Annotated in this window: 384 protein-coding genes, 4 tRNA genes, 1 rRNA gene, 9 pseudogenes and 1 riboswitch (1 of these 399 cut by a window edge); of the genes and pseudogenes, 260 read left to right on the top strand and 138 right to left on the bottom strand. The window is 71.5% G+C overall.

What is annotated here, in order from left to right; translation table 11 throughout:
* The first annotated feature begins 153 nt into the window (after positions 1-153).
* From rrf to AB0G32_RS04980, 10 genes are all read left to right on the top strand, one after another.
* Positions 154-270 (top strand): 5S ribosomal RNA (rrf, locus tag AB0G32_RS05025).
* Positions 271-334: 64 nt separating this feature from the next.
* Positions 335-979, top strand: a complete 645-nt coding sequence (locus AB0G32_RS05020) for an HAD family hydrolase (protein ID WP_361158192.1) — start codon at positions 335-337, stop codon at positions 977-979.
* A gap of 73 nt (positions 980-1,052) precedes the next feature.
* Positions 1,053-1,742 carry a VC0807 family protein gene (locus tag AB0G32_RS05015; RefSeq protein WP_361158189.1) on the top strand — a complete coding sequence of 230 codons (690 nt, stop codon included), beginning with the start codon at positions 1,053-1,055 and terminating at the stop codon, positions 1,740-1,742.
* Between the two features lie 23 nt (positions 1,743-1,765).
* Positions 1,766-3,010, top strand: coding sequence for an MFS transporter (locus AB0G32_RS05010; RefSeq protein ID WP_361158186.1), 1,245 nt, complete (start codon positions 1,766-1,768; stop codon positions 3,008-3,010).
* On the top strand, positions 2,961-4,136 hold the full coding sequence (locus tag AB0G32_RS05005) for an acetoin utilization protein AcuC (RefSeq protein WP_361158183.1): 1,176 nt from the start codon (positions 2,961-2,963) through the stop codon (positions 4,134-4,136). Before AB0G32_RS05010 ends, AB0G32_RS05005 begins: the two co-directional genes overlap by 50 nt.
* A 605-nt stretch (positions 4,137-4,741) precedes the next feature.
* Entirely contained in the window at positions 4,742-5,557 is an 816-nt protein-coding gene (locus tag AB0G32_RS05000) for a phosphatase (RefSeq protein WP_361158181.1), read from the top strand.
* Positions 5,558-5,686: 129 nt separating this feature from the next.
* A complete protein-coding gene (locus AB0G32_RS04995) occupies positions 5,687-5,896 on the top strand; it encodes a helix-turn-helix domain-containing protein (RefSeq protein ID WP_189424546.1) in 210 nt (69 codons plus the stop codon).
* Positions 5,897-6,051: 155 nt separating this feature from the next.
* Positions 6,052-6,150: an AURKAIP1/COX24 domain-containing protein gene (locus AB0G32_RS04990; protein WP_003948845.1), complete on the top strand. Its 99-nt coding sequence runs from the start codon at positions 6,052-6,054 to the stop codon at positions 6,148-6,150.
* Between the two features lie 173 nt (positions 6,151-6,323).
* Positions 6,324-7,385 carry an NAD-dependent epimerase/dehydratase family protein gene (locus tag AB0G32_RS04985; protein WP_361158256.1) on the top strand — a complete coding sequence of 354 codons (1,062 nt, stop codon included), beginning with the start codon at positions 6,324-6,326 and terminating at the stop codon, positions 7,383-7,385.
* Positions 7,386-7,399: 14 nt separating this feature from the next.
* Entirely contained in the window at positions 7,400-8,452 is a 1,053-nt protein-coding gene (locus AB0G32_RS04980; RefSeq protein ID WP_361158178.1) for a lysophospholipid acyltransferase family protein, read from the top strand.
* 124 nt (positions 8,453-8,576) lie between these two features.
* On the opposite strand, the gene AB0G32_RS04975 is transcribed toward AB0G32_RS04980, so the two are convergent.
* From AB0G32_RS04975 to AB0G32_RS04965, 3 genes are all read right to left on the bottom strand, one after another.
* A complete protein-coding gene (locus AB0G32_RS04975; RefSeq protein ID WP_361158175.1) occupies positions 8,577-9,815 on the bottom strand; it encodes a DUF5667 domain-containing protein in 1,239 nt (412 codons plus the stop codon).
* 218 nt (positions 9,816-10,033) lie between these two features.
* Complete coding sequence (locus AB0G32_RS04970; RefSeq protein WP_361158172.1) at positions 10,034-10,831, bottom strand: ECF subfamily RNA polymerase sigma factor, BldN family; 798 nt, start codon at positions 10,829-10,831, stop codon at positions 10,034-10,036.
* A 287-nt stretch (positions 10,832-11,118) separates the two neighbouring features.
* The gene (locus AB0G32_RS04965; RefSeq protein ID WP_361158170.1) at positions 11,119-12,051 is read right to left on the bottom strand and encodes an HAD-IB family hydrolase; all 933 of its coding nucleotides are present in this window, start codon (positions 12,049-12,051) and stop codon (positions 11,119-11,121) included.
* A gap of 153 nt (positions 12,052-12,204) precedes the next feature.
* Between AB0G32_RS04965 and AB0G32_RS04960 the strand changes: the two genes are divergently transcribed.
* The 5 genes from AB0G32_RS04960 (at position 12,205) to AB0G32_RS04940 (ending at position 17,939) form a co-directional block, all read left to right on the top strand.
* Entirely contained in the window at positions 12,205-12,510 is a 306-nt protein-coding gene (locus tag AB0G32_RS04960; protein ID WP_361158167.1) for a glutaredoxin family protein, read from the top strand.
* Positions 12,511-12,812: 302 nt separating this feature from the next.
* Complete coding sequence (locus tag AB0G32_RS04955; protein WP_361158164.1) at positions 12,813-13,580, top strand: redox-sensing transcriptional repressor Rex; 768 nt, start codon at positions 12,813-12,815, stop codon at positions 13,578-13,580.
* Complete coding sequence (locus tag AB0G32_RS04950) at positions 13,577-15,271, top strand: glutamyl-tRNA reductase (protein ID WP_361158161.1); 1,695 nt, start codon at positions 13,577-13,579, stop codon at positions 15,269-15,271. Before AB0G32_RS04955 ends, AB0G32_RS04950 begins: the two co-directional genes overlap by 4 nt.
* Positions 15,268-16,227: a hydroxymethylbilane synthase gene (gene hemC, locus AB0G32_RS04945; protein ID WP_361158159.1), complete on the top strand. Its 960-nt coding sequence runs from the start codon at positions 15,268-15,270 to the stop codon at positions 16,225-16,227. The genes AB0G32_RS04950 and hemC overlap by 4 nt, the downstream gene beginning before the upstream one ends.
* A complete protein-coding gene (locus AB0G32_RS04940) occupies positions 16,224-17,939 on the top strand; it encodes a bifunctional uroporphyrinogen-III C-methyltransferase/uroporphyrinogen-III synthase (protein ID WP_361158156.1) in 1,716 nt (571 codons plus the stop codon). Before hemC ends, AB0G32_RS04940 begins: the two co-directional genes overlap by 4 nt.
* Positions 17,940-18,007: 68 nt before the next feature.
* Here the strand turns inward: AB0G32_RS04940 and AB0G32_RS04935 are convergent, their stop codons facing one another.
* A complete protein-coding gene (locus AB0G32_RS04935) occupies positions 18,008-18,391 on the bottom strand; it encodes a helix-turn-helix domain-containing protein (RefSeq protein ID WP_361158153.1) in 384 nt (127 codons plus the stop codon).
* An 81-nt stretch (positions 18,392-18,472) separates the two neighbouring features.
* Between AB0G32_RS04935 and AB0G32_RS04930 the strand changes: the two genes are divergently transcribed.
* Positions 18,473-19,951 carry a DHA2 family efflux MFS transporter permease subunit gene (locus tag AB0G32_RS04930; RefSeq protein WP_361158151.1) on the top strand — a complete coding sequence of 493 codons (1,479 nt, stop codon included), beginning with the start codon at positions 18,473-18,475 and terminating at the stop codon, positions 19,949-19,951.
* Here the strand turns inward: AB0G32_RS04930 and AB0G32_RS04925 are convergent.
* Positions 19,933-20,118 carry a DUF397 domain-containing protein gene (locus AB0G32_RS04925; RefSeq protein ID WP_361158148.1) on the bottom strand — a complete coding sequence of 62 codons (186 nt, stop codon included), beginning with the start codon at positions 20,116-20,118 and terminating at the stop codon, positions 19,933-19,935. The genes AB0G32_RS04930 and AB0G32_RS04925 overlap by 19 nt on opposite strands.
* Positions 20,115-20,951, bottom strand: coding sequence for a helix-turn-helix transcriptional regulator (locus AB0G32_RS04920; protein WP_361158145.1), 837 nt, complete (start codon positions 20,949-20,951; stop codon positions 20,115-20,117). The genes AB0G32_RS04925 and AB0G32_RS04920 overlap by 4 nt, the downstream gene beginning before the upstream one ends.
* A gap of 116 nt (positions 20,952-21,067) precedes the next feature.
* Between AB0G32_RS04920 and AB0G32_RS04915 the strand changes: the two genes are divergently transcribed.
* On the top strand, positions 21,068-21,466 hold the full coding sequence (locus tag AB0G32_RS04915; protein ID WP_361158142.1) for an ATP-binding protein: 399 nt from the start codon (positions 21,068-21,070) through the stop codon (positions 21,464-21,466).
* On the opposite strand, the gene AB0G32_RS04910 is transcribed toward AB0G32_RS04915, so the two are convergent.
* On the bottom strand, positions 21,463-22,248 hold the full coding sequence (locus AB0G32_RS04910) for an alpha/beta hydrolase (protein WP_361158140.1): 786 nt from the start codon (positions 22,246-22,248) through the stop codon (positions 21,463-21,465). The two genes, AB0G32_RS04915 and AB0G32_RS04910, sit on opposite strands and share 4 nt — an antisense overlap.
* A gap of 54 nt (positions 22,249-22,302) precedes the next feature.
* On the opposite strand from AB0G32_RS04910, the gene AB0G32_RS04905 reads away from it, so the two are divergent.
* Both AB0G32_RS04905 and hemB read left to right on the top strand, forming a co-directional pair.
* Positions 22,303-22,716, top strand: coding sequence for a MarR family winged helix-turn-helix transcriptional regulator (locus AB0G32_RS04905; RefSeq protein ID WP_361158137.1), 414 nt, complete (start codon positions 22,303-22,305; stop codon positions 22,714-22,716).
* Positions 22,717-22,780: 64 nt separating this feature from the next.
* Positions 22,781-23,776, top strand: a complete 996-nt coding sequence (gene hemB / locus AB0G32_RS04900) for a porphobilinogen synthase (protein ID WP_361158134.1) — start codon at positions 22,781-22,783, stop codon at positions 23,774-23,776.
* A 53-nt stretch (positions 23,777-23,829) separates the two neighbouring features.
* Here hemB and AB0G32_RS04895 read toward each other — a convergent pair whose 3' ends face one another.
* Positions 23,830-24,522 (bottom strand): DUF4232 domain-containing protein, encoded by a 693-nt coding sequence (locus AB0G32_RS04895; protein WP_361158131.1) that lies wholly within the window; start codon positions 24,520-24,522, stop codon positions 23,830-23,832.
* Between the two features lie 209 nt (positions 24,523-24,731).
* Here AB0G32_RS04895 and AB0G32_RS04890 point away from each other — a divergent pair, with 209 nt between their 5' ends.
* The 4 genes from AB0G32_RS04890 (at position 24,732) to AB0G32_RS04875 (ending at position 29,551) form a co-directional block, all read left to right on the top strand.
* Positions 24,732-26,069 carry a helix-turn-helix transcriptional regulator gene (locus tag AB0G32_RS04890; RefSeq protein WP_361158128.1) on the top strand — a complete coding sequence of 446 codons (1,338 nt, stop codon included), beginning with the start codon at positions 24,732-24,734 and terminating at the stop codon, positions 26,067-26,069.
* A 120-nt stretch (positions 26,070-26,189) separates the two neighbouring features.
* Positions 26,190-27,092, top strand: coding sequence for an SAM-dependent methyltransferase (locus tag AB0G32_RS04885; protein WP_361158125.1), 903 nt, complete (start codon positions 26,190-26,192; stop codon positions 27,090-27,092).
* A gap of 88 nt (positions 27,093-27,180) precedes the next feature.
* On the top strand, positions 27,181-28,425 hold the full coding sequence (locus tag AB0G32_RS04880; protein WP_361158123.1) for a PLP-dependent aminotransferase family protein: 1,245 nt from the start codon (positions 27,181-27,183) through the stop codon (positions 28,423-28,425).
* A 160-nt stretch (positions 28,426-28,585) separates the two neighbouring features.
* A complete protein-coding gene (locus tag AB0G32_RS04875; RefSeq protein ID WP_361158121.1) occupies positions 28,586-29,551 on the top strand; it encodes a hypothetical protein in 966 nt (321 codons plus the stop codon).
* On the opposite strand, the gene AB0G32_RS04870 is transcribed toward AB0G32_RS04875, so the two are convergent.
* The 4 genes from AB0G32_RS04870 to argS form a co-directional block, all read right to left on the bottom strand.
* Positions 29,542-30,627, bottom strand: a complete 1,086-nt coding sequence (locus AB0G32_RS04870) for a hypothetical protein (RefSeq protein ID WP_361158118.1) — start codon at positions 30,625-30,627, stop codon at positions 29,542-29,544. The two genes, AB0G32_RS04875 and AB0G32_RS04870, sit on opposite strands and share 10 nt — an antisense overlap.
* Positions 30,624-31,916, bottom strand: a complete 1,293-nt coding sequence (locus AB0G32_RS04865; protein WP_361158116.1) for a hypothetical protein — start codon at positions 31,914-31,916, stop codon at positions 30,624-30,626. Before AB0G32_RS04865 ends, AB0G32_RS04870 begins: the two co-directional genes overlap by 4 nt.
* Before the next feature lie 4 nt (positions 31,917-31,920).
* A complete protein-coding gene (gene fxsT, locus AB0G32_RS04860; RefSeq protein WP_361158113.1) occupies positions 31,921-37,392 on the bottom strand; it encodes an FxSxx-COOH system tetratricopeptide repeat protein in 5,472 nt (1,823 codons plus the stop codon).
* 117 nt (positions 37,393-37,509) lie between these two features.
* Complete coding sequence (gene argS, locus AB0G32_RS04855) at positions 37,510-39,273, bottom strand: arginine--tRNA ligase (RefSeq protein WP_361158110.1); 1,764 nt, start codon at positions 39,271-39,273, stop codon at positions 37,510-37,512.
* Between the two features lie 128 nt (positions 39,274-39,401).
* On the opposite strand from argS, the gene lysS reads away from it, so the two are divergent.
* Complete coding sequence (gene lysS / locus AB0G32_RS04850; RefSeq protein WP_361158107.1) at positions 39,402-41,144, top strand: lysine--tRNA ligase; 1,743 nt, start codon at positions 39,402-39,404, stop codon at positions 41,142-41,144.
* A gap of 163 nt (positions 41,145-41,307) precedes the next feature.
* Here lysS and AB0G32_RS04845 read toward each other — a convergent pair whose 3' ends face one another.
* The 3 genes from AB0G32_RS04845 to AB0G32_RS04835 form a co-directional block, all read right to left on the bottom strand.
* On the bottom strand, positions 41,308-42,594 hold the full coding sequence (locus AB0G32_RS04845; protein WP_361158104.1) for a DUF2637 domain-containing protein: 1,287 nt from the start codon (positions 42,592-42,594) through the stop codon (positions 41,308-41,310).
* A 138-nt stretch (positions 42,595-42,732) separates the two neighbouring features.
* On the bottom strand, positions 42,733-43,611 hold the full coding sequence (locus AB0G32_RS04840; RefSeq protein WP_361158102.1) for a DUF3558 family protein: 879 nt from the start codon (positions 43,609-43,611) through the stop codon (positions 42,733-42,735).
* Between the two features lie 113 nt (positions 43,612-43,724).
* Entirely contained in the window at positions 43,725-44,570 is an 846-nt protein-coding gene (locus AB0G32_RS04835) for a DUF3558 domain-containing protein (RefSeq protein WP_361158100.1), read from the bottom strand.
* 205 nt (positions 44,571-44,775) lie between these two features.
* Here AB0G32_RS04835 and AB0G32_RS04830 point away from each other — a divergent pair, with 205 nt between their 5' ends.
* Positions 44,776-45,969, top strand: a complete 1,194-nt coding sequence (locus AB0G32_RS04830) for an RtcB family protein (protein WP_361158097.1) — start codon at positions 44,776-44,778, stop codon at positions 45,967-45,969.
* 13 nt (positions 45,970-45,982) lie between these two features.
* Here the strand turns inward: AB0G32_RS04830 and AB0G32_RS04825 are convergent, their stop codons facing one another.
* Positions 45,983-46,753 carry an SDR family NAD(P)-dependent oxidoreductase gene (locus AB0G32_RS04825; RefSeq protein WP_361158094.1) on the bottom strand — a complete coding sequence of 257 codons (771 nt, stop codon included), beginning with the start codon at positions 46,751-46,753 and terminating at the stop codon, positions 45,983-45,985.
* Between the two features lie 67 nt (positions 46,754-46,820).
* Positions 46,821-47,156, bottom strand: coding sequence for a YnfA family protein (locus AB0G32_RS04820; protein ID WP_361158253.1), 336 nt, complete (start codon positions 47,154-47,156; stop codon positions 46,821-46,823).
* Positions 47,157-47,303: 147 nt separating this feature from the next.
* Here AB0G32_RS04820 and AB0G32_RS04815 point away from each other — a divergent pair, with 147 nt between their 5' ends.
* The 4 genes from AB0G32_RS04815 (at position 47,304) to AB0G32_RS04800 (ending at position 51,272) form a co-directional block, all read left to right on the top strand.
* Positions 47,304-48,392: an LLM class flavin-dependent oxidoreductase gene (locus tag AB0G32_RS04815; protein ID WP_361158091.1), complete on the top strand. Its 1,089-nt coding sequence runs from the start codon at positions 47,304-47,306 to the stop codon at positions 48,390-48,392.
* A complete protein-coding gene (locus AB0G32_RS04810) occupies positions 48,389-49,018 on the top strand; it encodes a CE1759 family FMN reductase (RefSeq protein WP_361158088.1) in 630 nt (209 codons plus the stop codon). The genes AB0G32_RS04815 and AB0G32_RS04810 overlap by 4 nt, the downstream gene beginning before the upstream one ends.
* Before the next feature lie 73 nt (positions 49,019-49,091).
* Positions 49,092-49,853, top strand: a complete 762-nt coding sequence (locus tag AB0G32_RS04805; protein ID WP_361158085.1) for a response regulator transcription factor — start codon at positions 49,092-49,094, stop codon at positions 49,851-49,853.
* Positions 49,854-49,856: 3 nt separating this feature from the next.
* A complete protein-coding gene (locus AB0G32_RS04800) occupies positions 49,857-51,272 on the top strand; it encodes a HAMP domain-containing sensor histidine kinase (protein WP_361158082.1) in 1,416 nt (471 codons plus the stop codon).
* Here the strand turns inward: AB0G32_RS04800 and AB0G32_RS04795 are convergent.
* Positions 51,256-52,452 (bottom strand): NAD(P)-dependent alcohol dehydrogenase, encoded by a 1,197-nt coding sequence (locus AB0G32_RS04795; protein WP_361158079.1) that lies wholly within the window; start codon positions 52,450-52,452, stop codon positions 51,256-51,258. The two genes, AB0G32_RS04800 and AB0G32_RS04795, sit on opposite strands and share 17 nt — an antisense overlap.
* Before the next feature lie 124 nt (positions 52,453-52,576).
* On the opposite strand from AB0G32_RS04795, the gene AB0G32_RS04790 reads away from it, so the two are divergent.
* The 3 genes from AB0G32_RS04790 to AB0G32_RS04780 all read left to right on the top strand — a co-directional run bounded on the left by AB0G32_RS04790 (position 52,577) and on the right by AB0G32_RS04780 (position 55,216).
* Positions 52,577-53,188, top strand: coding sequence for a TetR family transcriptional regulator (locus AB0G32_RS04790; RefSeq protein ID WP_361158076.1), 612 nt, complete (start codon positions 52,577-52,579; stop codon positions 53,186-53,188).
* Complete coding sequence (locus AB0G32_RS04785) at positions 53,185-54,036, top strand: class I SAM-dependent methyltransferase (protein WP_361158073.1); 852 nt, start codon at positions 53,185-53,187, stop codon at positions 54,034-54,036. The genes AB0G32_RS04790 and AB0G32_RS04785 overlap by 4 nt, the downstream gene beginning before the upstream one ends.
* Before the next feature lie 70 nt (positions 54,037-54,106).
* Positions 54,107-55,216 (top strand): MerR family transcriptional regulator, encoded by a 1,110-nt coding sequence (locus AB0G32_RS04780; protein ID WP_361158070.1) that lies wholly within the window; start codon positions 54,107-54,109, stop codon positions 55,214-55,216.
* Positions 55,217-55,244: 28 nt separating this feature from the next.
* On the opposite strand, the gene AB0G32_RS04775 is transcribed toward AB0G32_RS04780, so the two are convergent.
* Complete coding sequence (locus AB0G32_RS04775; RefSeq protein WP_361158067.1) at positions 55,245-55,706, bottom strand: MarR family transcriptional regulator; 462 nt, start codon at positions 55,704-55,706, stop codon at positions 55,245-55,247.
* Between the two features lie 180 nt (positions 55,707-55,886).
* Here AB0G32_RS04775 and AB0G32_RS04770 point away from each other — a divergent pair, with 180 nt between their 5' ends.
* Entirely contained in the window at positions 55,887-57,125 is a 1,239-nt protein-coding gene (locus AB0G32_RS04770) for a cytochrome P450 (RefSeq protein ID WP_361158064.1), read from the top strand.
* A 27-nt stretch (positions 57,126-57,152) separates the two neighbouring features.
* On the opposite strand, the gene AB0G32_RS04765 is transcribed toward AB0G32_RS04770, so the two are convergent.
* The 5 genes from AB0G32_RS04765 to AB0G32_RS04745 form a co-directional block, all read right to left on the bottom strand.
* Complete coding sequence (locus AB0G32_RS04765; RefSeq protein WP_361158061.1) at positions 57,153-58,106, bottom strand: phosphorothioated DNA-binding restriction endonuclease; 954 nt, start codon at positions 58,104-58,106, stop codon at positions 57,153-57,155.
* 149 nt (positions 58,107-58,255) lie between these two features.
* Positions 58,256-59,200, bottom strand: coding sequence for an NADP-dependent oxidoreductase (locus tag AB0G32_RS04760; protein WP_361158058.1), 945 nt, complete (start codon positions 59,198-59,200; stop codon positions 58,256-58,258).
* Complete coding sequence (locus AB0G32_RS04755) at positions 59,197-60,105, bottom strand: alpha/beta hydrolase fold domain-containing protein (protein ID WP_361158055.1); 909 nt, start codon at positions 60,103-60,105, stop codon at positions 59,197-59,199. The genes AB0G32_RS04760 and AB0G32_RS04755 overlap by 4 nt, the downstream gene beginning before the upstream one ends.
* Before the next feature lie 41 nt (positions 60,106-60,146).
* Positions 60,147-61,100 carry an SDR family NAD(P)-dependent oxidoreductase gene (locus AB0G32_RS04750; RefSeq protein ID WP_361158052.1) on the bottom strand — a complete coding sequence of 318 codons (954 nt, stop codon included), beginning with the start codon at positions 61,098-61,100 and terminating at the stop codon, positions 60,147-60,149.
* Positions 61,101-61,137: 37 nt separating this feature from the next.
* Positions 61,138-61,905: an SDR family oxidoreductase gene (locus AB0G32_RS04745; RefSeq protein WP_361158049.1), complete on the bottom strand. Its 768-nt coding sequence runs from the start codon at positions 61,903-61,905 to the stop codon at positions 61,138-61,140.
* Positions 61,906-62,014: 109 nt separating this feature from the next.
* On the opposite strand from AB0G32_RS04745, the gene AB0G32_RS04740 reads away from it, so the two are divergent.
* The 3 genes and pseudogenes from AB0G32_RS04740 to AB0G32_RS04730 all read left to right on the top strand — a co-directional run bounded on the left by AB0G32_RS04740 (position 62,015) and on the right by AB0G32_RS04730 (position 64,320).
* Positions 62,015-62,932, top strand: a complete 918-nt coding sequence (locus AB0G32_RS04740) for a LysR family transcriptional regulator (protein ID WP_361158047.1) — start codon at positions 62,015-62,017, stop codon at positions 62,930-62,932.
* A gap of 421 nt (positions 62,933-63,353) precedes the next feature.
* Positions 63,354-63,740: pseudogene (locus AB0G32_RS04735) on the top strand (site-specific integrase); the annotation flags it as partial.
* 199 nt (positions 63,741-63,939) lie between these two features.
* Positions 63,940-64,320, top strand: a complete 381-nt coding sequence (locus AB0G32_RS04730) for a DUF393 domain-containing protein (RefSeq protein WP_361158044.1) — start codon at positions 63,940-63,942, stop codon at positions 64,318-64,320.
* A 52-nt stretch (positions 64,321-64,372) separates the two neighbouring features.
* Here AB0G32_RS04730 and AB0G32_RS04725 read toward each other — a convergent pair whose 3' ends face one another.
* From AB0G32_RS04725 to AB0G32_RS04715, 3 genes are all read right to left on the bottom strand, one after another.
* Positions 64,373-65,467 (bottom strand): HTTM domain-containing protein, encoded by a 1,095-nt coding sequence (locus AB0G32_RS04725; RefSeq protein ID WP_361158041.1) that lies wholly within the window; start codon positions 65,465-65,467, stop codon positions 64,373-64,375.
* On the bottom strand, positions 65,457-66,074 hold the full coding sequence (locus AB0G32_RS04720; RefSeq protein WP_361158251.1) for a DUF5819 family protein: 618 nt from the start codon (positions 66,072-66,074) through the stop codon (positions 65,457-65,459). Before AB0G32_RS04720 ends, AB0G32_RS04725 begins: the two co-directional genes overlap by 11 nt.
* A 242-nt stretch (positions 66,075-66,316) precedes the next feature.
* Complete coding sequence (locus AB0G32_RS04715) at positions 66,317-67,501, bottom strand: ice-binding family protein (protein WP_361158038.1); 1,185 nt, start codon at positions 67,499-67,501, stop codon at positions 66,317-66,319.
* Here AB0G32_RS04715 and AB0G32_RS04710 point away from each other — a divergent pair.
* The 5 genes and pseudogenes from AB0G32_RS04710 to AB0G32_RS04690 all read left to right on the top strand — a co-directional run bounded on the left by AB0G32_RS04710 (position 67,473) and on the right by AB0G32_RS04690 (position 70,124).
* Positions 67,473-67,604 carry a hypothetical protein gene (locus AB0G32_RS04710; protein ID WP_258876816.1) on the top strand — a complete coding sequence of 44 codons (132 nt, stop codon included), beginning with the start codon at positions 67,473-67,475 and terminating at the stop codon, positions 67,602-67,604. The genes AB0G32_RS04715 and AB0G32_RS04710 overlap by 29 nt on opposite strands.
* A 344-nt stretch (positions 67,605-67,948) precedes the next feature.
* The gene (locus AB0G32_RS04705) at positions 67,949-68,377 is read left to right on the top strand and encodes an Asp23/Gls24 family envelope stress response protein (RefSeq protein ID WP_361158035.1); all 429 of its coding nucleotides are present in this window, start codon (positions 67,949-67,951) and stop codon (positions 68,375-68,377) included.
* A gap of 37 nt (positions 68,378-68,414) precedes the next feature.
* The gene (locus AB0G32_RS04700) at positions 68,415-68,642 is read left to right on the top strand and encodes a hypothetical protein (RefSeq protein WP_361158032.1); all 228 of its coding nucleotides are present in this window, start codon (positions 68,415-68,417) and stop codon (positions 68,640-68,642) included.
* Between the two features lie 136 nt (positions 68,643-68,778).
* Positions 68,779-69,183: pseudogene (locus tag AB0G32_RS04695) on the top strand (ribonuclease BN); the annotation flags it as partial.
* Positions 69,184-69,642: 459 nt separating this feature from the next.
* Positions 69,643-70,124: pseudogene (locus tag AB0G32_RS04690) on the top strand (DUF5994 family protein).
* 162 nt (positions 70,125-70,286) lie between these two features.
* On the opposite strand, the gene AB0G32_RS04685 reads toward AB0G32_RS04690, so the two are convergent.
* Positions 70,287-70,724 (bottom strand): hypothetical protein, encoded by a 438-nt coding sequence (locus tag AB0G32_RS04685; protein ID WP_361158029.1) that lies wholly within the window; start codon positions 70,722-70,724, stop codon positions 70,287-70,289.
* A 681-nt stretch (positions 70,725-71,405) separates the two neighbouring features.
* Between AB0G32_RS04685 and hemL the strand changes: the two genes are divergently transcribed.
* The 7 genes from hemL to ccsB all read left to right on the top strand — a co-directional run bounded on the left by hemL (position 71,406) and on the right by ccsB (position 79,140).
* Positions 71,406-72,722, top strand: a complete 1,317-nt coding sequence (gene hemL / locus AB0G32_RS04680) for a glutamate-1-semialdehyde 2,1-aminomutase (protein ID WP_361158026.1) — start codon at positions 71,406-71,408, stop codon at positions 72,720-72,722.
* Positions 72,719-73,408: a histidine phosphatase family protein gene (locus AB0G32_RS04675; RefSeq protein ID WP_361158023.1), complete on the top strand. Its 690-nt coding sequence runs from the start codon at positions 72,719-72,721 to the stop codon at positions 73,406-73,408. The genes hemL and AB0G32_RS04675 overlap by 4 nt, the downstream gene beginning before the upstream one ends.
* Before the next feature lie 200 nt (positions 73,409-73,608).
* Positions 73,609-74,883, top strand: coding sequence for a hypothetical protein (locus AB0G32_RS04670; RefSeq protein WP_361158020.1), 1,275 nt, complete (start codon positions 73,609-73,611; stop codon positions 74,881-74,883).
* A gap of 66 nt (positions 74,884-74,949) precedes the next feature.
* Positions 74,950-75,582 (top strand): TlpA disulfide reductase family protein, encoded by a 633-nt coding sequence (locus AB0G32_RS04665; protein WP_361158017.1) that lies wholly within the window; start codon positions 74,950-74,952, stop codon positions 75,580-75,582.
* 19 nt (positions 75,583-75,601) lie between these two features.
* Positions 75,602-76,354: a cytochrome c biogenesis protein CcdA gene (locus AB0G32_RS04660; RefSeq protein ID WP_361158249.1), complete on the top strand. Its 753-nt coding sequence runs from the start codon at positions 75,602-75,604 to the stop codon at positions 76,352-76,354.
* 3 nt (positions 76,355-76,357) lie between these two features.
* Complete coding sequence (locus AB0G32_RS04655) at positions 76,358-78,052, top strand: cytochrome c biogenesis protein ResB (RefSeq protein WP_361158014.1); 1,695 nt, start codon at positions 76,358-76,360, stop codon at positions 78,050-78,052.
* Positions 78,049-79,140, top strand: coding sequence for a c-type cytochrome biogenesis protein CcsB (gene ccsB, locus AB0G32_RS04650; RefSeq protein ID WP_361158012.1), 1,092 nt, complete (start codon positions 78,049-78,051; stop codon positions 79,138-79,140). Before AB0G32_RS04655 ends, ccsB begins: the two co-directional genes overlap by 4 nt.
* Here the strand turns inward: ccsB and AB0G32_RS04645 are convergent.
* Positions 79,125-79,583 (bottom strand): nucleoside deaminase, encoded by a 459-nt coding sequence (locus tag AB0G32_RS04645; protein ID WP_361158247.1) that lies wholly within the window; start codon positions 79,581-79,583, stop codon positions 79,125-79,127. The two genes, ccsB and AB0G32_RS04645, sit on opposite strands and share 16 nt — an antisense overlap.
* A 386-nt stretch (positions 79,584-79,969) precedes the next feature.
* Here AB0G32_RS04645 and AB0G32_RS04640 point away from each other — a divergent pair, with 386 nt between their 5' ends.
* From AB0G32_RS04640 to AB0G32_RS04620, 5 genes are all read left to right on the top strand, one after another.
* The gene (locus AB0G32_RS04640; RefSeq protein ID WP_361158009.1) at positions 79,970-80,917 is read left to right on the top strand and encodes a helix-turn-helix transcriptional regulator; all 948 of its coding nucleotides are present in this window, start codon (positions 79,970-79,972) and stop codon (positions 80,915-80,917) included.
* Positions 80,880-80,993: a DUF397 domain-containing protein gene (locus AB0G32_RS04635; RefSeq protein ID WP_361158007.1), complete on the top strand. Its 114-nt coding sequence runs from the start codon at positions 80,880-80,882 to the stop codon at positions 80,991-80,993. The genes AB0G32_RS04640 and AB0G32_RS04635 overlap by 38 nt, the downstream gene beginning before the upstream one ends.
* A 267-nt stretch (positions 80,994-81,260) precedes the next feature.
* On the top strand, positions 81,261-82,073 hold the full coding sequence (locus AB0G32_RS04630) for a helix-turn-helix domain-containing protein (RefSeq protein ID WP_361158005.1): 813 nt from the start codon (positions 81,261-81,263) through the stop codon (positions 82,071-82,073).
* Positions 82,074-82,091: 18 nt separating this feature from the next.
* Positions 82,092-82,964 (top strand): hypothetical protein, encoded by an 873-nt coding sequence (locus AB0G32_RS04625; RefSeq protein ID WP_361158002.1) that lies wholly within the window; start codon positions 82,092-82,094, stop codon positions 82,962-82,964.
* A gap of 75 nt (positions 82,965-83,039) precedes the next feature.
* Positions 83,040-84,734: a LamG-like jellyroll fold domain-containing protein gene (locus AB0G32_RS04620; protein WP_361157999.1), complete on the top strand. Its 1,695-nt coding sequence runs from the start codon at positions 83,040-83,042 to the stop codon at positions 84,732-84,734.
* A gap of 12 nt (positions 84,735-84,746) precedes the next feature.
* Here AB0G32_RS04620 and AB0G32_RS04615 read toward each other — a convergent pair whose 3' ends face one another.
* Positions 84,747-85,055, bottom strand: coding sequence for a PLD nuclease N-terminal domain-containing protein (locus tag AB0G32_RS04615; RefSeq protein WP_361157996.1), 309 nt, complete (start codon positions 85,053-85,055; stop codon positions 84,747-84,749).
* A 67-nt stretch (positions 85,056-85,122) separates the two neighbouring features.
* Between AB0G32_RS04615 and AB0G32_RS04610 the strand changes: the two genes are divergently transcribed.
* Both AB0G32_RS04610 and mqnP read left to right on the top strand, forming a co-directional pair.
* On the top strand, positions 85,123-86,574 hold the full coding sequence (locus AB0G32_RS04610; RefSeq protein WP_361157994.1) for a menaquinone biosynthesis decarboxylase: 1,452 nt from the start codon (positions 85,123-85,125) through the stop codon (positions 86,572-86,574).
* On the top strand, positions 86,571-87,476 hold the full coding sequence (gene mqnP / locus AB0G32_RS04605; RefSeq protein WP_361157991.1) for a menaquinone biosynthesis prenyltransferase MqnP: 906 nt from the start codon (positions 86,571-86,573) through the stop codon (positions 87,474-87,476). The genes AB0G32_RS04610 and mqnP overlap by 4 nt, the downstream gene beginning before the upstream one ends.
* Before the next feature lie 43 nt (positions 87,477-87,519).
* On the opposite strand, the gene AB0G32_RS04600 is transcribed toward mqnP, so the two are convergent.
* Positions 87,520-88,131 (bottom strand): rhomboid family intramembrane serine protease, encoded by a 612-nt coding sequence (locus AB0G32_RS04600; protein ID WP_361157989.1) that lies wholly within the window; start codon positions 88,129-88,131, stop codon positions 87,520-87,522.
* Positions 88,132-88,221: 90 nt separating this feature from the next.
* Here AB0G32_RS04600 and AB0G32_RS04595 point away from each other — a divergent pair, with 90 nt between their 5' ends.
* From AB0G32_RS04595 to AB0G32_RS04565, 7 genes are all read left to right on the top strand, one after another.
* Entirely contained in the window at positions 88,222-88,908 is a 687-nt protein-coding gene (locus AB0G32_RS04595; RefSeq protein WP_361157986.1) for a UbiX family flavin prenyltransferase, read from the top strand.
* A gap of 53 nt (positions 88,909-88,961) precedes the next feature.
* Positions 88,962-89,417, top strand: a complete 456-nt coding sequence (locus AB0G32_RS04590; RefSeq protein ID WP_189423099.1) for an Lrp/AsnC family transcriptional regulator — start codon at positions 88,962-88,964, stop codon at positions 89,415-89,417.
* 55 nt (positions 89,418-89,472) lie between these two features.
* Positions 89,473-90,636, top strand: a complete 1,164-nt coding sequence (gene mqnE, locus AB0G32_RS04585; protein ID WP_361157983.1) for an aminofutalosine synthase MqnE — start codon at positions 89,473-89,475, stop codon at positions 90,634-90,636.
* Between the two features lie 91 nt (positions 90,637-90,727).
* Positions 90,728-91,252 (top strand): GNAT family N-acetyltransferase, encoded by a 525-nt coding sequence (locus AB0G32_RS04580; RefSeq protein WP_361157980.1) that lies wholly within the window; start codon positions 90,728-90,730, stop codon positions 91,250-91,252.
* A gap of 87 nt (positions 91,253-91,339) precedes the next feature.
* Positions 91,340-91,639: a DUF4229 domain-containing protein gene (locus AB0G32_RS04575; RefSeq protein WP_361158244.1), complete on the top strand. Its 300-nt coding sequence runs from the start codon at positions 91,340-91,342 to the stop codon at positions 91,637-91,639.
* 309 nt (positions 91,640-91,948) lie between these two features.
* Complete coding sequence (locus AB0G32_RS04570; RefSeq protein WP_361157978.1) at positions 91,949-93,268, top strand: dicarboxylate/amino acid:cation symporter; 1,320 nt, start codon at positions 91,949-91,951, stop codon at positions 93,266-93,268.
* Positions 93,269-93,333: 65 nt separating this feature from the next.
* On the top strand, positions 93,334-94,044 hold the full coding sequence (locus AB0G32_RS04565) for a TetR/AcrR family transcriptional regulator (protein WP_361157975.1): 711 nt from the start codon (positions 93,334-93,336) through the stop codon (positions 94,042-94,044).
* Here the strand turns inward: AB0G32_RS04565 and AB0G32_RS04560 are convergent.
* Both AB0G32_RS04560 and AB0G32_RS04555 read right to left on the bottom strand, forming a co-directional pair.
* Entirely contained in the window at positions 94,032-94,934 is a 903-nt protein-coding gene (locus AB0G32_RS04560) for a MaoC/PaaZ C-terminal domain-containing protein (protein ID WP_361157972.1), read from the bottom strand. The genes AB0G32_RS04565 and AB0G32_RS04560 overlap by 13 nt on opposite strands.
* Positions 94,934-96,229: a 3-oxoacyl-ACP reductase gene (locus AB0G32_RS04555; RefSeq protein WP_361157969.1), complete on the bottom strand. Its 1,296-nt coding sequence runs from the start codon at positions 96,227-96,229 to the stop codon at positions 94,934-94,936. Before AB0G32_RS04555 ends, AB0G32_RS04560 begins: the two co-directional genes overlap by 1 nt.
* Before the next feature lie 94 nt (positions 96,230-96,323).
* On the opposite strand from AB0G32_RS04555, the gene AB0G32_RS04550 reads away from it, so the two are divergent.
* Positions 96,324-97,610 (top strand): acetyl-CoA C-acetyltransferase, encoded by a 1,287-nt coding sequence (locus AB0G32_RS04550; protein ID WP_361157967.1) that lies wholly within the window; start codon positions 96,324-96,326, stop codon positions 97,608-97,610.
* 238 nt (positions 97,611-97,848) lie between these two features.
* Positions 97,849-99,774, top strand: coding sequence for an AMP-binding protein (locus tag AB0G32_RS04545; protein ID WP_361157964.1), 1,926 nt, complete (start codon positions 97,849-97,851; stop codon positions 99,772-99,774).
* Positions 99,775-99,783: 9 nt separating this feature from the next.
* Here AB0G32_RS04545 and AB0G32_RS04540 read toward each other — a convergent pair whose 3' ends face one another.
* Together AB0G32_RS04540 and AB0G32_RS04535 are read right to left on the bottom strand one after the other, a co-directional pair.
* Positions 99,784-100,419: a class I SAM-dependent methyltransferase gene (locus AB0G32_RS04540; protein WP_361157961.1), complete on the bottom strand. Its 636-nt coding sequence runs from the start codon at positions 100,417-100,419 to the stop codon at positions 99,784-99,786.
* A 134-nt stretch (positions 100,420-100,553) separates the two neighbouring features.
* Positions 100,554-100,757, bottom strand: coding sequence for a cold-shock protein (locus AB0G32_RS04535; protein WP_004984723.1), 204 nt, complete (start codon positions 100,755-100,757; stop codon positions 100,554-100,556).
* A 310-nt stretch (positions 100,758-101,067) separates the two neighbouring features.
* Here AB0G32_RS04535 and AB0G32_RS04530 point away from each other — a divergent pair, with 310 nt between their 5' ends.
* From AB0G32_RS04530 to AB0G32_RS04510, 5 genes are all read left to right on the top strand, one after another.
* Complete coding sequence (locus AB0G32_RS04530) at positions 101,068-101,916, top strand: menaquinone biosynthesis protein (RefSeq protein ID WP_361157958.1); 849 nt, start codon at positions 101,068-101,070, stop codon at positions 101,914-101,916.
* Between the two features lie 51 nt (positions 101,917-101,967).
* Entirely contained in the window at positions 101,968-103,704 is a 1,737-nt protein-coding gene (locus tag AB0G32_RS04525) for a serine/threonine-protein kinase (RefSeq protein ID WP_361157956.1), read from the top strand.
* Positions 103,701-104,429, top strand: coding sequence for an A24 family peptidase (locus tag AB0G32_RS04520; protein WP_361157954.1), 729 nt, complete (start codon positions 103,701-103,703; stop codon positions 104,427-104,429). The genes AB0G32_RS04525 and AB0G32_RS04520 overlap by 4 nt, the downstream gene beginning before the upstream one ends.
* A gap of 71 nt (positions 104,430-104,500) precedes the next feature.
* Positions 104,501-105,700 carry a cyclic dehypoxanthinyl futalosine synthase gene (mqnC, locus tag AB0G32_RS04515; RefSeq protein WP_361157951.1) on the top strand — a complete coding sequence of 400 codons (1,200 nt, stop codon included), beginning with the start codon at positions 104,501-104,503 and terminating at the stop codon, positions 105,698-105,700.
* A gap of 7 nt (positions 105,701-105,707) precedes the next feature.
* Entirely contained in the window at positions 105,708-106,154 is a 447-nt protein-coding gene (locus AB0G32_RS04510; protein WP_361157949.1) for a hypothetical protein, read from the top strand.
* A gap of 15 nt (positions 106,155-106,169) precedes the next feature.
* Here AB0G32_RS04510 and AB0G32_RS04505 read toward each other — a convergent pair whose 3' ends face one another.
* Positions 106,170-107,210: a chitinase gene (locus AB0G32_RS04505; RefSeq protein WP_361157947.1), complete on the bottom strand. Its 1,041-nt coding sequence runs from the start codon at positions 107,208-107,210 to the stop codon at positions 106,170-106,172.
* 315 nt (positions 107,211-107,525) lie between these two features.
* Between AB0G32_RS04505 and AB0G32_RS04500 the strand changes: the two genes are divergently transcribed.
* The 4 genes from AB0G32_RS04500 to AB0G32_RS04485 are packed head-to-tail and all read left to right on the top strand — an operon-like array spanning position 107,526 to position 112,379.
* Positions 107,526-107,858 (top strand): hypothetical protein, encoded by a 333-nt coding sequence (locus AB0G32_RS04500; RefSeq protein WP_361157945.1) that lies wholly within the window; start codon positions 107,526-107,528, stop codon positions 107,856-107,858.
* 20 nt (positions 107,859-107,878) lie between these two features.
* Entirely contained in the window at positions 107,879-110,209 is a 2,331-nt protein-coding gene (locus tag AB0G32_RS04495; RefSeq protein ID WP_361157943.1) for a bifunctional polysaccharide deacetylase/glycosyltransferase family 2 protein, read from the top strand.
* Positions 110,206-111,627, top strand: a complete 1,422-nt coding sequence (locus AB0G32_RS04490) for an acyltransferase (RefSeq protein ID WP_361157941.1) — start codon at positions 110,206-110,208, stop codon at positions 111,625-111,627. Before AB0G32_RS04495 ends, AB0G32_RS04490 begins: the two co-directional genes overlap by 4 nt.
* Before the next feature lie 56 nt (positions 111,628-111,683).
* Positions 111,684-112,379, top strand: a complete 696-nt coding sequence (locus tag AB0G32_RS04485; RefSeq protein WP_361157938.1) for a demethylmenaquinone methyltransferase — start codon at positions 111,684-111,686, stop codon at positions 112,377-112,379.
* A gap of 181 nt (positions 112,380-112,560) precedes the next feature.
* Here the strand turns inward: AB0G32_RS04485 and AB0G32_RS04480 are convergent, their stop codons facing one another.
* Positions 112,561-112,932, bottom strand: a complete 372-nt coding sequence (locus tag AB0G32_RS04480) for a PASTA domain-containing protein (RefSeq protein ID WP_361157936.1) — start codon at positions 112,930-112,932, stop codon at positions 112,561-112,563.
* 106 nt (positions 112,933-113,038) lie between these two features.
* Positions 113,039-113,545 (bottom strand): GNAT family N-acetyltransferase, encoded by a 507-nt coding sequence (locus tag AB0G32_RS04475; RefSeq protein ID WP_361157933.1) that lies wholly within the window; start codon positions 113,543-113,545, stop codon positions 113,039-113,041.
* A 99-nt stretch (positions 113,546-113,644) separates the two neighbouring features.
* On the opposite strand from AB0G32_RS04475, the gene AB0G32_RS04470 reads away from it, so the two are divergent.
* Positions 113,645-114,928, top strand: coding sequence for a geranylgeranyl reductase family protein (locus tag AB0G32_RS04470; RefSeq protein WP_361157930.1), 1,284 nt, complete (start codon positions 113,645-113,647; stop codon positions 114,926-114,928).
* A 12-nt stretch (positions 114,929-114,940) separates the two neighbouring features.
* Here the strand turns inward: AB0G32_RS04470 and def are convergent, their stop codons facing one another.
* The gene (gene def, locus AB0G32_RS04465; protein WP_361157927.1) at positions 114,941-115,567 is read right to left on the bottom strand and encodes a peptide deformylase; all 627 of its coding nucleotides are present in this window, start codon (positions 115,565-115,567) and stop codon (positions 114,941-114,943) included.
* 143 nt (positions 115,568-115,710) lie between these two features.
* A complete protein-coding gene (locus tag AB0G32_RS04460; RefSeq protein WP_361157924.1) occupies positions 115,711-116,544 on the bottom strand; it encodes a C40 family peptidase in 834 nt (277 codons plus the stop codon).
* Between the two features lie 720 nt (positions 116,545-117,264).
* On the opposite strand from AB0G32_RS04460, the gene AB0G32_RS04455 reads away from it, so the two are divergent.
* The 14 genes from AB0G32_RS04455 to nuoN are packed head-to-tail and all read left to right on the top strand — an operon-like array spanning position 117,265 to position 133,344.
* Positions 117,265-117,624 carry an NADH-quinone oxidoreductase subunit A gene (locus tag AB0G32_RS04455; protein ID WP_003992243.1) on the top strand — a complete coding sequence of 120 codons (360 nt, stop codon included), beginning with the start codon at positions 117,265-117,267 and terminating at the stop codon, positions 117,622-117,624.
* A 13-nt stretch (positions 117,625-117,637) separates the two neighbouring features.
* Positions 117,638-118,192 carry an NADH-quinone oxidoreductase subunit B family protein gene (locus AB0G32_RS04450; RefSeq protein ID WP_361157921.1) on the top strand — a complete coding sequence of 185 codons (555 nt, stop codon included), beginning with the start codon at positions 117,638-117,640 and terminating at the stop codon, positions 118,190-118,192.
* Positions 118,189-118,941: an NADH-quinone oxidoreductase subunit C gene (locus tag AB0G32_RS04445; RefSeq protein ID WP_361157918.1), complete on the top strand. Its 753-nt coding sequence runs from the start codon at positions 118,189-118,191 to the stop codon at positions 118,939-118,941. The genes AB0G32_RS04450 and AB0G32_RS04445 overlap by 4 nt, the downstream gene beginning before the upstream one ends.
* Entirely contained in the window at positions 118,938-120,260 is a 1,323-nt protein-coding gene (locus AB0G32_RS04440) for an NADH-quinone oxidoreductase subunit D (RefSeq protein ID WP_361157916.1), read from the top strand. The genes AB0G32_RS04445 and AB0G32_RS04440 overlap by 4 nt, the downstream gene beginning before the upstream one ends.
* Positions 120,257-121,141, top strand: coding sequence for an NADH-quinone oxidoreductase subunit NuoE (gene nuoE, locus AB0G32_RS04435; RefSeq protein WP_361157913.1), 885 nt, complete (start codon positions 120,257-120,259; stop codon positions 121,139-121,141). The genes AB0G32_RS04440 and nuoE overlap by 4 nt, the downstream gene beginning before the upstream one ends.
* Positions 121,138-122,490: an NADH-quinone oxidoreductase subunit NuoF gene (nuoF, locus tag AB0G32_RS04430; RefSeq protein WP_361157910.1), complete on the top strand. Its 1,353-nt coding sequence runs from the start codon at positions 121,138-121,140 to the stop codon at positions 122,488-122,490. Before nuoE ends, nuoF begins: the two co-directional genes overlap by 4 nt.
* The gene (locus tag AB0G32_RS04425) at positions 122,487-124,991 is read left to right on the top strand and encodes an NADH-quinone oxidoreductase subunit G (protein ID WP_361157908.1); all 2,505 of its coding nucleotides are present in this window, start codon (positions 122,487-122,489) and stop codon (positions 124,989-124,991) included. The genes nuoF and AB0G32_RS04425 overlap by 4 nt, the downstream gene beginning before the upstream one ends.
* Positions 124,988-126,364 (top strand): NADH-quinone oxidoreductase subunit NuoH, encoded by a 1,377-nt coding sequence (gene nuoH / locus AB0G32_RS04420; protein WP_361157905.1) that lies wholly within the window; start codon positions 124,988-124,990, stop codon positions 126,362-126,364. Before AB0G32_RS04425 ends, nuoH begins: the two co-directional genes overlap by 4 nt.
* Positions 126,357-126,998, top strand: coding sequence for an NADH-quinone oxidoreductase subunit NuoI (nuoI, locus tag AB0G32_RS04415; protein ID WP_361157903.1), 642 nt, complete (start codon positions 126,357-126,359; stop codon positions 126,996-126,998). The genes nuoH and nuoI overlap by 8 nt, the downstream gene beginning before the upstream one ends.
* Positions 126,995-127,825, top strand: a complete 831-nt coding sequence (locus AB0G32_RS04410) for an NADH-quinone oxidoreductase subunit J (RefSeq protein ID WP_361157901.1) — start codon at positions 126,995-126,997, stop codon at positions 127,823-127,825. Before nuoI ends, AB0G32_RS04410 begins: the two co-directional genes overlap by 4 nt.
* The gene (gene nuoK, locus AB0G32_RS04405; protein WP_361157898.1) at positions 127,822-128,121 is read left to right on the top strand and encodes an NADH-quinone oxidoreductase subunit NuoK; all 300 of its coding nucleotides are present in this window, start codon (positions 127,822-127,824) and stop codon (positions 128,119-128,121) included. Before AB0G32_RS04410 ends, nuoK (AB0G32_RS04405) begins: the two co-directional genes overlap by 4 nt.
* Positions 128,122-128,135: 14 nt before the next feature.
* Entirely contained in the window at positions 128,136-130,121 is a 1,986-nt protein-coding gene (gene nuoL, locus AB0G32_RS04400; RefSeq protein ID WP_361157896.1) for an NADH-quinone oxidoreductase subunit L, read from the top strand.
* 5 nt (positions 130,122-130,126) lie between these two features.
* On the top strand, positions 130,127-131,698 hold the full coding sequence (locus AB0G32_RS04395; protein ID WP_361157893.1) for an NADH-quinone oxidoreductase subunit M: 1,572 nt from the start codon (positions 130,127-130,129) through the stop codon (positions 131,696-131,698).
* Complete coding sequence (gene nuoN, locus AB0G32_RS04390) at positions 131,695-133,344, top strand: NADH-quinone oxidoreductase subunit NuoN (RefSeq protein WP_361157890.1); 1,650 nt, start codon at positions 131,695-131,697, stop codon at positions 133,342-133,344. Before AB0G32_RS04395 ends, nuoN begins: the two co-directional genes overlap by 4 nt.
* A 58-nt stretch (positions 133,345-133,402) precedes the next feature.
* On the opposite strand, the gene AB0G32_RS04385 is transcribed toward nuoN, so the two are convergent.
* The 7 genes and pseudogenes from AB0G32_RS04385 to AB0G32_RS04355 all read right to left on the bottom strand — a co-directional run bounded on the left by AB0G32_RS04385 (position 133,403) and on the right by AB0G32_RS04355 (position 142,415).
* Positions 133,403-134,002 (bottom strand): Uma2 family endonuclease, encoded by a 600-nt coding sequence (locus tag AB0G32_RS04385; RefSeq protein ID WP_361157887.1) that lies wholly within the window; start codon positions 134,000-134,002, stop codon positions 133,403-133,405.
* A gap of 67 nt (positions 134,003-134,069) precedes the next feature.
* Positions 134,070-134,735, bottom strand: coding sequence for a recombinase family protein (locus tag AB0G32_RS04380; protein ID WP_361157885.1), 666 nt, complete (start codon positions 134,733-134,735; stop codon positions 134,070-134,072).
* 191 nt (positions 134,736-134,926) lie between these two features.
* The gene (locus AB0G32_RS04375; protein ID WP_361157882.1) at positions 134,927-136,156 is read right to left on the bottom strand and encodes an MFS transporter; all 1,230 of its coding nucleotides are present in this window, start codon (positions 136,154-136,156) and stop codon (positions 134,927-134,929) included.
* Between the two features lie 149 nt (positions 136,157-136,305).
* Positions 136,306-137,187, bottom strand: a complete 882-nt coding sequence (locus tag AB0G32_RS04370; RefSeq protein ID WP_361157880.1) for an alpha/beta hydrolase — start codon at positions 137,185-137,187, stop codon at positions 136,306-136,308.
* Positions 137,188-137,225: 38 nt separating this feature from the next.
* Positions 137,226-138,506 carry a hypothetical protein gene (locus AB0G32_RS04365; protein ID WP_361157878.1) on the bottom strand — a complete coding sequence of 427 codons (1,281 nt, stop codon included), beginning with the start codon at positions 138,504-138,506 and terminating at the stop codon, positions 137,226-137,228.
* 111 nt (positions 138,507-138,617) lie between these two features.
* A complete protein-coding gene (locus tag AB0G32_RS04360; protein ID WP_361157875.1) occupies positions 138,618-139,196 on the bottom strand; it encodes a helix-turn-helix domain-containing protein in 579 nt (192 codons plus the stop codon).
* A gap of 88 nt (positions 139,197-139,284) precedes the next feature.
* A pseudogene (locus AB0G32_RS04355) lies at positions 139,285-142,415 on the bottom strand (Tn3 family transposase).
* 373 nt (positions 142,416-142,788) lie between these two features.
* On the opposite strand from AB0G32_RS04355, the gene recQ reads away from it, so the two are divergent.
* On the top strand, positions 142,789-144,801 hold the full coding sequence (gene recQ, locus AB0G32_RS04350; RefSeq protein ID WP_361157872.1) for a DNA helicase RecQ: 2,013 nt from the start codon (positions 142,789-142,791) through the stop codon (positions 144,799-144,801).
* Positions 144,802-144,886: 85 nt separating this feature from the next.
* Here recQ and AB0G32_RS04345 read toward each other — a convergent pair whose 3' ends face one another.
* Together AB0G32_RS04345 and fahA are read right to left on the bottom strand one after the other, a co-directional pair.
* A complete protein-coding gene (locus AB0G32_RS04345; RefSeq protein ID WP_361157870.1) occupies positions 144,887-145,825 on the bottom strand; it encodes a M56 family metallopeptidase in 939 nt (312 codons plus the stop codon).
* Between the two features lie 263 nt (positions 145,826-146,088).
* Complete coding sequence (gene fahA / locus AB0G32_RS04340) at positions 146,089-147,300, bottom strand: fumarylacetoacetase (protein ID WP_361157867.1); 1,212 nt, start codon at positions 147,298-147,300, stop codon at positions 146,089-146,091.
* Between the two features lie 347 nt (positions 147,301-147,647).
* Between fahA and AB0G32_RS04335 the strand changes: the two genes are divergently transcribed.
* The 5 genes from AB0G32_RS04335 to AB0G32_RS04315 all read left to right on the top strand — a co-directional run bounded on the left by AB0G32_RS04335 (position 147,648) and on the right by AB0G32_RS04315 (position 155,471).
* A complete protein-coding gene (locus AB0G32_RS04335; protein WP_361157864.1) occupies positions 147,648-148,976 on the top strand; it encodes a DegT/DnrJ/EryC1/StrS family aminotransferase in 1,329 nt (442 codons plus the stop codon).
* A complete protein-coding gene (locus AB0G32_RS04330; protein ID WP_361157862.1) occupies positions 148,969-151,554 on the top strand; it encodes a lipopolysaccharide biosynthesis protein in 2,586 nt (861 codons plus the stop codon). The genes AB0G32_RS04335 and AB0G32_RS04330 overlap by 8 nt, the downstream gene beginning before the upstream one ends.
* A 445-nt stretch (positions 151,555-151,999) precedes the next feature.
* Positions 152,000-153,877 carry a glycosyltransferase gene (locus AB0G32_RS04325; protein ID WP_361157859.1) on the top strand — a complete coding sequence of 626 codons (1,878 nt, stop codon included), beginning with the start codon at positions 152,000-152,002 and terminating at the stop codon, positions 153,875-153,877.
* Positions 153,874-154,320, top strand: a complete 447-nt coding sequence (locus AB0G32_RS04320; RefSeq protein WP_361157856.1) for a hypothetical protein — start codon at positions 153,874-153,876, stop codon at positions 154,318-154,320. Before AB0G32_RS04325 ends, AB0G32_RS04320 begins: the two co-directional genes overlap by 4 nt.
* Positions 154,317-155,471 (top strand): glycosyl hydrolase, encoded by a 1,155-nt coding sequence (locus AB0G32_RS04315; protein WP_361157854.1) that lies wholly within the window; start codon positions 154,317-154,319, stop codon positions 155,469-155,471. The genes AB0G32_RS04320 and AB0G32_RS04315 overlap by 4 nt, the downstream gene beginning before the upstream one ends.
* Positions 155,472-155,477: 6 nt before the next feature.
* On the opposite strand, the gene AB0G32_RS04310 is transcribed toward AB0G32_RS04315, so the two are convergent.
* The 3 genes from AB0G32_RS04310 to AB0G32_RS04300 form a co-directional block, all read right to left on the bottom strand.
* Positions 155,478-156,233, bottom strand: a complete 756-nt coding sequence (locus tag AB0G32_RS04310; RefSeq protein WP_361157851.1) for a polysaccharide deacetylase family protein — start codon at positions 156,231-156,233, stop codon at positions 155,478-155,480.
* A gap of 104 nt (positions 156,234-156,337) precedes the next feature.
* On the bottom strand, positions 156,338-157,579 hold the full coding sequence (locus tag AB0G32_RS04305; RefSeq protein WP_361158241.1) for a glycosyltransferase: 1,242 nt from the start codon (positions 157,577-157,579) through the stop codon (positions 156,338-156,340).
* Positions 157,580-157,690: 111 nt separating this feature from the next.
* The gene (locus tag AB0G32_RS04300; RefSeq protein WP_361157849.1) at positions 157,691-158,755 is read right to left on the bottom strand and encodes a GNAT family N-acetyltransferase; all 1,065 of its coding nucleotides are present in this window, start codon (positions 158,753-158,755) and stop codon (positions 157,691-157,693) included.
* 230 nt (positions 158,756-158,985) lie between these two features.
* Here AB0G32_RS04300 and AB0G32_RS04295 point away from each other — a divergent pair, with 230 nt between their 5' ends.
* Positions 158,986-159,789 (top strand): HAD family hydrolase, encoded by an 804-nt coding sequence (locus AB0G32_RS04295; protein ID WP_361157847.1) that lies wholly within the window; start codon positions 158,986-158,988, stop codon positions 159,787-159,789.
* A gap of 44 nt (positions 159,790-159,833) precedes the next feature.
* On the opposite strand, the gene AB0G32_RS04290 is transcribed toward AB0G32_RS04295, so the two are convergent.
* On the bottom strand, positions 159,834-160,343 hold the full coding sequence (locus AB0G32_RS04290) for a transglycosylase SLT domain-containing protein (RefSeq protein ID WP_361157845.1): 510 nt from the start codon (positions 160,341-160,343) through the stop codon (positions 159,834-159,836).
* A 4-nt stretch (positions 160,344-160,347) separates the two neighbouring features.
* Positions 160,348-160,514, bottom strand: a riboswitch (cyclic di-AMP (ydaO/yuaA leader).
* A 588-nt stretch (positions 160,515-161,102) separates the two neighbouring features.
* On the opposite strand from AB0G32_RS04290, the gene AB0G32_RS04285 reads away from it, so the two are divergent.
* The 4 genes from AB0G32_RS04285 (at position 161,103) to AB0G32_RS04270 (ending at position 165,561) form a co-directional block, all read left to right on the top strand.
* Positions 161,103-162,113 carry a polyprenyl synthetase family protein gene (locus tag AB0G32_RS04285; RefSeq protein ID WP_361157843.1) on the top strand — a complete coding sequence of 337 codons (1,011 nt, stop codon included), beginning with the start codon at positions 161,103-161,105 and terminating at the stop codon, positions 162,111-162,113.
* 287 nt (positions 162,114-162,400) lie between these two features.
* Positions 162,401-163,636, top strand: coding sequence for a DUF2092 domain-containing protein (locus AB0G32_RS04280; RefSeq protein ID WP_361157841.1), 1,236 nt, complete (start codon positions 162,401-162,403; stop codon positions 163,634-163,636).
* 43 nt (positions 163,637-163,679) lie between these two features.
* Positions 163,680-164,615 (top strand): ABC transporter ATP-binding protein, encoded by a 936-nt coding sequence (locus AB0G32_RS04275; RefSeq protein WP_361157839.1) that lies wholly within the window; start codon positions 163,680-163,682, stop codon positions 164,613-164,615.
* A gap of 85 nt (positions 164,616-164,700) precedes the next feature.
* Entirely contained in the window at positions 164,701-165,561 is an 861-nt protein-coding gene (locus AB0G32_RS04270; protein WP_361157836.1) for an ABC transporter permease, read from the top strand.
* Positions 165,562-165,589: 28 nt separating this feature from the next.
* Here AB0G32_RS04270 and AB0G32_RS04265 read toward each other — a convergent pair whose 3' ends face one another.
* Both AB0G32_RS04265 and AB0G32_RS04260 read right to left on the bottom strand, forming a co-directional pair.
* A complete protein-coding gene (locus tag AB0G32_RS04265) occupies positions 165,590-166,627 on the bottom strand; it encodes an amidase family protein (RefSeq protein ID WP_361157834.1) in 1,038 nt (345 codons plus the stop codon).
* A gap of 119 nt (positions 166,628-166,746) precedes the next feature.
* Entirely contained in the window at positions 166,747-167,232 is a 486-nt protein-coding gene (locus AB0G32_RS04260) for a DUF6668 family protein (RefSeq protein ID WP_361157831.1), read from the bottom strand.
* Positions 167,233-167,449: 217 nt separating this feature from the next.
* Between AB0G32_RS04260 and AB0G32_RS04255 the strand changes: the two genes are divergently transcribed.
* The gene (locus AB0G32_RS04255) at positions 167,450-168,808 is read left to right on the top strand and encodes a tetratricopeptide repeat protein (protein WP_361157829.1); all 1,359 of its coding nucleotides are present in this window, start codon (positions 167,450-167,452) and stop codon (positions 168,806-168,808) included.
* On the opposite strand, the gene rarD is transcribed toward AB0G32_RS04255, so the two are convergent.
* Together rarD and AB0G32_RS04245 are read right to left on the bottom strand one after the other, a co-directional pair.
* Positions 168,777-169,745 (bottom strand): EamA family transporter RarD, encoded by a 969-nt coding sequence (gene rarD, locus AB0G32_RS04250; protein WP_361158240.1) that lies wholly within the window; start codon positions 169,743-169,745, stop codon positions 168,777-168,779. The two genes, AB0G32_RS04255 and rarD, sit on opposite strands and share 32 nt — an antisense overlap.
* Before the next feature lie 217 nt (positions 169,746-169,962).
* Positions 169,963-170,817 (bottom strand): SDR family oxidoreductase, encoded by an 855-nt coding sequence (locus tag AB0G32_RS04245; RefSeq protein WP_361157827.1) that lies wholly within the window; start codon positions 170,815-170,817, stop codon positions 169,963-169,965.
* Between the two features lie 110 nt (positions 170,818-170,927).
* Here AB0G32_RS04245 and AB0G32_RS04240 point away from each other — a divergent pair, with 110 nt between their 5' ends.
* Positions 170,928-171,317 carry a helix-turn-helix domain-containing protein gene (locus tag AB0G32_RS04240; RefSeq protein ID WP_361157825.1) on the top strand — a complete coding sequence of 130 codons (390 nt, stop codon included), beginning with the start codon at positions 170,928-170,930 and terminating at the stop codon, positions 171,315-171,317.
* Positions 171,318-171,351: 34 nt separating this feature from the next.
* On the opposite strand, the gene AB0G32_RS04235 is transcribed toward AB0G32_RS04240, so the two are convergent.
* The 5 genes from AB0G32_RS04235 to AB0G32_RS04215 form a co-directional block, all read right to left on the bottom strand.
* Positions 171,352-172,401, bottom strand: a complete 1,050-nt coding sequence (locus tag AB0G32_RS04235; RefSeq protein WP_361157823.1) for a 2-oxoacid:ferredoxin oxidoreductase subunit beta — start codon at positions 172,399-172,401, stop codon at positions 171,352-171,354.
* Entirely contained in the window at positions 172,394-174,322 is a 1,929-nt protein-coding gene (locus tag AB0G32_RS04230) for a 2-oxoacid:acceptor oxidoreductase subunit alpha (RefSeq protein ID WP_361157820.1), read from the bottom strand. The genes AB0G32_RS04235 and AB0G32_RS04230 overlap by 8 nt, the downstream gene beginning before the upstream one ends.
* 354 nt (positions 174,323-174,676) lie before the next feature.
* Positions 174,677-175,348, bottom strand: a complete 672-nt coding sequence (locus AB0G32_RS04225; protein WP_361157818.1) for a response regulator transcription factor — start codon at positions 175,346-175,348, stop codon at positions 174,677-174,679.
* Between the two features lie 260 nt (positions 175,349-175,608).
* A complete protein-coding gene (locus tag AB0G32_RS04220) occupies positions 175,609-177,036 on the bottom strand; it encodes a sensor domain-containing protein (protein ID WP_361157816.1) in 1,428 nt (475 codons plus the stop codon).
* 204 nt (positions 177,037-177,240) lie between these two features.
* A complete protein-coding gene (locus tag AB0G32_RS04215) occupies positions 177,241-178,425 on the bottom strand; it encodes a sensor domain-containing protein (RefSeq protein WP_361157813.1) in 1,185 nt (394 codons plus the stop codon).
* Positions 178,426-178,601: 176 nt separating this feature from the next.
* On the opposite strand from AB0G32_RS04215, the gene AB0G32_RS04210 reads away from it, so the two are divergent.
* The 13 genes and pseudogenes from AB0G32_RS04210 to AB0G32_RS04150 all read left to right on the top strand — a co-directional run bounded on the left by AB0G32_RS04210 (position 178,602) and on the right by AB0G32_RS04150 (position 190,727).
* Positions 178,602-178,997, top strand: a complete 396-nt coding sequence (locus AB0G32_RS04210) for an NADH-quinone oxidoreductase subunit A (RefSeq protein WP_361157810.1) — start codon at positions 178,602-178,604, stop codon at positions 178,995-178,997.
* Positions 178,988-179,692, top strand: a complete 705-nt coding sequence (locus tag AB0G32_RS04205; protein ID WP_361157808.1) for an NADH-quinone oxidoreductase subunit B family protein — start codon at positions 178,988-178,990, stop codon at positions 179,690-179,692. Before AB0G32_RS04210 ends, AB0G32_RS04205 begins: the two co-directional genes overlap by 10 nt.
* Positions 179,689-181,002 (top strand): NADH-quinone oxidoreductase subunit C, encoded by a 1,314-nt coding sequence (locus AB0G32_RS04200; protein WP_361157805.1) that lies wholly within the window; start codon positions 179,689-179,691, stop codon positions 181,000-181,002. Before AB0G32_RS04205 ends, AB0G32_RS04200 begins: the two co-directional genes overlap by 4 nt.
* On the top strand, positions 180,999-181,967 hold the full coding sequence (locus tag AB0G32_RS04195; RefSeq protein ID WP_361157802.1) for a complex I subunit 1 family protein: 969 nt from the start codon (positions 180,999-181,001) through the stop codon (positions 181,965-181,967). Before AB0G32_RS04200 ends, AB0G32_RS04195 begins: the two co-directional genes overlap by 4 nt.
* Positions 181,968-181,969: 2 nt before the next feature.
* On the top strand, positions 181,970-182,524 hold the full coding sequence (locus AB0G32_RS04190; protein WP_361157800.1) for an NADH-quinone oxidoreductase subunit I: 555 nt from the start codon (positions 181,970-181,972) through the stop codon (positions 182,522-182,524).
* A pseudogene (locus AB0G32_RS04185) lies at positions 182,521-182,979 on the top strand (NADH-quinone oxidoreductase subunit J); the annotation flags it as partial. The gene AB0G32_RS04190 and the pseudogene AB0G32_RS04185, both read left to right, overlap by 4 nt.
* A 290-nt stretch (positions 182,980-183,269) precedes the next feature.
* A complete protein-coding gene (nuoK, locus tag AB0G32_RS04180) occupies positions 183,270-183,671 on the top strand; it encodes an NADH-quinone oxidoreductase subunit NuoK (protein ID WP_361157797.1) in 402 nt (133 codons plus the stop codon).
* A complete protein-coding gene (locus AB0G32_RS04175) occupies positions 183,668-185,665 on the top strand; it encodes an NADH-quinone oxidoreductase subunit L (protein WP_361157794.1) in 1,998 nt (665 codons plus the stop codon). Before nuoK (AB0G32_RS04180) ends, AB0G32_RS04175 begins: the two co-directional genes overlap by 4 nt.
* Positions 185,666-185,671: 6 nt before the next feature.
* Entirely contained in the window at positions 185,672-187,246 is a 1,575-nt protein-coding gene (locus tag AB0G32_RS04170; protein WP_361157792.1) for an NADH-quinone oxidoreductase subunit M, read from the top strand.
* Complete coding sequence (locus AB0G32_RS04165; RefSeq protein ID WP_361157790.1) at positions 187,243-188,784, top strand: NADH-quinone oxidoreductase subunit N; 1,542 nt, start codon at positions 187,243-187,245, stop codon at positions 188,782-188,784. Before AB0G32_RS04170 ends, AB0G32_RS04165 begins: the two co-directional genes overlap by 4 nt.
* Before the next feature lie 238 nt (positions 188,785-189,022).
* Positions 189,023-189,886, top strand: coding sequence for a zinc metalloprotease HtpX (gene htpX, locus AB0G32_RS04160; protein ID WP_361157787.1), 864 nt, complete (start codon positions 189,023-189,025; stop codon positions 189,884-189,886).
* A complete protein-coding gene (locus AB0G32_RS04155; RefSeq protein ID WP_361157785.1) occupies positions 189,883-190,275 on the top strand; it encodes a YccF domain-containing protein in 393 nt (130 codons plus the stop codon). Before htpX ends, AB0G32_RS04155 begins: the two co-directional genes overlap by 4 nt.
* A gap of 185 nt (positions 190,276-190,460) precedes the next feature.
* Positions 190,461-190,727, top strand: a complete 267-nt coding sequence (locus tag AB0G32_RS04150) for a GlsB/YeaQ/YmgE family stress response membrane protein (protein ID WP_361157782.1) — start codon at positions 190,461-190,463, stop codon at positions 190,725-190,727.
* An 82-nt stretch (positions 190,728-190,809) separates the two neighbouring features.
* Here AB0G32_RS04150 and AB0G32_RS04145 read toward each other — a convergent pair whose 3' ends face one another.
* Entirely contained in the window at positions 190,810-191,298 is a 489-nt protein-coding gene (locus AB0G32_RS04145; protein ID WP_361157779.1) for a YajQ family cyclic di-GMP-binding protein, read from the bottom strand.
* Positions 191,299-191,462: 164 nt separating this feature from the next.
* On the opposite strand from AB0G32_RS04145, the gene AB0G32_RS04140 reads away from it, so the two are divergent.
* A tRNA-Tyr gene (locus AB0G32_RS04140) sits at positions 191,463-191,544 on the top strand.
* Between the two features lie 79 nt (positions 191,545-191,623).
* Complete coding sequence (locus AB0G32_RS04135) at positions 191,624-191,836, top strand: hypothetical protein (protein ID WP_361157777.1); 213 nt, start codon at positions 191,624-191,626, stop codon at positions 191,834-191,836.
* A gap of 35 nt (positions 191,837-191,871) precedes the next feature.
* Here AB0G32_RS04135 and AB0G32_RS04130 read toward each other — a convergent pair whose 3' ends face one another.
* Both AB0G32_RS04130 and AB0G32_RS04125 read right to left on the bottom strand, forming a co-directional pair.
* Positions 191,872-192,528 carry an NAD(P)H-binding protein gene (locus tag AB0G32_RS04130; protein WP_361157775.1) on the bottom strand — a complete coding sequence of 219 codons (657 nt, stop codon included), beginning with the start codon at positions 192,526-192,528 and terminating at the stop codon, positions 191,872-191,874.
* A 111-nt stretch (positions 192,529-192,639) separates the two neighbouring features.
* Complete coding sequence (locus AB0G32_RS04125; protein ID WP_361157772.1) at positions 192,640-193,899, bottom strand: amidohydrolase family protein; 1,260 nt, start codon at positions 193,897-193,899, stop codon at positions 192,640-192,642.
* Positions 193,900-194,088: 189 nt separating this feature from the next.
* On the opposite strand from AB0G32_RS04125, the gene AB0G32_RS04120 reads away from it, so the two are divergent.
* From AB0G32_RS04120 to AB0G32_RS04080, 9 genes are all read left to right on the top strand, one after another.
* Positions 194,089-194,161, top strand: a tRNA-Thr gene (locus AB0G32_RS04120).
* 46 nt (positions 194,162-194,207) lie between these two features.
* Positions 194,208-194,280, top strand: a tRNA-Met gene (locus AB0G32_RS04115).
* A gap of 90 nt (positions 194,281-194,370) precedes the next feature.
* Complete coding sequence (gene rpmG, locus AB0G32_RS04110; protein ID WP_003948671.1) at positions 194,371-194,535, top strand: 50S ribosomal protein L33; 165 nt, start codon at positions 194,371-194,373, stop codon at positions 194,533-194,535.
* A gap of 105 nt (positions 194,536-194,640) precedes the next feature.
* Entirely contained in the window at positions 194,641-195,093 is a 453-nt protein-coding gene (locus AB0G32_RS04105; protein ID WP_361157769.1) for a MaoC family dehydratase N-terminal domain-containing protein, read from the top strand.
* A gap of 7 nt (positions 195,094-195,100) precedes the next feature.
* Entirely contained in the window at positions 195,101-195,529 is a 429-nt protein-coding gene (locus AB0G32_RS04100; RefSeq protein WP_361157766.1) for a MaoC family dehydratase, read from the top strand.
* Positions 195,530-195,643: 114 nt separating this feature from the next.
* On the top strand, positions 195,644-196,195 hold the full coding sequence (locus AB0G32_RS04095) for a helix-turn-helix domain-containing protein (protein WP_361157763.1): 552 nt from the start codon (positions 195,644-195,646) through the stop codon (positions 196,193-196,195).
* 95 nt (positions 196,196-196,290) lie between these two features.
* Entirely contained in the window at positions 196,291-197,742 is a 1,452-nt protein-coding gene (locus AB0G32_RS04090) for a DHA2 family efflux MFS transporter permease subunit (RefSeq protein WP_361157760.1), read from the top strand.
* A 33-nt stretch (positions 197,743-197,775) separates the two neighbouring features.
* Entirely contained in the window at positions 197,776-198,174 is a 399-nt protein-coding gene (locus AB0G32_RS04085) for a DUF3291 domain-containing protein (protein ID WP_361157757.1), read from the top strand.
* Positions 198,175-198,260: 86 nt separating this feature from the next.
* On the top strand, positions 198,261-199,316 hold the full coding sequence (locus tag AB0G32_RS04080) for a UDP-N-acetylmuramate dehydrogenase (RefSeq protein ID WP_361157754.1): 1,056 nt from the start codon (positions 198,261-198,263) through the stop codon (positions 199,314-199,316).
* Positions 199,317-199,338: 22 nt separating this feature from the next.
* Here AB0G32_RS04080 and AB0G32_RS04075 read toward each other — a convergent pair whose 3' ends face one another.
* The 3 genes from AB0G32_RS04075 to AB0G32_RS04065 all read right to left on the bottom strand — a co-directional run bounded on the left by AB0G32_RS04075 (position 199,339) and on the right by AB0G32_RS04065 (position 202,405).
* Positions 199,339-199,971, bottom strand: coding sequence for an SDR family oxidoreductase (locus AB0G32_RS04075; protein WP_361157751.1), 633 nt, complete (start codon positions 199,969-199,971; stop codon positions 199,339-199,341).
* A 32-nt stretch (positions 199,972-200,003) separates the two neighbouring features.
* Positions 200,004-201,053 carry an adenosine deaminase gene (locus AB0G32_RS04070; RefSeq protein ID WP_361157748.1) on the bottom strand — a complete coding sequence of 350 codons (1,050 nt, stop codon included), beginning with the start codon at positions 201,051-201,053 and terminating at the stop codon, positions 200,004-200,006.
* 125 nt (positions 201,054-201,178) lie between these two features.
* On the bottom strand, positions 201,179-202,405 hold the full coding sequence (locus AB0G32_RS04065) for a pyridoxal phosphate-dependent aminotransferase (RefSeq protein WP_361157745.1): 1,227 nt from the start codon (positions 202,403-202,405) through the stop codon (positions 201,179-201,181).
* A 271-nt stretch (positions 202,406-202,676) separates the two neighbouring features.
* Here AB0G32_RS04065 and AB0G32_RS04060 point away from each other — a divergent pair.
* The 11 genes from AB0G32_RS04060 (at position 202,677) to AB0G32_RS04010 (ending at position 217,043) form a co-directional block, all read left to right on the top strand.
* Positions 202,677-202,749 (top strand) — tRNA-Trp (locus AB0G32_RS04060).
* A 108-nt stretch (positions 202,750-202,857) separates the two neighbouring features.
* Positions 202,858-203,145: a preprotein translocase subunit SecE gene (gene secE / locus AB0G32_RS04055; RefSeq protein ID WP_190206132.1), complete on the top strand. Its 288-nt coding sequence runs from the start codon at positions 202,858-202,860 to the stop codon at positions 203,143-203,145.
* An 80-nt stretch (positions 203,146-203,225) separates the two neighbouring features.
* Complete coding sequence (nusG, locus tag AB0G32_RS04050) at positions 203,226-204,092, top strand: transcription termination/antitermination protein NusG (RefSeq protein WP_361157743.1); 867 nt, start codon at positions 203,226-203,228, stop codon at positions 204,090-204,092.
* A gap of 183 nt (positions 204,093-204,275) precedes the next feature.
* Positions 204,276-204,710: a 50S ribosomal protein L11 gene (rplK, locus tag AB0G32_RS04045; protein WP_006130605.1), complete on the top strand. Its 435-nt coding sequence runs from the start codon at positions 204,276-204,278 to the stop codon at positions 204,708-204,710.
* Between the two features lie 85 nt (positions 204,711-204,795).
* Positions 204,796-205,521 (top strand): 50S ribosomal protein L1, encoded by a 726-nt coding sequence (gene rplA / locus AB0G32_RS04040; RefSeq protein WP_361157741.1) that lies wholly within the window; start codon positions 204,796-204,798, stop codon positions 205,519-205,521.
* A 140-nt stretch (positions 205,522-205,661) separates the two neighbouring features.
* The gene (locus AB0G32_RS04035; protein WP_361157739.1) at positions 205,662-206,576 is read left to right on the top strand and encodes a hypothetical protein; all 915 of its coding nucleotides are present in this window, start codon (positions 205,662-205,664) and stop codon (positions 206,574-206,576) included.
* A 61-nt stretch (positions 206,577-206,637) separates the two neighbouring features.
* Entirely contained in the window at positions 206,638-207,648 is a 1,011-nt protein-coding gene (locus tag AB0G32_RS04030) for a DUF6612 family protein (protein WP_361157737.1), read from the top strand.
* A 320-nt stretch (positions 207,649-207,968) separates the two neighbouring features.
* A complete protein-coding gene (rplJ, locus tag AB0G32_RS04025) occupies positions 207,969-208,499 on the top strand; it encodes a 50S ribosomal protein L10 (RefSeq protein ID WP_361157735.1) in 531 nt (176 codons plus the stop codon).
* Between the two features lie 119 nt (positions 208,500-208,618).
* Positions 208,619-209,008 carry a 50S ribosomal protein L7/L12 gene (gene rplL / locus AB0G32_RS04020; RefSeq protein ID WP_361157733.1) on the top strand — a complete coding sequence of 130 codons (390 nt, stop codon included), beginning with the start codon at positions 208,619-208,621 and terminating at the stop codon, positions 209,006-209,008.
* 559 nt (positions 209,009-209,567) lie between these two features.
* The gene (rpoB, locus tag AB0G32_RS04015) at positions 209,568-213,053 is read left to right on the top strand and encodes a DNA-directed RNA polymerase subunit beta (protein WP_361157730.1); all 3,486 of its coding nucleotides are present in this window, start codon (positions 209,568-209,570) and stop codon (positions 213,051-213,053) included.
* A 93-nt stretch (positions 213,054-213,146) separates the two neighbouring features.
* Positions 213,147-217,043, top strand: a complete 3,897-nt coding sequence (locus tag AB0G32_RS04010; RefSeq protein WP_361157728.1) for a DNA-directed RNA polymerase subunit beta' — start codon at positions 213,147-213,149, stop codon at positions 217,041-217,043.
* 68 nt (positions 217,044-217,111) lie between these two features.
* Here AB0G32_RS04010 and AB0G32_RS04005 read toward each other — a convergent pair whose 3' ends face one another.
* The 12 genes from AB0G32_RS04005 to AB0G32_RS03950 form a co-directional block, all read right to left on the bottom strand.
* On the bottom strand, positions 217,112-217,363 hold the full coding sequence (locus AB0G32_RS04005) for a hypothetical protein (RefSeq protein ID WP_361157726.1): 252 nt from the start codon (positions 217,361-217,363) through the stop codon (positions 217,112-217,114).
* A complete protein-coding gene (locus AB0G32_RS04000) occupies positions 217,360-217,623 on the bottom strand; it encodes a hypothetical protein (RefSeq protein ID WP_361157723.1) in 264 nt (87 codons plus the stop codon). Before AB0G32_RS04000 ends, AB0G32_RS04005 begins: the two co-directional genes overlap by 4 nt.
* Positions 217,620-218,492, bottom strand: coding sequence for a peptidoglycan-binding protein (locus tag AB0G32_RS03995; RefSeq protein WP_361157720.1), 873 nt, complete (start codon positions 218,490-218,492; stop codon positions 217,620-217,622). Before AB0G32_RS03995 ends, AB0G32_RS04000 begins: the two co-directional genes overlap by 4 nt.
* An 80-nt stretch (positions 218,493-218,572) precedes the next feature.
* A complete protein-coding gene (locus AB0G32_RS03990; RefSeq protein WP_361157717.1) occupies positions 218,573-219,436 on the bottom strand; it encodes a peptidoglycan-binding protein in 864 nt (287 codons plus the stop codon).
* A 43-nt stretch (positions 219,437-219,479) separates the two neighbouring features.
* The gene (locus tag AB0G32_RS03985; RefSeq protein ID WP_361157715.1) at positions 219,480-220,928 is read right to left on the bottom strand and encodes a phage tail protein; all 1,449 of its coding nucleotides are present in this window, start codon (positions 220,926-220,928) and stop codon (positions 219,480-219,482) included.
* A gap of 29 nt (positions 220,929-220,957) precedes the next feature.
* Positions 220,958-221,692, bottom strand: coding sequence for a hypothetical protein (locus AB0G32_RS03980; RefSeq protein WP_361157713.1), 735 nt, complete (start codon positions 221,690-221,692; stop codon positions 220,958-220,960).
* 3 nt (positions 221,693-221,695) lie between these two features.
* Positions 221,696-222,820, bottom strand: coding sequence for a hypothetical protein (locus tag AB0G32_RS03975; protein WP_361157710.1), 1,125 nt, complete (start codon positions 222,818-222,820; stop codon positions 221,696-221,698).
* A 10-nt stretch (positions 222,821-222,830) separates the two neighbouring features.
* A complete protein-coding gene (locus AB0G32_RS03970; RefSeq protein WP_361157707.1) occupies positions 222,831-224,036 on the bottom strand; it encodes a hypothetical protein in 1,206 nt (401 codons plus the stop codon).
* Between the two features lie 174 nt (positions 224,037-224,210).
* Positions 224,211-225,155, bottom strand: coding sequence for a phage tail protein (locus tag AB0G32_RS03965; protein ID WP_361157704.1), 945 nt, complete (start codon positions 225,153-225,155; stop codon positions 224,211-224,213).
* Positions 225,156-225,281: 126 nt separating this feature from the next.
* The gene (locus tag AB0G32_RS03960; RefSeq protein ID WP_361157701.1) at positions 225,282-226,574 is read right to left on the bottom strand and encodes a hypothetical protein; all 1,293 of its coding nucleotides are present in this window, start codon (positions 226,572-226,574) and stop codon (positions 225,282-225,284) included.
* Positions 226,571-227,761, bottom strand: coding sequence for a phage tail protein (locus AB0G32_RS03955; RefSeq protein ID WP_361157699.1), 1,191 nt, complete (start codon positions 227,759-227,761; stop codon positions 226,571-226,573). Before AB0G32_RS03955 ends, AB0G32_RS03960 begins: the two co-directional genes overlap by 4 nt.
* A gap of 35 nt (positions 227,762-227,796) precedes the next feature.
* Complete coding sequence (locus AB0G32_RS03950) at positions 227,797-228,363, bottom strand: hypothetical protein (protein ID WP_361157696.1); 567 nt, start codon at positions 228,361-228,363, stop codon at positions 227,797-227,799.
* Positions 228,364-228,404: 41 nt separating this feature from the next.
* Here AB0G32_RS03950 and AB0G32_RS03945 point away from each other — a divergent pair, with 41 nt between their 5' ends.
* The gene (locus AB0G32_RS03945; RefSeq protein WP_361157694.1) at positions 228,405-228,782 is read left to right on the top strand and encodes a DUF3592 domain-containing protein; all 378 of its coding nucleotides are present in this window, start codon (positions 228,405-228,407) and stop codon (positions 228,780-228,782) included.
* 365 nt (positions 228,783-229,147) lie between these two features.
* The gene (locus tag AB0G32_RS03940) at positions 229,148-229,564 is read left to right on the top strand and encodes a DUF3592 domain-containing protein (RefSeq protein ID WP_361157692.1); all 417 of its coding nucleotides are present in this window, start codon (positions 229,148-229,150) and stop codon (positions 229,562-229,564) included.
* 168 nt (positions 229,565-229,732) lie between these two features.
* Here the strand turns inward: AB0G32_RS03940 and AB0G32_RS03935 are convergent, their stop codons facing one another.
* From AB0G32_RS03935 to AB0G32_RS03915, 5 genes and pseudogenes are all read right to left on the bottom strand, one after another.
* Positions 229,733-229,960 (bottom strand): hypothetical protein, encoded by a 228-nt coding sequence (locus AB0G32_RS03935; protein WP_361157689.1) that lies wholly within the window; start codon positions 229,958-229,960, stop codon positions 229,733-229,735.
* 305 nt (positions 229,961-230,265) lie between these two features.
* Positions 230,266-230,529, bottom strand: a pseudogene (locus AB0G32_RS03930) (hypothetical protein); the annotation flags it as partial.
* Positions 230,530-230,594: 65 nt separating this feature from the next.
* Complete coding sequence (locus AB0G32_RS03925) at positions 230,595-230,885, bottom strand: hypothetical protein (RefSeq protein ID WP_190206109.1); 291 nt, start codon at positions 230,883-230,885, stop codon at positions 230,595-230,597.
* A gap of 87 nt (positions 230,886-230,972) precedes the next feature.
* The gene (locus tag AB0G32_RS03920) at positions 230,973-231,575 is read right to left on the bottom strand and encodes a phage tail protein (RefSeq protein ID WP_361157686.1); all 603 of its coding nucleotides are present in this window, start codon (positions 231,573-231,575) and stop codon (positions 230,973-230,975) included.
* 144 nt (positions 231,576-231,719) lie between these two features.
* Positions 231,720-232,136: a hypothetical protein gene (locus tag AB0G32_RS03915; protein WP_361158237.1), complete on the bottom strand. Its 417-nt coding sequence runs from the start codon at positions 232,134-232,136 to the stop codon at positions 231,720-231,722.
* A gap of 1,156 nt (positions 232,137-233,292) precedes the next feature.
* Between AB0G32_RS03915 and AB0G32_RS03910 the strand changes: the two genes are divergently transcribed.
* Positions 233,293-233,685: a hypothetical protein gene (locus tag AB0G32_RS03910; RefSeq protein ID WP_361157684.1), complete on the top strand. Its 393-nt coding sequence runs from the start codon at positions 233,293-233,295 to the stop codon at positions 233,683-233,685.
* A 333-nt stretch (positions 233,686-234,018) separates the two neighbouring features.
* Complete coding sequence (locus tag AB0G32_RS03905) at positions 234,019-234,456, top strand: DUF3592 domain-containing protein (protein ID WP_361158234.1); 438 nt, start codon at positions 234,019-234,021, stop codon at positions 234,454-234,456.
* A 450-nt stretch (positions 234,457-234,906) separates the two neighbouring features.
* Here AB0G32_RS03905 and AB0G32_RS03900 read toward each other — a convergent pair.
* A pseudogene (locus AB0G32_RS03900) lies at positions 234,907-235,088 on the bottom strand (hypothetical protein); the annotation flags it as partial.
* 208 nt (positions 235,089-235,296) lie between these two features.
* A pseudogene (locus tag AB0G32_RS03895) lies at positions 235,297-235,877 on the bottom strand (phage tail protein).
* A 496-nt stretch (positions 235,878-236,373) separates the two neighbouring features.
* Here AB0G32_RS03895 and AB0G32_RS03890 point away from each other — a divergent pair.
* Positions 236,374-236,607, top strand: coding sequence for a hypothetical protein (locus tag AB0G32_RS03890; protein WP_361157682.1), 234 nt, complete (start codon positions 236,374-236,376; stop codon positions 236,605-236,607).
* Positions 236,608-236,819: 212 nt separating this feature from the next.
* Here the strand turns inward: AB0G32_RS03890 and AB0G32_RS03885 are convergent, their stop codons facing one another.
* The 3 genes from AB0G32_RS03885 to AB0G32_RS03875 all read right to left on the bottom strand — a co-directional run bounded on the left by AB0G32_RS03885 (position 236,820) and on the right by AB0G32_RS03875 (position 238,240).
* Entirely contained in the window at positions 236,820-237,041 is a 222-nt protein-coding gene (locus AB0G32_RS03885; protein ID WP_361157679.1) for a MerR family transcriptional regulator, read from the bottom strand.
* On the bottom strand, positions 237,038-237,823 hold the full coding sequence (locus AB0G32_RS03880; protein WP_361157676.1) for a hypothetical protein: 786 nt from the start codon (positions 237,821-237,823) through the stop codon (positions 237,038-237,040). The genes AB0G32_RS03885 and AB0G32_RS03880 overlap by 4 nt, the downstream gene beginning before the upstream one ends.
* A gap of 144 nt (positions 237,824-237,967) precedes the next feature.
* Positions 237,968-238,240, bottom strand: coding sequence for a WhiB family transcriptional regulator (locus AB0G32_RS03875; RefSeq protein ID WP_361157673.1), 273 nt, complete (start codon positions 238,238-238,240; stop codon positions 237,968-237,970).
* Positions 238,241-238,507: 267 nt separating this feature from the next.
* Here AB0G32_RS03875 and AB0G32_RS03870 point away from each other — a divergent pair, with 267 nt between their 5' ends.
* From AB0G32_RS03870 to AB0G32_RS03845, 6 genes are all read left to right on the top strand, one after another.
* On the top strand, positions 238,508-238,960 hold the full coding sequence (locus AB0G32_RS03870) for a helix-turn-helix transcriptional regulator (protein ID WP_361157671.1): 453 nt from the start codon (positions 238,508-238,510) through the stop codon (positions 238,958-238,960).
* Between the two features lie 171 nt (positions 238,961-239,131).
* Positions 239,132-239,791 carry a hypothetical protein gene (locus AB0G32_RS03865; RefSeq protein WP_361157669.1) on the top strand — a complete coding sequence of 220 codons (660 nt, stop codon included), beginning with the start codon at positions 239,132-239,134 and terminating at the stop codon, positions 239,789-239,791.
* A gap of 717 nt (positions 239,792-240,508) precedes the next feature.
* Positions 240,509-241,765 (top strand): cellulase family glycosylhydrolase, encoded by a 1,257-nt coding sequence (locus AB0G32_RS03860; RefSeq protein ID WP_361157667.1) that lies wholly within the window; start codon positions 240,509-240,511, stop codon positions 241,763-241,765.
* Positions 241,766-241,876: 111 nt separating this feature from the next.
* Complete coding sequence (locus tag AB0G32_RS03855) at positions 241,877-243,649, top strand: oligosaccharide flippase family protein (protein WP_361157664.1); 1,773 nt, start codon at positions 241,877-241,879, stop codon at positions 243,647-243,649.
* Positions 243,646-244,806, top strand: coding sequence for a glycosyltransferase family 4 protein (locus tag AB0G32_RS03850; protein ID WP_361157662.1), 1,161 nt, complete (start codon positions 243,646-243,648; stop codon positions 244,804-244,806). Before AB0G32_RS03855 ends, AB0G32_RS03850 begins: the two co-directional genes overlap by 4 nt.
* Positions 244,803-247,193 (top strand): glycosyltransferase, encoded by a 2,391-nt coding sequence (locus AB0G32_RS03845; RefSeq protein ID WP_361157659.1) that lies wholly within the window; start codon positions 244,803-244,805, stop codon positions 247,191-247,193. Before AB0G32_RS03850 ends, AB0G32_RS03845 begins: the two co-directional genes overlap by 4 nt.
* A gap of 59 nt (positions 247,194-247,252) precedes the next feature.
* Here the strand turns inward: AB0G32_RS03845 and AB0G32_RS03840 are convergent, their stop codons facing one another.
* Genes AB0G32_RS03840 through AB0G32_RS03820 form a run of 5 tightly spaced genes read right to left on the bottom strand, consistent with a single transcriptional unit; the run spans position 247,253 to position 253,386 of the window.
* Complete coding sequence (locus AB0G32_RS03840) at positions 247,253-248,407, bottom strand: glycosyltransferase family 4 protein (RefSeq protein ID WP_361157656.1); 1,155 nt, start codon at positions 248,405-248,407, stop codon at positions 247,253-247,255.
* The gene (locus AB0G32_RS03835) at positions 248,404-250,851 is read right to left on the bottom strand and encodes a DUF2206 domain-containing protein (RefSeq protein WP_361157653.1); all 2,448 of its coding nucleotides are present in this window, start codon (positions 250,849-250,851) and stop codon (positions 248,404-248,406) included. The genes AB0G32_RS03840 and AB0G32_RS03835 overlap by 4 nt, the downstream gene beginning before the upstream one ends.
* On the bottom strand, positions 250,848-251,945 hold the full coding sequence (locus tag AB0G32_RS03830; RefSeq protein WP_361157651.1) for a glycosyltransferase family 4 protein: 1,098 nt from the start codon (positions 251,943-251,945) through the stop codon (positions 250,848-250,850). Before AB0G32_RS03830 ends, AB0G32_RS03835 begins: the two co-directional genes overlap by 4 nt.
* 50 nt (positions 251,946-251,995) lie before the next feature.
* Positions 251,996-252,526 (bottom strand): hypothetical protein, encoded by a 531-nt coding sequence (locus AB0G32_RS03825; RefSeq protein WP_361157649.1) that lies wholly within the window; start codon positions 252,524-252,526, stop codon positions 251,996-251,998.
* 26 nt (positions 252,527-252,552) lie between these two features.
* Positions 252,553-253,386, bottom strand: a complete 834-nt coding sequence (locus tag AB0G32_RS03820; protein WP_361157646.1) for a glycosyltransferase family 2 protein — start codon at positions 253,384-253,386, stop codon at positions 252,553-252,555.
* Between the two features lie 438 nt (positions 253,387-253,824).
* On the opposite strand from AB0G32_RS03820, the gene AB0G32_RS03815 reads away from it, so the two are divergent.
* The 5 genes from AB0G32_RS03815 (at position 253,825) to tuf (ending at position 258,977) form a co-directional block, all read left to right on the top strand.
* Positions 253,825-254,292 carry a DUF1707 and DUF4190 domain-containing protein gene (locus tag AB0G32_RS03815; protein WP_361158232.1) on the top strand — a complete coding sequence of 156 codons (468 nt, stop codon included), beginning with the start codon at positions 253,825-253,827 and terminating at the stop codon, positions 254,290-254,292.
* Positions 254,293-254,598: 306 nt separating this feature from the next.
* Positions 254,599-254,970: a 30S ribosomal protein S12 gene (gene rpsL, locus AB0G32_RS03810; RefSeq protein WP_003948652.1), complete on the top strand. Its 372-nt coding sequence runs from the start codon at positions 254,599-254,601 to the stop codon at positions 254,968-254,970.
* 2 nt (positions 254,971-254,972) lie between these two features.
* Complete coding sequence (gene rpsG, locus AB0G32_RS03805; protein WP_361157643.1) at positions 254,973-255,443, top strand: 30S ribosomal protein S7; 471 nt, start codon at positions 254,973-254,975, stop codon at positions 255,441-255,443.
* Between the two features lie 39 nt (positions 255,444-255,482).
* Positions 255,483-257,609, top strand: coding sequence for an elongation factor G (gene fusA / locus AB0G32_RS03800; RefSeq protein ID WP_361157641.1), 2,127 nt, complete (start codon positions 255,483-255,485; stop codon positions 257,607-257,609).
* 174 nt (positions 257,610-257,783) lie between these two features.
* Positions 257,784-258,977, top strand: coding sequence for an elongation factor Tu (gene tuf / locus AB0G32_RS03795; RefSeq protein ID WP_361157638.1), 1,194 nt, complete (start codon positions 257,784-257,786; stop codon positions 258,975-258,977).
* Positions 258,978-259,074: 97 nt separating this feature from the next.
* Here tuf and AB0G32_RS03790 read toward each other — a convergent pair whose 3' ends face one another.
* Positions 259,075-259,458, bottom strand: a complete 384-nt coding sequence (locus AB0G32_RS03790; protein WP_361157635.1) for a phage holin family protein — start codon at positions 259,456-259,458, stop codon at positions 259,075-259,077.
* 197 nt (positions 259,459-259,655) lie between these two features.
* Between AB0G32_RS03790 and AB0G32_RS03785 the strand changes: the two genes are divergently transcribed.
* Positions 259,656-260,768 (top strand): hypothetical protein, encoded by a 1,113-nt coding sequence (locus AB0G32_RS03785; protein WP_361157632.1) that lies wholly within the window; start codon positions 259,656-259,658, stop codon positions 260,766-260,768.
* Between the two features lie 48 nt (positions 260,769-260,816).
* Here the strand turns inward: AB0G32_RS03785 and AB0G32_RS03780 are convergent, their stop codons facing one another.
* From AB0G32_RS03780 to AB0G32_RS03770, 3 genes are all read right to left on the bottom strand, one after another.
* The gene (locus AB0G32_RS03780) at positions 260,817-261,791 is read right to left on the bottom strand and encodes a hypothetical protein (RefSeq protein ID WP_361157630.1); all 975 of its coding nucleotides are present in this window, start codon (positions 261,789-261,791) and stop codon (positions 260,817-260,819) included.
* Between the two features lie 16 nt (positions 261,792-261,807).
* The gene (locus AB0G32_RS03775) at positions 261,808-262,650 is read right to left on the bottom strand and encodes a helix-turn-helix domain-containing protein (RefSeq protein WP_361157627.1); all 843 of its coding nucleotides are present in this window, start codon (positions 262,648-262,650) and stop codon (positions 261,808-261,810) included.
* Between the two features lie 196 nt (positions 262,651-262,846).
* A complete protein-coding gene (locus tag AB0G32_RS03770; RefSeq protein ID WP_361157625.1) occupies positions 262,847-263,317 on the bottom strand; it encodes an ATP-binding protein in 471 nt (156 codons plus the stop codon).
* A 117-nt stretch (positions 263,318-263,434) separates the two neighbouring features.
* Between AB0G32_RS03770 and AB0G32_RS03765 the strand changes: the two genes are divergently transcribed.
* The gene (locus AB0G32_RS03765; RefSeq protein ID WP_361157622.1) at positions 263,435-264,283 is read left to right on the top strand and encodes a helix-turn-helix transcriptional regulator; all 849 of its coding nucleotides are present in this window, start codon (positions 263,435-263,437) and stop codon (positions 264,281-264,283) included.
* On the top strand, positions 264,280-264,483 hold the full coding sequence (locus AB0G32_RS03760; RefSeq protein ID WP_361157619.1) for a DUF397 domain-containing protein: 204 nt from the start codon (positions 264,280-264,282) through the stop codon (positions 264,481-264,483). Before AB0G32_RS03765 ends, AB0G32_RS03760 begins: the two co-directional genes overlap by 4 nt.
* Here AB0G32_RS03760 and AB0G32_RS03755 read toward each other — a convergent pair.
* The gene (locus AB0G32_RS03755; RefSeq protein WP_361157617.1) at positions 264,480-265,409 is read right to left on the bottom strand and encodes a LysR family transcriptional regulator; all 930 of its coding nucleotides are present in this window, start codon (positions 265,407-265,409) and stop codon (positions 264,480-264,482) included. The two genes, AB0G32_RS03760 and AB0G32_RS03755, sit on opposite strands and share 4 nt — an antisense overlap.
* A gap of 91 nt (positions 265,410-265,500) precedes the next feature.
* Between AB0G32_RS03755 and AB0G32_RS03750 the strand changes: the two genes are divergently transcribed.
* The 34 genes from AB0G32_RS03750 (at position 265,501) to truA (ending at position 286,712) form a co-directional block, all read left to right on the top strand.
* Positions 265,501-266,694: an MFS transporter gene (locus tag AB0G32_RS03750; protein ID WP_361157615.1), complete on the top strand. Its 1,194-nt coding sequence runs from the start codon at positions 265,501-265,503 to the stop codon at positions 266,692-266,694.
* Between the two features lie 236 nt (positions 266,695-266,930).
* Positions 266,931-268,085 (top strand): acyltransferase, encoded by a 1,155-nt coding sequence (locus AB0G32_RS03745; protein WP_361157613.1) that lies wholly within the window; start codon positions 266,931-266,933, stop codon positions 268,083-268,085.
* 75 nt (positions 268,086-268,160) lie between these two features.
* A complete protein-coding gene (locus tag AB0G32_RS03740) occupies positions 268,161-268,964 on the top strand; it encodes a hypothetical protein (protein ID WP_361157610.1) in 804 nt (267 codons plus the stop codon).
* A 397-nt stretch (positions 268,965-269,361) separates the two neighbouring features.
* Positions 269,362-269,670 carry a 30S ribosomal protein S10 gene (gene rpsJ / locus AB0G32_RS03735; RefSeq protein ID WP_003948644.1) on the top strand — a complete coding sequence of 103 codons (309 nt, stop codon included), beginning with the start codon at positions 269,362-269,364 and terminating at the stop codon, positions 269,668-269,670.
* A gap of 16 nt (positions 269,671-269,686) precedes the next feature.
* Entirely contained in the window at positions 269,687-270,331 is a 645-nt protein-coding gene (gene rplC, locus AB0G32_RS03730; protein ID WP_121748660.1) for a 50S ribosomal protein L3, read from the top strand.
* Positions 270,332-270,339: 8 nt separating this feature from the next.
* The gene (gene rplD / locus AB0G32_RS03725) at positions 270,340-270,999 is read left to right on the top strand and encodes a 50S ribosomal protein L4 (protein ID WP_361157607.1); all 660 of its coding nucleotides are present in this window, start codon (positions 270,340-270,342) and stop codon (positions 270,997-270,999) included.
* Positions 270,999-271,418, top strand: a complete 420-nt coding sequence (gene rplW / locus AB0G32_RS03720; protein ID WP_189417913.1) for a 50S ribosomal protein L23 — start codon at positions 270,999-271,001, stop codon at positions 271,416-271,418. Before rplD ends, rplW begins: the two co-directional genes overlap by 1 nt.
* 40 nt (positions 271,419-271,458) lie before the next feature.
* Positions 271,459-272,295 carry a 50S ribosomal protein L2 gene (gene rplB, locus AB0G32_RS03715; protein ID WP_361157604.1) on the top strand — a complete coding sequence of 279 codons (837 nt, stop codon included), beginning with the start codon at positions 271,459-271,461 and terminating at the stop codon, positions 272,293-272,295.
* 12 nt (positions 272,296-272,307) lie between these two features.
* Positions 272,308-272,589, top strand: a complete 282-nt coding sequence (gene rpsS / locus AB0G32_RS03710) for a 30S ribosomal protein S19 (protein WP_320777746.1) — start codon at positions 272,308-272,310, stop codon at positions 272,587-272,589.
* 42 nt (positions 272,590-272,631) lie between these two features.
* Positions 272,632-272,979, top strand: a complete 348-nt coding sequence (gene rplV / locus AB0G32_RS03705) for a 50S ribosomal protein L22 (RefSeq protein WP_003974262.1) — start codon at positions 272,632-272,634, stop codon at positions 272,977-272,979.
* Complete coding sequence (gene rpsC / locus AB0G32_RS03700; RefSeq protein ID WP_361157600.1) at positions 272,979-273,809, top strand: 30S ribosomal protein S3; 831 nt, start codon at positions 272,979-272,981, stop codon at positions 273,807-273,809. The genes rplV and rpsC overlap by 1 nt, the downstream gene beginning before the upstream one ends.
* Positions 273,810-273,815: 6 nt before the next feature.
* Positions 273,816-274,235 carry a 50S ribosomal protein L16 gene (gene rplP, locus AB0G32_RS03695; protein WP_361157597.1) on the top strand — a complete coding sequence of 140 codons (420 nt, stop codon included), beginning with the start codon at positions 273,816-273,818 and terminating at the stop codon, positions 274,233-274,235.
* Complete coding sequence (gene rpmC, locus AB0G32_RS03690; RefSeq protein WP_010036720.1) at positions 274,235-274,459, top strand: 50S ribosomal protein L29; 225 nt, start codon at positions 274,235-274,237, stop codon at positions 274,457-274,459. Before rplP ends, rpmC begins: the two co-directional genes overlap by 1 nt.
* Positions 274,459-274,749 carry a 30S ribosomal protein S17 gene (gene rpsQ / locus AB0G32_RS03685; protein ID WP_361157594.1) on the top strand — a complete coding sequence of 97 codons (291 nt, stop codon included), beginning with the start codon at positions 274,459-274,461 and terminating at the stop codon, positions 274,747-274,749. Before rpmC ends, rpsQ begins: the two co-directional genes overlap by 1 nt.
* Before the next feature lie 127 nt (positions 274,750-274,876).
* Positions 274,877-275,245 (top strand): 50S ribosomal protein L14, encoded by a 369-nt coding sequence (gene rplN, locus AB0G32_RS03680; protein WP_003974257.1) that lies wholly within the window; start codon positions 274,877-274,879, stop codon positions 275,243-275,245.
* Between the two features lie 2 nt (positions 275,246-275,247).
* Positions 275,248-275,571, top strand: a complete 324-nt coding sequence (gene rplX, locus AB0G32_RS03675) for a 50S ribosomal protein L24 (protein ID WP_003992365.1) — start codon at positions 275,248-275,250, stop codon at positions 275,569-275,571.
* The gene (gene rplE, locus AB0G32_RS03670; protein WP_053753925.1) at positions 275,571-276,128 is read left to right on the top strand and encodes a 50S ribosomal protein L5; all 558 of its coding nucleotides are present in this window, start codon (positions 275,571-275,573) and stop codon (positions 276,126-276,128) included. Before rplX ends, rplE begins: the two co-directional genes overlap by 1 nt.
* A 5-nt stretch (positions 276,129-276,133) precedes the next feature.
* Positions 276,134-276,319, top strand: coding sequence for a type Z 30S ribosomal protein S14 (locus AB0G32_RS03665; RefSeq protein ID WP_003948630.1), 186 nt, complete (start codon positions 276,134-276,136; stop codon positions 276,317-276,319).
* 212 nt (positions 276,320-276,531) lie between these two features.
* Positions 276,532-276,930 carry a 30S ribosomal protein S8 gene (gene rpsH / locus AB0G32_RS03660; RefSeq protein WP_003974254.1) on the top strand — a complete coding sequence of 133 codons (399 nt, stop codon included), beginning with the start codon at positions 276,532-276,534 and terminating at the stop codon, positions 276,928-276,930.
* A 24-nt stretch (positions 276,931-276,954) separates the two neighbouring features.
* Entirely contained in the window at positions 276,955-277,494 is a 540-nt protein-coding gene (gene rplF / locus AB0G32_RS03655; protein WP_361157590.1) for a 50S ribosomal protein L6, read from the top strand.
* A 3-nt stretch (positions 277,495-277,497) separates the two neighbouring features.
* Positions 277,498-277,881: a 50S ribosomal protein L18 gene (rplR, locus tag AB0G32_RS03650; protein WP_361157587.1), complete on the top strand. Its 384-nt coding sequence runs from the start codon at positions 277,498-277,500 to the stop codon at positions 277,879-277,881.
* Between the two features lie 43 nt (positions 277,882-277,924).
* Complete coding sequence (gene rpsE, locus AB0G32_RS03645; protein WP_007494753.1) at positions 277,925-278,530, top strand: 30S ribosomal protein S5; 606 nt, start codon at positions 277,925-277,927, stop codon at positions 278,528-278,530.
* Positions 278,530-278,712, top strand: coding sequence for a 50S ribosomal protein L30 (gene rpmD / locus AB0G32_RS03640; RefSeq protein WP_005481207.1), 183 nt, complete (start codon positions 278,530-278,532; stop codon positions 278,710-278,712). Before rpsE ends, rpmD begins: the two co-directional genes overlap by 1 nt.
* A gap of 2 nt (positions 278,713-278,714) precedes the next feature.
* Positions 278,715-279,170, top strand: a complete 456-nt coding sequence (rplO, locus tag AB0G32_RS03635; RefSeq protein ID WP_361157584.1) for a 50S ribosomal protein L15 — start codon at positions 278,715-278,717, stop codon at positions 279,168-279,170.
* Between the two features lie 241 nt (positions 279,171-279,411).
* Positions 279,412-280,725 carry a preprotein translocase subunit SecY gene (gene secY / locus AB0G32_RS03630; protein ID WP_361157581.1) on the top strand — a complete coding sequence of 438 codons (1,314 nt, stop codon included), beginning with the start codon at positions 279,412-279,414 and terminating at the stop codon, positions 280,723-280,725.
* Positions 280,725-281,378 carry an adenylate kinase gene (locus tag AB0G32_RS03625; protein ID WP_361157579.1) on the top strand — a complete coding sequence of 218 codons (654 nt, stop codon included), beginning with the start codon at positions 280,725-280,727 and terminating at the stop codon, positions 281,376-281,378. Before secY ends, AB0G32_RS03625 begins: the two co-directional genes overlap by 1 nt.
* A gap of 154 nt (positions 281,379-281,532) precedes the next feature.
* The gene (gene map, locus AB0G32_RS03620; RefSeq protein WP_361157576.1) at positions 281,533-282,369 is read left to right on the top strand and encodes a type I methionyl aminopeptidase; all 837 of its coding nucleotides are present in this window, start codon (positions 281,533-281,535) and stop codon (positions 282,367-282,369) included.
* Between the two features lie 153 nt (positions 282,370-282,522).
* A complete protein-coding gene (infA, locus tag AB0G32_RS03615) occupies positions 282,523-282,744 on the top strand; it encodes a translation initiation factor IF-1 (RefSeq protein ID WP_003948620.1) in 222 nt (73 codons plus the stop codon).
* A gap of 68 nt (positions 282,745-282,812) precedes the next feature.
* Complete coding sequence (gene rpmJ / locus AB0G32_RS03610; protein ID WP_003974245.1) at positions 282,813-282,926, top strand: 50S ribosomal protein L36; 114 nt, start codon at positions 282,813-282,815, stop codon at positions 282,924-282,926.
* Positions 282,927-283,113: 187 nt separating this feature from the next.
* Entirely contained in the window at positions 283,114-283,494 is a 381-nt protein-coding gene (rpsM, locus tag AB0G32_RS03605) for a 30S ribosomal protein S13 (protein ID WP_361157573.1), read from the top strand.
* A gap of 69 nt (positions 283,495-283,563) precedes the next feature.
* On the top strand, positions 283,564-283,968 hold the full coding sequence (gene rpsK / locus AB0G32_RS03600) for a 30S ribosomal protein S11 (RefSeq protein ID WP_003948617.1): 405 nt from the start codon (positions 283,564-283,566) through the stop codon (positions 283,966-283,968).
* A 120-nt stretch (positions 283,969-284,088) separates the two neighbouring features.
* The gene (locus tag AB0G32_RS03595; protein ID WP_003966937.1) at positions 284,089-285,111 is read left to right on the top strand and encodes a DNA-directed RNA polymerase subunit alpha; all 1,023 of its coding nucleotides are present in this window, start codon (positions 284,089-284,091) and stop codon (positions 285,109-285,111) included.
* A 111-nt stretch (positions 285,112-285,222) separates the two neighbouring features.
* On the top strand, positions 285,223-285,684 hold the full coding sequence (rplQ, locus tag AB0G32_RS03590) for a 50S ribosomal protein L17 (RefSeq protein ID WP_361157570.1): 462 nt from the start codon (positions 285,223-285,225) through the stop codon (positions 285,682-285,684).
* 170 nt (positions 285,685-285,854) lie between these two features.
* Entirely contained in the window at positions 285,855-286,712 is an 858-nt protein-coding gene (truA, locus tag AB0G32_RS03585) for a tRNA pseudouridine(38-40) synthase TruA (protein ID WP_361157567.1), read from the top strand.
* A 6-nt stretch (positions 286,713-286,718) separates the two neighbouring features.
* Here truA and AB0G32_RS03580 read toward each other — a convergent pair whose 3' ends face one another.
* Positions 286,719-287,609, bottom strand: a complete 891-nt coding sequence (locus AB0G32_RS03580; RefSeq protein WP_361158229.1) for a hypothetical protein — start codon at positions 287,607-287,609, stop codon at positions 286,719-286,721.
* A 113-nt stretch (positions 287,610-287,722) separates the two neighbouring features.
* Between AB0G32_RS03580 and AB0G32_RS03575 the strand changes: the two genes are divergently transcribed.
* The 5 genes from AB0G32_RS03575 to AB0G32_RS03555 all read left to right on the top strand — a co-directional run bounded on the left by AB0G32_RS03575 (position 287,723) and on the right by AB0G32_RS03555 (position 294,474).
* Positions 287,723-288,901 carry a CapA family protein gene (locus AB0G32_RS03575; RefSeq protein ID WP_361157565.1) on the top strand — a complete coding sequence of 393 codons (1,179 nt, stop codon included), beginning with the start codon at positions 287,723-287,725 and terminating at the stop codon, positions 288,899-288,901.
* A gap of 224 nt (positions 288,902-289,125) precedes the next feature.
* Positions 289,126-291,372, top strand: coding sequence for a HAMP domain-containing protein (locus AB0G32_RS03570; RefSeq protein ID WP_361158226.1), 2,247 nt, complete (start codon positions 289,126-289,128; stop codon positions 291,370-291,372).
* A 6-nt stretch (positions 291,373-291,378) separates the two neighbouring features.
* Positions 291,379-292,890, top strand: a complete 1,512-nt coding sequence (pgsB, locus tag AB0G32_RS03565; protein ID WP_361157562.1) for a poly-gamma-glutamate synthase PgsB — start codon at positions 291,379-291,381, stop codon at positions 292,888-292,890.
* Positions 292,887-293,369 carry a poly-gamma-glutamate biosynthesis protein PgsC/CapC gene (locus tag AB0G32_RS03560; RefSeq protein ID WP_361157559.1) on the top strand — a complete coding sequence of 161 codons (483 nt, stop codon included), beginning with the start codon at positions 292,887-292,889 and terminating at the stop codon, positions 293,367-293,369. Before pgsB ends, AB0G32_RS03560 begins: the two co-directional genes overlap by 4 nt.
* Positions 293,370-293,385: 16 nt before the next feature.
* The gene (locus tag AB0G32_RS03555) at positions 293,386-294,474 is read left to right on the top strand and encodes an NlpC/P60 family protein (protein ID WP_361157557.1); all 1,089 of its coding nucleotides are present in this window, start codon (positions 293,386-293,388) and stop codon (positions 294,472-294,474) included.
* Positions 294,475-294,496: 22 nt separating this feature from the next.
* Here AB0G32_RS03555 and AB0G32_RS03550 read toward each other — a convergent pair whose 3' ends face one another.
* Positions 294,497-295,384, bottom strand: a complete 888-nt coding sequence (locus tag AB0G32_RS03550; RefSeq protein WP_361157554.1) for a hypothetical protein — start codon at positions 295,382-295,384, stop codon at positions 294,497-294,499.
* 74 nt (positions 295,385-295,458) lie between these two features.
* On the opposite strand from AB0G32_RS03550, the gene AB0G32_RS03545 reads away from it, so the two are divergent.
* The 4 genes from AB0G32_RS03545 to glmM all read left to right on the top strand — a co-directional run bounded on the left by AB0G32_RS03545 (position 295,459) and on the right by glmM (position 299,412).
* Positions 295,459-296,670 (top strand): glycosyltransferase family 87 protein, encoded by a 1,212-nt coding sequence (locus tag AB0G32_RS03545; RefSeq protein ID WP_361157551.1) that lies wholly within the window; start codon positions 295,459-295,461, stop codon positions 296,668-296,670.
* A 216-nt stretch (positions 296,671-296,886) separates the two neighbouring features.
* The gene (rplM, locus tag AB0G32_RS03540) at positions 296,887-297,330 is read left to right on the top strand and encodes a 50S ribosomal protein L13 (RefSeq protein ID WP_055632362.1); all 444 of its coding nucleotides are present in this window, start codon (positions 296,887-296,889) and stop codon (positions 297,328-297,330) included.
* A gap of 43 nt (positions 297,331-297,373) precedes the next feature.
* Positions 297,374-297,886, top strand: coding sequence for a 30S ribosomal protein S9 (gene rpsI / locus AB0G32_RS03535; protein WP_361157548.1), 513 nt, complete (start codon positions 297,374-297,376; stop codon positions 297,884-297,886).
* A gap of 167 nt (positions 297,887-298,053) precedes the next feature.
* Entirely contained in the window at positions 298,054-299,412 is a 1,359-nt protein-coding gene (gene glmM, locus AB0G32_RS03530) for a phosphoglucosamine mutase (protein WP_361157546.1), read from the top strand.
* Between the two features lie 106 nt (positions 299,413-299,518).
* Here glmM and AB0G32_RS03525 read toward each other — a convergent pair whose 3' ends face one another.
* The gene (locus tag AB0G32_RS03525; RefSeq protein ID WP_361157544.1) at positions 299,519-300,460 is read right to left on the bottom strand and encodes a DUF389 domain-containing protein; all 942 of its coding nucleotides are present in this window, start codon (positions 300,458-300,460) and stop codon (positions 299,519-299,521) included.
* Positions 300,461-300,495: 35 nt separating this feature from the next.
* Positions 300,496-301,545 (bottom strand): type I pantothenate kinase, encoded by a 1,050-nt coding sequence (coaA, locus tag AB0G32_RS03520; RefSeq protein WP_361157541.1) that lies wholly within the window; start codon positions 301,543-301,545, stop codon positions 300,496-300,498.
* A gap of 167 nt (positions 301,546-301,712) precedes the next feature.
* On the opposite strand from coaA, the gene glmS reads away from it, so the two are divergent.
* A complete protein-coding gene (gene glmS, locus AB0G32_RS03515; protein ID WP_361157539.1) occupies positions 301,713-303,560 on the top strand; it encodes a glutamine--fructose-6-phosphate transaminase (isomerizing) in 1,848 nt (615 codons plus the stop codon).
* On the opposite strand, the gene AB0G32_RS03510 is transcribed toward glmS, so the two are convergent.
* Positions 303,521-303,739: a DUF397 domain-containing protein gene (locus AB0G32_RS03510; RefSeq protein WP_361157536.1), complete on the bottom strand. Its 219-nt coding sequence runs from the start codon at positions 303,737-303,739 to the stop codon at positions 303,521-303,523. The two genes, glmS and AB0G32_RS03510, sit on opposite strands and share 40 nt — an antisense overlap.
* A 7-nt stretch (positions 303,740-303,746) precedes the next feature.
* Complete coding sequence (locus AB0G32_RS03505; protein WP_361157534.1) at positions 303,747-304,598, bottom strand: DUF5753 domain-containing protein; 852 nt, start codon at positions 304,596-304,598, stop codon at positions 303,747-303,749.
* A gap of 216 nt (positions 304,599-304,814) precedes the next feature.
* Here AB0G32_RS03505 and AB0G32_RS03500 point away from each other — a divergent pair.
* The 3 genes and pseudogenes from AB0G32_RS03500 to AB0G32_RS03490 form a co-directional block, all read left to right on the top strand.
* Positions 304,815-305,213: pseudogene (locus AB0G32_RS03500) on the top strand (ATP-binding protein); the annotation flags it as partial.
* A 90-nt stretch (positions 305,214-305,303) separates the two neighbouring features.
* Positions 305,304-306,200: a hypothetical protein gene (locus AB0G32_RS03495; protein WP_361157531.1), complete on the top strand. Its 897-nt coding sequence runs from the start codon at positions 305,304-305,306 to the stop codon at positions 306,198-306,200.
* A gap of 9 nt (positions 306,201-306,209) precedes the next feature.
* On the top strand, positions 306,210-306,581 hold the full coding sequence (locus AB0G32_RS03490; protein WP_361157528.1) for a holo-ACP synthase: 372 nt from the start codon (positions 306,210-306,212) through the stop codon (positions 306,579-306,581).
* Positions 306,582-306,602: 21 nt separating this feature from the next.
* On the opposite strand, the gene AB0G32_RS03485 is transcribed toward AB0G32_RS03490, so the two are convergent.
* Both AB0G32_RS03485 and AB0G32_RS03480 read right to left on the bottom strand, forming a co-directional pair.
* Entirely contained in the window at positions 306,603-307,205 is a 603-nt protein-coding gene (locus AB0G32_RS03485) for an XRE family transcriptional regulator (RefSeq protein ID WP_361157526.1), read from the bottom strand.
* A 3-nt stretch (positions 307,206-307,208) separates the two neighbouring features.
* Positions 307,209-307,895 (bottom strand): TetR/AcrR family transcriptional regulator, encoded by a 687-nt coding sequence (locus AB0G32_RS03480; protein WP_361157523.1) that lies wholly within the window; start codon positions 307,893-307,895, stop codon positions 307,209-307,211.
* 113 nt (positions 307,896-308,008) lie between these two features.
* Here AB0G32_RS03480 and AB0G32_RS03475 point away from each other — a divergent pair, with 113 nt between their 5' ends.
* From AB0G32_RS03475 to AB0G32_RS03450, 6 genes are all read left to right on the top strand, one after another.
* Positions 308,009-309,124 carry an NAD(P)/FAD-dependent oxidoreductase gene (locus tag AB0G32_RS03475; RefSeq protein WP_361157520.1) on the top strand — a complete coding sequence of 372 codons (1,116 nt, stop codon included), beginning with the start codon at positions 308,009-308,011 and terminating at the stop codon, positions 309,122-309,124.
* A gap of 74 nt (positions 309,125-309,198) precedes the next feature.
* Positions 309,199-310,656, top strand: coding sequence for an NAD(P)H-hydrate dehydratase (locus AB0G32_RS03470; RefSeq protein WP_361157517.1), 1,458 nt, complete (start codon positions 309,199-309,201; stop codon positions 310,654-310,656).
* A 227-nt stretch (positions 310,657-310,883) separates the two neighbouring features.
* Positions 310,884-312,062, top strand: coding sequence for an alanine racemase (gene alr, locus AB0G32_RS03465; RefSeq protein ID WP_361157514.1), 1,179 nt, complete (start codon positions 310,884-310,886; stop codon positions 312,060-312,062).
* Between the two features lie 41 nt (positions 312,063-312,103).
* Entirely contained in the window at positions 312,104-313,330 is a 1,227-nt protein-coding gene (locus AB0G32_RS03460; RefSeq protein WP_361157512.1) for an alpha/beta hydrolase, read from the top strand.
* Between the two features lie 88 nt (positions 313,331-313,418).
* Positions 313,419-313,898: a tRNA (adenosine(37)-N6)-threonylcarbamoyltransferase complex ATPase subunit type 1 TsaE gene (gene tsaE / locus AB0G32_RS03455; RefSeq protein ID WP_361157509.1), complete on the top strand. Its 480-nt coding sequence runs from the start codon at positions 313,419-313,421 to the stop codon at positions 313,896-313,898.
* A gap of 149 nt (positions 313,899-314,047) precedes the next feature.
* Positions 314,048-314,206, top strand: coding sequence for a hypothetical protein (locus AB0G32_RS03450; RefSeq protein WP_361157507.1), 159 nt, complete (start codon positions 314,048-314,050; stop codon positions 314,204-314,206).
* Between the two features lie 20 nt (positions 314,207-314,226).
* On the opposite strand, the gene AB0G32_RS03445 is transcribed toward AB0G32_RS03450, so the two are convergent.
* The gene (locus tag AB0G32_RS03445; RefSeq protein WP_361157504.1) at positions 314,227-314,784 is read right to left on the bottom strand and encodes a hypothetical protein; all 558 of its coding nucleotides are present in this window, start codon (positions 314,782-314,784) and stop codon (positions 314,227-314,229) included.
* Between the two features lie 122 nt (positions 314,785-314,906).
* Here AB0G32_RS03445 and tsaB point away from each other — a divergent pair, with 122 nt between their 5' ends.
* The 4 genes from tsaB to AB0G32_RS03425 are packed head-to-tail and all read left to right on the top strand — an operon-like array spanning position 314,907 to position 317,500.
* Complete coding sequence (tsaB, locus tag AB0G32_RS03440) at positions 314,907-315,560, top strand: tRNA (adenosine(37)-N6)-threonylcarbamoyltransferase complex dimerization subunit type 1 TsaB (RefSeq protein WP_361157502.1); 654 nt, start codon at positions 314,907-314,909, stop codon at positions 315,558-315,560.
* Between the two features lie 47 nt (positions 315,561-315,607).
* Positions 315,608-316,150, top strand: coding sequence for a ribosomal protein S18-alanine N-acetyltransferase (gene rimI / locus AB0G32_RS03435; RefSeq protein ID WP_361158223.1), 543 nt, complete (start codon positions 315,608-315,610; stop codon positions 316,148-316,150).
* Positions 316,143-317,246, top strand: a complete 1,104-nt coding sequence (tsaD, locus tag AB0G32_RS03430; protein ID WP_361157499.1) for a tRNA (adenosine(37)-N6)-threonylcarbamoyltransferase complex transferase subunit TsaD — start codon at positions 316,143-316,145, stop codon at positions 317,244-317,246. The genes rimI and tsaD overlap by 8 nt, the downstream gene beginning before the upstream one ends.
* The gene (locus tag AB0G32_RS03425; RefSeq protein ID WP_361157497.1) at positions 317,243-317,500 is read left to right on the top strand and encodes a hypothetical protein; all 258 of its coding nucleotides are present in this window, start codon (positions 317,243-317,245) and stop codon (positions 317,498-317,500) included. The genes tsaD and AB0G32_RS03425 overlap by 4 nt, the downstream gene beginning before the upstream one ends.
* Before the next feature lie 62 nt (positions 317,501-317,562).
* On the opposite strand, the gene AB0G32_RS03420 is transcribed toward AB0G32_RS03425, so the two are convergent.
* The gene (locus tag AB0G32_RS03420) at positions 317,563-319,875 is read right to left on the bottom strand and encodes a glycoside hydrolase family 3 N-terminal domain-containing protein (RefSeq protein ID WP_361157494.1); all 2,313 of its coding nucleotides are present in this window, start codon (positions 319,873-319,875) and stop codon (positions 317,563-317,565) included.
* A gap of 159 nt (positions 319,876-320,034) precedes the next feature.
* Here AB0G32_RS03420 and AB0G32_RS03415 point away from each other — a divergent pair, with 159 nt between their 5' ends.
* From AB0G32_RS03415 to AB0G32_RS03400, 4 genes are all read left to right on the top strand, one after another.
* On the top strand, positions 320,035-321,093 hold the full coding sequence (locus AB0G32_RS03415) for a LacI family DNA-binding transcriptional regulator (protein ID WP_361157491.1): 1,059 nt from the start codon (positions 320,035-320,037) through the stop codon (positions 321,091-321,093).
* Positions 321,094-321,286: 193 nt separating this feature from the next.
* Positions 321,287-322,297 carry an LCP family protein gene (locus AB0G32_RS03410; protein WP_361157488.1) on the top strand — a complete coding sequence of 337 codons (1,011 nt, stop codon included), beginning with the start codon at positions 321,287-321,289 and terminating at the stop codon, positions 322,295-322,297.
* Between the two features lie 117 nt (positions 322,298-322,414).
* Positions 322,415-322,771 carry a YciI family protein gene (locus AB0G32_RS03405; protein WP_361157485.1) on the top strand — a complete coding sequence of 119 codons (357 nt, stop codon included), beginning with the start codon at positions 322,415-322,417 and terminating at the stop codon, positions 322,769-322,771.
* A gap of 94 nt (positions 322,772-322,865) precedes the next feature.
* A complete protein-coding gene (locus AB0G32_RS03400) occupies positions 322,866-324,107 on the top strand; it encodes a sigma-70 family RNA polymerase sigma factor (RefSeq protein ID WP_361158220.1) in 1,242 nt (413 codons plus the stop codon).
* A 9-nt stretch (positions 324,108-324,116) separates the two neighbouring features.
* On the opposite strand, the gene AB0G32_RS03395 is transcribed toward AB0G32_RS03400, so the two are convergent.
* Positions 324,117-325,346, bottom strand: a complete 1,230-nt coding sequence (locus AB0G32_RS03395; RefSeq protein ID WP_361157483.1) for a class I SAM-dependent methyltransferase — start codon at positions 325,344-325,346, stop codon at positions 324,117-324,119.
* 89 nt (positions 325,347-325,435) lie between these two features.
* Between AB0G32_RS03395 and AB0G32_RS03390 the strand changes: the two genes are divergently transcribed.
* From AB0G32_RS03390 to AB0G32_RS03370, 5 genes are all read left to right on the top strand, one after another.
* Positions 325,436-326,362 (top strand): polysaccharide deacetylase family protein, encoded by a 927-nt coding sequence (locus AB0G32_RS03390; protein ID WP_361157480.1) that lies wholly within the window; start codon positions 325,436-325,438, stop codon positions 326,360-326,362.
* Between the two features lie 161 nt (positions 326,363-326,523).
* On the top strand, positions 326,524-327,153 hold the full coding sequence (locus AB0G32_RS03385; protein ID WP_361158217.1) for a polysaccharide deacetylase family protein: 630 nt from the start codon (positions 326,524-326,526) through the stop codon (positions 327,151-327,153).
* A 360-nt stretch (positions 327,154-327,513) separates the two neighbouring features.
* Positions 327,514-327,822 carry a co-chaperone GroES gene (groES, locus tag AB0G32_RS03380; protein ID WP_014178834.1) on the top strand — a complete coding sequence of 103 codons (309 nt, stop codon included), beginning with the start codon at positions 327,514-327,516 and terminating at the stop codon, positions 327,820-327,822.
* A gap of 131 nt (positions 327,823-327,953) precedes the next feature.
* Positions 327,954-329,579, top strand: coding sequence for a chaperonin GroEL (gene groL / locus AB0G32_RS03375; protein WP_361157475.1), 1,626 nt, complete (start codon positions 327,954-327,956; stop codon positions 329,577-329,579).
* A 119-nt stretch (positions 329,580-329,698) separates the two neighbouring features.
* Positions 329,699-331,024: a hypothetical protein gene (locus AB0G32_RS03370; RefSeq protein ID WP_361157473.1), complete on the top strand. Its 1,326-nt coding sequence runs from the start codon at positions 329,699-329,701 to the stop codon at positions 331,022-331,024.
* A 12-nt stretch (positions 331,025-331,036) separates the two neighbouring features.
* On the opposite strand, the gene AB0G32_RS03365 is transcribed toward AB0G32_RS03370, so the two are convergent.
* On the bottom strand, positions 331,037-331,516 hold the full coding sequence (locus AB0G32_RS03365) for a MarR family transcriptional regulator (protein ID WP_361157470.1): 480 nt from the start codon (positions 331,514-331,516) through the stop codon (positions 331,037-331,039).
* 173 nt (positions 331,517-331,689) lie between these two features.
* Here AB0G32_RS03365 and AB0G32_RS03360 point away from each other — a divergent pair, with 173 nt between their 5' ends.
* From AB0G32_RS03360 to serS, 3 genes are all read left to right on the top strand, one after another.
* Complete coding sequence (locus AB0G32_RS03360) at positions 331,690-332,661, top strand: alpha/beta hydrolase (protein WP_361157467.1); 972 nt, start codon at positions 331,690-331,692, stop codon at positions 332,659-332,661.
* 303 nt (positions 332,662-332,964) lie between these two features.
* Positions 332,965-333,195: a hypothetical protein gene (locus AB0G32_RS03355; RefSeq protein ID WP_361157465.1), complete on the top strand. Its 231-nt coding sequence runs from the start codon at positions 332,965-332,967 to the stop codon at positions 333,193-333,195.
* Entirely contained in the window at positions 333,174-334,508 is a 1,335-nt protein-coding gene (gene serS / locus AB0G32_RS03350) for a serine--tRNA ligase (RefSeq protein WP_361157462.1), read from the top strand. Before AB0G32_RS03355 ends, serS begins: the two co-directional genes overlap by 22 nt.
* Here serS and AB0G32_RS03345 read toward each other — a convergent pair.
* A complete protein-coding gene (locus tag AB0G32_RS03345; protein ID WP_361157459.1) occupies positions 334,483-334,884 on the bottom strand; it encodes an ATP-binding protein in 402 nt (133 codons plus the stop codon). The genes serS and AB0G32_RS03345 overlap by 26 nt on opposite strands.
* Positions 334,830-335,915, bottom strand: a complete 1,086-nt coding sequence (locus tag AB0G32_RS03340) for a hypothetical protein (RefSeq protein ID WP_361157456.1) — start codon at positions 335,913-335,915, stop codon at positions 334,830-334,832. The genes AB0G32_RS03345 and AB0G32_RS03340 overlap by 55 nt, the downstream gene beginning before the upstream one ends.
* Before the next feature lie 203 nt (positions 335,916-336,118).
* On the opposite strand from AB0G32_RS03340, the gene AB0G32_RS03335 reads away from it, so the two are divergent.
* Together AB0G32_RS03335 and AB0G32_RS03330 are read left to right on the top strand one after the other, a co-directional pair.
* Positions 336,119-336,964, top strand: coding sequence for a helix-turn-helix transcriptional regulator (locus AB0G32_RS03335; protein WP_361157453.1), 846 nt, complete (start codon positions 336,119-336,121; stop codon positions 336,962-336,964).
* Complete coding sequence (locus AB0G32_RS03330) at positions 336,961-337,152, top strand: DUF397 domain-containing protein (protein WP_361157451.1); 192 nt, start codon at positions 336,961-336,963, stop codon at positions 337,150-337,152. The genes AB0G32_RS03335 and AB0G32_RS03330 overlap by 4 nt, the downstream gene beginning before the upstream one ends.
* A 63-nt stretch (positions 337,153-337,215) precedes the next feature.
* On the opposite strand, the gene AB0G32_RS03325 is transcribed toward AB0G32_RS03330, so the two are convergent.
* The 3 genes from AB0G32_RS03325 to AB0G32_RS03315 form a co-directional block, all read right to left on the bottom strand.
* A complete protein-coding gene (locus AB0G32_RS03325; RefSeq protein WP_361157448.1) occupies positions 337,216-339,318 on the bottom strand; it encodes an acyltransferase family protein in 2,103 nt (700 codons plus the stop codon).
* A gap of 64 nt (positions 339,319-339,382) precedes the next feature.
* On the bottom strand, positions 339,383-340,153 hold the full coding sequence (locus tag AB0G32_RS03320) for an SDR family oxidoreductase (protein WP_361157445.1): 771 nt from the start codon (positions 340,151-340,153) through the stop codon (positions 339,383-339,385).
* 212 nt (positions 340,154-340,365) lie between these two features.
* Positions 340,366-341,049 (bottom strand): MOSC domain-containing protein, encoded by a 684-nt coding sequence (locus tag AB0G32_RS03315; RefSeq protein WP_361157442.1) that lies wholly within the window; start codon positions 341,047-341,049, stop codon positions 340,366-340,368.
* An 80-nt stretch (positions 341,050-341,129) separates the two neighbouring features.
* On the opposite strand from AB0G32_RS03315, the gene AB0G32_RS03310 reads away from it, so the two are divergent.
* Positions 341,130-342,029 carry a LysR family transcriptional regulator gene (locus AB0G32_RS03310; RefSeq protein ID WP_361157439.1) on the top strand — a complete coding sequence of 300 codons (900 nt, stop codon included), beginning with the start codon at positions 341,130-341,132 and terminating at the stop codon, positions 342,027-342,029.
* Positions 342,030-342,068: 39 nt separating this feature from the next.
* Here the strand turns inward: AB0G32_RS03310 and AB0G32_RS03305 are convergent, their stop codons facing one another.
* Positions 342,069-342,404 (bottom strand): WhiB family transcriptional regulator, encoded by a 336-nt coding sequence (locus AB0G32_RS03305; RefSeq protein ID WP_361157436.1) that lies wholly within the window; start codon positions 342,402-342,404, stop codon positions 342,069-342,071.
* Positions 342,405-342,801: 397 nt separating this feature from the next.
* On the opposite strand from AB0G32_RS03305, the gene AB0G32_RS03300 reads away from it, so the two are divergent.
* The 4 genes from AB0G32_RS03300 (at position 342,802) to AB0G32_RS03285 (ending at position 347,208) form a co-directional block, all read left to right on the top strand.
* On the top strand, positions 342,802-343,413 hold the full coding sequence (locus AB0G32_RS03300; RefSeq protein ID WP_003948568.1) for a response regulator transcription factor: 612 nt from the start codon (positions 342,802-342,804) through the stop codon (positions 343,411-343,413).
* 305 nt (positions 343,414-343,718) lie between these two features.
* Positions 343,719-344,309: a sigma-70 family RNA polymerase sigma factor gene (locus tag AB0G32_RS03295; RefSeq protein ID WP_361157434.1), complete on the top strand. Its 591-nt coding sequence runs from the start codon at positions 343,719-343,721 to the stop codon at positions 344,307-344,309.
* A 150-nt stretch (positions 344,310-344,459) separates the two neighbouring features.
* The gene (gene guaB / locus AB0G32_RS03290; RefSeq protein WP_361157431.1) at positions 344,460-345,965 is read left to right on the top strand and encodes an IMP dehydrogenase; all 1,506 of its coding nucleotides are present in this window, start codon (positions 344,460-344,462) and stop codon (positions 345,963-345,965) included.
* A gap of 118 nt (positions 345,966-346,083) precedes the next feature.
* A complete protein-coding gene (locus tag AB0G32_RS03285; protein ID WP_361157428.1) occupies positions 346,084-347,208 on the top strand; it encodes a GuaB3 family IMP dehydrogenase-related protein in 1,125 nt (374 codons plus the stop codon).
* A gap of 693 nt (positions 347,209-347,901) precedes the next feature.
* On the opposite strand, the gene AB0G32_RS03280 is transcribed toward AB0G32_RS03285, so the two are convergent.
* Positions 347,902-349,110, bottom strand: a complete 1,209-nt coding sequence (locus AB0G32_RS03280) for a nucleotide sugar dehydrogenase (protein WP_361157426.1) — start codon at positions 349,108-349,110, stop codon at positions 347,902-347,904.
* Positions 349,111-349,435: 325 nt separating this feature from the next.
* Here AB0G32_RS03280 and AB0G32_RS03275 point away from each other — a divergent pair, with 325 nt between their 5' ends.
* The 7 genes from AB0G32_RS03275 (at position 349,436) to AB0G32_RS03245 (ending at position 363,863) form a co-directional block, all read left to right on the top strand.
* Complete coding sequence (locus tag AB0G32_RS03275) at positions 349,436-351,142, top strand: glycerol-3-phosphate dehydrogenase/oxidase (RefSeq protein WP_361157423.1); 1,707 nt, start codon at positions 349,436-349,438, stop codon at positions 351,140-351,142.
* 538 nt (positions 351,143-351,680) lie between these two features.
* The gene (locus tag AB0G32_RS03270) at positions 351,681-353,699 is read left to right on the top strand and encodes a serine/threonine-protein kinase (protein ID WP_361157420.1); all 2,019 of its coding nucleotides are present in this window, start codon (positions 351,681-351,683) and stop codon (positions 353,697-353,699) included.
* 175 nt (positions 353,700-353,874) lie between these two features.
* Positions 353,875-356,559, top strand: a complete 2,685-nt coding sequence (locus AB0G32_RS03265) for a protein kinase (RefSeq protein ID WP_361157417.1) — start codon at positions 353,875-353,877, stop codon at positions 356,557-356,559.
* A 274-nt stretch (positions 356,560-356,833) separates the two neighbouring features.
* The gene (locus tag AB0G32_RS03260; protein ID WP_361157414.1) at positions 356,834-358,732 is read left to right on the top strand and encodes a protein kinase; all 1,899 of its coding nucleotides are present in this window, start codon (positions 356,834-356,836) and stop codon (positions 358,730-358,732) included.
* Between the two features lie 97 nt (positions 358,733-358,829).
* Positions 358,830-360,197, top strand: coding sequence for a protein kinase (locus AB0G32_RS03255; protein WP_361157411.1), 1,368 nt, complete (start codon positions 358,830-358,832; stop codon positions 360,195-360,197).
* 112 nt (positions 360,198-360,309) lie between these two features.
* Complete coding sequence (locus AB0G32_RS03250; RefSeq protein ID WP_361157409.1) at positions 360,310-361,962, top strand: succinic semialdehyde dehydrogenase; 1,653 nt, start codon at positions 360,310-360,312, stop codon at positions 361,960-361,962.
* Positions 361,963-362,102: 140 nt separating this feature from the next.
* The gene (locus AB0G32_RS03245; RefSeq protein ID WP_361158214.1) at positions 362,103-363,863 is read left to right on the top strand and encodes a GMC family oxidoreductase; all 1,761 of its coding nucleotides are present in this window, start codon (positions 362,103-362,105) and stop codon (positions 363,861-363,863) included.
* 910 nt (positions 363,864-364,773) lie between these two features.
* On the opposite strand, the gene AB0G32_RS03240 is transcribed toward AB0G32_RS03245, so the two are convergent.
* Entirely contained in the window at positions 364,774-365,079 is a 306-nt protein-coding gene (locus AB0G32_RS03240) for a chorismate mutase (RefSeq protein ID WP_361157406.1), read from the bottom strand.
* 378 nt (positions 365,080-365,457) lie between these two features.
* Between AB0G32_RS03240 and guaA the strand changes: the two genes are divergently transcribed.
* Entirely contained in the window at positions 365,458-367,041 is a 1,584-nt protein-coding gene (gene guaA, locus AB0G32_RS03235; RefSeq protein WP_361157403.1) for a glutamine-hydrolyzing GMP synthase, read from the top strand.
* A gap of 15 nt (positions 367,042-367,056) precedes the next feature.
* On the opposite strand, the gene AB0G32_RS03230 is transcribed toward guaA, so the two are convergent.
* Positions 367,057-367,635, bottom strand: coding sequence for a pyridoxamine 5'-phosphate oxidase family protein (locus tag AB0G32_RS03230; RefSeq protein ID WP_361157400.1), 579 nt, complete (start codon positions 367,633-367,635; stop codon positions 367,057-367,059).
* 161 nt (positions 367,636-367,796) lie between these two features.
* Here AB0G32_RS03230 and AB0G32_RS03225 point away from each other — a divergent pair, with 161 nt between their 5' ends.
* Positions 367,797-368,600: a class II aldolase/adducin family protein gene (locus AB0G32_RS03225; RefSeq protein WP_361157397.1), complete on the top strand. Its 804-nt coding sequence runs from the start codon at positions 367,797-367,799 to the stop codon at positions 368,598-368,600.
* A 114-nt stretch (positions 368,601-368,714) separates the two neighbouring features.
* On the opposite strand, the gene AB0G32_RS03220 is transcribed toward AB0G32_RS03225, so the two are convergent.
* Positions 368,715-369,608 (bottom strand): DUF4429 domain-containing protein, encoded by an 894-nt coding sequence (locus tag AB0G32_RS03220; RefSeq protein ID WP_361157394.1) that lies wholly within the window; start codon positions 369,606-369,608, stop codon positions 368,715-368,717.
* Between the two features lie 158 nt (positions 369,609-369,766).
* Between AB0G32_RS03220 and AB0G32_RS03215 the strand changes: the two genes are divergently transcribed.
* Both AB0G32_RS03215 and AB0G32_RS03210 read left to right on the top strand, forming a co-directional pair.
* Positions 369,767-371,050: a hypothetical protein gene (locus AB0G32_RS03215; RefSeq protein WP_361157391.1), complete on the top strand. Its 1,284-nt coding sequence runs from the start codon at positions 369,767-369,769 to the stop codon at positions 371,048-371,050.
* A 283-nt stretch (positions 371,051-371,333) separates the two neighbouring features.
* The gene (locus tag AB0G32_RS03210; RefSeq protein WP_361157388.1) at positions 371,334-371,855 is read left to right on the top strand and encodes a DoxX family protein; all 522 of its coding nucleotides are present in this window, start codon (positions 371,334-371,336) and stop codon (positions 371,853-371,855) included.
* A gap of 27 nt (positions 371,856-371,882) precedes the next feature.
* Here the strand turns inward: AB0G32_RS03210 and AB0G32_RS03205 are convergent, their stop codons facing one another.
* Both AB0G32_RS03205 and AB0G32_RS03200 read right to left on the bottom strand, forming a co-directional pair.
* Entirely contained in the window at positions 371,883-372,131 is a 249-nt protein-coding gene (locus AB0G32_RS03205; RefSeq protein ID WP_361157385.1) for a hypothetical protein, read from the bottom strand.
* Positions 372,118-373,572: a PspC domain-containing protein gene (locus AB0G32_RS03200; protein WP_361157382.1), complete on the bottom strand. Its 1,455-nt coding sequence runs from the start codon at positions 373,570-373,572 to the stop codon at positions 372,118-372,120. Before AB0G32_RS03200 ends, AB0G32_RS03205 begins: the two co-directional genes overlap by 14 nt.
* 179 nt (positions 373,573-373,751) lie before the next feature.
* Here AB0G32_RS03200 and AB0G32_RS03195 point away from each other — a divergent pair, with 179 nt between their 5' ends.
* Together AB0G32_RS03195 and AB0G32_RS03190 are read left to right on the top strand one after the other, a co-directional pair.
* Positions 373,752-375,044 (top strand): PspC domain-containing protein, encoded by a 1,293-nt coding sequence (locus AB0G32_RS03195; RefSeq protein WP_361157379.1) that lies wholly within the window; start codon positions 373,752-373,754, stop codon positions 375,042-375,044.
* Positions 375,041-375,745, top strand: a complete 705-nt coding sequence (locus tag AB0G32_RS03190; RefSeq protein WP_361157377.1) for a response regulator transcription factor — start codon at positions 375,041-375,043, stop codon at positions 375,743-375,745. The genes AB0G32_RS03195 and AB0G32_RS03190 overlap by 4 nt, the downstream gene beginning before the upstream one ends.
* Before the next feature lie 265 nt (positions 375,746-376,010).
* On the opposite strand, the gene AB0G32_RS03185 is transcribed toward AB0G32_RS03190, so the two are convergent.
* Positions 376,011-377,039, bottom strand: a complete 1,029-nt coding sequence (locus AB0G32_RS03185; RefSeq protein ID WP_361157374.1) for an NlpC/P60 family protein — start codon at positions 377,037-377,039, stop codon at positions 376,011-376,013.
* A 379-nt stretch (positions 377,040-377,418) separates the two neighbouring features.
* Between AB0G32_RS03185 and AB0G32_RS03180 the strand changes: the two genes are divergently transcribed.
* Positions 377,419-377,772, top strand: coding sequence for a hypothetical protein (locus AB0G32_RS03180; protein WP_361157371.1), 354 nt, complete (start codon positions 377,419-377,421; stop codon positions 377,770-377,772).
* Here AB0G32_RS03180 and AB0G32_RS03175 read toward each other — a convergent pair.
* Together AB0G32_RS03175 and AB0G32_RS03170 are read right to left on the bottom strand one after the other, a co-directional pair.
* Complete coding sequence (locus AB0G32_RS03175; RefSeq protein WP_361157369.1) at positions 377,750-378,727, bottom strand: tellurite resistance/C4-dicarboxylate transporter family protein; 978 nt, start codon at positions 378,725-378,727, stop codon at positions 377,750-377,752. The genes AB0G32_RS03180 and AB0G32_RS03175 overlap by 23 nt on opposite strands.
* Before the next feature lie 27 nt (positions 378,728-378,754).
* Positions 378,755-379,921 (bottom strand): NlpC/P60 family protein, encoded by a 1,167-nt coding sequence (locus AB0G32_RS03170; protein WP_361157367.1) that lies wholly within the window; start codon positions 379,919-379,921, stop codon positions 378,755-378,757.
* A gap of 515 nt (positions 379,922-380,436) precedes the next feature.
* On the opposite strand from AB0G32_RS03170, the gene pcrA reads away from it, so the two are divergent.
* Positions 380,437-382,926: a DNA helicase PcrA gene (gene pcrA / locus AB0G32_RS03165; protein ID WP_361157364.1), complete on the top strand. Its 2,490-nt coding sequence runs from the start codon at positions 380,437-380,439 to the stop codon at positions 382,924-382,926.
* A gap of 39 nt (positions 382,927-382,965) precedes the next feature.
* Here the strand turns inward: pcrA and AB0G32_RS03160 are convergent, their stop codons facing one another.
* Complete coding sequence (locus AB0G32_RS03160) at positions 382,966-384,636, bottom strand: M23 family metallopeptidase (protein WP_361157362.1); 1,671 nt, start codon at positions 384,634-384,636, stop codon at positions 382,966-382,968.
* A 264-nt stretch (positions 384,637-384,900) separates the two neighbouring features.
* Positions 384,901-385,920, bottom strand: coding sequence for an alpha/beta fold hydrolase (locus AB0G32_RS03155; RefSeq protein WP_361157360.1), 1,020 nt, complete (start codon positions 385,918-385,920; stop codon positions 384,901-384,903).
* A 463-nt stretch (positions 385,921-386,383) separates the two neighbouring features.
* Between AB0G32_RS03155 and AB0G32_RS03150 the strand changes: the two genes are divergently transcribed.
* The gene (locus AB0G32_RS03150; protein WP_361157357.1) at positions 386,384-386,800 is read left to right on the top strand and encodes a cobalamin B12-binding domain-containing protein; all 417 of its coding nucleotides are present in this window, start codon (positions 386,384-386,386) and stop codon (positions 386,798-386,800) included.
* A 68-nt stretch (positions 386,801-386,868) separates the two neighbouring features.
* Here the strand turns inward: AB0G32_RS03150 and AB0G32_RS03145 are convergent, their stop codons facing one another.
* Positions 386,869-388,518, bottom strand: a complete 1,650-nt coding sequence (locus tag AB0G32_RS03145) for a DUF5691 domain-containing protein (protein WP_361157354.1) — start codon at positions 388,516-388,518, stop codon at positions 386,869-386,871.
* A gap of 103 nt (positions 388,519-388,621) precedes the next feature.
* Complete coding sequence (locus AB0G32_RS03140) at positions 388,622-389,971, bottom strand: SWIM zinc finger family protein (RefSeq protein ID WP_361157352.1); 1,350 nt, start codon at positions 389,969-389,971, stop codon at positions 388,622-388,624.
* A gap of 133 nt (positions 389,972-390,104) precedes the next feature.
* On the opposite strand from AB0G32_RS03140, the gene AB0G32_RS03135 reads away from it, so the two are divergent.
* From AB0G32_RS03135 to sucD, 5 genes are all read left to right on the top strand, one after another.
* The gene (locus AB0G32_RS03135) at positions 390,105-391,298 is read left to right on the top strand and encodes an AAA family ATPase (RefSeq protein ID WP_361157349.1); all 1,194 of its coding nucleotides are present in this window, start codon (positions 390,105-390,107) and stop codon (positions 391,296-391,298) included.
* A gap of 165 nt (positions 391,299-391,463) precedes the next feature.
* Positions 391,464-393,902 (top strand): DUF5682 family protein, encoded by a 2,439-nt coding sequence (locus AB0G32_RS03130; RefSeq protein WP_361157346.1) that lies wholly within the window; start codon positions 391,464-391,466, stop codon positions 393,900-393,902.
* Positions 393,899-395,080, top strand: coding sequence for a VWA domain-containing protein (locus AB0G32_RS03125; protein ID WP_361157344.1), 1,182 nt, complete (start codon positions 393,899-393,901; stop codon positions 395,078-395,080). The genes AB0G32_RS03130 and AB0G32_RS03125 overlap by 4 nt, the downstream gene beginning before the upstream one ends.
* A gap of 2,448 nt (positions 395,081-397,528) precedes the next feature.
* Positions 397,529-398,710, top strand: coding sequence for an ADP-forming succinate--CoA ligase subunit beta (gene sucC / locus AB0G32_RS03120; protein ID WP_361157341.1), 1,182 nt, complete (start codon positions 397,529-397,531; stop codon positions 398,708-398,710).
* A gap of 28 nt (positions 398,711-398,738) precedes the next feature.
* Positions 398,739-399,623, top strand: a complete 885-nt coding sequence (gene sucD, locus AB0G32_RS03115; protein ID WP_361157339.1) for a succinate--CoA ligase subunit alpha — start codon at positions 398,739-398,741, stop codon at positions 399,621-399,623.
* Between the two features lie 69 nt (positions 399,624-399,692).
* Here sucD and AB0G32_RS03110 read toward each other — a convergent pair whose 3' ends face one another.
* Entirely contained in the window at positions 399,693-400,976 is a 1,284-nt protein-coding gene (locus AB0G32_RS03110) for a helix-turn-helix domain-containing protein (RefSeq protein ID WP_361157336.1), read from the bottom strand.
* Positions 400,977-401,072: 96 nt separating this feature from the next.
* Here AB0G32_RS03110 and AB0G32_RS03105 point away from each other — a divergent pair, with 96 nt between their 5' ends.
* Positions 401,073-402,848 carry a DUF6350 family protein gene (locus AB0G32_RS03105; RefSeq protein ID WP_361157333.1) on the top strand — a complete coding sequence of 592 codons (1,776 nt, stop codon included), beginning with the start codon at positions 401,073-401,075 and terminating at the stop codon, positions 402,846-402,848.
* A gap of 111 nt (positions 402,849-402,959) precedes the next feature.
* Here AB0G32_RS03105 and AB0G32_RS03100 read toward each other — a convergent pair whose 3' ends face one another.
* Positions 402,960-403,772, bottom strand: a complete 813-nt coding sequence (locus AB0G32_RS03100; RefSeq protein WP_361157330.1) for a hypothetical protein — start codon at positions 403,770-403,772, stop codon at positions 402,960-402,962.
* Positions 403,773-404,112: 340 nt separating this feature from the next.
* Here AB0G32_RS03100 and purN point away from each other — a divergent pair, with 340 nt between their 5' ends.
* Both purN and purH read left to right on the top strand, forming a co-directional pair.
* Complete coding sequence (gene purN / locus AB0G32_RS03095) at positions 404,113-404,763, top strand: phosphoribosylglycinamide formyltransferase (protein ID WP_361158212.1); 651 nt, start codon at positions 404,113-404,115, stop codon at positions 404,761-404,763.
* Positions 404,764-404,774: 11 nt separating this feature from the next.
* Positions 404,775-406,337 carry a bifunctional phosphoribosylaminoimidazolecarboxamide formyltransferase/IMP cyclohydrolase gene (gene purH, locus AB0G32_RS03090; RefSeq protein ID WP_361158209.1) on the top strand — a complete coding sequence of 521 codons (1,563 nt, stop codon included), beginning with the start codon at positions 404,775-404,777 and terminating at the stop codon, positions 406,335-406,337.
* A 129-nt stretch (positions 406,338-406,466) separates the two neighbouring features.
* Here the strand turns inward: purH and AB0G32_RS03085 are convergent, their stop codons facing one another.
* The 4 genes from AB0G32_RS03085 to AB0G32_RS03070 form a co-directional block, all read right to left on the bottom strand.
* Positions 406,467-407,225: an SDR family oxidoreductase gene (locus AB0G32_RS03085; RefSeq protein WP_361157329.1), complete on the bottom strand. Its 759-nt coding sequence runs from the start codon at positions 407,223-407,225 to the stop codon at positions 406,467-406,469.
* Positions 407,226-407,345: 120 nt separating this feature from the next.
* Positions 407,346-409,022, bottom strand: coding sequence for a protein kinase (locus AB0G32_RS03080; RefSeq protein WP_361157326.1), 1,677 nt, complete (start codon positions 409,020-409,022; stop codon positions 407,346-407,348).
* Complete coding sequence (locus tag AB0G32_RS03075) at positions 409,019-409,816, bottom strand: FHA domain-containing protein (protein WP_361157324.1); 798 nt, start codon at positions 409,814-409,816, stop codon at positions 409,019-409,021. Before AB0G32_RS03075 ends, AB0G32_RS03080 begins: the two co-directional genes overlap by 4 nt.
* 193 nt (positions 409,817-410,009) lie before the next feature.
* The gene (locus AB0G32_RS03070; RefSeq protein WP_361157322.1) at positions 410,010-410,744 is read right to left on the bottom strand and encodes an RDD family protein; all 735 of its coding nucleotides are present in this window, start codon (positions 410,742-410,744) and stop codon (positions 410,010-410,012) included.
* A gap of 305 nt (positions 410,745-411,049) precedes the next feature.
* Between AB0G32_RS03070 and AB0G32_RS03065 the strand changes: the two genes are divergently transcribed.
* From AB0G32_RS03065 to AB0G32_RS03050, 4 genes are all read left to right on the top strand, one after another.
* The gene (locus AB0G32_RS03065) at positions 411,050-411,907 is read left to right on the top strand and encodes a bifunctional methylenetetrahydrofolate dehydrogenase/methenyltetrahydrofolate cyclohydrolase (RefSeq protein ID WP_361157319.1); all 858 of its coding nucleotides are present in this window, start codon (positions 411,050-411,052) and stop codon (positions 411,905-411,907) included.
* Between the two features lie 61 nt (positions 411,908-411,968).
* On the top strand, positions 411,969-412,499 hold the full coding sequence (locus AB0G32_RS03060; RefSeq protein ID WP_361158207.1) for a DUF3017 domain-containing protein: 531 nt from the start codon (positions 411,969-411,971) through the stop codon (positions 412,497-412,499).
* Between the two features lie 550 nt (positions 412,500-413,049).
* Complete coding sequence (locus tag AB0G32_RS03055) at positions 413,050-414,585, top strand: DUF2690 domain-containing protein (RefSeq protein WP_361157316.1); 1,536 nt, start codon at positions 413,050-413,052, stop codon at positions 414,583-414,585.
* Positions 414,586-414,995: 410 nt separating this feature from the next.
* Positions 414,996-415,985, top strand: a complete 990-nt coding sequence (locus tag AB0G32_RS03050) for a malate dehydrogenase (protein WP_361157313.1) — start codon at positions 414,996-414,998, stop codon at positions 415,983-415,985.
* A 163-nt stretch (positions 415,986-416,148) separates the two neighbouring features.
* On the opposite strand, the gene AB0G32_RS03045 is transcribed toward AB0G32_RS03050, so the two are convergent.
* The gene (locus AB0G32_RS03045; RefSeq protein WP_361157311.1) at positions 416,149-417,549 is read right to left on the bottom strand and encodes an MFS transporter; all 1,401 of its coding nucleotides are present in this window, start codon (positions 417,547-417,549) and stop codon (positions 416,149-416,151) included.
* Between the two features lie 102 nt (positions 417,550-417,651).
* Here AB0G32_RS03045 and AB0G32_RS03040 point away from each other — a divergent pair, with 102 nt between their 5' ends.
* Positions 417,652-418,164: the 5' portion of a LysR family transcriptional regulator gene (locus AB0G32_RS03040; protein WP_361157308.1), read on the top strand. Its footprint extends 408 nt past the window's final position; 513 of the gene's 921 nt are visible here — the first part of the coding sequence; its start codon is at positions 417,652-417,654; its stop codon lies off the right edge, out of view.

Here is a 418,164-nt window from a genome sequence, read left to right as displayed (position 1 = left end):
GTTGATAGGCCAGATATGGAAGCACCGTAAGGTGTGGAGTTGACTGGTACTAATAGGCCGAGGGCTTGTCCTCAGTTGCTCGCGTCCACTGTGTTGGTTCTGAAACCACGAACAGCCCCGCTGTTGTAGGCGGTTGGTTGTGTTTCATAGTGTTTCGGTGGTCATAGCGTAGGGGAAACGCCCGGTTACATTTCGAACCCGGAAGCTAAGCCTTACAGCGCCGATGGTACTGCAGGGGGGACCCTGTGGGAGAGTAGGACGCCGCCGAACAATTCTTATAAGGGAAACCCCCGCATCGTGAGATGCGGGGGTTTTCTGCGTTTAGGGTCGGTGTATGCGCTACGACCTGGTTATCTTCGACAATGACGGTGTGCTCGTCGACAGTGAGCCGATCTCCAACCGGCTGCTGGCCGGCTATCTGACGGAGCTCGGGCATCCGACGTCATACGAGGATTCGTTGCGGGATTACATGGGGGCCGCGATGCATCGGGTCCATGATCTGATCCGGGAGCGGACCGGGCGGGGGCTGCCCGTGGATTTCGATGATGTTTTTCATGGGCGGGTGTTCGCGGCCTTCGAGCGGGATCTGGAGCCGGTGCCCGGTGTTGTCGGGGTGCTGGCGGAACTCGCGGCAAAGGACGTGGCGTACTGCGTGGCGTCGTCCGGGAGTCATGAGCGGATTCGGGTGGGGCATCGGACGACCGGGCTGGACCGGTGGTTCGACGACGGGCGGATCTTCAGCTCGGAGGATGTGGGGCGGGGGAAGCCGGCGCCGGATCTGTTCCTGTACGCGGCCGAGCGGATGGGTGTGGCACCGCAGCGGTGTGTCGTGGTCGAGGACAGTCCGCTCGGGGTGGCGGCCGCCGTGGCGGCGGGGATGGATGTCGTGGGGTTCACCGCCATGACGCCGGCGGAGAAACTGGCCGGGGCCGGCAAGGTGTTCGCGGACATGCGGGAACTGCTCGGGCTGCTGGCCTGACGGACATTTGTCCTGGGGGGTTCTGGACGGTTGTCTCTACTGGCCGGCCGGGGTTCGCCCGGACGCTGGGGGCATGAGGACGCATGCGGATACCCGCCGGACCCTCGTCTCCCTGGTCCTGGACGTGGGGGCGCCCATCGGGTCGTACTACCTGCTGAAGGACGGGGTCGGGGTCAGTACGCTCGCGGCGCTCGGGTGGAGTGGTGTGCTGCCGGTGCTGCGGGCCGGGTGGGGGCTGGCGGGGCGCGGGGCGGTGAACGGGCTCGCGCTGCTGATCCTGCTGGCCAACGGAGTCGGGCTGGTCGTCGGGGTCGAGGCCGGGGAGCCGCGGCTGATGCTGGCCAGGGACAGCGTGATCACGAGTGTGGTGGGGTTCGTGCTGCTGGGGTCCGTGGTGGTGGGGCGGCCGATGATGTCGGGGATGGTGCGACCGTGGGTGGTCAAGGGGGACGCCGCGCGGGAACGGGCCTGGGGGCGGTTGCGGGGTGAGTCGGTGGATTTCCGGCGGGCCGAGCGATGGTTCACCGGGATGTGGGGGGTCGCGTTCGCCGGGGAGTCGGCGGTGCGGGTCGTGGGGGCGTACACGCTGCCGGTCGATGTGATGGTGTGGCTCGGGACCGTGGTGATGTGCGGGGTGATCGGGGTGACCTTCGTGGTCAGCGGGGCGGTGGCGGCCAGGCCGATGCTTGAGATGGTCGAGCGGGCGGTGCGGCGCGCGGAAGGTGACGACGATTCATCTTTGGCGGGATCTACCCAGGCGTAGGGCGGGGCTCTACGCTCGCCGCCATGACGGATGTGCTGCGGCGGGGCAGGGCCTCTCTGGCGTTCGGCTTCTTCGCCCAGGGGGTGGCGTTCGCGCTGCTGGTGACGCGCATTCCGGCCATTCAGGACCGGTACGGGGTGTCCGACGCGCTGTTGCCGGCCTTCCTCGCGGCGGTGCCGGTGCTGGCCGGGGTGGGGAGCGTGGGCACCGAGCGGCTGGTGCGGCGGGTGCGGCCGAGCCGGGTGCTGCGGTGGTCCCAGCCGGTGGTGCTGCTGGCGCTGCTCGGGGTCGGGCTGGGGGAGGGGATGGCCGAACTGGCCGTCGCGCTCGGTGCGTTCGGGCTGGCGGTGGGGGCGCTGGACGCCTCCATGAACATGCTCGGGGTCAGTCTGCAGCGGGCGTACGGGCGGAGCATCATGCTCGGGTTCCACGCGACGTACAGCCTGGGCGGGATTCTGGGGGCCTCGCTGGCGTGGGCGGGGGCGCACTGGGAGCTCGCGCTCTGGGTGTCGTATCTGCCGGTGGTGGCGGTGTTGCTGCCGGCGGCGCTGGTGGGGAGCCGGTGGTATGTGGATGCGGCCGGGGGGCCGGTTGGGGAGGGACAGGGGCAGGGGAAGGGGCAGGGGAAGGAGTCGGGGGGCGGCGGGGTTGTGGGGTTCGGGGTGTTGTTGCCGCTGTGTCTGGTGATGACGTTCGCGTACATCGGGGACTCGACGGTGTCCAACTGGAGTGCGAAGTACCTCCAGGACGTGCTGGGGAGTTCGGAGCAGCTGGCGACCGTTCCGTACAACGTGTACATGGTGACCACGCTGGTGGGGCGGGCGGTCGGGGATCTCGGGGTGCGGCGGTTCGGGGCCGTGGCCGTGGTGCGGGGTGGGGCGCTGGTCGCGGCGGTGGGGTTCGCGGTGGTGGCGGGGGCGCCGGGGGCCTGGGTGGGGATGGGCGGGTTCACGCTGCTGGGGGTGGGGCTGTGCGTGCTGGTGCCGCAGACGTTCGCGGCGGCGGGGCGGTTGTTCCCCGGGGCCTCGGATGCGGCGGTGGCGCGGCTGAATGTCTTCAACTATGTGGGCTTTTTGATTGGTTCGCCGTTGGTGGGGGCGCTCGGGGATGCCTGGAGTTACCGGGGCGCGATGCTGGTGCCGATGGTGTTGGTACTGGTGACGGTGGTGTACGCCCGGTCCTTCGAGGCGCCGGGAGCGGACCGATACGGTGGCGGGCATGAGCGGGCGCGCGCAGCTGATGTGGGACGAGGCGGTCACGGGCTATGACTTCGGGCCCGATCATCCGATGGATCCGGTGCGGCTGGCGCTGACGCGGAGCCTGGTCGGGGCCTTCGGGCTGGACCGGGAGGTGGATGTGGTGGCGGCCAAGGCGGCGGGGGAGTCGACGCTGCGGCTGGTGCACCGGGCGGACTACGTCGCGGCGGTGAAGGCGGCGTCCGCCGATCCGCGGGTGGCGGACGGTGCGTATGGGCTGGGGACGGTCGACGATCCGGCGTTCGCGGGGATGCACGAGGCGTCGGCGCTGATCGCCGGGCAGTCGGTGGGGGCGGCGGAGGCGGTGTGGCGGGGGGACGCGCTGCACGCGGTGAACTTCGCGGGCGGGCTGCACCACGCGATGCCGGGGGCGGCGTCCGGGTTCTGTGTGTACAACGACGCGGCGCTGGCGATCGCGCGGTTGCTGGAGCTGGGCGTCGAGCGGGTGGCGTACGTGGATGTCGACGTGCATCACGGGGACGGGGTGCAGGCGGCGTTCTGGGCGGATCCGCGGGTGCTGACGGTGTCGTTGCATGAGCATCCGCGGACGTTGTTCCCGGGGAGCGGGTGGCCGGAGGAGACGGGTGGGGACGGGGCCGCGGAGGGGTCGGCGGTGAATGTCGCCCTGCCGGCGGGGACCGGGGATGCCGGGTGGTTGCGGGCGTTCCACGCGGTGGTGCCGGAGGTGGTGGCCGCGTTTCGGCCGCAGGTGCTGGTGACGCAGCACGGGGCGGATACGCACTTCGAGGATCCGCTGGCGCATCTGGCGGTGTCGGTGGACGCGCAGCGGGCGGTGCAGGTGGCGTGTCATGAGCTGGCGCACGAGCACGCCGGGGGGCGGTGGGTGGCGCTGGGCGGGGGTGGTTACGCGGTGGTGGATGTGGTGCCGCGGTCGTGGACGCATCTGGTGGGGATCGCGGCGGGGCGGGAGGTCTTGCCGGAGGCGGTGATTCCGGAGGCTTGGCGGGGGGAGGTGTTCGCGCGGACTCGGCAGGGTGGGCCGGTGCGGATGACTGATGGGCGGTGGCCGGTGTCGTGGGTGGGGTGGGAGGCGGGGTACGACCCTGCGGATCGGGTGGATCAGGCGGTGTTGGCGGCTCGGCGGGCGGTGTTTCCGTTGCGGGGGTTGTTGGCGTGACGGTTGTCTACTGACGGTTCTTGGGGGGTGGGTGGGGAGGGGTGGGGTGGGGGCGGTTGGTCGGGTTGGGGTGAGGGTGCGCGGTGTTGGCGGGGTGCGCGGTGTTGGGTGGGGGCGTTGGCGCGGCCCGGCGGTGCGGGGTGCCGCCGCGCCCACCCGTGCCGCCCCTGGCGGCACGATTGCCCGCGGTTACGCGGTTACGCGGTGCGCGGGTGCGCGGCGGCGCGGGTGCGCTGCGGCGCGGAGGTGGGGTGACGCCGGTGCGCTGCGGCGCGGTGACGCGGTGACGCGGTGACGGGGTGACGCGGGCGCGCTGGTGTGCGGCGGCGCGGAGGTGGGGTGACGCCGGTGCGCTGCGGCCCGGTGACGCGGTGACGCGGTGACGGGGTGACGCGGGGGCGCTGGTGTGCGGCGGCGCGGCGACCGTGGGTGTGCGGAAACGCTGCGGCGGGGTTACGGGGTTACGGGGTGACGGGGTTGCGCGGTGACGGGGTTGCGCGGTGACGGGGGGCGCGGCGGCGTGGTGATTGTGGGTGTGTGGGCCGGGTGGGTGTAGTTGGGGGGAAGTGGGTGGGGGTGGGGGTGGGGGCCGGGAGCATCGGGGGGTGGTGTCTTTCGGGGAGCTTCGTGAGCATCTGCTGGTGGCTCGGCTGGCCGGGGTCGTGGCGACCTCGCGGGAGGTGAGTCTGCGGAGTTATCGGCTGTTCGCGGCCCGGGATCCGCGGGTGCTGCTGGGGATCGACCCGGTGGGGGCGTGGCAGCAGCGGGACGTTATCGAGCTGATGGCGGACAGATGCGGGGTTTCGGCCGACCCGCGCTGCGTCAGCGGGCATGATGTGATCGATCCGGATCGGACGCTGACCGCTCTGGATGATTTCGCCGATCGGCTGGCGGAAGTCGCCCGGCGCGGCGCCCCGGTCGTGCTCGGCACCGGACATCCGCATCGGCTGCTCGGCTTCTACGTCGCGCTCGCGGACGCCCTGTCGGCGGCGGGGTGTGCCGTTCTCACCCCGGCGCAGGGTCGCTGTGTCGACATAACGACCCGGTTCGGTCTACGCACGTACAACCTCGACTACGTACGAGGTGTCGGGTTGGTGCGAGAACGCGGGGGTGAAAGCCCCGGTTGTGAGCCCGGCGCGCACACCCATTCTCCCCTCCCGGTTCGGACCGCGCTGGCCGGTGCGGCGGAGGCCGGCGGGGTGCTGCCGGAGCTGGTGATCGGAGACCACGGATGGGTCTGCGGAGCAGGTCAGCTGGGGTTCGAGGCCATCGGGCTCGCTGATACGGACGACCCCGCGCTCTTCGTGGGTCAGGCAGAGGGGTGCGTGTCCGTCGTCGTTCCACTTGATGACGGCGTGCGGTCCGATTACTACCTGCCGCTTACCCGCTACGTACTCAAACGAGCGTGTCTGTCCCAGTAGGACGCCGATGCGTGCACCTCTTCCCCACTCGCATCACCCGCACCTACATTGGGGAGTGAGCACGCAGCGACGAAGAGTCACCGGAAGGGGAAGCCGGTGGCCGTCGAGTGCGGAAGGTTCAGGTGTGTCATGGCTGGAGACCAGAGGCCTCTGAGCGAGGTTCAGTTCCTTACCGTGGCGGAGGTCGCCTCGGTGATGCGAGTGTCGAAGATGACCGTGTACCGGTTGGTGCACAGCGGTCATCTGCCCGCGATCCGGGTGGGGCGGTCGTTCCGCGTCCCGGAGAATGCGGTTCACGAGTACCTCCGCGAGAGCTTCGTGGGGGTGGACACGGCCTGACGACGGCCCTGGGGGAGGTCCTCGGAGTCCCTCCGGGCCTCCCCCGCCCCTCGATTACGACCTCAGCGCTCGGACGGGTAGGCTAGCCCCTCGTAGGTCGTGTGGGCCCATGGCGCCCAAACAACCGAGTGATGAGAAGTGAGCGAGGGTTAGTCGTGGGCTCTGTTATCAAGAAGCGGCGCAAGCGGATGGCGAAGAAGAAGCACCGCAAGCTGCTCAAGCGCACGCGCGTGCAGCGTCGTAACAAGAAGTAGTCGCACCGAGCAGTACGCGACGCGACGCCGCGAGAGCGTCACCTGTGGCCTCCCACCATCCGGTGGGAGGCCACAGGTGTCTCGGTCCGGCAGTCATGCCGGCGCAACACCGACCCGCTAGGTTGGCCGACGAGCGGGGAACCCGGCAGGTGACCGAGAGGAAGGCGCTGATCGTGGGCAAGGTCGTGCTCGTGACCGGAGTGGCCCGTCAGCTGGGGGGCCGTTTCGTGCGGCGGATCCAGCGGGACCCGGCGGTCGACCGGGTCGTCGGCGTGGACGCGGTCCCGCCCGAGCACCAGCTGGGCGGCGCGGACTTCGTGCAGGCCGACATCCGGCAGCCCACCATCGCGCGGGTGCTGGCGGAGTCCGGCGCCGACACGGTCGTGCACATGGATGTCACCGGCACCCCGCTGGGCAGCGGCAGCCGGACGTCGGTCAAGGAGACCAACGTCATCGGGACCATGCAGCTGCTCGGCGCCTGCCAGAAGTCGCCGACCGTGCGGCGGCTGGTGGTGAAGTCCAGTACGAACGTGTACGGGTCCGCGCCGCGCGATCCGGCGGTCTGCACGGAGACGACGCCGGCCAAGGCGCTGCCCAGCGGTGGGTTCGCCAAGGACATCGTGGAGGTCGAGGGCTATGTGCGGGGCTTCGCGCGGCGGCGGCCGGACGTCGCGGTGTGCGTGCTGCGGTTCGCCAACATCCTCGGTCCGGTCACCGACACCCCGCTGGCCTCGTACTTCTCGCTGCCGGTGCTGCCGACGGTGTTCGGGTACGACCCGCGGCTGCAGTTCGCGCACGAGGACGACGTGATCGAGGTGCTGCGGATCGCCTCGCACGAACCGGAGCGGGGCACGCTCAACAGCGGCACGTTCAACATCGCCGGTGACGGTGTCCTGGTGCTCTCCCAGTGTTCCCGGCGGCTGGGCCGGCCGACCGTGCCGCTGCTGCTGCCCGTCGTCAGCTGGGCCGGCTCCCTGGTGCGTACGCTGGGGGTGACGGACTTCTCCCCCGAGCAGATCCGGCTGCTCACTCACGGCCGGGTCGTGGACACCACGCAGATGCGCGAGACGCTGGGTTTCCAGCCGAAGCACACCACCGCGGAGACGTTCGCGGACTTCGCGCGCAGCCGGGAGCCGGGACTGCTCCCGCCGGCGGTCGTCGCGAAGGCCGTGGACCGGATCGCCGCGCTGTCCGGTACGGGCAGCGGCCACCCCTCGACGCAGAGCGCCAGCTGAGGAGCGCATCAACGATGGCGGATGCCAAGGTCATTCCGTTCGACGACGACCGGTCCCGCGGGGGCGCCGCGCAGCGCTCGGCGCGGCGCCGGGGCGGCCCGGGGAGCCGGCGCAAGGGTACGGCGGAGGCCGCGCCGGTCCGCGAGGTCCAGGCGCTGCCGGTGCGGCCGGGTGCCGGGGACGGGGGCCGCGAGGAGCGGCCGTCCGAGGTCGAGGACGGCGGCGACGGCGGTCTGGAGCGGCGGATCGCGGGCGGGCTGGCCTTCCTGCGGCGGCGGCTGACCGGGGACTACGAGGTCGACGACTTCGGCTACGACGCCGAGCTGACCGACCAGGTGCTGATGTCGGTGCTGCGCCCGATGTACGAGAAGTACTTCCGGGTCGAGGTGAAGGGCATCGAGAACATCCCGGCCGAGGGCGGCGCGCTGATCGTCGCCAACCACTCCGGGACGCTGCCGCTGGACGGCCTGATGATGCAGGTCGCGGTGCACGACCACCATCCGGCGGGGCGGCATCTGCGGCTGCTCGCGGCGGACCTGGTGTTCGTGCTGCCGGTCGTCAACGAGCTGGCCCGCAAGCTCGGTCACACCCTGGCCGACGCGGAGGACGCGGCGCGGCTGCTCGGGCAGGGCGAGCTGGTCGGGGTGATGCCGGAGGGGTTCAAGGGGCTGGGCAAGCCGTTCGGGGACCGGTACAAGCTTCAGCGGTTCGGGCGGGGCGGGTTCGTCTCGACGGCGCTGCGGGCGGGGACGCCGATCATTCCGTGCTCGGTGGTCGGCGCGGAGGAGATCTACCCGATGCTCGGCAACGCCCGGACGCTGGCCCGGCTGCTGGGGTTCCCGTACTTCCCGCTGACGCCGACCTTCCCGTGGCTGGGGCCGCTGGGCGCGGTGCCGTTGCCGACGAAGTGGACGATCCAGTTCGGTGAGCCGATCCCGACGGACCACTATCCGGCCGAGGCGGCCGAGGACCCGATGCTGATGTTCAACCTGACCGATCAGGTGCGGGAGCAGATCCAGCACACGCTGTACAAACTGCTGGTGCAGCGGCGGTCGGTGTTCTTCTGAGCCGTTCCCCGTTCCCCGTTCTCCGTTCTCCGTTCCCCGTTCTTCGTTCTTCGTTCTCCGGTCCGGGCATGCGTACGGCGGTGGGGGTGCCCCCACCGCCGTACGCGTCGCTGCGGTGTGCTGGTCAGTCCGTGTCGTCGCCGTCGATGCCCAGGCCGGGCAGCAGGCCGGGCAGGAGGGGCGGCAGGGTGACGTCCGGCTCGGGGACGGGCGTCTTGCCGCCGGTCGACGGTGAGCTGGAGGCGGTCTCCTTGGGCGGGTCGAGCAGGCCGCCGGTGCTGCCGCCGAGCAGGCCGTCCTTCTCGCTGTCGGAGTCGGCGGACTCGCTGGGGCGCCGGCTGTCGGTGCGGTCCTCTTCCGTGGCGTCGCTCCGGCCGGTGCTGGGCGGGGCCGAGCTGCCGGTGCGGTCGGGCGGGGTGGTGCCGGCCGAGCCGGAGCCGCCGCCGCGCTCGCCCGGGTCGCCGCCCTGGGACGGCGGCTGGGGGAGCAGGGAGCGCAGCGGGGCCACGTCCTCGTCTATGGCGTCGAACACCGACGACACCTGCTCGCTGACGTCGCCGAGCTGGACGGGCAGCCGCTCGCGCAGGATCCCCCAGGCGTCCCGGTGGGAGCGGGAGAAGGCGGACAGCGCCCGCATCGGGTCGAGCGAGTCGGGGTCGCGGGCGTAGGCCGCGCTGAGCAGCCGGTGGCCTTCGGTCGCGTCCTGTCCCATGCCGGACAGGGTGCGGCGGATCTCGCCGAGGGTCTCGTGGTCGAGGGCGCCGCCGCGGTCCCGCTCCAGCAGCCGGCGGGCCTCGCTCAGCCGGGTGGAGGCCCGGTCGAGGTAGCCGCGGCCGCGCTCGGTGTCGCCTTCGGCCAGGCCCAGCTTGAAGTCCTCTATGCCGCGCTTGAGGCCGTAGAGCGAGTCGCCCGGCAGGGCGTCGGAACTGGCCGCGGCCACTCCGCCGAAGGCTCCCGCGGCCACGCCGACGCTGAGGCCGCCGGCGGTGAGGCCCTTGGCCAGCCGGGAGCGGGGCCGGAGTTTTCTGAGCGGTGTCGCCCGGTGGGCGCCGCGGGCGCGGCGCTGCTCGGGTACCGCCGGGTCCGCCTCGCCGCCCGCGGTGCCCTCCTGGAGCATGGCCTCGAACGCGGCCACCAGCTGGGCCCGCTGGACGACCTTGACCTCCGGGTCCAGCTCGGGCTTGGGCAGCGCGTCGAGACCGGTGGTCAGGGCCATCAGGCGGCCCTGCTCGGTCCGGTCCGCGGGGGCCGCGGCCGGTGCCGGTCCTTCGGGCTGCTCGGCCGCCGGGCTCCGCTCGGACTGCTCCTCCAGAGCCTGGGCGAAGGCGTTCGCCCGCCGGTGCGCCGATACGTTCGCGATCACTGGCGGCACCTCCTCTCGTCATGACGGTCGACTCCCCAGGGGGTCCTGAGGGTTGCACACCCTGGCCACGACCACCCGATCGTGCGATCGGACTCGGCCAGGGAGTGACCACAGGGAGCCTGCATCCCGCACAACGAGCGGCGCGGCACTTGGGTTACGCGCGGCGGGCAAGCGGGGCGGGGAGTCAACGGGCCGTCACCGAGGGTGACTTGAGAGGGTCAGCGGGCGTCGTCCGGGAGCAGCCGGGCGAGGGTGCGTACGGCGCGGTACTGGAGGGTCTTGATGGCGCCTTCGTTCTTGCCCATCACGCGGGCGGTCTCGGCGACGGAGAGGCCCTGGAGGAAGCGCAGCGTGACGCACTCCTGCTGCTGGGGGTTGAGCCGGCGTACGGCGTCCAGCAGGGCGGCGTTGGAGAGGGACTCCAGGACGGAGTCCTCGGGGGAGCGCTCGACCTCGTTGGCGTCGAGCATCTCGCCGGTGGTCACTTCCAGGCGGAAGCGGCTGGACTTGAAGTGGTCGGCGACCAGGTTGCGGGCGATCGTCACCAGCCAGGCGCCGAAGTCGCGGCCCTGCCAGGTGAAGGTGCCGATGCGGCGCAGGGCGCGCAGGAAGGTCTCGCTGGTCAGGTCCTCGGCGGTGGCCTTGCCTCCCACGCGGTAGTAGATGTACCGGTACACGGTGTCGCTGTACTGGTCGTAGAGACGCCCGAAGGCGTCGGCCTCGCCGGACTGGGCGCGCTCGACCAGGTCCATCATCCGGGCGCTGTCGCTGTCCGCGGCGGGCCGGCGGACGGTCGTCCCGGACGCCCGTCCGCGTCTGCCGACGGCCGCGCCGCCGTCGGCGAGCGCGTAGGCCGGGCCGGCGGGGGCGGCGGCTGAGACGAGGGCGGGGACGGCGTACGCGGTGGGGACGGCATACGCGGTGGGGACGAGGTCGCGCAGCAGGTCGTGGAGCGTTTTGACCGTTGCGCGCAGCGTAGCCAGGCCCGAGGCGTCAACCCCGACGTGTGGGTACACGGGACTCCCAGAGGCAGAGCTTCCATCACGTGCAGTGCGGGACCTTTCACCCGTCGTAGCGACAGGGGGGTACCGGATTGCGTCTGAGGAGAATAACGCTTCGTACAGGCCCTGCTACACCCAGTTGCTCAAATCATCGATTACGTCGCTTACGTAACCGAATGACGGCTGATCAAGTGCCGGATAGTGATCGGTTATTGATCGAAAGGGTCTGGGTTCGGCGTCGTTACGGAGCGTGTTGTGCCCGGGTGCGAAATGGGGGAGTGATCCGGGGCCGCCGGGGTACGTCAGAGGGATTGGCCGCGGCGCCGGTGCAGGGCGATGGCCGCCGCCGTGCCGCCGGCCACCGCGCCGACGCCGGCCGCGGCCGGGATGCCGACCTTGGCGGCCTTGCGGCCGGTGCGGTAGTCCCGTAGCCGCCAGTCCAGCTGCCGGGCGTGGCGGCGGAGTTTGGAGTCCGGGTTGATCGCGTAGGGGTGGCCGACCAGGGACAGCATCGGGATGTCGTTGTGCGAGTCGCTGTAGGCGGCGCAGCGGGTCAGGTCCAGGGCCTCGGCGGCGGCCAGGGCGTGTACCGCCTCGGCCTTGGCCGGGCCGTGCAGGGGTTCGCCGACCAGTTTGCCGGTGTAGACGCCGTCGACCGACTCGGCGACCGTGCCGAGCGCGCCGGTCAGGCCGAGGCGGCGGGCGATCACCTGGGCGATCTCCACCGGGGCGGCGGTCACCAGCCAGACCTTCTGGCCCGCGTCCAGGTGCGCCTGGGCCAGCGCGCGGGTGCCCGGCCAGATCCGCTCGGCCATGTACTCGTCGTAGATCTCCTCGCCGATCGACTTCAGCTCGGAGACGCGGTGGCCCTTGACGATGGAGAGCGCCGAGTCGCGGGCGTCCTGCATGTGCTCGGGGTCCTCGATGCCGGCCAGCCGGAACCACGCCTGCTGCCAGGCGAACCGGGCCAGGTCGCGGGTCTCGAAGAACTTGCGCTTGTACAGGCCGCGGCCGAAGTGGAAGAGGGCGGCGCCCTGCATCACCGTGTTGTCCAGGTCGAAGAAGGCGGCGGCCCGGTCGTCGCCGTGCACCGGGAAGTCCGGCTCACCGGCGGATTCGGGCGCGGGGAGGTGCTGGGTGGATTTGCGGGCTGCCTCCGCCGACGCCTCGCCTGCCAGCACGCTGCGCGCGGTGGCGGAGCGCCTCCGGGGAGTGAGCCATCCAAGAGCGGCCATGCTCGTGAGCATAGCCAGTTTGTTCGGACGTTCCGGAGTCGAGAGGTTGGGAGGCTGTGAACTCTGCGCGACCGTGCCGTTAAAGAAGCGGTGTGCCCGGCGCGTCGCGGGGGCCTGGCCGCGGGGCTTCCGTACGGCCCGGGGCGCGCGAGAATGGCGGGCATGAGCCCCGTCTTCCGCCGAAAGACGCCGCCGCGTCCTGAGCACCAGTCCCGTCCCGAGAACCATCTCGTCACCCTCATCCGCAAACCCGGCTGCCACCTGTGTGATGACGCACAGCTCGTCGTCGAGAAGGTGTGCGCCGACCTCGGCGTCCCGTGGGAGGCGAGGGACATCACCGAGGACCGCCGGCTCCACGACGAGTACTGGGAGCAGATTCCCGTCGTCCTCGTCGACGGACGCCAGCACACCTTCTGGCGTGTGAACGAGGAACGTCTGCGCAGGGCACTGACCGAGTAGTCCCAGTAGTCCGAGTAGTCCAAGAGCTGCCGGATGGTCGCTTAAAATCGATGGCGACCTGGTCTCGGGGGCGTGGATCGTGAGGAGCGTGGGCGGCTTTGCCCCCAATAGGAGAGGAACGTGTGCGCGGGCGCGCCGGTTCCCCGTTCGTGCGCCGGGGGCGCGTGACCCCGGTCACGTTGGCCGGGCAAATCGGACACCATCTTTGTGCACGCGTTCACAAAGACATAGCCTGCATTCGACGGGGCGGTCATGTAGGGACGTATGACCGCCTACAGCCCCGCTCTACCCGCAGGAGCACCGTGGCAACTGGCCGAACACACCGACCGGCGACCCGCAGCCGAGGGATTCCCGAGGCCACCGTCGCCCGGCTTCCGCTGTACCTCCGCGCGCTGACCGCACTGTCGGAGCGCTCGGTGCCCACGGTCTCCTCCGAGGAGCTGGCGGCCGCGGCGGGAGTCAACTCCGCGAAGCTGCGCAAGGACTTCTCCTACCTCGGTTCCTACGGGACCCGGGGCGTCGGCTACGACGTCGAGTACCTCGTCTACCAGATCTCCCGGGAGCTGGGCCTGACCCAGGACTGGCCGGTCGTCATCGTCGGCATCGGCAACCTCGGCGCCGCGCTCGCCAACTACGGCGGGTTCGCCTCCCGCGGGTTCCGGGTCGCCGCGCTGATAGACGCCGACCCCGCGATGGCCGGCAAGCCGGTGGCCGGCATCCCGGTGCAGCACACCGACGAGCTGGAGACGATCATCACCGACAACGGGGTGTCCATCGGCGTGATCGCCACCCCCGCCGGTGCCGCCCAGCAGGTCTGCGACCGGCTGGTGGCGGCCGGGGTCACCTCCATCCTGAACTTCGCGCCGACCGTGCTGAACGTCCCCGAGGGCGTCGACGTGCGCAAGGTCGACCTCTCCATCGAACTCCAGATCCTCGCCTTCCACGAGCAGCGCAAGGCCGGTGAGGAGGCGGCGGCGCAGGACGCCGTGCCCGCCGCCGCCCGCAAGCGCCCCGCCGCCGCCGACAAGGGTCCTGACGGGGACGACGTCCCCGCCGTGATGCCGGCATGAGCCTCCTGGTCGTCGGACTCAGCCACCGCAGCGCCCCGGTCAGCGTCCTGGAGCGGGCCTCGCTGAACGCGGACGCGCAGAACAAGCTGCTCCAGGACACGGTCGCCGCCGAACCGGCCGCCGAGGCCGCGGTGCTGGCCACCTGCAACCGGATCGAGCTCTACGCCGACGTGGACAAGTTCCACGCCGGGGTGGCCGAGCTCTCCACGCTGCTCGCCCAGCACAGCGGGGTCGGCCTGGAGGAGCTCACGCCCTTCCTCTACGTGCACTACGAGGACCGGGCCGTCCACCATCTGTTCTCGGTGGCCTGCGGTCTGGACTCGATGGTCGTCGGCGAGGGCCAGATCCTCGGGCAGATAAAGGACTCGCTGGCCCGGGCGCAGGAGCTGCACACCGCCGGACGGCTGCTGAACGACCTGTTCCAGCAGGCGCTCAGGGTCGGCAAGCGGGCCCACTCGGAGACCGGCATCGACCGCGCCGGGCAGTCCCTGGTCACCTTCGGCCTGGAGCAGCTGGCCGCCGGGGCGGACCCGGCCGGCTGGGCCCGGGGCAAGAAGGCCCTGGTCATCGGGGCCGGGTCGATGTCCTCGCTGGCCGCCGCGACGCTGGCGCGGGCCGGGGTCGCCGAGGTGGTGGTCGCCAACCGCACCTTCGAGCGGGCCGAGCGGCTCGCGCGGATCCTGAGTGAGGGCGACGACACGGACGTGCTGGCCCGCGCGGTACCGATGGACGCGGTGCCGGCCGAGCTGACACGTGCCGACGTCGCCGTCTCCTGTACCGGCGCGACCGGCCTGGTGCTCACCGGCGAGGCGGTCGCCGCGGCGGTCGAGGGACGTACCGGCGAACCCGTCGCGATCGCCCCGGCGCCGGACGCCGAGGCGCTGGTGCTGCCGCCGACCAGTGTCGGCACCGAGGACGGCTGCCCGCTGGACCTGTCCGCCGTACCGACCGGCCTGACCTCCGGCTTCTCCGTGATGGGGGAGGCCGCGGTGGCCGGGATGGACGCGGCGACGCTGGAGCAGCACGGGGCGTGGGCCGCGGGCGGCACGGCGGTGTCGGACGCCGACCGGTCGCGGGAGGCGGACGCCGAGCTGATCGCCGCGCTGGCCGCCGTCGCGGCCGGGGCCGGGCGGGTGCCCGAGATGCGCCGGCCCGAGCCGGTGGCCGAGGTGCCGCGCCCGGAGCCGGTCCTCTTCCTCCTCGACCTCGCCATGCCGCGGGACATCGACGCCGCCGCGCACCGCCTTGCCGGGGTCCGGCTGGTCGACATCGAGTCGCTCGCGGACGCCTCCGCCAACGCGCCGATGGCCGCCGACGTGGACATGGTGCGGCGGATCGTCGCCGACGAGGTGGCCGCCTTCGGGGCGGCGCAGCGGGCGGCGCACATCACCCCCACCGTGGTCGCGCTGCGCAGCATGGCCGCCGAGGTGGTGGCGAGTGAGGTGGCCCGGCTGGAGGGACGGCTGCCCGGCCTGGACGACAAGCACCGCGCCGAGATCACGCAGACCGTCAAGCGCGTGGTGGACAAGCTGCTGCACGCGCCGACCGTGCGGGTCAAGCAGCTCGCGGCCGAGCCCGGCGGCGCCGGGTACGCGGACGCGCTGCGCACCCTGTTCGACCTCGACCCCGAGACGGTGGCCGCCGTCTCCCGGGCCGGGAACAGTACTGGAAAGAACCGAGGACCGGCATGACCGAGAAGGCACTGAGACTGGGGACGCGGCGCAGCAAGCTCGCCATGGCCCAGTCCGGGCAGGTGGCGGACGCCGTGAGCCAGGTGACCGGACGGCCCGTTGAGCTGGTCGAGATCACCACGTACGGCGATGTGTCGCGGGAGCAGCTCGCGCAGATCGGCGGCACGGGGGTGTTCGTGGCCGCGCTGCGCGAGGCGGTGCTGCGGGGCGAGGTCGACTTCGCGGTTCATTCGCTGAAGGACCTGCCGACCGCGCAGCCCGTCGGCCTGGTGCTGGCCGCCGTACCGGAGCGCGAGGACCCGCGCGACGTGCTGGTCGCCCGGGACGCGCGGAAGTTCACCGACCTGCCGCGCGGGGCGCGCATCGGCACCGGCGCCCCCCGGCGCATGGCGCAGCTGAACGCGTACGCCCGCGCGCACGGCCTGGACATCGAGACGGTGCCGATCCGCGGCAACGTCGACACCCGGATCGGATACGTCCGCAAGGGTGACCTGGACGCCGTCGTACTGGCCGCCGCCGGACTGAACCGGATCGGCCGCAGCGACGAGGTGACCGACTTCCTGTCGGTCGACACGGTTCTGCCCGCCCCCGGCCAGGGGGCACTGGCGATCGAGTGCACCGCATCCGATGCGGAACTGATCGCCGCGCTCGGCGAACTCGACGACCCGTTCACGCGGGCCGCCGTAACCGCCGAGCGGTCACTGCTCGCCGCCCTGGAGGCCGGTTGCAGCGCACCTGTGGGGGCGCTGGCCGACCTGCTGGCCGACGGGCAGACTGTCAAGGAAATGCGCCTGCGCGGCGTCGTCGGCACGACCGACGGCTCGACGCTGGTGCAGTTGTCCACCACCGGTCCCGTGCCCGCAACGCACGAGGCGGCGCTGGCACTCGGTCGCGAACTCGCCACCGAGATGCTCGCCCAGGGCGCGGCCGGTCTGATGGGGGAGCGAGCACATTGAGCCCCACCACCCTTCCCGCCGCCGGTCCGGAACACGGGCACGTCACCTTCCTCGGTGCCGGACCCGGAGATCCGGGACTGCTGACTCTGCGCGCCGTCGAGGCGCTGGCGCACGCGGACGTCCTCGTCGCCGAGCACGAGGTGCTCGACGTCGTACGTACGCACGCCAGGCACGGCGTGGCCGAAGTGCACACCGACCCGGACCCGTCCGGTGGTCCGGTTCCTGGCACAGGCACGCCTCAGCTGGCGGTGGTTGACAGCGCGTCAACTACCGCTGGTGTCCCCGCCGTGCGGGATGCCGCACATCTTGTCATGGAGGCCGCGCGGGGCGGCAGGCGGGTGGTACGTGCGGTGACCGGGGACCCCGGGCTCGACACGTACGCCGCCGAGGAGATGCTGGCGTGCGCCGCGGCCGGAGTGCCCTTCGAGGTCGTCCCCGGCATCGCGTCGGCCGTCGGGGTGCCCGCGTACGCCGGTGTTCCGCTGCGCGACGCCGAGGGCGCGGACGTCCGGTTCGTGGACGCCCGTACCGCCTCGGACCGGTGCTGGACCGAGGTCGGTGTCTCGGACGGCACGGTGGTCGTCTCCACGACGCTGGACTCGGTGGCCGCCGCGGCCGGTGAGCTGGTGTCGGCGGGCCGCAAGCCGGACACGCCGATGACGGTGACGGTCGCCGGTACGACGACCCGGCAGCGCACGTGGTCGGCGACCCTCGGCACGATCGCCCAGACGCTGAAGCAGGCGAAGGTGCTGCCGTCGCCGGACGGTGGCCGGCCGGTGATAGCCGTGGTCGGCGAGCGTTCCGCCCCCGCCCAGCGCGATCAGCTCTCGTGGTTCGAGTCCAAGCCGCTGTTCGGCTGGAAGGTGCTCGTGCCGCGTACGAAGGAGCAGGCGGCGTCGCTCTCCGACCAGCTCCGCTCTTACGGGGCGGTTCCGCACGAGGTGCCGACCATCGCGGTCGAGCCGCCGCGTACGCCCCAGCAGATGGAGCGGGCGGTCAAGGGCCTGGTGACGGGCCGCTACGAGTGGATCGCCTTCACCTCGGTGAACGCGGTCAAGGCGGTCCGGGAGAAGTTCGAGGAGTACGGGCTCGACGCGCGGGCCTTCGCCGGGATCAAGGTCGCGGCGGTGGGCGAGCAGACCGCGAAGGCGCTGGTCGCCTTCGGCGTGAAGCCGGACCTGGTGCCGAGCGGAGAGCAGTCGGCGGCGGGGCTGCTGGAGGACTGGCCGCCCTACGATCCGGTTTTCGACCCGATCGACCGGGTCTTCCTGCCGCGTGCCGACATCGCCACGGAGACGCTGGTCGCCGGGCTGATCGAGCTGGGCTGGGAGGTGGACGACGTCACCGCCTACCGGACGGTGCGGGCGTCGCCGCCGCCGGCTTCGACGCGGGAGGCGATCAAGGGCGGCGGCTTCGACGCGGTGCTGTTCACTTCGTCGTCGACGGTGCGGAATCTGGTCGGCATCGCGGGCAAGCCGCACAACGTGACGGTGATCGCCTGTATCGGCCCGGCGACCGCCAAGACGGCCGAGGAGCACGGGCTGCGGGTCGACGTGATGGCCCCCGAGCCGTCGGTGCTGAAGCTGGCGGAGGCACTGGCCGACTTCGGGCTGCGGCGGCGGGCGGCGGCGCTGGAGGCGGGCGATCCGGTGACCCGGCCGAGCGAGCGGCGGCCGGGGTCGCGGCGGCGGCGGTCTACTACGACCAGCTGAGGTCCGGTGAGGTGAGGCGGGGTGCTCCTTCGGGAGTGCCCCGCTTTTTTGTCATCCGCCCTGCTTTGTCATCGCCCTGGTGCGGCATCGTAGACGGCTCGGGCGGCGGCGATGGCGGTGCGGTGGCGCTGCGCCCAGTCCACCAGGCCGGTGAGATGGGCGTGCAGTTCCTGTGCCATGGGTGTGAGGCTGTACTCGACCTTCGGTGGCACGGTGGGGTACACGGTCCGGATCAGGAGGCCGTCGCGTTCCAGCTTGCGCAGGTTCAGGGTGAGCATCCGGCGGCTGATGCCCTCGATGCCGCGCTCCAGTTCGGTGAACCGGACGGGGCCGAGTGCGGCGGCGACCAGGATGCCGATGCTCCACTTGCCCGCCACGTGGTCGAGGACCTCGGTGACGGGGCACCCCTCGTTGATGACCTGCTCGGACACCTGCGTGTGACGCTGTGACATAAAAGTGCCTCCTTCCCCTGCGCGACATGGTTACAGAAGATGGCCGCTGTAACAAAGGGTGCACTTAGGGAGGGGCTCCGGATGGAGAGGGATCAGCGCGCCTCGCGGACGAGCACGTCGGCCTGGCTGACTGTCGCCGTGCTCTGCGTCGGCCAGATGATGATCGTTCTTGACCAGAACATCGTGAATGTGGCCTTACCCGCCGTTCAGCGAGGTCTCGGGTTCTCCGCAGAGAACCTAGTGTGGGTGGTCAACGCATACGTCATCCCTTTCGGCGGCCTGCTGTTGCTGGCCGGACGGCTCGGTGACCTGGTCGGGCGGCGGGCGGTCTTCCTCGCGGGTATCGCGCTGTTCAGCGCGGCTTCCCTGTTGTGCGGGTTCGCGAGCAGCGAGGTGACGCTGGTCGGGGCCCGTTTCCTCCAGGGAATCGGCGGTGCGGTCGCGTCGGCCTGCGTCCTCGGCATGGTCGCGACCATGTTCTCCGGCCGGCGCGAGCAGGCTCAGGCCATCGGCGCGTACAGCTTTGCCTCCGCGGGTGGTGGTGCGATCGGGCCGCTGCTCGGCGGTGTCCTCACCGATCTGCTCAGCTGGAACTGGATCTTCTTCATCAACTTCCCCATCGGGGCCCTGCTCGTCGTGGTGGGCCTGCGCACGGTTCCCAGGGATCGTGGTGAGGGGAAGCGCGGGGGGACCGATTTCCTGGCGGCTCTGTTCGTCACCGCCGGTGTGATGCTGCTGGTCTACACGATCATGGATGCCGAGAACGCCGGCTGGTCTTCGGCCCGGACGCTGCTGCTGGGGCTGTTGTCCGTCTCGCTGCTCGGCGGGTTCGTTGTCCGGCAGGCCACGACAGCGCATCCGCTGGTGCCTCTGCGGCTCTTGCGCTCGCGGAGTCTGGCAGCGGCGAACGTCGTGCAGTTCATGATGATCGCGGGCATGTTCGGTCTGCTGTTCTTCGGCACGTTGTATCTGCAGCGCGTACTCGAGTACAGCTCCCTGGAGGCGGGGCTGGCCTGCGCGCCTGTCGCGGTGGTGATCGCGGCGGTCTCGCTGGGGCTTTCAGCCCGGCTCGTCATCAGGTTCGGTCAGCGTCCGATGCTGTTCGGCGGCCTTGTGCTGATTGTCGCCGCCTTCGTGATGCTGTCGTTCGCCCGAGTCGACGGTGCGTACCTGGTCGACTTCATGCCGGCGAGTCTCACCATGGGTCTGGGCTTCGGCCTGGCCGCGCCGGCCATCATGGGGCTCGGCATGGCCGCCGTCACGCCCATCGACTCAGGCGTCGCGTCCGGGCTGTTCAACACCACCCAGCAGATCGGCGGCGCCGTCGGCCTCACCGTGCTGAGTGCCTTGGTCACCGCGCGCACGAGCAGCCTCACGGCGGCCGGGAAGACCGACGTGGAGGCGCTGGCCGGCGGCTACCGGGTGGCCTTCCTCGGCGCGGCGGGGTTCGTACTGGTCGCGCTGATCGTCGGTGCCGTGATGCTGAGGCCCGCTGTCCGGGGTGCGGACGCGGGCCGGGCGCCGACGGCGGGGTCTGCCGGTCAGCCCTCGGAGGCGTAGGGGAGGAAGGCCGTCCAGGTGGTGGGGGTGATGGTCAGGTGGCCTCGGGCCGGGTCCTTCGAGTCGCGGATCAGGATGCGGGGCTGGTCGTGGTCGGGGGTGGCTATCTCGACGCAGTCGGGGCCGGAAGATGTGCTGTAGCTGCTCTTCATCCATTCCAGCTTCATGTCTCTCCAAGTACCTTTTCGATGAGGGCTGTCGACTCCCGAGGGCTGAGAGCCTGTGCCCGGATGACCCCGTAGTTCATGTCGAGGAGCTGCACCTCTTTCGGGTCGGTGATCACCCGACTGAACTGTTGCACCTCCAAGTGCCCCACCGTCGTGCCGTCTTTGAGGCGGAGCAACCTGAACGAACCATCGAGCCCTGAGTTCTCCTCGCAGCCTAGCGGGAGGACTTGGAGGTCGACATTGCAGAATTCGGCGACCTCCAACAGGCGTTCGAGCTGCCTGCGCATCACCGTCTTGCCTCCGATCAGTCGCCGGAGGGTCGATTCGCACTGCACGAAGTTGAAGACAGGGTGGCCCGTGGCGTCGGTGAGGATCTCCTGGCGGACCATGCGGGCTGCCAGGTGTTGCTCCAGCTTCTCGCGGGTGAAGGGCGGCCTGCGCGCGCCGAGTACTGCCCTCGCGTACTCCTCGGTCTGCAACAGTCCCTGAACGACGGAGTTGTTGTACGCGCACAGCTCGGCCGCCGCCTCCTCCACCTTCTTCAGATCCCGTACCTTCTTCGGGTACCGGACTTCCGCCAGGTCCTTCTTCAGGGCCGCGATCTTGCCGCCCGCGTTCAGGACCTCGTCCGCCTTCTCCAGGTACTCGGGGCGAGGAATGCGCCGCATCCGTTCGACGGAGGAGACCAGTTCCTCGCCGTATCCGATGGCCGCGCCGAACTCCGGCTGGGTCAGGCCGGCGGACTCGCGCCACAGTTTCAGCTGCCGGGCGACCGTTCTGATCACGCCCCCGGCCTCGGCGTCCTCCGGGTCCGCCGCGTCCCATTCGTTCATGCCCGCCACCCCTCCTGTCGTACGTCCCGGACGTCGTCGGTTGTCATCCGGACAGGCCCCGACCGCACGGGCCGACTCTCTTCACAGGCTACGCACGCGCCACCACGCTCTGTGATGTGAACCGACAAAACACCTGTACCCGGCACTTCTCCGTGCCGCTTTCCGCCACCCGGCGCGGTGCGCGTCTCGCCCGGCTGCTGGCCGCCGAACAACTGGCGGCGTGGGAGATGCCGTTGGACCCCGCCCGGCTGGTCGTGGCCGAACTGGCGGCGAACGCCGTCCTGCACGGGCGGGTGCCAGGGCGGAGTTTCCGGCTCGGTCTGTCCGTGGGGGAGACGGGGGTGCTGCGGGTCGAGGTCGTCGACGCCCGGGGGGACGCGCTGCCCGGGGCGAGTGCGGCGACGGATGGGGAGTCCGGGTACGGGCTGCTGCTGGTGGGGGAGTTGGCGGACCGGTGGGGGGTGGTGAACGGGCCCGCGCCCTGCAAGACCGTGTGGGCGGAGATCGATCTCTAGGGCCTTGCCAGGAACGGGTCGATCGCCGCCCAGGTGGCGGCCGGGGCTTCGAGGTGCGGGAGGTGACCGGCTGCCGGGATCTCGGCGAATCGCGCGCCCGGCACCGCGCGGGCGACGGCCCGCCCGTAGGCCGGCGTGACGATCCGGTCGCTCTCGCCCCACACGACGAGCGTCGGGACGTTCACCGCGCCGAGCCGACCGAGCAGCGTCGGGTCGCTCATGCCCGTACCGGCGACGGCGACCATCGTGCGTGCGTTCGCCTGCTGGATCGCGCGCTGCTTCTCGGTGAACCCGGCCGGGTCGACGTATCCCCGCTCCGGATCGTGCCAGGCGGCCTCGGCCAGCCCGCGGGCGTCGAGGGCGAAGAAGTCCGCCACGGGCTCGCCCGCCACGACCGCACCGACGCCGTCGATGTCGACCACGGCCCCGATCAGTCCCGCGTACCGCTCGTCAGCGGTGGCCTGCACGGCCATTTCGAGGGCTATCCACCCGCCGATCGAGGATCCGACCAGCACGACGTCACGCTCGCCGTGCTGGAGCAGGCGGGCGAGATAGGCGGCCGCGAGCCGCGCGACCGAGGTGAGGGAGTCGGGGCGCGGAGTGCCGTCCCAGCCGGGATGGGTCGGCCCGAACGCGTGCAGGGTGGCCGAGAGGTGTTCCACGACGGGCGCGACGGTGCGAGGTCCGCCGCCGCCGTGCAGTACGAGTGCCGTGCGTGACCCGGGGGTGCCGGCCTGAACTACGGGGAGGTCCTCGGGGAGGTCGGGAAGGGGGAAGGGCATGGTGCTCCTCTGTAAATCAACATGTTTATGTAAGCGTGTTGATAAGCTAACACCATGGCGACCGATCTAGAAGCCCTCGGACAGGCGATCAAGCGTGCGCAGTACCGGAACCACCGCACGATGGATGCCGCGCTGAGTGAGATCGGGGTGAGCCTCGTCCAGTGGGACGCCCTGCGTGCCATCGAGCGGATGCCGGGAGCCTCCGGGCATGAACTCGCCGGCGCGACGTTCCAGAGCGATCAGGCGTTCGGCACCCTCGCGAACCGGCTCGTGGACCGTGGGCTCATCGTTCGGTCCGCAGGCCGCGGCCGACGTATCGAGCACGCCCTCACCGAGGCGGGGCGTACCGCGCTCGCGGCGGGCCGGCAGGTGTCCGTCGGTGTGCTGCACGACCTCTTCGCACCTCTCGACGAGGCGCAGCGCGGAGAATTGCTCCGATCCCTCCGGGCTCTCGCGGAGGGCGCGTGAGCGGACCGCCGGGCCGACTGCTCGTCGGCAAAGGCATGGGTGGGGCGGGCGTAGCGTTGGTGGTATGTCGACGTATGGAAGCTTTCCCGGAAGCCGGCCCCGGCGGCTGAGGTCCACCCCCGTGATGCGTCGGATGGTGGCCGAGACGCGGCTGCATCCCGCTGATTTCATTCTTCCGGCGTTCGTGCGGGAGGGGGTCGGTGAGCCGGTGCCGATCGCGGCGATGCCGGGGGTCGTGCAGCACACCCGGGACTCGCTGAAGAAGGCCGCCGCCGAGGCGGTGGCGGCCGGGATCTCCGGGATCATGCTGTTCGGGGTGCCGGAGGAGGAGAAGAAGGACGGGCTCGGGACGGCCGGGACCGATCCGGACGGGATTCTCCAGGTCGCGCTGCGGGACGTGCGGGCCGAGGTCGGGGACGAGTTGCTGGTCATGTCCGATCTCTGTCTCGACGAGTTCACCGATCATGGGCACTGCGGGGTGCTGGACGATCAGGGGCGGGTCGACAATGACGCCACCCTTGAGCGGTACGCCGAGATGGCTCAGGTGCAGGCCGACGCCGGGGCGCACGTCGTCGGGCCCAGCGGGATGATGGACGGGCAGATCGGTGTCATCCGGGACGCTCTCGACCAGATCGGGCGGGAGGACGTGGCCGTCCTCGCGTACACCGCCAAGTACGCGTCCGCCTTCTACGGGCCGTTCCGGGAGGCTGTCGGGTCGTCGCTGGTGGGGGACCGGAAGACTTACCAGCAGGACGCGGCCAATGTGCGGGAGTCCATGCGGGAGTTGGCGCTGGACCTGGAGGAGGGCGCCGACATGGTGATGGTCAAGCCGGCCGGGCCCTACCTCGACATCCTCGCGAAGGTCGCGGAGGCCGTGGACGTGCCGGTCGCCGCGTACCAGATCTCCGGCGAGTACTCGATGATCGAGGCCGCCGCCGAGAAGGGCTGGATCGACCGGGACCGGGCCATCCTGGAGACGCTGACCGGGATCAAGCGGGCCGGGGCGCGGAACATCCTGACCTACTGGGCGGTGGAGGCCGCGCGCACCCTTGGCCGTTAGACGGCCGTGAGCAGTTCCTGAGCGGACCGTCGTGATGCCCTGGAGGCCGGCCCCTAGTACGTCAGGGCCGCGTCCTGCTCGGTCAGCCAGTAGGTGACCTTCAGGGAGTCGTCGATGTAGACGCCGTCGGCGGGCAGGGTGACCGTGGCGACGGAGCCGTCGTCGAAGGGGATCGTCAGGGACGTCGCCGTGCTGCCGTTGTCGGCGCTGCCGTCGCCGGCCGACAGCAGGACGCCCGCGTAACCGGCACCGCCCGGCTCCAGCATGGTCAGCGACTGCGGCTTGCTGTTCTCCACGACCGGCGGCACGGACTGGGCCTCGCCGAACCGGGCCGCCGGGTACATCGGCAGGGCGCAGGTCTCGGAGCCGGTGTTGGTGGCGGTCAGCAGCAGGTGGTTGATCGGGCGGGGCACCTCGGTCGCGGTGATCTGCACGTCCTCGGCCGAGCAGTCGCCGGGCGCCGAGGTGTCGTCGTCCGAGCTGTTCTGCGCGGTGCTGTCGTCCGCGTCGGTGGCCGCGTCGTCCGAGGTGGTGGTGTCCGACCCGCTGTCGCCGGTGCCGGTGCCGGTGCTCTTGTCGGTGCCGGAGCCCGACTCCGCGCCGGCCGCCGGCGAGGAGGTGTCGGAGACTGAGGAGGTGCGCAGGCCCGTGGCGGACCCGTCCTCGCAAGCGGTCAGGGAGAGCGCGGCCAGCGCGACGGTGGCGGCGGCGAACAGGGTGCGGACCCGGGTGGTGCGAGCAGACATGGTGAGCCCCTTCACAGGCTGGTGGGAGGTGCGCCGCTCGACCGGTGCCGGGAGCGGCTGCTTGACTGATCACAGCCTGCGCCAGCGGTCGTCCCGGCCGCCAGCCACGGCGGCACACGCGGGACGCTGGGACGGCTGGAACCACCCTGACCTGGAGAAACGTCTTTGGTCTGGGACGCGGTGCGGGGACAAGGGGAGTGGGAGAAACGGTGACGGCGGACGATTTCGCGGGACTGCTGCGCGAGTTGAAGGAACGGTCGGGGCTCAGTTACGGGGTGCTGGGCAAGCGGCTGCACATGAGCGCGTCGACGCTGCACCGGTACGTCAAGGGGGAGGTCGTACCGACCGAGTTCGCCTCCGTCGAACGGCTCGCGCGACTGTGCCGGGCGACGCCCGAGGAGTTGCTGGAGCTGCACCGCCGGTGGATTCGGGCGGATGCGCTGCGCGGGGTGAAGGGCGGTGAGGCGGAGACGGCGGTTGTTCCGGCCGCCCCGGTGATCCCTGGTGAGGGTGAGGGGGGAGGTGGAGGTGGAGGCGGAGGTGACGGGCGGGGTGCGGACTCGGGGACGCGGAGTGCGGCCGAGGACTCCGACGGTGTCACCGTGGTCGGCGAGGCGGTTCCGGCCGGCGCCCCGGCCGGGGGACGTTTCCGGTCCCGGCGGGCGGTGTACGCCGGGACCGGCATCGGGCTGGTCGCCGCCGCGGCGCTCGCGGTCACGCTGCTTCCGGACGGCGGCGACGGCGGGCGCGATGACGCCGACGCCGCCGGGGCGACCGTCTCCGCCACCGGGACGCCCTCCGCCGGGTCCTCCGGCCCGTCGGCCTCCGCCAAGCCGTCGGCGTCCCCGAGCGTGAGCGCCAGCAAGTCCGCGCGGGCCGGCGCGCGGGCCACCGCGAGCAAGAGCGCGGACGCGCCCGCCGCCGCCACCTCCGGTCCGGCGGCCGACGTCGCCGTTCCGCTCACCGTGCAGACCACCCCGTACTACTGGGACGTGCCCTGCGACCAGAACTTCCTGATCGACCGCAGCCCCGGCAACGTGAACGAGCCGCCCCCGCAGCAGGACGCGGCCGGCTGGGTCAAGACGCTGGGCGGGGTCGCCGCCGACCGGCAGCGGGTCGCCCTCATCGTGCAGGGCACGGGCTCGGAGACGGTCGTCCTGGAGGCGCTGCACGTCCGGGTGGTCGGCAGTGCCGCGCCGCTGACCTGGAACGAGTACACGATGGGCGTCGGCTGCGGGGGCGGGGTCGGCACCAAGTCCTTCGACGTCTCGCTGGACCTGGGCAACCCGCTGGCCACCGCCGTCAACGGGCAGCAGGACTTCCCGTACAAGGTGAGCGAGTCCGATCCCGAGGCGTTCTACGTCGTCGCGCACACCAACGGGCACGACGTCCGCTGGCAGCTGGAGCTGGACTGGTCCAGCGGGTCGCGGCACGGCACGGTGAAGATCGACAACAACGGGACGCCGTTCCGCACCAGTGCCTCGGGCACCGACTACTACGGCTGGCCGCTGGGCGGCAGCGGGTGGGAGCAGTACTCGGAAGGGTGAGATGAAGGGGGAGGCGAAGAGAGACGGGGAGGGAGACGTGAAGGGGCGGTGAAGGGTCAACAGGTGGGCGGCGTAAGGTGATTGCGCCGTCCCGTCCGTCCTCTTCTCCCGGAGACAGCCATGCCCGGTGACGCCCTCAGCCAGGACCCCGCCGACCTGCGCAGAAGGATCGACAGCAGCAGGGCCCACCCGGCCCGCGTCTACGACGTCTTCCTCGGCGGCAAGGACCACTACCCCGCCGACCGGAACGCCGCGGCGGCCGGGCTCGCGGCCAACCCGCGCGGCTACCTGGACGTGCGGCACAACCGGGACTTCCTGCGCCGCGCGGTCACCGCGCTGTCCCAGCAGGACGGCATCCGGCAGTACCTGGACATCGGCACCGGCCTGCCCACCGCCGAGAACGTGCACCAGATCGCCCAGCGGATCGCCCCCGACTCCCGGGTGGTCTACGTCGACAACGACCCCGTCGTCCTCGCGCACGCCCGCGCGCTGCTCACCAGCGGGCCGGACGGGCGTACGGACTACATCGACGCCGACCTGAAGAACCCGGCGCACATCCTCGAACAGGCCGCCAAGACCCTCGACTTCGACCAGCCGGTCGCGCTGTGCCTGGTGGCCATCCTGCACTTCGTCGAGGACGCGGAGGCGTACCCGATCGTGCGCGAGCTGATCGACGCGCTGCCGTCCGGCAGCCGGATCGTGCTCAGCCACCTCACCGAGGACCTGAACCCGGAGAACATCCGGGCCGTGCAGCGGACGTACACCGAGCGCGGGTTCACCTTCGTGCTGCGGTCCAAGGCGGAGGTCGAGCGGTTCTTCACGGAGAACGGGCTGGCCCTGGCCGACCCCGGGGTGGTGCCGGTGCACCACTGGCGGGCGGACCACGCCGCGCCCGTCCCCGAGCAGCCGGAACCCGCATACCTGGCGGGCCTGGAGGAGATCGAGAAGGTGCGCTACCGGGACATCAACGACGTCACGGACGCGGACATCAACGTGTACGCGGGGGTCGCGCGGAAGCTTTGAACAGCTTTGAGAAGTGCTGAGATGGTCCGCGTGTCCGCATCACGGAAATGCGGGTGTAGACGGCACGCGTCTCTCTAGGGTGTCGGCCATGACCGTCACCCAGCCCGCATCCGTGTCCCCTGCCGTCCCCGCTCCCGTTCCGCCGCTCGCCGCGCGGACCCGGTCGATCGGCGGGTCGCCGGTACGGGACATACTCGCCGTGACCGCCCGGCCCGAGGTCGTCAACTTCGCGGGCGGGCTGCCGGCGCCGGAGCTGTTCGACGCCGAGGGGATCGCCGCCGCGTACCAGGTGGTGCTGACGCAGACGCCCGGGCGGGCGCTCCAGTACGCCACGACCGAGGGCGAGCCGGTGCTGCGCGCCGCGCTCGCCGAGCGCACCTCGGCGCGCGGGCTGCCGACCGGGCCGGACGACCTCCTGGTCACCACCGGGTCCCAGCAGGCGCTGTCGCTGCTGGCCACCGCGCTGCTGGAGCCGGGGGACACGGTCCTGGTCGAGGACCCCTGCTACCTTGCCGCGCTCCAGGCGTTCGGCCTCGCGGGGGCGCGGGTGCTCGCGGTGCCCGGGGACGAACACGGGCCCGACCCCGAGGCGCTGGCGGAGCTGGTGGTGCGGGAGCGGCCCAAGCTGCTCTACACCGTGCCCACCTTCCAGAACCCGACCGGGCGCACCATGTCCGCCGGGCGGCGGGCCGCCGTGGCCGAGGTGGCCGCCCGGCACGGGCTGTGGATCGTCGAGGACGACCCGTACGGGGAGCTGCGGTTCGCCGGCGAGCGGCTGCCGTGGATCGCCGCGCACGAGGCGGCCCGGGACCGGACCGTGCTGCTCGGCTCGTTCTCCAAGGTGATGGCGCCGGGGCTGCGGCTGGGCTGGCTGCGGGCGCCGGCCGCGCTGCGCCGGGCCTGCGCGGTGGCCAAGCAGGCCGCCGACCTGCACACTCCGACCGTCAACCAGCTTGCCGCCGCCCGCTATCTGGCCGACCGGGACCTGGACGCCCATGTCCGCCGGGTGGCGCGGGCGTACGGGGAGCGCCGGGACGCCATGCTGGCGGGGCTGCCGGCCGCGCTGCCCGCCGGGTCGCGGTGGACCCGGCCGGAGGGCGGCATGTTCCTGTGGGCCCGGCTGCCGGCCGCGTACGACACGACGGCCCTGCTGCCGGGGGTGGTCCGGCACGACGTGGCGTACGTGCCGGGGGCGCCCTTCTACGCCGGTACGCCCGGTCAGGAGGCGCGCTCGACCATGCGGCTGTGCTTCGTGACGCAGTCGCCGGACATGATCGCGGAGGGGCTGCGGAGGCTGGGGGAGGCGCTGCGCGAGCCCGCGCCACGGGGCTGAGGGGGAACTGGCAGTGCTGCGTCCGCGCCTGGGGCCACAGCGGGCGGAATGTGTGATTCCAGAGGTTTGTGTGAAGTGATGCGGGACAGCCAACTGTGCGTCATGCACGCACAGTTCGGGCGCCCGGCCAGGGCGCCCGCCCCAGGGAGGGGACACACCCGTGCTTTCTCGCACCGGATTCAGACGCGCGGCGCTCGGCGCGCTGGCGGTCCTGACCATGACGATCGGCCTGACGACGGGGCCGGTCGCCACCGCGGCGGCGGCCGGCGGGGCGCCGGTCGCCGTGACCGCGTACCGGCACACCAGTGAGGCCGGTGACCACATCGGGCAGGGCGGCACGGTCGCCCACACGCCGGACACGGCGGAGATCACGCTCGTCGGCGACGCCGAGGAACTGCGCCTGCGGGTGTGGGTGGAGAGCGAGGAGGACTTCACCTGGTGGGAGGTGGCACTCGCCGCGCCCAAGGGCGAGAAGTTGCACCCGGGTGTCTACCGGGACGTCGAGCGGGCGCCGGTCCGCACCGGCCGCGCCCCGGGGCTCGACGTCTACGGCGACGGCCGCAGCTGCGACGACGTCTTCGGCCGGTTCTCGGTCAACCAGATCGAGACCGACGACTCCGGCGCCGTCACCGTCCTGGACGCCACCTACACCCAGCGCTGCGACAGCGCCACGGCGCCCGCGCTCAAGGGCGTCGTCAAGTACCACGCCCTGCCGCTGTCCTACACCTACTCCAGCGACCCCGACGACTTCGTCGGCCGTGGCGCGAGCGGCACGCACACCGGGGCGACCAGCATCTTCGGCCTGCGTCCCTGGGCCGGCGGCCGGGGCCTCCAGTACAACGTCGAGGGCGACCGCGAGGACTACTCCGCCCTCATGACCCCGCCCACCGGCGAGCAGTTCGAGGCGGGGCGGACCTATCCCATCGCCAACACCGACGCCGCGGGCGTGGCCGGGTTCGGGGTGTCCGGCAACGGCCGCGCGTGCGCCGACACCACCGGCACCCTGACCTTCCTCAAACTGGTCCGGGACGACGCGGGCACCGTCACGGCGTTCGCCGCGAAGTTCGAGCAGCACTGCGGGACCAGCGTGGCCGGGCTGCGCGGCACGATCCGCTACTACGCCTGAGCGACCGGCTCCCCGGGCCGCTCCGGCCGTCCGGGGAGCGGGTCCGTGCGCCGCGGCCGGGACAGCGCCGCCAGGGACAGCATCAGGTGGGCGGACTCCGGGCGTTGGAAGTCCGAGTGGGCGCCCGCGGGCAGCAGCCGGGTGCGGACGCCGCCGCGGTAGAGCCAGTCGGCGTCCACGTTGACGACCCGGTGGTCCAGCTCGGAGGGGTCGTACGCCTGGCCGGTCGGCAGCAGTTTCGTGGCGAACGGCGGGACGGGTGCCGTCGCCGCCCCCGAGTGGCCGATGCCCCGCGTCCGCTCGGCGCGCAGATGCCAGAAGCCCGTGGCCCGGTCCCAGCGGGAGTGGGTCAGCACCAGCGGGCCGCGCAGCGGGGCGCCGGCGCGGGCGCCGTGCGGGAACAGCGTCTCGAAGTGCCGGACCAGGGCGTCGCGCGGGGCCGCCATCTGGAAGACCAGGGTGCTGTCGACGGTGAACGGGCGGCGGGCGTCGTACGGAGTGCTCCAGCTGAGTACGGGAGGACGCTCGGCGGCCCGCTGCACCGCCTCGCACAGGAACCGGCCGCCGAAGGAGTGCCCCATCAGGTGCAGGTACTGGCCGTGGCGGTTGGCGAGCACCGGCGAGGCGGCGGGGTCGACGCGCTCGGAGTCGAGGTATCCGAGGAGATGACCGATGACGTACGGCGCGTGCCCGGCGCCCTCGGCGCTCATCGCGTGCGCGCGGTCCCGGATGCGGCGGTAGCCCCGCAGCGTGGGCAGGCTGGAGGACGGCCAGCGCACGACCACGCACCAGGGGCGGTAGCCGTCGGCCAGGCCCGGATAGCGGGCGGGGGCCGCCTCGCGCAGCTCCAGCGCGTACCGGAGCAGCCGCACCGCCGTTCTGGTCGCCGTGGCGGGCGGGGTCTGCCAGCCGTGCACGTAGACGTGGAGGTCGGTGGCCCGGCGGGGGACGCGCAGGCGCTCCGCCAGGTGCTCGGCGACCCGGCTGACGGGGACCGGGGCCGAGCCGCCCGGGTACGTCAGCCGGCCCTGCTCGTCGAGGTCGATCTCCGCCGGGGGGTCGAGGCGGGCGGTCATGAGGCGAGGCTCAGCCGGCTGTTGATACCGCAGTGCAGTGAGTACGCCAGGGCCAGCGGATTGTGGAACTCCGTAGCGAACCGGCGCACCAGCGTCCGGGTTATCTCCCCCGCGGTGTGCTGCCCGGTCAGGTAGAGGTCGAGGAAGGCGTACGCGTACTCGGTCGCGAAGTCCTGGGGCATGTCGATCTGCGGGGCGAGGACGCCCTCGGCGCCCATCCCGATCAGTTCCTGTCCGAGGTGCTTCAGTCTGCCGGGGGCCGCGGCCCGCGCGGTGCCGCAGGCGTTGAGCAGGACGAAGGGCTTGAAGCGGGCGCTGGGCTCATGGAGGAAGGGCCTGCGTTTGCGGGACACCACGGGGCCGTCGATGTGCTCGTCGTCCGAGAGCCGGATGGCCAGGCACGGGGTCGACGGGCCGTGGCTCACCATGCGGCCGTGGCACCAGAAGTACATGACGTCCTCGTTGAGCACCGGGCCGGCCAGTGCCTTGAGCAGGTCGCTGCCCCGGGTACGCACGATCAGCCGGGACCGCTTCTCCAGAAGCTCGTGGACCTCGCCCGCGCGGCCCACGCTGTCCAGGGAGTCGTCCTTGTTGAGGCTGGTGGTGGCCAGGTTGCGGTGGTCGACCGGGGCATGGTCCCAGGAATATCCGGTCGCGGTCTGCTCGACCTGGTGCCGGTGGCCCAGGAACGCCTCCCACGGTGTGGCGCACGCGGCGGGATCCACCGCCAGCATCGGCCAGGGCAGGTGCAGGTCGGACAGGAAACTGACCCGCAGCGGGTCCTTGCCGCCGAGGGCCCCCAGCAGGAACTCCCGGAATTTGCCAAGGTCGTAGCCGGCGCCGTGGAGCATGACGTCGAGCAGGTCGAAGCCCTCCTCGGCCAGCGCGGCCGTCACCGACTCGGCGACGCCGGCGAGCCCGCTCAGGTCGGCGGTGTCGGCGAAGGGGCGGGCGCCGACCCGCGCGCCGGTGCGCGGATCGCCCTCGCCGACGAAGTACACCAGCAGCTCGTGCCAGCGGGACCGGAGCCGGTCGGCCCGCTCCCGCAGCTCGTCCGCCGACACCTCCAGGTCGGTCACGTGCCAGCGGGGGACGCCCGGAGCGGACGGCGCGTCGGGCGCGCAGGCGAACATCGTGAGTGTGTTCCCGCTGCTGAGGTACAGCCCCACCAGCAGCTCCGCCGGTTCCTGCGGCCGCGGGCCGTGCGGCGGGGTCCCGCGCTGCGGTGGCACCCCGGTGAATCCGTGCGAGGGGTCCTTCAGCACTTCCACGGCGAGATCCTGCGGCATCCGGTCAGTCCTTCCTGGAACCGGGTACGTGGACCACGGTCCGCAGCTCCTGGAGCACCAGTCCCGACGTGTGGTCGTGAAGGGTGAAGTGGACGTCGTGGGCGCCCGGCGCGGCGGCGGTGAAGGTGAACCGCGGGGGAGTGCCGTCGCCGTCGTACTCCGCCGTGGCCGGCCGGACGACCGGTGCCCTGGGACAGGCGACGGCCACCATCAGCCGCGGCGGGGGCACGTACGAGCCCTCCTCGCGGTCCAGCCGCAGTTCCACGGTGACCGGCCGTCCCACCGCCACGTCGTCGGTCAGCAGGGTCAGCCTGGCCCGCCAGGCCGGCCGCGCGGTGCGCAGCCGCCAGCGCAGCCTCCTGGTGTCGGGGTGGTCCGGGCCGAAGGTCCGTTCCCAGCGGGTGAGCAGGTCCTCGGTGGCCGGGGCGGCCTGCGGGCGACCGGCCTCCAGCGCGGTGAGGGCCAGCGCGACCAGGCTCTCCAGGGTGTCCGGGTGGTCCGGTCCGAACAGCCGGGCGCGCGCCGCGTGCACGGCCGCCAGCAGGGCCACCGCGGTGGCGGGGTCACCGGCGTCGCAGACGGCGTGGGCGAGGACGGTCGCGAGGGTGGGCAGGCCTTCGCCCAAGCGGTTGGCGAACCGCTCCACGACCAGGCCCAGATGCAGGAGCTCCTCGTCCTCCGCTGCCGCCGGGCCGTCCGCCGGTACCGGCGCGTCCTCGCGGGCCGCCGCCCGGGTGTGGGCGGCGACGACCTCCTCGACCGTCTCGGGGTGGGACGGGGCGTCGAGCAGCCGGGCCTGGCGGCGCAGCAGGTCGAGGACGACCGCCAGGGCCCGCTCGGGCTGGTCCGCCTGGGCCAGCGCGTGCGCCAGCGCGGGGAGGGTGCGCACGGTGCGCCAGTGGTCCGCTCCGAAGAGCCGGGTGGCGTCGTCGACCAGCTCGCGCGCCCGGCCCACCGCGTCCTGGACCGGGCCGGTGTCCGCCATCAGCCAGGCCAGGCTGCCGCGGACCCCGAAGGTCCGCTTGTGTTCCTCGGGAAGGACCGACTGGCAGCTCTTCAGCAGTTCCTCGAAGACGGTGGCGGCGCGGTGTGTGTCGCCCGCGAGCCAATGGGCGTACGCCAGGCGGTTGCGGAAGCCGAGCGCCTGCGGGTGGAGCGGGCCCTGTATCCGGTCGCAGTCCTCGACCAGCTGGGCCAGGTCCCGGGCGGCCCGCTGTCGGTCCCCGGCCCGGCACCGGACCAAGGCGAGGTGACCGCGCGCGGCCAGGGTCGAGGAGTGTTCGGGGCCGTGCACCCGGTGACGGTGGTCGGCGAGCGCGGTGTGCAGGGAGACCGCGAGCGCGAGGTCCCCGGCCTCCTCGTGGGCGATGGCCAGTTGCTCACGCGCGTCGAGTGTCTTCGGATGGTCCGGGCCCAGCACCCGGGTGCGGTCCGTGACCAGACGCGTGGCGGCCGCGGCGAACCGCGCGGAGGTGGACTGTCCCCACCAGGACCAGACGACGGCATCACGCAGGCCCAGGGTGTCGGGGTGGTCGGGGCCCAGTTCCCGTTCGTGGTCGTGCAGCAGACCGGCCAGGTCCCGCCGGGTCCCGGCGCGGTCCCCGGACCAGGCCCGCCGCCGGGCCAGTACGGTGCGCTCCCGGAAGGCCTTCGGGCTGCCCGCGCCCTCGATCCGGGTGAGGTCGTCCACGAGGTCGCCGCTGAGGACGACCGCCCGACGGTATTCGTCCCGCGCGGCGAAGGCACCGGCCAGCAGGGACCGGGCGGCGAGCGTCGCTTCGTGGTCGGGCCCCTGGCACTCCGTCCGGTCGGCCACCAGGGCCTCGCACTCGGTGATCGACCGCCGGTGCCGGCCGGACTGCGTCCACGCGTGCGCCAGCCATGTACGCGCGTTCAGGGTCGAGACGTGGTCGCGGCCGCGGCGCCGGGTGAAGTCCGCGACCAGCGCCTCGCCGAGTTCGGCGGCGCGCAGGTACTCGCCCGCCGCACAGTGGCCGCGCACGATGTCCAACCGGGCGTCGAGCGCCCGCGGGTGGCCGGGGCCGCGCGTCTCCAGCCAGGCGCCGAGCACGGCCTCCAGCGCGTCGAGCGACCGCTGGTGCTGTCCCGCGGCCCTGCGCACCAGGGCCAGGTCCCGGCGCGAGCGCAGGGTGCGCGGATGATCCGCGCCCCACACCCGGGTCCACACCCGAACCGCCTCCTCGTACCGGGTGACGGCATCCTCGTGCCGCGCGGCGCCGGAACAGGCGTCCGCCAGGTTCTCCTGGATGAGCAGCGTCTCGGGGGCGTCCGCGCCGAGCAGCCGGTCGTGGTCGGCGAGCAGTTCGGTGAAGGCGGTGATCGCGGCCTCGTGGTCGTCGGCGCCGAGCAGCGCCAGTGCCAGGCCGTTGCGCGCCGCCAGGGTGTCGCGGGCGTCGGCGCCCAGGGCCCGGGCGCGGTCCTCGACCAGTTCCCGGTAGGCGGCGATCGCGGACCGGTAGTGGCCGGCCGAGCGGAAGACCCAGGCCCGCTGGGCGCGGGTGTGCAGGGTGTCCGGGTGGCGGGGGCCCTGGAGGCGGGCGCGGTCGGCGATGAGCGTGTCCAGCTCCGTCCCCGCCGGGCCGTACTCACCGGCCGCCCGGAGGGCGTTGGCCCGCCACTCCCGGATGTTCAGCGTCCTCGTGTGGTCCGGGCCGTGCACCCGTTGGTGGTCCTGGACGAGCGTGCTGTAGAGCCGCAGGGAACGCGTGTACGACTCCTCGTCCGCGAAGGTCTGGGCGAGACTGTGCCGGACCTGCAGGACCCGCGGATGGTCCGGTGCCAGCGACCGCCGCACATCGATGAGCAGTTCTTCCAGCTCCGCGACCGCGCGGGGGTGGTCGCCCGACCACTGCCGGGTCCTGGCCAGGCTCTCGCGAAGCGAGAACACGTGCGGGTGGTCGGCCCCCAGCACCCGGACCCGGTCCCGTAGCACCGCCGCGAACACGTCGATCGCGGCGGTGTAGTCGGCGGCGGCCCGATGGGCGAAGCCCTGGTTGACGCGGGCCGTGAGGGTCTCTGGGTGGTCGGGGCCCTGGGTGCGGGTGCGGTCGGCGACCAGCTCCTCGCGTTCGTGGACGGAACGCCGGTGGTCCCCGGCCAGTTGCCGGGTGAACGCGAGTGCACCCCTGGCCCGCAGGGTGTCCGGGTGGTACGGCCCTCTGACCCGGGCCAGATCGGCGACCACCGCCTCGTAGCCCGTGATCGCCCGGGCGTACTCACCGCGGTACCGGTCGATCTGCGCGATGTCGTCGCGGTAGTTCAGCGTGGCGGGGTGATCCGGGCCCTGGACGCGGGCGCTGTCCGACGCGAGCGACTCGAACTCGGGCAGGGCCGCGTCCGGTCCCTCGGCCCTGGACAACTCGTACGCCATGTCCTGGCGGCTGCGCAGGGTGTCCGGGTGGTCGGCGCCCTGGACTCGCCGGCGGTCGGCGACCACCTCCCGGTACAGGGCGAGGGCCCGGTGCGGATCGCCCGCGGCCGTGTGGGCGGCGGCCAGCCAGCCTCGGCTGGTCAGGGTGTCGGGATGGTCCGGCCCGCGCACCCGCCGCCGGTCCGCCACCGCCTGCGCGTACATCCGCAGCGCGGTGCGGTGGTCACCGGCCACCTGGTAGGCGTAGGCCAGGTTGGTCCGGCTGGCCAGCGTGTCGGGGTCGTCCTCGCCGAGCAGCCGCTTCCGGTCACCGACGACCGCCTCGAACTCCGCGACGGCGGCCTGGTAGCGGCCGGCCGTCTGCAACGCGTAGGCCAGTTTGTCGCGGGCGGTCAGCGTGTCCGGATGCTCGTCGCCCTGCTCGCGGCGCCGGTCGGCGACCACGGCGGTCAGCTCGTCGACCGCCCGCACGACCTCGCCCGCCTTGCGGTACGCGTACGCCAGCCGCTCCCGGGCGGTGAGGGTCTGTGCCGCGTACGGGCCGTTGCGCTGCCGGCGGTCGAGGTAGACGTCGTGGCACAGCCGGACCGCGCGTGCCGGGTCGCCGGCCTTCGCGTGCAGTTCCGCCAACTGGTCGCGGTCCTGGAGGGCGGCTTCGTCGTCGACGCCGGTCAGCCGCACGCTCGCGTCGACGGCCTGCGTCATCAGCGGGATCGCCAGGACGTGCTGCTCCCGGGCGCCGAGTTCGGCGGCGCCGCGGCGGTACATCTCGGCCACCTCGGCGCTGGGTTCGTCGGCCGGGCCGGTCTCCGCCAGCGCCTGGACGTGCAGCAGGAGGTGCCGGACCGGTCCGGGCGGGGCGAGCGACACTTCGGCGGCGAGCGCGCGTTCGGCGCGGTCCCGGGCCTCGGGCACCTCGGCCGGACCGGTGTGCCGCAGGGTCTGCTGGACCAGGCGGTGCAGGGTGAGCCCGTCGGGGCCAGAGGTGACCAGGTGGTAGTTGCGCAGGGCCGCCAGCGCCTGCTCGGTCTCGTGCGGGGCGTGCGGAAGGTGCCGCAGCACCTCGCGCGGCAGCGCCTCGGGCGCGTACCAGGCCAGGGTGTGCAGGAGCGGTACCGCGACCGGGTGGGTGCGGCGGATCGAGTCCAGGCTGGTCCGCCAGATCCGCGCGATGGTGCGGCTCGAACGGCCGCCACCGTCCTCCAGCACCGCGTCCGGTACCCGGGCCAGCTTCGCCCGGTACGCGGCGAATCCGATCCCGGTCTCGCGGATGTGGGCCCCGGCCTGGGTGAGCGCCAGCGGCAGGTGGCCCAGCTCCTCGGTGAGCCGCGCCGCCTGTTCCTGGTCCGCGGCGGCGAGGCCGTCGTCGCGGCCGGCCGTCGTGCACAGCAGCCGGACGGCCTCCTGTTGCGCGAGTACGTCGAGACTGATCAGGCGGGCCCCTTGGGACCAGCCGGTACGGCACCGGCTGGTGACCAGCTGGTGCCCGCACCCCAGCAGGCGGCCGAGGAAGGGGGTCAGGTCCTGGGGCCGCTCCACGTTGTCGTAGACCAGCAGCCAGTCGGTGTGGGCCTCCAGCCAGCTCAGCGCCCACTCCGTGCGCTCCTTGGCGCCGGCATCGCGGGCCCACGACGGATGCAGCCGCAGGGCCAGTTCACCCAGCCCGGAGGCGATCCGCTCCTCGCTCTCGGCGGTGATCCACCAGATCAGCCGGTACCGGTCCCGCCGGTCGCAGGCGTACCGCAGCGCCAGGGCGGTCTTGCCGATGCCGCCGAGGCCGCTGACCGCGGTGGCGGCGGTCTGGGTGACCACCGAGCCGCCGGACGACAGGGAGTCGTGCAGCCGGTCCAGGTCGCCGACGCGGCCGATGAAAGGCTGCGGTGGCAGCGGGGGCAGGTTGTCCAGGCGGGCGGGGGCACGGACCCCGCGGGCCGACTGCTTGGCGTCCGGGGCCAGCACCGTGGTGTGCTTCTCGGCATGCGGGTCGCCACCCCGGGGCAGACGGTCGGCGTCCTGTTCTGGCACGGCGGGGCCACTCTGCAGGACGGCGGCCCCCGCGGCCCGCGACTCCTCGGTGATGATCACGACTCCCCCGTGTGCCGGTCATCCTCGCCGTACGGCGGCTGCCCCGCCCATGACGGCAGGGCAGTCAACTGTACTCAGCGGCAACGGAGTTGTCAGCGAGTCGGGACCGTCGCGGGGTCAGAGCCGCTCGGGTGTCCGGATGCCCAGCAGGGCCATCCCCCGGTGCAGGGTGCGGGCCGTGAGGTCGCACAGGAACAGGCGGTTCTCCACCTGGGCCGGCGTCTCGGCCTTCAGGACCGGGCACTTGTCGTAGAAAGACGTGTAGAGCGAGGCGAGCTGGAACAGGTAGGCGGCCAGCTTGTGCGGGGCGTACTCCGCAGCCGCCTCCGCGACCGTCTCCGCGAACGCGTCCAGGTGCAGGCCCAGGGCGCGCTCGGCCTCGTGCAGCGGCAGCTCCGGGTGGGCCACCGGGCCGGTCCCGTCGGCCTTGCGCAGGATGGAGCGGATGCGGGCGTAGGCGTACTGGAGGTAGACGGACGTGTCGCCGTGCAGCGAGACCATCTGGTCCAGGTCGAACTTGTAGTCCCGGTTCGCCGACGTCGACAGGTCCGCGTACTTCACCGCGCCGACACCCACCTGGGTGCCGCGCTCGGTGATCTCCGCCTCGGACAGGTCCTGGGCCTTCTCCCGTACGACGGCCGAGGCGCGGTCGATGGCCTCGTCGAGGAGGTCGACCAGGCGGACCGTCTCGCCCGCCCGCGTCTTGAACGGCTTGCCGTCCTTGCCCAGCACCGTGCCGAAGGCCAGCTGGACGGCCTTGACGTCGTCGCTGAGCCAGCCGGCCCGGCGGGCGGTCTCGAAGACCATCTTGAAGTGCAGCGACTGGCGGGCGTCGACGACGTAGAGGAGGGTGTCCGCCTTCAGGTCGAAGACCCGGTTGCGGATCGCGGAGAGGTCGGTGGCCGCGTAGCCGTAGCCGCCGTCCGACTTCTGCACGATCAGCGGGACCTGGTTGCCGTCCGGGCCCAAGATGTCCTCGAAGAAGACGCACAGGGCGCCCTCGGAGCGGACGGCGACCCCCGACTCCTCCAGCAGGCGGCAGGTCTCGGCGAGCATGTCGTTGTAGCCGGACTCGCCGACGATGTCGGCGTCCCGGATCTCCATGTCCAGCTTCTCGAAGACCGAGAAGAAGTAGATCTTCGACTCGTCCACGAACTTCTGCCACACGGCGAGCGTGTGCTCGTCCCCGGCCTGGAGGTCGACCACCCGGCGCCGGGCCCGCGTCTTGAACTCCTCGTCGGAGTCGAAGAGCCGGCGCGCGGCCTTGTAGAGGCGGTCCAGGTTGGACATCGCCTCCTCGCCGCTGATCCGGGCGTCCTTGTGGTCCAGCTCGTGCGGGTGCTCGTCCAGGTACTGGATGAGCATGCCGAACTGGGTGCCCCAGTCGCCGATGTGGTGCCGGCGCACCACGGTCTCGCCGGTGAACTCCAGGAGCTGCCGGACCGCGTCGCCGATCACCGCGGAACGGAGGTGGCCGACGTGCATCTCCTTCGCCACGTTCGGCTGGGCGTAGTCGATGACCGTGGTGCCCGGCTCGGCGGCGAGCGGCACGCCCAGCCGGCCGGTGTCGTCCGCGTACCGCGCGGCGAGGGTTTCGGTGATCGCCCGGTCGCCGATGGTGATGTTGAGGAAGCCGGGGCCGGAGACCTCGACGTCCGCGATCAGATCACCGGTGGTGACGTGCGCGACCACCTCGGCGGCCAGCTCGCGCGGGTTCGCCTTGGCCTTCTTGGCCAGCGCCAGGATGCCGTTGGCCTGGTAGTCCGCCCGGTCGCTTCGTCGCAGCAGCGGGTCCGCGCCGGCCGCCTCCGGCCGGGTGGCCGACAGGGCGGACGCGAGGTGCTGGTGGACGGAGTCGCTGAGGGACGTGACCGGGGCCATAGGAAAGGGTGCCGTTCTCCTCGTGGGGATCGATAGACCCATCCAGTCTCTCACGGGGGGTAAAGCTGTTTTCTCCGGCGGGACGCGGTCTGTGAGAATGGGCTGTCACCCTGTTCAGAAAGAAGGACGTGCCGATCGTGGCTCAGAGCACAGAGACCGCCGACTGGGTCTCCCGTTTCGCGGACGAGGTCATCGCCGAATCGGAGCGACGTGCCCCGGGCAAACGCGTGGTGGTCGCTTCCGGACTGTCCCCCTCCGGCCCCATCCACCTGGGCAACCTGCGCGAGGTCATGACCCCGCACCTGGTCGCCGACGAGATCCGGCGCCGCGGCCACGAGGTGCGGCACCTGATCTCCTGGGACGACTACGACCGCTACCGCAAGGTGCCCAACGGCGTCCCCGGCGTCGACGAGACCTGGGCCGAGCACATCGGCAAGCCGCTCACCTCCGTCCCGGCCCCGACGGGCTCGGCGCACCCGAACTGGGCCGAGCACTTCAAGGCGGCGATGACCGAGGCGCTCGGCGAGCTGGGCGTGGAGTTCGACGGCATCAGCCAGACCGCGCAGTACACCTCCGGTGTCTACCGCGAGCAGATCCTGCACGCCATGCGGCACCGGGGCGACATCGACGCGATCCTCGCCCAGTACCGCACCAAGGCCAAGCCCGGCAAGAAGCCGCAGCAGAAGGCGGTCGACGCCGCCGAGCTGGAGGCCGAGGAGGGCTCCGGCGCGGCGGCCGAGGACGACGGCAGCGCCGGCTCCGCCGGGTACTTCCCGTACAAGCCGTACTGCGGCAACTGCGAGAAGGACCTGACCACGGTCACCGCCTACGACGACGACTCGACCGAGCTGACGTACGCCTGCACGGCGTGCGGCTTCTCGGAGACGGTCCGGCTGAGCGAGTTCAACCGCGGCAAGCTGGTCTGGAAGGTCGACTGGCCGATGCGCTGGGCGTACGAGGGCGTCGTCTTCGAGCCCAGCGGCGTCGACCACTCGTCCCCGGGGTCCTCGTTCCAGGTCGGCGGGCAGATCGTCGGGATCTTCGGCGGCGAGCAGCCGATCGGCCCGATGTACGCGTTCGTGGGCATCAGCGGCATGGCGAAGATGTCGTCGTCCAAGGGCGGGGTGCCCACTCCGGCCGACGCGTTGCAGATCATGGAGCCGCAGCTGCTGCGCTGGCTGTACGCCCGCCGCAGGCCCAACCAGTCCTTCAAGATCGCCTTCGACCAGGAGATCCAGCGGCTCTACGACGAGTGGGACCGGCTGGACGCCAAGGTCGCCGAGGGTACGGCGCTGCCCGCCGACATCGCCGCGCACTCCCGTGCGGTGCGCACGGCCGCCGGGGACCTGCCGCGCACCCCGCGTCCGCTGCCGTACCGCACGCTGGCCTCGGTCGCCGACATCACCGCCGGCCACGCCGACCAGGCGCTGCGCATCCTCAGCGAGCTGGACCCGGCCAACCCGCTCGGATCGCTGGACGAGGCCCGGCCCCGGTACGACAAGGCCGAGGCGTGGATCAACACCCACGTGCCGGCCGACCAGCGCACCATCGTGCGCGAACAGCCGGACACCGAGCTGCTGGCCTCCCTCGACGAGGCGTCCGCGCGGTCGGTACGGCTGCTGCTCGACGGGCTCGCCGACCACTGGTCCCTGGACGGGCTCAGCCACCTCGTCTACGGCGTGCCCAAGGTCCAGGCCGGCTTCTCCGCCGACGCCACGCCCAAGGACCTCCCGCCGGAGATCAAGACCGCCCAGCGGACCTTCTTCGCCCTGCTCTACCGCCTCCTGGTCAGCCGCGACACCGGGCCCCGGCTGCCGACGCTGCTGCTCGCGGTGGGGCAGGAGCGGGTGCGGGGGCTGCTGGGCGGGTAGCGCTTCGCGTGCGCCGAGGAGACAGGTGAGAGGGGGTGCCCGGGATGCCGGGTGCCCCTTCCTGGTTTCTCCTCCACTCGGTCACCGGCTCTGGTTCCCGTTCCGGGAGATTGACGGGCCGTCGGGTGTGTTGGCCGGGTCATGGCTCAGGGACCGGCCGGGGTTACGCGATGTGGTCCTCTTCCAGTTCCGCGTTGTAGCGGTTGGTGAAGCGGGCGACCATGCGTTTGGCCTCGTCCGGGGGGAGCGCGGTGCCGAACTCGGCCTCCACGTTCTCGCCGAACTCACGGGGCGTCGGATAGCCGCCGCCGGGCACCGACTTGCGGAAGACCTGGTAGTAGTCGTCCTCGTCCGGCTCGGCGGCCGGGGTGCCGCCGCCCTCGCCCAGCTCGCGGGTGCGGCCCGGCGACACCGGGATGGGGAAGCTGCCGGTCTCCTCCGGGGACGGCTCGAGCGGCGGCGGCTCCTCCTCGTACTGGTCCCGGTACTCCTCCGCCTGCTGCTGCTCCTCGTACCACTGGGCGTACTGCTCGGCCGGGTCGTACGCCGGGTCGTAGCCGCCCTGGTACTCCACCTGCCGCGGGGCCTTGAACCACGGGCTGCTCTCGTCCACCACCGGCGGCCGCTGCTGGTCCGGTCCGGGCGGTCCGAGCGGTCCGGGTGGTCCGGCGAGCTGGCGGCGCTGTTCGGCGGCCGGGGCCGGCTGCACCGCCTGGGACTGCGACTGGGACTGCGACTGCGACTGCGGGGACTGCTGCTGCGGGGGTGCCGGGGGCAGCAGGGCCGGTTCGATGCCCGCCGCGGCCAGGCCCGAGGGGGCCGTCTCCGCCAGCGGGACGCCGTACCGCGCGAGGCGCAGGGGCATCAGGGACTCGACCGGGGCCTTGCGGCGCCAGGCGCGGCCGAAGCGGGAGCGGAGCCGGGCCTGGTAGACCAGGCGTTCCTGCTCCAGCTTGATGACCTGCTCGTAGGAACGCAGCTCCCACAGCTTCATGCGGCGCCACAGCAGGAAGGTGGGCAGCGGGGAGAGCAGCCAGCGGGTGAGGCGGACGCCCTCCATGTGCTTGTCGGCGGTGATGTCCGCGATCCGGCCGATCGCGTGCCGGGCGGCCTCGACGGAGACCACGAACAGGATCGGGATCACCGCGTGCATGCCGACGCCCAGCGGGTCCGGCCAGGCCGCCGCGCCGTTGAACGCGATCGTCGCCGCCGTCAGCAGCCACGCCGTCTGGCGCAGCAGCGGGAACGGTATGCGGATCCAGGTCAGCAGCAGGTCGAGGGCGAGCAGGACGCAGATGCCCGCGTCGATGCCGATCGGGAAGACGTAGCTGAACTTCCCGAAGCCCTTCTGCATGGCCAGGTCGAGGACGGCGGCGTAGGAGCCGGCGAAACCGATGCCCGCGATGACGACCGCACCGGAGACGACGACTCCGATGAGAACGCGATGCATCCGTGTCAGCTGAAGTGGCCCGGCCACCCGTACTCCCCTCCCAGTGCCTGTTGTTGCGCGCTACAGAGTGGCACATGTGTGCGGGAGGGCGGGTGGCCGGTGGGAGAAGGGCGGTTTGTCGGGTCTCCGTCAGCTCCGTCAGCTCTTGTGCGACGTCGTCTTCGCCGTCTTGGACGACTTCGCGGTCGAGGTGCTCTTGTCGTCCGGGGCGTCGCTCGACTTCGAGGACGAGGAGGAGGACGAGGAGGACGGGCTCGCCGAGGTGTCGGCGCCGTTGGCGGCCGACACCGCGGCCACCGCCTCCTTGGCCGCCCGCTTCGCGTCCGTCACCAGGCCCTTGGCGTCCGGGGACGCGTCGCCGGCCAGGCCGGCCCCGTTGTAGTCGATGGTGACGACGACGTTCTCGACGCGGGCGACGGCGGTCTGCTGCTTGAAGGTGCCTTCCTTCTTCTTCAGCTGGTACTGCACGAGCTGCGCCTCGTCGCCCGCGCCCGCGAACGGGTCCACCTGCGCGCTCTTCGCGCCGTCCGTGGCCTGCGCGTCCTTGAGCTGCTTGACGAGGTAGTCGTGCGCCAGGTCGTCGCCCTCGCCGCGCGCGGTGTCGGACTCGAAGCGCAGCAGCGAGACGTTCAGCCAGCGGAACTGCGAGCCCTTGACACCGTTGCTCTCCAGGCTGTCCCAGGAGCAACTGCCGCGCGTCGCGGTGTCGGAGGACGAGCCCTCCTTGCCGGACTTGGCCTTCGGCACCAGTTCCTTCAGCGTCTTCTTCGCCAGCACGTCGCACGGCTCCGGCAGCTTCCCGTACGCCGCCGCCTGCACCGTCGGGGACGGGCTCGCGGTCGCCGACGCGGAGGCCGAGGCGCTGTCCCCGGTCTTGGATTCGCCCTCGTCGGAGCCGGAGTCGGAGGAGCAGCCCGCGGCGAACACGATCACGGGGAGGACGGCCGCGCCGACAAGGACACGGCTCGGACGCTTCGCCTGTCGGGCACGCTGGTCTCGCTGCACTCGTCGCTGCATGGTTCCTTCACTCAGGTCTGGGACGGTCCGGTGGGCCACCGTACGCGGTGCGGAAACCGCGCGTTCCCTCTTCGGAAGCTTCACAAACGCGCGCGGCCGGCGCCGAACAGGCGTCAGCCGCCGAGCGAATCGGCCAGCCGGGCGGCCAGTTTCCGGGCCTTGTCCTGCATTTCCTTGCTGTCCGGCTCGACCCCGACCACGGCCGGCTGCTCCGCGTACTCGATGGTCACGATGACGTTGGACGTGCGGAACGCCACAGTCACCGTGCGCCGCTGCGCGGTCGAACCCGAGCTGCTCAGCTCGTCGTCGAGGAACGCCTCGTCGCCCAGTCCGTCCAGCAGCCGGGGCTGGAGATCGGTGGGGGTGGCGTCGGAGGATGCGTCGGCGGAGCCGTCCGAGGAGGCGTCGGCGGAGTCGGAGGCCGAGGAGGTGGCGGTGGTGGAGGGGGACGCGGAGGACGACGCGGAGGGGGAGGTGCTCTCCGGGGCCGACCGGGTCTCGGTCGCGGTCGGTTCGGGCAGGTCCGCGGCCTCCTCCTTGGTCGCGAACAGCTCCTCGGCCTGGCTGTCGTCGCTGACCGCGTTGTCGTAGGAGACCACGCGCTCGAAGTCGACGAGCAGATGGTCCGTGGCGGTCGCCGAGTCGACCTTCCAGCCGCAGCCGACCTTGCGGTCGTTGTCGTAGGTGATCGTCGCCTCGCCCTCGTACGCCTTCGCGCGCTGGTCCTCGTCGGTGAGCTGCCGGATGCCGGGCAGCAGGGAGTCGAGGGACTCCTCGCCGACCGCCGAGCAGGGTTCCGGGAGGGTGCGGTACTTGCCGGGCTGGGCCGCGGCCGAGGTGGCGCCGGAGCCGCCGGGGTTGGAGTCGTCGGTCGTACCGCCGTCCGAGCCGCCGGTGCAGCCGGCCAGCAGCGCCGCGAGGAGGGCGGCGGCGCCGGATACGTACGCCTTCCGCTGCACGGTCAGGCTCCTCTCGACGGTGGGCCGGGTGATGCGGCCTTCAGTGTCCCCGCTGGTTAATCGCTTGCCGCGCGGGGGTGGGTGCTGGGGACAATGTCTATCGCACGCGCTGCCGCGGACGCCGGTCCGAGATCCCTTTCGTTGCTACTGGCTACGGTTTTTGCGCTTTCTGACTTTTGTCGTTTTTCAGGGGGATGGGGAAGTTATGTCGTACGTGGAAGTGCCGGGCGCGAAGGTGCCGATCCGGATGTGGGCCGACCCGGCGACGGTCGAGAGCGGTGCGATGCAGCAGCTCCGGAACGTCGCGACGCTGCCCTGGATCGAGGGCCTGGCCGTGATGCCGGACGTGCACTACGGCAAGGGCGCGACCGTCGGGTCGGTGATCGCCATGCGGGGCGCGGTGTGCCCGGCGGCGGTGGGGGTGGACATCGGCTGCGGGATGTCGGCGGTGCGGACCTCCCTGACCGCGAACGATCTGCCGGGGGACCTGTCCCGGCTGCGGTCGCGGATCGAGCAGGTGATCCCGGTCGGGCGGGGGATGCATGACGATCCGGTGGATCCGGGGCGGCTGCACGGGTTCGGCACGGGCGGCTGGGACGACTTCTGGGGGCGGTTCGACGGAGTGGCGGACGCGGTCAAATTCCGTCAGGAGCGGGCCGGGAAGCAGATGGGAACGCTTGGCGGCGGCAACCATTTTGTCGAGGTGTGCACGGATTCGACCGGTGCGGTCTGGCTGATGCTGCACTCCGGGTCCCGGAACATCGGCAAGGAACTGGCCGAGCACCACATCGGCATCGCCCAGCGGCTGCCGCACAACCAGGGCCTGGTCGACCGCGACCTGGCGGTGTTCGTGGCGGACACGCCGCAGATGGCGGCGTACCGCAACGATCTGTTCTGGGCGCAGGAGTACGCGAAGTACAACCGCTCGATCATGATGGCGCTGCTGAAGGACGTGATCCGGGCGGAGTTCCGGAAGGCGAAGCCGGTCTTCGAGCAGGAGATCTCGTGCCACCACAACTACGTGGCCGAGGAGCGGTACGAGGGGATGGACCTGCTGGTGACCCGCAAGGGTGCGATCCGCGCGGGCAGCGGGGACTACGGGATCATCCCGGGGTCGATGGGTACCGGGTCGTACATCGTGCAGGGGCTCGGGAACGACAAGTCCTTCAACTCGGCCTCGCACGGCGCCGGCCGGCGGATGAGCCGCAACGCGGCCAAGCGCCGGTTCTCGACCAAGGACCTGGAGGAGCAGACGCGGGGCGTGGAGTGCCGCAAGGACTCCGGTGTGGTGGACGAGATCCCGGGCGCGTACAAGCCGATCGAGCAGGTCATCGACCAGCAGCGGGACCTCGTGGCGGTGGTGGCCCGGCTGAAGCAGGTCGTGTGCGTGAAGGGCTGACGCCGGGGGCGCCTCAGCCCTCCCGGTGCACCTTGCTGTTCGACGCCTGGGCGCGGGGGCGGACGATCAGGAGGTCGATGTTGACGTGGGCGGGACGGGTGACCGCCCAGGTGATGGTGTCGGCCACGTCGTCGGCGGTCAGCGGCTCGGCCACGCCCTGGTAGACCTTGGCGGCCTTCTCCGCGTCACCGTTGAAGCGGGTCAGGGCGAACTCCTCGGTCTTGACCATGCCGGGGGCGATCTCGACGACCCGCACCGGGCGGCCGACGATCTCCAGGCGGAGTGTCTCGGCCAGCACGTGCGCGCCGTGCTTGGCGGCGACGTAGCCGGCGCCGCCCTCGTAGGTGGCGTGCCCGGCGGTGGAGGAGACGACCACGATCGTGCCGTCGCCGCTCGCCTCCAGCTTGGGCAGCAGGGCCTGGGTGAGGTTGAGGGTGCCGATGACGTTCGTCTCGTACATGCGGCGCCAGTCGTCCGGGTCGCCGGTGGCGACCGGGTCGGCGCCGAGGGCCCCGCCGGCGTTGTTGACCAGGACGCCGATCGTCTTGAACGCCGACGCGAACTCGTCGACGGCGGCGCGGTCGGTGACGTCGAGCGGGTAGGCGGTCGCCTGGTGGCCGGCGGCCCGGATCTCCTCGGCCAGCGCCTCGACGCGGTCCTTGCGGCGGGCGGTGAGGACGACGCGGTGGCCCGCGGCGGCGAGCCGGCGGGCGGTGGCGGCGCCGATGCCGCTGCTGGCTCCCGTGACGATCGCGATGGGGGGCTTGGGAGAGGCGGAGGTCATGCGGGGCTCCTCGGGCGCGGCGGGTTCTGATCAGGATAGAGGGGGCGCTGTTCCGAAGAGGTACCGGTCAGTCGCCCCTCGGGGCGTACATGATCAACGCCATGCCGGCCAGGCAGACCACCGCCCCCGCGATGTCCCAGCGGTCCGGGCGGTAGCCGTCCGCCGCCATGCCCCACAGGATCGAGCCGGCCACGAAGACGCCGCCGTACGCGGCGAGGACGCGGCCGAAGTGGGCGTCGGGCTGGAAGGTGGCGACGAATCCGTACGCGCCCAGGGCGAGCACGCCGCCCGCCGCCCACAGCCAGCCGCGCTGCTCCCGTACGCCCTGCCAGACCAGCCAGGCGCCGCCGATCTCGAACAGCGCGGCGAGGACGAACAGGGCGGCGGAGCGGACGATCAGCAGCATGCGCGCAGCTTCGCATCGGCGCACGGGCATGTCGGCATGCGGCCCCTCTGGAATGTCGGCATGCGGCGCCTCTGGAATAACGGCACGCGGCCCCTCGTTGCAAGGCTATAGTTGAACGGTCAACAACTTGGAGGTTGAGCGGCCATGCAGTTCGGCATCTTCACCGTCGGCGATGTCACCCCCGACCCGACCACCGGCCGGACGCCTACCGAGCGTGAGCGCATCAAGGCCATGGTCGCCATCGCGCTGAAGGCCGAGGAAGTCGGCCTGGACGTCTTCGCGACCGGTGAGCACCACAACCCGCCGTTCGTGCCGTCCTCGCCGACGACCATGCTCGGCTACATCGCGGCCCGCACCGAGCGGCTGATCCTCTCCACGTCCACCACGCTGATCACCACCAACGACCCGGTGAAGATCGCCGAGGACTTCGCGATGCTCCAGCACCTGGCCGACGGCCGGACGGACCTCATGATGGGGCGCGGGAACACCGGCCCGGTGTATCCGTGGTTCGGCAAGGACATCCGCGAGGGGATCAACCTGGCCGTCGAGAACTACGCCCTGCTGCACCGCCTGTGGCGCGAGGACGTGGTGACCTGGAAGGGCAAGTTCCGCACGCCGCTCCAGCAGTTCACGTCCACGCCGCGCCCGCTGGACGGGGTGCCGCCGTTCGTCTGGCACGGCTCCATCCGCTCCCCGGAGATCGCCGAGCAGGCCGCGTACTACGGCGACGGCTTCTTCCACAACAACATCTTCTGGCCGGCCGACCACACCAAGCAGATGATCGAGCTGTACCGCGACCGCTACGCCCACTACGGGCACGGCACCCCCGAGCAGGCGATCGTCGGCCTCGGCGGGCAGGTCTTCATGCGGCGGAACAGCCAGGACGCGGTGCGCGAGTTCCGGCCGTACTTCGACGTCGCCCCGGTCTACGGGCACGGGCCGTCGCTGGAGGAGTTCACCGCGCAGACCCCGCTGACCGTCGGCTCCCCGCAGCAGGTGATCGAGAAGACGCTCGCCTTCCGCGAGTACGCCGGTGACTACCAGCGTCAGCTGTTCCTGATGGACCACGCCGGGCTGCCGCTGAAGACCGTCCTGGAGCAGCTCGACCTGCTCGGCGAGGAGGTCGTGCCGGTGCTGCGCAAGGAGTTCGCCAAGGACCGGGCGGCCGAGGTGCCGGACGCGCCGACCCACGCCTCGCTGCTCGCCGCCAAGGAAAGGGTGACCTCGTCATGAAGCTCGTCGTCGTCTCCGCGGGACTGAGCGTCCCGTCCGCCACCCGGCTGCTGGGCGACCGGCTGGCCGCCGCCGCCACTGCCACCGCCGCCGCCGGGGACGCCTCGGCCGACGTCGTCCGGGTGGTCGAGCTGCGGGACCTCGCGGTGCCGATCGCGCACACCTTCACCAGCGGGTTCCCCGAGCCGGAGCTGGCCGAGGTGTTCGCGGCGGTGGCCGGGGCGGACGGGCTGATCGTGGTCACGCCGGTGTTCTCCGCCTCGTACAGCGGGCTGTTCAAGTCGTTCTTCGACGCGCTGAGCGGCGGTGAGCCCGACGCGCTGAGCGGCAAGCCGGTGCTGATCGCCGCGACCGGCGGCACCGGCCGGCACTCCCTGGTCCTCGACCACGCGCTGCGGCCGCTCTTCGCCCACCTGAAGGCGGTCGTCGTCCCGACCGGGGTGTACGCCGCCGCCGAGGACTGGGGCGCCGAGGGGCTGGACGCGCGGATCGAGCGGGCGGGGGGTGAGCTGGCGGCGCTGGTGAGCGGGCTGGCGGCCGCCGCCCGGCCGCGGTCCGGGCGGGACTCGTTCGAGGAGGTCCTGCCGTTCGAGCAGCGGCTCGCCGCACTGCGGGCGGCCGAGTGAGGAAGCGGTAAGAAGCGAGGTCACCGGGGCTCATGCCCCGGTGCGCCGCGCGCCGGCTTGGCAGACTGGGCGGGTGCCCTCCCAGACAGCTCAGACCTCCCAGCCGGCCCCGACGCCCCAGACGGTCCTGCTCGCCGAGGACGACCGTGCCATCCGCAACGCCCTGGAACGCGCCCTCACCCTGGAGGGCTACCGGGTCGTCGCGGTCGCCGACGGGGCGGCGGCGCTCGCCGAGGCGCACCGGGAACGGCCCGACGTGCTGGTGCTGGACGTGATGATGCCCGGCGTCGACGGCCTCCAGGTCTGCCGGGCACTGCGCGCCCAGGGCGATCCCACCCCGATCCTGATGCTGACGGCGCTGGTGGAGACCGCCGACCGGATCGCGGGACTGGACGCGGGCGCCGACGACTACGTGGTCAAGCCGTTCGACGTCGAAGAGGTCTTCGCCCGGCTGCGCGCCCTGCTGCGGCGGACGGGAGGCGGCGGTACGGGCGCCCCGGCCGGCGCGGGCGACGGGCCGAAGCCGGTGTCCGACGCCGCCCTGGCGGCCGTAGGGCTGCGGATGGACCCGGGGGCCCGGCGGGCCTGGCGCGGGGAGCGGGAGCTGGAGCTGACCCGGACCGAGTTCGAGCTGCTGGAACTGCTGGTCCGCAACGCCGGTGTGGTCCTCGACCACGCCACCATCTACGACCGCATCTGGGGCTACGACTTCGGCCCCGGCTCCAAGAACCTCGCCGTCTACGTCGGTTATCTGCGCCGCAAGCTCGACGAGCCGGACGCGCCGCAGCTGATCCAGACGGTGCGCGGCGTGGGTTACGTGCTGCGGGAGGGCTGAGCCGTGGCCCAGGACGACCGACCGCGGCCGGCGTCCGTGCGGCGGCCCCGGCTCACCTCGCTGCGGGCCACGTTCGCGGTGTCGTTCGCGACCCTCACGGCGGTGGTCGCGGTGCTGGTCGGGGTGGTGTCGTACAGCGCCGCCGCCCGGCTGGTCCGGGTCGACCAGGAGACCGTCTTCGACCAGATCGTGCAGGACCTGCGGGACGAGGTCCGGCAGCAGCGGATGACACCGGCGGACTTCTCGTCCTCCGCGCCGGGGCACGACATCGTGCGCCCGGCCCGGACGGATGTGCAGGTGCTCGGGGCGGACGGCGCGGTCTCCGACGCGTCCCGGCCCCGGCTGCCGGTGACCGGCGCGGACCGGGCGACGGCCGGGGCGTCGACGGCCGGGCGGATGGTGCAGCACGAGGACATCGAGGTCGGCGACGACGTGTACCGGATCGCGACGGTGGCGCTCGGCGGCGGGCGGGGCGCGGTGCAGGTGGCGCAGGAGTTCAGCGACACCGAGGACCTGCTGCGGGCGCTTCAGCGGCAGTCGCTGATCCTGATGGCGGTGGTGGTGGCCGCGGCCGGGCTGTTCGGCTGGTGGCTGGCCCGGCGCATCACCTGGCGCCTGGTGGCGCTGACCTCGGCCGCCGAGGACGTCGCCCGCACCCGCCGGCTCGGCATCCAGGTGCCGGTCAACGGGCTGGACGAGGTGGGCCGGCTGGGCCGGGCCTTCGACCGGATGCTGGGCCGGCTCGCCCAGTCGGAGGAGGACCAGCGGCGGCTGGTGCAGGACGCGGGCCATGAACTCCGTACGCCGCTGACCTCCCTGCGGACCAACATCTCGCTGCTGCGCCGGATCGACGAGCTGCCGCCCGCCGCCCGCGAGGAACTGGTCGCGGACCTCGGGCAGGAGGCCCGGGAGCTGACCGACCTGGTCAACGAGCTGGTCGACCTGGCGGCCGGCCAGCTGGACACCGAGCCGCCGCAGCGGGTCGACGTCGCCGAGATCGCCCACGACGCGGCGGCCCTGGCCCGGCGCCGCCTCGGGCGCGAGATCACGGTGCGGAGCTGCGGCGACACCCGTACCGAGGGGCGGCCGGCCATGCTGACCCGGGCGCTGTCCAACCTGGTCGAGAACGCCGCCAAGTTCGATCCGGACGGCGTCGCCCCGATCGAGGTCGTCGTCGCGGGCCCGGCCCGGCCCGGCACCGTCCGGGTCGAGGTTCTGGACCGCGGGCCGGGCATCGCCGACGACGACCTGACCCGGGTCTTCGACCGCTTCTACCGGGCCCCCGCCGCCCGCTCCCGCCCCGGCTCCGGGCTCGGTCTGTCCATCGTGCGGGAGGTGGCCCTGGCGCACGGCGGGGCGCCGTTCGCCTACCGGCGGGAGGGGGGCGGGGCGGGGATTGGGTTCACTGTGGGGGGCTGATGCTGCGGGTCGGGTGTTCTGGGTTGGCCGGGTTTTCCGGGTTGGCCGGGGCGGCCGGGTTTTCCGGGTTGGCCGGGTCTTCCGGGCTGAGGTCGGTCGGGTCCGGGTCGAGGTCGGACAGATCCGGGTCGAGGTCGGACAGGTCCAGGACGAAGCGGTAGCGGACGTCGCCCCGGCGGAGGCGGCCCAGGGCCTCGGGCAGCCGGGCCGAGGGGAGCAGTTCGATGTCGGCGGTGATGCCGTGCGCCGCGCAGAACTCCAGCAGCTCGGCGGTCGCGGCCAGTCCGCCGCTGCCCGCCGAGCCGAGCTTCTTGCGGCCCACCAGCAGCGCGGTGGCCGCGACGGTGACCGGACCGAGGTGCCCGAGCAGGCTGAGCGTCCCGTCCAGGGCGACCAGGCCCAGGTAGGGCTCCAGGGCGTGCGGCGCGGAGACGGTGTCCAGCACGACGTCGAACCGGTCGCGGGACGCGTCCAGCGCGGCCGGGTCCCCGGCGTCGAGCAGGCCGGCCGCGCCGAGCCGGCGGGCGTCGGCCGCCTTGTCCGGTGAGCGGCTGATCACCCAGGTCTCGGCGCCGAGCGCCACGGCCAGCTTGACCGCGAGGTGCCCGAGGCCGCCCAGCCCCGCCACCGCGACCCGGCTGCCGGGACCCACGCCGAGTGCCCGCAGCGGTTCCCACACGGTGATGCCGGCGCAGAGCAGCGGGGCCGCGGCGGCCGGGTCCAGACCGGCGGGCAGGGCGTGGGCGAACGTCTCGCGGACCACGTACGCCCGGGAGTACGCGCCGAGCGTGACCGAGCCGTCGTGCCGGTCGGTGCCGCCGTAGGTCAGCGTCGGGAAGGAGTGGCAGAAGTTCTCCTGGCCGGCCCGGCACATGGCGCAGGTGCCGCAGGAGTCGACGATGTTGCCGACCGCGACCCGGTCGCCGACGGCGAAGCGGGTGACCTCGGGGCCGGTCGCGGTGACGGTGCCGGTGAACTCGTGGCCCGGCACGAGGGGTTTGGCGTCCGCGCCGTCGTGGGCGTCGATGGCGTGCAGGTCGGAGTGGCAGACACCGCAGTAGTCCACCCGGACCGCGAGGTCGTCGGGGCGCGGGTCGCGCCGTTCGAGACGGGTCCGGCGCAGCCGGGCCCCGGGGGTGCGGCCGGGGCCGTCCACTTGCCAGCCGGTGGTGGTTGTCACAGGGGCTCCTCCCGAACAGACCGAACAGCAAACAGACTGTTCGGTCTGTTTGTGTGATGCGGTGATCGTAGGCCCGGCCCGGGCAAAAAGTAAACCGACTGGTCTGTCTGCTAATGTCCGGCGTATGGCTGTCCGACCCACGAACGCGCGCGGTGCCGCGACGTACCAGCGCATCGTCGACGTGGCGACCCGGGAGTTCGCCGAGTACGGCATCGCCGGTGCGCGCGTCGAGCGCATCGTGGCCGCCGCGCAGACCAACAAGGCGCAGCTCTACGCCTACTTCGGCAACAAGGAAGGGCTCTTCGACGCGATCTTCCTCGGTTCGCTGGAGCGGATCGTGAACGTCGTGCCGATCGACGCGACCGACCTCGCCGACTGGGCGGTCCGGCTCTACGACGAGTATCTGCGCAGGCCCGATCTCATCCGGCTGGCCACCTGGGTGCGGCTGGAGCGGCGGCCGGCGGGCCATCTGGTCGAGGAACGCCGCCGTCTCGACGACGGCAAGCTGCGGGCCATCGCCGAGGCGCAGGCCGCGGGGCTGGTGCGGGACGGGGACCCGTTCGACCTGCTGGCCCTGGTCATCGCCATGTCGATGGCCTGGTCACCGGTGAGCAACGTGTTCGCCGCGACCGCCGACGAGCCCCCCGGGGAGCACGAGCGGCGTCGCGCCCTGCTCCGGGAGAGCGTGCGGCGCGCGGTGACGGGCGGCGGGGACGTGCCGGGGGCGACGGGGTGACCGACTGGGAGTGGGACGAGACGCTGTTCGCGGGTGCCGCCGCCTACTACCGGCGCGGGCGGCTCCCGTACGCCCCCGGTCTGGTGGCCGCGCTCGCCGGGACGCTGAGGCTCGACGGGCGCGGGCGGCTGCTCGACGTGGGGTGCGGTCCGGGCACCCTCGCGCTGCCGCTGGCGCCGCTGTTCGGCGAGGTCGTCGGGGTGGACCCGGACCCCGGGATGATCGAGGAGGCCGGGCGCGCGGCCGCCGGGCTCGGAGTGGGCGGGAAGACACGGTGGGTGCGGGCGCGGGCCGAGGAACTGCCCGCGGGGCTCGGCACGTTCACCGTCGCCGTCTTCGCCCAGTCCTTCCACTGGATGGACCGCGACCGGGTGGCGGCGACCGTACGGGACATGCTCCGGCCCGGGGGCGTGCTGCTGCACGTCTCCGACCTGAAGACGGAACCGGAACCCTTCGGCGAGGAGGGCCTCGCGCACCCCGCCGTACCGCACACGGAGATCCGGGACCTGGTCGCCCGGTATCTCGGGCCGGTCCGGCGGGCCGGGCGGGGCACGCTGCCGCGGGGCACGCCGGGCGGCGAGGCGGAGGTGTTCGCGCGGGCCGGGTTCACCGGGCCCGACCGTCATGTCGTACCCGCCGGGAACGTACTGGAGCGCACGTCGGACGACGCCGTCGCCGAGGTCTTCTCGATGTCGTTCTCCACGCCGCACCTGTTCGGCCCGCGCCGCGCGGACTTCGAGGCGGACCTGCGCCGGCTGCTGGCGGAGCACTCCGCGCCGGGGCTGTTCGCCGTCCGCGCACCGAGTACCGAGATCTTCGTCTGGCACCCGCCGGTTCCGGCCCGTTGACCTTCCCCTTGGGGCAGGCCGCACGATCGTCGCGGCCGGGCACCGCGCCCGGTGGAGGAAGGGGGCAGAGGTGACCGGTCTGCTGACCATCGGGGCCTTCGCGAAGGCGTCCCGGCTGTCGCCCAAGGCGCTGCGGCTCTACGACGAACTCGGTCTGCTGGTCCCGGCCCGCGTCGACCCCGGCACCGGCTACCGGCACTACGCGCCGGAGCAGTTGGAGCAGGCCCGGCTGGTCGCCTGGCTCCGCCGGCTCGGCATGCCGCTGGCCCGGGTCCGGGCGGTCGGCGCGCTGCCGGCGGCCGAGGCGGCGCGGGAGATCCGCGCGTACTGGGACCAGGTCGAGGCCGACACCGCCGGGCGCCGGGACCTCGCGGCCTTCCTCGTCGACCACCTGTCCGGAAAGGACACCGCCATGCCGCACGACACCGGGACCCTCGGGCTCCGTTACGCCGCGCTCTCCGACACCGGTCTGGTCCGCGAGACCAACCAGGACACCGTCTACGCCGGGTCCCGCCTGCTGGCCGTCGCCGACGGATGCGGCAGCGGGGGCGGGTCCGCGAGCGCCGCCGCGGTGGACGCGCTCAAGCGACTCGACGCCGCCGGTGACCGCAAGGGTACGGTCGCGCCGGGCGATCTCCTCAACGCCCTCCAGGACGCCGTCGAACAGGCCGACCGGGCCGTGCGCGGCGTCGCCGGGGAGAGCCCCGTACCGGCGGAGACCGGCACCACGCTCACCGCGCTGCTGTGGACCGGCTCGCGGCTGGCCCTCGTGCACATCGGGGATTCCCGGGCCTACCTGCTGCGCGGCGGGGACCTGTTCCGCATCACCCACGACCACACCCTGGTGCAGGCGCTGCTCGACGAGGGCCGCATCGGCCCGGAGGAGGTGGCCTCGCACCCCCAGCGCGCCCTGCTGGCGCGGGCCCTGCCGCTGAACGGGACGGCCGCGCCCGACCTGCGGCTGCACGACGTCCGGGCGGGGGACCGGTATCTGCTCTGCTCCGACGGTCTGTCCACCGTGCTGTCCACGGCGGAGATCCGCCGGGTCGTCACGGAGACGGCCGACCCGGAGCGGGCGGTACGCGAACTCGTCGACCGGGCCAACCGGTGCGGCGGTCCCGACAACGTGAGCTGCGTGCTCGCCGACGTCGTGCATGAGGACCTTCCTGACACTCCATAGGCACCCGTAAACACCCGGGGCATCCGCGTCACCGGGGCCAGGGCCGCCCGGTGCGCTGTTCGATGTCGGTGTTGAACCGCTCCAGGTCCACGATGAACTGCGTCAGCCGGTCCGCAGGCCAGTCGCCGAGGACATCGGCAAGCCCGGTCACGATGGCGTCCCGGTCGGCGCGCAGCCGGGCGCGGCCCTCGTCGGTGATCCGGAACTTGCGGGCGACGCTGCCGTTGGGGTCCAGGGTGCGTTCCACCAGGCCGTCGCGGAGCAGTGCCGTGGTCTGCCGGGTGAAGGTGGACGGCGCCAGCCCGAACGCCTCGACGAGGTCCGGCACCGACATCGGCCCCTGCGCTTCCAGGCGGCTGAGCAGGACGTAGGCGCTGCGGTCGAGCGCGTCGCCGTCGCTGCGGACGCGGCGCGGGGAGGTCAGCTCCAGGTGCCGGGTGAGGATCAGCAGCTCACGCTCGATGTGGCCGCCTGCCTGCCGTGCGTCCACGCCGTCCTCCTCGGTACCGGAGAACCGCACAGTACAGGATTAAAGCACCCCGTATCGGAAGTGCATCATGCACTTTTGATGTACGGTGCATACGGCGCCCCGTGACGCATCTCCGCTCCGAACGCGGCGCGCCAGTTCCGCCTCGCGCACTCCCCCCACCCCTCCACGAGGAGACGCCCGATGGCCGACCAGGTCGTACGCCTGCCCCTGTCCACCGACACCCCGCTCGATCCCCCCGCCGAGTGGGCCCGGCTGCGGGACCGCTGCCCCGTGGCCCACGCCGAGCTGCCCAGCGGCGACGCGGCGGTCTATCTGACCCGCTACGACGACGTCAAAGCCCTGCTGTCCGACCCCCGGTTCGTCCGCCCCACCGAGCGGGACAACGCCGCCCGGATCGCCCCGGACGGCGTCGGCGGGGCCGCCGCCACTGGGAGCAGCGCCCTCACGCTGCCCGACCGGGGCGAGCCGCACCGGCGCTGGCGCCGCCGGGTCGGCAAGTACTTCACCGCCAAGCGGATGACCGCGCTGCGCCCCGGCATGACCCGCCTCGCCGAGGACCTGATCGACGCGATGCTCGCCCAGGGCGCCCCCGCCGACCTGCGGGCGAGCCTCGGCTTTCCGCTGCCGGTCTACGTCATCTGCGATCTGCTCGGCGTCCCGGCCGACGACCGGGACCGCTTCTCCCACTGGTCCGACACGTTCCTCAGCGTCACCCGCTACACCGCCGACGAGATCCGCACCGCGCACGAGGAGTTCGTCGCCTACATGTCCGGGCACGTCGCCGCCAAGCGCGCCGAACCGTCCGACGACCTCCTCGGCACCCTCATCACGGAAGGCGAGAACGAGAGCGAGGGCGATGACGAGGGCGACGGCGGGGGCGGGCTGAGCGACGCCGAACTGGTGGCCACCGGCATGGGCCTGCTGGTCGCCGGCCACGAGACCACCGCCAACATGATCGGCAAGATGGTCGCCATGCTGCTCGCCGACCGCCGCCGCTGGGAGCGGCTGCTGGCGGACCCCGCGCTGGTGCGCAGCGCCGTCGAGGAGTCGCTGCGCTTCGACGCCAACCTCGGCTTCGGCCTGCGACGTTATGTCGGCGAGGACATCGAGATCGACGGCCGGACCGTGCCCGGGGGCAGCACCGTGGTGTGCAGCATGCCGGCCGCCAACCGGGACGAGCAGGCGTTCGCCGGCGCCGCCGACATGGACCTCGCCCGCACCCCCAACCCGCACCTGACCTTCGGCGCCGGCCCGCACTCCTGCCTCGGCCAGGCCCTGGCCCGTACCGAACTCCAGGTCGTGCTGGAAACCCTCCTCACCCGCGTACCCACCCTGCGCCTCGCGGTCCCCGCCCCCGAACTGCGCAAGACGGAGGGCCTGCTGGTCGGCGGCCTGCGCGAAGTCCCGGTCGGCTGGTGACCCGCGGGACCCCTCGCGGCGCGGCGATCAGCCGGCCACGGCCGGGCGTGGCTCGCCGTGGAAGACCTGCCGGGTGTGCCAGTCGCGGTGCGCGGCGGCGACGGGGCGTGCCCCGGGCTGGGGGCCGATGAGCGGGCGGCCCGCGAGAGCTGTGACGTGCGTACGGGCGGCGGGGCTGTGGCCGACGAAGCGCTGCGAGACCAGGATGCGGTGATCGTCGCCCACACCGAGCACCCCCTTGTCGAACAGCTTGTGGTGCAGCGAGCACAGGCACAGCCCGTTCTCGACGTCGTCGGGCCCGTCGAAGGCCCACCAGCGCACGTGCGCGGCCTCCAGGCCGACCGGTACCGCGCCGATCCTGCCGTCGTAACCGCAGAAGGCACACCGGTACTCGTAGGCGGTCAGCACCCGCTCCCGCAGCCGCGGATCCCGCTGCCTGCGCGCCGGCCGCGCGGGCAGCGGCTCCAGCACTTCCAGGTCGAGGCCGACGGCTTCGCACAACTCGGTGTGCAGGGAGGGCGGGAAGTGCGTGTCCAGCAGCAGCCGCGCGACCGCGCCGAGCAGGGGCGGTTCGCTCCGCAGCGCCGCACGCAGCTCCGGCGCGAGCCGGCCGGTGGCCCCCGAGGCCCGCAGTTCCCGCACCCCGCTCCCCGGGCTGCCGGTCCCGTCGTCGGTCCGCACCTCCCACACGCCGTCGCTGACCAGGTGGTGAAAGGGGTAGGCGGGCGTCGTCCGGTTCGGCGGCCCGTACTCGGTCAGCAGCCGCTGGAGGTCGCCCTCCACCACGCTGTACCGCAGTCCGCCGTCATGTCCGTCGTCACGTCCGCCGTCGTGGACGCCGCCGTGTCCGCCGCCAGGTCCGCCCTCCACGTCCCGCTGGAACCGGCCGAGGGCGTACAGGAGCAGCAGCGGCTTGTGGGGCGCGCGGGTCCCGTTCCTGGTCCACTGCCGCAACGCGGCGATCCGCTCCAGCCAGTCCATGGCGGTTGATCGTAGACGGACGGCTTTGGACGCCTGCCTCCCGGATCGCGTCGAGCACCTTCGTCGAAGACCGGCCGGGGCAGCGGCAGTTGTCCCGGCACCGCTGCTGACGGCACGGCACGGCACGGCACGGCTCGGCCCCGGTTCGCCTACTCGTGGCAGGCGGGGTGCGGCAGGAGGACGACCTTGCCGAGGGGATGGCCGTGTTCCAGGTGGGCGAAGGCCGCCCGGACCTCGGACAGCGGATAGGTCCGGCTGACCGGTACCTCGATCCGGCCGGTCGCCGCCAGCTCGGCCAGCTCGGTCAGCACCGCCTGACCGGTGCCCTCGGCACTACCCCGCGACCGGGTGCCGAGGGCGGCGGCGGCGCGGTGGTCGAGGGTGTTGACCCGGCGGGGCAGCACCCCCAGGGTGAGCGCGATCCGGGCGTAGTCGCCGCCGTGGAAGTCGAGGAAGGCGTGGGCGGTCCCGGATCCGTCGCCCTCGATCGTCCGGCGGAGCCGTTCGGTGATCCCGCTGCCGTAGCCGACCAGGGAGGCGCCCTGGGACTCCAGCCAGTCCCGGTGCCGCGCGGAGGCGATCGCGACCACGTGCGCCCTGCGCAGGCGCAGGAGCTGGACGGCGAGACTGCCGACCCCGCCGGTGGCCCCGCTGACCACGACGGTCTCGCCGGCCCGCGGGTCGACGCCGGCGATCGCGGCCCAGGCGGTACTGCCCGCGACGTAGAGGGCGCCGGCGGTGGCCCAGGGGAGCGTGTCGGGTTTGCGGACGAGCTGGTCCTCCGGGACGACGACGTACTCGGCGTGGCTGGAGCGCTCCCAGGACCAGCCGAGGACCGGGGCCCCCGGCGCCCAGCCGGTCACCGCGGACCCGGTCGCGGTGACGGTGCCGGCCAGATCGCTGCCCTGCCCGGAGGGGAAGACCGCGGGGAACCGCTCGTGCAGGGCGCCGGTGCGGATCTTGGCCTCGCCCGGGTTGATCCCGGCGGCCCGTACCCGGACCAGGACGTCCCGCGGACCGAGCCGACGCGCCTCGACGTCCTCCACGCCGAGCACGTCGATGTCTCCGTACCGGTGGAAACGTACGGCTTTCACGCGCTTCCCTCCGGCCGGAGACGGCTGCCGATGAAGGCGGCGGCCTGGTCGAGGGCGCGCGCGGCCTCGTCGACGACCGGGGCGAATCCCTGGAAGACGTGCGGCGCCCCGGGGAAGGTCCGCAGGGTGACCGGGACGTCGGCGTGGGCGGCCCGCGCGGCCAGCCGCAGGGCGTCGTCGAGCAGGATCTCCCGGCCACCGGCCTGGATCAGCAGCGGCGGCAGTCCGCGCAGATCGGCGTGGAGCGGGCTGGCCAGCGGGGTACGCGGGTCAGCGCCGGCGAGATAGTCGGCGGCCCGGGTCTCAAGGGCCTGCCGGGTGAGCGCCGGATCCGCGTCGGCCCGGGTCGCCATGCTGCCGCCGGACTGGGTGAGGTCCGTCCACGGCGACAGGACGGTGGCGGACGAGGGCTGCGGCAGTCCCGCGTCCCGGGCCGCCAGCAGCAGGGCGAGGGCGAGGCCGCCGCCGGCCGACTCGCCGACGACCGCGACCGACCCGGCCGGGGTGCCCTGGTCGAGCAGTGCCCGGTAGGCGGCGAGGACGTCGTCCACGGCGGCCGGGAAGGGATGTTCGGGGGCGAGCCGGTAGTCGACGCAGAGGGCGGTGGCCGCGGTGCGCCGGGCGATCTCGGCGGCCAGGCCGACGCCGGCGGCGGCGGAGCCGAGCGCGTAGGCGCCGCCGTGGAAGTACAGCACGGTGCCGGCGGCCGGCGCGGTGGCACCGGCCCGCACCTCGACGGCGGGCACCGCGCCCAGCTCGACGGTCCGGGTGCGGACGTCGTCGGGCAGCGGCGCGGAGCCGAGTATCTCGTCGAAGACGCGGCGCATCTTCGGTACGTCGCCGCCCAGGTCCAGCGGGGAGTTCAGCAACAGGTCGGAGATGTGGTCCAGCTGACTGTCAGTCATGTCGTCGTTTCCTTACGGGCTCTTACAGGTATTTTTTATGTCTATATAGATATTTGCGGGGAGGAAGGGGAGGTGATGCGGGGCCGGTCCCGGACTTCGTGCGGCGTGTGGGCGACGTGCAGGACCTCCTCGAAGCCCATCCGCCGCACGAAGTCCGAGCGGGCGTCGAACACCGCGGAGTTGGCCTGCTCGACCATGGAGCGGGTCAGGTCCACCACGCTGCGGAAGGGGCGCTCGCCGAAGGGCAGCGACAGGATCCTGGCGATCTCCTCGGCGACCACTGCGGGGTCGGCCTGGGTGCCCGGGGCGAAGAGACTCTCGGTGGCCTGCTCGTTGCGGGCGACCAGCGGGTCCAGGGTCCGGTAGCCGGCGCCGACGCCGGTGGCGTCCGCGGGCCGTCCCGCGCTGGGGAAGTGGTCGGTGCCCTGGGTGAAGGCCCCCGGCATGACGATCACCGTCTCGATGCCGAGCGGGGCCACCTCGTAGGAGGTCACCAGGGCCAGCGAGTCCATCGCCGCCTTCGACACGACGTACGGGCCGAGGAACGGAGGTGTGGTCACCGGGATGGTGCTGCCCACGTAGAGGAGGGTGCCGCGGCCCTGCCCGCGCAGGTGCGGCAGCGCGGCGCGGTTGAGCCGCTGGACGCCGAGGGTGTTGACGTCGATCAGCTTGGCGATCTCCTCGGCGGTGAATGCCTCGACATAGCCGGTGACCAGGTGCCCGGCATTGTGGATGACGACGTCCAGTGCTCCGGCGTCGTCGAGTACTTCGGCGACCGCGCGGTCGGCGGACTCCTGGGAGGCGACGTCGAGTTCGACCACGTGCAGGTCGAGCCGCTCGGCCGCGGCCAGGCGGCGCAGTTCGGCGGCGCGGGCGGCATTGCGGGCGCCGGGGGCGCGCATCGAGGCGTAGACGCGGTGCCCGGTCCGGGCGAGGGCCCGCGCGGTCAGGTTGCCGATGCCGGTGGCGGCACCGGTGATGAGTACGGTTGACATGGTGGTCCTTCGGTTCGATGGGGAGGGCGGGCGAGGGTCAGGCGATGCCGCCGTTGCTGTACAGCACCTGGCCGTTGATCCACCGGCCGGCGGGGCCGGCCAGGAAGGCGACGGCCTCGGCGATGTCCTCGGGAGTGCCGAGCCGCTCCAGGGGCGCGGCGCCGGCGATCCGGGTGATCAGCTCCTCGCTCTTGCCGTCGAGGAAGAGCGGTGTCGCGGTCGGTCCGGGGGCCACCGCGTTGACGGTGACGTCCCGGCCGCGCAGCTCGCGGGCCAGGATCAGGGTCATGGCCTCGACCGCGCCCTTGGTCGCCGCGTAGCCGCCGTAGCCGGGCTGCTGGAGCCGGGTCACCGAGGTGGAGAAGTTGATCAGTGCGCCGCCGGGGCGCAGCCGGCGGGCGGCGAGCCGGGAGACCACGAAGGTCCCGCGGACGTTGACCCGGTGCATCCGGTCGAAGTCGTCCAGCTCCATCTCGGCGAGGGGGGCGAGCAGCATGATCCCCGCGGTGTTGACGACCGCGTCGACGCCGCCGAAGCGTTGTTCCACGGTGTCGAAGAGCCCGGTCATCTCGGCCGGCTCGGCGATGTCGCCGGGCAGGGCCAGCGCCGTGCCGCCCGCCGCGGTGACCGACTCGACGACCGCCTCGGCCCGCGCCGCGCTGCCCGCGTAGTGGACGACGACGGTCATGCCGTCCGCGGCCAGCCGGCGTGCGACCGCGCCGCCGATGCCGCCCGAGCCGCCGGTCACCACGGCCACCCTGGGCCGACCGGATCCGTTCTGCGGCACCGATTCCGCGCCGTTCATGGCTGCTCCTGCGTTTGGAGGGTTCCCGGGCGGTCGCCCGGTGACGGGATCAACCCTCCGCCGCCTGCTTTTATTTGTCTAATGAATCATTGAAATGTAGATTATGCGTATGGTGCATATCGAACGGGTCGACCTCAACCTGCTGGCGCCCCTGGCGGCACTGCTGGAGGAGCGGCACGTCTCGCGCGCCGCCGAAGTCGCCGGCATGAGCCAGCCGGCGATGAGCCGGGCCCTGGGACGGCTGCGGGACACCCTCGGCGACGAACTCCTGGTGCGCACGCCGCGCGGGTACCGGCTCACCCCGCGCGCCGAGCGCGTCCAGCGCCAGCTGCGGGCGGTCCTGCCGCGACTGGAGAGCCTGTTCGCCCCCGAAGGGTTCGACCCGGCCGAGGCCGCCGAGGTCTTCCGGGTGGCGGGGACCGACTTCACCCAGGTGTTCGCGCCCGCGGTCTTCCGGCGGGTCTTCCGCGAGTCGCCGCGCTCCACGCTGCACTTCCGCACCTGGCACGACACCATCTACGAGGACCTCGACCGGGGCGTCGTCGACCTCGTGTTCTTCGCCAGGTCGGCACCGGCCACCGCGCTGCGCACCGAACACCTCCTCGACGACCGGTTCGTGTGCGTGCTCTGCGCGGACCATCCGCTGGCCGAGCAGCCGGAAATCGCCCTGCGGGAGTACCTGGACGCCACCCATGTCATCGTCGGCACCATCGGCGAGCGGCAGACCGCGATCGAACAGCGCCTGGAAGACCTGGGTGAGCGCCGCCGGGCCGGACTGACCGTGCCCTACCACTCCCTGGCCCTGCGCTCGGTCCCGGGCACCCGGCTGATCCTCACCCTGCCCGCGCGGCTCCTCGCGGAACAGCACCCGGATCCCGGCATCCGGATCCTGCCCGCTCCCCAGGAGATCCGCGCACTGGACTACCAGATGGCCTGGCACCCCCGGCTCGACGGCGACCCGGGACAGCGCTGGCTCCGGGACGCCATCCGCGCCGTCACCGCGGAACTGCCGGAGCCTGAGCTGTAGTCACCCTGAACGGGACAGCCCGACGGCCGGGCGCGCACCTGGAAGCCCCTGCGGCTGGACGCCGTCGACTGCCCGATGTGCCTGATGTGCCTGACGCGCCTGATGCGGGGCAAGTCCTCGTGCTGGTCGGGCGAACCGGTCAGGGCCACACCAGGCAATAAGCCTGATGCCCCGCCTCATGCAGCCGGTGGCTGGAGTCCTGTCACTCGTGCAGCGATTGGGAGCGGCGGGACGCTGACTTGGGAATGCTCGACCAGGCTCATGTGCCCTGGATGTGCCCTCCACGTATGCGAGTTTCGCGCTCGACTGCCTACCAGTCCGGAAGGCGCGTTCGTATGAGCCCGGACGGGATTTCCTCCTCCGCCAGTTCCTCCGCCAGTTCCTCCTCCGGTACCGTCCTTCGCCGTGGTGGATCCGGACGGTCACGCTGCCCTGGGCGAAGCCCGACGGCGAGCCCAAGACCTTCCGGCTGCTCTTCGTCGACGACAAGGGCCGGGCGTACAACCGCAGTGTCTTCAACCTGGGCGCCTGGAAGCGAGCCCTGGTCGCCGCCGGCGTGATCCCTCCCCGCGAGCGCGGTGTGAGGTACCTCCAGGCGGCCCCGGAGCACGGCATGCACGCCCTCCGGCACGCGTACGCCTCCGTGCTCCTGGACGCGGGGGAGAGCATCAAGGCGCCCTCGGAATACCTCGGCCACTTGGACCCGGGCTTCACGCTCCGGACGTACACGCGTCTTCTTCCGTCCAGCGAGAGTCGAACCCGGAAGACGATCGACGACGCCTTCAGAGAAGCCGAGGCCGAGGCGTAAAGGGGCGGCGACCTGGCCTCCGCTCAGGCACATCGGTGCCCCGGTCGATCAACTGGCCGTGGCCGTCTCACACCCCACCCGCTGCATCGCGAGCCTGAGGCCCGAGACCCCGGCCGCGTCGGCTCGTGACGATGAACCGTCGGAAGCGCCAGGGGGGGCCTGCCCTGGCCGACTGCCCTGGTGAGGCAGGATTGCTGCCATGCGGACCCGACCTGTACTGGTTTACGACGGTGACTGCCGATTCTGTACGACGTCAGTCACCTTCCTCGTACGCCTGCTACGACCTGACTGCTCCATCACGCCGTGGCAGTTCGCTGACCTGGCCGCTCTGGGCGCCACTCAGAGTCAGGCCGAGTACGAGGCCCTGTGGATCACGCCCGTCGGGGCCGTGCACGGCGGTGCGCAGGCGGTGGCCAGGCTGTTGCTGCGCGCAGGCAAGGGGTGGGCCGTTCTCGGCGCGCTGCTCACCCTGCCGCCGTTCCGCTGGGTCGCGCACGGCGTCTACCGGATCGTCGCGAACAACCGCGACCGTCTGCCGGGCGGAACCGCGACCTGCGCCCTGCCCGCAGGCCGTCGCTGACGGTGGCCCCGGCGGACCGTCGGTGTCATCCCTTCCGCCCTGCCGCCGACCTTCACCGCAGGTGCAAGCCGGGGCTCCCGGACTTGACCTGCGGAGGCACGGTGCCACCCCCGGTCACCCGGGTCTCTCCGCGGGGCCGCGGCAGCCGTACGCCGAGGCGCCGTGCCGTACGGCGCCCCAGGCGGGGCAGTGAGGTGTAGAAGCGGTCGGGCAGGAACACGGCGTCCGCGATGATCATGGCACCCGAGAAGACCGGCAGCCCCAGCAGGACCGCGATGCCGGCGTGCATGCCCAGCAGGATCGCGAGGGCGGGGTACTTGAGCCTGCCGAACAGCACGAACGGGAAAGCGACCTGGGTGAGCACGGTCAGGTAGCTGATGGCCGCGATCGCGAGAGGGTACTGGTCCAAGAAGAGGGAGAGCGCGGGCCAGGGCTGGAAGAGTTCGAGGTGCAGTACGTAGTGGAGTGCCGTGCCGTCGGCCCAGTACGATCCCTGGACCTTGTACAGGCCGGCTGATCCGTACAGGAAGCAGACCTGGGCGGCGATGACGAAGACTGCGCAGTTGTGCACCACGGTGGTCAAGGTGGCGCGGGCATCGCGGAGTTGCCGAGCGGTCGGGCCGGGACTCTTCGCACGGGTCGCCGCACCGGCCGCGCGAGACGCCTTGCGCCGCTCGCGGCGTGCGTCCAGGGAACAGCGTCGGCCGCACGCGGTGAGAACGAGGTAGAGGGACATCAGGAGGACCAGGTTGTCGCCTCCGTCCGTCATGAAGATCGAGCGGGCGTGGAACGACGTCACCACGACGGCGAACACGATGGACGTGGCCCGGGTGCGCCAGCCGAGCATGAACAGCGCGGACGTCACGAGAGCCATCCCGTAGCACAGCTCGAAGTAGGTGAGGTTGTCCGACAGGAGCAGGAAGCTGTACCACCCGGTCTGGTCGAAGAGCTGCGCGGCCAACGCGGGTGTCCACGGGGAGTCCGGACCCCAGATCTCGTGGCGGTGCGGGAACTCGCGCAGCAGGAAGACCAGGTAGAGCAGTCCGTAGCCGATGCGCAGCACCGACGTGGCGTACAGGGATACCGGTCGGCCGGTGACGAGCGTGATCGCCGCAGCGGGGAGCTTGCGCAGCCGTTCACTTCCCATGAGAGGTCACCTTCCACCAGGGCAGGAGTCGGTTCTCGACAGGTTTCGGTGGGCTGTCCGCTGCGTTGGAGCCGGGCGACGCGACGGGGAGAGTGATGACCCGGAGCTGAATGAAGTCGATGTCGCGGATGCTGTCGCCGCGGTGTTCGGCGACGCGGTCCGAGGCGATGTTGTTCATGTATTTCTGGAGCATCACGGCCCGCTCAGAGCGAGCGGTGTCGTCCTTCCCGTGCGATTCGGCGTAAGCGGCCCAGGCGCGGCGCAGCAGATTCTGCGCCGTGTGGCTGGGAAACGCCTGGTGTTCGATGGCCTCACTGTCCACGGCCGACAGGTCGAACCAAGGACTGACTTGCATTGATCCATCGGGGCCGGCGTGCGCGGTTCTCGCCAGGACCTGTCGGTTGACGGAATCGGGATTGGGCGCGAAAAGCCGCCAGTTCTGTTCGAAGAGGGGGTAGACCCATGCGTCGATCTGCTGGCTGTACCGCCGAGAGACGGGGTTGGGCGGTGCGACGTGGAAGAAGACGAGGGCGACGTGGACCAGAGTCACGGCCAGGCAGAGGAACACGGTCGTATGCAGGACCGTTTTCAGTAGCCGTACGCCCACCGGCCGTGATCCGGAAGCGCCCGGTTCGCCGTGGCGTTCCCGCGGCGGACCGGAGTCGGACTGCCCGAGGTCCTGCACGTCCGCTGGTTCGATTCGGCTGGACACCGCCCACCTTGCCTTCATGTCTTCTGCCCGCGGTCGGTATGCATCTGGAGACGCACCGGAGGCGCGCTGCGGAATCGATGTGATTCCGCAGCGCGCCGTCATCCGGTGAAGGGACTCATCGCAGCTCGATGGGCTGTCTAGCCCTTGGAGTCCTCGTGTTCCTCGGTCTTCGGAGCGTCGCCGTAGCCGTAGCTGCCGGGGAACTCGGCAGGTCCCATGCCGTAGCCGTGGTCCGGCTTGCCGGGCATTCCTCCGTGCTCCTTGCCGGGCTTGCCGCCCTCGTCATGCCCCTCTCCGTGGCCGCCACCGGGCTTGCCGCCGTGGTCGTCTCCGTGGCCGCCACCGGGCTTGCCGCCGTGGTCGTCCCCGTGGCCACCACCGGGCTTGCCGCCGTGGCCGCCGGTGGCGTTGCCGGCGGTGTTGCCCGAGGTGTTCCCCGCGGTGACGTTGTTCCCACCGGTGTTCCCGGCGGTGTTGCCCGCCGTGTTGCCGGCGGTGTTGCCGGAGGTGGACCCCACGGTGCCCCCGCCGGTGACGAGCGGCCCGCCCAGGAGGCCGCCACCGATCAGGCCCACGGTGGTGCCGGTGGTCGTACCGGTCGTGGTGCCGACCGTGGTCCCGGTCGTGGTCCCGGTCGTCGTGCCGGTGGTGGTACCGGACGTGGTGCCGGAGGTCGCGGCCGAGCAGTTGCCCGGGAAGATCCTGTTGTTGTCGAGCGTCACGGCGCCGTTGCGAGCGAGAGCCCGACCTTCGATGTTCGTCCCCGTGGTCACGCTGATCGAGGTGAGAGCCATGAGGGTGCCCACGAACGTCGAGTTGGTGCCGAGCGTGGCCGAACTTCCGATCTGCCAGTACACGTTGCACGCCGAGGCGCCGTTCGTGAGCAGCACCCGGCTGGAGGAGGCCGTCGTCAGCGCCTCGGGGATCTGGAAGACCCAGACGGCGTTCGGGTTCCCGCCGGCGTCCAGGATCAGGTCACCGGTGAGGCCCACACCGGACGAAGCGGTGTAGACGCCGGGGAGCAGGGTCTGACCGGCACCGATTCCCGCCGCGAGGGCGAAGTCGGTGGCCTGGCTCGCGGCGTTGTTGTATGCCGTGACGAGGTCGCTCTTGGCGTCGTTGGCTACCTGGTCCGCCGCGTGCACGGCACCGAGTACCTGGCCCGGGGGGAACCCGGAGATGGCCGTCCCCGGACTCACTCCGAGATCCTGGCTGAGGCGTGACGGCCCGGTGTTGGTGACCTCGGAACCTGCCAGAACCGAGAAACTGGCAGCCGTGCCGAGGGGTACGGGCGTGGCGATCGCCTCGGCAGGCGTCGGCACGACGGCGACCATCACGGCGGCAACCGTCGCAGCGAGTCCTGTGGTCAGCCATCCGGTCAAAGAGCGGCATCTGGCCGCCTGCGGGATCTTCAGCTTCATTTGAGAGGCCATTTCCTGTGGAGGGGCCGTGAGCTACCGGGCCTTTTTCCTGCCGGGAAGCTTGAGAATTGGTGGCATATTACGAGGGAATGTGTCCGAGTGGGATTGATTGCAGGCGGGTCGCGCCCGGTTGAAAATTCAGAACCCCAATGCGCGCGACTATTCTTCAATTAATATTTACGTCGGCGGGGTTGGCTGACAGGGAGGGCGGGATTGGATATTTCGCGGCGCGCTGCGATCCATGTCGAGTGGTGGACGGAGGTCCGATCGCCAGTTGGAGCAAAAGGTATGAAAGGCGTACATTTGAACGAGAGTGCCGTGTGTGCCTCGTGAGGGAGGACTGTCGCGATGACTGAGAACACCGGCGTCAAGCGTGGTGGAGCGCCCGGGTCTCGCGGCCGGACGACCATCGCGGATGTAGTGGTGGCGAAGATCGCCGGAATGGCGGCGAGGGACGTGCGCGGCGTCCATGCCCTGGGCAGCGGATCCGCCCGCGCGGGATCCATGCGGGAACGGATGCCTGGCGCCGGGAGCGGCCGGTCCGCCACCCGCGGAGTCAGTGTCGAGGTCGGAGAGTTGCAGGCGGCCGTTGATCTGGAGATCGTCGTCGACTACGGCGTCCCGATCACGGACGTGGCCGGTGAAGTGCGCGAGAACGTGGTCTCGGCGGTGGAGCGGATGGCGGGTCGGGAAGTCGTCGAAGTCAACATCACGGTGAGCGACGTGAAACTGCCCGATGAGGAGGAAGAGGAGGAAGAGGGGCAGCGCGTCCAGTAGTCGGGGTGGAAGGGCCGGTGCAGGCGAAGGAGACGTGATGAGCAGAGCCGTAGTGGGCCTGATCACGGGAATGGCCCTGGGGTTCGCCGCCTATTTCGGGAACGCCTGGGCGTTCCTACTGGTCCTGGGACTGGGAGCCGTCGGTCTCGCGGTCGGGCGGTTGATGGAGGGCGACCTTGCGCCGGGCGACTTCGTCCGCCGCCGGGACCGGCGCGAACGGACACGCGGGGACCGGCAACGGGTCCGGGGAGACTGGCGGCAGTGACCGGTGGCGCCGGAAGGCGCACGGGTGCTCTCCGTGAGGAGCGCGGTGCGAAGGCCACCGTGATGCTGCCTGAGGGCGCGTCGTCGAGAAGCGCGAAGGCCGGCTGATGGCTCGTGGTGGACCCGGTACGGACCGCTGGGGCGGGTCGTTGGCTGCCCTTGCCGTGTTCGGCCTCTCCTTCGGCGCGGCGGTGCAGACCGGCTACGAGAAGGTCTGGGACCTGCCACCGGCGCGCTGGTGGGCCAGGCGGCGGCATCTGGTCTGGATCGGCGTTCTCACCGGATACCTCTTCCTCTCCGCCACCACCACGTTCCGTCCGAAGCCGTTGGCAGGAGGGGTTGTCGCATCGCTCAGCGCTGTTCTGTTCCTCTGGTGGTCCCAGCATCTGCTGCTCGGCGGCCGGATCCGCTGGCGGGCCCTGCTGCCGGGCGCGGTGGCCACCGTGATCGGTCTGCTCGGCCTGAGGGTCTTCTCCAGCGTCGTCTTCTCACCGTTGATCGCGTCAAACGCCGTCACCTACGGACTCGTAGGCACCGTCCTGTCGTCCTTCGCGGCAATCCCCAAGTTTTCCGCCTCCGCCACGAGCCGGCTCGCGGTCGATGTCCCCAGGGGGTCGCTCCCGGCCGCCATCAGCCACGCGGCCGAAGCAGCCGGCGTCGACGGCGTGCCTCGAAAGCGGTCTGGAACTCCGAAGGTGGGCACGTGGCCGATCCTGCCCCGCTTCCGCCGATCCCCCGAGCCACCGCCGGCGTACCGAACCAGGCGTAGGGGATGTGACCACCAGGGAAATCCTCGTCACCGCGATCGTGCTCTTGGCGGCGATCGCCCTGGGCGTGCTTGTCATCCACCTGCTCAACGCCGAGCACGATGAACGCATCGCCGCCTTCCACTACGGCCACCCCGGCCCGGCTGTTCCGAGACCGGGATCACCCGCTCCGCGGAAGGCGCGCTGTCGAGACGGAGCGAGCGGGATCGGTACGTCGGGAAACAGGTGATTCTCATGACCGGCTCCGACCCCCCTTCGGCTGCCCGGCACCTGCCGGGTGGCGTTCACGGGACGTACGGCCCGGATACGCGCTGCTCCGGCTGCGGACCACGGAGTCGCGAGAAGGTGTGCTCGACGGTGCGTGGTGGCCACGGTCGCGCGACGTCCGTGGCGAGCTGCCCGCGCTGGTGGACGCCCTCACTGGCCATGTCGGCCCGATCACGCGAGTCGGACTGGACGCCGCTGCCTGGGACGGGCTCACGACGCGGATCGTCGTGGACGCCCGGGTGGTGCACATCGACTCGTTCGCGGTGGGTGATGACACCGTTCTCCTCACCCGAGGCGACCGGGACGTCTTCTCGCTGCTGGTGGTTCCGCCGGAGACGGCTCCCGAGGCCGCTCGCGCCGTGCTGGCTCAGGCCGTCCGGAGCGACAACACCACCCGGGCGGAACAGATACTCATCGCCACCCGAAGCGCGCCGACGTCGCCGGAGTGAGGCCGGCCGATGATCCAGCAGGACCCGCACCACCCTGGGCACCTCGGTGCCCCGGCAAAGCCGATGTGCCCTCAACGTGCCCTGGCAGCCTGACGGCCCGCCCCTCCCGGCACGAACAAGGGCGAGGCCCGAAGCCGCGCCCGACTCCCACGAAACCCCGGCTCAGGGCCACACCAGGCAATAAGCCTGATGCCCCGCCTCATGCAGCCGGTGCGAGAAGTCCTGCCACTCGTGCAGCAGTTGGTACACGTTGAACGCGTCCCGCGGCCCCCCGCGGTCCGGCACCGTGGACCAGATGAAGGCCGCCGCGCCGACCGCCTCCTCGCCGATGCCGCGCAGCGGGTCGACGACGGTCATCGGGAGCTTCACGACGGCGTAGTCGGGGTGCAGGACGACGAGTTCGAGCGGGGGGACGCGGTGCAGCGGGACGCCCTCGATGCCGGTGAGGACCATGGCGGCCATCGTCTCCGGCTTGATCTTGGTGAACATGCCGTTCCTGCCGAGCTCGTCGCCGCCGAGTTCCTCGGGGCGCATGGAGATCGGCACGCGGGCCGCGGTCGCGCCGTCGGGCGCGCCGAAGTACTTGTACGTCACCCCCACCCGACCACCATTCCTGCTCCCGGCCCGCAGCCGGTCGACCTCGCGGTCGAGCCGGTCGGGCTCATTCGGTCCAGCGTGTGCCTGACGTGCCTCGGTCGTTTCCTCCGCCTCGCGTCGGTGCCTGCCCCGGCGGGCGCGCCGAGGACCCAGGTCGTCGGTCCCCTCGCCCAGTCCGCCACCGCGATGCATATCTCCACCCGACTGCTTTTCTAGGACGCGTGGCCCCCGCCGCGCAACCCGATCATCGTGTCAGTGACCTCCCCCACGGCCGCCCGCCGAAACGTGCGGTGAAACATCTGTCCGCGGGACCCCTGCGAGGACCCGCGAGGACCCTGCGAGGACCCCGCGGGGACCCGGCGAGGGCGCCTGCGGGAGCCCGCGAGGGCACCCGTGGGGACCCACGAGGACACCCGCGAAGACACCCGCGACGGCCCGCGGCCAGACGGCCGAGCTCCGGTCCCAGTCTTGCAGACGACACGCCTTCGGCAACGGTTGTCCGATCATCGGTGTTCCCGCCGGGGCCGCCGCCACCGCCCCACCAGCGGACTTCGGCCGCACCCGCCGCCCGGGTCCCGGCGCCCGGCTCCCGCCGCCCACCCCCGGCAGCCCCTGCCCGCTGGCCTACCCTGAAGAGGTCATCCACCCAACCGGAGTCCGAGAAGGTCGGAGAAGTCGCAGGTCATGAGCGAACTGGCATATCCATACGAAGCACCTGCCTCGCAGGCGCTGTTCGACCGTGCCGCGGCCGTCACGCCCGGCGGGGTGAACTCCCCGGTGCGGGCCTTCGGCGCGGTGGGCGGCACGCCGCGGTTCATGGTGTCCGGCACCGGGCCGTACCTGACCGACGCCGACGGCCGGGAGTACGTGGACCTCGTCTGCTCCTGGGGGCCGATGATCCTCGGGCACGCGCACCCCGAGGTGATCGCCGCCGTGCAGGAGGCGGTCACGCGCGGGACGTCGTTCGGCACGCCCGCCGAGGGCGAGGTCGCGCTGGCCGAGGCGATGGTGGAGCGGGTCGCCCCGCTGGAGCAGGTGCGGCTGGTGTCCAGCGGGACCGAGGCGACGATGTCGGCCATCCGGCTCGCGCGCGGGTTTACCCAGCGCACCAAGGTGATCAAGTTCGCCGGGTGTTACCACGGTCACGTCGACTCGCTGCTGGCCGCCGCCGGCAGCGGGGTCGCGACCTTCGCGCTGCCCGACACCCCGGGCGTCACCGGCGCCCAGGCGAGCGACACCATCGTGCTGCCGTACAACGACCTCGACGCCGTGCACGCCGCCTTCGCCGCCCACCCCGGTGAGATCGCCTGCGTGATCACCGAGGCGTCGCCGGGGAACATGGGCGTCGTACCGCCGCTGCCCGGGTTCAACCAGGGCCTCAAGGACGCCTGCGCCGCGAACGGCGCGCTGTTCGTCTCCGACGAGGTGATGACGGGCTTCCGCACCAGCCGGGCCGGTTGGTACGGGGTCGAGGGCGTCGTCCCCGACCTCATGACCTTCGGGAAGGTGATGGGCGGTGGCTTCCCCGCCGCCGCCTTCGGGGGGCGCGCGGACGTCATGGCGCACCTCGCCCCGGCCGGGCCGGTCTACCAGGCCGGCACCCTCTCCGGGAACCCGGTCGCCACCGCCGCCGGCCTCGCCCAGCTCCGCCTGCTCGACGAGGCCGCCTACGACAAGGTCAACGAGACCTCCCGGCAGATCCAGCAGCTGGTCGGCGAGGCGCTGACCAAGGAGGGGGTCGCGCACCGGATCCAGACCGCGGCCAACATGTTCTCCGTGTTCTTCACCGACCGCCCGGTGCGGAACTACGCGGACGCCAAGGCGCAGGAGTCCTTCCGCTACTCCGCCTTCTTCCACTCCCTCCTGGCGAACGGCGTCTACCTGCCGCCGTCCTCCTTCGAGTCCTGGTTCGTGTCCACCGCGCACGACGAGCGGGCCGTGCGGCGGATCGCCGATGCCCTGCCGGCGGCGGCCCGCGCGGCGGCGGAGGCCACGGCATGAGCGACAGCAGCGCAGCGGACATCACCGTCGTCCACCTGATGCGGCACGGCGAGGTGGAGAACCCCAGCGGGGTGCTGTACGGCCGCCTCCCCGGCTACCACCTCTCCGAGCTGGGCCGCCGGATGGCCGACCGGGTCGCCGAGCACCTCGCCCCGCGCGACGTGACGTATGTCGTCGCCTCGCCGCTGGAGCGGGCGCAGGAGACGGCGACGCCGATCGCCAAGGAGCACGGCCTCGACCTGGCCACCGACGAGCGGCTCATCGAGGCGGACAACGTCTTCCAGGGCAAGACCTTCGGCATCGGCGACGGCGCGCTGCGCCGGCCCGCCAACTGGAAGCACGTGGTCAACCCGTTCAAGCCGTCCTGGGGCGAGCCGTACGTCGACCAGGTGGTGCGGATGAAGGCGGCGCTGGACACGGCCAAGGACCGGGCCCGCGGGCACGAGGCCGTCGTCGTCAGCCACCAGCTGCCGATCTGGATCGTCCGGTCCTACGTCGAGCGGCGCCGCCTGTGGCACGACCCGCGCAAGCGGCAGTGCACGCTCGCGTCCCTGACCACGTTCACGTACCAGGGCGACCGGATCGTGTCGGTCGGCTACTCGGAACCGGCCCGCGACCTCGTCCCGGCCCATCTGCTGGCCGGCGCCAAGCCGGTGAAGGGGCAGGGCAAGGCGTACGGGGCCTAGGAGAGCAAGGCGTACGGGGCCTAGGAAAGCAAGGCGTACGGGGGCTGGAAAGCAAGCAGTTCAGGCATCGTGATTCGTCAGCTTCGGTGCCTTCGTTACCTTCGTTACGGTAATCGCACGTAGTTCCGGAACCCGCACGTTCGTCGCGTCCTCTCACAGGGCGACCACAGAGAACGCGACGAACGACGAACGGGGCCGCGATGCCTACCTCCACCACCCCTGGGCCAGCCCGTACCTTCTCCCGCCGGGGTGCCCTCGGTCTCGGCGCGGGCGCCGCGGCGGCCGCCGGGCTGACGGGCTGCGGCGGCTCCCTGCCGGCCGACGGACTCAGGCCGCGGGCCGCCGGTGCCGGCGCGCGGCCCACCGTGAGCGCCCGCCCGCTCGGCGACGGCTCCACGGAGTACACCGGCAGGCAGCCGCACCAGCCGGAGGCGGCCGAGCCGCTGGCGCCGGGGCAGGCGCCGCCGCAGTTCGTCGTCTTCTCCTGGGACGGGGCCGGCGAGGTCGGCAACGGGCTCTTCCCGCGCTTCCTGGACCTCGCCGAGGAGCACGACGCGCACATGACCTTCTTCCTCTCGGGTCTCTACCTGCTGCCCGAGTCGAAGAAGCGGCTCTACGACCCGCCGAACAACCAGCGCGGCGCCTCCGACATCGGCTACCTCACCGACGCCCACATCAAGGAGACGCTGAAGAACGTCCGGCGGGCCTGGCTGGCGGGGCACGAGATCGGCACCCACTTCAACGGGCACTTCTGCGCCGGGTCCGGCTCGGTCGCCAACTGGACCTCCGCGCAGTGGCGCAGCGAGATCGACCAGGCGAAGAAGTTCGTCACCGAGTGGCGGACCAACACCGGGTGGACGCGGCTGCCCGCCCTGCCCTTCGACTACGAGAAGGAACTCGTCGGCGGCCGCGCGCCCTGTCTGCTCGGCCAGGAGAACCTGCTGCCCACCGCCCGTGAGCTGGGCTGGCGCTACGACGCCTCCTCGCCGGGCGGGCAGCAGGTGTGGCCGCGCAAGCGCGACGGGATCTGGGACCTCCCGCTTCAGCAGATACCTTTCCCCGGCCATTCGTTCGAGGTCCTGTCGATGGACTACAACATGCTCGCCAACCAGTCGGTCAACTCGACCAAGGCGCCGCCCGCCAACTACCCGGGCTGGCGGGAGCAGGCCACCCAGTCCTACACAGCCGGCTTCCAGCGGGCCTACGAGACGAACCGGGCGCCCTTCTTCATCGGCAACCACTTCGAGGAGTGGAACGGCGGCCTCTACATGGACGCCGTGGAGCAGGCCCTGAAGCACATCGCCCGGGAGAAGGAGAAGGGCGGGGACGTCCGGCTGGTCTCCTTCCGGCAGTTCACCGACTGGCTGGACGCGCAGCGGCCCGACGTCCTCGACCAACTGCGCACCCTGGCGGTCGGCACCGGGCCGGCCGGCGGCTGGAAGACGTTCCTGGGCGCCGCGCCGACCACGGCCTGAGGTGCGGTTTCGTGCCCGTCAGGGGGGTGCGCAAGATCCTCGGAACGGACATGCGAAACTTTTCACATGAGTGCCGCCAGCCGCGCCCCCCAGCGCTCGAACCGCACCACCGCCCGCGTCCGCCGCCGCGCCGCCCTGGCCGCCGGTGCGGTCGCCGGCGCGCTGCTCGTGACCGCGTGCGGCTCCGGCGGGACCTCGGGCGGCGGCGGTGACACCAACTACATCACCGGCGCGGACGGCATCGCCACGGTGGACCGGGGCGACCGGGCGGCCGTCCCCGACCTGTCCGGCAAGACCGTGGACGGCGGCCAGGCCGACATCGCCGACTACAAGGGCAAGGTCGTCGTCCTCAACATCTGGGGCTCCTGGTGCCCGCCCTGCCGCGCCGAGGCGAAGAACTTCGAGAAGGTCTACCAGGACGTCAAGGACCAGGGCGTCCAGTTCGTCGGCATCAACACCCGCGACGCCTCCACCGGCCTGGCCAAGGCGTTCGAGAAGGAGTTCGGGATCAGCTACCCGAGCCTGTACGACCCCACCGGCAAGCTGATGCTCCGCTTCGCCAAGGGCACGCTCAACCCGCAGGCCATCCCCTCCACCCTGGTCATAGACCGCGACGGGAAGATCGCCGCGCGCACCCTCCAGGGGCTCAGCGAGGAGAATCTGCGCAAGATGCTCAAGCCGGTCCTGGCGGAGAAGTGACGTGACCGCCGTGTCGTCCATGCTCGCCGCCGACCCCGGCGAGACCGTACGCAGCGGCGCGCTGCTGCTCGCCCTGCCGATCGCCCTCCTCGGCGGTCTGGTCTCCTTCTTCTCGCCCTGCGTGCTGCCCCTGGTCCCCGGCTACCTCTCCTACGTGACCGGGGTCACCGGCACCGACCTGGCCGACGCCCGGCGCGGCCGGATGGCCCTCGGCGCCTCCCTGTTCGTACTGGGCTTCACGGCCGTGTTCGTCTCCGGCGGCGCGCTGTTCGGCTTCTTCGGACAGACCCTCCAGGAGGAGCGTTCCGTCCTCACCAAGGTGCTCGGCGTCCTCATGGTCGTCCTGGGCGTCTTCTTCATGGGCCTGATGCCCTGGCTCACCCAGCGCGAGTACCGCTTCCACAAGCGGCCCGCCACCGGCCTGGTCGGCGCCCCGCTGCTCGGCGCGCTGTTCGGCATCGGCTGGACACCGTGCATCGGCCCCACCCTCGCCTCGGTGCTCGCGCTCTCCTCCGACCAGGCCAGCGCGGGACGCGGCGCCATACTGACCGTGGCCTACTGCCTCGGCCTCGGCGTGCCCTTCGTGCTCGCCGCGGTCGCCTTCCGCAAGGCGCTGGGCGCCTTCGGCTGGGTCAAGCGGCACTACGTCTGGGTGATGCGGATCGGCGGCGTCATGATGATCGCCACCGGGCTGCTGCTGCTCACCGGCGCCTGGGACAGCATCGTGCAGCAGATGCAGACCTGGTCCAACGGCTTCACTGTAGGGATCTGACGGATGAGCAAGACCGCGAAGACCGGGCCCGACGAGACCCGCGCACCCGGTGAGGAGCAGGAGCTGGGCGCCGCCGGTTCCCAGCTGTCCACCGCGCCCAAGGAAGAGGCGCCGAACCTGCCCGCGATGGGCGTCATCGGCTGGGTCCGCTGGTTCTGGCGGCAGCTCACCTCGATGCGGGTCGCGCTGCTGCTGCTCCTGCTGCTGTCGCTGGGCGCGATCCCCGGCTCGCTGATCCCGCAGACCGGCGTCGACGCCACCAAGGTCGACCAGTTCCAGCAGGACCACACCACCCTCGCGCCCGTCTACGAGAAGCTCGGGCTGTTCCACGTCTACAGCTCGGTGTGGTTCTCGGCGATCTACATCCTGCTGTTCGTCTCCCTGGTCGGCTGCATCATCCCGCGCACCTGGCAGTTCGTCGGCCAGCTCCGCGGCCGCCCGCCCCGGGCCCCGCGCCGCCTGACCCGGCTGCCCGCGTACACCACCTGGCGCACCGGGGCCGCCCCCGAGGAGGTCCGCGAGGCCGCGCTGAAGCTGCTGCGGAAGCGCCGCTTCCGCGCCCACCTCACCGACGACGCCGTGGCGGCCGAGAAGGGCTACCTGCGGGAGGTCGGCAACCTCGCCTTCCACATCGCGCTGATCGTGATGCTGATCGCCTTCGGCTGGGGCCAGCTGTTCAAGTACGAGGGCAACAAGCTGGTCCTGGAGGGCGACGGCTTCTCCAACACGCTCACCCAGTACGACGACTTCAAGTCCGGCAACCTGTGGTCGCAGGACGACCTGGCCCCGTTCAGCTTCACCCTGAAGGACTTCAAGGGCACCTACGAGACCTCCGGCCCCAACAAGGGCACCCCGCGCACCTACGAAGCGAGGATCACGTACAGCGAGGGCGCCTACGGCAAGCAGAAGTCGACCACCGTCAAGGTCAACGAGCCGCTGGAGATCGACGGCTCCAAGGTCTACCTGGTCAGCCACGGCTACGCGCCGATCGTCACCGTCCGGGACGCCGACGGCGACGTCGTCGTGGACCACGAGGCGTACGCCCTGCTGCCGCTGGACGCCAACGTCACCTCCTCCGGCGCCATCAAGGTGATGGACGGCTACCGCAACGCCAAGGGCGAGAAGGAGCAGCTCGGCTTCAACGCGTTCTTCCTGCCGACCTACGGCGGCAAGGGCTCCACGATGCTCTCCGCCTTCCCCGGCCTGCTCAACCCGATGCTCGCGCTCTCCGCCTACCACGGCGACCTCGGCGTGGACTCCGGCATCCCGCAGAGCGTCTACCAGCTCGACGACACGAACCTGAAGAAGTTCAAGGACGCCAACGGCGACCTCTACAAGAAGCAGCTCACCGTCGGCCAGACCATGAAACTGCCCGGCGGCAACGGCTCGGTCACCTTCGACGGCATCCAGGAGTGGGCCGGCTTCCAGGTCACCGCGCAGCCCGGCAGCGGCTGGGCGCTCGGCGGCGCGATCGTCGCCATCTTCGGCCTGGCCGGCTCCCTGTTCATCCAGCGCCGCCGGGTGTGGGTGCGGGCGGTGGCAGGCCCCGACGGCGGCACCGTCGTCGAGCTGGCCGGCCTCGGCCGCAGCGAGTCCGCGAAGCTTCCCGAGGAACTCGGCGACCTGGCCGGGGTCCTGTACGACACGTTCCCTGAACCCACCGCCGAATCCACTCCCGAGAGGGCTGAGCAGAAGTGACTCTCGCCGACGCGACCCAGCTGGCCGCAGCGACCAACGAGAACCTCGCGAACACCAGCAACACGCTGATCTACTCCGCGATGGCGGTCTACACCCTCGCCTTCTTCGCCTACATCGCCGAGTGGATCTTCGGCAGCCGCAGCAAGGTCGGCCGTACCGCCGCCGCGCTCACCACGCGGGGCGCGGCCGCTCCCGCGGTCACCGTGCAGAAGGCGGGCGGGACCGCCGTACTGGAACGTCCCAAGGTCGTCGTCCGGGCCGCCGCCGGCACTCGTGACGTCCCCGACGGGCCCGGCGCGGCGGGCGGCACCGAGAAGGGCGACCTGTACGGCCGGATCGCCATCTCGCTCACCTTCCTCGGCTTCCTGATCGAGTTGGGCGGCGTACTCACTCGCGCGCTCTCGGTGCAGCGGGCGCCGTGGGGCAACATGTACGAGTTCAACATCACCTTCTCGACGGTCGCCGTCGGTGTGTACCTGACGCTGCTGCTGCTCAAGAAGAACGTCCGCTGGCTCGGCCTGCCGCTGGTCACCACGGTCCTGCTCGACCTCGGCCTCGCCGTCACCGTCCTCTACACGGCCAGCGACCAGCTCGTCCCCGCCCTGCACTCGTACTGGCTGTACATCCACGTCTCCACGGCGATCCTGTGCGGCGCGGTCTTCTACGTCGGCGCGGTCTCGACCATCCTGTACCTGTTCAAGGACTCCTACGAGAACAAGATCGCGTCCGGCGGCACCCCGGGCCGCTTCGCCAACTCCGTCCTGGACCGCCTGCCCGCCGCCGCCACCCTCGACAAGTTCGGCTACCGCGTCAACGCCGCCGTCTTCCCGCTGTGGACGTTCACGATCATCGCGGGCGCGATCTGGGCGGGCGACGCCTGGGGCCGCTACTGGGGCTGGGACCCCAAGGAGACCTGGGCCTTCATCACCTGGGTCGCCTACGCCTGCTACCTGCACGCCCGCGCCACGGCCGGCTGGAAGGGCCGCAAGGCCGCCTACCTGGCCCTGATCGCCTTCGGCTGCTGGCTGTTCAACTACTACGGCGTCAACATCTTCGTCACCGGCAAGCACTCCTACGCGGGCGTCTGACCGACGTCCTCGCCCCACAGCTCCGGATGCTGCTGGACGAAGCCACGCAGCACGCTCTCGCACTCGGCGTCGTCCAGCAGCACGATCTCCACGCCGTGCTCGGCCAGCCAGTCGTGCCCGCCGTGGAAGGTGACGGCTTCCCCGATCACCACCCGTGAGATCCCGAACTGCCGCACCAGCCCCGAGCAGTACCAGCACGGGGACAACGTCGTCACCATCGTCGTCCCCCGGTACGACCGCTGCCGCCCCGCCGCCCGGAACGCCGCCGTCTCCGCGTGCGTGGCCGGGTCGGCGTCCTGGACCCGCCGGTTGCGCCCGCGCCCGAGCAGTGTGCCGTCCGCCCCGTAGAGCGCGGCCCCGATCGGCATCCCGCCCTCCGCGAGCCCCGCGCGGGCCTCTTCGACGGCGGTGGCGAGCCACCCGCGTGCCGTTTCCTGATCCATGTTCATGCCGCCAACTGTGCCGTGTTCCCGCCTGCGATGCCGGTCGAGAACGGGTACGGGGACGTCGGTCACCATGCCGATGGCCGAACGGTCGTTGGCGGCCCGGACCCCGGCACTCAGCCGCTCCTCCGAAGTGGCCGGCCGCACCGCCGCCGGATCGGCCTCCCACTCGCGGCCCCCGCCGACCGGGCGGAGCATCAGATGGGCGCCCAGGCGGTCCCGGTACTCCCCGACCATGCGCCGACGCGGATCGTAGAGCAGCGCTCCCAGTTCCATGCCATTCCCTCTCGTCACTCTGTGTGTAGTGAGCGTTGCGCAGGGGAATCATGAGGATCAATGCTTGCCGCGTGACACTCGGGCACTGGCACGGCGGGGGAGGGGCTGGGGTGAGTCGGCGCAACGCGGAGGGTGCGGCCTCGGGAGCCAGTACGGCGGCGGTGTTCGGCGAGGTGCTCCGGCATTTCCGGGAGGCGGCGGGCCTGACGCAGACCGAGCTGGCGAGGCGCATCCCCTGCGACCGGTCGCATGTCGCGCGGGTGGAGGCGGGTACGCGGGTACCTCAGGACACGTTCGCGCGCACGTGCGACGCGTTGCTGGGCACGGGCGGGGTGCTGCTGAAGCTGTGGGGGCGGATCGACTGGTATCCGCAGGTGGAGCATCCGGATTGGTTCCGGCGCCGGGCTGAGATGGATGCGGTGGCGGTTTCCCTTCGGGAGTATCAAGAGCGGCTCATTCCAGGGTTGTTGCAGACGGAGCGCTACGCGACGGCGCTGTTCGCCCGCGTCGCGGACGGCGAGGAACTGCGGGAACGCGTCCGGGCCCGGCTCAGTCGGCAGCAGCGCTTCCTGTCCGAGGGCGGCCCCTCGTACTTCGCGGTCCTGGACGAGAGCTGCCTGCGGAACGTGGTGGGCGACGCGGAGGTCATGCGAGACCAGTGCGCGGCTCTGCTGGAGGCCGGACACCGCGCCAACATCCGTGTCCAGGTCGCCCCCGCGCGTTACGCGCGGTTGCTGCGGCCCAATGTGTCCATGTCGCTCATCGAACTCCCTGGGGGCGAGCGATGGGTGTACTCGGAGTCGTTGGACCGGGGCCACTTCTCCTGCGATCCAGCCGTCTATGCGCAGCACGCCCATACCTATGATGTGCTCAGAGCAGATGTCATGTCGGCCAGTGAGTCTTCCGCTTTCATCGGCGACGCGTTGGAGGGATACGGGCACCATGGGCAGCCACGAAGTCAGCGCGACGGCCTGGATCAAGAGCAGCTACAGCGGAGAGAACGGCGGCAACTGCGTCGAGGTGGCCCCCGGATTCATGGACACCGTTCCCGTCCGTGACAGCAAGAACCCGGACGGCCCCGTCCTCCTGCTGAACCGTTCCGCCTGGGTGGAATTCATCGCTGGCCTGCGCTGACGCACCGGGACGCGGATATCCGCGTTGCGGTGTCGCGGGCGACTACCCATAAAGGACTCTCGGGGAATAAAGAACCCCACCAAGCCCCACCCTTCCCGCCCGCGGCGCGGCATCACTCGGGTGGGTGAATGTCGGCGGTCTGGCTGGCTTTTCGATGCCCAACTCCCGCACGCTCAGGGCAACAAGACCGCAGACATGCGTCGGCCCCCGCCGGGACTAGCGATCCCATCGCGAGGGCCTGACCACCGAGGAAGTAGGAGCTTCCCGATGGGTACCACCGACCTTAGCGTGCCCCCGCGCCCCGGGGGAGTAATTCACGACAATGTCCGCCACACCGCGAACTTCACGGTGGTGGGTAACCACCTCGCCCAGCACCCGGAGTTGTCACTGCTGGCGATCGGACTGGGCCTGCACATCCAGTCGTTGCCCGCCGGACGGCACGTCGACATCAAGACCCTCACCGCCCGTTTCAAGGAGGGCGCGACCCGTATCTCCGCCGCCCTGCGCGAACTGGAGACCCACGGCTACCTGCGCCGGGAGCGCGAACGCACCCCGAGGGGCCGCATCGTCACCCGGACCGTCTCCTGCAACAACCCCGCAGCGGCAGCCGCACGCCGGCACCGCCGCCCGGCCCCGGAACGACGACACACGCCCCGGAAACCGAAGAAGCGCGCCCTGTCCGCCGTACCGCAGCCGAGTTGCAAGGCCCCGGCACTGCTCCAGCAGGCCACCGATCTCATCGCGGGACTGCGCCACCACGACTCCCGTCTCCTCCTCTCCGCCTGCGACACGGCCCACTTGGCCCCGGGCGTCGCCGCCTGGCTGGAACGGGACGTCACGCCCGCCGCCGTACGCCACGCCCTGGCCGACGGGCTGCCACCCGAGGGCGTACGCCGCCCAGCCGCCCTGCTGGCCCACCGCCTGACGGCGCTGCTGCCACCTCCGCCCCCGTTCCGCGCCCCGGCCGCACCACCGCCGGTGATCCACCCCCTGAGCAACTGCGACGGCTGCGACCGCGGCATCCGCGCCGCAGAACCCGGCACCCGCTGCCGCGACTGCCGGTCCACCCCGCACCACTGATCCAAGACAAGGAACCTCATGGTCAGCCCGCCTCACGAGGCGATGCTTCGTATCTTCCAGCACGACCCGGGGCTGTTCAGCCGGGTCTCGCGCTACCTCGGCGTGGAGATCCCCACGCCCGTCAGCGCGACCGCCCTGCCGACCGACCTCACCGAGACCAGTCCCGTCGAACGCCGCGTCGACACACTGCTGCGCTTCGAGACGGCCGAGCAGGGCCCCTTCCTGCTGGCCGTCGAGGCCCAGGGCAAGAAGGACCCGGACAAGCCCGCGAGCTGGGCGTACTACGTGTCGTACCTGTGGACGAAATACCGGGTGCCGACGGCTCTGCTCGTGGTGTGCCAGGACCATGCCACGGCGAAATGGGCTCAGCGAGCCGTGAACAGCGGACCGCTGCAACTGCCCACCCTCACGTTGCGGCCCGTGGTGGCCGGCCCGCACAACATGCCCGTGATCACCGACCCCGAAGAGGCCCGAGCCGACCTCTTCCTGGCCAGTCTGGCGGCCATTACGCACGCCGCCGACACGTCCGTGAATGCGATACTGAAGGCTCTGTCCACCGCATTGCAGGACGTGCCCGAAGACATCATCGATCCGATCGTCGAATTCACCGCACAAGGGCTGGGCAACCGCCCGGCCAAGCAACTCTGGAGGAAACTGGTGGCCGTGGACCTCTCCTTCTACAAGTCCTACATCTCGGAAGAGATCCGCGACGAAGGCCGTGCCCAGCGAGGTGCTGCCGACGTTCTGCTCGTCCTGGAGCAGCGTGGGCTCGACGTCTCGGACGACATCCGTGGTCACATCACCGACTGCGAGGATCTGGAGACTCTCGACCGTTGGCTCAGGCGAGCCGTCACCGCCCCCACAGCTGAAGCGATCTTCGAAGACGAGTGAGTCGGCCGGGCGTTCGACCGGCCTCTATGCTGGGCCTCCCGCTCGCAGAGGTCGGTCGAACGCCAGGAGGCACGTGTGTCAGCGCTGGAGCCGGACGACCCGCGCTCCGTCGGGGAGTACCGGCTGCTGGAGCGGCTGGGTGCGGGCGGGATGGGGCGGGTCTACCTCGGCCGGTCCCCGGGCGGACGGCTCGTCGCGGTCAAGGTGGTGCACGAGGGGCTGGTGCGGCGGCCCGAGTTCCGGGACCGGTTCCGGCGTGAGGTGCAGGCCGCCCGGACGGTCAGCGGAGCGTTCACCGCGCCGGTGATCGACGCCGATCCGGACGCGCCGCTGCCGTACCTGGTGACCAGCTACATCGCCGGGCCGTCGCTGGAGCAGGCGGTGGCCGAGCGGGGGCCGTTCGACAGCAGGGCGGCGACCGCGCTCGCCGCCGGGCTGGCCGAGGCGCTGCGGTCGATCCACGCCGCCCACCTCGTCCACCGCGACCTCAAGCCGTCCAACGTGCTGCTCGCCGAGGACGGTCCCCGGGTCATCGACTTCGGCATCGTGCGCAGCGTCGAGGGCGACTCCCTCACCGTGCCGGGGCAGATGGCCGGGTCGCCGGGGTTCATGTCCCCCGAGCAGGTCAACGGGGCCGACGTGACCCCGGCCAGCGACGTCTTCTGTCTAGGCGCGGTGCTGGCCTTCGCGGCGACCGGGCAGAATCCGTTCGGCGGCGGACCGACCCCCGCGCTCCTCTACCGCGTCGTGCACAACGCCCCCGACGTCGGCGCCATCGCCGACCCGGCGCTGCGTGCCCTCGTCGCCGACTGCCTGGCCAAGGACCCGGCCCACCGGCCGACCCCGCGCGAGATCCTGACCAGGATCGGCCCGCAGGGGGGCGAGCGGGCGACTGTCCTCTCGTACCCGCCTGCGCACCCGCACCCGTACCCGGCGGGGCAGTACCAGCCGACGCTGCTGGCACCGGCCCCGGCACCGGAAGCGCCGCCACCGGCCGGGCCCGCGCGGGACCGGGGCCGCCGGGCGTTCCTCTTCTCCGGCGCCGGGGCACTGGCCGCGGCCGCCGTCGGCACCGGGTTCTGGCTCAATCGGTCGTCGGCCACCGGGAGCGCGGACGGCACGGTCGGCTCGCCCAGTCCGTCCGCCACCGCGACGAAGGGACCGCAGCCGCTCGGCCACTGGCCCCTCGACGAGACGTCCGGAACGGTGGTACGGGACACCGCCGGCGACAACAACGGCACCGCGACCGGCGTCACCTGGGGGACCGGTCCCGACGCCGGGGCCCTGTTCGACGGGACCCGCAGTCAGATCATCACCTCGGGACCGGCGTTGCGGACCGGAGCGGGCCAGGGCTTCACCGTCGCCGCGTGGGTCCGGCTCACCGCCGTGCCGGGGACCTTCGCGACCGCCGTCAGCCAGGACGCCGACGAGGCCAGCGGCTTCTACCTCCAGTACTCCAGTGCCGACAAGCGCTGGGCCTTCGCCCGGCCCGATGTGCGGGCCGTCAGCACCACGGTGCCCGCCGCGGGAGTGTGGACCCATCTGGCGGGGGTCTGCGAGGGGCCGAACCGCAGGCTGCGGCTGTATGTCAACGGTGTCCAGGAGGCGGTCGTCGAGGACACCAACCCGATCGCCGCGAACGGCCCCCTGGCCATCGGCAGAGCGTCCTACGGCAATCAGCCCGTCGACTTCTTCCCCGGGCACATCCGGGAGGTACAGGTCTTCGACCGGACGCTCGGCCCGGAGCGGATCAGGACACTCCCGCGCTAGCTGCCCGGCTGCCTAGTCGCCCTTCGGGTCCTCGTCCTTCTCTTCCTTGCGGGGCTTGTCCTCGTCGAGGGACTTCAGGAACTCCGGGTTGTCGTCGGGGGCGACCCACTGGCCGCGGCCGGCGGCGGAGAAGCCGGCCGGCTGCCGTTTCTTCCCCGCGATGATCCACGAGATCGAGCCGGCCAGCGGGAAGAGGAGTACGAGGATCGCCCACAGGGGCTTCGGCATGTGCCGGACGTCCTCGTCCTTCGTGCTGATGCAGTCGATGAACGCGTAGACGCTCAACGCCAGTGGCACGAGGAACATCAGCACCCGCAGCATGGGGCCTCTCCAGCGAAAGCGGTGGGCGGTACGGGGTCAGCGTATCGGCTCGGGGATACTGGACGGCATGGCTTACGACGATCTTCGCTCCCTGCTCAGGGCACTGGAACGCGAGGGCGACCTCAAGCGTGTCAAGGCCGAGGTCGACCCCCACCTGGAGGTCGGGGAGATCGTCGACCGGGTGAACAAGGCCGGCGGTCCCGCCCTGCTGTTCGAGAACGTCAAGGGCTCCGACCTGCCGCTGGCGATGAACGTCTTCGGCACCGACCGGCGGCTGCTGAAGGCGCTGGGCCTCAAGTCGTACGAGGACATCTCGGACAAGATCGGCGGGCTGCTGCGGCCCGAGCTGCCGCACGGGTTCGTCGGGGTGCGCGAGGCGTTCGGCAAGCTCGGCGCGATGGCCCACGTACCGCCGAAGAAGGTCAAAGAGGCGCCGGTGCAGGAGGTCGTGCTCACCGGGGACGACGTCGATCTCGACCGGCTGCCCGCGCTCTTCACCTGGCCGAAGGACGGCGGCTCCTTCTTCAACCTGGGGCTCACCCACACGAAGGACCCCGAGACCGGCATCCGCAACCTCGGCCTCTACCGCCTCCAGCGCCACGACAAGCGCACCATCGGCATGCACTGGCAGATCCACAAGGACAGCCGCAACCACTACCAGGTGGCGGCCCGGCGCGGCGAGCGGCTGCCGGTCGCGATCGCCTTCGGGTGTCCGCCCGCCGTGACGTACGCCTCCACCGCCCCGCTGCCCGGGGACATCGACGAGTACCTGTTCGCCGGGTTCCTCCAGGGCAAGCGGATCGAGATGGTCGACTGCAAGACCGTGCCGCTCCAGGTGCCGGCGCAGGCGGAGGTGGTCATCGAGGGCTGGCTGGAGCCCGGCGAGACGCTGCCCGAGGGGCCGTTCGGCGACCACACCGGGTTCTACACCCCGCAGGAGCCGTTCCCGGCCCTCACCATCGACTGCGTCACGATGCGCCGGCGCCCGCTGCTCCAGTCGATCGTGGTGGGCCGGCCGCCGACCGAGGACGGGCCGCTGGGGCGGGCCACGGAGCGCTTCTTCCTGCCGCTGCTGAAGATTATCGTGCCGGACATCGTGGACTACCACCTCCCGGAGGCGGGCGGCTTCCACAACTGTGCGATCGTGTCGATCGACAAGAAGTACCCCAAACACGCCCAGAAGGTGATGCACGCCATCTGGGGCGCGCACATGATGTCCCTGACCAAGCTGATCGTGATCGTGGACTCCGACTGCGACGTCCACGATCTGCACGAGGTCGCCTGGCGGGCCCTCGGCAACACGGACTACGCCCGTGACCTCACGGTCGCCGAAGGCCCGGTCGACCATCTCGACCACGCCTCCTACCAGCAGTTCTGGGGCGGCAAGGCGGGCATCGACGCCACGAGGAAGTGGCCCGAGGAGGGGTACACCCGCGACGGGGGCTGGCCGGACATGGTGCTGTCCGACCCGGATACGGCGGCGAAGGTCGACCGCCGCTGGAAGGAGTACGGACTGTGACGTCGGCTTCCGCCGCGCTGCCGCAGCAGCCGGGGCGTACCAAGGCGTTCCTGCGCCTGGTGATGATCGAGCACTCGGTGTTCGCGCTGCCCTTCGCGTACATCGCCGCGCTGACCGCGATGTTCCTCATGGACGGGAACATCCACTGGGGCCGGCTGCTCCTGGTGACCATCTGCATGGTGGGTCTGCGCACCTTCGCGATGGCCGTCAACCGGATCATCGACCGCGAGATCGACGCCCGGAACCCGCGCACCGCCCACCGCGAACTGGTCACCGGCGCGATGTCGGTCAAGCACGCCTGGACCGGCGCGATCGTCGCCGTCGTGATCTTCCTGGGCTCGGCGGCGCTGCTCAACCCGCTCTGCCTCGCCCTCGCGCCCATCGCGGTGATCCCGATGGTGGTGTACCCGTACGGCAAGCGGTTCACGAACTTCCCGCAGGCCATCCTGGGTCTCGCGCAGGCGATGGGGCCGATCGGCGGCTGGCTGGCGATCACCGGTGAGTGGTCCTGGGACGCGGTGATCCTCGGCCTCGCGGTCGGCATCTGGATCGGCGGCTTCGACCTGATCTACGCCTGCCAGGACGTCGAGACCGACCGGAAGGTCGGCGTCCGCTCGGTCCCGGCCCGGTTCGGCATCCCGGCCGCCATCTGGGGCGCGCGGGGTTGCCACACGGTGACCACGGCCCTGTTCGTCTGGTACGCGCTGGCCACCGACGCCGGTGTCTTCTTCTGGCTGGGCCTGCTGATCGTCGCGGGCGCGTTCGGCTACGAGCACACCATCGTGCGTCCGACCGACCTGTCCCGCCTGAACCGGGCGTTCTTCAGCGTCAACGGGTTCATCGGCATCGCCCTGTTCGTGTGCGCGCTGCTGGATCTGCTGGTGCGGGGACTGACCGTCTGATCACGGCGCGGCCCGCCATCGGGGGCAGGAACCGAAGGACCCGTCAGGCCGTCCGTATTCGGCCGCGCCGGAACACGAACGCCGCCCCCACCCCGGCCGCCAGCCCGATCAGGTGTCCCTGCCAGCTGACGCCCGACTGGGTCGGGGCCAGGCCCGCGAGGATGGAGCCGCCCCAGACGGCGGCCACCAGGAGGCCGGCCAGGATGCCCAGGGGGCGGCGCTCGGTGAAGCCGCTGACCAGCAGGTAGCCGAAGAGGCCGAAGATCAGGCCGGAGGCGCCCGCGGTGTTGGTGCCCGAGGGGGAGGTCAGCCAGACGCCCAGCCCGTCCGCCACCACGATCAGCGCGCAGAGCGCGAGGAACCGGCGTATCCCGCCGAGCGCGGTGAGGAAGCCGAGGACCAGCAGCGGCACGGTGTTGGCGGCCACATGGGCGAAGCCGAAGTGGATGAACGCGGCCGGGACCACGTCCACCAGCTCCGCCGCGGTGCGCGGCACGATGCCGAAGCGGTCCAGCGCGTGACCGCTGACCACGTCGGCCACTTCCAGCAGCCACAGCAGCGCGACCCAGCCCGCCATCAGCTGGGCGGCGGCCTTCGCCCGGTCGCCGCGCGACCACTGCGGCCGCTTCCGCGCCTGAGGCGCCGTACCCGCCATGTCAGCCCCCGCCGCTCGCCGGTCCCTTCCTGTGAACGCCCCGCCCCCTCGCCCGGTTCCCACCCGGCGACTGCCTATAGGCTCGGTCCCGTGAACCCAGCCAAGCCAGGAGAGACGGCGCGTACGCCTTGGATCGTAGGGGTGTCAGGTGCCTCCGGCACTCCGTATGCCGCCTCGGTCCTGCGGGCCCTGCTCACCGCCGGCGAGAGTGTCGACCTGGTGGTCAGCCGGGCCGCGCGGCTCACCCTGCTCGACGAGACCGGCATCTCCTTCCGGGACGCCCACTGGCGGACCGACCTGCGGGAATGGCTGGCCCGCGGCGCCGACGGCAAGCCGGACAGCTTCGCCGTCGACCTCGACGCGACGCGGTACTGGAACGCCGGCGACCTGGCCGCCGGGCCGTCCTCCGGCTCGTACCCCGCCAAGGGGATGCTCATCGTGCCCGCCTCCACGGCGTGCGTCGCCGGGGTCGCGCTCGGGCTGTCGAAGGACCTGTTGCAGCGGGCGGCGAGCGTCACCCTGAAGGAGGGGCGCCCGCTGGTGGTGTCCGTCCGTGAGACCCCGCTGAACGGGACGACCCTGCGGCACCTGGTCGCCCTGGACGACGCGGGCGCCGCCGTCGTCCCCGCCTCGCCCGCCTTCTACGCCGGCGCCACCCACATCCAGCACCTGGTGGACTTCGTGGCCGGCCGGGTCCTCGATGCGGCGGGCGTACCGCACGGGCTCTACCGCCGCTGGGCGGGCGAGCTGGGCAGCGCGTCCCGTACCACCTCTTGAACCACCTGTACTTGAGAACTCCGCACGAATCACATATCGGAAGGCTTCGATCCATGGACGCGGTGGACAGGCAGCTCATCCAGGCCCTGCGGGAGAACGGCCGGGCCTCCTACGCCGAGCTGGGGCGCCTCGTCGGACTGTCGGGACCCAGCGTCACCGACCGCATCAACCGGCTGGAGGCGGCCGGGGTCATCACCGGCTACCGGGCCACGGTGGACGCCGCCTCGCTGGGCCTCGGCGCCGTCGCCCTGATCGGCATCTCGCTCTCCGACGCGGCCGACCACGAGGACGTCGCCCAGCGGCTGAAGGAGCTGCGGGAGATCGAGGACTGCTGGTTCATCGCCGGCGACGACTCCTACATGCTCAAGGTGCGCGCCACCGACGTGGACGGCCTGGAGCGGATCATCCGCCGGCTGTCCGGCACCAAGGGCGTCTCCCGCACCCGTACCACCGTCGTGCTCTCCACCAAGTGGGAGAACCGGGTGGGTGAGCTGCCGGACGAGGTGTAGTCGTACCGCAGGCGTACCGTTGGTCGAGTTGTCGGAGAAAGGTGTGGGTGTGGGTATGGACGTCGGGCTCAAGCGCGAGCTGGAGGAGAAGGTCCGGTCCGGTGAGCGGCTGACCCGCGAGGACGGCATCGCGCTGTACGAGTCGGACGACCTCGCCTGGCTCGGCGGCCTCGCGCACGAGGTGCGGACCCGGAAGAACGGCGACGTCGTCCACTTCAACGTCAACCGGCACCTCAACATGACCAACGTGTGCACGGCGTCCTGCGCCTACTGCTCCTTCCAGCGCAAGCCGGGCGAGAAGGACGCGTACACGATGCGCATCGAGGAGGCGGTGAAGCTCGCCAAGGAGATGGAGGGCGAGAACCTCACCGAGCTGCACATCGTCAACGGGCTGCACCCGAATCTGCCCTGGCGTTACTACCCGCGCTCGCTGCGGGAGCTGAAGGCGGCGCTGCCGAACGTCTCGCTGAAGGCGTTCACCGCCACCGAGATCCACCACTTCGAGACCATCTCCGGGATGAGCGCGAGCGACATCCTCGACGAGCTGATCGACGCGGGCCTCGAGTCCCTGACCGGCGGCGGCGCGGAGATCTTCGACTGGGAGGTGCGGCAGCACATCGTCGACCACCGCACCCACTGGGAGGACTGGTCGCGCATCCACCGGCTGGCGCACGAGAAGGGGCTGAAGACCCCGTGCACCATGCTCTACGGCCACATCGAGGAGCCCCGGCACCGGGTCGACCACGTACTGCGGCTGCGTGAACTCCAGGACGAGACCGGCGGCTTCCAGGTCTTCATCCCGCTGCGCTACCAGCACGACTTCGTCGACCTGAAGGACGGCAAGATCCGCAACCGGCTCCAGGCGCGGACCCGGATGGCGACGGGTGCCGAGGCGCTGAAGACGTTCGCCGTCTCCCGGCTGCTGTTCGACAACGTGCCGCACGTGAAGGTCTTCTGGGTGATGCACGGCGTGGGGACCGCGCAGCTCGCGCTCCAGCACGGGGCGGACGACATGGACGGGTCGGTGGTCGAGTACAAGATCACCCATGACGCGGACGACTTCGGCACGCCGAACAAGCTGACGCGGGAGGATCTGCTCGACCTGATCCGCGACGCCGGGTTCCGGCCGGTGGAGCGGAACACCCGGTACGAGATCATCCGGGAGTTCGAGGGGCCGGACGCGGGGCGCCGGGACGCGCCGCAGCCGATGCGGGTCTGAGGTTCGTCGCTGAGCCGCTCCCGCGCAGGTAATAGTTACGCGGGTAATAGTCCGCGGGTAATAGTTTGCAGGTAATAGTTACTATTGCTTCGTGCCTCTTACTTTCACTCTCGACCCGGCCGTCACCCCCGACCTGCGCGACGGTGTCCTCGACCTGTGGACGGACGTGTCCAACGCGGGCGGCTCGGTCGGGTTCGTGCCGCCGGTGGCGCGGGAGACGATCCGGCCCGAGCTGGTCAAGCACCTGGTGGCCATGGCGGAGGGGCGGACCCGGCTGCTGGTCGGCCGGGACGAGCAGGGGCGGGTCGCCGCCACCGCGTTCCTCTCCCTCAACACCCACCGGCTGATGACCCACTGGCTGTGGCTGTACACGGTGATGGTGCACCCCCGCCACCAGGGACAGGGGTACGGCCGCGACCTGCTGGCCGCCGCCGCCGACGCCGCCCGCGGCCTCGACGGCATCGAGGCGATACGGCTCACCTGCCGGGGCGGCCTCGGCCTGGAGCGGTTCTACGCCTCCTGCGGCTACAAGGAGGTCGGCCGGGTCCCCGGTGCCATCCGGGTGGCCCCCGGCGACGACCGCGACGACGTCGTCATGCTGCTGCCGCTGCACTGACGCCCGTACCCCCGTTGCCGCGCACGCGCCCCGGCGTGCTTCACTGGACGGTGCCTCTTTGTGCCGGAAACGGAAGTGTGGATTGAGATGCTCCGCTACACGCTGATGCGCCTCGGGATCTTCGTGGGCTGCCTCGTGGTCGTCTGGGGCCTCGTCTATGCCGGGGTCTTCCCGAGCGGCCTCGGTGACTCCAACGGCATGTGGATCGTGCTGCTCGCGCTGCTGGTGTCCGCCCCGATCAGTTTCGTGGTGCTGCGCGGCGAGCGGGACCGGGCCTCCGTGCAGGTGGTGAACAAGGTGGACCGGATGAAGGCCAACCTGGAGGCCAACCGCAGCCAGGAGGACGCTCCCGACGACGCCACCCGCGCGCAGGGGCAGACCTCGTAGCCCCCTCCCGCGTACCGCGTACCGCGTCCAGTGCCCCGGTGATCGCCGGGGTGCTTTGCGTTGTAGGGGAAAGGGGTGCCGGTGGCCTCTCAAAGTGAGGCTATGGGCGTCCAAAAGTATTGGTGTTAAAGTCGTGTGCATGCAGTCAGCAGCCGCGCCCCGTCTCCCCGCGAGCGTTCCGCTCGTGGCGCGCCTGCATGTGGACCTCTGCCGGTGCGCGTCCTGCCACTGTCGCCCCTGACGTCCTCTTCCGCTTCCCCCCCTTCCCGTGACGTCGGTTCAGCGCGTCCCGTCCCCCTGCAACGGAGCTTGTCCGTGTCCTCACGCACGCAGTCCTTCAAGGTGCCCTTCTGGGCCCAGATAATCGCCGGTCTCGTCCTGGGCGTGCTGCTCGGCTGGCTCGCCCGCAGCCAGGACGTGTCCTGGCTGGTCACGACCCTGGAGAAGGTCGGCAGCATCTTCATCGGCCTGCTGAAGCTGGCCGTCGCCCCGCTGGTCTTCTTCGCGATCCTGGTCTCGATCACCAACCTCAGGAAGGTCAACAACGCGGCCCGCCTGGCGTCCCGCACCCTCCTCTGGTTCATGATCACGTCGCTGATCGCGGTGGCCATCGGCCTCGTCATCGGGCTGGTCACCAACCCCGGCGCCGGCACCGGTCTGACGCCGAAGGACGGCGCGGCCCCCGACCACACCGGCTCCTGGCTGGACTTCCTCACCGGCATCGTGCCCACCGACGTCATCACGCCGTTCACCGAGCTGAACGTGCTCCAGATCGTCTTCATGGCCGTCGTGGCCGGCGTCGCCGCCCTCCAGCTCGGCGACCGGGCCAAGCCGATCCTCACCCTGAGCGAGTCCGTCCTCGAACTCCTCCAGAAGGCCCTGTGGTGGGTCATCCGGCTCGCCCCGCTGGGCACCGTCGGCCTGATCGGCAACGCCATCGCCACCTACGGCTGGGACCTGATCGGCAAGTACGCGACCTTCACCGCCGACATCTATGTCGGCTGCGCGCTGGTCCTCTTCGTGGTCTACCCGACGCTGCTGGCGACCGTCGCCAAGGCCAACCCGCTGCAGTTCTTCAAGGGCGCCTGGCCCGCCATCCAGCTCGCCTTCGTCTCCCGCTCCTCGGTCGGCACCATGCCGCTGACCCAGAAGGTCACCGAGCGGCTCGGCGTGCCCAAGGAGTACGCGTCCTTCGCGGTGCCGTTCGGCGCGACGACGAAGATGGACGGCTGCGCGGCCATCTACCCGGCGATCGCCGCGATCTTCGTCGCGCAGATCTTCGACATCCAGCTGAACGTCGGCGACTACCTGCTGATCGCGTTCGTCTCGGTGGTCGGCTCGGCCGCCACGGCCGGCCTGACCGGTGCGACGGTCATGCTGACGCTCACCCTGTCCACGCTGGGCCTGCCCATGGAGGGCGTCGGCCTGCTCCTCGCCATCGACCCGATCCTGGACATGATGCGGACGGCCACCAACGTGGCCGGACAGGCGCTGGTCCCGGTCATCGTCTCGGCCCGCGAGGGCCTGCTCGACCGCACGGCCTACGACACCGCGCACAGCTCGCCGCTCGACGAGCCGGAGCCGGAGCCGGTGCGCGACCGCGAGCCGGTGCCGGCGGCGGCCGCCTAACAGCGGGTACGTGCGGCCCGTACGGCCCGTCCGGATCACTCCGGGCGGGCCGTACGCTGATGTGCATGGGTGTGGGTGCGGGCGTGGGCGCGGGTGCGGGTGTCGGCAGAGCCAAGCGGATGCCGCGGGCGGTCCGGGAGCGGCAGATGCTGGACGCCGCCGTGCGCACCTTCGGGCGGCGCGGCTACCGGGCCGCGTCGATGGACGAGATCGCCGAACTCGCGGGCGTGTCCAAGCCGCTGGTGTACCTGTACCTCAACTCCAAGGAAGACCTGTTCACCGCCTGCATCCGGCGCGAGGCGGGGGCGCTGACGGCGGCGGTGCGGGCCGGGGTGCGGGCCGGGCTGCCCGCCGACGGCCAGCTCTGGTCCGGGCTGCGGGCGTTCTTCGAGCACACCGCCCGGCATCCGGACGGCTGGGCGGTCCTGCACCTCCAGGCCCGCACCCACGGCGCCCCGTTCGCCGCCGAGGTGGCCGCGATGCGCGAGGAGATCGTGGCGTTCGTGACGGAGCTGATCGCGGCGGCGGCCCGCGAGGCGCACCGCGACCCCGACCTGCCCGGACACGAGGTCGCCGGGCTGGCCGAGGCGCTGGTCGGCGCCGCCGAGTCGCTCGCCGACTGGGCGGGCGCCACCGAGGGCGTCACCGCCAAGCAGGCGGCGGCGACCCTGATGAACTTCGCCTGGGCGGGGCTGGGCAACCTGATGGCGGACCGGCCGTGGACCGCGCCGGCGGACCCCGACGAGGAACAGCGGCCGGTCGCTCAGGCCGGCTGAACCTCACCCGACAGGTGCAGGCGCCCGTCCGGCCCGCGCAGCTCGAACCGCCCGCCCCGCGCCCCGTACGTCACCGTCCCCGGCAGCAGCACCGGCGCCCGGAACTCGGCCCGTACCGTGACCGCCTCCGGGGTGCCGTGTTCCGCGAGGCACCTGGCCACCGTCCACATGCCGTGCGCGATGGCCCGGGGGAAGCCGAACAGGCGGGCGGTGAGCGGGTGCAGGTGGATCGGGTTGCGGTCCCCGGACGCGGCGGCGTACCGCCGGCCGGTGTCCCCGGCCGGGCGCCACTCGGCGCGGACGGGAAGCGGCTTCGGCGACTCGGCGCGGGGGGCGGCGGCGGGCCGGCCGGCCGTCGGACGCCGGGCCGGGTACGTACTGGACCCGGCCGTCCGACGCCCCGTGCGGTGCCGGGCCAGATACGTACTGGACGACTCCCATACGACGTTCCCGCCGGACCGCGCCTCGGTGACCACCGTCGCCTCGGTGCCCCGCCGGTGCGGGGCCAGCCCGGCGACGTGCACGGCGACCTCGTGGGCCGCGTCGGCGGGCAGCGCGGTCCGGCGGGTGACGGTGAGGGACGTGTGCACCAGGCCGAGCAGCGGGAGCGGGAAGTCCCGGGCGCTCATCAGCCGCATGGCCAGCGGGAACCCCATGAGGTGCGGGTAGGTGACCGGGAGCGCCGCCGCCCCGGTGGGGAAGCCGCAGACCCGTTCGTACGCCGCCAGCCGGGCCGGGTCGGCGCGCAGGGCGGGCAGGACCAGGCGGACGCGCGGGAACTCCGCGTCCGGGCGGGGGCGTTTGAAGGGGGAGAGCAGGGCGCCCCGGGCCAGCAGCGGCGGCAGCGCGGGGGCGCTCGTCAGCGTGCCGGTGCGCGCGGTGCTGGTCACTACGCCCCCAGCAGACTCTGGCCGCAGACCCGGACGACCTGGCCGTTGACCGCGCCCGAGGCCGGGTGCGCCAACCAGGCGGTGGTCTCGGCGACGTCGACCGGCAGGCCGCCCTGGCCGAGGGAGGTCATCCGGCGGCCCGCCTCCCGGATGAGGAGCGGGACGGCCGCCGTCATCCGCGTCTCGATGAAGCCCGGTGCGACCGCGTTCACCGTCACCCCGTGCTCGGCCAGCGCGCGCGGCGCCAGCGACCGGACCAGGCCGGCGATCCCGGCCTTGCTGGCGCCGTAGTTGGTCTGGCCCGCGTTCCCGGCGAGGCCCGCGATGGACGCCGTGGCCACGATCCGGCCGCCGGAGCGCAGGGTGCCGGCGGCGAGCAGGGCGTCCGTGGTGCGCAGGACGGCCGCCAGGTTGACGTCGAGGACGGAACTCCAGCGGTCGGCCGGCATGTTGACCAGCCGCCGGTCCCGGGTGATGCCCGCGTTGTGGACCAGGACGTCCAGGCCGTCCGGCAGCGCGGCGGCGATCCGGGCGCCCGCGTCGGCGGCGGTGATGTCGAGGGCCAGCGCGGTGCCGCCGAGCCGGCCGGCGACCCGCCGGGCGTCCGCCTCGGCCCCCGGCACGTCCAGTACGACGACCCGGGCGCCGTCCCGGGCGAGGGTCTCGGCGACCGCCTCGCCGATGCCGCGCGCGCCGCCGGTGACCAGGGCGGTGCGCCCGGCGAGCGGCCGGGCGGGGTCGTCCGGCGGGCTGACCCGGCCGGTGCCGGGACCGACGCCGATGACCTGGCCGCTGACGTAGGCCGACTTGGCGGAGAGCAGGAAACGGAGCGTGGACTCGGCGGCGCGGGCGTCGGTCAGCCGGACCAGGTTGACGGTCCGGCCCCGGCCGATCTCCTTGCCGAGCGAGCGGGTGAAGCCCTCCAGCGCCTGCTGGGCGGCGGCCTGGTGGTGGTCGTCGGCGGCGGGCGGGGCGCCCAGCACGATGACCCGGCCGCTCGCGGCGACCGACCGGACGACCGGGTGCAGGGCCGCGTGCACCTCGGCCAGATCCGGCACGCCGCGGACCCCGGTGGCGTCCAGGACGACGGCGGCGGGCCGGTCCGAGGCGTCCTTCACCGGCAGGAACGACAGGTCGAGGCCGGACTCGCCGGCCGTCAGCAGCAGGGTCTCGCCGTCGAGTTCCGGCTGCCCGGGGGACCAGCGGCGCAGCGGCGCCGGCTGCGGCAGGCCGAGCCGCCGGGTGAGGAAACGGCCCGGCGCGGTGCCGGTGAAGCTCAGATAGCGGTCGGCCATGCGTGACTCCCAGCGCTCCGGAACTACTCTGCGACGCTCTGCTTACTCTAGAGTAAGGTTACCGATGGTAAGCCTAGTGGAGGAGCAGGTCGAGATGAGTCCCCTTGAGCCCCCCAGGGCCCGCCGGGTCGCGATCGTCGGCGGTACCCGCATCCCGTTCGCCCGCTCCGACGGCCCGTACGCCACCGCCGCCAACCAGGAGATGCTGACCGCCGCCCTGAACGGGCTGGTGGAGCGGTACGGGCTCCAGGCGCCCGGCGCGGTCGGCGAGTTCGTGGCCGGCGCGGTCCTCAAGCACAGCCGCGACTTCAACCTGGCCCGCGAGACCGTCCTCGGCTCGGCACTGGACGCCCGTACCCCCGCCTACGACATCCAGCAGGCGTGCGGCACCGGTCTCCAGGCGGTGATCGCCGCCGCCAACAAGATCGCCCTCGGCCAGACCGAGTCGGCGGTCGCGGGCGGCGCGGACACCGCGAGCGACGCGCCGCTCGGCGTCAACGACCGGCTGCGGCGCATCCTGCTGGCGGCCCGGCGGGCGAAGTCGCCGGGCGCCCGGCTGGCGGCGCTCTCCCGTATCCGCCCAGGTCACCTGGTCCCTGACATCCCGCGCAACGCCGAGCCGCGCACCGGTCTGTCGATGGGGGAGCACGCGGCGGTCACCGCGCGGGCGTGGGGCGTGAGCCGCGCGGCCCAGGACGAACTGGCGGCCGCCAGCCACCAGCGGCTGGCGGCGGCGTACGAACGCGGCTTCTTCCAGGACCTGGTGGTCCCCTTCCGGGGGCTGGCGCGGGACCAGAACCTGCGGCCGGGCTCCACCCCGGAGAAGCTGGCCGCGCTGAAGCCGGTGTTCGGCACCGACGGGCCCGAGCCGACGATGACGGCGGGCAACTCCACGCCGCTGACCGACGGCGCGGCGACCGTGCTGCTGGCGAGCGAGGAGTGGGCCGCGGCGCGTGGCCTGAAACCGCTCGCCCACCTGACGGCGTACGAGACGGCCGCCGTGGACTTCCCGCACGGGGACGTGGCGGGCGGCGAGGACGGGCTGCTGATGGCCCCGGCGTACGCGGTGCCGCGGCTGCTGGAGCGGGCCGGGCTGGGCATCGAGGACTTCGACCTCATCGAGATCCACGAGGCGTTCGCCTCCCAGGTGCTGGCCACGCTGGCGGCCTGGGAGAAGCGCGGGCTGGCCCCGGTGGACCGGGCCCGGCTGAACGTGGCCGGCTCCTCGCTCGCCACCGGCCACCCTTTCGCGGCGACCGGCGCCCGGATCGTGGCGACCCTGGCCAAGCTGCTGGCCGAACGGGACGGCCCGGGCCGCGGCCTGATCTCCGTCTGCGCGGCGGGCGGCCAGGGCGTGACGGCGGTACTGGAACGGGCCTGAGCCGTTCCCGGTCAATGACGCCGGCCGCTACTTACTAGTAACTCCGCAGGTTGCACAACCCCGTCCCCGGACCGTTCCCGAACCCGCACCAACTCCCCACGAGGGCCCCGTACGATCCCCAAGCCGACCGCGGGCCGCCACCCGCGGTCCCACCGGTGCACCGCTGAAACACCGGTGCAACCGGCACGTACGTCATGCAGCCGAGCCGAGCCGCCGCTGCACGTCCCAGGAGCCGCCCGTGTCCACTCCGCTTCCCTCCTTCGCCGCGTCCGCCGCCTACGGCGACGCGCCCGGACCCGTGCTCGTGGAGCCCGAGACGCGGCGGCTGGACGGTGCCGTGCGGGAGGTGTACGTACCGCCGTTCGCCCCGCCGGTGCGGCACGGGTCGCTCGCCGACCTGCCGTTCGACAACGCGGCGGCGGTGCCGGACGCGGTGGTGCTCGGCCGCCGGACGGCGGACGGGCGGTGGGCCGATGTGACGGCCGCCGAGTTCGCCGCGCAGGTGCTGGCGCTGGCCAGGGGCCTGATCGCCGAGGGCCTGGCACCGGGCGACCGGATCGCCGTCATGTCCCGCACGATCTACGAGTGGACCCTGCTCGACTTCGCCGCCTGGGCCGCCGGCCTGGTGACCGTGCCGATCTACCCGACCTCCTCGCTCTTCCAGACCCGCTGGATCCTGCACGACTCCGGCGCGGTCGCCCTGGTCACCGAGACCACCGCGCAGGCCGCCGCGCTCGGTCCGGAGCTCGACCGGCTGCCCGACCTCAAGCACCTGTGGATCGTCGAGAAGGACCATGTGGAGCGGGTCGCGGAGCTGGGCGACCGGGTGCCGGAGGCCGAGGTCGGCGTCCGGCGCGGCATGCTCGGCCCCAGCACGCTGGCCACCCTCATCTACACCTCCGGCACCACCGGCCGCCCCAAGGGCTGCGCGCTCACCCACGGCAACTTCTTCGCCGAGGTCGACAACGCCATCGAGCTGCTCTACCCGGTCTTCAAGGCCAAGGGCGAGGAACCCTCCATCCTCCTCTTCCTGCCCATGTCGCACGTCTTCGGCCGGATGGTCGCCGTCGCCTGCGTCCGGGCCCGGGTCCGCCTGGGCCACGCCCCCAGCCTGAAACCGGCCGAGCTGCTGCCCGACCTGGCGGCCTTCCGGCCGACCTGCCTGCTCACCATCCCGTACATGCTGGAGAAGGTCTTCAACACCGCCCGGGCCAAGGCCGAGTCCGGCGGCCGGGCCACCGTCTTCGACCGCGCGACCAACGCGGCGGTGCGCTACGGGGAGGCGCTGGAGGCCCGCCAGACCGGTACCGGCTCCGGCCCCGGCCGCGGTCTGAAGACGTCCCGCGCCTGCTACGACCCGCTGGTCTACCGCAAGATCCGGGCCGCGATGGGCGGCCGGGTCAAGTACGCCATCTGCGGCGGCTCCCCGCTCGGCCGCCGCCTCGCCGCCTTCTACGCCGGCGCCGGCATCGAGATCTTCGAGGGGTACGGCCTCACCGAGACGACCGCGGCGGCGACGGTGACCCCGCCGCTGAAGCCGCGGCTGGGCACGGTGGGCTGGCCGCTGCCCGGCACCCGGCTGCGGATCGCCGCCGACGGCGAGATCCTCGTCGCCGGCGAACAGGTCCTGCACGGCTACTGGGACCCGGCGGCCGGCGGGGTGGTGCCCGCCGCGCCGGACGGCTGGTTCGCCACCGGCGACCTCGGCAGCCTGGACGACGAGGGCTATCTGACCATCACCGGCCGCAAGAAGGAACTCCTCATCACGGCGGGCGGCAAGAGCGTGGCCCCGGCCCCGCTGGAGAACTGGCTGCGCTCGCACCCGCTGATCTCCCAGTGCCTGGTGCTCGGCGACCGCCGCCCCTACGTCTCGGCCCTGTTCACCCTCGACCCCGACGGCATCACCCACTGGCGCCGGATGAACGGCAAGCACCCGGTGCCGCCGGAACTCCTCGTCGACGACGAGGAACTGCGGGCCGTCCTGCAGCGGGCGGTCGACGAGGCGAACAAGCTCGTCTCCCGCCCCGAGTCCATCCGCCGCTTCGCCGTCCTGCCGCACGACTTCACCGAGTACGCGGGCCATCTGACCCCGTCCATGAAGCTCCGCCGGGAAGTGATCATGCGGGACTTCGCGGAGGTGGTGGAGTCCCTGTACGGGGGCTGAGGGCGCCGGTCAGCGGCGGGCGATCAGGTAGGCGTGCGGAGTCGGCTCGCCGAGCGACTCGTCCGGCTCGCTGACCAGCCGGTGCCGGACGTCGAAGCCGGCCCCCCGGAGCAGCTCCGCCATCAGCTCCGGGCGCCGGCGCTCGAAGTCCAGGGTGACGCGGTGCCCGAACGGCCGGTCGTGCCGCCGGGGCACGTCACCGGCCTGGAAGGCGGTCAGCAGCGGGGCGCCGGGGGCCAGCACGCGCCGGATCTCGGCGAAGAGCGCCGGCAGCCGGTCCAGCGGCGTGTGGATGGTGGAGTACCAGGAGACGGCGCCGCCCAGCGCCTCGTCGGCGACGGGCAGCTCCAGCATCGAGCCCTGTTCGAACGGCAGCTCCGGGTAGTGCCGCCGGGCGACCGTGAGCATCCCCTCCGACAGGTCCAGGCCGAAGACCGGCAGCCCGAGGGAGGCGAGGTGGGCGGTGATCCACCCGGGCCCGCAGCCCAGATCGGCCACCGGCCCCCGGTCCGCCGGCACCAGCTCGGCGAACGCCGCCAGTACGGCCCGGTCCAGCGGCTTGGCGAGATGGACGCCGCGGAAGTGGTCCGCGTAGTCCTCGGCGATCGTGTCGTAGAAGGTGCGGGTGTCCTCTGTCGTGGTCATGGCGCCGGAGAGTAGCGGCCCCCACTGACATCCCCGTCCGTACCGCCGCCGGGCGCCGCAGGCAAAGGCAGGAGCCCCACGCCGAGGCGCGGGGCTCCTTGGGTACTGCGCTCGATCCGGATCAGAGGATCAGATCAGACCGGGGTGACGTTCTCAGCCTGCGGACCCTTCGGGCCCTGCGTGACGTCGAAGGACACCTGCTGGTTCTCCTCGAGGGACCGGAAACCGGTCGCATTGATCGCGGAGTAGTGGACGAAGACGTCGGGGCCGCCGCCTTCCTGGGCGATGAATCCAAAGCCCTTTTCGGCGTTGAACCACTTCACGGTTCCGGTAGCCATAAGCCCTCCTTGGGCCCAAAGGGTTGCCCTGCTCCAGAACCAGCAAGTGTGAAGATGAATTCTGCACAACTGCATACGTCTGAGAATGACGAGAGCCCGCGGTCACATGCTCCGCAGGCTCTGTACTGCAAGGGAAACCAAACTGCAACTTGCGGCGAGCCTAGCATGCAGGCGCCGGAAAGCAACAGAGCGCAAGATCACTTCACCCGAATGTTTGAACGCGTGCGGCGTCCGGCTGACGCGGGGCACCGCCCGGGGGCGGCCGGGGGTCGGGGCCCGCCGATCCGGGGGTGAGGGCTAGCCTCACGATGTGGACAATTCTCGCACCCGGCCGCGTGTCGGCCACATCCAGTTCCTGAACTGCCTGCCCCTGTACTGGGGGCTCGCGAGAACGGGCACGCTCCTCGACTTCGAGCTGACCAAGGACACCCCGGAGAAGCTCAGCGAGCAGCTGGTGCGCGGCGACCTCGACATCGGGCCGATCACCCTGGTCGAGTTCCTCAAGCACGCCGATCAACTGGTCGCCTTCCCCGACATCGCCGTCGGCTGCGACGGCCCGGTGATGAGCTGCGTGATCGTCTCGCAGAAGCCGCTGGAGCAGCTGGACGGGGCCCGGGTCGCCCTCGGCTCGACCTCCCGCACCTCCGTGCGGCTCGCCCAGCTGCTGCTCGCCGAGCGGTTCGGCGTCCAGCCGGACTACTACACCTGCCCGCCCGACCTGAGCCTGATGATGCAGGAGGCCGACGCGGCCGTCCTGATCGGCGACGCGGCGCTGCGCGCCAACATGCTCGACGGGCCCCGCTTCGGCCTGGCCGTGCACGACCTGGGCGCGCTGTGGAAGGAGTGGACCGGCCTGCCGTTCGTGTTCGCGGTCTGGGCGGCCCGGCGCGACTACGCCGAGCGCGAGCCGGTGATCACCCGCAAGGTGCACGAGGCGTTCCTGGCCTCCCGCAACCTCTCCCTGGAAGAGGTCGACAAGGTCGCCGAGCAGGCCGCCCGCTGGGAGGACTTCGACGAGCGGACCCTCGCCAGGTACTTCACCACCCTCGACTTCCGGTTCGGCGACCCGCAGCTCGCGGCGGTCACCGAGTTCGCCCGCCGGGTCGGCCCGAGCACCGGTTTCCCGGCCGACGTGACGGTGGATCTGCTCCAGCCCTGATCGGACCACTAACCTGCTCGCAGGTGGTGTACCGGGGGAGGGGTGGACGCCATGCGCCCGCTGGAGGCCGACGAACCCACTGCCGTGGGGCCCTACCGGCTGCTCGGCCGACTGGGTTCCGGCGGGATGGGCCGCGTCTACCTGGGCCGCAGCGCCGGGGGACGCACGGTCGCGGTGAAGATCGTGCACCCGCACTTCGCGCTGGACGAGGAGTTCCGCGCCCGGTTCCGGCGCGAGGTGGACGCCGCGCGCCGGGTGGGCGGCGCCTGGACCGCGCCCGTCCTGGACGCCGATCCGGCCGCCCGGGTGCCCTGGGTGGCCACGGCGTACGCGGCCGGACCGTCCCTGACGGCGGCGGTCGCGGACGGCGGCGGCCCACTGCCCGCGCACACGGTACGGACGCTGGGCGCGGGCCTGGCCGAGGCGCTCACCGCGGTGCACGCGCTCGGCCTCGTGCACCGGGACGTCAAGCCGTCCAACGTGCTGCTCACCCTCGACGGCCCGCTCCTCATCGACTTCGGGATCGCCCGCGCCACGGACAGCACCGCCTCCCTCACCTCGACCGGTGTCTCGGTCGGCTCGCCCGGTTACATGGCGCCCGAGCAGATTCTCGGCAAGGGCGTCACCGGCGCCGCCGACGTCTTCTCGCTCGGCGCCGTCCTGGTCTTCGCGGCGACCGGCCGGCCGCCCTTCCCCGGCGACTCCTCGGCCGCGCTGCTCTACAAGGTCGTCCACGAGGAACCCGAGCTGGACGGTCTCGCCGGGGACCTGCGCGAGCCGGCCGCGGCCTGCCTGGCGAAGGACCCCGCCGCCCGCCCGTCCCCCGCGGAACTCGCCCGGCGACTGGCCCCCGAGGGCGCGGCCCGGCTGGTCACGGCCGGCTGGCTGCCGGGACCGCTGGTGGAACGGGTCAGCCGGAGCGCCGTACAGCTGCTGAATCTGGAGGCGGGGGCGGAAGCGGCGGGGGCGGGGGCGGAGGCGGGGGCTTCGGGGCCGGTCGGGTTCAGCAGCCCGGCGGTGCGGGCGGGGGAGACGGGCTTCGGCGGATTCGGGCCACCGCCATCGCCATCGCCGCCGCCGCCGGTGCCGGTCGGGCCGCTGCCCGCGTCCGCTCCCGTTCCCGCCCCCCGGGACGCCCCGCCGCACCCCCCGACCGCGCTGTCCGGGGGCACCCCCGGCCGGGTCTCCGTCTCCGTGACGGCGGCGTCCGAGCAGGCGGGTCCCGGGCGCACGCGCAAGGTGAGCTGCACGGTGGCCCTGGCGGTCGCCGGGGCGCTGGCGGCGGTGACGGTCGGATCGGTGTTCGTACTCGACCTGCTGCCGGGCGGCGGGAGCGACGGCGGTGACGCCGGGAACGACACCGCGCGGCCACCCGCCGCCACCGCGCCCCCGTCCCCGTCCGCCTCCGCGTCCCCGTCCGCCGGCGGCGCCGTCCCCGCCGCCTACCTCGGCACCTGGACGGGTCAGGCCACCGCCCGGGACGGCGACCTGCCGCTGGGCACCTTCCGGCTGACCGTCGCCGAGGCGCGGGTGGGCCAGGAACTGGGCACCATGCGGCACACCGACATCCTCGGCGGCACCTGCGACGACGTACTGACCCTGACCGAGGTCACGGACGAGTGGATCGTCGCGGCGGCCGTGGGCGACCCGGCGAACCGGGGGGTGTGCGGCCAGGCCCGGCACACCGTCCGCCTCACCCCCGTCGGCGACGACCTGCGCTACGAGTCGGACAGCGCGGAGTCGGGCCGGCCCGAGGCCCGGCTGTCCAAGACCGGAGCCGCCGGATGAGCGTCGAGCCGCTGGTCGTCGTCGTGGCGGCGCTGTGGGGCGCGGCGGCGGGCGCGCTGCTGCCCCGCGCGGCCTACCGGCTCGCCGTGCCGCCCGGCGAGAGCCGGCGAAGCAGCTGCCCGGCCGGGCACCCGGTCGAGGGCTGGCTCGGCCGGGCCCGCTGTCCCCGGGACCGGACGCCGTACGGCCCCGGCGCCGCCGTCCCCGCCAGCGTCACCGCGCTCGCCTGTACCGCCCTGGCCGCCGCCACCGGCACCCGGCCCGAACTGGCCGTCTGGCTGCTGCTCGCGCCGGTCGCCGTACTGCTGACCGTGGTCGACGTCCGGGTACGGCGGCTGCCCGACCTGCTCACCCTGCCGCTGGCCGGTGCCGCCCTGGTCCTGCTCGGCCTGGTCGCCCTGGTGCCGGAGCACGCCGGCTCGTGGCCCACCGCCCTGCTCGGCACCCTCGCGCTCGGCGCCGGCTACTACGCCCTGTTCTTCCTCAACCCCTCCGGCATGGCCTTCGGCGACGTGAAACTGGCCCTCGGGGCAGGCGCCGTACTCGGCTGGTACGGCTGGCCGACGGTGCTGCTGGGCGCCTTCGCCGGCTTCCTGCTCGGCGCGCTGTACGGGCTCGGCCTCCTCGTCACCCGGCGGGCCGGCCGCGGCACGCAGATCGCGTTCGGGCCGTTCCTGCTGGGCGGGGCGTTCCTCGGCCTGCTGGTGGGGGCGTTCACCGCCTGACGTCCACGGCCCGAAAGTGCTGGCGTACGCTGGACCGGTCCGTCCACAACCCTTGACGAAAGGGACGCCCGGTGACCGAGAAGGCCGACCTCCAGCCCGTCCTCGACCGCGCCGCCGCCGGTGGTCGGATCACCCCGGAAGAAGCCCTCGTCCTCTACCGTGACGCCCCGCTGCACGCGCTGGGCTCGGCCGCCGACGCGATCCGCCGCCGCCGGTACGCCGGGACCGAGCACATCGCGACGTACATCATCGAGCGGAACATCAACTACACCAACGTGTGCGTCACGGCGTGCAAGTTCTGCGCCTTCTACGCGGCTCCCAAGGACGCGAAGAAGGGCTGGAGCCGCGACCTCGACGACATCCTGCGGCGCTGCGCGGAGACCGTCGAACTGGGCGGCACGCAGATCATGTTCCAGGGCGGGCACCACCCGGACTACGGCGTCGAGTACTACGAACACCACTTCGCGGCCATCAAGAAGGAGTTCCCGCAGCTCGTCATCCACAGCCTGGGGGCGAGCGAGGTCGAGCACATGGCGCGGATCTCGAAGGTGAGCGCCGAGGAGGCGATCCGGCGGATCCACGCGGCCGGGCTCGACTCCTTCGCCGGGGCCGGCGCCGAGCTGCTGCCGGAGCGGCCGCGCAAGGCCATCGCGCCGCTGAAGGAGTCCGGCGAGCGCTGGCTGGAGATCATGGAGATCGCGCACGGGCTGGGCGTGGAGTCCACCACCACGATGCTCATGGGCACCGGCGAGACCAACGCCGAGCGCATCGAGCACCTGCGGATGATCCGCGACGTCCAGGACCGCACCGGCGGCTTCCGCGCCTTCATCCCGTACACCTACCAGCCCGAGAACAACCACCTGAAGGGCCGCACGCAGGCCACCCTCTTCGAGTACCTGCGGATGATCGCCATCGCGCGGATCTTCCTCGACAACGTGGCCCACATCCAGGGCTCCTGGCTGACCACCGGCAAGGAGGTCGGCCAGCTCTCCCTGCACTACGGCGCCGACGACCTCGGCTCGATCATGCTGGAGGAGAACGTGGTCTCGTCGGCCGGCGCCAAGCACCGGTCCAACCGGCTGGAGATCATCGACCTGATCCGCAAGGCGGGGCGGGTCCCGGCGCAGCGCGCCACCACGTACGAGCAACTCGTCGTGCACGACGACCCGGCCAACGACCCGGTCGACGAGCGGGTCGTCTCGCACATCTCGTCCACCGCGATCGAGGGCGGCACGGCGCACCCCGAACTGAAGCTGATCGCCACCAACTGAGGCCGTCTTGCTGACCGTTCACGCCGCCGACGAGATCCGCGCCGCCTGGGACGACACCGCGCCGCTGGTGGACGGCGCGGTGGCCGTCGAGGGCGGGCGGATCGCCGCCGTGGGGCCGGTCGCGGAGCTTGAGGCGCGCTTCCCGGGGGCCCGGGTGCGGCGCTGGCCCGGAGTGCTCGGTCCGGGGCGGCTGCACGACGGTCCGCTGCCGGCCGCGCCGAGTCCGCGCGAGCGGGTGCACGAGGTGCTGAAGCTCGGCGCGGTGGCGGTCCTTGCGCGGTACGTCGATCCCGGGCTGCGGGCCGCCGCCGGGCGCAACGGCGTGACGGTGCTCGCCGAGCCGCGCCCGGCCGTACTGGTGCCCGGCGGACCGGCCGACCTGGCCGTGTTCGACGCGGACGGGGCGTGCCTGGTCACGGTGTGCGCGGGGCGGCTGGTGCACCGCCGGCGCTGAACCGGCCGGCGGGGCTCAGCCCGCGAACGCCTCGCCGAACGCCCCCGCGTCCTGGTCCACCCCGCTGCAGTCGGTCGCCGCGTCGTTCGAGTCGGAGTCGTCGTCGCAGGTCTGGTCGCGGAAGGTCGACCACATCGACACCCAGGCGATCTCCTTCTCCTCGGCGAACGTCCGCACCTCGGCCGCGTCGTCGAGCGTGAACGTCTCGCCGTCCACGTCGTTGACGCCGATCATCGAGGTCAGCGCCATGCCCCGCCAGGCGTTCGCGTCGGAGAGCCCGAAGATCTCCTTGAGCTGGGTGTGCGCGGCCTTGGCCGAGGTGAGCGCGTAGTCGCCCATGTCACCGCTGTAGGACTCGCCGTAGTTCATGGTCATCAGGTTGACCGTGGAGACCTGCACGGCGTGGTCGTTGGCGGACTCCAGCAGCGCGATGCTGTCGTCGTCCAGGCCCGAGGGCATCACCGGGAGGGTGAAGGAGACCTTCAGATCGGTGCGTTCCTCCTGGAGCAGCGCGATCGCCTCGGAGCGCAGGTCGACCGAGTCGGCGTCGGTCAGCTCGTCGCCCTCGATGTCGAAGTCGGCGAGGGTGGCGCCGCCGGCCGCGTCCAGCGCCTCGCCGTACGCCTCGGCCAGTTCCTCGGCGCTGTCGCAGGTGGCCGCGAGTTCCTTGCCGGAGGCGCCGCCGAAGGAGACCCGGACCGAGGCGCCGTCGGCGGTGAGGTCCGAGATGCGGGAGGCGACCGTCGAGTCGTCGATGGCGTGGCTGCCGTTCCAGTCGGGCGTGCAGTCGCTGCCGGAGGAGATCACGAACGCCAGGTTGTAGGTCCCCGGGGAGCCCGCCGAGTCCAGGTCGGAGGCGGTGGTGGCGCTGACGTACGGGGCGTACGCGGTGGCCGACGACGAACCCGACGACGAATCCGACGAGGTGGAGGGAGCGGCGGAGGACGTGGCCCCGGATGCCGGGTCGGCGCTGTCGTCACCTCCCGCCGAACAGCCCGCCGTTGCCAGGGCGAACAGACAGATCAGCCCGGCCGCGGACCTTCGTGGAACCCTCATCGCGTACGCTCCCGCTCTCAGATGTATGTCCCAGGACGGAAACAAAACGTGTCTCCGAACCGGAAAGGTGCCACACGGGACTGTGCCGTTCCTGGCAAATACCCGCGTTTTCCTGGGGTTTCTCAGCAGACTGACAGGTCTGGCCAGTTCTCATGGGGGCCTCACAAGAAAGCCAGAGATTTGGTCACATGAAGTACTCCTAACATCTGAGGAATGCATTCCGAGCCTGCCATCGAAAGCCGCGCCGCTGTGCGCGGTCGCCGCCGCAAACGCGGCAGCGGGTCTGTCGCGTCCGTCGCGTCCATTGAGGGACCCGTGTTCGTTGACAACTCCGGACGCCGGGCCAAGCTGCTGCGCCGGCTCGGCCTCCTCGTCGGTGTCGTCTGTATCGGGTACGCGATCGTGCTGGGTCTGGCCTTCATGGGCATCGGCACCTCGATCAACCCGTCCTCGCTGCTGCCCTTCGGCGGCGGCGGCAACGGTGCGGCGCCCGGTGGGGGCATGCGGCCGCAGGGCGGGGCCGCGCCGACCGGCTTCCCCAGCGGCGCGCCGTCCGGCGCCCCCACCGGCCTCCCGCCCACCGGAGCCGCCACCGGTTCCGCCTCCGCCTCCGCTTCCGCCCCGGCCGCCTCCGCGACCGCCGACTGACCGGAATCGCAGCCAACTCCATGACCACGACACCTCCTTCGCGTGGCCGCCGCCGCGCTCCCACCCGGATGGAACGCGCCGCCGGCCGGGCCGCCGCGCTGCAGAAGCCGCGAGTCATCCTCGCGCTGCTGCTCCTGCTGGCGCTGACCTGCGTGATGCTGCTGGACGGCTATCTGCGCGCCGAGGTCGGCGGCGACGAGCGGGTGCGCACCGGCGCCAGCGCCAGTGACGTCCCCGACGACGTCCTGAACGGCGGCCCCATCCTGTCATTCGTCGGCGGACAGGCCACCACCGTCTCCGTGCCGGACAAGACGATCGCGCTGACCTTCGACGACGGGCCGAACCCGACCTGGACCCCACAGGTCCTGAAGATCCTTCAGGAGTACGACGTGCCTGGCACGTTCTTCCTGGTCGGGTCGATGATCTCGCGCTACCCCGACATCGTCGAGGACCTGGTCGACCAGGGCAACGAGGTGGGCATCCACACCTTCACCCACGTCGACCTCTCCTACCAGAGCGACGCCCGCATCACCCGGGAGATGGAGCAGACCCAGCTGGCGCTGGCGGGCGCGGCCGGGATCACCACGACGCTGTTCCGGGCGCCCTACTCCTCGGAGACGGACGCCATCGACAACTACAGCTGGCCGATCTACCAGAAGCTCGGCGAGGACGGCTACACCAGCGTCTTCGTCGACACCGACAGCGACGACTGGAAGAAGCCCGGCGTCTCGAAGATCGTCAAGTGGGCGACGCCGGAGGACGGCGAGGGCGCGTCCGTGCTCTTCCACGACGCCGGTGGCGAGCGCTCGCAGACGATCAAGGCGCTGCCGAAGTACATCGAGAAGATGCAGGCGAAGGGGTACACCTTCACCACCATCAGCGGGGTCATGGCGGAGCAGAACGCGGGCGCGCCGGCCGCGGGCAACCAGCAGGCGGCGGCCGGGGACCAGCAGGCGACGGCCGGGGACCAGCAGGCGGCCGGGAACCAGCCGACCGGCGCTCCCGCCGGGCAGAACGGTGCCGCCGACGCGGCCTCCCAGCTCACCGCCGCCCACCACAAGGCCACCGGCGCGACCCTCTACGAGGGCAAGGCGCTGATCGCCGCCGTCCGGGTCGCCGAGTGGACCGTGCCGGCCCTCTCGGTCGGGCTGATGGTGGTGGGGGTGGCCGTCATGGGCCGGTTCGGGATGATGCTGCTCCTGGCCCGCCGGCACTACAGACAGCGCAACAAACGCCGGTTCAGCTGGGGCCCGACCGTCACCCGCCCGGTGAGCGTCATCGTCCCGGCGTACAACGAGAAGGAGTGCATCGCCAACACCCTGAAGTCGCTGGCGCAGAGCACCCACCCGATCGAGATCATCATCGTGGACGACGGGTCCTCGGACGGCACCTCCGAAATCTCCCGTGAGGCCGCCCGGGCGCTCGGTATGACCAACGTCCGCGTCATCCGCCAGGAGAACGCCGGCAAGCCGGCCGCCCTCAACAACGGCGTCCGCAACGCCAGCCACGACATCGTCGTGATGATGGACGGCGACACCGTCTTCGAGGCGGAGACCGTGGCCCACCTCGTGCAGCCGTTCGCCGACCCCGAGGTCGGCGCGGTCGCGGGCAACGCCAAGGTCGGCAACCGCAACACCATCATCGGCGCCTGGCAGCACATCGAGTACGTGATGGGCTTCAACCTCGACCGGCGCATGTACGACCTGCTGCGCTGCATGCCGACCATCCCCGGCGCGATCGGCGCGTTCCGCCGCGAGGCGGTGCTCCAGGTCGGCGGCATGAGCGAGGACACCCTCGCCGAGGACACCGACATCACCATCGCCATGCACCGCGCGGGCTGGCGGGTCGTCTACCAGGAGCACGCCCGGGCCTGGACCGAGGCGCCCGGCTCGCTCAAGCAGCTCTGGTCGCAGCGCTACCGCTGGTCCTACGGCACGATGCAGGCGCTGTGGAAGCACCGCAAGTCCCTGACCGACAAGGGCCCCTCGGGCCGCTTCGGCCGGGTCGGCATGCCGCTGGTGGTCATCTTCCAGATCGTCACCCCGGTCTTCGCGCCGCTCATCGACGTGTTCACCATCTACGCGATGATCTTCGTGGACTGGAAGGCGTCCCTGCTGGCCTGGCTGGCGGTGCTGGGCATCCAGCTGTTCTGCGCGGCGTACGCCTTCCGGCTGGACAAGGAGAAGTACCGGTACCTGCTGATGATGCCGCTCCAGCAGCTCGCGTACCGGCAGATGATGTATCTCGTCCTGATCCACTCCTGCATCACCGCCCTCACCGGCGGCCGGCTGCGCTGGCAGAAGCTGAAGCGGACGGGCGAGGTCGGTACCCCGGCAGGGGCCGGCGGATGAGCTGGGAACAGCACGGGCAGCAGTACGGCAACGGACAGGGGTACGGGAACGGGCCGGGCTACGGGAACGGGCCGGGCTACGGGTACGAGTACGGGTACGGCGAGCAGGGGCAGGCGTATGCGCCGCCGCCGCAGCAGTACGCGCCGCCTCCCCAGCCGTACGTCCAGCCCCAGCCGTACGTCCAGCCTCAGCCGTACGGCCAGCCCCAGCCGTACCCGCAGAACCACGGCCCGAACGGCGAGTACGGCGGCTACCCGCAGCAGGTGCCGTCGGCCGAGTCCACGGCACCGCTGCCCCAGGTGGCACCGGAACCGGCTGTTCAGGCCCCGGCGGCTCCGGAACCGGAGCCGCCGGGGCCGCCGGGGCCGGCTCCGGCGGCCCGGACCGGCGGCCGGGACCGGTACTTCGACACCCTGCGCGCGGTCGCGCTGGTCCGCGTCGTGACGTACCACACCTTCGGCTGGGCCTGGGCCGCGATGGTCTTCCCGTCCATGGGGATCATGTTCGGCCTGGCCGGCACCCTGATGGCCAAGTCGTTGGAGCGCCCGGCCCTGAAGGTGGTGCGCAGCCGGGTGCGCCGGCTGCTGCCGCCGTTCTGGTTCTGGGGCGTCTTCGTCGTCGTGGCGATGCTGATCCACGGCTGGATGCCGGGCTGGCAGATCGTCTACTGGGTCGTGCCGCTCGGCGACCCGCCCGGCAACGCCTGGGGCCAGCAGGCCTGGGAGATCCTCTGGTACCTGCGCACCTACCTGTGGTTCGTGCTGATCTCGCCCTTGCTGCTGAAGGTGTTCCGGCTGGCGCCGGTCCCGGTGCTGCTGGCGACCCTGGCCCCGATCGTGGTCTTCCAGTTCTGCTGGCAACCGCCCGACAACCGCTTCGGCACCGGGCTCCTCGACCTGGCGACGTACCTCTTCTGCTGGGTCCTCGGCTTCGCGCACCGGGACGGGGTGCTGGCCCGGCTGAAGCCGTTCGCGGTCGTGGCGCTGTCCCTGGCGGCGCTCGGCTACGGCGGCTGGTACGCCCTCGCCCACCAGGCCGAGTACGGCAGCTACGACCTGGACGACATCCCGCTCGCCCAGGCGTTCTGGTCGGCCGGTTTCGTCACGCTGCTGATGTACTCCAAGGCGCGGCTGAACGTCGACTTCGCGGGTCTCGCCCGCTTCCGGCGGCTGGACCGGCTGGTCACCGTCTTCAACGCGCGGGCCGTGACGGTGTACCTCTGGCACGAGCTGGCGCTGATCCTGGCGGTGCCGCTGATCGACCAGTTCTGGAAGGTGCCCGCGTTCGAGACGTACCTGCCGCTGGCGAGCCAGTGGTTCATGTTCGGCGTGGGCTGGGTGCTGATCGCGGTGTTCGTGCTGGCCTGCGGCTGGGTGGAGGACGTGGCGGGGCGCAAACGGCCGCGGCTCCTGCCGTGAGTCCGGCCGTGAGTCCGGCCGTGGGCCCGTCCCGGGCGGCCTGTAAGAATGGGCGGGTGACCCGCGCCTCCCTGAACAAGCAGCCGCACGAAGTCGCCTCGATGTTCGACCACGTGGCGGCCCGGTACGACCTCACCAACGATGTGCTGTCGCTCGGCCAGGACCGGGTGTGGCGCAAGGAGGTGGCCCGGGCCGTCGACGCCCGCCCCGCGCAGAAGGTCCTCGACCTGGCCGCCGGCACGGCGACCTCCTCGCTGCCCTTCGCCCGCACCGGCGCCTACGTCGTGCCCTGCGACTTCTCGCTCGGCATGCTCCAGGTCGGCAAGGCACGTCATGCCTGGCTGCCGTTCACCGCGGGGGACGCCACCCGGCTGCCGTTCGCGGACGACGTCTTCGACGCGGTGACCATCTCCTTCGGGCTGCGCAACGTCCAGGACACGGACGCGGCGCTGCGCGAGCTGTACCGGGTGACGAAGCCCGGCGGCCGGGTCGTCATCTGCGAGTTCTCGCACCCGACCTGGGCGCCGTTCCGCACCGTCTACACCGAGTACCTGATGCGCGCCCTGCCGCCGGTCGCCCGCGCGGTCTCCTCCAACCCCGACGCGTACGTCTACCTCGCCGAGTCCATCCGCGACTGGCCCGACCAGCCCGCCCTGGCCGAGCGGCTGCGGGCGGCCGGCTGGTCCAAGGTGGCCTGGCGCAACCTGACCGGCGGCATCGTGGCCCTGCACCGGGGCTTCAAGCAGAGCTGACCCCACGGCCGGGGCACCTCACGGTCGGGGCACCTCACGGCCGGGGCACCTCGTGGCCCGACGTGCCGGCATCGTCGAGACTCGTCACGGCCCGACGCGTCGGCATGGACGAGGCTGGACATGGCCGACGCGCCCCCGCCCATCGAGGGCGGCTCCCTCGTGGCCCGGCGCCCCGGCACGGCTACGAACAGCCGAGCGCCGCGTACCGCATCCCCGGCTCGCCCGGGCCGCCCGGCTCCCTCGGTTCGTCCAGCTCCCGGCGCAGTCCGCCGCCGGGCGGGGCCGGCGCCCGGGGCTCGCGCACCCCGGCACCGCCGCCGCCCTCGCCCTCGCCGAAGTCGAACCACACGGTGACCGCGGCCCCGCGCGGCACCTCGGCCCCGGGCGGCGGGTACTGCCGTACCACGTACTCCACGACCACGCGGTGCAGGTCGGCCCGGTCAGGGGCGGCCAGCAGCACCCCGCGCGCCTCGGCCGCACGGCGCGCGTCCACGGCCATCAGGCCGACCAGACGCGGTACGCGGACCTCGGGTGTCTCGGGTGTGTTGCGCACGGAACCTCACCCCCAGCGAGTACGGGCAGAGTAACCCCGCCACGCACCCGCCGGAAGCTTTTTGTAGCGATAAGTAGTCGGAAACTCTCCGAATCGCTACTCTGAGTTACAATTCAAGGCGATAGCAGTGCCCCTGCCGCTGCGACTGCGGCGTCGTGAACACCTCCGCCAGCCGCATCCCCAGCCGCCGGGTCACCGCGATGGAACGCTCGTTGTCCGCGTCGACCATCGCGACCACGCCCGGCAGCCCCGCCGCGCGCAGCCGCCGTACCGTCTCCCGGGCCGCCACCGTCACATACCCCTTGCCCCAGTGCGCCCGGGCCAGCCGCCAGCCGATCTCGATCTCGCCCTTCGGCCCCCAGTCCCGCGGCCACGGCTGAGCACCGGTGAAGCCGATGACCCGGTCCCGCTCGTCGAGCACGGTCCACAGGCAGAACCCGTGCTCGGCGTCGTGCCGGCGCTGGCGCGCGGTCAGTTCCTCGTACACGGACAGCTCCGCCGGCCGGCCGCCGTGGAACTCCATGACGTCCGGGTCGGCGAAGGCCCGGTGCCAGGCGACGGCGTCCTCGTCGGTGGGAACACGCAACCGTACAGCGGGGAGAGCTCGTTTCACGGGGCAGCCCTTCAGCCGGGTGATCGGTGACGCTGAATAGACTGCCCATGTCCGGTGCCCGTCGGCACACAGATTCTTGAACCCTGGGGAGATCCCGCCGTGACCGAGCCCCTCTCCGACAACACCGCCGATGTGATCGTCGTGGGCGCGGGGCCAGCCGGCTCCACCACCGCGTACTACCTGGCCAAGGCCGGACTCGACGTCCTCCTGCTGGAGAAGACCGCGTTCCCCCGGGAGAAGGTCTGCGGCGACGGACTCACCCCCCGCGCGACCAAGCAGCTCGTGGCGATGGGCATCGACATCTCCGAGGAGGCCGGCTGGCTGCGCAACAAGGGCCTGCGCATCATCGCCGGCGGCACCCGCCTCCAGCTCGACTGGCCGGACCTCGCCTCCTTCCCCGACTACGGCCTGGTCCGCAAACGCGACGACTTCGACGAACAGCTCGCCCGGCAGGCCCAGAAGGCCGGCGCCCGGCTGTACGAGCGCTGCAACGTCGGCGCCCCGGTCGTCGACGACCGCACCGGCCGTATCACCGGCGTCACCGCCAAGCTCGGCGAGGAGAAGCGGGAGGTCACCTTCCGCGCCCCGCTGGTGGTGGCCGCCGACGGCAACTCCACCCGGCTGTCCCTGGGGATGGGCCTGCACCGCCGCGAGGACCGCCCGATGGGCGTCGCGGTCCGCACCTACTTCACCTCCCCCCGGCACGAGGACGACTATCTGGAGTCCTGGCTCGAACTGTGGGACCGCCGCGGCCCCCAGGACCGCCTCCTTCCCGGCTACGGCTGGATCTTCGGCATGGGCGACGGCACCTCCAACGTCGGTCTCGGCGTCCTCAACACCTCCGCCTCCTTCAAGGACCTGGACTGGCGCGAGGTCCTCAAGGCCTGGTGCGCCTCCATGCCCGAGGACTGGGGCTACACCCCGGACAACATGACCGGCCCGATCCGCGGCGCCGCCCTCCCGATGGCCTTCAACCGCCAGCCGCACTACACCCGCGGCCTGCTGCTCGTCGGTGACGCCGGCGGTCTGGTGAACCCCTTCAACGGCGAGGGCATCGCCTACGCCATGGAGTCCGGCCAGATCGCCGCCGACGTCATCGTCCAGGCGCACGCGCGGGCGACGCCGGCCCAGCGCGAGATCGCGCTCCGCCGCTACCCGCGCGTCCTGAAGGACACCTACGGCGGCTACTACAACCTCGGCCGCGCCTTCGTGAAGCTGATCGGCAACCCGAAGGTGATGCAGATCGCCGCCCAGCGCGGTCTGACCCACCCCGTACTGATGAAGTTCACCCTGAAGATGCTCGCCAACCTCACCGACCCGACCGGCGGCGACGCGATGGACCGCATCATCAACGGACTGACCAAGGTGGCCCCGAAGGCGTGACCGGGCGGACGCCTAACCACTGAACTCGGCGGCTCTGGCGGCCCGGCGCGCGAACACCTCCTCGCGCCGGTCCGCCGACTGCCGCAGCGCCGCCTTCCGGTCCCGGGCGGAGAGCCGGTCCAGGTAGACCCGCCCGTCCAGGTGGTCGGCCTCATGGGCCAGGCACCGGGCGAAATAGCCGGTCCCCTCGACGAGCAGCGGGGCCCCGTCCTTGTCGAACCCCCGCACCACCGCCCGGTCGGGCCGCGGCACGTCCATGACGGCCCCCGGCACCGACAGGCACCCCTCGCCCTCGTCGAGCAGCCGCCGCCGGTCCGGAACCAGGGGCTCCAGCACCGGATTGACGATGTGCCCGACATGTCGGACACCGTCGTCGTCCAGGCAGTCGTAGACGAACAGGCGCAGGCCGACCCCCACTTGGCTGGCCGCCAGTCCGGCTCCTTCGGCGACGTACATGGTCAGGAACATGTCGTCGATGAGCGCGGCGAGGTCGGGCCCGAACTCGGTGACGTCCCGGCACGGCTTGTGCAGTACCGCCTCGCCGACCTCGGTGACCCGCCGCACGCTGCCGCGCCGGGCCTCCGGCGCGAACGGGGGATAGGTGGCGAGGGGGCGCCCCTGTACGAACACACTCGGCATGACTTGCCTCCCGATGCTGGTGAACGGACCGGTGGTGACCGGCCCGTTCACGAGCATGGCAGGAAGCGCGAAGGGCCGCTGCCCCTGTGGACAACGGCCCTTCGGCCGACTTCTGGCTGTGTTCTGGCTGTGGAAAACCCGGGTCAGAGCACGCGCACCGCGCCGCTCGGCGGGTCGTAGGAGAGCGGCTTCTCGACGACGCCGGTGGACGAGTTCTGCGCGCCGACGAACATGCCGTCGCCGACGTAGACGCCCACGTGGTAAGCGCTGCCGGCGCCGCCCCAGTACAGGATGTCGCCCGGCTGGAGGCTGTCCAGCGAGACCTGGGTGCCGGCCACGGACTGGTCCTGGGAGACGCGGGGCAGGCTGACGCCCACCTGCTTGTAGGCGGCCTGGACCAGGCCGGAGCAGTCGTAGGCGGACGGTCCGGTGGCCCCGGAGACGTAGGCCGCGCCCACCTGTGCCTTGACGAAGGAGACGATCGCGGCGGCGGAACCGGTGGCCGTGGACGTGCCGGTGCTCGCGGAGGAGCTTCCGGTGTCGCTGGAGCCGGTGTCCGACGTGGCGGTCAGGGTGGTGCGCTCGGCGTCGCGGGCGGCACGCGCGGCGGCCTCCTTGCGCGCCTCCTCCGCGGCCTTCTTCTTGGCCGCGGCCTTCGCCTTGGCCTCCTTCAGGTCCGCCTTGGCTTCCTTGGCGGCCTTGGCCGCGGCGGCGTCACGCTCGGCCTGCAGCTCGTAGTTCGCGGCGGCCTGCTGGGTGGCGTCCGCGGACTGCGCGACCTGAGCGGCCATCTCGGCCGTCAGGGTGGGCAGCTCCAGGGTCTGCGTCACCGGCTCGGCCGCGCTGGCCGAACCCGACGCCCCGGCCACTGCCAGGGTGCTGAGGACGCCACCGGCAACTCCGGCTCGCATCGCGACGGTCGTCGACGCGCTGCGGCGGGGCTTCCGGTGGCTGCGTATGTGAGCGGTGTGGGACATGGGTACAACCGGTATCAGGAGCTCCTCCATACCTTCAAGAAACGTGTGCTGCGCCACAGTTGTTCAATCGGCGTCACGAATCCCGGGCGTGTCGCCCTTTCTTGACGCGGTAACGGACATAGCGGGCGGCCGTAACACGCCTGTGATCACGGACTTTGATCGTTACGTCCGAATTGCTCCCCGCCTACCACTGGTTGAGGCGGATGGCCAAGCCCGCTTCTCAGACGCCTCTCATGAATGTGGCGGAGGTCACGGAACGGTCATCCGGGCGCGTGCGTCCGCTCGTGAACGCGTGCACGCGTTCACACCGGACCCCGCCGCCGGCCCCGAGGTGTGAACGCGGCGCACTATCAAGAGAAGGTGTCCAACACCAATTTGCATGCACGGGAAGCTTCTTGATATTGAGACGCCCGCGCTGAGCTGCGACGACCGGGGAAAATGTCACCACTGGTGATCAGTCGGAAGCTTCCTGTGTGAAGATCACCGCTCATCCGACTTCATGATCCTTCGTCAGGTGGTGGAGATCACAAAGCTTGTGCAATACCCCGTGTCGCAGATCACAGAGCGGCAGGCATAGGATGCGGAGCAGTTGGGCTTGTGACCTGCTTCACATGTTCGCGATCTTCGCCGGGACCAGCGGGGCTCGTGAGGCTGCTGAGGCGGTTGTGGGCCCAGGCAAAACCGCCAGCAGTCAGTGCCGACTGAGAGGAGCGAGGAGCGGTGAACGCGTATGCGCCCATCCTCGTACTGGGAGCCCTCGGGGCAGGCTTTGCGATCTTTTCCGTGGTCATGGCCACGTTGATCGGTCCGAAGCGGTACAACCGGGCCAAGCTCGAGGCCTACGAGTGCGGGATCGAGCCGACCCCCACGCCGGCCGGCGGCGGGCGCTTCCCCATCAAGTACTACCTGACGGCGATGCTCTTCATCGTCTTCGACATCGAGATCGTCTTCCTCTACCCCTGGGCCGTCACCTTCGACGCCCTGGGGATCTTCGGGCTCGTGGAGATGCTGCTCTTCGTGCTCACCGTCTTCGTCGCGTACGCGTACGTATGGCGGCGCGGCGGCCTGGAATGGGACTGAGGGGCCTTACGTCATGGGACTCGAAGAAAAGCTGCCGAGCGGCTTCCTGCTGACCACCGTCGAGCAGGCCGCGGGCTGGGTGCGGAAGTCGTCGGTCTTCCCGGCCACCTTCGGCCTGGCCTGCTGCGCCATCGAGATGATGACCACCGGGGCCGGCCGCTACGACCTGGCCCGCTTCGGCATGGAGGTCTTCCGCGGCTCGCCGCGCCAGGCCGACCTGATGATCGTGGCCGGCCGGGTCAGCCAGAAGATGGCGCCGGTGCTGCGGCAGGTCTACGACCAGATGCCGAACCCGAAGTGGGTGATCTCCATGGGGGTCTGCGCCTCCTCGGGCGGCATGTTCAACAACTACGCGATCGTCCAGGGCGTCGACCACGTCGTCCCGGTCGACATCTACCTCCCGGGCTGTCCGCCACGGCCCGAGATGCTGCTGGACGCGATCATCAAGCTGCACCAGAAGATCCAGAGCTCCAAGCTCGGCGTCAACGCCGAGGAGGCGGCCCGCGAGGCGGAGGAGGCGGCGCTCAAGGCCCTGCCCACCATCGAGATGAAGGGGCTGCTGCGATGAGCGACGCGAACGGCACCTCCGGCCCGGGCGGGGCCAACCCCGAGAAGGACCTCTCCGCCGAGAACCTCCCCGGCCGGCGCGGCCAGGGCGGCGAGGAGATCCGCGTCCAGCGCGGCATGTTCGGCGCCAACAACGGCGGCGACACCTCCGGCTACGGCGGCCTGGTCCGCTCGGTCCGACTCCCGGGGCCGGCGAGCAGGCCGTACGGGGGCTGGTTCGACGAGGTCGCCGACGAACTGGAGGGCGCGCTGGAGGAGCAGGGCCTGCTCCCGGACAACGCCATCGGGAAGACGGTCGTCGACCGCGGCGAGCTGACCTTCTACATCGAGCGCGAGCACCTGGTCCGGGTCGCGAAGACCCTGCGCGACGACCCGGCGCTGCGCTTCGAGCTGTGCACCGGCGTCAGCGGCGTGCACTACCCGAGCGACAAGGGCCGCGAACTGCACGCCGTCTACCACCTGCGCTCGATCACCCACAACCGGCTGATCCGCCTGGAAGTCAGCGCGCCCGACAGCGACCCGCACATCCCGTCGCTGTTCTCCGTCTACCCGACCAACGACTGGCACGAGCGCGAGACGTACGACTTCTTCGGCATCGTCTTCGACGGCCACCCGGCACTGACGCGGATCATGATGCCGGACGACTGGCAGGGCTTCCCGCAGCGCAAGGACTATCCCCTCGGCGGCATCCCCGTCGAGTACAAGGGCGCCCAGATCCCGGCTCCGGACCAGCGGAGGTCGTACTCATGAGCACTTCGCACGCCTCCCCTCGGGAGACCACCGAGGGCACCGTCTACACGGTCACCGGCGGCGACTGGGACGAGGTCGTCCAGTCCGCGGCCCGCGCCGACGACGAACGCCTGATCGTCAACATGGGCCCGCAGCACCCGTCCACGCACGGCGTGCTCCGGCTGATCCTGGAGATCGATGGCGAGACCGTCACCGAGGCCCGCTGCGGCATCGGCTACCTGCACACCGGCATCGAGAAGAACCTCGAGTACCGCACCTGGACCCAGGGCACCACCTTCGTGACCCGCATGGACTACCTCACGCCGTTCTTCAACGAGGCGGCGTACTGCCTGGGCGTCGAGCAGCTGCTCGGCATCGAGGAGCAGATCCCGGACCGCGCCTCGGTGATCCGGGTGCTCCTGATGGAGCTGAACCGGATGTCCTCCCACCTGGTGGCCATCGCCACCGGCGGCATGGAGCTCGGCGCCACCACGATCATGATCTACGGCTTCCGGGACCGGGAACTGATCCTGGACATCTACGAGCTGATCACCGGCCTCAGGATGAACCACGCGTACATCCGCCCCGGCGGCCTCGCCCAGGACCTGCCGCCCGGCTCGGTGGACCAGATCCGCGAGTTCGTGAAGAAGATGAAGAAGAACCTCCCGGAGTACGACAAGCTCGCCACCGGGAACCCCATCTTCAAGGCCCGCATGCAGGACGTCGGCTACCTCGACCTGGCCGGCTGCATGGCCCTCGGCGCCACCGGCCCGGTGCTGCGCTCCACCGGCCTCCCGCACGACCTGCGCAAGACCCAGCCGTACTGCGGCTACGAGAACTACGACTTCGACATCCCGACCGCCGACACCTGCGACGCCTACGGCCGCTTCCTGATCCGCCTGGAGGAGATGCGGCAGTCGCTCCGGATCGTCGAGCAGTGCCTGGACCGGCTGCGGCCCGGACCGGTCATGGTGCCCGACAAGAAGATCGCCTGGCCCGCCCAGCTCGCCCTGGGACCGGACGGACTGGGCAACTCCCTCGACCACATCAAGAAGATCATGGGCACCTCCATGGAGGCCCTGATCCACCACTTCAAGCTGGTCACCGAGGGCTTCCGGGTGCCGCCGGGACAGACGTACACCGCGGTCGAGTCCCCCAAGGGCGAACTCGGGGTGCACGTCGTCTCCGACGGCGGCACCCGCCCCTACCGGGTCCACTTCCGCGACCCGTCCTTCACCAACCTTCAGGCCATGGCGGCGATGTGCGAGGGCGGCCAGGTCGCCGACGTCATCGTCGCGGTGGCCTCCATCGACCCCGTGATGGGAGGCGTCGACCGGTGACCACCGAATCCTCGGAGCGGGGCGTCGGACTCGGCATGCCCGAGCTGCCCGCGCCCGACTACCCGGACGACGTACGGGCCCGGCTGGAGCCCGACGCGCGCGAGGTCATCGCCCGCTATCCGGACTCCCGGTCCGCCCTGCTGCCGCTGCTGCACCTCGTGCAGTCGGAGGAAGGCCACGTCACGCGCACCGGGATGCGGTTCTGCGCCCAGCTGCTCGGGCTGACCACGGCCGAGGTCACCGCGGTGGCGACCTTCTACAGCATGTACCGGCGCCGGCCGAGCGGCGACTACCAGGTGGGTGTCTGCACCAACACGCTGTGCGCGGTGCTGGGCGGCGACGCCATCTTCGAAGAGCTCCAGGAGCACCTGGGCGTCGGCAACGGCGAGACCACCGACGACGGCAAGGTCACCCTGGAGCACATCGAGTGCAACGCGGCCTGCGACTACGCGCCGGTGGTGATGGTCAACTGGGAGTTCTTCGACAACCAGACCCCGGCCAGCGCCCGCCGCATGGTCGACGACCTGCGGGCCGGCCGGCCGGTCAGCCCGACGCGCGGTGCGCCGCTGTGCACGTTCAAGGAGACCGCCCGGATCCTGGCGGGCTTCCCCGACGAGCGGGAGGGCGCCGTCGAGGCCGGGGGCAGCGCGGGACCCGCCTCCCTGATCGGCCTGAAGCTGGCGAAGGGCGAGCACCCCGGCGCGCGCGTGGTGCACCCGCGCGGCGCGGCGCCCCATGGTGAACCGTCGCACGAGCCGCCGCACGGACCGCCGCACGAGCCGTCGCCGACCGAGCACCTCAGCTCGCACGACGCGCCGCAGGACACATCGGCCTCCGACCCCGCCCACCCGGCGGGACCCACTGCCGAGGAGGGGGAGTGACGACCTTGGCCGCCGAGATCAAGGACCACAGCCCGGAGAAGCTGCTCGCACCCGTGCTGTCGGCCTTCTGGGACGAGGACGCGTCCTGGACCCTGGACGTGTACCGCAGGCACGACGGGTACGAGGGGCTCCGCAAGGCGCTGGCCATGTCGCCGGACGACCTCATCGCCTACGTCAAGGAAGCCGGTCTGCGCGGCCGCGGCGGCGCCGGCTTCCCCACCGGGATGAAGTGGCAGTTCATCCCCCAGGGGGACGGCAAGCCGCACTATCTGGTGGTCAACGCCGACGAGTCGGAGCCGGGCACCTGCAAGGACATCCCGCTCCTCTTCGCGAACCCGCACAGCCTCATCGAGGGCATCGTCATCGCGTGTTACGCCATCAGGTCGTCGCATGCCTTCATCTATCTGCGTGGTGAGGTCGTCCCCGTGCTGCGGCGGTTGCACTCAGCCGTCGCCGAGGCGTACGCGGCGGGCTTCCTCGGCGAGGACATCCTGGGCAGCGGACTCGATCTGAACCTCACCGTGCACGCGGGCGCGGGCGCGTACATCTGCGGTGAGGAGACCGCACTGCTCGACTCGCTCGAAGGCCGCCGTGGTCAGCCGCGGCTGCGTCCCCCCTTCCCCGCGGTGGCCGGCCTCTATGCCTGCCCGACTGTGGTGAACAACGTCGAGTCGATCGCGTCGGTTCCCGCGATCCTGCACAAGGGCAAGGACTGGTTCAGGTCGATGGGCAGCGAGAAGTCCCCGGGCTTCACGCTGTACTCGCTGTCCGGCCATGTCTCGAGCCCCGGCCAGTACGAGGCGCCGCTCGGCATCACGCTGCGCCAGCTCCTCGACATGAGCGGGGGCATGCGCCCCGGCCACCGCCTGAAGTTCTGGACCCCGGGCGGCTCCTCGACGCCGATGTTCACCGAGGAGCACCTCGACGTCCCCCTCGACTACGAAGGGGTGGGCGCCGCGGGTTCCATGCTCGGCACCAAGGCCCTCCAGTGCTTCGACGAGACGACCTGCGTGGTCCGCGCCGTCACCCGCTGGACCGAGTTCTACGCCCACGAGTCCTGCGGCAAGTGCACGCCGTGCCGGGAGGGGACGTACTGGCTGGTCCAACTGCTGCGCGACATCGAGGCCGGCAAGGGCCGGATGGCGGACCTCGACAAGCTGAACGACATCGCCGACAACATCAACGGCAAGTCCTTCTGCGCCCTCGGCGACGGCGCCGCCTCGCCGATCTTCTCCTCGCTGAAGTACTTCCGCGAGGAGTACGAGCAGCACATCACCGGCCGCGGCTGCCCCTTCGACCCCGCGAAGTCGACGGCCTGGGCCGATCACCGTACGGAGGTGAACGCATGACAGTGACCACCAGCGCTCCCTCCGGCGGCGGAGAGGCCGCGGTCCCGCCCGAAGACCTGGTGTCGCTCACGATCGACGGCGCCGAGATCAGCGTGCCCAAGGGCACCCTGGTCATCCGGGCCGCCGAACAGCTCGGCATCGAGATCCCCCGGTTCTGCGACCATCCGCTGCTCGACCCGGCCGGCGCCTGCCGGCAGTGCATCGTCGAGGTCGAGGGCCAGCGCAAGCCGATGGCGTCCTGCACCATCACCTGCACCGACGGGATGGTGGTCAAGACCCACCTGACCTCGCCGGTCGCGGAGAAGGCGCAGAAGGGTGTGATGGAGCTGCTGCTCATCAACCACCCGCTGGACTGCCCGGTCTGCGACAAGGGCGGCGAGTGCCCGCTGCAGAACCAGGCGATGTCGCACGGCAGCGCCGACTCCCGCTTCGAGGGCAAGAAGCGCACCTACGAGAAGCCGGTGCCGATCTCCACCCAGGTGCTGCTCGACCGGGAGCGGTGCGTGCTGTGCGCCCGCTGCACCCGGTTCTCCAACCAGGTGGCCGGCGACCCGATGATCGAGCTGATCGAGCGCGGCGCCCTCCAGCAGGTCGGCACCGGCGAGGGCGACCCCTTCGAGTCGTACTTCTCCGGGAACACCATCCAGATCTGCCCGGTCGGCGCGCTCACCTCGGCGGCGTACCGGTTCCGGTCCCGGCCCTTCGACCTGGTCTCCTCGCCGTCGGTGTGCGAGCACTGCGCCGGCGGCTGCGCGACCCGTACCGATCACCGGCGCGGCAAGGTCATGCGCCGCCTGGCGGCGAACGACCCCGAGGTCAACGAGGAGTGGATGTGCGACAAGGGGCGGTTCGGGTTCCGGTACGCGCAGCAGCGCGACCGGCTCACCACGCCCCTGGTGCGCAACGCGGAGGGCGACCTGGAGCCCGCTTCCTGGCCGGAGGCGTTGCAGATCGCCGCCCAGGGGCTGCTGGCCTCGCGCGGCCGGACCGGGGTGCTGACCGGCGGACGGCTCACCATGGAGGACGCCTACGCGTACAGCAAGTTCGCGCGGGTGGCCCTCGACACCAATGACATCGACTTCCGCGCGCGCGTGCACAGCGCCGAGGAGGCCGACTTCCTGGCGGCCCGGGTGGCCGGCCGGGGCCGTGACCTGGACGGTACGGGGGTGACGTACGCGGCGCTGGAGAAGGCGCCCGCGGTGCTCCTGGTCGGGTTCGAGGCCGAGGAGGAGGCGCCCGGCGTCTTCCTCAGGCTGCGCAAGGCGTGGCGCCGGCACGGGCAGCGGGTGTTCGCCCTGGCGACACATGCCACGCGCGGCCTCGCGAAGGCCGGCGGCACGCTGCTGCCCGCCGCGCCCGGCACCGAGACCGAGTGGCTGGACGCGCTCGCGGGCGGCGTCGGTCTGGAGGACGACGGCACCCGGGCCGCCGAGGCGCTGCGGACCGAGGGCGCGGTCATCGTCGTCGGCGAGCGGCTGGCGGCCGTCGCCGGGGGCCTGACCGCCGCCGTACGGACCGCGCAGGCGACCGGCGCCCGGCTGGCGTGGATCCCGCGCCGGGCCGGGGAGCGGGCCGCGATCGAGGCGGGCGCGCTGCCGACGCTGCTGCCGGGCGGCCGTCCGGCGACCGACCCGCGCGCGCGGGACGAGGTCGCCGCCGTCTGGGGTGTGGCCGCGCTGCCGCACCGCTACGGCCGGGACACCGGCCGGATCATCGAGGCCGCGGCCGACGGGGAACTCCAGGCGCTGCTGGTGGCCGGTGTGGAGGTCGCCGACCTGCCCGATCCGGCACGCGCGCGTGCCGCACTGGCCGAGGCCGGGTTCGTGGTCTCCCTGGAGCTGCGGCCCGGTGAGGTCACCGAGCTGGCGGACGTGGTGCTGCCGGTCGCGGCGGTCGCCGAGAAGGGCGGCGCCTTCCTCAACTGGGAGGGCCGGGTCCGCTTCTTCGAGGCCGCGCTCAAGCCCGACCAGCTGCCCCGGCGGCCGGCGCCCACCGACGCGCGGGTGCTCCAGATGCTGGCCGACGCCATGGACGTACACCTGGGGCTGCCGGACCTGCGGACGGTCCGCGCGGAGATCGACCGGCTCGGGCCCTGGGACGGGCCGGCGGCCACCGAGCCCCTGGAGAGCGCCGCCGCGCTGCCCCGGCCGGCCGCCGGGGAGGCGGTGCTCGCCGGGCACCGGCTGCTGCTCGACCAGGGCCGGCTCCAGGAGGGCGACGAGGCGCTCGCGGGCACCCGGCACGCGCCGCGCGCGCGTGTGTCGGCCGCCACCGCCGCCGAGGCGGGCGTCAAGGACGGCGACGTCCTGGCGGTGACCGGCCCGGCGGGCGTCGTCGAACTTCCGCTCCAGGTCACCGAGATGCCCGACCGGGTGGTGTGGCTGCCGCTGAACTCGACCGGCGCCGGTGTCGCCGCCGACGCCGGGGCGCTGCCCGGCTCACTCGTCCGCATCGGCCCGGCGACCACCGTCGGCGCGGCCCCCAAGGAGGTGGAGGCATGAGCCCGTACCTCGCCGCTGAAGACCTCTCGATGTTCGGCCAGGACCCCTGGTGGCTGGTCGTCGTCAAGGCGGTGTTCTGCTTCGCGTTCCTCATGGTGACGGTACTGATCGCCATCGTCATGGAACGCAAGATCGTCGCCTGGATGCAGTTGCGCGTCGGACCGAACCGGCACGGCCCCTGGGGCCTGCTCCAGTCGCTCGCCGACGGCGTGAAACTGATGCTCAAGGAAGACCTCGTCGTCAAGCGCGCCGACAAGGCGGTCTACGTCCTGGCGCCGGTCGTCGCGGCCGTCCCGGCCTTCATGGCGTTCGCCGTGATCCCGTTCGGCCCGGCCGGCAACGAGGTCTCGATCTTCGGCCAGCGCACCACCATGCAGCTCACCGACCTGCCGATCGCCATGCTGTACATCCTGGCGGTCGCCTCGGTAGGCATCTACGGCATCGTGCTGGCGGGCTGGTCCTCCGGCTCGACCTATCCGCTGCTGGGCGGACTGCGCTCCTGCGCGCAGATGATCTCGTACGAGATCGCCATGGGCGCCGCGTTCGCCTCGGTGTTCCTCTACTCCGGGACGATGTCTACCTCCGCGATCGTCGAGCAGCAGGCCGACCGCTGGTACATCCTGCTGCTGCCGGTCTCCTTCCTGCTGTACGTCGTCACGATGGTCGGCGAGACCAACCGCGCGCCGTTCGACATGCCGGAGTCCGAGGGCGACCTGGTGGGCGGTTTCAACACCGAGTACTCGTCGATCAAGTTCGCGATGTTCATGCTCGCCGAGTACGTGAACATGGTGACCGTCTCGGCGGTGACCACCACCCTCTTCCTCGGCGGCTGGCGGGCCCCCTGGCCCGTCTCCACCTTCTGGGAGGGCGCGAACCACGGCTGGTGGCCGATGCTCTGGTTCATCGTCAAGGTCCAAGTGCTGCTGTTCGTCTTCGTCTGGCTGCGCGGCACCCTGCCCCGGGTCCGCTACGACCAGCTGATGAAGCTCGGCTGGAAGGTGCTCATCCCGGTCTCGCTGGTGTGGCTGATGCTCGTCGCGACCGTCCGGGCCCTCAGGAACGAGAACTACGACTTCGCCGACATCGCGCTCTACGTCTGCGGCGCCGTGATCGTCGTACTGCTGCTCTCCTTCCTCTTCGACCTGTTCCGGGACAAGGGGAAACGGGCCGACCAGCCCGCCGAGGAGCCGGCCGCGTTCGACCCGATGGCCGGCGGATTCCCCGTGCCGCCGCTGCCCGGACAGGAGTTGCCACCGGTGCCGCGCCGCGGTCCGCGCCGGGAGCGGGAGCTGATTGTCAGTGGTGGCCCCGATACTCACAGTGACGGACCGCTGGGCGGATCTACGGATGGAAAGGAGGCGTCCGATGGCTGAGGAACCGAAGGGGACCGATCCCGGTTTCCAGAACCCCGTGGCCGGCTTCGGCGTGACCTTCAAGGCCATGTTCAAGAAGCGGCTGACCGAGCAGTACCCGGAGCAGGAGAAGACCACCGCTCCGCGTTTCCACGGACGGCACCAGCTCAACCGCCATCCGGACGGCCTGGAGAAGTGCGTCGGCTGCGAGCTGTGCGCCTGGGCCTGTCCCGCCGACGCGATCTACGTGGAGGGCGCGGACAACACGGACGAGGAGCGGTACTCGCCCGGTGAGCGGTACGGCCGCGTCTACCAGATCAACTACGCCCGCTGCATCCTGTGCGGCCTGTGCATCGAGGCGTGCCCCACCCGCGCGCTGACCATGACCAACGAGTTCGAGCTGGCCGACTCCAGCCGCGCCAACCTCATCTACACCAAGGAGCAGTTGCTCGCCGGTCTCGACGACAACATGGTGGACACGCCGCACGCGATCTACCCGGGGACCGACGAGCAGGACTACTACCGGGGGCTGGTCACCGAGGCCGCGCCCGGCACCGAGCGGCAGGTCGCCGTCTCCAAGGGCGAGGTCCCCCAGGAGGCCGCGTCGACCTTCGGGGAGGACGAACCGGCGTCGGAGGAGGTGATCCGCCGATGACCGCGCAGCTCGCCGCGGCGACTCTTTCGGCCGGCACCTCCACCGGGGAGGCCGTCCAGTTCTGGATCCTCGGCACGGTCGCGGTGCTCGGCGGCCTGTGCACGGTGTTCATGAAGCGCGCCGTGCACAGCGCCCTCTGCCTGGCCGGGACGATGATCATCCTGGCGGTGTTCTACCTGGCCAACGGCGCCTACTTCCTCGGCGTCGTCCAGGTGGTCGTCTACACCGGCGCGATCATGATGCTGTTCCTTTTCGTGGTGATGCTGGTCGGCGTCACTGCGGCGGACTCCCTGAAGGAGACCATCAAGGGGCAGCGCTGGCTGGCCCTGCTGTGCGGGCTCGGCTTCGGCATCCTGCTGATCGCGGGCATCGGCAACGCCTCGCTCACCGAGTTCAGCGGCGTCGGCCAGGCCAACGCGGGCGGCAACGTGGAGGGTCTGGCGGCCCTGATCTTCACCAAGTACGTCTTCGCCTTCGAGATCACCGGCGCGCTGCTGATCACGGCCGCGGTCGGCGCGATGGTGCTCACCCACCGGGAGCGCACCGAGCGGGCCAAGACCCAGCGGGAACTGGCCGAGGAGCGGGTGCGGGACGGCAAGTACCTGCCGCCGCTGCCCGCGCCCGGGGTGTACGCCCGGCACAACGCCGTGGACATCGCGGGCCTGCTGCCCGACGGCTCCGCCTCCGAGCTGACCGTCATGAAGACGCTGCGCGAACGCGGCCAGGTCCGGGACGTGTCGTCGGACGCGCTGGGTGACCTGAAGGCCCTGGAGCAGCGGGCACAGGAGCGCCTGGAGCGCACGAACAGCGGGGAGGCGGCCAAGTGAACCCGGTCAACTACCTCTATCTCGCGGCCCTGCTGTTCACGATCGGCGCCTCCGGGGTGCTGATCCGGCGCAACGCCATCGTGGTGTTCATGTGCGTGGAGCTGATGCTCAACGCCTGCAACCTGGCGTTCGTCGCCTTCTCCCGGATGCACGGCAATCTGGACGGCCAGGTCATCGCCTTCTTCACGATGGTCGTCGCCGCCGCGGAGGTCGTGGTCGGGCTCGCGATCATCGTGTCCCTGTTCCGTTCCCGCCACTCGGCCTCGGTCGACGACGCCAGCCTGATGAAGCTGTGAGGGGTCGCTGAATCGTGGAATCTCTCATCGCGCTGCTGGTGGCAGCGCCTCTGCTCGGAGCGGCGGTGCTGCTGTGCGGCGGACGCCGGCTGGACGCCGTCGGCCACTGGCTCGGCACGCTGCTGGCCGCCGCGTCCTTCGTGATCGGCGCCGTCCTGTTCACCGACATGCTGGGCAAGGGCGGTGAGGAACGCACCCTGACCCAGCACCTGTTCAGCTGGGTCCCGGTCGAGGGCTTCCAGGCCGACGTCGCCTTCCGGCTCGACCAGCTGTCCATGACGTTCGTGCTGCTGATCACCGGCGTCGGCTCGCTGATCCACCTGTACTCGGTGGCGTACATGGAGCACGACGAGCGCCGCCGCCGCTTCTTCGGCTACCTCAACCTGTTCCTCGCGGCGATGCTGATCCTGGTCCTCGCCGACAACTACCTGCTGCTGTACGTCGGCTGGGAGGGCGTCGGTCTCGCCTCCTACCTGCTGATCGGCTTCTGGCAGCACAAGCCCAGCGCCGCCACGGCCGCCAAGAAGGCGTTCCTGGTCAACCGGGTCGGCGACATGGGCCTGTCCGTCGCGATCATGCTGATGTTCCTCTGGTTCGGCACGTTCGCGTTCGGGCCGGTGCTCGGCACGGTGGCGGAGCCGGGGCTGGCCGGGGAGGCCGGCGAGGGCAAGCTCACCGCGATCGCCCTGATGCTGCTGCTGGCCGCGTGCGGCAAGTCCGCCCAGGTGCCGCTCCAGTCCTGGCTCGGGGACGCGATGGAGGGCCCGACCCCGGTCTCGGCCCTCATCCACGCCGCGACCATGGTGACCGCGGGCGTGTACCTGATCGTCCGGTCGGCCGCGATCTTCAACGGCGCGCCGGACGCGCAACTGGTGGTCACCATCGTCGGCGCGGTCACGCTGTTGTTCGGTGCGATCGTCGGTTGCGCCAAGGACGACATCAAGAAGGCGCTGGCCGGGTCGACCATGTCGCAGATCGGCTACATGGTGCTCGCCGCGGGCCTCGGCCCGATCGGCTACGTCTTCGCGATCATGCACCTGGTGACGCACGGCTTCTTCAAGGCCGGGCTCTTCCTGGGCGCCGGTTCGGTCATGCACGGCATGGACGACGAGGTCGACATGCGCCGCTACGGCGGCCTCAGGAAGTACATGCCGGTCACCTTCGTCACCTTCGGCCTCGGCTATCTCGCCATCATCGGTTTCCCGGGCCTGTCCGGCTTCTTCTCCAAGGACAAGATCATCGAGGCGGCGTTCGCCAAGGGCGGCACCGAGGGCTGGATCCTCGGCGCCTGCGCCCTGCTGGGCGCGGCGATCACGGCGTACTACATGACGCGCGTGATGCTGATGACGTTCTTCGGTGAGGAGCGCTGGCGCACGGCGCCGTCCCCGGCCGAGCCGGACGTGGAGCCCGCCGCCGAGCCGCGCGGCGAGGCCCATTCCGGGAAGGCCGCTGCCGCGGCCGGCCCGCCGCATCCGCACGAGTCGCCGAAGGCCATGACGATCCCGATGATCGTGCTGGCTGTCGGATCGGTGGCCGGTGGCGCGTTCTTCTCCGTCGGCGACCGGTTCCTGCACTGGCTGGAGCCGATCACCGCGCACGAGCACGGCCACCCGCCGGTCGGTGCCCTGACGGTCACTCTGTCCACGGTCGCCGTGATGGTGCTCGGCGTCGCTCTCGCCTGGGCGCAGTACGGCCGTCGTCCGGTGCCGGCCGTCGCCCCGCGCGGGTCGCTGCTCACCCGGGCCGCCCGGCGCGACCTGCTCCAGGACGACTTCAACCACGTCGTCCTGGTGCGCGGCGGCGAGCACCTCACGCGCTCCCTGGTCTACGTCGACCACAGCCTGGTCGACGGCGTCGTCAACGGCACTGCGGCCTCGGTCGGCGGTCTGTCGGGGCGGCTGCGCAAGGTGCAGAACGGGTTCGCGCGCTCTTACGCGGTCTCGATGTTCGGCGGTGCGGCGGTCCTCGTCGCCGCGACCCTGCTGATGAGGGCGGTCTGATACCGATGTCCTTTCCTTTGCTGACAGCGACAGCGGTGCTGCCGGCCGTCGGGGCGATCGCGACGGCCGCCGTGCCGGCCGCGCGGCGCACCGCGGCCAAGTGGCTCGCGCTGCTGTTCTCGCTGGCCACGCTGGTCCTCGCGATCGTCGTCCTGGTCCGCTTCGACCCGGACGGCGACCGCTACCAGCTCACCGAGTCGCACTCCTGGATCGCCGACTTCGGGGTCCGCTACGAACTGGGCGTGGACGGCATCGCGGTGGCGCTGATCGCGCTGACCGCGCTGCTGATCCCGTTCATCGTGCTCGCCGGATGGCACGACGCGGACCCGCTGGAGACCGGCAGCAGCCGGTGGCGGCCGACGCAGGGCTTCTTCGCGCTGATCCTGGCCGTCGAGGCGATGGTGATCATCTCCTTCGAGGCCACCGACGTCTTCCTCTTCTACATCTTCTTCGAAGCCATGCTCATCCCGATGTACTTCCTCATCGGCGGCTTCGGGGACCGGGCCCACCAGCACGGCGAGCAGACGGCGGCCACGCAGCGCTCGTACGCGGCGGTGAAGTTCCTCCTCTACAACCTGGCCGGCGGTCTGATCATGCTGGCCGCGGTGATCGGGCTGTACGTGGTCGCCGGGAACTTCTCGCTCCAGGAGATCGCCGAGGCGCGGGCGAGCGGCTCGCTCGACATGGCGACCAGCACCGAACGCTGGCTGTTCCTCGGGTTCTTCTTCGCCTTCGCGGTGAAGGCGCCGCTGTGGCCGCTGCACACCTGGCTGCCCAACGCCATGCAGGAGTCCACCGCCCCGGTCGCCGTGCTGATCACGGCGGTCGTCGACAAGGTGGGCACCTTCGCGATGCTCCGCTTCTGCCTCCAGCTCTTCCCCGAGGCCAGCAAGTGGGCGACGCCGGTCATCCTCGTCCTGGCGCTGATCAGCATCATCTACGGGGCGCTGCTCGCGGTCGGCCAGCGGGACATCAAGCGGCTGGTGGCGTACGCGTCGATCTCGCACTTCGGCTTCATCGTCATGGGCATCTTCGCGATGACCAGCCAGGGCCAGTCCGGCGCGACGCTGTACATGGTCAACCACGGCATCTCGACCGCCGCGCTGATGCTGGTGGCCGGCTTCCTGATCTCCCGGCGCGGTTCGCGGCTCATCGCCGACTACGGCGGGGTGCAGAAGGTCGCCCCGGTACTCGCGGGCACCTTCCTGATCGGCAGCCTGGCCACCTTGTCGCTGCCGGGCCTGGCGCCCTTCGTCAGCGAGTTCCTGGTGCTGGTGGGCACGTTCACGCGCTATCCGGTGATCGGCATCATCGCGACCTTCGGCATCGTGCTCGCCGCGCTCTACACGCTGGTCCTCTACCAGCGGACGATGACCGGCCCGGTGAAACCCGAGGTCGCCGCCATGCCCGACCTGCGGGTGCGTGAAGTACTGGTCGTCGCGCCACTGGTCGTGCTGCTGATCTTCCTGGGCGTCTACCCGAAGCCCGTCACGGACATCGTCGACCCGGCGGTCAAGCAGACCATGTCCGACGTACAGAAGAAGGACCCCAAGCCCGAGGTGGAGGCGGCCAAGTGAGCGCAACAGCCGTCCACAGCCTGTGGACAACGGCGGCCGACCCGATCTCCAAGATCGACGCGCCGAAGATCGAATACGGGCAGCTGTCGCCCGTCCTGATCGTCGTCGGAGCGGCGATCGTCGGAGTACTGGTCGAGGCGTTCGTACCGCGCAGGTCGCGCTACTACGCCCAGATGTTCGTCGCCGCCGTCGCGCTCGTCGCCGCCTTCGCCGCGGTCGTCGCGCTCGCGGCGGGCGGCTACGGCACGACCAAGGCGCACATCGCGGCGATGGGCGCGATCGCCGTCGACGGACCGGCCCTGTTCCTCCAGGGCACCATTCTGCTGGCGGGCCTGGTCGGCCTGTTCACCTTCGCCGAACGGCGGCTCGACCCGGCGGCGCACGGCAACCGGGTGGACTCCTTCGCCGCCCAGGCCGCGTCCGTGCCGGGCAGCGAGAGCGAGCAGAAGGCGGTGAAGGCCGGCTTCGCCACCACCGAGGTCTTCCCGCTGCTGCTCTTCGCGGTCACCGGCATGCTGGTCTTCCCCGCGGCCAACGACCTGCTGACGCTGTTCGTCGCCCTGGAGGTGTTCTCCCTCCCGCTGTACCTGATGTGCGCGCTGGCCCGCCGCAAGCGGCTGATGTCGCAGGAGGCCGCGGTCAAGTACTTCCTGCTCGGCGCGTTCGCCTCCGCGTTCACCCTGTTCGGCATCGCCCTGCTCTACGGCTACTCCGGTTCCATGTCCTACGGCACGATCGCGCGGGTCGTCGACGGGTCGATCACGGAGGTCACCCCGGCGCTCGCCGACACCATGGGCAACGACGCGCTGCTGCTGGTCGGCGCCGCGCTGATCGTCATGGGCCTGCTGTTCAAGGTGGGCGCGGTGCCGTTCCACATGTGGACACCGGACGTGTACCAGGGCGCGCCGACGCCGGTGACCGGTTTCATGGCGGCGGCCACCAAGGTGGCGGCCTTCGGCGCGTTGCTGCGCATCCTCTACGTCGTCCTGCCCGGCCTGCGCTGGGACTGGCGGCCGGTGATGTGGGGCGTGGCGATCGTCACCATGCTGGGCGGCGCGATCGTCGCGATCACCCAGACCGACATCAAGCGGCTGCTGGCGTACTCGTCGATCGCGCACGCCGGGTTCATCCTCGCGGGCGTCATCGCGACCACCCCGGACGGCGTCTCGTCCGTCCTCTTCTACCTGGCGGCGTACTCGTTCGTCACGATCGGCGCGTTCGCGGTGGTGACACTGGTGCGCGACCCGGGCGGCGAGGCGACGCACCTGTCCCAGTGGGCAGGGCTCGGCCGCCGGTCGCCGCTGGTGGCGGCGGTCTTCGCGGTGTTCCTGCTGGCCTTCGCGGGCATTCCGCTGACCTCGGGTTTCGCCGGCAAGTTCGCCGTGTTCAAGGCGGCGGCGGAGGGCGGCGCGGCCCCGCTGGTGGTGATCGGCGTGATCTCCTCGGCGATCGCGGCGTTCTTCTACATCCGGGTGATCGTGCTGATGTTCTTCAGCGAACCCCGGCCCGAGGGCCCGACCGTCGCCGTGCCGTCGCCGCTGACGATGACGGCGATCGGGGTGGGGGTGGCGGTCACCCTGGTGCTGGGTGTGGCGCCGCAGTACTTCCTGGATCTGGCGGGACAGGCGGGAGTCTTCGTGCGCTGACCTGCCTTCTGCCGCGGCTGTGGCCCGGTGCCCCTCGCGGGGGTACCGGGCCACGGTGCTACGCGGGGCCGCGGCGCGGCTTGATACCGGTGAGGTCGAGGTCCAGCGGGAAGGGGGCGGCCACCTTCATCCGCTCGCGGAAGATGCCGACGCTGGTGTAGGCGCCAGTGGTGGGCTCCAGCTCGACGGCGTGCACGACGGCGAGGCCCTTCTCGTTCTCCACCCGCCAGTAGTGGGGGATGCCGGCGCGGGCGTACTTCAGCGGCTTGGTCTCGCGGTCGCGGGAGACGGACTCGGCGGCGACGACCTCGACGGCCAGCAGCACGGATGCGGCGGGACAGCGGGTCTGCTCCGGGTCCTCGACCACCTCGCCGCTCACCACGATCACGTCCGGCTCGGGCCGGTTCTGCCGGTCGATGTCGATGGTGAACTCGCGCACGACCTCGAATTCCGCCGGGGCGAGTGACTGCAACTGCCAGGTGAAGAAGTCGACAGCGCGTGAATGGAAAAGCGTCTGCGGACCCACGAAGACGAGACTCCCGTCGATCAGTTCCGTGTGCGGAGGAAGATCCGGGAGGCGGTCCAGGTCGTCGGCGGTCCAGCCGCCTTCCGGCGGGGTCGGCCAGCTGGGCTTGGACGCCTTCGGTGCGCCGCTCATCAGTGCTCCGGGCGTGAGTAGTTGCGGTACAGAAAGTGCCGTTGAGATTGATCTTGCTGGAGTCGGCCTACCTCGTCGACGCTTCGAGCTGACGCGGCACGGCGCCAGCGCGCAGCTCGCGCAGGTCCGGGATGTGGTTGTAGAGGGTGCCCGGGGAGACGCCCAGCAGCTTGGCGATGGAGGTGATCGAGCGACCAGGGTCGGGCAGTAGATCGCGAGCGGCGCGGATGACTTCCTCGGTGACGACGCTCGGGCGCCCGCCGACCCGGCCACGCTCGCGGGCGGCGGCCAGGCCCTCGTTGGTGCCGATGACGATGAGTTCGCGGATGAACTCGGCGAGCGCGGCGAAGACGTGGAAGACGAGCCGGCCGCCGGGGGTGGTGGTGTCCAGGTTCTCGTGCAGCGAGGTGAAGCCGATCCCGCGCTCGCGTAGTTCGGCGACCATGTTGATGAGGTCCTGAAGGCTGCGGCCGTAGCGGTCCAGACTCGGGACGACGAGGGTGTCCCCAGGGTCGAGGAAGGCGTGGCACGCCTTCAGTTCGGGGCGGAGCGCGTTTTTGCCGGACTTCTTGTCCGCGAAGATCTTCCGGCACCCGGCGGCGGCAAGCGCGTCGAGCTGCCGCTCCAGCTTCTGCCCGCTGGTCGAGACTCGCGCGTACCCGATCTTGATCTCGGTGCGGACGAGTGGTTCGGCGACGAGGAGGCCAGGTTCGGTCGGTTCGAGGGCGGTCATGGCCCCGGATCATGTCAGAAAACGGTGGTTCGGGGTTACTGAATGACCCAGGTTTTTGAAGGGTTTTTTGAAGGCCCTGCAGGGTTCAGACGGTCTCGCAAAGCCATCTTCAGAAAACGAAGGTTTGTTGAAGCCGTCGGCGATCAGGAGCCCAGCAGGACCCGATGTATGCCACACCACGGGTCATCGCGTCATGGCTGCGGACACCGGGTAAGCGCCGCTGATGAGTTGTGCGCACTTCGGTCGCGGCGGCGCGTGAGAAGCAGGAGGACGAGTGAGGCGGCGACTCCTGCGGCCGCGATCAAAGGCAACTGAGTCAGAGTGTGCGCCGCGACAAGACCACCTCCTCCCGCCCCGATAGCGATGGCGATTTGCATGACCGACTGGTTGAGGCTCAGTAGCACGTCGTGCGCTTCGGGGGCGAGAGAGGCTACACGGATCTGCTGGGCGGAAGTGCTCGCCCATGCGGCGGCGCCCCAAAGCAGAATCCCGGCTACCGCGCTGCCCGTTGCAGCCCCGACTACCGGGAGGGTGACAAGCACGAGCACGTGGAGAGCCTTGGTTGTGGTCAGTGTCCGATGAGGTCCGACGCGGTCCGTCAGGAATCCGCCGAGTTGTATGCCGGCAATACTCGCGATGCCGAAGAGGAGCAGGGTGAGGCTCACTGCTTCACCGTCCAGTTCGACGACGCTGAGCAGGTATGGCGCGAGATATGTGTTCAGTACCGCGTAGCCGCCGAGCCAGAGAAATGTGACCGTCAGGCCGAGGATGGTGCGCGCGTTGGCGAGCAGGCTGAGTTGACGACGAAGCGGCACAGGGGCATGAGGGGCGGTACGGGGAAGGGCCATCCATACTATTCCCGCCACGAGTATCGCCAGTGCGGCGTTGAGGGGAAAGATCGTTGTCCAGTCCCAGTGTTCGGCGATGGTGCGTCCGGTCGGCACTGCAAGGACCAGGGAGGCCGTGATGCCCATCACGACGGTCGAGACCGCGCGTGCGCGGCGCTCGGCAGGCGCGAGGCGTACCGCGAGGCCCAGTGCTGTGACGACGATGAGACCGGTACTCGCTGCCATGACGACCCGGAGGGCCGCGATCGTCAGGAGGGTGGGGCTCTGCCAGGACGCGATGTTCGTGGCCGCGAAGACGAGCAGAGCTGCCGATATGAGGAGGCGCCGTTCGACTTGAGCCGTCATCACGACAAGAACGGGCGTCAGCAGCCCATACGCGAGAGCGAAGACGGTGACGAGCTGGCCTGTGGTCGCCTCACTGACTCCGAGCCCTTGGGCGACGAGGTCGAGCTGTCCCGTCAGGACGTATTCGGCGACTCCGGCCGTGAACGTTGCACAGGAGAGCACGGCAGTGATCAGCGCGGGACGGTGTCTTCCCGGGTTTCCAGGGTTGTGCATGGTGCTCAATTTCATTTCGCTGAGGAGTGCTTGGAGAGCGCCCGCCGGGCGCTGGTGGGGTCGAGGGGGCCTCGTGGCTGTGCGGAGCCAGATCGTTCGTTCAGGCACGAGGCCCTCGCCGTGCCGGGCCGCTTCAGATCGCCGACCTCGGCGGCCGGGTGCGGTTACTGGTGCGTGGCCAGGAACGGCAGGAGGACGTCGGCCATCTCGTCGGGTACTTCTTCTGCGAGGTCGTGGCCGGCGTCGAACACGTGTCCGGTGACGTCGTGGGCCATGAGCCGCATCTGGGACTCGTTGCGGTCGCCGATGAACGCGGATCCACCGAGCGCCAGGACCGGGATGTCCAGCTTCTTCTGCGCGGCCTGCCGGTTCTGTTCGGCGTCCACGAGCATCGCCCGGTAGACCGAGAGCATCGCGCGGATCCCGCCGGGCATGGAGTAGCAGCGCACGTATTCGTCGACCGCCTCGGGGGTGGCGCTGTCGGGCCGGCTGCGCTCGTACTTGATCATGTAGGTGATGAGCTCGCGCTCGTGACCGGCGATCAGCATCTCGGGTACGTCCGGCTGGAAGTAGAAGCCCAGATGCCACAGGTGCATGCCGCTGGAGACGTTCTCGGGGGTGAGGGCCGTGTGGTCCTCGAAGCCGAACCCGGGGAACAGTGCCTCGGCGAACACGAGAGCCGTGACGTGGTCGCGGTGACGGGCGGCGAGCTGGTAGCCGATCACCGCTCCCCAGTCCTCGCCCGCCACGGCGTATGTCTCGTGTCCGAGGTGGGTCATCAGCTCGGCGATGTCGTCGCTCATCGTCGCGGAGTCGTAGCCGCCGGACGGGCGGGCGGAGTCGCCGAGACCGCGAAGGTCCGGGACGACGACGGTGTAGTGGGGCGTCAGCTTCGGGACGAGGTGACGCCAGTGGTAGCTGGTCTTGGGCACGCCGTGCAGGAGCACCACCGCGGGGCCGGACCCGGCCGTGCGGTAGTGCAGACTCGTTCCGTTGACGGCGGCTCGGCCCGTGCGGACGGGCGTTCCGTCATGGTCGAACATCATGTTTTTCCAACTTCCTGGTGTACTTCGCGATGTGGGTGTCAGTGGGCTTGCGGAGGGTCGACGAGGGTCACTAGATGGCTCGGTCCGCTGCCGCCGGGGGGCGTCAGAACGGCGGGACGGCCGGCGGGGCGCAGGATGACGTTCTCCGGGTAGAGCCGGCCGAGCAGGGCCAGTACGACGAGGTCGTCCTGACCGGTGGCGTCCAGGACGACGTCGCCGCTCTGCGTCCACACCAGTCCCGGCGCGCGCAGCGCGGACCAGGCGTCGGCGGTGCCGGATGCGTCGCCTGCGGCGGGGTCCTCACGCTGGGTGAAGCGGTGGCCGCGCAGGGCTTGGCCGAGGTCGACGTGGGCGGTGGTGCCGTCGTGGGTGACCTCGATGTGGGCGGTGCAGGCCCCGTCGGCGACCGGCGCGGTGAGGGTACGGGCAGTGAGCGGGCCGGATGTGGTGGTGGCGGGCGGCAGGTCCTCGACGAGGGTGCGGGGTGCGGCGTAGTAGTCCTGTACCTCGGGGACATACGTGGCGGCTTCACCGACGGCCGGGTCGGGGCGCCAGGTCAGCAGGTGCCGGGGTGCGGTCAGGGGCGGCTGGCCGAGGACGGCGGGCAGGGCGGTGCCGCCGCCCGCGTCGAAGCCGTAGCCGGCCGGGCCGGAGGCGCCGGTGACGACTTTGCGGGCGAAGGCCACGATGCTGGTGTGCCGGATCTGCCGGACCAGGAGTTCGGTGAGGAACGCGTCGCGGGCCGGTTCGGTGTGCCGTAGTCCGGTCGGGGTGATCAGGAGCGGGACGTCCTGCCAGTTGGTGAAGGGCAGCAGGGCGTCGCGCAGCAGGACGATCTGGTGGAGCCACTCGTTGTAGAGCTGCATCGTGACCGGTCCACCGCGACGTCCGCGGAGCAGATCGGCTGCGGGAAGGGTGAGCAGGTGGCCGTAGCAGTGGCTGCGGACGACCAGCGGGCCGGCGGGCAGCGGTACCGGACCGGTGAGCAGCCTCTCCAGCGCCTCGGTGGACCAGGAGACGAGCTCCTGGCCGATCGCCTCGGCCTGCGCGCCCAGTTCGCGCGCTGCCGAGGCACTGTCCGGGCCGAGGGACAGCGGGAGGGAGGTCTCCCGGGTGCCGAGGGCAAGTGTCGCGCGGATTTGGTCCTCCAGCACCTCGCTGTCGGCGCTGGTGAGGGCGTTGTCGTCGATGATGCCCTGTAGCAGCGGCTCGGTTGCGGTGAAGAAGTCGCGGGCGGTCAGGGTGGTGCCGTCCGCGGGGAAGGTGTTCCAGCGGCTTCCGCCGAGAGCGGGCGTACTCGGGGCGGGTGCGGGGGGCATGGGGCCTCCGAAGTCTTCGATTGAAGCGGGGTGGGGTCGCCGGATCCCGTGTCCGAGCGGGCACCGGCTACTTTTCTGGATCGTTTGATACAGATTCCGGGCATGAAAAAGTCAGTCGAGGGCGGCCAGCGCGACCTCCACAAGGGGTTCGAGGGCGCGGACGTCTGGCGTGATCTTCGAGGAGACCAGCAGTCCGTTGAGGAAGGTGACGAGGAAAGCGGCAAGGGTGTGCGGGTCGTGCCGCTTCGCGATCTCACCCCGCTCCGCCGCGACCCGCAGCACTTCGGCGAGCGCGGCCCGACTGGCGTCCTGCATGTCGCGCACGGTGCGCCGGGTTGCTGCATCCTCCGGCAGGCGCTCGCAGGCGGCATTGACCGCCAGGCAGCCCCGGCCGTTGTCCTCCACGGCGATCCGGACCCGCTCGGCCAGCATCGTGCGGATCGCCGACCGGGCGTCCGCCCCCTCCTCCAGACTGCGCAGGGCGGCCGCCGCGAGGGTGGTGCGGTAGTGCTCCAGCGCCGCCCGGTACAGGCCGTCCTTGTCGCCGAACGCGGCATACAAGGACCCCTGCCCGATCCCCAGGTGCCCGGTCAGGTCGCGTACTGAGGTGGCCTCGTAGCCGCGCGTCCAGAACAGCTCCATCGCGCGGCTCACCGCCGCCTCGGTGTCGAACTCCCGGGTTCTTGCCATGACCCCACCGTAACCTATCTGGATCGTTCGCTCAAGAAACGAGGCTGTGGCCGCCTGGCCATTCGCTGCCTGCAGGCCGGCCTCACGGCTACTCGTCGTCGGCGTCCTCGGCGGTGTCCGGGTCGCGCAGCGGGCGCAGGCGCTGCCCGGGGCCGCTGGATTTGATGTTGAAAAAATAGCGGCCCAGGAAGTTGATGTGCCGGTCCTTGAGCGGGGAGAGCCGGGCGACGTCCTCGTCCTTGATGTCGTGGCCCTCCGCGCGGAGCCGGGCGACAGTCGCGTCCAGGTAGCGCGTATTCCATAGCACCACGGCATTGAGGACCAGGCCGAGGGCGGCGAGCTGGTCCTCCTGTCCCTCGCGGTACGCCTGGCGGATCTGGCCCCGGCCACCGTGGCAGATCGCGCGGGCGAGGCGGTGGCGGGACTCCTGCACGGTCAGCTGTCGGTTCATCAGGCGGCGGTAGGTGTCGTCCATCGGGGCGACCATGGCAAGCAGGTGCATGGTCTTGTCGATCCACCCATATTCGGCGAACGCGGCACCGAGTGGGGTGGGGTGGCCCTCGCGGCCGAACATCCGCAACAGGTCGTAAGCGCGGACCTGGTTGGTGATGAGCGATCCTGCCACGCGGAGCATGTCCGGCCAGTACGTGGCGATCCGCTTGAGGTTGACCTTGTTGCAGGCCACGGCCTCCAGCGGCCCGTACCCCGCGGTCGGCTCCTCGCCGCCGGGCAGGTCGGCCCGCCAGAACCGCTGGTCGGCCAGGTCGCGGAAGCGCGGGGCGAAACGGAAGCCGAGCATCTTGTACAGGCCGAAGGCCATGTCGCTGTACGAGGCGTTGTCGGTCGCCACCATCTCCGGCTTCACGCCGCCGTCGAGGTTCAGCAGGGTGTCCAGGGTGTAGAGGCTGTCGCGCGGGGTGCCGCGCACGACCATCGCGCCGATCCCCGCGACCTGGTCATTGACGGCGTTGAGCCAGGTCACGCCGCGTTTGTAGCCGTAGTACTTTGGCGAGGGCCCGGTGTTGATGCTCTTGACGGGGACGACGAACCGCAGGCCGTCTACGGAGGCGAGTAGCCCGCCGCCCCACATCCGGGCCAGCTCGATGCGGGACTGGGCGGCGATCAGCGCGGCGTTCGCCGCGGCGAGGGTGTCGGCGCGCACGTAGTTCTGGTCGACGTGGGACAGCCGCGAGCGGGTCAGCGCCTTGCTCTCCGGGTCGATGACCGGGGTCAAGCCGATGTTGCAGCTCTGCGACACCAGCAGCGCGACCAGGGAGACGAGCAGGCCCTCCATACGGGTGCGCCGGTCCGAGACGTGGCCGAAGGAATCGAGGAAGCCGGTCCAGGAGTGGACCTCGAACAGCAGGTCCGGCAGGTCGATCCTCGGGAGCATCGCCTCCGTGGTGGTCTTCAGCCAGGTCAGAGACTCCGGCTCACCCACCGCGCCGAGCTTGTCCACCGACAGCCGGGCCCGGCCGCCGCCCTCGGGAACGACGACCTCCACCTTCGCGTCGTCCCCGGCCTCCTCCAGGCGGTCGGCCATCTGCCGCCACGCCGCGTCCAGTCCTCGCGTGAGCTGGGCCAGATGCTCGCCCGCGTCCTCGGTCAGGGACAGGCCCGCCAGCACGTCCGCGCGCATTGCCTCCCACCGGGCCCCGTCCAGCAGCCGGGCGCGCGGGTCGGCCCACCGGTTCGACGGGGCGGCGAACACGTCGCGCCGGTTCAGCGCGCGGTGCAGTTGCTCCAGCACGCACACCACGTACGCGTCCCGGTCGACCGCACCCTGGAGCAGCTTGGTGTTGGAGAACACCGCCCGCTTCCACATGGCGGGCACCAGCTCGGCGTCGACCTCGCGGGGCAGCAACGGCCGGTCCTTGACCCTCCGGCGCGAGAGCGCGGGCAGGCGGCGCACCGCCTTCAACAGGCGCCGCCCGGCCGGGGCGGCACCCAGCGCGTCCGACTCGCCCAGCAGGGCCAGGAAGGGGCGCACGGTGTTGTAGCGCAGGGCCAGCTTCTCGCGCATCGCCGCCTCGGCCGACCCGTCGTCCTCGGGCACCAGGGCCTCGACGGTCGCCACCGCGCCGGCCACCACCGCACGCGGCACGGCCTCCTCCACAGCCGCCCACAGCGCGGCAACGTCCAAGTCTGCGTCGTTCTCGGCAACCAGGTCCAGCTCCTCGGTGAGGATCTTCGACGCCTTCGCCAGGATGCGCGCGGCCTTCTCCAGCTGCGGCAGCGTCGCCAACCGCTCCCGCTCCGACGCTCTGCGTGCCGGGCTGATCAGCCGGTTCGCCATCAGCACCGCGAACAGATCCAGCGCGTCATCGACCGCCTGAGCCTCCAGCTGACGCACCACCGCCGTCAACAGCGCGGTGCGTCGCGGCTCCGGTGCCCGCTCGATCGTCTGCGCCTTGCTCAACTGCCCGTACCGGGCCAGCGTGGACAGCCGGTTCACCGGCACCCGCGACAGGTTCACCCGCCCGAGCGCAAACGCGGAGATCTCCTCTACTCGCTCCATCGCGCGCACATCGCGGTGCCCGTCGTCTTCACCGGCGGCGTGCGCAGCCGCTCCAGCTCCGAGACCCGCTTGCCCTCCGGCACCGCCAGCAGCTCCGCCAGCGCAGGCGCGAGCGCGGGATCGGCCCGGTGCGCGGCGCGGGCCACCGCCTCGTACAGGCGCCGCTCGGCTGCCGAAGGGGCCTCCGACACCTGCCGTGCCAGCACGTTCACCCCGGGCAGCAGCACCCGGTTCTTGCGCAGCCACGTCACCGCGTGGTTGAACAACGCCACTGGCCCCTCCGCGTGCGTCCACGCCCGCCCGTACAGGAAGCCGCAGAACTCCCGCCCCCACTTCCGGTCGGTGAAGTCCCGGTACTTGAACCGCTCCTGGATGTCCGCCGCGCGCTCGTACGGTGTCCTGCGCCGCTCCGGGTACCGCTTCACGCACGAGGCGTCCGCGATGCCGAGCTGCCCGGCCAGGTACTCCACGGCCTCCCACGGCACCGCGAGCGGGTCCTCACCCAGAAACCGGCCGACGTAGCGGACCGTGCAGATCTGCACCGCCATCCCCAGCCGGTGCGCGTCCGTACGACGGAGCGCGATCAGATCACGGTCGTCGTCATCGAGGAAGAAGAACCGCTCCAGCTCCGGGCGCGTGGGCACCTCCGTGAACGTCCCATACGCCTCGGCCTGCTCATCAGTCAGAAACTCCACCGGCACGATCCGGACCGTAGCCAGCACCGACAACCATCCGGCGATCTTTCCGAGAACCCCGGCGGCACCCCCGGTAGATGTGCTAGCTGACCATGATCAATCTCAGCGGCAGTTTCTGTACCGCAACTACTCACACCCGTGCTCCCATGCGACGGAGTCTCGCGGGCGCATTCAGACTATCGGCCGGAAACGGGCAGGTCTCCCGCGAACGTGTGAACGACCGTCGTGTTCTTGGCGGCGTTGGGGCGCGGTGAGCGGGCGGTGCCGGCCGGGGCCTGTGGATAACTCCGTGGCTGTCGGTGCGGACCCCTATCGTGGAGGCAGTGGTCGGGGCAGGACGGGCCGGACAGACGGGGCAGGACGTACGGGGGACAGGACGATGGGCGGGACGAGCGTGATCGACGAGATGTCGGGGACCGTGGCGGACAGTGAGGCGCTGGCCGCGCTGCGCCGGGTCTTCGGGTACGAGGCCTTCCGCGGCGAGCAGGAAGCGGTCATCGAGCATGTGGTCGCGGGCGGCGACGCCGTCGTGCTGATGCCGACCGGCGGCGGCAAGTCGCTGTGCTACCAGATTCCGTCCCTGGTCCGCCCCGGCACCGGCATAGTGGTCTCCCCGCTGATCGCGCTGATGCAGGACCAGGTGGACGCGCTGCGGGCGCTCGGGGTGCGCGCCGGGTTCATGAACTCGACGCAGGACTTCGACGAGCGGCGCACGGTGGAGGCCGAGTTCCTCGCCGGCGAGCTGGACCTGCTCTACCTGGCGCCCGAGCGGCTGCGGCTGGAGAGCACCCTCGACCTGCTCGCCCGGGGCCGGATCGCGGTCTTCGCGATCGACGAGGCGCACTGCGTCTCCCAGTGGGGGCACGACTTCCGGCCGGACTACCTCGCGCTGTCCCTGCTGGGCGAGCGCTGGCCGGACGTACCCCGGGTCGCGCTCACGGCGACGGCCACCCACGCCACCCACCGGGAGATCACCGAGCGGCTGAACATGCCGGCCGCCCGGCACTTCGTGGCCAGCTTCGACCGGCCCAACATCCAGTACCGGATCGTGCCGAAGAGCGACCCCAAGAAGCAGCTGCTGGCCTTCCTGCGCGAGGAGCACCCGGGGGACGCGGGCATCGTCTACTGCCTGTCCCGGAACTCGGTGGAGAAGACGGCGGAGTTCCTCTCCCGCAACGGCGTCGAGGCGGTGCCCTACCACGCGGGCCTGGACGCGGGCACCCGCGCGGCCCACCAGTCGCGGTTCCTGCGGGAGGACGGCCTGGTGGTGGTGGCGACCATCGCCTTCGGCATGGGCATCGACAAGCCGGATGTGCGGTTCGTCGCCCACCTCGACCTGCCCAAGTCGGTCGAGGGCTACTACCAGGAGACGGGCCGGGCCGGCCGGGACGGACTGCCGTCGACGGCCTGGATGGCCTACGGGCTCAACGACGTGGTGCAGCAGCGCAAGCTGATCCAGTCCGGCGAGGGCGACGAGGCGTTCCGTCGCCGGGCCCAGTCCCACCTGGACGCCATGCTCGCCCTGTGCGAGACCGTCCAGTGCCGGCGCAGCCAGCTCCTCGCCTACTTCGGACAGGACCCGGAGGCGGCCGGCTGCGGCAACTGCGACACCTGCCTCACCCCGGCGGAGACCTGGGACGCCACGGTCGCGGCGCAGAAGGCGCTGTCGACGGTGGTGCGGCTGAAGCGGGAGCGCGGGCAGAAGTTCGGCGCCGGGCAGATCATCGACATCCTGCTGGGCAAGCGGACCGCCAAGGTCATCCAGTTCGACCACGACCAGCTCTCGGTGTTCGGCATCGGTGAGGAGCTGTCCGAGGGCGAGTGGCGGGGCGTCGTCCGGCAACTGCTCGCCCAGGGACTGCTGGCGGTCGAGGGGGAGTACGGCACGCTGGTGCTGACCGACGACAGCGCGGCCGTGCTGCGGCGGGAGCGCGAGGTTCCGCTGCGCAAGGAGCCGAAGAAGCCGACGGTCGCGAAGGCGTCCGGCGGGGGACGCGGTGAGCGCAAGGCCAAGGCCGCGGCGGCGGAGCTGCCCCAGGCGCTGCTGCCCGCCTTCGAGGCGCTGCGGGCCTGGCGCGCCGAGCAGGCCAGGGAGCAGGGCGTCCCGGCCTACGTCATCTTCCACGACGCCACGCTGCGGGAGATCGCCACCGTGTGGCCCACGTCGATCGGACAGCTCGGCTCCCTCAGCGGCATCGGCGAGAAGAAGCTGACGACGTACGGGGAGGGGGTGCTGGAGGTGCTCGCGGGGCTGGGCGGACCGGCTGGACAGGCCCCGTCGCCGTCGCCGTCGCCGTCGTCGCCGGCCGCCGGTTCCGGCGCCGGGTCGGACCCGGTCCCGGACGACTGGCCCGAGCACGAGCCCGAGCCGGAGCCCGACGACTGGATATGACGGGTACGCCGGACGCCGCGTAAGCGTCCCCCGCGCGCACGCTCCGGGCGGACCGCGAGACAGGCGGGCTGTGCCGCCTGACGGCTCAGGACAGTGCCGTGAGGCCCGGGGCGAAGGTGATCAGCAGGGGGAGGAGCGGGACCAGAGCGGCCGTCGCCGTGGTCATGGCGCGGTGGCGGCGGCCCAGCCGGGGCTGGGGCTCCAGGAGCCGGTCGACGCGTTCGCCGAGGAGGCGGTGGCTGGAGGCGCAGGACAGGACGCCCCGGTGCTGGTTCAGCTCGATCAGGGCGAGGGCCGTGGTCAGGTGGCCGCAGCGCCGGGAGGCGGTGTCGTCGGCGGCGAGTTCCACCAGGCGGTGGGTCTGGTCGCAGAAGTGGGCGAAGAGCGGGATACGGGGGAAGCCGGTGGCCAGTGCGGTGGAGAGGTACAGCAGCCAGTCGTGGCGGGCGCGGGCGTGGCCGCGCTCGTGGGTGAGGACCGCGTCGATCTGGTGGTCGGTGAGGCGCTGGAGGGCGCCGGTGGTGACGATCAGCTGGGGTGGGCTGCCGGGCATCCACCAGGCGTCCGGGTACTCGTCCTCCAGCACGAGCAGCGGGCCGCGCGCGGCCGGGAGACCGGCGGGCAGGTCGGGGGCGCGTTCACGCAGATGCGAGCGGGCCCTGCGGCGGCGCCGGCGTGCCTCGACCAGCTCGCGGGCGAGCATGGCCGTCGTCCAGGCGGCCCCGCAGGCCAGCAGCACGGTGAGGGCGGCCGTCCAGGGCGGGCCGGCGGAGAGGTTGTACGCCGCGGTCACCGCGGGCGGCGCCGGGGCGAAGAGCTGGGCGCGGACCGTGCCGAAGACGGCGGCGGCACCGAGCGCCAGGGCGGTCAGACAGCACAGCAGAACCGTGGCGACCAGGCACTGCCACACCCACAGCGCGACCACCGGGTCCCGTTCCGGCCACCTGGCCCGGGTCAGCGCGCGGGGCGCCGGCACGGCGGCGGTCAGGGCGACGACGCTCAGCAGAAGCAGGCTGACGGTCATGCCACGGGCTCCGGATCCTGGTCGGGAAGGCGGCTCGGCTCTGGATCGTGCAGGGGGCGCGGGGTGCGGGGGCGTGGGAAGTGCAGGGGGTGCGGTGAGTGCGGGAAGTACGGCGGGCGCGGGGAAGTACGGAGAGCGTGGAGGCCCTCGCGCACCACCCGCCGCCAGTATGACGCTGCGGGGCGGCGCGAGTCAGGTCCGAGGACCGTCAAGTGCTCGGCATCTCACCGGCCTCTGCCCCGGCCGCCTGCGCGCACCACCGCTCAGCCCGCGACCACCCGCCCCGTCACCTCGCCCAGGCCGACCCGGGTGCTGGCCGGGCCGGGAGCCCATGCCGACAGGGTGACCTGGTCGCCGTCGTCCAGGAACGTCCGCTTGCCGTCGGGGAGTTCCAGCGGGTCGCGGCCGTTCCAGGTCAGTTCCAGCAGGGAGCCGCGTTCTCGTTCGGAGGGGCCGCTGACGGTGCCCGAGCCGTACAGGTCGCCGGTGCGCAGCGAGGCGCCGTTGACGGTCAGGTGGGCCAACTGCTGGGCGGCCGTCCAGTACATGGTGGAGAAGGGCGGCTCCGAGACGACGTGGCCGTTGACGGCGATGGAGATCCGCAGGTCGTAGCCGCTCGGTTCGTCGTCGGTGTCGTCCAGGTAGGGCAGCAGCCGGTGGGTCCGCCGCGGCGGGGCGCACCGCGCGTCCTCCAGGGCGTCGAGAGGGGTGATCCACGCCGAGACCGACGTGGCGAAGGACTTGCCGAGGAACGGGCCGAGGGGGACGTACTCCCAGGCCTGGATGTCCCGCGCCGACCAGTCGTTCAGAAGGCACAGTCCGAACACGTGCTCGCGCCAGTCGGGCAGCGGGACCGGGTGGCCGGGCTCGCTCGGTGTGCCGACCACGAAGCCGACCTCGGCCTCGATGTCCAGGCGTACCGACGGGCCGAAGACGGGTTCCGGGTCGGTGGGGGACTTGCGCTGGCCCGAGGGGCGTACGACGTCCGTGCCCGAGACCACCACGGTGCCGGAGCGGCCGTGATAGCCGATCGGCAGGTGTTTCCAGTTCGGGGTCAGGGAGTCCGCGGCGTCGGGGCGGAAGATCCGGCCGACGTTCCGGGCGTGGTTCTCGGAGGCGTAGAAGTCGACGTAGTCGGCCACCTCGAAGGGCAGGTGCAGGGTGACCGAGGAGAGCGGACGGAACAGCGGGGCGAGGGTCTCGCGGTGGGCGGGGACCGTCACCCAGGCGGTCAGCGCGCGCCGTACGTCGGACCAGGCGGTGCGGCCGGCCGCCAGCAGCGGGTTGAGGGTGGGGCGGGCGAGGAGGGAGGCGTACGGCGATCCGAGCGCGCGGGCCGCCGCGCCGGCGTCGAGGACGTGGTCGCCCAGCCGGACGCCCACCGTCCGGTCCTGCCTGCCCGGGATCGAGAACACGCCGTACGGGAGGTTGTGCGGGCCGAAGGGGTCGCCTTCGGGGACGTCGAAGAGGGGCATGGGTGTCGCCTCGCTTTCGTGCTCGTGGCCGGGCCACACGTTACGGCCGCCGGGCCGCGTCCGGGCAGAGCGTGGCCGGGCGGGGCGGTCGGGCCGGGTGGCCGGGCGGGTGGCGGCGAATGGTCGGGGGGGGGTAGCTCTCCGCTTCTGTTCATGTGCGGGAAGTTGTCCACAGGCCGATTCGCAATCTTGACGGAGCGGTGCGAACGGGGAGACTCTGGACGGGTGCCGGAAGGCCTCGGGGAGGGGGCGTTCGCAAGGCACACCAGGGGGAGCGGATGGCCATTGGGGAGGCCGGTCCGGGTTCGGTGTCGTCGCATGCCGGGTGGAAGCGCCCGGCGCAGACCATGCGGGACAGACTCGGCCGGGAATGCGTGTACGTGCCGTCGTGCCGGTTCGGCCTGTACGCGGCGCTGCGGCACTGGTGCCCGCCGGGCGGCCGGGTGCTGATGTCGCCGGTCAACGACGACGTGATCTTCTTCGTCGTGCTGGCGGCCGGACTGCGGCCGGTGCAGGCGCCGCTGAAGCCGTGGGACGGGTCCATCGACATCGATGCGGTGCCCGCGGCGACGTGGGGCGGCCTGTCTGCCGTGCTGACGACGAATCTGTACGGGAACCCGGACCCGGCGCCCGAACTGCGCCGGCGCTGCGACGCGTTGGGGATTGTGCTGTTCGAGGACGCGGCGCACGCCATCGGCAGCGAGGTGGGCGGCCGGCCGGTCGGTACTTGGGGTGACGCCTCCGTCTTCAGCCTGTCCAAGCACGTCGGAGCACACGCCGGGGGGATCCTCTCGGTCGCCGATCCGGGGGTGCGGGACGTGCTGGAGAAGGCGTGCGAGGAACTGCTGGCGCCACGCCGGGCGACGGCCGAACTCGCCTACGCGATCCGGCCGTACGCGGAGGCGGCCGTGCGGGCGCTGCGGCTGCGCCGGGCCGCCTGGGCGACGCTGCGGCTGCTGGGCATGGCCGAGCGGGCGGAGATCCGGATGCCGCTGCGGCCCGGGGCGCTGGCCCGCGCGGTCGCCGGCGCGCCGGACCTGGACGCGCACGACCCGTGGGTCCGCGTCGACATGCACGACTACCGGCTGAGATCCGGCCGGTTCCGGCTCGCCCGCGTCGGCCGCAAGCTCGCTCGGCTGGACGACGTACTCGCCGACTGCCGCGCGGGGACGGAACTGCTGCTGGCCACGCGGTGGGCGGCCGGTGCCGGGTATGGGGGGCGGCGGTTGCCGAGCGCGGGTTCGGAGGCGGGGGGCGGGGCGGACGGGGCTGTTGGGACGGACACGGTTGTTGGTGCCGCCGAGGTGGTGGGCAGGGGGTTGGGCGCGGGGGAGGTTCGGGCGGGGGACGACGTTCCGGTGCAGCCCTTGTTCCGGGTGCCGTTGCTGGTGGCGGACCGGGACGCGGCGATGGCGGCGCTCGCCCGGCGGGGTGTCGTCGTCGGGTATCTCTACGATCCGCCCCTGGACGATTACGCCGGCGCGGAGTTCACCGACCCCTCGCCCGCGCCCGAGGCGGCACGCTGGTTCGCCCGGCACGCGCTGCCGGTGGACCCGCTGCGTGCGCGGGAGGTCATCGGGATCCTGGAGGAGTCCGGCGTCCGGCCGGCCGAGCCGCCCGCGGGCCTGAGCGGGCCGGGTCCGTTACCGGAAGGGCCGGGGCCGTTCCGTGGCTGAGGCGCAGGTGCGGGAGACCGCCGGGACCCGGGCGGCCGGCGGCGGGCCGGCCGAGGGATCGTACGGCTCGGACTCGCTGTTCAAGAACGCCTACTTCCTGATGCTCAGCACCGGCGTCTCCGCCGTGCTCGGACTCGGCTTCTGGCTGGTGTCCGCGCGGTACTACACCGAGGAGGCCGTCGGCCAGGGCTCCGCGGCCATCGCGGCGATGCGGCTGCTCGCCAGCATCACGGCGACGACCATGATCGGCGCCGTGGTCCGCTTCGTGCCGCGCGCCGGACGGGGAACGGGGCCGCTGGTCTGGCGGGCCTACGCGGCCAGTTCGGTGGTCGTCACGCTGGCCGCCGGCGTCTTCCTGCTCACCCTCGACCGGTGGGGCGACTCGTACGCGCCGCTGGGCACGCCGGTGGCGGGCACGCTGTTCGTCGCGGCCTGCGTGGCCTGGGCACTGCTCACCCTCCAGGACGGGGTGCTGACCGGGCTGCGCAAGGCCGAGTGGGTGCCGGCCGGCAACGCGGTGTTCTCGGTCGGCAAGCTGATCCTCCTCGCCGTCTTCGCCACCACCCTGCCGGTACTCGGCATCTTCGTCTCCTGGGCCGTGGCGATCGCCTTCTCCACCCTGCCGATCGGCTGGCTGATCTTCCGGGGACTGATCCCGCGCCAGGTGGCCGCCGACCGAGACCTGGAACCGCCCGCCTACCGCGAGATGGGCCGTTTCCTCGCGGGTGACTCGCTGGGCGCGCTGTTCAGCCTTGCCATGATCAACCTGCTGCCGGTGATGGTCGCCGTCCGCTTCACCGCCGCCGAGAACGGCTACTTCTACGTGGCCTACACCGTCGGCGGCACGATGGAGTTCATGGCCATCAACATGGCCTCCTCGCTCACCGCGCACGCCTCCCACGACCCCCGGGCGCTCGCCGACGGCGTCCGCGGGGCGCTGCGCCGGATGACGTTGCTGCTGGTGCCGGTGGTGGCGTTCCTGGTGGCGTTCGCGCCGTACATCCTCGCCCCGTTCGACGAGGACTACGCCCAGCACGGCTCCACGGTGCTGCGGCTGCTGGCCCTCGGCGCGCTGCCGCGGATCGTGGTGGAGCTGTACATCGGGGTGCTGCGGGTGCAGGGCCGGACCGGTGTGCTCGCGGCCGTCCAGGGCACCATGTGCGTCCTGGTGCTGGGCAGCGCGACCGTGCTGTTCACCCCGGCCGGGATCGCGGGCGCCGGCTGGGCGGTGCTGCTGGGGATGACGCTGGTCGCCGCCGGTTGCGTGCCCGGGCTACGCGCGGCGCTGCGCGGAGCCGGAGCCGGAGCCGGAGCCGGTGCCGGGCGGGGCCCGGGTGCCGGGTCCGGCGACGCCAAGGTGACCGGCGGTGCCCGGAAACCGGCGCCCGGCACCCCCGCCTACGGCACCCGCTGGGCGCGGCTGAACGCCACCGCCGGGTACGGCACGGGCTGGGCCCGCAGAGCCGCCTACGAGCACGATCCTCCCGACGGGACACGGACCGCGGGGCGGGAGGACACCGTCACCCTCTTCATCGGGCGGCCCGGTTTCGAGCGGGAGGCGTTGGAGGCGGACCCGCTCGCCGTGATCGTCCGGCCACCGGACGGCTCGGCCGACCGGGCGGGCGACGGGCCGGGCGACGGGCCGGGTGACGGGCCGGGTGACGGGCCGGGCGACGGGCCGGTCGGGGACACCCGCGACGGTGGGCGTGGGGAGCACGGTGCGGACGAGACGCACAGGGCAGTCGAGCCAGGCGGTGCGGCGGCCGGGTCCGCCGGCGCGGCCGACCCCGCCCCGTCCGGTACGGAGGAGACCTGGGAACGGTGGCTGTGGATCGGTCTCTGGGCCGTGCTCGGCATCGCCACCGCGACCTTCTGGACGGCGCTGCGCGGACTGCCCTGGCTGGACGGGGTCTCCCGGACGGCGCTGACCGGCCGTGAGCTGCTGGAAGGGCTGCCGCTCACCGCCCTCGTCGCGGGCGGGCTACTGCTGGTGGTGTTCGTGGCCTCCGTGACCCTGAGCGCCCGCGTCGACTGGCGGCTGCCCGGTGCCGCGTTGGGCGCCGCCATGATCGCCCTGTACGCGGCACCTGTCGCCCTCGGCCGGGAACCACGGCCGGTGGGCGGGACGTTCTATACCAAGACGGCCGGATTCCTCGCGGACGCGTTGGGGCTCGACGGCCCCGAGCCGCTGCTGCGCTGGGCGCCGCCCGTGCTGCAACTGCTGTGTCTCGTGCCGCTGTGGCTGCTGCTCGCGTACGCGGGCGACCGGTTGCCGTGGCCGGGACGCTGGGGGGTTCTGTATCTCGCCGCGATGGGCGGCTGGGTGTGGCGGCAGGCGCTCGCGCCGGTCGCGCCGCCCCTTCTCCTGCTGCTCGCCCTGCTGGTCCTGCTCGCCCGGATCCTGCCACCGCACCGACCGGCACCGACGCCGCAACCGGCATCCACGCCGCTACCCGCATCGGCACCAACACCAACACAAGCACCAGCACAGGCACAAGCACCAGCACCGGCACAGCCACCAGCACCGACGTCCGAGTCCCCGCACCGTTCCAGACCGAACGACAGATCCAGGGACTGATCGCGCACAGATCGAGCACAGAGCCGAACCGCCAGGGGGGAACGTCGTGCGTCCGCCAACCACTCCACGGGAGAGATCCGGACCGGAGCCCGTGCCCGGACCACAGATCCCGGACGCGTCGTCCCCGGACGGGCCGGACACGTCCGGGGCACCGGCGCCGGCCGCCCCGGAGCCGACGTCACCGGAGCCCGAAAGGACCGGGGCGGCCGAGAAGCCCGACGTCGCTGCCGCCGAGGAGGCCGGGACGGTCGAGGCACCAGCGACACCCGCCTCCCAGGAACCGGCGGATCACAACGCCGAAGACACGTCCGACCGACCCCCGGGAGCCTGGCCCCCGGAACCGAAGCGGCCGGCGGGCGGGTGGTTTCGTGCCGCCCTGCGAGGAGCGCGCCGTCGTCCGCCCCTCACGCAGGGGGCACCGGGCTTCGCCGCCGGCCCCCTCCCCATGACTGACCTCGCCGATCTCGCACCCCTCTGGACCGCCCGGCAGCGTGGCGCCCGGGTCTGGCCGGCGCTGCCCCTGCTCGTGGCGCTCGCCCTGTGGGGGTACGGGATCGCCCGCACCGACGTCTCCCACCTCGACGACTTCGGCCTGGTCAGCGCGTTGCACCCGGCCTTCTGGGCCGGCCTCGCGGTGCTCACGGCCGGTTTCTGGTGCACCGTCCGCGACCCGAAGCGGGCGCAGGGCTGGTCGCTCGCGTACGTTCTCGGGCTGCTGCTGATGGAGCGGGCCACCCAGGCCCTGGTCTATCCGACCCCGCTGTATGCCTGGGCGTGGAAGCACGACGCGGTCGTCGACCACCTGCTGACCGCCGGCGGTCTCGGGACCGAGGAACAACTCGGCGACATGGCCGTCTACGACCAGTGGCCGGGCTTCTTCGCCGCCCAGGCCGCGCTGGTGCGGCTGCTCGGCGTGGACAACACCGCGATGTACATGGCGTGGTGGCCCCTGGTCTCCAGTCTGATGCTGCTGCTCCCGCTGCTGCTGATCTACCGCACCTTCACCACCGACCGGCGGCTGATCTGGACCTCGGTCTGGCTGTTCTACGTCGCCAACTGGGTGGGCCAGGACTACTTCTCCCCGCAGTCCGTCGCCTTCGTGCTGCACGTGGGCGTGCTGGCCGTGGTCCTGCGCCGGTACGGCGGCCGGCGCGGCCACCGCGGCCGGCCGCGGCCGGCGGTCTGGACGGTGCTGCTGACCATGCTGGTCACCACCATCGTCGTCTCGCACCAGCTGACCCCGGGCATGCTGGTCGTCTGTCTGCTGGCCCTGTGCCTGACCCGCCGTTACCGGCACTGGGTGCCCGTGGTCACCGTGGTCGTCATCTTCCTGGCCTGGTGCCTCACGGCGGCACTGCCCTTCCTGTCCGCCGCGATGCCGGACATGATCCGCTCGGTGGGTGACGTCGGCGCCAACGTCGAGACCGGGTACGAGGCCACCCCGACCGGCGCCGGGGCGATCGCCACCTCCTGGGCGGCCCGGCTGCTCTCCGGTTCCGTACTGCTGCTCGCGGCGCTCGGCGTGCTGCGCCAGCCGGTGCTGCGCTACCGGGCGCTGCCGCTGCTGCTGGTCGCGGCGGCCCCGCTGCCGATGTTCGTGGCCAGCAGCTACGGCAGCGAGATGATCTTCCGGGTGCTGATGTTCATGCTGCCCGGCGCGGCCTTCTTCGCCGGCGCGGCACTGCTGCCCAAGGTACGCACGCTGGCCGCCGACCTGGCCGCGCGGGAGGCGGCCGGACGAGAGGTGGCCGGACGGGAAGTGGCCGGACGGGGGCCGGTCCCCGCCGCCCGGCGTCGCCGGTTCCGGTTGCCGGATCTCAGGTACGGCGTCTGGGTGCCGCTGGTCGCGCTGCTCGCCGGGACACTCGCCTTCGTGCCGGCCTACGCCGGCAAGGACCGGATCAACTACTTCCCGCCCGCGGAGGTCGCCCTGGTCCGGAACCTGTTCGACCAGGCACCGGAAGGGTCGCTCGTGGTCGCCGCCAACCGGAACTACCCGCTCGCCTACGACTCCTACTGGAGCGTGGACCACTACTGGTTCCTCGACGACGGCCGCAGCCACGTCGACGCGATCGTGCGCAGCCCGGCCGCCACCCTGGCCCGGGACATGAGCGCCGTGGCACCGCCCGCCCGCGCCTATCTCCTGCTGTCCCAGGGGCAGATCGCCAACTCCGAGATGGACGGCCAGCTCGACGGCGCGAAACTGGAGCGCATCCGCCGGTCGGTGGCCGCGTCACCGCGGTTCCGGCTGGTGGCCGAGAACAGCGCCGGCACGGTCTACGTCCTCGAACCGGCCGCCGAGACGGGGGGCGTGGTCCGATGACCCCGCAGGACCTCGTGATCCGCATGCTGCCGGCGTTCGGTGGCTGGCTGGCGCTGGCCGCCCTCGCCCTGCCCGGCGGTTCACCGCCGCGCGGCGCCGCGGTGGCGCTCTTCCTGGCCGCCGGTCCGGGCGCGGCCCTGGTCCGGATCTGCGGCCCGGCGCTGCGGTTCCGCCCCGCCGAGGGCCCCGTCGACCGCCGCAGCGCCGACTTCGACCGCCACTCCGACCTGCTGGAACGGGTGATGCTGGCCGTGCTGCTGAGCGTCTGCGCGGTCATGCTCGTCGCGACGGTGCTGATCGCCACGCGCGCCTTCAGCGGGGAGCGGGTGCTGCTGATCCTCACCCTGCTGACCACGCTCGCCGCGTTCTGTCCGCGCCTGCGCGCCGCCCCGGCGCCGAAGCCGGGGCGGCCACCGAGGACACGGAAGGGTGCCGCTCCGTGAACGTGCACCGCGAACCACGGCACCGCGAACCACGGCACCGCGAACCACGGCACCGCGAACCACGGCACCGCGAACCACCCCACCGGCGCGTCCGCCGCCGTCTGCTGCTGGCCTCCGCCGTCGTGGCGTGCGCGGTGCTGCTGGCGGTGCTCGCCCTGCGCGACACCGCCGGCCCCGACGACGGCTCCGGGACCAGCCCCTCCGGCCAGGGCGAGCGGTGCCGCCCGACCGCACTGCTCGAACCGCCGTGCGGCGCCTGGTTCGGCGCCTTCGTACAGCACGACAAGTCGAACCTCGCCGAGAAGGTGCGCGCCTACGAGGAGAAGGCCGGCCGCAAGCTGGACATCGTGTACACGTACCACGACATGTCCGCCGTCACCGGCACCCGTCTCGAAGGCCAGTTGCTGACCGAGCAGGAGCAGCGGGTCGGCGCGGACCGGATGCTGCTGCTGTCCTGGGAGAGCAAGTGGTGGGGCGGCACGAAGCGGCAGCAGCCGACCTGGCGGCAGATCTACGAGGGGGAGCTGGACGACTCCGTCATCGACGTCCAGGCGGAGCGGATCAAGGAGTACGGGGAGCGCACCGGCAAGAAGGTGTTCCTCTCCTTCGACCTGGAGATGGACACCCGCACCCCGGCCAGCGGCAGTCCCGAGGACTACGTCCGGGCCTACCGGCACATCCACGACCGGTTCCGCGACCTCGGCGTGGACAACGTGGTGTGGACGTGGGTGATCACCGGTTACCTGAACCACGCCGACCTGTTCGAGCGGCTGTATCCCGGGGACGACTACGTCGACTGGATCGGCTACAACCAGTACAACTACTACCGCTGCCACCAGACGCGGTGGCTGAGCTTCGCCCGGACGCAGCACGCCACGCACGACTGGATCCGGGCGCACATATCCGACGACAAGCCGCTGATGCTGTCGGAGTTCGGCAGCGCGTCCGACCCGGACCGGCCGGACCGGCAGGCCCAGTGGTACGCGCGGGTGCCCGGGGTGCTCAGGGACCTGGACGGGGTCAAGGCCGCGCTCCAGTGGAACTACCGGGACCCGGGACCGCACTGCGACCTGTCGGTGGCCGGCGACGCGGCCTGGCGCAGTCTGCGCGCGGCGGTCGCCGACCCGTATCTCAACCAGCCGGCCCCGTAAGGGTGGTCACCCCGCGAACTCGGGGCCGCGCAGCACCGCGCGGCCCCGCCGGTACCACCGCCAGGCGACCGTCTTCGGGCTGTCCCGGTGGGGCGCGAGCCGCGCGCCCCGCCCGGCCAGCCAGTCCGTCACGTCGGCGAGCGTGTGGGTGCGCCGGACGATGAGGCGGGCGATGCGGTACCGCTCGTCCCGGTCGGAGCTGAGCGCGTGCCGCACCGCGGTCGCCGTCTCGTAGCCGGCCCGGGCCGACATGGCCCGCACCCTGGCGCTGTTGTAGCCGTGCGGGTAGGCGAGGTGGCGGACCGGGTGGCCGAGGGTGTCCTCCAGTACCGCCTTGGAGGAGCGGAGTTCGACCGCCAGCGCCTTGGCGGACAGGGTGTCGAGCTGGGCGTGGGTGACGGTGTGGCTGCCGACCTCCATGCCGTGCTGCTCCAGGCCGGCCGCCTGGGCCAGGGTCATCATCGGGGCGGGCGGCAGCAGACTGTGTCCGCCGGGCGCGATGGCCCCGGTGGTGAGGTAGGCGGTGGCGGCCAGGCCCCGCCCGGCCAGCGTCTCGGCGGTCGGCCCCGGCAGGTCGGCGAAGCCGTCGTCGAAGGTGAGCAGTACCGGCCGGGGCGGCAGCGGGGCCCGGCCGGCGAGGTGGTCGGCGAGCGCGCTGATGGTCAGCGGCGTACGGCCGCTGCCGGCGATCGCGTCCAGGTGCGCGGCGAACTGCTTCGGCGTGACGGTGAACTCCGCGATCCAGCCGGGCGGGTCGTCCATCACGGCGTGGTAGAGGAAGACGGGGATGCACGTCCCCCTCGCCGCCCCGGCCCCGCCTCGCATGCCCCCGCCCGGTCTGCCTCCGGCACTCCCGCCCCCGCCCATCACCGCTCCCCTGCGACGGTTCGCAGCGCCCGCCGGGCCCGCAGATAGCCGAGCGGGCCGTACAGCATCCCCCGGCGCTGGAGCCGCGACAGCCGCCGTGGCCAGGGATGGGTACGGTCGTCGTGCCCCCCTGGAGCCGTCCCGGCTGCGCGGTCCGTGTCCCGTACGGCGGTCAGGGTGCGGGCGTGTGCCAGTCCGCCCGGCAGCCGGGCGAGGAAGGCGGGCAGCAGGGCCGGGCAGTTGACCAGGACCGCCGTCAGATAGGCGGTGAGCCCCGCCCCGTAGCCGAACGCCTGGGTCTCCAGGTCCCGCCAGGTCTCCCGGTGGTGGTGCCAGACCAGGGCCGTCGGGGTGTAGCGCAGCCGGTACCCGTGGGCGAGCACCCGGACGAAGCCGTAGAGGTCGTCGCCGCCCCGGGCGGGCGTGCCCGCGCCGGTGGCCGGGTCGAAGCCGCCGACCTCGCGCAGCACCGCGGTCCGGAAGGCCATGCCGGCGCCGGAGCCGAACCGTCCGGCGGTGAACGGGAACAGCGGTTCGTCGGCGGGCGGGTCGGCGGGGTCGTAGGTCCGCGCGGTGAAGCCCTTGGCGAAGCCGCCGTGGCTCTCCAGGAGGACCTGGGCGGGGGTGCGCAGCCGGGCGGGCAGGATCAGGCCGGTGACGCAGCCGAGGCCCGGGTCGGCGGCGAACGGCGTGCTCAGTTCGGCCAGCCAGCGCGGGTCGGCGACCACGTCGTCGTCGGTGAAGGCGGTCACCTCGCCGCGTACGACACCGAGCCCGCGATTGTGCGCGACGGCGAGGCCGGGCACCGGTTCACGCACGTACCGCACCCGTTCGCCGTACTTCCGCGTCACCAGGTCCCGGGTCTCGTCGGTCACCGGCGCGTTGTCCACGACGACGATCTCGAAGTCCGGGTGGTCCTGGGCGAGCAGCGAGTCGAGGGCGCGGGCCAGCTGACCGGCGCGTTCCCGGGTGGCGACGACGACACTGGCGGACGGGGGCGTCCGGTCGTCCGGCCGCGGGACCGGCGCCGGACCGCCCGGCAGGTCCCCGGCGAGCGCCGCCAGCACGGACCCCGCGTCGGCGCCCTCCGGCACCCGTCCCAGCAGGGTGCCGACCGGCCGTCCCGCCCGCCGGACCAGCACGAACACCTCGCCCGCGGTCACCGGCGGGCTCCCCGGCCCCGGTCTGAGCGACGGCCGCGCGGCCGCGCCGTCCCCGAGCTCCAGCTCGGCCACCTGCACCGGCCCGATGCGCAGGAAGTCCGCTATCTCCCGGGCCGCGGTCTCCCGTGCCGTCCCCCGTAGCGCCCACCCTGTCCCGAACACACGCATCCCCCCTCGGTCCTCGGTCGTCTATGTGCGCCGCAGCCGCGCCGCGCCGCGCAGCGTCCGGGCCGCCAGCGAGGCCAGCCGCGGCCGGTCGCGAACGAACCCGTGCGCCCGGCGCGCGGGCTCGCGGCCGAGCCAGTACAGCGCGGCGCCCGCCCCCCAGCGCGTCACCGCGCCCTCGTACACGGGCAGCTCGCCCGTCTTCAGCGAGTCCTTGTACTCGGCCGCGCCGCGTCCCATGTCCAGCAGGCCGATGCCCTCGGCGGCGGCGGCCTCGGCCATCCGCAGATGCAGCACCAGTCCCGGCGAGTACTTCGCGACCGTCACGTCGTACGCCGGGAACCAGCAGGCCAGGACGGTCGACGAGCGCAGTCCGAAGTGGGCGGCGACCGGCCGCCCCGCGGCGTAGAGGACGGACAGCGTGCCGGCGCACTCCGGGGTGCGGGTGGCGGCGAGCCGGCCGACGAGCTCGGTGATCCAGCGCTGCGCGAACCGGTCGCGGCGGCCGGTCCTGCGGTACTGCGCCGACTTCCACGCCATCAGCGTGCGCAGCGCGGCCGGGTCGCGCTCGTCGAACACGAAGCGCACGTCCCCGACCTGGCGGCCGAGCCGGCGTTCCTTGGCCAGGGTGGTCTTGAGGAACTTCGGCGACCGGGCGCGCAGCGCGCGCTCGTACGCCGGGTAGCCGTTCGCGACGTCGATGACGTGCGAGGCGTACTCCTGGGCGGCGTACGGCGTGAACAGTCCCTGGTCCGCCTCCAGGTTGTCGTAGGCGAAGCTCGACAGCCCGCAGGCGCGCAGCAGCTGGCGCGGGTCCGGAAGCGGGCCCTGGCGCAGTACCGCTCCCTGGCAGTCCGACACCCCGAGACCGATGGCCCGGCCCTGCCCCAGCGGGCCGCGCTCGTACGGCAGGAAACCGGCCGGTTCGCCGCCGTCGTGGAGCACCGCCACCCGCGCCCGCGGCCGGACCCGGCCCACGGCTTCGGTGAACTCCGGTTCCATGAAGGGGTTGCGAGGGGCGTGCGACTTGGCGCGCAGCTCACGCCAGTGCTCCCGTTCCCCCTCGCCCAGTTCCCCAGGCCTCAGCACCCGAATGCGTCCACTGCTCAACCCGACCCCCCGATCAAGTCCCCCTAAACAGAAGGAAGGTACCTCTGGGGCCGCTCGGAGGGTAGAGAGCGGAGCATGTTGTTGCCAACCGGTGCACAGCGCTTTAACTGCCTTTAGCCGGTGATGCGACAGCTTTCGGACATGTGGACCGGTGAACGAGTGGCTGCCGAGGGTGAGTCGGGAGCGCGCGATGTCCGTATTCTCTGATCATGGACCCCACCGCATACGCACTCGTCGCCACCGATCTGGACGGAACGCTGCTGCGCGGCGACGACACCGTCTCCGAGCGGTCGCTCGCCGCGCTCGGCCGGGTGGCCGCGGCGGGGGCGCACCACCTGGTGGTGACGGGCCGCCCGGCGCCGCGAGTGCGCCCGCTGCTCGGCGACCTCGGCTGCGGGGGGCTCGCGGTGTGCGGCCAGGGCGCGCAGGTGTACGACGCCGGCGCGGACCGGCTGCTGTGGTCGGTCACCTTGGACCGGGAGCTGGCCGAGACCGCGCTCGGCAAGATCGAGGCCGAGGTGGGCCAGGTGCACGCGGCCGTCGACCAGGACGGGGTGGCGGGGCTCACGCTGATCGAGCCCGGGTACCTGATGCCGCACCCGACGCTGCCCGCCGTGCGGGTGGACCGGCGCGACGACCTGTGGGCGGCGCCCATCAGCAAGGTGCTGCTGCGCCACCCCTGGCTGTCCGACGACGAGCTGGCGAGGACGGCCCGCGCGGTGGTCGGCTCGCTCGCCACGGTCACCATGTCGGGGCCGGGGACGGTCGAGCTCCAGCCCAGCGGCGTCACCAAGGCGACCGGTCTGGCGCTGGCGGCGGAGCACCTGGGGCTGAGCCCGCGGCGGACGGTTGCCTTCGGGGACATGCCCAACGACATCCCGATGTTCCTGTGGGCGGCGCACGGCGTCGCCATGGCCGGCGCCCACCCGGAACTGCGGGCGGTCGCCGACGAGGTCACCACGTCGAACGAGGACGACGGCGTGGCCGTCGTCCTCGAACGACTCTTCACGTGACTCTTCACGTGACTCTTCGCGTGCCTCTTTGTGCGACGCCGGGCTCAGTACGCGCTGTAGACGTTGTCCATCGAGCCGTACCGGTCGGCCGCGTAGTTGCAGGCGGCGGTGATGTTGGCGACCGGGTCGTACAGGTCCCAGGAGGTGCCGTCGACGTGGTAGGCGTCGAAGGTGGGCTGGATGACCTGGAGCAGGCCCTTGGACGGGGTGCCGTTGACGGCGTTGATGTCCCAGTTGTTGATGGCGAACTGGTTGCCGGACGACTCCCGCATGATGTTGCGGTAGATGCCGTTGTACGAGCCCGGGATGCCCTTGTCGGCCATGATGTCGAGCGACTGGCGGATCCAGCCGTCGAGGTTGTTGCTGTAGCCGTTCGCCGCGGTCATCGCGGCCGTGGTGGTCGCCGTGGTCGAGTCGGCGGCCGGGGTGGCGGCGGACGCGCTGGTGGCGCCGGCGATCGGCAGTGCGAGCACGGCCGCGCCGGCCCCGGCGAGGGCGAGCTTGCGGACGAGTCGGTTGGTCCCGGCGGCGTGCCGGAGGCCCTTTGCAGGCATGATGCGGTCCTCTCCATACGCCTGCGAGGTGAGCTGTCGGGTTCGGGCGGAAAGGTGCCCGGCCGTGCCCTGTCGGGCCCGGCTTCACCCCGAGCCGCCCCGGTCCGGTGGACCGGCGCGGCGACTTACCTGGGTCCCCCGCTCCTGCCGTGAATGAGTCGGATGTGGGTGCGTCGGGCGGTGGCAGGATTCGGCGTCCGCTCGACAGGCCGGGAACGTATGCGACAGCACATGTCCGGAACAAGTGCCGGAATCACCTAACGTGCATGTTGACCTTGATCTGAGGCATTTGGGGTGCTTGATCCTTTGCTAATGGCAAGGGTCAACTGGCTTACGGGGCAACGGGATGGATGCTGTACGGGCGGTGCCGCGCGGTCGGGCGACAGCGTGAGTCAACTCACTGGCGTCGACAAGTAAGGCAAATCGGGCAATAAGGCCAACTCATGCTTTATGGGCCAGTGGTGGCGGGGCGGCCCGCGTCACTCGCCCGAAAGTGGGAACGGAGGTCCATAGGTCGAATGGGTGACGTTCCCGGGTCGCACGACGTTGGGAGGGGTGGTGGGATCCGTGATGTCAATCCATGTCCGCTCATATCGCCTGATCAAAAACATACAGTTCATGATCTGATACCGACCGGCCTGTAACGGTGGGCGCTATCGGTGATCGAAAGGTGACCGGATACGCTGACTTGAGTGATGGCAGCGACCTATCGACCAGCCGTGTAACCGCGAGTAGACACCAGCAGACAGGAGACCCCTCGTGACCGTCGTCGGGCCGTTCGGGCTGAGCGTGCGGGACCAGGCTCTGGAAGCCGATGTCCAGGCCGGAATGGCGGCAGTCGAGGAAGGGCTGCTGGAGGCAACCAAGAGCGAGGTGCCCTTCATCACGGAGGCCGCCCAGCACCTGGTGCGGGCCGGCGGCAAGCGGTTCCGGCCGCTGCTGGTGATGCTCGCGGCCCAGTTCGGCGACCGCCACGCCCCGGGCATCGTGCCCTCGGCCGTCGTCGTGGAGCTGACCCACCTCGCCACGCTCTACCACGACGACGTGATGGACGAGGCCGCGGTGCGCCGCGGGGTGCCCAGCGCCAACACCCGCTGGGACAACTCGGTCGCCGTGCTGACCGGCGACTTCCTCTTCGCCCGGGCCTCGCAGATCCTCGCCGATCTCGGCCCGGAGGCGGTCCGGGTGCAGGCCCTGGCGTTCGAGCGGCTGGTCACCGGCCAGATCCTGGAGACCGCGGGACCGCAGGACGGCCGGGACCCGGTCGAGCACTACCTGGACGTGCTGGGCGGCAAGACCGGCTCGCTGGTGGCGGTCTCCTGCCGGTTCGGCGCGATGATGTCCGGCGCCGACGAGACGGTCGTCGACGTCCTCACCCAGTACGGCGAGCGGCTCGGCGTCGCCTTCCAGCTCGCGGACGACGTGCTGGACATCGCCTCCGACCCCGACGAGTCCGGCAAGACCCCCGGCACCGACCTGCGCGAGGGCATCGCGACCCTCCCGGTGCTGCGGCTGCGTGAGCGCGCCGCCCGGCTGGGACTGGCCGAGGACCTCGCCCTGTGCGAGCTGCTCGCCTCCGACCTCACCGACGACGACCGGCACGCCGAGGCGCTGCGCCTGCTGCGCGCCCACCCGGCCCTGGAACAGGCCCGGCGGGACACCGTCCGCTACGCGGAGGAGGCCCGCGCGGCACTGGCCCCGCTGCCGGCCTGCGACGCGAAGACGGCGCTGGTCGAGCTGTGCGACGCGGTCGTGCACCGGGCCGGCTGACACCCCGTCCCCTACGGGTCGGGGTACGCCCCGCCGTCGCGTGTCATACCGCAGCAGTACACGGAGTTGAGCCTGCGGTCTGACGCATTCCGGTGGCCGATTTGGTCAGATGGTCATCACGGAAAACCACACATCCTCACCGATTCGGGTGAGAATGGCGGCTCAAGGTGGACTTCGGGGTGACGGGGCGAGGTCACGGACAGCCGCCGGCGACGACGGAGGTAGGGCACATGGCACCGTACGAATCCGGAACCGATACCGATACCGGTACCGATACCAATGCCGACTTGGCTGCCGAGGCCGAGGCGCGCGGGGCGCGCCGCCGCAGGGCCGCGCGGTACGTCGTCCCGGTCACGGTGATGGGCGTCGCGGCGGCCACCATCGGACTGGTTCCCGCGCTCGCCGACTCCGGGGACCCCGACCTGCCCGACATCACGGCGCAGCAGCTCGTGGAGAAGATCGCCGCGTCGGACACGCAGCAGCTGTCCGGCACGGTCAAGATCAGCACCGACCTGGGCCTGCCGGACCTCGGGGGTCTGGAGAGCGGCCTGCTGTCCGGTGCCGCGTCCTCCGGCGGGAGCGGCGGCGCGGACGAGGGTTCCGCCGCGGACCCGTCCGCGCAGCTGACGGAGCTGGCCTCGGGCACGCACACGCTGCGCGTCGCGGCCGACGGCCCCGACCGGCAGAAGGTGTCGCTGCTCCAGGACGCCGCCGAGTACAGCCTGATCCACGACGGCAAGGACGTCTGGGGCTACGACAGCAAGTCCGGCGAGGTCTACCACTCGACCGCCGACACCTCCGGCGCCGCTGACCCGGACGATCGGGCGGCGGAGGTACCGGCCACGCCCGGCGACCTCGCCGAGGAGGCCCTGAAGTCGGTCGACGACACCACCTCCGTGACCGTCGACGGCACCGCGCAGGTGGCCGGCCGGGACGCGTACCGCCTGGTGATCGAGCCGAAGCAGAAGGGTTCCACGGTCGGCTCGATCAGTGTGGCCGTGGACGCGAAGACCGGGGTGCCGCTGAAGTTCACGCTCAGCCCGGCGGGCGGCGGCTCGGCGGTGGTGGACGCCGGATTCACCCAGGTCAGCTTCGCCAAGCCGGCCGCGTCGACGTTCGACTTCACGCCGCCGAAGGGCGCGAAGGTGACCGAGGGCGACGAGATCGGCAAGAGCGCCGAGACCGGCAAGGGCGCCGAGACCGGCAAGGGTGCCGCGTCGGGCCAGGCGGACCAGAAGGGCGAGGTGGGCAAGGACCTCGACGGCCTGAAGGTGATCGGCGCGGGCTGGAACGCGGTCGCGACCTTCGACACCGGCGCCGAGGGCGGCCTGCCGACCGGTGCCGCCGGCGGCGACCTCGGCGGCTTCCTGGACTCGCTCGGCGACCAGGTCAAGGGGAAGTTCGGTACGGGCACGGTGTTCAGCACCCGGCTGGTCAACGCCCTGATGACCGACGACGGCACGGTGTACGTGGGCGCCGTCACCAAGGACGCGCTGGTCGCGGCGGCCGACGCGGACCAGTGAGGGGCAGCACCCGTACCCCGCAGCGGACGAAGTGAAGGAGCCGATGGACGACGCCGTCATCGCCACCCGGGGACTCACCAAGCGTTACCGCGGCGGACAGCTCGCCGTGGACGGTCTGGACCTGACCGTCCCGGCGGGCAGTGTCTTCGGCTTCCTCGGCCCCAACGGCTCCGGCAAGACCACCACCATCCGCATGCTGATGGGCCTGATCGCACCCACCTCGGGCACCGCCCGGGTGCTGGGCCGCCCGATGCCGCGCGCCGCCCGCGCCGTACTGCCCGAGGTCGGCGCCCTCATCGAGGGCCCGGCCCTGTACGGCTTCCTGTCCGGCCGCGACAACCTGCTGCGCTACGACGCCGCCGACCCGGCCGCCGACCCGCGCACCCGGCGCGACCGGGTGGCCGCGGCACTGGACCGGGTCGGGCTGACGGCCGCCGCCGGCAAGAAGGCGAAGGCGTACTCGCTGGGCATGCGGCAGCGGCTGGGCCTGGCGGCGGCGCTGCTCCAGCCGCGCCGCCTGCTGGTCCTGGACGAGCCGACCAACGGGCTCGATCCGCAGGGCATGCGGGAGATCCGCATCCTGGTGCGGGACCTGGCTTCGGACGGCACGACCGTCTTCCTCTCCTCCCACCTGCTGGACGAGATCGAACAGGTGTGTACGCATGTGGCCGTGATGACCAGGGGCCGCCTGATCACCCAGGGGCCGGTCGCCGACCTGGCCGCCGGCGCGCGCGGGCGACTGGTGGTGACCACGCCGGACACGGCGGACGCGGCCCGGGTGCTGAAGGAACAGGGCGCCGCCGACGTCGTGATCGCCGAGGCCCGGGTGACGGCCGAGCCGCCGGAACGCGACCCGGCCGAGGTGAATGCCGCGCTGGTGGCGGCCGGGGTCCGGGTGCGCGGCTTCGGCCTGGAGCGGGCCTCCCTGGAGGACGCGTTCGTGGCGCTGACCGGGGAGGGCTTCGATGTCGCGGGCTGAGATGCGGCCGGACGTACCGGAGGCATCGGACGTACCAGGTGTACCGGATGTAACAGGTGTACCGGACGTACCGGGCGTACCAGACATGTCAGAAGTGCGGGAGCCGCGTGCCCTCTGGAGCCTGGGGCTGCTGCGCAACGAGTTGCTGACCACCTTCCGGCGCTGGCGGACCCTCGCGCTGCTGGCGGTGCTGGCCGCCGTGCCGGTGCTGGTCGGCATCGCCGTGAAGATCGAGACCGGCGACGGGGACCCGGCCGGCGGCGGGGGCGGCGGCGGACCGGCGTTCATCTCGCAGGTCACCAACAACGGACTGTTCCTGGTCTTCACCGCGCTGGCCGCGACACTGCCGTTCTTCCTGCCGATGGCGATCGGCGTCGTCGCCGGGGACGCGCTCGCCGGCGAGGCGAGCGCCGGCACCCTGCGCTACCTGCTGGTCGCCCCGGCCGGCCGCACCCGCCTGCTGCTCACCAAATACGCGACCGTACTGGCCTTCTGCCTGGCCGCCACCCTGGTGGTCGCCGGCTCGGCGCTCGCGGTCGGGGCGCTGTTGTTCCCGCTCGGCGACCTGACCACCATCTCCGGGACCCGGATCAGCTTCGCCGAGGGCCTGGGCCGGGCCCTGCTGATCGCCCTGGTGGTCGCCGCCTCCCTGGTCGGCGTGGCGGCGCTCGGCCTGTTCGTCTCGACGCTGACCGGCAGCGGCATCGCGGCGATGGCGACGACGGTCGGCCTGCTGATCACCGTTCAGATCCTGGACCAGATCCCGCAGCTGCACGCCCTCCAGCCGTACTTCTTCTCCCACTACTGGCTGTCCTTCGCCGACCTGCTGCGCGAACCGGTCTACTGGGACGACCTGGTGAAAAACCTCGGCCTCCAGGCGCTGTACGCGGCGGTGTTCGGCTCGGCCGCCTGGGCACGGTTCACGGCGAAGGACATCACGGCCTGAGCCGCGGCCCGGCGAACCGCGGCCTGAGTCATGGGCTGACGCCGGTGTCTTCGGCCCGCTGGGCGACCGCGAGCAGCAGTGCCTCCGCGCCGTGCGGTGCCACCAGTTGGAGCCCGGCCGGGCAGCCGTCGGTGCCAAAGCCCGCCGGGAGACTGAGCGCCGGATGCCCGCTGAGGTTGAACGCCCAGGTCAGCGCGGTGGAGTAGCGGTCGCCCGGACCCTCGTGGCCATGCGGCGCGGTCGGTGTCGTCGGCGTGAGCAGCAGGGCGGCCGTGCCGAACAGCAGCGCCAGCCGGCGGTCGTTCTCCGCCCGGGTCCGCAGCGCGTCGCGCGGATCGGCGCCGGGGGTGCGCAGGGCCAGCCAGGCGGGCCCCGGGTCCAGCAGCCGGAGCGGTCGCCGGGGCCGTACCAGCCGTACGGCGCCCGCCGCGACCAGCCGGTCGACCGCGGCGCGGGCCAGGGCGACGGGCTCCTCGTCAACGGCGGCGAAGCCGAGGTCGGGGGACCAGAGGGCGGGCACCGGGAGCGCGGGGCCGGCCAGGCCGGCGGCGCGGGGCGCCATGGCCCGCAGATACGCCGCCGCGTCCGCCGCCGACCGGGTGAGGACGCCGGGCGCCGCCAGCCGCGTACGGTCGGCGTTGGTCAGCTTCAGTCCGAGCACGCCGCACCACGCCGCCGGGATCCGCACCGACCCGGCCCCGTCGCCGCCGGTCGCCAGCGGCACCAGCCCCGTCGCCACGGCCGCCGCCGCCCCGGCCGAGGAGCCGCCCGGCGTACGGTCGGCCCGCCACGGGTTGACGGTACGGCCCCGGGCGCCGAGCCCCCAGGTCTGCCAGCCGGGGCCGGGGCCCGGCACGGACGTCGCGCCCACGGCGACACACCCGGCCGCCAGCAGCGGGCCCGCCGCCCGCAGCCCCCGCCGGCCCTTCACGGCGATCGGCACGCCCGCCAGCGGCAGCCGGGCGTCCACCTCGGCGGCCCGGCGCGCCGCGTCCGCCGCCCAGACCTCCAGGAACGCGCCGAGCGAGGCGTCGGCGGCCGCGATCCGGCCGAGCGCCGCCGCCACGGCGTCCGCGGCCCGCAGCCGACCCGACCGGACCGCCTCGGCGGTCTCCCCGGCGGCCGGGGCGGCGCGGCCCGCCCAGGGGTGCCGCAGCGATCGGTCGTCGTGAGCGTGCCGGGTGGTCAGCGGGCCGCCCCGGTCAGCCGGGCCAGCGCCTGCGTGCCGCGTGGCGGGGAGCCGCCGAGGTCGCCCAGCCGCCAGGCGGGCACCCAGGGCACATGGTGCACGCCCACGGCGGATTCGAGCAGCCGCACCCGCTGGACCAGGGGGCGCGGCAGCCGTCCCGGCGCGTCCGCCACCAGCACGACGGCGGCCAGGTCCAGTCCTGGCGGCGTCTCCCCGTGCCGGACGGCGTCCAGCGCGCGGACGGCGGCGGCCAGGCCCGCCGCGTGGGTGCGGGCGACCAGCAGGACGGACGGCGGATCGGCCGGGCCGGGCCAGTTCCGGCCGCAGTCCTGCCCGCCGTAGACCTCGGCGAGGGTGGTGACGCCCGCGCCGCCGTGGCTGCCGACCCAGGAGTGGCGCCGTGCGGCGGGCGGCACCGCTTCGGGTGCGGACACCGGTCCGCGGATCCAGATCTCCGGCCCTTGCTGCATGCTGGTGCGCATGCCCGTGTTCCTCCCTCGTCACGCCCCGCCCCGCGGCCCGAAACGCCCCGGCGGCCAGGCCCCCACCTCCTGGAACGAGCCTGTGACAGCGCGGTGACGTGAGAACCGCGAGCGAGCGGAGAGACTCAACAGTAGGTGTTCGAATGGCTCCGGACGGCACGGGGAGGGAAACCACCGGTACGGCCGCCCACGGAACCCGCCCATGAGTGAGGGAACGATGGCACGACTCAGCCGCGACAAGAAGCGGGACCACCCACGTGTCGGACACCCGGCCGCGCCGATCGACGTACGGGTGGCGGGCGCCGGAACCGGCACGGTCGGCGGCGTCCCCGTCGCCGCCGTACCGGGCGAGGAGATCCAGCAGACCGTACTGAACCGGCTCCAGGGCCTCGCCCGCGCCGCGGGCCGGCCGGTGCTCGCCACCGTCCACGACGAGCGCATCGGCTACGTCGTCGCGCTGCGCGTCGATCCGGACGGCTCCAGCCACCTGATGGCCGAGCCGGCCCGCACGGACCCGCCGCCGGCCACCGCCCGCGCCGCGCACGAACGGCCCAACGGGGCGATGCCGGCCGCGCCGGGCCCGGCTCCGGCTCCGGCTCCGGTCCCGGCGGGCGATCCGTCCCCGACGTTCCGGCTGCGGACGCTGCCGGAGACCGGACCGACTGCCGGACCGGCTGCCGGGCCGCCGGCCGGTCCGCCGACCGCGCCGCCGGCCGGTCAGGCGCGGGCGTTCGGCGCGGCTCCCGGGACGGTCGCGCCGCCGACCGGCGAGTTCGGCCCGCCGCCGCGGATGGACGGCCCGGCGGCGCCGGCCGGGCCTCCCCGGACCAGCACGCCGGGCGCGCCGCCCGTGCCGCCCGCGCCCCCGGCACCAGCCACGCCCGCCGCACCGCCGCCGCCCCCCGCAGCCGTCGAGTCCCCGTCGCCCAAGTCCCCGTCGGTCAAGCCCGTGTCGGCCAAGCCCCCGTCGGTCAAGTCCCCGAAGCTCGATGTCCACCTGGGGAGTGACGCCGATCTCGTCGCCGACACCCAGCCGACCCCGGCCCGCGGTTTCGACGCCGTGGCCGAGGCCGTGCTCGGGGACGGACCGATCACCGCACCCGGCGACAGCACCGCCCCCGCCGTACTCGCGGAACCCACCGCCCGGGTCAACGAGGCGGTCCGGGACGGCCGTACCGAGGAGGCGGCCCAACTGGCCGAGCAGGCCGTCGCGGAGGCGACCGGGGCACTCGGCGCCGACCACCCCGAGATCCTCCGGCTGCGCGAACTGACCGCCTACATCGCCTACCTGTCCGGCGACCCGGTGCACGCCCTGCACACGGCGCTGGACGTGGCCCGCGTGCACCACCGCGCGGGCGACGCGGAGGCCGCCTACGGCACCGTGCGCAGCGCGGCCACCGCCTGGCGCGCGGTGCGCGACCCCGCCGAGGGGCTGGAACTGGGCCACGAGCTGATCAGCCTGTGGACCGCGCTCGCCGTCGAGGCGGGCCCGGCCGCCGACGACATAGAGGAACTGGAGTCCGCCCGCGCCCGGATGGGCCGCCTCACCGAACGCGCCCGGGCGCTGGCGGAGTAGGACCGGGCTGGAGGGGGCGTACGGCCTCGGGGAGGGCTCCCGGGGCCGCGCCGGGCGCCGCCCGCAGCGCCCGCGCGTTGCGGCGCGCCGTGCGCAGCGCGTTCCAGGTCAGCAGCACGAGCGCCACCCACACCAGGGCGAAGCCGGCCCAGCGCTCGGGCGGCATCTCCTCGTGGAAGTAGAGGATGCCGAGCAGGAACTGGAAGACCGGCGCCAGGTACTGGAGCAGGCCCAGCGTGGACAGCGGGACGCGGATCGCGGCGGCGCCGAAGCAGACCAGGGGCAGCGCGGTGACCAGGCCGGTCGCGGCGAGCAGCACGGCGTGCCCCGCCCCCTCGGTGCCGAAGGTGGCGTCGCCGTGCGCGCTCAGCCAGGCCAGATAGCCCAGCGCGGGCAGGAACTGGATCGCCGTCTCGGCGGCCAGTGACTCCACCCCGCCGAGGTTGACCTTCTTCTTCACCAGACCGTAGGTGGCGAAGGAGAAGGCGAGGCACAGGGAGATCCACGGCGGCTGGCCGTAGCCGACGGTGAGGACGACGACGGCCGCGAAGCCGGTCCCGACGGCCGCCCACTGCACCGGCCGCAGCCGCTCCTTCAGCAGCAGCACGCCGATGGCGATGGTGACCAGCGGGTTGATGAAGTAGCCGAGGGACGCCTCGACGACATGGCCGCTGTTGACGGCCCAGATGTAGACGCCCCAGTTGACGGTGATGACGGCCGCGGCGACCGTGACCAGGCCGAGCTTGCGCGGCTGCCGCAGCAGTTCGCCCGCCCAGGCCCAGCGCCGTACGAAGAGCAGCGCGACGGCGACGAAGACCAGGGACCAGGCCATCCGGTGGGCGAGGATCTCCCCGGCCCCGGCGGGCTTGAGCAGCGGCCAGAAGAGCGGGACGAGTCCCCACATCCCGTAGGCCGCGAAACCGTTCAGCAGACCTATTCGCTGCTCGGCCTTCGACGTCCCGGTCGCTGTTCCGGTCGCTGTTCCGGCCGACGTCCCGGTCGCTGTTCCGGCCGACGTCCCAGTCGATGTTCCGGTCACGGGCACCCCCTTCTCGCACGCTGGTCGCCCGCAGACGGTAGCGCCGCACGCCGCCGCCTGTCATGTCCGTATCGCCATACGGTCATGACAGGCGGCTGATCCGGGGACCCGCCGCTCACTTGCCCAGCGCGGCCTCGATCGCCGTGGCGAGCGGGGTGGTCGGCCGGCCGATGAGCCGGGACAGGTCACCGGTGGTGACGACCAGTTCGCCCTTCTCGGTGGCGGCCTCCACGCCGCCCAGGACCTGGGCCACCGGCTCCGGCAGCCCGGCGGCGACGAGGTCGCGGACGTACTCCTCGACGGACACGGGGCGGTAGCCGACCTCGCGGCCGCTGCGCCGGCTCAGCTCGGCCGCGTACTCGGCGAAGCTCCACGACTCGTCGCCGCCCAGCTCGTACCGCTTGTTCTCGTGTCCCTCGCCGGTCAGTACGGCGACGGCGGCGGCCGCGTAGTCGGCTCGGGCGGCGGAGGAGATGCGGCCCTCGCGGGCGGCCTGCACGACGGCGCCGTGCTCCAGGGTCCGGGCGATGTTCTCGGTGTGGTTCTCGTGGTACCAGCCGTTGCCCAGGATCACCCAGGGCAGGCCGGAGGCGAGCAGCACCTTCTCGGTGGCCCGGTGGTCGTCCGCGAGGGCGGCGGTCAGGCTGCTGGGGGCGCTGGTGTAGGCGAGCAGGGCCACACCGGCCGCCGCGGCGGCGTCGATGACGGTCCGGTGCTGTGCCGGGCGGTCCTTGGTGACCTCGTTGCCGGAGATCAGCAGCACCTTGTCGCCCGCCGCGAACAGCCCGTCGAAGGTCTCGGGCGCGTTGTAGTCGGCCACGGCGAGCCGTACGCCGCGCTCCGCGAGGTCGGCGGCCCGTGCCCGGTCCCGCACGACGGCGGTGACCTGGTCGGCCGGGACCTGCTCCAGCAACTGCCGCACCACGTGGCGGCCGAGGTGTCCGGTGGCTCCGGTGACGACGATGCTCATGATCGGTGACTCCTTGTGCGGTGACGGCTTGTGCGGTGACGGCTTGTGTCACTCACCCTAAGAAGTGCGCTAACTAAATGACAGTACCCACTTTGAAGTAAGGTACCGGCATGAAGGTAAGTGAGAGCCGGGCGGCCGATCCCCGGGAAGCCGCCTGCCCCTACCGGCTGGTCCTGGAGCACGTCACCAGCCGCTGGGGCGTCCTGGTGCTGATGGAGCTGCTGGAGCGGCCCTACCGCTTCGGCGAGCTGCGCCGGGCCGTCTCCCGGCGGGGCCGGACGGCCAGCGAGAAGATGCTGGCGCAGACCCTCCAGACGCTGGAGCGCGACGGACTGGTGCACCGCGACGCCAAGCCGGTGATCCCGCCGCGGGTGGACTACTCGCTGACCGGGCTCGGCCGGGAGGCCGCCGAACAGGTGCGCGACCTGGCCGAGTGGTCGAAGGACCGGATGGCCGACGTCACCCGGGCCCGCCAGGCATACGACGAGGCCCGGGGCTGACCGCCGCCCCGGGCCTCGGTGCTCTGCGGACGGGTCAGCCCACGACCGTCCAGGTGTCGCCGCCGGCGAGCAGCGCGGCCAGGTCGCCCTTGCCGTTCTGTTCGATGGCGGCGTCGAGCTGGTCGCTCAGCTGGGAGTCGTAGACGGGCCGGCGCACGGAGCGCAGCACACCGATCGGGGTGTGGTGCAGGGTGTCCGGATCGGCGAGCCTGCTCAGCGCGAACGCGGTCGTCGGAGAGGCGGCGTGCGCGTCGTGGACCAGCACGGACGCCTCGTTGTCCGCGGTGACCGGCACCACCTTCAGGTCGCCGGTGACCGGGTCCCGTACGACCCCCTTGGAGCCCTCGGCGCCGAACCGGATCGGCTGCCCGTGTTCGAGCCGGATCACCGCGTCCTCGGCCTGCTGCCGGTCCTTGAGGGCCTCGAACGCGCCGTCGTTGAAGATGTTGCAGTTCTGGTAGATCTCGATCAGCGCCGTGCCCGGGTGGGCGGCGGCCTGCCGCAGCACCTCGGTGAGATGCTTCCGGTCGGAGTCGACGGTCCGCGCCACGAACGACGCCTCCGCGCCGAGCGCGAGGGAGACCGGGTTGAAGGGCGCGTCCAGCGAACCCATCGGCGTCGACTTGGTGATCTTCCCGACCTCGGAGGTCGGCGAGTACTGGCCCTTGGTCAGGCCGTAGATCCGGTTGTTGAACAGCAGGATCTTGAGGTTGACGTTGCGGCGCAGGGCGTGGATCAGGTGGTTGCCGCCGATGGAGAGCGCGTCGCCGTCGCCGGTGACGACCCAGACGGACAGATCGCGGCGGGACGCGGCCAGCCCCGTGGCGATGGCCGGGGCGCGGCCGTGGATGGAGTGCATCCCGTAGGTGTTCATGTAGTACGGGAACCGGGAGGAGCAGCCGATGCCGGAGACGAAGACGATGTTCTCCTTCGCCAGCCCCAGTTCGGGCATGAAGCCCTGCACGGCGGCGAGAACGGCGTAGTCACCGCAGCCGGGGCACCAGCGCACCTCCTGGTCGGACTTGAAGTCCTTCATGGACTGCTTGCCCTCGGCCTTGGGGACCAGGTGCAGTGCCTCAGTCATCGATGGCCTCCTTCAGCGCGGTGGCGAGCTGCTCCGCCTTGAACGGCATACCGTTGACCTGGTTGTAGGAATGCGCGTCGACCAGGTACTTCGCCCGGACCAGGGTGGCGAGCTGACCGAGGTTCATCTCGGGGATCACCACCTTGTCGTACGACGCGAGGACCGCGCCGAGGTTGCCCGGGAACGGGTTGAGGTGGCGCAGATGGGCCTGCGCGATCGACTCCCCGGCCGTCCGCAGCCGCCGCACGGCGGCCGTGATCGGCCCGTACGTCGAACCCCAGCCCAGCACCAGCGTGCGCGCCCCGTCCGGGTCGTCGACCTCGATGTCGGGGACATCGACGCCGTCGACCTTGGCCTGCCGGGTGCGGACCATGAGGTCGTGGTTGGCCGGGTCGTAGGAGATGTGACCCGTGCCGTCCTGCTTCTCGATGCCGCCGATGCGGTGCTCCAGACCGGGCGTGCCCGGGATCGCCCAGGGCCGGGCCAGGGTCCCGGGGTCGCGCTTGTACGGCCAGAACACCTCGGTGCCGTCGTCCAGGGTGTGGTTCGGCCCCTGCGCGAACCGCACCCGCAGATCCGGCAGTTCCTCCAGCTCCGGGATGCGCCACGGCTCACTGCCGTTGGCCAGGTAGCCGTCGGAGAGCAGGAACACCGGCGTCCGGTACGTCAGCGCGATCCGGGCCGCCTCCAGCGCCGCGTCGAAGCAGTCGGCCGGGGTGCGCGGAGCCACCACCGGGACCGGCGCCTCGCCGTTGCGCCCGTACATCGCCTGGAGCAGGTCGGCCTGCTCGGTCTTGGTCGGCAGCCCGGTGGACGGGCCGCCGCGCTGGATGTCGATGACCAGCAGCGGCAGTTCGAGGGAGACGGCGAGCCCGATGGTCTCGCTCTTGAGTGCCACGCCCGGACCGGAAGTGGTGGTGACGGCCAGGCTGCCGCCGAACGCCGCGCCCAGCGCCGCGCCGATCCCGGCGATCTCGTCCTCGGCCTGGAAGGTGCGCACGCCGAAGTTCTTGTGCCGGCTGAGCTCGTGCAGGATGTCGGAGGCCGGGGTGATCGGGTACGAACCCAGGAACAGCGGCAGGTCCGCCTGCCGGGAGGCGGCGATCAGCCCGTGCGCCAGCGCCAGGTTGCCGGAGATGTTGCGGTAGACGCCGGGCGGGAACGCCGTCGCCGCCGGGGCCACCTCGTAGGAGACCGCGAAGTCCTCGGTGGTCTCCCCGAAGTTCCAACCCGCCCGGTACGCCGCGATGTTGGCCGCCGCGATGTCCGGTTTCTTCGCGAACTTGGTGCGCAGGAACTTCTCCGTGCCCTCGGTGGGCCGGTGGTACATCCAGCTCAGCAGGCCCAGCGCGAACATGTTCTTGCTGCGCTCGGCCTCCTTGCGGGTGAGCGCGAACTCCTTCAGCGCCTCGACGGTCAGGGTGGTCAGCGGCACCGGGTGCAGGCTGAAGCCGTCCAGGGACCCGTCGTCGAGCGGCGAGGCGTCGTAACCGACCTTCTGCATCGCCCGCTTGGTGAACTCGTCCGTATTGACGATGATCTCCGCGCCGCGCGGCAGGTCCCCGATGTTCGCCTTCAGCGCGGCGGGGTTCATCGCGACCAGCACGTTCGGCGCGTCGCCCGGGGTGAGGATGTCGTGGTCGGCGAAATGCAGCTGGAAAGAGGAAACCCCAGGCAGGGTGCCTGCCGGAGCACGGATCTCGGCCGGGAAGTTCGGCAGCGTAGAAAGATCATTTCCAAAGGAGGCGGTCTCCGAGGTGAAGCGGTCGCCGGTGAGCTGCATACCGTCACCCGAGTCGCCCGCGAACCTGATGATCACCCGGTCCAGCCGGCGGACGTCTTTCGCCCCCGCCGGTTTGCGCTGCTCTCCTACTACCGTTCCGTCGGCCTGCTCCGCTGGGCTGCTGACCTGGCTGGTCACTGAACTGGACCTCCCTCGAGGTGGCTGTCCGGGGAGTGGCCTTGGGCCGGCCATCCCAGGATCAACCCTACGACCGCGGGGGTTGCCTTCCGGTGGACATTCGCATGATGGACACGACTTCGAGACAGCCCGGCGCCTTGCGATTCCAGGGCTCGGCCACGGCTTGCCGGCCCCCCGGCGCGGTGAAAGACGCGGCTGTTCGTCGTGCGGTTTCCCGCCCATGTCGTCCGTTCGGGTGAACGGACGATGATCGGCCCGATCGGCATGATCGGTCAATTCGGGAAGGGCGGGGTGTGACCAGGGGATTCAGTAGTTCAGTAGTTCAGTCGTTCAGTAGATCAGTACGCGACGAGTTCAGGAGTTCAGATAGGTGAGCACCGCGAGAACGCGGCGATGATCACCGTCGCTCGGGGACAGCCCGAGTTTCAGGAAGATATTGCTGACGTGTTTCTCCACGGCCCCGTCGCTCACCACGAGCTGCCTGGCGATCGCGGAGTTCGTCCGGCCCTCGGCCATCAGCCCCAGTACCTCCCGCTCGCGCGGGGTGAGTCCCGCGAGCACGTCCTGCTTGCGGCTGCGCCCGAGCAACTGCGCGACCACTTCGGGGTCCAGAGCCGTACCCCCCTGGGCGACCCGCACCACCGCGTCCACGAACTCACGGACCTCGGCCACCCGGTCCTTGAGCAGATAGCCGACCCCGTGGCTGGAACCCGCGAGCAGTTCCGTGGCGTAGCGCTCCTCCACGTACTGCGACAGCACGAGCACCCCGACCCCCGGATGCGTCTTGCGCAACTGCACCGCCGCCCGCACCCCCTCGTCGGTGTGCGTCGGCGGCATCCGCACATCGGCCACGACGACGTCCGGCAGCGCGTCCTGCCCGGCCAGCTCGGTGACGGTCTTCAGCAGGGCCTCGCCGTCCCCGACCCCGGCCACCACCTCGTGCCCGCGGTCGGTCAGCAACCGGGTCAGGCCCTCCCTGAGCAGCACCGAGTCCTCGGCGATGACCACGCGCACCCTGTCCTCCATGAATTCCGGCCCCCCCCCACAGCCCCACGCGCCCGCCCCTGTGAACGGGTCCGGCATCGGGCCTCGTCCGTGTCCGGACAACGGTAATGCGGGGGAGGACGTGCCGCCTCACCTCAGTCCGGGGGCGTATTCCGGTGCCTGGGCTCACCTCAGTCCGGAGGCGTATCCCGGTGCCTGGGCTCACCTCAGCCCGGGGACGGACCCCGGACCCCGGTGCCCGGGCTCACCTCAGCCCGAGGACGTATCCCGGTGCCCCGGGCTCACCTCAGCCGGTCCGAGCGCCACGGCAGTTCCGCCGTGACCCGGGTGGGGCCGCCGGCCGGCGAGTCCACCACCAGGATCCCGTCCACCGCGTCCAGCCGTTCCGCCAGTCCCGCGAGTCCGGAACCGGACGACGCGCCGGCGCCGCCCACCCCGTTGTCCATGACCTGGAGCATCAGCCGGTTCTCCACCCGCCACACCTCCACCGCCGCGGACGTGGCGCGCGCGTGCTTGCTGACGTTCTGGAGCAGCTCCGAGACGGTGAAGTACGCGATCCCCTCGATCGCCGGGGCCGGCCGCTCGGCCAGGTCCACCTCCACCCGCACCGGCACGGTGCACCGGGAGGCGACCGAGGACAGGGCCGCGTCCAGGCCGCGGTCGGTCAGCACGGCCGGGTGGATGCCGCGGGCCAGGTCGCGCAGCTCCTGCAACGCCGTCTTCACCTCGCCGTGCGCCTCGTCGACCATCCGCGCCGCCTCCCGCGGGTCCTCGCGGAGCTTCTCCTTGGCCAGGCCAAGGTCCATGGCGAGGGTGACCAGGCGGGCCTGCGCGCCGTCGTGCAGGTCGCGCTCGATGCGCCGCAGGTCGGCGGCGGCCGTGTCGACCACCACGCCCCGGTCCGACTCCAGCTCCACGACCCGCGTCGCCAGCCGGGACGGGCCGAGCAGCCCGTGCACCATCACCCGGTCCACCAGCGTCAGGGCCCGGACGATCCACGGCGCGGCCAGGGTGAACAGCAGCCCCACCAGCGCCGTCACGGTGATCTCGAAGGGGTTGTCCAGATAGATCCGGTGCGTCTCGTCGCCGTACAGCTGCAACCCGTCCTGACCGGCGTACATCGGGAAGACCCAGAACCACAGCGGGTACGTCAGCATCGCCCAGCCCCAGGTCCAGACGGCGACGGCGACGCCGAACGAGAGGACCGCCCACGGCAGGTGCAGCAGCGCGTACAGCAGCGACCGCCAGGAGGTGCCGCTCTTGAGGACGGCGCCCATCCAGCCGAAGGCACCCCGCTTCCGCATCCGCAGCGGCTCCGGGTCGGCCACCTCCATCCCCAGCAGCCCGCGGGCCCGGACCCGCTCCAGCGCGCCGAACCCGCGGGTGGTGGCGAGCGCCGCCGCCAGCACCGGGACGCCGAGGAAGGTCACCAGCAGGCCGGCGCCCAGGGAGACCAGGGTGACGGCCGTGGTGAAGAGGAGGATGCTGATCGGCAGGCTCAGCAGTACGTAGCAGAACTCGCGGAGGCTGCGCGCCTCGAACGGTGCCCGCAGACCGGCCGGCAGCCGGTGCCGCCGCCCCGCACCGGCCCGCCCGGGGGACCCGTGTCCGGGCTCCTGGCCGTAGTCCTGGCCGTACTCCCGTCCGTAATCCTGCCTGTCGGCCCGTCCGTAGCCCCGTCCGTAGTCCGGCCCGTACTCCGTGGTCATCGCTGCCGTCCTCCCGCTCGTCCCGGTCCCAGCCCCTGTGCGCGCCCGCGTGCTGCGGCGGTGCCGTCGTACCTCCACCCTCCTCGGTCACGCGGCCGCGGGACATGGAGCCCATCGGTCTCTTGGACCGGGGGTTTTCCCCACCTCAGGCGCGAGCGGAGCGGTCACCGACTCCGGCGGGGGTGGAGCGGAGAGGCAGTGACCTCAGGCGGGGGCGGAGCGCTCACGCCACGGCAGTTCGGCCGTCACCGTGGTCGGACCGCCCTCGGGGGAGTCGACGACGAACAGGCCGTCGACGGCACCCAGCCGGTCCGCGAGCCCCTTCATCCCCGTACCGCCGTCCAGCCGCGCGCCCCCGCCGCCGTCGTCCCACACCTGGATGAGCAGCCGGGTCTGCGAGCGCCAGACCTCCACGGCGGCCGACCGCGCCGCGCTGTGCTTGCTGACGTTCTGGAGCAGCTCGGAGACGGTGAAGTAGGCGATGCCCTCAATGGCCGCCGCCGGCCGCTCCGCGAGATCGACCGTCACCTTCACCGGCACGGTGCAGCGGGAGGCGACCGAGGACAGGGCCGCGTCCAGGCCGCGGTCGGTCAGCACGGCGGGGTGGATGCCGCGGGCCAGGTCGCGCAGCTCCCGCAAGGCCAGTTTCACCTCGCCGTGCGCCTCGTCGACCATCGCCGCCACCTGCTCGTCGGCCTGGCCCTCCAGCAGTTTCTCCTTGGCCAGGCCCAGCCCCATGGCCAGGTTGACCAGGCGGGCCTGCGCGCCGTCGTGCAGGTCGCGCTCGATGCGCCGCAGGTCGGCGGCGGCCGTGTCGACCACCACGCCCCGGTCCGACTCCAGTTCGGCGATCCGCCGCTCCAGCTCGTCCGAGGGGGACAGCAGCCCGCGCACCATCGCCCGGTCGGCGTTGGCCAGTCCCCGCGCGATGAACGGCAGCACCGGCCACAGCACGAACAGCGAGGCCAGCGCGGTGACGAAGGTGAGGATGCCCCAGGGCAGCCGGATGAACCCGTACAGGGCCGTGCGCCAGCCCACCGGGTCCCGCAGCGCCGACCACAGCCGCGGGAAGAACCCGCCCCGGCCGCGCCACGGCAGCCGGCTCGGCTCGTCCACCCGCACCCCGAGCAGTGCCCGGGCCCGGGCCCGCTCCAGCCTGCCCAGCAGGCGGGCGCCCGTCAGCCCGGCCGCCAGCAGCGGGAGCCCGATCACCGTGACGGTCAGTCCGGCACCCACTGACAGGAAGGTCACCACGTACACGAATCCCAGCAGCGCCGCCGGGAGATTCGCCAGCAGATGGACGATCTCCTTCCAGGTGTGCCGGTCGTAGGCGAAACGGGCGGGCGGCGGGCGATCACCCGGCACGGCCGGCGAGAGGCTTTCGGTCATACGGATCAGCGTGCCGTGCGCCGGGTTCCGGCGCCATGAGGTGGACCGCCGGGATCCACTGAGGAAAACCCCACCCTGCTTACGGTTTCTTTAGCAGGCTCTAGACTCGCAGTCGTCTCAGTAGTGACAGGTACGGACAGCGACGGACAGTGACGAACAGGGAGTGAGGGACGGACGTGCCGGAACCGACCGTCGTCACGGCGGCGGACTACTTCCAGTCGTACTCGGTCGTCGGACTGCTCGCCGTCGTCGGCGTGCTCTTCGTGGCCGTGGCGTTCGGCGCGGGCCGCCTGCTGCGCCCGGTGGTCCCCACGCCCGAGAAACTCCTGACCTACGAGTGCGGGGTCGACCCCGTCGGCGAGGGCTGGGCGCACACCCAGGTCCGTTACTACGTCTACGCGTTCCTGTACGTGGTCTTCGCCGTCGACTCGATCTTCCTGTTCCCCTGGGCGACGGTCTTCGCCGCACCCGGGTACGGTGCGACGACGCTCGTGGAGATGTTCATCTTCCTCGGCTTCCTGGCCGTGGGCCTGCTGTACGCATACAAGAAGGGCGTCCTGGCATGGACGTGACGCCGCCCGAACAGCCCGAACGTTCTGAACAGCCCGAACGGTCCGAACAGCTCGAACGGTCCGATCAGCTCGAACGGCCCGAACCCGTGCTGCTGCCGGAACCGAAGCGGCTCGGTGCCCTCTCCCGGCTCGCCCCCGAGCCGATGAAGGTCGTCCTCAACTGGGGCCGCCGGTACTCGTTGTGGGTCTTCAACTTCGGACTCGCCTGCTGCGCGATCGAGTTCATCGCCGCGTCGATGGCCCGCCACGACTTCATCCGCCTCGGCGTGATCCCGTTCGCGCCGGGCCCGCGCCAGGCCGACCTGATGGTCGTCTCGGGCACGGTGACGGACAAGATGGCCCCCGCCATCAAACGGCTGTACGAGCAGATGCCCGAGCCGAAGTACGTCATCTCCTTCGGCGCGTGCAGCAACTGCGGCGGCCCGTACTGGGACTCGTACTCCGTGACGAAGGGCGTCGACCAGATCATCCCGGTCGACGTCTACGTCCCCGGCTGCCCGCCGCGCCCCGAGGCGCTGCTCCAGGGCATCCTCAAGCTGCAGGAGAAGATCGCCCAGGAGTCGCTGGGGGAGCGGTACGGCACCTCGCGGCCGTCGGCGACGGCGCTGCGGAGCGGTTTGGTACGGGCGCCCGCGCCGGGTCCGGGGCCGGGTCCGGCATCGGCATCGGCATCGGGATCGGGGGAGGGTCGATGAGCGGGGTCGGCTGGCTGCCCGCCGACGCCGCGGAACTCTTCGGCCCCGAGGCCACGGCCGAGGAGTCCTACGACGTCCTGACGGTGGACGTCCCCCCGGCGGACTGGATCACGGCCCTGCGCACCGCCCGCGACCGGCTGGGCTGCACCTACTTCGACTGGCTGAGCGCGGTCGACGAACCGGGCACGGGCTTCCGCGTCGCGGCGCACGTCGCCGCCCTGTCGCCGGTACGGCGGCTGCTGCTGCGGACGACGGTCCCGCACGAGACCGCGGTACTGCCCACCGCGGTCGACGTGTACGCGGGCGCGGCGTGGCACGAGCGCGAGACCCACGAGATGTTCGGCGTCGTCTTCGAGGGCCACCCGGGGCTGGATCACCTTCTCCTGCCGGAGACCTTCGAAGGCAACCCGCTGCGCAAGGACTTCGTCCTCGCCGCCCGGGTCGCCAAGGCGTGGCCGGGCGCGAAGGAGCCGGGGGAGTCCTCGGCGGGCACCGGACACGCCGGCCCCCGGCGCCGCCAGATGCTCCCGCCGGGCGTCCCCGACCCGAACGAGTGGGGCCCCCTCAAGGGCCAACTCCCTGCTGCCCCGGCCCGCCCGGCCCGCGGCCCCGCCCGCCCACCCGGCACCACGGGCGACCGCCCGGTCCGCCGGACCCGCTCGGCCACGGAGGGCTCCGCCGGCCAGGTGGGAGCGGATGCCGGCCAGGCGGGGGCGGATGCCGGCCCGACGAGGGCGGTGCGGCGGTCTCGTACGGCGGCGGAGGGGTCGGCGAGCCAGGCGGCACCGGGGAGCGCGTCTCCGACACCGGTGCGGCGGTCCCGTACGGCGGCGGAAGGCTCCGCCAGCCAGGCGGCACCGCCCGCCGAGCCTTCGCCGGCCCCATCGGCCCCGTCAGCCCCGTCCGGCCCGCCAGGTGAGACGACGGTCTCTCGTAGTGGGACCGAAGAGACCGGCGGTTCCCAGGACACCTCCGCCACCCCCCGCAGCCCGGACGCCCCGTGGCACCACGCCCGCCCGGCCTTCGACGAACCCACGGCCGAGCCGCGACGCGACCCGGACGACGAATCACCCGCACCCGCACCTGGACCCGACGCCGACGCCGACGCCGACGCCGCACCCGACCCCGAACTCGCACCCGACGCCGACCCCGACGCCGCACCCGACCCTGGCAAGGGCTCCGCACCCGGCCCCGACCCCGGCAAGGGCTCCGCTCCCGACCCCGACCCCGGCAAGGGCTCCGCACCCGCACGCGACCCCGAACCCGACCAGCGCTCCGCCCCCAAGAACCCCCCGGGAGGCCCGCAGTGAACGACGCGCTCGACGTCATCCTGCGCCTCCTCGTCGTCTTCGTCGTCTTCCTCGCGTTCCCGCTGATCGTCGGCCAGACCGAGCACAAGGTGATGGCCCACATGCAGGGCCGCCTCGGCCCGATGTACGCCGGCGGCTTCCACGGCTGGGCCCAGCTCGTCGCGGACGGCGTGAAGTTCGCGCAGAAGGAGGACATCGTCCCCGCGGGCGCGGACCGCCGTATCTTCCAGCTCGCCCCCGCCGTCGCCCTGCTCCCCTACCTCCTCGTTCTCCTGGCCGTCCCGGTCGGCCCCGGCGAGGGCGCGGTCGGCCAGGCCGTCGACGCCGGGATCTTCTTCGTCCTCGCCGTGATGGGCGTCGGCGTGCTCGGTTCGCTCATGGCCGGGTGGGCCTCCGCCAACAAGTTCTCCCTGCTCGGCGGCCTGCGCACCGCCGCCCAGCTCCTCGCCTACGAACTCCCCATGCTGCTCGCCGCCGCCTCGGTCGCGATGGCCGCCGGCACGGTGTCGCTGACCGGCATCCTCGACGCCTTCGCGTGGTGGTGGCTGCCCTGGCAGATCGTCGGCGCCCTGGTCTTCTTCGTGGCGGGACTGGCCGAACTGCAGCGCCCGCCCTTCGACATGCCGGTCGCCGACTCCGAGATCATCTTCGGCGCGTACACCGAGTACACCGGCCTGCGTTTCGCGCTCTTCCTCCTCGCCGAGTACGCCGGGATCGTCGTCCTGTGCGGCCTGACCACCGTCCTCTTCCTGGGCGGCTGGCACGGCCCGTGGGGCGCCGACGGCCTCGGCTGGGTGTGGACCCTGCTGAAGACCGCCGTCCTCGCCTTCGTCGTGATCTGGCTCCGCGTCACCTACCCCCGCCTGCGCGAGGACCAGCTCCAGAAGCTCTCCTGGACCCTCCTCGTCCCCCTCGCCCTCGCCCAGATCGCCCTCACCGGCGTCGTCAAGGTGGTGATCCAGTAACCATGGCCCCCATTCCAGGAAGTGGCCTGGCCAAGGGCCTGGCCGTCACCCTGCGCACGATGACGAAGAAGACCGTCACCGAGCAGTACCCGGACGTCCAGCCCGACCTTCCGCCCCGCAGCCGCGGCGTGATCGGCCTGTTCGAGGAGAACTGCACGGTCTGCATGCTGTGCGCCCGCGAGTGCCCGGACTGGTGCATCTACATCGACTCGCACAAGGAGACGGTCCCCGCGGCGGCCCCCGGCGGCCGCGAACGCAGCCGCAACGTCCTGGACCGCTTCGCCATCGACTTCTCCCTGTGTATGTACTGCGGTATCTGCATCGAGGTCTGTCCTTTCGACGCCCTGTTCTGGTCACCCGAGTTCGAGTACGCGGAGACCGACATCCGCGACCTCACCCACGAGCGCGACAAGCTCCGCGAGTGGATGTGGACGGTCCCGGCCCCGCCCGCCCTCGACCCCGGCGCCGAGGAACCCAAGGAACTCGCCGCCGCCCGCAAGACCGCCGAGAAACTGGCGGCGGCAGCCGAAGCCGAGCCCCGGGAGGGCGACGCGTGAGCCTCGCGGCCGAAACCCACGGCTTCCTCTCCCCGACCGGCGTCGAGATCGCCTTCCTCCTCGTCGGCCTGGTCACCTTCGGCGCCGCGCTGGTCACCGTGACCACCCGGCAGCTCGTGCACGCCGCCCTGTGGCTGGTGGTGGCCCTCGGCGGCCTCGCCGTCGAGTACCTCCTGCTCACCGCCGAGTTCATCGCCTGGGTGCAGGTCCTCATCTACGTCGGTTCCGTCGTCGTCCTCCTGCTGTTCGGGCTGATGCTCACCAGGGCCCCCATCGGCCGCTCGCCGGACGCCGACTCCGGCAACCGCTGGGCCGCCCTGGCCGTGGCCGTCGCCGCCGCGGCGGCCCTGGTCTGGGTGGTCGCCGACGCCTTCCGCACCACCTGGATCGACCTCGACGGCCCGGCCGCCGGCTCCACCGCCGTCACCGGGGCGAGCCTCTTCCAGCACTGGGTCCTCCCCTTCGAGGCCCTCTCCGTCCTCCTCCTCGCCGCCCTCGTCGGCGCGATCGTCCTGTCCCGCAAGGCCAAGGCCGACCAGCCGGGCGCCGACCAGCCCGACGCCGATCAGCCGGGCCCCGGCCAGCCGGGCGCCGACCAACCCGACGCCGATCAGCCGGGCCCCGGCCAGCCGGGCGCCGACCAGCCCGACGCCGATCAGCCGGGCCCCGGCCAGCCCGACGCCGACCAGCCGGACGCCGGCCAGCCCGACGCCGGCACGGGTGCCGAGAGGGACGGTGTCCGCTGATGCACCTCGCCTACCCCGCCGTCCTGTCCGCCCTCCTCTTCTGCACCGGCCTCTACGGCGTCCTCGCCCGCCGCAACGCGATCCTGGTCCTGATGTCGGTCGAGCTGATGCTCAACGCCGTCAACCTCAACCTGGTCGCCTTCGACGTCTGGCTCAGCAGGACCGCCGCGGAGACCCTGCACTCCGGGCAGGCCCTGACCCTGTTCACCATCGCCATCGCCGCCGCCGAGATCGGCATCGGCCTGGCGATCGTGCTCGCCGTCCACCGCAACCGCGGCACCGCGGACATCGACCGGCTCCGCGACACCGCCGAGGGCCCCGACCCGGACGACCCCGACCCGGACGACCCCGACGCCCCCGTCACCGGGACGGCCGCCGAGAAGGCTGAGGCCACCGCGTGACCACGACCAACCTCGCCGTCCTCGTCCCCCTCCTTCCCTTCCTCGGCGCCGCCGCCGGCCTGCTCCTGGGCCGTACCGCACCCGGTTTCGTCCGTCCGCTCGCCGTGCTGCCGACGCTCGCCGCGTTCGCCCTCGCCGTGGCCGTCGCCGCGCGCCAGGGCGGCGGCCGGGCGATCGACGCCGCCACCGAACTGACCCCCACCGGCTCCGTCCCGATCGAACTCGCCCTGGGCATTGACGGCTTCGCCGCCCTGGTCGCCGTCCTGGTCGGCCTGGTCGCCACCTGCGTGCAGCTCTACTCCACGGGCTATCTGCGCGACGACCCGCGCTACCCCTCGTACGCCGCGCTCGTCTCCCTGTTCACCTCCGCCATGCTGCTCGTCGTCTACTCCGGCGACCTGATGGTGCTGCTGGTCGGCTGGGAGGTCATGGGCATCTGCTCCTACTTCCTGGTCGGCCACTACTGGGAGACCCCGGAGGCCCGGGCCGCCTCCCTCAAGGCGTTCCTGGTGACCAAGCTCGGTGACGTCCCCTTCCTGATCGGTCTGTTCGCGCTGGCCGGCGACGCCGGTTCGTTCCGGATCACCAGGATCCTCGGCGCGGTCGCGAGCGACGGCGGCCTGGACCACCCGACCCTGATCGCGCTGCTGCTGCTGGCCGGAGTGGCGGGCAAGTCGGCGCAGTTCCCGCTGCACACCTGGCTGCCCGACGCGATGGCGGGCCCGACCCCCGTCTCCGCGCTGATCCACGCGGCGACGATGGTCGCCGCCGGTGTCTACTTCACCGCCCGGCTCCTTCCGGTCTTCGAGGCGTCGCACGCCGCGATGGCCGTCCTGGCCGTCATGGCCGCGGTCACGATGACCGGCTCGGCGCTCGCCGCGCTCGCCCAGGACGACATCAAACGCGTCCTCGCCTACTCGACGATCGGCCAGCTCGGGTACATGACCGGCGCCCTCGCCGTCGCCGACCGCGGTGCCGCCGTCTTCCACCTCCTGTCCCACGGCGCCTTCAAGGCGCTGCTGTTCCTCGCCGCCGGCGTGCTCATCCACGCCGCCGGCACCAACTCACTGGCCGCCATGTCCCGGATGCGGGACCTGCGCGCCCGGGTCCCCGACGCCTACTGGACGATGACCGTCGCGCTGCTCGCGCTCGCCGCGATCCCTCCCTTCAGCGGCTTCTTCTCCAAGGAGTCCGTCCTGAGCGCCGCCGAGCACGTGGCCGGCGGCCACACCGAGCATGCCCCGGCCGCCGCCGGCTGGACCGTGCTCGTCGCCGGACTGCTCACGGCCCTGCTCACCGCGGCCTACGCGACGCGCCTGTGGCTGCTGGCCTTCCGCGGCCACGGCGCCGAGGCCCCCGACCACGGCCGGCAGCCGGTGACCATGAACGCCGTGCTCTGGGTGCTGGCGATCCCCTCCCTCGTGTTCGGCGGACTCGCCTTCCGCCTGCTGCCCGACTGGTTCGACGGCCGGGACCTCACCCCGACGCTCACCACCTCCGTGCTCGGCACCGGTGTCGCCCTGGTCGGCGGCATCGTCACCTACGGCGCCTGGCGGCACACCACCGCGCTCGCCGCCCGGGTACCGCTCGGCGCGGTCGCGGCGCACCCGGAGAGCGACGCCGGCGTGGTGGAGGCCGAGGCCATCGCCAGCCACCGGCCCGCCTACGGGGACGTGGCCCAGGCCCCCGACCCGGCCGACCCCGGACGGCTGCTCCTCGGCCCGCTGCACCGGCACGCGGCCGTCGGCTTCCACCTGGACGCCGGGTACGAGGCGCTCTTCGTCCGCCCGGTCCGGGCCGGCGCGAGGCTCGTCCGGTTCCTGGACCGCGAGGTCGTCGAGACCTACGTCCGCGGGGCGGGCGCCCTGCCCCGCTGGCTGGGAGCCGCCGTACGCCGCGCCCAGACCGGCAATGTGCAGACCTATGTGAGCGCGCTGCTCGCCGGCACCGTCGTCCTCGCGGTCGCCGCCGTCCTCGTCGCCACGGGAGCGTGAGCAGGCGTGATCGATATCAACGAGTCCGTGATGCAGGTCCTTCTGGCGTTGATCGTCGTCGGCCCGCTCCTCGGCGCCGTCGCCGCCCTGCTGCCCGCGCCGCCCGGACTGAAGGGGAAGTCACCGGAGCAGGCCGTACTGCGGCACGGCGTCACCGTGACCGGTGCCGTGCTCATCGCCGCGATCGTCCTCGCGCTCGGCTTCGACCACGACCAGCCGTCGAGGATGCAGGCCACGACCGACATCAGCTGGATCCCCGCACTCGACGTGCGCATCCACCTCGGCATCGACGGCATCTCCCTCCCCCTCCTGGTCCTGACCGCGCTGCTGACGTTCCTGTGCGCGCTCTACTCGTACTTCAAGATGCCGCCGGGCCCGACCCCGAAGGCATTCGTCGCGCTGCTGCTCGTCCTGGAGTCCGGCACGCTCGCCAGCTTCGCCGTCCTCGACCTGATCCTGTTCTTCCTCGCTTTCGAGATGGTCCTGGTCCCGATGTACTTCCTCATCGCCCGCTGGGGCGGCGAGGGCCGGGCCGAGGCCGCCTGGAAATTCATCCTGTACACGCTCCTCGGCTCCGTGGTCATGCTGCTCGGCCTGCTCCTGATCGGAATCAAGGCGGGCACTTTCGACATGGTGGCACTCGCCACTGACAACGGCCGGTCGCTGACCACATCCGTGCAGGTCATCGCGGTATTGGCGGTCGGCATCGGGCTCGCGGTAAAGACCCCGATGTGGCCGCTGCACAGCTGGCTGCCGGACGCCCACACCGCCGCGCCCACCGTCGGCTCGGTCCTGCTGGCCGGTGTGCTCCTGAAGATGGGTACGTACGGGTTCGTCCGGATCGTCCTCCCGGTCGCCCCCGACGGGTTCCGCACCTTCGCGCCGTACCTGGCCGCCTTCGCCGTCGTCGGCGTCATCTACGGATCCCTGGCCTGCCTGGCCCTCGCCCGGCGCGGCGCCAAGGGCGACCTCAAACGCCTCATCGCCTACTCCTCCGTCGGCCACATGGGCTTCGTCCTGCTCGGCATCGCCACCATGACGCCGACCGGAGTCAACGGCGCCCTGTTCGCCAACATCGCCCACGGCCTCATCACCGGCCTGCTCTTCTTCCTGGTCGGCGCGCTCAAGGACCGCACCGGCTCCACCGACCTCGACACCCTGGCCGAGGAGACCGGAGCCGCGCTCTACGGCAAGGCACCCCGCCTCGGCGGCCTGCTGGCCTTCGCCGCCGTCGCCTCGCTCGGACTGCCGGGACTGGCCGGGTTCTGGGGGGAGATGCTCGCCCTGTTCGGCGCGTTCGACCCCGCGCCCGGACTCAGCCGCCCCGCCTTCCTCACCTTCATGGCCATCGCCGCGTTCGGCACGCTGCTGACCGCCGCCTACCTGCTGATCGTGGTCCGCCGCGTCTGCATGGGCGCCACCGCGCCGGACACCCCGGCCCTCCCCGACGTCCGCCGCTACGAGTTCGCGGCCTGGACCCCGCTCGTCGCCCTCACCGTCGTCGCCGGACTGTGGCCGAAGGCCCTGCTCGGCCTGACCGACCCGGCCGTTCAGCAGCTCCTCGCAGGAGGCACCCGATGAGCGCCCTGGCCGCCCTGCCGCTGACGCAGAACCTGGCCCAGAACCTCGTGCAGTCCGTCGACTGGCTCGCGATCGCACCGCCCACCCTGACCGCCGTGATCGGACTCGCCGCCCTGGTCGCCGACCTCTTCCTCAAGGACGGCCGGAAACCGCTCCTGGGCTGGCTGTCGGTAGCCGGGCTGGCCGCCGCGCTGCTCCTGCTGCTGCCCCTGCTGGACGGCGACCGCGCCACCTTCTGCCTGAGTGACGGCACGCGCGCGTGCAGCTACGTGGCCGACCCGTTCACCCTGGTCATCCAACTCCTGGTGCTGGGCGGCGCCCTGGTGGCCGCGCTGCTGTCGGTCACCACCCTGAAGGACGCCGACCGGGGCCTGCCCGAGGGCGAGTTCTGGTTCCTGCTGCTGTCCTCCGCGGCCGGCGCCGCCCTGCTGCCCGCCTCCCGGGACCTCGCGACCCTGGTCGTCGCCCTGGAGGTCGCCTCGCTGCCCGCCTTCGCCCTGGTGGGCCTGCGCCACGGCGACCGGCGCTCCTCCGAAGCGGCCCTGAAGTTCTTCCTCTCCTCGGTCACCGCGACCGCCGTCAGCCTCCTGGGCATCAGCTTCGTGTACGCCGCCACCGGCACCCTGCACCTCACCGAGATCGCGCAACGCGTCCAGGACGTCGACGGGCAGTTCACCACCCTGGTCCACACCGGCGTCGTCCTCACCCTGGTCGGCTTCGCCTTCAAGACCGCCGCGGTCCCCTTCCACTTCTGGGTGCCCGACACCTACGTGGGCGCGCCGCTGCCGATCGCCGCCTACCTGTCCGTCGTCGGCAAGGCGGTCGGCTTCTCCGGCCTCATCCTGGTCACCGTCGTCGCCCTCCCGTCGTACGCCGACGTCTGGGGCCCGGCGCTGGCCGCGCTCGCCGCCCTCACCATGACCGCCGGCAACGCCGGCGCCCTCCGGCAGCGGGGCACGCGCGCGTACAGCGCCGTACGCCTGCTCGCCTGGTCGTCCGTCGGACAGGCCGGCTACCTCCTGGTGCCGATCGCCGCCGCCGCGTACTCGGAGGACCCCGAGCGGTCCATCGGCTCCACCGTCGCCTACGCCCTCATGTACGGCGCCGTGAACCTGGGCGCCTTCACGGTCGCCGCCCTGGTGGGCCGCACGAGGTCCGGCAACCGCCTGACCGACTACCGCGGCCTGTACGCCACCAACCCGCTCGCCGCCCTCCTCCTGGCGTTCTTCCTGCTCTGCCTCGCCGGGCTGCCGCCCGGCATCATCGGCCTGTTCGCCAAGGTCACCGTCTTCTCCGCGGCCGTCGACGCCGGCCTCGGCTGGCTCGCCGTGATCATGGCTGTGAACGTCGTCGTCGCGCTGTACTACTACCTCCGCTGGACCGCCCTGCTGTTCCGCGCCGCCCCGGAGGGCGAGACCAGCGGCCACCGCGCCCCGGCCCCGCTCACCGCCGCCCTCGCGGTCACCGCGGTCCTGGCCGTCGTCCTCTCCGGCGCGCCCCAGCTGATCCTCCGCTTCGCCGGCACCGGGCTCTTCTGACCCCCGGCCCGCCCGCGGCCCCGTAGTCGTCCCGCTCACCCGGACGGCCCACGCCCGCCCCCGCGTCGTCCGGGGAACTGGCGGCCGTCGCCTGGCGTTGACCAGTACGGAAGGGTCCACTGGACGTGTCACCACACACCGGTGGCAGCGACAGACCGGAAGCGACCACAGCGAGCGAGATCAGCAAGCAACGGGCTCAAGCAAAGGGTTCCCCTGCTGCACCATTGGAGGGCGTACCGTGCACCGCCGGCACAACGGGCTCAGGACCGCAGTACTCCTCGGGGGACTGTCCGCGCTCATCATCGTCATCGGCAGCTTCTTCGGCCGAGCCGGGCTGGTCGTCGCCGTCCTCGTCGCCCTGGGCACCAACGCGTACGCGTACTGGAACAGCGACAAGCTGGCGCTGCGCGCCATGCGGGCCCGCCCGGTCAGCGAGTTCGAGGCCCCGGGGCTGTACCGCATGGTGCGTGAGCTCTCCACCCAGGCCCGCCAGCCCATGCCCCGCCTGTACATCTCCCCGACGGAAGCCCCGAACGCCTTCGCGACCGGCCGCAATCCGCGCAACGCGGCGGTGTGCTGCACCGACGGCATCCTGCGCCTGCTCGACGAGCGCGAGCTGCGCGGCGTCATCGGCCACGAGCTGAGCCACGTCTACAACCGCGACATCCTCATCTCCTCGGTGGCCGGCGCCCTCGCCTCGGTGATCATGTTCCTGGTCAACTTCGCCTGGCTGATCCCCATCGGCCGCTCCGACGACGACGACGGCCCCGGCCTCCTGGGCATGCTCCTGATCATGCTGCTCGGCCCGCTGGCCGCCAGCCTGATCCAGCTGGCCATCAGCCGCTCCAGGGAGTACGAGGCCGACGCGTCCGGCTCCCAGCTCACCGGCGACCCGCTCGCCCTCGCCAGCGCCCTGCGCAAGCTCGACGTGGGCACCAAGCAGCTCCCGCTTCCCCCCGAGCCCCGTATCGAGACGGCCAGCCACATGATGATCGCCAACCCGTTCCGCCCCGGGCAGGGCCTCTCGAAGATGTTCTCCACCCACCCGCCGATGGCGGAACGCATCGCCCGACTCGAGAAGATGGCAGGTCGCACGCAGTGAAGACCATCCTCAACATCATCTGGCTCGTCCTGAGCGGCTTCTGGCTGTTCCTCGCCTACCTGCTCGCGGGCGTGCTCCTGTGCGTCACGATTATCGGCATCCCGTTCGGCATAGCGGCGTTCCGGATCGGCGTCTACGCCCTGTGGCCCTTCGGGTACACCACGGTCGAACGCCGGGACGCGGGCGCCGCCTCCTGCGTCGGCAACGTGCTCTGGCTGGTCCTCGCGGGCTGGTGGCTGGCCCTCGGCCACATCCTCACGGGCATCGCGCTGTGCGTGACGATCATCGGCATCCCGCTCGGCATAGCCAACTTCAAGCTGATCCCGGTCTCGCTGCTCCCGCTGGGCCGCGACATCGTCCGCACCGACCAGCCGTTCACGGCCCGCTGAACACCGGCGGCACACCCGAAAGGCAGCTCCGCTTCCTTTCCCGCTCCGCCCGACCGAACGGACCGCCGTACCCGCAACCGCCATCCCACTCGTTGCGTCTTCAACTTAGACAGAACGTCACAGAAGCAACGCGCCGCACAGCGGTTTCGCAGCGCGGGCACAGGGAGAGAGGGCAGGTTCAGGGCATGACCGTCATCAGTTGGATCATCCTGGGGCTGCTGGCCGGAGCCATCGCCAAGGTCCTGTTGCCGGGCCGCGACCCGGGCGGCCTCATCGGCACGACCCTCATCGGCATCGCCGGCGCGTTCATCGGCGGCTGGATATCGGCCCGCTGGCTGGACCACCCGATCACGAACGACTTCTACGACGGGGCCACCTGGGCGGCCGCGATCGGCGGCTCGTTCGTCCTCCTGGTCGCCTACCGCCTTCTGTTCGGCAACTCGCGGGACTGAGACCCCCGGAGCGCGGCCGGCGAACGGGGAAGGGCGGGCACCAGCCGGTGCCCGCCCTTCCCCGTGCCCGCCTGGGACCGGATCACCGGTAGTTCACGAACTGGAGTGCGAAATCGAAGTCCTTGCCCTTCAGCAGCGAGATCACGGTCTGGAGATCATCCCGGCTCTTGGAGCTGACCCGCAGCTCATCGCCCTGCACCTGGGCCTTCACGGCCTTCGGGCCCTCGTCCCGGATGATCTTCGCCACCTTCTTCGCGTTGTCCTGGGAGATGCCCTCCTCGATGGACGCGAAGATCTTGTACTCCTTGCCGGAGAGCTGCGGCTCACCGGCGTCCAGCGCCTTCAGCGAGATGCCGCGCTTGATCAGCTTGGACTGGAAGACGTCGAGGATGGCCTTGACCCGGTCCTCGGAGTTCGCCTCCAGGAGGATCTTCTCGCCGGACCACGAGATCGAGGCGCCCACGCCCTTGAAGTCGTAGCGCTGCGAGATCTCCTTGGCGGTCTGGTTGAGGGCGTTGTCGACCTCCTGCCGCTCGACCTTCGAGACGATGTCGAAACTGGAGTCGGCCATGTCCTGTGGCTCCTTGGATCGGGGTGCGTGTCGGACAAGCCTAGCCACCCGTCGCCCGCCGGGCGCAGACCAATCAGGTGGCGGAGCACCCCTGCCCATCGGGTATTGTTTACGTCGTTGCCACGGAGCACCGCCGAAAAGCGGTTCGAAGGGCAGCGAACCCCGGCGGTGTGCCCGAGCGGCCAAAGGGAGCAGACTGTAAATCTGCCGGCTCAGCCTTCCCAGGTTCGAATCCTGGCGCCGCCACACTGGGGAAGACCCCCTCCATCTGCGGAAACGCAGTGTGGAGGGGGTCTTTGTCATAGGGCTGCGGCACACTGGGCCCATGTCGTCCCGTCGCCGTCTCTGCCCCGCCTGCCGTCGCGAGATCGCCGTCGTCGCCGGCCGGTACGCGCGGCACGATCCGCCCGGCGCCCGGGAGAGCGGGGAGCTCACGTCCTGCCCCGGCTCCCGCCGGCCGGCCCAGATCGGCGCCGCGCAGCCCTCGCTGGACGGCTATGCCGTGCCCGACTTCCCCGGGCAGCTGCCCCTGTTCTGAACAGCCGGCACGGCCGCCACAGCCGCCCAGACCGCTCAGTTCCCCGCGACCGACTTCACGGCCACCGACACCGGCGTCGACCCGCTGACCAGTTCCAGCGTCAGGCCGGCCGTCGCCGAGGTGTCCACCAGTTCCGCCAGCACCGCGGCCACGTCGTCGCGCGGGACCGGGCCGCGGCCGGTACGCGCCTCGAGGCGGACCAGGCCGGTGCCGGCGTCGTCGGTGAGGGCGCCCGGGCGCAGGATCGTCCAGTCCAGCGCGGCCAGCGACCGTACGTACGCGTCGGCCTCGCCCTTGGCACGCAGGTAGACGTCGAAGACCTCGTCGCCCTGGTGCCCGGGGTCGGCGGCCATGGACGACACGACCACGAAACGGCGTACACCCGCGCGGACGGCCGCGTCCGCGAACAGTACCGCCGCGGCCTTGTCCACCGTCTCCTTGCGGGAGGTGCCGCTGCCCGGGCCCGCGCCCGCCGCGAAGACCGCCGCGTCCGCGCCCCGCAGCCGCTCGGCGACCTCGTCGACCGAGGCCGACTCCAGGTCCAGGACGACCGGTTCGGCCCCGGCCGCCCGCAAGTCGTCGGCCTGCCCGGCCTTGCGGATGATGCCCGCCACCTCGTCCCCGCGCGCGGCGAGCAACCGCTCCAGCCGCAGCGCGATCTGACCATGACCACCAGCGATGACAATGCGCATGTCTTCGACCGTACGCCTCGGCGGACGTCCGCGCCGCACGGCTTCCCGGCCGCCTTCCCAGCGACCCGACGGAACCGGACCAGATCACTCCGCTCACCGCCCGACGGAACGTCAAGGCAACTGCCCCCGGCCCTGCCGGGGCAGCCCCAGCTCCGTGGCCGTCGAGCAGTCGCCGTACTCCCGCACCGCGCTGGTACGCGCCACCACGCGCCCCCCGTGCACCACGACACGGCTGTACGCCAACGAGAGCGCCCCGGCGAGCCGGTCGCCGCGCACCGCGAGGAGTTCGGCCGGGAAACCCGCCTCCACCCGGACCTCGGGCAGGCCCAGCGCCGCCCGCGCCGCCCCGCTCACCGCCTCGTACGCCTCCTCCGGCCGCAGCCCGTGCCGGGAGGCCAGCAGATACGCGGCCTCCAACGGGTCCCCGCGCCCCACCGGGTTGGCCAGGTCCCGCAGCGCGCCGCTGCCGGCCGCCACCCGCACCCCGGCCCGCCGCAGCAGCCCTACCGGAGCCGGCGCGCGCCGGCCCGCGTCGCCGCAGCCGCCCTGCGGCAGACACACCACCGTCACCCCGGCCGCCGCCAGTTGGTCCGCCGTGCGGTGCGCCACCTCGGCCGGCAGCCCGTCCAGACCGCCGCACGGGCCCAGGGTCACCCCCGGCCGCAGCCCGCCCGCCATCGCCGCCAGCCGGGCCAGCCGGGCCGGGTCGGCGGCGTCCGTGTGCAGGTCGACGGGGCAGCCGTGCTCGGCGGCGACCTCCAGGACCGCCTCCACGTACCCGGTCGGATCGGGGTCCCGGTCCGGGCACCCGCCCACCACCCCCGCGCCCATCTTCAGCGCGTCCCGCAGCATCGCCAGCCCGTCCGCCCCGGCCGTCCCGGTCAGCACCCTCGGCATCGCCACCGGTGTCAGCTCGACCAGCCCGCGCAGCGCCCGCCGGGCCCGCAGTACGGCGGTCAGGGCGCCGAGCCCCGGCACGTCGCCCACCCGCACGTGCGCCCGCAACGCCGTGGCGCCGTGCCCCAGTTGCAGCAGCGCCGCCTCGGTGGCCCGGCGCTGCACGTCCAGCGGCTGGTCGGAGACCGGCCCGCCGGAGTCGGCGGTCAGGGCGGTGTCGGCGTGCGCGTGCGGCTCGGCGGGGGCCGGCAGGAGCAGGTAGCCGGTGAGGTCCACCCGGCCGCCGGCCCCGGGCGGGCCGGCGGCCGCGAGGCTGCCCGCCGTGCCGACGGCCTCGATCCGGCCGCCGTACAGCCGTACGTCCACGGTCCGGCCGTCGGCGAGCCGGGCCCCCGACAGCAGCAGTGCGCCGGGGCCGGCCGGGCCCGGGCGGGACGAGGAGTGGGACGGCTGCTGCGGCTGGCTGTCGGGCATCGCGCTCCTCTGGGCTCGGGGCTGCGCAGTGGGGGACGCATGATCACGCAGAGTGAGTCGAGCCTAGGGCGGTGATCAGCCCGTGGCGGGGAGGAGCGCAATAGTCGTACCGGTGTGGTCAGACCTCTCAGGCGGGCCCGAAACGGATTTGGGCGAACGGCGGCCGACCGTGTAATGTCTTCATCGCTCGCCCCAATAGCTCAGTCGGCAGAGCGTCTCCATGGTAAGGAGAAGGTCTACGGTTCGATTCCGTATTGGGGCTCTGGTGTGAGAGGTTCCCGCCGCGAGGCGGGACTCGATCGCATCGCAGCGGTGTAGCTCAGTCGGTAGAGCAAGCGGCTCATAATCGCTGTGTCACCGGTTCAAGTCCGGTCACCGCTACTCTAAGTAGCCGATTGCGGGGTCGGTCCTTCGATCGGCTACTCTTCTATGCGTTAACCCAGTCCCATCCGTTCGTCAAGGAGCACTCACGTGGCTGCCACCGACGTCCGCCCGAAGATCACGCTGGCCTGCGTGGAGTGCAAGGAGCGGAACTACATCACCAAGAAGAACCGGCGTAACAACCCGGACCGACTGGAGATGAAGAAGCACTGCCCGCGTTGCAACGCGCACACCGCGCACCGCGAAACGCGATAGTTTCAGGCTCGTACGCGAGGCCGTCCCCGAAGGCTGGGGGCGGCCTCGCGTCGTTTCATCCAGCAGGAACCGCAGCAGGAACCAGCAGCAGGAGGTACCGGGCCCATGGCGCTCGACCAGTCCTTCGTGGGGCGGACCTACCCGCCCACCGCGCCCTACGAGGTGGGCCGGGAGAAGATCCGCGAGTTCGCGGAGGCGGTGGGTGACGCCAACGCGGCGTACACCGACCCAGAGGCCGCCAGGACGCTCGGTCACCCCGACGTGATCGCGCCGCCCACCTTCGTGTTCTCCATCACCTTCCGGGCCGCCGGCGTGGTCATCCAGGACCCGCAGCTCGGCCTCGACTACAGCCGGGTGGTGCACGGCGACCAGAAGTTCGCCTACGTCCGCCCCGTGCGCGCCGGTGACCGGCTCACCGTCACCTCCACCATCGAGACGGTCAAGTCCCTCGCGGGCAACGACATCCTGGACATCCGCGGCGAGGTGCACGACGAGGCCGGCGAGCTCGTAGTGACCGCCTGGACCAAGCTGGTCGCCCGCGCGGCCGAGGGGGCGTGAGCAACCGATGACGGCGAAGATCGCGTACGACGACGTCGAGGTCGGCACCGAACTGCCGGCCCAGTCCTTCCCCGTGACCCGCGACACCCTCGTCCGGTACGCGGGGGCGTCCGGGGACTTCAACCCGATCCACTGGAACGAGCGGTTCGCCAAGGAGGTCGGCCTGCCGGACGTCATCGCGCACGGCATGTTCACCATGGCCGAGGCGATCCGGGTGGTCACCGACTGGACCGGCGACCCGGGCGCGGTCGTCGAGTACGGCGTCCGCTTCACCAAGCCGGTCGTCGTCCCGGACGACGGCCAGGGCGCCGTCATCGAGGTCAGCGGCAAGGTCGCCGCCAAGCTCGACGACCACACCGTGCGGGTCGACCTCACGGCGACCAGCGCCGGACAGAAGGTGCTCGGGATGTCCCGGGCGGTCGTGCGGCTGGGCTGAGCCCTGCATGAGCAGCGGTAAGGGGCGTTCCGCCAAGGGGACGCCCCTTACCTGTCGCCCCTTTCCTGTCCGCAGGGCTTGCGCGGGTTAGTGATTGAGTACTAACTTTGTCGCATGGTCAGGATGAGTGCGGAGGAGCGGCGCGAGAGCATCGTCCGCGCGGCGATGTCCGAGTTCGCCCGCGGCGGCTACTACGGCACGTCGACCGAGGCGATCGCCAAGCGGGTCGGTGTCTCGCAGCCGTATCTCTTCCGGCTTTTCCCCGGCAAGCAAGCGATCTTCCTCGCCGCGGCGGAGCGGTGCATCGAGGAGACCATCCGCACGTTCGAGGAGGCGGCCGAGGGCCTGGCGGGCGACGCGGCCCGGCACGCCATGGGCCACACCTACTCCGAGGTCATCATGGAGCGGCCGGAACGGCTGCTCATGCAGATGCAGATGTACCTCACCGTGGGCGCCGCCGAGCAGGCGGGCGACCGCGAGTTCGGTGAGCTGGTGCGGGCCGGGTGGATGCGGCTGTGGGACACGGTGCACCTGCTGGGCGGCGGAAACATCACCGAGACGGGTGACTTCATGGCGAAGGGGATGCTCATCAACACCCTGGTGGCCATGGGGTTCCCGCCCGGACACCGGGTCTGGGAAGGCGTGTACGGGACCGGACGTCCGTAAGGGCTGGGGGCGCGTCCTCGCGGGCCCTTTTTTTGACCATAAAAGTTAGTCATCAATAACTAACCACTGAGTCAGTGACAACCTCTGGGGGAGTCATGTCACAGCAGCAGCAACAGATCGCACGCCGCGGGGGAGCGGCCTGGGCGCTCGTCATCACCAGCGTGGCCGGATTCATGGCCGCCCTGGACAACCTCGTCGTCACCACCGCGCTGCCCGCCATCCGCGAGGACCTCGGCGGCGCGCTGCACGACCTCGAATGGACGGTGAGCGCCTACACGCTCACCTTCGCCTGCCTGTTGATGACCGGCGCGGCCCTCGGCGACCGCTTCGGCCGCCGCCGGCTCTTCCTGGTCGGCACGGCGGTCTTCACCGCGGCCTCCGCCGCGGCCGCCCTCGCACCCGGCATCGGCGGCCTCATCGCGGCCCGCGCGGTGCAGGGCGTCGGCGCGGCGATCATGATGCCGCTGACGCTCACCCTGCTGACGGCCGCGGTACCGGCCGCCAGGCGCGGCATGGCGTACGGCATCTGGGGCGCGGTCAACGGGCTCGCGGTGGCTTCCGGACCGCTGATCGGCGGCGCGCTGACCGAGCACATCTCCTGGCAGTGGATCTTCTGGCTGAACGTGCCGCTGGGCATCGCCCTGCTGCCGCTCGCCCGCCTGCGGCTCGCCGAGTCCCACGGCACCGGCACCCGGCTCGACATACCCGGCACCCTGCTCGCGAGCGGCGGTCTGTTCGGCGTCGTCTACGGACTCGTCCGCGGGCCCGCCGACGGCTGGACCGACAGCGTGGTCCTGCTGTCCCTGTTCGCCGGGGCCGCGCTGCTCGCCGGGTTCGTCCGGCACGGCATCCAGGCCAGCAACCCGGTGCTCCCGATGCGGCTGTTCCGCTCCCGGGCGTTCGCCGGGATCAACGCGGCCAGCCTGCTGATGTTCCTCGGCGTGTTCGGTTCGGTCTTCCTGCTCAGCCAGTACCTCCAGGGCGTGCTCGGCTACTCGCCCACCGAGGCGGGCCTGCGCATGCTGCCCTGGACCGGCATGCCCATGATCGTCGCGCCGATCGCCGGCCTGCTCGCCGACCGGGTCGGCGGCCGGCCCGTGGTCGCCGCCGGACTCTTCCTCCAGGCCGCCGGCCTCGGCTACCTGGGCCTTGTCATCACCGAGGACGCCTCCTACGCCGTCCAGCTGCCCGGCCTGATCATCTGCGGTATCGGCATGGCCCTGTACTTCGCCCCCGCCGCCCACCTCGTGATGTCCAGCGTCCGAAGCCACGAACAGGGCGTCGCCTCCGGGGCGAACAACGCCCTGCGCGAGGTCGGCGGCGCGCTCGGCGTCGCCGTGATGGGCTCGATCTTCTCCGCCCAGGGCGGCTACGAGAGCGCGCTGTCCTTCGTCGACGGACTGCGGCCCGCGCTCGTCACCGGCGCCGCGGCGGTCGCGGTCGGCGCGGTGGCGGTGCTGCTGATCCCGGCGCGCCGCCCGGCCGCCCCGGCCGACGACGGCGGCGCGACGGCGTCCGCGCCCGCCCTGGAAACCGCCTCCCGCTGAGTCCCGGCCCGCAACCCGGAGAAGGAGTCCGCCATGCCCACCCTGCCCTGGATCACGCCGCACACCCCGCCGGCCGCCACCGACGGCCGGAGCGCCCCCGACGTGCACGTCTTCGCCTCCCGCTTCGAGACCCGCACCCTGTGGGGAGCGCTCCGCTTCCTCGCCCGGACCCCCGGCGTATGGCGCCAGGTGGGGCGGGCGCCCGGCGCGTACGGCGCGTCCCTGCGGGCCCAGCCCTTCCGGCGGACCTTCTGGACGCTGTCCGCCTGGGAGTCGCCCCACGCCCTCAAGGAGTTCGCCCGCTCGGGCGCCCACGGGCCGGCGGCCGGCGGGCTGGCCGGGCAGATGAAGGACGCGAAGTTCGTCTCCTGGACGGCGAGCGGCGACAGCCTCCCGGCCGACTGGGACGAGGCGCTGCGGCGCCTCGGCTGAGCCCGCACGCGCGCGTACTGGCGAGGAACGGTCCGGGCCGTTCCTCGCCCGTGGCGTTGTCAGTGGCTTCTCGTAGTCTTGGGCGCGTGCAGGAACTCCACGACGCCCCCCTCGCCCCGCTGACCACCTTCCGGCTGGGCGGTCCCGCGACCCGGCTGGTCACCGCCACCACCGACGCCGAGGTGATCGCCGCCGTCCGCGAGGCCGATGCCACCGGTACGCCGCTGCTGGTGATCGGCGGCGGCTCCAACCTGGTCGTCGGCGACAAGGGCTTCGACGGCACCGCACTGGTCGTCGCCACCAAGGGCTTCGCCCTCGACGGCACCCGCCTGGAGCTGGCCGCCGGCGAGGTGTGGACCGACGCCGTCGCCCGCACGGTCGAGGCGGGACTCGCCGGCGTCGAATGCCTGGCCGGCATCCCCGGCTCGGCCGGCGCGACCCCGATCCAGAACGTGGGGGCGTACGGCCAGGAGGTCGCCGCCACCATCACCGAGGTGGTCGCCTACGACCGCACCACCGGGGAGACAGTCGTTCTCACCGCCGAGGAGTGCGGGTTCTCCTACCGCCACAGCCGCTTCAAGGCCGATCCCGACCGGTATGTCGTCCTGCGCGTCCGCTTCGCGCTGGAGGACGCCGGCGGGCTCTCCGGGCCGGTCAAGTACGCCGAGACCGCCCGCGCCCTCGGCGTCGAGCCCGGCGACCGGGTCCCGCTGGCGGCCGCCCGGGAGACCGTGCTGAAGCTGCGCGCGGGCAAGGGCATGGTCCTCGACCCCGAGGACCACGACACCTGGTCGGCCGGGTCGTTCTTCACCAACCCGATCCTCACCGACGAGGAGTTCACCGCCTTCCACGCGCGCGTGCGGGCCCGGCTCGGCGACGACGTGCAGCCGCCCGCCTACCCGGCCGGTCCGGGCCGTACCAAGACGTCGGCCGCCTGGCTGATCGACCGGGCGGGCTTCACCAAGGGCTACGGCACCGGCCCGGCCCGGATCTCCACCAAGCACACCCTGGCCCTGACCAACCGGGGCTCGGCCACCACGGAGGACCTGCTCGCCCTGGCCCGCGAGGTCGTCGCCGGGGTCCACGACGCCTTCGGGGTCACCCTCGTCAACGAGCCGGTGACGGTCGGCGTCAGCCTCTGAGCCGCCCGCCCCCGGCCCCGCCTCAGTGGGCGACCCCGACCGCCTGCCGCACCGTCTCGGGGTCGGCGAGGGACGCGAGCATCGCGTGGGCCACGTCCGCGCGGGCCACGAAGCGGCCCTTGGGCGGATTGCCGCCGACGACCCGGCGGTAGCGGCCGGTGCCGGGCCGGTCCTGGAGCCGCGGCGGCCGTACGACCGTCCAGTCGGCGGCACTGGCGGCCAGTTCCGCCTCCATCCGGCGCAGATCGCCGTAGACGTCTCCCAGGACCCGCCAGAGCACGGCCCGCAGGCCGCGGTCCACGAGGCCGTCCCCGTCCGACACCGGGCCGAGCGGCGCGGCGCTGACCACCACCAGCCGCCGCACCTCCTGCGCCGCCATGGCCGCCAGCACCGTACGGGTCAGCCGGCTGGTGACGCCGGCGTCGCCGCGGCCGCGCGCGCCGAGCCCGGACAGCACCGCGTCCCGCCCGGCGACCGCGGGCCGCAGCCGCTCGGCGTCGGACAGGTCCGCGCGGAACACCTCCAGGCGGTCACCGGTCACCGGCAGCCGGGCCGGGTCCCGTACCACCGCCGTGACCTCGTGCCCGGCGGCCAGCGCCTGCCGGACTATCTCCCGGCCCACACCGCCGGTGGCTCCGACCACGGTCAGCCGCATGGCGTACCTCCCCTGTTCGACGGGCGACTCGCTCAATCGTCGCCCGGAGGCGCCGCGCCGATCCAGGCGTCCACGTCGGACAGCAGTTTTGTCTTGATGTCCTCGGGCGCCGCCGAGCCGCGCACCGACTGCCGGGCCAGCTCGGCCAGTTCGGCGTCCGTGAAGCCGTGGTGGCGGCGCGCGATCTCGTACTGCGCCGCCAGCCGGGAGCCGAACAGCAGCGGGTCGTCGGCGCCCAGCGCCATCGGCACCCCCGCGTCGAACAGCTTGCGCAGCGGCACGTCCTCGGGTTTCTCGTAGACGCCCAGGGCCACGTTGGACGCCGGGCACACCTCGCAGGTGATCTGCCGGTCCGCGAGCCGTTTCAGCAGCCGCGGGTCCTCCGCGGCCCGTACGCCGTGCCCGATCCGGTCGGCGTCCAGGTCGTCCAGGCAGTCCCGGACCGAGGCCGGGCCGGTCAGCTCGCCGCCGTGCGGCGCGGACAGCAGCCCGCCCTCCCGGGCGATGGCGAACGCCCGGTCGAAGTCCCGGGCCATGCCGCGCCGCTCGTCGTTGGAGAGCCCGAAGCCGACCACGCCGCGCTCCGCGTAGCGCACCGCGAGCCGGGCCAGCGTCCGCGCGTCCAGCGGGTGCTTCATCCGGTTCGCGGCCACCAGCACCCGCATCCCGAGCCCGGTCTCCCGCACCGTGCTGTCCACCGCGTCCAGGATGACCTCCAGCGCCGGGATCAGACCGCCCAGGCGCGGCGCGTACGAGGTCGGGTCGACCTGGATCTCCAGCCACCCCGAGCCGTCCCTGAGGTCCTCCTCGGCGGCCTCCCGCACCAGCCGCTGGATGTCCTCGGGCTCTCTGAGGCACGAGCGGGCCGCGTCGTAGAGCCGCTGGAAGCGGAACCAGCCGCGTTCGTCCGTCGCCCGCAGCTTCGGCGAATGGCCGCCGGACAGCGCCTCGGTCAGGACGTCGGGCAGCCGGACACCGTGCTTGTCGGCGAGTTCCAGCAGGGTGGCGGGGCGCATCGACCCGGTGAAGTGCAGGTGCAGATGGGCCTTCGGCAGCTCAGAGACATCACGTACACGCTCCATCCCAGGATCTTGCCGTACGCCACGCGGATCCCGGTAGCCGGTTCCCCGTACGGGGTCTTGCTCGCACAAAAAATGGGGGCCGCCCAGGATTCCTCCCTGAGCGGCCCCCGACGAGCGGTGCGGGGTCAGTCCCTGGCCTCCGCCAGCAGCTTCTGGATGCGGCTCACGCCCTCGACCAGGTCCTCGTCGCCCAGCGCGTAGGAAAGGCGCAGGTAGCCGGGGGTGCCGAAGGCCTCGCCGGGCACCACCGCGACCTCGGCCTCCTCCAGGATGAGCGCGGCCAGCTCCACCGTGTTCTGCGGGCGGCGGCCGCGGATCTCCTTGCCGATCAGCGCCTTGACCGACGGATAGGCGTAGAACGCGCCCTCCGGCTCGGGGCACAGGACGCCGTCGATCTCGTTGAGCATCCGCACGATGGTCTGGCGGCGGCGGTCGAACGCCTCGCGCATGGTCGCCACCGCGTCCAGGCTGCCGGAGACGGCGGCGAGGGCCGCGGCCTGCGACACGTTCGCGACGTTGGAGGTGGCGTGCGACTGGAGGTTGGCGGCCGCCTTCACCACGTCCTTGGGGCCGATCACCCAGCCGACCCGCCAGCCGGTCATCGCGTACGTCTTGGCGACACCGTTGACCACGACGCACTTGTCGCGCAGCTCGGGCACCACGGCCGGCAGCGACACGGCGGCGGCGCCGCCGTAGACCAGGTGCTCGTAGATCTCGTCGGTCAGCACCCACAGGCCGTGCTCGACGGCCCAGCGGCCGATCGCCTCGGTCTCGGACTCGGAGTAGACCGCGCCGGTCGGGTTGGACGGGGAGACGAAGAGGACGACCTTGGTCTTCTCCGTGCGGGCCGCCTCCAGCTGCTCGACGCTGACCCGGTAGCCGGTCGTCTCGTCCGCGACGACCTCGACCGGGACACCGCCGGCCAGCCGGATCGACTCGGGGTACGTCGTCCAGTACGGCGCCGGGACGATGACCTCGTCGCCCGGGTCGAGGATCGCGGCGAACGCCTCGTAGATGGCCTGCTTGCCGCCGTTGGTGACCAGGATCTGGGAGGCGTCGACCTCGTAGCCGGAGTCGCGCAGCGTCTTCGCGGCGATCGCGGCCTTCAGCTCGGGCAGGCCGCCGGCCGGGGTGTAGCGGTGGTACTTCGGGTTCTTGCAGGCCTCGATCGCCGCCTCGACGATGTAGTCGGGGGTCGGGAAGTCGGGCTCACCGGCGCCGAAGCCGATCACCGGACGCCCGGCGGCCTTGAGTGCCTTCGCCTTGGCGTCGACGGCGAGGGTGGCGGACTCGGAGATCGCGCCGACTCGGGCGGAGACCCGGCGCTCGGTGGGAGGGGTTGCAGCGCTCATGCGCCCCATCGTTCCAGACCGGAAACCTGCCCGGCACGCGGGTTTCACGTACTGAACAGGTCCGGACAAAGGGCTGAACAACAGTCCGGAACCGCCCTCCGGCCAGGGCGATCTTCGGTCACACCGGGCGGAGGGGCCGCTCACTGGCCCTTTCTGTTCGACGCCCGGCGCCGAACCACGTACACTCACACCTCGTCGGCCTCCAGCAGCCCGCGCTCATCCGGTGCACACCAAGCACCCGGGCGGATGCGGTACGTTGGGGGACACACAAAGGGTCGTAGCTCAATTGGTAGAGCACTGGTCTCCAAAACCAGCGGTTGGGGGTTCAAGTCCCTCCGGCCCTGCTACACACACCTTCGCCAGGATGTGTGCGCATGTACGTACAGCAATGCACCGCCGTGCGGCTCAGACCGGGCGCGGCACGGCCACGACCCGGAATCAGGTGAGGACGAGTGACGGACGCCGTGGGCTCCATCGACATGCCTGATGCCCAGGACGAGGCGCCGGACTCCAAGAAGAAGCAGCGCAAGGGCGGCAAGCGTGCCAAGAAGGGCCCCCTGAAGCGTCTCGCGCTCTTCTACCGCCAGATCATCGCGGAACTCCGCAAGGTGGTCTGGCCGAGTCGCAATCAGCTGACGACGTACACCACTGTGGTGATCATCTTCGTCGTCATCATGATCGGCCTGGTCACCGTGATTGACTATGGGCTCAGCCACGCCGCCAAGTACGTCTTCGGCTGACCCGCGAGCGAAGAGCGCCGAGGTACCCGGCGCTCCTTTCGCGTGTTCCACCCCTATGTATCCAGGAAGAAGCAGCCACCGTGTCTGACCCGAACGTGAACGACGCCGTTGAGCCTCACGAGGTGGAGGCCGAGTCCGTCAAGGACGAGTTCGACGCCGTCGACACCGCGTCGGGCGACGAGGACACCGAGACCTCCGCCGAGGCCGAGGTCGAGGCTGCCGGCGCCGAGTCTTCCGAGGACGCCGAGGTCGAGTCCGAGGACGAGGACGAGGACGTCGAGGCCGCCGCCGACGAGGCGGAGACCGAAGAGGCCGAGGACGAGCCCGACATCGACCCGGTCGAGAAGCTCCGCCAGGAACTGCGTGTCCTGCCCGGCGAGTGGTACGTCATCCACACGTACGCCGGCTACGAGAACCGCGTGAAGACCAACCTGGAGCAGCGCGCCGTCTCGCTCAACGTCGAGGACTACATCTTCCAGGCCGAGGTGCCGCAGGAAGAGGTCGTCCAGATCAAGAACGGCGACCGCAAGACGATCCGCCAGAACAAGCTGCCGGGTTACGTCCTGGTCCGCATGGACCTGACCAACGAGTCCTGGGGCGTCGTCCGCAACACCCCGGGCGTCACCGGCTTCGTCGGCAACGCCTACGACCCGTACCCGCTGACCCTGGACGAGATCGTCAAGATGCTCGCCCCGGAGGCCGAGGAGAAGGCCGCCCGCGAGGCCGCCGAGGCCGAGGGCAAGCCGGCGCCGCAGCGCAAGGTCGAGGTCCAGGTGCTGGACTTCGAGGTCGGCGACTCGGTCACCGTCACCGACGGTCCGTTCGCCACGCTGCAGGCCACGATCAACGAGATCAACGCCGACTCGAAGAAGGTCAAGGGCCTGGTCGAGATCTTCGGCCGCGAGACGCCGGTCGAGCTGTCCTTCGACCAGATCCAGAAGAACTGAATCCAGCAGGACTGGCCTTCTGGCTCACCAACGTCCGAGCAGGTCAGACGGTTGCTCCGGCAAGCGTCTGACCTGCTCGGTTTTTAGCCGCACATCCATACCCGCTATCGTTGTGCGGTATGCCTGCGTCCGGGTTGTCGCCCGGGTGTGGGCAGGACCCGAATCGAAAGGACCCGGAGAGCTATGCCTCCCAAGAAGAAGAAGGTCACGGGGCTCATCAAGCTCCAGATCCAGGCCGGTGCCGCGAACCCGGCCCCGCCGGTCGGCCCCGCGCTGGGTCAGCACGGCGTCAACATCATGGAGTTCTGCAAGGCCTACAACGCGGCGACCGAGTCGCAGCGTGGCTGGGTCATCCCGGTGGAGATCACGGTCTACGAGGACCGCTCCTTCACCTTCATCACCAAGACCCCGCCGGCCGCGAAGATGATCCTCAAGGCCGCGGGTGTGGAGAAGGGCTCCGGCGAGCCGCACAAGACCAAGGTCGCGAAGATTACGCGTGACCAGGTCCGTGAGATCGCCACCACCAAGATGCCCGACCTCAACGCCAACGACCTGGACGCCGCCGAGAAGATCATCGCCGGCACCGCCCGTTCCATGGGCGTCACGGTCGAGGGCTGACCTCCACCCCCGTAATCCAGCAGTAGTAGTGGCAGGGCCTGCTCGGCCCGGACCACGACTCCTCGATGAGCCAACAGGAGCAGTAGTGAGCAAGCGCAGCAAGTCTCTCCGCGCTGCGGACGCCAAGATCGACCGGGACAAGCAGTACGCCCCGCTCGAGGCCGTCCGTCTCGCCAAGGAGACCTCCACGACCAAGTTCGACGGCACCGTCGAGGTCGCCTTCCGCCTGGGTGTCGACCCGCGCAAGGCCGACCAGATGGTCCGTGGCACCGTGAACCTCCCGCACGGCACCGGTAAGACCGCCCGGGTCCTGGTCTTCGCGACCGGTGACCGTGCCGAGGCCGCGACCGCCGCGGGCGCCGACATCGTCGGCTCCGACGAGCTGATCGACGAGGTGTCGAAGGGCCGTCTGGACTTCGACGCCGTCGTCGCCACCCCGGACCTCATGGGCAAGGTCGGCCGCCTCGGCCGCGTCCTCGGCCCGCGTGGTCTGATGCCCAACCCGAAGACCGGCACCGTGACCCCGGACGTGGCCAAGGCCGTGACCGAGATCAAGGGCGGCAAGATCGAGTTCCGTGTCGACAAGCACGCGAACCTGCACTTCATCATCGGCAAGACGTCGTTCGACGACACCAAGCTGGTGGAGAACTACGGCGCCGCCCTGGAGGAGATCCTCCGGCTGAAGCCGTCCGCCGCCAAGGGCCGCTACATCAAGAAGGCCGCCATCAGCACCACGATGGGCCCCGGCATCCCGGTCGACTCCAACCGCACCCGCAACCTCCTCGTCGAGGAGGACCCGGCCGCGGTCTGAGCCTGAGGCTCACCCGGAGCACCGGTCCACGGGCCCCGCACCCCTTCCAGGGTGCGGGGCCCGTCCCCTTTTCCGGGCCGGTTGTCAGTGCTGTGCGTTAGCTTTCTGGTACGGGGACGACTGGGGGGCGGGTGACAGCGATGACGGGGACGGGCGGGCGGCGTCCGGCGGGGCGGGTGGCGCTCACGGTGGCGGCGGTGATCGCGCTGGTGGCGCTGTGCACGGGCGCCTGCGGTCCGTCCGACGACACCCAGGGCGCCGGCGAGCGGGCGGCCGGGTCGCCGCCGGCCGCGGTGCTGGCCGGGCTGCGCGCGGCCGAGCGGGCAACGGAGCAGGCCCGTTCCGCGCGAGTGGAGTCCACGACGCGGATCGGCTCCACGATCTCCCTGACCGCGGGCGGCGCCCTCGGCTGGACCGACGACCGGGTCACCGGCACCCTCACGCTCACCTACACCGGCGGTGACCTGGCCGACAGCATGCGGCAGTTGGGCAGCGCGTCGATGGAGGCCCGCTATCTGCCGGACGCGTACTACGCGCGCATGGGCGACGCCTTCGCGGCACAGGCCGGCGGCCGGCACTGGGTGCGATACGCCTACGACGACCTGGACGACCTGGCGGGCGGCTCCGGCGCGGAGCTGGGTGACCAGATACGGGCGGCCACCCCCGACCGGTCCCTGGACCTGCTGCTGGCCTCCGACGACGTGCGGGAGGTCGGCGCGGAGCGGGTGCGCGGCCGGCTCACCACGCACTACTCGGGCACGGTCCAAGACGCCGACGCGGGGGTCACCGGCCAGACCGTCGAGGTCTGGACAGACGACCGGGACCTGCTGGTGAAGAAGGTCGAGCGGGCGACCACGTCGGACGGCGAGCTGACCCAGACCGCGTACTACCGCGACTACGGGGTGCGGGTGAGCGCCCGGAAGCCCCCGGCGGACGACACCCGGGACGTGACGGAGCTGCTGGACGGCACGGGTGGGACCGGCGGGACCGGCGGGACCGGCGGGACCAGCGGGGCGGCGGAAACCGAGGGGGAATCGACTCCTCCGCTGGGATAAGCTCACAGGGTTTTCAAAAGAATCGACAAACTGTTCCTTTTTGTTTCCTTGGGGGGAATCAATGGAGCGCGGTACAGGTAAGCGGGGCGGGGCCACCCTCGCCGGCATCGCGGCGCTGGTGCTGGCGGGCGGCGCGGTCGGCTGCGGCGCGGAGCAGGACGGGGCCGCCGAGCGGACCGTCCACCAGGTGATCACGGCGGCGTACGAGAAGACCGCCGAGGCGAAGTCCGCCAAGGTCGAGATGACCATGTCGACGCCGGCCGCGATGGAGGGCGGCGGCGACATGAGCATGAGCGGCGTGATGGGCTGGGACCCGACCGTCATGGACGTGACGATGAAGGGCTCCATGCTCGGCGCCGAGGCGGGCGCCCCGGAGCAGAGCCGGATGATCTGGCAGGACAACGTCATGTACATGGACCTGGGGGCCGAGGCCGCCAAGGAAATGGACGGCAAGCGCTGGATGAAGCTCGACCTGGCCGCCGCGGCGGAGATGGCCGGGGACGAGGCGCTGACCAAGCAGATGACGTCCGGCCTGGAGAGCATGGACCAGAACCCGGCCGACCAGCTCGCCATGCTGCTGGAGTCGCCCAACCTCAAGCACGTCGGCACCGAGAAGGTGGCCGGCGTCGAGGCGGAGCACTACAAGGGCACGCTCACCGTCAAGGAGATGATGGCGAGCAACGACAGCCTGGACGTCCTCGACGCCAAGGAGCGCAAGCAGCTCCTGGACGGCACCGAGCAGGCCGGCATCAAGGGTTACGACACCGAGGTGTGGGTCAACGAGGACGACCTGCCGGTCCGTATGGACGTGACGATGGAGTCCCCGGACGGCGACATCGACATGAGCATGAAGTTCTCGGACTACGGCGCCAAGGCCGCGGTCGAGGTGCCGCCGGCCGGCGACACCGCCGACCTCTTCGAGAAGCTCAAGGAGATGACCGCGGCGCTGGAGGGGCTGGACGACGTGTCGTCGGACCTCGGCGGCTCCACCGAGGACCTCGACAAGGAGCTCGCCGACATCGAGAAGGAGCTGGCCGAGCTGGAGAAGACGGACACCTCCTCCGGCACCTGAGCCGCCCGCGCCCCGCTCGTCCCGACGGTCCGCGACCGGATTTGCCTGCCGGCGATCCGGTCGCGTACTCTCCTGAAGAAGCCAAAGACCGCTGGTCGTTGCCGCACGTTCGAAAGAAAGTGCGGTGGCCGAAGGATCCGCTGAACAGCGGACGACCCGCGCAGGTGTCAGTGGAGAAGCTCCCGATCAGTTCGTACCGTGCGCGTGCGAAGAACATCGGTTGAGCTACGCCCCGTGCGCCTGCGCCGGGGCGTTTCGTTTTCTCCAGTCCTCCTTCGGGTCCGCGCGGTCCGAATCACCCGGAAGGAGGCCGAGGCTCTATGGCGAGGCCCGACAAGGCTGCCGCGGTTGCCGAGCTGACGGACCAGTTCCGCAACTCGAACGCCGCCGTGCTGACCGAGTACCGCGGTCTCACCGTGGCGCAGCTCAAGACGCTGCGCCGGTCGCTCGGTGAGAACGCCCAGTACGCCGTGGTGAAGAACACGCTGACCAAGATTGCGGCCAACGAGGCCGGGATCACGACGCTCGACGACCAGTTCAATGGTCCGACGGCGGTCGCCTTCATCACCGGTGACCCGGTGGAGTCGGCGAAGGGTCTGCGCGACTTCGCCAAGGACAACCCGAATCTCGTCATCAAGGGCGGTGTCCTTGACGGCAAGGCGCTGTCCGCCGACGAGATCAAGAAGCTTGCGGACCTCGAGTCCCGCGAGGTTCTGCTCTCCAAGCTGGCCGGTGCCATGAAGGGCAAGCAGTCCCAGGCTGCCTCTGTCTTCCAGGCGCTGCCGTCGAAGCTCGTCCGCACCCTGGACGCGCTCCGTGCCAAGCAGGACGAGCAGGGCGGTGCCGAGTAATTCGGCTCGCTTTCTGACCCACGCCGCCTGAGCGCGGCAACGGTCGCAGCGGGCCCGACTACGCCCGCCTCACCCAGTACATCCGGCACCCCCTGCCGAATAGTGGAAGGACCGCCATCATGGCGAAGCTCAGCCAGGACGACCTGCTCGCCCAGTTCGAGGAGATGACCCTCATCGAGCTCTCCGAGTTCGTGAAGGCGTTCGAGGAGAAGTTCGACGTCACCGCCGCCGCTGCCGCGCCGGTCGTCGTCGCCGGTGGTGCCGCTGGTGGCGCCGCCGCCCCGGCCGAGGAGGAGAAGGACGAGTTCGACGTCATCCTCACCGGTGCCGGCGACAAGAAGATCCAGGTCATCAAGGTCGTGCGCGAGCTGACCTCCCTGGGTCTGAAGGAGGCCAAGGACCTCGTGGACGGCGCCCCGAAGCCCGTCCTCGAGAAGGTCGCCAAGGACGCCGCCGAGAAGGCCGCCGAGTCCCTCAAGGGCGCCGGCGCCTCCGTCGAGGTCAAGTAACACCTTCGCGTTCGGGTGAACAGTCCGTAGGGCTGTAACGCGTACGCACCGAAGAGCGATCATCCATCCGGGTGGTCGCTCTTCGTCGTTCCCGGGCCCCCGCCGTGGTTGCCTTGCGACCGAGTGTGTGCGGGGTATGGTGATCTTCGTCGTGTCTTCGAGCGCCCCGGTTCGGGCAAGGGGGGCCTTGACGAACCGCACGCAGCGCGCAATTCTCAGGACGCGTCGTCACAACGATCCGGGTTCCGAGGCATGGATCGACGGCGCAGAGGGAAGTATGAACCTGCGTTGAGGGCAGCTTGCCGCAGACGTTGAGAAGAGGGTAGTGAGGCGCTCCGTAGAGCGGGACTGGACATCAGTGTGCCAAGTGGCTACACTGACCCTTTGCGCTGCCTGTTAGCTGCTCCCTGCCCGTCACCAGGGGCATGCCCTCGCTTCAGCATCGATGACCGGACCGCCCCTGAGCTGGCCTGATAGCCAGAAAAGGGGAATCCGTCTCTGTGCGAGGTGGGGGACCGGTACGCGCGTAGTGAGTCCGAGCCCTCGGAAGGACCCCCTCTTGGCCGCCTCGCGCAATGCCTCGACCGCGAATACGAACAACGCTGCCAGCACCGCCCCGCTGCGCATCTCTTTTGCAAAGATCAAGGAGCCCCTCGAGGTTCCGAACCTTCTCGCGCTGCAAACCGAGAGCTTCGACTGGCTGCTCGGCAACGACGCGTGGAAGGCTCGCGTCGAGGAGGCTCTGGAGTCCGGTCACGACGTCCCCACCAAGTCCGGCCTGGAGGAGATCTTCGAGGAGATCTCTCCGATTGAGGACTTCTCCGGGTCGATGTCGCTGACCTTCCGCGACCACCGCTTCGAGCCGCCGAAGAACTCCATCGACGAGTGCAAGGAGCGCGACTTCACGTTCGCCGCCCCGCTCTTCGTCACCGCCGAGTTCACCAACAACGAGACCGGCGAGATCAAGTCCCAGACCGTCTTCATGGGCGACTTCCCGCTGATGACGAACAAGGGCACCTTCGTCATCAACGGCACCGAGCGTGTCGTGGTGTCGCAGCTGGTCCGTTCGCCGGGTGTCTACTTCGACTCCTCCATCGACAAGACGTCCGACAAGGACATCTTCTCCGCCAAGATCATCCCGTCCCGGGGTGCCTGGCTGGAGATGGAGATCGACAAGCGCGACATGGTCGGTGTGCGCATCGACCGCAAGCGCAAGCAGTCCGTCACCGTTCTCCTGAAGGCGCTCGGCTGGACGACCGAGCAGATCCTGGAGGAGTTCGGCGAGTACGAGTCCATGCGCGCCACCCTGGAGAAGGACCACACCCAGGGCCAGGACGACGCGCTGCTCGACATCTACCGCAAGCTGCGTCCGGGCGAGCCGCCGACCCGCGAGGCCGCGCAGACGCTGCTCGAGAACCTGTACTTCAACCCGAAGCGCTACGACCTCGCCAAGGTCGGCCGCTACAAGGTCAACAAGAAGCTGGGCGCCGACGCCCCGCTGGACGCCGGCATCCTGACCGTCGAGGACGTCATCGCCTCGATCAAGTACCTGGTCAAGCTGCACGCCGGGGAGACCGAGACGGTCGGCGACAACGGCTCGCCGGTCGTCGTCGAGACCGACGACATCGACCACTTCGGCAACCGCCGTCTGCGCAGCGTCGGCGAGCTCATCCAGAACCAGGTCCGTACGGGTCTGGCGCGGATGGAGCGCGTGGTGCGCGAGCGCATGACGACGCAGGACGTCGAGGCGATCACGCCGCAGACCCTGATCAACATCCGGCCGGTCGTCGCCTCCATCAAGGAGTTCTTCGGCACCAGCCAGCTGTCGCAGTTCATGGACCAGAACAACCCGCTGTCGGGTCTCACCCACAAGCGCCGGCTGTCGGCGCTCGGTCCGGGTGGTCTCTCCCGTGAGCGGGCCGGCTTCGAGGTCCGTGACGTGCACCCCTCGCACTACGGCCGCATGTGCCCGATCGAGACGCCCGAAGGCCCGAACATCGGTCTGATCGGCTCGCTCGCCTCCTACGGCCGGGTCAACGCGTTCGGCTTCGTCGAGACGCCGTACCGCCGGGTCACCGACGGTGTCGTCACCGACGAGGTCGACTACCTGACCGCCGACGAGGAGGACCGCTTCGTCATCGCGCAGGCCAACGCCACGCTCACCGACGACATGCGGTTCGCCGAGGCGCGCGTGCTGGTTCGCCGCCGTGGCGGCGAGGTCGACTACGTCACCGGCGAGGACGTCGACTACATGGACGTCTCGCCGCGCCAGATGGTGTCGGTCGCGACCGCGATGATCCCGTTCCTGGAGCACGACGACGCCAACCGCGCCCTGATGGGCGCGAACATGATGCGGCAGGCCGTGCCGCTCATCAAGAGCGAGTCGCCGCTGGTCGGCACCGGCATGGAGTACCGCTCCGCGGTCGACGCCGGCGACGTGGTCAAGGCCGAGAAGCCGGGTGTGGTCCAGGAGGTCTCCGCCGACTACATCACCACCGCCAACGACGACGGCACGTACATCACCTACCGGCTGGCCAAGTTCGCCCGCTCCAACCAGGGCACCTCGGTCAACCAGAAGGTCATCGTCGACGAGGGCGACCGGATCATCACCGGCCAGGTGCTGGCCGACGGTCCGGCCACCGAGAACGGCGAGATGGCGCTCGGCAAGAACCTGCTGGTCGCGTTCATGCCGTGGGAGGGTCACAACTACGAGGACGCGATCATCCTGTCGCAGCGCCTCGTGCAGGACGACGTCCTCTCCTCGATCCACATCGAGGAGCACGAGGTCGACGCCCGTGACACCAAGCTCGGCCCGGAGGAGATCACCCGGGACATCCCGAACGTCTCCGAGGAGGTCCTCGCCGACCTCGACGAGCGCGGCATCATCCGGATCGGTGCCGAGGTCGTCGCCGGCGACATCCTGGTCGGCAAGGTCACGCCCAAGGGCGAGACCGAGCTGACCCCGGAGGAGCGGCTGCTGCGCGCGATCTTCGGTGAGAAGGCGCGCGAGGTGCGCGACACCTCGCTGAAGGTGCCGCACGGCGAGATCGGCAAGGTCATCGGCGTCCGCGTCTTCGACCGCGAAGAGGGCGACGAGCTGCCGCCGGGCGTGAACCAGCTGGTCCGCGTCTACGTCGCGCAGAAGCGCAAGATCACCGACGGTGACAAGCTGGCCGGCCGGCACGGCAACAAGGGCGTCATCTCCAAGATCAACCCGATCGAGGACATGCCGTTCCTGGAGGACGGCACGCCGGTCGACATCATCCTCAACCCGCTGGGTGTGCCGTCCCGAATGAACCCGGGACAGGTCCTGGAGATCCACCTCGGCTGGCTCGCCAGCCGCGGCTGGGACGTCTCCGGCCTCGCGGAGGAGTGGGCCCAGCGGCTCCAGGTGATCGGCGCCGACCAGGTCGAGCCCGGCACCAACGTCGCCACCCCGGTCTTCGACGGTGCGCGGGAGGACGAGCTGGCGGGTCTGCTCCAGCACACCATCCCGAACCGCGACGGCGAGCGCATGGTGCTCCCGTCCGGCAAGGCGCGGCTGTTCGACGGCCGCAGCGGTGAGCCGTTCCCGGAGCCGATCTCGGTCGGCTACATGTACATCCTCAAGCTGCACCACCTGGTCGACGACAAGCTGCACGCCCGTTCGACCGGTCCGTACTCGATGATCACCCAGCAGCCGCTGGGTGGTAAGGCCCAGTTCGGTGGCCAGCGCTTCGGTGAGATGGAGGTGTGGGCGCTGGAGGCGTACGGCGCCGCTTACGCCCTCCAGGAGCTGCTGACCATCAAGTCCGACGACGTCACCGGCCGCGTGAAGGTCTACGAGGCCATCGTCAAGGGCGAGAACATCCCCGAGCCGGGCATCCCCGAGTCCTTCAAGGTGCTCATCAAGGAGATGCAGTCCCTGTGCCTCAACGTGGAGGTGCTGTCCTCGGACGGCATGTCCATCGAGATGCGTGACACCGACGAGGACGTCTTCCGCGCCGCGGAGGAGCTTGGCATCGACCTGTCCCGGCGCGAGCCGAGCAGCGTCGAAGAGGTCTGACGGGAGTCCGGCCGGGCTCGACTGAGCCCGGCCGGCCCCAGGACCCCCGTATCAGACCCCATGACTTACAACCCTGAGAGGGATTGACGCATAGTGCTCGACGTCAACTTCTTCGATGAGCTCCGGATCGGTCTGGCCACCGCTGACGACATCCGTCAGTGGAGCCACGGCGAGGTCAAGAAGCCCGAGACCATCAACTACCGCACCCTCAAGCCGGAAAAGGACGGACTCTTCTGCGAGAAGATCTTCGGTCCGACCCGGGACTGGGAGTGCTACTGCGGCAAGTACAAGCGCGTCCGCTTCAAGGGCATCATCTGCGAGCGCTGTGGCGTCGAGGTCACCCGCGCCAAGGTGCGCCGTGAGCGGATGGGCCACATCGAGCTGGCCGCTCCCGTCACGCACATCTGGTACTTCAAGGGCGTCCCGTCGCGCCTCGGTTACCTGCTGGACCTCGCCCCGAAGGACCTGGAGAAGGTCATCTACTTCGCGGCGTACATGATCACGTTCGTGGACGAGGAGCGCCGCACCCGCGACCTGCCGTCGCTGGAGGCGCACGTCTCCGTCGAGCGCCAGCAGATCGAGCAGCGCCGTGACTCCGACCTGGAGGCCCGCGCCAAGAAGCTCGAGACGGACCTCGCCGAGCTGGAGGCCGAGGGCGCCAAGGCCGACGTGCGCCGCAAGGTGCGCGAGGGTGCCGAGCGTGAGATGAAGCAGCTGCGCGACCGCGCGCAGCGCGAGATCGACCGCCTCGACGAGGTGTGGAACCGGTTCAAGAACCTCAAGGTCCAGGACCTGGAGGGCGACGAGCTGCTCTACCGCGAGCTGCGCGACCGGTTCGGCACCTACTTCGACGGCTCGATGGGCGCCGCCGCGCTGCAGAAGCGGCTGGAGTCCTTCGACCTCGACGAGGAGGCCGAGAAGCTCCGCGAGATCATCCGTACCGGCAAGGGCCAGAAGAAGACCCGTGCGCTCAAGCGCCTGAAGGTCGTCTCCGCGTTCCTGCAGACCAGCAACAGCCCCAAGGGCATGGTGCTGGACTGCGTGCCGGTCATCCCGCCGGACCTGCGGCCGATGGTGCAGCTGGACGGTGGCCGCTTCGCGACCTCCGACCTGAACGACCTGTACCGCCGTGTCATCAACCGCAACAACCGCCTGAAGCGGCTTCTCGACCTCGGCGCGCCCGAGATCATCGTGAACAACGAGAAGCGCATGCTCCAGGAGGCGGTCGACGCCCTCTTCGACAACGGCCGTCGTGGCCGGCCGGTGACCGGTCCGGGCAACCGTCCGCTGAAGTCGCTGTCCGACATGCTCAAGGGCAAGCAGGGCCGCTTCCGGCAGAACCTGCTCGGCAAGCGCGTGGACTACTCCGCGCGTTCCGTGATCGTCGTCGGTCCGCAGCTGAAGCTGCACCAGTGCGGTCTGCCGAAGGCGATGGCGCTGGAGCTGTTCAAGCCGTTCGTGATGAAGCGCCTGGTCGACCTGAACCACGCGCAGAACATCAAGAGCGCCAAGCGGATGGTCGAGCGCGGCCGGACCGTGGTGTACGACGTCCTCGAAGAGGTCATCGCCGAGCACCCGGTGCTGCTGAACCGTGCGCCCACCCTGCACCGCCTCGGCATCCAGGCCTTCGAGCCGCAGCTGGTCGAGGGCAAGGCCATCCAGATCCACCCGCTCGTCTGCACCGCGTTCAACGCGGACTTCGACGGTGACCAGATGGCCGTGCACCTGCCGCTGTCCGCGGAGGCGCAGGCCGAGGCCCGCATCCTGATGCTGTCCTCGAACAACATCCTGAAGCCCGCCGACGGCCGTCCGGTGACGATGCCGACCCAGGACATGGTCCTCGGTCTGTTCTTCCTCACCACCGACGGCGAGGGCCGTGACCTCAAGGGCGAGGGCCGCGCGTTCGGCTCCGCCGCCGAGGCGATCATGGCCTTCGACGCCGGCGAGCTGTCGCTCCAGTCGAAGATCGACATCCGCTTCCCGGTGGGCACCATCCCGCCGCGCGGCTGGCAGCCGCCGGCCCGTGAGGAGGGCGAGCCCGAGTGGCAGCAGGGTGATGTCTTCACCCTGCGCACCACGCTGGGCCGCGCGCTCTTCAACGAGCTGCTGCCGGAGGACTACCCGTTCGTCGACTACGAGGTCGGCAAGAAGCAGCTCTCCGAGATCGTCAACGACCTCGCCGAGCGCTACCCGAAGGTCATCGTGGCGGCGACGCTCGACAACCTGAAGGCGTCCGGCTTCTTCTGGGCGACCCGCTCCGGTGTCACCGTGGCCATCTCCGACGTCGTCGTTCCCGAGGCGAAGAAGGAGATCGTCAAGGGCTACGAGGCGCAGGACGAGAAGGTCCAGAAGCAGTACGAGCGCGGTCTGATCACCAAGGACGAGCGCACCCAGGAGCTCATCGCGATCTGGACCAAGGCGACCAACGAGGTCGCCGAGGCGATGAACGAGAACTTCCCGAAGACCAACCCGATCTTCATGATGGTGAACTCGGGCGCACGAGGCAACATGATGCAGATGCGTCAGATCGCCGGTATGCGTGGTCTGGTGTCGAACGCCAAGAACGAGACGATCCCGCGTCCGATCAAGGCCTCGTTCCGTGAGGGTCTGTCCGTGCTGGAGTACTTCATCTCCACGCACGGTGCCCGTAAGGGTCTGGCGGACACCGCGCTGCGGACCGCCGACTCGGGTTACCTCACCCGTCGTCTGGTCGACGTCTCCCAGGACGTCATCATCCGCGAGGAGGACTGCGGCACCGACCGCGGTCTGCGCCTGAAGATCGCCGACCGGCAGGACGGCGTGCTGCTCAAGGCGGAGGACGTCGAGACGTCCGTGTACGCGCGCTGCCTCGCCGAGGACATCGTGGTCGACGGCAAGGTGCTGGCCCCGGCCGGCACCGACCTCGGCGACGTGCTCATCGACGAGCTGGTCAAGCACGGCGTCGAGGAGGTCAAGACCCGCTCGGTGCTGACCTGCGAGTCCGCCGTCGGCACCTGCGCGATGTGCTACGGCCGTTCGCTGGCCACCGGCAAGCTGGTCGACATCGGTGAGGCGGTCGGCATCATCGCCGCCCAGTCCATCGGTGAGCCCGGCACCCAGCTGACGATGCGTACCTTCCACACCGGTGGTGTGGCCGGTGACGACATCACCCAGGGTCTGCCGCGTGTCGTCGAGCTCTTCGAGGCCCGTACCCCGAAGGGTGTCGCCCCGATCTCCGAGGCCAGTGGCCGGGTGCGGATCGAGGAGACCGAGAAGACCAAGAAGCTGGTCGTCACCCCGGACGACGGCAGCGACGAGACGGCGTTCCCGATCTCGAAGCGGGCCCGTCTCCTGGTGGGCGAGGGCGACCACGTCGAGGTGGGCCAGAAGCTCACCGTGGGTGCCACCAACCCGCACGACGTGCTGCGCATCCTCGGTCAGCGGGCCGTCCAGGTCCACCTGGTCGGCGAGGTGCAGAAGGTCTACAACTCGCAGGGCGTGTCGATCCACGACAAGCACATCGAGATCATCATCCGGCAGATGCTGCGCCGCGTGACGATCATCGAGTCCGGCGACGCGGAGCTGCTGCCCGGCGAGCTGGTCGAGCGGTCGAAGTTCGAGACCGAGAACCGTCGGGTGGTCCAGGAAGGCGGTCACCCGGCCTCGGGTCGTCCGCAGCTGATGGGTATCACCAAGGCCTCGCTGGCGACGGAGTCCTGGCTGTCGGCGGCGTCCTTCCAGGAGACGACGCGAGTGCTCACGGACGCGGCGATCAACGCCAAGTCCGACTCGCTCATCGGCCTCAAGGAGAACGTCATCATCGGTAAGCTCATCCCGGCCGGTACGGGTCTGTCCCGCTACCGCAACATCCGGGTGGAGCCGACCGAGGAGGCCAAGGCCGCGATGTACTCGGCGGTCGGCTACGACGACATCGACTACTCGCCCTTCGGGACGGGGTCGGGTCAGGCTGTTCCGCTGGAGGACTACGACTACGGTCCGTACAACCAGTAGGGCCAGGGTCTGACGTACTGAAGGGCGGTCACCTCGCGGGGTGGCCGCCCTTCGGCGTGCGTGCGGGTTCAGCGGGCGGTCAGTTCCAGGGCGGTGACCACCGCCGTGGCCAGGGCGGCCAGGACGCCGATGCTGGCCAGCGGCCAGCGGGAGCGTTCCAGGGCGTCCAGCCGCTGCTCGTGGTCGGCGAGCTGCTTGTCGGTCTGGTCGCTGCGCTGGACCAGCAGGGCGAGGGAGCCGTCGACCCGGGCGAAGCCCGCTTCCACCGTGCCGCGCAGGCGTTCCAGTTCGACTGCCACGGTGGCTTGATCGTCGCTCATGTCGTGCTCTTCTCGGTCGCGTTCTGTTCCGGGGCCGCGGTGCGCAGCCAGGCGGGGAGGCGGGACTGTACGGCGGGCAGCGCCATCACCCGGGTCACCGCGCCGGCCACGGCCAGCGCGCCCGCGACCCAGGGCAGGCTGCGGGACAGGCCGGCCGTGTCGACCAGCGTCGGCAGCAGGACGCAGAGGGCCACGGCGGTCTGGACGACGGTGCGCAGGGTGCGTCTGGTGGTGTCGGTGGTGTCGGACACGGGCGTCACGTCCCGCTGGTGTATGGCACCTTCAGCGCCGCCCAGGAGGTGGCGCCCGGCCAGCCGTCGGCGTCGGTGCCGGTGTAGCCGAGCTTGCGCTGCCACTTGGCGTAGCTGTTCCGGTCGGCGTCGGTCCACTGGGGGCCGGGGCCGGTGGCGTACGCCGAGCAGCCGGCCGCGACCAGGCGCTTGCCCATCGCGGTGACGATCGCCGACTTGGGCTCCTGCTTGAACCAGGCGGCGCCCGGGAAGGGCTGGTACGTCGGGGTGCTGGGGGTGGGCTTCTTGCCCAGCAGCGTTTCGACGCGGGTGCGCAGGGACGGCATCGTGAAGCCGCGCGGGTCGATCTTGGCGCTGGTCCACTCCTTGTGGCCGATCACGGAGGCCGCGCTCCAGCCGTGCGCGCGGCAGATCGCGGCCGCGGTGCGGGCGATGGCGTCGAGCTGGGCGTCGGGCCAGGGGTCCTTGCCGTCGCCGAGGTTGATGCACTCGAAGCCGTAGAAGTGGGTGTTGCCGTCGGTGTTCTGCTGGTTGGGGGCCGGCAGGGTGGTGCGCTCGGCGACGACGGCGGCCAGGACGTCGGCGTCGCCGCTGCCGGCGTGGTTGGCGCGGCCGTTGCCGACCAGGTACACCGTGCCGTCCTTGGCGATCACGCCGTGGCAGAGCGGGCCGGGCAGGTCGGAGCGGCCGTCGTAGCAGAGGGTGACGGAGGCGTCGGTGCCCGAGGTGACGGTGTGGTGGATCATCACGCCGTTGACCGGGCCCCAGGCACCCTTGCTGTTGCGGTTGTGGGTGCGCCAGCCGGTGTGTTCGACGACGGTGACGCCTTCGGCCTTCAGGGCGGCGACCAGGGCGGCGGCGGTGAGTGGCGTGGACATGGGTCCTCCGGTGGTGGGTCGGGGCCCGCCGCGCCGCCGTCCGGACGGGACGGCGGCGCGGCGGGACGGGGGGAGGGGGATCAGGCGGTGTACGGGACCTTCAGGGCGTTCCACGAGGTGGCGCCCGGCCAGCCGTCGGCGTCGGCGCCGGTGTAGCCGAGCTTCTGCTGCCACAGGGTGTACGAGGCGCGGTCGGCCTCGCTCCACTGCGGGCCGGGGCCGGTGGCGTACGCCGAGCAGCCCTCGGCGACGAGCCGGCCGCCCATCGCGGCGACGATGGTGGAGTTCGGGGCGGACTTGAAGAAGGCGTCGCCGGGGAACGGCTGGTAGCGGGTGGCGCTGCCGCCCGGCGTGGCGGCCAGCAGGGCGGCGATCCGGGTGCGCATCGACGCCATCGAGAAGCCCTTGGGGTCGATCTTCCGGAAGGTCCACTCCAGGTGGCCGATGACGGAGGCGGCGCCCCAGCCGTGGGCGCGGCAGATCGCGGCGCAGACCCGGGCGACCGCCTCCAACTGGGCTTCCGGCCACGGGTCGGAGCCGTCGCCGAGGTTTATGCACTCGAAGCCGTAGAAGCGGGTGTTGCCGTCGACGTCGTCCGAGTCGGGGGCGGGCAGCGCGGTCTCGGCGATCACGGCGGTCAGGACGTCGGTGTCGCCGAGCCCGGCGTGGTTGGCGCGGCCGTTGCCGACCAGGTACACCGTGCCGTCCTTGGCTATGACGCCGTGGCAGAGCGGGCCGGGCAGGTCGGTGGTGCCGTCGTAGCAGAGGGCGACGGAGGCGTCGGTGCCGGAGGTGACGGTGTGGTGGACCATCACGCCGTTGACCGGGCCCCAGGCCCCGGCGCTGTTGCGGTTGTGGGTGCGCCAGTCGCCGTGTTCGACGACGGTGACGCCCTCGGTGGTCAGGGCGGCGACGAGGGTGTCGGCGGTGAGGGGTGTGGCCATCATGGCTCCTTCGGGTGAGGTCGGAGGGGGGCAGGGGAGCGGGTCAGGAGACCGCGGCCCAGATCGCGTTGGCGTCGGCCACGATCGTGGACGGGGTGAACGAGGCGGGCAGTGAGGTGAGACCGGTGGAGGGCAGTCGGCCGTGCCGGACGAAGGCACCGGGTATCCGGGCGCTGCCGCCCGGGTAGCTGCCCATACTCGCGCCGACCATGAAACCGGGGCCGTTGGTCTTCGGGTCGGGGCCGTTGATCAGCAGCGCGACCCAGTAGTAGCCGGCGACGGCGGTGTAGGCGGTGGTCAGCTTCAGGACGAACGTGGTGCCCTCGGTCGCGGTGATCTGGGTGTTCAGCGCGCCGGTGACGCCGACCCGCTTGCCGGCGCTGTCGTAGAGCCCGGCGAAGGAGGTGGCGGCGAGGCCGGTGCCGGCGTAACCGTCCACGTAGAAGCAGACGTTGGTGACGGTGCCGCCGGTGGTCAGGGGGACACCGATGAGGTACACGTTGCCGTTGATGCAGTACTGGGCGGTGGACGGGGAGGACGCCGCCGGGTCGAACGCCCAGGCCTTGAAGCCCAGCGCCGCGGGCGTCCAGATGCCCGACGGCATCCGGGTGTCGACGTACGACCGGCGCACCAGCCCGTCGGCGGTGGCGGGGTCGGCGGAGACGGTGGGCACGGTGGCGAAGGACTTGGCGCCCGCGATGGTCTGGTCGCCGGTGAGCAGCACGGCCTGGTCGGCGGGGGCCGCGCCGAGGCCGGAGGCGGTCAGGGTGACCGCGCCGGTCTGGCCGTTGACGGAGAGCACCGGCGCGCCGTCGATCGCCAGGTAGCGGGCGTCGGCCGCGGCCGGGGTGAGCGCCCCGAGGTCGGCGGCGGCCAGGGTGACCGCGCCGGTCAGGCCGTTGACCGAGGTGACGCCGTCGCCGGTGCCGTCGGGGAGCTGGGTGAGCGGCACCTTGCCGGTGGCGTCGAGCTGGGCGACGCCGCTCGGCTGGCCGGCCGCGGCGGTGGCCAGGGCGCCGACCTCGGTGGCGGTCAGGATGATGTCGGCCTCGGTGTGGCCGTTGACCGAGTGGACCGGACCGGCCGGGCCCTGCGGACCCGGCTCGCCCTGCGGTCCCTGCGGGCCGGGCACGGTCACGTACTGCGGGCCGGCCGGGTCGGCGGGGGCCAGGTCCGCGAGGTCCACCTCGGGGACGGACTGGGCCAGGGCGATGCGGTAGGTGCGGGTCCGGGAGATGCCGTTGAGGCGTTCGGTGACCGTGTACGTCCAGGCCAGCGGGTTCCAGCCGTCCGCGTCGGTCGCGGGCAGCGTCACGTCGAGGCGGCCGTCGCTGTCCAGGGTCGCCGTCGTCGGACCGCCGACGAAGACATCGGCGTCCGAGTGGGTGAGCAGGGACGGCGGCGCGAACTCGACGGTGCCGCCGAGCGGACGGCCGTCGAGGGCGAGGTACTGGGCGGTGAGCCGGACGGTGGGGATGGATTCGGGCAGCACGAGGACTTCCTTGTTTCTCGGTGGGGGCGTCAGGACTGGATGCCGTACAGCGCCCGCGGGACGCAGGCCACGGTGTCGCCGGCCGCCGCGACCCTGGCCTGGATCTCGAAGGCGACCGGGTCGCCGAAGGGGGCGGCGACGTCCCCGGTGAAGGCGGCGTAGAGCGTCGCGGTGCCGGTGACGGTCTGCTCGGCGGCCACCGGGATGCCGTCGACCAGCAGCCGTACGGCGGCGCCGACGCTGCCGGTGACGGCGACCTCGCACTGGACGCGCGGGTGCTGGGCGATGCCCGGACCGGCGTACAGGGTGGTCCAGTCGGTGGCGCCGGTGGACTCCCAGCGGCCGGTGTCGACCGGGACGGGCAGCGGGAACGGCAGGTAGGGGCGGGCCAGGCCGCCGCGGGCCGCGTCGGTCGCCAGCAGCGTGTTGCCCTGGTGGTCGAGCACCCGCAGCTGCTGGACCGGGCTGTTCACCGGGTCGGCGGTGATCAGCGACAGGGCCATCGAACCGTCGTCGCGGCGCAGTTCGAGCCCCTGCTGGTACCGCTTGGCGTCGGTGTCCCGGTCCGGATCGACCCGGCCGACGAGGAACAGGTCGTCGCCGAGCGAGGTGCGGGCCCGGATCCGGCCCTGGTCGCCGACGACGATGTCACCGGTGCCGACCTGGTTCATCGGCGGGCTGCTGTTGGCCGAGGCCATCAGCTCGCGGATGCGGCGCTCGATGGCCCGGATGCGGTCGAGGAGGTCGGTGGGGATGGTCGCCACGGATCACACGCCTTCCAGGTAGAGGGTGGCCGTCTCGGACTTGCCGCGCCCCGGCGGCTCCACGGCGATGCCGACGACGCGGTACCGCTCGTCCTGCGGGTCCTGGTGCCACAGGTCGCGCAGCCGCAGCCGGATGCCGGCGCCGAGCAGCGCCGGGCTGATCCGGCCGTCGAGCCGGACGGTGATCTCCGGGATGACCTCGGGCATCCGCTGCTCGGCGAGCTGCGCCTCGGCCAGCGAGCGCAGCGTCGCCTCGTCGGTGACCCCGCTGTGGTCCGAGGTGGACTCCAGCCGGGGCCAGCCCTCCGCGAGGTCGTCGGGGGCCTCGACGGACACGGTGAGCGGCTGCGACTCCTCGGACTGGTCGCTGTTGGGCGAGTCGCCGCGGGCCACCCACACATCGGCCTGCACGGTCGAGTCGGCCGGCAGGCTGTAGGTGATGACCTGGCCCGGGTGGTCCAGGACGATGTCCGACGCGCTCGCGGTGATCGTCGGATGGCCGAGCTGGAGCCGCTTGGCGCGGCGCCCCTCGGCGTCCCGGTAGCAGTGCACCCGCCACTCGAAGCCGTCCGCCAACTGCGAGAGGGAGTCCAGGAGTTCGCGTACGCGGCTGAGTGAGGAGTAGGGATAGGAGGCGTCCCGCGCCACCCCGGACATCTCGTGCCCGAGCTGGATGCCGATGTCGCCGCCCGGCTGCTCCTGGGCGTGCGCCACGAGCAGCCGGGCGATCTCCAGCTGGTCCAGCGCGGTGTAGGAGAGATCCTTGGCGAGGATGCGGTGATCGAGGTAGGAATCGAAGGTGCCGGCCTGGAACTCGGCCTGCACCCGGCCGCGTTCGTCGCTGGACGGGGTGCAGGTCCACAGCACCCCGCCCCACCAGATGTCGCCGTCCCGCTCCAGCCACACCGCGGTCCGGCCGGGTACCAGCGCGGCCCGGGCCCGGCGGGCCAGCGCGGCGTTCGGCAGCGGGACGGTGGCCGACAGCGAGCCGGACTTGCCGATGTAGTCGTCGAACTTGGTGTCCGTCAACGGCAGTACGTCGATCACCTGATCGGTGCGCAGGTCGCAGAAGACGGCCCGGTAGACGGGGGTGAGCGGGGCGTAGGCGGTACGGGGGGAACTCGTCACGCGGCGCTCCTCAGAGCATCGGGTCGACGCGGATGAACCGGTTGTCGAACCAGTGGTTGTTGGTCGTCGCGCTGGACGAGTACGCCGACACGGCGGTGTACGTCGCGCCCGCGGTGAGCCCGGTGACCGGGAAGGTGGTCGTCACCGACTGGTTGCCGCGGTTGGTGTCGATGGCCGACCGGGTCTCGACGGCGCCCTGACCGGTGACGAGGACGCCGTCCTTGCGGATGTTGGCGGACATCCGGCCCCAGCCGCCCTCCACCCCCGGCTGGCCCTGGAAGCCCACGGTGACCAGGACCTTGCCGCTCACCGGCGCGGTGAAGGTCGCGGTGATGGTCGGCCCGACCGTCCCGGTCAGCGCCTCCGACCAGGTCGTCGTCTTGCAGTAGCCGCCGTCGTTGTCGTACGCGAACGCCGGACTGGGCAGCGCCAGCACCCAGGCGGTGCCGGTCCAGCGCTCCAGCCGGCCGTTGTTGTCCCGGTACTGGCCGACGTACGAGCCGGTGGCGACCCGGCCGGTGGGGGCGATGCCGCCGAGCTGGGCCGGGTAGCTCACCCACTGGCTGCCGTCCCACCGCTGGAGCTGCGAGCTGATGTCCCGGTACTGGCCCGGGTAGCCGCCGGCCTCGGCGGTGTTGCCGTACAGCGGGAGGATGCCGCCGACGCCGACGGTCGTGGTGCGCAGGTCGGTGACGGCGGTGGCCCAGTTGATACCGCCGGTGCCGACCGAGGAACCCGCCGGGACCAGCACACTGGCCAGCGGCAGGGACGCGTCCGGGACCAGCGGGAGCGCGAGGCTGCCGTCGGTGGGGCCGCGCAGGATCTCCAGGACCGCCTCGGTACGGCCGGAGTTGTCGGTCTGGGCGTCGTAGATCCGCAGGACGACCAGGTCGGTGCGGGCGTTGTTGGCGTCGCCGTCCTCGAAGGTGACGCTGGTGTAGTCGGTGAGGACGACCGGGTACGCGCCGGCGGTCTCGCTGCCCTGGACGACGGCCCGTCCGGGGGCGATCGTCGCGGTCATCCCGGCGGTCGAGCTGAACACGTAGAAGGCCGACGTCAGCGACTTGCCGTCCGGCGAGCCCGGGATCAGCCCGCTGCGGCCGGCCAGCCCGCTGACCGGGGTGACGGCGCCGAGCGGGGCGAGCCGGGTGTCGGCACGGGACTGGCCGTTCTCGGCGTCGGTGCGGTTGACGAGCCATGCGGTGCGGAGGGGCATGGGAAGTCCTTTCGTGTGTGGTGAGGGGATTTGGGCGCGGGTGCGGGCGGGGTCACCAGTGGGCGTCGCGCCAGCGGACGGTGACCGAGGCGGTGGCGGACGGGGTGACGTCGTCGGCGCGGAACGCCAGTCGTTCTTTGGCCGGCTTCGGGTGGGGGCGCGGCGGGGTCACGGTCACCAGTGGGCGTCGCGCCAGCGGACGGTGACCGAGGCGGTGGCGGACGGGGTGACGTCGTCGGAGCGGAACGCCAGGTCGGTGGTGCCGGGTTCGAGCGTGAACAGCTGCTCGGGGGACGAGTCGGGGGTGGCGGTGTAGATACGGGACGCGGTGCCGTTGAGCAGGACCGTGCCGGCCTCGGTGTCGACGGTGAGGAGGTCGCCGGGGCCGAGCGCCAGGTCGTACTGGAGCTGGCGGCCGTCGGAGAGCCGGGTCAGCGACGGCCGCTGCACGGGCCCGCGGAACTCGACGACCGGACGGACCGACGCGCCGCCCGCGTTGACCGCGGCGATCGAACCGGCGGCCCCGGCACCGCCCCAGTCCAGCGGCCACGCCAGTCCGGAACCGGCCGCGTCCTCCCAGACCAGGCCGGGTTCCGCGACCGGCAGCCCGGTCAGCGCCTCGTGCAGCGCGGGGGCGTAGCGGCGCGGGTCGGTCGCGGTCCACTGGAGGCTGACCTTGGCGAAGCCCGCGGTGGCGTACGAGCGGTCCTGCGGGACGACCCGGCGGCTGACCCGGGCGCGCACGGCCAGCGTCTCGCCGAGCAGCCGGACCGCCAGCCAGCGTTCCTCGCCGTCGGGGCCGGTGGCGGCGCGGAACGCCGTGGTGGTGGCGAGCGGGTCGGTGCCGGCCGGCGGGGCGAGCCAGACGGTGGCGCCGACCAGCCGGGGCTGCGCCCAGCGGTCGCCGGGCCAGGCGCCGTGCTGGTCGGGGCGGAGTACGTCCCCGAGGTCCAGCTCGGGCAGGTCGTCCCAGCCGGTGATGCCGGTGCGGTCGACGGGGTAGGGGGTGCCGGTGCCCATGAGGAGGCTGCCCCACTGGATCTGGCCGTCGAGGGTGATGAGGGAGCCGGGGGTGTCGTCGGTGCTGGTGGGGGCGGGGGCGGAGACGGTTGTGGCCATGGTGGGCCGTCACCTCGCTTGGGGTTGTCGCTGGTGGGCGGGTATGCCGGCCGCGGGCACGCCGAAGGCCGCCGGCGGTGTGGGCGGGCGGCTTCTTGAGTCGTTCGGGTGTGGCTCTGGTGGCGTTCAGGCGGCCTGGCGCAGAAAGAGCAGGTCCTCCGCGACGGTCATCGGGCTGCTGCCCGCGCGCTCCTCGTAGACGCGGACCTTGGGACGGCCGGCGAGGGAGGCGGGCCCGGTGGTGGCGACGGAGCGGGACGGCGCCGGGAGGTAGCGGCCGAGCGAGGTGAGCGGCTTGACGGTGGCGGCGCCGGGCACCGCGGCCGGGTGGACGATGCCGCCCTCAGCGAGCTGCGGGATCTTTGACAGGTGGACGCCGAACTTTTTGCCGAAGAAGTTGAAGCTGAGGTGGTTGAGGCCGTCGATGACCCAGTTGGCGAAGGCGATGAGGCCCTGGATCGGGCCCTTGACCACACCGGCGACGGTCTGCGTGCCGGTCGTCATGAACTGCCCGATCGCTCGCAGGGTGCGGGAGGTGGCGTCCTTGGCCCGGGTGAACATCCGGGGGACGTCCTTGGTGATCCAGTTCAGGATCGGCTTGACCCGGTCCTTGAAGCCCCGCCAGATCGACGCGACCTTGCCGCTGAGCGCCCGGGTGTCCCCGGTGGTCAGCGCCCTGAGCACGGCGAAGCCGGTGCCGACGAGGGCGCCGATGGCGGTGAGCGCGGTGGTGATGACGCCGAGGTAGCCGGTGACGTAGGTGTTCACCGCGCTCGCGACGGCCTTGAGCAGCGGGGTCATGAGGGTCAGGTAGCCCTCGACGTACTGGAGGATCAGCGTGGCGAGCTGCTCGATCAGGCGTTGCCCGGTCTCGGAGTTGACCGCCAGGTCGATCAGCCAGCCGGCGACCGGGAGGAGGAGCCCGGTGACGAAGCCGATGGGGTTGGCGCGGGTGAGGGCGTTGATCACCAGCATGACGCCGGAGCCGATGGTTACGGCGGTGCCGAAGGTGCCCAGGAGGTTGCCGAGGACGCCCGCCGCGGTGAGAAAACCGCCCACCAGGGCGATAACACCGCCGATGCCCGACAGGATTCTAGTCAGGGACTTCCTGGAGCCCTTGGCATTGGTGCCGACGGTCTTGAGGCTGGAGGCCGCGGTAGTGGCCGTCTGCCCGGTCTTGGTGACGGATCGGGTCGCGGCTTCGGCGTGCGCCTTGAACGGAGTGAGGGCGGTGGTGCTCTGGGCGACGGCGGAGCGAAACCCGACGATGGCGCTGGATGAGCTCTTCACCCGGCTGGTGAACGTCCGGAGGGAACCGCCGCTCTGGGACAGCCGCGTATGGAACGTCCGCAAAGCGGGCGAGACGCTGGTGAGCGGACTGCGGAACGTGGTCTGGCCGGTGGCGACCGTGGCATTCATCCGCGTGCCTTCGCCAGGAACTCCAGGGCGTGGGCGGTCTGCTGGGCGCTGCTGGTCTCGGCGGCGTAGTAGTGCTCGATGTACAGCGCGCTGTCGGTCACGCCGGTCCCGGCGTACGCCTGGCGCCCGGCGGCCCGGCGCAGCAGCTGGTCGAGCTTGCTGAGCGGCAGGACGGCCTCCGCCTCACCGGCCTCGGCGAGGATCGCCGGGACCCCGCCGGAGCGGGGCATGACGACGCCGCCGGTGGCCAGCATGGGGATCTTCGGGAGGCTGACGCCGAACGTCTTGCCGCCGACGCCGGGGACCCAGCCGGGGATCGAGACCTTGATGCCGTTGAGGGCGCCGATCGCGCGATTGATGATGCCGATGACCGAGTTCAGGGGGCCCTTGACCGCGCTCTTGATGCCGTCGAAGGCGCGGCCGGCGATGCCCTTGAGGCCGCCCCAGATGCTCGACAGCTTGTCCTTGACGGCGCGGAATGCGTTCGGGATCGCCGACTTGACCCAGTTGACGACCGGGGAGATGACGGCCTTGATGCCCTTCCAGACGCTGGAGACGACGGTCTTGATCGCCTTCAGCGCGGTGGTGATAACCGTCTTCCAGATGGCGACGTAGGTCTTGATGACCGTCGCCACGGCCTTGACGACCTTGGAGATCGCCGACTTGATGCCGTTCCAGACGGACTTGATCAGCTTCGCGGCGTTCTTCATGATCGGCCCGATGGCCTTCATGACGGTGCTGATCACGGACTTGATGACGTCGAAGGCGGTCTTGAGGACCTTCTGCATGGTCTTCGACTTGGTCGCCATCTCGACGACCTTCTGGATGAGCGGCATGAGCAGGTCCATGAGCATGCCGAAGAAGTTGCCCTTCATCGACTTGTTCATCTTGTCCTGGCCCTTGGCCGCCTTGCTCGCCCCGGACTCGTACTTGCCGAGGTTCTTGCCGGCGCTGGTGCCGGTCTTGCCGGCCTTGGCGACCGACTTCTCGGCCTGGTCGGAAGCCTTCCTGAGGTCCTTCAGCTCCTTTTCTGCGCTTTGGGTAGCTGTCTTGAGGGACTTGAGCTGAGTTGCCCCTGTTTTCCCCGCACTGCCGAGCGACTTCGCGGTAGAAGCAGCGGCGGTCGCCTTGTTTTTGAAAGTTTGCAGGGAGCTTGAGGCGTTTTTAAGTGATACTGCCAGGGACATTCATACCTCCGGGGGCGGGTCTCCTATGTGGATCGTCAGCTGTCGGGTCCGCCGCCTCCTACCGCCGCGGCAGCCGCTCGGGCTGCCTCCTCCAACCGGTGAAGGCCCTGCGCACTGGTCTGCAGCTGGTCCATGGCACTCTGCGATTGGCGCTGGAGATCGGCTATCTGCTGCTGGGTCTGCTGGAAGCGCGTCTGCGCCTCCTGCCCCTCTCGCTGTAGCCGGGCGGCGCGCTGGGTGTCGGTTTCGTTGGCTGGCGGAGGTTGCTGCGTGTTGGAGGGGGATGCGCCCGTGGGCCAGAGAAAGCCGTAATTGTTGCGCTCGATTCCCCTTGAACTCAGAAACCTCTCGATTACCTCCTCGCCTTTCCAGAGGGAAGGTAGCTCCAATTTGAAGACGTCCCAGGCGGCGACGCCGAGATTGGATTCGAACTTCCCCAACACACCACCAGTGGCCGTCTGTTGGAAGTCGCTCTGATTCTCGATGGCCGTGATCCGGTCACTGAGAGCCTGATCAGCGGTCGGCTCACTTCCCGGCTTGTATCCGGTGTAGGTTTCCAGTCTGCCGAGACGGTCTTTGAGCTCTTTGCAGTCGTCTGTCATACTTGCCTCCGGCTGATCAGTTCGTTTCGAGGGGGCGCAACGTGATTAACCTGATACTTCTGACTGTCTGGTTGACCTTGTCCGTAATCTCACTTTTTTTCCTTATTCAGGGCAGGCGATTCAAGCGAGGAGGTGTGGTGGTGGAGGCATTGTGTGTCGGCCACTTCACTCCTGCCGCGGACGGATACGCGGGGTCCGTGCTCGAGTACTCGGTCGCCGGCTTGGGGCCCTATCGAGCCGAGGTGACCAAAAGGAAATATCACCCTGCCGAAATCGGGCAGACGGTGCAAGTTCTGGTAAATCCGAAAATGTCGGGTAGGGCTGTGTTGCAGAGCGAGCGTGACAGCAAGGTGGGGCTGGTCATCTACCTGATGATGACCGCCATTCTGGCGCTGATTTTCGTGGCCGATCTTCTCTAGCCGGCGGTCGCGTCGGTCCTATTGTTCGGATCTGTCTGGTTGAGGAGGAAAATGGGTAACTGTCCGGCAGTGATTATTTGCCGTCCATGAACATTCTCGTCGTCGGCTCGGACAGGCAGCCTTTTGTTGCATGGTCGACTGCAGCCCGATAGTCGTGAGGCGGGTCCTGGCACCGGCCCCCAAATCGGGGGAGGCGGTGCCTCTCGTGTATGACGGGCGGAACGAGGGACTGGCGAAGCGGCAGGCCTGATTTAACTCGGCCTCAGCGGGATTCTGCTCGCAGTGGGGGCGTGGATTATCTGAGCCGGCGTGTGGAGATGGGGCTCTGCTCTGCTCGGGTATCTGGACAAGCGGAAGGGTAGGTAATGATTTTTCTGGGAGCCGTTTTCATATGTCTGGGGTTGTTTTCGCTTCTGGCTCAGTCGGGCAACTTCTTGGAGCATCGTCGACTGCAGGCATTGAAACATCACGGCGTGGACGGACAGGCGGTATACGCCTTCCATGAGTACGTGACCAATTCCCATCGAGTATTTCTCGACATCTGCCTTCCGGAGGGGCAGCCGAGAGCCCGGTTCCATGAGTACATGCAAGCATTGCCGGGTCCTGAGGGCACGGTCGTGCCGGTTGTGTACGACAGCCGGAAGCCGAAGCGGGCGAAGGTGGGAGTACGGGCGGAATTGGACTACGAGTATGAGTTGGGGAGTGTTCTCCTGCTCGGTGCCGGCGGCCTGATCCTGATCTTTGCGGGGGTGGTGCTCTGCCTCATCGATGCGCTAGTCTGACGTGCTCGCCGGAACTTTCAGTTTGCTGATCGCCTGTGTTTTCTTTTTTGCGCTTTCGCTATCCGGAACTCAGGCCGGCGGAATTCGAGTGGCGTGCCGAGGTTGAAACTCGTAGCGTTCGACAGTGTCGCCGGTTCGGCCTTCATTGGGCTTTCCCTGCAAGTTCTGTCACCTCAAGGTGACTGTGCGTAAGACGCACGGATGGCCGGTCTGTCGGGTTGCCGTCAGCGCGTCCGTCCAGCCCGCCGCGTAGGCGTGCGACTCCAGGGTGAGCAGTTCCTCGTAGACCCGGCCGAAGAGGGCCTCGTCGGCAGCGGCCAGGGTGTGCAGGAGATGGGCGAGACGGGCGTAGGTGTCGACCGCTTGCTGCGGGGAGTTGCTCGTGCCAGTCGCCATGTCTGTGTGCATTCCGGTCGATCCGGGCGGCTGGGGGCCGCTGGACCGCCCGGCGGCACAGAGGCTGCCGGGCGGTGGGCAGGGAGACGTCGTACGGACGTTCCAGATGCGGTGACGGGTCATCGTCGGACGCCGCTTAGCGCGGACCCGGTTCAGGCGAAGAACCGGGCCAGCTCGACCGGGGACGGACGCTGGGGACCGGACCCGTTCGCAGTCGGGGCCGCCGTGGGTGTCTCCGCGGCTGAGCCGGCGGTCCGGTCCGGGTAACCGCCTCCGGTCCCGCCCGGGGCCACCGGCTCCGCGTCGTCCGCCTCCGCCCCGTCCCCCGGACGCGGCACCGGCGCCGGCGGTTCCGGCTGGTCCCCCTCCTCCGAGTTGACGGAGGCGAACATCCAGTTGGCCGCGGCGAGATGGTCCACGGCGGCGGCCAGCAGGTGGTCCGTCACCGACCAGTCGGCGGCCTCGCCGTGCAGGTCGCGGTTGACGGCGCTGTCCCGTGGCAGGTGCTTGATGAGCACCGCGAGCCGCCGGCTGGAGAGGCGTTCGCGGTGCCAGTCGAGCAGATCCACTCCGTAGTGCCGGAGCAGATCGGACTCCAGTGCCTCGGCGTGTTCGTCTACGAACCCGACGAGGCTCAGCCTTCCCCCAGGCCGAGCCCGGTCTCCTTGCCGTAGGCCTCCAGGATGGCGGCGATGTCCTGCATGGTGACCTCGTACTGCTCGAAGCGGGCGAACTGCTGCTCGCCCATGAGCAGGCGGAGCAGCCCGTCCACGTCGTTGTCGTCGAGCTTGCGCAGCGCCTTCGCGGTCGCGCGGGACAGTTCCGTGGGCAGGGTGAAGCTCTCGCCGTCGAGCTCGAACGACCAGGTACGGCCGAGGGCTTCGAGGCGCTGGGCGCGGGCCGCGTTGACGTCGAAACGGGACACGGATGCTCCTTCGTGTGTGAGGTGGAGAAGGGGGAAGGGGGAGGGAGACGGGCGGGGCGGGGTTCGGCCGCCCCGCCCGTCGGTGGATCAGGCCGCGGCGTACGCGCTGTCCTTCATCACGAAGCTGGCCAGCGGCGAGCCGTCCGGCGTGGCCATGGCGGTGAAGGTGATGCCGAGCTGGGCCGGGGCCTTGCGGGCCAGCTTGATGTCGTCGGCCGCGGTGACCTGGCCGCGCGGGATGCCGAACCGGTACGTCACCGCGGTGCTGCCCGCCCGGTCGGTGAACTCCAGGCCGAGGGCGTGCGGGTCGGCGTACGGGCGGTCCGCGACGTCGTACTTGTAGACGCCCGAGGAGGTGGCGCCCGCGTCGGCGACGGCGCCGCCGCCCATGAAGAACGGCAGCGTCTCCTCGTTGAACTGCATCAGCGAGAACTTCAGCGTCAGGTCCCGGTCGGAGTACACGAAGTGCACCGGGCTGACGACCTGCCAGACGTCCACCGGCTCCAGCTTGTCCTTCTTGCTGAAGGTGACGCCGTCGCCGGAGGTGTAGCCGAGGTCCTTCCAGGTGGTGCCCCAGTCGTCGGCGGAGTCGGTGTCGGTGAACGTCTCCGGGACGGCCGTCCCGGCGGGGGCGATGAAGAGGCGCCCGGCGCCGGCGATACGGATCTCGGAGGTGTTGGTGCCTGCCATGCTCGGTCTCCTTGTTGAGAGGTAGGGGGACTACGGGGGTGTGTCCGGTCGCCTGTGACGGCGTCCCGGGCACGACGAAGGCCCCGCCGGGTGACGGGGCCTTCGGGCTTGTGGGCGCCCCTCGGTGCGGGGGCGCGGGGGCGGTCAGTAGATGTCGACCGCGACCTTGATCACGCACACGTAGCGGTTGGCCGCGGCGTACAGGTAGTCGGGCATCCAGCGCGGACCGTCCTGTTCGACGACGTCGGTGATGACGTTCGTGCCGAAGGTGCGGCCCGCCGCAGCGAGCAGCGCGCGCCGGCCGGTGTTGGCCAGGGTGTGCGCGGTGGCCTTGTCCGGCCCGTACACCTCCAGCTCGATCAGCGGCTCGTCGACGTGCAGTTCGCCGACCCAGGCGCCGCCGCGCCGGTTGACCAGCACGGCGGCGGCGGTGCCGTCGAAGTCGGCGGGCGGCTCGACCGCGACGAGCGCGGTGGCCAGGCCCGGGTCGTCCTCCAGGATCTCGACGACCAGCCTTTCGACTTCGATGAAGGCGCTCGGGGGCGGGACGGGTGTGGTCATGCCGGGTTCACCTCGGGGCGGCGGGGCGCACAGGGCGCCGGGGCGGGTTACGGGCTGCGGGCCGGGAGGCGCCGGGTGGGCGCCGCGCGGAGGAGCGGGGGAGGCGCGCGGCGCCCACCCGGCGGGAGCGGCGGCATCGCTGTCCGACCCTGCGGGCACAGCTCCGCCGCTGCACCAACTGTGACACGGATCGTGCGCGCACGCAACGTAGGTGGTGAGTGAGCACGGGAAGGAGGCGGGTGCGGGACGCAGCTGCCTGAGGGTGAAGTAGGACTTGATGGCGGTGGCGACGGCCTTGACGACCTCGGGGACGGCGGTCTTGCCCCCGTTCCAGACCTTCTCCATCAGCGCGTCGGTGGCCTGCCTGATCGGCCCGACGGCCTTCATCGCCAAGGTGATGACGTTCCTGAGCGGGCTGAAGGCGGTCTTGAGGACCTTCTGCGCGGATGGCCTTCGACTGCATCGCCATGTCCAACACCTCGGTGATCAGCGGTGCCGGGAGGGCGAGCAGCACGCCGATGAGTTGCCCTTCATCGACTTGTTGAGCCCCTGCATGCCCTGTCGGCCTTGGTGGCCCCGGACTGGAACTTGCAGATGGCGGTACCGCCGGTCTGGCCGGCCGCGGTGAGGGACTTCTCGGTCTTGCCGGCTGCGGTCTGGTGCGATATCAGCTCTTTGGCGGCTTGACTTGCCGGGTGTTTGAGGGGCCGACTCTCAACCCACTGTTGCCTGAAGATGCGTTCTTTGTGAGTGTGCGCCGCCTAAGTGCATCACCCTGACTTGAAGACGGAACGAAAGATTCGGAGTTTTCGAGCCCGAGAACGCTGTATTTTTTGTAGCGTCCTCAAGATCCTTGACCATGACTTCCAGGCTTGCCATAGTGATCCTTTGGGGAGTGTGAATAGAAGAATGATCGGCAGGTCGGGATGCTGTTCTTTGTGATCTTTTTGGCCGCAATGTCGCTTTTTGTCTTTACGCAGCTCTATGAGGTACCCGATCGGTGTATGCAAGCCACCGGATCGGAAAGTAACTCAAATCCAAGCGGGACCCATCCGTTCAAAGGGGTCCTCTGAATCTCGCGCTGTCGATCGTTCGGTTTCCGTATCCCTCCCTGCGTCGAGTTGTCCATTGGATACTTGTTGTGAAAGGTGGAGTTTTGGGTCTTATCTTTGCTTACGCGCCTACGCTCGCACTTCTGGTGCTAGGAGGTCTCGGACTACGTGACGCCGTTCTTCTCAACAAGCGCGGTGTGCGAGCAGAAGGGCAACGCGGCGGCACGAGCTGGAATGGAAACATTCCTTCGGTAGACGTCATCTATCGAGATGGGGATGGGGTCGAGCATTACGTCACGGTAGCTGCAGAAGAGTTGGGTGTTTCCAGCCCGGACTCGCCCGTACCCGTCGTCTACGATCCACTCAAGGTCGACAGAGCGATGACTGAAAAGGTTTTGCACGCTCCTAAATGGAAGACTATGGACGGGTACATGGTGATGGTTGGTCTCGGATTGGCAATCATAGTGACGGTAGGAATTGCAGCCATCTACGCCTAGACCTAGTCAGTCGTCGCCGCTTGGTCCGATCCGGTCGATCTGTAAGTAGCGGGTAGTGCGACATGGTCAGTCCAGCTGAGTCCCCACCCCTCCTTGTCGAACTCCAGCTCTCCGGTTTTTGCTGTATCGGGTGAGTTATCCGTCCTTTGGGCGTCCGCCTCGAGCGCTGTGAGGCGTTTTTGTAGATCGTCTGATCCTCTCCCCTGTGGGGCGACAGATTTTCGGGCGCTCTCGCGATCGGTTAGTTGATCTCTGTATGCCCTTTCAAAGGTAAGGTCTTCTTTGGTGCATGCCCTTCTTGTTCTTATGGTCTATCAGACGTAGGTGTTTTGCATGGTACGGAGAGAATTTATGCATCATGTCTATCTTGCCTCAGATGGTTCGGTAGGATATCGATGGTCGTACGCGATCGGCGTCCTGTGGATAGGAATCGGTGTGTGGGGCTCGGTGCGAGAGGTCATGAAGAGGCGCCGACGAGTTGAGGTGTCGGGACAGTGTGTTTCGTCGAGATACGTGGCGGACGACGTGTATCACGTGTCTTTTCAGGCGATCCCGGACAGTCGAATTGAGGTCTTCAAGAAGGAGAAGCGGGCTCGGTTCAAGGAGGGCGCCAAGGTGACTATCTCCTACGATCCTAAAGATCGCAGTGATGCGGAGCTTGCGGGGGATCGCTCCGCGTTCGATCCATGGAAGGGTATCCTTTTCATCTCGCCTATAGGAATATTCATCATCCTCGTATTGTGGCTTTCGTTCAGGACGCTGCAGTCCTAGAACGTGATGAATCGAATGAATGTCCGAGTGGTTTGGTTCTGCTGGTAGCACTGAAACTGGCCCAGGAGACGTTGAGCGATGGCAGCTCCGCCGAAGACTTCCGTAGGCTCCTCCTCCAGGCCCGGACGGGGCCCGGTGCCGGGGGTCCGGTTGGTCGGAGTCGCCGTCGCCCTTGGCGACTGAGGATGTCCAGTTGGCCGCCGCGTGGTGGTCGACGGTTGCTGCCAGGGGGTAGTTGGTGCCGGCCCAGTGGATGGCTTCGCCGTCCGTTTCGCGGATTGTGGCGCTGTCCCTGGGCAGGTGTTTGATCGGGATGGCGAGTCGGCGGTGAGTGAGCCGGCCGCGGTGCCAGTCGAGCAGGTCAAGTTCGTAGTGCCGGAGCAGGTCGGCTACGAGGGTCTCAGCGGCCCTGGCGTGCTTTTCGGTGGACGCGTCGAGGCTCAGCCTCCCCCCAGGGCCGAGCCCGGTCTCCCTGCCGTACGCCTCCAAAATGGCGGCGACGTCCTGCATCCGTCGACGTCGTTGTCGTCCAGGCCGCGCAGGGTCCGGGCGGTGGTCCCGGTCAGTTCGGTGGAGAGTTGGAAGGTCTCGCCGTCAAACTCGAACGACCAGGTTCGGGCCAGTGTCTCCATGTGATGGGCGCGGGCCGCGTTCACGTCGAAGGTGGCCCATGAGGTCTTCGTTCCAGGAGGAATGGAAGGGGGCGGAAGGGGCCGAGTCCGACGGAGCGCTGAGCGCGGCGGTGGTGCTGGTGCGGTCGTGCGTCAGGTGCTACGGGGTGCCGGTGCACACACGGCGTCGGCGCCTCGATGTGTTCGCCCGGCAAGCCGGGGCGGCGGGTTACGCCGTCGTCGCGTACGACGGGTCCTTCATCACGAAGGCCGCCAGCGGCTGGGTCGCCGGAGGGAGGGGCGGTGAAGGTGATGCCCAGGGGCGCGGCGGCCCCGCGGGCCAGCTTGATGTCGTCCGAGGCGGTGACCTGGCCGTGCGGAATGACGAACCGGTAGATGATGTCGGAGCCGTCGTTGCACTCCGCCAGGGCGTGCTCGTCGTACTGCGGGCCGTCCGGCACGTTGCAGGAGAAGAGTCGGCGGTGTCGTCGTCCGTGAAGAACGACAGCGTGTCCTCGTTGAACCGGAGCGTGGCGAACTTCAGCGTCCGGTCGCGGTCCGAGCACACGAAAGCGGGCCCGGCTGACCGCCTGCCAGGTCTCCACCGGGTCGAGCTTGTCCTTCTTGCTGAAGGTCACGCCGTCGGTGAGGCGTACCGAGTTCCCGCCAGACCGTGTTGTCCCAGGCGGCAGACGGACTGGCGGAGAACTGGGTGGGCGTGGCCGCGCCGACCTTGCTGATGAGGAGGCGGCCCGTGCCGGTGATACGGATCTCGGAGTGGCGGGGCCTTGCTCTGGTGCGGTGTCGGATGGGCGACGCCGGTGTGGAGGGGAGCGGTCGTGCCGCTCAGTCCGTACGGACCGTGAACCGCAGGATGCACACGTACCGGTTGGCGTCCGCGTAGATCGTCGATCCAGGCGCCGCCCATGCGGGAGACCGTCACTGCCTTCTGGGCTCCGTTGAAGCCGGTGTACGGGTCGAGGACGGGTGTCTGTGCGTACGGCCCGTGCGTGCGCCGGACACGATGGCGGCGGAGTTGGCCCCGGAGGGATGGGGGGAGGGGGGAGGGGGAGGGGGGGAGCAGCTTCGCCGCTGCACGCGATCCATCGATCGTGTGCGCGCAGTCAGCTTTGGGCGCCACTGTCAGTGCGGCGATGGAAGATCGCAACAGCGCGTCATATGCCGGGCGTTCGGGCCGACTCTGCGTTACTCTGGGGATCAATTCGAACGTAAATTCGAACAGGACGGTGAGGTCATTGACGACGATGAGCGGGCGGGGGCCGGTTGCCGGCGGTGAGCGGTCGTGGTGACCGGCGGGCCGCAGGAGCGCCTGGCCGATGTGACGGCCGCCGCGGTCGCGGTGGCGGTGGCATCCGCGCAGGCCGGCCGGTACACCGGAGAGGTCGGGCGCACCCTGGCCGCGGTCGTGGGCGAGGTCGGGGCGCGGATCGCCGACGACGCCGAAGTGCGCGGGTTCTCGATGGGGTGGCAGGAGGCCGTGGCGGCCCGGTCCGTCCCCAGAACCCCCGGACCCCGCTGATCCAGGTCTCCGTCGGCCGGGCTCCGGCCGTCAGGGACACGTAGCGTCCTCACGCGGAGTGACCGCCGCGCGCCGGTTCCCCACGGGCCCCTCCGGCTCCGTGCCGTACCGGTCCCCGGCGGGCGCCCGCCATCATCCCCGTACCAGGGAAAAGCCCCCGGTTCCGTGAGTTCACGGGACCGGGGGCTGGTCGGTGCGGGGTGGGCGCCGGGTCAGTCGGCGCGGGCGCCGGCCGGGGGGCGCCTGGTGGCGCGTTCGGCGGCGAAGACGTCCTCCAGGCGGTAGAGGTGGGTACGGCCCTGGCGGCCGGCCGGGTTCAGGTGGCCGAGCTGGACCCACTTGCGGATCGTCGCCGGGACGACTCCGGTCTCCTGGGCGGCGAGTGCGCCGGTCACCAGCGTGGCGCCGGCGGCGGCGTACGGGCGGAGTGTCACCGGGGCTCACCTGCCGCCCGCTCGCCCGTCAGGGCCTCCCACGCGTCCCGCTCCCACAGGTGGCGGAAGGCCGGGTCGGTGGCGCAGTCGCAGTCCGGACTCCCGCACCGGCAGCCGGGGTTGACGCACAGCACCGCGTTCCGGTCCGGGAAGGCGCGCAGGGAGACGGAGTCGCACCACGGGCAGCGGCCGGGCAGCCGGACCATCGTCTCGGTCTCGCCCAGGGCGCGGGCGCAGCGGCGGGCCATCCGGCGCAGCTCGTCGCGGGCATGGCGGGCGAGCAGCGGGTCGGCGGCCGTTCTGCCCAGCAGTCCCCCGACCCGGGCGAGCCGTTCCGGGAGCGCGGCGCGGCGGGGGCGGCCCAGGCCGAGCCGGTCGTACAGCGCCTCCTCCAACTCCACCACGCCGTCCGTGATGTCGCGCAGCGCGTCCGACACGTGCAGGCGTACCGGCGCGGCCGAGTGGCCGGGGACGGCGAGGCCGTGCTGCTGCTCGTTGCGCAGGGCCTCCGCGCGTTCCTCGCGGAGCAGGGCGGCGAGGGCGGCGCGCTCGGCGGGGCCGGGTGCGCGCCGGGCGGCGGTGCCGCGGCTGCCCGCCGACGGGGCCAACTCGTCGAGCAGGTCGGGGAGCTGGCGCAGCAGGGTCGTCGCCCACAGGGCCGCGTCCCGCGCGGTGCCGTCCCCGTCCCCGACCCCGACCTCGTCGCCGGGGGCCTGCGCGTCACGCGGTACGGGGGTCGTGCCCGGGGTGGCGGCTGTTCGCGCGGACGTGTGCTCAGTCATGGCGTGGCCCTTCTCGTGCGGGAGGTGCGGAGGCGCGGGGGCGCGGAGGTGCGGAGGTGCGGGAGGTTTCGGGGTGATCGGCCGTGATCGGGGTCTGATCGGGGTGATCGGGTGGTGGGCGGGCGGGTGTTGCGGGACCGGGGTTCAGGCCGCCGCCGTACGGCGCCGTCTGCCCCGGTCCAGGGCGACCGGGCGGCCGTTGTGCCACAGCAGGCCCGCGCAGACGCCGTCGAACCAGTTGTCGGCCGGGGCCACCGTCTCCTCGCAGAGCCGTACGACCGGGCACCGGGCGCAGGCGGCGAGGGCCGGGGCGGCCTGGGCGGGGCGGCGGGCGAAGACCGCTTCGGGCGGCAGCCCGGCGCAGGCGGCCGCCTCGGTCCAGGTGTGGTCGAGGGTGGTGCGAGGAGCGAGGTCCATGAGGTCTCCGGGGAACACGAGTAGCGAGCGGCGAAGGAGGAGGGAGAGACAGCCGCCGCACGGCACACTGACAGATTGCGTGCGAGCTCGCAACGAAAATTTGACAGTGGGGTTCCGGTTGAACACGGAGGGTGCGATGTGGTGGGGTGGAGGTGGCCGGATGCAGCACTCTCTCGACGGAATCTCCACATTGCGCGCGTAAAATTTGGAATTCCGTGCGCGCAAGCGCGATAGCCTGGTGCCCGCTTTGGAGGGAGGCGAGCATCCGTGACAGTCAGCGAACTGGAAGCGTTCACGGTCTGGATCGAAGAGGTGATCCGCCGACGGGGCTACGACATCGACAGTCCGCGCGGCGGCGGCAAGTCGCGCCTGGCCGACGAGGCGGGGGTGCACCGCGCCGCCATCACCCGGCTGCTCCAGCGCCAGAGCATGCCTGACCTGGAGACCATGCGGCGGCTGGCTCACGTCCTCGACATCCCGGTACGGGAGATGCTGATCCGCTCCGGGCGGCTCAGCGAGGAGGACCTGCCGCTGCCGTCGTCGTCCGAGGCCGGCGTCGACCGGTCCGGCGGTGAGCGGCAACAGCTCACCCTGGAGGAGGCCGCCACGGCCCTCGGCATCCCGGCCGAGCAGCGGGAGATGTTCCTGCGCGTCGCCGGGCAGTTCCTGCCGGCCCCGGCCGCCCGCGACCTTCCCGCCCGGCGCAGCCGGCGCGGCTGATCTCCGCGCGCCCTTCGAATGGGTGAGCAGACACGTCCTGGGCTGCGAAAAGGCAAGACAGTTAAGCTGTTCGAGTCCGTCCCCGGAGGCGGCCTTCGGGCGGGGGACGGGACGCCCCTGCCGGTGACGGCAGTACGGCGGTAACGAAGGGGACGTCAGAAAGAGCCGCGCATGGTCGAGGGCGAGCAAGGCTCCCGGCAGGCGAAGGGCTCAAGTGCTCTCGGGCAACTGCTCGCCGAGGTCGGCGCGCTGCTGGAGCAGTACGAACCCGGTGAGCTCGAGGTCGTGCCCCGCGACGCACGCGAACGGGCCGAATTCGACGCGTACGGGCAGGGCTGGCGGGACGCCGCCGCGCAGTACCGTTCCCTCATCGATCTGGTCACCGCTGCCGCCGTGCCCGGCAGCGGCCGTACTCCTGGGCAGGCGGCCGTCATCCCGTTCCGCCGCCGGGAGCGGCCCGACCGGGCGGGCCAGGGTATGCGGCGTGAACGGGCCGGCGGCGATCCCGGTGGTGGCCGTACGGAGAAGCAGGGGACGTCGTCCGGTCGTGACGACGAGGGCACGCGCCCCGGTACTCCCGCGGAGCCGGGAACGCTCCCGGTCCCGGCCGGTCCCGACGAGCGTCGGCCAGAAGCCGAGGCCCCCGAGGCCGCCGGAACGGACGCCGCGACCGGACCCGACACCGCCGCACCGGCCGAGACCGGCACGCACACCACTGGCACCCACCCCGACGAACCGCCGGTCTTCGCACCCAAGAACCCCCGCTCCCGCGCCCCCACCATCCCCCGCCTCTTCCGTCAGCCCCGCCCGGACCGCCACGGCGGGGAATGAGGCCGGCGAAGGATGACGCCGGCCGACTGGAGCGAGCTCCTCGCCGCCCAGGAGGCCGATGGGTCGCCCCCGCCACCATCCGCAAGTTGGTCCCACTCCCGGGCACCGGGTGTGCGTGGCGGGGTGCGACGCCAGCATGCGCGCGATCAGGCCCGCGTCACGGAGCGGGAGGGCTGTGGCCGCGCGGCGGCCCGCTCGGACTCCTCACGCGTCGCGTGGCCATGAGGTCTCAGGAATGGAGGAGGGCGGAAGGGGGCGGGCCCGGCGGATTGCTGGGCGCGGCGGTGGTGTCGGCGCGCTCGTGCGGCAACCGGCGCCGGGCCACAACCGGCGCCGGGACGGCGACCGGAGTCAGCGCCGCCCGGAACGGCCCGGCGAGGAGTAGGACCGAAGTAAGACCGAAGTAGGACCGAAGTAGGGCCGAAGTACGTCCGAACCCCGTTGACCTCCGCGTACTGTCGGAGTGCCGATGCCAGGCCGTGGTCGGCGCCGTCGGCTCACCCGGCCGCCGTGCCTCGAGTCAGCCGGCCTCCGTGCCTCAAGTCACCCGGCCTCCGTGCCTCGAGTCCGTCCGGTTGGGGATCGTCTTCACAGCGGCGCGGACAGTACGCGGCGACGGGCGGCGCACGAGATTCCCTGGTGGCGGCGGGCGTTCGAGCCGCCCGACCCTAATGGATCTCTGCCCGCGGCCTTGCGGCTTCGGTTAAGGTGCACCGCATGTCCACAAGATTCGAACAAGGTGAGGAACCCGAGAGATTCGGACAACTCGCCTCCCGGCGACGAGTGTTGCGGGCGCTGGCCGCCGCCCCCGCCGTCGTCGCGCTGGCCGGATGCGGCACGGGCACGGACGCGAAGTCCGGCGAGACCGCCGGTACCGCCGCGTCGCCCTACGAACTGCCCTCGACGGCCGGCCGGGCCGGGGGCGGGCGGACGAAGCCGCTGGATTTCGGGCTCGCCTACAGTGACACCCTGCCGTGGATGAGCGACGCGGACCTCGCCCAGGCGCTCGACGACGCCGCCGATCTCGGCATCACCTGGATCCGCGCCGACCTGGCCTGGACGAACATCCAGCCCGACAGCCCGACGCAGTACCTGTGGGAGCGCTTCGACCGCGTCGCCTCGGCTGCCCGGGAGCGGGACCTGACGGTGCTCGCCACCCTCGGCTACACGCCCCAGTGGTCGCGGGACGCCGCGTGCATGTACAAGAACCAGTCCTGCCCGCCCGCGGACAACGCCCGCTTCGCGCAGTTCGCCACGGAGGCGGTCACCCGGTACGCCGCGATGGGCGTGCACGCCTGGCAGATCTGGAACGAGCCCAACATCAGCGGCTTCTGGCCCGGCGGCCCCGACCCCGAGCGCTACACCGACATGCTCGCGCAGGTCTCCCAGGCCGTCCGTGCGGCCGACTCCGAGGCGTTCGTCGTGATGGCCGGGCTCGCCAACGCCGACACCGAGGGCGCGGGCAAACGGCAGTCCGCGGCCGACTTCCTCGACGCGGCACTGAAGTTGGGGGCCGCCGAGCACATCGACGCCGTCAGCTTCCACCCGTTCTCGCGCACCCTGCTGCCCAGCACCAAGACCGGTGACAGCCCCTACGAGCGGGTGGACGGCGCCCGCAAGAGCCTGACCGCGGTCCTGAAGTCGTACGAGCAGACCGGCCTGGAGATCTGGCTCACCGAGACGGGCTCGCCCACCCACGGCCGGGGCGCCGCCGCCGACAGCGAGCAGCCCGGCGAGGACGCCACCCACGCCACCGCCGGCTTCCAGGCGAAGATCGCCACCGACACCGTGCCGGCGGCGGACGCCCTCGGCGCGGTCACCAAGGTGTTCTGGTACAGCCACCGCGACACCAAGCCGCCGGAGGCGAACGCCGTCGGCAGCCACTACTACGGACTCATCGAGTACACCGGCGAGCACAAGCCGTCGTTCGCGGCCTATCGTGACGCCATCGCGGACTACCGCGCCCAGAACTGACGGCCGCTGAGCCGGGCGGGGGGGAAAGTCCGCCCCGGCCAGTCGCCGTGACACCGTCAGCACCAAGTGGGGGGAAAGTGATTCGCGCACACCGGCGTCGACGGGGCAGCCGTGCCGAAACATAGCCGTCCCCGCGCGGCCCCCTCCGTCTACCGCAACTCGCTCTTCGTGCTGACCACCACCGCCACCACCGCCCTGCTCGGCTTCCTGTTCTGGGTGGTCGTCGCGCGCTTCTACACCCCGGTCCAGGTCGGCATCGCCACCTCGCTCATCTCCGCGATGAGTCTGATCTCGTACCTGAGCCAGTTCGGCCTCAACAGCACCCTCGTCCGCTTCCCCGCGGCCTCGCCCGACCGCAACGCCCAGCTCACGCTGGCACTGTGCGCGGTCGCCGGGGCCGGCGGACTGCTGGCGCTCGGCTATCTGGCGGGCCTGCCCTGGTACGGCGAGAAGCTGCTGTTCGTGCGGGAGAACCCGCTCGCGATCACGGCGTTCGTCCTGCTGTGTGCCTTCGCCGCGCTCAACCAACTGGCCAAGTCGGTCTTCACCGGGGCGCGCGCCCCCCAGCTCAACGTCCTCTCGGACGGGCTGGCGCAAGGCCTGGTCAAGCTCGCCCTGCCCGTCTGCCTCACCGGCTTCGGCATGTACGGGGTCGTCGGGTCCACCGGCGCCGGATTCGCCGCCGCCGTGGTGTGCGCGGTGTTCCTCATGCGCCGCCGGCTCGGCTTCCGCTTCGAACCGCGGTGGGGCGGCACCCGGCTGCGCGAGCAGTTCGGCTACTCCCTGGCCAGCTACGCCTCCGGGCTGCTGAACCTGGTACCGCAGCTCGTCCTGCCGCTGATCGTGCTGCACCAGCTCGGCGCGGCCGCGACCGGCTACTTCTACGTGGCCTTCCAGATCGCGGCCCTGCTGAACGCCATCGCCTTCTCCGTCGGCGAGGCGTTGTTCGCGGAGGGTTCGCACGACCCCGGACAACTGCCCGTACTGCTGCGCCGCACCGCCGTGATCATCGCCGCCGCCCAGACCCCGGCCGCCGCCGTGATCGCGGTGGGCAGCGGGCTCGTCCTGTGGGTGTTCGGACCGGGATACGCCGACGCCGCCGGGCCCCTGCTGGTCGCCTTCGCCCTCGGCTCGCTGGCGGTCGCGCTCTCCTCCTGGGCGAACTTCGCCCTGAAGGTCACCCGGCAACTGCGCCAGCTCATCGTCAACAACGCCGTGTTCGCCCTGGTGACGCTGGGGCTGGCGTTGTGGTGGGCGGACCGCGGGCTGGTCTGGATCGGCTGGGCCTGGGGGGCGGGCAACCTCGCCTCGGGCCTGGTCGCCGTGACCGCGCTGCTGCGCGGACGCCGGGGCCAGTCGCCGTCACCCGGCCGGACGCCACCCGGCGAGGCGGCCGCGGCTGTCGGGTCCGGGCCGGGCGGGCCGGGCGCGCCCGCCGCATCGGACCCCTACGGGTCGGGGCCGGCCGGCGCGCCCGAGCCCGGTGGCCCGTGGCCGTCCGAAGCACCGGTGCCCGGCGGTTCCGGGCCGGCGGCGGGAACTGTGCCGGCCGCGGGGCCTGTGCCGCCCGGTGGCCCGTGGCCGTCCGAATGGCCGGTACTCGGCGCCTCCGTGTCGGCAGCCGGGACAGTACCGGGTGGCCCGTGGTCGCCCGACCCGTATGAGCCCGCTGGCCCGTGGTCGCCCGACCCGTACGAGCCCGGGGGCCCCGCGTCGCCTGCCTCGTACGAGTCCGGTGGTCCGTGGCCGCCCGCCCCCTACGAGCCGGTGCCCGGCGGCTCCGTGCCGCCCGCCCCGTACGAGCCGAACCCCCTTCCACCGCCTGCCCCCGCCCCCGCCCCCGGCGAGTGGCCCCACGACCCCGACCCCTGGACGCGCTCGTGAAACTCCTGCACGTCATCAACATCGGCCACGAGGCGGGCGGTGCCGAGCGCAGCGTACGTCTCATCCAGCAGGGCATGACCGCCCGCGGCCACCGGATGCGCACCGTCGCCACCACCCTCGACGCCGAGGGCCGGGAACTGTTCGCCGACGACCTCGTCCCCGCGATCACCGGCGGCGCCGCCCAGCGGCTGCTCGGATACCTCTGGCACCGCGACGCCCACCGCCGGCTGGCCCGGATCATGGACGAGTTCCAGCCCGACCTCGTCCACCTGCACACCATCGGCGAGTTCAGCCCGGCGGCCCTCGCCGCCACGGACCGCGCCCCGCAGATCCTCACCCTGCACGGCCCCGAGGACTGGACGCTGGAGCTGCTGCGCTGGAACCTGCGCTCGGCCACCCGCGGCGAGCGGCTGTCCCTGCCCGACCAGGCCCGCTACCTCTACCTGCGATACCTCCAGCGCCCCGCCTACCTGCCCCGGCTGCGCCGGCTCGACCGCGTCCTCGCCCCCAGCGGCTACTTCGCCGAACTGGTCCGGCGGGACATCGGCCGGGTGCCCGTGCACGTCCTGCCCAACGGCGTGCCCCGCACGGCCCTGCCGCTGCCGGTCAAGGAGCCCGGCCGGCTGCTGTACGTCGGGCGGCTGGAACGGGTCAAGGGGGTGCACGTCCTGCTGGACGCCTTCCGGGCCCTGGGGCCGGACCATCCCGGCGCCACCCTCGACATCGTCGGCGACGGCGCCGACCGGGCCGCGCTGGAGGCCGCCGCCGGGGATCTCACGGCCGCCGGACAGGTGCGCTTCCGCGGCTGGCTGGCTCCGGACGCCGTCGCCGGGGCGCTCGCCGACGCGTCGGTCGTGGTCATCCCGTCCGTCTGGCCCGAGAACTTCCCCACGGTCGCTCTGGAGGCCCTCCAGATCGGCCGCCCGCTGGTGGCCTCCCGAGTGGGCGGACTGCCCGAACTCGTCGGTGAGGACAACGGCGTGCTCGTCCCCGCCGGTGACGCCACCGCGCTGGCCGGCGCCCTGCGCCCGCTCGTGGGCGACCTGGAGCGGCTGCGCCGGCTCGGCGAGGGCTCGGCCGCCCGCGCCGACCGTTATGACGTCGAGCGGTTCCTCGACGCGTTGGAGAACCACTACAGAGAGGCCGCCCGCCGGTGAACGTCGTCATCGTCAACGCCTTCGAACGCGGCAACCGCGGCGACGCGGCACTGCTCAGCGTCGCCATCGATCAGGTGCGGGCCGCCTACCCGGGCGCCCGGGTGCGGATCGCCGGGTTCGAGGAACCCGCGGAGTACGCGGAATTCGACGGCGCCGAGAACATCGGGTCCATCCGCCGTCACATCGGCCGGGAGGACGCCGCCCGCATCGCCCGGATCAGCGGCAAACTGCTCGCCGTCCTGCTCGGCGCCCTCGCCGCGCTGCCCGGCGGCGGCCGGCTCGTCAGGGCGCTCGCCCGGCTGATGCCCGCGGAGATACGCCGTGAGGTACGGGCCCTCGCCGAGGCCGACCTGGTGCTGTCGCTGGGCGGCGGCTATCTGCGCGGCACCAAGGACTTCCCCTCCGACCTGAGCGTGGCGTTCCTGCTGCTGCCGCTGTGGCTGGCAGCCCGGTTCGGCACTCCGGTCGTCCTGGGCCCCCAGTCCTACGGACCCTTCCCCACCCGGACGCAGCGGACGCTGATGCGCCGGGTGCTGCGGCAGGCGCGGCTGGTCTCGGTGCGCGAGGACATCAGTGTGCGGCGGCTGGCGGAGATCGGGGTGTCCGGCCCGTACCTGGAGCGCGGCATCGACAGCGCCTTCGCCTTCCGCGGCCGGTCCACCCGCCCGTGGCGGACCGAACTCGGCGTCGCCCCCGGCGCGCGGCTGGTCCTGGTCACCGCACGGCAGCATCTGCCCGGCGCCGAGCAGGCGGCGTACGAGGCGGCGATGGCCGCCACCATCGGCCACCTGCTCACCGCGCCCGACTGCCACGTGGTGCTCGTCCCCCAGGTGACCTGCGCCTTCCAGGCGGACGACGACCGGATCGTCAACCGCCGGATCGCCGCCCAGCTGTTCAGCGACCGCCTGCACCTGGTCGACGACGCCTCCCTCGACCACCATGACGTCTTCGCCCTGTACGGGCAGGCCGACCTGATCCTCGGCACCCGGTTCCACTCGGTGATCTTCGGTCTGCTGTCCGAGGTGCCGTGCGCCGCCATCGAGTACGACCACAAGACCCGCGGCATCATGCAGGACCTGGGCCTCGGCGACTGGGTGCTGCGGATGGACGAGGTGCGTCCCGGCAACCTGATCCCGCTGGTGGACCGGCTCATCGAGGAGTCGGACGGTTACCGGGCCCACCTGCGCGCCGTGCTGCCGGACTACCGGGCCCGCGCCGAGGAGTTCACCGGGCGGCTGCGGTCGGTCGTGCCCCCGGCCCGGACCCGCACGGTGGCCGTGGTCTCCTCGTACTACCCGCCGAAGATCGGCGGCGTGGAGAACTACGCGGCCCGCATCGCCGAGGGCGTCGCCGCCGCGCCCGGTATGCGGGCCGTCGTCCTGACCACCAACCCGGACGGGCGGCGCACCCGGGTCGCCGTCGAGAACGGCGTGAAGGTGGTACGGCTCGGCACCTGGCTGAAGCTGTCCAACAGCCCGCTCAGCCCGCTCTGGCCGTTCCAGGTCCGCCGCCGGCTGCGCCGGGAGCAGGTCGACGTCGTCAACGCGCACGCCCCGGTGCCCGGTCTCGCGGACATCGCGGTGTTCGCCGCGAAGCGCCGGCCGACGGTGCTGACGTACCACGCGGGCAGCATGCACAAGCAGGACGCCGGCAACGGCCTGGCCAACCGGATCATCGCCGTCTACGAGCGGTCCGTGCTGCCCCGGCTGCTGAAGCGCACCACCGTGCCGGTCGCCGTCGCGCCCGGCTCGATGGCGTACGGCAGGCCGCGCGCCCAGGAGATCCCGCCCGGCGTCGACATCCACCGCTGGACCCCCGGACCGCGCCCCTCCGAGCGGCCCGCCACCGTGGTGTACGTCGGCCGGATGGACTCCACCTCACGCTGGAAGGGCGTCGACCAGCTGATCCGCGCCTTCGCGCTGCTGACCGACCTGCCCGAGGCCCGGCTGAAGCTGATCGGCGGCGGTGACGACGTGGAGCACCTGCTCAAGCTCGCCGCCGAACTGGGCGTCGCCGACCGGGTGATCGCGGCGGGCGAACTGCGCGGCGACGACCTGGTGGACGCCGTGCGCCAGGCCCGGGCCGGGGTGCTGTCCTCGGTCAGCGACGCCGAGTGCTTCGGCACCGCGCTCGCCGAGGCGCAGGCCTGCGGCACCCCGGCCGTCGGCACGGCTGTCGGCGGGCTGCCCTTCACGGTGGCCGACGGCGAGACCGGCCTCATCGTGCCCCCGCGCGACCCCGAGGCGCTCGCGGCGGCCCTGCGCACCCTGCTCACCGACGACGAGCTGGCCGACCGGATGGGGCGGGCGGCCCGCACCCGAGTGGTCGAGAAGTACGACTGGCAGCGGCTGACCGAGCGGTACACGGAGCTGTTCCGCTCACTGTGACCGCGCGCGGGCGGGGGCTCCTCGGCGAGAACGCCGGGAGCCCCCGCCCGGCAGCGGCGTCAGCGGTGTCGCCCGCGGGCCTCCGTGTACGCCGCGACGAGGGTCTCGGCGTGCGAGTCCCAGGAGAACGCGGTCCGCGCGTACCGCGCCGAGTAGGCCGCCATCTCGGCGCGCAGCGCGGCGTCCGCCGCCAGCCGGGACAGCTCCCCGGCGATCGTCCCGGCGTCCCGTTCGGCGAACACGAAGCGGTCCGGGTCCAGGGCGTACGGCGCGTACCCCGGGTCGGGGGTGGTCACCACCGGCAGGCCGGACGCCATCGCCTCCTGCACCGACAGCGGGAAGCCCTCCGCGACCGACGGCAGCACGAACATGTCGCAGGCGCGGTAGAGGCGGGCCAGCCGGTCGGCGGGCAGGGCGCCGACGTAGTGCACGCCCGGCCGGTCCGCGACCGCCGCGGCGTCGCCGCCGCCCGCCAGGACCAGGTCGAAGCCGGTGCCCCGCGCACTCGCGGCGAGTGCGACGTCGTACCCCTTCTTCGGGACCAGCCGTCCGGCGAACAGCGCCAGCGGACGGTCGTCCGGGAGGCCGAACTCGGTCCGGATTTCGCGCTGTTCGGCGTCGTCCCGGCGCGGCCGGTACAGCCCGGTGTCCACCCCGTTGGGCAGGTGCCGCAGCCGCCCGGCCGGGACGCCGTGGTCGCGGACGAAGCCGGCGACCCGGGCGTTGAGGGTGAAGACGGTGCGCGCGCCCCGCCAGATCCGCCGCCCCGCCAGCCGGTACACGGCCCGCTGCACCGCCGTGACCAGTGCCGACGGATGATGGACCAGTTCCACGTGCTGGGTGACCAGCCAGGGGCGGCCGGTCCGCCGGGCGGCCCGGGCCGCGGCCCAGGACGTCAGATAGAAGGTGTCGTGCACGTGCACGACGTCCGCCCACGCCGCCCAGTGCCGCATCCGCCGCGGCAGGGCCGGCCCGAACAGCGGGAACGGCACCCCGAACCGGGCCTCCAGCCCGTTCCAGGCCCGTACCCGGACCACCCGCACACCGTCGTCCTCGACGGTCTCCGACGTCCGCTCGCCCGAGGTCACCACGGTGACCTCCAGACCGAGCCGGACCAGCCGGCGCGCCTCGGCCTGCGCGACGCGCTCGATGCCGCCCAGGTGCGGCGGGTAGAAGTGGCTGACGAGGAGCACCCGCCGTACTGGAGGGGTCATCTCAGCACCACCGAACCGCCGTTGTTGTACACCAGGTCCTTCTTCCGCTCCACGAGTTCGCGCGGGAACTCGTACGTGATCCGGTCGCCGCGGTAGAAGATCGACACGCGGCCGGTCTCGGCGGGCGTCGAGCCGAGCAGCAGGTAGGCGTCCTTGCTCAGCCACGCCGGACTCCCCACACCTCTGGCGTCGGACGCCATGTAGGGCTTCAGCCGCGTGTACGAGAAGCTGTCCATCTGGATGGGTGCCTGGTCCTTGCGCGACCGCTTCCAGGCGTCCAGCCACAGCGCGGCCCGTACCTCGCGCGCCTGGGTGTAGTAGATGTCGTAGTAGTCACCGCTGTTGGACAGCTGGAGCTGCGCCGGGTAACCGCCGAGCAGTTTCGGCATGACGCCCACCAGGTTCAGCAGCAGACAGAACGTGAGCACCGCGCCGAGGACCTCCTTGCGCCGGCCCGCCCAGCGCAGCACCCACAGGGTTCCGGCGGCCAGGAACGGAGCGAAGAAGAACAGCCCCTGCTGGAAGGCGCGCAGCACGCCGTAGTCCACGGACAGCTGCGGTACGACGGTGAACAGCGCGACCGCGCTGAGCGCGGCCCAGGCCAGCGTCGTCTGGTCCCGGACGGCACGGAACGCCGAGCGGCGGGCCCGCAGCACCACCCACAGGCCGAGCACGGTCATCAGCTGGAAGAAGTAGGCCGCCATACCGCGCACGGCCGCGTTCAGCGCCGCGACCGGCACGCCGGCCAGGTCCAGGACCCGGCCCAGCGGGGTGAGCGGCATGTCCGGGGTGGACACGGCCTGCCAGTCGATGCCGTCGAGATCCGCCTGGGTCAGCAGCAGACCGGCGCGTTCCTTCGCGGCCTCGGTCTTCGCCTGCCGGGCGTACTCCTCCAGGCGCTGCTGCGGCGACAGCTGCTCGCCGCCGAACAGGCTGTAACCGGTGTCGGAGGAACCGGCCGTGTCCTTCTCGGGCGACACCAGGTCGGAGACCGTCTGGGCCACCGTGGTCTGCAACTGGCCACCGGTGTGGGTGACCGGCCCCGCCCAGACCAGCGCCGCGACGGCCGGAATCAGTACCATCCACCACCGGGTGAACGACACCATCGCGTTGTCGCGCCGCAGCCGCCGCGACCGCTCCCGGCCCCGCCGGGACAACAGCCGCCATGCCTTGTCGAAGCCCAGCGCGAGCCCGAGGGTCCCGATCACCACGTAGCCGGTGGAGTAGTGCGCAAGGACCACCCCGACCAGCAGCACCACGAACAGCACCCGCCGGGCCGGGCGCGGTCCCCGGCTGTCGGTGAGCACCACCATCGCGCTGCCCAGCAGCAGGAACGCGATGGCCTGCCGGCAGAGGAAGACCATGTCGGTGAGGAAGGTCGGGAAGGCGACGAAGAAGACAGCGGCCAGCAGCGCCACCGAACGCGGGGCGGCGTTGCGTACCGAGCGGAACAGCATGACCGGAGTGAGCGCGAACAGCGCCGGGATGACCGCTTTGAAGATGTAGATGTCGTAGACGCCGGTGAGCTGCCGGATGCTCACCGGCAGCAGGGTGATGCTCAGACAGGCGTTGTAGGCGTGGCGGTAGGTGGAGACGTCCCAGTACTCGCCGCCCAGCGCCATCCGGTAGAAGAGGTACTCGGTCTGGACGTCGTGCCCGGTGATGAACCAGCCGCGCAGCGAAGCCAGCAGCAGCAGGGCCACCGTCGCCAGGTACAGCCCGGTCTCCAGCGCGCTCACGTGGTACCGGCGGCGCTTGACGGCCAGCAGCAACAGCAGCGAACCGCCGAGCACACTCGCGACGACGCTCACGGTGCCGCCGTAGCCGTTGTTCAGCCGGACCGCGCCGGCGATCCCGCACAGGACGGTCACCACCCCCGCGCACGTCACCGCCGTCAGTCCCGGGGTGGCGCGGGCCAGCCGCCACAGCCCGAGCGGCCCGGTGCGGGCGGCGGCGCTGTCGTACGGCGCGTATCGGCGGCGGAACCACCACAGGGCGCCGATGCCCAGCACCGTCACCGCGGTCAGGTTCACCGTGGTCAGCGGCCGGTCGACGCCGACCCAGGGCAGCACCGTGTTGACCACGAGCGCCAGCAGCATGTCGCCGAGGACGACCAGGCCGGCCGAGACCAGGGTGCCGCCGCTGCCGGTCGGCACGATCCGCCCGGCCAGCGGCCGCCAGAGCTGGAGCGGCGCACCGAAGAGCAGATACAGCCCGGCCGCCAGCCGGGGCAGCGCGGGCATGCCGGGCACCAGCACCGTTGCGGCACAGACCAGCGAGGCGATCAGCACGGCGCCGCCCGGCACGCCGGAACGGCGCCGGCCGCGGCGGCGCGAACCGCGCGGGCCGGTCTCCGGACCGGTGTCCGGGCCGGGCTCCGGGCCGCGCCGGTGGCGGTGGGCGACGGAGGTCAGCGCGAGGGTCTCGTCGATTTCCACGGTCATGACAGTGCTTCGGCGTAGACGTGTTCGACCCGCTCGGCGACCCGGGACCACGAGCACCCCTCGGCCTTGCGGGCGCTGCGCTCGGACAGGTCCCGCCACAGTGCCGGGTCGGTGGCCAGCAGGTCGATCCGCTCGGCCAGCGCGGCCGGCTCGGGAGCCGCCAGCAGTCCGGTGCCGTGCACCAGTTCCCTGCTGCCGGGCACGTCGGTGGCGACGACGGGCAGCCGCGCGGCCATGGCCTCCAGCACCACCAGCGGCATGCCTTCCTTGTCGGAGGGCAGCACGAAGGCGTCGCTGTCCGCGTACGCCTTCACCAGGTCGTCCCCGTGCAGTGCTCCGGCGAACTCGACGTTGTCCAGTCCGAGCCGGGCCGCCTGCTCGGTCAGTGCCCCGCGCAGCTCGCCGTCGCCGACGATGCGCAGCCGCACGTCCGTCTGGACCAGGGCCATGGCCGCCAGCAGCCGGGCCACGTTCTTCTGGATCTGCAGCCGTCCCACGAACAGCAGCCGCAGCCGCCCGGCGGCGGGAGCGGTCCGGGAAGCGAGGAAGTACTCGTCCGCCACTCCGTTCGGCACGATGTGCAGCCGGTGCCGGGGCACGTCGTACTGGGCGGCGAGGAAGTCCGCCATCTCCGCGGTGAGCGCGATCACCGCGGCGGCCCGGCGCAGCACCCGGCCGAGGAAGTGCCGCTTGTAGTGGGGGAGCAGCCGGCCCAGCGGACCACTGGCGTCCACGTCCAGATGGAAGTGAGCCACGTACGGCACTCCGCGCAGCGCGGCGACCGCGGCGACCAGCTCGGGTACCAGGGCGTGCGCGATGTGCAGATGCACGAGGTCACCGGACCGGGCCTTGGCCAGCTGCACGGGCAGCAGCGCGGAGACGGCGGTGTTGGCGACCTCGACGGCGGGCAGCCGGTGCACCCGCACGCCGTCCTCGACGTCGTGCCGGGGCAGGCCCTCGGTCCGCAGCCGGGTGGTCACCACGTGCACCTCGTGCCGCTGCGCGAGCTCCCGGGACAGGTGGGCCACCACCCGCTCCAGACCGCCCAGGGCCGGCGGGTAGTAGGGCGTGACCTGTATGACTCTGCGGCCCATGGCAGCCGTCCCCTTCTCCACGGGTCCCGTGACCTCCGGGTTGTCCCCGCTCACTCGGCGGTCTCCAGATGCCCGACGACGTACTCGGACCGGCCCGCCACCGAAACCCGCAGCGCGTCGGCGTCCTGCGCACCGGGTACGGCGACATCGACGACCTGCGCCTGCCCGTCCACGGCCCGTACGGTGGCCCACCCGGTGGCCAGCGGCTCACCGTCCCGGTCGGCCTCGGCCTTGAGGACGAAGCTGCCGGACACCTGCCGGGGCGCACCGTCGGCCAGTTCCGCGGCGGTCGGCCCGTCGGCGGTCGGCCCGCCGTGCGCGGTGAGGGCGAGCTGGGCCTGGAGTTTCGAACCGGCCAGGAACGGCAGCTCGGTGAAGTACAGCTCCAGGTAGGGGCGGTCCTGCCGGGTGAACGACCGCGCCAGTTCGGTGCGGACCGCCGGGGTCGAGCACGCGGCGATCACCGCGGCGGCCAGCGCGACGGCCACCAGGGCACGCCGGACCACCGGGCCGCGTGCCCCGGTGGCCGTCGCTGTCCCGGCCCTGCGGCGTCGCCCGCCCCGCGCTGTGTCAGTCCCCATCGTGCCCTTTCAGAAGCTGTACTCGATCATGCGAGACCGCGCCCGGTTCCCGCCAGTCCCCGGCCCGTCTGCTCGGGGGCGGCAGCGGGCTTCGGCGGCCGCACCGGCACCAGGGGCTGCGGAGCGGGCCGGGTGGAACGGTCGTACCACTGGGCCCGGGTCGAGGTGCGCAGCGCGTTGTCTCTGAGCCGGTGGCGGAAGAGCTGGGAGACGTTGGCCATGCCGTCGGAGAAGGCGTTGAGCTTCACCTCGCCGCCCCGGGGCCGGTACTCGATGGGCACCTCGAGGCAGCGGAAGCCCTCCCGGACGGCGGCGTTCTTGATCTCCTGCGAGAAGCCCATGCCGTCGGAGGTGACCTTGAGGGTCTCCCATATGTAGCTGCGGAACACCCACATGCCGCTCTGCGAGTCCCGCATCTGGCTCTTGAAGAGCTTGCGGCTGACCAGGCTGAGCGCGTGGTTGGCGAGCGTGTGCGACGGCTTCATCGCCTCGCGGTTCTCGCGGCCGAGCCGGTTGGTGTTGAGGAATTCCACCTGGTGCTCGTCGAGGATGCGCAGCAGCCGGGGCAGGTCGTCGAAGGGGTACGTGCAGTCGGCGTCGCCGGTGGCGATGACGTCGCCGCGGGCTGCGGCTATCCCGGCCTTGTAGGCGTTGCCGTACCCGCGCAGCGGCTGGTCCACCACGCGCGCGCCGTAGGAGGCGGCGATCTCGCCCGTGCCGTCCGTGGAACCGTTGTCCGCGATGACCACCTCGACGCCCCAGCCCTCCGCGGTGAGCGCGTCCAGCGGAATGGTGGCGAAGACGTGCGGCAGGTTCTCGGCCTCGTTCAAGGCGGGTATGACGATGGAAAGAGTTGACACAGTGGGCCCCCCCAACTGGTGATCACACAGTCGCGCAGGAGGCAAGCCTCGGTCACTGTTTCTTCACAGTCCCCATGCATCCCCCCGATAGCAGGCATCACCTTAAGCACACTTATACGACGAACACTCTTTCGCGGCCGAATCGTTATCCGAACGGTCTCGCCCTGACCGGCCGGTCTCCGCCATCCGCCCGCGCGAAGCGGAGGTTTCCGGCCGGTGTGGCTCTCATCGGCCGTGGCAAAGCGCGCATCGTGCCGCATCATGGTGAAGGAACCCCTGGGGACGGGAGGCAAGTCCGTGTCGCAGCCGTCTGGGCAGTCCTGGCGCAGCGAGGACGAGTCGTCGGCCGGGGGCGCGCCGCACCCCCGGCCCCCACTGCCCTGGCAGGGGCCGCGGGTCCCCGCCGCGCAGTCCTGGCCGTCCTCCGGAACCGCGCCGATGCTCGCCTCCCATGCCGAGCGTGAGCGGGCCGTGGACGTGCTCCGGGCCGGTTACGGGGAGGGCAGACTGGAACACGGCGAGTTCGAGAAGCGGGTCGGGCGGGCCTACGCGGCCCGGACCGTCGACGAGCTGGCGCTGCTGGTCGCCGATCTGCCGCAGGGGCCCGCGCCGGTCGCCCGGATCGGCACCGCCGTGCCGGCGACCTTCCTGCCGGCGCCGCCCCCGGCCACCAACGGCAAGGCGGTCGGCGCCATGGTGTGCGGGGTGCTGACGCTGGTGACCGCCGGGCTCAGCGGCGTCCCCGCGGTGCTGCTCGGGCACTCGGCCCGCGCGGAGATGCGGCGGTCCGGGGAGCGCGGTGAGGGCCTCGCCATGACCGGGCTGGTGCTGGGCTGGGTGTCGGTCGCCGGCTGGGCGTTCATCCTCACCGTCCTCATCGCGGCGGGGCTGGCCTCCAGCGGATGACGGCAGGAGGACTGTCGGACTGATCGTCTTCGGTGCGGGGGCTTGACAGCGGTCCCGTGACGGATGCGGGCCGTCCGCATTTGTTTTGACCACAGCGAATGCGATAGGTACGCTCAGACCTTGTGCCTGGGGTGTGCCCTGGCTCCTGTGTGTGCCTTCAACCGCACGGGATCCGTGAGCGGCCACCGCAATCTGTGCAGTTTTCGCCTCGCGGCGGAGGTCCGCCGGATTCGACACACCCGACCGCGTGGGTCGGTGACGTTCCAGGTTAGCTTCACCATTCGGCACACAGAAACCGGAGAAGTAGTGCCTACGATCCAGCAGCTGGTCCGGAAGGGCCGGCAGGACAAGGTCGAGAAGAACAAGACGCCGGCACTGGAGGGGTCCCCCCAGCGTCGTGGCGTCTGCACGCGTGTGTTCACGACCACCCCGAAGAAGCCGAACTCGGCCCTGCGTAAGGTCGCGCGTGTGCGTCTGACCAGCGGGATCGAGGTCACTGCTTACATTCCGGGTGAGGGGCACAACCTGCAGGAGCACTCCATCGTGCTCGTGCGCGGCGGCCGTGTGAAGGACCTGCCCGGTGTTCGCTACAAGATCATCCGCGGCTCGCTCGACACCCAGGGTGTCAAGAACCGCAAGCAGGCCCGCAGCCGCTACGGCGCCAAGAAGGAGAAGTAAGAATGCCTCGTAAGGGCCCCGCCCCGAAGCGCCCGGTCATCATCGACCCGGTCTACGGTTCTCCTCTTGTCACGTCGCTGATCAACAAGGTGCTGCTGAACGGCAAGCGCTCCACCGCCGAGCGCATCGTGTACGGCGCCATGGAGGGCCTGCGCGAGAAGACCAACAACGACCCGGTCATCACGCTGAAGCGCGCGCTGGAGAACATCAAGCCGACCCTCGAGGTCAAGTCCCGCCGTGTCGGTGGCGCCACGTACCAGGTGCCGATCGAGGTCAAGCCCGGTCGCGCCAACACGCTCGCGCTGCGCTGGCTGGTCGGTTACTCCCGCGCCCGGCGCGAGAAGACCATGACCGAGCGTCTGCTCAACGAACTTCTCGACGCTTCGAACGGCCTCGGTGCGGCCGTCAAGAAGCGCGAGGACACGCACAAGATGGCCGAGTCCAACAAGGCCTTCGCGCACTACCGCTGGTAGTCGCTACCCACATCGAGACCGAGAGAAGACTGAAGCCTTATGGCTACCACTTCACTTGACCTGGCCAAGGTCCGCAACATCGGGATCATGGCCCACATCGACGCGGGCAAGACGACCACCACCGAGCGGATCCTGTTCTACACCGGTGTGTCGTACAAGATCGGTGAGGTCCACGACGGCGCCGCGACCATGGACTGGATGGAGCAGGAGCAGGAGCGTGGCATCACGATCACCTCCGCTGCCACCACCTGTCACTGGCCGATGGAAGACGTCGACCACACCATCAACATCATCGACACGCCGGGCCACGTCGACTTCACCGTCGAGGTGGAGCGTTCGCTGCGCGTGCTCGACGGTGCCGTGACGGTGTTCGACGGCGTCGCCGGCGTCGAGCCGCAGTCCGAGACGGTGTGGCGTCAGGCCGACCGCTACGGCGTCCCGCGCATCTGCTTCGTCAACAAGCTCGACCGGACCGGCGCGGAGTTCCACCGCTGCGTCGACATGATCAGCGACCGCCTGGGTGCGCAGCCGCTGGTCATGCAGCTGCCGATCGGCGCCGAGGCCGACTTCAAGGGCGTCGTCGACCTCGTGACGATGAAGGCCTTCGTCTGGTCCGCCGAGGCGACCAAGGGCGAGATGTACGACATCGTCGACATCCCGGACACCCACGCCGAGGCTGCCGAGGAGTACCGCGGCAAGCTGCTCGAGGCCGTCGCCGAGAACGACGAGGAGCTGATGGAGCTGTACCTGGAGGGCACCGAGCCCTCCGTGGAGCAGCTGTACGCGGCGATCCGCCGTATCACCATCGCGTCCGGCAAGAGCGACGGCACCACGGTCACCCCGGTGTTCTGCGGCACCGCGTTCAAGAACAAGGGCGTGCAGCCCCTGCTCGACGCGGTCGTGCGCTACCTGCCCTCCCCCCTGGACGTCGAGGCCATCGAGGGCCACGACGTCAAGGACCCGGAGAAGGTCGTCGCGCGCAAGCCGTCCGACGACGAGCCGCTCGCGGCGCTGGCGTTCAAGATCATGAGCGACCCGCACCTCGGCAAGCTCACCTTCGTCCGGGTGTACTCCGGCCGCCTGACGTCCGGCACCGCCGTGCTGAACTCCGTCAAGGGCCGCAAGGAGCGCATCGGCAAGATCTACCGCATGCACGCCAACAAGCGTGAGGAGATCGAGTCGGTGGGCGCCGGTGACATCGTCGCCGTCATGGGCCTGAAGCAGACCACCACCGGTGAGACGCTGGCCGACGAGAAGAACCCGGTCATCCTGGAGTCCATGGACTTCCCGGCGCCGGTCATCGAGGTCGCGATCGAGCCCAAGTCCAAGGGCGACCAGGAGAAGCTGGGTGTCGCCATCCAGCGGCTCGCGGAGGAGGACCCCTCCTTCCAGGTGCACACCAACGAGGAGACCGGCCAGACCGTCATCGGCGGTATGGGCGAGCTTCACCTCGAGGTGCTGGTCGACCGGATGAAGCGCGAGTTCCGCGTCGAGGCCAACGTCGGCAAGCCGCAGGTCGCGTACCGTGAGACGATCCGCAAGGCCGTCGAGCGCGTCGACTACACGCACAAGAAGCAGACCGGTGGTACCGGTCAGTTCGCCAAGGTGCAGATCGCGATCGAGCCGATCGAGGGCGGCGACGCCTCGTACGAGTTCGTCAACAAGGTCACCGGTGGCCGTATCCCGAAGGAGTACATCCCTTCGGTCGACGCGGGCGCCCAGGAGGCCATGCAGTTCGGCATCATCGCCGGCTACGAGATGACCGGTGTGCGTGTGACGCTGCTCGACGGCGCCTACCACGAGGTCGACTCCTCCGAGCTGGCGTTCAAGATCGCCGGTTCGCAGGCCTTCAAGGAGGCCGCGCGCAAGGCCAGCCCCGTGCTGCTCGAGCCGATGATGGCCGTCGAGGTCACCACGCCCGAGGACTACATGGGCGACGTCATCGGTGACATCAACTCCCGCCGTGGCCAGATCCAGGCCATGGAGGAGCGGGCCGGTGCCCGCGTCGTCAAGGGTCTGGTCCCCCTGTCGGAGATGTTCGGCTACGTCGGAGACCTCCGCAGCAAGACCTCGGGTCGCGCAAGCTACTCGATGCAGTTCGACTCCTACGCCGAGGTTCCGCGGAACGTCGCCGAGGAGATCATCGCGAAGGCCAAGGGCGAGTGACGTCGTACTCCGTTTAACGGACGACGTTCCCACGCTTTAGGCTTGACTCCGGAGCCTGTCGAAGGGCATTCCGCCACCAACCCGGCGGAATGCCCCTGGGCCCGGGCTATCCAGCAAAGATCACCTGGCGCCGATGAAGCAAGGCGTTCAGAACCACTCCACAGGAGGACCCCAGTGGCGAAGGCGAAGTTCGAGCGGACTAAGCCGCACGTCAACATCGGCACCATCGGTCACATCGACCACGGTAAGACGACCCTCACGGCCGCCATTACCAAGGTGCTGCACGACGCGTACCCGGACCTGAACGAGGCCTCGGCCTTCGACCAGATCGACAAGGCTCCCGAGGAGCGCCAGCGCGGTATCACCATCTCCATCGCGCACGTCGAGTACCAGACGGAGACCCGTCACTACGCCCACGTCGACTGCCCCGGTCACGCGGACTACATCAAGAACATGATCACGGGTGCCGCGCAGATGGACGGCGCCATCCTCGTGGTCGCCGCCACCGACGGCCCGATGCCGCAGACCAAGGAGCACGTGCTCCTGGCCCGCCAGGTCGGCGTTCCGTACATCGTCGTCGCCCTGAACAAGGCCGACATGGTGGACGACGAGGAGATCCTGGAGCTCGTCGAGCTCGAGGTCCGTGAGCTCCTCTCCGAGTACGAGTTCCCGGGCGACGACCTGCCGGTCGTCAAGGTCTCCGCGCTGAAGGCCCTCGAGGGCGACAAGGAGTGGGGCAACTCGGTCCTGGAGCTCATGAAGGCCGTGGACGAGGCCATCCCGGAGCCCGAGCGCGACGTCGACAAGCCGTTCCTGATGCCGATCGAGGACGTCTTCACCATCACCGGTCGCGGTACGGTCGTCACCGGCCGCATCGAGCGTGGTGTCCTCAAGGTCAACGAGACCGTCGACATCATCGGCATCAAGCAGGACAAGACCACGACCACGGTCACCGGCATCGAGATGTTCCGGAAGCTGCTGGACGAGGGTCAGGCCGGTGAGAACGTCGGTCTGCTGCTCCGCGGCATCAAGCGCGAGGACGTCGAGCGCGGCCAGGTCATCATCAAGCCGGGTTCGGTCACCCCGCACACCGAGTTCGAGGCGCAGGCGTACATCCTGTCCAAGGACGAGGGCGGCCGCCACACGCCGTTCTTCAACAACTACCGTCCGCAGTTCTACTTCCGTACGACGGACGTGACCGGCGTCGTGACCCTCCCCGAGGGCACCGAGATGGTCATGCCGGGTGACAACACCGAGATGAAGGTGGAGCTCATCCAGCCCGTCGCCATGGAAGAGGGCCTGAAGTTCGCCATCCGCGAGGGTGGCCGGACCGTGGGCGCCGGCCAGGTCACCAAGATCAACAAGTGATCTGACCTGACCTGAGTGGCTCGAAGGGGCCCGCACGACTTCGGTCGTGCGGGCCTCTTTGGCGTGCGCGGTCTCGCCCGTACGGGAGCGGCCGTCTCTACGAGGTCTGGGCTGCGGGCTGCGGCCCGACGGCCATGAAGGCGAGGACGGTCACGCGGGTGATGAGTCCGCCGAGCAGGGCCGTGAGGAAGCCGTCGACGTGCAGGCCGTAGTCCATCGTGGAGCTAAGCCAGGAGACGAGCAGCCAGAGCAGCGTGTCCTGGACGATGCCGATGGCACCGAGGATCAGCAGCAGGATCGGGTGCGCGCTCCTGATGGCGTCCGGATAGCTGGAGATCAGCTGGTTGACTATGAGGAAGACAGCGCTGGCCAGGACCACTTCCCAGGGCGGCGCGTCGATGATCGGGGTGATCCCGGAGAGCAGGACGGTGGCCAGGGTCACGCCCGCGTAGGTGCCCAGGATACGTCTTCGCTTGTACATGACGTGATCATCGTGGCCGGTCGTCGGCGGGGCAAGGGTCCGGCGGCGGGGTGTGCCAGCGGGCAGCGGGTAGTGCCGGACCTTGCTCACCCGGGCCCGGTTCGATCACAGGTTCTACAAAGGTCTGGGCATAGTCGGTGCCGAGAGGAAGACTGAGCCTCCGACATGCCCCGTCCCTTGCCTGAGAGTGAACAGTCGTGAGTACCTCGTCCGGTGACGAACCGAACCTGTCCGACGCCGAGTTGGAGGCCTTCTTGAAGGACGCCGCCGGGGGTTCTTCGAGCGGGGCGCCACCCAAGGAGCCGTCGGCGCGGGCGCGGATGGTGGCGCGGCGGCTGCGGGAGGCGGACGAGGCGGCGGCCCGGCAGGCGAAGAAGGGACGGTCCGCTGATCCGCCGGGCTGGCGGACCGGTCCGGTGGGGCAGGAGGCGAACGGCCGTCGGGCGCGTCGGCGACGGGTGCTCGCGGTGGTCGGTGTGGTGGTGGCCGTGGCGGTCGCGGTGGTGGCGGTACGGCCGTCGCTGCTGCTGGACCGGTTCGGTGGCGGGGGAACGGCTACGGCGTCGGAGCCCGGTGATCCGGGGCTGCCGACCCGGGCCGAGCCGTTCCGTGGGTCGCCCGCGCTGAGCTGGGCCGACGGGGCGGACGGGATCGAGCTGCCGGCGGTGCAGGCGGTCGGTGACATGAGCGCGGAGGATGTCACCGAAGCGCTGCGGCTGACCAAGGAGCTGCTGGTCGCCTCGAACCTCGATCCGGCGGTGCTGCGTGGGGATCGGCCGGAGAAGGCGATGGCGCTGCTCGACCCGGAGAGCCCCGGCCTGACCTCCCGCCTGAAGCGGTCGCTGAGCGACCCGAGCGAAGAGGACGACCCGCTGACGCTCTTCACCCGGTTCGACCCGGGCGAGGCGCGGGTCATCGGGGACGACGCGGTGAAGGTGCGCGGGGAGATGACGTACGAGGCCGGCGACCCCGGTTCGGTCGAGGTGCACGCCGACTACACCTTCGTCTACGGCGTCGAACGTGCTGACGGTGGTGCCGTCGACCGCACGATCGTGCGCCGGGACTGGACGGTGATGCTGGCCGACCCGGAGCGGTGGGAGGCGACGGAAGGGCGGCTGTTGCCGAAGTCGTACTACGTCAACTTCGGCAACACCGCGTGCGAGGTGTACGACGGTTACCTGCATCCGTCCTTCACTGGCGCGTCCGTCACGGGCTCGCCGGCGACGGGGCCGGAGGTCGACCCGTACGACCGGAGCGAGCCGGTGACGCGGGACCCCGACATGACGTGCGGGGAGGTCACGAGAGTCTGAGCGGCTCGGCCTCCGCCGTGCCGCCGAAGGGCGGGGTTTTCGGATCTGTCACTCGAGGACTTCGTCGAGGGAGGTGGCGGTCACGGCTCGCAGGAGCCAGGTGTGCAGGGTCTCTGGGTCGGTGCAGTGGGTGATGTGCTCGCGTGCTTCCTGCGGGACGTCGATGCCGCGCTTGTCCAGGACGGCGAGGACGTCCTTGGCCGCCTGTCGCGCCTCGCTTTCGGCGCGCACTTCGGCGCGCACTTCGGCCCGTGCTTGGGCGCGCACTTCGGCGCGTGCTTGGGCGCGCACTTCGGCGTCCGCTTGAGCGAGCCCTTCGGCGCGGGCTTTCGCCAGTGCCTTCTTCATGAAGTCCGACTGGTAGAAATCAAGGTCCACAACCACCAGTTTGCTCCAGATCTCTGCGGCGGGCAGTTTGCCCAGTCCTCGGAAGATGAGTTCGACAAAGGGTGTGCCGACGGCCTCCGGTTCATCCATGAGCGCCGTCGACATCGCTTTCAGTATGCCCTCGATGTCCGGGCTCGTGCCGTGGACGATCGCGGCCAGCGCAGCCAGGGCGAAGTCTTCGCGGACCTGGTCCGGCTCGGTGATCACCGGCATGTTGTGAGGACCGGCGACGATGGGCCGCACCGTCAGCGAGGGCCATGAGCAGAACCCGATGGGTTCCGGCCGGGCCGCCCACTCGGCCGTCGCGTGATCCTGGCAGACCACGAGGAGGAGCGGCGGCAGACGGTACTTGCTGCGCAGGTAGGCGAGGTAGTAGCTCCAGCTGACCGACTTTTCCGGGTCCTTTTTGCGCTGTGCCTCGATGGCGAGCAGGAAGGGCCCGTCGTGCCTGGTCTCGATACGGAGCAGAGTATCGATACGGCGTTCGATGGGCTCCGTCTCGGTCACGTCGTTGGGCAGCACGCTGACCGCGACCGGCGGAGGCAAGCGGAGGCCGAGAGCATCGGAGACGCGGGAGAAGAGCGTCGGGTGGTCCTGGAAGATGCGGTGCATCGCCTCGTGGGACGAGCTGACCATGGAGTTCCTTGCGGAGTCACGGGTGATTGGCGGTGCGGCAGTCGCGGCAGTGGGACACGCCCTGAGGAGCGCGGAAGCCCCGGTCGCAGCCGTCGCAGTTGCGCAGTTCCAGCGGGGGTGGTGGGGGTGCCGCCGGAGCCCGGAACGGGGGTGCGGGTGGCAGGCGGTCGGTGAGGCGGTGGGCCAGGAGGGCGGCCGGGCGGCGGAGGTCTTCGAGGGGGAGGCCGGTCGTCAGGGCCTGGCGTACGGCGGCGGGAGACACGTCGCGTTCCAGCCAGGCGGCGACGCCGGGGGCCAGGTGAGCGGCGTCGTCCTCGGAGAGCAGCAGGCGGGAGTCGTGGCGGCGGAGGCCGGCGAGGACGTCGATGGCCTGCGCGATGAGGGCGGGGGCGGGGCACGACGGCTTCGGTACGGCGGGTAGGGCGCGTTTCCTGGGTGCGGCCGTTGCCTCGCGGCGGGGCTTGGGGGCGTGCGGCGACCGGGGCTGACGGGTGGCGCCGGGCTGGTTGCAGGAGACCGTGCGGGTGAGGATCCGGCCGTCGGGGCTCCGGGTGCGCTCGCGGCGGAGGTAGCCGTGAGCCTCCAGCTCGCGCATGGCGGCGGCGACGCGGGTGGTGCCCTCGCGGAGGCGGCGGGCGACGGACTTGATGTCGGAGGGTGTGCCGGTCGGCAGCGACTGGATGTGCACGGCCACGCCGATGGCCAGGCCGGAGAGTTCGCTGTGCTGGGCGAGGTGGTTGCCGACGACCGTGAAGCGGGTGGTGTGGCGGACGTTGTCGTGGATCACCCCGGCCGGGGGATAGTCGTCGGCAACGTCGGACGGAGCGCAGGGGGGAACGCTAAGGTTTTCGGTATCCATCGGGAAGCTCTTATCTTCCTGGGTGGTCAGGCCCTCGCGGTGGGATGCCAGTCCCGGCGGGGGCCGTTTTGTTTGCGTTGCGGCTGAGCGTAAGGCAGTTGAGGGACCCGAGTGCCAGCCGAGCCGGTGATGTTCACCCGGGCGAGTGAGCCGCCGCCGTGGGCGGAAAGGCGGGGCTTGGTGGGGTTCTTTCCCTTCAGAGTTCCTTGGGAAAGGCGCCCGAAGCACCGGAGCGCGGAGAACCGGGTTCCGGTGAGCCGACGCCCACTTCTGCCCACATGGTCTTGCGCGGGAAGCGGCCGTCCGCTACGCCCCAGCGGTCGGCCAACGCCTCAACGAGGAGCAGGCCACGGCCGCTTTCGGCGTCGTCGTCGGGGGCCTGAAGGGCGGGGAGTTGTTCGCCCCGGGTGTCGGTGACCTCGATGCGGAGGGTGTCGTCCAGGACGTGGAGGCGGACGTGGAAGTCGCGTCCCTGGACCCGGCCGTGGGTGGCGGCGTTGCTGGCCAGTTCGGCGACGAGGAGGTCGGCGGGGTGGGTGGGGAGGCCCCAGGAGCGGAGCTGCTCAGTTGCCAGGAGGCGGGCGAGGCGGGCGCCTCGGGGGGTGGGGGAGAGTTGCACGGTGAAGTCTTGGGGGGCGGTGATGAGTTCGGGGGATTTCTGGTTCACGTCACCCAGCGTGGCGTCGTCCGCATACCGTGAACAGTGACTCAGCGCTTGCGTGATGTGACTGTCCGGAGCTTGTCCCGGGTGTACGGGGTTGTCAGGTGCGATGAAAGGTGCGTGATGACGGTCGAGGTGGATGAGCCGGGGTGGGCGGTCGATCCCGACGACGAGTGGGGTGTCGCGGTCATCGCGACGGTGGGTCGGCAGTTGAAGCTGCGGCGGGAGGCCGCGGGGATGCGGGCCGCGGAGTTCGGGGCGGCGATCGGGTACGGAGAGGACCTCGTCTACAAGGTCGAGGGTGGGAAGCGGATTCCCAAGAAGACGTATCTGGACCGGTCGGACCAGGTGTTGGACGCGGGCGGGCTCATCTCAGCGACCTGGGAGGACGTGAAGAGGGTCCGCTATCCGAAGAAGGTTCGGGAGATGGGGAAGGCGGAGGGGAAGGCAGTTGAGATCGGCCTGTACGAGTGCAACATCATCCCCGGGTTGTTGCAGACGCCGGATCATGCTCGGGCCCTGATCGAGGCCGCGCAGCCGCCGTACTCATCGGACGATGTGGAACGGATGGTGGCCGCGCGGCTGGCCCGGCAGGAGGTCTTCGACCGCGACCCGGCTCCGTCGATGCACTTCGTCCAGGAGGAAGCGCCGCTGCGTCGTCAGATCGGCGGCACAATGGTGTGGCGGCGACAACTCGAACGTCTGCTGGAGGCAGGGCGGTTGAACAACGTCACGCTCCAGGTGATGCCGACGAACACCGACGCCCACCCGGGGCTGGACGGCAGGATCGAGTTGCTGAAGTTCCCGGACGGTACGGCGGTGGGGCGCTCCGACGGCCTCTTTAACGGGCGGCCCGTTTCGGAGCCCAAACACCTCCGCATCCTGGAGTTGCAGTATGGGACCATCCGGGCCCAGGCTCTCTCGCCACGGGAGTCGCTGACCTTCATCGAAAAACTGCTGGGAGACACGTGATGCGTAAGAAGATCGCCGGGGACGTCTCCGAACTGGCGTGGTTCAAGAGCAGCTACAGCGGCGGCACGAACGGCGAGTCCTGCGTCGAGATCGCGATAACCCCGCACACCCTGCACGTCCGCGACTCCAAAACCACCACCGGCCCCCGTCTGACCGTCACCCCCGCCACCTGGGCGGACTTCGTGGCGTACGTCCGTTAGCGCGGAAGTACCCACCTCGGCACCCACGTTCCGTCGGCCTCCCCGCCGGTCGCGAGGTGGCCTCGCAACACCCCCAGCCCCGGATGGGCACCGTCCCGGTGCCACAGCAGTGAGTGCGGGTACACCGGGGTCGGGTCGGTCACCGGGATCAGGCGCAGGTCGTGGCCGCTCGGCCAGACCAGCCGCGAGCCCGCGCCCATGAACGTGGCCAAGGACGGCGTGTCCGCGATCGTGTCCAACAGCGCGTCCGAGCCGAAGTTCGGGCCCGTCGCCTCGATCGTCAGGCCGAACTCCGCGACCAGGGCGTCGTAGTACGCCGCCCACTCGGTGCCGGGGGCGGCGAGGCCCGGCATCCAGATGCGGTGCCCGGCGAGTTCGGCAAGGGGCACCGAAGAGGCGCCGGCCAGGGCGTGGCCCGGACCCGTGAGCAGGTGCAGCGGCTCGTCCAGTGCCCGTACCGAGTCGATGTCGTCCGGCAGCGGGCGGCCCGGCGCGGCCACCGCGCGGAACGTCGCGTCCAGCGCGCCGGAGCGGATCGCGGCGACGGCCGTGTCGATGTCGAAGATCGTCAGGATGTCGAGGTCGATCTCGGGGTGCGTCTCGTGGAAGCCCCGCATCAGACGGGACTGCGCGCTGCGGGAGGTCAGGACGTCGACGCGCAGGGGGCGGCGGCCGGTGCGGACGGACGCCGCCGCCCGGTCGGCCACGCGCAGCAGCTCGCGGGCGTGCGGGAGGAACGCCTGCCCGTCGATGGTGAGGCGGGCGCCGCGCGGAGTGCGGGTGAACAGGCGGACGCCGACACTCCGCTCCAGCGTGGCGACGCGCTTGGACGCCGCCTGCTGGGTGATGCCCAGCTCGGCGGCGGCCTCCTGGAACTGGCCCGCGTCGGCCACGGCGACGAAGGTGCGGACGGTGTCGAGATCCATCAGGACAGCCTAGAGACACAACCGGAAGTTGTTGGGCAGTGGTGCTCTGGTTGTTTGATGGCAACGCTCCTCGCTCGGTTGGATGGGCGGCATGGGATGGCTCTGGGCGGCGTACGGGACCAGTGCGCTCGGTACGTGGCTGGCCTTCGGGGCGTTTCCGCTGATCGCCGTGCAGGTGCTGGGGGCCGGGTCGGCCGAGGTCGCGGCGCTGTCCGCCGTGGGTGCGGCGGTGGGCGCGGCCGTCGCGGTGCCGCTCGGGCCGTGGGTGGAGTTCCGGCGCAAGCGGCCGGTGCTGATCGGGATGGACCTGGTGCGGGGGGCGGCGCTGCTCAGCGTGCCCGGCGCGTACGCAATCGGCGTACTGAGCTTTGTACAACTGCTGGTGGTGTCGATTGTCGTGGCGGCGGCCGACATCGGGTTTCGGGCCGCCTCCGGGGCGTATCTGAAGGCGGTGCTGACGGGGGAGGAGTTGCTCGTCGTCAATGCCCGGTTCGAGGCCACGGCCTGGTCGGCGACGATCGTCGGGCCGCCGCTGGGCGGGGTACTGGTCGGGGTGCTCGGGCCGGTGGCGACCGTCGCCGCGGACGCCGTCAGCTATCTGGTGTCCGCGCTCGGCATCCGGGCGATGGGCGGGCGGGAAACGGAGCCCGAGCGGCGAGGGGGCGGTCGGCCGCGGGCCGGGGAGTTGCTCGACGGCTGGCGGTTCATCGTCGCCGACGCGGCGCTGCGGCCGCTGTTCCTCAACACCGCGCTGTTCAACGGGCTGGTGCTGGCCACCTCGCCGCTGCTGGCCGTCCTGATGCTCGGGCCGCTGCGGTTCGAGCCGTGGGAGTACGGGCTCGCGTTCGCCGCGCCCTCGGTCGGCGGGCTGCTCGGGGCGCGGCTGGCCCGGCCGCTGGTCGGGCGGTTCGGACCGGGCCGGGTGCTGGCCGGGGCCGGGACGCTGCGGGCGGTCTGGCCGGTCGGGCTGGCCTTCGTCGGGCCGGGCACGGGCGGGCTGGTGCTGGTGATCGGCGTGGAGTTCGGGCTGATTCTGTGCTGCGGGGTGTTCAACCCCGTGTACGCCACCTACCGGCTCCAGCGGACGCCGGGCGACCGGGTCACCCGGGTGCTGACCGCCTGGACAGTGACCGCGAAGGGGTCGACCGCGCTGCTGACGGCCCTGTGGGGGGTGCTGGGCGGGCTGCTCGGGCCGCGTACCGCCGTCGGGCTGGCCGGCGTACTGCTGCTGGCGACCCCGTTGCTGCTGCCTCGGGCCGAGCCGGCGAGCCGGGGGCCGGTGTGAGCTTGCCGGAGAGACGGTCACCCGGCAGGGCGGTCGCCCCCGGCGCGACGCGCGAGGCGGCGTCGGCCGCTCCCCGGGTCGTCGCTCTCGTACGGACACCGTTGCCGCCGGGCGCAGGAGGTGACAGCCGCCTCGGAGAACACTCGGTGAACTCTGTGGCAACGCTGTCGAAGGGCTTTGCGCCAGATCGCCCACACCCCTACCGCATGACATGAGCACTGTTCTTGTCTGGTGGGGTGAAGCAACCACTGCCCCCGCTCACCGTCACCGTCCCGGCCCAGCGCTCCCCGACCGGCGGGCGCCCGAGCGGCGGCGGACGGAGTCCCGGGCGCCGGTTGTACGTGATCGACGGCATCCGGCTGGTCGCCGCGCTGATGGTGGCCCTGCACCACTACGCCGGCACCTACCGGACCGAGCGGCCGGGCAATGTCATCTGGGGCCGGCCGGTCGGCGACATCATGCCGACCGTGCACCACGTCGCCACCTACGGCTGGATCGGCGTCGAGATCTTCTTCGTGATCAGCGGCTTCGTGATCTGCATGTCCAGCTGGGGGCGCTCGCCCCGGCAGTTCTTCGTCTCCCGGGTGATCCGGCTCTACCCGGCCTACTGGTTCGCGGTCCTGTTCACCACCGGCGTGCTGGTGCTCGTACCCGGCGTGTGGGAGCGCCTGAAGGTGCGCGAGGTCCTGTTCAACCTCACCATGCTCCAGTCCGGCTCGGCGGTGCCGAACGTCGACGGCGTCTACTGGACCCTCTGGTCCGAACTGCGCTTCTACCTGCTCTTCCTGGTCGTCGTCGCGATGGGGCTGACGTACCGCAGGGTGGTGGCGTTCTGCTGCGTGTGGGGCGCGGTGGCGATGCTGGCGCCGGTCTCCGACCTGCCGCTGCTCGAACTGGTCGCCAACCCGGACGGCGCGTGGTTCTTCATCGCCGGGCTGGCCCTGTACCTGATGCACCGCTTCGGCCCGGACCTGCTGCTGTGGGGCATCCTCGGCATGGCCTGGCTGATGGGCCAGCTGGAACTGGGGAAACGTATCGACGAGGTCGAACACGTCTCCGGCTGGCGCGGCGCCTTCCTGATCTACACGGTCTTCCTGCTCTTCATGGCCGCCGTCGCCCTCGGCCACACCGACCGGGTCCGGTGGAAGTGGCTGGTGACGGCGGGCGCGCTGACGTATCCGCTGTACCTGGTCCACTACGTGGCGGGCACGACGCTGATCAACCGGCTGCGGGACACGATGGACCCCCGGCTGCTGCTGGTGGTGCTGATCGCCGGCTTCTGCGTCCTGAGCCACCTGGTGCACCGGCTGGTGGAGCGGCCGGTGGCCCGCCTGGTCAAGCGCGGCCTGGACACGTCCTTCGCCCGGCTGCGCAACGCGGACAACGGGTGACCTGTCCGGCGAGGTCGCCCGCGCCTACCCTTGACGTTCAGTGACGTCAGCGCTCGGCTGCGTAAGGGGGGAAGCGTGCGGAGCGACATCGTCGTGGCCTCCATCAGCGCGCTCAGCGCCGTCGTGGTGGCCGTCGTCGCGCTGCGGGGGACGCCCCGGCGCGAGCGCCCCCACGAACCCGTGATCACGTTCGGCGCGCTCTGCGGGCTGGTGTCGGGGGCCGCCGCGTCGGCGGTCGGGCACTGCGAGGCCGACCTGCGCACACTGCTGGAGGGCGGTCGGCTGGACCGGCCGGCCGGGCGGATCTACGCCGGTTTCCAGGACCGCCGGAGGGAGGCGGACGCGCGGGCCGACGAGACCATCCGCGACTACGTGCTGTGGCAGCCGGCGCCCAGGGCGTTCGCCGACGAGCTGTACGGGCTGTGCCAGGCGCTGGACAACGTCGTAGTGCCGGCCGGGGTGGGCCGGCTGGCCGGCCTCGGGGACTGGCTGGCCCGGCTCGCCGAGTCCCGGCGGCGACTGGACGAGCAGTTCGACAACTGCCTGGACGGTCATCTTTCCGAGATCTCCCTGAACGCGCGGGGCGCCGAACGCCGCCGGATCTGGCGCGCGGCCCGGGAGCGGTACGACTCGGCCTTCAGCTCGGGGAACGTGCCGCTGGTCGGCCCGGTGCCGCCGCCCCCGGCCGAGCCGCCGGACCCGGAGCCCGACCCGGGCGCGGCCCGGACCGCGCCCGAACCGGCCTGCGGCGGCTGTGTCTGGCGGTGCCCGCACGCGCCCGCCGGGTGGTGTGCCGCGGCCGGGGTTCCCGAGCAGCGGTCCGCGGCGCCGGCCGCCGAGCCGGTGGTCCGGGCGCTGCCGCCCGGGAGTCAGGTTTGATCTACGTCACCCCCGGGGTAGGGTTCTGCGCTCGATTGGCGTCCTCGATGCCCCGTATGGCAGACTAGCGGGGTTGCTCGGTCGAGTGCCGATGCTGCGCGCCTCCCGCCGGGGGGACCGGAAGCGAGTCCCACAGTACTCGTCGCTCCATGTATTGCACCGAGAGGTGCAGGGGCGGACGTACGGGAATCTTTCGGGAAGCGTATGCGGGGTTCCGGCCAGGTGCCCGGTGGGTTTTCGCCCCCGGTCCGCGGTTCCGGAAGGGCCCGCACTCCCCATCGCAGGGATGTTCGAGGTAGGGCATCTGTGTCAGCGAGAGTGCGACACGCCCGACCGCGTGGGTCGGAGGACGCCGGATGTGCCAGAGCGTGAAGAGAGACAGGACTACGGAGTAGCCATGGCGGGACAGAAGATCCGCATCCGGCTCAAGGCCTACGACCACGAGGTCATCGACTCTTCGGCGAAGAAGATCGTCGAGACGGTGACGCGCACTGGTGCGTCGGTCGCGGGCCCGGTGCCGCTGCCCACTGAGAAGAACGTGTACTGCGTCATCAAGTCGCCGCACAAGTACAAGGACTCGCGCGAGCACTTCGAGATGCGCACGCACAAGCGCCTGATCGACATCCTCGACCCGACCCCCAAGACCGTTGACTCCCTGATGCGACTCGACCTCCCGGCCGGTGTCGACATCGAGATCAAGCTCTGAGGCCGGTGATCTGAAGATGACCAAGCAGATCAAGGGCATCCTGGGCGAGAAGCTCGGCATGACGCAGGTGTGGGACGAGAACAACCGTGTTGTTCCGGTCACCGTCGTCAAGGCCGGCCCCAACGTCGTGACCCAGGTGCGTACCAACGACGTCGACGGCTACGAGTCGGTCCAGATCGCCTTCGGCGAGATCGACCCGCGCAAGGTGAACAAGCCCCTCAAGGGCCACTTCGCCAAGGCCGACGTCACCCCCCGCCGTCACCTCGTCGAGATCCGCACCGCGGACGCCGCCGAGTACACGCTGGGCCAGGAAGTCACCGCCGAGGTGTTCGAGTCGGGCGTGAAGGTTGACGTCACCGGCAAGAGCAAGGGCAAGGGCTTCGCCGGTGTCATGAAGCGTCACAACTTCAAGGGCCTCGGCGCCGGCCACGGCACCCAGCGCAAGCACCGCTCGCCCGGTTCCATCGGTGGCTGCGCCACCCCGGGCCGCGTGTTCAAGGGCCTCCGCATGGCGGGTCGCATGGGCAACGAGCGCGTCACCACCCAGAACCTGACCGTCCACGCCGTTGACGCGGAGAAGGGTCTGCTGCTCATCAAGGGCGCGGTTCCCGGTCCGAACGGCGGCCTCGTCCTGGTCCGCACCGCGGCCAAGGGGGCCTGAGGTAACCGATGAGCACTGTTGACATCCTTTCGCCTGCGGGCGAGAAGACCGGTAGCGTCGAGCTCCCCGCGGAGATCTTCGGCGTGGAGAAGATCAGCATCCCGCTGCTTCACCAGGTCGTCGTCGCGCAGAACGCCGCTGCCCGCCAGGGCACGCACAAGACCAAGCGTCGTGGCGAGGTCCGCGGTGGCGGCAAGAAGCCGTACCGCCAGAAGGGCACCGGCCGCGCCCGCCAGGGTTCGACCCGCGCGCCGCAGTTCGCCGGCGGTGGCGTCGTCCACGGCCCGCAGCCGCGTGACTACTCGCAGCGGACCCCGAAGAAGATGAAGGCCGCCGCCCTGCGGCACGCCCTCACCGACCGGGCCCGGCACGACCGCATCCACGTCGTCACCGGCGTGATCGAGGGCGAGACTCCCTCCACGAAGGCCGCCCGGACGCTGTTCGGCAAGATCTCGGAGCGCAAGAACCTGCTCCTGGTCGTCGACCGCGCCGACGAGGCCGCGTGGCTGTCCGCCCGCAACCTGCCCCAGATCCACATCCTGGAGCCGGGCCAGCTGAACACGTACGACGTTCTCGTCTCGGACGACGTGGTCTTCACCCAGGCCGCGTTCGAGTCCTTCGTGTCTGGCCCCGACAAGGCCGCTGACACCGAAGGGAGCGAAGCCTGATGGCTACGCGTCACCCGAGCATCGCCTCGAAGGCGGCCAAGGCCGCCAAGGCCGCGCGCGTCGCCAAGGCGCGCCGCCACGCCACCGAGGGCAAGAACACCGTCGAGACGCCGCTGAGCAAGTCGTACACGGACCCCCGTGACGTCCTGCTGAAGCCGGTCGTCTCCGAGAAGAGCTACGCGCTCCTCGACGACGGCAAGTACACGTTCATCGTCGACCCCCGGGCCAACAAGACCCAGATCAAGGAGGCCGTGCAGGCGGTCTTCTCGGTCAAGGTCACCGGGGTCAACACGATCAACCGCCAGGGCAAGCGCAAGCGCACCCGCACCGGTTTCGGCCAGCGTGCCGCGACCAAGCGCGCGATCGTGACCCTCGCCGAGGGCGACCGTATCGACATCTTCGGCGGTCCGACCTCCTGACGGAGGTCCGGATCGTCCGATATCGGACGAGGACTGAGAAATGGGAATCCGCAAGTACAAGCCGACGACTCCTGGCCGTCGTGGCGCCAGCGTCGCCGACTTCGTCGAGGTCACGCGGTCCACGCCGGAGAAGTCGCTGGTTCGCCCGCTGCACAGCAAGGGCGGCCGTAACAACGCCGGTCGTGTGACCGTTCGCCACCAGGGTGGCGGACACAAGCGCGCCTACCGAGTGATCGACTTCCGTCGGCACGACAAGGACGGCGTGCCGGCGAAGGTCGCGCACATCGAGTACGACCCCAACCGCACCGCGCGCATCGCGCTGCTGCACTACGCGGACGGCGAGAAGCGCTACATCCTCGCCCCGCGCAACCTGCAGCAGGGCGACCGCGTCGAGAACGGTCCCGGGGCCGACATCAAGCCGGGCAACAACCTGGCGCTCCGCAACATCCCGGTCGGTACCACGATCCACGCGATCGAGCTCCGTCCCGGTGGCGGCGCCAAGTTCGCCCGCTCGGCCGGTGCCTCCGTTCAGCTGCTGGCCCGCGAGGGCGCCATGGCGACCCTGCGTATGCCGTCCGGCGAGATCCGCATGGTGGACGCGCGCTGCCGCGCCACCGTCGGCGAGGTCGGCAACGCCGAGCAGTCGAACATCAACTGGGGCAAGGCGGGCCGCAAGCGGTGGCTGGGCGTTCGCCCGACCGTCCGTGGTGTGGTCATGAACCCGGTGGACCACCCGCACGGTGGTGGTGAGGGCCGGACCTCCGGTGGCCGTCACCCCGTGTCCCCGTGGGGCAAGAAGGAAGGCCGTACTCGTTCGCCCAAGAAGGCGTCGAACAAGTACATCGTCCGCCGCCGCAAGACGAACAAGAAGCGCTAAGGACGGGTTGAGATGCCGCGTAGCTTGAAGAAGGGGCCCTTCGTCGACGACCACCTGATCAAGAAGGTGGACACGCAGAACGAAGCAGGCACCAAGAACGTCATCAAGACCTGGTCCCGTCGCTCGATGATCGTCCCCAGCATGCTGGGCCACACGATCGCGGTGCACAACGGCAAGACCCACATCCCGGTGTTCGTCACCGAGTCCATGGTCGGCCACAAGCTCGGCGAGTTCTCGCCGACCCGCACCTTCCGGGGTCACGTCAAGGACGACCGGAAGTCGAAGCGCCGCTAAGGCGGGGTGGAATCGACTATGACTAACACCGAAGGGACAACCATGGAAGCCAGGGCCCAGGCGCGGTACATCCGCGTCACGCCCATGAAGGCCCGCCGCGTGGTGGACCTCATCCGTGGCATGGACGCCACGGAGGCTCAGGCGGTCCTGCGTTTCGCCCCGCAGGCCGCGAGCGTGCCGGTCGGCAAGGTGCTGGACAGCGCCATTGCCAACGCCGCGCACAACTACGACCACACCGACGCCGACAGCCTCTTCATCTCCGAGGCGTACGTCGACGAGGGCCCGACCCTGAAGCGGTTCCGGCCGCGTGCCCAGGGCCGCGCCTACCGGATCCGCAAGCGGACCAGCCACATCACCGTGGTCGTCAGCAGCAAGGAAGGAACCCGGTAATGGGCCAGAAGGTAAACCCGCACGGGTTCCGGCTCGGCATCACCACCGACTTCAAGTCGCGTTGGTACGCCGACAAGCTGTACAAGGACTACGTCAAGGAAGACGTCGCCATCCGTCGGATGATGACGTCCGGCATGGAGCGCGCCGGCATCTCCAAGGTCGAGATCGAGCGCACCCGTGACCGTGTCCGCGTGGACATCCACACGGCGCGCCCGGGCATCGTCATCGGCCGCCGCGGCGCCGAGGCCGACCGCATCCGCGGTGACCTGGAGAAGCTGACCGGCAAGCAGGTCCAGCTGAACATCCTCGAGGTCAAGAGCCCGGAGACGGACGCTCAGCTGGTGGCCCAGGCCGTCGCCGAGCAGCTCTCCTCCCGCGTCTCCTTCCGTCGTGCCATGCGCAAGAGCATGCAGGGCACGATGAAGGCCGGCGCCAAGGGCATCAAGATCCAGTGCGGTGGCCGCCTCGGCGGCGCCGAGATGTCCCGCTCGGAGTTCTACCGCGAGGGCCGCGTGCCCCTGCACACGCTCCGCGCGAACGTGGACTACGGCTTCTTCGAGGCCAAGACGACCTTCGGCCGCATCGGCGTGAAGGTCTGGATCTACAAGGGCGACGTCAAGAACATCGCCGAGGTCCGCGCCGAGAACGCGGCCGCCCGTGCCGGCAACCGCCCGGCCCGTGGTGGCGGCAACGACCGCCCGGCCCGTGGCCGCGGTGGCGAGCGTCGTGGGCGCAAGCCGCAGCAGCAGTCGGCTCCGGCCGCCGAGGCCCCCAAGGCCGACGCGCCCGCCGCTGCCGCTCCGGCTGAGAGCACCGGAACGGAGGCCTGACCAGTCATGCTGATCCCCCGTAGGGTCAAGCACCGCAAGCAGCACCACCCGAAGCGCCGTGGTCAGGCCAAGGGCGGTACGACGGTCTCGTTCGGCGAGTACGGCATCCAGGCCCTGACGCCTGCGTACGTCACGAACCGCCAGATCGAAGCGGCTCGTATCGCCATGACCCGTCACATCAAGCGTGGCGGCAAGGTCTGGATCAACATCTACCCGGACCGCCCGCTGACCAAGAAGCCCGCCGAGACCCGCATGGGTTCCGGTAAGGGTTCGCCCGAGTGGTGGATCGCGAACGTGCACCCGGGCCGGGTCATGTTCGAGCTGTCCTACCCGAACGAGAAGATCGCGCGCGAGGCCCTGACCCGTGCGGCCCACAAGCTGCCGATGAAGTGCAAGATCGTCAAGCGCGAGGCAGGTGAAGCGTGATGTCGGCCGGTACCAAGGCGTCCGAGCTGCGCGAGCTGGGCAACGAGGAGCTGCTCAACAAGCTCCGCGAGGCCAAGGAAGAGCTGTTCAACCTCCGCTTCCAGGCGGCGACCGGACAGCTCGAGAACCACGGCCGGCTCAAGGCCGTCCGTAAGGACATCGCGCGGATCTACACCCTGATGCGTGAGCGCGAGCTGGGCATCGAGACGGTGGAGAGCGCCTGATGAGCGAGAGCAACGTGACTGAGAACACGACGACCGAGGCGCGCGGTTTCCGCAAGACCCGTGAGGGTTACGTCGTCAGCGACAAGATGGACAAGACCGTCGTCGTCGCCGTCGAGGACCGCGTCAAGCACGCGCTGTACGGCAAGGTCATCCGCCGTACCAACAAGCTCAAGGCGCACGACGAGCAGAACGCCGCGGGCGTCGGCGACCGCGTCCTCCTCATGGAGACCCGGCCGCTGTCCGCGACGAAGCGCTGGCGCGTCGTCGAGATCCTCGAGAAGGCCAAGTAATTCCCGCAGGGAATTCCGAAGCAAGGTATTCCTGCGGGCAGACCCGCAGGACAGTTCCGCCAGGCTCGGCAGGGGCTCTCGCAACTGAGGCCCCTGCCGGGAACCGGCAGACATTCAGGAGATAGACGTGATCCAGCAGGAGTCGCGGCTGCGTGTCGCCGACAACACGGGTGCGAAGGAAATTCTCACCATCCGTGTGCTCGGTGGCTCCGGCCGCCGCTACGCGGGTATCGGTGACGTCATCGTCGCCACCGTCAAGGACGCGATCCCCGGTGGCAACGTGAAGAAGGGTGACGTCGTCAAGGCGGTCATCGTTCGCACCGTCAAGGAGCGCCGCCGTCCGGACGGCTCGTACATCCGCTTCGACGAGAACGCCGCCGTCATTCTGAAGAACGACGGCGACCCTCGCGGCACCCGTATCTTCGGCCCCGTCGGCCGTGAGCTGCGCGAGAAGAAGTTCATGAAGATCATCTCCCTCGCGCCGGAGGTGCTGTGAGCATGAAGATCAAGAAGGGCGACCTGGTTCAGGTCATCACCGGTAAGGACAAGGGCAAGCAGGGCAAGGTCATCGCGGCCTTCCCCCGTGAGGACCGGGTCCTGGTCGAGGGTGTCAACCGGGTCAAGAAGCACACCAAGGCCGGACCGACCGCTCGCGGTTCGCAGGCCGGCGGCATCGTCACCACCGAGGCGCCGATCCACGTCTCCAACGTCCAGCTGGTCGTGGAGAAGGACGGCAACAAGGTCGTGACCCGCGTCGGTTACCGCTTCGACGACGAAGGCAACAAGATCCGCGTTGCCAAGCGGACGGGTGAGGACATCTGATGGCTACCACCACCACTCCGCGTCTGAAGACGAAGTACCGCGAGGAGATCGCGGGCAAGCTGCGTGACGAGTTCAAGTACGAGAACGTCATGCAGATCCCCGGCCTCGTCAAGATCGTGGTCAACATGGGTGTCGGCGACGCCGCCCGTGACTCCAAGCTCATGGACGGTGCCGTCCGTGACCTGACCACCATCACCGGTCAGAAGCCGGCCATCACCAAGGCCCGCAAGTCCATCGCGCAGTTCAAGCTGCGCGAGGGCCAGCCGATCGGTGCCCACGTCACGCTCCGTGGCGACCGCATGTGGGAGTTCCTGGACCGCACCCTGTCGCTGGCGCTCCCGCGCATCCGCGACTTCCGCGGTCTGTCCCCCAAGCAGTTCGACGGCCGTGGCAACTACACCTTCGGTCTCACGGAGCAGGTCATGTTCCACGAGATCGACCAGGACAAGATCGACCGCGTCCGGGGTATGGACATCACCGTGGTCACCACGGCGACCAACGACGCTGAGGGCCGCGCGCTCCTTCGTCACCTCGGCTTCCCCTTCAAGGAGGCGTGAGCGAGATGGCGAAGAAGGCTCTGATTGCCAAGGCTGCTCGCAAGCCGAAGTTCGGTGTGCGTGGCTACACCCGCTGCCAGCGCTGTGGCCGCCCGCACTCCGTGTACCGCAAGTTCGGCCTGTGCCGCGTGTGCCTTCGTGAGATGGCTCACCGTGGCGAGCTGCCGGGCGTGACCAAGAGCTCCTGGTAGTTCCCCTTCTAGGGACTTCCCAGGGCTCTCGGTAAGCAACTGGGTCGACAGGAGCCCACCCCCGCATGCCGTAGGCTTGCAGGGTTGGGCGCCTGTCGCGCCCATACGACTTACTACGCCGTAGGTCCACCGCGCCGCACCCGTCCCGTCTCGGATCGGGGAGAGGGATGGCGCACCAGGAAACCCCGGCGAGAGAGGCCGAAGGCCACTTCATGACCATGACTGATCCGATCGCAGACATGCTTACGCGTCTGCGGAACGCGAACTCGGCGTACCACGACTCCGTGACGATGCCGGCGTCCAAGATCAAGTCTCACATCGCGGAGATCCTCCAGCAGGAGGGCTTCATCACGGGCTGGAAGACCGAGGACGCCGAGGTCGGCAAGAACCTCACCCTCGAGCTCAAGTTCGGCCCGAACCGTGAGCGCTCCATCGCGGGCATCAAGCGGATCTCCAAGCCCGGTCTCCGGGTTTACGCGAAGTCCACCAACCTGCCGAAGGTGCTCGGCGGCCTGGGCGTGGCGATCATCTCCACGTCGCACGGGCTCCTCACCGACAAGCAGGCCGGCAAGAAGGGCGTGGGTGGGGAAGTCCTCGCCTACGTCTGGTAGCGGAAGGGAACGGAGGAAACAGCTATGTCGCGCATCGGCAAGCTCCCCATCGCGGTTCCCGCCGGCGTGGACGTCACCATCGACGGCCAGACGGTGTCGGTCAAGGGCCCCAAGGGTTCGCTGACCCACACCATCGTGGCGCCGATCGAGATCGCCAAGGGTGAGGACGGCGTGCTCAACGTCACCCGCCCCAACGACGAGCGTCAGAACAAGGCCCTGCACGGCCTGTCCCGCACGCTGGTGGCGAACATGATCACCGGCGTGACCCAGGGTTACGTGAAGAAGCTCGAAATCAGCGGTGTCGGTTACCGCGTCGCGGCCAAGGGTTCGAACCTGGAGTTCGCCCTCGGCTACAGCCACTCGATCACCGTGGAGGCGCCCGAGGGCATCTCCTTCAAGGTGGAGAACCCGACCCACTTCTCTGTCGAGGGCATCGACAAGCAGAAGGTCGGCGAGGTCGCGGCCAACATCCGCAAGCTCCGCAAGCCCGACCCGTACAAGGCCAAGGGCGTCAAGTACGAGGGCGAAGTCATCCGCCGCAAGGTCGGAAAGGCGGGTAAGTAAGCCATGGCATACGGGCAGAAGATCCTCAAGGGCGACGCCTACAAGCGCGCCGCGATCAAGCGCCGCCACATCCGCATCCGCAAGCGTGTCGCGGGTACGGCGGAGCGTCCCCGTCTGGTCGTGACCCGCTCCAACCGCCACATCGTGGCGCAGGTGATCGACGACCTCAAGGGCCACACCGTGGCTTCGGCGTCCACCCTGGACACCTCGATCCGCGGCGCCGAGGGCGACAAGTCCGCGCAGGCCAAGCAGGTCGGCGCCCTGGTCGCCGAGCGCGCCAAGGCCGCCGGTGTCGAGGCCGTGGTGTTCGACCGCGGTGGAAACCAGTACGCGGGGCGCATCGCCGCCCTGGCGGACGCCGCCCGCGAAGCCGGACTGAAGTTCTGAGCCGGTTCCGTATCGCTAGCGGAAACAGAGAGAGGTAATTCCAATGGCTGGACCCCAGCGCCGCGGTGGCGGTGCCGGTGGCGGCGAGCGGCGGGACCGGAAGGGCCGTGACGGCGGCGCAGCTGCCGCCGAGAAGACCGCATACGTTGAGCGCGTCGTCGCGATCAACCGTGTCGCCAAGGTTGTGAAGGGTGGTCGTCGCTTCAGCTTCACCGCGCTGGTCGTGGTGGGCGACGGTGACGGCACCGTGGGTGTCGGTTACGGCAAGGCCAAGGAGGTGCCGGCCGCCATCGCCAAGGGTGTGGAGGAGGCCAAGAAGCACTTCTTCAAGGTCCCCCGTATCCAGGGCACCATCCCGCACCCGATCCAGGGTGAGAAGGCGGCCGGCGTCGTGCTGCTCAAGCCCGCGTCGCCCGGTACCGGTGTTATCGCCGGTGGTCCGGTGCGCGCCGTGCTCGAGTGCGCCGGCATCCACGACATCCTGTCGAAGTCGCTCGGCTCCGACAACGCGATCAACATCGTGCACGCGACCGTGGCGGCCCTCAAGGGCCTGCAGCGTCCCGAGGAGGTCGCGGCCCGCCGCGGTCTGCCGCTCGAGGACGTCGCTCCCGCGGCTCTGCTGCGTGCGCGTGCCGGGGCTGGTGCGTAATGGCGCAGCTCAAGATCACGCAGACGAAGTCGTACATCGGCAGCAAGCAGAACCACCGTGACACCCTGCGTTCCCTTGGTCTCAAGGGCATCAACACGCAGGTCGTCAAGGAGGATCGTCCCGAGTTCCGCGGCATGGTGCACACCGTCCGCCACCTCGTGACGGTCGAGGAGGTCGACTGATCATGGCGGAGCAGAACCCGCTCAAGATCCACAACCTCCGTCCCGCCCCGGGCGCCAAGACCGCCAAGACCCGTGTGGGTCGTGGTGAGGCGTCGAAGGGTAAGACGGCCGGTCGTGGTACCAAGGGTACGAAGGCCCGCTACCAGGTTCCGGAGCGCTTCGAGGGTGGCCAGATGCCCCTCCACATGCGTCTTCCGAAGCTGAAGGGCTTCAAGAACCCGTTCAAGACCGAGTACCAGGTCGTGAACCTCGACAAGCTGGCCGCGCTCTACCCGCAGGGTGGCGAGGTCACGGTCGAGGACTTGGTGGCCAAGGGCGCCGTTCGCAAGAACAGCCTGGTCAAGGTCCTCGGCGAGGGCGAGATCTCCGTGGCGGTCGAGGTGAGGGTCGACAAGGCCTCCGCCTCCGCCAAGGAGAAGATCGCCGCCGCCGGCGGCAGCGTCACCGAGCTCGTCTGAACATCTCAGGCGTCTCGATGACTTGAGCGATCCCGACCGGGGATACCCCACAAATGGGGTATCCCCGGTTGGTCGTTCCAAGGGCAGTGGTCTCGCCGGTAAGGTGACCGGAACTGCCCACTTTCACGGGTGTCACACATGGGGCACCCTGAGCGGCAGTTGACCGTTACTCAATAAGTCGTCAGTCGAACCTCAAGACCGTCACCCTTGACGCGCCAGCGCGGGGGTCGCAGGAGGCACCGTGCTCACCGCGTTCGCCCGGGCGTTCAAGACGCCCGACCTGCGCAAGAAGCTCCTCTTCACGCTCGGGATCATCATCGTGTACCGAGTGGGTACGCACATCCCGATCCCGGGCGTCGACTACAAGAGCGTTCAAGAGTGTGTGGACCAGGCATCCGGCAACCAGGGCCTCTTCGGTCTGGTCAACATGTTCAGCGGCGGAGCCCTGCTGCAGATCACGGTCTTCGCGCTCGGCATCATGCCGTACATCACGGCCAGCATCATTCTCCAACTGCTGACCGTCGTGATCCCGCGCCTGGAGGCCCTGAAGAAGGAGGGCCAGGCGGGTACGGCGAAGATCACGCAGTACACCCGCTACCTGACCATGGCACTCGCCATCCTCCAGGGCACCGGTCTGGTCGCCACGGCCCGCAGCGGCGCCCTGTTCTCCGGCTGCACCGTCGCCAGCAGCATCGTGCCGGATCAGGCCATCTTCACCACCATCGTGATGGTGGTCTGCATGACCGCCGGTACCGCCTGTGTCATGTGGCTCGGTGAGCTGATCACCGACCGCGGCATCGGCAACGGCATGTCGATCCTCATGTTCATCTCGATCGCCGCCACCTTCCCGTCCGCCCTGTGGGCCATCAAGACGCAGGGCTCGCTGGCCGACGGCTGGATCGAGTTCGGCACGGTGATCGCCGTCGGCCTGGTCATGGTCGGCCTGGTGGTCTTCGTCGAGCAGGCACAGCGCCGCATTCCCGTGCAGTACGCCAAGCGGATGATCGGCCGCCGGTCCTACGGCGGTACGTCGACGTACATCCCGCTCAAGGTGAACCAGGCGGGCGTGATCCCCGTCATCTTCGCGTCGTCGCTGCTGTACATCCCGGCTCTGATCGCCCAGTTCTCCAGCGGCACGTCCGGCTGGAAGACCTGGATCGAGGCCAACCTCGTCAAGGGCGACCACCCCATCTACATCACGCTTTACTTCTTGCTCATTGTTTTCTTCGCGTTCTTCTACGTGGCGATCTCCTTCAACCCCGAGGAAGTCGCGGACAACATGAAGAAGTATGGTGGCTTCATCCCGGGCATCCGGGCTGGCCGACCGACCGCTGAGTACCTGAGCTACGTACTCAACCGGATCACCTGGCCGGGTTCGCTGTATCTGGGTCTTATCGCTCTCGTGCCGACGATGGCGTTGGTTGGTTTCGGGGCAAACCAGAACTTCCCGTTCGGTGGTACCAGCATCCTGATCATCGTGGGTGTGGGACTGGAGACGGTGAAGCAGATCGAGAGCCAGCTCCAGCAGCGCAATTACGAAGGGTTCCTCCGCTGATGCGAATCGTCCTCGTCGGGCCGCCGGGTGCCGGTAAGGGAACGCAGGCCACCCGCCTTGCCGAGACGCTGCACATCCCGCACATCTCCACGGGTGACCTGTTCCGCGCCAACATCAGCCAGCAGACCGAGCTGGGCAAGCTCGCCAAGTCCTACATGGACGACGGCAACCTCGTTCCCGACGAGGTCACCATCGCCATGGCGAAGGACCGGATGGAGCAGCCCGACGCCGAGGGCGGCTTCCTGCTGGACGGCTTCCCGCGCAACGTCTCCCAGGCGGAGGCGCTGGACGAGCTGCTCGAGACCGAGGACATGAAGCTCGACGCGGTGCTCGATCTCGAGGCACCGGAGGAAGAGGTCGTCAAGCGGATCGCCGGACGGCGGGTCTGCCGGAACGACTCGGCGCACGTCTTCCACGTGACGTACACCAAGCCGGCCAAGGAAGGCGTCTGCGACGTCTGCGGCGGCGAGCTGTACCAGCGGGACGACGACTCCGAGGAGACGGTCCGCAAGCGGCTGGAGGTCTACCACACGCAGACCGAGCCGATCATCGACTACTACAAGTCGCAGGGGCTGGTCGTCACCATCTCCGCGATGGGGGCGGTCGACGAGGTCACCGGGCGGGCGCTGGAGGCGCTCAAGCGCGAGCAGTAGATCTTGTTACGCCGGTCGCAGCCGCGGTCCCTGTTCCGGGGGCCGCGGCTGTGCTGTGGGGGGACGTCGCGCGGCCCGGCGCGGCCGGGCGGGGTCCCCGTATCGTTGGGGGTGCTGGTTTCTTCCCCTGGTCCAGAAAGGCCGCAGGTTTTCCATGGTGCAGATCAAGAGTCCCGAGCAGATCGCCAAGATGCGCGAGGCGGGGCTGGTCGTCGCCGCCATCCACGCGGCCACGCGGGAGGCCGCCGTGCCCGGCGCCACCACCAAGGACCTGGACCAGGTCGCCCGCAAGGTGCTCGCGGAGCACGACGCCAAGCCGAACTTCCTCGGCTACGGCGGCTTCCCCGCGACGATCTGCACCTCGGCCAACGAGGTCGTGGTGCACGGCATCCCCTCCGACGAGACTGTCCTCAAGGACGGGGACATCATCTCCATCGACTGCGGGGCGATCATCGACGGCTGGCACGGTGACGCCGCCTACACCGCCTTCGTCGGGTCCGGGCACTCGCCCGAGCTGATCGAGCTCTCCCGGGTGACCGAGGAGTCGATGTGGGCCGGGATCGCCGCCATGAAGCAGGGCAACCGGCTGGTCGACATCTCCCGGGCCGTCGAGACGTACATCCGCCGGCAGCCCAAGCCCGGCGGCGGCCGGTACGGGATCATCGAGGACTACGGCGGCCACGGCATCGGCACCGAGATGCACATGGACCCGCACCTGCTGAACTACGTCGACCGGCGCCGCGGCAAGGGTCCGAAGCTGGTGCCCGGGACCTGCCTGGCCATCGAGCCGATGGTGTCGCTCGGCACCCCGAAGACACGGGTGCTGGCGGACGAGTGGACCGTGATCACCACGGACGGCACCTGGTCCTCGCACTGGGAGCACTCGGTCGCGCTGACCGAGCAGGGCCCGCTGGTGCTGACCGCCCCGGACGGCGGCAAGGCCAAGCTGGCGGAGCTGGGGATCACCGCCGCGCCGGACCCGCTCGCATAGTGATCTCCCGGTTGGGGCAGACTTCCTCGTTTCGCCTTTCCGGGTGTGCTGACGTAGACTGACTCGTCGGCTCTGGTGCACCCGCATGTCTGCATGCGCATATGTGTAAGTGTGACGAGAGTCGATCAAGGTAGTCGATTCGAAGGGCGAAGCGTGGCCAAGAAGCAGGGTGCCATCGAGATCGAGGGCACTGTCGTCGAGTCTCTGCCGAACGCCATGTTCAAGGTTGAGCTCCAGAACGGCCACCAGGTCCTGGCACACATCAGCGGCAAGATGCGTATGCACTACATCCGCATCCTCCCTGACGACCGGGTCGTGGTGGAGCTGTCTCCGTACGACCTGACGCGTGGCCGGATCGTCTACCGGTACAAGTAGATCTTGCCCACGTCCCGTGCGCTGTTGGCGCGGGGCCGCCGGCAACTGACCCGGAGAACCTCACACCCATGAAGGTCAAGCCGAGCGTCAAGAAGATCTGCGACAAGTGCAGGGTGATCCGCCGTCACGGCCGGGTCATGGTCATCTGCGACAACCCGCGCCACAAGCAGCGCCAGGGCTGACGCAGACCCGTCCCTCCGCGATTCGCAGTACTTCGCGCGACGCGAGCTGAAATGTTCATACGCAGGACCCGGGCGCGACTGTGCCCGACACCCCCGGTTCGGAGGCCGGGGACCTCGCCCGTACCTGGTACGGCGGGCTGGGAGCCGGTTCTGTGGAAGACCTCCGAAGATCACCAGGAGCCATTGAATGGCACGCGTTTCCGGTGTCGACATCCCGCGCGAAAAGCGCGTGGAGATCGCCCTGACCTACGTGTTCGGCATCGGCCGGACGCTCTCGCAGCAGACGCTCGCAGCCGTCGGCGTGGACCCGAACACCCGTGTTCGCGACCTCTCCGAGGAGCAGCTCGTCGCGATCCGCGAGTACGTCGACAACAACATCAAGACCGAGGGTGACCTCCGTCGCGAGATCCAGGCCGACATCCGCCGCAAGGTCGAGATCGGTACCTACCAGGGTCTGCGTCACCGCCGTGGTCTGCCGGTCCGTGGTCAGCGCACCAGCACGAACGCTCGTACCCGCAAGGGCCCGCGTCGCGCCATCGCCGGCAAGAAGAAGCCGGGCAAGAAGTAGTCCTCAGCGGACAACGCTTCATCAGCGGTCTTCGCTGTAGGACCGACCACCTCCCCGTAGGAGTTATAGATGCCCCCCAAGGGTCGTCAGGGCGCTGCCAAGAAGGTGCGCCGCAAGGAAAAGAAGAACGTCGCTCACGGCCACGCGCACATCAAGAGCACGTTCAACAACACGATCGTGTCCATCACGGACCCGACCGGCAACGTGATCTCCTGGGCCTCCGCCGGCCACGTCGGCTTCAAGGGCTCCCGGAAGTCCACGCCGTTCGCCGCGCAGATGGCTGCCGAGTCGGCCGCCCGTCGCGCGCAGGAGCACGGCATGCGCAAGGTCGACGTGTTCGTGAAGGGCCCGGGCTCGGGTCGCGAGACCGCCATCCGTTCGCTTCAGGCGACCGGTCTTGAGGTCGGCTCGATCCAGGACGTCACGCCCACCCCGCACAACGGCTGCCGTCCGCCGAAGCGCCGTCGCGTCTGACGTTCGCCTCGCGGTACGCGGTTCCGGGCGGTACGGCTCCTTCGGGCCGTGCCGCCCGTACCCTTGCAGTATCAAGTCGGGCATCAAATAGCGGGTGCCCCTGACTGAAGGATTGTCTTCATGCTGATCGCTCAGCGTCCCTCGTTGACCGAAGAGGTCGTCGACGAATTCCGCTCCCGGTTCGTGATCGAGCCGCTGGAGCCGGGCTTCGGCTACACCCTCGGCAACTCCCTGCGCCGTACGCTCCTCTCCTCGATCCCGGGTGCGGCGGTCACGTCGATCCGGATCGACGGTGTCCTGCACGAGTTCACCACCGTGCCGGGCGTCAAGGAGGACGTCACCGACCTGATCCTCAACATCAAGCAGCTGGTCGTCTCCTCGGAGCACGACGAGCCGGTCGTGATGTACCTGCGCAAGCAGGGCCCGGGTCTGGTCACCGCCGCCGACATCGCGCCGCCGGCCGGTGTCGAGGTGCACAACCCCGACCTGGTCCTCGCCACGCTCAACGGCAAGGGCAAGCTGGAGATGGAGCTGACCGTCGAGCGCGGTCGCGGCTACGTCTCCGCCGTGCAGAACAAGCAGGTCGGCCAGGAGATCGGCCGGATCCCGGTCGACTCGATCTACTCGCCGGTGCTGAAGGTCACGTACAAGGTCGAGGCCACGCGTGTCGAGCAGCGCACCGACTTCGACAAGCTGATCGTCGACGTCGAGACCAAGCAGGCCATGCGTCCGCGCGACGCCATGGCGTCGGCCGGCAAGACCCTGGTCGAGCTGTTCGGTCTGGCCCGCGAGCTGAACATCGACGCCGAGGGCATCGACATGGGCCCGTCCCCGACGGACGCTGCCCTCGCCGCTGATCTCGCCCTGCCGATCGAGGAGCTTGAGCTCACCGTTCGGTCGTACAACTGCCTCAAGCGTGAGGGCATCCACTCCGTGGGTGAGCTCGTCGCGCGGTCCGAGGCGGACCTGCTCGACATTCGCAACTTCGGTGCGAAGTCGATCGACGAGGTCAAGGCGAAGCTGGCCGGTATGGGCCTCGCGCTCAAGGACTCGCCTCCCGGGTTCGACCCGACCGCCGCCGCGGACGCCTTCGGCGCGGACGACGACGCGGACGCCGGGTTCGTGGAGACCGAGCAGTACTGATTTCCTCCGGGGCGTCCTCACCGGCGCCCCGGATCTCCGACAGGCGACCGCCTGCTCGGATACTGACCCCGGTACCTGATACGGCCGGGGCAGACACCTAGGAGAAACATCATGCCGAAGCCCACCAAGGGTGCCCGTCTGGGCGGCAGTGCCGCGCACGAGAAGCTGCTGCTCGCGAACCTCGCGAAGGCGCTCTTCGAGCACGGCAAGATCACCACCACCGAGGCGAAGGCCCGCAAGCTGCGGCCGTACGCCGAGCGTCTGGTCACCAAGGCGAAGAAGGGCGACCTTCACAACCGCCGTCAGGTGCTCCAGGTGATCACGGACAAGAGCATCGTCCACACGCTCTTCACCGAGATCGGCCCGCGCTACGAGAACCGTCCCGGCGGCTACACGCGGATCACCAAGATCGGCAACCGCCGTGGTGACAACGCGCCCATGGCCGTCATCGAGCTGGTCGAGGCGCTGACGGTTGCCCAGCAGGCGACCGGCGAGGCCGAGGCCGCGACGGCGCGTGCCGCGAAGGACGCCGAGGCCACCGAGGCGCCTGCCGAGGAGTCGAAGGACGCGTAAGCGTCTGCGGGGTGCTGTGCGGTTTGCGGCTGCGGGTTTGTTGTGGCTGGTCGCGCCCACGCAGCGGAGCCGCATATCGATACAGCCCCGCGCCCCTTTTGGGGCGCGTTGCGGGTCCGTTCCTTTTCGGAGGGGCGGGCCCGCTTTTGTGTGGGTGAGAGGATCTGGGTGTGAGTGAGGCAGCAGCCGACGGGTGTGTGCGGGTCCGGCTTGATCTTTCCTATGACGGGACCGGATTCTCCGGGTGGGCCAAGCAGGCCGGCGGGCGGCGGACCGTGCAGGGGGAGGTCGAGGACGCGCTGCGGACCGTGACGCGGTCGGGGGAGCGGACGTACGAGCTGACCGTGGCCGGCCGGACGGACGCCGGGGTGCACGCCCGGGGGCAGGTGGCGCACGTTGATCTGCCGGTGGAGGTGTGGGAGGCGCACCGGGAGAAGCTGCTGAAGCGGCTGGCCGGGCGGCTGCCCAAGGACGTGCGGGTGTGGGCGCTGACCGAGGCGCCGGACGGGTTCAACGCGCGGTTCGCCGCGCTGTGGCGGCGCTACGTCTACCGGGTCGGTGACCGGCCGGGCGGCGTCGACCCGCTGCTGCGCGGTCATGTGCTGTGGCACGACTGGGAGTTGGACGTCGCCGCGATGGACACGGCGGCCAGGTCGCTGGTCGGCGAGCACGACTTCGCCGCGTACGCGAAGAAGCGCGAGGGCGCGACGACGATCCGGGAGATCCTCGACTTCGGGGCGCGCCGCACCGCCGACGGGGTCATCGAGATCGAGGTGCGGGCCGACGCCTTCTGCCACAACCAAGTGCGGTCCATGGTCGGCGCGTTGCTGTTCGTGGGGGACGGGCACCGCGGGGTGGAATGGCCGCGGAAGGTGCTGGACGCGGGGGTGCGGGACAGTGCGGTGCATGTGGTGCGGCCGCATGGTCTGACGTTGGAGGAGGTCGGGTATCCGGCCGACGAACTGCTGGCGGAGCGCAGTGCGCAGGCACGCAATCGGCGGTCGTTGCCGGTGGCCGGCGGCCGCTGACGGCTCTCACTGGCCGGCCCAGGCGGTGAGCAGGCCGGCGAGCGCGTCGGCCGCCTCCTCCGCGTCCCGGCCGTCCCGGGCCGGCGGGGCCAGCTCCACATGGACGAAGGTGGTGTGCTGACGCTGGGCCGCCCGGCCCTGGACGTTGGTGGTTCCCTCCAGCGGGCAGCGCGCCGACCAGGCCCGGCAGACCCGCAGCCCGTCGGTGTCCATGCGGTCGGCCATCGCGACGACCTCGGCGGGCGCGCTCTCGGCGGCGCCGGTGGAGACGATCGCGTCGTAGGGCCGGTCGTCTGAGTCGTTGGTGAAACCGTGCAGCTGGACGCCGGGCACACCGCGCTTCTGCAGTTCCAGGACCACGGTGTGGAACGCGCTGTCCTCGCGGTGGGCGACATCGGCGGCGCCCCCTTCGCCGGCCCGGCGGTGCGCGCCGGCCAGGACCAGCGCGCCCCCGGGGTTCTCCTCCAGCAGGCGCAGGCCGAGCGACTCCGTGTCCCGGTCGGAGACCGGGTGGGGGACCTGCGCGTTCCAGCGCAGCGCGGCGTCGGCGTTGAGGTAGAGCCGGCCCCAGTGGGCGGCGGAGCCGCCGCCCTTGGCGGCGACCTCGTCGTAGCGTCGGCCGGAGGCCGTGTCGGTGAGCCGGGTGACGCCGAGGCCGATCCGGGCCAGTTCGCGCTCCGCCGCGCGCGGTTCGCCGTCCAGGAGACGGCCGACGCCCCGGGCGAGCCGCTCGCGCTGACCGGCGTCGGGGGGCGTGTAGTCACCGTCGGCGTCGAACGTGGTCGTGTAGTCGGTGACCCGGTCGCGCAGGTCCACCAGTTCACGGGCCGCGGGCTCGGGGTCCGCCCGCTGCCGCGGTGCCGTGGCCGACTGGCAACCGATCAATGTCACGAGCAGTCCACTCAGCATCAGAAGGCGCAGGAAATGTGATTGTCTTGTGATGGGAACACTCGTGTGATGTGTGAGTGCCGTGTGAACATTGATCGGTGACATTCCGTAAGTCTCTCCGTATGGGTCGGATTGTAACGGCGCTGGCCGTGGCCGCCGGACTGACCGCCGCCTGCTCCTCGGAGCCCGCGCAGGTCCAGGCGAAGCCGGGCGGCAGGTCGTTCACCGTCGCCGCGGCCGGCGATGTGCTCATCCACCCGGAGCTGGTCGACCAGGCGGCGAAGGACGCCGAGCGGACCGGCGAGGGGGACGACGGGCTGGACTTCGGCCCGCTGCTCGCCGGGGTGCAGCCGGTCATCAGCAAGGCGGACCTGGCGATCTGTCACATGGAGACCCCCGTCGGAGAGCCCGAGGGCCCCTTCGAGGGGTACCCGGAGTTCCTCGTGCCGCCGCAGGTGCTGAAGTCGATGAAGGACATCGGCTACGACACCTGCTCCACGGCCTCCAACCACACCTACGACCACGGCATGAGCGGCGTGCGGCGCACGCTCGACGTGATGGACGAGGTGGGCCTCGGGCACACCGGGTCGGCCCGTACGCCGCAGGAAGCAGAGCAGGTCAACATCCGGGATGTCAACGGCGTGCAGGTGGCGCACCTCGCCTACTCCTGGGAGTCGTTCGTCCACCCCACGCCCGACGGCAAGGGGTGGATTCTCAACACGACCGACGCCTCGGACATCAAGGAGGCCGAGCGGCGGGCCCGGGACAAGGGCGCCGAGGTGGTCATCCTCTCCATCCACTGGGGCGCCGAGTACTACAACGAACCGGGTACCGCTCAGCTCTCGCTGGCGCAGTGGCTCACCGAGGAAACCGGGATCGACCTCGTGATCGGGCACCACGCCCATGTGGTCCAGCCCATCCAGAAGGTGAACGGCACTTGGGTCGCCTACAGCCTCGGCAACCAGGTGGCCCGGCACTCCTCGCCCAAGGGCATCACGGAGGAGGGCGTCATCGGCTGGTTCGAGTTCCGTGAGACGACCGACGGCTGGGACGTCACCGCCCGTTACCGCACCACGCTGGTGGATGTGCCGCCCGAGCCGGCGGCGGGGGAGAAGGCGCCGGCGGGAGCGGTCGAGGACCTGCGGGTCGTGGACGTGCAGCAGCGGCTCGACGAGCCGGGCGACCTGTCCGAGGAGCGGATCTCCCGCTACCGGCTGGCGGCCGACCGCACCCGGGGCTTCCTCTACAACCGGGGTGCTCCCGGAGGAGACGGGCTGAAGGCGCTGACACTCGCAACGTGATGGGCGTCATAGTCCCGGCGTACCTCGCGGATACAACTTTTTCAGCTTTTATCAGTCTCTTCATTGACGGTGTCGCACGGGCCGCGGCGTGGTGCGTCCGGCAGACGTCGGGCATCCCATACCGATCCGCCGCGATCCGCAGCGACCAAGGAAGATGACCGGTGACAACGAGCCACGTCCGGCCTGCCGCGCAGGGGCGCCGGCGCAGCCGCAGACGGGCGGACATGCCTCTGCTGGGCGGTATCCGTCCGCCCATCGCGGTGCTGTGCGTCCTGATCCTCGCTCTGGCCGGGCTCACCGCCAAGGTGCTCGGTCCCGGCGCCGACTCGGTCGTGCCCGAGGCCGTGCTCACCTCCCAGCAGCACTTCGCCGAGGACGGCGCCATCGCGCTGCGCGCCTCCATCGACGAACGCGTCACCGACCTGGAGCGCACCGCCACCGTGCTGAACGCGGGCGCGCCGGCCGAGCCCGAGAAGGTGCTGTCCGACCTGGGGGCCGCCTACCAGAAGTGGACCGGCACCACGATCCTCGACCTGGAGAGCGGGGACGTTCTCGCGGCCCGCGGAGAAAGGATTCCGCTCGCCTGGCTCGACGATGACGTCCTCACCGGTGACCAGGCGCTCGCCCCGCGGATGGTGCGGCTGGAGACCGGTGACGTGCGGCTGATGACCATGGTCGTACTGGACTGGAAGAACCAGCCGCAGCAACTGCTGATCGCCTCCAACAGCCTGACCGTTCCCGATGTCAGCCTGGGCGAGTTCCGCACCATGTCGGTGGTCGCCCGGGACGGCGAGGTCCTGGCCACGGCCGGGTTCGAACAGTCCGAGGCGCTGAACTCGGACAAGCAGCGCGAGGAACTCACCTTCCTGCGGAAGCAGATGTCCCAGCTGTCCGACCGGGCGGCCGAGAAGACGGAGCAGAACCCCGTCAGCGCCAAGGAGCCCGGCTCCCGCGGTTACCCGGGGGTCAGCGGGACGCTGCTCGGTGACGACTACAACGGCCGGGTCACCACCGCCGGTTACGCCTCACTGGCCTCCTCCGACCCGGAGGACAAGAAGAGCGTCGCCGCCGGTCTCGGTCTCGCGGTCGTGGCCATGCTTCCGGTGGTCCAGCAGCAGGGCGCCGGTGGCGCGGACCGGGAGCTGTTCGGACTGGTCGCGGCCGGTGCGCTCGTGGTGCTCGGACTGCTGGCGGCGGCCGTGCTGTGGGGCCGGGTGCAACGGCCGCTGCTGCGGCTGTTCCTGGAGTCGCGCCGACTGGCCCGGGGCGATGTGACCCGGCCCGTCGACGTGCCCCGCTGGGGCGAGGCCGCCCGGGTCGGCACCGCCCTGGAGCGCCTGCGCGGTCAGCTCGGTGGTCCTGGACACGAGCCGGACGCCGGGGCGGGGCGCGGGACGCGGTTCGGTACCGGGGTGCCGCTCGCGCTGACCGCCGTACTGCTGCTGCTGTGGTGCGTGCCCGTCGGACTGCTGCTCAACCGCACCGACGGCTCGGTCAGCGTGCCCGCCACCATGGTCAACGACCAGCGCGACCGCACCGACCTGGTCGCCGACCGGGTCCGCCGGGCGCTCAACGAGGCGCAGACCGACCTCGTCTCCACCGCACGTCTCATCGACGCCGACGACGCCGCGCGCACCGAACAGGTGCTCGGCGACACCCTGCGCGAGCACACCCGTTATCAGGCGCTGTACGTCGTCGACGACGCCGGCGCGGTAGTGGCCCGGGCCGGGGACGACCCGCACGCGTGGCGCGACCAGAAGGACGGCGCGCTGGTCCGGGTCTCCGGCGAGGGCGAGAAGAAGCCGGTGATCCAGGCCGGTGCCCCGGTGCCGGACCACCAGGGCACCACTCTCGTCGGCGAGGTGCGGATCGAGTTCATCAACTCGCTGCTGACCCGGCCGGGCCTCGGCGAGGTCCGGGTCGTGGACGCCGACGCCCGCACCCTCGCCGCCAACGACGGCTTCCTCGCCTTCGAGAAACTGTCCGAGGACGCGCTGCCCGACCTGGTCCGTGCCGCCAGCGTCCAGGTGGGCGCCGGGCCGGTGGAGAACGGGCTGCTCATCCGGGACGGCGGTGACGTCACGGTGGCCGCCGCGGCCCCCTTCTCCGGTGGCGGCATCGCCTCCGACCTCGGATGGACGGTGGTGAGCTGGCAGAACGCCGACCACTTCGAGATCACCGCGTACGAACGCGAGGACCGCAGTGTTCTGGCCGGTCTGCTCGGCCTCGCCGCGATCGTCGTCTGCCTGGGCTGGATTCACCTGGTCGTGGCCCGGCCGCTGCGCGCCCTGGCGGTCAGCGCCGAGCAGCTCGCCGACGGCGACCTCAAGACCGTGCACTACCCCCGCTACCAGGACGAGGTCGGTGCCGTGGTGCGCAGCCTCGAACTGATCCGCCAGCAGCTTCAGGCCCGTCGGCAGAGCGAGGCCCGCCGGCCCGCCGAGTCCCGGCCCGGCGCCGGAGGAAGGTGATCCGCCGTGCTCTACCTGTACTTCGTCCTGTTGGTCGGCAGTGTGTTCCTGCTGGTCGCGGGAATCGTGGAGCAGCGCCGCCACTACGCGGCCCTGCACACCATCCCGTCCCGGGTGCTGGTCAACGGCATCCGCGGCAAGTCGTCCATCACCCGGCTGTGCGCCGGTGCGCTGCGCGGCGGTGACCTGATCACCGTCGCCAAGACCACCGGCACCGCGGCCCGCTTCATCCACCCCGACGCCACCGAGGAGCCGGTCTACCGCAAGTTCGGCATCGCCAACGTGGTGGAGCAGATCGGCATCGTCCGGCGGGCCGCCACCTACCGTCCCGACGCCCTCGTCATCGAGTGCATGGCGGTCATGCCGGCCCTCCAGGAGGTCAACCAGAGCAAGCTGATCCGCTCCACGATCGGCGTGCTGTGCAACGTCCGTGAGGACCATCTCGCCGAGATGGGCCCGACCCTGGACGACGTGGCCCGCTCGCTGTGCCGCTCGATGCCCCAGGACGGCATCTGCGTCACCGCCGAAAAGGACCGTTTCCACATCCTCCAGGAGGAGGCGGACGCCCGTAACTGCCAGTTGGTGTACGCCGACCCGGAGACCGTCAGCGACGACGAGCTGCGCGGCTTCAGTTGGTTCACCTTCAAGGAGAACGTGGCCATCGCCCTGGTCGTCGCCGAACTGCTCGGCGTCGAGCGCCAGGTCGCCCTGCAGGGCATGTACGACGCCCCGCCGGACCCAGGGGTCCTCTCCGTGGAGCGCTATCAGGCCCCGGAGGGCAAGCGGCTGGCGTTCGCCAACGTCTTCGCCGCCAACGACCCCGAGTCGACGCTGATGAACATCAACCAGCTGCTCGATCTCGGCGCCATCCGCCGGCCGTTGAACGTCGTCATCAACTGCCGGCCGGACCGCGTGGAACGCAACGGGCAGATGGGCGAGATCATCCCCGACCTGCAACCGGACCACGTCTTCGTCATCGGGCACCCGGCCAAGAGTGCCATCGACGCCATCCCCGCCCAGTGGCGGGACCGGGCGGTCGACCTCGGGGGCGAGAAGCGGTCCGCCGACGAGTTCATGCCGGCACTGCTGGGCCGGATGTCCGACGGCTCCTCGCTCGTCGCCATCGGCAACATCCACGGGCAGGGCGAGGAGCTCCTGGAGTACCTGGCCGAGCTCCCCGCGGACGACGGTGAGGCCGAGGAGACGGCACCGGGTCCGGCCCCCGCCGGCCCGGCCCAGCCGCCCCGCCTCGACCCGTTCGCGTCGTACCCCGTCGCCTACGAGGAGCGGTACCAGGCGTCGCAGACCCAGGAGATCCCGGTACTGCGCGTCCCGGCCAGGGCGACCGGGCCGTACCAGCCGCAGGACGACACGTACCGCCCGCCCGGCGAGTACCAGCAGTACGGCGAGTACCAGGAGTACGGCGAATACCAGCAGTACGAGCCGTACGCCCCTGACCGGCAGCAGACCTGGCCGCCTCACGACGATCCGCACGACGATGCCCGGAGACTCCGTTGATCACCGCCGCACTGACTCCTGAGATGGCCGCCCTGGGCATCGCCATAGGCCTGTTCTTCTCACTGGTGTGCTACCTCACCACCAACCTGTCGCCCGGCGGCATGATCACTCCGGGCTGGCTCGCCCTGACCCTGATCGAGGACGTGCAGCGCGCGGCCATGGTGGTGGGCGTCACCGCCCTCACCTACGGGGGCACCAAGATCATGCAGCGACTGGTGATCCTTTACGGCAAGCGGCTGTTCGCCGCGGTGGTGCTGCTCGGTGTGCTGCTCCAGGGCACCGTGATGATCGTGCTCTCCCTGGAGTTCCCCCTGCTGTACGGCAACCAGACCCTCGGCTTCATCGTGCCCGGTCTGATCGCCTACCAGATGGTGCGCCAGCCCAAGGGCGCCACCTTGCTGGCCACCGGCACGGTCTCCCTGCTGGCCTACATCGTCGTCGCCGCCGGGCTGCTGCTCGGCATCATGCCCACCGTCTGAGAACCGAGGAGCAGCAGTGACAGGGAAAGCGAAGAAGAAGTCGCGGCCGGTCGTCTCGGGCCTGGTGGTGCTCGGGCTGGTGGCGACGTCCGGATACCTCACCCTGGAACTGCGCAAGCAGGAGCAGCCCGGGGTGACCGAGGTCCGCAACGTCGGCATCCTGGACGGCGACAAGGGCTCCGGCGGCTCGGACGCGAAGGCCGAGGGGCAGGAGAAGTGGTCCCGGCTGGAGAACCCGGCCCGTTCGGTGCTGCGCGGCTCCGACGGACAGATCAAGGCGGTACTCACCGACGGGGCGCGCACCGCGACCCTCACCGGGGCGGCCCGCACCTTCGCGGAACCAACCTCGACCTCCTCCAAGGTCTCCACCACGGACTGGGTGCGGCTGATGCCCGAGCCGTGGCAGAAGGGCGCCGAGGAGAAGAAGTGGTTCAAGGACTGGTATGCCGAGTACGCGGACAGCAAGGAGGACGACCTCTTCGCCATCGCCTTCCAGTACGTGGCGGGCGCCGCGCCGAAGAAGGACGCCGAGGGCACCGTCTACGCCGGTGACGCCGACTTCGGTCCGCTGAACACCACCGGCGCCGAGGGCGGCGACCTGCGGCTGGAGCAGTCCGACTTCTTCGACTACCTCGGCGTCGACTATCCCTTCCGGGACGGCACGACGGGGACACCGGACGCGCAGCGCGCGAAGTCCCTGGACTGCTCGGGCTTCATGCGCATGGTGTTCGGCTACCGCGCCCGCTACCCGCTGATGTCCTCCGACACCTCGGGCGACGGACTGCCGCGCACCGCCAACGGCATGGCCCGCTCCGACGAAGGGGCGGACGTGCTGCCGCTCGCCGGGACCTCCGCCGCCGACCGGCCGACCGGTATCGACCAGCTCCAGCCGGGCGACCTGGTCTTCTTCAAGCTGGACACCCGCACGGGGGAGCGGCTCGACCACGTCGGCATGGTGCTCGGATACGACACCGAGGGCCACCTGATCTTCATATCCAGCCGCGAAGAGGTCAACGGTCCGACCATCGGTGACGTCGGCGGGGTCTCCCGGCTCGACGGGAACGGCTACTACGCCAAGACACTGCGCAGCGCCAAGCGGCTGTGACCGCCGCGCCGGTGCCCGCCGGCTAACCGCCCGCCGCCGCCGAAGCCTGCGCCTCCCCCCGCCGGACGATCTGGCGGAAGGTGAACTTGCCCAGGTCGTCGCCGATCTGGAAGGCCGCCGTGTCCTTTTCCGTGACGTCCTTGCCGTTGGTGAAGCCGGCGATGGTGAAGTAGACGTAGCGGCCGTAGGAGTTGGTGGTGGTGCGGCAGACCGCGCCGGTGCAGAAGGAGCTGACGCCGCCGCCGGAGAGCGGCTTGACGATGCTCTTCGTGTCGGCGCCGGACTTGGCCCCGGTCGCCTTCGCCGCGGTGTCGAAGACGGCCACGCCGACCGTGACCGCGATGTCGTCCTTGGTGTAGGTGACCCGCATCAGCCGGGTGCAGTCGTTGGCTTCGAGGACCTTCGGCAGGGTCTGCTGGGCGGCCGAGGAGCAGGTGGTGGTGTCGGCCGTGGGGCCCTTCTTGTAGACCGTCTCGCCCATGGTCAGCTGGGTGCCGGGGAAGAGCGTCTCCGGGCCGAGCGCGGCGGTGTCCTTCTTCGCGCTGGAGATGAAGTCCTTCGGGTCCAGCGGGGGCGGCGCGCTGGTCGGGGCGAACGACGGCGCCGCGGCCGACGCGCTCGGTATCTCGGCCGCGCTCGGCAGCTGCGAGGACGGCGAGTCCGACGCCTGGCCCGAGCCGTCCGCCGAGACCACGGCCACCGCCACGGCGGCCGCCACCGCCACGGTGGCCAGCGCCCCGCCGCCGACGAACAGCAGCCGGCGGCGCTTGGCGCGCGCCTCGGACGCCTCGGCGAGCGCCGCCCAGTCCGGGGTGTCGCCACCGCCGCCGCTCCAAGGCTGCTGCTGCTGTTGGGAATTCGGTGTCCAGGGATCCCACTGGGAGTCGGGTCCCCCCTGCCCAAGGCTCATGGGGCGCATCTTAGACGGGACAGATGGCGTGCTGGTCCGTGTCCACCGGGAGCGCAGCGCCTAGCGTTCCGTCCATGTGGACGGGCAATACGGGTAAAGGCGACATCTCCGGGTGGCTGGGGCGGCCCGCGGGACGGGCGGCGTGGGCGGTGCCGGCGGCGGTGCTGGGGGCGCTCGCGGCGCACACCGCCCGGGTGACCTCGGACGGCGGCATGGACAACGCGATCGTGGTGCGGGCGGCGCGGTCCTGGCTGGCCGGCGGCGACCCCTATGACGATCCCCACTTCCTCTATTTTCCGAGCGCGGTGCTGGCCGCCGTACCGCAGGCGCTGCTGCCGCAGGCGGTGCTGCGGGTGCTGCTGCCGGTCGTGGTGGCCGGGCTGCTGGCGGCGGGGTGGCGGTGCGCGCTGCGGCTGCACGGGGTGGCCCGGGGCAGCCGCCTCGGGGTGCTGGGCCTGACCGGGCTCGCGGCCTGTTTCGCGCCGTTCGGGCACCTGGTGCGGCTGGGGAACTGGACGGTCACGGCGGCCGTCGCGCTGCCGCTGTGCCTGCTGCTCGCGTACCGGGGGCGGTGGGTCGCGGCCGGGACGGTGGTCGGGGCCGCGGTGGCGCTGAAGCCGCTGCTCGCGCCGGTCGCCCTGCTCTTCGTGCTGGCCGGGCGGTGGCGGGCGCTGGCGGCGGCCGTCCTGGTGCCGGTCCTCGCCTCCGGGGCGGCGGCGCTGCTGATGCCGGACCCGGCCGGGTTCTTCACCCGCACCCTCCCCTTCCTGCTGCGCGGCGACGACGGCTTCGTCCGGCTCTACGAGGCGTCCCCGGCGGCCGTGCTGCCCCGGCTCGGCCTGCCCGCGCCGCTCGCCGAGGGCCTCGCCCTGCTCGCGGCGGGCGCCGGGGTGCTGTGCGCGGCGCTGCGCTGGCGGCGTGGCGATCCAGGGCCGGTGCGGTACGCCGAGACCGCCGCCGGGCTGATGTTGTCGGCGTTCCTGGTCTCCCGGCCCTCCTACGACCACTATCTGCTGGTCGTCGTGCCGCTGCTGCTGGCCGGACTGCCGTACCCGGACTCGGTGGCCCGGCGGCCCGGGTTCTGGGTGGCGCTGGTGCCGCAGCTGCCCGGGGTGACCTGGCCCTGGCTGGAGGCGGCGGGCAGACGGGCCTTCAAGGACGCGTGCACGCTGGGTGTGCTGGCGGTGACGGTGGCGGCAGCGAACGCAGGGCGCCGGAGGCGGCGGGCTCCGGGCGGCAGTGGTGACCGGTCACGTACGCTGGAGGTGGACAGCGGGTCCGGGTGAACCCTCGTTTTGACCCTTCTGGGGCACCCCGGTATCCTGCTTGTTCGTTGTGTATTGGCTTGCTCATTCTCACGGGACGGGCCCTTACACCGGTCCACCGGGCCGATGACCAGCGACCCACGTACGCGGTATGCGTCGCCGCAGTGCGGTCCAGGCTGTCGTGATCGTTTCGGTGACCAGTTATGGACCATTCACTCGAAGCGAAGGCTACGAACCGTGCGTACGTACAGCCCCAAGCCCGGCGATGTGACGCGCCAGTGGCACGTCATCGACGCTCAGGACGTCGTCCTGGGCCGTCTGGCCTCCACTGCGGCCTCCATCCTGCGTGGCAAGCACAAGCCGATCTACGCGCCCCACGTCGACACCGGTGACTTCGTCATCATCATCAACGCCGACAAGGTGCACCTCTCCGGCAACAAGCGGACCCAGAAGATGGCCTACCGCCACTCGGGCTACCCGGGCGGTCTGCGCTCGGTCCGCTACGACGAGCTGCTGGACAAGAACCCGGAGAAGGCCATCGAGAAGGCCGTCAAGGGCATGCTCCCCAAGAACACGCTGGGCCGTCAGATGCTCTCGAAGCTGAAGGTCTACAAGGGTGACCAGCACCCGCACGGCGCGCAGCAGCCGCAGCCGTTCGAGATCACCCAGGTCGCGCAGTAAGTCCGGCCACCCCCTTAAAGCTGAAGAGAATCTGAGGAGAATCGTGGCTGAGACCACTGCCGAGCAGCCGCTCGAAGAGCTTGACATCGAGAGCTACACCACCGAGTCCGAGGTTCCCGTCGAGGGCGAGTACACCTCCGAGTCGATGGCCTCCCGCTTCGGCGAGCCGCAGCCGGCCGCCGGCCTGGGCCGCCGCAAGAACGCCATCGCCCGCGTCCGGATCGTCCCGGGCAGCGGCAAGTGGAAGATCAACGGGCGCACCCTCGAGGACTACTTCCCGAACAAGGTGCACCAGCAGGAAGTCAACGAGCCCTTCAAGGTGCTCGAGCTGGACGACCGCTACGACGTCATCGCCCGCATCTCCGGCGGCGGCGTCTCCGGCCAGGCCGGTGCCCTGCGTCTCGGTGTCGCGCGTGCCCTGAACGAGGCCGACGTCGACAACAACCGCGGCGCGCTCAAGAAGGCCGGCTTCCTGCGCCGCGACGACCGTGCGGTCGAGCGGAAGAAGGCCGGTCTGAAGAAGGCCCGCAAGGCTCCGCAGTACAGCAAGCGCTAAGCCCCACGCGCCCCGCGCGTACTCCGAACGCCCCGGCGGCACGCCCTTTGTGCCGCCGGGGCGTTCGTTTATCCACAGGCAGGGGCGTATAACGGCACAAGACGCTCAAAGGCTTATGTGATCGGATGTCAGTGCGGTGTGCATCGGACGATTCCTCAGGAGGACAAGTGGGACGACTCTTCGGCACGGACGGCGTGCGCGGTGTCGCCAACGCGGATCTGACGGCTGAGCTGGCGCTCGGCCTCTCCGTCGCCGCGGCGCACGTACTGGCCGAGGTGGGCACGTTCGAGGGGCACCGGCCGACCGCAGTGGTCGGGCGTGATCCGCGGGCGTCCGGGGAGTTCCTGGAGGCCGCCGTTGTCGCCGGGCTGGCCAGCGCCGGCGTGGACGTGCTGCGGGTCGGGGTGCTGCCGACGCCCGCGGTCGCCCACCTGACCGGCGCGCTCGGCGCCGACCTGGGCGTGATGCTCTCCGCGAGCCACAACGCCATGCCGGACAACGGGGTCAAGTTCTTCGCCCGCGGCGGTCACAAACTCGCCGACGAGCTGGAGGACCGCATCGAGGCCGTCTACGCCGAGCACCGCACCGGGGCGCCCTGGGACCGGCCGACCGGGGGCGGCGTGGGCCGGGTGCGGGAGTACAAGGAAGGGCTCGACCAGTACGTCGCCCACCTCGTCGGCGTGCTGCCGAACCGGCTGGACGGGCTGAAGATCGTCCTCGACGAGGCGCACGGCGCGGCCTGGCGGGTCTCGCCGGAGGCGTTCGCGCGGGCCGGCGCGGAGATCGTCACCATCGGTGCCGAGCCGGACGGCCTCAACATCAACGACGGCTGCGGCTCCACCCACCTGGACCTGCTGAAGGCGGCCGTCGTGGAGCACGGCGCCGACCTCGGCATCGCGCACGACGGCGACGCCGACCGGTGCCTGGCCGTGGACCACACCGGCGCGGAGGTGGACGGCGACCAGATCCTCGCCGTCCTCGCGCTGGCGATGCGGGAGCGGTCCGCGCTGCGCTCGGAGACCGTGGTGGCCACCGTCATGTCCAACCTGGGCTTCAAGCTGGCCATGGAGCGCGAGGGCATCCGGTTCGTGCAGACCGGGGTCGGCGACCGGTATGTGCTGGAGGAGATGAAGCAGCACGGGTACGCGCTGGGCGGCGAGCAGTCCGGGCACGTCATCGTGCTGGACCACGCCACCACCGGCGACGGCACACTGACCGGGCTGCTGCTGGCGGCGCGGGTCGCGCAGTCCGGCCGTACGCTGCGGGAACTGGCGTCGGTCATGGAGCGGCTGCCGCAGGTGCTGGTCAATGTGCCGGACGTGGACAAGTCGCGGGTGCGGACGTCGGCGGAGCTGGCGACCGCGGTCGGCGAGGCGGAGCGGGAGCTGGGGGCCACCGGGCGGGTGCTGTTGCGTCCCTCCGGGACGGAGCCGCTGGTGCGGGTGATGGTGGAGGCGGCGGACATCGGGCAGGCCCGGGCGGTGGCGGGGCGGTTGGCTGATTCGGTGAAGTCGGCGCTCGGGTAGGTACGTAGTAGGTGCGTTCGGGTGCTGTGGGGTGTCAGCTGCGGGTGCGTTGTGGCTGGTCGCGCCCACGCGGCGGAGCCGCATGTCGACACAGCCCCGCGCCCCTTCAGCGGCGCTTTTCTGCGCGGCGTTTCATCGTTGCCCACAGGGTTTTCTGGAGCAGCAGGGTCAGGGTGCCCGCCACGATGATGCCCAGCAGGTTCAGCAGGAGCTGTTCCGTGGAGTGCCAGCCCTGGTCGGCGTCGCCGTAGATCAGGGCCACGGCCGCGTTGGCGGCGGCCGGGACGGTGGTGACCGAGATGGCGACGCCGACCAGGGCGCCGGACTTCGCCGAGGTCAGGGAGAGCATCCCGGCGGCGCCGGCCAGCACCGCGACGACGAACGAGAACCAGTCGGGGGCGTAGACGAAGCCGGTGTTCGGGCGCTCGCCCTCCAGTTTCGCCTCGGTGAACAGGCCGACGGAGTCCATGAAGACGCTGAACGCGGCGGTCACCGCCATGGCGATGGCGAAGCCCGCCAGCAGGGCGACCGCCGAGCGCAGTGCGAGGCGCGGGGCGCGCTGGACGGCGGCGGTGCAGATGCCGGCCAGCGGGCCGAACTCCGGGCCGACCGCCATCGCGCCGACGATCAGGATCGCGTTGTCCAGCACCACGCCGCAGGCCGCGATCATCGTGGCCAGCGTGATGAAGGCGACGTAGGTGACCGAGAGGGTCGACTCCTCGTGGGTGGCCTCCTGGAGCTGCTCCCACAGGACCGCGTCCGCGCCCTCGCCCGGTGCCTCCTCCTCGGCCCGGTCGGCGTACTCGGACAGCGACAGGTCGATGTCCTCGGCGGTGATGGCGCCGTGCCGTTGCAGGCCGAGTGCGCGCAGCTCGTCGATGAGGTCGTTGCCCGCCTCGCGCGCCACGTCGCACATCACCACGTCGCCGGCGGGGGAGCGGGCCGCGCCGGGCAGGACGACCAGGTGGGCGGTGCCGACCGTGGTGTCCAGGAGACGCACCACCTCGTCGGTCTGGGCGGGCGGGGTGATCAGACGCAGATGCAGCATGCGCCCATTGAACCGTCAGGCGGCCCCCCGTGGGGTCACAGTTTGCGCAGGTGCAGGCGCTGCACCTTGTGGTCCGGGCCCTTGCGCAGGATCAGGGTGGCACGGCCCCGGGTGGGGGCGACGTTCTCGATCAGGTTGGGCTTGTTGATGGTGCGCCAGGTGGTGCGGGCGTAGTCGAGGGCCTCCTCCTCGGAGACCTGGGTGTACTTGCGGAAGTAGGAGGACGGGTTCTGGAAGGCGGTCGCGCGCAGCTTCTTGAACCGGTTCAGGTACCAGCTCTCGATGTCCTCGGGGCGGGCGTCCACGTACACGCTGAAGTCGAAGTAGTCGGCGAGGCCGACCCGGGTGCGGCCGTCCTTGCCGGGCAGCGCGGGCTGGAGGACGTTGAGGCCCTCCACGATCAGGATGTCGGGGCGGCGCACGGTCAGCTTCTCGCCGGGCACGATGTCGTAGATCAGGTGGGAGTAGACCGGGGCCGTCACCTCCGCCTTGCCCGCCTTGATGTCGGCGACGAAGCGGGTGAGCGCGCGGCGGTCGTACGACTCGGGGAAGCCCTTGCGGGCCATCATGGAGCGGGCCTCCAGTTCCCGGGTGGGCAGCAGGAAACCGTCCGTCGTCACCAGCTCGACGTGCGGATGCTCGGGCCAGCGGGACAGCAGGGCCTGGAGGAGGCGGGCGACGGTGGACTTGCCGACCGCGACGGAGCCGGCCACGCCTATCACGAACGGGGTGCCGGACTGGGAGCCCTGTTCGCCGAGGAAGGTGTTGAGCGCGGAGCGCAGGCCGTCGGTGGCGCCGACGTAGAGGTTGAGCAGGCGGGAGAGCGGGAGGTAGATGTCCCGCACCTCGTCGAGGTCGATGACGTCGCCCAGGCCGCGCAGCTTCTCCACCTCCTCGGCGGTGAGCGGCAGCGGCGTCTTCTCGCGCAGCGCGCTCCACTCGGCGCGGGTGAGGTCGACGTAGGGAGTCGCCTCCGGCCGGTGCCGGTGGGCGCTCCGGGAGGTCGACGGGGCCGTCGACGAGGCCGCGGTGGAGGCCGGCGTGGAGGCAGCCGTGGAAGCCGACGGAGGGACCGGAGAGATCACAGTCCATTGTTAACGGAGTTTGAACGGGGCGCAGGGTGGGGTGGGTCACGTCGCCCATGGGGCACGTCGGCCACCTGGCTCGTTCTGTCGTGGGAATTTCCGATATCGGGCACGATTCGGCCCGTTCTGGCGTGTTCGTGATCGGGAGTGCTCGTAGGCTGCCGATCATGTGCGGAATCGTGGGATATGTGGGCTCGCAGTCGGCGCTCGACGTGGTCATGGCCGGGCTGAAGCGACTGGAGTACCGGGGATACGACTCGGCGGGTGTCGCCGTGCTCGCGGACGGCGGGCTGGCCCCCGCCAAACGGGCCGGCAAGCTCGTCAACCTGGAGAAGGAGCTGTCCGAGCATCCGCTGCCGGCCGGGACCACCGGCATCGGCCACACCCGGTGGGCCACGCACGGCGGCCCCACCGACGCCAACGCCCACCCGCACCTCGACAACGCGGGCCGGGTCGCCGTGGTCCACAACGGCATCATCGAGAACTTCGCCGCGCTGCGCGCGGAGCTGGCCGGGCGCGGGCACGACCTCGCCTCCGAGACCGACACCGAGGTGGTCGCCCACCTGCTCGCCGAGGAGTACTCGGCCTGCGCCGACCCGGCGGAGGCGATGCGGCTGGTGTGCCGGCGCCTGGAAGGGGCGTTCACGCTGGTCGCGGTGCACGCGGACGAGCCGGACGTGGTGGTCGGCGCCCGGCGCAACTCGCCACTGGTGGTGGGGGTCGGGGAGGGCGAGTCCTTCCTCGCCTCCGACGTGGCGGCGTTCATCGCGCACACCCGCCGGGCCCTGGAGCTCGGCCAGGACCAGGTGGTCGAGCTGCGCCGGGACGGGGTGACGGTGACCGGCTTCGACGGTTCCGCCGCCGACGTACGCGCCTACCACGTCGACTGGGACGCCTCCGCCGCCGAGAAGGGCGGGCACGCGTCCTTCATGCTCAAGGAGATCGCCGAGCAGCCGAAGGCGGTCGCGGACACGCTGCTGGGCCGGATCGACGCGGAGGGGTCGCTGACCCTGGACGAGGTGCGGATCCCGGCGCACGAGCTGCGCGAGACCGACAAGGTGGTGATCGTCGCGTGCGGTACGGCGTTCCACGCCGGGCTGATCGCCAAGTACGCCATCGAGCACTGGACGCGGATTCCGTGCGAGGTGGAGCTGGCGAGCGAGTTCCGCTACCGGGACCCGATCCTGGACGCCCGGTCGCTGGTCATCGCCATCTCCCAGTCCGGCGAGACCATGGACACCCTGATGGCGCTGCGGCACGCCCGTGAGCAGGGCTCCAAGGTGCTCGCCATCTGCAACACCAACGGTTCCACCATCCCGCGCGAGTCCGACGCGGTGCTGTACACGCACGCCGGGCCGGAGGTGGCGGTGGCCTCGACCAAGGCGTTCCTGACCCAGCTGGTGGCCTGCTACCTGGTCGCGCTGTACCTCGGTCAGGTGCGCGGCACCAAGTGGGGCGACGAGATCCGCGCGGTGATCCGGGACCTGGCCGGCATCGGGGAGGCGGTCGGCCGGGTGCTGGGGACGATGGAGCCGGTACGGGAGCTGGCGCGCTCGCTGGCCGGCAAGGACACGGTGCTGTTCCTGGGGCGGCACGTGGGCTATCCGGTCGCCCTGGAAGGCGCCCTCAAACTGAAGGAACTGGCCTACATGCACGCCGAGGGCTTCGCGGCGGGCGAGCTGAAGCACGGGCCGATCGCGCTGATCGAGGAGGACGTGCCGGTGGTCGTGGTCGTTCCGTCCGCGCGCGGGCGGTCCGTCCTGCACGACAAGATCGTCTCCAACATCCAGGAGATCCGCGCCCGGGGCGCCCGCACCATCGTCATCGCGGAGGAGGGCGACGAGGCGGTGACGCCGTACGCCGACCACCTCGTCCGGGTACCGGCGACGCCGACGCTGCTCCAGCCGCTGGTGGCGACGGTGCCGTTGCAGGTCTTCGCCTGCGAGCTGGCGACGGCGCGGGGGAACGAGGTGGATCAGCCGCGGAACCTGGCGAAGTCGGTGACGGTGGAGTGAGCTCGCAGGGCTTCGAGGAAGGAGGCGAAGGTGGTGGCGGGGAAGGTGAGGGTGGCGTAGGCCGGGTTCTTGGAGTCGCGGAGGGCGATGTGGGTGGGGGTGGTCGCTATCTCTATGCAGTTGTTGCCGTCGCCGCCACCGGAGTAGGACGACTTTCGCCAGTTGCCGGGGGTGGTCACGGGTGCCTCACAGTTCTTTGGCCAGCCGGTGGATGAAGTCACGTGAACGCTCGGGATCGTATGACGCCGCTTCTACTTTACGGAAGAGCGTTCGAAAGACGTCGAGTTGGGCTTCGGAATCAACGAACGCGGCACCGTGCGGTGCGTCACGGACGGCAGTGTCCAGCCGGGGCACGGCGCCACCTGCCAGCATCATCGTGCTCCAGGTCGCACCGAAGCCGTCCAGGTCGAAGGGGGTCACCCGCACAGTGACGTTGTCCGCCTCGGAAGACTCCAAGAGGCGGACGAGTTGAGTGCGGGAGGTGGCACGGTCGTGGACCCTGATGCGGAGCGCCGCCTCGTGGATGACTGCCTCGTACGGGGTGGCAGCGTCTCCTTCAAGGACTGACTTACGCCGCATGCGGTGCTGGACGCGGGCCTCGAGATCCTCACGGGGGAGGGCGGGGACCCTGGAGGAAAAGGCCGCGCGGGCGTAGTCCTCCGTCTGGAGCAGTCCGGGAATGAACAGGAGTTCCACGTCACGCCGGAAGGCAGCGTGGTGTTCCAACTCCGCGATGTCCAGGAACGAGGTAGGCAGCACTCCTCGGAATTCTTCCCACCAGCCCCGGGTCCGGCTGGTTGCCATGCTCGCCAGCGCATCGATCAATTCCTGATCCCGGCAGGCGTAATGGGCCGCAAGACGGCGCAGGCGCGCATCGCTCACACCTGTGAGGCCGGATTCGATGTGGCTGATCTGAGGGTGACTCACCCCGAGCAGTGCGGCTGCTTCGCGGGCGGCAAGCCCTGCGGCCTCCCGGAGTCTGCGCAGTTCGGTTGCGAGGCGCAGTTGACGTGCGGTTGGTTCACGGCGCAGGGGCATGGACTCTCCTTGAAGCGCCGTCAGGCGCTACTCGTTCGGGGATGGATACCGTGACCGGCTTGTCCGGCATCACATCTTAGGTCTACGGTCGGTAGCGCGTTGCACACTCTGCGATACCGGGCCACCGGAAGCGCACCGCTCCGTCCTGCCGTGACGGACGCGGCGAGGACACCGGTCGCCGCGCACAGTCACCCCTCACCGAACGGGAGTTGCCGCATGCCCGAAAACGACCCGTGGGAGTACTCCCTCCACATCCCCAACGACGTCCGCGCCGTCACCGTCTGCCGCCGCACCCTCCGCCTGATCCTCACGATGCACGGGCTGATCCGCCTGGTCGACCTGGCGGAACTGCTGGCCACGGAGCTGGTGTCGAACGCCGTACGGCACACCGAGGGGCCGGCCGCGCTGCGGGTGCGCTGGTCCGGGAACGGCGTCCTGCGGATCGGCGCGTGGGACGCGGACCCGTCTCCGCCGCAGCCGCCGATTCCCGTCGACCGGGGGCTGGAAACCGAGGACGGACGGGGCCTGGAACTGGTGCGGGCCTGCGCCGACGTATGGGGCTGGCAGCCGCTGGCCCGGGAGGGCGGTCGCGGCAAGGTTGTCTGGTGTGAGCTGGGCGGCGTGAACGTTTTTCCGGCGCTCGAAAGAGTGAACGTGCCTCAACGGGCTGGCAATTCGGCCCATCTCTCGGAATAGGTTGCGCACATGGTCACATCAACCCACGAGACATCGCACCGGATCTTTCAGGATCATCCGGAGATTCTCGCGCCCATCTTCGAGGCGTTGGGCATGCCGCCGCCTGCCAAGGCGGACATCGAACTCATGACGCCCGACGCCACGGAGTTGAAGCCGCTGGAGCGTCGTGTGGACACGGTGCTGAAGGTCGAGCCGTCGGAGGGGGACTCCTTTCTCCTCGCTGTCGAGGCTCAGACCCGCAAGGCATCGGACAAGGGCACCAACTGGCCGTACTACGTGGCGTACTTGCACGCCAAGTTCGGGCTACCCGTGCTGCTCGTCGCGGTCTGCCGCAGCCGGTCCACGGCGAAGTGGGCGGCGGGGCCCTTCGAATGCCGGGTCGGCCCCTGGGCCTCGCAGGTGACGTACCCGTTCGTACTCGGCCCGGACAGCGTTCCGGAGATCACCGATGAGGCGTTGGTGGCGCGGGAGCCCGCGCTGGCGACGTTCTCCGCCATCGTGCACAGCGAAAGCGAGGGCATCGAGGCCATACTGAATTTGCTGGCCCGCGGAATGCGGTCGTTCGACAAGCCGACCGCCAAGTACTGGTCGGAACTGCTGGAAGTGGGGTTGGAGCACACTCCGGCCCGAGAGATGTGGAGGGAGCTGGAGAAGATGGTTATTTCATATTTCCCGGGCAGGGGAACGGTCTTCGAGGAGGCGTACTACGACGGCGAGGCCAAGGGCAAGGCGGAAGGCGTTCTGCGCGTTCTAGAAGTGCGCGGCTTCAGCGTCTCGGACGACGTGCGTGCCCGCGTCACCGACTGCAAGGATCTCGCCCGGCTCGATGACTGGCTCGACCGGGCCGGAACGGTCGAACGGATGGAGGATCTCTTCGTAGAGGAAGTGGAAGAGGCCGCCCCGTAAGGTGCCCGCATGAGCATCATCGGGGTCGGGATCGACGTGGCCGAGATCGAGCGGTTCGCGGCGTCGCTGGAGCGGACGCCCGGGCTGGCCGGGCGGCTCTTCCTGGAGCGGGAGCTGCTGTTGCCGGGCGGGGCGCGGCGGGGGGCCGCCTCGTTGGCCGCACGGTTCGCGGCGAAGGAGGCGCTGGCCAAGGCGTTGGGCGCGCCCGGCGGACTGCTGTGGACCGATGCCGAGGTGTACGTCGAGGACAGTGGCCGGCCCCGGCTGCGGGTGCGGGGGACGGTGGCGGCCCGGGCCGCCGAGCTGGGGGTGACCTCGTGGCACGTGTCGCTCAGCCATGACGCGGGAGTCGCGTCGGCCGTGGTGATCGCCGAGGGCTGAGCGGCCGGTCCAGGTGAGTGGTCAGTCCTTCTTCGGGCGGACCCGCACCTGCATGCGCTCGCCCTGGGCGCCGTACAGCGCGATCCACTCCACCGGGCGGTCGCCCGCGTTGGCCATGCCGTGCGGGACGCGCGTGTCGAACTCCGCCGTCTCGCCCGCCGAGAGGACCACGTCGTGGTCGCCGAGGGCGAGCAGCAGACGGCCGGAGAGCACGTACAGCCACTCGTAGCCCTCGTGCGAGCCCTGCTCGGGGCGGGTGGTGCGCGGGGCGGCCGGGGCCGGGAGGATCTGCTTGTAGGCGTTCAGGCCGCCCAGGTGCGGGGTGAGCGGCAGCCAGGTCTGGCCGTGGCGGAGGAAGGGCTGCGGGTGGACCCGCGGGTCACCGGTGCGGGAGCCGACCAGTTCGTCCAGTGAGACGCGGTACGCCTCGGCCAGCGGCAGCAGATGGCGGAGCGTCGGCTCGCGTTGTCCCGACTCCAGCCGGGACAGGGTGCTCACCGAGATGCCGGTGGTCGCGCTGAGCCGCGCGAGCGTGATGCCGCGCGACTGGCGCAGGGTGCGCAGGCGGGGGCCAAGGGCGGACAGCACGGCTGCCGGGCCGGTCTCCTCACGCGGGTCGTTCACGGGTCACGCGGGTCGGTCGCGGGGCGCGATGCCGGTGAGGATGAGGTCGATGCCGGCCAGGAACTCCACCCGGTCGTCGTGGTGCGGCAGGTCGCCCGCGATGTCCCGGAGGAACGGGTACGCGTCGGGGTCCAGCTCCGTCCAGCTGCGTGCCATCGCGGTCAGGAACTCGGTGCGGTCGGTGCCCGGCTCGACCGCGCGGGCGTTGGCCGCGTTCTGCCCGGCCACGCCGACGACGTAGTTCAGCAGCGCGGACGCGGCCGTGAACTGGACGGTGCGGGGCACGCCGAGCGCCTGGACCTGGCGGCCGAGCCCTTCGAAGAGCCGCAGGATCGGCGCGTCCATGGAGGAGTTGCTGAGCTGCGTGCCGACCCACGGATGGGCGTCGATCGCGTCGAACACCCCGAGCGCGAGGGCGCGGATGGTGTCCTGCGGGGTGCCACCGGCAGTCGCGGGGGGCAGGGCGGCGGTGACCACGGCGTCGGTCGCGGCGTGCAGGAGTTCGTCCTTGCCGGTGACGTGCCAGTAGATCGCGCCGGGACCGGTGGCCAGGCGTTCGGCCAGGGCACGGAAGGTGAGCCCGCCCTCGCCCGCCGCGTCGAGCAGTTCGATCGCGGCCTCGACGATGCGCTCGCGGGAGAGCGGGTTCTCACGTCGCTCGGTGCGGCGGGTGGTCCTGGTCGCTGCCATGGGTCCAGTTTGGCACAGGTGCTGGAACCCCGTTCCAGCTTGACAACTATGGAACGAGGTTCCAGTGTAGGAGTCATTCGTTGGAACGGCATTCCAGACTGTGAGGTACGACCATGACCACCGACATCGCGATCATCGGCGCCGGACTCGGGGGACTGACCCTCGCCCGGGTCCTCCACGTGCACGGCATCCCGGCCACCGTCTACGAGGCGGAAGCCTCGCCGACCGCCCGCGCGCAGGGCGGGATGCTCGACATCCACGACAACAACGGGCAGCCCGCCCTCAAGGCGGCCGGCCTCTACGAGGAGTTCCGCGGGCTCGTCCTGGAGGGCCGGCAGGCGTCCCGGGCGCTCGCCCCGGACGGGACCGTCCTGCTCGACGAACCCGACGACGGCACCGGCGGACGCCCCGAGGTGCAGCGTGGTGAGCTGCGGCGGCTGCTGCTCGACTCGCTGCCGGCGGGCACCGTGCGGTGGGGGCACAAAGTGACCGGCGCGCGGGCGGTCGGCGCGGGGCGGTACCAGGTGGACTTCGCCGACGGCACGAGCGTCGGCACGGATCTGCTGATCGGCGCGGACGGCGCCTGGTCGCGGGTGCGGCCGCTGCTGTCCGGTGCCACCCCCGAGTACACCGGCACGTCGTTCGTCGAGACGTATCTGTACGAGGCAGACACCCGGCACCCCGAGGCCGCGAAGGCCGTGGGCGGCGGGGCGATGTACGCGCTGGCGCCGGGCAAGGGCATCACGGCCCACCGGGAGAGCGGGGACACGCTGCACACGTATGTGGCGCTGACCAAGCCGCTGGAGTGGTTCGACACCGCCGGCGTCGATGGGATCACGGCGGAGTTCGAGGGCTGGGCACTGGAGCTGACCGCGCTGATCACCGACGGGGAGACCGCGCCGGTGCACCGGCCGCTGTACACGCTGCCGGGCGAGCACCGCTGGGAGCGGACGCCGGGGGTGACCCTGCTCGGTGACGCCGCGCACCTCATGATCCCGTCCGGAGAGGGCGCCAACCTGGCCATGTACGACGGTGCCCGGCTCGGTGAGCTGCTCGCCGCGCGGCCCGGCGACACCGAGGGCGCGCTCGCCGAGTTCGAGGCGGAGATGTTCGCGCGCAGCGCCGCCGAGGCGGTCGAGGCGGGGCGGCTGCACGAGCTGATGTTCGGTGCCGACTCGCCGTACGGGCTGCTCGACATGTTCGCCGGACCCGACGGCCACTCGTCCTGACCTTCTGCCCTGCTGACCTCCTGGCCTCCTTGCCTCCTGACACGAGGCGGCGTGCAAGGGGCAGACTCCACGGCATGCGTACTGCGTACAGCGTGGAGACGGTCAGGACGGCGGAGCGGGCGGCGATGGCGCGGCTGCCCGAAGGCGCCTTGATGCAACGGGCGGCGGCCGGACTCGCCGCCGCCTGCGCCGAACTGCTCGGCCGGGCGCCCGGCCGGGTGTACGGCAGCCGGGTGGTGCTGCTGGTCGGCAGCGGCGACAACGGCGGCGACGCCCTGTACGCCGGGGCGCGGCTGGCCCGGCGGGGGGCGGGGGTGACGGCCGTGCTGCTCGCGCCCGAGCGGGCGCACGCCGGAGGGCTCGCGGCATTGCGCCGGGCGGGTGGGAGCACGGCGGACGCCGGGGCCGGCACGGCGCTGATCGAACGGGCCGACCTGGTGGTCGACGGCATCGTCGGGATCGGCGGCAAGGGCGGGCTGCGGCAGGAGGCGGTGCCACTGGCCGAGGCGGCGCGGCGGGCCCGGGCCGCCGTGGTCGCGGTGGACCTGCCGAGCGGGGTGGACGCGGACACCGGTGAGGTGCGGGGCGCGGCCGTCCGGGCGGATCTGACGGTGACCTTCGGGGCGCACAAGCCGGGGCTGCTGATCGATCCGGCGCGGGAGTACGCGGGGTCGGTGCGGCTCGTCGACATCGGGCTCGAGCTGCCGGAGGTGCCGGCGCTGGAGGCGTTGCAGCACGCGGAGGTGGCGCGGTTGCTGCCGGTGCCGGGGGCGGAGAGCGACAAGTACCGGCGGGGAGTGGTGGGGATCGCCGCCGGGTCGGCCCGGTACCCGGGGGCGGCGGTGCTCGCGGTGTCGGGTGCGCTGCGGGGCGGGGCGGGGGCGGTCCGGTACGTGGGGCCGGCCGGGGACGCGGTGGTCGCCCGGTTCCCCGAGACGCTCGTGTCCGACCAGGGGCCGAAGCGGGCGGGGCGGGTGCAGGCGTGGGTGGTCGGGCCGGGGGCCGGGGACGACGCCGCGACCGTGGCGGAGGTGGTCGCGGCTCAGGTGCCGGTGCTGATCGACGCGGACGGGCTGCGGCTGGCGGAGCCCGGGGCGGTACGGGCGCGGACGGCGCCGACGCTGATGACGCCGCATGCCGGGGAGGCGGCGGCGCTGCTGGGGGTGAGCCGGGAGGAGGTCGAGGGGGCCCGGTTGGCGGCGGTGCGGGAGCTGGCGGGGCGGTTCGGGGCGGCGGTGCTGTTGAAGGGGTCTACGACGTTGGTGGCGGGGGCGGGTTCCGGTGCCGATTCCGGTGCCGTGCGGGTCAATGGGACCGGGACGGGGTGGCTGGCCACGGCCGGGAGCGGGGACGTGCTGTCCGGGCTGGCGGGGTCGTTGCTGGCGGCGGGGTTGTCGGCGGTGGACGCGGGGAGCGTGGGGGCGTATCTGCACGGGTTGGCGGGGAGGTTCGCGGCGCGGGGGGCGCCGATCGGAGCGCATGACATCGCGTTGGCGGTTCCTGAGGTGTGGCGGGACGTACGGGATCGTTAGGCGCACGGTGTCGGTGCCCGGCCGGGGGGCGTTGCGCAGCCCGGCGCGGCGGGGTGCCGCTCCCGGCGGCACGACTGCCCGTGGCTGTGGCCCGCGCAGGCCCGGCGCGGCGGGGTGCCTCTCCCAGCGGCACAACTGGCACCAACTGTGGCCCGCCCGCCCGCAGCCATGTGCCCCGCGACTCACTCCGCCGCCCTGTCCGGCCCCTCTGAGACACTGGCCCCACGATGAGTGAGACAACTGCCCGCCGGGGCGCCGCCCTGCGGGCCCGGGCCGAGATCGATCTGGCCGCGTTGCGGCACAACGCGCGGACCCTGCGCGGCCTGCTCGCGCCGGGGGCGGAGCTGATGGCCGTGGTGAAGGCCGACGCCTACGGCCACGGGGCGATCCCGTGCGCCCGGGCGGCGGTCGCGGCCGGTGCCACCTGGCTCGGTACCGCCACCCCAGAGGAGGCCCTCGCACTGCGGGCCGGCGCGGGGCTGCCGGACGAGGTCCGGATCATGTGCTGGCTGTGGACGCCCGGCGGGCCCTGGCAGGAGGCGATCGAGGCCGGGATCGACGTCGGGGTCAGCGGGATGTGGGCGCTGCGGGAGGCCGAGGACGCCGCCCGCCGAGCCGGACTGCCCGCCCGCGTGCAGCTCAAGGCCGACACGGGACTCGGGCGCAACGGCTGCCCGCCCGGCCCGGACTGGCACGAGCTGGTCGGCGCCGCGCTGCGCGCCGAGGGCGAGGGGCTGGTCCGGATCACCGGGCTCTGGTCCCACTTCGCCTGCGCCGACGAGCCCGGCCACCCCTCCATCGCCGCGCAGCTCACCCTCTTCCGGGAGATGACGGCGTACGCCGAGGCGCGCGGGGTGCGCCCCGAGGTGCGGCACATCGCCAACTCCCCGGCCACCCTCACCCTCCCCGAGGCCCACTTCGACCTCGTACGCACCGGAATCGCGCTGTACGGCCTCTCGCCCAGCCCCGAACTCGGCACCCCCGCCGACCACGGCCTGCGCCCGGTGATGACGCTGTCCGCCTCCCTCGCGCTGGTCAAGGGCGTCCCCGGCGGACACGGCGTCAGCTACGGGCACCACTACACGACCCCCGGCGAGACCACCCTCGGCCTCGTCCCGCTCGGTTACGCGGACGGCGTCCCGCGGCACGCCTCGTCCACCGGCCCGGTCCTGGTGGACGGCAAGTGGCGTACGGTGGCGGGCCGGATCGCGATGGACCAGTTCGTGGTCGACCTCGGCGGCGACCGGCCCGCGGCCGGCGCGGAGGCGGTGCTGTTCGGGCCGGGCGACCGGGGCGAGCCCACCGCCGAGGACTGGGCGCAGGCGGCCGGCACCATCGGGTACGAGATCGTCACCCGCGTCGGCTCCCGCGTCCCCCGCGTCCATCTGAACGGTCCTTCCGAATGAGTGTCCCGGGTGAGTGACCCGGTGGCGAAAAGGAGCGGTACGTGAGCGAGAGCAGCGCGGCGGCCGTCGCCTCCGCCGCCGAGGCCGCCGCCGACGTCGCGGCCGGCGGCTGGCGCCGGGCGACCGGCATAGCCGGCGTCGCGATAGGCGTCGTCGCGGCGGGCGCGGCGGCCGGTGTCGCGATAGAGCGGCTCACCGTCGGCCGCGGCATGCGGGCCAAGGCCCGGCTCGCCCTGGACTCGACGGGTCCGTACGGCGCGCTGCGCGGCATGCCCGGCCAGGCGTACGCCGACGACGGCACCGAGCTGTACTACGAGATCGACGAAGTGGAGCCGGAGGGCGGCACCGCACCGCGCCGCCGGCGGCTCTTCGGCCGCAAGGCCCCCGCGCCCGTGACCGTCGTCTTCTGCCACGGCTACTGCCTCAGCCAGGACTCCTGGCACTTCCAGCGGGCCGCCCTGCGCGGCGTCGTCCGGTCCGTCTACTGGGACCAGCGCAGCCACGGCCGTTCCGGGCGGGGCGTCGCCCAGGTGCGGGACGGCGCGGCGGTCACCATCGAGGAGCTGGGCCGCGACCTGAGGGCGGTCATCGACGCCACCGTGCCCGAGGGGCCGATCGTGCTGGTCGGGCACTCGATGGGCGGGATGACGGTGATGGCCCTGGCCGACGAGTTCCCCGAGCTGATCCGCGAGCGGGTGGTCGGCGTCGCGCTGGTCGGCACCTCGTCGGGACGGCTCGGCGAGGTCAACTTCGGGCTCCCGGTGGCCGGGGTGAACGCGGTGCGGCGGATACTGCCGGGCGTGCTGCGGGCGCTGGGGCAGCGGGCCGAGCTGGTGGAGAAGGGGCGCCGGGCGACGGCGGACCTGTTCGCCGGGATCATCAAGCGGTACTCGTTCGCGGCGCGGGACGTCGACCCGGCCGTGGCCCGGTTCGCCGAGCGCATGATCGAGTCCACGCCGATAGACGTCGTCGCCGAGTACTACCCGGCCTTCGACGACCACGACAAGACCGCCGCCCTGGCCCACTTCCGGGACATACCCGTCCTGGTGCTGGCCGGGGTGCGGGACCTGGTGACGCCCAGCGAGCACAGCGAGGCCATCGCCGGCGAGCTGCCGGACGCGGAACTGGTCCTCGTACCGGACGCCGGGCACCTGGTGATGCTGGAGCATCCGGAGCAGGTCACCGACCGCCTCGCCGACCTGCTCGTCCGCGTGGGGGCGGTGCCCACTGCGGCTACCGTAAGTGGCTGTGACTCCGCCCCCTCCTGATGGAGGCGGCTTCCAGCCTTCGGCTGCGGTCCAGCCCGGACCGACCCCTCACGGGGCGCATTCATTGTACTACCGCAAGTGAGTGATGATGGCAGAAACTACCGTCAACTCCCCCGAGCAGATGCGCGAGCTGGGCCGCCGCCTGGCCAAGCTGCTGCGCCCCGGCGACCTGGTGATGCTCAGCGGCGAGCTGGGCGCCGGCAAGACGACGCTGACCCGGGGGCTCGGCGAGGGCCTCGGCGTGCGCGGCGCCGTCACCTCCCCGACGTTCGTGATCGCCCGCGTGCACCCCTCCCTCGGCGACGGCCCGCCGCTCGTCCACGTCGACGCCTACCGGCTGTCCGGCGGTCTGGACGAGATGGAGGACCTGGACCTGGACGTCTCGCTGCCGGACTCCGTGATCGTCGTGGAGTGGGGCGAGGGCAAGGTCGAGGAGCTGACCGACGACCGGCTCCAGCTCGTCATCCACCGCGCCGTCGGCGACACCACCGACGAGGTGCGGCACGTGACGCTGACCGGGATCGGCGCCCGCTGGACGGCGGCCGACCTGACCGTCCTGACCGCCTGAGCCGGCCAGTCGACCCATCACTGCCTCGACAACTTCCCGACAACACGTCGGGAACATATTGCGCTCCGCGTGCTGCCCGTGGTCACATGGTATCCAGTACGTGGTTAGGCATGCCTAACCACGCCGCCCCCGAGCTTCAGGAGGCGACCATGTCGGCTTCGCAGACCCAGGTGCCCCAGGTGCCCCAGGTGCCGATGCGTGACCTGCTGGCCGCATGCGCCGCGGCTCGGACCATCTCCACGCCGCCGCGCGCACCCGACCCCGAGCCCCGGCAGTCCACGCCGGCGGAACACCGCGACGCCGCCTGAGCCCGGTCGCCGCGCGGCGTTCAGCGGACGACCACGACCTTCTGCCCGATCGTCGCGAAGTCCCACATCGCGTCGCCGTCCGCGCGCGACTCCCGGATGCCGCCGGTCTTCGAGCCCTGCGCGGCCTTCGCCGCCGCCGAGTCGTCCACCGCCGCGCTGAACCCGATGACCACCCCGTCCACGCTGGTGAAGCGCACCACGTGCTCGACCGGGGTGCCGTCGGAGCCGGTGATCCGGTTGGAGCGGGAGGTGACCGCGTAGGTGCCCGGCGCCGGATCGACCGTGCTGGGCGTGACCTCGAACGTCCGCCGGACCCGGTCGCCCGCGCCGACCAGCCAGACGCGGTCGTCGTCCACCGAGTACACCACCCGTTCACCCGTTCCGGACCCGGCGGGCAGGGCGTCGGGGTGCCGCTTGTCGCGCGGGGCCTTGGACAGGCCGGGGGAGGGGGAGGCGCTGGCGCGCGGCTTGCCCAGCTCGGCCGGGACGGTCGCCGCCGCCTGGTAGCCGAGGACCCCGATCGTGACCAGGGCCGCCGCGGTGAGTCCGGTGACCATGGCGGAGCTGCTGCTGGGCACGGGTGACCACCTCGGCGTCGTACGGGGGCAAGGGTTACTGGAACCGTAGGCGACGGTAGCAGTCGGTGACCGTCCGACCGGGCCGGCCGACACGGCCGTCCGGGCCGCCGTAGGCTGTTCGTGTGCTCTTGCTCGCTCTGGATACCGCCACTCCCGCCGTCACCGTCGCGCTGCACGACGGCACGGACGTCATCGCCTCCGCCAGCCAGGTGGACGCCCGCCGCCACGGTGAGCTGCTGCTGCCCGCCGTGGACCGGCTGCTGGCCGGGGCCGGGCTGCGGCTCGACGCGGTCACCGGCATCGTCGCCGGAACCGGTCCGGGACCGTACACCGGGCTGCGCGTCGGCCTGATGACCGCGGACACCTTCGGCCTCGCGCTCGGCGTGCCCGTGCACGGGGTGTGCACGCTGGACGGCCTGGCCTACGCCGCCGACCTGGCGGGTCCCTTCGTGGTGGCGACCGACGCCCGCCGCAAGGAGGTCTACTGGGCCCGCTACGCCGACTCCCGCACCCGGCTCACCGACCCGGCCGTCGACCGCCCCGCCGACATCGCGGACCAGGTCGCCGGGCTCCCGGCGGTCGGCGCGGGCGCGCTGCTGTACCCGGACACCTTCCCGCAGGCCCACGAACCCGAGCACGTCTCCGCCGCGGCGCTCGCCGCGCTGGCCGCCGAGAAGCTGGCGGCGGGCGAGGAACTGCCCGCGCCCCGGCCGCTCTATCTGCGCCGCCCCGACGCCCAGGTGCCCAAGAACTACAAGGTGGTCACCCCCAAGTGACCGGTCCCGTGAGCGCGACCGCGGCCTCGGCCGCCGTGCTGCGCGAGATGCGCTGGTGGGACATCGACCCGGTGCTGCGGCTCGAACGCGAGCTGTTCCCGGAGGACGCCTGGTCCCGGGGCATGTTCTGGTCCGAACTGGCGCACGCCCGGGGCCCGTCGGCGACCCGCCGCTACCTGGTCGCCGAGGAGCCGGCCGGCGGCCGGATCGTCGGCTACGCCGGTCTGGTCGCCTCCTCCAGCGACCAGGCCGACGTGCAGACCATCGCCGTCGCCCGCGACCAGTGGGGCACCGGCCTCGGCTCCCGGCTGCTGACCGAACTGCTGCGCGCGGCCACCGCCTTCGAGTGCGCCGAGGTCATGCTGGAGTGCCGCGTCGACAACATCCGGGCGCAGCGGCTCTACGAGCGCTTCGGCTTCGCGGCCATCGGCGTCCGGCGCGGCTACTACCAGCCGGGCAACGTGGACGCCCTGGTCATGCGCCTCACCGATCCGTCGACCTCCCTGCCGTCGACCTCCGATCCGTCGACCTCCGATCCGGCGACTCCCGATCCGTCGACTCCCGTACAAGGAACTGAAACCCATGGCTGACGAACCCCTGGTGCTGGGGATCGAGACCTCCTGCGACGAGACCGGTGTCGGTGTCGTGCGCGGCACCACCCTGCTGGCCGACGCGGTCGCCTCCAGCGTCGACGAGCACGCCCGCTTCGGCGGCGTCGTCCCGGAGGTCGCGAGCCGCGCCCACCTGGAGGCGATGGTCCCCACCATCCAGCGCGCGCTGAAGGACGCCGGGGTGAGCGCGCGGGACCTGGACGGCATCGCCGTCACCGCCGGTCCGGGCCTGGCCGGCGCCCTGCTGGTCGGCGTCTCGGCGGCCAAGGCGTACGCCTACGCGCTGGGCAAGCCGCTCTACGGCGTCAACCACCTCGCCTCCCACATCTGCGTCGACCAGCTGGAACACGGCCCGCTGCCCGAGCCGACCATGGCCCTGCTGGTCTCCGGCGGCCACTCCTCCCTGCTGCTCTCCTCCGACATCACCTCCGACGTACGGCCGCTGGGCGCGACCATCGACGACGCGGCCGGCGAGGCGTTCGACAAGATCGCCCGGGTGATGGACCTCGGCTTCCCCGGCGGCCCGGTCATCGACCGTTACGCCCGCGAGGGCGACCCGGGCGCGATCGCCTTCCCGCGCGGTCTGACCGGGCCGCGCGACCCGGCGTACGACTTCTCCTTCTCCGGGCTGAAGACGTCCGTGGCCCGCTGGATCGAGGCCAAGCGGGCGGCCGGGGAGGACGTGCCGGTGCGCGACGTGGCGGCCTCCTTCCAGGAGGCGGTCGTCGACGTGCTGACCCGCAAGGCGGTACGGGCCTGCAAGGACGAGGGCGTCGACCACCTGATGATCGGCGGCGGGGTCGCCGCCAACTCCCGGCTGCGCGCGCTGGCCCAGGAGCGCTGCGAGGCGGCCGGCATCCGGCTGCGGGTACCGCGTCCCAAGCTGTGCACGGACAACGGCGCGATGGTGGCGGCGCTCGGCGCCGAGATGGTGGCCCGCGGCCGGTCCGCCTCCGACTGGGACCTGTCGGCGGACTCGTCCCTGCCCGTCACCGACCCGCACGTCCCGGGCCACTCGCACGACCACGGCCATGTGCACGAGGCCGGTGCCAGCAAGGAGAACCTCTACTCATGACCGTCGCCGTGATGTGGGAGGCCCGCGCGGTCCCCGGCCGGGGCGCGGAACTCCTCAGCTGGGCCCGGAGCCGGGAACTGCCCCGCGAGCCACTGCGCCGGGAGACCTTCCGGGCCCCCCAGGACCGGGTCCTCGTCATCACCTGGTGGGACGCGCAGTACGACGCCGACCTGCCCGAACTCCCGGAGCCGGCCGGCGAACTGGTCACCCGGGCGGTGCATCGGTGGCGGTTCGAGTCGGTGGACACGGACTGACCGCCCGCCCTGACCGCCCGCCCCGCGTGCCCGCTCCCTGCGTGCCGCGTGCCGCGTGCCCCTCAGGACACCTCCGCCGCGCAGCGCAGCACCCGCTCCGCCCCCACCACCCGCTCCGGCCCCCTCAGCGTCAGCCGTGCCGTGTGCCGTACGTCGGTGCTGGAGGCGGCCAGCCGTAGTTCCAGGGCGCCGGGTTCGACCACGCGGCGGCCCCTGCGGTCGGTGAACGCGGACAGGTCGGCGTGGAAGCGGAAGGTCACCCGGCGGGCCTCGTCCGGGGCCAGTTCCAGCCGCCGGTAGCCGATCAGGCGCACGTCGGGGCGGGTCACGGACGCCACCGGGTCGTGCAGGTAGAGCTGCACCACCTCGGCGCCCGCGCGGTCGCCGGTGTTGCGGACGGTGACGGAGATGTCGTACGTCCCGTCCGTGTCGATCTCCGCGTCGCGCGCTGCCGGGTCCTCCCACCGGAACGTCGTGTACGAGCGGCCGTGTCCGAACGGGTACAGCGGCGTCGGGTCCAGGTTGCTGACCTCGCCGGCCAGGCCCAGCGGCGGCTGGAGGTAGGTCCACGGCTGGCCGCCGGGCAGCCGCGGCACGCTCACCGGGAGGCGGCCCGACGGGGTGACCCGCCCGGACAGCACGCCCGCCACCGCCGGGCCGCCCTCCTCGCCGGGGAAGAACGCCTGGACCACCGCGCCCAGCCGGCCGTGCCAGCGGCCCAGCGCGTACGGGCGGCCGGTGAGCAGCACCAGGACGACCGGGACGCCGGTGGCGACCAGCGCGTCCAGCAGCGCGCCCTGCACCCCCGGCAGTCGCAGGTCGCTGGCGTCGCAGCCCTCGCCGGAGGTGCCCCGGCCGAACAGGCCCGCCCGGTCGCCCAGTACGGCCACGCAGACGTCCGCCTCGGCGGTCCGGGCTACGGCCTCCGCGAAGCCCGAGGGGTCCGGGTCCGCGGTGTCGCAGCCCTCGGCGAAGGTCACCTTGGCGTCCGGGAGTTCGGCGCGCAGGGCGTCCAGCACGGTCGGGATGTCGATGCCGGCCGGTACGTCCGGGTGGCCGGGCAGGACGTGGGAGGGGAAGGAGTAGCAGCCGAGCATCGCCAGCGCATCGGCGGCCCGCGGGCCGACCACCGCGATCCGGGTGTCGGGGGCCAGCGGCAGCAGGCCGTCCGGGTTGTCCAGCAGTACCACCGACTCCTCGGCCAGCCGGCGGGCGACGGCCCGGTTGGCGGGGGAGTCGAGGTCGACGGGGCGGCCGGGGCCGGCCGGCGGGTCGGGGGTCCAGTCCGCGTCCAGCAGACCCAGTTCGCACTTCTGGCGCAGCACCCGCCGCGCCGACTGCTCGATGAGCGCCTCGGGCACCTCACCCGCCCGGACCGCCTCCAGCAGCGGGGTGCCGTAGCACTTGACGGTCGGCAGTTCCACGTCGATGCCGGCCGCGAGGGCCAGGTGCGCCGCCCCGGCGGAGGTGCCGGCGACGCGGTGCAGGGTCTGGAGGAAGCCGACGCCGAAGTAGTCGGCGACCACCGTGCCGGTGAAGCCCCACTCCTCGCGCAGCAGGCCGGTCAGCAGCGCCGGGTCGGCCGAGGCGGGCACCCCGTCGGTCTCGGTGTAGGCCGCCATCACCGACCGGGCGCCGCCCTCGCGCAGGGCCATCTCGAACGGCGGGAGGGTGACGTCGGCGAACTCGCGCACCCCCGCCCGGACCGGCGCCAGGTTCCGCGCCCCGGCGGAGGAGGCGTACCCGGCGAAGTGCTTGAGCGTGGCGACGATCCCGGCCGACTCCAGTCCCCGCACATAGGCGGCGCCGACCGTGCCGACCAGGTACGGGTCCTCGCCGATGGTCTCCTCCACCCGGCCCCAGCGCGGATCGCGTACGACGTCCAGGACCGGCGCGAGGCCCTGGTGCACGCCGACCGAGCGCAGGTCGCGGCCGATGTGCCGGGCCATCTCCTCGACCAGGTCCGGGTCGAAGGCGGCGCCCCAGGCCAGCGGCACCGGGTAGGCGGTGGCCCGCCAGGCGGTGAAGCCGGCCAGGCACTCCTCGTGGGCCAGCGCCGGGACGCCGAAGCGGCCGGCCGCGACGATCCGCCGCTGGGTGGTGGCCAGCGCGCGGGCGCCGGCCGCCGGGTCGACGGGGGCGGTGCCGAAGGGGCGGGTGAGCTGTCCCAGGCCGCGGGTGATCAGCTCGTCCCAGTCGTGGTCGTCGTCGCTCATCTGGTGCTGGAGCGGGGCGACGCCGTCGCCGTCCGTCGTGGCGCCCACCCACACGCCGTACAGCTGGGCGGCCTTTTCCTCCAGGGTCATCCGGGCCAGGAGGTCGTCGACACGGGCGGCGGCGGGCAGCGCGGGGTCACGCCAGGGCGCGGTGGTCATGGAACTCCTGTCCCGGAAATCCGAGGCTCCTGCAAGTACGGCTAGTCGGCTAGTCGGCTAGTCGGCTACGAATGTTTCGACGTGATAAGCGAATGTTCCGGGAACCTATGGCCCCACACGCTCTTCGTCAAGAGGGCCCGCAGGGATACGATCGCCGCCATGACATCCCCGCAGCCCGCTGAAACCCGGACGCGAGGGCGGTCCTCGCAGACCGCGACCCTCGCCGAGATCGCCCGCGAGGCCGGTGTGTCGGCGCCGACTGTTTCGAAGGTGCTCAACGGCCGTGCCGACGTCGCCCCGGCCACCCGGGCCCGGGTGGAGGAGCTGCTGCGCGCCCACGGCTACCGGCGCCGGCGCGCCGAGGCCACCCGCTCGCCCCTGATCGACCTGGTCTTCCACGAACTGGAGAGCGCCTGGGCGATGGAGGTCATCCGGGGCGTGGAGAACGTGGCGCGGGACGCGGGTCTGAGTGTCGTGCTCTCCGAGAGCGCGGGCCGGCTGACCCCCGGGCGGACCTGGGCCGACCAGGTCGCCGCCCGCCGGCCGCACGGGGTCGTGCTGGTCCTGTCCGGCCTCGACGAGTCCCAGCGGGCACTGCTGACCAGCCGGTCCATCCCGTTCGTGGTGATGGATCCGGCGGGCGACCCGGGTGCCGACGTGCCGTCCATCGGCGCCACCAACTGGCAGGGCGGACTGGCCGCCACCCGGCACCTGGTCGAACTGGGCCACACCCGGATCGGCGCGATCAGCGGACCGACCCGGATGATGTGCAGCCGGGCCCGGATCGACGGCTACCGGGCCGCCCTGGAGACCGCCGGGCTGCCCGCCGACCCGGCCCTGATCCGTACCGGCGACTTCCATCACGAGACCGGCTACCGCCAGGGCCTGGACCTGCTGCGCCGCCCCGACCGGCCGACCGCGGTCTTCGCCGGCAACGACCTCCAGGCGCTCGGCCTGTACGAGGCCGCCCGGGAGCTGGGGCTGCGGGTCCCGGAGGACCTGAGCGTGGTCGGCTTCGACGACCTGCCGGTGGCCCGCTGGGTGGGGCCGCCGCTGACGACCGTACGGCAGCCGCTGACGGAGATGGCCGAGGCCGCGGTCCGGCTGGTGCTCGACCTCGGCCGGGAGGGCGGCAGCGCGGCGGCGACCCGGGTGGAGCTGGCGACCAGCCTGGTGGTGCGCAGCAGCACGGGGGCGCCGCCGGCGACGGGGGCGTAGCGGAAGCAGCAGTCGGGTGCGGAGCCGAAACTTTCGACGGCACCACCCCCTGCCCCTCCCCATCCCCCGAAGTCTGAGATTTTCCGCAGAAAAGGCCGCTCTCTGTCGCCGCTCGCAATAATTCGGACTTACGTTCTTCCCGGCGGGTACTTGAAGCGGGAACATCCCAGGGGCTGGGGACAGGGGCGGACACATGGTCGGGCGGGCAAGAGTGCTGAAGGCCGCCGGCCTCACGTTGGCGGGCGCCCTGCTGCTCGGCGTCGCGGCGGCCGGCTGGGTCTACTGGCACCTCAACGACAACATCACCGGCGTCGACATCAACAGCGCGCTCGGCGACGACCGCCCGGCCCGCGCCACGCCCACGCCGTCCGCGTCGGCGTCCGCCGTCCCGCAGGACACCGGCCCGCTCAACATCCTGGTGCTCGGCTCGGACTCGCGCAGCGGCGCGGCGAACGAGGAACTCGGCGGCGGCGACAGCGAGGGGGCCCGCTCCGACACCGCGATGGTGGTCCACCTCGACGCCGGCCGCACCAGCGCCACCGTCGTCAGCATCCCGCGCGACACCCTCGTCACCCGCCCGTCCTGCCCGCTGGACGACGGCGGGTCGACGTCGGAGGCGTACCAGGTGATGTTCAACACCGCCTACGCGGTGGGCGGTCCGGTGTGCGCGGTGAAGACGGTCGAGGCCATGACGAACGTCCGCATGGACCACTACATCGAGATCGACTTCGCCGGCTTCGCCAAGCTGGTGGACGCCCTCGGCGGGGTCACCGTCACCACCGACGAGGACATAGACGACGACCAGAGCCACCTGACCCTGAAGGCGGGCACCCACCACCTCGACGGCACCCAGGCCCTCGGGCTGGCCCGCACCCGGCACGGCCTGGCCGACGGCAGCGACCTGGCCCGGATCGAACTCCAGCAGAAACTGGTCAAGGCACTGCTGGAGCAGATCTCCGACACCGACCTGCTCACCGACCCCGCGCAGCTCTACGACGTCGCCGACGCCGTCACCGGCAGCCTCACCACCGACACCGGCCTGGACTCGCTGAGCGAGCTGATGAGCCTGGGCCAGAGCATCGGCGGGCTCGCGGCGGACGAGGTGAAGACGGTGACGATGCCGGTGGTGCAGGCCCCGTCCGACGCCAATCGGGTGGTCGCCGACGAGCCGGACGCGAGCGAGCTGTGGGAGTCGCTGCGGTAGCGCCGGGCGAGAGCCGGAAACTTTTTCCGGTGACCGTGTCGATCCGCCGGTCCGCCGATCGACATACAGGGTGAGAGGCCGGAGAACGAACCCGGCCGCCGAACCCGAGGAGTCACCATGCCCCGCTTCCTGTCGCTGATCCGCATCGACGAGGTCAACGTTCCCGCTGAGGGCCCCAGCCCCGAACTGATCGAACGCATGGGCAAGTTGCTGGAGGAGATGACGAAGGCCGGCGTCCGCCTCGACGACGGCGGGCTGGCCCCCACCGCCCAGGGCGCCCGGGTCCACTACTCCGGCGGACAGCTCTCCGTCACGGACGGCCCGTTCACCGAGACCAAGGAGGTCATCGGCGGGTACGCGATGCTCCAGGCCAAGGACCAGGCCGAGGCGGTCGAGTGGGTCAAGCGGTTCCTGAAGACCCACGAGGAGCACTGGACGATCACCTGTGAGGTCCGGGAGATCCTCGGCGACTGACCGCCGGCGGTTGGCCGGGGGCGGCCCACGGTGTTGCATGGGAGCTGTGGAACCACCACAGTCACCGCGGCCCGCCCCCGCCGCCACCCCCGCCGTGACCGCCCGGACCGCCCGGACCGCCATCGAGACGGTCTTCCGGCTGGAGTCCCCGCGGGTCATCGCCGCCGCCGCCCGTATCGTCCGCGACCTCGGCATCGCCGAGGAACTCGCCCAGGACGCCCTGGTCGCCGCCCTGGAGCAGTGGCCCCGCGACGGCATCCCCGACAACCCGGGCGGCTGGCTCATGACCACCGCCCGCCGCCGCGCCGTCGACCTGGTCCGCCGCCGGGAGACCTACGCCCGCAAGCTCGCGGAGATCGGCCGGACCCTGACCGACGCGGCCCCGCCCGAGGAGCCGTCCGACCCCGACGACATCGACGACGACCTGCTCCGCCTGGTCTTCACCGCCTGCCACCCGGTGCTGTCCGCCGAGGCCCGCACCGCCCTCACCCTGCGCCTGCTCGGCGGCCTGACCACCGCCGAGATCGCCCGCGCCGTCCTGGTCCCGGAGGCCACGGTCGCCCAGCGCATCGTCCGCGCCAAACGCACCCTGGCCGTGCGGAACGTCGTCTTCGAGGTGCCGTACGGCCCCGACCGCGAGGCCCGCCTCGGCTCGGTCCTGGACGTCATCTACCTGATCTTCAACGAGGGATACGCGGCCACCGCCGGCGACGACCTGCTGCGCCCCGGCCTGTGCGAGGACGCCCTGCGGCTGGCCCGCGTGCTGGCCGCCCTGATGCCGAAGGAACCGGAGGTGCACGGCCTCACCGCCCTGCTGGAGTTCCAGTCCTCCCGCGCCGCCGCCCGCACCGGCCCCGACGGCGCCCCGGTCCTGCTCAGGGACCAGGACCGCCGCCGCTGGAACCGCCTGCTCATCACCCGCGGCCTGACCGCGCTGGCCCGCGCCGACGCCACCGCCCCGGGCCGCTACGTCCTCCAGGCCGCGATCGCCGCCTGCCACGCCCAGGCGTTCAGCTACGAGGAGACCGACTGGCCGCGCATCGCCGCCCTCTACGGCCTGCTCGCCGCCCGCGCCCCGTCCCCGGTGGTGGAACTCAACCGGGCGGTCGCCGTCTCGATGGCCGAGGGCCCGGCCCCCGCCCTGGAGCTGGTGGACGCCCTGGCCGCCGAACCGGCCCTGCGCGCCTACCACTTGCTGCCCAGCGTCCGCGGCGACCTGCTGCACCGCCTGGGCCGTACCGCCGAGGCCCGCGCGGAGTTCGAACGGGCGGCGTCCCTGACCGGCAACGAACGGGAACGCGAGCTGCTGACCCGCCGGGCCGAGGGGTGCGGCTGAGGCGGCGGGTCAGCGCACCGGGTGCCCGATCAGCATCGTCGGCGCCCCCGCCACCCGGGTCAGGAGCACGGTCGCGGTGTTCGGCCCCTGCGGCTTGACCTTCCGGCGCAGTTCCTCCGGCTCGACGGCCGACCCCCGCTTCTTCACGGTCAGCACGCCGACGCCCCGCTCCCGCAGCAGCGCCTTCAGCTTCTTGACGTTGAACGGCAGCACGTCGGTGATCTCGTAGGCGGTGGCGTACGGCGTCGGCCGCAGTTCGTCCGCCGTGACGTACGCGATCGTCGCGTCCAGCAGTCCGCCGCCGACCTGGTCGGCCACCTCCGCGACCAGATGGGCGCGGACCACGGCGCCGTCCGGCTCGTAGAGGTACCGGCCGGGGACGCGGACGTCCGGGTCGGGCAGCTGCCGGGAGCGCAGGGTGCGCGGCCCGGGCAGCAGGGTCGCCCGCACCGCCCCCGGCTCGGTGCCGAACCACAGCACCGCCTCCTTCACGTCCCCGCCGTCCGAGATGAACTCGGCCTCGGCGTCCGCCGGCACGGCCTCGTGCGGAATGCCGGGCGCGACCTTCAGCGCGGCCGCCCTGACCGCCGTACCGGCCGCCGCGACGGCCCACGACAGGGGCGGCGAATACGCCTCGGGATCGAAGATCCGCCCACCCGTCGCCCGGCCGCCGCCCCTCACCGACGCGCCGCGCGCGGCCCCTCCGGACCGGCCGCCTCGCCTGGCGGGATCGACGAAGACCGCGTCGTAGCCGTCCGTCGCCACCTCCTGGACATCCGCCTCCCGCACCTCGATCAGGTCGCCGAGCCCGAGCACCCGGGCGTTGGCGCGGGCCGCCGCGGCCGTCGCCGGGTCGCGGTCCACCGCGAGCACCCGGATGCCCGCCCGGGCCAGCGCGATCGCGTCCCCGCCGATCCCGCAGCACAGGTCGGCGACGGAGGTCACGCCCAGTTCGGTGAAGCGCCGGGCGCGGTACGCGGCGACACTCGCCCGGGTCGACTGCTCGACCCCGTTCGGCGTGAAGAACATCCGCCCGGCGTCCTCGGACCCGAACTTCGCCGCCGCCCGCTGCCGCAGCCGGGCCTGCCCGAGCGCCGCCGACACCAGGTCGGCCGGGTGGCTGCGGCGCAGCCGGGTGGCGACGGCCAGCTCCGCGGCCGGATCGGTGCCGTGCACCTCGGCGAGGAGGTCGCGGCCGGCGGGGGTGTCGAGGGCGAGGAGGGCGTCGAGGTCGTTCACCGGGCCATTGTGGGCCAGTCGGTGGACCGTCCGGCTCCGGTCGCGTGTCGGGCGGGCTCGCGGTCCGGCGACTGCGAAGATCCGGCACCATGCGAGCAGTAGTACAAAATGACAAAAGTCGGGCTTCTCGTACCCGCCTCCGGAAGACGCGCGTCCGTGGCGGCCTCGCCGTGCTCGCCGTCGTCGCCGTCGGACTCCAGGGCTGTGCGCAGAGCTCCACCGAGGTACGGCCCGCCGGCGGCCAGCCGCTCCAGGCGCCGCCGGCCCGCGCACTGGACGCCTACGCCGCCAAGCTGCGCGCCGCGCACGCCGTGGCGAAGCGCTGGGGGCTGAAGCGGGCTCCGCTGCCGGCGCCCCCGCCCCCCGCCGAGAAGCCGAGGATCCCCACCCGCGACGGCTTCGAGGTCGACGACCACACCGAACGCGGCCTGCCGCCGGTCTTCACCACGATCCCCACCAAGGAGAAGATCGTCTTCCTCACCATCGACGACGGCGGCGAGAAGGACCGCCGCTTCCTGAAGATGATGAGCGACCTGAAGATCCCGTACACCGCCTTCCTCAGCGACTACCTGGTGAAGGACGACTACGCCTACTTCAAGAAGATGCAGGCCCGGGGCGTCACCCTGAACAACCACACCCTCACCCACCCGTACCTCCCCGGCCTCTCCTACGCCGAGCAGAAGCACGAGATCTGCGGCATGCAGAAGGTCATCCGCAAGCGGTACGGGAAGCGCCCCGCCGTCTTCCGCCCGCCCTTCGGCAACTACAACCAGGACACCCTGGTCGCCGCCAAGAGCTGCGGCGTCACCCACGTCCCGCTCTGGAACGAGGAGGTCTTCGTCGACCACTGGGACTACCGCGAGTGGGACCGGAAGATCCACCGCGGCGACATCGTCCTCACCCACTTCCGGGGCACCGAGGACTGGGACGGCACCATGCCCGACATGATCCGCCGCTTCCTGGACAAGATCACCGCCGAGGGATACGCGGTGGCCCGCCTGGAGGACTACCTGTGAGGCGGCGCCGGCGGGCCGGGGCGGCCGGCGCCCCCCTGGCGGCCACCCTGGCCGCCGCCGCCCTGCTCGCCGCCTGCGCCCCGGCCGGCACCCCCGCGGCCGGGGCGCGGGCGGGCGGGGGCGGGGTGGACGGCGGGGTGGGCGGCGGCGGGACGGGCGGTGTGGGGACAGGAGGTGTGGGGACGGGTGGTGCAGGGACAGGTGGTCTGCCGCCCGTCCTCGACCACGTCCCCACCCGCGACCGCGTCGTCTTCCTCACCTACGACGACGGCGCCGAACGCGACCCCGGCTTCCCCGCCTTGGTCCGCGACCGGCGGCTGCCGGTCACCCTGTTCCTCACCGACACGGTCGCCGGACCGGCGTACGGCCACTTCGCCCAGCTGCGCTCGGTCGGCGCGAGCCTCCAGAACCACACCCTGGACCACCCCGCCCTGCGCGGCCTGCCCTACGTCGGCCAGCGTGCCGAGATCTGCGGCCAGCAGCGCAAACTGAAGTCCCGCTTCGGCGTCCGCCCCCGCCTCCTCCGCCCGCCCTACGGCCGCTACGACACGGCCACCCTGCGCGCGGCCGCCGACTGCGGCGTCACGGCGGTCGTCCTGTGGCGCGCCGCACCGGACCCGACCGGCACCCTGACCTTCACCCACGGCGAGCCCCGGCTCCGCCCCGGCGACATCATCGCCATCGACCCCGACCGCCCGAAGGGCCCGTCGCTGACGGCACGCACGGAGCGGGTGCTGCGGGAGATCGAGCAGCGGGGGCTGCGGGTGGGGCGCCTTGAGGACTACCTGTGACTTTCCAGCGCCAGCGCCGTCCGGTGCGTGTTCTGAGCACCTCCGGCGTTCGCGGACGGGGCCGCGCGGGCCGAAGCGGGGTCCGGGGGCGGCGCCCCGCGGCGGACGCCCACCCCGAGGCCGGGCGTCAGGCACCCCGGCATCCACCGGCATCCACCAGCGAATCCCCGCCGACGCGCCGCGGGCATTGGCACTCCGCTTGACCGAGTGCTAACCGCGGTCATAGTCTCAGGTCTGGCACTCCCCCCAGGAGAGTGCCAACACAGCGACGGGCAGGTCCGGCACCCGCGACGACGGATCCACCTGGTCGCCACCTCAGACAGTTAACCCCGTGAGATCTCCGAAGGGGGAGGTCGGATCGTGACGACCGCCAGCTCCAAGGTTGCCATCAAGCCGCTCGAGGACCGCATCGTGGTCCAGCCGCTCGACGCCGAGCAGACCACGGCCTCGGGCCTGGTCATTCCGGACACTGCCAAGGAGAAGCCCCAGGAGGGCGTCGTCCTGGCCGTGGGCCCGGGCCGCTTCGAGGACGGCAACCGTCTTCCGCTCGACGTCTCCGTCGGTGACGTCGTGCTCTACAGCAAGTACGGCGGCACCGAGGTGAAGTACAACGGCGAGGAGTACCTCGTCCTCTCGGCCCGCGACGTGCTCGCGATCATCGAGAAGTAGTTCACCCGAAGCCCTGGCTTCGAACCTCGCTTTACAGCTGCGCCCCTGGCCCCCGCCACCACTATGAAGCCGGGCGCCCGGGGCGCAGTGCCGTATAACCCCAAGATTTCCGGAAGAGGGCTCACGCTCCCATGGCGAAGATCCTGAAGTTCGACGAGGACGCCCGTCGCGCCCTTGAGCGCGGCGTCAACAAGCTCGCTGACACGGTGAAGGTGACGATCGGCCCCAAGGGCCGCAACGTCGTCATCGACAAGAAGTTCGGCGCCCCCACCATCACCAACGACGGTGTCACGATCGCCCGCGAGGTCGAGATCGAGGACCCGTACGAGAACCTCGGCGCCCAGCTGGTGAAGGAGGTGGCGACCAAGACCAACGACATCGCGGGTGACGGTACGACCACCGCCACCGTGCTGGCCCAGGCGCTGGTCCGCGAGGGCCTGAAGAACGTCGCCGCGGGTGCCTCCCCGGCGCTGCTCAAGAAGGGCATCGACGCGGCCGTCAAGGCGGTCTCCGAGGAACTCCTCGCCACCGCCCGCCCGATCGACGAGAAGTCCGACATCGCCGCCGTCGCCGGTCTGTCCGCCCAGGACAGCCAGGTCGGCGAGCTGATCGCCGAGGCGATGGACAAGGTCGGCAAGGACGGTGTCATCACCGTCGAGGAGTCCAACACCTTCGGTCTGGAGCTGGACTTCACCGAGGGCATGGCCTTCGACAAGGGCTACCTGTCGCCGTACTTCGTGACGGACCAGGAGCGCATGGAGGCCGTCCTGGAGGACGCCTACATCCTGATCAACCAGGGCAAGATCTCCTCCATCCAGGACCTGCTGCCGCTGCTGGAGAAGGTCATCCAGGCCAACTCCTCCAAGCCGCTGCTGATCATCGCCGAGGACGTCGAGGGCGAGGCCCTGTCGACCCTGGTCGTGAACAAGATCCGCGGCACGTTCAACGCGGTGGCCGTCAAGGCCCCCGGCTTCGGCGACCGCCGCAAGGCGATGCTCCAGGACATGGCGGTCCTCACCGGCGCCACGGTCATCTCCGAGGAGGTCGGCCTCAAGCTCGACCAGGTCGGCCTGGACGTGCTCGGCACCGCCCGCCGCATCACCGTCACCAAGGACGACACCACCATCGTCGACGGGGCCGGCGAGAAGGCGGACGTCGAGGGCCGCGTCAACCAGATCAAGGCCGAGATCGAGGCCACGGACTCCGACTGGGACCGCGAGAAGCTCCAGGAGCGCCTCGCCAAGCTGGCCGGCGGCGTGTGCGTGATCAAGGTCGGCGCCGCCACCGAGGTGGAGCTGAAGGAGCGCAAGCACCGTCTGGAGGACGCCATCTCCGCGACCCGCGCCGCGGTCGAGGAGGGCATCGTCTCCGGTGGCGGCTCCGCGCTGGTCCACGCCGTCAAGGTGCTCGAGGGCAACCTCGGCAAGACCGGCGACGAGGCCACCGGTGTCGCGGTGGTCCGCCGCGCCGCCGTCGAGCCGCTGCGCTGGATCGCCGAGAACGCCGGCCTGGAGGGCTACGTCATCACCTCCAAGGTCGCCGAGCTCGACAAGGGCCAGGGCTTCAACGCCGCCACCGGCGAGTACGGCGACCTGGTCAAGGCCGGCGTCATCGACCCGGTGAAGGTCACCCGCTCCGCCCTGGAGAACGCCGCGTCCATCGCCTCCCTCCTCCTGACGACCGAGACCCTGGTCGTCGAGAAGAAGGAAGAGGAAGAGCCGGCCGCCGCGGGCCACAGCCACGGCCACAGCCACTGAGGCCCTCCGCTCCGCACGCCGGTGCCCGGCATCCCTCACGGGGTGCCGGGCACCGGCGCGTCGGGCGCGTTGTCAGTGGGCTCGGGCATGCTGTGAGCAGGACTGGGGGAGGGGGCGCGGTGCGTACACCGGTCAGGGGCGAGGTGTGGGTCGAGTACGGGCAGACCTGGGTGGAGAGCGATCCGGACGGCCGTATTCCGTTGCTCCACGAGACGTTCGCGGGCCAGGAGCAAGGGCTGTGCGGGGCCGCCACGCCCGGCTTCCTGTCGCTGATCACCGGACTCCACACCGGCTACGTCGACTGCACGGTGGAGACGCACGACGCGGAACCCGCCCTGGACCCGGCCTGGCAGGAGGTCGTCGAGGCGTCCTTCCGGCCGGTGTCGGAGCGGACCCGCCTGGCGCGGTGGGACCTCGGACTGCCGCTCACCGACCACCGGGTGCGCTACTGCGCCCGGGACATGGACGAGGGACAGCAGCGGGACACCCGTTCCCCCGGAGAGACACCGGCCGACGCCTACCTCCTCCAGTTCTGGCCCGCCCCGCCCGCCCCGGCCCGGGTACTGCGCCAGACCTCGCCGCACGCCGCCTACTGGCACGACTTCGCACGCGAACTCCCCCCGCCGCCCACCCCCGAGCAGCGCGCCGAGGCCGAACGCCGGGCCGCGGCGGCCGAGGCCCGCGCCGCCGAGCGGCGGCGCCTGCACCGCGAGCGCTGGGAATGGGGCGGCCGGCTCCCGAGCGACACCCTGCGCACGGTGGGCGGCAACGTCCGCGGCCTGCTGAGCTTCGACCCCGACCTGGTGCACACGCTGGATGCGGTGGGACCCGACGTCCAGCGCCGGGTGGCGCTCCTGGCCGCGCACCGCGCCTGCGAGACGGCGGGCCTGACCGACCTGCCGTGGATCACCCGGGCGCTCACCGCCCTCGCCGAGGGACGCCCACTCCCGCCGCCGTTCGACGACCCCGACGACCAGAGCGCGATGTGGGACGCCCTGCGGACCGCCACCCGCACCCCGGGCCGGTCGGTGCGCCAAGCGACACCCCCCAAGCGAGCGCCGTACCGCCCGCCGAAGCCTCCGGCCCGGCCCGGGACCCGGTGGGTACCGGCCCCGCGGCCCGCACCGCCGGACGCCGCGCCGCCCCCGCCGGGGCTCGGCCGCCCGCTGGGCCACTTCGAACCGGCCGAGGCCGGCGAAACACCGGGCTCGGAACCTCTGGAGCCCGGCTCCCCGGTCCTCGCCGCGGTGCTGCACCCGACCGGCACCCGCCCCCCGGCCCGCCCCATCTCCCAGCCCCACTACGCCCTCCCCACCCTCCCCGCCGCCGCCCACCCCGACCCGCTGCGCGCGGCGCTGGACGCGGTCTGGCACGCGCTCGGCACCCACGGCGAGCACTACCCGCGGCTGCTCGCGGAGGTCCGCGCCCTGTGCGGCGGCACGTGACCGCGCCGGCTGCTAAGCCGGCCCCCGCCCCGACACGTTGGCCGTGATCAGCCGCAGCAACTGCTTGGCCGTGGCGTCCTGTTCCGGCGTCAGCCCCATCGCGTCGCCGATGGCGAGCGGCACCTCGGCGGCCCGTTCCCGCAGCGCGGCCCCGGCGTCGGTGAGGCGGATGGCGACCGAGCGCTCGTCGTCGGCCCGGCGCTCGCGCAGCAGCAGGCTCGCCGCCTCCAGTCGCTTCAGCAGCGGGGACAGGGTGCTGGACTCCAACTGGAGCGCCGTGCCCAGGTCCCGGACGGAGATCGAGTCCCGCTCCCACAGCACGAGCAGCACGAGGTACTGCGGATAGGTCAGGCCGAGCGCGTCGAGCAGCGGCCGGTAGCGCGCGGTGACCGCGCGGGAGGCGGCGTACAGGGCGAAGCAGAGCTGGTCGTCCAGGAGCAGGGACCCCAGCGGGGGCCCGGACTCAGGCGGTTCGGCGGAGGTCGTGCGCACGGTGCGGCTCCCGGTTCAGGCACGGTTCACGGCGCGTCCATGCTATCGGAATCCTGTCGGACGCGAGTTAGTTGCGCACGACTTAATCGAGCGCTACGTTTCTGTCGTGCCGCCGCTTCCCGGTGAATCCGCCGGAGGGGCCGAGGCGGCACGCGCGAACCGAGGAGTCCGCCATGAGCGACGCCGCCGCCCCCGCCCGTCCCGTTCTGGAGCCCGCCGCCCAGGCGTTCGTCGAGGCCACCGCGAACCCGCCCTACCTGTTCGACCTCGGCCCCGCCGAGGGCCGCAAGACGGTGGACGAGGTCCAGTCCGGCGAGACGGCGCTGCCCGCCGTCGACGAGGAGTGGATCACCGTCGAGGGCGGCCCCACCGGCCAGGTCCGCGCCCGGATCGTCCGCCCCGCCGGCACCGAGGGCACCCTGCCGGTGATCCTCTACATCCACGGCGCCGGCTGGGTCTTCGGCAACGCCCACACCCACGACCGCCTGGTCCGCGAACTCGCCGTCGGCGCGAACGCGGCCGTGGTCTTCCCCGAGTACGACCTCTCCCCCGAGGCCCGCTACCCGGTCGCCATCGAGCAGAACTACGCGGTCGCCCGCTGGATCGTCACCGAGGGCGCCGCCAAGAACCTGGACGGCACCCGCCTCGCGGTGGCCGGCGACTCCGTCGGCGGCAACATGACCGCCGCCCTCACCCTGATGGCCAAGGAGCGCGGCGACGTCTCCCTGGTCCAGCAGGTGCTGTTCTACCCGGTGACCGACGCGAGCTTCGACACGCCGTCCTACCACCAGTTCGCCGAGGGCTACTTCCTGCGCCGCGACGGCATGCAGTGGTTCTGGGACCAGTACACGACGGACGCGGCCGAGCGGGCGCAGATCACCGCCTCCCCGCTGCGCGCCACCACCGAGCAGCTCACCGGCCTGCCGCCCGCGCTGGTCATCACCGGCGAGGCGGACGTCCTGCGGGACGAGGGCGAGGCGTACGCCAACAAGCTGCGCGAGGCCGGCGTGGCCGTCACGGCCGTCCGCTACCAGGGCATCATCCACGACTTCGTGATGCTCAACGCCCTGCGTGAGACGCACGCCGCCGAGGCCGCCATCACGCAGGCGGTCACCGTTCTGCGCACGGCACTGTCCACCGACTGACCCGGCCCACCACACCGTGGCCCGGCCCCCGCGCACCCGCTCCGGGGCCGGGCCGAGGCAATCCCGCCCCGGGGTCTCTTCGCGACCGGTAGCGCCCCTGCCAGCAGCAGACCGAGCCCGTTCGGTGACCACGTCGAGGTGCACCTGGTCAGCGCCACGGGCGAACCACTCGACCGGCCGTGGCGGATGCCGGTACGGCTCGCGGCCGGCGACGAGCAGAGCGCGGATCCTTGTCCCGGAGACGCTGTCCGCCTTCCCCGCGCTCACCACCGAGATCGTCCGTCATGGCGTGGTGCTGAGCTGATGGCGACGGAAGCACCGTGCCTCGCGCCGCTGACCCTCGGCGACAGGCATCTCGCCGGCCGGATGGACGTCCTACTGGCGGAGACGGAAGGCCGGGATCGCCGCGCGGAGCCCGCCCGGAGTGACGCCGTGGAAACGGGCTCGGAGAGCATGTCCGGCCTTGCTACCGTCGGATCACTGACCGTTCCGGCCGAGGAGCAAAAAGCCTCATGCATGATGCCCGCGTTCTGATCGACATGGGTGAAGAAGCCGTCCGCCGTCTGGCTCGCCGCGGCTACACCCTGGACCTCTCCTCCCTGGAGAGTCTTCAGTCCCGTCGGAACCAGAGCATCCAGTCCGGCGACGAGTTGCGCTCCGAGGCCAAGCGGGTGGCGCAGGAGGTCCAGCAGACGGCGAAGGCAGGCGGCGACATCTCCGCGCTCAAGGACACGGCCCGCAAGCTCAAGGAGCAGATCCGCGAGACCGAGGCCGAGCTGGAGAGGACTCAGGAGGAGCTGACCGGGCTGCTCCTGGGCATCCCGAACCTGCCGTCGGACGACGCGCCCGACGGGGACTCGGAGGAGTTCGCGGTCGAACAGCGCCGTGTCGGCAACCCGCCGGCCTTCCCCTTCGAGCCCAAGGACCATGTGGACCTCGGCGAGGGCATGGGAATTCTGGACTTCGGCCGCGCGACCAAGCTGTCCGGCCCGCGCTTCAGCGTCCTGCGGGGCGTCGGCGCGGCCCTGGAACGGGCTTTGGTGACGCTGTTCCTGGACCTGCACACCCGCCGCCACGGCTACGTCGAACACGCGGTGCCCTTCCTGGTCACCCGCAAGACGATGACCGGCACCGGCCAGCTGCCGAAGTTCGAGGAGGACCTGTTCAAGACGGGCGTCGCGGACCGGGACCTGTTCCTGATCCCGACTGCCGAGGTCCCGCTCACCAACCTGTACGCCGACGAGATCATTCCGCCCGCCGAGCTGCCGGTCGCCCTGACCGCGCACACGCCGTGTTTCCGCTCGGAAGCCGGCTCGTACGGCCGGGACACCCGCGGCCTGATCCGCCAGCACCAGTTCTCCAAGGTGGAGATGGTCCGTATCACCACCGCGGACCAGGCGCGTGCGGAGATGGAGAAGATGGTCGGCCACGCGGAGGCCTGCCTGAAGGAGCTGGACCTGGCCTACCGGGTCGTCACGCTCGCCGCGGGCGACACCGGTTTCTCCGCACAGCTCACCTACGACATCGAGGTGTGGCTGCCGAGCCAGGGCACCTACCGCGAGATCTCCTCGGTCTCGGACTTCGGTACCTTCCAGGGCCGTCGCGGGGGCATCCGCACCCGCGACGAGAACGGCAAACCAACCCCGGCCGCCACCGTCAACGGCTCCGGCCTGCCCATCGGCCGCACCCTGGCCGCCGTACTGGAGCAGCACCAGCAGGCCGACGGCTCGGTCCTGCTGCCCGAAACCCTCGTCAAGTACCTCGGCTACCGCCGGATCAAGGCGGACGGAACGCCCTCGGAGGCACCGGAGGTCGCTCGGGTCATCGAGGAAGGAACGCGCCCGTAGAACCGGACCGCTCAGCCGATGAGCTCGCGTCCGGCAGTACGGCCCCGTCCCGTACGGCGACCTCCGCCCACACCGTCTTCCCGGGCCCGCCGACCCGTTCGGACACGCCCCAGGCTCCGGCGAGCGCGGTCACCAGCAGCAGGCCGCGCCCGCTGTCCGCGCCGGGATCGCCGTCCGTCGGCCGCGGCAGACGCTCCCCGCGGGCGTCGTCGACCTCAATGTGTACGAGTCCGAGGTCGGGGCGGGCCAGTAGCCGCAGCTCGGCGTCCCGGCCGGGCACTCGTCCGTGGGTGACGGCGTTGGCGGTCAGCTCGGCGACGATCAGTTCGACGGTGTCGTGCACCGGGCTGCCGTACGCCCAGCCCCACGCGTCCATCCACTGTGAGGCGAGTCGCCGGGCGAGCCGGGCGCCGCGGGGTGTGGCGGAGAACCGAAGGGCGAAGGGGGGAGTGTCCATGCATCGACGATCGGAGCCGGTGGGCCTTCCTGACCAGGGGTTTCGGTCAGACGGTCCGGTTCTGTAGGGGTGGGCGGGGTTTCCGTACGGCGAGTACAGCGAGTACAGCGTGTCTCGTCGCCGACGGGCCGGAAGAGGGTGGCCTGTACGTGGTCGCCCTCGCACTCGCGGAGGGCGGACAGGCGGGCGGAGGTCGCGGACGCGGCTCGCGGTCCGCGAGTGCCGGGGGTGCCGGGGGTGTTCTCCCGTACGGGCGGTACCTCGCGCAGCAGGTAACGCAGCAGGCCGCCGGGGCGGTGGACCGGGGCTCCGTCCTCGGGCAGGCCGCGCAGGATGTGGGTACGTACGGCGGTGGGGAGATGCCCGGCGGCGAGCCAGCGGTCGGTCAGCGCGGCCAGTTCGGCGTGCATGGCCCGGGGAATGTGACGCAGGGCGGGGGAGAGGGCGGGGAAAGCGGCGACGAGGGCGAGGGCCTCGTCGCTCGCGGGGGGTTCGGGGGGTTGGTGGGAGGTGTTCTCACCGAAGTCTTGAGTGGGATGACCGTCGGCGGGCGGGGTGGTCGGCGCACCGGCGGCCGGTTCCCGAGGACCCGGTACGACCTGCGGCGACACGGCGGCGGGCTCCCGAGCCAGCAGCTTGGCGGCCTCGGCGGCGCTCAACGGCGTACTGGACACGAGCTGTTGGGTGGACCACAGACCGCCGGGCCCCTGTACACGGCGCTCGTGCACGAACCCCTCCTCCTTGAGCTGGCGCTTGGCCCGGCCGAAGGCACCGGCACCGATGCGGGCTCGGTCGGCGGTACGGGAGAGGGACTCGCGGGCGCCCTCGGGAAGGGACAGCTGCCAGGTGAGCAGGCGCACGGCGTCGGAGGACAGCCGGGGGTGCCGGATGATGTCGTGCGAGAACTGGGAGAAGGCGCGCGAGGGCGCGATAAGGTGCCGGTAAATCACGGGTGGGGCCTTCCACTGGTGGTCCAGGTCCTCGTGGACGGCTGCAACCGTCGCGGGGACCGCTTTCGTTGTGACGACGGTACTGCACGGAAAGTGCTCACGCGTACGCGTTGCGTGAAGGCGATTGACCTGCGCGGGGCCCGTGCACCGCCCTACTCTCCGATTACGGAGCGCGATCGATCGGACGCAAAGGGGCGCGGTGGATGAACGCGGGCGCGGACTCGGGCGCGGGTGTTGCGGAGCTGGGTGACTCCCGTGGGGGTTTCCTGAAGTGCTTCGGGTGCCAGGTGAAGCTGTTCCGGGAGGCGGCAGGGCTCACGCAGGCGCAGTTGGGCGCGCTGGTGGGGTACAGCGAGGCGCAGGTCGCGGCGGTGGAGCAGGGACGGCGCATTCCGAAGCCGGACCTGATCGACGCGATCGACCGGGCGGTGGGCGCGCGGGGCGTGCTGATGGCCATGAAGAAGGAGGTGGCCAAGGCCCGGTATCCGTCGTTCTTCCAGCGGTACGCGGAGCTGGAGGCGGAGGCGGTCGAACTGCATGCCTACGCCAGCCATGTGATCAAAGGGCTGTTGCAGACGGAGGAATACGCGCGGGCGGTCTTCCGCATGTGGCGTCCGCTGCAGGACGACGAAGCGATCGAGCAGGGGGTGGCAGCGCGTATGGAGCGACAGAAGCTCTTTGCCCGGCGCCCGGCGCCACTCCTGAGCTTTGTCATTGAGGAGCACGTGCTGCGGCGCCCCCTGGGCGGCCGCCAGGTACTGCTCGGTCAACTGGAACAGCTCCTGCTCTACGGGCACCAGCGCAATGTCGAGTTGCAGGTGATGCCGACGGACCGCGACGAACATGCCGGTCTGGCCGGTCCGTTCACGTTGATCCACTCGGTGGATCAGCGCAGGATGGCTTACGTGGAGGTACAGGACATGAGTGCCCTGTACGCGGACCCGAAGAAGGTGAGTCAGCTGGAGGCGACGTACGGCGTGCTCCGCGCGCAGGCGCTGACTCCCAGGGACTCCCTGGCCTTCGTCGAGAAGCTGTTGGGAGAGCTATGAGGGCAAGCACCGGCAAGCTGGGATGGTTCAAGAGCAGCTACAGCGCAGGCAACGGCGGTGACTGCGTCGAGGTCGCGTGCACGGGCTCAGCCGTGCTGATACGTGACTCCAAACGGCCGGAAGAGGCACAGTTCTCCGTCGGAGCCGAAGAGTGGGCGGTGTTCGTGCGGATGGCGGTGTGCGGTTGAGACGCCGCTGAGAGGGGCGGCCGGGTGCCCGGCCGCCCCTCTTCCGCGCGCAACGCGCTCCCCTCACACCGCCACCGGCAACTCCCCGCCCAGCCACTGGGTCATCGTCCGCACATACGTGGCCGTCAGATGGTCGTCGTTGCGGTACACGACCACGCTGCCGATGACCGCCGGACACTCCCCGCCCCGGCACAGCATCGACGTCGCGTCGATCACCGACGCCCCGCCGACCTCCCGGGCCGCCACCTCACCGACCTGCTCGAAGCCGAGCGCGTCGCTCTTCGCGGTGGCGCAGTCCGCGAGGGAGTCCATCGCGCCCGAGACGCAGGACGGCACGTCCTGCCCGGGGTGCGGGTTGTCGGCGAAGGCCAGCACCCGCGCCCCGGCGCCGGTCAGCCGCCGCAGCGTCTTCGCGTAGCCCTCCTCGGTCAGTTCGGCGCCCGCCGTCTCGCCGAGCCGCTGCCCGTCGCTCGACACGGGCGTGGTCGCCCGCGCCCCCGTCACCACCAGGGCCGGTTCCTCGGCCGCGATCCGCCGCAGCGCCGACTCCCGCCAGGTGTCGCACTCGGTGTACGCCCGCTTCAGCTGCGTCGCCCACATCGTCACCTCGGCCGGTGAGCACGCCGACTTGGTCAGCACCTCCAGGCGCCAGCCCCGCCGCTCGGCGATGGCCGTCAGCGCCGGCGTCCACTGGACGGCGTGTGAGTCGCCGAACAGCACCACGGTGGTGTCGGACGAGGTGTCACCGTAGACGCACCCCGAGGCCAGGGCGCTGTCCAACTGGTCCACCAGACAGTCGTCGTGCGCCGCGTCCACGTCGTCCTCGGCCGTCTCCGGCAACGGCCGCAGTGCGTCGGCGCTGCGCTGGAGATCGGTGTCGCCCGCCGACAGCACCGCTGCGCCGGGCGCGTCCGCCGCCTCGGCCAGCCGGGTGCCCGGCACCGCGGTCCAGGACACCGCCCCGCACAGCACCGCGCCCGCCGTGCAGGCCGCGCCCAGCACCAGACCGGAACGGTGCGGCCGGACCGCCCGCTCGGGGGCGTGCCGGAAGCGGTTCTCCACGTAACGGTGGGTCAGCGCGGCCGGTATCCAGGACAGGGCGACCGCGAGCAGCGCCACCGACAGCGGCGGCTCGCCCAGCCACACCGCGGTGAAGGCGAGGAACGGCCAGTGCCACAGGTACCAGGAGTACGAGACCCGGCCGACGTACCGGACGGGGGCGAGGGAGAGCAGGCGGCCCGCCGGGGTGTCCACGGCCACCGCGCCGGCCGCGATCACCGCCGCCGCCCCGAGCACCGGCAGCAGCGCCCACGGCCCGGGGAAGGCGGTGTCCTCCCCGAACCGCAGCGCCGCGCCGCCGATCCCCGCGACCCCGGCGAGCCCCGCCGCCCCGGCCGCCCACCTGGGCACCCGCCGCCACCAGCCGCCCGGCACCAGCGCCAGCAGCCCGCCGGCCGCCAGTTCCCAGTACCGGGTGCCGGTGGAGAAGTACGCCGCACCGGCCGCCTGCCGGGTGAGCGTGACGGCGTACCAGAAGGAGACGGCCGCCGTCACCGCGAGCACCAGGGCCAGCCGGGGCCGGACGTCCCGGCCGCGGCGTCGGCACCACCACGCCACCGCGATCAGCAGCAGCGGCCACACCACGTAGAACTGCTCCTCGACCGCCAGCGACCAGAAGTGCTGGACCGGGCTGGCCGCGGTGCCCAGCGCCGAGTAGTCGACCGCCTCGGCCGCCTGCCGCCAGTTGACCGCGTACAGCGCGGCGGCGACCACGTCCAGGAAGACGCCGCGCAGATCGGCGGGCGGGACCAGCAGCCAGGCGGCCAGCACCACCGCGGCCAGCACGGTCAGCGCCGAGGGCAGCAGACGGCGCATCCGGCGGGCGTAGAACCCGGTCAGCGAGACCCGGCCGGTGCGGCCCAGTTCCCGTACCAGCAGACCGGTGATGAGGAAACCCGAGATCACGAAGAAGACGTCGACCCCGGCATAGCCGCCGGCCAGCCGGTCCGCACCGGCGTGGTACAGCAGCACCAGCCCGATCGCGAGCGCCCGCAGCCCCTCGATGTCGGGCCGGAAGCCGGGACGGGACGCGGGTACGGGGCCGGGTCTGTGCCGGGGCTGCATCACCTCCGGCGCCGCACCGCTCCCGCTCCCGTTTCCGCTCATGATCCGGCCGTCGTACATCCCCCTTCGCTATCACCCCTGGCTGTGCGCCGTCCGGGCCCTCGGATCACTGCGGCCCGTACTTCCGGGTCCGCGAGCTGACCGCCCCCAGCACGCCCCGCGGCACCAGCTTCGCGGCGCCCATCAGCGCCTTGTAGCGGGGGTCGGGGATCGACAGCGACTTGCCCCGGGCCAGGTCGTCGAGGGCCGCCGCGACCAGCTTGTCGGCGTCCAGCCACATCCAGTTCGGGATGGTGTCGGTGCCCATCCCGGCCCGCTCGTGGAACTCGGTGCGCACGAAGCCGGGGGCCAGCGCCATCAGCCGTACGCCGCTGCCGGCCAGGTCCCGCGCCGCGCCCTGCGTGAACTGCACGACCCACGCCTTGGAGGCGCCGTACGTGCCGCGCGGCACGAAGGCGGCGACCGAGGCCACGTTGACCACGCCGCCCCGGCCGCGCTCGCGCATCGCCTCGGCCGCCGCCGACGTGAGCCGCAGCACCGCCTCGCAGTGCACCTTGAGCATCCGCAGCTCGTCGGCCATGGAGACGTCGAGATAGCGGCCCTTGTTGCCGAAGCCGGCATTGTTGATCAGCAGGTCGACCGGGTTCTTGCGGTCGCCCAGCCGGGCGGTCACCGACTCGATGCCCGCGTCCTCGGCCAGGTCGGCGGTCAGCACCTCGGCCTCGATACCGTGCCGGTCGTGCAGCTCGGTCGCCTGCTCGCGCAGCCGTTCGGTGTTCCGGGCGACCAGCACCAGGTCGTGCCCGTCGGCCGCCAGCCGCCGCGCGAACGCGGCGCCGATGCCTGACGTCGATCCCGTAATCAATGCCGTTGTCATGGCGCAACATTAGTGACCCGGACTGTCGGCGTCCGGATCGCTCACCGAGCCTTCGACCAGTGAAGCGCCGGTGAAGGAGCGGCGGGCGGCTCCGGTCGGGACGACGGCTCGGAAACGACGGGCGGCCCCGGTCAGGACGACGGCTCGGAAACGGCGGCGGGCGGCTGGTCAGGGCGGCTGGTCAGGGAGCCCGCATGCGGCGAGCGGGATGGTCAGGACGGCTCGGGTACGGCGGCCGTCCGCAGACCCGCCGCGTACGCCCGTGCCTGGGCCAGCGCCACCGGATGCAGTGCCTCGCCCGCCGCCAGCAGCCCCGGCAGCAGCTCCCGCTCGGTGGTCACCGCGCGGAACTGCGTCGCCACCGTCACCTCGTGACCGGGCCGGTGCACGATCTCGACCGGGTCGCCCGCCCGCACCTCGCCGGGCACGATCACCCGCAGGTACGCCCCGGGCGCGCCCTTCTGCGTGAACCGCCGCACCCAGCGTTTCTCACCCAGATGGCCCTGGAAGGTGCGGCAGGGGATGCGCCCGCAGGTGACTTCGAGGACCAGGTCCGGGCCGATCCGCCAGCGCTCGCCGATCAGCGCCCCGGAGACGTCGATGCCGACGGTGGTGAGGTTCTCGCCGAACGCGCCGGCGCGCAGCGGGCGCCCCAGTTCGCGCTCCCAGTCGTCGAGGTCCTCGCGGGCCACCGCGTACACCGCCTGGTGGTCGCCGCCGTGGTGCCGGGTGTCGCAGACCGTGTCCCCGGCGACCCCGCTCGCCCCGTCCGGGCCCGGCGCCGCGATCCGCACCGGCCCGGCGGCCGGCCGCTTGTCGATGCCGGTCACCCCTTGCGGATGATCCGTGTACGGCACGGTCTCGGCACGGCCCACATTCACCGACAGAAGCCTCATGACGGCACGGTAGACGAGCCTCGCCAAAGCGTCGACGCATTTATCGTGCCCGTATCAAAGGTTCGCTTATCCTCAACGGTGTGATCGAGGCTCGTCATCTCCGCGTGCTGCGCGCCGTGGCCGCCACCGGCTCCTTCTCGGCGGCGGGGCGCGCGCTGGGCTGCACCCAGCCCGCGGTCAGCCAGCAGATGAAGGCCCTGGAGGCGTCCGTCGGCACGCCCCTGCTGGTCCGCGGTCCGCGCGACATGCGGCTGACCCAGGCCGGCGAGGCGCTGGTCCGGCACGCCGCGGGCATCCTGGCCGGGCTGACCGCCGCCGAGGAGGAGGTCGCCGCCATCGCCGGGCTGCGCGCCGGCCGGGTCCGGCTGGTCTCCTTCCCCAGCGGCAGCTCCACCCTGGTCCCCACCGCGCTGGCCGCGCTGCGCGCCGCCCACCCCGGCACCCGGGTCTCCCTGGAGGAGGCCGAACCCCCCGCCTCGGTCGAACTGCTGCGCGAGGGCGACTGCGACGTGGCGCTCACCTTCCGTTACGAGGGGGCGGCCGGCGGCGCCGAGGAGTGGGACGACCTGGTGGTCCGGCCGCTGCTGACCGACCGGCTGGTGGCCCTCGTGCCCGAGGGGCACTCGCTCGCCCGCGCGGAGTCCGTCGCCATCGGGGAGCTGGCCGGGGAGCCGTGGATCGCGGGCTGCCCGCGCTGCCGGGGGCAGCTGGTCGCGGTGTGCGAGACGGCCGGTTTCTCCCCCCGGATCGATTTCGCGACCGACGACTATCCGGCGGTCGTCGGCCTGGTCGGGGCCGGCCTCGGGGTCGCCGTACTGCCCCAGCTCGCGGTCGAGTCGGTACGGCCGCGCGGTGCCCGCACGGTACGCCTGGAGCCGGTCGTGCGGCGCGAGATCGTCGCCCTCACGCTGCCCGACCTGGCACAGGTGCCGGCCGTGACGGCGACGCTGGACGAGCTGGAGCGGGCCGCGCGGCACTGACGCGCGCGTGCCACGCACGACGCCCGGAGAAACGTTCCTTCAGCTGTTTGGGGCGGAGTCCGCGCCGCCGGCCGCCGAGGCGGCCGGCACCAGACGGTTGCGCGCCCGCCCCATGAGTTCCTCGCGTTCGTCCTCGGTCAGGCCGCCCCACACGCCGTACGGCTCGCGCACCGCCAGCGCGTGCGCGGCGCACTCGGCGCGCACCGGGCACCGCATGCAGACCTCCTTGGCCGAGTTCTCACGAGCGCTGCGGGCCGCGCCGCGCTCCCCTTCGGGATGGAAGAAGAGCGAGCTGTCCACCCCGCGGCAGGCGGCCAGCAACTGCCAGTCCCACAGGTCCGCGTTAGGTCCGGGAAGGCGGGAGAAATCTGCCATTGCGTGACCTCTTGTAACCGATATGGGTGGATGCCAGGGGTCCAGCACCCACGACCGTACAACTACGATCTAAGGAGATGAAAATATGACTCATTGCGAATCTAGTGCCAGACACCTCCAAAGCGGAAGAAAAGCGTCTAAATGGGGCACGGGTTGTGGTGAAAGGTTGAGGGTCTCCGCGCGTGACTGCGTTGTGTCCGGCCCCTCACGTAGAGTGCCGAAGACGACACGCAGCCCCGTAACTCTTTCGAGTGACCGTCGTTGAGAGGGCGGAGGCGGTTGCAGGAACAAGCGCTCGGGCGGGCGTCCGAGACGGTGACCGCACAGGTGACGATTTCGTACCAGCCTGGAGGCTCAAGGTGACGCGCAGCAGCTGTGAGAGCCGCGGAGGACAGCCATGACATCCGTCCTCGTCTGCGACGACTCCCCGCTTGCCCGAGAGGCGCTCCGCCGCGCGGTCGCGACCGTGCCCGGCGTCGAGCGCGTGACGACGGCGGCCAACGGCGAGGAAGTGCTCCGCCGCTGGGGTGCCGACCGCTCGGACCTGATTCTGATGGACGTGCGCATGCCCGGTCTGGGCGGTGTCGAGACGGTCCGGCGGCTGCTGTCCGCCGACCCGGGCGCGCGCATCATCATGCTCACGGTCGCCGAGGACCTGGACGGCGTGGCCCTCGCGGTCGCCGCCGGCGCCCGTGGCTATCTGCACAAGGACGCCTCGCGCGCCGAACTGCGGGCCACGGTCACCCAGGCGCTCGCCGACCCGACCTGGCGGCTCGCCCCCCGGCGGCTGCGCTCGGCCGAGATGGGCGCCGCGCCCACCCTCACCGCGCGCGAGATCCAGGTCCTGGAGGGCATGAGCCACGGTCGCTCCAACGCGGAGATCGGCCGTGAGCTCTTCCTCTCCGAGGACACCGTCAAGACGCACGCCCGGCGGCTCTTCAAGAAGCTCGGCGCCTCGGACCGGGCACACGCGGTGGCGCTCGGCTTCCGGTGGGGCCTGGTCCGGTAGGGCCTGTCGGATGACAGGCCCCAGGGGCAGCTCCGTGCGGCGGAGACCCACGGGGCCCGGCGGAGGTGCGACAGACCCCGCTCACCGCCAGGTGAGTGGGGGTGACAAGCCGAACCGTCGGGTGCCCGCTGCTCGTTTCGGCGCCGATGCCGCATCCTTGAGGTGTGGAGTTCCTCGGGGACGAGTCGGTCGAGCGGGAGGGGAGGGCGCAGGGGATGAGTTCCGGCGCACCTGCTCATAACGCTTCGGTGCACAACAACGGACGCGGCGGAGCGGACCAGACGGCCGCAAGGCACCATGGACCGATGCGTGACGACGAGCCGGCCCCCGGGCAGGGGGGAACAGTCGGTGCGCTCGTCCACCGCGCCGTAGACGGGGACGAGCAGGCCACGCACGACCTGCTCGCCCATGTTCACCCCCTCGCGCTGCGCTACTGCCGCACCCGGCTGTCCCGGCTGCCCGGCGACGCGCGTCACTTCGTCGAGGACCTCGCCCAGGAGGTCTGCGTCGCCGTACTCCTGGCGCTGCCGCGCTACAAGGACACCGGACGCCCGTTCGAGGCGTTCGTCTTCGCCATCGCCGCCCACAAGGTCGCCGACCTGCAGCGCGCCGCGATGCGCGGCCCCGGCTCCACCGCCGTCCCCTCCGACGAGATGCCCGAGCGGCCCGACGACTCGCTCGGCCCCGAGGAGCGCGCCCTGCTCAGCAGCGACGCCGAGTGGGCCAAGAAACTGCTCGCCAACCTCCCCGACAACCAGCGGGAACTGCTGCTGCTGCGGATCGCGGTCGGGCTCACGGCCGAGGAGACCGGCCAGATGTTGGGAATGTCACCCGGCGCGGTCCGGGTGGCGCAGCACCGGGCGCTGAGCCGGCTCCGGGCCCTGGCCGAGCAGTAGTTGCTCCGTTCGTCACTTCGGTGAACGGACGGCCCGCCGCTTTCGTACGAACATACGGCTGCCCGGGTTGCCATGATCGTGGAATGAGACACCCGTGCTTCCCGTTAGCATGGACATCCGCACCGATCAAGGCCATTTGGGGAAGGTGTCATGACTGCGAACGTCGACGGAGTGCCCGGTAAATTCGCGACACTCGGGCTGACCTACGACGACGTGCTGCTGCTGCCGGGCGCCTCCGAGGTGCTTCCGAACGCGGTCGACACCTCGTCCCGCATCTCGCGCAACGTCCGGGTCAACATCCCGCTGCTCTCCGCGGCGATGGACAAGGTGACCGAGTCCCGCATGGCCATCGCGATGGCCCGCCAGGGCGGCGTCGGCGTGCTGCACCGCAACCTGTCCATCGAGGACCAGGCCAACCAGGTCGACCTGGTCAAGCGCTCCGAGTCCGGCATGGTGGCCAACCCCATCACCATCCACCCGGACGCCACCCTCGGCGAGGCCGACGCGCTGTGCGCCAAGTTCCGCATCAGCGGCGTGCCGGTCACCGACGACGCCGGCAAGCTGCTCGGCATCGTCACCAACCGTGACATGGCCTTCGAGACCGACCGGGCCCGGCGGGTGCGCGAGGTCATGACGCCGATGCCGCTGGTCACCGGCAAGGTCGGCATCTCCGGCGTGGACGCCATGGGTCTGCTGCGCCGCCACAAGATCGAGAAGCTGCCGCTGGTCGACGACGACGGCGTGCTCAAGGGTCTGATCACGGTCAAGGACTTCGTCAAGGCCGAGCAGTACCCGGGCGCCGCGAAGGACGCCGAGGGCCGGCTCATCGTCGGCGCCGCCGTGGGCGCCAGCCCCGAGGCGCTGGACCGGGCCCAGGCGCTCGCCCAGGCCGGCGCGGACTTCCTGGTCGTCGACACCTCGCACGGCCACAACAGCAACGCGCTGAGCTGGATGGCCAAGATCAAGTCGAGCGTCGGGATCGACGTCATCGGCGGCAACGTCGCCACCCGGGACGGCGCCCAGGCGCTGATCGACGCCGGTGTGGACGGCATCAAGGTGGGCGTCGGCCCCGGCTCCATCTGCACCACCCGGGTCGTCGCCGGCATCGGCGTCCCCCAGGTCACCGCCATCTACGAGGCGTCGCTGGCGGCCCGCGCGGCCGGTGTCCCGCTGATCGGCGACGGCGGCCTCCAGTACTCCGGCGACATCGGCAAGGCGCTGGCCGCCGGCGCCGACACGGTGATGCTGGGCAGCCTGCTCGCGGGCTGCGAGGAGTCGCCGGGCGAGCTCCAGTTCATCAACGGCAAGCAGTTCAAGTCGTACCGCGGCATGGGCTCGCTGGGTGCCATGCAGTCCCGCGGCCAGGGGAAGTCGTACTCCAAGGACCGCTACTTCCAGGCCGAGGTCGCCTCCGACGACAAGCTGGTGCCCGAGGGCATCGAGGGCCAGGTGCCCTACCGGGGCCCGCTGGCCAACGTGCTGCACCAGCTCGTCGGCGGCCTGCGCCAGACCATGGGGTACGTGGGTGCGGCCACCATCGAGGAGATGGAGTCCAAGGGCCGGTTCGTGCGGATCACCTCCGCCGGCCTCAAGGAGAGCCACCCGCACGACATCCAGATGACGGTCGAGGCACCGAACTACAGCCGTAACAAGTAGGCAGCCGTAAGCAGCGGCGATCTTCCCGAGGGCGGCCCCGGAGCGACCGGGGCCGCCCTCGTTTCGCCCGTCGGGGATACTGGAAGACGCTGCAACGCATGAGGGAAAGGCCACACACGTGACTGAGATCGAGATCGGGCGCGGCAAGCGCGGCCGCCGGGCGTACGCCTTCGACGACATCGCCGTCGTCCCCAGCCGCCGTACGCGAGACCCGAAGGAGGTCTCGATCGCCTGGCAGATCGACGCCTACCGCTTCGAGCTGCCGTTCCTGGCCGCCCCCATGGACTCGGTCGTCTCCCCGGCCACCGCCATCCGCATCGGCGAACTGGGCGGCCTCGGCGTACTGAACCTGGAAGGGCTCTGGACCCGCTACGACGACCCGCAGCCGCTGCTCGACGAGATCGTCGGCCTGGACTCGGAGACCGCGACCCGCCGCCTCCAGGAGATCTACGCTGCCCCGATCCGTGAGGAGCTGATCGGGCAGCGCATCAAGGAGGTGCGCGAGGCCGGTGTCGTCACCGCCGCCGCGCTCTCCCCGCAGCGCACCGCGCAGTTCTCCAAGGCCGTGGTCGACGCGGGTGTGGACATCTTCGTGATCCGCGGTACCACCGTCTCCGCGGAGCACGTCTCCGGCGCCGCCGAGCCGCTGAACCTGAAGCAGTTCATCTACGAGCTGGACGTCCCGGTGATCGTCGGCGGCTGCGCCACCTACACCGCCGCCCTGCACCTGATGCGCACCGGCGCGGCCGGTGTCCTGGTCGGCTTCGGCGGCGGCGCCGCGCACACCACGCGCAACGTGCTGGGCATCCAGGTCCCGATGGCCACCGCGGTCGCCGACGTGGCGGCGGCCCGCCGGGACTACATGGACGAGTCCGGCGGCCGGTACGTGCACGTGATCGCGGACGGCGGGGTCGGCTGGTCCGGCGACCTGCCCAAGGCGATCGCCTGCGGCGCCGACTCGGTGATGATGGGCTCCCCGCTGGCCCGCGCGACGGACGCGCCGGGCCGGGGCCACCACTGGGGCATGGAGGCCGTCAACGAGGAACTGCCGCGCGGCAAGAAGGTCGACCTCGGCACGGTCGGCACGCTGGAGGAGGTCCTCACCGGGCCGTCCCACCACCCTGACGGCTCGATGAACCTGTTCGGCGCCCTGCGCCGCGCGATGGCCACCACCGGCTACAGCGAGCTGAAGGAGTTCCAGCGGGTCGAGGTGACGGTGGCGGACTCGCAGCATCGGCGGTAGCCGGCAGCCGGTAGTCGGCAGTTGGTTGTACGGAGGCCGGTCGTCCCTGGTGGGACGGCCGGCCTTCTTGTTGTTCGTGCGCTCGGCGTCCGGTGTCCGGCGGGCCGGGTACGGGGGCGCGCAGGGTGTCCGGGGGGCGCATGGTCGTCTTCGGGGCGAATACGCCGGGTGGCGCCGTCGTGCGCCGGTAACGTCCGTGTCCGGCGGCCCAGTTCTCTGGGACGCCCCCTTCCAAGGAACGCGTTCCGGGCCCCGTCCCCTCGGGGCCCGGCCCGAATTCCAGACGCGCCGCCCACCGGGCTGACGGCGGCATCGTGGAAGGGGGCGTGCCCATGGGACGTCACCGCAAGCCCACCCGCTGGGACCGGATCCGTCTTCGGATGGTTCAGTGCCGGAGGAGGTGGATCTTGCGGATTTTCGGATGGTGAGCGGCCACCCCTATGAGAATTAGGGGTGGACACTCCGTGATCCATCCTGGAGTCCATCGCAGTACCGGCTGCGGTGGGCTCCGCCTTTTGTGCTGCGGCTTTTAGATGGTGAGCGGCCATCCCTAAGAGAAATAGGGGTGGACACTCCGTGATCCATCCTGGAGTCGATCGCAGTGTCCGCTGCGGTGGGCTCCGCCTCTACGGTACCCACGTAGCGCCCCGTCCACCACCAACCCCGTGGCACGACCGGCCTCCGCGCGCCCCTTCACAACCGGTGCGCCGCCCCCGTGGGCGTGGCTCCCCGGGTGTCCAGCAGCAACTGGGCCTTCACCGAGAGGCCCTGGAGGTCGTACGTGCGGTGCTGCTGGAGGAGGATCGTCAGATCTGCGGCGGCGGCGGACTCGTAGAGGGAGTCGGCGCGGGGGATCGGGCGGTCGAGGACCGTCCAGGACGGGATGTGCGGGTCGTGGTAGCTGACCGCGGCGCCCATCGAGATCAGCCGGGTCGCGACCTCCTGGGCCGGGGTGCCCTGCTGGTCGGCGAGATCGGCCTTGTAGGTGACGCCGAGGAGGAGCACGCGGGCGCCGCGCGCCGACTTGCCGTGCTCGTTGAGGAGGGCGGCGGCGCGCTGCACGACGTAGCGCGGCATCTGGTTGTTGACCTGCTGGGCGAGTTCGACCATGCGCAGGCTGCGGGGGGCGTGGCCGGTCAGGTCCTGGGGGACGGAGTGGCCGCCGACGCCGGGGCCGGGGCGGAAGGTCTGGAAGCCGAACGGCTTGGTCTCCGCGCAGCGGATGACGTCCCAGAGGTCGACGCCGAGGTCGTGGCAGAGGACGGACATCTCGTTGACGAGTGCGATGTTCACATGGCGGAAGTTGGTCTCCAGGAGCTGGACCGTCTCCGCCTCCCGCGGGCCACGCGCGCGTACCACCTTGTCGGTGAGGCGGCCGTAGAAGGCGGCGGCCGACTCGGTGCAGGCGGGGGTGAGGCCGCCGATGACCTTCGGCGTGTTCGCCGGGGTGAAGTCGCGGTTGCCGGGGTCGACCCGGCTGGGGGAGTAGGCGAGATGGAAGTCACGCCCCGCACGCAGGCCGGAGCCGTTTTCGAGGAGCGGGCGGAGGAAATCCTCGGTGGTCCCGGGAGGGACCGGTGACTCCAGGATCACCGTCGTGTGCGGGCGCAAATGTGCCGCCAGGGTGCGCGCGGCCGCCTCCACCTGGCCGAGGTCCGGGCTGCCGCCCTCGCCCGGCGGGGTCGGGGCACAGATGACCGCCGTGCGCACCCGGCCCAGCTCGGCCGGTCCGGCGGCCGTCCGGAAGCCCCCGGCGAGCATGCGGCGCAGTTCGGCCGGGGTCAGCGAGCCGGCCTCGGGGCCGGTCCGGTAGCCGAGGGTGGGGATGCCGGCGGCGATGGCGGCCTGGGCCAGGGGCAGGCCGTAGGGACCGAGTCCGATGACGGCGAGATCTGCGGGCATGGCGTGGGCCGTCCTTCCCAGTAGCCGGAGCGGGACAGATGCGCAAGCCCTGTGGACAGGACGGGCGAGCACAACGTCAGACTAGGAGTAAATATGACCGATTTGTGGGATTGGTCGGCCGAGTTTCGGTGAGTGTTGGCGGCAGTACTGGGGCTCCGTTCACCGGGAGCGCTCGCTGAGGTTGTCCACAGGGCACGGGTGCGTGTGGCTGAAGTCGGGCAACCCGGTCAGAATCTGGGCATGGGGGGTACAGGGAACGACCGGGCTTCGCCTGTCCGACGGGTGCGGCCGACGTGACCGATCAACGGATGAGCGGGAGGCAGCGGTGAGGACAGCGACACTGGGCCCGGCGCAACGCGCGGAGTCGCTCGCGGCCATGGCCGAGCGAGAACTGGACGTGCTGGTCGTCGGCGGCGGCGTGGTGGGCGCGGGCACCGCCCTGGACGCCGTCACCCGCGGCCTGTCCACCGGACTGATCGAGGCGCGGGACTGGGCCTCGGGCACCTCCAGCAGGTCGAGCAAGCTGATCCACGGCGGCCTGCGCTATCTGGAGATGCTCGACTTCGCCCTGGTGCGGGAGGCGCTGAAGGAGCGCGGGCTGCTGCTGGAGCGGCTCGCCCCGCACCTGGTGAAGCCGGTGCCGTTCCTGTACCCGCTGCAGCACACGGGATGGGAGCGGCTGTACGCCGGTTCGGGCGTCGCGCTCTACGACGCGATGTCGATGGCCCGCGGACACGGCCGGGGGCTGCCCACGCACCGCCATCTCACGCGCCGTCACGCCCTGCGGGTGGCACCGGCGCTGAAGAAGGACGCCCTGGTCGGCGCGCTCCAGTACTACGACGCACAGGTGGACGACGCCCGCTTCGTGGCGACCCTGGTGCGCACCGCGGCGTCGTACGGCGCGCCGGTCGCCAACCGCGCGCGGGTGACCGGTTTCCTGCGCGAGGGCGAGCGGGTCGTCGGCGCCCGGGTGGAGGACGTGGAGGGCGGCGGCGAGTACGAGATCCGCGCCAAGCAGATCGTGAACGCCACGGGCGTGTGGACCGACGACACGCAGTCGCTGGTGGGGGAGCGCGGGCAGTTCCACGTCCGGGCCTCCAAGGGCATCCACCTCGTCGTCCCCAAGGACCGCATCAACTCCTCGACCGGGCTGATCCTGCGCACCGAGAAGTCGGTGCTGTTCGTCATCCCCTGGGGCCGGCACTGGATCATCGGCACCACCGACACCGACTGGGACCTGGACAAGGCCCACCCGGCCGCCTCCAGCGCGGACATCGACTACCTGCTCCAGCATGTGAACTCCGTCCTCTCCGTGCCGCTGACCAGGGACGACGTCCAGGGCGTGTACGCGGGGCTGCGCCCGCTGCTGGCCGGCGAGTCGGACGCCACCAGCAAGCTGTCGCGCGAGCACACCGTGGCCCACCCGGCGCCGGGGCTGGTCGTGGTGGCGGGCGGCAAGTACACGACGTACCGGGTGATGGCCAAGGACGCGGTCGACGAGGCCGTGCACGGACTCGACACGCGGGTCGCCGACTGCGTCACCGAGGACGTGCCGCTGCTGGGCGCAGAGGGCTTCTCGGCCCTGTGGAACGCGCGGGCCCGGATCGCCGCCCGCACCGGCCTGCACGTCGTCCGGGTGGAACACCTGCTGAATCGGTACGGCACCCAGGCCGAGGAGGTGCTGGAGCTGATCGCCGCCGACCCCTCGCTCGGCGATCCGCTGCCGGCCGCCGACGACTATCTGCGCGCCGAGATCGTGTACGCCGCCTCGCACGAGGGGGCCCGGCACCTGGACGACGTGCTCACCCGCCGCACCCGCATCTCCATCGAGACCTTCGACCGGGGCACCCGCAGCGCCCGGGAGGCGGCCGAGCTGATGGCGCCGGTGCTGGGCTGGGACAAGGACCAGATCGAGCGCGAGGTCCAGCACTACGAGAAGCGGGTGCAGGCCGAGCGGGAGTCGCAGCGCCAGCCCGACGACCTGACGGCGGACGCGGCGCGGCTGGGGGCGCCGGACATCGTGCCGTTGTGACGCTCGTGGCGGCCGGATCGACCGCATTCACTCGAACGGGTGTGTGCGGTCGGGATATCCGAGCGAACCCCGGCCGTTCTACTGGGTGCGGGGGCAGAACTCGGCGGTGGTCTCCACGCCCTGACGCCGCAGGAGACCAGGGAAGGACGACACCGCAGAGCAATCGGGGAAGGAGGGTGCCGGACAGACCCAGCCGGCCGGGCAGATGCTTTTCCACGGGGTCCGGGAGCGACGGGCGGTCTTCGTCCGCCAGTCGCAGCGGGACGATGGCGGCGAAGGCGGCGCGAAGGTGGCGCGGCGGCGGACGGGGCGAGGGCGGGGCGGACCAGAACCACGGGGAGGGTCAGGAACGTCCGAAGCGGTGGCATCACGGTGCCTCCCGTGTCGCACCCGTCATCCGGGGCGGTGGAACGGCCGGTTCACGGGGCCGCCCGGGACGTGGGACCGTGGGGCACGGCCAGGGGCACCCTGGGCGTCGAGCACTTGTCGGGTGAGAGACAATGAAGGCTCTGTCAGGGCGGGTTGCATGAGGGGACGCATGTCGGAGGCGGAGCGGGCGGGGACATCCCGTCAGGACAAGAGCGCACGTCTCCTCGCCGGGCGGTACCGGCTGGGAGATGTGCTCGGCCGCGGCGGCATGGGGACGGTGTGGCGGGCCCAGGACGAGACCCTGGGACGCACGGTCGCCGTCAAGGAGCTGCGGTTCCCGACCAACATCGACGAGGAGGAGAAGCGGCGCCTGATCACGCGGACGCTGCGCGAGGCCAAGGCGATCGCGCGGATCCGCAACAACAGCGCCGTGACCGTCTTCGACGTGGTCGAAGAGGACGACCGGCCGTGGATCGTGATGGAACTCGTCGAGGGCAAGTCGCTCGCCGAGGTCATCCGGGAGGACGGCCTGCTGGAACCGAAGCGGGCGGCCGAGGTGGGGCTGGCCGTACTGGACGTGCTGCGGTCCGCGCACCGTGAGGGCATCCTGCACCGCGACGTGAAGCCGTCCAACGTGCTGATCGCCGAGGACGGCCGGGTCGTGCTCACCGACTTCGGCATCGCCCAGGTCGAGGGCGACCCGTCCATCACCTCCACCGGCATGCTGGTCGGCGCGCCCTCCTACATCTCCCCGGAGCGGGCCCGCGGGCACAAGCCGGGACCGGCCGCCGACCTGTGGTCGCTGGGCGGGCTGCTGTACGCCGCGGTGGAGGGCACCCCGCCGTACGACAAGGGCTCGGCGATCGCCACGCTCACCGCGGTGATGACCGAGCAGTTGGAGGAGCCGAAGAACGCCGGCCCGCTGCGGGACGTCATCTACGGACTGCTCACCAAGGATCCCGCCCAGCGGCTCGACGACGCGGGTGCTCGCGCGCTGCTCAACAAGGTGATCCACGCGCCCGCGAGCACCCCCGCCGAGCCGATGGACGCGACCAAGGTCGTGCCGCTGCCCGCCCAGCCGGACGAGCGGTCCGGGAGCAGGCGGGGCGAGGAGGCCGGGGAGCGGCTGAAGGGCGCGCTGCGGTCCGTGCGCAAGGCCGCGGTCTCGGCCGGAGCGGCCGGCGCGGCCGCCGGTGCCCGCGCCAAGTCCCGGAGCGGGTCCGCCGCCACCGGCTCCGCCGGCACCGGGACCGGCACGGGCGGGTCAGCGGGTGCCGCGGCGGGAGGCGCCGCCGCGTCGGCGGCCACGCCGGCCGCGTCCGGCGCGGGAAGCGGTAACGCGGCGGCGGGCGCCCGGAGTTCGGGCTGGCCCGTGATGACGCCGCCGGACCTGCCGTCCCGGCCCACGCCGAAGGCGTCCCTCACCGACGTGGTGCCGCGCCGCACCCTGGTGATCATCGCGGTGGTCGTCGTACTCGCCGTGCTCGGCACCGTGCTGGCCCTCACGCTGGGCGGCGACGACGGCGAGAACAGCGCCGGCGGCGGTGCCGGGACCACGGCCACGGCCACCGCGGGCGACGAGACCAGGCAGGACGACGGTACGACCGGCGCCGGGTCGCCGGGCGCCACCCCGGACGGCTCGACGGGCGCGGAGGCGAGCGCGTCCGACGGAGCGGACGCGAGCGGCTCCGCCGAGAACACGGCGGACACGGAGGACGGGGACGGCGGCTCGACCGAGTCGGCGGACTCCGACAGCGGAGCCGTTTCCACGCACGAGGGCGACCAGGGGTACGAGATAGGACTGCCCGAGGGCTGGAAGTACCAGACCACGGGCTCCGCGGGCGACCGGTTCACCGGTCCGGACGGGCAGAAGCTGCTCGTCGCCTGGACGTCCACGCCGAAGGACGACCCGGTGGCGGACTGGAAGAACCAGGAGCGGTACATGACGCGCTCCCAGTACAAGAAGATCCGCATAGAGGAGGTGGACTACCGGGGGTGGAACACGGCCGACTGGGAGTTCACCTATGTGGACGGCGGTACCAAGTACCGCACGATCGACCGGGGATTCGTCGTCGACGACGAGCAGGGCTACGCGCTCATGTACACCGCCAAGGCCGCCGACTGGGGCACTGACCAGCGCCAGGAAGCCTGGCAGACACTGACGAAGTCCTTCGAGCCGGGATCCTGATCCCGCTCCGCGCCCGGCGTGCGCGGGTTTGGTGGAGCCGATATCTGGTGACACCTCTTTGCGGGTTGCCTCCGGCACGTATCGTGAGTGCTTGCGGACCGTACGCAGCAACAACGGGACGCGGGGCGAACGGAATTGACCGACCGGGATAACCGACCGTGCCGGGGGAGGCAACGTGGACGAGTACGCGGGACGGGTCCTCGCCGACCGCTACCGGCTGCCGCTGCCGCCTTCCGATGAGTACGAACTCACCGAGACCCGGGCCTTCGACACCTACAGCGGGCAGGAAGTACTGGTCAGGCAGGTGCCGTTGCCCGAGGTCGTCGAGGCCGAGGTGCTCGACGCGGAGGGGCTGCCCGACGGGTTCACGCCGCGTGACGGTGCTCCGCGCCGACCGGTCCAGCGGTCCTCGGCCGCGCGCGGCAGTACGCGGCGTCCGGCCGATCCCGTGGTGCGGCGGGCGGTGGAGGCGGCGCAGGCCGCGGCGAGCATTCCCGACCATCCCCGTCTCGACCAGGTCTTCGACGTGTTCGCCGAGGGCGGGTCGTTGTGGGTGGTGAGCGAACTGGTGCCGGCCCGGCCGCTGGCCGCGCTGCTCGCCGAGCAGCCGCTGACGCCGTACCGGGCGGCCGAGATCGCCTCCGACGTCCTGATGGCCCTGCGGGTGCTGCATGCCCACGGCTGGGTGCACCGGAACATCACCGCCCGCACGGTGCTGGTCTGCGACGACGGCCGGGTGATGCTGACCGGCCTCGCGGTCGGCGCGGCGGAGGAGGCGCTGTGCGGGTACGACCCGGTGCCGGGGGATGACGCGGAGGAGGGCGCGGGGGAAGGCGTGGGGGAGGGGGCGGTTGGTGCGAGTGGGGCTGGCGGGATCGATGGGCCCCGTGGTTCCGGTGGGACCAGCGGCTTCAGTGGGGCCGGTGGTTCCAGTGGAGCCGGTGGTTTTGGTGGTCCCGGCGGTTCCAGTGGGGCTGGCGCTCCCAGTAGCCCCAGCGGTCCCCACAGCCCCAGCGGTCCCCACAGCCCCAGCGGTCCCAACAGCTCCAACGGACACGACCGCCCCGTAGCGCCCGACGTCGCTCAGCTTGATCCCGAGGCCGCTCGGCGGGCCGCCATTCAGGCTCGGGTGGCCGATGTGCTGCCGGGGCAGGGGGCCGCGGCGGCGAACGGGCGGAGTGACGCGGCCGGGCCGCGGGCGCTCGGCGAGGGCAGCGGGGATGTCCGGGCCGCGCGGGCCGGGGCGATCGCCGCCTACCGGGCGGGAGCGCGGGCCGCGGCCCGGGTCCAGGAGGCGGAGAACGGCCGGGCGGCCCTGCCCGGCGCCCGCCCCGCCCCGGACGGGAACGCGTTGCCGTACGGCTCCGGTGGCACCCCGCCGGGACAGATCACCGATCCCTACGGCGTCCGCACCACCTCCTGGCCCGGTACCGCGCCCCGGACGGCGGACGATCCACGGTCCACCGCCGGCTCCTCCGGCCGGGCCGCGCTGCCCGCCGCGCCCACCCCGACGGACGCGCCCACCGCGGCGACCGCCCCCGTCCCGCCGCCCAGCCGTTGGGACGACCTGGTCGCCAAGACACCCGCGCGCCGCGGGCCGGCCACCGCGCTCGCCGCTGAGCGGGCCCGGCAGGCCCGGATGGCGGTGGTCGGTCCGGTGACCGAGCGCTGGGCCCCGGAGCAGGCCGGCCCGGTGCACGAGAACTGGCAGCTCGCGCCCCCCATCGGCCCCGCCACCGACCTGTGGGCGCTCGGCGCCCTGCTCTTCCGGGCCGTACAGGGACACGCGCCGTACCCGGAGGAGTCCACGGCCGAGCTGGTGCAGATGGTGTGCGCGGAGCCGCCCGCCTACGCCGAGGAGTGCGGGCCGCTCAGGCCGGTCGTGGAGTCGCTGCTGCGGCAGGACCCCACCGAGCGCCTGGACTTCGAGGAACTGCGCGGCTGGCTGCGTTCCCTCGTCCGCTCGGCGCCCGAGCCGGATGCCGGGCTGTACGTCGTCCCGGCCCCGCCGGCCGACGCGAGCCGGCTGCCCATCGTCCGTCGCCGGGGCGAGCTGGTGCGCAGGCGGCGTGCCGGGCTGCCCGCGCACCACGGGCGGCACAAGCGGGCCAAGCAGGAGGCGCGTTCGCCGCGCCGGCTCGGCCGCACGCTGCTGCTGCTGATACTGCTCGGCATGGCCGCGCTGATCGCGTACGCCATGGTCTTCATGCCGAAGGACAAGGAGAGCGGAGCCGTCGGGGAGGCGGGCCGGGTGGCCGGTTCGGCGGACCCCGGCGACGAGCCGCGGCCCGAACGCGAGTCGCCCCGGGAGACGAAGGGCACGGACGGGTCGGCGGGGTCGGACAAGGGGGCGAGCCCCTCCCGGTCGGCGGGCTCCACCGAGCCGCAGACCACCGAGACCCAGGCCGCCGACGGTTTCACCCTGCGCAAGGACCCGGAGGGATTCCGGGTCGCCGTCGCCGAGGGCTGGCAGCGCACGGCGGTCAACGGACGCGGCCAGATCGTCTACGCGGACGGCGACTTCGAGCTGATCGTCGTCCCCGGCCGGGACGACAGCGACGACTTCGGCGGCGACCCGATGACGTACCAGCGGGACCGGGAGCCGGAGTTGCAGCCCTACCGCGACTCCAGCTGGGCCACCTCCGCCGGGCTGAAGTCCATCGAGGTGGGCGGGCGGTCGATGGCCGAGGGGCAGTTCACCTGGACCGGCGACGACGGGGGCGAGCTGTTCGTGCGCAACCTCGCCATCCTGATCGACGGGCACTACCACGTGGTGCAGGTGCGCGGCCCGGAAGCGGACCGTGACGAGGTGACCCGGCTGTTCGAGCAGGCGTCGGCGACGTACCAGTACACCGGCTGAGCGCCGCCTGCCGCGTCTTCTTCCGCATCTTCTTCCGTGTCTCTTCCTGCGTCTCTTCCTGCGTCTCCTTCTGTGTCTCCTTCTGTGTCCCTTCTGCCTGATTGCCGGTCATATTCGCTGTCGCGTGACGTGACTTGAGCGTCTTTGGTTGCTTGGAGGAGCGGAAAGCGACAACCGTCACAGAGCGGTCTCCGGGGTACCCCACCGGTTCCCTGAAGGGAAGCCGGTCCCTACGCTGACCCTGTCAAGAGCATTGCGGGGCAACGTGAATCAGATGCAGGGTCAGCTCCTCGCGGGCCGCTACCGGCTCGGCGACGCCATCGGCAGCGGTGGCATGGGCCGAGTGTGGCGCGCCCACGACGAGGTGCTGCACCGGGTCGTCGCCATCAAGGAGCTGACCGCCGCGCTGTACGTCGCCGAGAGTGACCGGGCGGTACTGCTGGCCCGCACCCGGGGCGAGGCGCGTGCGGCCGCGCGGATCAACCACCCGGCCGTCGTCACCGTGCACGACGTACTCGAACACGACGGCCGGCCGTGGATCGTGATGGAGCTGGTCGAGGGCCGTTCGCTGGCCGACGCGGTCAAGGACGAGGAACGCGTCGAGCCGCGGGAGGCGGCCCGGATCGGCCTGTGGGTGCTGCGCGCCCTGCGCGCCGCGCACACCGCCGGGGTGCTGCACCGCGACGTGAAACCGGGCAACGTCCTGCTCGGCGCGGACGGCCGGGTGCTGCTCACCGACTTCGGCATCGCGCAGATCGAGGGCGACAGCACCATCACGCGTACCGGGGAGGTCGTCGGGTCGGTCGACTACCTGGCGCCCGAACGCGTCCGCGGTCATGATCCGGGCCCGTCCTCCGACCTGTGGGCGCTCGGTGCGACGCTGTACACGGCGGTGGAGGGCAGATCGCCGTTCCGCCGTACCTCGCCGCTGACCACCATGCAGGCGGTGGTCGAGGAGGAGGCCGAGCCGCCGCGGCACGCCGGTCCGCTGGAGCCCGTCGTCAACGCGCTGCTGCGCAAGGACCCGGCCACCCGGCCCTCCGTGGAGGAGGCCGAGCAGATGCTGGCCGAGGCGGCGGAGGGCCGCCGGTCGGACGCGGCGCAGGCGTACGTTCCGACGCAGTACGCGGGTACGGGGACCTACGCCGACGCGCACAGCGGCGCCGACCAGGCGTGGCCCGCCCCGGCCGACGCGGCCGGGCAGCCCCCGATGGCCCCGCCGACGGCGGTCACCCCCACCGCGCCTCCCACCGCCGCCGCCACCAGCACTCCTACTTCGACTCCTACTCCCGCCGACCTGGGCGCCACGCCCGCCACCGGTTTCGTCCGGGCGGGACAGCCGCCGGCCGTCACGTATCAGACCGGCGCGGCGTATCCGCCCGGCGCCGCGTACCCGCCCGCGGGTGGGACGCCGACCGCCGCGACCCCGGTGGCCGGCGCCCCGCGTCGCGGACGCCGACTGCGTACGGTCGTGCTGGCCGTGCTGGTCGCCGCGCTGATCGGCGGCGGCACCGCCGTGCTGCTGCGGGTGACGGAGGACGGCGGCGGCAGCGAGGACGACGCCTCGACCTCCGTGTCCGCCTCGCCGAGCGCGTCGGCCGGTGCCACGGGTGACGCCACGGACGGAGCCGCGGACGAGGGCTCCGACAGTTCGGGTGACTCCGGCGACTCCGGCGACTCCGAGGCGTCGGAGGGGTCCGTGCCGGCCGACTGGGTGCGCCGTACCGACCCGTTCGGTTTCAGCCTCTCCCTGCCCGAGAGCTGGACCCGCCAGGTGTACGGCGAGGACGGCGATCTCAAGCAGGTCGACTACACGCCCGACGATGGCGAGCACTTCATCCGTATCGCCGTCGACACCTCGCCCGACTACGACGACCCCTACGTCCACCAGCTCCGCCTGGAGGAACGGCTGCAGAACCTGGTCGACTACGAGCGGCTGACGCTGGAGGAGAACGACTACCGGGACTATCCCAGCGCCCGCTGGGAGTACACCTGGACCGCCCTCGCCAAGGACATGCCCTTCCCCGGGCCGCGCCGGGCCATCGAGGAGATGTACCTGTCCCAGGACGGCGTCGAGTACGCCATCTACATGTCCTCGCCCGCCGCGGACTGGTCCACGGCGCGCGAGCAGTTCGACGCGGTGCTGCAGAGCTGGCGGGAAGGCACCGGCTGACGAGCGGTACGGCGCACAGGGCTGGACCGGGTCGGTTGTCGGCCACCCGCGGCCCGGCGGCCCGAAGTGGCCCGTACCGTGGGGCATGATGGGGCGCATGGTGACCGAGGGGGCGGGCGGGCGTGTCATCGCGGGCCGTTACCGGCTTCTGTCGCGGATCGGGCGCGGCGGCATGGGCGTGGTGTGGCGGGCGACCGACGAACTGCTCGGCCGGCAGGTCGCCGTCAAGGAACTGCCCTACGACGAGACCCTCTCCGTCGCCGAGGCCCGGCAGCGCCGGGAGCGCACCCTGCGCGAGGCCCGCGCGGTCGCGCAACTGAGCCACCCGCACATCGTCGTCGTCCACGATGTCGTCGAGGAGGACGAACGCACGTACCTGGTCATGGAGCTGGTCGACGGCGGCTCGCTCGCCGACCGCGTCGCCCGGTACGGTCCGGTCGGCCCGGCCGAGGCGGCCCGGATCGGGCTCGCCCTGCTCGGCGCCCTGAGCACCGCGCACGCGGCCGGGGTACTGCACCGGGACGTGAAGCCGTCCAACGTGCTGGTCGCCGAGGGCGGCCGGATCGTGCTCACCGACTTCGGCGTCGCCCAAGTGCCGGGCGCCACCACGCTCACCGAGGCGGGTTCGTTCGTCGGCTCGCCCGAGTACACCGCGCCCGAGCGGATGGCCGGCGGCGGGACCGGGCCGGAGTCCGACCTGTGGTCGCTGGGCGCGCTGCTGTGCGCCGTCCTCAGCGGCGAGTCCCCGTTCCGCCGGGATTCGCTGGGCGGCATCCTGCACGCCGTCGTCTCCGCGGAGATACAGCCGCCGCCGCAGGCCGGTCCGCTGTTGCCCGTCATCAACGGGCTGCTCGAACGCGACCCGCGGCGACGGCTGGACGCGGCGGAGGCGGAGCGGATGCTGTATGCCTATCTGACCACGGGCCGCATCCCCGTACCGCCCGGAACTGGGCCTGCCAGCAGGACCGGTATCGGTATCGGTATCGGTATGGGTACGGGCATGGGTGTCGGGAGCGGTATCGGGCGGGGGAACAGGACCGAAACCGGGAACAGGACCGAGACCGGGCCCGGTACCGGTACCGGTACCGGTCGCCTGCGCTCCAGACGGACCGTCCTCACGGCCGCCCTGCTGGCCGCCGCGACGGCGGGCGCCGGCATCTCCGCGGCGGCCCTGCTGATCGACGGCGTCGGCGACGAGGACAGCGATGACGACAAGAACGGCGACCAGAACGGCGACGAGAACGGCGACGAGAACGGCGACGAGAACGGCGACGAGAACGGCGACGAGAACGGCGACGACAACACGCCGTCGGCCTCCGCGCCGGGGACGGCAACCGGCGGCCCCCCGCCGCCGTCCCCCGTACCCACCGCCACGGTCACTGTGACCCGCACCCCAACCTCCCCGCCCTCCCCCGCCTCCACGCCCGCGGCCTCGCCTTCCGAACCCCCCGGCGCCTCCGAATAACCCCCTGATCAGCGCATTCGTTGCCACCGATCACTGGCGCCATGTGAGCACTCGGTGAATCTGCGTTACCGACGGGTACACAAGGGCCCCGGCGCGGCATACCCTGCCGCTCATGACGGACGCGCAGGCCCTGGAGAGCACCGAGAAGACCGCCACGGAGCGGACCGGCCCGGCACCGGCCGGCACCAACCCCCTCGCCCCCGCACCGGAGGGCGCCCGCACCGCCGCCGATGTGGTCACCCCGGAGCTGATCGCCCAGCTCACCAAGGGCGTGACCGGCTCCGGACGGACGGTCAGCCACGCGCCGTTCACCGGCGAGAAGCTGGCCGACCTGCCGGAATCCAGTCCCGCGGACGTCGCCGAGGCGTTCGGCCGGGCCCGCGCCGCCCAGCCGGCCTGGGAGCGGATCCCGGTCCGGGAGCGCGCGGCGGTCCTGCTCCGCTTCCACGACCTGGTGCTGGCGCGGCAGGCCGAGGTGCTGGACCTGATCCAGCTGGAGACCGGCAAGGCCCGCCTGCACGCCCACGAGGAGGTACAGGCCGTCGCCGTCGCCGCCCGGCACTACGGCCGCCGCGCCGCCGGGTACCTGCGGCCGAAGCGGCACACCGGTGCCGTACCGGCCCTGACCAAGGTCACCGAACTGCGCCACCCGCGCGGGGTCGTCGGCCAGATAGCCCCCTGGAACTACCCCCTCGAACTGTCCGTCGGCGACGCGCTGCCCGCCTTCGTCGCGGGCAACGCGGTCGTGATGAAGCCGGACACCGAGACCTGTCTGACCGCGCTGTGGGCCCGGGACCTGCTGGTCGAGGCCGGGCTGCCCGCCGACGTCTTCCAGGTGGTCCTGGGCGAGGGCCCGGTGGTCGGCCCCGAGGTGGTCCGGCACGCCGACTACGTCTCCTTCACCGGCTCCACCCGCACCGGCCGCGAGGTCGCCCAGGGCGCCGCCGCCCGGCTGGTCGGCGTCTCCCTCGAACTCGGCGGCAAGAACGCCATGCTGGTCCTGGAGGACGCCGACGTGGAGAAGGCCGCGGCGGGCGCCGTCCGGGCCTGCTTCTCCTCGGCCGGCCAGCTCTGCATATCCATCGAGCGGCTCTACGTCCACGAGTCCGTCGCCGACACTTTCCTGGCGCGCTTCGCCGCCCGCACCAGGGCGATGCGGCTGGGCAACTCCCTGGCCTACGGCGCCGACATGGGCTCACTGGTGGGCGAACGGCAGCTGGAAACCGTACAACGGCACGTGGCGGACGCGGTGGAACGGGGCGCGAAGGTGATCGCCGGCGGGGTCGCGCGCCCGGACATCGGCCCGTACTTCTACGAGCCGACCATCCTGGAGGGTGTCGCGGCCCCCATGACGGTGTGCACCGAGGAGACCTTCGGCCCGGTCGTCTCCGTCCACCGCTTCCACACCGAGGAGGAGGCCGTCGAGCACGCCAACGCGACGCCGTACGGCCTGAACTCCTCGGTCTGGACCAAGGACGCCCGGCGTGGCGGCAAGGTCGCCGCCCGGCTGCGCACCGGCACGGTCAACATCAACGAGGGTTACGCCTCCGCGTACGGCAGCGTGCAGGCGCCGATGGGCGGCATGAAGGACTCCGGACTCGGCCGCCGGCACGGCTCCGAGGGCATCCTCAAGTACACCGAGGCGCAGACGGTAGCCCATCAGCGGCTGCTGCCGATGGCCCCCTCCTTCGGCATGGACGACGAGGCGTACGCCCGGTTCATGACCCGCAGCCTGCGCCTGATGAAGGCGTTCCGGCTGCGCTGACCGGCCCTCGGCCCCCGGCCACCCACCACCCGCACGCGAAACTCAACGAGGAGACCACCGTGCCCCAGGACGCGTACGACCAGGACGCGTACGACCATGACGCCGACGACCACGACGCCTACGACTACGACTACGACGTCATCGTCGTCGGCTCGGGCTTCGGCGGCTCGGTGAGTGCCCTGCGCCTCACCGAGAAGGGCTACAAGGTCGGCGTCCTGGAGGCCGGCCGCCGCTTCACCCGCGGTTCGCTGCCGAAGAACTCCTGGGACCTGAAGAACTACCTCTGGGCCCCCAAGCTCGGCATGTTCGGCCTCCAGCGCATCCATCTGCTCGGGAATGTCATGGTCCTGGCAGGCGCGGGCGTCGGCGGCGGTTCCCTCAACTACGCCAACACCCTCTACGTCCCGCCCGCGCCCTTCTTCGAGGACCCCCAGTGGCGCGGGATAACCGACTGGAAGGACGAACTGGCCCCGTACTACGACCAGGCCCGCCGCATGCTCGGTGTCCGGCTCAACCCGACGACGACCCCGTCCGACGTCCATCTGAAGGCCGCCGCCGAACGCATGGGCTGCGGGGACACCTTCCACCTCGCTCCGGTCGGCGTCTTCTTCGGCGACGGCGAGGACGCCGACGGATCGGTGCGGGCCAAGCCGGGGGAGAAGGTCGCGGACCCGTACTTCGGGGGCGTGGGGCCGGACCGGCGGGCCTGCGCCGAGTGCGGCGAGTGCATGACCGGCTGCCGGCACGGCGCGAAGAACACCCTCAACGAGAACTACCTCTACCTCGCCGAGAAGGCCGGTGCGGTCGTGCACCCGATGACGACGGTCGTCTCCGTCACGGACGACTCGCGGGGCGGCTACGCGGTGGCCACTCTGCCCACCGACCGGCAGAAGAAGGACGCGGGCCGTACCTTCACCGCCCGCCGGGTGGTCCTCGCGGCCGGCACCTACGGCACCCAGACCCTGCTGCACCGGATGAAGGCCGGCGGGCAGCTTCCGTACCTGTCCGACCGGCTCGGCGCGCTGACCCGTACCAACTCCGAGGCCCTGGTCGGGGCCCAGACCGACGACCGGCGCTACCGCAAGGCCACCGGCCGGGCGAAGGCCGACTTCACCCAGGGCGTCGCCATCACGTCCTCCATCCACCCGGACGCCAACACCCACATCGAACCGGTCCGCTACGGCAAGGGCTCCAACGCGATGGGCGGCCTGTCGATCCTCCAGGTCCCCTACGCCGGCCGGACCGCCTCCGGGGCGACCCGCGTCCTGGGCTTCCTGGCCCACGCGGCCAAGCATCCGATGCTGGTGCTGCGCTCCCTGTCCAACCGCCGGTGGTCGGAGCGGACCATCATCGGCCTGGTGATGCAGTCGCTGGACAACTCCCTGACGACGTACCTGAAACCGGCGGGCGTCGGCAAGGGCCTGCTCACCGCCGGCCAGGGGCACGGTTCGCCCAACCCCAAGCAGATCGAGGCGGCCACCGAGGGCGCCGCCGCGCTCGCCGCCGAGATCAACGGCTTCGCCGGCTCCAACGTCGGCGAACTGATGGGCACCCCGCTCACCGCCCACTTCCTCGGCGGCTGCCCGATCGGCGCCAGCCGCGAGACCGGCGTCATCGACCCGTACCACCGGCTGTACGGCCACCCCGGCATCTCCGTCGTGGACGGCGCCGCGGTCTCGGCCAACCTGGGCGTCAACCCGTCCCTGACCATCACCGCCCAGGCCGAACGGGCCATGTCCTACTGGCCGAACAAGGACGAGCCCGACCAGCGCCCGGCGCAGGGCACGGGTTACGAGCGGCTGGCCGCCGTCGAGCCCAAGTCCCCGGCGGTCCCGGCGGACGCGTTCGGCGCGCTGCGGCTGCCGTTCCTGGGGCTGCCGACGGTGCCGCCGAAGAGGTAGGGAGCCTCGGCCCGGCAGAAAGGGAGAAGGACCCGCGCCCCCCTCCGAGCGCGGGTCCTTCCCTGTTCTGCGGCCGGTGCCCACGTGTCTGTGGCCGGTGCTGCGTGTTACGCCTCGACGCCGGCCTTGCGCCGAGGCTGCCGGTGACCTGAGACCTCGGGAAGTCGGGCGTACCGCCGGGAGCAGCACGGACGAGGAGGAAGCCTCCGCGGTGGGGCGCGGGTGGGGTCTTGGGACAGCAGGTTGGATCGGTGGGGCCCGGCAAAGGTTGTCCGTACATTCACGAATTCGCATGTGGCCTGCGTCACGCCGGGCGGCGCGTCTTGGCGGGCGGGCGTGACGTAGCGAAGGGCCCCGCGGCAGTCCGCCGCGGGGCCCTTCGTCGGTCAGCACCGGCGTCAGGGCAGCGCCGGTGCCTGGGGAGCGGCGCCGGGGGGTCGCGCCGCTGGTCAGGACGCCCCACTGGGGTGCTCCGGCGGATGGGCGCGGGGCAAGTGGGGTGGTATGGGAGGAACTTGGGCTATGAACGCATCGTGCTGGATGAGGAGTAGCCTCCGCAACCATTTGACGCGGACTTGAACATTCCTGAACATTTCCCGTCGGTCGGCTCCGGGCGTCCCCGGAGCCGACCGTTCTCTTGGGTGACCGGACTGCTGTCCCCTGCCGTCCGGTCACTTTCTGGAGCGAGGTCCCACGACGTACGGCACGATCCGTCCGTACGTCTCATCGCTCCAGTGAGCCACGCGTGGTTCTTTCGGGCCCGCCCCTGGCTGGCACGGACACCGGGACCAACGAAGCCACGCGGTCACCGGTCACGCACCGGACGGGTGAGAACGGCCCCGAACTCAGGTCCGGGTCCGACCGGTCCGACCGGTCCGACCGGTTCGACCGGTCCGTCCGGTCCGACGGCTCAGACGCGGCCTCGGCACAGTTCCAGCAGCGTCATCGCGAGGGCGGTGCCGGGCTTGCCCAGAGCCTCGCGGTAGTGGCTGAGGACGGCCGTCTCGCGGGAGAGGTTCACGCGCCGGCCCCCGGAGGCGATCCGGGCGTCCTGGATGACGGCCGAGACGGCCATGCGTTCCTGGATCAGACCGATGATCCGGTCGTCGAGCGCGTCGATGCGCTCCCGGGCGCCGGTGATCACACCGGCGGCTTCGGGGGTACGGGCACCGGTCGCGGCGGCGGTGGTAGCGGTAGCGGTGGTGGTGGCGGTCATGTGGGCTCCTCGTCGGAACGGGGTGCCCCGGGACGGCAGGTCCGGGAGGAAAACGTCAGGCGCCCCGGGCCTTGTCGGCCCGGGGCGCCTGGGAAGTCGCTTGTCAGATGCTCAAGCAGCACGACCATGGCAGCCGGTGGGCCGGTTGCCATAGATAAATACGTAAGCCTGCTGCTTCAAGAACATGCACCCAGTATGCCGGGGGAACGCACCGTGGCCAAGCCTTTTCGGATGGCCTCCGGAAGTATCCGGAGGCCATCCGGATGGTGATCCGGATGGTGAGACGCGGCAGGGACGATCACGGCGGGGACGGGCCACGTGCCCACCTCGGTAGAATCGGAGTCACAAGACCCCCGCCCGACCGCCGGAAGGCACCTCGTGTCATCAGCGACTCCCGCTGCCAACGCCGCCCCCGACACCGTCCTGGTCGTCGACTTCGGCGCGCAGTACGCCCAGCTCATCGCCCGCCGCGTCCGCGAGGCCCGGGTCTACAGCGAGATCGTGCCGAGCACCATGCCGGTTCAGGACATGCTCGCCAAGAACCCGGCGGCCATCATCCTCTCCGGCGGCCCGTCCTCGGTCTACGCGGAGGGCGCCCCCCGCCTCGACCGCGAGATCTTCGAGGCCGGCGTCCCCGTCTTCGGCATGTGCTACGGCTTCCAGCTGATGGCGCAGTCCCTCGGCGGTACGGTGGACAACACCGGCGCCCGCGAGTACGGCCGTACCGACCTGGCCGTCTCCCGGCCGTTCTCCACCCTCTTCGAGGGCACCCCGGCCGAGCAGGCCGTCTGGATGTCGCACGGCGACGCCTGTTCCGCCGCCCCCGAGGGCTTCACCGTCACCGCCGCCACGGACGTCGTCCCGGTGGCCGCCTTCGAGAACGACGAGAAGAAGCTCTACGGCGTCCAGTACCACCCCGAGGTGATGCACTCCACGCACGGCCAGCAGGTCCTGGAGCACTTCCTCTACCGGGGCGCGGGCCTGACCCCGGACTGGACCACCGGCAACGTGATCGAGGAGCAGGTCGCCGCCATCCGCGAGCAGGTCGGCGACAAGCGTGCCATCTGCGGCCTGTCCGGCGGCGTGGACTCCGCGGTCGCCGCGGCCCTGGTCCAGAAGGCCATCGGCGCCCAGCTGACCTGCGTCTACGTCGACCACGGCCTGATGCGTCAGGGGGAGACCGAGCAGGTCGAGAAGGACTTCGTCGCCGCGACCGGCGTGCAGCTGAAGGTCGTGGACGCCGAGGAGCGGTTCCTGAAGGCGCTGGCCGGGGTCAGCGACCCCGAGGAGAAGCGGAAGATCATCGGCCGGGAGTTCATCCGGGTCTTCGAGCAGGCGCAGGCCGAGATCATCGCCGACGAGGGCCCGGCGGTCGAGTTCCTCGTGCAGGGCACCCTCTACCCGGACGTGGTCGAGTCCGGCGGCGGCACCGGCGCCGCCAACATCAAGTCGCACCACAACGTCGGCGGACTCCCGGAGGACCTGGAGTTCCAGCTGATCGAGCCGCTGCGCAAGCTGTTCAAGGACGAGGTCCGGATGGTCGGCCAGGAGCTCGGCCTGCCGGAGGAGATCGTCCAGCGCCAGCCCTTCCCGGGCCCGGGTCTGGGTATCCGGATCGTCGGCGAGGTGACGAAGGAGCGTCTCGACCTGCTCCGCGAGGCCGACGCCATCGCCCGCGAGGAGCTCACCGCGGCCGGCCTGGACCGGGACATCTGGCAGTGCCCGGTGGTGCTGCTCGCCGACGTCCGCTCGGTCGGCGTCCAGGGCGACGGCCGCACCTACGGCCACCCGATCGTGCTGCGTCCGGTCTCCTCCGAGGACGCCATGACCGCCGACTGGTCCCGGCTGCCGTACGACGTCCTCTCCCGTATCTCGACGCGGATCACCAACGAGGTCAAGGACGTCAACCGGGTCGTCCTGGACGTCACCAGCAAGCCGCCGGGGACCATCGAGTGGGAGTGAGCGCCCTCGCGGTTCTCACGTGCGCTTGATCGTGCGCAGCGGCTCCCCGGGATGCCAGACCTGGACGACGAGATACGTGTCGTCCGCCACGTAGGTCCGCGTGACCTCGGTCAGCTCGGTACGGAAGAGGTGGAACGGCTCCGGCGGTTCCACCTCTTCGACGTATCCGGCCTTCGTCTCCCCGTCCTCCACCTCGTACGCCCGTCCGCTGATCCGGACATCGCCCCCGCCCATGCCGGTGCCCTCGCCGGGGTTGGCCTGGAGCGCGAAGCGCGGGTCGCGGCGCAGGTCCAGGGCCTTGAGCGAGCCCGGCATCGTGCCGAGCCACAGCTCACCGGCGAGGAAACGCACCTCCAGACCGCTGGTCCGGGGCGAGCCGTCCGCCCGCAGGGTGGCGAGGGTGTGGTGGGTGTAGGCGCCGAAACGCCGCTCGACGGTCGTGGCGAGACCGGGTTCGGCGGCGGCGAAGGACGCCCAGGCCGCTGTCGCGCGCTGAGTCGGGCCTTGAGTGCCGCTGCGTTGAGCCGTGCCTGGAGTGCTGCCGCGCTGAGTCTGGCCTTCAGCGCTGCCGTGTTGGGTCATGGGCGGAGTCATGACCCGAGTCTCCTGGCCAACCCAGACATCTCCTGTCGGGTATCGACCGGGACGCGCCAGGTGTCCGCGTATTGCTCCGCACATTTACGGAACAGAACTGTCTTCCCGGGCTCACCGAGGGTAACTTCCGCCCCGTGAATCAACCCAGTGCCGGAGGACACATGCACGGGACGTCCGGGGCCGCTCCGCCCCCGCCGCGGCCTCTCGACAAGCTCCAGTTCGCGATGCCGCCGATGCACGAGTCCGTCGCCGACGAACGCCGGCACCGCAAGGAACGGCTGGCGGGCGCGCTCCGGATCTTCGGGCGCAACGGGCTGGAGGACGGCGTCTCCGGGCACATCACCGCCCGCGACCCCGAGTTCACCGACTGCTTCTGGGTCAACCCCTTCGGCCTGCCGTTCCGGCACGTCACGGTGAGCGACCTGGTGCTGGCCAACGCCGACGGTCAGGTGATCGAGGGCAGCTACCACGTCAACCAGGCCGCCTTCACCGTGCACTCCCAGGTGCACGCCGCCCGCCCCGACGTCGTCGCCGTCGCGCACTGCCACTCGGTGTACGGACGCGCGCTGGCCGCCCTCGGCGAGCTGCTCGACCCCATCACCCAGGAGAGCTGCGCCTTCTACGAGGACCACGCCCTCTACGACTCCTACAGCGGCGTCTCGGTCGACGCCGAGGAGGGCCGGCGTATCGCCGCGGCGCTCGGCTCCCGCAAGGCGCTGGTGCTGCGCAACCACGGCCTGCTGACGGTCGGCGACTCCGTGGACGCGGCGGCCTGGTGGTTCCTGTCCATGGAACGGTGCTGCCAGGTCCAGCTGACCGCCAAGGCGGCGGGCCGGCCGGTGCTGATCGACCACCAGCGGGCGGCGGCGACCTGGGAGCAGTTGGGCGGGGACCTGATGGCGTGGATCAACTACCAGCCGATGTGGCGCGAGATCAGCCGCGGGGAGCCCGATCTGCTGGACTGACTGGACCGGCTGGACCGGCTGGACCGGCTGGACCGGCTGGACCGGCTGGACCGAAGCGAGATACCACGGCCGTGCGCCTCAGAACTGCCGTCAGGACTGCCGCTGTAACTGCCGTCAGAACTGCCGGAGCACGACCGCCTTGGTCCTCGCGAACTCCTCGTCGGTGAGCACCCCGTCGCGGTGCAACTGCCCCAACTCGCGCAGTCGGCGCAGCAATACGTCGTGCTGGTCGGCCCGCGGCGGCATGGTGCGGGCCGGCGGGGGCCCGTGCGAGGGGTCGCCGGGGCCGAGGGCGGCGCGGGCCGACGGATGCGGCAGCCGGGCGGTGACGGCGGTGGCGACCAGCGCGGTGAGCAGATCGCGGCGGGCGTTGCCCCACAGGTCCAGGGCGAACGGGTCCTTCTCCGGCGGCAGCTTGGCGAACACCGTCTCCCGCGTCACGAACCGCAGGAAGCCGTCCTCGTAACCGGAGTTGGGCAGCCACTCGACCTGCACCAGGTCACCCACGTGGATGATTCTCGGGCCCGTGGCACGCTTGACCCGGTCGGAGGTGTCCGCCCAGTCGATCCGCACCTGGGTGCCGTCGAAGGAGACCGTGCCGTCGGACGAACGGACCGAGACCGGGACCGGTGGGCCGGGCAGGAGGTACGCCTTGGTGGGGTCCTTGGGAATCCGGTCGAGCAGCAGCGCGCGGCGGACCTCCTCGGCGACGTACTCGGCGATCCCGGCGCGGTCGGTGTCCACCGTCAGCCGGTAGGGGTCCGCCGGGTCGGGGAGCCGGCCGCCGGTCGCCTGGAGCAGCGGATCGGCGCCCTCCCGCAGCCGCAACCGGAGCCGCCCGCGCTTGCGTTCCGGTTCGAAGACGATGCCCGAGACGGCCTCCAGCGGCACGGCGACCTCCCCGTACGTCTGCCGGAACAGCGGCACCGAGCGGTGCAGACCCGGGGTGATCCGGACCGTGCTCCCGTCGAAGGCCCAGGCTCCGTCGCGCTGGATGATCTCGGCCATAAGGGAATTCTCGCAGCTGGGTCAACACCGCGGACCGCGCGTCACTCGTGCTGAGCAGACAGGGCCGGGGGTGCCCGGCGCGAACGGGGTGCTGTAGGGCACAATTCGCTGTCGTCCCGGGGGAGTTGCGGGTCTGGTCGCAAGGGTGCGGAAGGTGGATGTCGGGCGTGGCGGTGCAGGAGGCGAGACACGGTGGGGTGGGCACGCACGGGGGCGGATGCGAATGCGGTGACTGCCCGCACGGCGCACGTGAGGGCCATCGGCGGGCGGCCGCCGAGTTCGCCCTGCGCAGGGACGAGTTCGCCGCCGGTCAGGGGCTGCCGGCCGCGGTGGCCCACTCGGCGTCGGCGTCCCGGCAATGGGTCTCCGAGGAACTGACCCAGTCCGCCAGCCTGGTCGCCGAACGCGGCCGGGCCGAGGGCGGGGCCTGGCTGGCCGGCCTGTGGCGCCGCACGGCCGGCGTGGCCCTGGCGGCGGTGGTGGTCCTGCTGCTGGTGCAGGCGCTCACCGCGGTGGGCGCCGGCTGGACGCCCGCCCGGACCGCCGGACTGGTGGCCGCCCTGGTCGTGGCCGGGGCGCTGACGGCGGCATCCTGGTTCCACCGCGCCCGGGGCGGCGCGCTGGCCCCGGTCATCGGCGAGGACAACCGGCTCTCCACGTCCCGCGCCGTGGCGGTGGCCTGGGTGCTGTTCGTGGCCTACGCGGTGCTGGTGCTGGTCGGACAGTTGGCGCTGGCCTCCGCGCACGGCGACCGGGACGCGCTGATCTCCGGCCTGGAACTGCGCCGGGGCGCCGGTGCGGTGACCGTGCTCGCGGTGGTCTGCGGGATCGCGGTGCTGGTACGGCGGGTGGTCGGGCTGCGGGTGCTGGGACAACGGCTCCAGAAGGTACGGGCGGACCGGCCGCGCGCGGCCGATCTGCTGACGGACGACGCGGGACGCGGCACCTTCGCCGACATCCAGTACGTCGTGATCAACGGGGTCGCCCTGGTGTTCGGGGCGGTACGGCTGGCCCGGCGCCCGGAACAGCTGCCGGACCTGCCGTGGGGGCTGGCGGTGGTGGTGCTGGTGTCGGCGGCGACCTACCTGGCCGGCAAGTACGCCGAGGGCGGCCGTCCGGTGGTCCTGTCGGTGGTGCGCGCCCGCGAGGCCGGTGACCTGGACGGGCCGATCAGGACCGGCGACGACATCGAGATCCGGGGCGCCGGATTCGTGCCACCGGGGGCGCAGAACGCGGACCGGCTGTCGCGGATGGTGGTGCGGATCGGTCCGGTCAACGTGCACGTACCGCTGGTCCCGGTCGCCGGTGGCTTCAGCAACCCCACCGACTCGCTGCTGACCGTGCCCGTACCGGCGGACGTGGAGCCGGGGCGGGTCGAGGTGCAGGTGGTCACGGCGGCCGGGGTGGAGACCAACCGGTGCGTGGTCGAAGTGACGGACTGAGGCCGGATGTCGGGCTGAGGCCCGGATGACGGACTGAGGGCCGGCTGAGGGCCCGGCTGAGGGTCTGGCTGAGGTCCGACAGCGGGCGGGCGGAGGGGGCGGAGGGGGCGGAGGGGCCGGAGGGCGGACTGAGGCTGTCCCTGGCCTGTTTTGGTCTCCATATCGGTCAGAAAAGGGTCCGGTCGGGAAAATCTTGGCCCGCGAGGATTGAGCGCACTCTCCGTGTCGTACGTATGGTCGTCGAGGGGGTCTCGGCACGCGCGGCGAGAGGCGGCTGGCAGCGATGACTCACGGCATGCGGACGGACACGTCCCCCATCCACGGCGCGGACTGGCGGGAGCGGGCCACCCGGTACGCGCTCCTTCCTCTTCGGGTCTTCCTCGGCATCACCTTCATCTACGCCGGCATCGACAAACTCACCGACAGCGCCTTCATGAAGGACTCGGGCGCCGGCTCCGTCGGCGACATGATGCGGACCGTCCGGGACTCCTCGGCCATTCCCGCTCTCGTCGACCTCGCCCTGAAGAGCCCGTCCGGCTTCGGCTACGCCATCGCCTTCGGGGAACTTGCCGTCGGCATCGGCACCCTGATCGGTCTGCTCGCGCGGCTCGCAGCGTTCGGCGGCGCCCTGATCTCCCTCAGCCTGTGGCTGACGGTGAGCTGGGCCTCCGATCCCTACTACTACGGCAATGACCTGGCCTATCTCATGGCGTGGATTCCTCTCGTGCTGGCGGGTGCGCCGGTGCTGTCGCTGGACGCGGCGCTGCACGCGCGGCGTCGGCGGCGGCGGGGCGGGTACCGGTAACCAGCCCTGCCACGGCTCCGGTGCCAGTCAGCTCCGCGTGTCGGTGCGGGGCTCGGCCGGGGCGGGTGCGCCGTCCGCTGCCCGGCGGCGGCGCCGTGCCCCGTGGGCCAGCGTCCCCACCGCGCCGGCGAGGCACAGGCCGCCGACGACGACGGGGATCACAACGAACCACGGTGTCCGCCACAGTCCGCCCGCGTCCCCGGCGTAGACGACGCCCGCCGCGATGAGGAAGGCGCCGGCCACCAGCCGGCCCGGCTGGAACTCATGACGCAGCACGGCTGACCTCCACCTGGCCGACGCCGACCTGCACCTCGAGGTCGAGCGTCCCGCCGCTCTTGCCGCCCCCGGCCGGAGCCAGGGTCAGCCGCTGGTGCTTGTCCGGTGCCACGTCCACGTCCTTCTCGTCGTCGCCCGGCAACTGGATGTCGCCCAGTCCGACCTCGATGTCCAGCCGCACCGTCACGTCCGGCGGCACGACGACCCGTATTCGGCCCAGGCTCGCCTCGGCCCGGGTGCTGACCGTACGGCCCGCGGCCAGGTCCAGCCCGGACAGGTCCAGGGTGCCGTCACCGGTACCGACCTCGTACCGCTGCTTCACCTGCGCGGCCGAGGCCGGTGTCCAGTCGGCACGCACCCACTCGGTGCCGATGTCCTTGGGCAGGGCGGCCGACGCGGCGAGCAGCGCCGCGGTGACGATCGCGAGGAAGACCGAACCGGCCCCCGTGCGCCCCAGGAAGGCGCTGATCGCGATACCCACCCCGAACACGGCCAGCGCGCAGGCCAGGCCCGTCTGAAGGCTGGTGCCCAGGGCCTGCTCGCCCCAGCCGGCGCGGGTGCCGAGGACGCCGGCGGCGAGGGCCAGCAGGAAGACCCAGCCACCGATTCCCCGGGGGCCGCGCGGCCTGGGCGGCCTGGGCGGTCGGGGGTGGGGCGCTCCCGGCCGTGCCCGGTCGTCGGCGCGGTACCCGGCGCGGTCGGTGCCGTGGCCGTCCAGGTCGACATCGACGAAAGCCGCGATGTCCCGGGGACGGGAGTCGCTCGGCCCCCACAGGTACCCCGTGCCGCCGACATGGGAGCCGTCCTTGACTATGGGCTCGCGCCACCAGGACGGCCAGGTGAAGCTGATCGGCGGTGCCTGCGCCTCGGGCGGGGCGTCGGCGACGGCCTGCGCCGCGAGGGGGTCGGGCCCGGGAGTGCCGCGCTGCCGCGACCAGTACCCCGCACCCGCGAGAAGAAGGGAGAGGACGACGGCGAAGGTGAGCACCCCGCCGTTGTTCAGCATGGTCAGGAAGACCCCGCAGCCGACCAGGGCGAAGAGCACGGCCGCCAGCGCCTGGCCGTCGACCCGGCCGGTCAGCAGCTTGCGCACCTCGTTCTCGTCCTCGTCGTCGGCCGGGACGAACAGCCACGCGAAGCCGTAGAAGAGCAGACCGAGGCCGCCGGTCGCGGAGAGCACCGCCAGCGTGACCCGGAAGATCACCGGGTCCATGTCGCACTGCCGGCCGAGCCCCGCGCACACCCCGGCGACCACCTTGTGCCGCCGGTCGCGGCGGAAGCGGTGCGGCGGCGCGGCAAGGTCCGGCCCGGCACCGCTCCCACTCCCGGCACCGCTCCCGGCACCGGCGCCGGGCGTGGCGTTCTGCGGCCCGGCGCCCCGTGGCGGGCGCGGGCCGGCACCGGGTCCGGTACCCGCCGCGGCGCGCTCGTTTTCTGTCATGCGTCCATGGTGGCGGGCGCGGCGCCGCGACGGCAGCCGGTACGACCCTGGTCGGACCCTGATATCGGCCCCGAGCCGACGCCCGGGGGATGTTCGACCACAGGCCGCCCCGAAGATCAGGGGAGTCTCCGGGGTACACCCTGATGCCCCGGCCGTGGCGCCGTGTGACCATCGTTGGCATGCCGGAAGCCGCAGCAGCGCCAGTCGTCGAGCCACGGCCGCCGCGCAAGCTCTACCGCAGCAGCGACGGACGCTGGCTCGGTGGAGTGGCGCGGGGGCTCGCTGGACACCTCGGGCTGCCCGTGATCTGGGTGCGGCTGGTCTTCGTCGGCCTGTTCATGGCCGACGGACTGGGCGCGCTGCTGTACGCGGCGTTCTGGTTCTTCGTGCCGCTCGGAGTCGGCGGCGTCGACGCGCAGAAGCCGCCCTCCCTGGTCTCCGCCGAGACCTCCCCCGACGGCCGCCGCAGACTCGTCGCCCGCAGACCGGACAAGGGGCAGATCGTCGCCCTGCTCCTCATGGTCGTCGTGGCCATGGTCTTCGTGGGAAACGTCAATCTGAGCGGCGGGGCCAAGGCGTACCTCTGGCCGACCGTGCTGGTTGGCGCGGGCGTCGCCCTGGTCTGGCGGCAGGCGGACAACGCCCGCCGGGCCCGCTGGGTCGAGGCCGGCCGCCGCCGGCGCACGGTCCGGCTGCTGCGCGCGGTCGCCGGGGTGCTGCTGGTGACGGCCGGTGTCTCCGGCATCTTCGTGCTCCAGGGCTCCGCGGCCCACCTCGGCTCCGTGCTCCAGGCCGCCCTCGCCGTCCTGGTCGGCATAACGCTGCTGGCCGGGCCGTATCTGGTGCGCATGACGCAGGACCTCTCCGAGGAACGCCTGATGCGTATCCGGGCGCAGGAGCGCGCCGAGGTGGCCGCCCATGTGCACGACTCGGTGCTGCACACCCTGACCCTGATCCAGCGCAACGCCGAGAGCCCCGGCGAAGTGCGGCGGCTGGCCCGCGCCCAGGAGCGGGACCTGCGCGCCTGGCTCTACAAGCCGGAGGGCAACGGCAAGGACGAGGACGACGAGCCGACCACGCTCGCCGAGGCCGTGAAGCGCGACGCGGCCGAGGTCGAGGACAAGCACGGCGTCCCCATAGAGGTCGTCGTGGTCGGCGACTGTCCGCTCGACGAACGGATCGGAGCGCAGATGCAGGCCGCGCGCGAAGCGATGGTGAACGCCGCCAAGTACGGTGGCGAGGGCGGCGCCGTACAGGTCTTCGCCGAAGTCGAGGGCAGGACGGTCTTCGTGTCCGTCCGGGACCGGGGCCCCGGCTTCGACCTCGAATCCATACCCGCCGACCGGATGGGTGTCAGAGAATCGATCATCGGCCGCATGGAGCGACACGGCGGCACGGCGCGGCTGCGCGCGGTGCCCGGCGGCGGCACGGAGGTCGAGCTGGAGATGGAGAGGGCGGAGAAGACGTCATGAGCGACCCGACCGAGGCGAACGAGACGGCGGCCGCGGCCGAGCGGCACGTGCGGGTGGTCCTCGTCGACGACCACCGCATGTTCCGTACGGGCGTGCAGGCGGAGATCGGCCAGACCGAGCAGACCGGGGTCGAGGTGGTCGGCGAGGCCGCCGACGTCGACCAGGCGGTCACCGTCATCACCGCGACCCGGCCCGAGGTGGTCCTCCTCGATGTCCACCTCCCGGGCGGCGGCGGCGTCGAAGTCCTGCGCCGCTGCGCCCCCTTGATGGCCGACGCCGAGCAGCCCGTCCGCTTCCTCGCCCTGTCCGTCTCGGACGCGGCGGAGGACGTGATCGGCGTGATCCGCGGCGGCGCGCGGGGCTACGTCACCAAGACGATCACCGGTACCGACCTCGTCGACTCCGTCTTCCGCGTCCAGGAGGGCGACGCGGTCTTCTCGCCCCGGCTGGCCGGCTTCGTCCTCGACGCCTTCGCCTCCACCGACGCCCCACCGGTCGACGAGGACCTCGACCGCCTCACCCAGCGCGAGCGCGAGGTCCTGCGCCTCATCGCCCGCGGCTACGCGTACAAGGAGATCGCCAAGCAGCTGTTCATCTCGGTCAAGACGGTCGAGTCCCATGTCTCGGCGGTCCTGCGCAAGCTGCAGCTGTCCAACCGGCACGAGCTGACCCGCTGGGCCACCGCGCGGCGGCTGGTCTGACGCGGTTGGAAACCGAACGAGCTTGCCGATGCCGCCCGCCCGCCCCAGGGTTCGGCGCCCCAGTCGTCCGCCGGCGTTTCGACGAGGAGCACCCGGCCCGACCATGAGCCAGGGGTCGTCCCGGGCTTGTTGCAGACCGGGGATACGCACTACAGCTACAGCTACAGCTACAGCTACAGCTACAGCTACAGCGAAGGCAGTAACCGTCTGGAGGTCGCCCTCGATTGCCGCAAGTCGAGCCACAGCGAGGACCAAGGCCGCGCCGTCAGGCCACCCGTGTCGCTCCCGCGAACGGCATCTCGTCCACCGGGGCCACCCGGACCGGGGACGACGGGTTCGGGGCGTGGATCATCCGGCCGTTGCCCACGTACAGGCCGACGTGGGTGACGCCGGGGTAGAAGAAGACCAGGTCGCCCGGGCGGAGTTCGGCCCGTGAGACTCGGTGGCCGGTGTCGATCTGGGCGTAGGTCGTGCGGGGCAGTGCGACGCCCGCGGAGCGGTACGCCGCCTGGATGAGACCCGAGCAGTCGAAGGCGTTCGGGCCGGTCGCGCCCCAGACGTAGGGGCTGCCGAGCTTGGCGTAGGCGTACGCGACGGCTGCCGCGGCGCGCGGATTCGGGGCCTCGGCGGCGCCGGCGGACAGGGCGTCGCGGTCGCCCGCGGAGCGAGCGGCGTGGGCGGGTTGCGGCTCGGTGAGCCGGGACAGCAGCCGGCGGGCCTGCGCCAGTTTGCCGGTGATGGTCGCGCGGTGGCGTTTCAGTTCCGCCTGCCGGGAGGCCAGCGAGGCGACCTCCACGCGGGCGGCGCCGCGCAGCCGCTCGATCTCCCGCAACTGCTTGCGCACGCCGGCGACGGCGGTCGCGTGCCGGTCGCCCGCCCGCTCGATCCGGGCGGCCGAGTCGAGATACCGGTCGGGTTCGGCGGAGAGCGCGAGCCGCAGGGCCGGATCGAGGCCGCCGTCACGGTACTGGGCCGCCGCCACGGAACCGAGCGCCGTACGCGCCTCGCCGAGCCGTTCCTCCTTGCGCGCGGTCTCGTCCCGCAGGCGTTCCAGCCGCCGCTCGGCCGCGTCCGCCCGCTCCCTGGTGCCGTTGTACTGCTCGGTGGCGGCCTCGGCCTCCCGGTACAGCCGGTCCACCGTGGCCTCGACCTGGGCCGGAGTCGGCTCCGGTGCCGCGTGTCCGGTGCCGTCCCACCCGGTGGCGGTCGCCGCGCCCGCGAGGGCGATCGTCGCGGCGGTCCGGGCGGAGGTGCGGTGCACCGTGCGCTGCCGGAGCCTGCGGTGTGCTGCCACCGGGATTCCATTCCTTCCGTACGACGACACGACGACTGCCACGCCCCCCCCGCGAGACCCGGCGGCGGTCCCGTACAGGGGAACGGGGCCGCCGCCGGGCCTTCTGGCGGTGGTACCGGCTGCCGCCCCTGGCCCGGACGGCGGTGGGAAGCCGGTCACCTGGTGCAGGACGTTAGACCGGGCCGAGGCGAAAGAGTGACGGCTTGCACGTAAATGACGGGAGGGGATCGCTGCGTGACTGCATGTAACGATGATCTCTGTCGCGAGTCGTTGTCTTTACGCAGAGTGATGACCGATGTGCGGGATCGTGAAGCCGGCGGCCGGGTGGAGTGCTATCCCCGCGCTGCCGGGCGCGCGGCCTTCACTAGGCTCCGGACTCATGGACGTACTCATCCACCTCTTCGTCGGCCTGCACATCATCGGTATCGCCGCGCTGCTCGGCGGCTTCCTCACCCAGATGAAGGCGATGGGCGACGGCACCGCCCGGTTCGGTCCGGCGATGCTGCACGGTGCGCTGACCATGCTGGTCACCGGGGTGATCCTGGTGGGTCTCAACCAGGCCGACGACCAGTCCGTCAACAACATCAAGATCGGCGTGAAGCTCGCCGTGCTGATCGTGATCCTCGGCCTGGTCTATGTGAAGCGGGACGAGGAGAAGGTGGAGAAGGGGCTGTTCGGGCTGGTCGGGGCGTTGACGCTGGTGAACATCTTCATCGCGGTGCTGTGGACCTGAGGGCCGACCGCGCGGACCCGACCGCCCCGGCGGCCACCACCAGCCACACGGCCACCGCGATCCACAGCAGGACCTGACCGGGCCCCTTCAGCCACGGCACCTCCACGGCGGCGGCGACGGACAGCGTCGCCGCCGCCGTCATGCCGAGCGGGAAGACGGTCGACCAGCGGCGTACGTCGTAGCGGAGCCGGGGGCGGAGGAGTTCGGCGGCGAGGAGGACGACGTACCAGGTCAGGTCGAGGACGAGGAGGGCGACGGTGGTGGTGCGCAGGGCGTCGCCGTCGTCCCGGTTCCACAGGTACATGCCGCTGCCGCCGGCGGCGAGCAGCTTGGACCCGGCGAGCGCCGAGATGGCGAGCGCGCCGGCCGCGATCCAGTGGTCCCCGGTGCCCCGGGCCACCTGCCGCCAGTCGAAATGGAACAGGGCGGCGGCGTAGAGCACCAGGCCAAGCCAGAACGGCACCAGTGCGGCGTGCGCCAGCCAGGGCGTCGAGGTGGCGGCGGCGAGCGTGGCCCCGAGCACGGCGAGGCCCTGGGTGGCCACACAGCCGAGGAAGACCGCCCCCGGCATGGACCGGCTCCAGTGCCGGATCACCAGGACGAGCAGTCCGGGCCACAGTGCCGTGGCCAGTGCCAGCAGCACGGCTGCCAGTGGCTGCCGGCCAAGGAGCGCGAAGCGGGTGCCGAGGACGGTGGTGGCGGCGATGGCGGTGAGCGCGCCCGGGGTGGCCGCCTGCGCCACCCACTTCGGGCGCTCGCGCAGCAGCAGGACGACGAAGTTCAGCGCCAGGCCGAGCCAGGCGGCGCTGCCCAGGACCAGGGCGATCCCGGACAGCACCTCGTGTCCCGTCAGGTGTAGGCCGACCGACAGGATGCCGGTCGCCATCACGGCGGCCCCGGCGGCCGGCGGCCGCCCCGCCCACCAGGTGCGCAGCGCGGAGATACCGGATGACATGGGCCCGATGCTAGAGAGCGGAACCCCTCAGGCCGGGCGCACCACGCTGTAGATCGACGACTCGCCGTCGTAGTAGACGGACTCCTCACGGACGTACGCGCCCGGCTTCGGCGCGTGGATCATCATGCCGTTGCCGATGTACAGGCCGACGTGCGAGATGTCGTCGTAGAAGAAGACCAGGTCACCGGGTTGAGCGGCGGATATCGACACCGTCGTGCCGGCGTTGACCTGGTCGTAGGTGGTGCGCGGCAGATCGACGCCGGCGTCCTTCCAGGCGGCCTGGGTGAGGCCGGAGCAGTCGTAGGAGTCGGGGCCGGTGGCGCCCCAGACGTACGGTTTGCCGATCTGGGCGCGGGCGAAGGCCAGGGCCTTTTCGGCCTTGGTGGCGTACGAGGAGTCGGTGGCGGAGGACGATCCGGTCCCGGTCGCCGAAGAGCCGCTCTCCTCCTCGGCCGCCGCTGCTGCGGCCTTCTCCTGGCGCTGCTGCTCCGCGGCCTGCTGCCGGGCCAGTTCCTCGGCCTCGCGGGCGGCCTCCTGCTGCTCCTTCTTCTCGATTGCCGCCAGGCGGGCCTTCTCCTCGGCGGTCAGGTCGGCCAGCAGCTCCCGCGCGGAGGAGAGTTTCGTCTGGACGGTGGCCTTGGCCGACTTCAGGTCCTGCTGCGAGGCGGTGAGCGTCTGGAGGCTCTCGGTGGCCTCCTGGCGCTTCTCCATCGTTTCGGCCTGCTGGGTGGCGTAGTCGTCGACCATCTGCTTCTGGCGGCCGGTGAGCCGGTCCATCAGCTGGTTCTGGTCGAAGTAGTCCTGCGGGGAGTCCGCGAGCAGGAGGGTCGCGGTGTCGGAGACGGCCGCGCCGGTGCGGTACTGGGCGGCGGCGAAGGAACCCAGCTCCTCGCGCGCGTCGTTGAGCACCTGGGTGCGCTTGGCCACATTGTCCAGGAGGGTGTCGACCTGCTCGCGCTGTTTCGCGGCCTTCTCCTTGGCCGCGTTGTACTGCTCGGTGGCCGATCCGGCCTGCCGGTAGAGGTCGTCGACCTTCTTCTGGACCTCTTCGAGACTGGGCCGGTCGTCGGCGGGGGCGGCGGTGGCCGTCTGGGAGAGCAGGGCCACGGAGGTGAGCGCGGCCGTGGCCAGGACGGGGGTCCGGATGCCTGCCACGCGCGTGCCGGCGGGACGCGACTTGCGGTGCGACGCCAAGGGAGGCGACTCCTTCCGTGCTCCGCTTACCAGGGTTAGCGATGGGGGCGCCCCGGGCCGTCGGGCCTGGGGGAGGGCTCGGGCGTGGTGGAACGTGCGGAAGGCCGCCCTACGATTCGTGGCCCCGGGGAGGGCTGTGAACCGACTCACCCCATGTCACGGTGGGGCCCCGGTTCCGGGTGCCGTGCGGGCACGCCGGATTCGGCGGAGGCCGCGCGGCCCGGCGACGTTCGCCGGTGGGGGTCGTGCGGCCTGCCCCGCACCGTAGCCAACTCGTGTGGCAGCTGTGAAGGTTGAAGGGTGATATGCCCGATACATTTTCGTGACCTCGCCGCTGGGGGCTGTTAGTGTTCACGCTGTGTGATAAATGGTGACGGGAGCGTGTTCGGGAGCGTGCGGCCTGTCGTTTCCGGGGGCTGCTCGGGAGCGTGCGGCGGTGCCCGGCGGCCCGTCCGTCGGGCGGGTTTTCGAGGCGGCGTCCGGTTGTCAGTGGGGCGCCCTAGACTCGTAGAGCGATGAGCAGCCTCTTTGACGACAGCTTCCTGGCGAACCTCCAGGCCCCCCGCGGCCACGAGGAGGAACCTCCGCCGCCGCCCGAGGACGAGCAGCACGGACCGGAGCCGATCCCGGACGATCTGTTCGCCGGGAAGTTCGACGTGCCCCCGGACCGGGACCAGTACTACCGGGACGGCGCCCCACGGCCGGTACTGGACTCCGCCGCGCTCCTGGAGGGGCTGAACGAGAACCAGCGCGCCGCGGTCACGCACGCCGGTTCCCCGCTGCTCATCGTGGCCGGCGCCGGCTCCGGCAAGACCCGGGTACTCACCCACCGCATCGCCCACCTGCTCGGCGAGCGCGGTGTCCACCCCGGCCAGATCCTCGCGATCACCTTCACCAACAAGGCCGCGGGCGAGATGAAGGAGCGCGTCGAGCAGCTCGTCGGACCGCGCGCGAACGCGATGTGGGTGATGACCTTCCACAGCGCCTGCGTCCGCATCCTGCGCAGGGAGTCCAAGCAGCTCGGCTTCACGTCGTCGTTCTCGATCTACGACGCCGCCGACTCCAAGCGGCTGATGGCGCTGGTCTGCCGGGACCTGGACCTCGACCCGAAGCGGTTCCCGCCGAAGTCCTTCAGCGCCAAGATCTCGAACCTGAAGAACGAGCTGATCGACGAGGAGGACTTCGCCGCCCAGGCAGGCGACGGCTTCGAGAAGACCCTCGCCCAGGCGTACGCGATGTACCAGGCGCGGCTGCGCGAGGCCAACGCGCTCGACTTCGACGACCTGATCATGACGACGGTCAACCTGCTGCGCGCGTTCCCGGACGTCGCCGAGCACTACCGGCGCCGCTTCCGGCACGTCCTGGTCGACGAGTACCAGGACACCAACCACGCGCAGTACGCCCTGGTGCGCGAGCTGGTCGGCACCGGTGTCCACGACGAGGACGTCCCGCCGAGCGAGGGCGAGCTGCCGCCCGCCGAGCTGTGCGTCGTGGGCGACGCCGACCAGTCGATCTACGCCTTCCGCGGCGCGACCATCCGCAACATCCTCCAGTTCGAGGAGGATTACCCGGACGCGACCACGATCCTGCTGGAGCAGAACTACCGCTCCACCCAGACCATCCTGAGCGCCGCCAACGCGGTCATCGAGCGCAACGAGTCGCGCCGCCCCAAGAACCTGTGGACCAACGCGGGCGCGGGCGCGCAGATCACCGGGTACGTCGCCGACACCGAGCACGACGAGGCGCAGTTCGTCGCCGACGAGATCGACCGGCTCACGGACGCGGGTGAGGCCAAGGCCGGCGACGTCGCCGTCTTCTACCGCACCAACGCCCAGTCCCGCGTCTTCGAAGAGATCTTCATCCGCACCGGCCTGCCCTACAAGGTCGTCGGCGGCGTCCGCTTCTACGAGCGCAAGGAGGTCCGGGACGTCCTGGCCTACCTGCGGGTACTGGCCAATCCGGAGGACTCGGTACCGCTGCGGCGCATCCTGAACGTGCCCAAGCGCGGGATCGGGGACCGCGCCGAGGCCATGATCGACGCCCTCGCCCAGCGCGAGAAGATCAGCTTCCCGCAGGCGCTGCGGCGCGTCGACGAGGCGTACGGCATGGCCGCGCGCTCCACGAACGCCGTCAAGCGCTTCAACACGCTGATGGAAGACCTCCGTACGATCGTCGAGTCCGGTGCCGGACCGGCCACCGTGCTGGAGGCCATACTGGAACGCACCGGCTACCTCGCCGAGTTGCAGGCGTCCACCGACCCGCAGGACGAGACCCGGATCGAGAACCTTCAGGAACTCGCCGCCGTCGCTCTGGAGTTCGAGCAGGAGCGGGCCGAGGGGGAGTCCGCGGGCGGGCTCGCCGACTTCCTGGAACGGGTCGCGCTGGTCGCCGACTCCGACCAGATCCCCGACGAGGAGGACGGCGACGGCGTCGTCACCCTGATGACGCTGCACACCGCCAAGGGCCTGGAGTTCCCGGTGGTCTTCCTGACCGGCATGGAGGACGGCGTCTTCCCGCACATGCGCGCCCTCGGCCAGGCCAAGGAACTGGAGGAGGAACGGCGGCTGGCCTACGTCGGCATCACGCGGGCGCGCGAGCGGCTGTATCTGACCCGGTCCACGCTGCGCAGCGCCTGGGGACAGCCCTCGTACAACCCGCCCTCCCGGTTCCTGGAGGAGATCCCGGCGGCCCACCTGGCCTGGAAGCGGACCGGAGCGAGTGCCTCCGCCTCGTCCGCCGGGCCGGTCTCCGGGGTGGCGGCGTCGCTGTCCTCGTCTCGGTCGCGGTCGTCGGCGCAGGGCGGGTCCGGGTTCGCCACGCGCCGCACCGGTGAGCAGCCGGCGGTCTCGCTGGCGGTCGGGGACCGGGTCACGCACGACCAGTTCGGGCTCGGCACCGTGGTCGCGGTGAAGGGCACCGGTGGCAACGCCGAGGCGACGATCGACTTCGGCGACACCAAGCCGAAGCGGCTGCTGCTGCGGTACGCGCCGGTGGAGAAACTCTGACGGCACTTGTGACGGCCGCCCCCGCGGGGGCTCGGTGCGTTACGTCGGGTCGAGGTCGTGGCTGCGCAGCCACGCCAGCGGGTCGATCGCCGAGCCGCCGGAGGGGCGCACCTCGAAGTGCAGGTGCGGGCCGGTCGAGTTGCCCGAGTTGCCGGAGTACGCGATCGCGTCCCCGGCCTTGACGGTCGCACCGGAGGAGACCTGGTAACTGGAGAGGTGGCAGTACCACGTCTCCGTGCCGTCCTTCGCCGTCACGATCATCATGTTCCCGTACGCGCTGTTGTACTGCGTGCGGACCGTGCCGTCGGTCGCCGCCATGACCGTGGTGCCGTACGAGACGGGGAAGTCGATGCCGGAGTGGACGGACATCCAGTTGATGCCCGCCTGGCCGTAGTAGGCGCTGAGGCCGTGCTGTTCGACGGGGAGCGCGAACTTGGGGCGCAGCCGTTCCTTGCGCGCCGCCTCTTCCGCCGCGCGCTTCTTCTCCGCCGCCTGCTCGGCCTTGAGGTCGATGCGCTCCTGGGTGCGGCTGGCCCGGTCGGCGAAGTCGTCGGCGCCGGCGGTCAGACTGGCGAGCTGGGTGTCGAGCTTGTTGTTGGCTGCGGATGGTTTCACCACCTGGGTGTCCGCCGCCGACGCTGTGCTCTCCTTGCCGTCCTCGCTGCTCAGTCCGTCGACGGAGGCGGCGGCGATGCCGGCCACGCCCATCACACAGGCCGAGGGCACGGCGATGGTCAGCAGCGCGGAACGCTTGGCGGGCTGCCGACGGCGCGAACGGGAGCCGGTGCGGGGTGAGGTGGGGCCGGCGGAGGCGGCCGGCGCGGTGTCCGCAGCCGGTGTGGTCTCCTCCTGGCCCTCCAGCAGCGGCGTCATGGCCGGGAGTTCGCCGGTGGCGGTGAGACCGTCGGTGTGCGGGGCTTCCTGGCGGGTTCCAAGGTGGTCCGCGTGGCCCGGGTGGTCCGCGTGGTCCGGGTGGGCGGAGTGATCCAGGTAGTCCGGGTGGCCCGGGTAGTCAGGGCGGCCAGGGTGATTGTCGGGGGTGTCTTGCTGGGGGCCGTTGCTCGTCGGTGTGCCGTCGGAGTTCCACTGGGTGGCGTCGAAGGCGCCGGTGTCGAGTGCGCCGGTGTCCAGTGCGCTGGTGTCGAGTGCGCCGGTGTCCGGGGTTTGCGTGTTCCAGTCCCACTGCTGGGTCTGGTCGGGCTGGAGCCAGGCGGTGCTGTCCCACTGGCCGCTCGTCCCGGGGGCGCCCGCCTGCGGCGGCACGGCGGACAGCGGCTGACAGCCGTCCGCCCAGGTGGTGGTGTCGTAGGACCCGGTGTCGTACGCGGCGTGATGCTGAGCGGCGTACGCGTCGTAGTTCAGGGTTTGATGCCCGCCGGTGTCCAGGATTTCGTGACTGCCGGTGTCCAGTGTCTGGTGCCCGCCGGTCCACTGAGCGGTGTCGTCGTACGTGCCTGGTGTGCCGTACGCGGTGTGGGGGGCGTAGGCGGTGGCGGTGTCGTACCCGGTGGTGTCGTACGGGCCGGTGTGCTGGCCGGGGAGGCTGCCGAAGAGCGGGTCGGCGGCAATACCGGTGGTCTCGTAGCCGTTGTGTGTGGTGAGGTCGCCGTACTGGGCTTCCTGGATGCCGTACGACGCGTAGTGCGCCGAGGCGGCTTCGGAAGCCGCGGCCGGGGCGGTGGGGGTCCCCGACGGGTGACGGTCGTTCACCAACTTCTCTTTCGCCTCGACAACAGGGGCTGCCAGAGCAGTGCGGCGACTGTACCCGGCGGTATGCGGGCACGACAATCTTCCGCAGGTTTCGCTCGCGCAGGAAACGGGCAATCGGCCGTGATTCGGCGGACTGCGGGCACGGGTTTGGCCTGGCGTTCGAGCGTTGTTCGAGGTGGTAGTGGTCGCCAAGCGATCGGCGGGCGATCGGCGGGTGGTCAGTCAGCGGTCAGTCGGCGGTCAGTCAGCGATCGTCAAACGTCATCAGGCGACGGTGAGCCCGTTGGGGCCGGTGGAACCGGTCGGGTCGTCGGGGTCGGCCTCGGACAGTGCGCTGATATGACTCGCGTCAAGAGCCTGCCGGATTCCGGTAGCCACCGCAGGGTGAACCGGCAGGGCCAGATGGCCGATACCGCTGACCCGCACGTTCTGCGTCAGCAGATCCGGGTGCTCCAGACGGGCCGCCTCCAGCGGGACCATCAGCGGGTCGAGATCGCTCCAGAAACTGACGAAGCGGGTGCGGCAGCCCGGCGCGGGGCGGGCCAGTTCCTCGATCACCGGTGAACCGGGGCGCATCTGGCGCACGATCGGGTGCGCGTTGGCCAGTGGGGCCACGCGGGTGCCGGTGTGCGGGGTGCCGAGCGTCACCAGCATCCGCACGCGCCGGTCACCGCCGAGGCGCTGGACGTAGTACCGCGCGATCAGCCCGCCCAGGCTGTGCCCGACGATGTCCACCTGGTCCTTGCCCGTGCGCTCGCAGATCTCCTCCAGGTGCCGGCCCAGCAGCTCTGCCGCGGTGCGTATGTCGCAGGTCAGCGGCGAGTAGTTGAGCGACTCGACTTGCTGCCTGCCGTGCTGCGCCAGGCTGCGGCGGAGCAGGACGAAGACCGACCGGTTGTCGATGAAGCCGTGCAGCAGGACGACCGGCGGGCGGTTCTCGGCCTGGGTCGGCAGGCGGGGGGTGGCGGTAGTGCCCGAGGCGGAGGCGGAGGCGGTGGTGTCCGTGTCCGTGTGCGGGTTGGTGTCCGTGTTGGTGTTGCTTTCGGTTTGGGTGTCGTCGTCCAGGGTGGACGGGAGTGGGGTTGCGCCCGGGAGGGGCGGGGTCGCCCGGCGTTCCTGGATGATGCCGGATGGATAGAGAAGGACATGCCCTGCCAGGATCGCGAGCTCCAGGGCCGTCGCCTTCAGCAGGCCCACGGAAACGCCGGCGACCTTCACCGGCAGAACCGGTGCGAGCCGCTGACAGAGCGGACGAAAGGGCTGCACTGCCCAGCTGACCTTCATGGCCGACCTCCCGTCGGCACGCGGAAGAACGCCTCTGTCCCCCGTGTGCCCTCATGGAGAGTCGTGACACAGGTGCCGGGTGGTGTAAATGGGGTAGTGCGGGAGTTCGTGCGCTTGATGGCGTTGTGTGCGGATGTGGCGACTGTGGGTACCCAGGGATCGCCGGGGTGTAGGGCTGGCGGTTGTGTGGATGGCGGTTGCCCGGGAGATGGGTGCCGAGCGGCCCGCTTGCTGTGCGTGCCTGTGTGTTCACTGCCCCGTGTGCTGTGCTTGCCCGGTGCGTCCGTGTCGGGCGCGGCTCTCCGTGCGCGCGTCTCCCGCTGGTGATCGAAACGCCGCGCGATCAATATGTCCTTCTGTGTGATTTCCCCCTCGGTGTCCACCGCGAAACTGCCGGTTGCGGGATGCTGGAGATAACGTTCGTTCACTTCATCAGAGGTCGCTTCATGGCATGGAGGCAGTGATGGGTGTGGCAGCCGGTCCGATCCGCGTGGTGGTGGCCAAACCGGGGCTCGACGGCCATGACCGAGGGGCCAAGGTGATCGCGCGGGCGTTGCGCGACGCCGGTATGGAGGTCATCTACACCGGCCTCCACCAGACCCCCGAGCAGATCGTCGACACCGCGATCCAGGAGGACGCCGACGCGATCGGGCTCTCCATCCTGTCGGGCGCGCACAACACGCTCTTCGCCGCGGTGATCGACCTCCTCAAGGAGCGGGACGCGGCGGACATCCTGGTCTTCGGGGGCGGGATCATCCCGGAGGCCGACATCCCGCCGTTGAAGGAGAAGGGCGTCGCGGAGGTCTTCACGCCCGGTGCGACCACGACATCGATCGTGGACTGGGTGCGGGAGAACGTGAGGCAGCCTGCGGGGGCGTGAGTCCGGGGGTCCGGGGGCGTGGGCCCGCGGGGGCACGAGCCCACGGGGTGTGAGCGAGGGCGGACACGTCATCCTGGTCCCGGGGCGTCGGGAACGTCCTCGGGGGCCGGGCCCGGTTCCAGTTCCTCCGTCATCGCCGCGCGCAGCCGCAACGTGGTGACCAGGCGCTGGAACGCCTCCGCCCAGTACCCGCCGGCCCCCGGCGACGCGTCCTCCGGCTCGTCGGGTATCGCCGACAGTCCGTCGAAGCGGCCCGCCTCGGCGGGGTCCAGGCACCGTTCCGCGAGGCCCATCACCCCGCTGAAGCTCCAGGGGTAGTTCCCGGCGTCCCGCGCGATGTTGAGCGCGTCGACCACCGCCCGTCCCAGCGGCGCGGCCCACGGCACCGCGCACACCCCGAGGAGCTGGAACGCCTCGGACAGCCCGTGCGTCGCGATGAACCCGGCGACCCAGTCGGCCCGTTCACCGGCGGCCAGGACGCCGAGCAGCTTGGCCCGCTCGGCCAGGGACACCGCGCCCGGCCCGCCGGCCTCGGGCGCCGTGGGTGACCCGAGCAGCGCCCGTGCCCACGCGGTGTCCCGCTGGCGTACGGCAGCCCGGCACCACGCGGCGTGCACCTCGCCCTGCCAGTCGTCCGCCACCGGGAGCGCGACGATCTCCCGGGGCGTCCGTCCGCCCAGTCGTCCGGTCCACGTCGTGAGGGGCGCCGCTTCCAGCAACTGGCCGAGCCACCAGGACCGTTCACCCCGACCGCCGGGTGGCTTGGCGACGACGCCGTCGCGCTCCATGCCCGCGTCGCACTCGTGCGGTGCCTCCACGACGATCGCCGGGGCGGTCCGCGTGCGGTCGACGGACACGCAGGACACCGCCCTCGCCGCCATGCGCTGCGCGAGCGCCGATGAGGGCAGCGCCGACAGCAGCTCCGCCGCCGTCGCCCGTACGTTGCGGCTGCGGTCGGCGAGCGCCTGTTCCAGGAAGGGCTCGTCGTCCGGACCGAGGCCCGTGCGGAGCGAGTCGAGGAACATCAGGCGGTCCTCGGCCCGTTCCGTCGACCAGGTGGTGGTGAGCAGTTCGCGGGCGTCGGCGGGGTGCCGGGCGCGCAGGGAGGACAGGAGCGCGACCCGCTCGGCGAACAGGCCCTCCTCCCACAGCCGGCGGACCCGGTCCGTGTCCTCGGAGCGCGGCAGCGTGGTGTCGCCGCCCGGCGCGGCGCGCAGGGCGAACCGCCAGTCCGGATTCAGCCGGGCCAGCCACAGGGCGCGCGGTCCGGCGAACTCCAGGGCCGCCGGGCGCAGGTCGGTCCGGCCGCGCGCCGCGTCCAGCAGGGCGGGCAGCGACTCCGGCGGCGCCGCGTAACCGTGGTCGTTGGCCGCCGCCAGCCACTGGGGCAGCAATTCCATAAGGTCGGGGGCCGACCCGCGCCGGCCTCCGCCGCCCGTGCCGGCACGGTCCGTGAGCAGCAGGGCGAGTCGGCGGGCGGCGGCCTCCGGCAGGGGCGGCCGGTGATCGGCGGGGGCCGGGGCCGGGTGCTCCGCCGACCGGGCGGGACGCAGGGCGGCCCTTCTGCGCACGGTCTCCACGGCCGCCGCGTCCAACAGGTCCGTCGGAGCGTGCGGGCCGGGCGCGCACCCCGGCGGAGTACGCCGTTCCGTGCCGAGCAGAGCCGCGGTGACCAGTTCCTCCCAGACGGGCGGCGCGGGCGCGGGTGTCCTGGACATGCGGTTCCTCTTCCTGGAGAGGGCGGAAAGAAGGGAAGGAGTTAAGGGACGGGGAGTTGAGGGGGGAGTGTCGGGAGGAGGGGAGTTGAGAGGGACGGGCGGGTCAGTGCAGTGGGACCGCTGGGCCCGGACCTGACGGCCAGGCCGTCAGCGGGGTGAAGCCCCGGTGGCCGCACTCGCCGAAGACCTTGACGGGTGCGCCGCCCGACAGCGCGACCAGCCGCCACAGGCCCGGTCGGTTGCTCGCCGCGGAGGCGAGCGGCAGCGCCGTGTCGCCGTCGGCGTCCGCCAGTTGCCAGCCGTCACCGTCCGGTACCGGTACGACCTGGTCCAGCGTCACCGGGATGGCATCCAGCCAGGGGTCGTCACGGAGAGCCTCGCCGTAGCGGGCGGCCGCCCCGGACGTACTGATGCCCGGGGGGCGTATCTCTGTCGCGGCGGGCGGGGCGAGCCGCTCGCCCAGGGCCGCCCGGTACTGACCGGCTCCCGGATAAGCGGACACCTCCGTATCCAGTGCCAGCCCCACCGGCAGGGCCAGCTCCGGGGCCCGGCCGGCGGCACCGTAGGAGAGGAGCAGGGCGGTGCGGCCCGACGCGGTGCCGTGGAGCCAGACCCGGCGGGTGGTCAGCCGCGCGTCCGCCGTGTCGTACTGGGCGAGGACCAGCCACCGGTCGCGGACGGCCGGTCCCTGCGGGGAGGCGGGCAGCCCGACCCGCGAGCGGACCGTCGCCGCCAGCCCCTCCGGCAGACGGTCACGGCGCAGCCAGCCCCGGTCGAGCAGGTGGAGCAGGGCGCACTCCTCCAGCAACCGGACCGGCCAGCCAGGACCGGACGACGGGACCGAGCCCAACTCGCGGGCTCGCGCCGCCAGTCCGGGCGCCTGGGCGTCGACCATGCGGGCCGCCGTCTCCTCCCAGAGCTCGTACCCGGCCGTCTCCGCGCCGGCCAGTCCGCCGCGCAGCAGGTCCGCCAGGCGCTGTTCCAGCTCCGTGGCGCCCGCCGAGATCCGCTCGGCCCGGCGCTCCGCCCGGCGCCGCGCCGCCTCCGGATCGGCGGACGCGGAACCGGCGCTGTCCGCCCGGCCCTTGCGCTCCTCCCGCCCGCGCCGCGTCGCCAGCCACTGCTCCGCCCAGTCCGGCACCTGGGCCGACGGCACCGCACCGTCCCCGCCGGTCCAGAGCAGCAGCAGCCCGAGCGCGTGCTTGCACGGGAACTTGCGGCTCGGACAACTGCACTTGTACGCGGGCCCGGTCGCGCCCGCGAGATCGACGACCGTCTGATACGGCTTGCTGCCGCTGCCTCTGCACAGTCCCCACAACGCCCCCTCGTCGGTACATCCCGCCTCGGACCACGGCCCGGCCGCACCGAGTTTGCTTCCCGCTTTGCGTGATGCGGCGTCAGGTGCCAGTGCCAGCACCTGGTCGGCCGTCCAGCGCGCCCCCTGCTGAGTCATGCCATCGAAGCTAGGTCCTACCACTGACAATCGGTCCTCGCGAGTGTGTTTGTGCAGGTCAGAGCGATTGTCAGTGGTGTGGTGCACCGTTGATGTCAGATCCGAACCGGCCGAGCTGGAGGGGGACTCAGCCATGCCTGTGTCCGTAGAACCGACGACCGTCGACCCGAGCCAGAACGGGTCCGCGCCCATGAACACGGACGCGGACACCCAGACATCCACGGGCACGCACGAGAGTCACGAGAGCGCGGAGGCCCTGCGTCCGCACGCCGAGAACGCCTTCGCCGGCGAACTGGCCGCGCTCGCCGCACAGGACGACCGTCCGCGCCCGGCCCGCTGGAAGCTGTCGCCGTGGGCCGTCGCGACGTACCTGCTCGGCGGCACGCTGCCGGACGGCACGGTGATCACGCCGAAGTACGTGGGTCCGCGCCGCATCGTCGAGGTGGCCGTCACCACGCTGGCCACCGACCGCGCCCTGCTCCTGCTGGGCGTGCCCGGTACCGCCAAGACCTGGGTGTCCGAGCACCTGGCCGCCGCCGTCAGCGGCGACTCGACCCTGCTGGTGCAGGGCACGGCCGGCACGCCCGAGGAGGCGATCCGGTACGGCTGGAACTACGCGCAGCTGCTCGCCCACGGCCCCAGCCGGGACGCCCTGGTGCCGAGCCCGGTGATGCGGGCGATGGCCGAGGGGATGACCGCCCGGGTCGAGGAACTGACCCGTATCCCGGCCGACGTGCAGGACACGCTGATCACGATCCTGTCGGAGAAGACACTGCCGATACCCGAGCTGGGCGCGGAGGTGCAGGCGGTCCGCGGCTTCAACCTGATCGCCACGGCCAACGACCGCGACCGCGGGGTCAACGACCTGTCCAGCGCCCTGCGCCGCCGCTTCAACACCGTCGTACTGCCGCTGCCGGAAAGCCCCGAGGCCGAGGTGGACATCGTCTCGCGCCGCGTCGACCAACTCGGCCGCTCCCTCGACCTGCCGGCCACGCCCGACGGCATCGACGAGATCCGCCGCGTCGTCACCGTCTTCCGTGAACTGCGCGACGGGGTGACGACCGACGGACGGACGAAGCTGAAGTCGCCCAGCGGCACGCTGTCGACGGCCGAGGCGATCTCCGTCGTCACCGGGGGCCTCGCGCTGGCCGCCCACTTCGGCGACGGAGTGCTGCGCTCCAGCGACGTGGCGGCCGGCATCCTCGGCGCCGTCGTCCGCGATCCGGCGGCCGACCGGGTCATCTGGCAGGAGTACCTGGAGACGGTCGTCCGGGAGCGGGACGGCTGGAAGGACTTCTACCGGGCCTGCCGGGAGGTGAGCGCATGACCGCCATCGGAGACGGAGAGGACGACACGACGTGGTCTGTCGCGGGGGGACGGATGGTCGGGGGCGTCCGGCCGTTCGCGGGGGACCGGCTGGTCATGGGGGTCCAGCCGTTCATGGGTGTACCCCTGTTGATGGAAGTTCGGCCGTTCGTGGGAGGGGGGCGGTGTGACGAGCACTGAGGTCCAATCCCGGGCCAACGCCGGCGTCCAGGGGCGCGGGCCGCTGCTGCTGGGCGTACGGCATCACGGGCCGGGGTCGGCCCGAGCGGTGCGGGCTGCGCTGGTGGCCGCCCGGCCCCGGGTCGTCCTGATCGAGGGACCGCCCGAGGCGGACGCCCTGGTCCCGCTGGCCGCCGACGAGGGGATGCGGCCGCCGGTCGCCCTGCTGGCCCATGCCGTGGACGAGCCCGGCCGCTCGGCGTTCTGGCCGCTCGCCGAGTTCTCCCCGGAGTGGGTCGCCCTGCGCTGGGCCCTGGACCACGACGTGCCGGTCCGCTTCTTCGACCTGCCGGCCACCCACACGCTGGCCCTGCGAGCACGGACGGAGGAGACGGAAGAGACAGGGGAGAGCGAGGGGTCTGAGGGATCCGAGGGATCTGAAGGGTCTGAAGGGTCTGAGGGGCTTGAGCAGGCGGACTCGGAGGTGCGGTCCGATCCGCTTGCCGCGCTTGCCGAGGCCGCCGGGTACGACGATCCCGAGCGTTGGTGGGAGGACGTCGTCGAGCATCGGGGGGCGGGGGAGGGAGACCCGCTCGCACCGTTCGCGGCGCTGGAGGAGGCGATGGGGGCGCTGCGGGAGACGGAGGGGGACACCGAGCACGACCGGGACCTCGTGCGCGAGGCGTACATGCGGCTCCAGGTCCGGGCCGCGCAGCGCGAGTTCCCGGGCGGAGTGGCCGTGGTGTGCGGGGCGTGGCACGTGCCCGCGCTGCGCCGGAAGACCACCGTCGCCGCCGACCGGGCGCTGCTCAAGGGCCTGCCCAAGGCCAAGGTGGACATGACCTGGGTGCCGTGGACGCACCGCAGGCTGTCCCGGAGCAGTGGCTACGGCGCGGGTATCGACTCGCCGGGCTGGTACGGGCATCTGTTCGACGCGCCGGACCGGCCCGTCGAGCGGTGGCTGACGAAGGTCGCGGGGCTGCTGCGGGAGGAGGACCGGATCGTCTCCTCGGCCCATGTGATCGAGGCGGTGCGGCTGGCCGAGACGCTGGCCGTGATGCGGGGACGCCCGCTGCCCGGTCTGACCGAGACGACGGACGCCGTGCGCGCGGTGCTGTGCGAGGGCTCGGACGTGCCACTGGGCCTGGTGCGCGACCGGCTGATCGTCGGGGACGCGCTGGGCGAGGTGCCCGAGGCGGCGCCGGCGGTACCGCTGCAACGCGATCTGGCCCGGACGCAGCGCCGGCTGCGGCTCAAGCCGGAGGCACTGGAGCGGGACCTGGAACTCGATCTGCGCAAGGAGAACGACACCGAGCGCAGCAGACTCCTGCACCGGCTGCTTCTGCTCGGCGTCGGGTGGGGCGAACCGGCGGCGTCGCGAGTCGGTACGGGGACGTTCCGGGAGACCTGGCGGCTGCGCTGGGAGCCCGAGCTGTCGGTGCGGGTGGCCGAGGCCGGGGTGTGGGGCACCACGGTGCTCTCGGCCGCGACCGCCAAGGCCGAGGCAGACGCCGTCGGCGCCCAGCACCTCGCCGAGGTCACCGTCCTCGCCGAGCGCTGCCTGCTGGCCGAACTGCCGGACGCGCTGCCGGCGGTGATGCGGATCCTGGCCGACCGGGCGGCGCTGGACACGGATGTCGGCCAGCTCGCCCAGGCGCTGCCGGCCCTGGTCCGCTCCCTGCGCTACGGCGATGTGCGCGGCACCGACACCGGTGCGCTGGCCGGGGTGGCCGCGGGTCTCGCCGAGCGGGTGTTCGTCGGTCTGCCGCCGGCCTGCGCCGCGCTGGACGCGGACGGAGCCGAACAGATGCGGCGTCATGTGGACGCGGTGCACGAGGCGGTGGGCCTGCTCGGCGACGACCCCGCGCCCGGCCACGGCGACCTGCGGGCCCGCTGGCGCAAGGTGCTGCGGGTGCTGTCCGGGCGGGACACCGTGCCCGGCGTCATCCGCGGCCGCGCCGTGCGGCTCCTGCTGGACGACGGAGAGCTGCCGGCGGAGGAGGCCGCCCGCCTCATGGGTCTGGCCCTGTCGCCGGGGACGCCGCCGGCGGACGCCGCCGCCTGGATCGAGGGCTTCGTCGGCGGCGGCTCCGGGGGCGGCATGCTCCTCGTCCACGACGAGCGGCTGCTGGGCCTGGTCGACGCGTGGCTGACCGGCGTACCGGCGGAGGCGTTCACGGACGTCCTGCCGTTGCTGCGGCGCACGTTCTCGGTGTACGAGCCGGGAGTGCGGCGGACGCTGGGCGAACTGGTCCGGCGCGGGCCCGGGGCGCGGGGGAGCGCGGCCACCGGCGGTATTGGCATACCCGGGTTCGCTCCCGAGCCGGACGGCGCGCGTGCCGACGCGGTGGAGCCGGTGGTGCGGCTGCTGCTGGGCCTGGACAACGAGGGCAGCGCGGACAGCACGGGCAGTACGAACAGTGACCTTGTGGGGGTGGAGGCATGACGACCGGATCGGCTGACCCGGGAGATCCGGGGGCGGAGCGGCTGCGGCGGTGGCGGCTGGTGCTCGGCGGTGACGCGGCCGACGGCACCGGGTGCGCACTCTCCGGGCGGGACGCCGGCATGGACGCGGCGCTCACCTCCCTCTACGGGAAGGGGGACAACCCGCAGACGGGACGGGCGGGACGGGAGCGTTCGGCCGGGCTCGGGGCGTCGGCGCCGTCCGTGGCGCGCTGGCTCGGGGACATCCGGACGTACTTCCCCTCCTCCGTCGTCCAGGTGATGCAACGGGACGCCATCGACCGGCTCGGGCTCTCCACGCTGCTGCTGGAGCCGGAGATGCTCGAAGCGGTGGAGGCCGACGTGCACCTCGTCGGCACGCTGCTGTCCCTCAACAAGGCGATGCCGGAGACGACGAAGGAGACGGCACGGGCCGTGGTGCGCAAGGTCGTCGAGGACCTCGAGAAGCGGCTCGCGACCCGGACCCGGGCCACTCTCACCGGTGCCCTCGACCGCAGCGCCCGCGTCAACCGGCCGCGCCACCACGACATCGACTGGAACCGCACGATCGCGGCCAACCTCAAGCACTATCTGCCGCAGTACCGGACGATCGTGCCGGAACGGCTGATCGGTTACGGGCGGGCCTCCCAGTCGGTGAAGAAGGAGGTCGTCCTCTGCATCGACCAGTCGGGGTCGATGGCGGCATCAGTGGTGTACGCGTCGGTGTTCGGGGCGGTGCTGGCGTCCATGCGGTCGATCAGCACGCGGCTCGTCGTCTTCGACACGGCGGTCGTGGATCTCACCGACCAGCTCGACGACCCGGTCGACGTGCTCTTCGGCACCCAGCTCGGCGGCGGGACGGACATCAACCGGGCGCTGGCGTACTGCCAGTCGCAGATCACCCGGCCCAGCGAGACGGTGGTCGTGCTGATCAGCGACCTCTACGAAGGGGGCATACGCGACGAGATGCTCAAGCGGGTGGCGGCGATGAAGGCGTCGGGGGTGCAGTTCGTGACGCTGCTGGCGCTGTCCGACGAGGGGGCGCCCGCCTATGACCGGGAGCACGCGGCGGCGCTCGCCGCGCTGGGCGCACCGGCCTTCGCCTGTACGCCGGATCTGTTCCCGGACGTGATGGCGGCGGCGATCGAGAAGCGACCGCTGCCGATACCGGAGACGGTGTGATGGCCGGGGGCGGGACTACCTGTCGGTAACGGAGGACTTGCGCGAACTCCGTGTATTCGTGCGAGTATCGGCGTCTGAGTATCGGCGTCTGTCAGCGGTGACTCGCGCTCCGCTCGTCCTTGCCGCTGTACCGCGTCGCGCCGGCAGTGCCCGTGACGCCGACCTCGTTCCGTCGCACGGGAGGCATCTCCTTGTCCTGGCCGGCCGTTCTGCCCGCCGCCGCTCGGCGTGCGCTCCTCGGGGCGCTGCTGGTCGGCGGGGCGTTCCTTCTCGGGTTGCTCCTCGGGCAGCCCGCGGAGGCGGCAGACAGGGCCGGCGACGTGCCCTCGCTGGCCGGCCGGGTGGTCGGTGGTTCCGGACACCGGTCCGGTGACGGGGGAGCCGCTGCGGATGCTGGTTCCGGCAGGACGGGGCGTTCCGCCGGTGACCTGGTGGAGGCGGTGGGGGAGGGGCTCGGGTCGGTACCGGCGGAAGCGTCGTCGTCGACGCCGGTCTCTCCGTCGGCGGCGCGGCCTGAAACTCCGTCAGCCGTACCGAGCACGCCTGACGCGCCGGGCGACTCGGACCCGCAGGGCGTGCCTGAGGTGCCGGGCGTCTCGGACCTGGCGGACTTGGCCGATCTGCCGGGCGTCTCGGGACTGCCGGACTTGGCTGAGGTGCCGGGCGTGCCCGATCCGTCGAGCGTTTCCGGCCCGCCGAGCGGGTCTGGCTCGCCCAGTCAGCCCAACTCGCCCAGTCAGCCGGTTCCGTCGCCCCAGCCGGTTCCGTCGACCGTGGCCGAGTTGCCGGTCCTGGGCACCCGGCCGGGGTTGGTCGATCCGTCCAGTCCGTCCAGTCCGTCCAGCCCACCCAGCCTGTCTGGCTTGCCGGCTCTCTCTGATCTCCCGGTCCTCTCTGATCTCCCGGTCCTCTCTGATCTCCCGGTCCTCTCCGACCTCCCGGTCCTCTCCGACCTCCCGGTCCTCTCCGACCTCCCGGTCCTGTCGGACCTCTTGCCGGTTCTTTCCGACCTCCTCCCCGCTCTGTCCGATCTGATCGGCGGGGCGGTGTTGCCCGCGTGGCCCGCGCTTCCCGCGGACCCGGTGGTTCCGGCCGAGCCCGTGCTTCCGGCGTTCCCCGTGCTGCCGGCGCAGTTGCTGCCTGCCCCGGCCGGGTCCGGCCCGGTCGGATCGGTGGGGGCCGAGCCCGTCCCGGCGCAAGCCCTCGTGCCGCCGGGGCCCGTGACCCCGTCCACGGCCGGCGGCCAGGGTGCCGGCGGTCCAAGGGGCCGGGACCAGGGCCTGGCTGAGGCCAAGGTGGTCGGCCTGTACGGACCGTTGCCGTCCGGTGGGTCGGTGACGGACCTCGGCGGGAGTGGTCCGGCCCCTGGTGCGGGGTACGTGCCCGGTCCCGTCCATCAGGCGCCCGCCGGTGATCCGGACGGGACGTTGGGGAACGCGTCCGCGGCCGATCACGGGACGCCGCGGCACGGTGACGCGTCGGCCGTCGCTCTGAGTACCCGTATCCCCCTGCGACTCGCGCCCGGCGCCGTCGCGTACGCCGACGCGGGTGATGCCCGCGACCGGTACCGGGACATTCCCGTTTCTCCTGCCTAGCCCAGTAGCCGGTAGCCGGTAGCCGGTGCCCAGGGGCTCGATCAAGTGCCCCAGTGGCTCGATAGCCCGGGGTCTGTGACGCGACCGGCCCGGCATCCGGGTCCCGTCGCCCGTCGGCCCATGTCGTGCCCGCAGGTGGTGCCCTGGTCCCGACTCGGTCCTGGCGGTCCCGCCGGTCCTGGCGGCGTGCCACGCACGACAGCCCCCGGACTACCGCCACGCCCGCATGGCCGCACCGCTCCCGCGCCGCTGCCGCTCAGCGTCCCGTTCTGCGTTCCGCGCGATGCGTACGCGTTCAGACCCACGCGTCCACGCACGTCCCGCACCGCGTGCACGCACCGTGTCCACGCACCGCGTGCACGCACCGTGTCCACGCATCGCGCCGACGTCCGCAGACGGGTATCGACGCCGCGGAGCCCCCCGTACCGGACGGCCGAAATCCGTCGGTTCCGTCCGGTACGGAAGTCCGCGGACAGGGTGTCCGGTCCCCAGGGGTGGGGACCGGACACCCCACGCCCCAGGAGAACCGGCATCGCCGGAACCCAGGGGTGTGCACCGGCCTCACCGGGCCGACCCCAGCCCGGTGAGGCCCCACCGCCCACCCGCCTCACCCCGCCTCACCTGCGGCACCCGGTGCCAGAGAGGGCGGCATCATGTGACAGGTATCACCGCTCAGGTGTGAGATGTGATTTAGAGACCTCCCGCATGCGGCGATAACCTGCGAGACGGACATGCCGCGCGCTCGGACACCGTGTGCGCCTCCCTTGTGACTGACACGGCGGTCGTCACGTTGCCCTCGCGGCACGCCCACGCAGACAACGAACCGCGAGATCACTGATAGGGACGGAAGCGCGTGGACCTGTTCGAGTACCAGGCGAGGGACCTCTTCGCCAAGCACGATGTACCGGTGCTGGCCGGTGAAGTCATCGACACGCCTGAGGCGGCCCGCGCAGCCACTGAGCGCCTCGGTGGCAAGTCCGTCGTCAAGGCCCAGGTGAAGGTTGGCGGCCGTGGCAAGGCCGGCGGCGTCAAGCTCGCCGCGACCCCGGACGAGGCCGTCGCCCGCGCGACGGACATCCTCGGCATGGACATCAAGGGCCACACGGTCCACAAGGTGATGATCGCCGAGACGGCCCCGGAGATCCTGGAGGAGTACTACGTCTCCTTCCTCCTCGACCGTGCCAACCGCACCTTCCTCTCCATCGCGTCCGTCGAGGGCGGCATGGAGATCGAGGAGGTCGCCGAGACCCGCCCCGAGGCCGTCGCCAAGACGCCGATCGACGCGATCGACGGTGTGACGCCGGAGAAGGCGCGCGAGATCGTCGAGGCCGCGAAGTTCCCGGCCGAGGTCGCCGACAAGGTCGCCAACGTCCTCGTCACCCTCTGGGACACCTTCATCAAGTCGGACGCCCTCCTGGTCGAGGTCAACCCGCTCGCGAAGGTCGCCTCCGGTGACGTCATCGCGCTGGACGGCAAGGTGTCGCTCGACGACAACGCCGAGTTCCGGCACGACTGGGCCGAGCTGCACGACAAGGCCGCGGCCAACCCGCTCGAGGCCGCCGCCAAGGAGAAGAACCTCAACTACGTCAAGCTCGACGGCGAGGTCGGCATCATCGGCAACGGCGCGGGTCTCGTGATGAGCACCCTGGACGTCGTGGCGTACGCCGGTGAGAAGCACGGCAACGTGAAGCCCGCCAACTTCCTGGACATCGGTGGCGGCGCCTCCGCCCAGGTCATGGCGAACGGCCTGGAGATCATCCTCGGCGACCCGGACGTCCGTTCCGTCTTCGTCAACGTCTTCGGCGGCATCACCGCCTGCGACGAGGTCGCCAACGGCATCGTCCAGGCGCTGAAGCTCCTCGAGGACCGCGGCGAGAAGGTCGAGAAGCCGCTGGTCGTCCGTCTCGACGGCAACAACGCCGAGCTGGGCCGCAAGATCCTCACCGACGCCAACCACCCGCTGGTGCAGCGCGTCGACACCATGGACGGCGCCGCCGACAAGGCCGCCGAGCTGGCTCACGCCGCCGCCAAGTAAGCACTCAGGACGAGGACACCAACACACCATGGCTATCTGGCTCAACAAGGACAGCAAGGTCATCGTCCAGGGCATGACCGGCGCCACCGGCATGAAGCACACCAAGCTCATGCTGGGTGACGGCACCGAGGTCGTGGGCGGCGTCAACCCGCGCAAGGCGGGTCAGTCCGTGGACTTCGACGGCACCGAGGTACCGGTCTTCGGCACCGTCAAGGAGGCCATCGAGAAGACCGGCGCGAACGTATCGGTCATCTTCGTGCCGGAGAAGTTCACCAAGGACGCCGTCGTCGAGGCCATCGACGCCGAGATCCCGCTCGCCGTCGTCATCACCGAGGGCATCGCGGTGCACGACTCGGCGAACTTCTGGGCGTACGCCGGCAAGAAGGGCAACAAGACCCGGATCATCGGTCCGAACTGCCCCGGCATCATCACCCCGGGCCAGTCCAACGTCGGCATCATCCCGGGCGACATCACCAAGCCGGGCCGCATCGGCCTGGTCTCGAAGTCCGGCACGCTGACGTACCAGATGATGTACGAGCTGCGCGACATCGGCTTCTCGACCGCCGTCGGCATCGGTGGCGACCCGATCATCGGCACCACGCACATCGACGCGCTCGCCGCGTTCGAGGCCGACCCCGAGACCGACCTGATCGTCATGATCGGCGAGATCGGCGGCGACGCCGAGGAGCGCGCGGCCGAGTACATCTCGAAGAACGTGACCAAGCCGGTCGTCGGCTACGTCGCGGGCTTCACCGCGCCCGAGGGCAAGACCATGGGCCACGCCGGCGCCATCGTCTCCGGTTCGTCCGGCACCGCCCAGGCGAAGAAGGAGGCCCTGGAGGCCGCGGGCGTCAAGGTCGGCAAGACCCCGACCGAGACGGCCAAGCTCGCCCGCGAGGTTCTGGGCGGCTGAGTCGCGGCACGTGCCACAAGGGCCCGCCTCCCTCCGGGGACGGCGGGCCCTCGCGCGTCCGGCCGGGCCTCAGCGCCCCAGCGGAACCAGCCGCTCCGGACCATCCTGGAGCTCTTCGCGCAGCTTGCTCCGCAGTGACAGTTCCTCGTCCGACAGCGCCCCCGGCGCCACCCGGGCGGGCACGCCGCGCACCGCCTGCCCGGCGGGCACCGGAGGTTCGTACTTCGTCGGAGCCGTCCGCAGGGTCAGCGCCGTGGTCCCGATCAGGGCGGCGGTGAACGCGATGGCGGCCCGGGTCAGCAACCGGGCCCGGCGTTCGCTGCCGGTCCGCACCGTCGGCGACTCGGCCGCCCGCAGCCGCGCGGTGGACGCCAGCTCGGCGAGCCGCCGGTGCAGTTCGCCGGGGTCGGCCAGGGCCGGCAGCCGGGCGGCGACGGCCTCGCGGGCGCTCAGCAGACGGTTCGCCGCCGCCGGGGTGGTCGCCTCCGTCTCCGCCGCCGTCTCCGGCAGATTGAGGCCGACCCCGTCGTAGAGCACGAGGGTGCGGCGGTGGGCGGGCGGGAGTTTCAGCAGGGCGTCCAGCAGGACCCGGTCGTCGGCGCCGGCGGCGGGCGGTTCGGGGTGCCGGTGGCGCAGCCGGAAGCGGTGCCAGGGGGAGAGGGCGTACTCGTACGCCGCCGCCCGCACCCAGCCCGCCGGGTCCCGGTCGCGGGCCACCTCGGGCCAACGGTCCCAGGCGAGCTGGAAGGCCCGCTCGACCGACTCGCGCGCCAGTTCCCGCCGGCCGGTGAGCAGGTAGGTCTGCCGGACGAGAGCGGGGGCGCAGAACGCGTACAACGTGTCGAACGCCTGAGCGGGCGTCAGGGCCGCGGGACCCGACTCCGTTTCCGTTTCCGTTTCCGACTCCGACTGCGGGTCCGACCCCGACTGCGGGGCCGACTCCGGCGCAGCTTCCGGGCCCGACGCGGGGTCCCGCCCCGGGTCCGGAGTCGTCCCCGGGTCCGGAGTCGTCCCCGGCCCCGGAACCGGCCCCGGCGGCGCTGAGGGTGATGAGAGAGGCGAGAGGGATGAGAGAGACGAGAGAGATTCTGCCGGGGTGTCAGTTTCCGTGAGTGGCTCGGACCTGGCCGTCGCCCTTCCCTCGCCCGTCTCCCGGGCCAGCGCGGCCAGCAGCTTCGCGTACGCCTCCCGTTTCCGGCCGCGCGGAGTCGTGCGGCCCGTCTCCCACGCACGCACCGTCTCGCGGGAGACGCCCACCTGTGCCGCGAGCTGAGCCTGGGTCAGCGAGGCGGCCTCCCGCAGGCGTCGGCAGGCCTTGGGAGGCGGAAGCGGAATGGCAGGACTCTCCGTCACCGGGCGCCCCTCCGTGCGAAAAAGTACATAAACATATATTGAGCGACACAGCGGGGCTTCGCCTGTTACGACGGGAAAGCGCGTGTCGTTGGGAGCATGACCGGCGTGATCCCCACGACCGCTCGCCGACCGTCGCCGCCCCCTTCACCCGCCACCCTCCTCACCACTCTGCTCGCCACCCTGTTCGCCCGCTGGCACGTGCGCTGGCGGGACCGTTCGCCGGGGCTCGCCGCCGGGCTGCTCGGCGGCGCGGTCGCCGCCGGGCTCGGACTCGCCGCGCTCGCCGTCCTGGTGACACTGCTGTGGATCAGCTCGCCGTACCCCGACAGCGGGCCCGGCGGCGCCCTGCACGCCGCGACGGCCCTGTGGGTGCTGGCGCACGGCGTCGAACTGGTCCGCACCGGCACCCTCTCCGGCACCCCCGCGCCGGTCGGGATCACTCCGCTGCTCCTCACCCTGGTGCCCGTCTGGCTGCTGCACCGGGCCGCCCGGGACGCCACCGACCCCGGCGACGGCACGGGCGTGACCGTGGGGCCGGGCGCGGGTGTCCGGGTCCGGGACCTGCCGGACGGCCCGCCACCGGTCTCCGCGCGCAACGCCTGGGCGGGCGTGGTCCTCGGCTACCTCGCCGTCGCCCTGCCGGTGACGCTGTACGCGCGGGGCGGGGCGCTGCGGCCCGCCTGGGCGGGGGCACTGGGGTGCCTGCCGCTGGTTGTCATGGCGGCGGCCGGCGCGGGGGTGTGGACGGCGTTCGGCCGCCCGGGCGGTCCGGTGGGCCGGGCGCTGCGGGTACTGCCCCGGGCGCTGCGCGAGCTGATGGTGGAACCGGACGCGCGGATGGGCGCCTCGGCCCGGGCGGCGGGTGCCGGGACGGCGGTGCTCGGCGGCGGCGGGGCCCTGCTGCTCCTGGTGTCGCTGGTGGGGCACGGCGGGGCGGCCCGGGGGTCGTTCCTCCGGCTGGCGGACGGCTGGGTGGGGCAGCTCTCCGTCCTGCTGCTGTGTCTCGCGCTGGTGCCGAACGCGGCCGTCTGGGCGGCGGCGTACTCCCTCGGTCCGGGGTTCGTGCTCGGCACCGGGCATCTGGTCGGCCCGCTGGCCTCCGCCCCCGCTCCGCTGCTGCCGCCGTTGCCGCTGCTGGCGGCGGTACCGGACCCGGGTCCGGGCACGCCGTGGCACTGGGCGGTCGGCGCGGTGCCGCTGGCGGCCGGGGCGACGGTGGGGTGGTTCACCGCCCGCTCGGCCACCGCGCCCGCCCGGGCGCCGGTCCCGACGATGACCTCGGCGGTTCCGGGGGGTCCACCGACCGGCATCGGGCGCGGTGGCGCCGGGACGGCGGGCGGGGCGGGCCGTACCGGTCCTTGGCCGAGGGGTGGGACCGCCGCCGCCCCCTGGTCGACCGGCCGGACGGCCGCCGCCGCGTCCCTCGCGGCGCTGCTGTGCGCGGTCCTGGTCGCCCTGCTCGCCGCACTGGCCGGCGGGCCGCTCGGCAACGCCGCCCTGGCCCGGTTCGGACCGGTGTGGTGGCAGGCCGGGGCGGCCACGCTGGGATGGGTCTGGACGGTGGCCGTGCCGACGGCGGTGCTCGGCCGGGCCTGGCGGTGCCGCCGGGCCGCGACGCGCGGCCCGGCCGGCCGGCGTCGGTGGGGGTCGGGGTGGCTCCCGTCACTCCCGTCACTCCCGGCGCCGCCCCGGGTGCCCTGGACGCGGCGCGCGAAGACCGCACGAGAGGCGGACGAGGCCGCGGTGCCGTTCGGGCTGTACGACGACGAGGACGGCGGCGGCGGTGGCGGTAACGGTGATGGCGACGGCGGTCACCCGGACAACGCGCCCTACGACCTCCTGCCGACCGACCCGCCCCGCCCGATCCCCTGAGGCCAGGCCAGGCCAGGCGGCCCAGTCCAGTCCAGCTCAGTCCAGCTCAGTCCAGCTCAGTCCAGTCCAGCTCAGTCCAGATCAGGCGGGATCAGTCCAGTCCAGGTCGATTCAGCTCTCCGTCCCCAGCACCCCCCGCAGCTCCTCCGGCAGATGCCGGCTGCACGACTGCTTGGCCTCGTTGGTGAGGGCGTCGCTCTGGCACGTGTAGTAGTCGCTGTAGACCAGTTGCGCGGCGAAGGACGCGGCGACCAGCAGGATGCCCAGCGACGCCGTGACCAGGCCGCTGACCGCCGCCGTGGTCTGCGGCCGGCCGGTCTGCTCGGGCGGGGGAGCCGGGGTGTCCGGGTCGGCGGCGGCGCGGGGCTTGGCGCGCAGGGCGCTGATGCCCCAGTACAGCGCGAGGGCACCGAGCAGCAGCGCCACGTACCCCCAGCTGAACAGGGCGAAGAACAGCGCCCACATGCCACTCAGCAGCGCGTACCGGGCGCGGCGCTGGGCGGGGTCGGTGGGGTCCCAGCGCGGGCCGGGGGCGCCGGACGGCTGCTGCGGGCCGTTGCCCGGACCGCCGGGGCCGGGACGCTCGCCGAAGCCGCCGGGGGAACGGCCGGGCTGCCGGTCGCTCCACTGGCCCCACGGCCGGTGGCCGCCGTCGGAGGAACCCTCCCCGCCGCCGCTGTCACCGGACGGGCGGCGCGGCTGCCAGGGCTGGTCCGGGGAGCCCTCGGGCGGCGGGGCGAAGGGGTTGTCGTCCGTCGAGGGCGTTGAGGGCTTCGAGGACTTCGGAGAGTCGCCGTGGCCGCGGCCGCCCGGGGCGTCGGGCGGCGAGGACGGGCGCTCTCGCAGCAGCACGGCGCCGCTGTGCTCCCTTCCCTGCGCCGACTGCTGGGGGAGCGTGAGCAGTCGCGGGCTGCGGTCCGGCATCAAGTGAGCGTCTTCCCCTTGGCTGTGGCGATCGGGCGGTTACGAGTGGTGAACGCGCGGTGCGCGGACAGCGTTCCCGGCGCGCCCCCATCCAGACGCTACCTTCCGGCCACGCCCCCGTCCCGTGGGGGCCGCCCGGAGTGCCGGTATCGTTGCTGCCGGTCGGCTGCTTCGTAGGCTTCCCCGTATCCGGGGGCCGTGAAGCATTCGTACGACCGCACAAACGCGGTGGTACGAGCCGTCCGCAGCCACCCGCACCACCCCTGTACCACCCCCCACGCACCACCACGCACCAACCACGAGAAAGGCCCCCACCGTGGCCCCCAATGTGGCCCCCAACGTGGCCGCCGAGACCGTGGCCGAGCCCGTTGCCGGACGCGTCGCGCGCCTCGTCGTGCTGGTCTCCGGATCCGGCACCAATCTCCAGGCGCTCCTCGACGAGATCGCCGCCACCGGCAGCGCGGCCTACGGCGCCGAGATCGTGGCCGTGGGTGCCGACCGGGAGAACATCGAAGGGCTCGCCCGGGCCGAGCGCGCGGGGCTGCCCACCTTCGTCACGAAGGTCAGGGACTTCGCCACCCGCGAGGAGTGGGACGCGGCGCTGGCGGCGGCGGTCGCCGGGTACGAGCCGGACCTGGTGGTCTCGGCCGGGTTCATGAAGATCGTGGGCAAGGAGTTCCTGGCCCGCTTCGGAGGGCGGTTCGTCAACACGCACCCGGCCCTCCTGCCCAGTTTCCCGGGGGCGCACGGCGTGCGGGACGCGCTCGCGTACGGCGCCAGGGTCACCGGCTGCACCGTCCACTTCGTCGACGACGGCGTCGACACCGGGCCGATCATCGCGCAGGGCGTGGTGGAGATCCGGGACGAGGACGACGAGAGCGCGCTGCACGAGCGCATCAAGGAAGTCGAGCGAAGGCTGCTCGTCGATGTCGTGGGCCGGCTCGCCCGCCACGGCTATCGCATCGAGGGACGAAAGGTAGTTATCCAGTGACCGCCGAGACAGTGACCGCCGAGAGCGGCAAGCGGGCCATCCGTCGGGCGCTCGTCAGCGTCTACGACAAGACGGGTCTCGAGGACCTCGCCCGCGGGCTCCACGAGGCGGGCGTCGAACTCGTCTCCACCGGGTCCACGGCCGGCCGGATCGCCGCCGCCGGCGTGCCGGTCACCAAGGTCGAGGACCTCACCGGCTTCCCCGAGTGCCTGGACGGCCGGGTCAAGACCCTGCACCCCAAGGTGCACGCCGGCATCCTCGCCGACCTGCGCCTGGAGAGCCACCGCCGGCAGCTCGACGAACTGGGCGTGGCCCCGTTCGACCTGGTCGTGGTCAACCTCTACCCGTTCCGCGAGACCGTCGCCTCCGGCGCGTCCCCCGACGAGTGCGTCGAGCAGATCGACATCGGCGGCCCCTCGATGGTCCGCGCCGCCGCCAAGAACCACCCCTCGGTCGCCGTGGTCACCAGTCCCGAGCGGTACGCCGACGTGCTGGGCGCCGTCAAGGACGGCGGGTTCGATCTGGCCACCCGCAAGCGGCTGGCCGCCGAGGCGTTCCGGCACACCGCCGAGTACGACATCGCGGTCTCCGCCTGGTTCGCCTCCTCCTACGCCCCGGCCGACGACTCGCGGTTCCCCGAGTTCCTCGCCACCAGCCTGGAGCGCTCGCGCACCCTGCGCTACGGCGAGAACCCGCACCAGCCCGCCGCCCTCTACACCGCGGGCACCGGCGGTCTCGCCGAGGCCGAGCAGCTGCACGGCAAGGAGATGTCGTACAACAACTACACGGACACGGACGCCGCCCGCCGTGCCGCGTACGACCACGCCGAGCCGTGTGTGGCGATCATCAAGCACGCCAACCCGTGCGGCATCGCCGTCGGCGCGGACGTCGCCGAGGCGCACCGCAAGGCGCACGCCTGCGACCCGGTCTCCGCGTACGGCGGTGTGATCGCGGTGAACCGCCCGGTCTCCAAGGAGCTGGCCGAGCAGGTCGCGGAGATCTTCACCGAGGTCATCGTGGCGCCGGACTACGAGGAGGGGGCCCTGGCGGCCCTCACCAAGAAGAAGAACATCCGGGTGCTGCGCGCCCCCGGGACCCCCGGCCACCCCGTCGAGGTCAAGCCGATCGACGGCGGCGCGCTGCTCCAGGTCACCGACCGGCTCCAGGCCGAGGGTGACGACCCGGCCACCTGGACCCTCGCCACCGGTGAGGCCCTGTCGGCGGCCGAGCTGGCCGAGCTGGCGTTCGCCTGGACGGCGTGCCGGGCGGTCAAGTCCAATGCGATCCTGCTCGCCAAGGACGGTGCCTCGGTCGGCGTCGGCATGGGCCAGGTCAACCGGGTCGACTCCGCGAAGCTCGCCGTGGAGCGGGCGGGCGCCGAGCGGGCGCGGGGGGCGTACGCCGCCTCCGACGCGTTCTTCCCCTTCCCGGACGGCCTGGAGATCCTCACCGAGGCCGGCGTCAAGGCGGTCGTCCAGCCGGGCGGCTCGGTCCGTGACGAACTGGTCGTCGAGGCCGCGAAGAAGGCCGGCGTGACGATGTACTTCACCGGCACGCGGCACTTCTTCCACTGACCTGGCCCTGAACTGGGCCTGATCCGACCCTGATCTGGGCCTGACCCGCGGCCCTGATTCGACCCTGACCCCGGCGGTACGGCGGGGGCGACGCTCTCGTCGTCCCCGTACCGCCGGGGTCGGTGCCGTTCAGACCTGGGTCTCGCCGCCGTCGACGTACAGGTTGGCCCCGGTGATGAAGGCGCTCTGTCCGGAGGCGAGGAAGGCCACCGCGTTCGCGACCTCCTCGGGGCGGCCGATCCGGCCGAGCGGGATGCCGGCGCTGAACCGTTCCTTGACGACCGCCGGGTCCTCCTCGCCGGCCACGCCGTCCAGCCCGGGGGTGTCGATGGAGCCGGGGGAGACGGCGTTGACCCGGATGCCGCGGTCCTTCAGCTCGTTGGCCCAGGTCCGGGTGAAGGACCGGATCGCCGCCTTGGAGGCCGCGTAGGCGCCGAACGCCGCGACCCCGTCGCCGGCCCGCACCGAGGAGTTCAGGATCACCGACGCGCCGTCGTTGAGCAGCGGCAGCGCCTTCTGCACGGTGAACAGCGTGCCCCGCACATTGATGCCGAAGATCCGGTCGAGGTGCTCCTCGGTGGTCTGCTCCAGCGTCGCGAACGAGCCGACCCCGGCGTTCGCGAAGAGGACGTCCAGGCCCCGGCCCCGGGCACGGACCGCGGCGTAGAGGCGGTCCAGGTCGGCGAGGTCGGTTATGTCACCCGGCACCGCGGTGGCCCGCGCCGGGCCGATGGCCGCCACGGCCGCGTCCAGTTCCGTCCTGCGCCGGCCGGTGACGAACACGTGCGCGCCCTCGTCCGCCAGCCGTACGGCGGCGGCCAGACCGATCCCGGTGCCGCCGCCGGTGACGACGGCCGTCCGGCCTGCGAGCTGTCCCGTTTGTCCCATGACTGTGCTCCATGTGGTCAGGTCAGGATTCAGTACCGCTCGGTACTGAAATAGACGCTACCACTTCTGTATCGAGCGGTATGAAAGACGGTGTGTGCGCTGCCCTGAGAAGTCACAGGGTCACGTCCGGCCCGTGGGGGTGTACTCCTTTAGGTAGTGGGCGACGCGGTCGGCGTAGTCGCGGCACTTCGGGGGAACACCGGCCGCGTCGTTCACCGTGCGGTACGACGTCCGGTAGGCGGCGGCGATCAGGACGCGGTGGTCGCCCGGCAGTCGGTCGTCCAGGCGGGGGGCGATCCAGCACAGGTAGCGGCCCATCGCCGGGATGGACTCGGCCGGGGGGAACGGGGGCTGCGGCACCGTCTCGCCGGGGGTGCCGTCCTCGTTCATCCACCAGCGCAGCACGCGCGGGGTCCAGCGGGCGATGCCGTACTCGTCCAGGGAGGGATCGGCCAGGTCGGGGTCGAAGTCGCTCTCCACCTTGAGCATGGCGGCGATCAGGGCGGGCGTGACGTTCGCGTCCGCGCAGTCGTGCGCCGTCTCCACGATCAGCAGCCGGTAGGCGGCCGGGACGCCCCGGTCGGTGCGCAGTTCGGCGGCGCCGTAGGAGGCGGCGGCGACGGCCGGGGTGCCGGCCGCTCCGGTACCGCCGCCGCCCCGCCGGTCCGGTCCGGCACCGGTCCGGTCGGCCACGCCGTACGCCAGTGCCGCGACGGCCACCGTGGCGGCCGCGGCGGCCAGCACCCGCCGGCGGCGCCCGCCGCGCCGGTCCCGGCGGGCGAACGGGCCGGGCGGCCACCGGAACCACCGCCGTCCCCGCCCCCGCGGCGCCGTGGCGGTGGCGTCCGACACCCGGCGCAGCAACTCCTCGGTGCCGATCCGGTCGGCGTGCGTACGGGTCAGACAGCGGCGGACGATCTCCCGCCAGGCGTCCGGCAGTTCGGGCGACAGACGCAGCTCGTCGGCGCCCCGGGCATAGCCGACGGCCGCGTCCCGGCGGGCCGTCGGGGTGCCGCCGGGCAGCGGGAAGGAACCGGTGAGCACCAGGTGGGCGAGGACGCCGAAGGCCCAGATGTCGGCGGCCGGGCGGGTCTGCCGGCCGCGCTCGCCGACCTCGGACCAGAGCAGCTCGGGCGGGGTGTAGTCGGGGGTGGAGAAAGCGGGTGTGTAGGCGTGGGTGCCCTCCAGTTCGGCGGCCATGTTGAAGTCGGCGAGGCGGACCGAACCGTCCGCCATCAGCAGCACGTTGCCCGGCTTCAGGTCGCCGTGCACCCAGCCCGCCCGGTGCAGCTGGACCAGGCCCTCGCACACCTGGGCCAGCAGGACGGGCCCGGACGGCGGTCGCGGGGTGGCGGCGAGCAGCCCGGACAGCGAGCCCTCGGCCCGCTCCAGTACGAGGACGGTGGCGCCGTCGAGGCGGGGCGTGCCGGGGTCGTCCACGGTGAGGGTCTCGTACATCCGCACCAGCCGGGGCCGCCGCAGCCGGCGGAGCAACCGCACCTCGCGGTCGATCAGTTCGCGCAGGTGGGCGAGCTGGCGCGGGGTCCCGGTGCCGGTCGGCAGGAACTTCAGGGCGACATGGTCGGGCTGATCGGGCTGATCGGGCTGATCGGGCTGATCGGGCGCGTCCGTGCCGACTCGGTCGTCGCCGGCCCGGTCGCCGCCGGCCCGGTCGTCCCCGGTCACCCGGCGGGCCGCGTAGACGCTGCCGAAGGCGCCGGTCGCGATCGGCTCGCGCACCTCCCAGCCGCCCACCCGGTACCCCCGGGGCACCGGCACGGCGTAGGGCTCGGTCACCGCAGTGCCCGCCGGGGCGGTACCGCCAGGACCAGCAGGTCGTCCTCGCGGACCAGGTCGAAGCGGAGTGCCAGCGACACCAGCGACTCCTTCTTGCCGTTCAGCCGCGGACCCGGCTCGGCCGTCTCCGGGCCGGGCTTGAGCCGCAGCTTGACCGCCAGGTAGTCGATGTTCCACTGCACCGACGTCCGGGACGCCGCCGGCCAGGTGGGGCGCAGCCGCTCCACGACCTGGTCGACCGTGGGCAGCGCGGCGTGCGGCGCGCCCCGCAGCCGCGGCTCGCACAGGGCGGCCAGGACGGCGAAGTAGCGCTTGGTGCGGTCCACCGAGAAGGCGGGCGCGGTCGGCTCACCGCCACCGCCACCGCCACCGCCGACGCCGCCGTCGCTGAAGCCGGCTCCGTCCTCGGCTTCGTCCGCGGCGCGCAGATAGTCGTGGCGCGGTGCCCACACCTCCACGGGAAGCAGGTCGCCCGCCGCGGGCAGCACGATCCGGGAGAACTCGAACGGCACCGGCGCGTCCAGCCGGCCCGGCGCCACCTTGATGTGCTCGCCCGCGCCCTCCGGGTTCTCCACCACGTACGTCTGGTGCCCGGAGAGGTTGCTCAGCGTCCAGAAGGCGCCCTGGGCGGTGATCTCACCTGCCCGGCGGGACACCCCGTCGTGCTCGATCAGCAGGCCGTCCGCGCCCACCGCCCGCCCGAACGCGAGCCGTTCACCGGGCGCGAGCCTGCGCTGCGCCGGGTCCCGTCCGTCCTCCGTGGTCGGCGGAGGTACCACGATGATGCTGTACAAGGTGCGTCTCCCCGTGCCTGACGGCTGCCTCGGCCAGCCTATGGGGACACCTGAGGGCCGTGGCACCCTCGAAAGGGTGGAACACGGCCCTCGGAGTTGAATGGCGAGAACGCGACCCCGGCCGCGATCGGGACGGGCCGGATCGGGAAGGCCGGATCGAGACGGCCGAATCGGACGGCCGGATCGAGACCGGTCAGTTCTGGATGACCATCGTGCTGGCGGCCTTGTCGTGCCAGCCCTGCTGGCGGCCGGACTTGTCCCAGAACGGGGACAGGTAGACGAGCAGCTGGCCGATGCCGCAGGCGAAGCTGCCGACCACCGCGATGATGTAGCGGATGAACGCCGAGCCCAGACCCGGCTTCTGGCCGGTGTCGGCCTTCACCACGCGGATGCCGACGCAGAGCTTGCCGAGGGTGGCGCCCACCAGGCCGATCATCAGCCACTCGTAGAGCACGGCGATGAGCATGAACACGATGAAGACGACGCCGAACGAGCCCGCGAAGTCCGAGCCGGCGTCGTTCATGCAGCTGTCGTAGTTGACGGAGTTCGGGTCGCAGTCCTGCATCGAGCCTATCGAACCGGCCACCCCGGCGAAGATGAGGACGAGGTAGATGATGAGGAAGGCCGCGCCGTCGATCAGCCGGGCGGAGAAGCGGCGGGCCATCGAGGCGACGCGCGGGCCGCCCGGGTAGCCGCCCTGCTGCGGGTAGCCGTACCCCTGCTGCGGCGGGACGCCCGGCGCCTGCGGGTAGCCGTAGCCGGCCTGGCCCTGCTGGGGGTACTGCGGGTAGCCGTAACCGGGCTGACCCGGCTGACCGGGCTGCCCCTGCGGGGCGCCGTACGGCGGCTGGTCCTGCGGGGCTCCGGGGCCGGGCGGCGGCGGGTTCTGCGGCTGACCGTACGGGTTGTCGGGCGAGCCGTAACTCATGGCGGACTTCCTTCGTAGCGCAAGCGGGGACGATGCGGACGCCACGGAGGAACGTCAGGACGTGAGCGGTTCGCCCCCCGAGCTTGACCGCGATACTGCGCCGCTCATCGTCCTCGGCGGGCCGATCCCTTGTCCAGCCGATCACCCCACTGTTGTGCAAGTGCAACATCCCTGATCAAGGACGGATACGGCGGGACCCGTCCGTGCTGCCCGGGGCTGCCCCCTGCTGCCCGGGGCTGCCCGGATGGTGGCCGGGCGGTGGCCGGATTGGAACAGGAGGCCGGTCATCCGCGAGGATGGGGGGCATGACCGCCCAGATTCTCGATGGCAAGGCCACCGCAGCCGCGATCAAGTCCGAACTGACCGCCCGCGTGGCGGCCCTGAAGGAGAAGGGGGTCACGCCCGGCCTCGGCACGATCCTCGTCGGGGAGGACCCCGGCAGCCAGAAGTACGTCGCCGGCAAGCACCGGGACTGCGCGCAGGTCGGTATCGCCTCCATTCAGCGCGAGCTGCCCGCGACCGCGACGCAGGCGGAGATCGAGGCGGTCGTCCGCGAACTGAACGAGGACCCGGCCTGCACCGGCTACATCGTCCAGCTGCCGCTGCCCAAGGGCATCGACGAGAACCGGATCCTGGAGCTGATGGACCCGGACAAGGACGCGGACGGCCTGCACCCGATGAACCTCGGCCGGCTGGTCCTGAACGAGCCGGCGCCGCTGCCCTGCACCCCGCACGGCATCCTCACCCTGCTGCGCCGCCACGGCGTGGAGATCAAGGGCGCCGAGGTGGTGGTCGTCGGCCGCGGGGTCACCATCGGCCGGCCGATGCCGCTGCTGCTCACCCGGCGCAGCGAGAACGCCACCGTGACCCAGTGCCACACCGGTACCCGGGACCTGGCCGCCCACCTCAAGCGCGCGGACATCATCGTCGCCGCCGCCGGTTCCCCGCACCTGGTGCGCGGCGAGGACGTCAAGCCCGGCGCGGCCGTCCTCGACGTCGGTGTCTCGCGCAACGCCGAGGGCAAGATCGTCGGCGATGTGCACCCGGACGTCGCCGAGGTCGCCGCGTGGATCTCCCCGAACCCCGGCGGCGTCGGGCCGATGACCCGGGCCCAGCTGCTGGTCAACGTGGTCGAGGCGGCGGAGCGCAGTGCCGGCCGATAAGAAGCCCGCGGACCTGGCCGAGGAAGCCGAGGGCGTCAAGGCGGACGGTGCTCGTCCCGACGTGGATGCGGATGCGGATGCGGCTGCGGATGCCCGTGCCGGGGTCGGCGCGGATGCCGATGCGCGTGCCGGGGCCGATGACGATGGCCTCACCGTCCGCGACCCCGTCAGCGCGCCCGACGCGCGGGGCCGGCCGCGCCGGGTCACCCGGCGGTTCCCCCTGTTCACCCGGGACACCGCGCGTCCCGAGGGCGGTGGCCGGGCCGCCGCCGGTGACGCCCCGGCGCCCGCCCGGCAGTGGCCGGTGCTCACCGTCGTCGGCCTGGTCGGGCTCGGTCTGCTGCTGACCGCGCTGGACGTGTTCCGGTACGGGACGCTGCTCATCGGCCTCGCGCTGCTGGGCGGCGCCGCGCTGCGCTGGTTCCTGCCGGACGTCGGCATGCTCGCCGTACGCTCCCGCTTCACGGACATCGCCACTTACGGCGTGCTGGGCTTCGCCATCGCGCTGCTGGCGTTGATGGCCCAGCCGAGTCCGCTGCTGGAGATCCCGTTCCTGAAGGACACGCTGCACTTCACGGTGAGCAACGAATAGCGGGCGACGCCGCGCACGGCGGCCCGTTCCTCTCGTCCCCCCGGCGTGAGGACCGGGCCGCCGTCCGCTGCCCAGGCTCCCGCACGCCCGGCGCCCGCATCAATGCCCAGCGGCGTGCTGTGGCACGGAGGTGACGGTTCATCCACCGCGCGTCCACCGGGCCCGTGACCGGAGAGAACCGTGCGCCGGGCGTGACAGGGCGTGCGCGGGCGTGTGCGGTCAGTGTGATGATGTGACGACAAGTTCGCGGATCTGTGGTCAACTCGGCTGAGATCCGGTTCACTTGGTCAATCGGGACGGTCCGGGGCGTCCCGACGGAAGCCGGGCCTCCGTAATGGGGACCACGGAGGCCCGGATGGCAGACTGGACCGCGAGTCGGTGGGCGTGCGACGGTGCTCGCCCGCGGCTGCTGTGCTCCTGTGCGCCCCCACCCCGGGAAACCGAGATCCTCGCCGGGCGCATCCCTGTGGGTAGCCAGAACGGGACTCGGCGGAGCGCATGCGCACGGGGGAACGACCAGCACGACATCCGGGGGGAAGAGGGGGAAGCAATGCCTCGTTGGAAGGCCTTGCCCGATGATCTCGATCCGCAGATCAAGGAGTTCGCCGGCCAGTTGCGCAGGCTCGTCGACCGCAGTGAACTGAGCATCGCGGCGCTGGCCGACGCCACGGGCTACAGCAAGACGTCCTGGGAGCGGTATCTCAACGGCCGGCTGCTCGCGCCCAAGGGAGCGATCGTGGCCCTGGCCGAGGTCACGCGGACCAATCCGGTCCATCTGACCACCATGTGGGAGCTGGCCGAGCGGGCGTGGAGCCGCTCGGAGATGCGGCACGACATGACCATGGAGGCCATCCGGATCTCCCAGGCGCGCGCGGCACTGGGCGAGTTGACCACGCCCGAGTCGAACGCGGCCCGGTCGAACGCGGCCCAGTCGGCCACGTCTCAGTCCGCCACGTCTCAGTCGGCCACGTCTCAGTCGGCCACGTCTCAGTCCGCCACGTCCCGGTCGGACGCGCCTCAGTCAGCCACGTCCCGGTCAAGCACGCCTCGGTCGACCGCGTCTCAGCCGGAAGCGGCTCAGGCGAACGCGCCTCGGGTGAACGCCTCGAACGCGACGCACGCCCCCGACGCGGTCAACGCGGCCAACGCCGCGAGCGCCCAGGGGGCCAAGGGGGCCAAGGAGGCGAGGCGCGCCAAGGAAGCCGGGTGGGCGAAGGGCGGCAGGGCGGCGGCCGGCGGCACCGTGCTCACGCCCGGGATCGCCGGTCCGGCCGGAGTGTCGCCCACCGTGCCCCCGGTCCCGGCGCAGCCGACCGCCGCCGACAGCCCGGACTGGGCCGGGGCCCGGGACAGCGGTCCGGCCGCCGAGGTCGCCGCCGCCTCCGCCGCGGCCAACTCCTGGGGCATGGCGGGTTATCGCGGGCCGGCGCCGTCCGGCAACCGCAGGACCGGGGCGCCCGGCGGCCCCGGCACGCCCGTGCCGAACGACACCGTGGCGCTGGGCGCCGTAGGGAGCCCGCGGCCCCCGGTGACCCGGCCGCAGGGCGGACCGCCGCCCGGCGACCGGAAGCCGGGACCGGGCGCCGGGAACGGGAACGGCGGCAAGCGGCTGGCGACCTTCGTCGCGGGCGTCGTCGGCGTCCTGGTCGTCGTCGCCGGCGCCTTCTTCCTGCTGAACGACGGCGGCGAGGAGAAGCCGGACGCCCGGCCGTCCCCGTCGCCGACCGTGACCACCGAGCCGGACCTGCCGGCCGGGGTGAAGTGCAGCGGCGACCAGTGCACCGGCAAGGACGCCGAGACCATGGGCTGCGGCGGCGACCTGGTGACCACCGAGCGGACGGCGACCGTCGGCACGACCGTCGTCGAGGTCCGGTACAGCAAGACCTGCGGTACCGCGTGGGGCCGGGTCACCCAGGCCGCCCAGGGCGACGAGGTCCGGGTGAGCGCCGGCGGGGCCGAGCAGACCGGGTCGATCACGGTGACCGGTGACACCATCGCGTACACGCCGATGGTGGCCGTCGAGGCCGCGACCGACGCGAAGGCGTGCGTCACGCTGGCGTCGGGGGAGCAGGGCTGCACCGAGTAGCGGGCCCGAGCGGCGAAATGCCGGGCGGCGGGAAAAGTTTCCGCCCCGCAGGCATGCCCGGCCCGATCACGGGCACGCGAAGAGTACCCCCACGGGAGTCCGGCAACGGGTATCCCCATACGGCGGTCGCCAGCGTCCCCCCTCTCCCGGACCGGCGGCCGCCTCTTCGTGCGCCCGGGCGCGTACCGCGGGTCCGTACCCCGTTCCCTACCGCGTGACCGTCTCCCTGGTCTGTACGGTCGGGCATATGGCCAGGCAGGCGCCTTGTGGGACGGGCCACACGGACCCGGAGGTCCGGGATGCCGGATGCGCGATAGCCTGACCGCTGGGTCGATCTCTTGATACCAAGAGATCGATCAAACGTAGCGGGGCAGCGAGCCCCCACCGCCAGCTGTCATACGGAGAACGCCATGACCCGCACTCCCGTGAACGTCACCGTCACCGGCGCGGCCGGCCAGATCGGTTACGCCCTCCTCTTCCGCATCGCCTCCGGCCAGCTGCTCGGCGCGGACGTGCCGGTCAAGCTGCGCCTGCTGGAGATCACCCCGGCGCTGAAGGCCGCCGAGGGCACGGCGATGGAGCTGGACGACTGCGCGTTCCCGCTGCTCCAGGGCATCGACATCACCGACGACCCGAACGTCGCCTTCGACGGCACCAACGTCGGTCTGCTGGTCGGCGCCCGCCCGCGCACCAAGGGCATGGAGCGCGGTGACCTGCTGGAGGCCAACGGCGGCATCTTCAAGCCGCAGGGCAAGGCCATCAACGACCACGCCGCGGACGACGTCAAGATCCTGGTCGTCGGCAACCCGGCGAACACCAACGCGCTGATCGCGCAGGCCGCCGCGCCCGACGTACCGGCCGAGCGGTTCACCGCGATGACCCGCCTCGACCACAACCGCGCGCTGACCCAGCTCGCGAAGAAGACCGGCTCGACGGTCGCCGACATCAAGCGGCTGACCATCTGGGGCAACCACTCCGCCACCCAGTACCCGGACATCTTCCACGCCACCATCGCCGGCAAGAACGCCGCCGAGGTCGTGAACGACGAGCAGTGGCTCGCGGACGACTTCATCCCGACCGTCGCCAAGCGCGGCGCCGCGATCATCGAGGCCCGGGGCGCGTCCTCGGCCGCCTCCGCCGCCAACGCCGCCATCGACCACGTCCACACCTGGGTCAACGGCACCGCCGACGGCGACTGGGTCTCCATGGGCATCCCGTCGGACGGCTCCTACGGCGTCCCCGAGGGCCTCATCTCCTCCTTCCCGGTCACCACCAAGGACGGCTCGTACGAGATCGTCCAGGGCCTGGAGATCAACGACTTCTCGCGCGCCCGCATCGACGCCTCCGTCAAGGAACTGGCGGAGGAGCGCGACGCGGTCCGCGGTCTCGGCCTCATCTGAGCCGCCCCCGCCCCGCCCAGCACGCGACACCCGACGGGCCTGCTACCGGTTCATACCGGTAGCAGGCCCGTCGTCATGCGAATCGCGATACGAACCGTCATACGAACCGTCATACGAACCGTCATACGAACCGCCGTGTGCAGTCATACGAACACACGAACCGTCACGCCACCGGCTCCCGGGCGGGAGCGGGTTCGGCCGCGGGACGTGCGGGCCGCGCTCCGGAACCGTGACCGAGGACGACCGCGACGGTGGCCACCAGCACCAGCCCGCCCACCGCGCGCAGCGCCGGCCCCATGCCGCCGCCCAGATCCGCGTGCGCGGCCAGGATCGTGCCGGTCACCGCGACGCCGAGGGCCGCGCCGGTCTCCCGGGCGGCGGTGCCCAGACCCGAGCCGAGACCGGCCTGGTGGGGCGGCATCGAGGTGACCACGCCGAGGGTGAGCGCCGGGTTGGCCAGCCCGGTACCGGCCGAGATGACCAGCAGCCAGCAGGCGTACAGCGGATACGGTGTGCCCGCGTCCGCGGTGGACGCCGCGAGCAGTCCGAGGCCGATCAGCGCGAGTCCGCCGCCGGTCACCGCGCGGGGGTACGCCGCCCAGCGCGCGGCCAGCTTCGGCACCAGGGCCATGCCGGCGATCAACGGCATGATCGCGACGCCGGTCAGGGCGGGGCCGTAGCCCTTGACGTCCTGGAGGTACTGCGAGTTGACGTAGAACAGGGCGAACAGGCCGAAGAAGCCGGTGGCCAGCCCCAGGGTGGTGGCGCGCAGCCGGGGGGCGGCGAAGACGCGCGGGTCGAACAGGGCGGCGGCGGGGGAGCGCAGCCCGCGGGCGGTGAACAGGGCGAGCAGCAGCGCGCCCACCGCGAAGGCGACGAGGGTGGTGGGGGAGGTCCAGCCGAGGTCCGGGCCCTCGATGATGCCGTAGAGGACGGCGACCAGGCCCCCGGTCAGCAGCAGGGTGCCCAGCGGGTCGGGGGTGCCGTGCCGGGAGCCCGCGGTGCGCGGGACGGCGACGGCGACGGCGAGCGCGAGCAGCGCGCCCAGCGGGACCATGACGGCGAACAGCGTCCGCCAGGTGAAGAACTCCCCGGCCAGGCCGCCGCCGAGGTTGCCCACGAGGCCGCCCAGGCCCATCGCCAGGGTCCAGGACGCCATGGCCTGCGCGCGGCGCTCGGGTCCGGCGAGGTGGACGAGGATCGACGTGGTGGCGGGCATGATCAGGGCCGCGCCCGCGCCGGAGACGGCCCGCCCGGCGATGAGCAGCGCCGGGCCGGCGGCGAGCGCGCTGGTGGCGGCTCCCACGGCGAACAGGGCGAGGCCGGAAAGCAGGGCGCCCTTGCGGCCGTACCGGTCGCCCAGCGCGCCGGACGGGATCAGCAGGGCGGCGAAGGCGATGACGTAGGCGTCGACGGTCCACAGGATCTCGCTGTGCGTGGGACGCAGGGACGACGCGGTGAGCTGCGGAATCAGCAGGTTGATGGCGGCGACCATGCTCTGCGCGACCAGCACGCAGGCGCACAGGATCAGCAGCGTCGACCGTTTCAGGGCGTGCGGGGGCACGGCTCCTCCTCGGAGCTGGATGGCTGGTGGCGGGATGCCCTGCCACCGTAGGCTCGACGGCGTCCTGCTTTCCAGTGCAACCTTCGCAAGGAACACCTGCACATGACGCAATCCGCAGCCGGGGCTGCCGCCGGGCTCGATCTCAACCTGCTCCTCGCGCTGGACGTGCTGCTGGAGGAGCAGAGCGTGCAGGGCGCGGCCCGCCGGCTGCATCTGTCCGAGCCCGCGATGAGCCGCACCCTCGGCCGGGTCCGCCGGGCCCTCGGGGACCCGGTGCTGGTGCGGGCCGGGCGGCGCATGGTGCCGACGCCACGCGCGCTGGCCATCCGGGCCGAGGTGAACGCCGTGGTGGAGCGGGCGCGGGCGCTGTTCGCCCCGTCCGACGGCGATCTGCGGACGGTGACCCGCAGCTTCACCGTCCTCGGGCACGACGTGATCGCCGCCGCCTACGGCCCGCCGCTGCTGGCCCGCGCCGCCGCCGAGGCGCCCGGCATCCGCCTGCGGTTCCTGGGCGAGAGCCATGTGGACGCCCCCTTCCTGCGGGAGGGCACGGCGGACCTGGAGGTCGGGGTGGTGGACACGACCGCACCGGAGGTGCACCGCGAGTCCCTGTGC

Source organism: Streptomyces sp. NPDC023723 (assembly GCF_040639815.1).
Classification (GTDB): domain Bacteria; phylum Actinomycetota; class Actinomycetes; order Streptomycetales; family Streptomycetaceae; genus Streptomyces.
This window is presented reverse-complemented; position numbering and strand designations above follow the sequence as displayed.

What these genes read in the sequence shown, in the direction of transcription:
- AB0G32_RS04660 (WP_361158249.1), top strand. Translation starts at nt 75,602, where the DNA reads ATGCTCGCCGCCGACCCCGGCGAGACCGTACGCAGCGGCGCGCTGCTG.
- rplD (WP_361157607.1), top strand. Translation starts at nt 270,340, where the DNA reads ATGAGCACTGTTGACATCCTTTCGCCTGCGGGCGAGAAGACCGGTAGC.
- AB0G32_RS04225 (WP_361157818.1), bottom strand. Translation starts at nt 175,348, where the DNA reads ATGGAGGACAGGGTGCGCGTGGTCATCGCCGAGGACTCGGTGCTGCTC.
- AB0G32_RS03405 (WP_361157485.1), top strand. Translation starts at nt 322,415, where the DNA reads ATGCCCCGCTTCCTGTCGCTGATCCGCATCGACGAGGTCAACGTTCCC.
- AB0G32_RS03085 (WP_361157329.1), bottom strand. Translation starts at nt 407,225, where the DNA reads ATGGGACAAACGGGACAGCTCGCAGGCCGGACGGCCGTCGTCACCGGC.
- AB0G32_RS03425 (WP_361157497.1), top strand. Translation starts at nt 317,243, where the DNA reads ATGACCGTCGCCGTGATGTGGGAGGCCCGCGCGGTCCCCGGCCGGGGC.
- AB0G32_RS04220 (WP_361157816.1), bottom strand. Translation starts at nt 177,036, where the DNA reads ATGACCACGGAGTACGGGCCGGACTACGGACGGGGCTACGGACGGGCC.
- AB0G32_RS04740 (WP_361158047.1), top strand. Translation starts at nt 62,015, where the DNA reads ATGGTGCATATCGAACGGGTCGACCTCAACCTGCTGGCGCCCCTGGCG.
- AB0G32_RS05005 (WP_361158183.1), top strand. Translation starts at nt 2,961, where the DNA reads ATGAGCGGGCGCGCGCAGCTGATGTGGGACGAGGCGGTCACGGGCTAT.
- rplO (WP_361157584.1), top strand. Translation starts at nt 278,715, where the DNA reads ATGGCGGAGCAGAACCCGCTCAAGATCCACAACCTCCGTCCCGCCCCG.
- AB0G32_RS03825 (WP_361157649.1), bottom strand. Translation starts at nt 252,526, where the DNA reads ATGGGGACTGACACAGCGCGGGGCGGGCGACGCCGCAGGGCCGGGACA.
- AB0G32_RS03255 (WP_361157411.1), top strand. Translation starts at nt 358,830, where the DNA reads ATGGTGACCGAGGGGGCGGGCGGGCGTGTCATCGCGGGCCGTTACCGG.
- AB0G32_RS04865 (WP_361158116.1), bottom strand. Translation starts at nt 31,916, where the DNA reads ATGCCGCAGGATCTCGCCGTGGAAGTGCTGAAGGACCCCTCGCACGGA.
- nuoK (WP_361157797.1), top strand. Translation starts at nt 183,270, where the DNA reads ATGCACCTCGCCTACCCCGCCGTCCTGTCCGCCCTCCTCTTCTGCACC.
- AB0G32_RS04930 (WP_361158151.1), top strand. Translation starts at nt 18,473, where the DNA reads ATGGAGAGGGATCAGCGCGCCTCGCGGACGAGCACGTCGGCCTGGCTG.
- rplX (WP_003992365.1), top strand. Translation starts at nt 275,248, where the DNA reads ATGAAGATCAAGAAGGGCGACCTGGTTCAGGTCATCACCGGTAAGGAC.
- AB0G32_RS04755 (WP_361158055.1), bottom strand. Translation starts at nt 60,105, where the DNA reads ATGACTGACAGTCAGCTGGACCACATCTCCGACCTGTTGCTGAACTCC.
- AB0G32_RS03215 (WP_361157391.1), top strand. Translation starts at nt 369,767, where the DNA reads ATGTCGGGCGTGGCGGTGCAGGAGGCGAGACACGGTGGGGTGGGCACG.
- AB0G32_RS04240 (WP_361157825.1), top strand. Translation starts at nt 170,928, where the DNA reads ATGAAGGTAAGTGAGAGCCGGGCGGCCGATCCCCGGGAAGCCGCCTGC.
- rpmJ (WP_003974245.1), top strand. Translation starts at nt 282,813, where the DNA reads ATGAAGGTCAAGCCGAGCGTCAAGAAGATCTGCGACAAGTGCAGGGTG.
- AB0G32_RS03420 (WP_361157494.1), bottom strand. Translation starts at nt 319,875, where the DNA reads ATGACCACCGCGCCCTGGCGTGACCCCGCGCTGCCCGCCGCCGCCCGT.
- AB0G32_RS04150 (WP_361157782.1), top strand. Translation starts at nt 190,461, where the DNA reads ATGACCGTCATCAGTTGGATCATCCTGGGGCTGCTGGCCGGAGCCATC.
- AB0G32_RS03305 (WP_361157436.1), bottom strand. Translation starts at nt 342,404, where the DNA reads ATGGCAGATTTCTCCCGCCTTCCCGGACCTAACGCGGACCTGTGGGAC.
- AB0G32_RS04295 (WP_361157847.1), top strand. Translation starts at nt 158,986, where the DNA reads ATGGACCCCACCGCATACGCACTCGTCGCCACCGATCTGGACGGAACG.
- AB0G32_RS04665 (WP_361158017.1), top strand. Translation starts at nt 74,950, where the DNA reads ATGAGTGCCGCCAGCCGCGCCCCCCAGCGCTCGAACCGCACCACCGCC.
- AB0G32_RS04950 (WP_361158161.1), top strand. Translation starts at nt 13,577, where the DNA reads ATGAGCCTCCTGGTCGTCGGACTCAGCCACCGCAGCGCCCCGGTCAGC.
- AB0G32_RS04365 (WP_361157878.1), bottom strand. Translation starts at nt 138,506, where the DNA reads ATGCCCCCCGCACCCGCCCCGAGTACGCCCGCTCTCGGCGGAAGCCGC.
- AB0G32_RS03965 (WP_361157704.1), bottom strand. Translation starts at nt 225,155, where the DNA reads ATGGCCACAACCGTCTCCGCCCCCGCCCCCACCAGCACCGACGACACC.
- hemC (WP_361158159.1), top strand. Translation starts at nt 15,268, where the DNA reads ATGACCGAGAAGGCACTGAGACTGGGGACGCGGCGCAGCAAGCTCGCC.
- AB0G32_RS04905 (WP_361158137.1), top strand. Translation starts at nt 22,303, where the DNA reads ATGGCGACCGATCTAGAAGCCCTCGGACAGGCGATCAAGCGTGCGCAG.
- AB0G32_RS04490 (WP_361157941.1), top strand. Translation starts at nt 110,206, where the DNA reads ATGAGCTGGGAACAGCACGGGCAGCAGTACGGCAACGGACAGGGGTAC.
- nuoH (WP_361157905.1), top strand. Translation starts at nt 124,988, where the DNA reads ATGAGCCCGTACCTCGCCGCTGAAGACCTCTCGATGTTCGGCCAGGAC.
- AB0G32_RS04630 (WP_361158005.1), top strand. Translation starts at nt 81,261, where the DNA reads ATGGGTACCACCGACCTTAGCGTGCCCCCGCGCCCCGGGGGAGTAATT.
- AB0G32_RS03920 (WP_361157686.1), bottom strand. Translation starts at nt 231,575, where the DNA reads ATGGCAGGCACCAACACCTCCGAGATCCGTATCGCCGGCGCCGGGCGC.
- rplV (WP_003974262.1), top strand. Translation starts at nt 272,632, where the DNA reads ATGGAAGCCAGGGCCCAGGCGCGGTACATCCGCGTCACGCCCATGAAG.
- AB0G32_RS04505 (WP_361157947.1), bottom strand. Translation starts at nt 107,210, where the DNA reads ATGAGGGTTCCACGAAGGTCCGCGGCCGGGCTGATCTGTCTGTTCGCC.
- AB0G32_RS03065 (WP_361157319.1), top strand. Translation starts at nt 411,050, where the DNA reads ATGACCGCCCAGATTCTCGATGGCAAGGCCACCGCAGCCGCGATCAAG.
- nuoI (WP_361157903.1), top strand. Translation starts at nt 126,357, where the DNA reads ATGGCTGAGGAACCGAAGGGGACCGATCCCGGTTTCCAGAACCCCGTG.
- AB0G32_RS04645 (WP_361158247.1), bottom strand. Translation starts at nt 79,583, where the DNA reads ATGGATCAGGAAACGGCACGCGGGTGGCTCGCCACCGCCGTCGAAGAG.
- AB0G32_RS04920 (WP_361158145.1), bottom strand. Translation starts at nt 20,951, where the DNA reads ATGAACGAATGGGACGCGGCGGACCCGGAGGACGCCGAGGCCGGGGGC.
- AB0G32_RS03990 (WP_361157717.1), bottom strand. Translation starts at nt 219,436, where the DNA reads ATGGCCACACCCCTCACCGCCGACACCCTCGTCGCCGCCCTGACCACC.
- AB0G32_RS03335 (WP_361157453.1), top strand. Translation starts at nt 336,119, where the DNA reads ATGAACGCGGGCGCGGACTCGGGCGCGGGTGTTGCGGAGCTGGGTGAC.
- fahA (WP_361157867.1), bottom strand. Translation starts at nt 147,300, where the DNA reads ATGCCCCTCTTCGACGTCCCCGAAGGCGACCCCTTCGGCCCGCACAAC.
- AB0G32_RS03195 (WP_361157379.1), top strand. Translation starts at nt 373,752, where the DNA reads ATGCCGGAAGCCGCAGCAGCGCCAGTCGTCGAGCCACGGCCGCCGCGC.
- AB0G32_RS03955 (WP_361157699.1), bottom strand. Translation starts at nt 227,761, where the DNA reads ATGTCCCTGGCAGTATCACTTAAAAACGCCTCAAGCTCCCTGCAAACT.
- AB0G32_RS03815 (WP_361158232.1), top strand. Translation starts at nt 253,825, where the DNA reads ATGCTCGCCTCCCATGCCGAGCGTGAGCGGGCCGTGGACGTGCTCCGG.
- rpsH (WP_003974254.1), top strand. Translation starts at nt 276,532, where the DNA reads ATGACCATGACTGATCCGATCGCAGACATGCTTACGCGTCTGCGGAAC.
- AB0G32_RS03250 (WP_361157409.1), top strand. Translation starts at nt 360,310, where the DNA reads ATGACGGACGCGCAGGCCCTGGAGAGCACCGAGAAGACCGCCACGGAG.
- AB0G32_RS04235 (WP_361157823.1), bottom strand. Translation starts at nt 172,401, where the DNA reads ATGACTGAGGCACTGCACCTGGTCCCCAAGGCCGAGGGCAAGCAGTCC.
- AB0G32_RS03180 (WP_361157371.1), top strand. Translation starts at nt 377,419, where the DNA reads ATGGACGTACTCATCCACCTCTTCGTCGGCCTGCACATCATCGGTATC.
- AB0G32_RS03190 (WP_361157377.1), top strand. Translation starts at nt 375,041, where the DNA reads ATGAGCGACCCGACCGAGGCGAACGAGACGGCGGCCGCGGCCGAGCGG.
- AB0G32_RS03155 (WP_361157360.1), bottom strand. Translation starts at nt 385,920, where the DNA reads ATGAAGGTCAGCTGGGCAGTGCAGCCCTTTCGTCCGCTCTGTCAGCGG.
- rplW (WP_189417913.1), top strand. Translation starts at nt 270,999, where the DNA reads ATGGCTACGCGTCACCCGAGCATCGCCTCGAAGGCGGCCAAGGCCGCC.
- rplB (WP_361157604.1), top strand. Translation starts at nt 271,459, where the DNA reads ATGGGAATCCGCAAGTACAAGCCGACGACTCCTGGCCGTCGTGGCGCC.
- groL (WP_361157475.1), top strand. Translation starts at nt 327,954, where the DNA reads ATGGCGAAGATCCTGAAGTTCGACGAGGACGCCCGTCGCGCCCTTGAG.
- AB0G32_RS03240 (WP_361157406.1), bottom strand. Translation starts at nt 365,079, where the DNA reads ATGACCGCCACCACCACCGCTACCGCTACCACCGCCGCCGCGACCGGT.
- AB0G32_RS03765 (WP_361157622.1), top strand. Translation starts at nt 263,435, where the DNA reads ATGACGGTCGAGGTGGATGAGCCGGGGTGGGCGGTCGATCCCGACGAC.
- AB0G32_RS03880 (WP_361157676.1), bottom strand. Translation starts at nt 237,823, where the DNA reads ATGACTGAGCACACGTCCGCGCGAACAGCCGCCACCCCGGGCACGACC.
- AB0G32_RS03070 (WP_361157322.1), bottom strand. Translation starts at nt 410,744, where the DNA reads ATGAGTTACGGCTCGCCCGACAACCCGTACGGTCAGCCGCAGAACCCG.
- AB0G32_RS04380 (WP_361157885.1), bottom strand. Translation starts at nt 134,735, where the DNA reads ATGACCGCCCTCGAACCGACCGAACCTGGCCTCCTCGTCGCCGAACCA.
- AB0G32_RS03055 (WP_361157316.1), top strand. Translation starts at nt 413,050, where the DNA reads ATGCCTCGTTGGAAGGCCTTGCCCGATGATCTCGATCCGCAGATCAAG.
- AB0G32_RS04445 (WP_361157918.1), top strand. Translation starts at nt 118,189, where the DNA reads ATGAGCGACGCGAACGGCACCTCCGGCCCGGGCGGGGCCAACCCCGAG.
- AB0G32_RS04615 (WP_361157996.1), bottom strand. Translation starts at nt 85,055, where the DNA reads ATGCTGCGGGTGCTGATGTTCCTCGTGCCACTGGCGTTGAGCGTCTAC.
- AB0G32_RS03505 (WP_361157534.1), bottom strand. Translation starts at nt 304,598, where the DNA reads ATGCCCCTGCGCCGTGAACCAACCGCACGTCAACTGCGCCTCGCAACC.
- AB0G32_RS04895 (WP_361158131.1), bottom strand. Translation starts at nt 24,522, where the DNA reads ATGTCTGCTCGCACCACCCGGGTCCGCACCCTGTTCGCCGCCGCCACC.
- rplQ (WP_361157570.1), top strand. Translation starts at nt 285,223, where the DNA reads ATGCCGAAGCCCACCAAGGGTGCCCGTCTGGGCGGCAGTGCCGCGCAC.
- AB0G32_RS03315 (WP_361157442.1), bottom strand. Translation starts at nt 341,049, where the DNA reads ATGAGGCTTCTGTCGGTGAATGTGGGCCGTGCCGAGACCGTGCCGTAC.
- AB0G32_RS03330 (WP_361157451.1), top strand. Translation starts at nt 336,961, where the DNA reads ATGAGGGCAAGCACCGGCAAGCTGGGATGGTTCAAGAGCAGCTACAGC.
- AB0G32_RS04520 (WP_361157954.1), top strand. Translation starts at nt 103,701, where the DNA reads ATGAGCGTCGAGCCGCTGGTCGTCGTCGTGGCGGCGCTGTGGGGCGCG.
- AB0G32_RS04310 (WP_361157851.1), bottom strand. Translation starts at nt 156,233, where the DNA reads ATGGACGACCCGCCCGGCTGGATCGCGGAGTTCACCGTCACGCCGAAG.
- AB0G32_RS04450 (WP_361157921.1), top strand. Translation starts at nt 117,638, where the DNA reads ATGGGACTCGAAGAAAAGCTGCCGAGCGGCTTCCTGCTGACCACCGTC.
- AB0G32_RS03300 (WP_003948568.1), top strand. Translation starts at nt 342,802, where the DNA reads ATGACATCCGTCCTCGTCTGCGACGACTCCCCGCTTGCCCGAGAGGCG.
- AB0G32_RS04105 (WP_361157769.1), top strand. Translation starts at nt 194,641, where the DNA reads ATGGCGCTCGACCAGTCCTTCGTGGGGCGGACCTACCCGCCCACCGCG.
- rpmD (WP_005481207.1), top strand. Translation starts at nt 278,530, where the DNA reads ATGGCGCAGCTCAAGATCACGCAGACGAAGTCGTACATCGGCAGCAAG.
- AB0G32_RS04290 (WP_361157845.1), bottom strand. Translation starts at nt 160,343, where the DNA reads ATGCCTGCAAAGGGCCTCCGGCACGCCGCCGGGACCAACCGACTCGTC.
- tsaE (WP_361157509.1), top strand. Translation starts at nt 313,419, where the DNA reads ATGGCAGAAACTACCGTCAACTCCCCCGAGCAGATGCGCGAGCTGGGC.
- AB0G32_RS03570 (WP_361158226.1), top strand. Translation starts at nt 289,126, where the DNA reads ATGCCTCTGCTGGGCGGTATCCGTCCGCCCATCGCGGTGCTGTGCGTC.
- AB0G32_RS04215 (WP_361157813.1), bottom strand. Translation starts at nt 178,425, where the DNA reads ATGACCGAAAGCCTCTCGCCGGCCGTGCCGGGTGATCGCCCGCCGCCC.
- AB0G32_RS03490 (WP_361157528.1), top strand. Translation starts at nt 306,210, where the DNA reads ATGAGCATCATCGGGGTCGGGATCGACGTGGCCGAGATCGAGCGGTTC.
- AB0G32_RS03210 (WP_361157388.1), top strand. Translation starts at nt 371,334, where the DNA reads ATGACTCACGGCATGCGGACGGACACGTCCCCCATCCACGGCGCGGAC.
- AB0G32_RS05015 (WP_361158189.1), top strand. Translation starts at nt 1,053, where the DNA reads ATGAGGACGCATGCGGATACCCGCCGGACCCTCGTCTCCCTGGTCCTG.
- AB0G32_RS04870 (WP_361158118.1), bottom strand. Translation starts at nt 30,627, where the DNA reads ATGACCGCCCGCCTCGACCCCCCGGCGGAGATCGACCTCGACGAGCAG.
- AB0G32_RS04270 (WP_361157836.1), top strand. Translation starts at nt 164,701, where the DNA reads ATGTCAGAAGTGCGGGAGCCGCGTGCCCTCTGGAGCCTGGGGCTGCTG.
- guaB (WP_361157431.1), top strand. Translation starts at nt 344,460, where the DNA reads ATGACTGCGAACGTCGACGGAGTGCCCGGTAAATTCGCGACACTCGGG.
- AB0G32_RS03935 (WP_361157689.1), bottom strand. Translation starts at nt 229,960, where the DNA reads ATGGCGACTGGCACGAGCAACTCCCCGCAGCAAGCGGTCGACACCTAC.
- AB0G32_RS03575 (WP_361157565.1), top strand. Translation starts at nt 287,723, where the DNA reads ATGGGTCGGATTGTAACGGCGCTGGCCGTGGCCGCCGGACTGACCGCC.
- AB0G32_RS03525 (WP_361157544.1), bottom strand. Translation starts at nt 300,460, where the DNA reads ATGCTGCATCTGCGTCTGATCACCCCGCCCGCCCAGACCGACGAGGTG.
- AB0G32_RS04385 (WP_361157887.1), bottom strand. Translation starts at nt 134,002, where the DNA reads ATGAGCGGCGCACCGAAGGCGTCCAAGCCCAGCTGGCCGACCCCGCCG.
- alr (WP_361157514.1), top strand. Translation starts at nt 310,884, where the DNA reads ATGAGTGAGACAACTGCCCGCCGGGGCGCCGCCCTGCGGGCCCGGGCC.
- AB0G32_RS03840 (WP_361157656.1), bottom strand. Translation starts at nt 248,407, where the DNA reads ATGACCCCTCCAGTACGGCGGGTGCTCCTCGTCAGCCACTTCTACCCG.
- AB0G32_RS04375 (WP_361157882.1), bottom strand. Translation starts at nt 136,156, where the DNA reads ATGAAATTGAGCACCATGCACAACCCTGGAAACCCGGGAAGACACCGT.
- AB0G32_RS03475 (WP_361157520.1), top strand. Translation starts at nt 308,009, where the DNA reads ATGACCACCGACATCGCGATCATCGGCGCCGGACTCGGGGGACTGACC.
- AB0G32_RS04725 (WP_361158041.1), bottom strand. Translation starts at nt 65,467, where the DNA reads ATGGGAAGTGAACGGCTGCGCAAGCTCCCCGCTGCGGCGATCACGCTC.
- AB0G32_RS04360 (WP_361157875.1), bottom strand. Translation starts at nt 139,196, where the DNA reads ATGGCAAGAACCCGGGAGTTCGACACCGAGGCGGCGGTGAGCCGCGCG.
- AB0G32_RS04095 (WP_361157763.1), top strand. Translation starts at nt 195,644, where the DNA reads ATGGTCAGGATGAGTGCGGAGGAGCGGCGCGAGAGCATCGTCCGCGCG.
- AB0G32_RS04245 (WP_361157827.1), bottom strand. Translation starts at nt 170,817, where the DNA reads ATGAGCATCGTCGTCACCGGAGCCACCGGACACCTCGGCCGCCACGTG.
- AB0G32_RS04845 (WP_361158104.1), bottom strand. Translation starts at nt 42,594, where the DNA reads ATGCATCGCGTTCTCATCGGAGTCGTCGTCTCCGGTGCGGTCGTCATC.
- tsaD (WP_361157499.1), top strand. Translation starts at nt 316,143, where the DNA reads ATGGCTGACGAACCCCTGGTGCTGGGGATCGAGACCTCCTGCGACGAG.
- AB0G32_RS03410 (WP_361157488.1), top strand. Translation starts at nt 321,287, where the DNA reads ATGGTCGGGCGGGCAAGAGTGCTGAAGGCCGCCGGCCTCACGTTGGCG.
- AB0G32_RS03750 (WP_361157615.1), top strand. Translation starts at nt 265,501, where the DNA reads ATGGGATGGCTCTGGGCGGCGTACGGGACCAGTGCGCTCGGTACGTGG.
- AB0G32_RS04090 (WP_361157760.1), top strand. Translation starts at nt 196,291, where the DNA reads ATGTCACAGCAGCAGCAACAGATCGCACGCCGCGGGGGAGCGGCCTGG.
- def (WP_361157927.1), bottom strand. Translation starts at nt 115,567, where the DNA reads ATGCCGAGTGTGTTCGTACAGGGGCGCCCCCTCGCCACCTATCCCCCG.
- rpsM (WP_361157573.1), top strand. Translation starts at nt 283,114, where the DNA reads ATGGCACGCGTTTCCGGTGTCGACATCCCGCGCGAAAAGCGCGTGGAG.
- AB0G32_RS03775 (WP_361157627.1), bottom strand. Translation starts at nt 262,650, where the DNA reads ATGGATACCGAAAACCTTAGCGTTCCCCCCTGCGCTCCGTCCGACGTT.
- AB0G32_RS04200 (WP_361157805.1), top strand. Translation starts at nt 179,689, where the DNA reads ATGAGCGGGGTCGGCTGGCTGCCCGCCGACGCCGCGGAACTCTTCGGC.
- AB0G32_RS03830 (WP_361157651.1), bottom strand. Translation starts at nt 251,945, where the DNA reads ATGGGCCGCAGAGTCATACAGGTCACGCCCTACTACCCGCCGGCCCTG.
- AB0G32_RS04275 (WP_361157839.1), top strand. Translation starts at nt 163,680, where the DNA reads ATGGACGACGCCGTCATCGCCACCCGGGGACTCACCAAGCGTTACCGC.
- AB0G32_RS03875 (WP_361157673.1), bottom strand. Translation starts at nt 238,240, where the DNA reads ATGGACCTCGCTCCTCGCACCACCCTCGACCACACCTGGACCGAGGCG.
- AB0G32_RS03495 (WP_361157531.1), top strand. Translation starts at nt 305,304, where the DNA reads ATGGTCACATCAACCCACGAGACATCGCACCGGATCTTTCAGGATCAT.
- AB0G32_RS03220 (WP_361157394.1), bottom strand. Translation starts at nt 369,608, where the DNA reads ATGGCCGAGATCATCCAGCGCGACGGAGCCTGGGCCTTCGACGGGAGC.
- AB0G32_RS04670 (WP_361158020.1), top strand. Translation starts at nt 73,609, where the DNA reads ATGCCTACCTCCACCACCCCTGGGCCAGCCCGTACCTTCTCCCGCCGG.
- rplC (WP_121748660.1), top strand. Translation starts at nt 269,687, where the DNA reads ATGACCAAGCAGATCAAGGGCATCCTGGGCGAGAAGCTCGGCATGACG.
- AB0G32_RS04995 (WP_189424546.1), top strand. Translation starts at nt 5,687, where the DNA reads ATGGCTGGAGACCAGAGGCCTCTGAGCGAGGTTCAGTTCCTTACCGTG.
- AB0G32_RS04960 (WP_361158167.1), top strand. Translation starts at nt 12,205, where the DNA reads ATGGCGGGCATGAGCCCCGTCTTCCGCCGAAAGACGCCGCCGCGTCCT.
- AB0G32_RS03230 (WP_361157400.1), bottom strand. Translation starts at nt 367,635, where the DNA reads ATGACTCCGCCCATGACCCAACACGGCAGCGCTGAAGGCCAGACTCAG.
- AB0G32_RS04745 (WP_361158049.1), bottom strand. Translation starts at nt 61,905, where the DNA reads ATGAACGGCGCGGAATCGGTGCCGCAGAACGGATCCGGTCGGCCCAGG.
- AB0G32_RS04320 (WP_361157856.1), top strand. Translation starts at nt 153,874, where the DNA reads ATGACCCCGCAGGACCTCGTGATCCGCATGCTGCCGGCGTTCGGTGGC.
- AB0G32_RS03545 (WP_361157551.1), top strand. Translation starts at nt 295,459, where the DNA reads ATGTGGACGGGCAATACGGGTAAAGGCGACATCTCCGGGTGGCTGGGG.
- AB0G32_RS03950 (WP_361157696.1), bottom strand. Translation starts at nt 228,363, where the DNA reads ATGACAGACGACTGCAAAGAGCTCAAAGACCGTCTCGGCAGACTGGAA.
- AB0G32_RS03780 (WP_361157630.1), bottom strand. Translation starts at nt 261,791, where the DNA reads ATGGTCAGCTCGTCCCACGAGGCGATGCACCGCATCTTCCAGGACCAC.
- AB0G32_RS03480 (WP_361157523.1), bottom strand. Translation starts at nt 307,895, where the DNA reads ATGGCAGCGACCAGGACCACCCGCCGCACCGAGCGACGTGAGAACCCG.
- AB0G32_RS04070 (WP_361157748.1), bottom strand. Translation starts at nt 201,053, where the DNA reads ATGGAGCGTGTACGTGATGTCTCTGAGCTGCCGAAGGCCCATCTGCAC.
- hemL (WP_361158026.1), top strand. Translation starts at nt 71,406, where the DNA reads ATGAGCGAACTGGCATATCCATACGAAGCACCTGCCTCGCAGGCGCTG.
- AB0G32_RS03355 (WP_361157465.1), top strand. Translation starts at nt 332,965, where the DNA reads ATGGCGACGGAAGCACCGTGCCTCGCGCCGCTGACCCTCGGCGACAGG.
- AB0G32_RS04750 (WP_361158052.1), bottom strand. Translation starts at nt 61,100, where the DNA reads ATGTCAACCGTACTCATCACCGGTGCCGCCACCGGCATCGGCAACCTG.
- AB0G32_RS03260 (WP_361157414.1), top strand. Translation starts at nt 356,834, where the DNA reads ATGCAGGGTCAGCTCCTCGCGGGCCGCTACCGGCTCGGCGACGCCATC.
- AB0G32_RS04370 (WP_361157880.1), bottom strand. Translation starts at nt 137,187, where the DNA reads ATGATGTTCGACCATGACGGAACGCCCGTCCGCACGGGCCGAGCCGCC.
- AB0G32_RS03970 (WP_361157707.1), bottom strand. Translation starts at nt 224,036, where the DNA reads ATGCCCCTCCGCACCGCATGGCTCGTCAACCGCACCGACGCCGAGAAC.
- AB0G32_RS03550 (WP_361157554.1), bottom strand. Translation starts at nt 295,384, where the DNA reads ATGAGCCTTGGGCAGGGGGGACCCGACTCCCAGTGGGATCCCTGGACA.
- AB0G32_RS04925 (WP_361158148.1), bottom strand. Translation starts at nt 20,118, where the DNA reads ATGAAGCTGGAATGGATGAAGAGCAGCTACAGCACATCTTCCGGCCCC.
- AB0G32_RS03960 (WP_361157701.1), bottom strand. Translation starts at nt 226,574, where the DNA reads ATGAATGCCACGGTCGCCACCGGCCAGACCACGTTCCGCAGTCCGCTC.
- AB0G32_RS04675 (WP_361158023.1), top strand. Translation starts at nt 72,719, where the DNA reads ATGAGCGACAGCAGCGCAGCGGACATCACCGTCGTCCACCTGATGCGG.
- AB0G32_RS04575 (WP_361158244.1), top strand. Translation starts at nt 91,340, where the DNA reads ATGCTCCGCTACACGCTGATGCGCCTCGGGATCTTCGTGGGCTGCCTC.
- AB0G32_RS04535 (WP_004984723.1), bottom strand. Translation starts at nt 100,757, where the DNA reads ATGGCTACCGGAACCGTGAAGTGGTTCAACGCCGAAAAGGGCTTTGGA.
- AB0G32_RS04625 (WP_361158002.1), top strand. Translation starts at nt 82,092, where the DNA reads ATGGTCAGCCCGCCTCACGAGGCGATGCTTCGTATCTTCCAGCACGAC.
- AB0G32_RS04825 (WP_361158094.1), bottom strand. Translation starts at nt 46,753, where the DNA reads ATGACCTCCGCCTCTCCCAAGCCCCCCATCGCGATCGTCACGGGAGCC.
- rplJ (WP_361157735.1), top strand. Translation starts at nt 207,969, where the DNA reads ATGGCGAGGCCCGACAAGGCTGCCGCGGTTGCCGAGCTGACGGACCAG.
- AB0G32_RS04600 (WP_361157989.1), bottom strand. Translation starts at nt 88,131, where the DNA reads ATGGCGGGTACGGCGCCTCAGGCGCGGAAGCGGCCGCAGTGGTCGCGC.
- AB0G32_RS03865 (WP_361157669.1), top strand. Translation starts at nt 239,132, where the DNA reads ATGGTCGAGGGCGAGCAAGGCTCCCGGCAGGCGAAGGGCTCAAGTGCT.
- AB0G32_RS04130 (WP_361157775.1), bottom strand. Translation starts at nt 192,528, where the DNA reads ATGCGCATTGTCATCGCTGGTGGTCATGGTCAGATCGCGCTGCGGCTG.
- AB0G32_RS04325 (WP_361157859.1), top strand. Translation starts at nt 152,000, where the DNA reads ATGACTGACCTCGCCGATCTCGCACCCCTCTGGACCGCCCGGCAGCGT.
- AB0G32_RS03415 (WP_361157491.1), top strand. Translation starts at nt 320,035, where the DNA reads ATGACATCCCCGCAGCCCGCTGAAACCCGGACGCGAGGGCGGTCCTCG.
- AB0G32_RS04260 (WP_361157831.1), bottom strand. Translation starts at nt 167,232, where the DNA reads ATGCGCACCAGCATGCAGCAAGGGCCGGAGATCTGGATCCGCGGACCG.
- AB0G32_RS03450 (WP_361157507.1), top strand. Translation starts at nt 314,048, where the DNA reads ATGTCGGCTTCGCAGACCCAGGTGCCCCAGGTGCCCCAGGTGCCGATG.
- AB0G32_RS04910 (WP_361158140.1), bottom strand. Translation starts at nt 22,248, where the DNA reads ATGCCCTTCCCCCTTCCCGACCTCCCCGAGGACCTCCCCGTAGTTCAG.
- AB0G32_RS04440 (WP_361157916.1), top strand. Translation starts at nt 118,938, where the DNA reads ATGAGCACTTCGCACGCCTCCCCTCGGGAGACCACCGAGGGCACCGTC.
- AB0G32_RS03050 (WP_361157313.1), top strand. Translation starts at nt 414,996, where the DNA reads ATGACCCGCACTCCCGTGAACGTCACCGTCACCGGCGCGGCCGGCCAG.
- AB0G32_RS04335 (WP_361157864.1), top strand. Translation starts at nt 147,648, where the DNA reads ATGCGGGACAGACTCGGCCGGGAATGCGTGTACGTGCCGTCGTGCCGG.
- pcrA (WP_361157364.1), top strand. Translation starts at nt 380,437, where the DNA reads ATGAGCAGCCTCTTTGACGACAGCTTCCTGGCGAACCTCCAGGCCCCC.
- AB0G32_RS03470 (WP_361157517.1), top strand. Translation starts at nt 309,199, where the DNA reads ATGCGTACTGCGTACAGCGTGGAGACGGTCAGGACGGCGGAGCGGGCG.
- AB0G32_RS04540 (WP_361157961.1), bottom strand. Translation starts at nt 100,419, where the DNA reads ATGACCACGACAGAGGACACCCGCACCTTCTACGACACGATCGCCGAG.
- AB0G32_RS04100 (WP_361157766.1), top strand. Translation starts at nt 195,101, where the DNA reads ATGACGGCGAAGATCGCGTACGACGACGTCGAGGTCGGCACCGAACTG.
- AB0G32_RS04980 (WP_361158178.1), top strand. Translation starts at nt 7,400, where the DNA reads ATGGCGGATGCCAAGGTCATTCCGTTCGACGACGACCGGTCCCGCGGG.
- AB0G32_RS04730 (WP_361158044.1), top strand. Translation starts at nt 63,940, where the DNA reads ATGCGGACCCGACCTGTACTGGTTTACGACGGTGACTGCCGATTCTGT.
- AB0G32_RS03135 (WP_361157349.1), top strand. Translation starts at nt 390,105, where the DNA reads ATGCCTGTGTCCGTAGAACCGACGACCGTCGACCCGAGCCAGAACGGG.
- AB0G32_RS03175 (WP_361157369.1), bottom strand. Translation starts at nt 378,727, where the DNA reads ATGTCATCCGGTATCTCCGCGCTGCGCACCTGGTGGGCGGGGCGGCCG.
- AB0G32_RS03325 (WP_361157448.1), bottom strand. Translation starts at nt 339,318, where the DNA reads ATGAGCGGAAACGGGAGCGGGAGCGGTGCGGCGCCGGAGGTGATGCAG.
- AB0G32_RS03915 (WP_361158237.1), bottom strand. Translation starts at nt 232,136, where the DNA reads ATGACCACACCCGTCCCGCCCCCGAGCGCCTTCATCGAAGTCGAAAGG.
- AB0G32_RS04655 (WP_361158014.1), top strand. Translation starts at nt 76,358, where the DNA reads ATGAGCAAGACCGCGAAGACCGGGCCCGACGAGACCCGCGCACCCGGT.
- rpsE (WP_007494753.1), top strand. Translation starts at nt 277,925, where the DNA reads ATGGCTGGACCCCAGCGCCGCGGTGGCGGTGCCGGTGGCGGCGAGCGG.
- AB0G32_RS04075 (WP_361157751.1), bottom strand. Translation starts at nt 199,971, where the DNA reads ATGCGGCTGACCGTGGTCGGAGCCACCGGCGGTGTGGGCCGGGAGATA.
- AB0G32_RS04885 (WP_361158125.1), top strand. Translation starts at nt 26,190, where the DNA reads ATGCCCGGTGACGCCCTCAGCCAGGACCCCGCCGACCTGCGCAGAAGG.
- AB0G32_RS03940 (WP_361157692.1), top strand. Translation starts at nt 229,148, where the DNA reads ATGATTTTTCTGGGAGCCGTTTTCATATGTCTGGGGTTGTTTTCGCTT.
- AB0G32_RS03390 (WP_361157480.1), top strand. Translation starts at nt 325,436, where the DNA reads ATGCGAGCAGTAGTACAAAATGACAAAAGTCGGGCTTCTCGTACCCGC.
- AB0G32_RS03360 (WP_361157467.1), top strand. Translation starts at nt 331,690, where the DNA reads ATGAGCGACGCCGCCGCCCCCGCCCGTCCCGTTCTGGAGCCCGCCGCC.
- AB0G32_RS04460 (WP_361157924.1), bottom strand. Translation starts at nt 116,544, where the DNA reads ATGTCCCACACCGCTCACATACGCAGCCACCGGAAGCCCCGCCGCAGC.
- AB0G32_RS04145 (WP_361157779.1), bottom strand. Translation starts at nt 191,298, where the DNA reads ATGGCCGACTCCAGTTTCGACATCGTCTCGAAGGTCGAGCGGCAGGAG.
- rpsG (WP_361157643.1), top strand. Translation starts at nt 254,973, where the DNA reads ATGCCTCGTAAGGGCCCCGCCCCGAAGCGCCCGGTCATCATCGACCCG.
- AB0G32_RS04410 (WP_361157901.1), top strand. Translation starts at nt 126,995, where the DNA reads ATGACCGCGCAGCTCGCCGCGGCGACTCTTTCGGCCGGCACCTCCACC.
- map (WP_361157576.1), top strand. Translation starts at nt 281,533, where the DNA reads ATGGTGCAGATCAAGAGTCCCGAGCAGATCGCCAAGATGCGCGAGGCG.
- AB0G32_RS03145 (WP_361157354.1), bottom strand. Translation starts at nt 388,518, where the DNA reads ATGTCCAGGACACCCGCGCCCGCGCCGCCCGTCTGGGAGGAACTGGTC.
- AB0G32_RS04610 (WP_361157994.1), top strand. Translation starts at nt 85,123, where the DNA reads ATGGCTTACGACGATCTTCGCTCCCTGCTCAGGGCACTGGAACGCGAG.
- rpsQ (WP_361157594.1), top strand. Translation starts at nt 274,459, where the DNA reads ATGAGCGAGAGCAACGTGACTGAGAACACGACGACCGAGGCGCGCGGT.
- AB0G32_RS04425 (WP_361157908.1), top strand. Translation starts at nt 122,487, where the DNA reads ATGACAGTGACCACCAGCGCTCCCTCCGGCGGCGGAGAGGCCGCGGTC.
- AB0G32_RS03625 (WP_361157579.1), top strand. Translation starts at nt 280,725, where the DNA reads ATGCGAATCGTCCTCGTCGGGCCGCCGGGTGCCGGTAAGGGAACGCAG.
- AB0G32_RS05010 (WP_361158186.1), top strand. Translation starts at nt 1,766, where the DNA reads ATGACGGATGTGCTGCGGCGGGGCAGGGCCTCTCTGGCGTTCGGCTTC.
- sucD (WP_361157339.1), top strand. Translation starts at nt 398,739, where the DNA reads ATGGCTATCTGGCTCAACAAGGACAGCAAGGTCATCGTCCAGGGCATG.
- AB0G32_RS04790 (WP_361158076.1), top strand. Translation starts at nt 52,577, where the DNA reads ATGGCTGTCCGACCCACGAACGCGCGCGGTGCCGCGACGTACCAGCGC.
- AB0G32_RS04700 (WP_361158032.1), top strand. Translation starts at nt 68,415, where the DNA reads ATGAGCAGAGCCGTAGTGGGCCTGATCACGGGAATGGCCCTGGGGTTC.
- argS (WP_361158110.1), bottom strand. Translation starts at nt 39,273, where the DNA reads ATGGCCCCGGTCACGTCCCTCAGCGACTCCGTCCACCAGCACCTCGCG.
- AB0G32_RS04125 (WP_361157772.1), bottom strand. Translation starts at nt 193,899, where the DNA reads ATGCCCGACAGCCAGCCGCAGCAGCCGTCCCACTCCTCGTCCCGCCCG.
- AB0G32_RS03100 (WP_361157330.1), bottom strand. Translation starts at nt 403,772, where the DNA reads ATGCCGGACCGCAGCCCGCGACTGCTCACGCTCCCCCAGCAGTCGGCG.
- rplF (WP_361157590.1), top strand. Translation starts at nt 276,955, where the DNA reads ATGTCGCGCATCGGCAAGCTCCCCATCGCGGTTCCCGCCGGCGTGGAC.
- rplK (WP_006130605.1), top strand. Translation starts at nt 204,276, where the DNA reads ATGCCTCCCAAGAAGAAGAAGGTCACGGGGCTCATCAAGCTCCAGATC.
- AB0G32_RS04345 (WP_361157870.1), bottom strand. Translation starts at nt 145,825, where the DNA reads ATGACCGTCAGCCTGCTTCTGCTGAGCGTCGTCGCCCTGACCGCCGCC.
- AB0G32_RS03345 (WP_361157459.1), bottom strand. Translation starts at nt 334,884, where the DNA reads ATGGACGCGTGGGGCTGGGCGTACGGCAGCCCGGTGCACGACACCGTC.
- AB0G32_RS04135 (WP_361157777.1), top strand. Translation starts at nt 191,624, where the DNA reads ATGTCGTCCCGTCGCCGTCTCTGCCCCGCCTGCCGTCGCGAGATCGCC.
- rplR (WP_361157587.1), top strand. Translation starts at nt 277,498, where the DNA reads ATGGCATACGGGCAGAAGATCCTCAAGGGCGACGCCTACAAGCGCGCC.
- AB0G32_RS04765 (WP_361158061.1), bottom strand. Translation starts at nt 58,106, where the DNA reads ATGGACTGGCTGGAGCGGATCGCCGCGTTGCGGCAGTGGACCAGGAAC.
- AB0G32_RS03755 (WP_361157617.1), bottom strand. Translation starts at nt 265,409, where the DNA reads ATGGATCTCGACACCGTCCGCACCTTCGTCGCCGTGGCCGACGCGGGC.
- rpsK (WP_003948617.1), top strand. Translation starts at nt 283,564, where the DNA reads ATGCCCCCCAAGGGTCGTCAGGGCGCTGCCAAGAAGGTGCGCCGCAAG.
- AB0G32_RS03320 (WP_361157445.1), bottom strand. Translation starts at nt 340,153, where the DNA reads ATGACAACGGCATTGATTACGGGATCGACGTCAGGCATCGGCGCCGCG.
- AB0G32_RS04840 (WP_361158102.1), bottom strand. Translation starts at nt 43,611, where the DNA reads ATGCAGCGACGAGTGCAGCGAGACCAGCGTGCCCGACAGGCGAAGCGT.
- AB0G32_RS04880 (WP_361158123.1), top strand. Translation starts at nt 27,181, where the DNA reads ATGACCGTCACCCAGCCCGCATCCGTGTCCCCTGCCGTCCCCGCTCCC.
- rpsJ (WP_003948644.1), top strand. Translation starts at nt 269,362, where the DNA reads ATGGCGGGACAGAAGATCCGCATCCGGCTCAAGGCCTACGACCACGAG.
- AB0G32_RS04965 (WP_361158170.1), bottom strand. Translation starts at nt 12,051, where the DNA reads ATGGCCGCTCTTGGATGGCTCACTCCCCGGAGGCGCTCCGCCACCGCG.
- rimI (WP_361158223.1), top strand. Translation starts at nt 315,608, where the DNA reads ATGCGCTGGTGGGACATCGACCCGGTGCTGCGGCTCGAACGCGAGCTG.
- rplL (WP_361157733.1), top strand. Translation starts at nt 208,619, where the DNA reads ATGGCGAAGCTCAGCCAGGACGACCTGCTCGCCCAGTTCGAGGAGATG.
- AB0G32_RS04395 (WP_361157893.1), top strand. Translation starts at nt 130,127, where the DNA reads ATGTCCTTTCCTTTGCTGACAGCGACAGCGGTGCTGCCGGCCGTCGGG.
- rplE (WP_053753925.1), top strand. Translation starts at nt 275,571, where the DNA reads ATGGCTACCACCACCACTCCGCGTCTGAAGACGAAGTACCGCGAGGAG.
- rpmC (WP_010036720.1), top strand. Translation starts at nt 274,235, where the DNA reads ATGTCGGCCGGTACCAAGGCGTCCGAGCTGCGCGAGCTGGGCAACGAG.
- rplP (WP_361157597.1), top strand. Translation starts at nt 273,816, where the DNA reads ATGCTGATCCCCCGTAGGGTCAAGCACCGCAAGCAGCACCACCCGAAG.
- AB0G32_RS04550 (WP_361157967.1), top strand. Translation starts at nt 96,324, where the DNA reads ATGAGTCCCCTTGAGCCCCCCAGGGCCCGCCGGGTCGCGATCGTCGGC.
- AB0G32_RS03225 (WP_361157397.1), top strand. Translation starts at nt 367,797, where the DNA reads ATGCACGGGACGTCCGGGGCCGCTCCGCCCCCGCCGCGGCCTCTCGAC.
- AB0G32_RS03860 (WP_361157667.1), top strand. Translation starts at nt 240,509, where the DNA reads ATGTCCACAAGATTCGAACAAGGTGAGGAACCCGAGAGATTCGGACAA.
- AB0G32_RS03595 (WP_003966937.1), top strand. Translation starts at nt 284,089, where the DNA reads ATGCTGATCGCTCAGCGTCCCTCGTTGACCGAAGAGGTCGTCGACGAA.
- AB0G32_RS03835 (WP_361157653.1), bottom strand. Translation starts at nt 250,851, where the DNA reads ATGACCGTGGAAATCGACGAGACCCTCGCGCTGACCTCCGTCGCCCAC.
- AB0G32_RS03125 (WP_361157344.1), top strand. Translation starts at nt 393,899, where the DNA reads ATGACGACCGGATCGGCTGACCCGGGAGATCCGGGGGCGGAGCGGCTG.
- AB0G32_RS04255 (WP_361157829.1), top strand. Translation starts at nt 167,450, where the DNA reads ATGGCACGACTCAGCCGCGACAAGAAGCGGGACCACCCACGTGTCGGA.
- AB0G32_RS04085 (WP_361157757.1), top strand. Translation starts at nt 197,776, where the DNA reads ATGCCCACCCTGCCCTGGATCACGCCGCACACCCCGCCGGCCGCCACC.
- AB0G32_RS04165 (WP_361157790.1), top strand. Translation starts at nt 187,243, where the DNA reads ATGAGCGCCCTGGCCGCCCTGCCGCTGACGCAGAACCTGGCCCAGAAC.
- AB0G32_RS04205 (WP_361157808.1), top strand. Translation starts at nt 178,988, where the DNA reads ATGGACGTGACGCCGCCCGAACAGCCCGAACGTTCTGAACAGCCCGAA.
- AB0G32_RS04705 (WP_361158035.1), top strand. Translation starts at nt 67,949, where the DNA reads ATGACTGAGAACACCGGCGTCAAGCGTGGTGGAGCGCCCGGGTCTCGC.
- AB0G32_RS03140 (WP_361157352.1), bottom strand. Translation starts at nt 389,971, where the DNA reads ATGACTCAGCAGGGGGCGCGCTGGACGGCCGACCAGGTGCTGGCACTG.
- AB0G32_RS03270 (WP_361157420.1), top strand. Translation starts at nt 351,681, where the DNA reads ATGTCGGAGGCGGAGCGGGCGGGGACATCCCGTCAGGACAAGAGCGCA.
- recQ (WP_361157872.1), top strand. Translation starts at nt 142,789, where the DNA reads ATGGGCGGGACGAGCGTGATCGACGAGATGTCGGGGACCGTGGCGGAC.
- AB0G32_RS04190 (WP_361157800.1), top strand. Translation starts at nt 181,970, where the DNA reads ATGGCCCCCATTCCAGGAAGTGGCCTGGCCAAGGGCCTGGCCGTCACC.
- AB0G32_RS03200 (WP_361157382.1), bottom strand. Translation starts at nt 373,572, where the DNA reads ATGACAGAAAACGAGCGCGCCGCGGCGGGTACCGGACCCGGTGCCGGC.
- AB0G32_RS04590 (WP_189423099.1), top strand. Translation starts at nt 88,962, where the DNA reads ATGGACGCGGTGGACAGGCAGCTCATCCAGGCCCTGCGGGAGAACGGC.
- serS (WP_361157462.1), top strand. Translation starts at nt 333,174, where the DNA reads ATGCATGATGCCCGCGTTCTGATCGACATGGGTGAAGAAGCCGTCCGC.
- AB0G32_RS04935 (WP_361158153.1), bottom strand. Translation starts at nt 18,391, where the DNA reads ATGTCACAGCGTCACACGCAGGTGTCCGAGCAGGTCATCAACGAGGGG.
- rpsS (WP_320777746.1), top strand. Translation starts at nt 272,308, where the DNA reads ATGCCGCGTAGCTTGAAGAAGGGGCCCTTCGTCGACGACCACCTGATC.
- hemB (WP_361158134.1), top strand. Translation starts at nt 22,781, where the DNA reads ATGTCGACGTATGGAAGCTTTCCCGGAAGCCGGCCCCGGCGGCTGAGG.
- AB0G32_RS03995 (WP_361157720.1), bottom strand. Translation starts at nt 218,492, where the DNA reads ATGTCCACGCCACTCACCGCCGCCGCCCTGGTCGCCGCCCTGAAGGCC.
- AB0G32_RS03665 (WP_003948630.1), top strand. Translation starts at nt 276,134, where the DNA reads ATGGCGAAGAAGGCTCTGATTGCCAAGGCTGCTCGCAAGCCGAAGTTC.
- AB0G32_RS04770 (WP_361158064.1), top strand. Translation starts at nt 55,887, where the DNA reads ATGGCCGACCAGGTCGTACGCCTGCCCCTGTCCACCGACACCCCGCTC.
- AB0G32_RS04815 (WP_361158091.1), top strand. Translation starts at nt 47,304, where the DNA reads ATGCAGTTCGGCATCTTCACCGTCGGCGATGTCACCCCCGACCCGACC.
- AB0G32_RS03905 (WP_361158234.1), top strand. Translation starts at nt 234,019, where the DNA reads ATGGTACGGAGAGAATTTATGCATCATGTCTATCTTGCCTCAGATGGT.
- AB0G32_RS04030 (WP_361157737.1), top strand. Translation starts at nt 206,638, where the DNA reads ATGGAGCGCGGTACAGGTAAGCGGGGCGGGGCCACCCTCGCCGGCATC.
- AB0G32_RS03280 (WP_361157426.1), bottom strand. Translation starts at nt 349,110, where the DNA reads ATGCCCGCAGATCTCGCCGTCATCGGACTCGGTCCCTACGGCCTGCCC.
- AB0G32_RS04555 (WP_361157969.1), bottom strand. Translation starts at nt 96,229, where the DNA reads ATGGCCGACCGCTATCTGAGCTTCACCGGCACCGCGCCGGGCCGTTTC.
- AB0G32_RS03790 (WP_361157635.1), bottom strand. Translation starts at nt 259,458, where the DNA reads ATGTACAAGCGAAGACGTATCCTGGGCACCTACGCGGGCGTGACCCTG.
- AB0G32_RS04525 (WP_361157956.1), top strand. Translation starts at nt 101,968, where the DNA reads ATGCGCCCGCTGGAGGCCGACGAACCCACTGCCGTGGGGCCCTACCGG.
- AB0G32_RS05020 (WP_361158192.1), top strand. Translation starts at nt 335, where the DNA reads ATGCGCTACGACCTGGTTATCTTCGACAATGACGGTGTGCTCGTCGAC.
- AB0G32_RS04065 (WP_361157745.1), bottom strand. Translation starts at nt 202,405, where the DNA reads ATGAGCGCTGCAACCCCTCCCACCGAGCGCCGGGTCTCCGCCCGAGTC.
- AB0G32_RS04810 (WP_361158088.1), top strand. Translation starts at nt 48,389, where the DNA reads ATGAAGCTCGTCGTCGTCTCCGCGGGACTGAGCGTCCCGTCCGCCACC.
- rpsC (WP_361157600.1), top strand. Translation starts at nt 272,979, where the DNA reads ATGGGCCAGAAGGTAAACCCGCACGGGTTCCGGCTCGGCATCACCACC.
- AB0G32_RS03295 (WP_361157434.1), top strand. Translation starts at nt 343,719, where the DNA reads ATGCGTGACGACGAGCCGGCCCCCGGGCAGGGGGGAACAGTCGGTGCG.
- AB0G32_RS04495 (WP_361157943.1), top strand. Translation starts at nt 107,879, where the DNA reads ATGACCACGACACCTCCTTCGCGTGGCCGCCGCCGCGCTCCCACCCGG.
- AB0G32_RS03150 (WP_361157357.1), top strand. Translation starts at nt 386,384, where the DNA reads ATGGGTGTGGCAGCCGGTCCGATCCGCGTGGTGGTGGCCAAACCGGGG.
- AB0G32_RS04035 (WP_361157739.1), top strand. Translation starts at nt 205,662, where the DNA reads ATGACGGGGACGGGCGGGCGGCGTCCGGCGGGGCGGGTGGCGCTCACG.
- fusA (WP_361157641.1), top strand. Translation starts at nt 255,483, where the DNA reads ATGGCTACCACTTCACTTGACCTGGCCAAGGTCCGCAACATCGGGATC.
- AB0G32_RS03105 (WP_361157333.1), top strand. Translation starts at nt 401,073, where the DNA reads ATGACCGGCGTGATCCCCACGACCGCTCGCCGACCGTCGCCGCCCCCT.
- AB0G32_RS04830 (WP_361158097.1), top strand. Translation starts at nt 44,776, where the DNA reads ATGTCGTACGTGGAAGTGCCGGGCGCGAAGGTGCCGATCCGGATGTGG.
- AB0G32_RS04005 (WP_361157726.1), bottom strand. Translation starts at nt 217,363, where the DNA reads ATGAGCGACGATCAAGCCACCGTGGCAGTCGAACTGGAACGCCTGCGC.
- glmS (WP_361157539.1), top strand. Translation starts at nt 301,713, where the DNA reads ATGTGCGGAATCGTGGGATATGTGGGCTCGCAGTCGGCGCTCGACGTG.
- mqnE (WP_361157983.1), top strand. Translation starts at nt 89,473, where the DNA reads ATGGACGTCGGGCTCAAGCGCGAGCTGGAGGAGAAGGTCCGGTCCGGT.
- AB0G32_RS04565 (WP_361157975.1), top strand. Translation starts at nt 93,334, where the DNA reads ATGGGTGTGGGTGCGGGCGTGGGCGCGGGTGCGGGTGTCGGCAGAGCC.